Origin of the sequence: Terrisporobacter mayombei (assembly GCF_020748465.1) — a bacterium.
GTDB lineage: Bacteria > Bacillota > Clostridia > Peptostreptococcales > Peptostreptococcaceae > Terrisporobacter > Terrisporobacter mayombei.
Map to the genome: position 1 here is coordinate 57,672 of NZ_JAHZMP010000002.1, position 461,373 is coordinate 519,044.

Below are 461,373 nucleotides of genomic sequence, written 5' to 3' on the forward strand. Positions count from 1 at the left end.
CTTATTTATACGATTAAACTGGATACAAACTTTTAACAAGAAATAAACAAGACTTAAGGATAGTAAAGAAAAAATAAAAATAACAGTAGCACTCATAATAAAACCTCCTCATGAAATCTTTTATTAACAAAATTGTACTATACTTATTCCTTACTTTCACCATAAAAAAAACTACATTAATTTTGCAAATATAAAAAAAAAACATGTTAACTTTTAAAATAATACAAGGAAATATAAAATTCTACATGAGAAATTTGTAAATAACCATATTTCTACTATGAAAAAAATTATTTGTTTAATGATATTTAACCTACAAAGTTAAAACAAAGCCTTTTAATTCTCTAATAAATAAATCATTTGCTTTAGAATGGGTAATATTATTAGCAAGAATATAAGAAAAGTTTCTAGTTAAGTTGTAATCTAATGATATAATTTTTAATTCTTTGTTACAAGTTGATGGTAAACTTGATGTAATAGTAACTCCTAGATTATTTTTTACAGCTTCTTTAATAGCATAGTTACTTCCAAAGACCATAATATTTTTAGGGGTGATTTTGGAAGTATTTAAGAACATATCTAAATATTCTCTTGTACCAGATCCCTTTTCTCTACCAATCCAATTATGTTTTTTTATTTATCTAAAGAAAAGTTATCTTCATCAATATCACTATTATATGGCAAAGCGAGAACCATTTTATCCTCATAAAAATATGTTTGATTCAAATTAGGAGAAGAAACCATTCCTTCCACTAGGCCTATGTCCAAAGATATATTTGATAATTTATCACAAATAGACTTTGTATTTTCAATAAGAACTTCAATTTGTATGTTGGGATATTTGGAACAAAACTCTTTTAAAGAATTAGGCAAAATGTATTCTCCTATTGGTAGTGATGCACCAATTATTAAATGTCCTTCTACATTTTGTGTGGTGTTATGTAATTCATCCGTAGTTATATCTAATAAGTTCAATATTTCCTTAGCTCTTTTATATAGTATTTCGCCATTTTCTGTAATGTATATGTTTTTTTGTTTAATAGATCTATGTTTTTAAACTCAACAACAGATATAAATGTTTTTAATTCTTCAATAAAAATATCTTCCTCCTATATAAATAATAAGTTATTATAATAAGTATAACTTTAATTTATATATTTTAACCATTAATATTACTTACTATTATCATAATAAAAATGGATGAAAAACTAATGTGACAAAAATGTAACCTAAAATGCCCTTATATTACGTAACCTTACGAAAATGTAAAGGCAGTAGGAAAATAATTATTGTATACTTAAAATTAGTTAATAGATTGTGAGGTAATTAATATGAAAGCATTAATATTTACAGGCGCATTTGGAATGGGCCATTACTCAGCGGCAGAAGCTGTGAAAGAAGAAATATTAAGAGAAGAACCAGAGGCAACAGTTATTATAATAGATATGATAGAGTATATATTTCCAAAGTTTAGTGAATTAATATATTTAATTTTTAATTTTATGGTTAATAAGTTCTCTTTAATTTATAATTTTTTTAATAAAATTGTAGCAAAAAGAACTAGTGTACCACTAAAAAAATCAGTTATAAAAAAAATAGATTTATTATTAAAAAATAATGATGTTGATCTGGTAATTTCAACTTTTCCAGCTTGCTCTCAATATTTTTCAGCATATAAAAAAATGAGAAATTGTAATATTCCTCTTTATACTTATGTTACGGATATATCTGTAAATGAGGAATGGATTAGTGAACAAACAGACTTATATTTTGTGGGCAGTGATATAACAAAAAACTCACTTTTATGTAAAAATGTAGATAGTGATAAAATAGTAATTAGTGGTATCCCTGTGAAACAAAATTTTAAGGAAGAAAAGATAATAGAAAAATCAAAGGATAAAAAAGAAGTGTTAATAATGGGTGGTGGACTAGGTCTTATACCTTGTGCAATAGACTCTTTAGAAAAACTTTCAAAAGATGATAATATAAAAATAACATTTATCGCAGGGAAAAATAAAAAACTGTTAGAACATGTAAAAGAAAAGTATCCGAATGTAGAATCAATTGGATATACAGATAAAGTTGATCAATATATGAAAAAGGCAGACTTAATAATTTCAAAATCTGGTGGAATAACATTATTTGAAGCTATTTTTAGTGGAACGCCATTATATGTTATTAGACCATTTTTATATCAGGAAATAGGAAATGCACTATATATACAAGACAGTTGTATTGGTAAGGTAATATGGACAAATGGAACAGATATTTATGAAGATGTAACATCTTTATTAAATAATGAATTACTTTTAAAAAATATGGAAGAAAATATTTTAATTGAAAAAGAAAAATTACAAAGTACATCACCACTTGATTACTACTATGGAGGGATAACAGCTTGCTATTAAAAATTATAGTGATTTTGGTTATAATATTGTTGTGTTATAGTATTGTGCCAACTTATTTATATAAACTTCAATATAAACTAACAAAGAAAAACAACTCAAAGGATAAAGTACTATACTTAACTTTTGATGATGGACCGGATGAAAAGTATACGCCTTGTCTTTTAGATTTGTTAAAAAAACATAATATAAGGGCAACTTTCTTTATGGTTGCAACTTTCGCTAAGGAAAATACTATAATAGTAAATAGAATGAAAGAAGAAGGGCACTGTATAGGACTTCATTCTTATGAACATAAAAATGCCTTATATCAAAGTAAATCATACACTTCATATGATTTTGAACAAAGTGTAAAAACAATGGAAAAACTAGGTGTTGATGTGAAGTTTTATAGACCACCTTGGGGACATTGTAATATATTTACAAACCATGAAGTGAAGAAACACAACTTAATTAAAGTACTATGGGATGTAATGGCACAAGATTGGGAAAAAAACACAACATCTCATGTTATATGTGATAAATTATTAAGAAGAAGTAAAGATGGTAGCATAATATGTTTGCATGATGGACGTGGCAAAGATGAAGCACCATCTAGGACAATAAAAGCCTTAGAAAAAGCAATTCCAATTTGGGAGAAAGAAGGCTATAAATTTTTGACTATGGAGGATTATTATGAGTAAAAAAGTTTCTCCAAAGAATATATTAAAAAACGGTGGCTTGTTCATTGGGTTAATTTTATTAACTTTTTATATGATTTTTAAAAATAATAATATAGAAGAGATTATAAAGGCCATATCTACTTTAAATATAAATTATATAATAATAGGCATAATTTGTAGTTTTACTTTTGTTGTTTGCGAAGGTATTAATATAGGTAGAAGTCTAAAGCTTATGGAGTATGAAATTAATTTTCTAACTTCCATAAAATATGCAATTGTAGGCCTATTTTTTAGTTCTGTAACACCTTCTGCAACAGGAGGTCAACCAATGCAAGCTTATTATATGCATAAAGATGGAATTCAAGTATCACACTCATCTTTAGCGCTTCTTATGGATCTTGCTAGCTTTCAGTTTGTAACAGTTACTATGGCCATAATAGGATATATAGCTCAACATGAATTATTAGTTAATACTTTAGGGAATATTAAATATTTTGTTGCACTAGGAATTTTTTTAAATACATTAGTAATGATATTTATATTAACAGCAATTTTTTCAAGAAGATTTATAGGAAAGTTTATTGATTTTATTTGTTTTATTTTAGTGAAAATCAAATATAAAAAAGTAGATAAATTTAGGGAAATGGCATTATGCCAAGTGAGAGAATACAAAGACAGCGCTAAATATTTTAAAGAAAATAAACTAACAGTTTTAAAAATTGTATTAACTACAACGATACAAATAATAGCCCTTCATAGTATTTCATTTTGGATATACAAGGCATCTGGGTTGAGTGGATATTCTTTTGTGACAGTAGTTATGTTACAATCAGTCTTATACATTAGTGTATCTGCATTGCCATTGCCTGGAGCTGTAGGAGCTAGTGAAAGTGGATTTATGCTTATTTATAAAACTTTATTCCCAGCTCAACTTTTAAGTTCAGCTATGCTTGTAAGTAGAGGAATAAGTTTTTATTTATTAGTGCTATTAAGTGGGATTGTTCTTGCTGCCACTTATCTTTTAAACATTAGAGGAAATCATTATATTAAAGTTACGAGAAAAAGAAGAGGTGAAAATTTTGACATATAATATACTTGTTGTAGAAGATGATATAGACATAATAAAACTACTAAAGATTTATCTTGAAAATGATGGACATAGAGTGATTTCTGCTCAGAACGGGTTGGATGCATTACAGATAATAGAAAATATAAAAGTTGATTTAGTAGTAATGGATATTATGATGCCAAAAATGGATGGTTATGAATTAACTATGAGAATAAGATCAAAATATACTATTCCAATAATAATTTTATCTGCTAAAAACGAAGATAATGATAAGATAATGGGATTGAATTTAGGTGCAGATGATTATATAACGAAACCTTTTAATCCACTGGAAATAGTCGCAAGAATTAATTCTAATTTAAGAAGATTTTATGATTTTAATAAAATAGTAGTGCCAAAAGATGAAGAAAGACAATTAATAGTAGGTGACTTAACTTTAGATACCCAAAAGTTAGCTCTTTATAAAAAATGTGAAGAAGTTGTAGTAACTCCTACAGAATATAAAATTTTGGCTCTTCTTATGAAAACACCAGGAAAAGTATATACAAAGTTGCAGATATGTGAAGCGATTAATGGAGACTATATTGAAAGTGATAATAATACTATGATGGTTCATATTTCTCGACTGCGTGAAAAAGTAGAAGATGATTCAAAAAACCCAAAGTATATAAAAACTGTAAGAGGAATCGGATATAAAATTGCGAAAAAATAAAAGTAAATTTTACAAAATTTTAGTTAGAAATTATATTGCTTTCACAGGTGTTATCATAATTTCTATTGTGTGTATATTGCATGGTATAAATCATAAAATAAAAGATATTATTAGTGAACCTAAAATAAAAGAATTAGTGGATTATGCAAGTTTAATTTCTGATAATGATAATAATGAAATTAATAAATCACGTATAAAAAAATTAGCTGGGAAAGATACTTTCATTCAATTATTAGATGAAAATAATAAGGTTATATATGAAAGTGAACCTGGAAAATTCAATAAAAAATATACAAAGGAAGAGCTAAATTGTATACATGATTATTATGATGATCCTTATATTGATATCCAAAAATATAAAAATGATAAAAATAAAGAAAATGTATCAGTATCAATAACCTATTATGATAAAGATGATAACATTCATAATAAAATATACGTTGTAGATGATAAATTTAATTTAATATATACAAATACAGGAGATACTAGAAAATCTTTTACTGAAAATGAGTTCAAATATTTAAAAGGAACTTATCTAAAAGGATATGATATTAGAAAATACTCCTTTAAAGACAAAGATAATGAGAAGTTAACACTTTTAATAAATACTCCTTCTCTTACTAATGAAATATACGGCAAGATTTTGACTACTTCTATATGTGCATTTGCATTATTTATATTGATATATATTATTCTAATTATAATATTTATTATCTGGATAAATCGCAAAGTAAAAAGACCAATTAATATTTTAAATGAAGCCATTGTTAAGTTTAAAAACGGTGAGCGTGAAAATTATTTAGATTATGATGGACCACAGGAATTTTGTGATATTTGTAGTAGTTTCAATGATATGTCAAGAAAGTTGTACAATAGTGAGAAAAAGCGTGAAAGCTTGGAAGAAGAAAAGCAAAAAATACTCGCTGATATATCCCATGATTTAAAGACCCCAATAACAGTTATAAAGGGATATTCAAAGGCTGTTTGTGATAATCTAGTTTCAGAAGAAGAAAAAGACCAATATCTTATGACTATTTATAAAAAAGCAGATCACTTAGATGAATTGATTAATACTTTTTATGAATACAGCAAATTGGAACATCCAGATTATAAGTATGTATTTGAAAAAGTAGATTTATGTGAATATGGTAGAGTTTATCTTGCAGGAAAATATGAAGAACTAGATATAAATGGAGTAGAAATAGAGGCTGATATTCCAGATGAGCCTATTTATTGTAAGTTAGATAGAATTCAATTAAAACGTGTTTTTGAAAATATTATTTCAAATTCACTAAAGCATAATAAAAAAGATTTATCCATATTATTTGAAATAGAAGAATATTTCGATAAAGTGAAAATTAATATTGCAGATAATGGACAGGGAATTTCCAAGGAAATACGAAAAAATATTTTCAAGCCTTTTGTAGTAGGTGAAAAGTCCCGTACAAAAAAAGGTTCAGGACTAGGACTTGCCATAAGTAAAAAAATAGTTGAGGCTCATGGTGGAAGCATAAAAATTGTTTATGCAAGAAAAAACTATAAAACAGAATTTGAAATTATACTTCCAAGAGATTTGGAAATTTAAATTAAAAAAGATTTATTGATGCTAGGTATGAGTTTTGATACCTAGCATTTTTTAATTAGATAAAAATAGAATCACTCTATTTTTGAAGTATGCAGAAAGTAGTACTATCATAGTACTCTTTAGTTAGAAAAAATACTATACTTAAGTTTCAGTAAATATATTGTATAATAAATATAAGGTAATAATTTGTAAACTCATTCAATATTATAGATAATAAAAAATAATAATGTAAATATATAAATACTTAATATATGTAGAAAAATAAAAAATATTTTTTATTTTGGAAGTGCGGTGAGATTCCGCCACAGATTATCCCTGCTGTAATAAGTTACGAAATTTGCTATTACCACTGGAAGCATCTCTGGGAAGGAGCAAAGAGTAGGTTTGAGCTTTAGTCAGAATACAGGCATATTGTAAGCTTATGGTGAAAGTTTCCGAAGGCATAATCGGAGATTTATTTTTCATGTGATTTTTGATAATTATATGTAAATTAATCTTCATTATAAAAAATATTATTTTTAATAAAGAAGGGGATGTTTTTTATGAACAAAAGATTTAGAAAATTTGCAACAACAGGAATGGCGGCAGCTATAATGTTATCTATGGGGGCAACATCATTTGCAACTGATTTTTTCACAGAGTATCCTAATTTGACTAATTATAATACTGATTATAATTATACTATTCAAAAAGGAAGTGGAACAAAGAATCAACTTTTAATGGTTCAAGGTGCAACAAGTAATTGGTATGGCACAAGTCTTTTTAATAATTTAGCAGATGCAAATTCTATTAATTGGAATATTGTACAAGGAAGTACAGATGCCGTAAGTGTTAGCAAACAAGCTCCAGAAGCAATAGGAAATCAATTTGCAGGTAAGGGAAATGCTACGATTGATAAGTCAAAGAATGCAGGAGTGGCAGTTGTAGAAGCAACAAATACAAAAGCAGGATATATGGACTTTACTGTAGTATTAAATCCAACTAGTGCACAACAAGATGTTTCTGGTGTAAATGTAAGAGCATATGATGCATCAAGTGGTAGCTTTAAATTTTTAAAGACTAATACAGGTAATGTATCAACAAGTGCTGTATCATCTAATATAAATTATCCAACTGCAATGGATGCAATATCTGTTGTAGCTGATAGTTTTACTGATGATGTACAATGGGGAAGTAAATTCTTAAAAAATGTGACTATAAATAATAAAAATTATCCATATATGGAAAATGAACTTGGTTGGATGTATAGAGTATATGATTCTACTGGAACTGCAACATCTGAACAAAAAATGGTAGATGTTTCTGAAAAAGTTGGTGGGGAAACATTTGATGTGGAATCAGGACAAACTGTTATTTGGGCATATGGAAACTATAGCGTACAATTCCCAGAAAATTTGTCAGAACTACCTACTAAATAGTTATACAATTAAATCATTTTTGCTAATAAATATATAAAATATTATTACAATAAGAAAAAGAAGAGATTTATTGCATAAATGAAAACTTGTTATAAAAAGGGTGTTCTTATAGCACCCTTTTATAGATTTATAATATTTTAATTTGGGGGAGTAATATGAGGAATAAAAACACTAAGAAATTAATTAAAAAATTTGTTAGTTCTTTTCTTGCATTTATTATGGTATTTACCCTATCTACAGTATCATCAATAAAATCTTTTGCAGAAGAAGTATTAACAGAAAAAGTACATGTAATAGTAGAAAATACTACGTACTCTAAAAAAGATGGAGCAGCATGGGATGGCACTTTAGTAGATGATTGGGTAAAAATTGAAGACAATATGACTATGATGGATGCAATAGTTGAGGCATTAGATAGTGTGGGGGCTACACAAACAGGTGCAGAAAATAATTACATAAGTGAAATCAATGGACTTAAAGCATTTGACGGTGGATCTAGTTCAGGATGGATGGGAACAAAAAATGATTGGTTTGTCAATCAAGGATTTGGGGCATTTAAGGTAAAAGCTAATGATGAAATTAGGGTAATGTATACTACTAACTTTGGAGCGGATATAGGTGGAGATTATAGTAAAAATGATACATCATTAAAAGCTATCGATTTTAGTAAAGGAAGTTTATCACCTAAATTTAGCAGTGAAACTAAGGAATATACACTAGCGCTTGGAGATACTAATAAAATAACTGTAAAACCTACAGCTACTAATAAAAACTATCAAGTAAGAGTATATAAAGGCGAAGATGTAGATACATCAAAAGAAGGATATAAAAGAAGTGAAGAAATTAAAGTATCAGATGGAGAGACTATAACAGTTATATGTGGCGATAAGTCTTGGACTGGTTCAAATGCAAGTATCAAATCTAGTACATATACATTTAAAATAAAATCAAATATCAAACCAAACACAGCTCCAGTACCTAACAAAGAAAGTGATAGTGCAAGCATTAATTTAGGAGAAACTTACTCGTTAGATTTGTCTAAAATATTTAGGGATGAGGAAAATGACAAATTAACATATACAGTATCAGTTAATAATAAGGAAGAAGTAGATGCAGATTCAAATTATTCATTTAAACCAGAAAAAGCAGGAAGTTATAAACTAGAATTTAAAGCAAATGATGGAAGAGAAGCGTCAAAACCTTATATATTAAATCTTTCAGTAGATGATGGAAAAGCATATGAAATAAAGACTTTAGATACAGAAAATGGACAAATATCAGTAGATGTAAAAGAAGGTAAATTAAATACAAAAGTTACTCTAACTGTAAAACCAAATGAAAATTTTGCAATGGATACATTGGAAATAAAAGATAAAGACGGAAATGATATAAAAAGAGAAATAAATCAAGATAAATCTGATGGTATTAATTATATATATACATTTAAAATGCCTGCTTCAGGTGTGAAGGTAAAGGCCACTTTTGATAAAGCATATACATATAGAATTGAAGGTTATGATTGGTATAATATGTTTGCTTTAGAGGTATACAATAGGTATGGTGAAATAGTAAAACCAAAAGAACTTGTAGAAACATATTGGGGAGAAAAATACGGTAATGGATTTAAGAAAGGATATTACCATCTGACAGCAGGTGAATATAAATATATTTTCTATGGATACGAAAAAAACATAGGAAGAAAAGGAACATTCGAAGTAGAAAAAACTAACGAAGAACAATCAAAAACTTTTTTCCCATTTGAAATATATATAGACGAAAATAAATTAAATAAAAAAGATAGTAATGAAGTAAATATAGAAATAACAGATCCAGATGGAAAAGCACTTGATATAAAGCCAGGATATAAAGAGGAAACATATCAGGATTATTATTATGTGTTAGAAGCTAAAGGAGAAGATAAGAAATATAAAATAAAAGTTACTCCAGTAGATGAAAATGTAAATTACAGATTTACTACTCAAAATTGTGACTCAAACGATCAAATATATACATATGTAAGTGCTAGACTTAATGGATCAAATTGTACATCTACTAGAACAATCAATGTTTATTTACAATCTAAAGCTGAAGATCCTGTTGAATATAGAGTAAATAAGGGAGCAGGTCTTCATCTATACAATACATATGGAGAAGCATATAGAGAACTTTTCGAAGTTAAGCCACTATCTGTAGATACATCAAACAAAGAGTATGATAGTTATAAATTCCAAGTACCTTCAGATGACTATATGTTAGTAGCTGGTGGAGGAGATACGGAATATGTTAAGACAACTAAACCATATTTTCATTTGGATACAGACAAAGTAAAAGAAGCTATTACCATAGATTTAGTAAAAAAAGAAGACTATGAAGAAAATCCATATTCTCGATATAAGGTGGATGATATCTATACAAATATAGTTGACGAAGGTAGCTATGTAAATATGAATGTGGGGGATACCCAAAGACTAGAGACATTTCGTGTATGGCAGGGCATGACAAGTCCCGTTTCAAATAAATTCTTTGAACCAGATAAACATTATGAAGTTATCTATGGAAAAGAATGCTTATCTATAGAAGAAAAGGGTGGAGAAGGCAGAAAATATGTAAATATGACTGGTAAAAAAGATGGGATAGCAGTAATTAAATTTACATACGATTCTTTAATTGAAGGTCAAGAAGCAACTAATAACCCTGGATTTGATAAGTCAAATATATATGGATTTAACGCAATAGATAAGGAGCAAACAGGAATAGTTATAGTAAATGTAGGCGGTAGTAGAGGAGATATAGATCCTAATTTCAAAGTAAGAAATAGAGACTGGACAAAATACGATACAGTATATTTTACTGGAGATACAACATATCCAGATGGAACAGTAGTAAAAGGTAAGGGATATGGAGAATATACTTTTACACCATCTAAGGGTGTTACAGTAGAAACACATGACCCAATACATATGGATAGTGATTTTGCAAATAATTGGACAAAATACGAAGCAGATAAAAATGGTTCATATACTATTAAAGTTAAGACTGGCAGAAATATAGTAAGAATGAAATCTGGTGATAATGTAATATATTATGTATTAGATGCTATGGAAAGTAATATAAGCATATCTAATGATAGTAATAAAGGTAAGGAGCTTAAAGTAGAAGATAAAGCAAGTGTAAGCTTTACAAATTTAGAAGTTCCAATTTATAAAATGGCTGCTATATATAACCCAGGTTTTCCTGATAGAACATACTTAGTATATGACTTAAATGGAGAAACTATAGAAGGTCCTCATAAGCAATATTCTGTAAATAGCCCTTTAACATTTACAATAGATAAAAAGGGTACTTATAAATTATCTAAAGGAAAAGTACATGCAGAGCATATGGGAAGTCCTCTAAATACTCATTGTAGTATACCAGAAGAAGGTCTACCACCAAACTTTAATGCAGGATATGGAGATAATGATATTTATTTTAATATTATGCCGGATATAGAAATAAGTGTAGATGATGAAGATACATCAACACCAAGAGCTAAAGTATCAGTTAATGATGAAGAAGGCGGAAAGGCGACAGTAGAAAAAGTAAGTGAAGATACAGAAAAGAAAACATCAAAATATAAATTAACAGCAATAGCAAATGAAAACTATAAATTTGAAGGATGGAGTGTAAAAGGATTAGATAAAATAATATCAACAGATGCAAAATACGAAGTAGAGATAGACAAAAATACAGAGTATGTGGCAAACTTTAAGGTAGCATATATAGAATATAAAACATTAAGATACACAGTATTAGAAGATGGAACATTATCAGTAAAAGAGCCGTTGGATGAAAATGTTACAGAAGTTATAATTCTATCAGAAGTAAAAGGAAGAAAAGTTGTAGAAATAGAAGATAGAGCATTTTATTCTTGCCAAAAACTAACTAAAGTAGAATTATCAGAAGGGTTAAAAAAGATAAAAGCAAGAGCATTTATGACTTGCATGTTATTAGACAGTATAGAAATACCAGAAACAGTAGAAGTAATAGGTCAATCAGCATTTGCCGGCTGTGAAAACATGAAGTCAGCAAAATTACCAAGTAAATCATTAAAAACAATACCAAAATCATTGTTTAATGGTTGTAAGTCATTAGAGAGTATAGAAATACCAGAAGGAATAACAGTACTAAAAGATTCAGTGTTTACAAATTGTGTAAGCTTGAGAGAAATAACATTACCAAAGAGTTTGACAAATATAGAATATCCTGAAATGGTATTTAGATATTGCGAAGCATTAAAAACGGTAAAAGGATACAAAGGAACATATGCAGAAGAATTTGCAAAAAAATATAAATATACATTTGTAGACTTAGATGTAAAAATGCCAGTAGCAACAGTATCAGTTAATGATGAAGAAGGTGGAAAGGCGACAGTAGAAAAAGTAAGTGAAGATATAGAAAAAGGAACAGTAAAATATAAATTAACAGCAACAGCAAACAAAGGATATATATTTATGGGATGGACATCTAAGGAAGATGAAAGTAAGATATTATCAGAAGATGAAACATATTCAGTAACTATATCAAAAGATAGTGAATATTTAGCAATTTTCAAAAAAGAAGGTAAAGACCCACAAGCTACAATTACTGTAACTCCGGCAAAAGGTGGAAGTGCAGAAGCTAAAATGAAATCAAGTAATAAAAAGGAAGAAACAACAACATGGATTTTAACAGCAAAAGCTAATACACATTATGAATTTGTAGGATGGATATTAAAAGGATCAGATGAGGTAGTGTCAACAAATGCAACATATGAGGTGACGATAGACCAAGATACACAATATGTAGCAAAATTCAAATATGTAGTAGAATACCCAATAGCAAAAGTTGAAGCAAATAAAGGAGGCAAAGCAGATACTAAGCTAGTAAGTAAAGATGAAGACGAATTAACAGCTAAATGGATATTAACAGCAAAAGCAAATAAAAAGTATGAATTTATAGGATGGACATTAAAAGGCTCAGATAAAATATTATCAAATGAAAAAACATATGAGGTAACCATAGACAAAGATACGGAATATATAGCAAATTTCAAATATGTAGGTGAATATCCACAAGCAAGTTTAGATACAAATGAAGAAAAATTCGGAGATGTAAGTTTTGAACTAGTAAATCAAAACGAAGATGACTTAACATCTCAGTGGAAACTAACAGCAACACCAAATAAAGGATATAAGTTTGTAAAATGGGTAAAATCAGGAGATGAAGACACTATTTTAAGTGAAGATGCAGAATATATTGTAACTATAAGTGAGGACACAACATTTATAGCAGTCTTTGAAAAAGAACAATCAGACAATACTGATGATAATGATCCATCAGGTAACAATGATAAGGATGACAACAATAATAATCAATCAAGTGATAATGATAAGGATAATAATAACAACCAATCAGACAATCAAGATAATGACAAATCAAATAACAATACTAATCAAAACACTAACAATGACAATAATTCAAATTCTACAGTCAAAACAGGAGATCAATCATCAATATGGCTTTACAGCGGAATTTTTACTATAGCAGTTTGTATATTAGGATTTGTTATATTTAGCAGAAGAAAGAAAAGTTAAGAATAGAAAAATATTAGGAGATTAATTTAAGTATAGTTATTGAATTAAAAATAAGAACGATAGATAAATTTGTATAAGATCAAATTTATCTATCGTTTTTTTAAACAATAATATTATAAATAGTTGTAGTAATAAAACATACAATAAAAGCTATGGCTGTAGGAATTAAAAATCCTAAAACAGTCCACTTGACACTATTTGTTTCCTTTTTTATAGTCAGTAGTGTGGTAGCACATGGCCAGTGAAGCAAACTAAATAGCATCATATTTAATGCTGTTAAATAAGTCCAACCATTATTTCGCAGTAACTCACCTAATGCTGATAGTTGATCAAACTCGATCATTTTACCTGTGGCCATATAACTCATAATTAAAATAGGTACAACTATTTCGTTGGCAGGAAAACCTAAGATAAATGCCAATAAAATAAAGCCATCAAGCCCTATTAGTTTTCCTAAAGGATCTAAAATATTAGCAGCGTGAGATAATATACTCATATCTCCAATGTAAATATTGGCGAAAATCCATGTAATAATTCCTGCTGGAATTGCTACTGCTATAGCTCTTCTTAGAACGAATAATGTTCTATCTATAATAGATGTGTAAATTACTCTTCCAATTTGAGGTGGTCTGTAAGGTGGTAGTTCAAGTGTGAAAGTTGATGGAACTCCTTTCAACAAAGTTTTAGACAGTATAAAAGAAACCAGCAAAGTAGTAAGAACACCTACGATTATCAGCAAAGTAATAGATATAGCAGTAATGCTACTAGATATAAAATTACTACTAATAACTGAGCTAAAGAAAATGGTTGATATAGCTATTAAAGTAGGAAATCGTCCATTACAAGGAACAAAGTTGTTAGTAATTATGGCAATTAGTCTCTCTCTTGGAGAGTCAATTATTCTACAGCCAATAACTCCAGCAGCATTACAACCAAATCCCATACACATAGTTAAACATTGCTTTCCATGACAACAAGCTTTTTTGAATAAATGATCAAGATTAAAAGCTACTCTAGGAAGATATCCCAAATCCTCTAGCAACGTAAAGAGTGGAAAGAAAATAGCCATAGGAGGAAGCATTACTGATACAACCCAGGCTAGAGTTCTATACATTCCATAAGTTAACATTTCATTTAACCATATAGGAAATCCAATACTATTTAAGACGTCATAAACTTTTGGTTCTATGGAAAATAAGACATCAGAAATAACACTAGAAGGAGCATTGGCACCTTCAATGGTAATCCATAGTATGCCACATAGTAGGAGTAGCATAAGAGGAATACCAAAGACTTTAGAGGAGACAACTTTATCAATTTTTTCATCTCTATCCATGGAGTTTTTATCTGTAATTGTTACAACGTCATCGCTTATAACTTTTGCATAGTCATAGGTAGTTTTTGTAAAGTGGCTTCTTATTTTACTTTTATCAAATATATCTGGAATTTTACTTTTAATATTATTCAACTCATCTAAAATATCATTTTCTGTGTAATTATTTAAAGAAGTTAAAAGACTTTCATCTCCATCGATTAATCTAAGGCCCAACCATCTAGGATTAATCGATGGAACTATACTATATAAATCTTCCTTAATGGAGTTAATTATACTTTCAATTTCTTCATCATAATATACTGGCTTATTTTCAAATTTATATTGCCCTTTTACAACTGTGTTTAAAGTTTCTTTAAGTTCATCCATACCTAGACCACTTCTTGCAGCAGTTAAAACTACAGGAATACCAAGCTTATCCTCTAATTTATCTTTGTCAATTTTAATACCTTTTTTATTTGCTTCATCTAATAAATTCAAGCATAAAATCACATTGTCTGTAAGTTCCATTACTTGAAAAACAAGATTTAGATTTCTTTCTATACAAGTACTATCACAAACAACAATAACAGCATCAGGATTTCCAAAACAAATAAAATCGCGGGCAACTATTTCTTCTTGTGACAGAGGAAACAAAGAATAAGTACCAGGTAAATCTATAAGACTGTAATTTACTTCTTTATAAGAAAAATCTCCCCTAGCAGTACAAACAGTTTTACCAGGCCAGTTACCTGTATGTTGTTTTAAACCAGTTAAATAATTAAAAACTGTACTTTTGCCTGTATTTGGATTACCAGCCAAAGCAATCATAATTTCATTTTCTTTTTTTTCTATATGAAAAATATCTTCTAATGATTTTATTTTAGTAGACTGTTGCGTCAAACCCATAATGTTATCCCCCTAAAATAATTAATGGTTAAATATAAGATACTAGAATCAAATTACTTTCTTCTTCACGTAAAGCAATCTTACTACCACGGATGTTATAAACTGTTAAATTATTTTTTGGACCCTTTCTAAGGACGTCTATTTCAGCTCCTTCAGTTAGACCTAAAGCTAGCATTCTTTCTTTTAAATTTCCTGTAGAAAGTAACCCCTCCACTTTAACAGTGTTTTTAATTTGAATGTCTGTAAGTTTTTTCATATTGCACCCCCAATTATTTATATCTTAAATTTAGAAAAGTCATTACCTAAGATGATTCTAAAACATAATATTTAACGCTACAAAAGTAGCGAATTTTTAAGCAAGATCGTTGCCTGAAGCGAAGTAAAGACAACTCGTTGCGTTGAGTTTTAGCTTAAGCTAACATTCTTAATTTAAACTATGCACATTGTAATAAAAGTGTTCGAAAAATATAGTAATATTTAAAACTTATTAGAAATATACAATTATAGGAGGGGTTTTTGTGAGTAGAAGAGAGGATTATTATACGTTTAATGAATATATGAAAAATAATAAATTGACACCTAGTGAAGAGGATTATATTGAGATGATTTATAGATTGAATCTTGAAAATGATAAGGTACAAGTTAAAGATATCTCTAATAAACTCAATATTAAACCACCCTCAGTTACAAAAATGATAAAAAAACTAAATGATAAGAACATGTTGATTTATAAAAAATACGATAGTATTGAACTAACTTCTTTGGGAGAAAGCGTAGGGGAAAAACTATTAAACAGGCATAATACCATAAAAGAATTTTTAACTATTCTTGGTATAAAAGAATCTATTCATGAGGAAACAGAAACTATAGAACATACAATAAATGTTGAAACATTGATGAAAATTGAGGAACTAATAAACTTTTTTAGAAATAATGAAGATGTTTTAAGAAGGCTTAAATCATATCAAGAAGAAAATAAAAATTGAAGGGTGATATCATGAAATTAGAGTATATTTTAAAGGATATAGAAATAATTTTGTTATCAGGCCCCGAGGATGTGGAAATAAAAGGACTAGAATATGATTCAAGAAATGTAAAAGAAGGGGATTTATTAGTTTGTATTAATGGAGCTAATGTTAATGGTCATAAATTCATTGAAAGTGCCAAGGCTAAGGGAGCAGTAGCCTTTGTAATTGAAGAAGATGTGCAAAAAGATGATAAATTAACTTATATAAAGGTAAAAAATACGAATGAAGTTATATCTACTCTAGGAAGAAATTTTTATGAAAACCCAAGTGAAAAAATTGAATTAATAGGTGTGACAGGTACTAATGGGAAGACAAGTGTGGCATCCTTTTTAAAAGATATACTTAGCCAAGATGAAAAATGTGGTTTTATTGGAACTATAGGTATATTTGATGGAAAAAATGATTATTTAAATAAAAATACAACACCAAATAATATTGAAATACAGAAAAGCATAGATAAAATGATAAAAAATAACTGTAGATACTGTACAATGGAAGTTTCTTCTCATGCTCTTGCTTTGAAAAGAGTGGAAAATTTAAAATATAAAATAGGTATATTTACAAACTTAACAGAAGATCATCTAGACTTTCATAAAACCTTTGAAAATTACAGGAAGGCGAAGGAATCTTTATTTTACATGACTACAAGTGCAAATATTATTAATATAGATGATGTGAATGGAAGAATAATATTGGATAATATTAAGACTTTAAAAGTACCTTATTACACTTATGGCATAAATTATGATGCTACTTTTAGAGCTAAGGATGTAGAACTTTATGAAGATAAGACGGTATTTAGCTTACTTGGTCCTAATGATTTTGAAAGAAAAGTAACTTTAGATATGGTAGGTCAATTTACAGTTTACAACTGTTTAGCTGTTATTTGTGCTTGCTATGTATTAAACATGGATGTAAATGAAATAGTTAATAGAATAAGTAAATTAAAAGGCGTAAATGGTAGATTTGAAAAAGTGGAAAATGATAAAAGTATTCACGTATTTGTGGACTATGCTCATACGCCTGATGCTTTAGATAATGTACTAAAAAGTATAAAGACCTTTGCAAGAAGAAGAATAATAACAGTTTTTGGATGTGGAGGAAATAGAGAAAAAGAGAAAAGACATCTGATGGGAAAAATTGCACAAGAATATTCAGATCTGGCTATAATAACTTCAGATAATCCAAGATATGAGGAGCCAAATGAAATAATAAAAGATATATTAGTAGGCATAAATAAAGAAAAAGAAAATTATATTGTTATAGTAGATAGAAAAGATGCTATTAAAGAGGCAATTTACACAGCAAAAGAAGGAGATATAATACTTATTGCTGGAAAAGGTCATGAGAACTATCAAATAATTAAAGGTGAAATAGTAGAATTTGATGATAAACTAGTGGCGAAAGAGATTTTAGATAGTTTGAATGAATAGTACAAATATGTGAGCTTTTGGCCTTATCACAAGACATACAAGTATTTTGTATAGTATCCTTGCTGTTATGTTTATGAAAAATAAAAACTTAATGTAAATACAGGAATTTAAAGTTTTTAGATTATTAAAAATTAAATTTCAATATAAAAAACAAGAAGAACAATAAGTTCTTCTTGTTTTTTATGAAAGTTATTTATTCTCTAATAATTTATATGATGTTTTATTTTTTTCAAACCATTTAATAGCAAAGTCTTTGAAAAGACTTTCGTTTTTACTAAGTCGTCTGTTTTTTAATTGTGCTAAGAAAATGTTTGCTGAGAAAGAGTTTTGTAAACGGCAGATATGTATGCTATTATCAATATTTTTTTTGTAAGATAAAGCAACACTATAAGGCAACAAAGTAATACCGATATTTTCACAAACTAAAGCTAAAAGTGTCTTTGTTTGAGAGTCTATATATAAAGTGTTTGGAAAATAATTAAGATTACCCCAAGTATTTAAAAATACATTGTGTAAATAATAATCACCATTAACGCAAACATATTTTTCCTTAGCAGTATCAAAAATATCTACAGATGCTCTTATTGATAAAGGATGCTTCTTTGATGTTACAAGAACCAGTTCATCATCAACTATTTTATGAAGGTTTAAAATATTTTTATGTTCATAATGGGAATTAATAAACCCTAAATTTACCATAGAGTCACTAATGTATTCTATTATTTTACTGTTGGATCTTTCAATTAAATCTACTTGAATATTAGGATATTCCATTTGAAAGTCTCCAATAAGAGATGCCACGCCATATTCAACCATTGTGTCTATAACACCAATGGAGATAGAACTACTTTCTTCACAAGAATATTTTTTCATATCTAACAAAATATTTTTGTAATCTGCCATAGATTTGTGTGCAAACTTGTAGAACTCTTCTCCTGCATCAGTGAGTTTTATACTTCTATGCTGTCTATTAAATAACTCAACTCCAAGTTCTTTTTCCAAAGATTTTATATGTTTTGAAATGGAAGATTGAGAAATATATAATTCTTGTGATGCTAGGGTAAAATGATTATACTTTACTATGGCTAAAAAAGACTTTATTTGTTCAAAAGTCATAAAAAATCCCCCTAACCTTAACCTATATCATATATTATAACAGATAAATTTCTTAAAAAGTGGTATACTAGATTTAATTTAGAAGTTTTTGGAGGCGTAAAAATTGAATAGTTCAGTAAAAAAATTAACGGAGGCAGCTGTATTATCATCAACTTTCATCGTAATTACAATGATTGCTCTTTCAACGGGTTTGGGATATGGATTATATTTAGATTTTGGAGTGCCAATTATATTTGCACTAATATACTTCAGATGTGAATTCAAATACACATTAATGTGTGGTATTAGTAGTGTAACTTTGATATTACTTGTTCTAGGAAATTTTGCGGCTGCAATATTAGTAAGCCAAAGTTTCCTTTTAGGTATTTTATGTGGTTATTTAATTACAAAAGCATCAGATATTTTCGATGATTTATTTTTAGGCTCCATAGTTGGAGTTATTTTTATGATATTAATAGATATTTATGCTAGAAATATTATAGGGTACAGCTTTATGGAAGAGTTCCAAGGATACATAGATTACTTTAACAGCAATCCAACTATATTGGAAAATATGTCAAAGTTACTACCATTTGTTAAGATTAATTTACAAGTTATTTACTATTTATTTATAGCAGTATTTCCTTTTGGTATGGTATTTTCTATATATTTCATTTCAATCATGTTTGGGAAGAAGCTTAGAATATTAAATGAAAATGGAAAAAGAAAATATTTTATGATGAGATCCATAAGAAATTATAGTAACTTTATGTGTATGAAAAAAGAATATTTTTATTATGCTTTAGGATATGTTGCATTAGTAAGCTTGTTAAGACTATGTAATATAGAAATCAACAATGTTTATTTAAAAACAATAATAACTTGTGTAGAATATTTATCCTTATATTTTATTTTTAGAGACGGGAATATATTAATAGGAAATTATATAAACATTAAATATAAAAAGAAAAGTTTAAGTTTATTATATTTTGCTATTACAATAGTTTCGTTTTTTAGTATGTTCAAAATTGCATTTTTAGTTTATGTAATTGTTGCAATATTTATGGATAAAAAATTCAATTTAAGAGAAAAGCAGAAATATATTGTCGATACTCATACAGAAAAATTAATGATTAAGTATAAGATATAAACTTTACTTTCCTTAAAAAATAAAAAATATTTAATATATGTTTAATATATGTTGAAAATTAGGAAAAGTAGTGTTATAATTTTATCATAATTTGAACATGAAATAGATCTATGAAGATCAAAAAAAGCCATGAAGGTTAATAAACTTTCGTGGCTTTTTTTGTCAAAAAGTGCGAATTATAGGGAAAAATGAAAAACTATAGGGAAAATAAATACTGGGGGGCTAAATAAAAATGAAATTAAAGAAAAATATTGCTAAGCTATTATCAATGGTATTATTAGTAGGTACCTTAGCCGGATGTTCTAATTCATCTAATTCAGGATCAGGCTCAAGTTCTAAATCTGGCATTGAACAAAGAAAAGAAAATAATGAGTTAGTAGTTGCTGTTGGGGCAGAACCCGAAGCTGGATTTGATGCTATAACAGGTGGACATGGATCTATGACTAAGGTGTTTTTCTCAACATTAATGAAAAGAGACAAAGAACTTGGATGGGAAAACGATTTAGCAACTGATTATAAAATATCAAAAGATAAATTAACTTGGACAGTTAAAATAAGAGACGATGCTAAATTTACTGATGGAAAGCCTGTAACAGCAGAAGATGTTGCATTTACATATGAAACAACTAAGAAAAGTTCTACAGAAATAGATTTAACAATGATAAAAGAAGTAAAAGCAAAGGATGATACAACAGTTGAATTTAAATTAGAAAGACCAATGTCTACATTTGTAGAGAAATTAGGTGCTTGTGGTATAGTTCCTAAACATGCTTATAATGACTCATTTAAAGATAAGCCAATAGGATCTGGACCATACAAATTTGTAGACTGGGCAAAAGGACAACAAGTTATAGCAGAAGCTAATGAAGATTATTACGGAGACAAACCAAGTATAAAAAAATTAACTATGGTATTTTTAGATACTGATGCTGCTTATGCTGCTGTAAAATCAGGTGATGTTGATATGGCAACTATAAATGGAGATCTTGCTAAAGAAAAAGTTGAAGGTACTAAAATTTTAGATATACCAAGTATAGAAACTTATGGTGTTGAATTCCCAATAGTTGCAAATACTGGTAAGAAAACTAAAACTGGTTACGAAATAGGAAATAATGTTACAAGTGATGAAGCAATAAGAAAATCGTTAAATACTGCTGTTGATAGACAAGGAATGGTTGATGGAGTTTTAAATGGATATGGCTCAGTATCTACAACTGGTCTTGAAAAAATGCCTTGGTTAAATAAAGAAACAGTTCTTAAAGAATCTGACTATAACAATGTGGAAGAAGCTAAAAAAATATTAAAAGATGGCGGATGGAAAGATAGTGACAATGATGGAATACTAGAAAAAGATGGAACTAAAGCATCTTTCAAAGTATTATATACTACAGGAAACTATAGACAGGCATTAGGATTAGAATTCCAAAAGATTGCTAAAGAATTAGGTATAGAAATAACATTAGAAGAAAGAACTTGGGACACTATAATAAAAGACATACATAAAGAAGCTGTATTATTTGGATGGGGTTCAGGAGATCCATCAGAACTTTACAACTTATATTATGGTGGAGCTGCAAATACACCAGTTGAATGGGATAATGCAGGATTCTATAATAATAAAACTGTAAATAAATATATAGATAAAGCTTTAAATAGTGAAGATGAAAAAGAAGCTCTACCTTACTGGCAAAAAGCTCAATTTGATGGAAAAACTGGTGCTTCAGCAAAAGGTGATGCTCCATACTGCTGGTTAGTTAATGCAAATCACGTTTATATAGTAAGTGAAGGATTTGATATAGGAAATCCAGTTGTTCAACCTCATGGTGGAAGAATTTTTGACAATGTTACAGAATGGGCATGGAAATAAGACAAAATAAGCTATAATATATTATGAGGACATTCTTTCTTAGGATGTCCTCACATTTGAATTATAAGAGATGTTAAAAAAGGGGAGTTTATTGGATGAAAAATAGCAAAAGTATAGGAGTTTTCCTATCTAAAAAAATAATAAGACTAATTACCTTATTAGTTGCCCTTTGTATAATAACTTTTGTATTAATGGAGCTATCTCCAATAGACCCAGTTACAGCTTATGTGGGAGCTAGTACAAAGGTAAGTGCAGCGCAAAGAGAATTAATTGCAGAACATTGGGGACTGAATCAGCCACCAGTTGAAAGGTTTATGTGTTGGTTTAAGTCTATAATTCAAGGAGACTGGGGAACTTCATTAATATACAGAAGACCAGTTCTGGAGGTTATAGGACAAAAATTTAAGGCATCCCTATACTTAATGATTATAGCCTGGGCTATTTCCGGTATTTTAGGTTTTGTAATGGGAATAATCAGTGGAAGCAATGAAAATAAAGTAATAGATAAAATAATACGTGGGTATTGTTATATTGTTATATCAACACCAACATTTTGGCTAGGTATTTTATTTATTATGGTATTTTCTGTTTCTCTTGGGTGGTTTCCAGTAGCCCTGGGAGTCCCGATAGGTGTAAGCACAGCAGATGTAACCTTTATGGATTTACTCAGCCATATTATATTACCTGCATTTACTTTAAGTCTTATAGGTGTTTCTAATATTTGTTTACACACAAGGGAAAAAGTAATAGAAGTTATGAATAGTGATTATGTTTTATTTGCAAAAGCTCGTGGAGAAAGCAAAAAAAGTATAATTTTTAATCACGTAATAAAAAATGTTTCACTTCCTGCCATAACATTACAATTTTTATCATTTAGTGAGTTGTTTGCAGGAACCATATTTGCTGAGCAAGTATTTTCATATCCAGGACTTGGTCAAGCAACAGTATCAGCTGGACTTAAGGGAGATTTACCTCTTTTAATGGGAATAGTAATAATAAGTTGTATTTTTGTTTATAGTGGAAATGTAATAGCAGATTTACTATACAGAGTAATAGACCCAAGAATTAAAGGAGGGGAAGTGGCATAATGAGCGAGCTAAATAGTAGCATAAAAAGAAAATCTTCATCCTTTGAATTTGGAATTAGGGAAAAAACCATACTTTCTCTAGGAATATTTATATTATTTTTTATAGCCATACTAATTGTAGGAAGTGTTATTGATCCTGAAAAGTTTAGTATAGATTTAATTAATAAAAATCAAGCACCATCCTTAACTCATATATTTGGTACAGACTGGATAGGGCGTGATATGTTCTTTAGAACATTAAAAGGTCTTAGTATAAGTATGAAAATAGGAGTTTTATCTTCTATTATAAGTGGAATAATTGCTGTAATACTGGGAATAATCGGTCCTACCTGTGGTAAAAAAGTAGACTCTGTTATAACTTGGTTTATAGATTTAGTTTTATCAGTACCTCATACCTTAATAATAATCTTAATCTCTATGGCAGCAGGTGGAGGACTAAAGGGAATTGTTCTTGGAGTATCCCTAACTCACTGGACTTCACTTACTAGAATAATAAGAGCAGAAGTTATGCAAGTAAAAGAATCTGACTATACAAAGATTGCAAAGAATTTTGGAAAATCAAATTTATATATAGCTAAAAATCATATTTTACCTCATGTAATACCTCAGCTTTTAGTTGGAATTGTATTAATTTTCCCTCATGCTATTTTACACGAAGCTTCAGTTACTTTCTTAGGGTTTGGTTTACAATCTCATGAACCAGCCATAGGAATAATTTTATCAGAATCCATGAAATACCTAACAAGTGGAAAATGGTGGTTAGCATTTTTCCCAGGGTTATCTTTAGTTTTAGTTTCTATGATGGTGGATAATATGGGTAAAAAAATAGGAAAATTAATTGATCCTAAAACAGCTTATAATTAGGAGGTAGCTATGAAGAAGGAGCCAATTTTAAGTGTTAGAAATTTGGAGATATGTTTTAGTCAGTATACAAAGGGACTAAATAGAATAGATTCAAAGGCTATAAATAATTTAGATATAGATTTATACAAAGGCGAAATATTAGCAGTTGTTGGATCTAGTGGTTCAGGTAAAAGTTTACTTGCTCACTCCATACTGGGAATACTACCTAGTAATGCTGTGACAAAGGGAGATATAATTTATAAAAATGAACCGTTGGACGAAAAAAGAAAAGAAAAACTTAGAGGAAAAGAAATTGTATTTATTCCTCAGTCAGTAAATTATTTAGATCCCCTAATGGAAGTGGGAAAACAAGTTAAGATTTCCATAAAAGATAAAAAAAATAGTAATAACATACTTAGAAATGTATTAAAAAAATATAATTTAGAAGAAAAAGTAGAAAAATATTATCCTTTCCAACTATCAGGTGGAATGGCAAGAAAGGTTCTTTTATCAAGTGCTTTAGTTAGTGACTGTGAAGTAATAATAGCAGACGAACCAACGCCAGGATTAGATGAAAAATCTTTAAATGAAGCTTTAAAAGATTTTAGAGATTTGGCTGACAGTGGCTGTGCATTACTTATAATTACCCATGATATATCTGCTGCTTTAAAAATTGCAGATAGAGTGGCAATTTTCTATGGAGGAACTACTTTGGAAATTGCAACAGCAAAAGATTTCAAAAACGGCGGTGAAAACTTAAGACATCCATATACAAAGGCACTGTTTAATGCACTGCCTAACAACAGTTTTACACCAATAAAAGGTAGCCAACCACTAGCCAGTGAACTACCTGTAGGATGTTTATTTTATGATAGATGTGAAAAAAGAACACCTGATTGTGAAAACATAAAACCTGAAATGAAAGAAATAAGAGATGGAAAGGTGAGATGTTTATATGCTACTTAAAGCTGAAAATATTAACTTTAAATATAGAGGAGATAAATATATATTAAAAGATATAAATTTATCTGTGAATACTAATGAAGTGGTTGGAATAGTAGCTCCTAGTGGGTTTGGAAAAACTACTTTTGCCAAAATCTTAGCTGGATATATTAAACCAGACAAAGGAAATGTAATACTAGAAGGTTGTGAGAAAAAGAAAAATGCTTTCAACCCTATACAATTAATTTTCCAACATCCAGAAAAATCAGTAAATCCTAAGTGGAAAATGAAAAAAATTCTAAATGAAGCTTATGAACCAAGTGATGAAATGATAGAATCTATGGGAATTAAGAAAGAATGGTTAAATAGATGGCCTAGCGAACTTTCTGGTGGAGAGCTGCAAAGATTTTGTGTTCTTAGAGCTCTTAGCCCTGAAACTAAGTTTCTTATAGCGGATGAGATGACTACAATGCTAGATGCTATAACACAGGCTCAGATTTGGAATGTGGTTATTGATTATTGTAAGAAAAATAGTATTGGGCTTATTGTTATTAGTCACGATAAGGACCTAGTAAATATTGTTTGTGATAGAGTTATTAACTTGGAAGATAATAAAGAAGTAGATTCAGTTATTGAAGTTAAGGAGAATATAATTTAGATTTCGAAGAGTAGAGAAGAAGTTTTCTACTCTTTTTTGTTATAGATTAAGACACTTTATAATGATGTATATAAGAATTATGCAATAGTAAGAACTTGACAAATACTGTTAAGTTTTTACTATTATAAATATAATCTAAAAACTTAAGGAGATGCCATGAATATTATAATGTTGAAGGAATATAAAAAACTAAAAGAGACTCAAGAAGAGCTATCCCTAAAATATATTGAATTAGTAGAAAAGCAAGAAGACATATTATATAAAAAGAAAAATTATCTAGAAGCAAAATACTTGGGACACTTTGGATATTTATATAAATTAAAATTAAAGTTGGAGATAGAAATAAGAAGAAATAAGAGGAAAATATCGCTTATACAAGCCTTAATAAATCGCAATGAAAAAGTTGAGATAAACAAAATAGAAATAATTTTACAAGAAGAAATGAAAGAATTTGAAGAAGAACTTAGACAATATCAGTTTAAAGTAGACTTTAGTAGAGAATTATTAAAAAGCCCCATAATAACAGATGAAGAACTTAAAGAGGTAAAAAGTATTTTTCGTAAGTTAGCGAAAAAATTACATCCTGATATAAATAAAAATCAAAATGAACGAAGTAAAAATCTATGGGAACAACTACAAAAGGCATATAAAAATAATGATTTAGCCACATTAAGACTTCTAGCAAATATAATAGATGATGAAAATTATAATGTGGATAATGCAAACTCCTTAGAAAAATTAAAAAAAGACATTCAGATGTTAAAAGAAAAAATAGATGAAATAATTTTAAATTTGAAAAACTTTGAAACGAGATTTCCTTTTAATATAGAAGAAAAATTAGAAGATGTAAATTGGTTAGATGAAGAGAAAACTATTATAACTAAGGAAATTAATAATTTAAAAGAAAGAAGTAAGGTATATAAAGAAAAACTAAAAGAAATGGAGAGATATTATGAGTAATGATATACAAATCTCTAGTTTGGGTGGAGGTCTTATATCAAATATGAAAAATGGTCAGTTAGATCTACCATTTGCAAATGACATATATTTATATACATTGTCTGTAGCAGGTATCTTTTACTATATAGATGAAGACTTACAAATTTTAGAGGGAGATTATTTAACTTTAAAAAGAGAGCCAGATAATGAATATGATAAATATGCAATAGAGGTATACACAAAAGATGGAAAGAAACTGGGCTATATTCCTAGGAAAAATAATAAAATATTTGCAAGGTTAATGGATGGAGGTAAGTATTTATATGGAAGAATAAAATGTTTTGAAACAGATTTTGATGAAATAAGAAATATTGTAATTAGGATTTATCTTAAAGATATTTAAATTTATTAAGAAAAAATTCAAAAAAAGTAATTGACTTAAGAGTAACTATGAAAAATTCTGATTGTTTGAAATTTTAATGTATAACATACCTTACGATTTACACTCAATGATGGACATAGTAGGCAAAGATGGTTTTTTAGAAATTTGCAGAAAGACTGAGTAGGTAAAAATCGGGATAGCTATCCCGATTTTCTTTAATCCATATAATTAGCTCACAAAAGTTAGCTAATTATTTTTATTTTTCTAAGATAATTTATAAATTTTTTTAGGCAAATATTACAGATGCTTGCGTAAATAAGTGAAAATAAGAAAAATATTAAAAAAGTTAAAGCGGTTGAAAAAGAACTAGCTAAATCTACAAAGGCCGGAATACCTACTATATAAGTTAAAAATATTATCCCAAGAGATAGTGCTATACTTGAAAATAGTATGGAACTTATTATTCCCTTCCTAAAAAGCAATGTTCCAATAACAATGCCTAGTACACCTGTGGTGAAAAGCAGAATTATTGATTCTTGAATACTAATCATAGTAAGAATTAATACGGAAGATAAAAATACAGCAAAACCAAGAGGAATACTAGAAACACTAGCTATTGCAATAGGTAGGGTGCTTAATGGACTTAAGAACAACCCAATAGCTGGTAAAAATACAGGTGCTGATTGGAATAGAACAGCTAATGTTGTTAATATGCCTCCAACACAAATAAAACTGCTTATATTCATTTTATTCAATTATAATGCCTCCTTGTATAATCTTGTATAATATAGTTGTGACATTTGATAGAAAGTTCTTTAATAATCTAATGAACATTAAGGAACAATTTCAAAAATAGTACCTTTGTTAAAATCAGTCACATTCGCAGAGCCATAAACCCCTAAATAAAGTCTGGTTTGATTCATATTCGTTCCCAAACAAACATAATAAGCTGATTGAGATTCAAAATTATAATCAGTTTCAATAATACTAAAATCATTTAGTTTACAATCTGTTGTTGCCATTGTATAAGCTAAAACTCCTCTCACTGGAGGTTCAGTTTCTTCATTTCGGGCAAAATCAGTAAACACAATTCTACCTGTTAAATCGGGTATTTTGTTTCCCATATATGGCTGAAGCCCTGTAATCGCAGAACCACCAAATTTATCTGGTCGTGAATCTTTATGAAAATAACAAGCTAGAGGCGAAAGACGCTGTGCTGAAGTTTTTACTGCTTCATTGTAATAAACTATTTTTAGCTCGTTCAAAGTTGCACTATCAGAGCAACCTCCTATAAGCGAAGTAGGAAAAGCACCTTCCCATCCTCGCCAGCCAAAGTTAATAAATTTTTCTTGTTCAGGTTGGGATTTTAAATAAGATTGAACAAGCTGAGTAACAGGTATTGGTCTATAATTAGTAAATGAAAAAATTGACTCTACTAAATCCTGGCCAACATTTCCTACATATTTTATATATTGGTTATGAAACCTTTGAAATGAAATGCCAAGTATATTGCGAACTCCTTTGGCAATTACCGTAAGCGTTTCCTGAATAGATATAGGAAGTTCATTAAAACGTGTGACTACAGGCGGATTATTGATTAATGTATTCTTAGTTACATCAATTTCAATTATTTTACCGCAGATTTCCATATTATCTTGACTTAGGTTAAATGGACTATAACCTGAACCACCATCTCCTGTTGTTAAAATAAGTTTTCCAGTTTCAGGTGAAAAATTTAAGCTATTGACACCATTATGATTGGCAAATGGTCTTCTTAGATTAAGCAATGTTCGTCTTTTTTCAGGTTGACCATTCGATTGCAAAACCCATTCTTCAACTGTATCAATATGATCATATTGAATATCTCTATTTGTCCATTTTAGATTTAAAGTTTCGGGGTCACATGGGTTAGGTTTAAAAGGTTTTGAAAGAGCACCAGAACCTTGTGTTCCTGCTACTGAATAATGAAGATAAAATAGACCATTATAATAAAATGCTGGATGAAACGCTAGCCCTAGCAATCCTCGTTCATCATATCCACCATTAGAAGTACCTAGTTTTATTATTCGAGGGCGAATATCTAAAAAAGTATTTATAGCTCCCTTTGAGATATAAAATATTTTTCCTACCTGAGTTGCAATAAATAAACTTTCACTTGAATCACCTGGAATGATAGTTGTTTTCAAAACAGTGGGTAAATTTATATTCTTAACAATAGGCTGTAAACTAACTTTAACTTTCCTCATCTAATACATACTCCTTCTTATTATTTACTATAGATAATCAAGTTCAATTTCTAACATATTTTTAGAGCACTTTTGATTTTTAAGCAGTGGAATTTAAAAATGTTTAATTAAATTATGAAGTTGTTTATCTATATTACAATAATATGATTAGCATTATTTTATTAATACAGAATTGTGGCAAAAAATCCTTTGCCACTATGGTACTAGGGTTTTAGCGTAGAATATAACATGAGATGCCCTGCAGATGCAATAATGTTAATTATTAATAAAAGATACCACAAACAGGACTTATAGAAAGTATTGCACTATAAACTAAAAGTATTTTACTTTATTTACAATTACAACAGGATAAACAAATTTATAATGATGCAGTTTTGTTGGTATTTTTAGCATATATATATTGTCATTTACTTTCGTTTTGCCTCCTATTTTTCTAGTTTATATAGTATCGTACAGATAGGTTTTATTATGTTGATAAAAAATAGCAGAAAAGTATATAATTTTAAAAATTTGTAAAAAAGTAGTTATAAGTTGCTTAGAATTTTTTAGGAAATAGAGGGCAAATTATAAATGAAAATAACCTTGTTACATAAGAATAAAAATAGGAGGAAAGGTAATGAGAAAAAAATTAAAAAACATTTTAGTAGTACTTTTAACTTTAACAGTAATAATGAGTAATATGGGAAGCTTATCTCATTCATTTGCCCAAACAAACATAGAAAAACAAAACATTACTACAGATTGTAAACCTAATAAAGTAATAGATTTAAGAGTAACCATGAAAAATTCTGATTGCATAAAATTAGAATGGAACAAAGTAAAAGGTGCCAGCGGATATAGAATTTACAGATCAACTATGAAAAATGGATTTTACAGAAGAATTGATGAAGTATGTGGTAAAACTACATGCTATATAGATAAAGAATTGGATAGTGGTACAAATTATTATTATAAGGTTAAGGCTTTCAAAAAAGTAGAAGACAAAATATGCTTAGGTTTGCCATCGGATATATTAGACACTACAACTTGTCCACCGACAGTAAAAAATTTACATGCCAATTGCATATCTAATTCTTTTGTGGAGCTAAATTGGCAAACTGTATACAAATCTTCAGGATATGAGGTTTATAGAGCAAGTGGCGAAAGTGGAAATTTTACAAGAGTAGCCACACTTACAGACAATGGAAAAAGCTGTTACAAAGATAAAAATTTAAAAAGTAGAAAAAAATATTACTATAAAGTAAGAGCATTTAAAGAATTAAACGGTCAAGTATGCTTTGGCGATTTTTCAGACGTTTTAACTATATGTACTGAAAAATAATATATTAACATAAAAAATAGCACCTATAACAGGTGCTATTTTTATGTAATAAAATAACTATTTATTTAAGCTATATAACCAATGTTATATAAAAACAAACAATAATGAAAAAATGCCAAATAGCACTAAAAAAATTGTTGTTATTGTATAATAAAATAAGATTTCAAATAAAAGTATTAATTAGGGGGGTTATGATGAAAAGGTCGAAAAAAATCGTCTTAGTTAGTCATTGCATATTGAATATAAATTCAAAGGTAGAAGGTCTTGCCACATCAAAAGCTTGTGTAAGAGAAGTTATAGATTATTTTTATGATAATGATTATGGAATCATACAATTGCAGTGTCCTGAACTTACGTGTATGGGAATAAAAAGATGGGGACAGTCCATAAATCAATATAATAATCCTTTTTATGAAGAACATTGTACAAAATTAGCAAAAGACTTAATCAAAATTGTTAGAAATTACATAACAAATGGATATGAAGTCAAGTATGTTATTGGAATAGATGGAAGCCCAAGTTGTGGAGTGAATTTAACATGTTATGGGGATGCAGGTGGAGAAAATTTAGATTTTGATGGATATGAAACAAGAGAAGGTCAAGGTGTATTCATGAAGACTTTGATGAAAGAAAATGAAAAGTACAATTTGGGGTTAGAGTTTTTAGGAATAAATGAAGAAGATCCAATTAAAAGTATGGAAAGTTTAAAAATGATAATATCTAGTTAATTGAGCATATGTCACAAAAGGTGATTGTGCTTAAAAATATAAATATTACATATTAAGAGGGAGTTATGTTATGAAGAAGTTAAAAAAATCATTGGTACTAGCACTGTCAACAATATTATGTATAGGCGCTGTAGGATGTTCTGCGCCGAAAGAAGATAAAAAAGATGAATCTAAAGAAAGTAAAAGTACAGCCTGGAATACCATACAAGAAAAAGGAGAATTAGTAGTAGGTATGTGTCCAGAGTATCCACCATTTTCAACAAGAAATGAAGCAGGAGATGTGGAAGGTTTTGATGCTGACTTTGCAAAAGCTTTAGGAGAAGAATTAGGTGTAAAAGTTACAATTAAAGATACGCCATGGGAAGGGTTAGTAGCAGGGCTACAAAAGGGAGATCATGATGTAATAATATCTGCTATGTCACCACAAGAAGCAACTTCAGCGTCGGAAAACGTTAACATGAGTGATCCTTATTACGAACTTAGTGATATTATAATTGTTCAAAAAGATAATAATGATATAAAAAGTAAGGAAGATTTAAAAGGTAAAACTGTAGGCCTTCAAGCAACAAGTAGTTGTGAGGTAGGAATAGAAGAGTTAAACAAGACTACAAAACTTAAAGATATAAGAAAGTATAATAGAACTCAAGAAGCCGTGCTAGACTTACAAAATGGAAGAATTGATGCAGTAGCAGCAGGGATTGCTTTTGCAGCATCTCAAATAAACGATAATGATGCTCTGAAAATTATTAATGACCCAATTCAAAAATGTGATTTAGTTGTAGTAATGAATAAAGGTGAAGATGAATTAACAAATAAAATAAATGATGCCATATCATCAATTAGAGAAAATGGTAAATATGATGAAGTTGTAAAGAAATGGTTAGATATAAAATAATATGAATAATTTAGATTTTAGATTTTTAATACCATATATGCATCAATTTGTAGATGCAGCAAAAATAACTTTACAATTGGGAATATGGACATTTTTTATAAGTTTATTACTATCAATTATGATAGGCTTTTTAAGAGCATACAAGGTTCCAAAAACAATTAAAATTATTCTAGGTGTTTACGTTGAAGTATTTAGAGGTACACCTTTATTGGTTCAGCTATTTCTAATTTACTATGGATTGCCATCTTTCAATATTACACTTGAGCCTATGACATGTGCAATTATTGGACTATCTTTAAATTCTGCAGCATATATGTCTGAAATAATTAGAGGCGCAATTTTATCCATAGATAAGGGGCAATACGAAGCAGCATTTTCCCTTGGATACTCAAAGGTAAAAACTTATATTCAAATAATATTACCTCAATCATTTAGAGTAGCCCTTCCATCATTAATGAATTCCTTTGCTAGCATAATAAAAGAAACTTCTTTAGTATCCATAATTTCAATTGCTGAAATAACTAGGGTAGGAAATCAAATTTATGCTAGAACATTAAGACCATTTGAAGTATATTTAGTAATTGCGTTAATATATCTTGTAATGACTTACTCAATTTCACTTCTAGCTAAGTTTATAGAAGGGAGAAGTACAAGATGGAGTCAATAATTAAATTAGAAAATGTACATAAAAGTTATGATAAATTAGATGTAATAAAGGGAATATCTTTAGATATAAAAAAGGGTGAAATTATATCCTTGGTAGGAGCCAGTGGTTCTGGTAAAAGTACCTTGGTAAGATGTATTAATGGAATTGAAAAAATACAAGGTGGAAACATTTATGTTAACAATGAAAAAGTAAATAGTCATAGCTCTGTTGCAGGTAAAGTTGGAATGGTATTTCAAAACTTTAATTTGTTTCCACACTATACTGTTATAAATAACATAGTAAATCCTTTAGATAATGTAAGAGGAATTAAAAAAGATAAGGCTAAAAAAATAGCTAAGTCTTTATTGGAAAAAGTTAAACTAGGTGATAAAGCAAATTATTATCCAAACGAATTATCTGGAGGACAAAAGCAAAGGGTAGCTATAGCTAGAGCTCTTTCAATGGAACCAGATATAATACTTTTTGATGAGCCTACATCATCTCTAGATCCTCAACTTTCCTTTGAAGTTTTTAAAACTATAAAACAATTGGTAGAAGAAGGGTATACAATGGTTATTGTGACTCATGAAATAAAAATGGCTTTAGACATCTCAACTAGAGTAATCTTTTTAGATAAAGGAAAAATATATTTTGATGGGAAACCAGATGAATTTTATACTCATGAGAGTGAAAGATTAAAGGATTTTTTAGAAAACATAATTATATAAGTAATATAGAATATAATAAATCCCAGGGTACTTTGTATCCTGGGATTTATTATTATTAATTATTGAGAAACTAACTCAGTTTTTTTACTTGGTAAAATAAACATTATAAATCTTATTAAAGTGTAAATTACAAGTATTGTAGCAATAATAGTTTGCAATAGTACGATATAATTTATAAAAGGTACAACATAACCCATCTTACCTAAACAAGCCATAGTCATTTTCATTCCAATTGCACTTATAACAAAAGGAAATGTAAATGTTGCATAACTTGGGAAGAAAGGCATTTTTAAATATTTAGGTAATTGGCATAATACCACAATATAAATTATTAATGATAAAATTGCTAAAAATCCTATCATTACTACTGATTTTGTTTCAACTGATTGAATATATCCAGCAAGGCATAGACTTACAGGAGCTGCATATATACAAAATAAAGGTTTAGCAGGTGGTGGAACTTCTTTGTATTTTACATATCTGTTCGTAACAACTACAAGTAAAATTAAACAAGAAATTAAACCAAACCAAAACAATATTGTACCTAGATTTGTCTTTTCAAAAGCTGGCGCTGAAACACTAGCAACTACAATTCCTACATAAACTATGTAATAACTGGTAAATACTTTCTTCATATCAAATTTCAAAATAAATTCTTTTGTAAAATATATGATTAAAGCAATATGCAAACCTATGGCAAGGTACCAAATATAAATAGCGCTAGGTCCTATATAAGGTTTTATATAAGCTGATAAAAGCATTAATGCCATGGGAAAAGTCCCAGAGACACTTGCCATAATTGGATTTTTCATATCTTCTTTTATCATAGAAGGATAAGCAATACATTTACAAATCAATAATAGCCCTAATAATGCAGAAATTATACCGCATATTAGACGAATGGATTCAGAGTAGCTTTGAAGTAAATTACCTAGGGCTGCAAATCCAAGCATTACTCCAGCAATAGGAATTGGTATTTTCTTTATCATAATTTTAACTCCTATGCATGTTCTAAAACGTCAGTATTAACTAGATTAAGTTCTCTTACAACTATTTCAGCAACTTTACCAGCCACTAATCCAGTGAAATATATGCACTGTTCTTTGTGAGCTCCTACGCTCATATCAAATTCTTTTGTAAGAATACGACAACATAGGGCATTTTTTCCGTTAGCTACTTTAAACCAGTCATGTAACTCTTTTGATAACTCCAAGTTTTTTTCCACTTTTGGATCCCCTTGTTTGGTACGTCCAAAAAATAATCCAAGTGTCATAACGCCACCAGATACTGCACCACATAAACATTTAGAACGTCCTATACCAACTGGGAATCCTGAAGCCATTGATATTACCTCTTCTGGTATATCCAACTCAAAGTTAGAACGAATTGCACTAACTACTGCCTCTGAGCAAAAAAATCCACCACGAAATAGTTCTTCTGCATCTTTAGTAATTTTATTAATACTTACTTCCTTTTTTATATTCATAATATACCTCCATGAAAATGTTTTATTTACAGGAATATTATAAGTTTTTGTAGAGTTTTATTCAAATCATAAATATCTATAAGAATAGTGTATAAATTGAAATAATCTATAAGTAAGGCAAGTTTTGATATGTTTATATGATTAAGGTATAATAAATTATGTTCAATTATGTTCAAAATTGTTTGTTATTAAATAAACGAACACAAATAAACAAAAAGTGTTGCGGTTTATAAAAGTTTATGGAATAATATAAACATAGATGAACATAAACGAACTTCAAAATAAACATGAAAAGAAGGTATTATAATGTTCCAATTAGATAGACATAAAAAAATATATGATTATATAGTGAAAAATAAAAATGCTACAGTAAATGAATTAGCTGATATTTGTCAAGTAGCAACAATGACCATAAGAAGAGATTTAGATAAGATGGAAAAAGACGGTCTTATAACTAGGGTATTTGGCGGGGCTGTAATAGATAGCTCAATGGTAAAGGAAGTTGACTATGCAGACAAAGAAAAATGCTACATGGAAGAAAAAGTAAGAATTGCAAAAGAAGCAGTAAAACTTATAAATGACAATTCCATAGTAATATTGGATGCAGGTACAACTTGTATGGAAATTGCAAAGCTATTAGTAGACAAAAGTAATTTAAAAGTAATTACAACAGATATATTAATTGCTGCTTACTTAATGAAGTATGAAAATTTAGAAGTTTATTGCACAGGTGGAAGAATTCAAAGAAACACAGGTAGTTGTTTAGATACTTATACAATAGATTTCTTAAGCAATATAAATGCAGATATATGTTTTGTGGGAGCAAGTGCCATAAATCAAAACTTAGAACTAGCAGCTTTTGTTCCAAACAAGGCAAAGGTAAAACAAACTATGATAGATGTATCTACCCATAGAGTACTTGTAACTGATAATTCAAAATTTAACAAAAGAAGTTTTACTAAAATTAGAAACTTAAAAGATTTTGAAATAGTTATTACCGATGAAGGTTTGGAAGAGGAGACACTAAAGAAAATGGAAGATGAAGGTGTAAACATAAAATTAGTTTAAAGATGGGGGAGACATATGAAATTATATGTAATAGCCGATGATCTTACAGGCGCAAATGCAACAAGTGTTTTATTAGCAAAGGAAGGCTTTAAATGTTCTACATTTATAGATTCTAGACTTCTAAACGATGAAAATATGAGTCGTTGTGATGTAGTAGCTGTAAGCACTGATAGTAGAGGTGTTACTAAAGAAGAAGCTTATGAAAGAGTGAGCAAAGAAGTAGAAAGAGTAAAGCATTTACAACCAATATATACAAAAAGAATAGATTCAACTTTAAGAGGAAATATAGGCTCAGAAATAGATGCTATCTTAGATCAAGATAAAGAATCCATAGCTGTAGTTGTGGCATCTTATCCTGATTCAGGAAGAATTTCTATAGGTGGATTTTTATTAGTAAACTCAGTGCCACTTCAAAATACTTTGGTGGCAAAAGATCCAAAATGTCCAGTTACTAATTCAAGTGTAAAAGAAATAATACAAAGCCAAAGTAAATTCAAGGTAGCTGATATACAAATTAGTGATGTCTTAAGAGGAGAAGAATTTTTAAGTAGGAAAATAAATTTATTAGTAGATGAAGGAAACAGAATAATTGTTGTAGATGCAGTAACTAATGATGAAATAGAAACAATAGCAAAAGCATCTGCACTAATAAAATTAAATGTTATTCCTGTTGATCCAGGACCATTTACTAAATGTTTAATGAATGCTAGATATGGATCATCTCAAGTAGAGCAAGGTAAGAAAGTTTTCTTTGCCATAGGAAGTGTAAGTAAAACTACCATAGGTCAAATAGAATATTTAGTTGCAACAAAATCACCAGCTCTTGTGAAAGTGAATCCATTAAAACTTATAGATGATGAAAAAATAGACAAAGAGATTGAAAGAGTATTACATATAATAGAAGGAAAATTGAAACTCAATACATCCAATATTGTTGGGATAACTACAATAACAAGGGAAGATGAAGTATTAAATTTAAGTGAACTGTCTAAGAAACTGGGGATAGATGAAGAAGCAATATCAGTTAAAATAAACAAAGGTTTAGCAAAAATAACAGAGCTAGCTTTAGAATTATCAAATTCATCCATAGGAGCATTATACACTAGTGGTGGAGATGTAACTATGGAAGTTATGAAAAGGCTAGGCGTTGAAGGTATAGATATAAAAGACGAGATAATACCACTAGCAGTATATGGCAGATTTATTGGAGGAAAATATCCTAATATGGCAGCCATAACAAAGGGAGGCCTTATAGGTGATAAGAAAACATTATCTCTTTGTATAGATTACTTAGCAACAAAAATATCAACACAATATTATATGAAATAATGAAAATTCGCTGCGCTCATAGCGCCAACGGAATTGATTCAACAAGCTCAGCAATTCCCGTTGCTTAAAATTCGCTACGCCCATGGCGCCAACGATATACCTTTGAGCGACGTGTCGGCGAATCATTTTGCTAGCGCTACAGGTATATCCGTTGCTTAAATAGTATAAATTATGAAGTTAAATTTGGAGGAATAGTTATGAATAGAGAATATATAGGAGTACCTTTAGGAGATCCAGCAGGAATAGGACCGGAGATTGTGGTCAAATCCATAGCTAAAGAGGAAACAAACACTTATGCAAACATAGTTGTATTTGGAAATAAAGAAATATTAGAAAAAGCTATAGAAGTTTGTAAAGTGGATATGAAAATAAATATTATAGAAAATCCAGAAGATGGGAACTACAACAACAAAACATTAAATTTAGTAAACATAGATAACATAGATATGAACAAATTTGAACCAGGACAAGTTAGTGGAATGTGTGGAAAGGCTGCTTTTGAATATTTAGCTAAATCAATTGATTACGCTATGGCAGAAAAAGTTAAAGCTATAGCAACTACACCACTTAACAAAGAATCATTTAAAGCAGGTAATGTGCCATACATAGGCCATACAGAAGTATTAGAAGATTTAACAAAAACACATAATCCTTTAACTATGTTCCAAGTAAGAGATTTAAGAGTATTTTTCTTAAGCAGACACGTATCACTTAAAAAAGCTTGCGACTTAGTTACTGAGGAAAATATGTATGAATTCATAATAAGATCAAAAGAAGCTCTAAGACAATTAGGAATAGATACTCCTAAAATGGCAGTGGCGGGCCTAAATCCTCACTGTGGAGAGCATGGATTATTTGGAGATGAAGAAAGAGAAATAGAACCAGCAATAGAAAGAGCAAGAAAAGAAGGAATAGACGTGGTAGGTCCAATAGGTGCAGACTCAGTATTCTTCTTTGGATTACAAGGGAAGTTTGATGCAGTACTTTCTCTATATCATGACCAAGGTCATATAGCTACAAAAACTGTAGACTTCCACAGAACTATATCTATAACAAACAACATGCCATTCTTAAGAACGTCTGTTGACCATGGAACAGCATTTGATATAGCTTGGAAAAACATAGCAGATGAAATAAGTTTAGTAGAAGCAATAAGACTTGCTGGACAGTACGCTCCAAACTTTAATAAAAAGTAAGCTACAATTTATCCATATAGAACAATGTATCTAAACCAACGCATACGCTAATGGGTATGCGAAGTTTAGATACATTGTCACTAAAGTTTATTAAATGTAATTTATATAAAATTTAAAATTAAAAATTTATTAACTTGGGGGAATCATAATGAATAACGAATTAGTTGTATCAGGACCGCAAATATTAATAGGTCTAGGCCTTGGAATAACATTATTAATATTTATGATGTTAAAAACTAAGGTGCATCCATTCTTAGCAATGATAATAAGTGCATCAATAACAGGATTAGTTGGTGGAATGCCAGCTGGAGATGTAGTAAACAGTATAACAACTGGATTTGGTAATACACTTGGTAGTATAGGTATAATTATTGGATTTGGTGTTATGATGGGTGAAATATTTGAAGTATCAGGAGCAGCAAAAAAGATGGCTCAAATATTCGTTGAAAAATTAGGTAAGGGCAGAGAAGAATTAGCTCTAGCTATTACAGGGTTTTTAGTATCAATACCAATTTTCTGTGATTCAGGATTCGTAATCTTATCACCACTGGCAAAATCAATATCAAGAAACACAAAAAAATCAGTTATATCTTTAGGTTTATCACTAGCATTAGGTCTAGTTATCACACATACATTAGTACCGCCTACTCCAGGACCTGTAGGAGTTGCAGGAATATATGGTGCAAATGTGGGAACAACATTATTATTAGGAATTGTTTGTGCTATACCAATGACACTAGTTGGACTTCTTTATGCTAAGTACATAGGAGCAAAACAATATAAAGTACCAAGTGAAGATGGTGAAAGCTATTTAAGTAGCGAAGATTTAGGAGCAATTGCTAATAGCGAAGTAGCAGCAACTTTAATGGACAGTGAAGAAGTATTACCATCAGCATTTATGTCATTTATGCCAATATTTGCACCGATAATATTAATATTATTAAAGACAGTTACTACGCAAATGGCTCTAGAAGGTGGATTTATAGAAGTAATAAACTTCTTAGGAGCTCCAGTTATAGCTGTTGGTTTAGGTTTGATAATAGCAATATACGGACTAGGTAAAAACCAAGACAAAAAAGAAATTACAAACACTATGGAAAAAGGTATAAAATCTGCAGGGGTAATAATGTTAGTTACTGGTGCAGGTGGAGCTTTAGGTATGATAATAAGAGACTCTGGTGCAGGAGACTACATAGCAGGGCTTATTGCAAATACAGCACTACCAGCAGTAATAATACCATTTGCCATATCATCAATAGTAAGACTAATACAAGGAAGTGGTACAGTTGCCATGACAACAGCAGCATCTGTAACAGCTCCAATGATGGCAACACTTGGATTATCACCTGAACTTGCAGTGTTATCAGCTTGTATGGGTTCATTAGTATTCTCTCACTTTAATGATTCATACTTCTGGGTTGTTAATAGAACTTTAGGTGTTACTGAAGTTAAGGAACAATTAAGGGGTTATTCTATAGCAAGTACAATAGTATGGGCTGTAGGATTTGTAGAGTTAATGATATTAAATATGTTTATGTAATATTAAAGTAAAAGCGTAGACCAAGTCTACGCTTTTAATAATTCTTATTTTAAGCTAGAAGTATAATTTTCTAGAGCTTTGTTCCAATTTATGACATTTATCCAGTTGTCAATATAGTCAGCTCTTTTATTTTTATACTGCAAATAGTAAGCATGTTCCCAAACATCAATTCCAATTATAGGAGTGTAAATATATGATATGGGAGAGTCTTGATTAGCTGTTGTAATTATGAACAACTTTCCATTACAATCAGATACAAGCCATGCCCATCCAAAACCAAATACTCCTAAGGCTGATTTTTTAAACTCATCTATAAAATTATCGTAACTATTAAAATCTCTTTCTATGGCATTTTTTAATTTTCCTGAAACTTCAGTTTTGTCAGGGGTCATGATATTAAAGAAAAATTCATGATTATAAACTCCGCCACCATTATTTCTTACAGAAGTAGATATTTCCTTTGGAAGACAGTCTAGACTTTTTAAAAGTTTCTCTACGGAGTAGCTTTTATATTTGGGATAGTTTTCTAAAGTTTTATTTAAATTATCTACATAAGTTTGATAATGCTTGTCGTGATGTAGAATCATGATTTCTTTACATATGTATGGTTCTAAAGCATCATAAGAGTATGGCAGTGGTTTTGCTGTAAACTTGGAAGCACTTTTCATATCTAATGAAAATGAAGTTATACAACTTGTAAATAATAATAAAAAGGATAAGGAAACAGCTAATAATTTTTTTCTCATATTTATATCACCTCAATAGTAGTATTTCTTAGATTATTGAATAATATTTCAAATAAATAATAAATTGTAAGAAATTTTTGATAATTTATGGCAATAGATAAAATTCGTAGCCGTTATTTCTTGATTCATCTATAATTTCTCCAAGTATATCTGCATTAGTCTTAGATATGGCATGTAAAAGTATGATAGAACCCTCGTGAAGGTGACCTAATATATGTTGCTTAGCATATCCAGGTGAAGGTTGATTAGTAGCTTCATAATCACCATAAGCAAAGCTCCAAAATATAGTTTTATAACCTAAATCCTTAGTCATGGCTAAACTTTTCTGTGAATATTTACCCATGGGAGGTCTAAAAAACTTAGGCATATCTTTCCCAGTTAATTCTTTAAACTTATTTTCCACGTCAGTAAGTTCTTTATTAAAAGCATCAGAAGAATAAGTAACAGTAGGCATAGAGTAGTGGTGATTTGTATGATTTGCTACAACATGACCCTCAGCTACCATTCTTTTTACAGTGTCAGGAGAATAAGTAATATAATGAGAAGTAACAAAGAAAATAGCCTTAACATTCTTTTCTTTTAAAACATCTAAAATCTGATCTGTATGTCCGTTTTCATAACCTTCGTCAAAAGTTAAATATAAGGATTTTTTGTTAGGCTGCTTTGGACCATTGTAAAATGCATCGTAATCGCTTAAATTAAACTTTAACTCTTCATTAATTTGTGGAGTTCTAAATTTATCATTTGGTATAAAAAACCAGTCGATGCAAGTGTTGTCTAAGTCCATGACTTTCATTTCTAATTTTTCACTGTTAATGTTGTGAACAGCTGTATTAGCTTTAGAAAAACCAAATAAAGGAATACATAAAGATGATAAAAGTAAAATTGAAACAAATTTCTTCAAAAAAACACCTTCTTTGTTTAAAATTGAATTCTTACATTAATTATGATTCCATACAATAAGGAGATTATAAGTGGAAAATATAAAAAAGAAAGTGCGTATCTTCTATATGAAAATATACACTTTCTTTTTTTATATTAATTCTATTGTCTAATAGGGGGACTATTTATATAAGTAAATCTAATGCACTTTTTAAATCATCTATTATATCTTCTACATTTTCAAGTCCAACAGCTAGTCTTACTAAACCGTCAGTTATATTTGCATTTGCACGTTCTTCAGGAGTACAAGCTGAGTGAGTCATAGAAGCTGGATGCTCAATTAATGTTTCTGCATCTCCTAAGCTTACAGCTAATGTACAAAGATTTAATGTATTCATTAGTTTTTCGCCTGCTTCAACACCACCTTTTACTTCAAAAGATATCATTGCTCCAGGTAGAGCCATTTGTTTTTTAGCTAATTCAAATTGAGGGAAACTTTCTAATCCAGGGTAGTTTATGCTCTCTATTGCTGGATGTTCCTCTAAGAATTTAGCTACTTTCATAGCGTTTGAACAGTGTTGTTCCATTCTCACTGCTAATGTTTTAAGTCCTCTATTTATTAAAAAGGCATCATTTGGGCTTAGAACAGCACCAGTAAAATCTTTTATACCTTCAAATCTAACTTCATTTATAAATTCACTATATCCAACTATAAAACCAGCTATAACATCACCATGTCCATTTAAGAATTTAGTAGCAGAATGTAAAACAACATCAGCTCCAAGTGACAAAGGTCTTTGGATATAAGGTGTACAGAATGTATTATCAACCATAACTAACACGTTTTCTTGGCTATGAGCTATTTCACATATTTTTTCAATATCATATAATCTAAGCGTTGGGTTAGCAGGTGTTTCAAAGTATACAACTCTTGTATTAGGTTTTATAGAATTTTTTATTTTTTCTAAATCAGTGAAATCAACAAAGTCAACCTCGATTGCAAATTTAGTTAAACCTCTAGATAATAATGCTTGAGTACAACCATAAAGAGTATCACTAGCTAGTACATGATCTCCAGCTTTTAATGCTGTCCACAATGTTGAAGATATTGCACCCATGCCAGATGCAGTTGAGATACAAGCTTCAGCACCTTCTAGCTCAGCAATTTTTTCTTCTAATGATGTATTAGTAGGGTTACCTAATCGAGAATATATATATCCTTCTTCTTCTCCCTCAAATCTTTTTCTTCCTTGCTCTGCACTGTCAAAAACAAATGTTGAAGTTTGATATATTGGTAGTCCTAATGCACCTGCTGCATTTTTGTGATGTCCTGCATGTATAGCCTTTGTTGCAAATCCTTTAACTTTCATTGAAAAGTCCTCCTAAGTATATATTGTTTTTATTAATAAAAATTAATAATTATAAAGCTAATTTTAAGATATCTACAAATTTGGATGCGTCTAAAGGTATGTAGTGGCCAGCTGTTGATTGATTATTATTAGTAGCACGCATTGCCATTAATTCAAAATGTTCATCTGTTATGCCTTTTTGTGATAATTTAGTATTTAAATTTAGTGAAATAAAGAAGTCGTTTAAGTGATGAGATAATTTAAGGGCCATTTCTTCTTCAGAGTAATTATTATAATCTATGTTAAACAGGCGGTTTGCCAATTGTGCAAGTTTTGAAGGTTTATTATAGGCCATGTACTTTGTCCAAGCAACTAAAACTATAGCCATACCTTCACCATGAGTTAGTTCATATTGAGCACTTAGTTCATGCTCTATTCTATGTGATCCCCAATCAGATACTCGTCCAGTATCTAGCAAATTATTATGTGCTATGGAAGCTAGCCACTGAATTTCAGAGCGCGCATTTATATCATTAGGGTTTTTCATTAATCTTTCTGCATTTAGAATAAGGGCTTTACAAGCTCCTTCAATTAAATAGTCTGTTGTATCTACATATTTAGTATCAGTAAAATAACGTTCTAATAAATGAGATAATATATCTGCTATTCCACATGCAGTTTGGTATTGTGGTAATGTTAAAGTAAATTCAGGGTTCATGATTGCAAATTTAGGTATTATAAAATCGCTTTCAATGCCTAGCTTATAAAGCCCATTTGAAATAATAGAGCAGTTAGATGTTTCTGAACCACTTGCAGGTATTGTTGAAATTACACCAATTGGAAGTGCTGCTGAAATTGAATCTTTACCTTCAAAAAAGTTCCATACATCTCCATCATAAGGTATTCCTACAGATACGGCTTTAGCTGTATCCATAGAACTACCACCTCCAACTGCGAGAATAAAGTCTACATTATTTTCTTTACCTACTTCTATAAGTTCTCTAACATGTTCAATTTTAGGATTAGGAACAACACCACCTTTTTCAGTAAATTTAATTCCTAATTCCTCGCAAGCCTTATTAACTGTATCCCATATTCCTAATTTTTTTACAGTGCTTCCACCATAAATTAAAAACAGAGAAGTTACATTATAATCTTTTAACAGTTGCTTTATATTTTGTTCTGAGCCTTTACCAAATATTACTCTTGATGGATTATAGTACTGGAAATTAATCATTATTTAAAACCTCCTTATTTATTAAAGCATAATCTATTTTGCAATTTAATTTTTTACAAGTTTCAGTCCATTCCCTAGATAACTTATAATCAGTTATTAAAACATCTATATCCTTAAGGTTTGCAAATAAGATATCAGATTTATTGCCAACCTTTGTATGATCCATTAATAAAAAGTGTTCCTTTGAATTCTTAATCATCAATTCTCTTATTTTGGCACTATCAAAGTTGTTATCGGATAACCCATATTTAGTGTCTACAAATGGACAACTTATGAAGCATTTATCTGCATAATAAACACTTAGATTATCTAAAGTATGATATCCAATAAATGAGCTTGTGCTTGAGTGAAATTTACCCCCTAGACATATTAGATTAATATTAGACTGGTAACTTTCGCATAAATTACAAATTCTAAGTGAATTAGTGATAAGTGTTATATTAAGTTGAGAAGCAATTAGTGCTTCTGCCAATTTTAAGCATGTTGTACTTGAATCTAACATTATAACATCATTATCTTTAATACAGTTTAAAGCTCTTTGGGCCATCTGTTCTTTTTCTTCAATATAAAAAGTTTCTCTTAATTGTATTGGAACACCCTTATCATATTTTTCTGGTAGATATGCTCCTCCATGAATTCTACATAATTTATTGGCCTTTTCCATTTCTCTTAAATCTCTTCTTATAGTTTCTTCACTACATTCTAGTAGCTTGCTTAAATCAGAGATTAGTACGCTTCTTTTTTTATGTAATTCTTTCTCTATAATATTATGTCTATCTATTTTTAACATAGTTAACTCCTTAATAATCAATATTTATACCTATATTTATTAATTATAATTTTTTTACTAATTATGGTATTTGTATGATTTAATTGTAGATGAATTAATTTTAGAATGCAATATAAAAATAACAATAACTCACAAAAAACAACAATAACTAAATTAATCGGTCAAAATAACAAAAAATAAAACGATATTTCTTGAGAAAATGTTGTTTTTTGACTATTCATGTGATACATTTATGGTAAATAGAGAAGGGGGAGGCAAAAATGAACTCAAGAAAATTAGTATTAGACGCAGCAAAAAAATTATACGCTGAAAAATTAGTAGCAGGAACAAGTGGAAATATAAGTATAAGAAATGTTGATGGAGGAGACGATAGTTATTTAATAACTGCAAGTGGATTATCTTACGATATTATGACTGAAGAAGATATTGTAGAAATTGATGAAGAAGGAAATTCAAAAGTAGAGGGTCAAAAACCATCTTCAGAGTGGAAGATGCATATAGAAGTATATAAAAAATACCCAGAAGTAAATGCAATTGTTCATACACATTCATCAATAGCAACAGGGTTTGCAGTTAACCATCAAGACATACCATTAATATTAATAGAAATGAAACCTTTTTTAGGTGGAGATGTTAAAGTAGCACCTTTTAGACCAGCTGGATCTGAAGAATTAGCTCAAGTTATATTACCATATTTAGAAGATCGTACAGCTTGTTTATTAGCAAATCATGGAGTTATTTCAGTTGGTAAAACTATGGAAGATGCTTTCGTAGCAGCAGAATATGTTGAAGATGCAGCAAAAATTTATTACTATGCAAAAACATCAGGAGTTCCAGTTATTTTAGACTAAAAATAATAAGTATGAAGCTTTAAATGAGTCTGCATTCTAATAATAGATCTATATTTATTTTCATACATAAACACACTTCAATTATATATAAATCATTTATAAAGAATTTACTCTAATCGTACTTATTCAAAAATTATAAAAGGATTCATATAAGTTTCATACTCCAAAATTATTTTATAGATTATAAAAATCCAATAAATTATTTTAGGAGGAAAAAATGGAAAATAATAAGAAGTCAAAGGGTAGTTTTTTAGGATTAGTGCCACTGTGTGTATTTTTAGTTTTGTATTTTGCCATTGGTATAGGAACAGGAAGTTTTGATAATATGCCTTTAATGATAGGTATAACAATTGCAATTGGTATAGCTTTAGTCCTAAATAAAAAAGGAGAAGAAAAGCTTACATTTGAAGAAAAGGTTACTATGTTTTGTAAAGGAGCAGGAGATAGTACCTTGGTACTTATGGTAGTTATATTCTTATTGGCAGGTGCGTTCTATGGAATTGCTGGTGCGATGCATGCTAGTGATTCTGTTACCAATTTTGGTTTAAGTATATTACCTTCTAATATGGTACTACCGGGATTATTTGTAATAGGGTGTATATTAAGTTTCTCAATGGGAACTTCAATGGGAACAGTATCAGCTTTAATGCCAATTGCTGTGTCTCTTTCTAGTGCAACAGGTTTTAACATGGCTCTAGTATGTGGAGTAGTTGTAGGAGGTGCATTATTTGGTGATAACTTATCATTTATTTCTGATACTACAATAGCAGCTACACGTACTCAAGATATACCAATGAGAGATAAATTTAAAGCAAACATATTAATGGTTTTACCAGCAGTTATTATTACTTTAGTATTACTATATTTCCAACCAATGGGTAGTGCATCAACTGCAGCTGCTGGAGAGTATAGTTTTGTGAATATGATTCCCTATGTAATAGTGATAGTGTTATCCTTACTAGGAGTAAATGTTATAACAGTAATGAGTACAGGTGTACTTGTAGGAGTAATAATAGGAGTCATGCATGGTGACTTTACTTTAATAGGATCTTTAACTGTAATTCATGAAGGTATGACTTGGATGGAGGATATGGCTTTGATAGCTGTATTAGTAGGTGGTTTAGTTGCACTAATGAATTATCTTGGTGGTATAGATTGGTTACTTTATAAGTTAACTAGAAAAACAAAAACTGCTCGCGGTGCAGAGTTATCAATAGCAGCATTAGTAAGTTTAATAGATATATCAACAACTAACAATACTATATCAATTATAGCAGCAGGACCTATAGCTAGAGATATAGCAGATGAATATAATATTTCAAGAGCTAGAACAGCAAGTATTCTTGACTTATTCTCATCTGGTTTCCAAGGGTTATTACCATATGGAGGACAATTACTAACGGCAGGTGCATTAGCAGGAATATCCCCAGCTGCAATCTTACCTTATTGCTGGTATTCTATGCTAATGATAGTATTTGGAGTAATATTCATATTAATAGGTTGGCCAAAGATGGCATCAAAAGCAAAGCCAAAATTAGTAGTTAATCAACTTGAAGAATAAAAATTATAACGTGAATTATCTATTTTATATATTGGGGGGCGTGACATGGAAAAGTATTTAGATCATTTTTTAATGAATACTAATACGGCAAAAGAGTATGCAAAGGATAAGTTAGGATATTTTCAAGAAGAATCTATATTAGAGTGTATAGAAATCGGGGATGGAAATATTAACTATGTGTTCAAAGTATGGGAAGAATCAACTGGAAAATCTATTATTATTAAGCAAGCAGATAAATTTTTAAGGTCATCAGGAAGGCCATTAGATGTATATAGAAATAAGATAGAAGCAGAAATCCTTATGATTGAAGGCAAACTTGCAAAAGAATTTGTGCCTAAGGTATTTCATTATGATGAGAATATGTGTGCTCTTTCAATGGAAGATATATCTCAATATAAAAATCTTAGAACTGAATTAATGCAGGGGAAAACGTTTGATTGCTTGGCGGATAGTATCTCGACATTTTTAGTTAATACTTTATTGCCTACTACGGATTTAGTTATTGATAGAGCAACAAAAAAACAATATGTGAAATTGTTTACTAATATTGAACTATGTGATATCAGTGAGGATTTAGTATTTACTGAACCATATTATGATTATAAAGGTAGAAATATAATATTAGATGAAAACAAAGAATTTGTAGAAGAGTTTTTGTATAATGACGATAAACTAAAGAAAGAAGTGGCTATTCTTCGTGACAAATTCATGAATCAAACTCAAGCTTTAATACACGGAGATCTGCACTCTGGCTCAATATTTATAAATAAAGATGGATTAAAAGTGATTGACCCCGAATTTGCCTTTTATGGTCCTATGGGATATGACATTGGAAATGTAATAGGTAATCTATTCTTCGCTTGGGCTAACAAATATTATACAGATAGGAATAACGAAGAGTTCTTTGACTGGATTTCATCTACTATAGAAGACACAATAAATTTATTCACGAATAAATTTTCAGAAAAATATGATGATTTAGTTACTTTCGATTTATATAATAAGCATTTTAAAGAAGATTACATAAAGAGAGTGCTATCAGATTCTTTTGGATATGCTGGAACTGAAATAATACGTAGAGTAGTTGGTGACTCGAAGGTAATAGAAGTTACATCTGTTGAAGATATAAATAAAAGATTGCCGATGGAGAGAAGTTTAATAAAAATGGGCATTAGTCTAGTTAATAATAGAGATAAATTTTTAGAAGGAAAAGATGTAGTAAGAGAGTTTGAATTAGTATTATCTTAATTAAAATATAAAAATTTACAGAGTAGTAATTATAGTTACTACTCTGTTACTTAAAATGAGGTTTATTATTATGAAGAGAATGGATCAAGATTTAGCTTTCATGCTTCAGTATGAGAATGTGGCATGGTATGAAGATGGAAAAGCAAGAATATTAGATAGACGTATTTATCCAACAGAGGTAAAATTTGTTGAGTGTACAACACACGAAGAAGTTGCAAAAGCTATTCAGGATATGGTTACTCAAAGTGCAGGACCATATACAGCAGCAGGAATGGGAATGGCATTAGCTGCATTCGAAGCTAAGGATAAAAAAGAAAAAGATCAATTGGAGTATATGGAAAAAGCATCTTATACTATTTCTCATGCAAGACCAACTACGGCAAATCGTATGGGACTTATAACAAATGGATGTCTCAAAGAATGGAAAAAAGCCGTAGATAGTGGACAAAATCCTGTAGATGCTGTATTTAGCAGAACCATAGACTCATTAAATAGAAGATATTCTACTATGGAAATAGTAGGGGAATATTTAGCAGATATGTTTCCTAAGAATGGAACAATCCTTACTCAATGTTTTGGAGAAACAATTATAGGAATGATGTTGCGCGCAGCTAAAAAAAGAAATAATGATATAAAAGTATACTGTGCAGAAACAAGACCTTATTTGCAAGGTGCTAGGCTTACATCTAGTTGTTGTTCTCAAATGGGATTTGATACAACTGTAATAACTGATAATATGATAGCTTATGCAATGGAACATAAAAATATAGACTTATTCACGTCAGCTGCAGATACAATAGCTAAAGATGGACACATTGCAAATAAAATAGGAACTTATCAAATAGCATTATTAGCAAAACATTTTTCTATACCTTATTTTGTTACGGGAATACCAGATATTGATAAAGAAAAAGGTACAGATATTATAATAGAAGAAAGAGATCCACAGCAAGTATTAAGTTATAGAGGTATCAAAAATACTTTAGAAGAAGTAAAGGGTATTTATCCTTCATTTGATATAACACCACCTAGCTTAATTAGTGGGATTGTCACTGATAAAGGAATATATTCACCATATGATTTGATTAGATATTTTGATAGTGAAGTCAAAGAATTTTATTAAAATTTTTAATAAGGGGGAAATATATGAAATTATTAGTAAGAGCACCAATAATAGAAGAAAGAAGAAAAGAACTAGAAGAAATGTTTGAAGAAGTAATATATGAACCTTGGACTGACTCAGGTGAAAGATATTATGAAGATGAAATGCTAGAAGTATTAAATAAATATGAACCAGATGCATTAATTACAGAGTTAGATAGAATAACAGAAAAAGTAGTAACAAATTATACAAAGTTAAAAGTCATAGGTGACTGTAGGGCTAACCCTGCAAATATTGATGTTCAAGCATGTAACAAAGCTAATATACCTATACTTTGCACACCTGCTAGAAATGCACAAGCTGTTGCAGAGATGTTAGTAGGTCTTTTGATTACATATATGAGAAACATTCCACAATCTATGCAATGGATAAAAGATGGAAAGTGGGTAGAAGGAACAACTCCTTACTATTCTTGGATGGGAAATGAGTTACAAGGCAAATCAATTGGATTTGTCGGATTTGGAGCTGTAGGTCAATCAGCAGCTAAAATGCTAGAATCATTTGGAATGAAAATTTCATTCTACGATCCTTTTGTAGAAAATCGCAAAGAAAACTACATTAAAGAAGACTTAGAAAGTATTTTTAAAAAATGTGATATAGTTTCTATTCACTTACCGGTATTAGAAAGCACAAAAAATATGATTAATATGTCTTTGTTGTCGCTTATGAAACCAGAAGCTATATTTGTAAATACAGCTAGGACAGCAGTAGTAAATAATAAAGATCTTTACAACATACTTAGTGATAAAAAAATAAAAGGTGCTATATTAGATGTACTAGAAACTGAGCCACCGACAAAAGAAGATTTAAAAATAGTTGAATTAGATAATGTTTTACTTACACCTCATATTTGCGGTGCAACACACGAAGTAACAGATCATCAATCTGATATAATAACTGAAAGACTAAAGAAATGGCTTAAAAAGGAAGACTTAGATAAAATAGTGTTTAATAAACAGATTTTGCTATAAGGAGCCTAATTATGGATAAAAATTATTTAATAGTTGATTTGGGAACGGGTAATACAAGAGTTGGATTAGTATCTTCCAGTGGAGAAATTCTTTGTATTAAATCATTTGAAAATAATTACTACAGAGATTATGAGTATGAGGATGCCCAGTATTTTATACCGACAGATTGGTCTAAACAAATTTTAAATTATATAAAAGAGATTATTAATGAATTTCCTGAAATAAAAATATCTGCCATAACTTCTGTGGGAGCACGTCAAAGTATTGTATTATACAATAAGCTTGGCGAAGCCTTTTATGGACTACCAAATATAGACAACAGAGGTGAAGCATGGGTAAGTGATGTGGGAAATTCAGTTGATGTTTATAAAAAAAGCGGAAGATGGCTTACATGTGATTTTCCAGCAGCAAAATTATTAGGCTTAAAGAAAAAACATATAGATATATACAATGAAATATTTAAATTTACAAGTTTAAGTGAATGGATCGGAGAAATATTTACAGGAAAGATATGTATTGAACCTTCTCAAGCATGTGAAACACAATTATTTGATATAGATAATCTTGATTGGTCATCAGTATTATGTGACTATTTTGGTGTTGATAAAAATATATTACCTGATATAAAATCAGCTGGGGAAATAATAGGAAACATAAGCTCTAAATTGTGTCAAGCATTAGGAATTGATGAAGATTGCGTGTTTATTGTAGGAGGAGCAGATACACAAGTAGCAGTAAAAGGAATTGAGATAAAAGAAGGAGAAGTAGCTATAGTATCAGGAACAACTTCTCCTGTAGTAGCAATTTCAAATGATAGGATTTATGATAAAGAAGAAAGATGTTGGACTGATAGTAACTTAAAAGGTGAAAATTATCAAATAGAAACAAACCCTGGAGTTACAGGTTTAAATTATCAACGACTTAAAAATTTGTTATGTCAAGATGTATCTTATGAGGAAATTGACAAAGAATTATTTAATAAGGATAACTATAAATGTATTTCTATTTTATCAACCTTATTTTTTGATGAAGCTAAATCCATAAAAACAGGTGGATTTATTATGAGACCTCCGTTTGATGGAAACATAGATAAATATGATTTTATGTGGTCAGTAGCAGCAGATATAGCTTGTTCAACATATCTTCAATATTGTAATTTAAATGATTTAATTGTAAATAGCAATGATTATATTTTAGGTTGTGGAGGTGGCTTACAATCTGAGTTTGTAAGTCAAATGATAGCAAATCTAACAAATAAGAAATTGTATGTTAGGAAAGGTTCTTCTCAAGCATCACTTAATGGCGGTATAAAGATTTGTAATGAGTATTTTAAAATAAATAATGGAGATATAGATAAAGGTTGCATTATTTATTATCCGTCTAAAAATCATTTTATTAAAAAATACTATAATCAATGGTTTGAAACTAGAAAAAATATTAATTAACTAATATAAAAAGTGTGTATCTTCAAATGAAAATACACACTTTCTTTTTACTTATTAAGTTTGATAATATTGCCGGATAGCTCATTAATACTATCAGTTAAAGCTTGCAACTTTCCTTCAATTCTAACTAATAAATAGAGAGAAATTGCAATAGGAAAGCCAAGATTTGCTATGATAGATTGAATATTATCCATATATATCACCTCAAACTATACTTCCAAATCGTACTCAGTAGTTGTAGATTCAACTACCTTAGCAGATACACAAGTGACTATGTCATACCCCTTTGGTTGGAAGATATTTTTATCTTTTATTAAGTTCATAGCATCTATTATCTCTTGTTCTTCAAGGTCTTCCCTTGGATCTTCAACAGTAATAGAAAAGCTATTACCTAAAGTATTTTTAAATGTCATTACAATTTTTTTTTCATCCATATTTTAACCTCCTAAAAATTAAATTAATTTACTACTCTGATAAAGAAGAGTTATCCACTCTGTTTGTACCACTTAAAGTATGTTGTTGCATACTTGCTATGACATTAACTACAGCCATAATATTTTCATTTGAAGCACCTGATTTTATACTTGAAAAAGTCTTAGTTTTTACTATTCTGTCTCCATTTAAATCTGTACCATGATCAAATTTAACTTTAACAGATGAAGCGTTGGGTGTTGAAACTACTGCCATATTATTACCTCCTTAAATTTTTTTAGCAACGGATTTATCGAAGCGCTAGCAAGGATATATTCTTGGCCACATGAACCTTGCCAGTTTTATTTGTGAGCTCACTTTCTACTTAAATAATAGTGGGAAATTAAAAATAAAGTTGAAAAATATATTTAGAAGTTTTATGCTAGAATAAATCGGGACCTAATTTAGTAAAATAAGTAAATATGATACAATGAAGATTTAAAATTATTATTTTATAAGGAGAATATATGAGTTTAGTACTTAGAAACATAAGCACAAATGACTATAAAGAAGTAGAAATTTTGACAAGAGAAGCATTTTGGAATATTTACAGACCTGGGTGTTGTGAGCATTTAGTGATACATAATATGCACAAGGATAAAAAATCCATTGAAGAATTGGAGTTAGTTGCTGTATATAACAACAAAATTATAGGTCATATAGCTTACACAAAGGGACATATTAAAGGAATTGATAATGAAACTTTTATTACTTTTGGACCACTAAGCATTATGCCAAAGTTCCAAGGAAAGGGTATAGGAAGTAAGCTAATTTTAGAAACATTACAAAAGACTGCCAAGCTTGGATATTCTGCTGTGTTTATTACGGGAGATAACAGCTACTATAGTAGATTTGGATTTGAATCGGCATCCAAATATGGTGTTCATATGGAAGGAATACCTATGGAAGATGAAGCTCCATTTTTTATGGTTAAATCACTTAAAAAAGATGCATTGGATGATGTAAGTGGATTCTATGTTTTTGATGATTGCTACAATGTGGATGAAGAAGCTGTAGAGGAATTTGATAAGAGATTTGAACCTAAAGAAGAAAATTAGGGAGATTAGTGTAAAAGGATTAAATGGTGTATTAAAATATGATACACCATTTTGTTATTTAAATCTTATAATTATTTTAATTTTCAAATGGAGATTTAGAATATAAGATAAAGTAACCTTGAGGATGTTGACACACTGGGCAAACTTTTGGTGCTTCTGTGCCAGTATGTATATGACCACAGTTTAAACAAATCCATTTTTCTTCTTTATCGCTTTTAAATAAAGTTCCATGTTCTATTTTTGATGCAAAATCTCCAAATCTATCACCATGTATTTTTTCTATATTGGATATTTGCTCAAAACTATTTGCTACAGCCATAAATCCTTCCTCCTTAGCTGTATTTGCAAAGCTTCTATATACTTCTTGCCATTCTTCATATTCATCGTGTTGAGCTGCTTTTAAAGTTTGAAGTATATTATCAAATATTTCTACAGGATAACCACCATCAATGTGTATAGTGCTGCCTGAAAGTTCTTTAAGGTGATTGTAAAATACTTTAGCATGTGCTCTCTCTTGATCGGCAGTATATAAAAAGTTCTTTTCTACTAAAGCTAGGTTTTCTTTTTTTGCCTGAGATGCACCAAATGTGTATCTATTTCGTGCTTGACTTTCTCCGGCAAAAGCTCTCATTAAGTTAATTTTAGTTTGACTATCTTTTAGTAAGTTCATAGTTTCCTCCTAAAGTTATAGTATGATTATTAAAGAGCTAGATTAGCTCTAACATTTTCATAAATTATTTTTGTTATGTGTATAAACACATTGATATAAGTTATATAAAAGTCAAATTTAGTATGTGTATTAATAGGTATTTTATTCCTAAGCGATGTTTTATATAATTAACAAAGTATACTATAGAGATTAAATTGGATGATGTAGATTGATTCTACTTTTTGATGATTGATACAATGTGATGAAGAAGCTGTAGATGAATTTGATAAGTTATTTGATGAGAAGAAGAAGGAAGTTAGAGAAGGTCAACTTAAGATGTAACATAAAAAACCATATTGAGTAAAAATCTCAATATGGTTTTCATTTATATATAATGAAGTAAATACTATTATTCAGCCTCTACATCACTATCAACAGAGTTGTTTTCTGTTACAGTTTTATAGAACCAGTCGCCACCTTTATCACATGATATACCAAGTAGAGCACCAAGTAATAAAGAAGGAACTAATAACATCCAATTACCACTAGCAGCGAATGTTGTAAAACATCCCATAAAAGTACCAGGAATAAAATCAAACCATTTTGATTTACCTATGATGCACATAATAAATGTAACTATGGCACACCAAACGCCTGTAGTGCCAAGTACTGGAACTAAACCAGATAAGGAGATAATTGTCATACCACAAATAACACCAGCCATGTTCGGCATAATAGTTTTTTTCAATCCTTCAACTCCATGATGACCACATGCAAAGTATGTAGTACATCCAGCGAAACCAGCCCATGTAAACAGTCCTAGAGCACCAGAAGCCCAGGCCCAGATACCACATAGGATGGCAGTCACTATTCCAAGGGCACATATATAGCTCATTTTTTTCATAGCATTCACCTATAATACTATAGATTTTCCGCGTTTGATAAATTGACCACGGTTGCTTTCACCTATATACTCACCATCTTTAGCTACAACATCACCTCTAGATAATGTCATAACAGGATATCCACTAACTTTTACACCTTCAAAAGCAGTATAGTCAACATTTTCATGAAGTACATCTTTTGTTATAGTAACTTCTTTGTTTGCATCATATAATACTAAGTCAGCATCGCTTCCTACAGCTATTGTACCTTTTTTAGGATACATACCAAATATTTTAGCAACGTTTGTAGAAGTTACTTCAACAACTTTATTTAAAGATAAACCATGTTTTGGCCCTTCTGAAAGCATTATTGCCATTCTAGTTTCTATACCAGGTCCACCATTTGGTATTTTAGTAAAATCATCTTTTCCTAATTCTTTTTGTTTCATAAAGAATGGGCAGTGATCAGTTGCAACTGTTTGTATTACGCCGTCTTTTAATTGTTGCCAAATGTAATCCCAGTTTTTCTTACTACGTAGAGGAGGTGACATTACATATTTAGCACCATTGAATCCTGGCTCATCGTAGTTATCTTCTGATAACATAACGTATTGAGGACAAGTTTCTCCCATTATTGGAAGTCCAGCTTCACGAGCTTCTTTTACTCTAGAAATTGATTCTTCACAACTATTGTGAACTATGTATAGAGGAGCGTTTGTTAATTTAGCAAGAGTAATGGCTCTATTAGCAGCTTCACCTTCACATGTTGCTGGTCTAGAAACAGCATGATATTTAGGTTCAGTTTTACCAGCTTCTAAAAGTTGTTTAGTTCTGTGATTTATAACATGATAGTTTTCACAGTGAACTCCAACTAAAGCGCCATGTTCTTTTGATTTTTCTAATATATTCATAAATGCAGCATCATTTACTCTCATAGCATCATAAACCATAAATACTTTAAAACTAGTTATACCTTCTTTAACCATAGTAGGTATTTCTGCTAAAGCATTTTCATCAGCTTTTGTTATAGCCACATGAAGACCATAGTCTACACATGATTTAGCACCTTTTTCTTTCCAAATTTTAACTGCATCAGCTAATGTTCCGCCAGCAGGTTGTATAGAATAATCTATAAAAGAAGTAGTACCACCTATTGCAGCAGCTTTAGAACCAGATTCAAAGTCGTCACTTGAAAAAGTTCCACCAAAAGGCATATCTAAGTGAGTATGAGCATCTATACCACCAGGTATTATTAACTTACCAGCAGCGTCTATTACAGTATCACATTCTAAGTTTTGGCCTATTTCAGCTATTATTCCATCTTTTATACCTAGATCACCTTTATATGTATCAGAAGCAGTTACTATCGTACCATTTTTTATTACTTTATCAAATTTACTCATAATTTCCTCCCCAATTATCTAAATTATTTTAAATTATGAATCTTTAATTATTAGTCTTCTAAATCAGCTTTTAGTACAGCGTTTAATAAAACAGTAGCTCCGTTAGCGCATTGCTCTGGAGTAGAGTACTCTTGCTCACAGTGAGAATGTCCGTCTTTTGAAACTACGAATATCATAGTTGTTGGCATTAAGTAATTTACGAACTGAGCATCATGTCCAGCACCTGAGTTAATGTATTGATGAGGTATATTTAACTCTTCAGCAGATTTTTTTACAAAGTTTACTAGTTCTTTATCGAAGTAAACTGTGTCTCTCTTCCAAGCTAATTGAACTTCGCATTTACATTTAGCCCATTCTTTACTTTCTAAACTTCTAACTATTTCATATACTTTTGCTAATAATTCTTGATCTTCATGACGAACGTCTATAGAAAATTCAACAAAATCAGGTATTACTGTATGTACGCATGGGTGACATACTATTTCACCAGTTGTATAAACTAATTCTTTATTTCCTAATTTATCGATTTCATTGTGTAAGTAACATAGAGCTTGAGATGCAGCATATAAAGCGTCTTGACGTTTGTGCATAGGAGTTGTACCAGCATGATCAGATTGACCATAGAATTTTATACGGCAGTTAAACATTCCAAGAACACAAGTAACAACGCCAACATCATTGTTAGCATCTTCTAAGATAGGACCTTGTTCTATGTGAAGTTCAAACATGCATTTATATTTATCAACATTTAAACGATTTTCTTTTTTACCTTTATATTTGAAGTTAGCTAATTGAGAACCAAAAGTAGTTGTTTTATCTAAAACGCTCTTAGAGCTCATCATGTTATCATATTCAAAGTTTTTTGCAATTTCATCAGGAAGTACATCGTGGCATACTATACCTGAACTCATCATTGCTGGTGGATATAAAGAACCTTCTTCATTTGTCCATATCATAGCAGTAAGTGGATGCTTGTGAGAAATTTTTTCAGTAGCAACAGTTTCTAACACTTCCATAGCTCCCATTACTCCTAATATACCATCATAGTTACCACCATTTTTTACAGAGTCACAGTGAGAGCCCATTACAATTCTTTTCGCATTAGGATCTGTACCAGGTAATGTAGCGTACATGTTTGCCATATCATCTGTTTCTATAACTGCACCAATTGCTTCCATTCTTTTAACAAATTCATTTCTAGCTTGAAGAGCTTCAGGAGATAATGAGTATCTTGTTATTCCACCATGTCCTGCATCTCCAAATTTTGAAAATGTTTTGATTTTATCTTCCATTCTTTCAGTACTACATCTAAACATACAAACTTCCCTCCATATAATTAAATTGATATAAGAAAGAAATGTAAACGTTTACACATCTTCTATACTAATTTTATAAGTCCAAAAAGTTAGAAAGTCAACTAAAAATTAAATTTTTAACTATTCCAAAATGGAATGCGTTAATTATATAACAAAAAATATCAACCTGAAATCATTGCAGTTATAAGAAAACTTAGATAAAATAAAAATGAATCAAACATTATAAAATAATCGGGGAAGGTAAATTATGGATATACGTCAAATTGCAGAAAAAGCTGGTGTATCAGTAGCAACTGTATCTAGGGTACAAAATCATCCAGAAACAGTTGCAAAAGCAACGAGGGAAAAAGTTCAGGCTATTATAGATGAATGCAACTATACACCAAATTGGTTTGCCAGAGGTATGAACTTAGGTAAAGCAGAAACTATTGGAATAATTGTTCCTGACATATTAAATCCAAGTTATATGGAAATTGTAAAAGGTATTGAGGATATTATGTCAGAAAGTGGTTACATCACAGTTATTTGTGATGGCTCATATGATGCTAAAAAAGAAGAAGATAGCATAGACAGCTTAATCAAAAGAAATACTGATGGACTGATAATTATTTCAAGTTCAATAAGCCGTAAAAAATTGCTTTCCATTAAATCAAAGGGAATTCCAATAGTATCTATAGGGGAAAGTAATGCTTGTAAAGAAATTGATACAGTAAAAATTGATTATGAAAAAGCAAGTTATAAAGCTACAAAGCATTTGATTGATATTGGATATGACAAAATAGCTATAATAAATGGTCCAAAAGAAAAAAGAGAAAACGCTCTAAGACTAGAGGGTTTTAAGAGAGCCTTGAAGAATAATAATATTAATATTGAAAATAATTATATCTTGCATTCCCAAACATCTCTAGATGAAGGATATTTGCTTACTAAGAAGTTGCTTAAGTTGAAAAATCCTCCAAGAGCAATTTTTGCTACAGACGATATTTTTGCTTTTGCATCAATGGCAGCATTAAGAGATAATGATATAAAAGTACCAGAGGATATGGCTGTGATAGGATTTGATAATATTCAACTTTCTAGAATGATTGAATCAAAATTAACAACAATAATAAATCCTCTACATAAACAAGGTGTTTTGGGAGCTAGATTATTAATAGATATAATTAATAACCAAGAATCTGAAGATAGTTTTACTCAAGAAATACTGCTAGAAACAAAGATTAAAATACGTAAATCATGTGGATATGGTAATAGGATAGGGGAGATATTTTAATTATGTTAGAGACGAACTTCATGGGATTAAAACTAAAAAATCCAATTATAATTTCAGCTGGCCCTTGGAATGGTGATGGAAAAAAGTTAAGAAATAACTTAAAAGCTGGGGCAGGAGCTGTAATTACAGAAACTATAGTAAGTGATCCATTTTCAAAGATAAGTGAACAAGTAGCATATAATGGTCAAGGATTGCAAAATATAAGATATTATAGTCGTTTTCAATTGGAAAGATGGCAAGAAGAACTAAAGATAGCCAAAAGTGATGGAGGAATTGTTATTGCAAGTATTTCAGGTCACTCACCATCAGAAGTTACATATTTAGCAAAAAAACTAGAAAAATATGGTGCAGATGCTATTGAGATATCTTTATCATGTCCTTTAGGTGAAGGAGTAGAGGTTCCTTGTTCTGATAGAAATTTTGTTTATGACATAGTAAAAGATGTAGTGGGAAATGTTAAAATACCAGTTATGGTGAAATTATCTCAACATGTAAATAATATAAGTGAAGTATCAAAAGCAGCTAAAAAAGCTGGGGCAAGTGCAATAAGCGCCATAAACACAATAAGATGTATTTTAGGCGTAAATATTGAAGAGGGAGTTCCTCTACTACCAACATATGGTGGATATTCTGGAGTACCTATTAGACCAATTGCTTTAGCCAGTGTAGCCTCTATTGCTCAATCTGTTCATATTCCTATTTGTGGTGTAGGAGGAATAGAAAACTATGAAAATGTAATAGAGTATATGATGTTAGGAGCATCAACAATACAAATTGGCACAGCCCTTATGTTAAATGGTGATAGTATAATTGGGAAAATATTAAATGATTTAGAAAAGTGGTTTAAAGATAAAAAAATTAGTTCAATAGATGAAATACGTGGAAAAGCTTTAGAACAGATTAAACCTTTAGATGAATTATCTTTGCAACCTATGACGTGCAAATGTGATGATAAAGTCTGTAAAGAAGGCTGTAATTTATGTATTGAGTACTGTTTGGAAAATGCAATAAAAGCAATTAATAATAATATAAAAATTGACAAATTGAAATGTATAGGATGTGGACTGTGTGTTCATATTTGTCCTGTAAATAAATTACAAATTTATGATGAGAATTAATGTACCAATAAGGTGCTATATAAGAAATTATATAGCACCTTTTTAATTTGAGTAAAAAAAACTTTAACAAAAAAATAACAAAAAAATTATTTTCTTGTTGACATTAACAAAAAATGGAAGTATAAATTAAGTATAAACGTAATGTAAACGTTTACAATAAATCCTTATCCTTAAAGAAAGGAGTCTAGCAAAAAGAAAGTATTTACAGTCAGGGTTAAGAGTAAGGTAAATAGGTATATGTTAGTTATAGGTATAGGTATATGTACGAAGGTAACAAAGCCTTATTGTGGCTTAAAATAAAAATAGTTTAGAAAGGAAAATGAAAATGGATCAAAGTAAAAAAACAGATAAGAATTTTGAATTAGTAATACGCGAAGAGGCTTCTAGATGTCTACTATGTCATGATGCACCATGTTCTAAAGCTTGTCCAGCTGGAACAAATCCAGCAAAATTTATAAGATCATTAAGATTTGAAAATCCAAAAGGGGCTATTGAAACAATAAAAGCTAACAATGTTTTAGGTGGAGTTTGTAGTAAGGTATGTCCATCAAAGGCATACTGTGAAGGAGCTTGTAGCAGAGTTGACCTAAAAACACCAATAAAAATAAAGATGCTTCAAGAATATTTAATGGAATTAGATAAAACATTAAACGTTCCAATGTTAAGAGAAAGAAAACATGTGGACAAAAAAGTTGGTATAGTTGGATCTGGACCAGCTGGTCTTGCAGCAGCAGTAGAATTAGTAAAAGAAGGATACAATGTAACAGTTTATGAAAGAGATGAAAAATTAGGTGGTTACTTATCTTATGGAATACCAAGTGATAGATTATCACAGGAATTAGTTGACCATGAAATAAATCAAGTAAAAGAATTAGGTGTTGAATTTAAAAATAACACTAAAGTAGAAAATCCAAATGATTTATTAAGTGACGGTTTTGATGCTGTTATATGGGCATGTGGACTTCACAAAGGTAAAACATTAAACATAGATGGAACGAATTTAGAGAATGTGGAAATAGGCGTTGACTATTTAAGAAAAGTTAAAGAAGATGCTAAAAATCTATATGCAGGTAAAAATGTTATAGTAATCGGTGGCGGAGACGTTGCTATGGACGTTGCTAGAACTGCAAAATTAAGAGGAGCAGAAAACGTAAATATATTATACAGAAGAACTGAAAATGAAATGCCAGCATACATAGATGAAAAAGTTGAAACAAAAGAAGCTGGTGTAAATATATTTGTAAAATTCAAACCTGTTAGTATAGAAGGAAATTCAAAAGTAGAAAAAGCCACTTTTGAAAGTTTAGGTAATGATACAACTATTACAATGAAATGTGATCAGTATATATTAGCAATAAGTCAAGAAAGTGAAAGAAATATAGAAGACTTAGTAGATGCTTCAAAAGGAATATTTGCAGCAGGAGACGTGGTTTCTAGCGATAAAACTGTTGTTTATGCAATAAAGAGTGGTAAAGAAGTAGCTAATAAAGTTATTGAATATGTAAATAATACATGTTCAGTAAAATGCTAATAAAAAATATATTTAATATCCCTAAATAAAGAAAGGTGGGCAAATAATGTTTAAGAAAGATTTATCAATTGAATTTTGTGGTGTTAAGTGTGAAAATCCATTTTTTCTATCTTCTTCACCTGTAGATAACTGTTATGAAATGTGTGCTAAAGCTTTAGAAACTGGATGGGGTGGAGTTGTATTTAAAACTCTTGGTTTCTTTATACCAACAGATTGTTCTCCAAGATTCGATGCTTTAAGAAAGGAAAGTACTGAATTTGTTGGATTTAAAAATATGGAACAAATTTCAGAACATCCATTGGAAGAAAGCTTAGAAGCTTTAAAAATGTTAAAAACTAATTATCCTACAAAGGTTATCGTTGCATCTATAATGGGTCAAGACGAAAAAGAATGGGAAGAATTAGCTAGATTAGTTACAGAAGCTGGAGCAGATATGATAGAATGTAACTTCTCATGTCCTCAAATGACTAGTCATGCTATGGGATCAGATGTTGGTCAAAACCCAGAATTAGTTAAAACATACTGTGAAGCAGTAGCTAGAGGATCTAAATTACCAATACTAGCAAAAATGACACCAAACATAGGTGATATGAATATACCAGCAATAGCATCTATGGAAGGTGGAGCAGCAGGTATATCTACTATAAATACTATAAAATCAATAACTGGAATAGATTTTGATAAGATGATAGGATTACCAGTAGTTAATGGTAAATCTTCTATATCTGGTTATTCAGGAAAAGCTGTTAAACCTATAGCATTAAGATTTATACAACAAATGAGAACAGATGATAAGTTAAAAAATGTTCCTATAAGTGGTATAGGTGGTATAGAAACTTGGCAAGATGCATTAGAATTCATATTATTAGGAGCAAGTAACTTACAAGTTACAACTGCTGTTATGCAATATGGATATAGAATAGTTGAAGATATGATAAGTGGATTATCATACTTCATGGAAGAAAAAGGAATAGACAAATTACAAGATTTAGTAGGAGTTGCAAACTGCAACATAATACCTGCTGAAGATATAGATCGTACATTTGTAATTTATCCAGAAATAAATAAAGATAAATGTATAGGTTGTGGAAGATGTTACGTTTCTTGTTTTGACGGAGGACATCAAGCATATACATACAATGAAGAAACTAGAGAAATCACATTAAATAAAGACAAGTGTGTTGGATGTCATTTATGTAGTTTAGTATGTCCAGTAGGAGCAATAGACAAGGGCGAAATAATGTTTAGAGATGGAAAAGAAAAAGAAATAGTTATGTAATATTCAAATAAATTAAAGAGCCATATGAAGTAATTCACTTACTTCATATGGCTCTTTTTTATTTGAGCAAGGTCCTTGCCTGGAATTTCATAGCGCCCACGCAGTGGCTTAAAGGAAGCGAGTTTTTTATGTTATAATATTGCTCGTATTAAAATATTATATTAATAAATCTAGCAATTTCCTAGGACTTGTTCGAGAAGTATAGATTGACTATTTTAACTATACTAAAATAGCTTAACATATTGAAAATACCCAACTATGACATTTTATAGCAGCATTTTTTCTATATTATCGGATGCTTTTTTATCCATTTCTTTTAAAATATGAGAATAAATATTCATTGTTATATTTATTTCAGTATGATCTAATCTTTCAGATACAATTTTCATATCAGTGATGTTAGTATAAGTGTATAGACACATTTAATCGAACGAATTATATAAATCAAGAAAATCATTAGCTGGGCTACACAGTGAGTATGGCATACCAAAATCAATAATATCTACATGGATAAAAAATAACTTTCAGATATTATCATCTTCTGATGTTAATGATGATATGACATTTTAAAGAAAGAATAAGTTTATAGGGTTAAGTATTTTGATTTTGAGTCTGCAAAACTAAGATTATTTGAATTCATGGAAGTATTGGTTTCATATCACCAGATGAATGCGAAAAAATAGCTAGAGCAAGTTAAAAATTCAATTATTTGTGTCTAAAATATTGACATAGATCTAATAAGAGAGGCGAAATAATAATGAATTAAACGCGAAGTTAATAAAAGCTAAGGTGCCAAAAGATGCATATTCATTAGACGGTGGTCTGCCTAATGAAATGTATTGTTTGAATTATTTAATTGGCAAAAAAAAATGGCAAGTGTACTATAGTGAACGAGGCGTGAAAACAGGACTGAAAGAATTTGAGAGTGAAGATGAAGCTTGTAATTACTTTTATGATTCGTTAATTGATATTTTGAAATCTATGAAAATTATATAACTATTAAATATAAGCACTTTACAAATAAACGTAGTAGGTGCTTTTTTATGTGCAAAATTAGGAGAAATAAATGTATCTCTATTTAAAAAAATGAAAAAATTGATAAGCATATTCGAGAAGAATATGATGCTAGACTTGAAAAATTGTATGATAAAATATTTAATAAATAGGAGTAACAGTAATATGAAAAAAATAATTGCAAGATGTAAAATGGTGGCTAATCACACTATGAAAAGCGTTGGTACATAAAAAGAATAGAAAATTATTTTTAAAATAGGAGTGATAAGGATGAATATAAAAGACCTAGAAAATAGTATTAAAAAGGTAATAGATATATTAGAAAAAGAGTACGCTAGTCAATTGACCAGTGGTGTATTAGAATTGATATATAAGAGATATGTTAACGCTATAAGTTGTATAACGAACAAAGATTTAATGGATATAAAAATATCTGGTGGAGTGAGAGCCTATTTAGATAGTTACAATGATTATACATGTCCATTGGTAATTGCAATGGATGAGGCTGAAATATTATATAAAGATATTTTAAAGAAGATATAATACTATATGCAGAAACACAGTTTGGTCATCAGAAGAAAGTGGACTATCTCATTATAGTGACTGTGATACTAATAAGGAAATGATAGATTCCTTTGCTAGATAAATGCCCAATATAATTGAAGTATTTGGTGAAATAGAAATAATATAGTGAATTAACTATTGGCAACTTTAAATAGAATAATCAATATTAAAAATAAGTCCTTATAACTAAGGGCTTATTTTTATTGTTAAATAAAGTGGTGTTTCCTATGGGTTGAATCCAATATTTAATGAAAAATTATATGATTAATCTTCTCTTAAATACGTGTTTTTTTCAAAAAAACTCTACCAAAAAATCATGGTATTTTATGCTACAAAATATTAAATTATCTTCCTTTCATAGATGAAACATGTAAATATGTAAAACTTACTTCCATATAAGACCTACAGCGGGTGGAGGGTTTTTTAAAAATGCCTTAAACCTTTTGAATTTAGTTGTTTTTACTTTGTTGACAGTACAGTTGCTATACAAGATATAACTTAATTAAGATAGTAATTTGAAGTAAGACAAAATTAAAAATGTATATATAGAAAATAGATAAAAGAAAGGATGAAATAACGTATGGATTTTTCATTAACTAGAGAACAGGAAATGATAAAAAGATTAGCCGGACAGTTTGCACAAGAAGTGTTAGATCCAGTTGCAGCTGAGGTTGATGCTGAGCATACTTTTCCAGTTGATAATTTCAAGAAAATGGCTGATATAGGATTTACAGGTATAGGTGTTCCTAAAGAGTATGGTGGATCAGGGGGCGGTGCCTTGGAAGAGGTATTAGCAGTTTCTGAATTTGCAAAGAAATGCATGTCTTCTTCAGCCATATTATCAATCCATTTAATTGCACCTCATGCCATTTATAAATTTGGAAATGAAGAACAAAAACAAAGTTTTCTACCAAAACTTACTAAGGGTGGATATTTGGGAGCATTTGCTCTTACTGAACCAAATGCAGGTTCAGATGCAGGTGCTGTAAAGACTACAGCAATACTTGATCCTGAAACAAACGAGTATGTATTAAATGGTACTAAGTGTTTTATTTCTGGAGGTAGCCGTGCAGATATAGTATTATTATTTGTTCTTACTCAGCCAGAAAAAGGATTAAAAGGAATGTCAGCAATATTAGTTGAAAAAGGCACTCCAGGATTTAGTATTGGTAAAGTAGAGTCAAAAATGGGACTTAGTGGTTCTGAAACTGCTGAATTAATATTTGAAGATTGTAGAGTTCCAGCATCTAACCTTCTAGGAAAAGAAGGCCAAGGATTTAAAATAGCAATGCAAGCTCTTGATGGCGCTCGTATAGGAACAGGTGCTCAAGCAGTAGGTGTTGCAGAGGGAGCTTTAGAACTATCAGTTAAATATACAAAAGAACGTGTACAATTTGGAAAACCAATAGGTGCTTTACAAGGAATACAGTGGTATATAGCTGATATGGCTACTAAAACAGAAGCAGCTAAATCACTTGTTTATTATGCAGCATATTTAAAAGATGCAGATAAACCTCACACAACAGAAGCGGCTATGTGTAAATTAAATGCAGCAGAAAATGCACGTTTTGTAACGAATTTGGCACTCCAAATTCACGGTGGATATGGTTATATGAAAGACTATCCACTTGAAAGAATGTATCGTGATGCTAAGATTACTGAAATTTATGAAGGTACTTCTGAAATTCACAAGGTAGTTATAGCAAGGGCAGTTATGAAATAAGGAAAAAGGAGTGTATTAAATAATGAGAATTTATGTTTGTGTTAAACAAGTACCAGATACATCTGGAAAAGTAGCTGTTAATCCAGATGGAACACTTAATCGTGGTTCCATGTCTACTATTATAAATCCAGATGACATGATTGCTATAGAGCAAGCTTTAAAAATAAAAGATGAATTAGGATGTCAGGTAACAGCAATAACAATGGGACCTCCTCAAGCAGAAAAAATGCTTAGAGAAATACTTGCCATGGGTGCAGATGACGCTGTACTTATATCTTCACGTGAGTTTGGTGGTTCTGATACTTTTGCCACATCACAAATTATTGCAGCAGGAATTACTCACTTAGGTATAAGTGATGAGGATATAATCTTCTGTGGACGTCAAGCAATAGACGGAGATACTGCACAAGTTGGACCACAAATTGCAGAAAAACTAAACATTCCACAAGTTACTTATGCAGCAACAATTAAAAAAGAAGATAATAAATTAGCTATAAAACGTATGCTTGAAGATGGATATATGATGGTAGAAGTTAAGACTCCTTGTCTTATAACATGTGTGAAAGAAGACAATATATTACCTCGTTATATGACTATTAACGGAATTATGGAATGTTATAGCAAACCACTTACTGTTCTTAATTTTGAAGCATTAAAGGATGAACCACTAATTGACATAGATACTATAGGTCTTAAAGGTTCACCTACTAATATATTTAAGTCATTTACACCACCACAAAAAGGCGTGGGAATAATGCTTGAAGGTGATAGTAAGGAAACAGTAGCTGAGTTAACTAGTAAATTAGAAAAACTACATGTTATTTAATTGTGAAAGGAGACAATCAAATATGGAATTTAATAGTTCTCGTATAGAAGAATTTAAAGATATTTGGGTATTTTGTGAACAACGTCATGGACAGATGATGAATACAAATTTTGAATTAATATCTGAAGGACGTAAACTAGCTGATGAAAGAGGTTCAAAACTTATTGGTGTAATCCTTGGACATAATATAGCTCACCTTGCAAAAGAGCTTGGGGGTTATGGAGCAGACAAAGTAATTATCTGTGATGATGAAAATCTAAAAGAATATACTACTGATGCATATACAAAGGTATTTTGTGATGTAGTAATGGATAAAAAACCAGAAGTTGTATTAATCGGTGCATCTAATATAGGAAGGGATTTGGCACCAAGATGTGCAGCTAGACTACACACAGGACTTACAGCTGACTGTACACACTTAGATATAGACATGAATAATTATGTTGATTTTATAGAAACATCTTCTACTCTTGATTTGTCAAAGACAAAATTCAAAATGGAAGATACAAACTTAAAAATGACAAGACCCGCATTTGGTGGTCACTTAATGGCTACAATAATATGTCCTAGATTTAGACCTTGTATGTCAACAGTTAGACCAGGTGTTATGACAAAAGGCGAATTTAGCGAAGAAAAAGCAAAAGCTTGTGAAGTTGAAATATATCCAGTTAGCATAGATGAAAACGACTTACAAACAAAGGTTTTAGAAGTTGTAAAAGAAGCTAAACACATGGTGGATCTTATAGGAGCAGAGATAATAGTTTCTGTAGGCCGTGGAATTAGCAAAGATATTGAAAAAGGAGTACAACTTGCTAAGGAACTTGCAGATGCTTTTGGCGGAGGAGTTGTAGGAGGTAGCCGTGCTGTTGTAGATTCTGGCTGGTTATCAGCAGATCACCAGGTAGGGCAAACAGGAAAAACAGTTCACCCAAAAGTATATGTAGCTTTAGGTATATCAGGAGCAATTCAACACAAAGCTGGTATGCAAGACTCTGAGTTGATTATCGCAGTAAACAAAGATGAAAAAGCACCAATATTTGACTGTGCTGACTTTGGTATAAGTGGAGATTTATTTAAAATTGTTCCAATGATGATAGATAGCATAAAAGAAGTTAAAAACAATAAATAAATAGGCAATAGATGTATGACAATAGATATCTGCCTCTAGTTATCTAATTGCAAATCCATAATAAGTACCTTTGTAGCTTTAATATTTAATATTAGATTTATGGAGGATATAATGAATAACTTAAACAAAAATGGAGATTTAAAACTACCAGCTTTATTTATGATGGGTGGAGCATTGTTTTCCATGCACTTTGGAGCATCAAGCATGGTTTGGCCAATGAACTGGGGAAAAGAGAGTGGTTCATCTGTACTAATAGCTTTTGCTGGGGCATTTATTACATCATTGTTACTTACGCTACTTGCTTATATTGCATTATCACGAGGAAATGGTAGTTATAGTAAAATTGCAAATCGTGTTTTAGGTAAAAAATTAGGTAAATTTTATACAGTACTAACAATTGTTATACTGGGCCCCCTATATGCTATACCTCGTATGAGCGCGGCAGCATGGGACTCAATAGTTCAAGCCTTTGGGCTAAATTCACAAGCTAGATTACCTCTTATTATATTCACAATTATATTTTATCTAGTGACTTATGTGTTTTTAATTAGTCCAGGGAAAACAATGGATCGTATTTCTCAAATTCTATTTCCATTACTTATTATTATAGTAATAATCGTTGTAGGAAAGGGACTTATAGATCCAATATCAACACCAGTAGCAAAATCTTATGAAGGTTCAGCCTTCTCCTATGGTTTTACTAATGGATATGCAACAGCTGAAATACTTTGTGCCCTAATATTTGGTGTGGTTATATTAAACTCACTAAAAGAGAAGGGCGTTTCAGAAGAACGTATGAGCAAAAATATTATTAGAGTCGGCATAATAGGTATTGTACTTCTAACTATTACACATTTATGCCACATGCTAATAGGTGCTTCAACAGGAGGCACAATAGATTTAACTTATACAGCTCTTTATACTGCAGTATCCACTAAGCTATTAGGAAAAGCTGGTGGAATATTATTCTCAGTAGCACTATTCTTTGCAGCTCTTACTACTGCAATAGGAATGACTTCTGGATGTGCAGAATTTTTCGTAGACACTACACATGGAAAAATCGATTACAAGAGAGCATCTATTTCCATATTAGTACTTAGTACAATCTTTGGATGTATGGGACTTTCATCAATCCTTGAAATTTTAGGACCAATACTTGATGGAATATATCCAGCAGCAATAGTACTTGTAATATATTATGCTCTTGTACCAAACAGCCAAGATAAAAGAAGATTAAAAGTATGTTCTTATGCAATGATAACAGCGTTAATATTTGGTGCTATTGATACAATTTACGCTTATGGAATTAAATTAAATATAAATTTAGGAATTTTGAACAAGTTCTATGAGGCACTTCCTCTATCATCTGAAAAGCTTGCATGGTTTCCATGGACAATGGCAGTTGCCATTATTGGATGTTTAATAATAATATGCAAGAAAGAGAAGATAGACGATGTTGTTAGTTAAAAAAATTATTTGGAGGAGTTATTATGAGAAAAGTATCTTATTTAAGTTATAACATGACAACTGCAGATGCAGCTAACCCAGATGGATTAATATCAATCGGACGTCAGTTTGATTTTATAGGTGACGTTGAAACAGAAGAAATGATTTTATGTGATGGTGATGAGTCACTTTGCTTAGGATATCACGATGTAAAATGTTACAAAGATGTTTATGTAGGAGATATGGTTGATTACAAAGCAACATTAGTAAAGGTTGGGAATTCTTCTCGTGACTGTAAAATAGAAGTTTACAAACTTGCTACTCCAGCATTTCGTGAAGGAAAAACAGATTGTAAACAAGGTGAAATGATTTGGTTTGATGAGCCAGTACTTTGTACAGAAGGATATGTACGTTTGGTAGTTAAAAAACACCTACAACGTGGAGAACAACCAGAAGGATTAGTTACAGATCCATGGTTCCCACTTGATGATTTTCCAGAGGAAGCAGAAGCAGAAATATAAGTTTTAAATTTAAATAAAAAATAATATGAAAAGGGGAGTTAAACTATGAACGAACAACAGACAGTAACATTACGTTATAGAATGTCAAATAGAGATGTTTTTTATCTTGGTGGATTAATAAATGGAGCAAGAAATATTACTCTATTGAATGATACAGCAGTAAGACTAATGGCTAAGGTATTTGGAAATACAGGTCACTGTGTGGAAGTTAAAAAAATACGTTTATATACACCATCTCAAGCAGGAGACTATATGGAATATATAGCAAGAGCTAAGAAAATAGAAGGCAATCGTGCATTAATTGAAGTAAGAGCTTTCAAAGTTATAGAAGTTCCTAAAAACCCTCCATTCCCAAGTTCAATAGATGTATTACCAGAACCAGTATTATCTACAGTAGCACAATTTGTTTACGAAACTTTTTAAAATATTCAATAAAGGAGAGTAATAGTCATGAAAAAAGCACTTGAAGGATTAAAAGTTGTGGATCTTACTTCAGCATTAAATGGACCATTTTGTACAATGATGTTAGCTGACTATGGTGCAGATGTTATAAAAATAGAACCTGTTAATGGAGACCAATGTCGTGAATGGGGTCCAATAGATGAAAAAAGTGGTGAAAGTGGTTTTTACTGCTATGTAAATCGTAATAAAAAAGGTGTTACTCTTAACCTTAAATCAGAAAAAGGTAAAAAAATGTTCTATGACTTAGTTAAAGATGCAGACGTAGTTGTAGAAAATTATAAAGGAGGAGTTACTACAAGACTTGGAATAGATTATGAATCTGTTAAAAAAGTAAATCCTTCTATAATATATGCATCAGGATCAGGCTTTGGACAAAACAGTCCTATATCTCATAGAGCTTGTTATGACATAGTAGCACAAGCTATGGGAGGTATGATAAACCTTACTGGTTATAAAGAAAATAATCCAGTAAAAGTTGGACCTTCTATTGCAGACCACGTTGCTGGAATTTACTTAACAGTTGGCTTATTAATAGCACTTTATAATAGAGAAAAAACTGGTGAAGGACAACTTGTTGATGTATCAATGATAGATACAATATTTAGTTTACTTGAAAATGCCCTTGTTAACTATACAGTGGGAGGAATTATACCAGAGCGTAATGGAAATATAGACCCTTCAATAGCTCCATTTGATGTATATGAATGTAAGGATGGTTTTGTTGCTGTAGGTGTTGGTAACGACAGACTTTTCGAAAAGTTCTGTAAAACAATAAATCATGAAGAGCTATTAGAAGATCCAAGATTTACAACAAATGATCTACGTTGTAAAAATTACGTTCCAGATTTAAAAAATTTAATTGGACAGTGGTGTAAGGATTATAGTAAAAAAGAAATGGAAGATATTATGGACCAAGCAGGAATACCATGCGGACCTATCTTAAATGTTAAGGAAGCTATTGAGCATCCACATATTCAAGCACGTGAGATGATGGTACACTGTGAGCATCCAACTGCTGGAGATCAATATTTCCAAGGATGTGTTATGAAACTTTCAGAGACTCCAGGTAGTGTGGATACACCAGCACCACTTCTTGGTCAACACAATGCAGAAATTTTTGGATTGAGTGAAGAAGAAGTAAAAGAATTAAAACAAGAAGGCGTAATATAGGTTTCCCTAAAACCAATTTATAATAAATCAAAATAAAAACTAAAAGAGAAGTATTTCATTTTAAATGATAATACACTATCTTTTAGTTTTTATTGTCCCTATATTTTTTCAATTGGAATTATTACTTTTGTTACATGTTCATCTGGGTTATTTACATCAAAAGGAGATATAATAAACTCCTCGGAGATATTACCATTAATATGGTATCCATTTTTATTTAGATACTGAATCATCTCTATATGTGTATTTATTATATTTGAATAATCTCCCACATGAATAGTAGTAGCGGCTGTAAATCCACCAAACTTTTTACAATTACATGATTCAATAGGAGAATCAAGATACATACCAAATTCAATATCAATATCTTTGTATAAAAATTGTTCTAAAGGATTTGAGTAATAAGTAACAAGGATTGAACCTTTGTTTTCTATATTTATCTTGTTAGACGAATTGATCAACTCAACCCATCTTTCTAATGAAACATCCTTATTTGAGTAATTCTTCATAACCTTTCTAGTATAAAATAAGTAAGATTCAGGAATTTCTTCAATAGTTATACCTTTTGATACAACCTCATCCTTTGAATACAAAGACAGTATATCAACGCCCTTTTTTAATCTTTGAGAAAAGGTACAACCTTCTGCGTATTTTTGTTGTAGTTTTTTTATTTCCTCGGAAATCTCGACTAATTTAGAATCAACACTTTCTTCTAGAATATGTGCTTTATTATCATTTATAATATTATGTATTTCCTTTAATCCAAATCCAAGCATTCTAAGCTTGCGAACAATACAGATTGTCACCATTTGTTCCTTACTATAGTATCTATAATTGCTTTCTGTATCTCTAAAAGAAGGTATTACTAATTTTATGGAATCATAGTATCGCAAAGTTTTTATAGGAATATTGCAAATTTTTTCAACTTCGCCTATGGAATATTTTTCTTGTAACTTCATATATAGCTCCCCCCATGAATATTGGTATTGTGAAATGTATTTAATATATTTTCAAAATATACATTGTTAATAATTAGACTATTATATATTAAATTATAACACAATTGCTTTAATGAATAAAAAAGAACTATTCAATATTATGGAAGAAAATATATTTTTATTTAACAATTATTTATAAATAGAATGGTTGAAAACCAACCATTTTCAAAACTACAAGATAAGCTAGAATTATACTTTTCTGTAAATGCCTTTACAGAGCGCATACCAATGCCATGTCCAAAAGAAGATGTTACGGGAAGACCTTCTTCATCAAAGTCCACTTTTCCATCAAATCTATTTTTTACTCTAAATGCTAAAGTTCCGTTTGAGTACTTTGAGCTTATTTGAATAATTTTGTCTTTATTTGATTTTTGTTTTGAACTGGCATTAAGAGCATTTTCCATAAGATTTAAAATAACAACGGCTAAATCTGTAGTATCAATATTTAAGTCAAAAGGAATATCTATTTTTGTATTTACCGTAATGCCTTTTTCAATTGCTTTTTCAATATAAGCAGACAAAGAAGCATCAATAATAGGGTTTTTACAAAATGAAATTATATTAGTTTCTGATAGATTTTTGCTTATATTATCAATAATACTATTAATTTCATTGTAATTGCATTTATCTAACATGGTCTTTATTAAGTATAAGTGATGCCTCATATCATGCCTAAGTATGTTCAAACTTTCCTTGTTTTTCTCAATATCCTGGAAACGATTATTTAAGTCAGAAACCTGAAGCTTTAGAAGTTGGTTATTGTTAAGAATGTCATCTTTACTCTTCTTTTCCTTCAAATCTATACTAGTGCATTTAAATATGGCAAAACAAGCAATAATTATTAATATACGAGATATTAGCTGATTAATTCCACTTATCCATTGATTATTGATAGTTAGTACTACATCACTAAAAAGAATACAAAATGGTGTAATCCATAATATATTCCAATGATGTGGCACATCCTCTTTCATATAAACCATAAAAGTACCTTTTAAAATTTTAGTCAGAGGATAAATAGTAATTGCAAATAGTAGTATATATAGTATGGACTGTAACAAAAATTGATAGTAAATTGGTTTACTTAAAAAAAATTGTAACTGCATCAAAGCTATTATAGTTTGTAAAAATAAAGAATAGATAGATTGCATACATGAGACAAACATATGTTGAAAAAATTTTGATTTAATTATTACACAATTTATCAATACAAGTATAATACCTCCCAAAATAACAGATTTTTTAAAAGTAAAAATTCTCATACTATATTTATTAATAAATATAAAATGTACAATAGTTTCTATTATAAAAAATATTGAATACGTAGCAAAAAGTAATCTTCTTTTGTTTGTTTTTATATCATTGTGAAAGGGCAAATATCTTATTATAATACCTGGTATCTGTGCCAAAGATATTGATATAGCAGCGATGAAAGCGTCCATATACTAAACTCCTCTTTTCTTTAAAAAATATTCAAAATAAATATCTTTAATAGTAGATTTTTTACGCTTACTAATTGGAATAATTTCACCATTTGTTAATATAAAATCATCATTTTCTATTTTGTCTACATGTTCCATGTTTATAATTATTCCCCTAAAACATTCAATAAATCTTTTATCACTAAGCAAAATTTCAGAGTAATTAGTTAAACTTATATTGGAAACTAGAGTAGTTTTAGTCGTATGAAATTTACTGATTCTACGCTCACAATCTACATATATAATATTAGAAAAAAGTAAATTTACTGTTTTTTTATTGATGATTATGTCTAAGGATGACGTGTCTAATTTTAAATTTTCAAGACAATAATCAAGAGCAGTAAATAGTTTGTCTTTATTAAGTGTAATTGGTTTTATAATGTAAAATACTGCTTTAACTTCAAAACTATCAAACACATGTTCACTACTTGTGGTCAAAAAAATTATATTACAAGATTTATCAACATTGAAAATTTTCCTAGCGGTTTCCATTCCTGTAATATTTTTCATATATATATCTAAAATTATAATATCATAATAATTAGGTTCAAAAATTGATAAGAAGTCTTCCCCATTTTCAAACTCATCGATTTTTAAATCCATATTATCAAGTTTCGTAAATCTGTCTAAAAAGAACTCATTTACTATGTTTTTAACGTTAACTCGATCATTTTTTATATCGTCTATAATAGCAATTCTCATATTACCCCCCATAATAATTAGAATACATTATGTAAATTTTACCATAAAATTGTATTTCGGTGCAAACTATTGTCTTTGAGTACAATGATATGGAAAAAATATAAAAAATTGATTACTATATTCTTAATTGCTAATAAGTTTTCTAAAAGAAGAAATATGTTAATAATGTGTGTATTAGTAATGGGGGTTCCTAATATTAGCATAATTGCATACTCTATGGATAGATAGTTTATGAGTAATTAATTATGGGGATCATAAAAACTACTGATGAATTATTAATGATATATGGGGATTAAAAATCAGATTCATTATTAGTTTATAGTTTTAAAATTTAGGGTGGCATGTTAATTCAAGGGGAATTACATGAACGGCCAATCAAAAGAGAGGGGCTATTGCAAATGGGGGTTAGCAATAGCTCCTTTTAAGTTTCATAAAATTATATAAAGTATTTTGTAAGAATAAATTGTTTATAAGTTTAGCAAAATAAGTAATAAGTTTAGCAAAAGATTTGATTATAGGAGACAATAAAATGAGCAAAGAAATAATAATTGGAATAATATTTGTAGTTGCTTTATTTGGTATATTCTCTTTTGGCACAAAGTATGTAGAAAATCCCCAACCACAAAAGATAGAAGAAAGAATTGAAGATAATTTACATTCAACTAATAAAAATGAACCTTTTGGATTTGAGTTGGTGTCTGAAAACAACAACGAAAAAGAAAAAGAGTTTTTAAATATTTATAGAGGCACTATAATAGAGTATTTAACCAATAATGGTGTAGAATTGGAAGACTTATGGATTGCAGTTTATTATGATGGACTAAATAAAGGAAAACCTCACATACTATTGAAAATAAGAACATATAATAACGAGGATAAAAAGAATCTTATTGAAAATTTGTTTGCCAAAGAAAACTTAGATATGTTGTTTAGTGGATCTAACTATGACGTAAGGCTAAGTAGCATAGATAACTACAATACTAAATAAATTTTAATTAAGCTATGTTTTTCTATATGAAAAACATAGCTTTTGTATTTTGTTAAAAAATTTGCAGCATTTTGCAGAAGTGGTATAATAAAATCGGCACTATAAATTATAAGGAGATTAAAAATATGTTAAAAGAGATAAGAATAGGGGAAAAATTTTCTTACTTAGAAAACGATTATAGATTATGCTGTATGGGTGAAGGAAATTTTGAAACTGCTGAAAAAACTCTGCAATATTTTTTAGGGATTTTAGAAGATGAAGAAAAAAGTAGGATAGGTTTTGATGAAAATGACATAAATAGTGTTTTCAAAGCTTATGGAAAAAGAATTATTTACTTCTATGAAGATATGGATTTATATAGTGAAGAAAGAATAGAATTTGTAAAAGAGATGAGAGCTAAGTTTCCAGAGTGTGTTATTCATATAGTAATGAGTAGTGGAGTAGAATGTAGCTTACATGATGTGCATGATAGATGTAAGGATATTATGGAATTTAATGAGGAGCTTGGTGGAGAGATGTACTTACATAATGTTATAAATAAAAATATGGATGAAATATCTACAAAAATAGTTGTTGGTATGTAAAAATAATAATATGAAGATTTTGAAGGGGGTATTTGAAATAAATGCACCCTTCATATGGTAGAAATTGTTGTTATGCTTTTTAAAATATTGGTTAAATTAATGTTAAAAACCACTCCTATTGATAAATATATGTTAAAAAATCAAGAAATTATAGACGGTTAGAATATAGAAATGTACAATTTCTTTTATTAACATAAATGAATTTTTAAGGGGGCTTTAACATGAAAAGGCAACAGAAGGATATCATTGTAGTTGGATTTGCACTATTCGCAATGTTTTTTGGAGCTGGAAATTTAATCTTTCCACCATACCTTGGTGTAGTCAGCGGTAGTGGATGGATGACTGGTTTTACAGGCTTTATCATTGCAGACGTTGGATTAGCACTACTTGCAATAATGGCAGCGGCTAAGTGCCAAGGAGATATAACTAAAGTATTAGGAAGAGTTGGGAAAAGGTTATCATTTGTTCTAGCAACAGCAATAATGATTTGCCTAGGACCACTTTTAGCAATACCTAGAACAGGTGCAACAACATTTGAAATGGGAATACAACCAATTTTTAGTGGATTTAGTCCAATTATATTCTCAGTTTTATTCTTTGGTTTAACACTTGTTCTTACAATAAAACCATCTAAAGTTGTAGACATTATAGGGCAATACTTAACACCAGCTTTGTTAATAGCATTAATATTTTTAATCATAATGGGTGTAGTATCACCACTAGGTGATTTAAATGAAGCACCAGTAATAAGCAATATATTCTCTGAAGGTATATCTCAAGGATACCAAACAATGGACCCATTAGGAGCAATAGCACTATCTGCAGTTGTAATTATTTCTCTTGGTCAAAAGGGATATACTGAAGAATCACAAAAAATAAAATTAACACTACAAGCAGGACTTGTAGCAGCCGTGGCTTTAGTTATAGTATATGGAGGTCTAACATATTTAGGTTCAACTGTTGCACATCAATTTGCAGGAGTTAACCCATCTGATATAAACCAGACTTCATTAATAGTTAGTATAACAGAGCAATTATTAGGTAAACCAGGAAAAGTAGTTTTAGCAGTAATAGTTGGACTAGCATGTTTAACAACAGCTATAGGACTTGTATCAGCAACAGCACAATACTTTACTAAACTAACTAAAGGTGCTATAAAATATGAAACTGTAGTAGTTGTTGTATGTATATTTAGTGCAGTAGTATCTAACTTTGGTGTAAGTACTATAATAAAATTCTCAGCACCAATACTATCAGTTATTTACCCTGCAACAATTGTTTTAGTAATAATGACTTTATTTGGTCACCAAATCAAAAATGATAATGCATTTAAAGGTGCAACTTATGTGGCATTAATTATAAGTATTCTTACAGTTGCAAATAATATGGGCCTTGAAATTGCATTTATAAATAAATTACCGCTTAGTAGTTTAGGATTTAACTGGATTATTCCAGCAATCATAGGTGGTATTATAGGAAGCTTTATACCATATCATAACGATGATAAGGGATATGATAGAATTGATGACGCCTTATAAATATTTTAATACTATACAATAATAAAAAGTCTGAGGGATTTAATTTTCTCTTAGACTTTTTTATTTAGAAATAAAATAGCATAAACTTAGTTGATTATGCATAAAAATCCAGTGACATTAATGGTTCTAAAGGGGGGCACAAAAATGTTACCCCCTTTGCATTGTAAGATTGTATTGTGATAAATTATATAATGATTCTATTAAAACATATAGCTATCCAACGAAATCTTTAATATAATTAGCATATAAAATAGAAATATTTGTAAAGCAAGAAGGGATTGAGTAAATGAAAAAAATAATAATGATATTAACTATATTATGTTTATTTGTTGTGGGATGTAGTAAGAAAGAAGATACTTCATCTTATGATGAATATTTAGAAGAGGGGAAAACAGTAGCTGCAAACCAAGAGTATGATAAAGCAAAGAACTTCTTTAGTTTAGCAAAAGAAGAAAATAGTAATGAAGAAGAAGCCGATGCACTTTATAAGCAAACAAATAATTTAGTTGAAGCAATTGATTCTAAAGAGAAGAAACATTATGATGTTGCAATACAGTTATGCAGCTCAATAGAAGAAATAAATAGTGAAAGTGACATAATAAAAAGTGCTGCAAAAGATTTAAAGAAAAAGTGTGAAAACTTAAAAAATAACCCTGATCAAGAAGAAAAAGAAGCAAAAAAAGAAAAGAAAAAAACAGCAAAAAATAAGGATAAAAAAGAAAACATAAAAGCTAAAAATATTAAAAGTGATTATAAAAATAAAGCTAAAAAGGCAGAGGATTTATTAGTTAAAGAAAATGGTATTTTTAGATATCAAGATGCATTAATAAATATTTTAAGATCTTATGATATGAATGATGTTGAAAGTGCAAAGGCAGTTTATGAGCTAAGTGATGAAATGTTAAATAATTTATATAAAGAGTTGAAAACAGATTTGGATAAGGATTCATTTAATAAGTTGAAAAAGGAACAGATTCAATGGCTTGATGAAAAAGTGGCAAAGGAGAAGGGCCTTAGTAAGGATAAACTTTTTATGTATCAAAGTCTTGCCACGATTACTCTTGATAGATGTGAGAAGTTTAATGAAAGATATTATAAGTAAGAATAGAAAATTATATTTCAGTTTTTGATATTTAACGTGAAGAAATTGATTTGAAATTTAATTAAATTTAGTAAAAAATATTTACAAAATTTAATTTATAGCGTATAATCAGAACATAAATTCAAATTAAGTATAAAAAAGATAGAGGCGCGGTAGTTAATAGTACTAGTAATGAGGAAAATCATAAAGATTTATTAGGAAAGGAAGTATCGCCGAAGTTGTATAACTGAAGCTAAAAGTTGTACGGCTGGGGATGCAGAGAATATCTGTATCACTGTCACAAATTATTTTGTGGTGAGCTATCATTTAAGGGATAATATATATACCTAAATATACTATATTCATATTAGTTTATTTTTGTATTTACGTAGCCTTGAGTGTTAAGCTCAAGGCTTTTTTAATTGTAAGGAAGTTGTGTGTTATCTGATCTATGGATAACTTATAATCTCCAACTTATTAACCTAAACAAGGTTGTTGACAAAGTGATAGCAAAATGATACGCCAATCAAGCCAAGTAAATTTTTTATATGGGAATATTTATTGTAGAGGAGAGACATCATGGGAGAAAACAAAAAAATTAAATTATGGGCATTAGTAATGCTTATATTTGTTCCTACTTTTAATTTTACTAACATCGCAAGTAATGCAGTATATTTAGGGGCAACTGCTATACCTTCATGGGTGATAGTATCTGTACTATATTTTTTACCACTTTGTGGAGTAATAGCTGAAATGGCATCTTTTAATAAAGACAAAGACGGCGGAATTTATACTTGGGTAGAACAAGCAATAGGTGAAAAATGGGCCTTCATAAGTACATGGTCTTATTTTATAGGAATACTTTTCTATCTACAAATGGTTTTCTCAAGAATACCTGTAGCAGCATCATGGGCTTTACTTGGAAGAAATATATTTACTGATTCAAATGCTTATTTGTTGCCAATACTATCAATATTTATATGTATAGCTATGACATACATAGCAACAATAGGCGTAAGTAAATTCTCTAAGCTGGCTGATTTTGGAGGGAAATTTACTCTAGCAGCAACAGTAATATTTATAGTAATGGCAGTAGTTGGATATTTTAACGGAACACCTTCTGCAACTGAATTTAGTGTAGAAACAGTTGTTCCAAAATTTAATGTAAGTTATTTCTCAACATTCTCCTGGTTACTATTTGCAGTATCAGGTTCAGAAGTTGCAGGAACTTATATAAAACAAACGGAAAATCCTAAAAAGACATTTCCAAAAGCAATGGTTATAGCAACTATACTTATAGCATTATCATATATACTTGGTTCTGTGGCTGTACAATTAATAGCATCACCACAAGTTTTGGAAAGCGCTGGTATAAAAGATGCAGGGTATGTGGTTTATAGTATAGTAGCAAATAACTTTGGAATAAATGGAAAAATAGTAGTTCAAATATATGCAGCAATATTCTTAGTAACATCAATAGCAGCTTATATAATATGGATGGAGTCTCCAATAAGAGCTATGTTTGGAGAAGTTCCAAAGGGAACATTCCCAGAATTCTTAGTTAAGAAAAGAGAAGATGGAACATTAGTAAACGCACTATGGACTCAATGTGTGATATTAATAGTACTAATAGCTATACCGCTATTTGGACTAAAGTCTATAGATGCATTCTTTAAATTGTTAACAGACTTATCAGCTTTAACAGTTGTTATACCTTATATAATTCTTATGTGTGCATATATGTCATTTAGAAAAAATAACAAAAATATTGATTTTAAATTCTTTAAATCAAATGCACTTGCATACACTATGTCAGGGATAGCTTTAGTATTATCTTGTACAGGATTTTTAGGGGCAGGCCTTGACTATGTAATGGGATCTAGTGGAACGGAAGCCATTTTACTAATAGTTAAAACTTATGGTGGACCATTAATTCTTATAGGTATGGGACTTGTTATTAGATTTATGTCACAAAAGTCTTATAATAAATCTAGTAGATTGGAAGATAAGAAAAGGGCTGTATAGGCTGTTTGATGAAAAATAAATAGTGATAATTGAAAGCGTGTATTTTCTTGTTGGGAAATACATGCTTTTTTGTTTTATAAAATCAGATTAAACTATTGATTTATATTTTATAAAAGATACAATTAATAATATAATAAATTTGTAATACTATTTTAAGCAATTATAGTTTTGTTATTATAAAATTATTTGAAAAAGTGATGTTATTATTGGAAATACTTAAGCATAGGTGGATGTTAATAAGTAAAAAAGTTGGATTTTCACAAGGTTTTATAGGTGATTTTCTATATATAAAAATAGTGTATAAGTTTACATGGTAGTAATTTAAATGATTTGAGTTTGGACGAGTAAAAGAGTAAGTTCCATTAAAACAAGGATTGAAACAATATTTCATCGTGACCTTTGCTATTCCCCTTAGTGTGTAAAAGAGTAAGTTCCATTAAAACAAGGATTGAAACATTTTATAATTTCTTATTTCAAATTCTATTATGTATATGTAAAAGAGCAACTTCTAATAAAACAAGGATTGAAACTTTCTATCTATTTATTCAGCCATAGAACCAAAAGTCTATATAAAAGTAAGAAAATAACAACGTATTTCTAAAAGGTATTTGGATGTGTTAACACTTAAAATGAAAATATTGAATAGTTCATTTTTTAGATGTTGAAATTTGTGTTATATAGATAAAATTTTTATAGGAATATGAGAAGTTTAAATTAAAGAAGAAGTAAGGTGAGTTTATCTTACTTCTTCTTTTTAAATATATAAATTTGATTAAAAGTTATATAATAATCAAAAACAAAAATTTTTATTAAAGTTAATAAGACAAGTTAATATGATCTTTAATATCAATGAATTCATTGTAATATTCTTTTAGACTAAAACTTAGTTTAGTATAATCTGTAACATTAAGATCTTTATATCCAAAATGATTGATATCATTTCTTTTTTCCTTAATTTTTAATACCAAATCACAGAAACTAGTGTTTTCTTTTAACATAGATACAGTATTTTTTATAAGCAAAATATCCTCTTCATTTTCAACATTAATTCTAAGCTGAGAAACTTCTTTGTTAAGACCAACTAAAATTGTATTAGCAATATTTTCACGATAATATTTTTTATAGTTTTTTTCACTAAGATTAAGTTTATCACATATAAATGTTTTCAAGCTTTCATCCAGAGCAGTATAACCTTGTTGGTATAAACCATATCTAATACACCAGTTTACAGTTTCTATACCTATTTCAAAAGAAGGCTTGCCTATAAAAGGATTAATTATTTCTTTAACTATGTTAAAAAGATATTTAAGAGGCATAAAAGTCAAATTATTATTTAAAACATTAAGGTTATTGTATAAAGTATTTGCAGCACGGCTAATAGATTTTAAATTAGTATTTTTCTTTACATCGGGGTTATCCATACCACGGCAAGTATTTATACATTGTGTAAAATTATCAAGACTTTTAACAACATCATTTAAAGCTATTAAATTATTTTTTTCATCCTTTGAACCTTGCTTAAAAATTGTAGCCTTTTTATCTTTATATATATCATTGTATAAATTAATGATTTGTGATGAATTACCAGTATTCATAAATGAGTTGATTGCATTTGTCCAATTTAACAATTCATAGTATATATTTAAGTTACAAATAGGTGATTTTCTGATTTTTTCAGAATTAATTAATGGATCATCAATATTTTGTCCTAATTCAAATGCGCCATAATAAATACTATCTAAATTTATATTCTTGAAAAGTTTGAGATAGTTTAATGCAACTAAGATTTGTATTGGTATATTTCTTAAAGAATGTGTAATATCCAATACAATCTGAGAGTTATTATCAATAGAATTTATTGTGTTTTCAAATATACTCCATAGTTCTTCCTCTGTTTTACCTTCTGGTACTATAATCAACTCCGGAATTATACCTAATTTATCTAGGGCCTCTTTTAAATTATTAGGTCTTTTTTCATTAAAATCAAAATTATCTCTTTTAGCTTTTTCAGTTAATAGAACTTTAACCTCAATATTATCATTTTCAGTGAAAAGTAGTTTTATAAGTGCCTCTTGAACAAATTTACTTCTATATTCTTTATTATCTAAGTAATAATAACAATCTTTATAATATCCTGTACCTAGTACAGTTAAAAAAACTTTTTTCATAAAACCCTCCATATTATAATAATGCACATATATCTTTATATAAATATAGTTACATTATCATAATAACGATTAAAATATAATATCTTCAATATATTAAAAAAAATATATAAAAAATTCTGATGTAATTTAAAATGCACTTTGTATATAGGTTTTTATTTTAGCCAAATCAATAATTGATATATAAGTTCGAAATAACTATACTTAAAATAGCAATATCATTAGTTATATATTAAAATATTGTTCATTTGATATAAAACTAATGACAATTTTATCTAATAGGGGGAGTTATGGAAAAATTTTTAGTTATATCAGAAGTTTCTAAGAAGCAAAACTATATTTTTAAAACGAATAAACTAAAAGAAAATATAGGTGCTTCTAATATAATCGAATATGTAACAGAAAATGTACCTAGATATATAGGTAAAAAATATAGTTTAAAATTAGGGGATGTAAGTGTTGGAGGTGGAAATAGTATATTTTTACTTCAAACAGAGGAAGATGCAATTAAGTTCATTAAAGAAGTAACTAAGGAAGTTTTATGTAAGTTTGCTGGAGTAGAGTTCTTTATGACATATGAAAAATATGATGAAGAAAATGATTTAATAATTGATGTAATAGATCTATTGTACAAGAAATTAAACGATAAAAAATCAGAAAGAAAATCTGTATTTAAAAGAAAATCTTATGGGATAGAAGAACGATGTGTTACTACAGAACAAGCAGCTTGTAAAAGAGAAGAAGGAACACCATTATCCAGAGAAACGTTGATAAAAAGAAAGTGGTCAGAAAAAGAATTTTTAAAAAATTTAAAATCAGAAAAAATGCCTTATTCAATAGAAACCCTTATGAATAAATATTTAAAACAAGGATATTCCTTTACTAATGAAACTGAGAAATTAGGCATACGAAAAGGTGAAAATAGATATATAGGCATAGTTACTTTAGATGGAAATAAAATGGGTCAAAAAATACAAAAAATGAGAAATAGAACTATGGAACAATATAAACATAGTAATATAAAGGATGCTAATAAAGAATATATTAATAAATCAAATGAGTTTAGTACAAATATAAAAAAATATTACTTTGAATCTTTTGAATATATGATAGATAAGGTAGTAAAAAACTATGACAAGTTAAAGGATAAGCTAAATTTACTAAAAGATGAAGATGGAAATATGATCTTACCAATAAGACCTATAATTTTAGCAGGTGATGACGTTTGTTTCATATGTAATGCACAAATAGCAATGGAATGTGTGAATGCATTTGTTACTAATCTTAACAAATATAAAATTGAAGGTGAAACTTTAAATGCATGTGCTGGAATTAGTATAATGAAATCAAATTATCCATTTGATAGAGGTTGCGAAATAGCGGAAGTTTTATGCAAAAACTGCAAAAGTAAAATAGTTGACACAGAGGATGCATCACTAGTTGATTATCATATATGTGAAGGTGAGATAGCAACAAGTGTATCAGAAATAAGAACTAGAACACATATTGGTAAATCTATAAATTTAAATATTAAACCATTATATATAAATAGTAAAGTTTTCAATAGTTATGAAAACTTCAAAGAAGAATACAGAAAAATTGAAATAATATCATCAGAAAGTAAAGGTAAAATAAGAAAGCTTAGAGACATATTCCCAAAAGGAAAAGATGATACAAAAATATTTATGAATAAATATAAAATAAGTAATAATTTTAATGGTAAATTTGGAAATATCCAATCAGACTTTGGATTTACAAGAATAGACGATAAAGACACATGTTTATATTTTGATTTAATAGAATTTCAAGATATGCTTATTACTTTAGAAGATTAGAGGGGGAAGTATGGAAAAATATACATTAAAAATAGAACTTCTATCAGATACTATTTTTTCTGGAGGAGAGTCAATAATATCAGTGTCTGATATTGATGTACTTTATGATGATTATAAAATGCCTTTTTATAAAGGAAAGTCTATTAAAGGTAATATAAGAGAAGTTATGGATATAATTTTGGAAAATCAAAAGTTATATGATGAAGAAAAATCAAAATTTAATGAAGAAATAGCTATAAAGTTGTTTGGAAAAATATTTAATAATAAAGGTAAAGAATCATATAGAGATGATCAAAGTCAGGGATGCTTAAAGTTTGAAAATGCGTCTATAAATAAAGATACAAAAGAAGTTTTAAAATATTTAGTGGACTTGGGAAGTATAAAAAAAGATGAAATAATAGATGCTTTGACAGATATAAGATATTCAACAAAAATTGATAAGGATAGTGGAACTTCAGCTGATGGATCACTAAGAAGTATGAGAGTTTTAAATAAAGATATATGCTTTTATTCTGAAATATATAGCGAAGAAGAACTTAGTGAAAATGAGTTAGGTTTGTTACTTTGTGGAGTTAACGGACTTAGACACTTAGGAACACTAAGAAGTAGGGGTAAGGGAGAAGTAAAATGTACCTTATTAATAAATAATAAAGAATTAAGTAAGGAAGCGTTAAATAAAATTGTTGAAAAGGTGATAGGATAATGAGCAAATTTATTCTGATTAATATTGATATTAGGGGGCCTATCAAAACAGAGCTATCATATATAACTGGTAGCGCCATAAGAGGGGCTTATATAAATAAATACATAAACAAAAATAAAATAAAAGAAGATATATCTTTAAATAAAGAATACAGAGAAAAACTTTTAAGTAATAATATAAAATTCTATGATGCGTATCCAAGAATAGGAGATAATTATTCTATTTCTACTCCTCTTTGTTTCTATGCTTCGAAAGATAAGATAAAAGAGTTTTCAAGAGATAATAATACTATAGGAATTAAGAATGAATTAAATGAAAATATAGAAGAAGGATTCCAAAGGGTAAACAAATCAGATTTTTCTATACTAAAAAATAATTTGATAAACTTGGTATCTATAAAAAGAGTTGAAAATTTACATAACAGTAAGCAAATTAATGAAGAAAACTTATTTAGATATGAAGCTATTGATAAAAATCAACAATATTATACAATTGTTCAATGTGAGGACTATTTAGTTAATGAAGTTAAAGATACTTTTGATAAAGAAATAGTCTATATTGGTGGTTCTAAGTCTAGTGGATATGGAATGTGTGAACTTAATATAGAAGGAATTTATAATATAAATGATATAAAAAATAGATTGAATATTGGTATAGATAAAGAGCAAGAATATTTGACTATATACTTTGCTTCAAATACTGTATTAAGAGATGATTTTGGAAATGTAATTTCATATATACCAGAAAAAGAGTTGGAAGAAAAATTAGGTATCAATAATGTTAAAATAATTAAATCAACAATATTAAGCACAGATATAAAAGGATATAATGCTATGTGGAAATCCTTTATACCTAGTGTTACAGCAATAAAAAGTGGAAGTATAATTTCATATTCATATGAAGGAAAACTTGATTATAATAAGGTTAGAGATTTTGAGATAAATGGAGTTGGAAGTAAAAAGCAAGAAGGATACGGTCGCATATATATTAACCCAAGCTTTAATGTCACAGAATGCAGAAATTATCAAGAGGATACAAAACTAGAAAAGATTAATATTAAACTAGATAAGAAAGCAAATGATACACTTACTACAATATTAAATAATATTAACAAATCAAGAGAAGATGAATATTTAACTAAAATACAAGTAGAAGCTTTGGATAGTAAAACTGATAGTAGAGGGATTAAAAAAGTACAATTAGAAGAATTTCCAAACGCACAAGCAGGAAAGTTGATAAATATAATAGATCAAGCTATAGACAAAATAGATTCTTTGGGAGAAGTAGAATCAAAAAATCACATGAAAAACTTTAAACATGAACTAAAAACTAAAACTAGAAATTTATATATGAACACTTCAAAAGCTAAATTATTTGGTGAATGTTTATTTGATTATTTAGATGAATTAATATCTGATAAAAGCATAGAAGATTTAACAGGAAGTAGATTTAAATTAGAGTATGCAACTTACGAAAATATAAAACTTAATAAAAGTGGTGACTATAAGTTAAAACTATTATTAACAAAAAAATTACTAACATTTAATCTTAGAGAAAATGGAGGGGAAAAAAATGAAGGGTAGTAGATTTATTAATGAATATAAAATAAGCCTTAAAAATAAGACTCCTCTAAAAATAGGAAATGGCAAGGAAGAAAGTGACATACTAATAGATAAAAACAGTCAAAAACCATTAATTATGGGAAGTTCTTTTGCAGGTGCATTTAAAAGTTACTTATTAGGTATGAGTGAAGAAAAAAATGTAAATTTAGTATTTGGAAGTGAAAGTAAGGATAATACAGATAGCAAAATTTATATATCGGATAGTTATGGAAATAAATTGAATTTAGGAAGTAGACCAGGTATAAGAAGAGACTATAAGTATGGCACAAGTATAGAAGGTGGCAAATATGACACTACTTTCATAGAAATGGATACAAACTTTGAAGTTAAAATAAAGTGTTTTGCTGAAAATAAAAAAGAAAATGAAATAGAAGAAAACTTAATTAATAAAATAATAGTAGGCATAAGAGAAGGAAAAGTAAGACTTGGTGCTAACAAAATGAATGGATTTGGTAGTTTTGAAATTAATAATGTAGAAGTTGCCAAATTTGACTTAGGAAATAAAGCTAATGCAAGAGATTACATATTAAATAATAAGAAATATAAAACTATGGATTATACTAAATTAGAAAATGATTCAAATAAAGGATACATAAGCTTTAAGTTTTATGGAGAAATAGTAGACTCCTTAATAGTAAAAGAAAATCTTATAGTAGACTATGAGAATATGAAAAATAGTTTTGAACAAGATATCATACCAGGTTCTACAATAAAAGGTATGCTTAGACAATATAACACTATAATTCTAAATACTCTAAATAAAGAATTGTTTATAATTGATAAAATATATGGATCTTCACCTGATATGAGAACAAATCATACTATAGGTAGATTATTGGTACATGATGTAATAATAGAAAATCCTAAATATTGTACATATAACAGAATAAAAGTTGATAGATTTACAGGTGGAGTAACTACAGGTGGCAAGTTCAACGAAAAAAGAGTTAAGGGAAGCTTAGGAATAAATATTTCGTTGAAAAGATTTGAAAATGAGGATGAAAATAAAATAGCTATAGGAATGGTACTTATGACACTAAGGGATTTAGGTTTATCAAAAATCACAATAGGTAGTTCATCTTCTGTGGGAAGTGGAAGAATTAAGGGAGAACATATAGAAATAATTGATAAAAATAAAGTTATAAAAGTTAAATTTGAAAATGGTATGATGAAAGTAAATGATAATAAATATATAAGTGATGTAATAAGCCAAATTGAAAAAATCAAGGAGGTTATGTAATGAATCAATATAGATACAAGAACTTATATGAAATAGATAAAAATGATTTATTAAAAGAAGGATATAAATATGCACTGTTATATTACTTAAATGATTTATATTTTGGTGATATAGAAGATATGAATGAAATTAAGAAAGACATATTAGTAGAAGGATTCTTTTTCAATGAAAATAGAGAACTACATTTCTTTGAAGATAACAACTTCCAAGGAATAATAACAGAACATAGTAATGAGGAAGACGGGTTTTATGAAGAATATCTTTTGAAGAAAAGGTTGGGAAATAAGCTTGAAAGAAATAAGTATGACAAAATAAAGGTATTTAATTATATTTCCTATGAAGATGATGGACAAGCTTTTGTTAAATATACAGCTTTGAAGGGAGTTAAATAAGATGCAACCTACTAAAAATAAAAACCATGGAAACTTTAACGAAAGTGGTAAAAATAACAATTATAATAAAAATAGAAATAATAAATCAAATAGTAATAACAACCCTAATATAAGTGATAAACCAGCAACTGCGCCATTTAACTTTATTAGATTCCCAGAAGAAGTATATATAAGGTATAAAAGTTGTGAAGACTTACCAAAATACGATAAATATAATAAATCTTTAAATACAGGATATCTAGATTATGAGTTTGTAAATGAAACACCTATTTTTGTTGGAGATGAAAAAAGTAAGGACAACAATATAGTAGATTTTTTTAGAAATAGTGATAATAATATAAGTGTTCCAGGTAGTTCAATGAAAGGTGTTGTAAGATCGAATACTGAAATATTGAGTTTTTCATATCCTGAATTTATAGAAGATAGACTATTTTTATACAGAAAATTTGCATCGGCAGATACTTCTAGTCAACAGTACAAGGATATTATAAAGGTTGAAAGAGGTAAAAGTATAGAGACAGTTGTAAAAGCTGGATATATTAAAAAAGTGGGAAATAAATACTTCTTATACGAGGCAAAAAAAATAAATAATAAAACCTTCTTTCCAATTGGTGAGCGTAAATTAAGACAAAATAATTTACCAGAAAATAAGGTTCAATATATGTATACAAAAGAGCTATTAAACTATAAAGGGAAAAGTGGAAAAGACTGGGATAGATTTGCGAGAAATAAATATAATCTTAACAGAAACTATAAACCTTATTCAACTAATATTACTTTTAATATAGATTCAGAGAATAATTTTAAAGAAGTATCAGTAAATAATAATTGTAGGTATAAGGGAATACTTTGCAACAACAATCATCTAGGTAGCAAAAATAAGCATTATATTATTAATGAAATAGATGAAAATAGTAAACCTATAGAAATAGATTCGAGAGAAATTATAGCTTATAAGAATGACTGTGAAACTAATAAACAAAGAAAAAACTCAGAGTACTACTTATTACCAGGAGAAAAACACAAAAACAATGTAGTAGAAAATCCTAAACCATTTTTCTATATTGTCAAAGATAATAAAGTAGCATATTTCGGAAGAAGTCCTTATCTTAGAATTTTCTATAATAACTCTGTTAGAGATTGTATAAATACAGAGTATACTCCTGGTATAGACTATGCAAATGCATTGTATGGATATACAGTTGATAAAATTTTAAATTCACCTCTTAAGAATATAAAAAATAATTTTAAGGGTAGGGTTTCTTTTATGGATGCTGTTTGTAAAAATCCTAAAACTATAAAAGAAGTTAAATATTTTAATTTAGCATCGCCAAAGTCTTCTTGTTACAACTTATATTTAGATCAATATAAAGTGGTGAAGAAAAAGGAAATAAATACTTATAGCTCTAATCCAAAACCAGTAGCAAGAGGATATAAATTTTATTGGCATCACAAAGAAAATGTGGATATAAACAAAATATCTTTAGATACTTCAAGCGATATTACATCAAATTTAAGAAATGTAGTAAAAGAAGGAAATAAATTTATAGGAAAAATATATTTCCAAAATCTTACGAATGATGAATTGGGATTATTACTTATTTCAATAAAGTATAACGAAAATTGCAGAGAAAATATAGGCATGGCTAAAGCATTTGGCTTAGGTAGAGTTAATTTTAATAAGATAGACTTGTATCTAGAAAACATAGAAAATAAGTTTTTATCTTTTGATAATAACTATAAAAAAATAGAAGATATTAAATACTATAAATATAAATATATGGATTTTATCGAAGAATATCACACCAAGAGAATATATAATAAATTATTTGAAGAAATAGATGAAATAAATGACTACTTAGATTCAAAGGAAGTATTAATTTCCAATGAGTACACAAAATATATGACATTGCCTGAATTTACAAAAGAGTATCGATTATTACCTGAAGTCTATGAAGTAGTAGAGGAAAAATAATGAAAAAGCTAATCGTACTTATGTCACATGATATAACAGATTTTCAAATAGAAGATGCTTATAAAACATTCAATATAAATAGAATAGTAGAAGCTGATACAAATATTAAAGAAATATGGGCAAATATTAATCCAAAATCAAGTTTAGATTTAACTAAACTTGATTTAGTGATTAATTGGATAGAAAAAGTGTCCAATAAAAATGACTTTATACTCGTTCAAGGCGAATTTGGTGCAACATTTTATATTGTTGATTATTGTTTTAAAAAAGATTTAATTCCTGTATACTCAACAAGTAAAAGACAAGTATTAGAGCATAAGGATGGAGAAAAAATTATTACAAATAGAATATTCTCTCATCAAGGTTTTAGAAAATATGAAATATATGTTAAATAATGGGGGAAAGGTAAATGTCAAAGAAGTTATTTAGTTTTTTAGGTGGAGGATATTACAAAAAATGTGTTTATAAATGTGCGGATATACCTAAAGATAATATAAGAGCATGTAATACATATTTTATTCAAGAAGCTTTAACAGAAATGTTCTGCAGAAATTGGACAGAAGAAGATGAAGTAGTAATATTTTTGACTGATTGGGCAAAAAAAGAAAATTGGCTAGAAAACAAGTCAAATAAAATACCAAATACAAATACTTATGAACATAGAAAAGGACTAAAACATGATTTATTAAGACATAATCATAAATTTGGTATGAAAGAAGTGGATATAAAAGATGGAAATAGTATGAGTGAAATATGGGAAAACTTCGATACTATTATTAATCAAATAAAAGACGGAGATGAAATAATATTTGATATTACACATGCTTTTAGATATATACCAATTTTAGCTCTTACCATACTTAATTATGCAAAATCTTTAAAAAATATAAAAGTAAGAGGAATTTATTATGGAAACTATGAGTATCGTAATGAAGGATATAATAATCCTGAATTTGCTAATAATGAAAAACCAATAATGAATCTTATACAATTTGATGAAATACTAGAATGGTCTCAAGCAGTTGATAGTTTTGTCAAGTATGGCAATAGTGATCATATAAAGCAATTTGCCAATGAAGTTCTAAACAATGGCAACAATAAAGAGTACTATAAAGAGGATAGAGACCTAATAAAAAATCTTGTAAATAGTTTAAATGACTTTACTAATACTATATCTACATGCAGAGGACGTAATGTTAATTCAAGTACTCAAAAAAATTCCATAAGTGTAGCATATGGGAAGTTAAATGATAATTTAAATAAATATATGATAAGTGACAAAACTACAATGAAGCCACTAGAACATATTATAGGGAATATTAAAGATGTAATTAAAGATTTTGAACCAGTTGAAGATAGAGAAGATATTATTAATACTGGATTGGCAATTGTTAAGTGGAGCCTTGATAACAACCTTATACAACAGGCCTATACAGCTCTTTTGGAAACAATGATAAGCTATATGTGTATTCTAGAAGATTATGATTACAATAATAGAGAAGATAGAGCATATGTAAAGAAAATATATAACAAAATATATAATGAAAATAAAAATTTATCTAGTAAATATATAAATGGAAATTTACGAAAAGAGCTTGCTAAACTAGTATATAAACTTGGTATTATGAGAAATGATATTAATCATTTTGGGTATTCATTTTATGAAAGTAATTCAGATACAGCATCTAGAGATTATACCCAATTAAAGCAGTATGTTGAAAATAGTTATTATTCTTTTAAAGAATGGATTATAAAAGAAGAAAGATTATCAAAAAGTTACACTATATAAATTAAAAACCTTCAAGAAAATTACATAGTTAATAATTTTCTTGAAGGTTTTCATAATATCTGTTAGTAATAGTGATATAAAAATATAATTTTATATTTTGTAAAAATGAAAATATTGAAAAATCATATAGATAAATGATATTATTAATAAGTGATAATTGTATTACTTATATATTTAGGTTTTGTTACTACAAAATTATTTTGAAATTTAATATTATAATAATACAACTATTGCGAATACTATACTTGAGGGTATTGTTAATACACGAAAAATTACGTTTTTAGAAGGATTTTAGTGTTGGATTTCTAAAGTGAAAAAATAATTGGTAGCTGAAATTAAGCAATTTCAATGGCTAAAGGTTGGACGAGTAAAAGAGCAACTTCCATTAAAACAAGGATTGAAACTCTGTTTTGTAGCTACAAGTAATGCACCTAAGAATACGTAAAAGAGCAACTTCCATTAAAACAAGGATTGAAACACTGTCCAATTATTATATTCTGTTTATCATTAATAGCGTAAAAGAGCAACTTCCATTAAAACAAGGATTGAAACAGTTCTATCCATAACCCATGATACTTCCCATTTGGTAGTAAAAGAGCAACTTCCATTAAAACAAGGATTGAAACGTATTTTTCTTTGTAGTCTTAGGTTGTGCTACAACTTGTAAAAGAGCAACTTCCATTAAAACAAGGATTGAAACGTACCTGCATATTTATTAGTAACTTTTGTTTTCGGAGTAAAAGAGCAACTTCCATTAAAACAAGGATTGAAACTATTGATAATTGGGCATACTGAACACTTTCTAATTGAGTAAAAGAGCAACTTCCATTAAAACAAGGATTGAAACACATCTTTATTATAATTAATACCTGTCAAAACTAAGTGTAAAAGAGCAACTTCCATTAAAACAAGGATTGAAACGTGATAATAAAAAATGTGGAATGTTCTGCCAAAACATTCGTAAAAGAGCAACTTCCATTAAAACAAGGATTGAAACAGCTCTTTATTTTCTCTTTCTAACTGATAAATCTGTTGTAAAAGAGCAACTTCCATTAAAACAAGGATTGAAACAAATCTGAAGAAGCTATTTCTTTTGAAATTCACGATATGTAAAAGAGCAACTTCCATTAAAACAAGGATTGAAACTCTAATGTTATATAAGTCTTGTTTCCCTTTTGTATTAGTAAAAGAGCAACTTCCATTAAAACAAGGATTGAAATGCCCAAAGTGTTCTAAGTATGATTGGGTAATATAATTATACAATATTAAATATATTAACTAAAAAAGGAGCTGAAAAGCTCCTTTTTCCTTGTTTTTGTGGAATTAATAGTATACATAGATAATATATTTCAAAACTTGTTAAATGTATTTTTCTAATAGAGGTATCTCCACAATGTTTGCAAAATATACAGAATTTAAAAAATACTGCTTTTATATATAAATAGATAATATTAAAGAATATTTAGAAAAAAAGCAGACATAATATTAATAAATAATAAATAGGAGGTGAACTATGGAAGCTATTAAAAGTATAGGTAGCATAAAATACAAAGCAGTTACTTCAAATGACAAGTTACTAGATATATTTACAGAGAATGCTAATGCTAGAGGTAAATATAACAAGGTACTAGAAATTAGATTAAAATATTCAGATTATAATCTAACTTTTGATAAAATAAATAAAAGAGAATATGATAGTAAGCTAAAGTTTAAATATTTGTACAGAGCAGGTTCACCCAATGGTACAGATATTACACCTACCGCTAAAATTACGACACCCGAAAAAACATATCCTAAAAAAGTAGTAGCCGGTATAAAAGATGGGATAGACTATTTAAAAAATAAATCTGAAGGTGGAGAAAACTATATATTTGATGAGATAAAATTGCTAAATAAAATTTACAATCTGTTAAAAGATAATAAAGAAATTTTAGAAGAAATAAACAAGAAATTTAGTGAAACACCTACAAAAGAAAGATATTACTTGCTGACAGTAGTAATAGAAAGTAATGACGATGAAATTTATGTTGGTGATTTTCAAGTATTTAAAAATAGAATAAGAGAAGTACCAATAGAAAAATTTTATTACAGCAAGACTAATAATAAAAACTCCAAATCAGAAGATAAGAATTGTTCCATGTGCCATAAGAAAAAAGAAGTTTTTGGATTAGCTAGCCCTTTTACATTTTATACAATAGACAAGCCAGGGTATATAAGTGGTGGTTTTGATTATGAAAAATCATGGAGGAACTATCCTTTATGTAGAGATTGTGCAGTGAAATTGGAACTTGGCAAGTTATATTTAGATGAAAACCTTCTATTATCATTCTATGGAAGACGATTTTATCTTATCCCAAAGCTAATGTATAATAATCAACTAGAAGAAATACTTCATAAATATGGAAGAATATTTAAGAAGGAACAAGACAAATCTGGTCATAACATGTTAAATAGCGAAGATAAACTTGAGAATAAGATTTTTAGAATATTAGGAAATGAAGATAATAACATGACTTTTGATTTGATGTTTATTGAAGAAAATAATAGTGCACTTAATATTGTCCTTAATATTGAAGATGTTTATCCATCCACATTTAAAAAATTATATTCTACATGGAAAGACATAGAGAGCATGAACTTTTTCAATGAATATTACTACTTAGCTAATTTTTCATATTTAAATATTATTTTTACCAGCAAAACCCATAATAGATATTTTTTAGATATAGTGGACAAGATTATAGGATCTGAAAAAATTGAGTATAATTTCCTCATATCATTTATAAATACTAAATTAAAAGAAGCTTTTATAAAAGAAGAAAAAGACGAATTTGTTAAAGGTGAAGATAACTATTTTACAGCTACTCTAAGAGCATATATATTTATTTATTATCTATATAAAATTGAAAAGTTCAAAGATAAGAGTATAGAAGGAGTTGAAAATATGGAACGTGAATCTTGGAATATTGAAGAGTTTAATAGTAAGAAAGAGGTATTTGAAGATTTTTTTAATAGTAACCAAGCATTCTTTAATATAAATTCTAAAAAAGCAGTATTTATGGTCGGTTATCTTAGTAAGAAATTGATTAATATACAAGCTAAAAAAGAAGGTGGACGTAAACCTTTTATAGATCAGCTAAAGGGTCTTAATTTATCTAAAAAAGATATATGTAGATTGCTTCCTAAAATTCAAAACAAATTTATGGAATATAAAAAAGAATACTACAATGATGAATTATCATATGCAGCGGAATATTTAATTGATAGTAATGAACTAAATGATTTATCAAACTTGGATATACCTTTTTATTTTTCAATGGGAATGAATATGGCTAAAAAATTCAACTTAATTAAGAAAGAGGAGGAAGAACAAGATGAAGAATAGAAGTGAGTTGTTGTTTTTATATGATATAGTTGATAACAATCCTAATGGAGATCCACTTGATTCAAATAAACCAAGAATTGATGAAGAAACATCTATAAATATAGTCACAGATGTAAGACTCAAAAGAACCATAAGAGATTATCTTCACGATTATAAAAATGAAGAAATATTTGTTATAGAGAAAAAGGATGACAAAGGAAAAGTTCAAGATGGAAAAGGTAGAGCAAGTGATTTTGGAAAAACTAAAGATGAAGTTAGTAAAAATGTACTGGAAAAATGTATAGATGTTAGATTATTTGGTGGAACAATACCTCTTAATAAAGATTCAGTAACATTTACTGGTCCTGTACAATTTAATATGGGAAGATCACTTCATAAGGTGATACTTAGAAGAATAAGAGGAACAGGTGCTTTTGCATCAGGTGCAGATAAATCTAATAAAACTTTTAGAGAAGAATATATATTGCCATATAGTTTAATAGGTTTTTATGGAATAATTAATGAACATGCTGCACAAAAAACAAATCTAAATGAAAACGATGTAGATGAATTAATAGAAGCCATTTGGAATGGAACGAAAAATCTTATATCAAGAAGTAAAGTTGGTCAACTTCCAAGATTGCTACTTAAAATTAATTATAAAGACGAGAATTTCCATATAGGTGGATTATTAAATAAAGTAAAACTGAATAAAAAAGTTGATGATGAATGTATAAGAAGCCCCAAGGACTATGATTTGGATTTGAGTGTACTAGCTCAATATATGGAAAAAAATAAAGAAAAAATAGAAAATATAGAATACTTAATTGATAATGAATTTAAATTATCAAATAATAATCAAATTAAAGAATTAAAAGATATTCTAATAGGGGTAAAGGTAAAGAAATTAAACTTATAATAGTGAGGTGATATAGTATGAAAGCTTTAGTCTTTGACATAAAAGGTGATTATGGTCATTTTAGAAAATTCTATACTACTTCATCTCCGTTAACTTTTTCCATACCTCCAAGAACCTCTGTATGTGGAATAATAGGCGCTTTGATAGGATTAGATAAAGAAGAATATTTGAATTATTTTAAGAGAGAAGATGCAAATATCGCTATACAAATCCTAAGTCCAATCAATAAAACACGACTATCCATAAATTTAATTGATACTAAAACAGCGAAAATGTATAGCAAAATTAATAATAGGACACAGGTAACATACGAATTACTTAAGAGCCCAAATTATCGAATATATTTTTCTCATAGATGTGAAAACATATACAACAAAGTTAAATTATATTTAGAAGAAAATAAAAATTATTATACTTTGTCATTGGGGCTTAGTGAGTTTATAGCTGAGTATAAATATAAAGGTGAAATTAATTTAAAGCATATCAGCAACGATGATTTTACTTATATAGATACAGTTATAAAATTTGATGAAGAAATTAAGATAGAGTTTGAAAATAAAAAAGAGTATTTTAAGGATACTATGCAAAATGAAATGAACAATGAAAGAATAGTGACTGAATATACAAAAGTTTTATTAGAAAGATGTGGACAACCTATAAAATGTAATATAGATTATTATTTAGGAGATAGAGGTGAGAAAATTGTATTCTTATAAATTAGAATCTCATTCGGGCGTAAGTTTAATACAACACCTAAAATTCGTAGGGAATAGATGTTATAAATTAATTAATAATAAAAACATTAATTTTACATATGATAAAAAAACTATAAAATATATAGCTAAGGTCATGGGATATTGCCATGACCTTGGCAAAGGCACAAAGTATTTTCAAGAGTATCTAAAAAATTCAGAGGAATATTTAAATAATAATTCAAGTGACTTAAAAAGCCATGCTCATTTATCAGCCATATTTGCTTATTTTAACTTGAAAGATTATGATAAAAATTTAGCTATAATTATTTATATGGCAGTAGTATCTCATCATGGCAGGTTAAAAAACTTTAAAGACTACATGTATATAGAAAAACTAGAAAGAAAAAAACTACTTAAACAATATGATGTATTAGATGAGGAAATAAAGATAATTTGTAATGAATTGAATTTACATTGTTTATCAAAAGAAGAGTTTAAGGATACTATAGATGAAATAGAAGAAGAGATTGATGAGTATAACGATAACTTGGATGAAAATAATGACTTTGAGATATATATTTTAGTTAGGTATCTATTTTCTATTCTTATTTATGCAGACAAAGAACATGCCATATTTAGAAAAGAAAATAATATTGAGTATGATTTGCCGGTGACACTTATAGATGATTATAAACTAAAAAAGTTTGGCCCTCCAAAAGAAGATAATTTTAGAGAGATAGTCTATAAAGATGTAATCAATAATATTTCAAAATCTGATGACAGAATTATGTCAATAACACTTCCAACAGGTAGTGGTAAAACTTATGCTTGTATGTCAGCAGCATTAAAACTAAAAGATAAAATAAATAATGATATGAAAATTATTTATTGTCTGCCTTTTACATCTGTAATAGACCAAAACTATAAAGACTATAAGAGTGCAATAAGAGAAATAAAGCAAGTAGATGAGGTCAAATCTGCTGATATATTAAAGCATCACTACTTATCAGCAAATAATTATAAAGATGAAAAATTATACTATGAAGGTGAAGAGGGTAGATTTTTAACACATAATTGGAACTCTCAAATAGTAGTAACAACATTTATACAGTTATTTAATTCGTTGTTTTCTAATAGGAATAGTGATTTAATAAAATTTAATACTTTATCAAACGCAGTTATTTTGCTGGATGAGGTACAGTCAATACCTTATAAATATTGGAAAATAATTAATATGTTATGTAAAGAAATAGTTAATATTCTTAATGTATATTTCATCTTTATAACGGCGACTCAACCATTAATATTTAATAAAGATGAGGTTAAAGAATTAGCTAGTAAATCGGATTACTATTTTAAACAATGTAAAAGAACAAAGATGATACATATACAGGAGAAAATTGATAAAGATGAGTTTTTTCAATTTGTAGATAATATTATTAATGAAAAGATAGATAAAAACATTTTAATTACAGTTAATACAGTAAAATTATCTCAAGAACTATTTGAATATATAAATGATAATAAAGATGATGAAGACTTGAGGGAGTTAATATATTTGTCTACTAGCATAATACCAAAAACAAGATTGGAAAGAATAGAAAAAATAAAAGATAAAAATACGAAAAGTATTGTAATAAGTACTCAGATGGTAGAAGCTGGTGTGGATATTGACATGGATGTGGTAATTAGGGATATAGCACCACTGGATTCAATTAACCAAAGTGCAGGACGTTCTAATCGAGAAGACAGGGGAGAGTACTTGGGAGAAGTATATATAGTCAAAATAAAAAATAACAATAAGCTTATGTCAAAATATGTCTATAAAGATGATATATTATTACAAGCTACAGAAAATGTATTAAAAGGTAAAGAAATTATTTATGAAGAAGACTATAAAGATATAAGTGAATTATATTTTAAGGAGTTAAATAAAAACAAATCAGATACTCGTTCAAATGAACTACAAAATAATATATATGAATTAGAGTTTGAGGAAGTCTCAAAACTTTTTAAATTAATAGAAGATCAAAACAAAGTTCAACTATTTATAGAAGTTGATGAAAATGCTTCACAAGTATGGAATAAATATTTAGACTATTTAAAGATAGAAGATAATTTTGAGAAGAAAGATAAATTAGAAAGTATAAAAGGTGATTTCTATAAATATGTGATTTCCATATTTAAAAATAAATGTAAAGAAAATATGGAAAATGATATGGGATTTGTATCTAAGTATCAATTGGAAAATGCTTATGATGAAAACTTTGGATACAAGACTAAAGAAGAAGCGAGTTTAATTTTTTAGGAGAGAAAAGACAATGGATTTAAATGTATGTAGATTAGAATTACTAAATGTAAAAATGAAACAAAGAGATAGTGAAAAGATGAGAGGATACTTGGGTAATAAATATGAAGAATTGGATATTTTACATAATCATAAAGATGATAAATTTATTTATAGATATCCAAAGGTTCAGTATAAAGTAATAAATGAGAAGCCAATTATTTTAGGAATTGATGAAGGGGCTAATGTTATAACTAATATAGGCTTTAAAGATGATGAACTTGTTATCGGAGAAAAATCAATTAATACTTTTGAGAAGAAGATATCTATAAGTAATGATGAATATGGAGTGACAAAGGATTATATAAAATATAAATTTTTATCTCCTTGGATTGCACTAAATCAAAAAAATGTTAATAACTATATAAATTCAAACGAAATGGACCAAGAAGAAATCTTAAAAAAAATTCTAATAGGTAATATTATTTCCATGTCAAAGGGATTAAATTATACAGTAGAGGATAAAGTTAAGTGTTGGATTAATTTAGATAAAATTCAGGTTAATATAAAAGATATAAAGCATATAGGATTTGTGGGAGAGTTTAAAGTTAACTTTAATATACCAGATTATTTCGGAATAGGAAAAAATGTATCGAAAGGATTTGGAACTATAAAGAGGGTGAGATAACGTTGAAATTAGTAGTAAACTCAGAAGGCGTATATTTAACAAAAGTAGGCGAATGTTTTTGTGTTAAAAAAGATAAAAATAAACAAGAAATAGCAGCTAAAAAAGTGGAACAAATTTTAATTACTACTGCAGCTGCACTATCTACAGATGCCATAGAACTAGCAGTAGAAAATAACATAGACATAGTATTTCTTAAAAAATACGGAGCGCCCTTTGGAAGAGTATGGCACTCAAAAATGGGGAGTATAAACACCATTAGGAAAAAGCAGTTAGATCTGGAAACTAATAAGATGGGAACTACTCTTGTTAAGGAATTTTTATGCCAGAAGATGAATAATCAAGTGGATTTTTTGAATTACCTTGCCATGAACAGAAGAGATGAAAGAAAAGACAATATAAAGGAAACTACTAGTAAAATAAAAGAATTAATTAAGAAGGTAGATTACATAGATAACAATACAAATATAAAAGATATTAGAAACTCATTGCAGGGATATGAAGGTACTGCAAGTCGTTTATATTTTGCAAAGCTGTCGGAACTTATGCCAGAAACGTTTAAATTTAAGGGAAGAAGCAAAAATCCAGCACAAGATGAGTTCAACTGTATGCTTAATTATGGTTATGGAATAATGTACTCCAATGTTGAGAGAGCTTGTATTCTTGCAGGACTTGATCCATTTATAGGAATAATGCACGTGGACAATTATAATAGACAAGCATTTGTCTTTGATTTAATTGAAATGTATAGGATTTATATAGATCAGATTGTTTTTAAGCTATTTACTACTAAAAAAATAAAAAAAGATTATTTTGATAAAGTTGAAGGTGGATTGTATTTGAATAAATCGGGCAAAGAAGTGCTAATTGGAAAATATAACGAAGAAATGGAAAAGAAAATAACATACAAAGGTCGAAAGATAGAACTTCAAAATATTATTCAATATGACTGCCATAACATAGCCAATAGAATTTTGAAGGAGGCTGAGTAATATGCTCGCGTGGGTTATATACGATATTTCAAGTGATAAAATAAGAAGAAAAGCCATTAAAGTATGCAAAAATACAGGTTTATATAGAGTTCAGAAAAGTGTTTTTTTAGGTGAAATAGAGGAAAATGACTTTGATGAATTGAAATTAAAAATGGAAGATATAATAGACTTAGAAAATGATTCTGTGTATGTTTTTCCAATGAGCAAAAAAGGTTTGAGCCAAGCAGGACTTATTGGACAAGTTTTTGATAAGGAGTTGGTAACAGATGAAATCATCTCAAAATTCTTTTGATGAATTTGAATATTATATAACACCATCTGATATGATAGAGTTTTTATACTGTAAAAGATTTATATATTATATGAAAAGCTTGGATATTCCTCAGTTTGAAGAAAGAAGATTTAAGGTTCAAAAGGGAAAAGAAGTACATGAGAAAAAAGAAACTCAAAATAAACAATATTTAAGAAAGAAACTGGGTGTAGTTGATAAAAAAATAGATGTTGATTTATATTCAGAAAAGTTTAAAATTAAAGGTATAGTAGATGAAGTAGTAACATTGGAAGATGGATCTATGGCGCCACTAGATTATAAATTTGCAAAATATGATGAGGTTATTTATAAGACGTATAGAAGTCAAATGCTGTTATATTCGTTGATGATAAAAGAAATGTACAATTGTGAAGTGAATAAGAGTTTTATAGTTTATTCTAGGAGTAAAAATTTAGTAAAAGGGATAGAAATAAATGAAAATGATTTAGAAAAATTAAAAAAGAATATAAATGAATATTTTAAAGTAGTAAAGGGATACTTTCCAAAGGCAACTTCTTCTAAATCTAGGTGTATTGATTGTTGCTATAAAAATATATGTATTAAATAATTTGTTATTGGAAAATTATTAGTGAATTTGAAGTGATAATGGTGTACCTATTGGAATTACAGTGGTATAACTAGGTGTTATTAGAGAAAAAATTGGATTTTGAGCTATTTTTGTACGAGTTTTTTTAAGTCGTAAAATTTAACCTATCTCTAGATAGCTGTAATTTCAATAGGTTAGGATTGAACGAGTATAAGTGTAAGTTCCATTAAAACAAGGATTGAAACAAATGTCTTTTCTGATTTGTCCTCTATTTGGATAGTGTATAAGTGTAAGTTCCATTAAAACAAGGATTGAAACTCTCAACTAAAGAACGTCTAGTTATCTTAGCTAAAGAAGTATAAGTGTAAGTTCCATTAAAACAAGGATTGAAACATGGTAGATGATGAAGAAGCGTTAAGACAAGAGTCGTGTATAAGTGTAAGTTCCATTAAAACAAGGATTGAAACATAATAGCAGAACGTAAAAACGACTATGTAAAAGAAGTATAAGTGTAAGTTCCATTAAAACAAGGATTGAAACATTGTTAAACAGTTTAAAAAAGATGGTTCGCAGGCAGTATAAGTGTAAGTTCCATTAAAACAAGGATTGAAACATTCTCTTACTTTTTCATTTCTTTCTTGTCTTATTTTGTATAAGTGTAAGTTCCATTAAAACAAGGATTGAAACATTCATGTCTATTTCCATCTTGAACATACCAGAATTTGTATAAGTGTAAGTTCCATTAAAACAAGGATTGAAACACTGTGATTTTGCAACAAAAACAGGATATACGTTTACTGGTATAAGTGTAAGTTCCATTAAAACAAGGATTGAAACTAATACCTTAAACAATATACCACTCTCCTTATATATGTATAAGTGTAAGTTCCATTAAAACAAGGATTGAAACAATTTGTTCCATGAATTATTTACTTTTTGTTTCCATGTGTATAAGTGTAAGTTCCATTAAAACAAGGATTGAAACGCTAAATCTTTTTTTGAATCCTCATTTAATTGATATTCGTATAAGTGTAAGTTCCATTAAAACAAGGATTGAAACAGGAACTTTATACTAAAATATATTAAAGAGAATGTGGTGTATAAGTGTAAGTTCCATTAAAACAAGGATTGAAACACAAATAGGATAGGTAGACAAATATTTTTCGATAAGGGTATAAGTGTAAGTTCCATTAAAACAAGGATTGAAACGCTGTATATGGTGCATATAGATGTTTTTCTCAAGATGGTATAAGTGTAAGTTCCATTAAAACAAGGATTGAAACACTGGATTATTTTGTGCTGTTGTTCCATCAAGTGCACAGTATAAGTGTAAGTTCCATTAAAACAAGGATTGAAACTCCTTCCGTAATGAGAACTAAACTTTTACCTTTTGGTGTATAAGTGTAAGTTCCATTAAAACAAGGATTGAAACATGTTACTTATTAGTAACTATAACTCTTTCTGGAGTTGTATAAGTGTAAGTTCCATTAAAACAAGGATTGAAACGTTCTGGATAATGATTTTCTTGCCACCTGCACCAGTCGTATAAGTGTAAGTTCCATTAAAACAAGGATTGAAACAACGAATTACAAGTAATTTCAGAAGAAGGTTATTCAGGATATTTGTATAAGTGTAAGTTCCATTAAAACAAGGATTGAAACATTCTCCATTATATACTGCACGATTTCCTTTTTTTAGTATAAGTGTAAGTTCCATTAAAACAAGGATTGAAACAATTATTTCTTTCTTTTAAATTTCTTAATATTCTTCCGTATAAGTGTAAGTTCCATTAAAACAAGGATTGAAACAAATTAGATATTACCTTTATATGCTCACTTGTTTTAAAGTATAAGTGTAAGTTCCATTAAAACAAGGATTGAAACTGCTTTCAAAGGAAGTTATGGTATATTTGACCACTACATAGTATAAGTGTAAGTTCCATTAAAGCAAGGATTGAAACTAATATTATAAACTTCTAATTCTACTCCTGTTAAATCGTATAAGTGTAAGTTCCATTAAAACAAGGATTGAAATAATATTGTTTATCTAGAAACTTATATAATGATTAAAACCATACAAACAAAAAATAACCTAGGCGATGGGAGAGGGCCTAGGTTATAGTTAATATGTAAAATAAAAATAAAAAAAATTAATAAAATATATGTATAGAAATTCAAAAGTATGTCTATAATTTAAATATCCTAATTAGAATATCTTTGTTCATTGATTCATTATTTTTTTTTCATATATCGCGAAAATAGCCTGGACATCGGAAATCCAGGCTATTTTTGTGTTTTACTTCAAATCTTCCAAAAATCCATATCTACCAATTTTATCATCCTTAGTAAATCTAATAACATTAACACCATCATAATTCACCTCAGGAATACTATTTTCAACAATAATAGTTTGTCCGTCATTTTTATGATTTAACAAATACTGAAATAAAGCGCCTTTCATGCTATCAGAAGCTTTACCTTCCACATTTTGTTTAAGTGACAAAATAGGAGAGTCTATAATAAGAAGACCAGGGCAAAACTTGCCATGTTCCAGTAGGTATTCTCTAAGTGCAATAGCCATAATTGTATTTAAAAAAGCACGGTATCCTTTGCCATAGGTAAGTTTACTTTTTTCACCTACCATTATGTCAAAGGATGAAAGATCAAACTTTACATTGGCGTAGTTTTCAAAAAGGCAACACTTTAAAATATTTTGTAGTTTCTTATTAATTGTATTTAAAAAATCTTCTTTAAAGTATTCTTTTGCTTTGTACTTCATGTCACATGTATATTTAATTTCTAGTTTTTGTAAATCGCAAATCATATTATGTTGAAAGCTTTTTATAATAGATGATTCCTTATGATTTTCTATGGAAAGTTTGTATTCATCCAATGTTTCTTTTAGTTTATTAATTTGAGGCTTAAGTTTCGCGTTTATAAGAGATTCTATTTCTATACGTTTTTTAGTTAATTTCAAACTCTTTTCCTGCAAATTATTTAGCTCACAAATTAAATCACTTTCAGCATTATCCAAGTCTGTTATTTTAAGTAGAAGTTTGTTTACCTCAACGTGTGATGCTTCTACAAAAGATGGTTCTTTTATTTTTGGCAAAGCACCATAGCAAATGGGGCACTTTGATTCTGTCTGAAAGTTACAACCATTAGCTTGGCCTTCTACTATGAATGTGAATCTTTTTATATCTGACATATATTGGCTACGTAAATTCTCGTAGCGTCCAGCAAGTATGCTGCACTGTGCTAGCTCATCATTTAATTTATAAATTTCTTGTGATAAGTCTTTGCTTTTTATGGTAGCTACTGTAATTTCCCCTTCTTTTTGGGTTATTTCATTTAAAATAGAGTCAATTTTTTTCTGAAGAAGATTCACATCACAAGTTTCTGTTTTTGAAATTTCTTTTTCCCAAGCAGATAAATAAGAAAGATTGTGATTTATATAATTCATAAGGGCGTTTTTTCTTGTTTGTCTTATTATTTTATATTCTTGCAAATCAAAATCTTCAAAGAAATTTCCTGTTATTAAATAAAGTAGAGAAGATAAAATAGCTGTGTCTGAACTTTCCTTTCTTTTAAATAGAATACTTTCCCTTTGGAATACATTGTCTTCTTCTATAAAAAATGTATGCAAAAAGTTCTAAAAGAAAGCGATTGCCTTTCGAAATTTTGATTTTTTATTATTTTTGGAGGAGAGTTTATTTCCATTAGTTTGAGAAATAAGTCTCCAATATATAGCCTAGATTTTGTTTTGCTGTATTTACCAGATTCAATTTGTGGGTTATTACTTTCTACATAAATATTATTTTCTTCAAAATTACGTTTGAGAAAAATAGGACCGCAACTAGTTGAAATTTCCATATTTACTATGTCATACCCCGTGTTTTTGCTTAGAGGAAAGTCTTTATTATCACAACCAAAGATAAAATCTATACATTCTAGAATATAGGTTTTTCCTGTGTCAGATGGACCACATACAATGTTAAGATTATTTGTAAATTCTATAGATGAAGTTTTAACATTATTTCCACTTAAAGATAACTTCTTTATATAAAAACTAGACAATTACTTATCCTCCTTGCTAAAAGAAGAGATGCAACACTCTCTTATCATATTAAGTACATCACGATCACTTTTATTTGTTACAAATTTTTGTGATTTACAAGCTAATTCTCTAAATTTATTTGCATAATCACTTGTAAATGTGTGACAATATTCTATTCCTTTTTCTGTTATTTTATATGTAAAACCTTTGTCACTAAATTTTATAATAGCTAGTCTTTTACAAATAAGTGTTCTTAGACCTTGGTCCACTTGTTTTCTTATTTTAGGTAGCTGGCTAAATTTAAAATTATTGTCACCTTGCAAATTATTTTCACTTATTTTAAAAGTTTCACCATAAATACAGATGAAATCAATATTTGCTATCATATCTGAAGTTAAAAAATTATTATCGTATTCATTTAGAATAAGTAAAACTCTTAGTGATGATTCAAAAGTTGAGTTAAATATATTATGCATTTTTTTCTACCCATGCTATTTCTTCGTCGTTTACTAACATATGACAAAGGCCTTTCTTTTCAAAAATACTGATCCAGCCAGGAATTTTAGTAAGTTTTGACTGGCTAAGTTGAACTGTTGTAACATGTTTCATCACTTCATTTAAACGTCTAAACCCATTTTCATAATCATCTTCATAAGCATCAATAATTCCAGCAAGGGTTTCTAATTTTAGCATATTAAATTCATTAGCACAAAATATGTCTCTTGTTGATTGTCTGATAGATTCTGCTGCATAGTAGTATCTGCGTTGTCTTTCAAAGTTTTTATAATATTTTGGGTATTTTTCCAAATCATCTTTTGAAATTTCTAAAAGACCTTCTTCATCTGCATAAGCAGCAAGTAGCTCCAAGGTGTATGTCATTTCGTGGTCTTCTATTTTGCTTGGTGGTGATAGTTTTTTTGGTGATGGAAATTTATTATATATTTCATTTAACTTGTTCAAATCATCTTCTATGAAAGAGTAGGTGATTGACTTCGGATCACTTTCTTTTTGTAAAGTTTTATTGTTTTTGTGTGAAGTTTTGTTATCTTTTTGTAGTGAGTATAAAAAAGTATCTGATAGAAATTTTCCGATTTCATTATCTTCATATAAGTTTATCAAGTTGTTTTTAATATAATCAGACATGGTTGTATCATTTTTTATTAGTTTTAATAGAGTAGAATAAGTGTCTAGTTCCATTTGAGGACTAAGTGCATTTATAACTTTTACCTCAAAATAATCCTCAGATTTGGCAATGATTTTTGGACATGATGCAGCCTTTTTTATGGTTGCTGGTATATCAGTATGTTGATTTATCCATTTGTTAACATAGTAGTTGTTTATGTGGTATTGTTCCCCTTCTTTGTTCAAAACGTTTTCATCATTAACAATAAAATCTAGTAGCAGTTTTGTTACTTCAATGTTTGTAGCTTTACATATGCCTTTTTTCATAGTTTTTGCATAAGTAGCAAAATTCAAAGTATTCATAGGTCCCCCTCCTATAACCATTTAAATTTTATCCCAATTTTACCCCGATTACTTCTTTAGCAATTGGTTTTATTATTTAAGTATAAAAGTTGTAAGAAATATTTGAATAAATAAACTTCTATATTATGGATTATAGCAAGATTTTTATCATTTTAACAGAACTTTAGATTGTTTTTATAGGATTTTTATTTACAACAACTTTTATAAAACTAAATACCAGTGTGGTAAAAAATTAAAGGAGGAGTAATTATGAGTAAAAACACAAATTTAAGAAAGGTAATTGTACCATGTAGATTTTCTTATCTATATTGTTTTGAACCTAATTTTGCAAATGAGTATGGAGTAAAGTATTCTGTCGCAGCAATTATACCAAAAAGTGATATTAAAACAATTGAATCAATCATGAAGGCAATTGACCAAGCAAAAAAGGACTACGCTTCAAAATGGGATGGGAAAATTCCTAGTAATTTAAAAATACCTCTTAGAGATGGTGACTTGGAGCGTGCAAATGACGAGTCTTATAGAGGATGTTATTTTTTAGGTGCAAACAGCAAGGGAAAACCTCAAGTTGTAGATAAAAAGGTGCAACCTATTCTGGATGAAAAGGAAGTTTACTCTGGTTGCTATGGTCGTATTAGTGTTACTTTTTATGGTTATAACTCTGGTGGGAATATGGGTATAGGAGCAAGTCTTGGCAATATTCAAAAGATAAAAGATGGTGATCCACTGGGTGAGAGAGTAAGTGCAAGTGATGAGTTTGATGAAATTATGGAAGAAAATTTCCTGAGTTAGAGGGAGGAAAAAGTGGATATTTTATCAATTGATATAGAAACATTTTCTAAGGTGAATTTATCAAAGTGTGGCGTTTATTCTTATAGTGATTGTGACAGTTTTGAGGTTTTGCTATTTGCTTATGCTTTTAATAATGAGCAGGTGAAAATTGTGGACTTGGCAAATGGAGAAAAGTTGCCAGAGAAAGTTATTAAGGCACTACAAGATGAAAAAATTATAAAAACTGCTTTTAATGCAGTATTTGAAAGAACTTGTCTTTCAAAATATCTAGGAGTAGAACTTTCACCAAAGTCTTGGCTTTGTACTCAAGTTCAATCAGCCATATTAGCTTTGCCACAATCATTGGAAAATGTGGGAGAAATACTAAATATAAAAAGTAAAAAAATGAAGGAAGGCAAAGATTTAATAAAATTTTTCACTATACCTTGCAAACATACTAAAAATAACAATTACAAAGAAAGAAATATGCCAATAGATTCACCAGAAAAGTGGGAAATTTTTAAAGAATATTGTATAAGAGATGTAATTTGTGAAATGGAAATTAGAGAAAGACTTAGTAAATTTCCTGTTAGTAAGAGCGAAATGGAAATTTATAAAATAGATCAGGAGATAAACGACAGAGGCATACTTGTTGATATAAATTTTGTAAACAAAGCAATAGAATGTGATTTGAAATACAAAGAAAAAATAATCTCCGAACTTTATGAATTAACAAAAATAGAAAACCCAAACTCCATATTACAAATGAAAAACTGGTTAAATGACCAGGGAGCTAAGACTAATAATTTAGACAAAAAATCGGTGAAGAAGTTAATAAAAAAGAGTGAAGGGAAAGTAAAAGAAGTCTTAAAACTTAGACAGTTAATGAGCAAAACTTCAGTGAAAAAATATGAAGCAATAGAAAGATGTATTTCCAAAGACAACAGAGTTCACGGATTGTTTCAGTCTTATGGAGCTACTCGAACAGGAAGGTGGGCAGGAAGACTTGTTCAGGTGCAAAACCTTCCACAAAATCACATAAAAGACTTAAGTTTAGCAAGAGATATTGTGAAAAGTGGAGAATATGAAAAGCTGGAACTTTTAGAAGAATCCACGCCAAATATATTGTCCCAACTTATAAGAACAGCCTTTGTACCAAGGGAGGGTTATGAGTTTGTGGTGGTGGATTTTAGTTCAATTGAGGCAAGGGTTTTGGCTTGGATTAGTAATGAACAGTGGAGGATAAAAATTTTTGAAAGTCATGGAAAAATATACGAAGCATCAGCATCAGAGATTTTTAATGTACCCATAAATGAAGTTACAAAAGGAAGCAGCCTAAGGCAAAAAGGTAAAATTGCCGAGTTAGCCCTGGGATATGGTGGATCAGTGGGAGCATTAACAATTATGGGCGCCTTGGAAATGGATTTAAAAGAAGAAGAATTATTACCACTAGTGCAAAAATGGAGAAGAGTAAATTCTAATATTACCAAGTTTTGGTGGGATGTGGGAAATGCAGCCATAAGAGTAGTAAAAGAAAAGATGCCAGTTACTGTGGGGAAAATCACTTTTTCCTATGAAAGTGGAATGCTTTTTATAAAACTTCCCAGTGGTAGAAAACTAGCTTATGCAAAGCCAAGAATGGAAAAAAACAAATTTGGCACATACTCATTAACTTATGAAGGCATAGGAGAGCAGAAAAAGTGGACAAGAATTGAAACTTATGGTCCAAAACTAGTTGAAAATATAGTACAGGGAATAAGTAGGGACATTTTAGCTTATGCCATGTTGAACATGAGAGATAGGAACTTGGATATTGTTATGCATGTTCACGATGAGGCAGTTTTGGAAGTTAAAAAGGATGAAAAAACAGTGGATGAAATATGTGACATAATGACAATAGTACCACCTTGGGCAGAAAAACTACCCCTAAGAGCAGAAGGCTACAAATGTGACTTTTATAAAAAAGAATAAAAGCAAAAATTATAAATTAAAAATAAAAATGAAATAGAAAGAAAACTTATAAAATAATTAAAAACAACCTAGGAATATAACAAAAGAATAATTGTACTTGTTATATTCCTAGTAGAAAATAATATTATGATTTTTTTGGATTATATAAGATAGTAATATTGAAATGCACTTAAATTATACAAATTGAAAAAAGTAATGAACGTGATAAAGAAAGGATAAAAAATGAAGATAGATATAAGCATAGGCAGATCTCGAAAAGATAAAATATGGAAATTTCAGGAGATGAATTTAGAAGAATTTATAAAACTAATATCATCCACAACTAGGACAAGTGAAACCATGGAAGAATACAGAAATCTGCCAAAGGAAAATCAAGACGAAATTAAAGACGTTGGGGGATTTGTACTTGGTAAATTAAAAGATAATAGACGAAAAAAGGATTGTGTAATAAGCCGAAGTGCCCTAACTCTAGATATGGACTATGCCACAGTAGGTATTATAGATGAAATAGAAATGTTTTTTCCTTTCATTTCTTATTTTTATTCTACACACAAACACACAAAAGAAAAGCCAAGACTTCGCCTAATAATCCCCCTAAGTAGAAACATAAGTCCTGAAGAATACTGTGCAGTTTCCAGAATGATATCAAAAGAAATAGGAATAGATTTATTTGACGATACAACTTACGAGCCAAGCAGACTGATGTATTGGCCATCAACTTGTATAGATGGAGAATTTATTTTCAAGGAAATAAAAGGTGATTTATTAAATCCAGATGATGTTTTAAACAAATACAAAGATTGGACAGATTCTAGACAGTGGCCCGTATCTAGCAGACAAAATATTATCATAAAACATGATGTGAAAAAACAAGCAGATCCTCTTGAAAAAGGTGGCTTAGTAGGTGCATTTTGCAGAGCTTATAGTATAGAAGATGTTGTAGAAAATTTTCTATCTAATATATATGAAAAAAGTGAAATGGAGGGCAGATATGATTATATCCCAGCCACTTCCTGTGCAGGAGTAGTTGTTTATGATGACAAATTTGCTTATTCTCACCACGCCACAGACCCAGCTTGTGACAAATTGGTCAACGCCTTTGATATGGTGAGAATTCATAAGTTTGGTTATTTGGATGAGAATGTGGAAGATAATATTGAGTGTGTAAATCTTCCTTCATATAAGGCTATGGAGGAATTTACTGTAAGTGATGAGAAAGTAAGGTTGCAATTATCAAAGGAGAGGACAGAGCTAGCATCTTTGGAGTTTGATGTTGTGGAGGATGAAGAAGAAAACAAAAATTGGCAGGAGCTTTTAGAGCTAGACAAACATGGACAAGTGAAAAGCACCTTATCAAATATAGCAACAATTATTCAATATGATCCTAATTTAAAAAATATTGTATATAACGAACTAAAATCTTCTATAGATATTATTGGAAAACTTCCATGGAAAGAATCAAAATCAGGGTGGTTTGATGGAGATTTGGCTTGTGCAAAATTGTACTTTGAAAAAATTTATGGAATTTGGTCGCCAGCAAAATTCAAAGATGCACTTTTGGCAGTGATTTTTTCAAAAAGAAATTATCATCCTATTAAAGAGTATTTTAGAAAATTAACTTGGGATGGTATAGAAAGAATAGACACACTTTTGATAGATTATTTGGGAGCAGACGACAACGAATATGTAAGAGAAGTAACAAGAAAAACTCTTTGCGCTGCAGTGGCTCGTATATATAAACCAGGTATAAAATTTGATTCAATATTAGTACTTTGTGGTCCTCAAGGAATAGGAAAATCGACATTATTCTCAATTTTAGGCAAAGAGTGGTATTCAGATTCTTTATCTATAACTGACATGAAAGACAAAACAGCGGCAGAAAAACTACAAGGTTACTGGATATTGGAGCTGGGAGAACTTGCAGGAATGAAAAAAATAGATTTGGAAACAATAAAATCTTTTATAACAAGAACAGATGATAAATTCCGTCAAGCCTATGGTACAAACGTGGAGAATCACCCAAGAATCAATATTATAGTTGGTACAACTAATGCAGAAAGTGGATTTCTTAGAGATATTACAGGAAACAGAAGATTCTGGCCAGTTCATGTAAGTGGAGAAGGAAAATATAAATCTTGGGAATTAAAAGAAGTAGATAAAATTTGGGCAGAAGCAATTGTTAAATATAAAGAAGGTGAAAAATTATTTTTAAAAGGAAAAGCAGCCATAGAGGCGAGCATAGCACAACAAGATGCAATGGAAGGAGATGATAGAGAAGGCGTTGTTATTGACTATCTTGAAAAGTTACTGTCAAGTAATTGGGATAGAATGGACTTATATCAAAGACGTAGCTTCCTTAGTAGTGATGAAATTAGTTCTGATTCAGAAGGGACTATTAAAAGAGAAAAAGTATGTACTATGGAGATTTGGTGTGAGTGTTTTTATAAGGAGCGTCAAAACTTAAGACGAATAGATTCTTATGAAATCGAAGGAATTATAAATCGTGTTGGCGGATGGGAAAAATTATCTACCAATAAGTCTGGAAAAACAAGATACCCATTATACGGTCCTCAAAAAACATTTGTCAGAAAATCATTCTAAGATGGAAAGCACTAATTAAGGGATAAAGGAACAACATATTATGTGCCTATGTATCCTAGAGGTAAATGAGAACTTAATCAAGGCAACAATTTGAAAAGTAGTAAAATACAGGTGTGCAACTAGTAGTGTTCTTACTGTTCTTATAATATATACTAGGGTAATAAATAATAATATAATATAGGAAATAGGCGCACGAACACACATATACACGTATATACGTATATATAGAAGTTTGACTATGAAGAACGGACAAAGGAACGCTATGTAGGCACACCTAATTCGGGGAGGAATAAATATGAATATTTTAATGGAAGATATACCTTACAATCTACATACTATGGCTGATATTACTGGAATGGATAATTTTTTACAGATATGCAAGATGTATGGAGGCAGCTCTATATACATACCTGTGTATAATAAGATGATTATGGGGGATAGGAATAGAATGATTGTCAGGGATTATAATGGAAAAAATCTAGACAAATTAAGAGTAAGATATGATCTGAGTAAGGAGCAGGTGAGGTATGTGCTGAGAAAAGAGGGGGTAATGTAAGAGTAGGTTCAACTTTATAAGTCAACTCAAAAGACTTAAATCTTGAAAAGGCATAGAATTTAACTCAATTCTATGCCTTTTATGAGAATGGTGTTATTTGTAAAGTGTTTTGTGAATTTACCAGTTTTCATAATGTACTATGTCTTCAAAACTTTTTCTCGGACGAGGCTTAGGCAATTCATCTGAATAACCAACAGTAATAACACTAACTACATATTTATCACAAGGTATATTAAGGATAGGTCTAATTTCTTCTTGAGTGAACCAAGCAACCCAGCAAGTACTCAATCCTAGTTTTTCAGCACAAAGAACTAAATGTTCTATAGCTATGGAGGTATCTCTTATTATTTGTTTAAGTTCTTGCTCAGGACTATTTTCATCTAATGATAAATCTATATCTTCTTTAATTCTTGAACGTATATCTGCAACACATACTATAAAAACAGGAGCAGATAGCATCCACTTTTGGTTATGAGATACCTCAGCTAACATTTGTCTAGTTATATCAGATTTAACTACAATAAAATGCCAAGGTTGAGTATTGGAACCAGATGGGGCAAGCCTTGCACTTTCAATAAGGCTAATAATTTTCTCATCTTCAACTTTTTTATTAAGATATTTTCTTATACTTCTTCTATAAACAATTTCATCAAGCATATTAATTATAATCTCCTTTGTTTATTCATACTATTTTGTATTATAATATAATTTTAAAATAATGATATAATAAGTACAAGTACGCACTTATTAGTATTATAGTATCTAAAAGGATACTGTAAAAAGTAAAAAGGAGATAAATATGAGTTTAGAACGATGTGTATTAAATCTCAAAAATAAAGAGTACGCATGTACTTTTGAGATTGCAATGGATTTAATAGGTGGAAAGTGGAAACCTATTATTATCTGGCATCTTGGAAGCAAAGGAACAAAACGATTTAGTGAATTAAAAAAGCTTATTCCTAAAATAACACAAAAAATGTTAACACAACAATTGAGAGAATTGGAAAGTGATAAATTAATTATAAGAAAAGTGTACCCTCAAGTTCCTCCAAAGGTAGAATATTCACTAGCAGAATTAGGAGAGAGTTTAATGCCAATTCTTAGAATGATGTGTAATTGGGGAGAAGTGTATTATGAAAAAATAGATAAAATATGATAGAAGATAAATGCTTGAGTAGTTTTATAAGCAATTAAAAAGACAATTAAGATCTCAAAACAAATATTATATCATATAAATAAATGTTATAATAACTAATGCCAAATAAAAGGAGAATAATAATTTATGGATGAAAAAGTTCTAGAATTTACTATTTTTTGTATTGATAGTTTGGCAGAATATTTAGGCAAAGGCACTAAAGAAGTTTATAAACTAATTAAAAATGATTCCAATATTTTAGAAGACTATATAATTCCATGTTATGAACCTTTACATAGCCAAAGTAAAAAATACATAGTAGAAGAACTTGTAGATGTACTAAAAGAAAGAGGTGTAATATAGTGGAGTTATATCATGGATCTTACTGTGAAATAAAAAATCCAAATATTTCTTATTCAAGAGATTTATTAGACTTTGGAAGCGAATTTTTTATATTTTCACAGTTAAATAAATAATTTACACTCTTTTGAATGTGCGATGGAGAAGCGTTTAACAAGTAACTGAGCTTACAGAGTTATAAATGGTAAGAAAGTTCATAGTAGTTTTAGTGATAAAAATACATAAAAACTAAGTAAATGAAAGGGGGGTACACAAAAATGTGTAGCCCTTCTAACTTTATGGTAGAAATTCAAGTCATTGCAATGCCTTGACTAGGATGCCCTAGGAGTGAAGTTCTTGACAGTTTATGTCAAGAGCTTGCTATTACTAGTAGGTGGTGGTGACCAGATTTTATTACAATATAGATGGTCATCCGATTGGATAAAAGAAATAATGGATGTGCCAAGTAAATAGGAGGTGAACGAAGTGGATAAAAAGAAAGTAATAATGGAGCAGATAAAAATTGTTATAGATAAACTAGAAATAGAGTATGCAGATGAAATTACTAGTGGCATTATACAGTTAATCTATAAAAGGTATAAAAATGCACTAGATATTCTAGAGAATAATAAGGATATAAAACAGATGAATATTATTGGTGGAGTAAGAGCTTACATGGACAGTTATAACGATTATAATAATCCAATATTAGGTGAGTTATATAAAACTGAAAAGTTAATAAAGAACTTATATGAAAGTGAATGCAAAATTAATAATAAATAGATATAAAAATATAGTATATTAAGTTTTAGTAAAATTAATATGAGTAACAATAATTAAAATCGCAGAATATTAATAATGAAGTTAACCGGATGGTAGAAAAATTAACTTAATGTTTCAAATGTGGAATCATTAAGTTAAATTTAAAATAGAATAATATATATTAAATTAAAGTCCTACACAATAGGGCTTATTTTATTGGAACAAAACCGTTTTATCGCGTCTTATGGACTTTAAAAGGTGTTTGAGGTGCGATTACGTAATTAAAAAATTAAATGTCTTAGGTTGTATAACAGTCTAAGTAAGAAATCCAAGTCATTGGAATGCCTTGACTACGATGCACGGGGGTGCAGTTCTTGACAGTTTATGTAAAGAACTTGCTATTGAAATGAATATCACCCCTCAAAATAGATACAGAATAAAAGTATCTGTTAAATCTAATTTAAGGGGTGAGTATTATTTCATTTCATTACCTGGTTTTGAAATGGAACTTAAAGCTTGGCCAGCTTCATCAACATGTATATTTACATTAGCTAAATCACCTAAAGAAAGCATACCAACAATCTTATTATTTTCAACTACTGGTAATCTTCTAATTTGATTTTGAGCCATTAAGCTAGCTGCTTCATGAGCATCTGCATCAGGACTCACGCTTACCATATTTCCACTCATTACATTCTCTACATTTTGATTAGTATTATTTCCAGCAACACTTCTTAAAACGATATCTCTATCTGTTATTACTCCAACAGGAGTTTGATTATTGTCACAAACAGGAACTATTCCAACATCTAAAGATTTCATAATATCTGCTGCATTTGCTATATTAGAACCTGTTGTTACATATGATACATCCTTTGTCATTAGATCTTTTACTTTCACAGTTAAACCCTCCTTTTTTTTCAAATCAATATTATCTTTTCCTTTTAAAGAGAACATATGCTTATAATTATTGATTTATTTTTTAAACTCTCTACTTTAAGGGGAGCACTTCAAAAAAGACACACCCTTGGACATTTAAATCATAATTAGTGTTACTTAAATTTAATATATTAATAACTAGATTATAAATTTATCCTTTAAAAATATTTTAAATCTTTAGGAATAATATTAAACTTGGTGTGATATATATGTAATATAAAGATATAAATATATCACATTAACGGAAGGGGATTTTTTTATGAAATGGGGAAACAAGTATTTAATTTTATTTGCATTATTTGGATTTTTAGGTTTTAAAGAGCTAAATGGTGATCCACTAGGACTTTTGTACTTTGGATTTTTTGGCAATTTTGCTAGCTATTGGTGGTACAAGCTAGGTGATTGTGAAGATGAACGCTTAATTTATAATAAGCGTAGAGCAGGTATGATAGCATTTTATATAGGTTTTGTACTAGCTATAGTATCAAGTGTACTAATTAGGTTATTTACAATAGATTTATTAACACTTTATAGGATGCAAGTCTTGATAATAGCACTTACTTTTGCAATATCAATGAATTTATGGGCATCCTTAACTTATAAATTTGATTTAGGGTGCTAAGAACCATGGCAAAACTTATTAGTAATTTGAAGAAATATCGTCAGTTTAATGAATTAACTCAAGAGGAGTTAGCTAAGAAGGTTAATGTTAGAAGAGAAACTATAGCGCGTTTAGAAAATGGAAAATACAATCCTTCACTTGAATTAGCTGTTAGAATTTCAAAGGAATTAAATGCTCCTATTGAAAAATTATTTATATTTGAATTTTAAGTTTAGCCTAATAAAATATTAAGTTCTCGAAATTAATATATTGAGAAATAAATTTAATTTTGATATGATTCAGATAAATAGGAATTTGAAATGTAGATTATAAATATTAGGGGGTTATAATGAATAATATTAAAAATGAGGTACTAATTGTATTGACAGAACAATGGAATGATTGGGAAGCAAGTTATGCTATTGCAGTTTTAAATTCATTTTCAGACTATAAGGTTAAAACCATTGCAGTTGACGATTTTCCTAAAATGTCAATGGGAGGTATTAATGCATCTATCGATTGTACTATAAGTAATTATCAGAATTTGAAGAACCTTGCAATGGCTATTCTTCCAGGAGGTCTTTCATGGGAAAAAAATGATTATAGGGAAATTGCAGAGTTTGTAAAAAACATAATGGAATTACATATTCCTATAGCCGCTATTTGTGGCGCAACTACTTTCCTATGTAAGCATGGATTTCTTGATAGTGTAAAGCATACAGGAGATAGTCTTGAGTTATTCCAAGAGCAAAAAGAATATAGGGGGGAAGCATTTTATATTCATGAGCAGGTAGTTGTTGACAATCAAGTTATTACTGCAAATGAAACTGCTGCTGTTCAATTTGCTTATGAAATCTTTAAAATATTAAAGATTGACAGTGATGAAGAAATTGATCAATGGTATGATAATTTTAAAAATGGTGCAATTCGCTAGGATGCAAGTAAAATCATCACGACAAATTCCAATTTGTAAGGCAGTTTTGATGAACAAATTTAATATAATGCGAAAAAATGATGATTTTAGTATTATATATATAAATAGGAATTGGAGCATGAAATCTAATAAATTCAAAAATAAAAATGTGTAAAAAAATTAAAAACTTTTAAGGGCGGAAATATGATTGGATTTATAATTTGGATATTAGGTGGAATCGCATTTATTGTATTAGGTATTTATAATTATAATTCTAAGAAAATAGTTCCATTTGGATTTGGGCAGATTCAAAAGTTACAAGTTAGGAAAGAACAATTTAATAATGGGTTGTTATATTAAATTATATATGTTATAATTAATCCACAAATCAAATAATATCGCGGAGTGGAGCAGTTGGCAGCTCGTTGGGCTCATAACCCAAAGGTCACAGGTTCGAGTCCTGTCTCCGCAACCAATTAATAATATGAATATAAAACTCTTATATCACTTGATATAAGAGTTTTTTTAAAATATAACAAAGGTATTTTTTAAATAAAAAGAGGAAATTAATATGAATGGACAAAATAGAGATAATATAAAAATAGGAAGTAAAGTATTAGTAGTTCAAAAACAAGATCAAAGAACTGGAAAATTAACAGAGGGTGTGGTATCTAAAATACTTACAAATTCTAAAACTCATCCCCATGGAATCAAGGTTATGCTTGAAAGTGGCATAGTTGGTAGAGTTCAAGAAATTTTATAAATATATTTTAAGGAGATTTTATGATAAAAAGAGAATTTGAAATAAATGATATAGCCTATCTTGCAAAAAATAGAAGGATAAAGGCACATATAGATGGAAGTGAAACTAACACAAAGAATATTTCTTTAAAAGCAGGAGATGCAGTTAAAATACTAGATTATTATGAAATAGAAAAGTATGGATATTCATATGAAGCAGAGTTAAAAAAAGATGGAACAACATATGTAATAAGAAAGCATCTAAGTCAATCAGACTTAAGACCTAAAAAAGTTTAAATTTGAGTGAATTTATAAATTTAATATATTGTTAAGAAAGAGAGTTTTAGCCTAAGACTCTCTTTTTCAGCTTTAAAAAGCAATGTATATAATTAATTTTGTGTAAGATGATAATATATTTGCAGACAAAAAACTAGCAAGACAGATATTTAAAGAAATGAATAAAGTTTTTCAAGGTGCAATAACTGTGGATTCAATCCTCCAAGATGATACCATAGAACTTGCATATGAAGCAGGATTTAGAAGTGCTTTTAATATATATAAATCTTCATGATCCCAATGATAAAGAGCTTTTAAAACAGGCATAAGACACTCTCCTTTTGGTTACTAACTAACAAAAAAGTGCCTACTTTATTTAAAAATAAACAAATTATATAATAAATCTAGAGATACTAAAATCCTTAAGAGGATAGGAATTTAATATTATCTAAAATAATAGAAGATTTAGAGGAGAATAATATTATGAAAAAAGAAATAAACCCATTAGATTATGCTAGTGAAATCATGAAAGCTGTTGAAAAAGGTGTTTTGATAACAACAAAAGTAGGAAATAAAGTTAACTCTATGACTGCTTCTTGGGGAACACTTGGAATAGAATGGGGAAAACCCATTTTCACAATTTTTATAAGAGAGAATCGTTTTACAAAACAGCAACTTGAAGAAAATCCTGAATTCACTGTAAATATACCAATTGGTGAATTTGACAGAAAAATATTGGGTATATGTGGAACTAAATCAGGGAGTACTACTGATAAAGTTGGTGAACTTAACTTATCACTTGAAGAACCTGAAAGTATTTCAGTTCCGGGGATAAAAGAGCTTCCACTAACACTTGAATGTAAGGTTATATATAAACAAAAACAAGATAAGAATGCGATTGCAGATGAAAATTTAACATTCTACCCACAAGATGTAGATGGTTCATTCCATGGAGCAAACAGAGATTTTCACACAGCCTACTATGGTGAAATTATTAACTCTTATATTATCCAATAGTCTTTTAAGATTTATAAAAAAGTGGCTGTCCCATGAACATATAAAATGTTCATGGGACAGCCACTTTAAATTTAAAGTTTACTAATTTTTTAGTGAGATAGCTTTGTGTATTTTAAACCTAAAATTTTGAATCATTATCTGTATATGAGCAACAACTTGGAATTGGCGAGTTTGTATCATATGCCTGGCAGGCATCATGGTAATAATCAAGCTTTCGGTCAATCAAACGAAGATATTTTTTTAAATTTTCTATTTGGTTTAAAATATCTTCCTTATGTTTTCCTAACATATTGTTACGGTCATGAAGAGTATTATTACCTTCATTTTGCCAATCTATGAATTGTTTTATTTCCTTAATAGGCATTCCAGTATTTTTAAGGCAGCATATAAGAGAAAGCATCTCCATATCATCTTTTGTAAAAATACGCTTGCCTGATTTATCCCTTTTAACATTAGAGAGCAATCCCTCGCGATCATAATACCTTAATGTATATGTTGTTAAATTCATTTCTTTAGCAGCTTGTGCTATGGAATAGTTCATATTTATCACCTCAAGTAGTTATTTATATATTATATAACTTACACTTAAATCTAAGTCAAGGATGATTATGAAAATTATTAAGTAAAAGATTACATTTGTTGTAGAGTTATATAAAATATTATGAATTTATAAATATGAAAATTTTTTTGTATATACTATTGACTTAGAGTTAAGTGTAGGGTCTATACTTGCCTTATAGCAAAGGGAGGAATGCCAAAGATACAAAAGTAATGGCATGACTACTTAAGGATATTTATATAGAAAAAAGAAAAAATATCTGTGCTTGTAAAAGAAAAAAATGTTTAAATAAATTTTATACAATAATAAAACAGAAGGGAAATAAATAATATGAAAGAAAAATTTTATTTATTAAGCAATAACTATAAGATTCCAAATATAGGATTTGGAACATTTCGTACACCTAGTGGAGAGGAAACAGAGCAGTCTGTACTAAGTGCAATCAAGGCAGGCTATAAGCATATTGATTGTGCTGCTGCTTATGGAAATGAAAAAAGTGTTGGTGAAGCTATACGTAAGTCTGGTGTGGCACGCGAAGAATTATTTGTAACAAGTAAGCTGTGGAATGATGATAAAGGATATGAAAATACGCTAGCAGCTTTTAATAGAACATTAGAGGATTTACAGCTTGATTATTTAGATTTATATCTTATCCACTGGCCTATTGCAAAAGCATCAAAAGAAAACTGGCAGGAGGCAAATAGTGAGAGTTGGAGAGCATTAGAAGAGCTTTATAGACAGGGTAAAGTTAAAGCAATTGGAGTTAGTAATTTTCTTGAACACCATCTTGAGCCATTACTAGAAACTGCTAAGATTAAACCAATGGTGAACCAAATAGAATTCCATCCTGGAATGTTGCAAAAGGATACTGTAGAATTTTGTAAGAAGCACAATATTTTAGTTGAGGCATGGGCTCCATTTTCGAATGGACAGATTTTAAATCATCCAGCTCTAAAGGAAATTGCAGATAAATACGAGAAATCTGTGGCTCAGCTTAGTTTACGTTGGATTATTCAAAAAGGTATTGTACCATTACCAAAGTCTGTTACACCAGAGAGAATTAAAAATAATCTTGAGGTATTTGACTTTGAAATAAGTGAAGAAGATGTTGATAGAATTGATAGATTAACTGATTGTGGAGGTTCAGGGCTTCATCCTGATAAAGTAGATTTCTAAAGTTATCTGATAAGTATAATATTTTCTTTAATAAAGGAATGTCAAATTTAAATATAATAATTATATAGAAATAATTATTGATTGGAGGTAAAATTATGAAAGTAGTTGCATTTAATGGAAGTCCTAATAAGGCAGGAAATACTTACAATGCTATAAAAACTGTAGCAACAGAATTAGAAAAAGAAGGAATAGAAGTAGAAATTGTTCATGTAGGAAATAAATTAGTACGTGGATGTCTAGCTTGTGGAGGATGTTCAAGAAATCAAAATGAAAGATGTGTTATAGAAACTGATGGAGTAAATGAATGGGTTCAAAAAATGAAAGAAGCTGATGGAATAATTTTAGGATCACCAGTTCATTATTCGGCAATAGCAGGTACTATGAAATCATTTTTAGATCGTGCATTTTTTGTAGCTACTTCAAATGGAGGAATGTTTAGACATAAAATAGGAGCAAGTGTAGTAGCAGTAAGAAGATCAGGAGGAATACCTGTATTTGATCAATTGAATAATTATATTAATTACTCAGAAATGCTAATGCCAACATCTAATTACTGGAATGTAGCCTATGGAACTGCTCCTGGAGAAGTAACGCAAGATGAAGAAGGTATGCAAATAATGAGAGTACTTGGTAAGAACACGGCTTGGATGATGAAAGTAGTTGAAGCTGGAAAATCTCAAGTTAAAGAAAATGAAAAGGAAGATAAGATATTTACAAACTTTATAAGATAGATAAAAAATACTGCAAGTATATTACTAATCCAATACTTAAAATAATAAATAATCAAGGCATAGAATTTAACTCAATTCTATGCCTTTTATGACAATGATATTATTTGTAAAGTGTTTTGTGAATTTACCAGTTTTCATAATGTACTATGTCTTCAAAACTTTTTCGTGGACGAGGCTTAGGCGATTCATCTGAATAACCAACAGTAATAAGACTAACTACATATTTATCACAAGGTATATTAAGAATAGGTCTAATTTCTTCTTGAGTGAACCAAGCAACCCAGCAAGTACTAAGTCCCAGTTTTTGGGCACAAAGAACTAAATGTTCTATAGCTATGGATGTATCTCTTATTATTTGTTTAAGTTCTTGCTGGGGACTATTTTCATTTAATGATAAATCTATATCGTCTTTAATTCTTGAGCGTATATCTGCAACGCATACTATAAAAACAGGAGCAGACATCATCCACTTTTGGTTATGAGATACCTCAGCTAACTTTTGTATAGTTATATCAGATTTAACTACAATAAAATGCCAAGGTTGAGTATTGGAACCAGATGGGGCAAGTCTTCCACTTTCAATAAGGCTAATAATTTTTTCGTCTTCAACTTTTTTATTAAGGTATTTTCTTATACTTCTTCTATCAATAATTTCATCAAGCATATTAATCATAATCTCCTTTTTTTATTTATACTATTTTGTATTATATATAATTTTAAAATAATGATATAATAAGTACAAGTACGTACTTATTAGTATTATAGTATCTAAAATGATATTGTAAAAAGTAAAAAGGAGATAAATATGAGTTTAGAACCATGTGTATTAAATTTCAAAAATAAAGAGTATGCATGCACTTTTGAGATCGCAATGGATTTAATAGGTGGAAAGTGGAAACCTATTATTATTTGGCATCTTGGAAGCAAAGGAACAAAAAGATTTAGTGAATTAAAAAAGCTTATTCCTAAAATAACACAAAAAATGTTAACACAACAATTGAGAGAATTGGAAAGTGATAAATTAATTATAAGAAAAGTGTACCCTCAAGTTCCTCCAAAGGTAGAATATTCACTAGGAGAATTAGGAGAGAGTTTGATGCCCATTCTTACAATGATGTATAATTGGGGAGAAGTGTATTATGAAAAAATAGATAAAAGATAAATGTTTGAGGGCTTGGTTCTTCACGTTTTGTGCCAAGAACACTCTACTTACTACCCACTGTACTTGAAAAATATATTTTAGCCAAAATAATAGATAAAATTATATTTTTTGTATTTTATTTAAAATTTTTTATTCTATATTTAAAAATATAAAATAAAACCGTATAATTAAGTGTGGAAAAAATAAAAAAGTGGGGATGAAATGGAGAATAAAATAGACAAAATAAAACTTTATAAGATTTATATAGGGATTATAGTATTCTTAGTACTCTTATTTAGTTATCCTTCTACAAATATATATTATAAAATAATAACTAATACTATGGGAATACTAGGATGTATTACTTCTATTTTTCTTGTATGTATTACATTTAAGAGAAGTGAAAAAAATAAGTTAAAAAATTATTGGTTATTAAATTTATTGGCTATAACAAGTTTTGGAATTGGCGAAATTATTTGGGCAATAAAAGAAATTTTTCTAAATGAAAAACTTATATTGCCAAGTTTAACGATTTCATTTTATTTACCTAGTAATATATTCTTATTTTTAGGCAGTTTAATTTTACTGAAAAAAAATAGAAAAACCTATAAAACACAAAAATCTAAAGTATCTTTGGATATGGTTATAATTGTTACTATGTATATATCCATTATGTTTGCATCTATTATGCCTATGTTAAATTATAGGGAAACATTACTTGATACTAACATTTATCTAATTTTGTATAATATATTAAATTTTATGACTTTGATAAATTTAAGTATTATATATATATATAGTAATGAGAATATTATAAAAGGCAATTTTTTTGCAATAAATTTTTTAGGAGTATTGCTGTATGCTTTATCAGATTTGGTATATATGTACGAAATATTAGAAAGTACTTATGTGTCAAATACATTACTAGATTCACTTTGGATAATTAGTTTTTTATTAATAGGATTATCGGCTATTGAATATTTATTTACAGAGGATAGTAAAGATAATTTTAAAATTATTAATGAATGTGAAGATAAAGGTTTTATGTCTTATTTAGCTATAGTACCTATACCTATTTTATTTATTATGGATATAAACAATAAACATCAAGCCATAATAGGTATTTTTATATCTGTTATAGTAATAAGACAAATAAAGGTGCTAAATGAAAATAAAATACTAGTTAAAAAATATAAAATGATAAATGAAGGACTTGAAAGTGCTGTTTTAGAAAGGACTAAAGAGCTTCATGAAAAAAATATAGAGTTAAATTATTTATCAAACAAAGATACACTAACAGATCTTTATAATAGAAGGTACCTTTTACATAAGCTAGATGAGCTAATAGTAAATTCATCTAAAGATAATAGTAAGTTTGGAATACTATTTTTAGATTTAGATAAATTTAAAAATATAAATGATTTATATGGCCATGAAGTAGGAGATTTACTTTTAAATAAAATAGGTAATAAGTTACAAAAACACTCTAGTAAAAATAGTATTATTATAAGACAAGGTGGAGATGAGTTTGTAATAATTTATACTCATATAGATAGTGAAGAAGATTTAAAATCATTTGCTAATCAAATAATAAGTGAATTTGATAAAGAAATATGTATAGAAAAAATTGACTTTAAGGTTAATTTCAGTATAGGAGGAGTAATTTATCCAACTGATGGAGAGGATAAATTGACTCTTATGAAAAAAGCAGATATGGCTATGTATGCTTCAAAGAAAAATGCCTCTAGTAAGTTTTCTCTATATAAAGAAAACAACATGTATAACAAATTCAAAATGGAAAAACTTATGGAAAAAGCATTAAATAATAAAGAATTTATTCTATACTATCAGCCTCAATTTAATATAGACAATAATAAAATAGTAGGTATTGAAGCCCTTATTAGATGGGTAAATGATGAATTAGGATTTGTATATCCTTCAGAATTTATACCACTTGCAGAAGAAACTGGTTTAATTATTGATATAGGAAATTGGATTATAGAGTCCACATTCTTACAAATAAAGAAATGGCAAGAATTATACAATATAGATATAGAAGTTGGAATAAATGTATCGCCTATTCAGCTTTCAGACAAAAGATTTTTAGATGTGATAGTTACAAATCTTCAAAATACAAATATAAATCCTTCTCTTATAAATTTAGAGATAACTGAAAAAATAGCTATTGATGATAGTGAAGTAGTAATAGAAAAACTAAAAATAATACGAGATTTAGGAATAAAAGTATCCATAGATGACTTTGGAAGTGGCTATTCTTCTTTTAAGTATGCAAAAAGTTTTGCTGTAGATACCTTAAAAATCGATATATCTCTTATTAAAGGAATAGACAAATCAAAAGAGGATTATGAAATAGCCAAAGCTGTAATAAATATGGCAAAAGGCTTAGGGTTGAATATAGTAGCAGAAGGTGTAGACAGTGACTCTCAACTTTCAGTACTAAGAAATCTTGGATGTGATACTATTCAAGGCTATTATTACGAAAAGCCTATGAAGATAGAACAATTAGAAAAAAAATACTTCATGTAACGGATAATAAAGCTCCCTATTTTTGTAGGGAGCTTTATATTTTAACACTAGCATATTTTTATTCGGATTTTGAATTTTCAATAGTTATAATCCCATTATTTATTGTCATTTCTAAGTTTGGATCTATGTATGTAATTTTCAATCCCTTTGATTCATTATACACACCATGACACACCCCATAATTATTATTATCCAATATAATGAATTCATTTTCATTTGAAAGTATTCTATGAGGAGCCCCCTCACCTTCATAGGAAATTAAATTTATTTGATATGTATCACTAATTTTATAATTTAATTTGCTTATTATATTATTTTCCATGCTTATCTCCTTTTACTTACTTTATTTGTCTATAACTTTACAAATCTCATTTGCACAAGCAATCTACAACTTTAACCCCTTTATTTAAAATTTCACTATATAATAATAATAAAATAAAATGTAAATAAATAGTAGCAATTAAAACATTACAATTTATTAAGACAAATAAAAATGACTTTAAAGTAAATTTCAGGTTATCAGTTACAATTAGTTAACTTATAATATATAATAAACTTAAAATATTATCACAAGGATATAGTATATATCTAGATTTATGTTAATAATAAGAAAAATAATCTGGAGGCAATATAATGAATAAAAAAGACTTTTCTAATTTAGAAGATCAAATTATGTCTACAGTTAGCAGTGCACTAAAAGCAATAGATGTTGCTAATTTAAAAAGAGATATTAATTATAAAACTGAGGACACACTAAATCAATTTAAGTCAAAGTTTAATGAATATGGTGTAAAATACATGGGTTTAAATAAAAAATCTAAAAATGATATATCAAAATACATTAGTAAAAGACCAGCTGGAAGTATATCAGGAATACTTTATATAGTGTTTGGAGCTGGTGGAAGTGTAATTTATGGTTCTTCAGTGGGGCTATATCTAATAGCTAATTCACTATTTAGTAATTATATTGTAGGTAGCCAAGTTGTTACAGGAGTTTTAGTTTTATTTTTTGTAGGAAGTGTAGGTTTATTATTAAAAGGAATAAATGTAAGAAAAAGAGTAAAGCGTTTTAAGACCTATGTAAGATTTATTGACGACAATAGTTATTTCTTAATTGAGGACTTAGCAAGATTTGTTAAAGAGAAAAAGAGTTTTGTACTTAAAGACTTACGTAAAATGATTGATTTAGGAATGTTTTTAGAAGGACATATAGATGAAGAAAAAACTTGCTTTATGTTAAATGATGAAGTCTATAGTGACTATTTAAATTTAAAAAAGGAACAAATAGCTAAAGAAACTAATAAGGAAAAATTGAAAGAAGAAATAGATAATTCAGGAAAAGAAGAAATAGAATCTACTATTAAAATAGGTAGAAATTATATTGAACAGATAAAAGCGGTAAGAAATGAGCTTTATAGAGAAGAAATAGCTATAAAGTTAGATAAATTAGGGAACATTGGGGATCAAATCCTTAATCAGGTTGAAAAAAATCCTAAAAAGACACAAGAAGTTAATAAATTTATAAATCATTATCTTCCAATTACTATAAAACTAATCAACTCATACAGAGAGTTAAATAATCAAGTAGTTCAAGGTGATAATATAAAACATGCTAAAATTGAAATTGAAAAGAGTATTGATCTTATTAATAATGCTTTTGAAAATTTATTAGATGATTTATTTGAAGATGTTGTTTTAGATATTTCTACAGATATTTCTGTTCTTAAAACATTATTTAAACAAGAAGGATTAGGAGACGAAGATTTTAAAAAGGGAGGCATTAAAAATGAGTGATGAATTCAAAGATAAGTCTATTGATATAAAGCCAGAATTAACTTTTCAATCGTTTGAGGAGGAAGCTCCTCCTGTAAAAATAAAAGAAGAAAAAGTAGAAGAACAAATAATTGATGAAATCCAACTGACAGAAGAAGAAAAAAAAATGGTAGATCAATTTGTAGATAAAATAGAGATAAGTAATTCAAATTCTATTTTACAATATGGTGTAGGTGCTCAAAAGAAAATTTCTAATTTTTCACAATCAGCATTAAATGATGTGAGAACTAAAGATTTAGGTGAAATTGGGGAAATACTATCTAGTGTAGTTCTTGAGTTAAAGAACTTTGAAGAAGGTGAAGAGAAAAAAGGAATTTTCGGTTTATTTAAAAAAGGCAAAGATAAGATTTCCCAAATGAAAGTAAATTATGAAAATGTAGAGAACAATATAGGTAAAATGTGTAATGTTCTTGAAAAGCATCAAATACTGCTTTTAAAAGATATTGCTATGCTGGATAAGATGTATGAAATAAATAAAGTATATTTTAAAGAGCTTTATATGTATATCTTAGCTGGGAAAAAGAAACTTCAAAAATTAGAGAAGGAAGAACTTCCTAAATTGCAAGAAAAAGCAAGAAAAAGCGGAAATCCTCAGGATGCTCAAGAATTAAATGATTTTATTGCTCTTTGCAATCGATTTGAAAAGAAAATTCACGATTTAGAATTAACTAAAATGATTTCTTTACAAATGGCTCCTCAAATTCGTTTAATTCAAAACAATGACACATTAATGTCTGAAAAAATACAATCTACAATTATAAATACTATTCCACTTTGGAAAAGTCAAATAGTGTTATCACTTGGAGTTGCTCATGCTGCTGATGCTGCTAGAGTTCAAAGAGAAGTAACAGATATGACAAATGAACTTTTACGTAAAAATGCAGAAATATTAAAAACTTCAACTATAGAAACTGCAAAAGAATCTGAAAGAGGAATTGTTGATATTGAAACACTTAGAGCTACTAATGAATCATTGATTTCAACTCTTGATGAAATAATTAATATACAAACAGAAGGACGTCAAAAACGTAGGGAAGCTGAAGCCGAATTAAGAAATATTGAAAATCAATTAAAAAATAAGCTTATAGATTTTAAATATAAGTAAATAAGAAACACTATCCATAGAGTAAGGTACAAAGAACCGTATCACAAGTAAGGGAGCACGGTTTTATATTATGAAAGAAGCTTTTCTATATACTTTACTAAAGGGACACTATCAGATAAAAAAAAACAAAACTTGTTAGTTTTAGAATAATATCTTTATATAAGTTTTTTTCAGAATCATTTTTTATATTAGGCTGATTAAGATAAATGGCTTCTATAGATTTAACTACTTTTTCAGAACCGTATATTTCAGAATTTTTTAGAATCTTCAGTACATTAATTAATCTATCAGTTAAAGTAGATTTTAAACGTTCCTTTGTTAAAAGTAATGATTCTAAAAAAGTTTGTATATATAAAGATTGCTATGATGAATTTAAAGCTTTAGTGAGTGAATTTAATGATGTATTTAAGAATTATAAACAAATAAGCAATAGGCTAAAGAAATATGCTAATCTATTAGATATGATTAAATAGAATATTATATAATGTATACCATAAAGTACACCGATAAACAGCTAGAATCAGATGTTTATCGGTGTATTTTATTTGTTGTAAGGCTATTACACCTGCACAATAGATAGTCAAAAGCAACCTAGTGAAATATGAATGTAGATTAAATATACTAATTTAAATTTTTATAAAAAGCTATTTGAATTATCGTTTCTATAGATTTTGTATTGTATAAAAATTGGAATTGAATATTGTTGACAAAGAAACAAAAATATAATAGTATTGTTGACAGAGAAACAAAAAATTATCATTGTTTTATTAAAATTAATAGGGAGGTGTTTGAAGTGGAGAATATTAATAGTATTATGGGAAGTTTTAAAGAAATATATGAAAAAGAAGAAGTTTTAGGGAGAATAGCATTTAGAGGTGAATATGAACAATACGGGGTTTCAGAGATACATTGTATAGATCTTATAGGAAAAATAGAGAACCCTAATGTTACTAAAATATCTCAAAGAATGAATATGACGAGAGGTGCTATAAGTAAACTTTGCAAGAAACTTTTAAATAGTAAACTTATTGATAAATATAAAAAGCCTGACAATGACAAGGAGATATATTTTAAGTTAACAAAGTTAGGAGAAGAATTATACAACCAACACGATATAAAACATAAGCTGTGGGAAGAGCGAAATAATAAATTTTTTAAAAATATAGATAAAGAAGAGCAAGAAATTGTAGCTAATTTCCTAAATAAGTTCAATAACTACTTGGATAAAATAATAGAATCAGAAGGAGATAAATAACATGAATTTACATTTAAAGGAATTTAATATTCCGAGGAAAATATTAAAATGGGGAGACTCTCAACCAGCACATCAAAGACAACATATAGGAACTCATATAGATTGTTATAATTTATCAAGTATTGAGTTACCATCAGAAATAGATGTTAGTGTAATAGATGCTAGAAATATAGCTATTATAGATATTGGTATATTGGATAATATATCAATCAAAAAAAATTCTTTTGTAATATTTAGAACTGGGTATTTAGAAAATTATGGATATGGAAGTGAGAAATATTTTAATTCTGAATCAAATCCATATTTAACTGATGAGCTTGTAGATAAATTATTGGATTTTAATGTAAAATTAATAGGCATTGATTTAAGCGGAATACAGCATGGAAAATATCACGTAGCAATAGATAAATATGTTGAAAATAAAGGAGCCTATGTTGTAGAAAATATATGCAATTTAGATAAGGTTGGCTCAGAATTTAAATCAAGTTTGAAATGGATTCAATTTGAAGATGCTACAGCAATAAAAGTTGAGATTGAAACTTTATAAATTCAAAAAAGTATTGACCCTAACATTATGTCATAGTGTACTCTAAAATTACAGGTCCAGTACACAAGTAAAATTCATGCCGGCAGGATATATGTGTTATTGAGATTTAAAACCAAGGTAGGAGATAAAATTATGAGAACAGTAAAACAAGTTTCAAATTTAACTGGAATAAGTGTGAGAATGCTACATCACTACGATAAAATTGGATTATTAAAACCAACTAAATTAACAGAAGCAAGTTATAGACTTTATGATGATGAGGCTCTTGAAACTTTGCAACAGATTTTATTCTTTAAAGAACTTGATTTTCAATTAAATGAAATTAAAGACTTCATAACTAATCCTCACTTTGATAAGATGAAAGCTCTAGAAAACCATAAAAAGTTGATTGTTTTAAAACGAGATAGATTAAATGGTTTGATAGAACTAATAAATAATACATTAGAAGGAGCAAACACTATGAGTTTTAATGAATTTGATATGACTGAATATTATAATATTCTAGAAGAATTTAAAAAAGAAAATACTGATAAAGTTATTAAAATGTGGGGAAGTATAGATAAGTATGATGAGATAATTTCAAAAGTGAAATCTGAGGAAGAAAAGTTTGCTACTATGGCTATAAAGCAATATGGTAGCATAGAAAAATATGCTAAAGCACTTAAGGAAAATTTGAATAATAGTTTAATGCTAACTAAAGCAGAAGAGATGGATAGGTTTAAAAAAGATTGTCTTAGTGATAATAACCCTAAATTAAAAGAACTATATAAAAGACTTACAACTGATTTAAGTAAGGATATTTCATCAAAAGAGATTCAGCAAATTGTTACTGGTATAACTAATATAGCTAAAGATAATTATGAAATTTTTAGTGGTGATGTGGGAGATAGTTATTGGCACACAATGGTACAACTTTATCTAGTATTTCCAGATTGGATAGAAGAAGTTGACAAGAAATATGGAAGTGGTGCATCTAAATTTATAGGTAAAGCCCTAAAATGGAATTTGGGTGATTATGAGCCTAAATTAGAAACATTATATAAAAAGCTTACGGCTGATTTAAGCAAGTTTCCATCATCTGATGAAATTCAAGAAATTATCTTAGAAATAGTAGAAGAGACACAAAAGCAACATGACTGTTTAAAAGTAGATATTGGGGAAAACTATTGGAGCTACCAAGCAGAGCAATATTGTTCAGATACTAATTTAATAAAAGTAATAGATAATAAATATGGCAGTGGTGCATCTAAATTTATTGGAGAAGCACTAGAGTTTTATGTTAAAAGTAATGACTAGTTGCAATTAAGCTTGCAGACTTATAAATTATAAGAAAGTTTATAGTAGTTTTAGTTATAAAAAATATATAAAATAAGTAAATGAAAGGGCTACACAAAAATGTGTAGCCCTTTGCCAAAAATCTATAAATATCTATAAAACTTGTTTAATCTCCCCACATTGGCTACAAGTCTTACTTAACGGATAAAATCTATCTGCGACTATTAACTCAATCCCTCTAAATTTGCACTTATATTCAAGTTGTCTTTTAAATTCATAGAAACCTTGTTTTGATATAGCTTTAGATAAATTTATAATAATACAGAAGATTATTTTCCAACCTGAAAACCATATTTTAAAGGATCGTCGTTGTCTATGATATAAGTAGATACACCTGTTAAATAAGCACTTCCTGTAATCTGTGGTATAACTGCAGGAAACTCGCCAACTTTTGCTGTTTCCTTAATAATACCCTTGAATGTTGTTCCGATAAAACTCTCGTATACGAATGGCTCACCTATGCCAATTTTTCCTTTTGTATAAAGAGTGGCTAATTTTGCGCTTGTACCAGTTCCGCATGGAGAACGGTCTGCCATATAGTCCCCAAATATAACTACATTTCTCATATCACAACCAGATGTAGTTGTTGGACAATACAATTCTGCTAAATCTACAGATGTAATATCAAGTTCAGGATGTTGAATTTTGTTCTCTTTATTTGCATTTTCAATTAACTTCATACCAAAATCAGTCAGTTTAGGAATGTTCTCAGGTATTATATCAATTCCAATCTGAGTTACATCACATAAAGCGAAAAAGCTTCCGCCAAAAGAAATATCATATGTAACCTCTTTGCCATCTATAACTGTTTTTAAGTTTTCTTTATAAAGGAAAGCTGGTACATTTGTAAGTGTAACGTTTACAACCTTTCCATCTTTTACTTCTGCTTTTGTACGTATTAATCCAGCAGGAGCATCAAGAGTAACTTCTGTATAAGGTTCTTTTGCTTCTACAAGTCCGGCTTCTATTAGAGCAGTAACAGTACCTATTGTACCATGTCCGCACATATTTAAATAACCGCCAGTATCCATATAAATTACACCGAAATCTGCTTCTGAATTTATTGGATTCGTTACTATTGATCCGAACATATCATGGTGTCCGCGTGGTTCAAACATTAATGCTTTCCTATACTCATCACAGTGTTTTTCTAAATACTGTTTCTTTTCAATCATAGTTTCTCCTGGCATCTCAGTAAACCCTGAAAGCAATACACGTGTGAATTCTCCTACAGTGTGAGTGTCAACAGCTATAAAATTTTTTTCATAAATATTTAAATTTACATTTGGTCTTAATTCCATTATATACCCTCCATTTAGTTATGAAATAATATTGCAATGTCATTCATTTAGTTATGAAATAATATTGCATAACTAAATTTTATAGTCTTATCTTATAGAAGTCAATAATAAAAATATAAATTTTAATTATTGAAGTTGGAAAAAAACTATGATATCGTATATCTAATAACAATGAAAGATTAAATAATATGCAGAAAAATTTATCGAAGATGAAAAAGATGAGGTGTAGCATGGCAAAAAATGAGAAAAAAGATTCAAAAAACGTATCCATGCCTTCTGATTTGAAGTATTTAAACAGGAAACGTATTTTACAAATAATAAGGAATGAAGACTTTATATCTGTCAATGACATAAGTGAGGCTACAAAAATCAGCCGCCCAACGATAAAAAAAGCAATTCAGAGCTTTGAAGACAAGGGGCTTGTGATTTCGGTGGGGAAAGGAGCCTCTACAAACGCTGGTGGAAAACGTCCAGGATTATATTCTTTTTATTGTGAGAAAGTTATATTATGCATATATTTAGAAAACGAGCGCATTTATTTTACAATTTTGAGTATGAAAAACGAATGTATACGAGAAAGAGAAGTACCATTTCGTTACGGAGACACTTTTGAAAAATTTCAGGATATTTTAATAAGCAATATGTATCTAATTTTAAAAGAATCTGAAATTTGCTATGAAAATTTATATGGAATTAGTCTGGCAATAGGAGGATTTGTAGAGCGCAATATTGGTATTGTACGGTTTTATTCGAAGGCACCAGAATGGGGAAGAAATCTCCCTATAAAAGCCTGGTTGAAAGAACTATTTCCAAAACAAGTGATTGTTGTGGAAAATCTTGTAAGAACCGCAGGACGCTCCCTTCTTTTAGAAGAAAAATACCGTAATAAAAGAATGGCGGCTATATATACTGGAGCAGGTATTTCCGCGTGTTACATAGATAGAGAAGTTCTGACTGGCAGAAATGCATTAATTGGTGAAATTGGACACATGACAATTGATTATAGTGATGAAGAAGTATGTTCATGTGGTAGTAGAGGCTGCTTTGAACAAATGGTCAGTGAAAGTAGAATACTAAATAAATTAAATGAAAATACTAATAAACTATCTTGTTCTACTATGAAACAGTGGGTTGAATCAGAGGATATTATACGTCATTTGTTTGAGGAAGCGGACAAAGGGGATGAGTTAGCAAAAGATGTGGTTAGTTATCTTGCAGAAATGTTTTCTTTGATGCTTAAAAATATAGCAATTAATTTTGATCCTGAAATCATTGTAATGCAAGGAAAGTATGCTTATGCAGGAGAATATTTTAAAACAGAGCTTAAAGAAGCAAGAAAAAAGGCTAAATTCTTCCCGGAAGAAACGGCTTCAAAATTATATTATGATATGCGTCCTCTAAGAGAATTACAAAAGCTAGGAGGCTATCAAGAGTTGTCAAAAAGGTTTTTTGACAACCCAGAACTTTATGAAGAAATGTAACCTAATAGAAGCCTGTAAGAAAATTATTGTTGAAGTTGCTAACTTTGATATACCAAAAATTAAAAACAAATTTATTAATGCAAATAATATTTAGGGGGAATATATGAGTAACTTTGAAGAGGATCTACTGGAGTTCAATGAAATTGATGCTTACAAGAAATTAAAAGATGCAAAAGAATTTCTTTGTGGAGAGAATGGAAATCAAAATTTTGAGGAATTTTTGCTTTTGAGTAAAATGTCAGCACTTCAAGGCAATGACCACAGCCAATATATAATGGGGATTTTTTATGAAGATGGTATGGAAGGATTGGAAGATTATTTTCAAATAGAAATAAAAGCTGATGAAAAATATTACAAAATGAAAAATAATAGAAAAGCCTTAGAGCTGTATAAAAAATCAGCTAATCAAGGACATAAAGATGCGCAATACGCCCTTGGGAATATGTATTTTAGAGGGACTGGTATTGAAAGTGATTATGAAAAAGCCCTTTATTGGTTCAAAAGATCTAAGACAGAGTTTGCTTGTTTTAATGTTGGATGTTTCTATGAAAATGGCATAGGCGTAAATCAAAATTATGAAACTGCTCTTAAGTGGTATGAAAAAGCTGCAGAACTTGGAAACTCCAATGCTGCCTACAATTTAGGTGTTATGTATAAAATGGGGCAAGGCTGTGAAATAGATTATGAGAAAGCAATAAAGTGGTATGAAAAAGCAGGCGAGCAAAACAATAAAAGTGCCCTTTATAATTTGGGATTGATGTATACAGATGGTGATGGTGTAGAAATAGATTATAAAAAAGCTATTGATTTTTATGAAAAAGCTGCCAAGCATGGAAGTGAATTAGCCATGTATCAACTTGGGTATATGTATAATCAAGGTATAGGCGTGGATGAGGATTTGGAGCAAGCTATAATATGGTATGAAAAATCTGCAAACTTAGGATGCTCTGATGCTCAGTGTAATTTAGGGTATTTCTATCAAGAGGGACTAGGAATAGAGCAAAACTACGAAAAGGCTAAAATGTGGTATGAAAAAGCCATAGAACAAGATGAATATCTTGCAAAAAGTAATTTGGCAGAGATGTATATTTTTGGTCATGGGGTAGAAGTAGACCTAGAAAAAGCTTTAGCGCTTTATGAAGATGCCTTAAGTGATGCCAGGGAAATAGGCGATGAAGAAGAAATATCAATAGTTTTATTTAATATGGCTGAAGTATACGAAATAGGCTATGGAACGGAAACTGATTTAGAGAAAGCTAAGGCCTTATATGAGGAGTCTGCTGCTTATGGTTTAGAAGAAGCAAAGGAAAGACTTGATAATTTGAAAAATTAAATAAAATAATAGTAAAGAAGCTCTTTCATTATGAATTATGGAAGAGCTTTATTTCATGAATTATACAATGGAAAAAATATATTAACTATCACTAAAGTTATTACGATACCAATCAATTACAAAATCCTTAAAAATAATCTCACTCTTAGTTAACCTTCTATTTCTTGTACTAACTAAAAATATTTTACTTTCAATATGATCTTTCAATTTAATAGTAGCAATATTTTTATTGTTAAAAGACTTAGCAACAGTATATGGTAGCAAAGTAATACCAATATTTTCAGCAACTAAAGAAATCAATGTATTAATATGACTATCGATATACAAAATAGTTGGAGAAATGCCAATATTATTAAATAAATTCACAAAAAAATCATCCATAGAGGATTTAGCCTTCAAAGAAATAAGTTTCTCTTTGAAAATGTCAACAAGACTAATTTCTTTTTTATTTGCAAGAAAATGTTCTTTAGAAGCAATTATAACAGTTGTATCAGTAACTAGATTATATTAATTGGTTTTGGGAGAATAGTAGGTGATGGTGGCATTCACTGTATAACAAAGAATATTGCTTCTGCTAAATAATAGATGCAATAATAGCTATATCATTACCATAATTAACGGAACTTGGATTATAAAAAGACTAGTTAAAAAACTAGTCTTTTTATGTGGAACGATTATTTTGTAAGTCTATTATAACTCATACAGGTTATCATAAAGTTCCAACTTATTCATAAGATTCAACTCGACTATAACATAAGTTACAGAAAATTTCACTACATATGACAAACAAAGCTTAGGATAAAATGGGAAAATATGAACACAGGGTCATTCTAATAAGAAAAAAGGTATGGAAAGTGAAGTTATTGATAGTTTAAGGTATTTATATAAAAAAATCATACAAATAAATATAAAAGAGCAAATATATAAATTTATATTAGATTTATACTGGTTTTAAATGAAGAGGTCAAAAATATGATGATAAGAATAACTTAAAGGTGAAACATAGGTTACATATTTGTTCTTTTAATATTTTCTTTAAAATTGTATATAATCTTAATATAAAACAAAAAGCTTATCTCAAAGGAGAAGAATATGAAAATATCAAAAAAAGTTTTATCATTAATTATAGTATCAACAATGATATTGTCTGTAGGATGCTCACTCAAGAGTAATAATATACAAAGTAATACAACTACAATTGAAAATAAATCTATAAATGCAAAAGACAAAGGAAAATATAGTGAAGAAACAATAGAATTTGATTTAGGAAATGAAACCTATACTTCTGATTATGGAAAAGAAATGCCATATAAGTTAAGAGGAGTAATTTCAGTCCCAAAAGGAGAAGGGAAATTTCCAATAGTATTAATAACACATGGTTCTCATAACAATGAAAAAACTGGTGTAAGATTTGATACTGGTTTTAAATATTTAACACAAAAACTAGCTGAGAACGGATATATAGCAGTATCTATAGATGCACAAAATGCATACGTATGGTCATATGGAGACAATGATGACTATATAAAAGTACCAGTAATGATGGATAAACACATACAAAAGCTAAGAGATGCTAACGATGGAAAAGAAAAAGGATATAGTATAGACTTAAAGGATAAAATAGATTTTGAAAAAATGGCACTAGTGGGACATTCTAGAGGTGGAGAAACAATATTTAGAATAGCAGAGCAAGAAGAAGTAAAAGGACAAAAAATATCAGCAATGTTATCTATAGCTCCAACTATGTCATTGGAAGATACACCATATTCTCAAACAGATATACCTACATCAATAGTTATGGGAGAGTATGATGGAGATGTAATTACTTATGATGGTATCGGAATATACGACAAATTAGACACTGAAAAAAGACAAAGTCCTATAAGCTTAGCATTTTTAGAAAAAGCAAACCACAATTATTTCAATGATAATATTAAAATAAATGATGCGGACATATTAATATATGATGTGAATGATCAACTTAGCAAAGAGAGACAAGAAAACTTTCTAGCTAATTACGGCCTAGATTTCTTTAATGCAACTTTAAAAAATGAAGTAAATAAAAGTGTATATGATACAAAAACAACATCTCCAAATAAAATGTATGGTGAAAAAGTAAAGACATTATACAAAGATAAAAATACTAAATCAATAGCATCAGTAGAGAGTACAAAGGAGTACAAATCAGAAGGTGTAACAATAGAAGCTACTCAAGATTCATGGTTCTACAAATACGATAAATTACAGCCTGTAGATACAGCAACACATGGAGTGAAAGAAACAAGTGCTAGAAAATTGCTCACAATGAAATGGGAAAAATTAGATAGTAAAGTAAGCTTTGAACCAGCTGAAAAAGATTTTGAAAAATATAATTCAATATCACTAAACCTATTACAAGACCCATCAGATAAATTAAATAAAAAAGATGAAAACCAACAATTTACAATACAAATAAAAGATAAAAAAGGAAATACATCTAATGTAGAGTTAGATAAGAATGTAACATCATTAGACTATAAAGAAGGTAATATATCTACAATTGAGATAGAGGGGAAAATTTATGAAACTTGGAACAAAATAACTCCAGTAACAGAGCTAAGAATACCTTTGGCAAGCTTTAAAGGAATAGACCTTAAAAATATACAAGAAGTATCACTAATTTTTAATAAGACGCAAAGTGGTTCAATAATAGTGAGTGATTTTAGTTTAAAATAATCTGATGTATTTAAATTAAAAAAGCATACCTTAAAGGTATGCTTTTTATAACGTATATGGTCTATAACCCATTTATAAGAAGACTTATATAATACTGGTATAGTCAGATTTACTGACTCCACTTTATCCTAAATCTCGCCTTTTGCAAATTCTTCTTTCATCTTAAAATTACTAATTGTATCTTTTAGTACTTGAGCTTGAGCTGATAATTCTTCACTTGATGCAGCACTTTCTTCTGCTGTTGCACTATTGTTTTGTACTACGTCTGATATCTGATCTACACCTATGTTTACCTGTGCTATGGCTACTGCTTGCTGGTTATTTGCATCTGCAATATTCTGTATTACCTGAGCAGTTTGATTAGAGCTATTTACCACTAGTTCTAAGGATTTTGCTGTTTCATCTACAATATTTCTTCCATTTTCTACTGCATTAAGAGCAGTTTCAATTAACATTGCAGTATTTTTTGCACTTTCTGCAGATTTTCCTGCTAGATTACGAACTTCATCTGCAACAACTGCAAATCCTTTACCAGCTTCTCCTGCTCTTGCTGCTTCAACTGCTGCATTTAAAGCTAATATATTAGTTTGAAAAGCTATATCATCAATATTTTTAATTATTTTACCAATTTCATCTGAAGCATTACTTATATCATTCATAGCTGCAATCATTTCATTCATTTGTTGCTGTCCTTTAGTTGTAGCTGCAGTTGCTTCCATGGAAACCTCTTGTGCTCTTTGTGCATTTTGAGACGTATCATTTATTTGATTTGAAATTTCATTTACTGTTGATGCTAGTTCTTGAACGGAACTTGCTTGTTCTGTAGCTCCTTGAGCAAGTTCTTGTGCTCCAGCAGATACTTGCTGGGAACCTATAGCAACTTGATCTGAAGTTAATGAAATTTGAGATACCATAAAGTTTAGCGCATATATTAAATCATTTATATTAGTTTCTAATTTTTTAAATTGACCTACATATTCTTTTTCAAGTTTTATATCTAGATTACCACTAGCCATTTTTTCTAAAACTATAGATATTTCATCTATATAATCTTGATAATTAGTAAGTTGAGCAATAGTTTTATTGAAAGCCTCCGCCAGTTGTCCAGCCTCATCATTTGAATTAACATCTAAATCAACATCAAAATTTCCTTGCGCTATATCATTAGCTACTTCAGTTATTTTTTTAATTGGTTTAGTTATTGAACTAGCAATAATATAGATTATACCAGCTACAAGGATTAATACTACTACCGCTACACTTGTTACTCCTATGATTGTTTTTTTATTACCATCACTTATTAATCCATCTACAGTATCCATAGGAACTCCACAGAAGTAGGCACCTATTATATTGTTACTATCATCATGCATTGGTACATAACCTGTTAAATACTTTTTACCTTGTATTTCTGCTTCTCCAAAATAAGATTCACCTTTTGATAATGCTTTGTATGCTTCTCCTGCCTGATCTAAAGTTGTTCCAACAGCCCTTTTACCTTGTTCATCTTTTACAGTTGATAGTATTCTCGTATATGTATCATCATTTTTAGAAAAAACTGTTGCAACTAAATTCATACTTTCAGAAAATTTATCAATATATTCATGATTATCTTCTATTGATTTACCATTAACATCAACTAACTCACCATTGTCATTTTTTATATTTCCAAATTGTTCTTTTAAATATAATTGTAACATATCGTTACTACCTTCTATTTTTTCAGTATATTGGTATCCTACCACTTGTTCAATAGTTGATGAACTTTTTGTAATCCCCATTCCTACTGTTAATAGCAAGGAAAGAATAAACATCACTAATACACTAGAAATAATTTTAATTTTTATACTTTTCATTTAACTTCTCCTATAATCTTCATATACAATATTTTTAATATTACTTATATATTTACGACAAAAAAAATAAAGTCTGTATATCTGCACAAACTTTATTTTTTAATATAGAATCTTAAGAAATATGGTAAGCTAGTATATGGGAAGGTAACGGATGATTCGTTTAGTATGTGGTATTTATGGGAATTATTTATATTTTAAACATTGTGAAAGAAAGATAAATGATACTATGAACTTAGAGGAAGATTTAAAAAATAATAAGTTGCACAGAGCAGGTGGTGTAAGTATAGTTGGATTGCTTGGAGTTTTTATAGCAGTATTTATTGCTACAGGAATATATGTAAAATACAATCCTTCACCATTTTAGTATAATGAGAAGTAAAATGAATAAATATAGATTTAAAAGTTATTGTGGGAAAAATAAAATAAGAGAGATAACAAATTCCTTTTACCTGTAGATTCTCAGGTGAAGGGGATTTGTTATGATAGCGAAGTACAAGTAACCCCAGGGTGGACCCTGGAGCTATGAAATACTTTTCATCCAATATTAATTTAATCAATATATGACAAAGATTTATAAAAATTATCAATTTTTATAAATCTTTTTTATATGGTACCCTATAAACAAACAGGAGTATAAAACCATTTTGCACTACTTGGAACAGAGAAGGCAAGATTAAGGGAATCAAACTAATATAAAAACAAATAAAATATGGAGCAAGACTATTTCATCAAAAAAAGAACTTTTAAAAAAGTTAGCTAAGTGTGTAGCTAAGATGGAGGATGAAGAAGATTCTCAAAAGGTAAAAGGTGTTACTCGGGAAGAACCTAGTTAGAATAATGTTTGAAGTTTCCAACCAATTGAGAATATAGGGGATTTTAGGAGGAGTATATAATGCATAAAGATGATCAAATGACACCCAGGGAAAGATCAGCAGCGTTTTTCTCAGGAAAAGAAATAGATAGAATACCAACAATGCCTTTTGTTACATCAATATCAGGTAAGGTAGTAGGGATGACATTTAGAGAAAAAACTAGTTGTGCAAAAAATCACGCTAATGCACAAATTGCATGTTACAAAAGATTTGGCAATGATGGTATTTCTATAGAATATGGATTACATGGAGTGGGAACAGCTCTAGGAAGTAAAACAAATAATCCAGAAGATAGTGTACCAGCTATAATAGATCACTATTTAAAAAATCTTAATGATTTAAATTGTTTAGATTTATCAAAAGTTGAAAGAAAGAATGATCCATGGCTTCAACTAAATTATGATGCCTATAATATAGCCCTAGATGAATGTGGAGATGAAGTGGAACCATCATTTAGTATGGTTGGTCCAATAACAGCAGCAGGAAGTCTTTATCCAGTGGAAAAATTATTAAGATCAATTAGAAAAGAACCAGAAAGAGTACATGAGCTATTAAGATTTAGTACAGATGCCTTAAAAATAGTAATGCAAGACTTTTTAAAGGCAGGATCAGATGTATCTTTATGTGATCCAATTGCTTCAGGCACACTAATAGACAAAAAAACTTATAGAGAATTTGTACTTCCATACACAAAGGAATTAATAGATTATGTTCATGAAAATGGAAGAACTGTTGCATATCATGTTTGCGGAGATACTTCTCACATGACTTTAGACTTAGTTGAAACCGGATGTGATATGTTAAGTATTGACAATAAAGTTAGTTTATTAGATACAAAAAAATTGGTAGGAGATAGACTACCTATTGTAGGAAATGTGGATCCAGTGGAAGCAATTATGCTTGGTAGTGAGGAAGATGTATATAGGGCTGTAAAAAATTGTATTAAAGATGGTTATGATAGCCCTAAAGGATACTTACTAAGTACAGGATGTGGTATACCTATTAATTCACCAATTGAAAATATAGATGCCATGATGAGTGCTGCCAGAAAGTATGGTAAATGGCCAATAAATCCTAGTGATTTTGAATAAAATTTAACCTAAAATTAAACCTAACCCCGGGGTCAACCTCGGGGTTAAGTAATATAAATTTCTTATAAGATGTTTTTTATTAATTAGTTACGTAATATTAATAGCCCTATTTATGGTATGGTGTTCAGGTATAGGAAACTATTATATAGAATTAATTCAATTCTTCAACTATTAAGCTCCTTCAATCATATCACGTTTGCGATATCCAATATAGCCAAATACCATCAAGACCATACTAATAACTGTCATAGTAATAAATATTTGTCCATCAAACTTATCTATTGGCATACGTGGAATCCAACTTTGAACAGCTGTTTTTGAAAACCATTCTGGCAAGTCTAAAATTCCCCCAAAGTAATTTAAAGCAAAAGAATAGCCAAGATATACATAAATCGCTTTACCTAGTTTTGGTGCCCAACCTAAAGCCAAAGCTGCAAGTCCGATAAAGAATAACACAGAAGGCAAGAAGTTATAACCTGCAGCAATAAAATCTACCATATTCATAGATGAGCTATTATCCATTACAGAAATTGCTGTACAACCAAGGCTACCTGAAGCTAGTAAAATTCCCGCTACTCCAGTAATAATTGCCAAAATAACACTCGTCCAATAGAGTTGAGCTCTAGTCACTTTTGTTGAATAAAGCTGGCTTAAATGTAACCTTCCTTCTTCAGAGAAAAGTTTATTAACAATAGCAATTGGTAAAACAGAAACCAATCCGATCATTACCATCATAATAGTTCCAGTAAATGATTCTTCGATTGAAACACCTGATATGGCAAACATTTGACTCATTAGTTCATTACTTTCAATAAATGTCTGCATATCTCCATAAATGGAACCATAAGCTGCTCCCAGAATTACAAAAGCAACCAGCCAGCTAATCATTACGCCTTTGTTAAGCTTAATAAACAAGCCAGGTACGGACAGCAATGATTTTTTTGCTGTTGCTCGTCCTTCCCTTTCAGGTAAGTAACCAGCACCCATATCACGACCACCTTCAAGTGCAAAAGCAATAATAACTAGAATGATACTGAAGACTGTAGCAAAAACTAGTGGTAACCAATTATTTTCAGTAAATGGATAAGTCAAATAAGTCCAACTCATAGGATTGATCATTGAGAAGTCAATATTTGACATATCTGTACCAGCACGAACAATATAGAGTAAACCTATAATACCCAGGGATGAACCAGTTGCACCAGATGAAGTTGGCATAATTTGTGCCATAACTAATGCAATTACAGCTCCCAAAATACCAGCCATTCCAACTGATGCACCAAACAATAATGATCCTTCGGCAGAAATGGTATCTGCACCAAAGCTAGTCATAAGCCCACCAATAAAAAGGGCTAATAAAATGTTGATGAGTATTATTTCCGTAATCACAGCAAGGGAATTAGCTTGACGCCCTACTTGAAAGGAGCGTACTAGTTCAGTAAGACCATAATCTTCTTCCTTACGAGTATGGATCACAACATGCAAAGCAGACATAATCATGGCAAATAAACCACAGAATAACAACATTTCATGAGCATACATTGCACCCAAAGTATAATCAGTTGCTGTGTCTACTGGTGTTGGACCAACCATTGAAATCATAGCAGGATTTTTCATAGTTTCATACATTCCCAGTAAACCTTGCCCTTTACTAATTTCTTCAAAAGCTGGAACAAAACCACCTGAAAACAAACCTAAACCTAAAATCCAAATGATTATTTTTTTCCAATCACGTTTCAAATATTGTACAAATAGGGTACCCCAACGTGCAAACTTTTCTTTCATAATATTCTCCTCCGTTTCAACCATTAGACTTCATAATGACGCATGAATAAGTCTTCAAGCGTTGGTGGTACAGATTCAAACTTCTTAACACCCAATTTTGCCGCTTGTGATAAGATATCATTAATATATTCATTATCCGCTGAGAATGTGGCTTGATTGCCTATTTGCTTGAAGTGATGGACACCCCTAACAGATTTCATATCAGCTACATCACCTTCTGTTACAACAGTAACTGTAGAACGAGTTAAGTGACGCAATTCATCCAATGTTCCAGTTTCAACAACTTTTCCTTGGCGAATAATAACCACCTTATCTGCTAAACGTTCCACTTCACTCAAAATATGAGAAGATAGTAAGATTGCTTTACCTTCATTCTTGATTTTTTCAACTTCATCCTGGAAAACAGCTTCCATCAATGGGTCAAGACCAGAAGTCGGTTCATCAAAAATATACAAATCAGAGTCAACTGACAATGCCGCAATCAAACCAACTTTTTGGCGATTTCCTTTTGAATAGCTCTTTGCCTTTTTCTTAGGATCCAATTCAAAACGTTTAATCAAATAGTCACGCTTTTCCTTGTCTCCACCGCCATGTAATTTAATAAATAAATCAATAATTTCACCACCTGTTAAACTTCCCCAAAGAGCCACATCCCCTGGAACATAAGAAATTCGCTTATGAATTTCAAGACTATCTTTCCAAACATCTTTGCCAAAAATTCTCACATCTCCAGCATCACCCTTGATAATTCCAAGCAAAGTACGAATCGTTGTTGACTTACCCGAACCATTTGGTCCAATAAAACCGACAACTTCTCCAGCATTTACCGTGAATGTAACATCATGCAATGCTTTAAATTTACCGAATTTTTTTTGTAACCCTTGTACTTTTATAATTTCTTCCATAACATTAAAGCTCCTTTCAAAAAATAATTTAAGATAGTTTTATAACGTGCTTTCCAGTTTAAAGCAAAGTTTAAAAATTTATAGTGATAATATGAACTATAAATACATTGAAGGTTCATATTATTGCTTTTTTTACTTAATTTTAAACTAAAGTTCATTTATAAATTCATTATAGTTTTTTTTTTTAGTATAGTCAATTAAAAAACAATATTTGGAACTATTGTTTATTTGATAATTCAGAACTATTATTATATAATTATACAAAAGAAAAATATGAACTAATATCCTATAGATATTTTATAGTTATGATATATAGACGGGAGGAATTGCCAATGAATGGTTATGAAAAACGAACACAGGAAAAGAAAAATCAAGTTCTAGAAGCAACTTTTCATTTGATGAATACAGATGCTGGCATAGAAAATTTAACTATGGATGATATATCCAAAGGTTCCAATGTTGGCAAAACATCAATTTTTAAGTATTTTGGAAGTAAAGAAAATCTTATCTATGAGGTTTTTAAGTGTTTTTTAAATGAAATAGGAGAAACAGCCCGAGAAATCATGGCAGAAAATAAACCTTTTGAAGAAACCCTTATTGCCATGGGTCAGAACAAAATCAATTATCTAGAAAAAGTTAACAAGCAGTTTTATTTGGATTTGATGGATTTTTTCACCAAGAAGAATGATGACGGATTATCTTTAATAATGCAGGAGTACAACAAGGAAAGTTATAGTATCATGCTTGATTTATTCCATCGTGGGCGTAAAGAAGGCAAGGTTGATTTGAAATATTCAGATGAATTTCTTTTGATTTATTTCCAAGCACTTGTTGAAGGTATTTCCAGTCCGCACATCTACAAAAAAGTTCTTCCTTATACAGCTCATTGGACAGAGTTGCTGATTAAAGGTATTGCACCAAGTAAATAAAGTTTAAGTAAAACAAGGCTATCTCGCTAAAATAGTGAGATAGCCTATATTATTTTTACAAAAAACAACAATGAATTAAAAAACAAAAATATTACTATAAAAAAAATCGATACATATATGGCCATTATTGAAAATTGACGACTTTTGTTGTTGGTACCTTATTTGTGTGATACATTTATCAAGTAAAAAAGGTAAGAATTAGAAAAATATTTTAGGAGAGAGTAAAATGGAAAATAGTAAGAAATCAAAAGGGAGTTTTTTAGGGTTAGTGCCATTATGCGTATTTTTAATTTTATACTTTGCAATTGGTATAGGCACAGGAAGTTTTGAGAACATGCCTTTAATGATAGGCATAACAATTGCAATTGGTGTAGCTTTAGTCTTAAATAAAAAAGGTGAAGAGAAGTTATCTTTTGAAGAAAAGGTTACCATGCTTTGTAAGGGAGCAGGAGATGACACATTAATACTTATGGTAGTAATATTTTTATTAGCAGGAGCATTTTATGGAATAGTTGGTGCAATGCATGCTAGTGATTCTATTACAAACTTTTGTTTAAGTATATTACCATCTAATATGGTATTACCTGGTTTATTTCTTATAGGATGTATATTAAGTTTTGCAATGGGAACTTCAATGGGGACAGTATCAGCTTTAATGCCAATTGCCATATCTCTTGCTAATGCAACAGGATTTAGCATGGCTTTAGTATGTGGAGTTGTTGTAGGAGGAGCTATGTTTGGTGATAACTTATCATTTATATCAGATACTACAATAGCAGCTACTCGTACTCAAGATATACCAATGAGAGATAAATTTAAGGCAAATATGTTAATGGTTTTACCAGCAGTTGTTATTACTTTAATTTTATTAGCTTTACAAACAACAGGTGGTTCATTCGATGGAGTGAGGGGAGAATACAATCTAGTAAACATGCTCCCTTATGTAATAGTTATTGCATTATCACTATTAGGAGCAAATGTTATAACAGTTATGAGTGTAGGTGTGCTTGTAGGTGTAGTAATAGGGGTTATGCATGGAGATTTTACTTTAATAGGATCTTTAGCTATTATTCATGAAGGTATGACTTGGATGGAAGATATGTCTTTAATAGCTATTTTAGTTGGTGGTTTAGTTGTATTAATGAATTATCTTGGTGGTATAGATTGGTTACTTTATAATTTAACTAAAAAGACTAAAACTGCTCGTGGTGCAGAGTTATCAATAGCAGCATTAGTAAGTTTAATTGATATATCAACAACAAATAATACTATATCAATTATAACAGCAGGACCTATAGCCAGAGATATAGCTGATGAATATAATATACCAAGAGCTAGAACAGCAAGTATTCTTGACTTATTCTCATCTGCTTTCCAGGGGTTACTACCATATGGAAGTCAATTACTAACAGCAGGTGCATTGGCAGGTATATCACCAGCTTCAATTTTACCTTACAGCTGGTATTCTATGTTAATGGTAGTATTTGGAGTAGTGTTTATATTACTAGGTTGGCCTAAAATGTCATCAAAGAAAGATTCTAATGTGGAAATTGATAAATTTGGAGCATAAAAATTATAGCTTCCAAAGTTAGAGTATTTAAAAAGTTTTAATATAGCACTTATCTTTTCTTTTATGATAGAGATAAGTCAGCTATATAGGAAGCAGCTCTTGAGGAAATTGCCAACGAATCAAAAATAGAATGGGATATAGATAGAGAAGAGTGGTTAAAAGAAGTTAAAAAATTAATGTTATAATTAGTATGTAATCAAACTATAATTCGACTCACACTTGTTAGAAATTATTTAAATTAAGTGGAAGTGGAACTATTTGGACATATGAAAATAGTTCAGATATTGATTTGAAAGTTCTATATATCTTATCAGTAAAAAGTGGAAAGGCAAAAATGACTTTAATATTGCCTGACAATACTGTTATTAATCTTGTAGGAAATACAGACAAAGCCACTATTAATGGAACAACATTATTAACTGTACCAATAAAAAAGGTAATAATCGCATAAAAGTATCACTTAAATATACAATTTAGGATACAATTTTATTATAATAGGAAATAGTTAAATAATAATTTTTGTTGAGGTGAATTATGGATACACAACTTATTTATGAAGTACCAACTGCCAAAGATTATGTGAGTCTAAGATTGCGTTCAGGTATGGGAAGTAAAGATTTAGAAAGAAGTCAAATAGCTTTACAAAACTCTTTATTTACAATATCAATATATGATAAAGATAAATTAATTGCTTTTGGAAGAATAGTAGGTGATGGTGGTATAACCTATGTGGTAAGTGACATTATGGTAGATGAAAACTATCGTAGAAAGGGATTAGCAGATTTGATAATGAAAGAGCTAGATAATTACTTTGATAAAAATACATATGAGGATAGCTATATTTGTTTAATAGCAAATAATCCTGCTGATTTGTTATACAGCAAACATAAATTTGAGTATTTACCAGAAAATAAATGTGGTATGTTGCGAAATCAAAAGAGCAGTGATGATAATTTCTAAATTAGGTAAGGATAATATAACAAAAGGAATACTTAAAGTAACAAGAACTTTGAGTATTCCTTTTTCTATTTCAATGAGGTAATATTTATGCTGTTAACTTGAATGACATAAATATTCTTTTTGCTTTAAGTTATATTATAATTTAGATGATCCTACCTAATATTAAGCAGAATAAAAATTTGTTATAGTAGCTTTTAAAGTCCCTTTTCCACTATTAACATATAGATGTTGGCTAGATGCAGAAAAGCTTATTGAATCATCAGCAGTTAGCGTATAAGTTTCATTGTTTACTTCTAATGTCAATTCCCCTTCTAAAACCATGATATATTCCTGTGACTTTTCAGAGTGACCTACGGATTTATATGTGCAACCTTCATCAATTTCAATTTGGAAAAGTTCAAAATTACGATAGGGTGTACTTGTGTAATAACAATATACTCGATAGTGACCCTCTTCAGTAAGCTGAGCTTCAATATCCCTTTTCCTTATAACATGGGTATCATGCTCCTTTTGTTCAAGTAATGAGGTATAAGAAACTTTTAACCCATTAGCTATTTTCCATAAAGTGTTTATAGTTGGATTAGTGTCACCTTTTTCGATTTGAGATAGCATGACTTTACTTACACCAGATAATTCAGCAAGTTGACCTAAGCTTAAATTTCTCTCCATACGAAGTGTTTTTAGATTTTGTGCAATAATAAAATTTATATCCACTAAGGTATAACCTCCTATAATAGTGTTGACAAATATATTTAACAAAAGTAAAATAAAACTAACGATAAATATATTTAACGTTTGTAAACTATTATACAGTAACCGCTTAAATGAAACAAGGAAAATAAATAGAAAAAATTTATTTTGACATTTATAAATAGCGAACTGAAGTATTTTAGTACAGATTAATTTCTGAATTATATTTTATAATTTTAAAGGAGTGTATTATTATGATAAAAAGGGAAGAAGCATGGAGTTTACTTAATGAATATAATAAAGAGCCATTTCATATTCAACATGCTTTAACAGTTGAAGGAGCTATGAAGTACTTTGCAGAGAAACTAGGATATGGGGATGAATTAGAATTTTGGTCTATGGTTGGGTTGCTTCATGATTTAGACTTTGAAATGTATCCAGAAGAACATTGTAACAAAACTCAAGAAATTATGAGAGAACGAAGCATTGATGAAAAATTAATAAGAGCTGTAGCTAGCCATGGATATGGACTTTGCTTAGGAGAACTGCCTAAACCAGAGCATCAGATGGAAAAAATATTGTTTGCAGCGGATGAACTTACCGGACTTATTGGTGCAGCTGCAAGAATGCGTCCATCTAAGAGTGTTATGGATATGGAACTTTCAAGTCTTAAGAAAAAATTCAAGGATAAGAAATTTGCAGCAGGATGCTCACGTGATGTAATTAAACAAGGTGCAGAGATGCTTGGATGGGAGTTAGATAAATTGTTTGAAGAAACAATTCAAGCTATGCGTTCTTGTGAAGTATATGTTAATAATGAAATGGAGATCAGCAATAAATATATATAATAATTACATTATACACAGTTTCAAGAAGGGTACACGAAAGGAAAGATGCCCCCTTGTTTTTAAATGGGAACTATTATATACTATACTTAATTGTAAATAAAAAATAACATTGTAAATAAAAAGAACCGTCTTTAAAGAAGGGCTTTTGGTATTGCGCTTATTGCGTTGTATAAAGAGCTCTTCTTTTTTTATTAGGGTTCGAAAAGAGATTGATTAGTTTGGGAAGTAAATATTAAGTTAAAGTCAAAAATATTCAGACTTTTACTTTGAACTGCTTTTGGAAATCAAGTTTAATATTGATTAAATGAAGCAATTTGAGGAAAGTAACAATGCATTACATAAAGAAAATGGTAGGTAAGCTGTGACAAGGAGTAATAAAAGCCTCACTTCTATCGCCTGTTTCTTTGCAACGCACGACGCTGCAATTAAGCATATATAATAAAACAATTAGGAGGAAACAAAATGGAAACTATTAATGTTCAAAAACGTGATTTTAATGTAAAGGCAAAAAAAATGAGACGACTCGGGATGGTTCCTGGAGATGTGTTTGGTAACTCTTTGCCAGAATCAATCTCTATTCAAATGGAAGAAACCGTTGCACGCAAATTGATTCGTCTTAAACGTGAAGGCAGTAAACTGATGATGAATATCGATGGGAAAACAGTACCGGTACAAATTAAGGAAAAATCTTTGAATTCAGTTAACAGTGAAATTTTACACATCAGTTTTCAAGCGTTAACTGCAGACGAAAAAGTCAACAGTTTAATTCATATCATTATTACCAATGATGATAAAATCGCAGGGATACTGGAAAGAATACATCTTGAAATCCCATATGCTTCTCTACCTGAAGATATGATTGATACCATAACTATTGACGTTGATGGAATGAAGGCAGGGACTGCTTTAACTGTTGGAGAAATTCCTGAACTAAAGAGTGACAAAATTGAATTACAGATTGACCCAGACAGTATCGTATTGCGTGTAAGTGAAAGAAAAAATTATACTCCTACAGCTGTTGAAGGGTAAATAAATATTAAGAACACATAATTATGGAAAGAGCTTAGATGGTTGTGCACTTTGGTGTAAACACATGAAAAGCTCTTTTCTAATTTTGGGGAGGAAAATAATGAATTTAGTAGGGCATCCTGCCCTTTTGGAAATATTTTAATTAAAAACTAGAATAATTTAAAATTAGTACATAAGAGAAGAACAAATATAGAGAGCTAGTATATAAATACACCTTAAAAAATGCAACCTAAGGTTAGAAAAATCATTGCTTCTATCTATACAGTGAATTTATTTAAATATCATAGAATATATATTATATATGCACAAAAATGTAATAATGGAGTGATAAAATGATAAATAGATGCATTAAAAGTTATATAAACTTATACCAATCCAGCCACTTTTCCAAAGACATCAACGAAGCTATTTATAATCTATGCAAGCATAATAAAAAATTATTAAGTCTAAATAAAATAGGGGAATCGGTACAAGGAACACCTATACTATCTATAACTATAGGGGAAGGAAGTACAAAAATATTAATTCAAGGAACACATCATGCTAGAGAAGCAATTACAACCATATTGCTACTAGACCAAATTAACTACCTTTTAAAATTATATAAAATGGACAAAAGTATAAATAATATGAGTATACATAAACTCTTGAAATATGTAACTTTTGTTTTAGTGCCATTAGTTAATCCAGATGGTGCAGATTTAGTAATAAACGGAGGTAAATATGTATGCCCAAAGTATAAATATAAACCTTATCTAAAAGAAGAATTGTTTCCACGTTGGAAAGCTAATATAAATGGAGTAGATTTAAATAGAAATTATCCAACCAAGTACCCAGCTGATGATAGTGTAACCTATCCACAATATGCTTTTTATAAAGGTCCATATTATTTCTCAGAACCAGAAACCTATGCTTTAAAATGCTTGACAGAAAAATATCTATTTGATGGTACAATTTCTTATCATTCTTCAGGAGAGATAATTTACTATCAGTATAATCAATTAAATATAGAAAGAGATTTAGCTATAGCTAGTAAAATATCTAAAGAGACAGGATATGTCCTAGAAGAAGAAGAAAAACAACCTGTCACAGGTAGTGGATATAAAGATTGGTTTATTGAAAATTATGAAAAACCAGGACTAACTATAGAAGTATCTCCAAATGTAGGGGAGCAGAAGGTTCCTGTAGAAAACTATAGAGATATATTTGAAAGAAATAAAAATGTACCTATACTATTTGCTCAAGAAGTTTTTCATAGAGTGATATAAATATTGAAGTTTCACATTTTTTTCAATATTATAATGATTAATCAGTTCTTGCTAAATGACTTTCAATAGATTGGTATTTTAATTTGGATAAAAGTTCAATAACATATATAAATATGATCAAAGTTCGCAACTGTTATATAATGCTAAATAAAGAAACGTTTGATACTATATAGATAAATAGAAATTTGAAGGAGTAGAAAATATGAAAAATGAGGATATAAGTTATTTAGCATTAGGATTATGCATTGGCGTTACTCTTGGTTTAGTATTTAAAAATTTAGCCATTGGTTTGTCTCTTGGTTTGCTTATTGGAGTAATACTCGATAGTAACAAAAACAAGAATGAATAAAATTTATATAGTAGAGTATATCTAAAAATAGGTATCTAACAGGAGTTGAAATATTATGAGAGAGTTCTTTTTAAAAACAGACAGGATAGGTTTTTCGAAATGGGATTGTAGAGACCAAGAACTTGCAAGATTATTATGGGGTGATTCGGAAGTAACGAAATATATTTGTGCTTCAGGCATATTCTCTCAGAAAGATATTATTAATCGTCTTAATATTGAAATATCTAATTTAGAGAAATATCAAGTTCAATATTGGCCAATATTTGAGCTTGATACCAATGAACTGATAGGATGCTGTGGATTGAGACCTCGTAGTTCTAATGAGTACGAAATAGGCTTTCATTTACGAAAGAAATATTGGAATCAAGGATATGCAACAGAGGCAGCAAGAGCTGTTATAAACTTTGCTTTTAATATACTCAAAGCCGAGAATTTGTTTGCTGGACATAATCCAAATAATAAAGGTTCTCAGAAAGTACTACAAAAATTGGGATTTATTTATATTCGTGATGAATTCTATGAGCCAACAGGTTTATATCACCCTTCATATAAACTAACTGAAGAATGATGTATTATCTATTGCAAATTGTGATGATATTAATTTAGGGGCGGTTATATAGTAAAAGAAAGTTTACTTTTAGCCAAATGGACATGGTCTTATTTATATATATTTGTTATAATATTTCATAAATAAAAATTCTAGGGGGGAACTTTGTATGAATACATCAACATTTCTGGAAATATTAAAAGTAGCAGAAAAACTAAAATGCAATACTAGGCACTCATGGACATCGAGCGGACGCCATGAAAGTGTAGCAGAACATAGCTGGCGTATTGCATTAATGGCATTATTAATGCGTGATGAATTTCCAAAGATTGATATGGACAAGGTAATTCATATGTGTTTGATTCATGATTTAGGGGAAGCCTTTACTGGTGATATTCCCACTTTTGAGAAGAAAGAACAAGATAGTGAAAAAGAGGATGAGATATTTTTCCAATGGATTGCAACTTTCCCTACTCCTTATCGTGAGGAATTCACAGAGCTTTTAAAGGAAATGAATGAACGTAAGACTGATGAAGCAAAGCTTTACAAAGCATTAGATAGCTTAGAAGCAGTCATTCAGCATAACGAGGCGGATATTAGTACTTGGATTCCGCTAGAATATGACTTACAGTTTACTTATGGTGCGGATAAGGTGGAGTTCTCTCCTTATTTAAAAGAGCTGAAGGAAGAAATAGACAAAAAATCGACAGAAAAAATAGCTCAAAAGGATGAAGCTTAGTTATTTAGAATAAATAACAATGGCTACCTCACAAGTAAGGATGCTAATTTTGATTAGTAGTACAAGTTACGGCAAACGTATCACAATTAAGTGATACGTTTTAAATTGCAAGGATATAATAGGGATTGAAAAACTGTGTAAAATCTGTATAAATTCCAATAAGTAGAGCCGATTGAAAAATAGGAATTTACAGGAGTGTTAATGAGAGATAAGTATTAAAAATTCATTAGATGGGGTATGTAAGATACTATATTTTATATTGCAAAATTCTTTTGCTCTTATTAAAATATATTTAATATATTTACGTCTATAAATAGGGATTTATGAAGGAGATTAGGAATGCTTATAAGAAGGTATGAAACATCAGATTGTAAAGATTCAGCAGAACTGTTTTATAATACAGTGTATTCCATTAATGCAAAAGATTATACAGAAGAACAGTTGAATGTATGGGCAGCGGGGAGTGTAGATTTAGAGAAATGGAATCAATCTCTATTGTCACATTTTTCAGTTGTTGCAGTTGAGGATGATATTATAGTTGGTTTTGGTGATATAGATACTACAGGATATCTGGATAGGCTATACGTTCATAAGGATTATCAATATCAGGGAATTGCTACTGCAATTTGTGATAAATTGGAATACATTTTTGGAGTGGGTAAAGTAACTACACATGCTTCAATTACGGCAAAGCCATTTTTTGAGAAACGAGGGTACAAAGTTATTAAGAAACAGAATGTAGAAAGAAATGGGGTGTTGTTACAGAATTATGTTATGGAGAAATAAACAGATTTAATAAATTGTAAAGCAGAGTAAGTGAATAATAGTTATAAATTGGAGATAAGTTAGTTATGGGGAATAGAATGAAAAAAGTTAATGACACACCAATATACTTTAAACAAAAATTTAGTGATAAAGAAAAAGAAGCTGTGAAAGATCTATTAAATTAATAATGGGATAGAATATACAATTTTAATAGATTGCAACGAATAAACAGTTAATTTAAAGAAAATAAAAAATTATTAGGATTATAGAACTTAAGCTATGGAATTAGTGAGTATAAACACTAATTCCATAGCTTTTTTATATACATGAAGTTCATACTATATTAATACTATTTTTTTGTGACTTTATTTCAATAAATATTTATAATATGACACACTTGTGTCATATCACTTTAGATATACTTTAAGAAAAAGTAGATAGGAGAATTGTTTATGAATTATGAAATAGTTAATTTAGAAGAAAAACAAGTTGTGGGTTTAGTAAAAGAAACTACTAATAACAACAATAAGGCAGTTGAAGATATTAAAATATTATGGGAAGAGTTTTTTATAAAAGGCCACTATGAAAAGATAAAAAACAGAAAAGATAATAAAACTATTGGCTTATATACAGACTATCAGGTTGATTTTAGCCAGCCATATAACTTTCTTTGTTGTTGTGAAGTGAACAAAATTGATAGTATAGAAGATCCATTAGTAAGCAAAACAATCCCCAGTGGAAAATATGCTAAATTTATTATAAATGGTGATGTTCAAAATTTAGTAGGGGAATTTTGGATGAAATTATGGCAAATGGATTTAGATAGAAAGTATTCTTGTGATTTTGAAGAATATCAAAACAATACAGAAGATATGCAAAATCAAGAAATTCATATTTATATTTCTATAAACTAATATAATTAAATCGAACTAAAGTCTTTTGATTTCATAGAGAAATAGTTTTTTATATTAAAATAGGAGCTAAATAAAATATTTTATTTAGCTCCTATTACACTTTGCAATTAATTAATATCTAAGTTCATGTCCACCAGCCTCTGCAGCTTCCGCATCTGCTTTAGTTTGATGTATTGTACCTTTTGGATGTTCAGGTGGAGCATAGATAGCATATAGTTTAAGTGGTCTATTTCCTATATTTATAACATTGTGCCACGTGCCAACAGGTATCATAATAGCATAGTCTGCAGATATTTTTTTTTGAAAACTAAGATTATCTTGGCTATCTCCCATTTGAACAAGTGCATCACCATCTTCAATTCTTATAAATTGATCTCCCATTGTATGAACTTCAAGACCTATCTCATCACCAATATCAATACTCATTAGAGTAACTTGCAAATTATTCCCTGTCCACAAGGCTGTACGGAAAGTATTGTTTTGTTTGGTTGCATCTTCAATATTAATCACAATAGGATTTGGACCATAATCCTTCAATTGAATATCAGCTCTTTTATATACTGGTTTAGTGTATTCAAAAGGGGATGGGTACATATTATACATTTGTTGGTTACCCCAAAAAGGGTATGAGAACATGTTGTACATTGGCGTTGGCATAATACAAGGATATGGATATGGGTTAGGAATATCAGGCATATTTATTTATCACTCCTTTTATGAACTTTATAGAATTATATGATGAAATTTCAAATAAATTACTTAGAATTCACAAACAGGCTTATATAGCAGATATCAAGGCATAAAATAAAGTAAAACTAAAAATAGTAATTTATCAAATAGTTATACTTTTATTTAATCGTAAAATGTTAATAATATGTTATAGAGTAATTTGTATTTATACTAATTTTAGAGGTGAACAATATATATGATTATTTTTATAAATATACTTTTAGTATTTTTTCTTGTATTTTTAAATGGATTTTTCGTTGCAACAGAGTTTGCTATGGTAAAAGTGAGGAAATCTAGAGTAGAAACATTGATACTTCAAGGTAATAAACGTGCTAAGAATACTTTAATTATTGTTAAAGACTTAAACTCATACTTATCTGCTTGTCAGCTTGGAATAACTTTAGCATCTTTAGGACTAGGATGGGTAGGAGAGCCTGCTATTTTACACCTGTTAATGCCAATATTTAATCTATTTCATTTGCCGTCAAGTTTGACACATTCAATTTCATTTGTTATTGCATTTTCAATTATAACTGGTTTTCATATTGTACTTGGGGAATTGGTTCCCAAATCACTGGCAATTATAAGTTCAGAAAAGGTAGCTTTAAGTACAGCTCTTCCACTTATACTTTTTTATAAAGTAACCTATCCAGTTATGTGGATATTTAACCATAGCACTAATTGGATACTAAAGGTATTTGGACTTTCTCAAGTTGATGAACATGAATCTGTTCATACTGATGAAGAAATAAAGCTATTAGTTGAAGAAAGTTATAATCACGGTTTAGTAGATAAAACTGAATTAAATCTTGTATCTAATATATTCGATTTTACTGATAAAACTGTAAAAGAAATAATGGTACCACGTACTGATATTAGAAATATTTTCATAGAAGATTCTTTTGACGATATTATACTTTACACATTTAATGAACAGCTTACTAGATATCCTGTATGTAAAGGTAATAAAGACAATGTTATTGGATTTATACATATTAAGGATTTATATAAGCAAAAGATTGAAGGTAATAATCAAAATATAAAAAATATTATTCGTGATATCAAATTTGTTCCAGAATCTATGTCAATAAGTGAACTTCTTAAAATATTTAAAGAAGATAAAGGCCAAGTGGCCTTAATTATTGATGAATATGGAGGAACTGCTGGCTTAGTAACGATCGAAGATATTTTAGAAGAAATTGTGGGTGAAATTCAAGATGAGTTTGATGAGGAAGAAGATGCAATTATTAAAACAGAAGATAACAGCTATATTGTGGATGGAAAGGTACTTATTGAAGATATAAGCGAACTTTTACATATAGATATTGAAGAGGAAAATATCGATACTATGGGAGGATGGGCTTATACTCAATTAGAGTCATATCCACAAGTTAATGATAAATTTACTTATGAAGATTATGAGTTTACTATATTAAAATGTGACAGAAAAAGAATAAACAAATTATCGATTAATAATTTATCTAATAAATAATAAAAGGCCCTTTTAGGAATTAAAAAATAACTAAAAGGGCTTTTACATATTTTTGTAATTTTTTAATTTAGTTAGAATATTTTAATATATATAAATATTGATAAAAGTTAATTGATAGATTATAATGTACATTAAATAAAAATTTACCAAGTGGTATTTAATGAATCTTTATTTAAAATTTTATTTATGCTATTTGCAAAAATAAAATTTTTAACTATACCTTCAGGAATGTATTAATTAGTTTTAACAATGTGTTTCTGATGGTTATTTATTATTTTAAGGAGGAAGAAATGGATAATTTAGATTCAGACCCCGGGGCCTTTATGCCTCAAATAATTTTAATAGCATTGCTTACTGCTATTAACGCATTTTTCGCATCAGCAGAAATGGCTATAGTTTCTGTGAACAAGTCAAAAATAAAACAATTAAGTGAAAACGGAAACAAGAAAGCTCAATTGCTTGAAAAGTTAATGGAAGATCCAAGTAATTTCTTATCAACTATTCAAATTGGTATAACTTTAGCTGGGTTTTTCTCAAGTGCATCTGCTGCCACAGGAATATCTACAAACCTTTCAAGGGTATTAGCTCCACTAAGCATACCTTATTCTAAGGAAATATGTATGGTTGGAGTAACGTTAATACTTTCATACTTTACACTAGTATTTGGAGAATTAGTACCTAAAAGAATTGCCCTGAAAAAATCAGAAAAGATATCTTTATTTTCAGTAAAGCCAATTTACATTATATCTAAAATTACAAAACCATTTATAAAGCTTTTATCGTTTTCAACTAGTGTGGTTTTAAAGTTGACAGGAAATAATGATACAGATATTGAGGAGAGTGTCTCTGAAGAAGAAATTAGATCTTTGATATCACAATCTCAAGAAGATGGATGTATTGAAAGTGAAGAAAAACAAATGATATATAGCATATTTGAATTCAATGATAAAACTGCTAAGGAAATTATGACATCGAGACATGATATATTTGCAGTAGACATTGATGACGACTTAGAAGATACATTAGAAGGTGTAATAACTTCAGGATATTCTAGAATACCTGTATATGAGGACAATAAGGATAATATAATAGGTATATTATATGTCAGAGACTTATTAGCAGAAGCTAAAAAGGTTGGATTTGAAAACATAAACTTAAAAACAATGCTTCATGAGCCATATTTTGTTTCAAAGTCAATTAGAACAAACGAGTTATTTAAACTTCTAAAGGATAAAAAAGTACACCTAGCATTATTAATTGATGAATACGGTGGAGTAGAAGGATTAGTAACTATAGAAGATTTAATTGAAGAAATTATGGGAGATATTGAGGATGAATACGATCAAACCGAATCTACCATAATACAAATTGATGATAGTAATTTTATTGTAAAAGGATATTTGACAATAAATGAATTTAACAATAAATTTGATATAGATATAGAACAAGGTGATTACGATACCTTAAATGGATACCTACTTACATTGCTAGGTGGTTTCCCAGAAGAAGGTAGAAAAATCGAATTAGAGGATGTTAAGTTTTTAATTGAGAATGTAAATAAAAGAAGAATTGAAGACATAAGAGTAAGTATAAAGAATAGATGTGAAAAAGTATCACAATAATTTTTATATACTTAGAATGTTAACAAGAATGAGTAAAACCATGCAAAATAGGGTTTTGCTCATTTTTTATATTATACAGAATTTAACCTGAAATTATACAAAAATTATTAATTTTAGGTTTTACTAATGTTATAAGGAATATTATCTGATAGAATGGTTAACTTATAATAATAACTTATAAATTTTATGAGAAATGCACAACATTATTTTATTAAAGGAGTGTTTTCTATGGAACATGATTACAATGAAAAAGGAAATAATGGTAGTATAATAAGATGGATAGGAAGATTTATATTAGTTGCGGTTATTTTAATGATAACCTCATATTTAACTCCAGGCTTTACTATTAGAGGAATGTGGTCATTTTTATTAGCTGCTGTTATAATATCTCTATTAGACTATTTTGTAGAATTATTTATGGGAGTCGATGCATCTCCTTTTGGAAAAGGAATAAAAGGTTTTATAATCGCAGCAATAATAATATATGCAACACAATTTTTCGTTCCTAATATGGGAGTATCTATTTTAGGGGCAGTATTGGCAGCTGTTGTTATTGGAGTTTTAGATGCAATATTTCCTGCTAGAGCTATGTGATAGAACAATCTAATTTTTAGATATGATAAAGAGTCACATCATAAGTAAAGAATACAAATAAAAATATTACAAATGTAAGTTAAGTATGTATCAATGTAAAAATTGATACATACTTTTTATTTATGAATATTTTTATGAATTAAGTAGCAAAGACTTAAGCTCATCAAAATTAGAAATCTCATAGGTAGGTTTTATTGAAGTTTCATTTATAATTTTCTTAGGGTTATACCAACAGGTATCTATACCGAAGTTTATACCACCTTGTATATCAGAACTTAAACTATCCCCTACTATCAAAACCTTGTTTTTATCAAAGAAATTTATATTGTTTAAGGTATGTTCAAAAATCTTAGGATTTGGTTTTGATATTAATATTTCTTCAGATATTACTATAGTCTCAAAATATTTTGCTACAACAGATTTTCTTATTCTTTTATCTTGAACTAAGGTAAGGCCATTAGTTACTATAGCAAGTCTGTAAGACTTGTTTAAAGTTTCTATAAGCTCTATACTATCATCATATAAAAATGATGCATCAGCTAAATACTCCATATATAATTTTGCAAAGTTAGTTTCATCAAAATTTACATCTAATCTATCTGATAATCTTTTAAATCTTTCTACCTTTAATTTTTCTTGCGTAATAAGCCCTTGTTCAAATTCTTTCCATAGAACCGTATTTATTTCCTGATAAATTTTTAAATGATAAGCTTCATCATATTTTATGCTGAACTTAAGCATTGTGTTTTTAAATGCTTCTCTTTCAGATTTTTTAAAATCGTATAATGTTTCATCTGCATCAAATAATATAACTTCATATTTCATAATATATCCTCCAGTCTCTCTTTACAAACTTCTATAAATAAAATAATATATTTATAAAAGTTAGAACATGACATTGGTCATGTTAGGAGGAGTTATGAAAAGAGTTTCTGATAATAAGCTTTTAGATAATTATATTAAAAAGCACAATATAGAAAGTATATTTGATAATGAAATATTAGAATATGCACAACTACATTTCTATGAAAGTGAAGAGTACATATTAGAGTCAGGCGAAATTATGGAGTATTACTATTTACTTGTTGATGGAAAAATTAAAATTTATTATCCTTTTGAGAATGGAAAGTCAATGACTTTAAAGTTTTATAAAGATTTTAATACAATAGGAGACTTAGAACTTTTAAAAGATATGCCTATACTTTGTAATGTTGATGCAGTAGAAGACACTTATTTAATAGCAATACCTTCTACTATACTTAGAGAAAAGCATTATGATAACGTAAAGCTTTTGCACCATTTGGTAGATTCTTTGAGTGAAAAACTTTATGGAACTATTAATAATAGTTCCTATAATTTTGTATATCCGCTTATAAATAGGGTGTCTAGTTATTTAGTTGAACATCTTACAGACAAAAATTATATAATTTTGAATTCATCATATTTAGAGATTGCCCAATTTTTAGGCACAACATATAGACATTTGAACAGGACTCTTAAAGAAATGGAATCAAAATCAATTATAAAATGTGGTGATAAAAAAATATATATACTAGATATAAACAAACTTAGAGAATTATCGAAGAATATTTATGTAAAACCACTTTAGAATTAATTTCGTATAAGACCACCTACGTTAGAGGTGTAACAAAGAACCGTATCACAAATAAGGGATACGGTTCTTTGTTATTAATTCTATGTTATTATAAATAATATGAACTAAAAGAGGAGAAGTATAGCAAGTTGTATGTAAAAAGTATTATTTGGAGGAAACATGAAAAAGAGTATATTAATGATAACTCCTGAAAACAAGGAGATTAACAGATTTAGAAAAAGGCAGATAAATAACTTTATACAAATAACAATGCCTTATTTAGCAGCATTTATTGATGAAAATAAATATAATATTACGCTAATAGATGAATATAATCAAAAAATACCTTTTGAAAAATATTATGATTTAGTAGTAGTTACAGTTAATACTGCAAATGCGCCTCATTGCTATAATATTGCAAAGATATTTAAAGATAAAGGAAGTAAGGTTGCTTTTGGAGGACCGCATGCAACGCTCTTACCAGAAGAAGTAAAAGAACATTGTGATGTAGTAATTATAGGGGAAGCTGAAGAGAGTTGGCCAAGATTTTTAGATGATTTTTATCAAGGAAGTTATGATACAGAGTATAGATGCTTAAACATTCCAACACTAGAGAGAATTCCAATACCAAGAAGGGATTTAATAAAAGGAAGATGGTTTACTAAAGGTGCAGTTTTTGCAACAAGAGGATGTCCTTATAGTTGTTCTTATTGCAATCTAAAGCAAATATACGAAGACTCATTTAGGAAAAGGCCAATAAATGAAGTAATAAAAGATATTAAAAATAGTAAAAGTAAGTTTTTTGTTTTTTGGGGTGATAATTTCTTTGGAGATCTTGAATATGCAAAAGAATTATTAAAAGAGCTTAGTAAATTAAATAAAAAATGGGCAGCTCAGGTTACTTTAGAAAGATGCAAGGATGAGGAAGTGTTGAAGTTAGCTCAAAAGGCAGGATGTATTTATTTCTTTGTTGGATTAGAGTCTTTTTCAAAAGAAACTCTAGAGAGTGTAAACAAAGGATTGAATAATGTAGATAAATATAAAGAGCTAATAGATTCTGTTCAAAAATATGGAATTTGTATACAAGCTGGAATAATATTTGGATTTGATACTGATACAAAAGAAGTATTTAAAAAAACTTTACATATGTGCAATTACCTAGGAATTGATGGAGTTACAGTTAGTATACTAACACCACTTCCCAAAACATCACTATATTATCAACTAAAGGAAGAAGGACGATTATTAACTAATGATTGGTCATATTATAATGGAAAAACTAGAGTAGCATTTAAACCTAAAAATATGAGTGCAGAGGAATTATTTGATGGGTATATGTGGTTTAGAAGGAATTTCTATTCCTTAAAATCAATAACTACTCGATTAAGAAAATCAAAAGCTAATATTTTATATAATTTAATAGTTAACTTAGGGTACAAGGTGTCCATAAGAAAAACAAAATAGCAAAATAATTTGATAATAATTCAAAAATATAACCTTCGTAGAGTAAGATAGAGAAAACCGTATCACAAGTAAGTGATACGGTTTTTTAATTTATAGACAAACCTTTCATAAACTGTAAGTGTTATATATGATTATTGTTCTGTATAATAAACTTAAATAAAGGGCTAGTAAAAAGGATCAATTTTAAAATTAAAAAGTTTAGCAGTATAAAAATATAGCACAGTTCATAAAAAGGAGGAAGTAAAAAATGGCTAAAAAGATATTAGAGGTACAATCTTTAAAAAAATACTATGGAAAAAAAGATAATATTACAAAGGCTATAGATGGTATTACCTTTCAAATTATAGATGGAGAGTTTGTTGGAATTATGGGAAGTAGTGGGTCAGGAAAGACAACACTGTTAAATTGCATTGCAACAACAACTAGTCCAACAGAAGGGAAAATTCTTCTTAAGGGAGAAGATATAGCAAGTTTTAAAGGAAATAAATTAGCTTATTATAGAGGAAATCGTATTGGATATTTGTTTCAAAACTTTGAGTTAATTGATAATTTAAATGCTAGAGAAAATATTATGTTACCTATTGCAATTCATAATATGATGGGAAAAGAAGATGAAAAAAGAATTGATGAACTTGTAAAATACTTAGAAATTCAAGATGTAATGACAAAGTTTCCATCTGAAATGTCAGGAGGACAAAAACAACGTGTAGCGGCTGCTAGAGCACTAATTCTAAATCCTGAAATAGTTCTTGCTGATGAGCCAACAGGAGCACTAGACTCAAAAAATGCAAAATTATTAATGGAAAAGCTTTCTGGTTTAAATGAAGAACAGAACAGAACTATTTTAATGGTAACTCATGATGCAAATGCAGCAAGTTACTGTTCAAGAATCTTATTTATTCAAGATGGACTAGTTTTCCATGAACTTAGAAGAAGAATTCCAGAAGAATCGCAACAGGAATTCTATAAAAGAATAATTTCAGTAATGGCTCAGCTAGGGGGAGGAAGTGCAAATGTTCTTTGATTTAGTGAAGAAAAATAGCAAACGAAATAGAAAAGAAAATGGAATGTTTTTCGTTTCTTTGATTGTGTCAATAATAGCATTTTATATTATTTTGTCATTGGAAAATCAAGATGTAATAATTTTTTTAAAAGAAATGGAAAGTGATGCAATAAATCGTTTATTATTATTAACGCCTGTTTTATATGCAGTTTCATTATTTATTTTATTTTTCTTAGTATACTTTGCTGGAAAATATCAGTTAGAAAGAAGAAGTCATGAGCTAGGAATGTATTTGATGTTAGGAATGCGTCGAAAGAAACTATTTTCTATGCTTTTAGTGGAAGAAATTTGGAACAGTATATTATCTCTACTTATTGGAATTCCAATAGCTATTTTTATTTCAGAAATGATTAGTATGATAACAGCTAGGGTTGTAGGTATAGGTATTATAGGACATAGATTTTCTTTTTCTATAGGGGCGGTATTATGGACAGTTGTAGGATTTTTCATTATTAGATTAGTGGCATTATTAATATTAAGTGGAAGTACAGCAAAAAAAGACATAGATAAATTGATATCGCAATCTCAAGATAAAAAGCACAAGGTTCATAATAAATTATTTACTACAATAAAACTATTACTAGGAATTGCATTTCTATTTATTGCCTATGGACTATCTATTAATGGATATGCATGGCAATCTATCAAGTCTATGGGAATTACACTTGTTTTGGGCATAGGCGGAACGTTTCTTATATTCCATGGTATGGTAGTACTATTTGAAATTATCCTTAAAAATAGAAAGAATAAAAATGGTTTAGAAGTATTTACTTTTAGACAGTTACAAGAAAATGTGTTTTATAAATCAAATTCTTTAGCTATTTCATCTTTACTAGTTTTAATAGCACTTTGTTGTTTTGGTTATGGAATTTCAGTAACTTTTAACTCTAGTTCGAAAAATGAACATGTTCTAGATTATACCTTTACAGGAGATGAAAAAGAAATAAAAAAAGAGTTAAATAAGTTTGAAATAAAAGATTATATTAATGAAGTTTTTGATGTTAAAGTAGGCGATTTATATCATGAAGGTGATGATTTAAATGAGGAAGTTGATTTTTCTGTAGAAAAACTAATAGATACCATTAAAAAGGAGAAAGAGTCTAAAGACAAAGAGAGCTTATTAAATAGTTTAGGAAATTTCACAGAACCATTTTTGTTTTCTTTATCAGGATATAATAATATATTAAAAGCAGCGGGAAAAGAACCTATTAAACTTAAAGATAATCAAGCTGCTTTATTTAACGGCTTAGAGTTTTCATTTGGAAACTCAGCAGAAATTATAAATAATGCACTAAAGAAAAATATAAGTGTAGAAATAGAAAATAAAGAATTTGACCTTGTAGATAAGCTTTATCAAGATAATATAGTTGCAGACAGTTCCATACATATTATTTATGCATTTATAGTTCCAGATAAACAATTTGACATACTTACAAGGGGAGATAGTACTTCTTATTGGAATGCAACTTTAAAGGATCATGTTGTAAAAGATAAAGGATTAATGCAATCAATTAGACATGTAAATCAACTGCTTGATAAAACAAGTTTAGAGTATGAAAGCTATTTACAAAATATGGGTAGACAATTATTCTATACAGTAGCAGCTAGTTATACAACAATTTATTTAGCAGTGATATTTTTAATTATTGCAAATACTGTCATAGGAGTACAATTTTTAATGCAGCAACAAAATACAAGCAGAAGATATCAAACAATGGTTAGAATTGGATGTGATTATAGCCGATTACGTAAGTCAGCAAGAAAACAAATAAAATGGTATTTTTCTCTTCCAATATTAGTTGCAGCAATTGGAAGTATATTTGGTATAAGAGGATTATTCTCGGGTATCGCTACTTCAGCAATGAAAGGTAATATTAGTGAATTAATGATAATTGCAGTACCTACTGTTATTATACTTTGTGTGATAGAATTTAGTTATATGATTTCTGTAATGAAAATGAGTGATAAGCAAATATATGAATTAATGGATATAAAAAGAAATGATAATTAACATGAATATAATGTTATACTAAGTAATGTAAAATAGAAAGGAGATTCAAATGAAAAAGATTGTTATAGTTGAAGATGAATTATTTATGAGAGAAGAGCTTGTATCCATATTGCAAAAAGAAGGATATGATACTTATTGTATTACTAATTTCATAAATATAGATGAAAACATCTTAGACGAATCTCCTGATCTTGTATTATTAGATTTAAATTTACCAGGAGTAACTGGTTTTGAGATTTGCAAAGAAATTAAGATGAAAAGTACAATACCCATACTAATTTTAACAAGTAGAGATCAACTAAGGGATGAACTACACGCACTAGGATTAGGAGCAGACGAATATCTTACAAAACCATGTAATAAAGATAGATTATTAGCCAGAATTTCTAATTTACTTCGTAGATATGAAGATAGAAATTATTTTCTTGAAATAAATGGTGTAAAACTAGATTTACAGACTTATACCATATATGTTAATGAAAAGTCTATTGTATTAACTGAGAATCAAGGAAAAATAATGGAACTTCTTTTATCAAACCAAGGAAATATTGTTACAAAAGATATGCTTTTTCAAAAACTATGGGGTACAACGGATTATATTGATGAAAATGCACTACAAGTTAATATGACAAGATTGAAAAAGACTATTAAGAATTTAAATATGAAGTATGAAATTATAACAGTAAGAGGTAAAGGATATAATCTTGTAGCTATAGAGGGAAAAGAAAATGATTAGAGAATTGGTTAACATGTTATCAAAATATAAAATATGGATTGTTACAATAGGTATTTTAAATATTATGTTTGGTGTTTTTCTTTGGCTTATGGATGTTAAAGGTTTTATTTATATTTTTCCAACTACAATAACTGGTTCTATTATATTATATGGTTTTGTTGGTTTTAGAGTTTACAATATAGACAAAAGAAAAAAACAAGAATTGATAAATTTTATAGAAAATCCAGAAATTAAGCAAGAAGAACTATGTCTTAGCTTTTTTTCTAGTGAAGTAAAAAATACAATTCATGCAATTGGCGAAAAGCTCCGTGAGAAAGATGATTTAATTAAGCAACAAGATTTAAATTTAAAAGAATACGAAGAGTACATAGAAAAATGGGCACATGAAATAAAAACACCATTATCACTTATGACATTTGTTCTTGATAATAGAAAGGAAGAAATTTCACTTTCAACATATAAGAGACTAGAATATGCAAGAACAAAAATGCAAGAGGATATTGAAAGAATGCTATATTATGCAAGAGTCAAAGCTGAACATTTAGATTACCTTTTTTCTAATATATTGCTTGATGAAATATGTGAAGATCTACTTGATGAATATAAAATATTAATAGATGAGCAAAAAATTAGTATTAATAATAATGTGAAAAATATACAGGTATTTTCAGATAAAAAAGGGTTGTTATTTATTTTAAGACAGATTTTAAGTAACTCTATAAAATATAAGGATATAGATAAGCAAAGATCTTTCATATCAATATCTACTAAGGTTCACGAAGAAAGTAAAGACATAATACTTACGATTAGAGATAATGGTATAGGAATTAAATCCTATGATGTACCTTTTTTATTTGATAAAGGATTTACTGGTGATGCAGGTCAACAGAGAAAACAATCAACAGGAATGGGGCTTTATTTGGCAAAGCAAGTAGCTGATAATTTAAATATAAAGATGGTAGTTTCAGAAGAATATAAAGATGGTTTTGAAATATCTTTATTATTTCCCATTATAGAAGAGTATTACAACTAAATGAGCTTAGGTTATAAAAAGGCTAGTTAAAAACTAGTCTTTTTTAACTTATTCTTAAAATTCAACTCAACTGTAACATAAGTTACGGAAATTCCCACCATATGTGATATATTTAATTATGATAAACAAAACTTAGGAGAAAATAGAATGGGAAAATATGAACAAGAAAGAAGCTTTTTAAAATCCAATTTTAATGAATTAAAGAATATTAAAACTGATAAAATGAAGAAATTACCACAGCCAGAAGGAGTTAAGCCTTACGATTCTAATTCAACTATAATAAACTTACCTGTTGTAAATGATGACATAATAAAGAAACTAAATATTTATGAATGTATAAAGGATAGAAGAAGCACTAGGTTTTATAGCGACGAATCAATTAGTATTGAGGAATTATCATATCTTTTATGGGCAACTCAAGGTATAACTGGGACAAATAAATCAGGAATGACTTATAGAACGGTTCCTTGCAGTGGAGCAACTCATTCTTTTGAAACTTATTTATTCATAATGAATGTGGTTGGTTTAGAGAAAGGAATATATAGATATCTTCCAATAGAGCATAAGCTATTATTCATGTTTGCATTAGAAGATACTGATAAAAAAATAGATGCAATTACGCTGGACCAGCCTTTTGTGCCTCACTTTGCCCAAAAAGCCGCTGTTACCTTTGCATGGAGTACAACACCTTATAGATCTGAGTGGAAGTTTGATATTTCAGCTCATAAGAAAATATTAATAGATGTGGGGCATGTTTGTCAGAATCTTTATTTAGCAGGTGAATCTGTGGATACAGGTGTTTGCGCAATTGGCATATATGATCAGGAGGCTGTAGATAATCTATTACGATTAGACGGAGAAGAAGAATTTATAATATACCTTGCAGCTGTAGGTAAAAAGAAAAATAAATATAAGATAAAATAATCTCCTTTGGAGGTATGACAAAGAACCGTATCATAAATAGTGATACGGTTTTTTATATAAAGGTTAAAAAATTAAACTTAGCAATTTAGGAACAATATACCATTAATATAGTTGATATACTTTAAGTATCACGTGATGAAAGTAGGTATACAAATTGAATTATAGTAATGTGATATCACAATGTATTGAATTTATTGAAGAAAATATAAAAAGCGATTTAACGCCAGAATTAATAGCCAATAAATGTGGATATTCAACTTTTCATTTTTGTAGAATATTCAATATTCACCAAGGGATAACTTTAATGGAATATGTGAAAAAAAGAAGGCTATCATTGGCAGCTGCAAAACTATTTGAGGGAAATAGAATTATAGATATAGCTCTAGAGTATGGATTTGATACGCACAATGGATTTTCAAAAGCATTTAAAAAAGAATATGGATTTAGTCCTACACAATATATAAAGCGTATGGATGGCTATTTTTCAAAAGAGTCAATATATAAAATTGGAGGTTATATTATGAATCCTATTATTGTAAAAAAACCTGCATTTAAAGTTGCAGGATATGGTATAAAAACGAATGTTTCTAATGGAAATTACACTAAAGATGTTGCTTCCTTTTGGAGTAATTATAATGGGGAAAATTTAGAAAGTAAAATGTATAGAATATTAGAACCACCAAAGCATGGTGAAGTTGGGCTTTGCATACCATCAAAGAATGAAGATGGAGAAACTATATACCTTTTAGGTGTTATAGTTGATGATTTTAAACGTGCAACAGATGATATGATGACGATAGATATACCTGAAGCAACATATGCAGTATTTACAACTCCACCAGTAGACACATCAAATGATATAGAACAAAAGGAATTTGCTGATATAATAAAGGAAACTTGGAAATATATTTTTAAAGAATGGTTTAAAGATAGTAAATATATATTTGATGAAAGTAAGATGGATTTTGAGTTTTATGATGAGAGATGTCATGGCAGAAAAGATACAGTTATGGAGATTTATATTCCAGTATTAGAAAAGGATTCAGGAGAAAGTATATGATTCAATAGAATATATATTATTACAAAAGTAAAAACCATATTGACTGTTACTCAATATGGTTTTGTATATTTTAAGGACTATATACTATAATATCCTACAATCTTATAGGTATCAGATTTTTTAATCTTTATTAAATTTATGGCGAATTTTTATTTCATTAAATTCTTTTCTATATCCCTATGAATTTTATTAACCATATTATTTAATAAATAAGAAGCTTGGTTGTAATTAACAACATCTGGATGATTAAAAATTGATTCGTAAGATTCATTTAAGCTATTTAATTTTATTTTTAATTGTTCATCTTTATATTTAGTTTGTAATTTCTTTTGATTATTTGCATACTCTTCTAGCTGCTTTTTTAATGTCTTATTTTTATCTATAACTTTTCTTGCTGAATAAGCTTCCTTATATTCATTAGTATTTTTAATAGCGTCTACTAATTGATTAATTTCTCTATCTAGCATATATAATTCCCCCTTATTTTTATTTTCTCTAAGTAATAACACATATTTCATATTATGACTCAAATATTTATTATGTTCCTATTTTAGATTTTGTAAATAATATTGTTATTTTTCAGAACTGTTTTAGGTTCTTATGTATATATTATATAGACACTAAATTTTTTATACTAAAGGGGTTGAGATATTAAATTATGAATTGGTTTGATGAATATTCAAGAATGTGTAATAGTAATTCATGTAATATGCCTTGTGAGGATTATATGTTTACAGGGCAAACTATGGATGGACAGATGATGGATGGAGTAAATCCTATGCATATGCCTGGACAGATGATGGATGGAGCAAATCCTACGTGTATGCCTGGACAGATGATGTGGGGGCCTATGCCTATGCCTGGACAAATGATGTGGGGCTCAAATCCTATGCCTATGCCTGGACAAATGATGGGAGGCTCAGATCCTATGCCTGGACAAATGATGGGAGGTTCAGATCCTGTGTTTATGCCTGGTCATATGATGGGCGGATTTAATCCTTTCTTCCATCCATTTGGATTTTTCCCATTTGGTTTCTTCTTCCCATTCACTCATCATCACCATCACAATCGTGATTATTATGAAAATATGGAACAATATGGTTTAAATGTATATCCATATATAAGTCCTCTCTCTCAAGGATATAATTAAAACTTTACTTTTGGACATGTATTAAATTTATATTCCAGTACTAGAAAAGTAAAAAATAAAGGATTATTAATAAGGTAAACCGTATCATAAGTAAGTGATACGGTTTTTTAATAAAAAGCTATTGATACTAGTTATAGTATGATTTCAGATAATGTCATCTCTAAATGGGAAAAAATTATGTAAATAATACAAAGAATATGAACTATTTTGTCGAAAGATGTATATCTTATATTAAGAGTTTCTATAAAAAACTCTTAATATAAGATATAGGAGTGGTAAAAATGAGGTTTGAAAATCGTAGATGTATACGTTTTGGACAAAATGATAGAGATAGAGAATGTAGATGCAGAAGAGACATGGACAGAGACAGAGATATAGACAGAGATATAGACAGAGATAGAGACAGAGACAGAGATAGAGAATGTAGATGCAGAAGAGACAGAGATAGAGACAGAGACAGAGATAGAGACAGAGATAGAGACAGAGACAGAGATATAGACAGAGACAGAGATATAGACAGAGACAGAGATAGAGACAGAGATAGAGATAGAGATAGAGATAGAGAATGTAGACGCAGAAGACATCATTGTTGTAGATGCAGAAGACATCATTGTTGTAGATGCAGAAGACATCATTGTCGTTAGATGCAGAAGAGAGTGTTAGTAAACATGTTCATTTAGCATGTAGAAAAACTACTTGTGTTGACTATTATTTTCAGAGATTCAATTTTATTAGTGACATTCAAGCGTCTTTAGTATAAATTCAATCAAAACAGACAAAAATTTATTGCGATTAAAAATGTAATTGTATAAAAGATAATAATTAAATTTACGGGTGGTCTATAAAACAAATTTTATAGACCTCTTTACATATATTCTATACTTTTTGCAAGTTTATAGAACGTTTAGAATAAATAACAATGAACCGCATCACAAGCAAGTGATACGGTTTTTTAATAAAAAGATATTGATACTGGTTATTATATAATCTTGTACTTAACATATCAATGGTCGGTTTTGAAGGTACGATATGATTATTAACGAGCTAGGTTTATCTAAAGGAGCTATTTATCATCACTTTAGATCATAAGAAGAAATACTAGATGCTGTTTTAAATAATGAGTAGGAAAAGAATAATATATTTTTAGATAATGTCATATCTAAGTGAAAAATAAAAATTTTGGAAATTATACAAAAAATATGAACTATTTTGTCAAAAATGTATATCTTACATTAAGAGGTTCGATAAGGAACTCTCAATATAAAATATAGGAGTGATATAAAATTATGTTTAAAAGTTATAGAAGTATAGAAGATAATCATGATTGTAGAGGAGGTAGAGATATGGACTGTGATTGTAGATGCAAAAAACATGATGAATGTGAATGTAAAAAACATGAATGTGAATGTCATTGTGAATGTCATTGTGAATGTAAAAAACATGAATGTGAATGTAAAAAACATGAATGTGAATGTAAAAAACATGAGTGTGAATGTAAAAAACATGAGTGTGAATGTCATTGTGAATGTAAAAAACATGAGTGTGAATGTAAAAAACATGAGTGTGAATGTCATTGTGAATGCAAAAAACATGAATGTGAATGCAAAAAACATGAATGTGAATGTAAAAAACATGATGATGACGATGATTGTAGATGCAAAAAAGATCGTTGGTAAACATTTTCATTTAGAGTGTGGAACAACTACTTGAGTTGACGATTATCAATTTTATTATTGACATTCAAGCGTCTTTAGTATAAATTCAATCAAAACAGCAAAAGTTTATTGTGATTAAAAATGTAATTGTATAAAAAATAATAATTAAATTTACGGAGGACTATAAAACAAATTTTATAGTCCTCTTTACATATATTCTATATTTTTTAGAGCGTCATTAGATAATTAGCCTTTTGAGGTTCATAAAATACTTTTAGAAAATGATATTCTTATTATAGAAAATATGAGAAACCTACAATGCTTAAAAGACATACCTAAGTTTGAAGTTATAGCGTTTCCATTGAGTATTAGAGCAGAAGCAACACCAGCAAGGATTATAGCTAAGGTATATTAATAATAACATTATAGTTATAGTCTTAGAAATTGATATAAATTACCTAAGACTATAACTATAAGTAAAAAATAGATTTAGATTAAAATTTGAAAAATCTAATATTAATCTAATATTAATCTTTCTTATATTTTAGATTAATATTCTAAAAGTATTATATAACCAAGATGAATTAAGTAATGAATTTATGGAGGTAATATAAATGGAAAGAAATGAAATGATTGAAACTTTAATTGGAAAGACTAATGTAAGTCGTGAAGAGGCACAAGAGGTGCTAGAAAAATGTAATTGGGATCTTTTAGACTCTATTATTTATTTAGAGAGAAGAGGAAAAGCAAAAAATAATGAAACCACTGCTATAATCGAAGTAAAGGAAGAAAAGCAAGAGAAAAAAGAAGACAATAAAAAGCATAATGAGAAATTTGGTGGTATTGGAGAAGTTATAGGAAGAATATTTAAGTTTGTGGGAAATACTATAAAAAAAGCAAATAATCATTTTGTTGAGGTTAGAAAAGAAGATGAAAAACCGATAAGAATATCATTAGCAATATCAATACTTTTATTAATATTCTTATCAGTGCCAAGTATAGTTTTATTAATTGCTGGATTATTATGCGGATATAAATATTCAATATCAGGTTCTAATGTTAGTTATGATGGAGTAAATAACATTTTTGAAAAGGTATCAAAATCAGCTGACACTATTAAAAAGAATTTTAAAGAAGGATACGAAAGATAATATATAGATTTAACAAAGAGGTTTTGGAAAATATTCAAGATCTCTTTATTTTTATGCTATAGAAATATTAGGGGAGATGATATAATTTAATAGTTAAGGGTAGAATTAAAATAATTGATCTTATTTATGTCATAGGTATGGAGGATTATTTATGGAGAATATTAAACTTGTAGATACATTACGAGATAAAACTAATATAAGTTATGAAGAAGCTAAGAATGCTTTAGAAAATAATAATTGGGATATACTAGATGCCATGTTGTATTTAGAAGAGCATGGGAGAGTGAAAAAGCCTTCTGTTAGCATATTTTATACCAATGAATATAAAGAAAGGTACACCAATCAGAAAGAAGTAGTTAATATTAGAGAAGATAGAGAGAAGAACAATTCTAAAAGTGAAAATAATTTTGGTGGAATTTTTGAATCTATATGTAAAGCTATAGATACATGTAATAATATCTTCGTTGAAATAAGAAGAAGAGGTAGAGTACTTTTAAAGCTTCCACTTACCGTATTAATACTACTTTTATTCTTTGCCTTCTGGATAATCATACCTTTAATGACTGTTGGACTATTCTTTGATATAGAATTTTTAGTATTGGCTAAAAGTGTTAATACGGATAAGGTAAATAAGGTATTTAGTGAAATATCAAAGAATATCCAAATTATAAAAGAAAAACTTAAAAAGGGGTTTAATTAATGATTAAGATTTTAATTGTTGAAGATGAAGAAAAAATAGCAAGATTTATAGAACTAGAGTTAATGCATGAAAGGTATAAAGTAATAAAAGCAAATAATGGTAGAACAGGTCTTGAAATTGCAGAGAGAGGAGAGGCTGATTTGGTTATTCTTGATGTTATGCTCCCTGAAATTAATGGGCTTGAAGTATTAAGAAGACTAAGAAAAAGTTCTGATGTGCCTGTTATAATGCTTACTGCAAGAGATGCTGTTATGGATAAGGTGTCGGGACTTGATGCAGGAGCCGACGATTATATAACAAAGCCATTTGCAATAGAAGAATTACTTGCAAGAATAAGAACTGCTCTTAAAAAGAGAGTAGTTACAGTAAAAAAAGATGAAGATGTAATAAGCTGTGGTTTATTAACTTTAGATAAAATGAGATATAAAGTAATGTATGATGGTACAGAAATTGAATTAACTAATAGAGAGTTTACTTTGCTACAAATATTAATAGAAAATAAAAATATAGTACTAACTAGAGATGTACTTATAGAAAAAGTATGTGGTTATGATTATTTTGGAGAAACAAATGTAATAGATGTTTATATAAGATATTTAAGAACAAAAATTGATGATATTTTTAATGTTAAAATAATAACCACAGTACGTGGTGTAGGATACGTAATAAAAGATGAGTAAGAATAATAAACCCAAAAATGTTACGTCTATTGCAATAAAGATTAATTCTATTTCTGTAAGAGATTTATTTTTTAGATTCCTTGTAATTGATATATGTTTGATACTTATATTAGTTGGTCTTTGGTGTATTGAATCTGAAAAGAGCTTCTATGGGGAATTAGTGCAAAATGCACAAAGGTCATTTAATTTTTATCCTATAGAAACATCAAGCTATACAGTTGTTTGGAATGATGGAAAGACTATGGCTAAGGAAGCTAGCACTTTTTTATATAATCTTAGAAAAATAATTATAGTTTTAGGAATAGTAGAAGGAATATTTTTAGTAGAAAAAATAATATTTGGTACAGCAAAAATAAGAAGGGTTTTAAAACCACTTAATGAAATAGCAGAAACAGCAAGTAGACTTAGTAATATGGATTTTGATGAGGAAAAATTCCAGAGTCTTGAGGATGCTATATCTAAAATCAGTCCTGTAACATCTGATGAAAGAATACACATCGGTGATAGTGAGCTTCAAGGGTTAGAGGATGCAATAAATAAACTTTTAGATAGAATGAGAGATTCTTATAGGCAGCAAGCAAGATTTGTTTCAGATGCATCACATGAACTTAGAACTCCTATTTCTGTAATTCAAGGCTATGCAAATATGCTAGATCGTTGGGGGAAAAATGATGAGAGCGTATTAGAAGAATCTATTACAGCAATAAAAGCTGAATCTGAAAATATGAAAAATCTAGTTGAGCAGTTATTATTCTTGGCTAGGGGTATCAATGGAAAAACTCAGCTTAATATGACTGAATTTTTACTTAATGATATGATGAATGAAGTTTTAGAAGAATCTAAGATGATAGATAAAAATCATATATATAGATATACTAATTCAGAAAATATAATCGCCTATGGTGATATAGGTCTACTTAAGCAGACAACTAGAATATTAATTGAAAATGCAGCTAGATATACAGATAAAGGAGAAGTTATAACACTTAGAGTAGGGATAAATGATAAAGGAGAAACTTATTTTTCTATTCAGGATAATGGAATAGGGATAGATGAAAAAGATGTACCTTATATATTTGAACGTTTCTTTAGAGCTGATACGGCAAGAGTTAGAAAAGATGGTGGAACAGGTCTTGGACTATCTATAGCAAAATGGATTATTGATAACCATAAAGGATATTTTAGTGTTTTAAGTAGAGCGGAAATAGGCACAAGGATAATGGTATTTTTACCACAAAAGAATAAATAGAAAGAATAATCAAAGATGTTATGAATCAGCAATACTAAAATAGTAATTAAAAAACAACTCAATGAATTATAAAATGAGAAAACTCATTTAGAATAGCTACGGACAATCGTACCATAAGTAAAGGAGATTTTTGATAGAAGGTATTTAAGGACTTACTGCTGAAGAGGTAAGTTCTTGATACATAATATTAGAAAATTGTGAAGCTACTTATTAATATTAATATTAATTAACCTAATCTATAATCCAATATTAAGTTATTTAAACAAAAAAGCTGAAAAATAATAAAAGCTTCAATAATCTTGCTCATTAGATTTTAGGCAAAATAGTTTAAGATCTTAAATATTATACAATTGATGTATAAAATAATCTAAAAAAATATTAAAAAAGGAGTTATTATGGCTAAAGTACGAAAAATGCTTGGAAAAGCAGACTCACCATATATTCTATCTCTTATGAGATTAATAGAAACACAAAGCAAAAACACAATTGTAAAATGGTGTAATGAATATGCAAGGGAGCACATTCTACCTATTTATGAAAAAGATTATCCTAATGATTTTCGTTTAAAAAATTCACTGAGTGCAATTAATGAATATCTAGAAGGAAACATAAAACTAACAGAAGCAAAGAAAATTATTAAGCAAGCTCAAATAGCAGCAAGAGAAGCAGAAGGAAATCCAGCATCACAAGCTGCAGCTAGGGCAATTGGAGCAACAACAGCTACAATTAATACTGTAACAAGTTCTCTAGGACTTGCATTTTACGGTAGTGCATCCATAGCGTATTCAACTGTTGGCGTTAACGAAACCCTTGAGGTTTATGATGAAATTGCAGCAAGAGAGTGCAAAAACATGGAAGATGCTTTACGCAAAGTAGCTATAACAGATGAGCCTAATCCAGCAAAAATAAAATGGAGTTGCTAAATATTTATAAATAAATGAAATTTTTTCTACGCCTGACAATATAATATATAAAGAGTATATTTTTCAAAGATATATTCATAAAAAGTGAGGCGAAAAAAATGAAATATTGCAAAAGTTTAATCTTCACCTTAGTTATTAGTTTTCTAATGATAATAGGAACGAATACTGTGGTAGTACATGCAGCAGAGTCTAAACCTGTTGGCAATAACTTTATTTTTTATTTCCCTTTATTAATTATATCTGCAATGGTTTTAGGAAGCATAGTTAGTTTAGTAGAAAGAAAAGTAAGTAAAATTAAGTCTAAGACAAAGTAAAATATAAAAAACATTACTATAATAAGTGGCGAGTTTATGAAATTGCCAACTAAAAGGTCATATCAAAAAAGATATGACCTTTTATAATATTAAAGACGTTTAGCCTAAATATTTCTTAGCACTATAATAAATCCTTCGAGAATATTATAACTTATTTTGAAGCCTTCACTTTGGTAAAACTTTAATGCATTATCATTTCCATTTGATACAAAAATAAACAAATCATCAATTGATTCAAGGGAATTTAACCAATCCATAGATCTATTAAATAATACCGTACCAATACCAGATTCACGATACCCCTCTTTTATATAAAACTGAGATAAACAACCTACATCACTACTATTAATAGAATCAAAGTCAAAGAAGTCAACAGGTTTTAGAGTAGCAAATCCACCAGAGTAAGTATTCTTGTGACAGATATTACTGTAAGCATATCCTATAATTTCAGCATCATCTTTGGCAACAATGATAAAGTTGGCTTTTGCACTCTCAATAGATGGAATCATTCTAGATTCAAAACTCATATTGTCAAACCATTCTGGATGAATATTAGCGCTAGATTTTTGATAAGCCATTAGCTCATTGCACAAATCTTTAATGCAAATTATATTATTATCAGAAATAATTTCATAATGTATACTCATATTAATCTTCCTTTCTAGAAAAAGTTGAAAAAACTTCGTCTAATTCCTTGTTTTTGATATAATTATAGCAGTTAGAACTATTATAACAAGTACGAAATATTTTTTGTTTAAGTAAGGAAAAACTGAGTAATGGAGTGATATTATGAATAGTAAGAAAGTGTATAAAAGTTGTTTAGATAACTGCCCACTAGCATATGCATTAAACATTATTGATGGAAAGTGGAGACTCCCTATAATTTGGGCACTAAATAAAAATAAAATCATGAGATATAATGAGTTAAAAAGAGATATTGATGGAATTACAAATATGATGTTAACTCAAACCTCGAAAGAGCTAGAATCATATGGAATTATAGACAGAAAGCAGTATATGGAAATACCACCAAGGGTTGAATACTCCTTGACTGAAAGTGGACAAGATTTAATTGTAGCTCTTAAAGAATTAGCTAATTGGGGCAAAAACATGCAGAGTAATGATAAATTAAGTGATATGGGCTAACAATACGTTTTTTATTAAAATTGGTTATATTATATAATATTACTTATAATAATTTTCATTAATAATAAATAAAGGAAGTGTTTTTATGATTAACATACTAGGACAAGTTATGGTTTATGTAAATAACCAAGATGAAGCAGTAAAATTCTGGACGGAGAAAGTAGGGTTTGCCATAATTTCTGAAGAAGATAATGGAGAAGGTATGAGTTGGATTGAGATTGCCCCTCAAAAAAATTCTCAAACAACTATTGTGCTTCATAATAAAGAAGTAATTGCTAAAATGGGAACAGGGATAAACTTAGGAACACCATCTTTATTATTTTTTACAGAAGATATAGAAGCATTACATGTTAAATTATCTAATAATAATGTTCTTGTAGGAGAAATAATAAATATGCCTTTTGGTAAAACTTTTAATTTTGCAGACAATGAACAAAATTATTTTGCAGTAGCTGAAAGAAATAAACAGTATTATAAACTGTGAACTTAAGCACTAAGTAAAAAGGATTATAAATATTAGCTAAGTATGTATTGATGTAAAGGGCAATACATACTTTTTTATTTTATAAATAATGAAATAATTTTTATTTGTATATAAATGTAACAAATTGCATTAATATGTCATAAGTTATATTAATAGCTAGAATATTCTAGTTGTTAATATATGACTGAGGAGTGGTATAATGGATTCTTTAAAAAATCAATCAGATAGAGGCCATGAATATTACAATAAAAAAGGAAGAAGAAGAACAAGTGCCTCTGCTAGCGGATCTAGTGTATCAGGAAGTGGATCCAGCGTATCAGGAAGTGGATCTAGTGCATCACAAAGTGCTTCAAGCGCAAGTGATTCACATAGTAGACCATTTAGTGAGTAATTTATAAGTAGTATGAGAAAAGACCACACTAGGAGGTGATAGTATAGACAAATATTATACACCTGGTGAAAAAATAAAAGATTGTACTATTATAAAAATAATAGGAGAAGGTAGGTATGGAATAACCTACCTATGTGAAAAAAATACAAATGAGAAATATTTAATAAAACAATTGAAAAAAGACATGATGGAAAAAAGTAAAGAAAAATTATTTTATGAAGAGGAAATAATGAAATCTTTAGATGATAAAAAATTTCCTAAGTTTATAGATAAATTTGATTATGATGACACAAAATTCTATGTTATTGAGTTTGTAGATGGAAAAGATTTTTACGAGTTATTGTCCTTTGATGAATATGAATTTACTAGGAATGAAATATATGATATTGCAGAAAAAATTTTGAAAATCATAATTACTTTACAAGAAAAAAACATTGTTCACAGAGATATTAGAATTTCCAATGTAATAATGAACGAAAAAAAAGATTTAGTACTAATTGATTTTGGATTGGCTAGATATATTGACAAGGATAAATATAAAAAAGAAATAGATTATTGGTATATGGCAGACTTTCTAATACATCTATATTATTCATCTTATGATGATGAAAATTTAGAATTAGAAAATAAGCCATGGTATGAAGAGTTGGATTTGACAAATGATGAATTAATTTTCCTAAAGAAATTAATGGGAATAGAAAAATTATATGAAAATACAGATGAAATAATGAGAGATCTTTTTATAATTAAAAATTCAAATATCTAGTTAGAGAAATAAACCATATAGCTTTAAATTTTAAAGTTATATGGTTTATTAATAATAATTTATATTAAGGAGGCGCTTTGTTATAAAAAATGTTGTTAAAATAGTAAGAGTATATGAGGATACATTTAGAGTAAACAAGTACTCCAAAAAGCCATTTAGAGTGATTGGATTAATAGATGTAGACATGGAATTTCACTATGGAATAGAAAGAGTTACCTTAGCTTTTTACAGATCTTCAGGTACAAATAACAACAAGGTTAAAGGCTTATGGTATCCTATCGTAGGCATAAAAACTAAAGAAGGAGAATTTACGGAATTTAGTGAGTATATAAATTATGTTCTTTCAAATACTACATTAGATGGTACAGGAGTAAAAGGTTGGCTTGCAAAATCAATATTCTTTGGAAAACAAGATGAGAACTGGAAAACACCAGGTTTTTCAAATACTAAACATTATGAATCACTTTACTATATAGGAAAGACCTTACAACGTCTTTATAATGAGAAACATTATGAATTAATTAAAAGCTTAAATGCTATGGAAGTCAACAGAGTTTTATCACTAACAGAAAGATATAATGGAAATAACCATACACAAAGAGAAAATTTTGAAAGATTTATTGAAGATATATTTTTGGAATTTAAATATTAGAACTTTAGAGGTTGTAATGTAGGTAGTTATATAAAAGTAATTAAATATGCAATTTGTAAAGATTATGGTATGTATTGATGTAAAAGTTAATACATACTTTTTTATTTTCCAAAGAAAATCAGTTGAATAATAAAGTATCATTTATATGTAAAATGAAATTAGAATAAATAACTTTGAATGGAATGAAGTGTAATAAATAACAATAAAATACAACAAAGTATATTGACAAAGGGCGTATAGTTAAATATAATAAGTTTATAAAATGAATAAGAAAGGATTGATTTTAATGGAGGAAAAATTTTATACAGTTGATCAAATTGCAGAAATATTAGGTATGCACCACAAAACTATAAGAAAATTTATAACAGAAGGTAAACTTAGAGCAAACAAAGTTGGAAAGCAATGGAGAATATCAGGACATGATTTAAGTCTTTTTATGGAAGACAATAATGTAAATGTTAGGAATAATAATGAAGCAGAAAATGAAAAAATTGAATTTTCTACAAGTAATAAGAGTATAAACAACAAAGTTAATAAGATAAATATATCTACTGTTGTAGACATTAATGAAGTAGATATGGATGAATATAAAAGAATATCAAATATGCTTTTAGCAGTAATGAACAGCAAAGATTCTAAAATGAGTAACTCAACTATTAATTTAAAACACTATCAAAAAGATAGAGATTTAAAAATAATGCTATGGGGAAACATGGACTTCACTAAAGAAATGTTGGATTTTATATCTACAATTACAGAAGGCAAATAGAAATTAGGTGATGAAATGAATTATAAAATAGTAGAGAACACAAACAAAAAATATATAGAAGTAAAACAGCCAATTACCTGTGAGTCTGATGTATTAGATATTATTGGTATATGTATTTCAAATGATATTAGGTTATTGCTGTTTAAAGAAGAAGCATTTACTGAAGAGTTTATTAATCTTAAGTTAGGCTTAGCAGGTATAGCTTTACAAAAATTTATTAATTATAATATAAAAGTTTCAGCCATAATTGAAGACAATAAGAAAATTGATGGAAGGTTTGGAGAGTTAATATATGAATTAAACAGATCAAATAATTTTAGAGTTTTTAATAACATTGAAGATGCTGAAAACTGGATTTTAAATATTAAGTAGTAATAGGAATATGTATATAAATTTGAAAGTATGTCTACAATCTAGAAGTACTAAAATTTTCTCTATTCATAGATTACGCTAAGCACTTATACATTATTAAAAAGCCTGGACATCGGATTATCCAGGCTTTTTTTTTCGTTAAAAAGAAATATAAATTATTTGTAGAATTTTTTATAACGATTTATATCTTATAATGAGAACACTCTTTCTATTATTCAATATTATAGTAGTAGAAAGGGGTTGGTTAGAAGTGTATTCAGAAAAAAATAATAAGGATAGAAATGGACAGAATTTACATGATGAATGTAGAAGGTCAATAAGTTTTCACGTTCTATTTACAATGAGAGATGGAAGTGTATTTGATGGGATTATTGAAAGTGTAGATTCAGATGGTGTTACTGTTTTAGTTGGTGAGGATGTAATGGAGGAAGAACTTGAAAATCCATGTAGTCAACAACGACAATTTGGTAGACCTAGAAGATTTAGACGTTTTAGACGTAGAGTTTTTCCATTTGGTACTTTACTAGCACTATCATTATTGCCATATCCATATTATCCATTTTTCCCATATTAAACAAAGTATTATATAAACATATTACAAAATTTTTAAAATACAAAACTAGCTTAAATACTAAACACATAAAAACCGTATTACTAATAAGTGATACGGTTTTTACTATATTTTAATATATTTATTTTTGAACGAGACGAATAATTCTATCATAACTTATATCAGGATTTTCTCGTCCATCTCTATTACTTGTTGTAATATAAATTGACCCATCTTTTCCTTGAAATACTTCACGCAAACATCCATATTCATTTTTAAACCATGATTCTACACTTTCCACTATACTTCCATCTTCATTTAAGGAGATAGAAAGGAGTTGTTGTCCACGAAGTATAGCAACTAATAATTTATATTGCCAAGGGCCTTGGCTTACAAAGGTAATACCAGATGGAGCCCATGTTCTGAGGAGTATAATATATTTTTTGAATTCCATGCTAAGCCTTGTGGGTTTCTATGGCCAAAGCTATAAATAGATGAATTAGTAAATGGATTATCTTTAGGGATATTACAATTTAACTATATTCGAAGTATTTTTGCAGCAGTACTTGAATCTTGAGCTAATGAAGAGTTTCCTGAATCTCATGTTGTTATATATAACTTCTTGTCTGGGCCTACATTTATCCTGACTCCATTATGGATTTGTCCTCCGGGAATTTTATCCAGAAGAACTTTATCAATGTATGACTTGTTATTGTTTTCAATTAATCTAACAACACGGTTATAGATTCTATTACTTTCTGAGTATGAATGCATAACATAGAAATAATGATTTTGTGAAAAAACAAAATCTAAAGCAATCCCCATTAGGCCATCCTATCCCTGACTTATAAATGGAGCTGTAAATGTAATAAGTGGTTGGGGGGGTTTCAATAACTATAATTGACCCAGACCTCTCTGTAAAATAGATATTGCCCTTGTCACTTATATCCATAACCTAAGGAACATTTAAATTTTTAGCAATAACCTCAACATTATAAGGCAATTGCCTTGATTTAATTGATTTTAGTATTGCTAGATAAAAAAAGGGGGACAAAAAATGAAGTTATTATTTCAAGAGGAAGTTAAAGTAAGCCGAGCATTAGTGGCATTTTTATTATTAGTTATAGGATTTGCCATATTGATGACCCCAAATATCCCAGTAAGTTTTTTTATTGTTTTATTATCTGGATTAATTGGTTCCTGGTTAGTATTTGGTTTGGACGGAGTAAAGAAAATATTTTCACGACCTAAAAAAGGAGCAATAAAATATATATTACTAAGCATTGTGGCAGCTTATGCTATAAGTATTAGTACTGGAGCTATTTCAAAATTTATATTACATGAAGCACCAGCAACTAATGCAATTAAAGAACAATTTAACGGTAGTATATTAGATAGCTTTGTAATGTTATTTAAAACTATATTTATGATTGCAGGTGAAGAAATATTAGTAATATTGCCACTTATAATTTTTATTTCATTATTAGTGCATAAAACAAAAATAAGTCAATCAAAGGCCGTGATAATTTCTACAATTATAACAGCTATTATATTTGGAGCAATACACTTACCAACATACCAATGGAATATGTTTCAGTGTTTTTTAGTTGTAGCATTAACACGCATACCATTTACAATTGTTTCACTTAAATCTGATTCAATTATACCTGGAATGATTGGACACATAGGTTTTGATTGGATAATTTTTGCAGGTATGATTATTTCACAATTATAATACAGAAAAATAAGGCTAATTCAGGTGTATTACGCAGAATTATTTTGAAGTATGAGTTATTTGACATTTGCCAAACGAGTGAGCGTATATCCTGGCGAGGACGTTATTAAATACAGTAATATCAAAGAGAAAATTAAATTAGAAGAAATTAAAAACGAAATTGAACGATCGTAAATTTTAATATGAAAGTGCATAAAAATTCCAATATAAAAATGTGGAAATTTATGCACTTTTTATGTTGTTTTTTAAAGAAATAATTATTATGAATTACTAGATAGGTAGGTATAATACAGTTACTAATTTTATTAATAAATATAAGAAAATTAAGGTTAAAAAAGTTGTAGTTATATGTTTATGAATAAAAAAATATTGATTTGCGATTTTTATTTATTGATTATCGATAAATAAGGTGGTAATATATAATCATACACTACTTAAGAAAAGAGTAATAAAATGTATTTTTTTCTATAATTGATGAATCTGGAATAATTTCAATATTACTATTAATGATTGGATTTGTGTGCATACTATTATTTAACTTTCTTAATAAAGTTATAGAATTAAATAATGCAACTATATAGAGATTAATATATTTATTAAGGACTATGAAAGCTAGATTTTAAATATTACGTAATTATAAGGTAAATTGATGAAATAGTAGATGTTTGTAGCTACTAAATAAAAAATTAAAATAAATTTTAAAAAATGTCACAAACATTCTGGCTTATTTCGTCGTATATATTATAGGTTGGAATAATAAGGGGGTTTTTATGAAATTTAGGAAATCAATTATACTAGTTATTTGTGTATTATCAATTATCTTTATATCCATACTACCATCATATGTAACTGGATTAGAAATATTAAAATATAACCAAAAGAATGGAATACATTTATATTGGACAAATTTTAATCATAAAGGAAGAGTTACATGGAGGAATAAAAGATTAGTACGGTACTTTGATAGGAGATTTTATCCTCAAAAATTAAGATTTGCATTTATGAAAGGTAAATGGAGACATGGACAAATACATAATTAAATAATAATACATGAAAAATATAAATAGGTTTTTAAATAAAGTTTAGTTATGAATTAATAGACATTAAGTTAATTAGGATTTTATAGATATTAAGACGGAGTATGGATATTATATGCTCCGTCTTTTTATTTAGAATAGGTTAAATGTAATTAAAAAATATTATAAATTATAGAATGTCTCAATATATGAAATCATTTGATCGCCTACATTCAAATAATAGTATATATATGTTAAATAATCGGAATAAAAAAGATTAGCTGATCCAACTTCGTTGTTTAACATTCCATCAATTAGCACTAACTGTTGATTTAAACTCATCTTATAAGCATCTAATAAAATACTAATTTGTTGAGCAAATAATAAATCTGGTGGAGAGTTATTATATTTTTTTTCGAACAATTTTATTGAATTCTCCATTGATGATATTTCAGATATATAAAAATTTATTTCCCTTTTTACTTTACTTAAATTTTCTTTTACTGTAGTTGGAGTTATAGTGATAGTACCTATATTTGCTCTCAATGATTTTATTTCATTAAGAATCCCCAACAATTCATCTTTTCCTTTTAGATTTTTATACATTGGAGGTACTGATAATTCAGATTGCTCAGCAAAACTTGTATAATTAGTTGTCATAATAAGTGAAATTAATAATAGACTCACGAGGATGCATTTTTTATTCATTTTTGTGTCCTTTCTAATTTAATAATTTAAGAATAGTTTTTACTGATGTATTAAAGTTTATTCAAATGTAAGTTGATACAAAAAAATTAAATCTCTTTAATTTGATTAGCAAAAAACTCTAATACGTTAAAATAAACCGTATCACAAGTAAGCGATACGGCTTTTTATACTTAGATTTAAATAAATTACTAATAAAAATAGTATTAGAGTATACTAACTATTTAAATTTTTGAGGAAATTGCTTTATTATACCATCAGTAATAATATCTGCAAAAGCAATCATATGATCCTCACCCTTATCATATGCTTCTATATCTGCATTCCAGTCCTTATTTAACCTAGCAACAACTTGATCTGTAACATATTGTAAATGTTTATGTAACATGTCTTTTAGAACTTTTTCTGAATAATTAGGATTAGCAGAACTTAAAAACTCAGCTATTTTATCAGCATTTTCATACCAAAGTTTATTGTATTTTTCTAAATCATCCTTATTTCCACTTTTAGCAGAATCAGTAACTTTCACTGCAAGTTCTATATGTTCTCTTAACAATGAAGCAAGCTTATTTCCTGCCTCTTCTCCATAATAAGGTTTAATTGAATTTCCAATATCATCTTGATTTTTAAGAAGTCTCTCTAATACAGGTCCTTTATCTTCTAGTGAAGATAAATCACTAATAATTGTACTTCTAGTCCAGGATACATGATCTATCCAAAGTCTTCTTTGTAACATTCTTAATTCGCAGATAGCCTTATTGCAAGATACATCATTGGAAGAGATAGTTTCTAAAGCTTGAGCCTTAAATGGAATGAAAATAAGTGTTAGTAAAAATAATGATAATAATGAACTTTTAAAAATTTTCTTCATGCGTAGTTTCTCCTTTATTGTTAAATTATAAATTAGTTTTTCCAAAGCTAAATAGAGATATTCTCTTTAAATAAGCTTTATATTATTATTCATCACTCAATTTTATTTATATGTAAAAGTAAACATATCAGTATGCTATAATTGTGAAATATATTAGATATAAGGAGGAAATCATGTTTAAAATTGGGGAATTTTCAAAGCTTACTCAAGTATCTATTAGAATGTTAAGATACTATGATGAAATTGAGTTATTAAGACCAGCAAGTGTTGACTTGTCTACAGGATATAGAATGTATTCTGCAGCTCAGATACCAATTCTTCAGAAGATAATTTTATTAAGAGATACGAAATTTTCAACAGCAGAAATAAAAGATGTAATACTAAAACATAAAGAAATAAATATAGCAGATGAATTAGAGAAAAAGAAAGAGGAAATTAAGAAAGAAATTGAATTAGAACAGCAGAGAATTAAAAAAATAGATAATGCAATAAATGAAATAGAGAACAAAAATTTCAAGATTCATTGCAACATAAACTTTAAGAAAGTAGATAAAATATTCATACTATCTATTAGAGATAAAATTCCAACTTATTTTCATGAAGGCCTTTTATGGAATAGATTATGTGATTTTATTAGTAAAGAAAATATTTCTATAAAGCAGCATATATATAATAATGTTGCTTTATATCATGATATTGAACATAAGGATGAAAATGTAGATGTTGAAGTTGGTATGATAGTAGATAAATTAGGAAAAAACAAAGACAGATTTATATATAGAGAAGTAGAAGGTGTAGAAAAAATGGCTTATGCAATGGTATACGGACCATATAGCAATTTAGCAAGAGCTTATGAAATGTTAGCATATTATCTTGAAAGTCATAATGAACAGATGTCAGATAAGCCTTCTAGGCAGATATGTCATATAGGAGTAGAACATACTAAGAATCCAGAAAGATACCTTACTGAAATACAAATTCCATTAAAGTAAAATTTGTTGACTCTCACATTATGTGAGGGTCTATTATATTTTTGTAAGATAATTTTTTAGGAGGTAGACATTATGCAATTAAAAGAAATTGGAAAAATAAATGTGGAAGAAAAAGATATGTTTCTTCAAATTAATAAGGAGTATGTAAAGGGGCTCCAAGGATTAGAAGACTTCTCTCACATTGACTTAATTTGGTGGTTTGATAAGTGTGACAATGATAAAAATAGAGGAGTTACTGAAGTAAATCAACCTTACAAAAAAGCTCCCAAAAAGTTAGGAATTTTTTCAACTAGATCACCAGAAAGACCAAACCCAATAGCATTATCTATAACTGAAATAACACATATTGACTATGATAAAGGTAGAATCTATATTACTTATATTGATGCAATGAATAATAGCAAAATTTTAGATATAAAGCCATATACTCCAAGTATAGATAGGGTAGAAAAACCTAATGTTCCTAATTGGTGTAGTCATTGGCCACTATCATATGAAGAGTCTGGTTATTTTGATTGGGAAAATGAATTTTTATTTTAAATTAATATAATATGTACTTATATTAATTTAAAACTATGAAAGTATCTAAAAAGGTATAGAATTAGATTTAATTCTATACCTTTTTACTATTATTTATAAATATTTTTATAACGGATTTTCTTATTCTTTCATCTTGAATTAAGTTAAAATCATTGGTTACTATAGCAAGTTTGTAAGACTTGTTTAGACTTTCTATAAGCTCCATACTAGACATTGCTCAATTTTTATTTGCAAAATATAGACATTTGAATAGAACCCTTAAAGAAATGGAATTAAAATCAATTATAAAATGTGGTGATAAAAAAAATATATATTAGATATAAACAAACTTAGAGAATTATCTAAGAATATTTATGTAAAACCACTTTAGAATATAATTTAAAATAATTTTATATAAGATAAAGCTCCGTTGCAATAGTTAGGGAGAAGCATACCACAAATAATGAGGACTTTTATGAAAGTGTTTATATGACTAGCTTTAAAAGGAGGGATAGTGTCTTAAGTCCTGTAATGACTTAAATAAATTATAAAAGCATATGTTTGCTTTTAAAATTTTTGATAAATATAAGTAAGAAATACAGAAAATAAAAATAGGGTGCTACTAACACCCTATAGTATACAATTCTAGTTACTTAGGCAACCGGTAAAAGCCCTCAAATATTTAGGCTGACTTTGATTTAACATCTTCATTTACACACATTGCTGTTCTGCCATGCAACAAATAATATAAGAAAAGACAAACCAATATCACTACTGTCATCATCATATATAATCCACGATAACCTATTAATGGAACAAAATAACCTAATAGGAATGGTCCAATTCCTACACCTAAATCTTGAAAGATAAAGTTTGTAGAAGTTGCTAATCCTATACGATGCTTTGGCGAAACTTTCACTGCTATTGCCTGAACACTAGAAGAAGTGGTACCGTATCCAAGACCTAATAGGGCACCAGCTAATAAAAGCGAGAAACCGTTATGAGTTTGGCTAAGAGAAAACAAAGCCATAGCAAGCAATAAAATAGCTGGATACATAACAAAATTTTCACCTTTTTCATCAAACCATCGACCAGTAAAAGGTCTTGAAACTAAAACGAATACTGCATAAACAATAAAGAAAAAACTGCTCACATAAACTAAATTAATTTCCTTAGCATAGGTTGTAATGAAAGTAAGAATACTTGAATAACCAAGAGCGATTATGCAAGAAATGATTGAAATTGGAATAGCTTTTACTTCAAAGAAATGGTGTAAAGATAAACCTTTCTTTTTTTTCAATTCTTCTTTTGTAAATTCTAATTTCGGAATTTTTATAAAAAATACTGCAATAAAACTAAAAGCTAAGAAAATAATACAGACGATAAAATTCATGTAAAAGGTTGCGTGCTGAGTAATAAACATACCTAAAAAAGGTCCAATAGACGCAGCAACAGTAAGACTTAATGCATAATAACCAGTGCCTTCCCCACGACGTTTATTTGGAATAATTTTTGCCACAATTGTTCCTGTTGCTGTAGAAGCAATCCCCATCGCAGCACCATTCAAGAAACGAACGACCAAAAGGAATCCCATACTATTTACTAAAACATATAAACATGTAGTAATTAAAAAGAGAACGAATCCAATATAAAGAGTTTTTTTCCATCCAATTTGATCAATATATCGCCCGCAAAAAATACGTGCAATAAGCAGTCCTATAACAAATATGCCAGACGCTAAACCTGCTTCACTAGGCGAAGCATGAAATTTTTCTGTTGCAAATATGGTTATTGTAACCATCAATAAGTAAAATGTAAAATAAAGAAAAAAGTTTGCTGTGGAAACAATCAAGAAATTCTTTGTCCATAATTTAGGTTTATCCATTTTTATATCTCCTCGTTTGTAATATTTGCTTTTATTTTAGGAAGTGTTTCAAACATGACGATTTGTTCATTTTCAGTAATATCTTTCATCACATCATGTTCCAATTTGGTGATTCTTTTACGGCACACCTTGTAAAGTTCTTCTCCTATTTCCGTTAACTCAATGATTTTTTCACGCTTGTCCTTACTTGATATTGTTCTAATCATCAGTTTCGCCTCCAAACTATTAACTCTCCTAGTAACACTTGGCTTTTCTATATTATAGTAGTTAGCAATATCTACAAGGGAGGATGGCCCTTTGTTTTTTAAATAATAAATAACTTGCCATAAAGAGTAAGAAAGGTCATATTCACCTAGTAACTCATTCATCTTACTTAAAAGTGGGCGATATAACGAAAAAAAACGTTGAAATAATCCTTGCATTTAGATACCTCCAAAAAAATAAATTAGTTACCCTTGATAACTATTACCCTGGGTAATTATACTCTTTATTTTTTCTAATGTCAAGAAACTGATTCTGCAAAAAATATCGTTATGATACTTTTTGTACTTTGTAAATAGTATAGGATATTCAATATATATTTGGAATAAGGTATAACTCATGGAGCATTAATTCACGGATAATTGTAACAGGAGGGGTTAGTATAGTTGCAAATAGATATTTATAGATTGCTAAATATAACTTACAATTTCATAAGGTTATGTAATTTCATTGATTAATAATATGAAGTCAAATACTATATAGTTGAATATGTTGAAGAAAAGTATAGGGGGCGTATATGTGGAATATAAAAAAAATAAGTTTAGTTATTGTAGGGTCAATTTTCATATCTGTGTTTATATTTGTAAATAAGAGTACTGCTAACGATTCACAAGACTTAAAAGATCTGAAGATTCAAGAGTTAACTGAAATTAGAGATAAAGAAATTGATGATAATTTAGAATTGCTTAAAGAATATGGAGCTACAGAAAATGAATTAAAAGAACGTAAGCATGAAATTTTAAATTTTGATTTGGGGCTAGTTGGCTTTGTTGACAATAATTATAAGGACTTTACAGAAAAAATAAAATGATAAAACAAATCAAACTTGTTAAGCATGCAAACTCTAATAAGGATATAATGTATCCTGCAGGTGAGTACTATGCTGTGTTAAATGAAAACTACCAAGTAAGAGCATATCTATTAAAAAATGGGAAAAGCCGTGATCTTATATCTTATGAAAATTTAAAATTTTTAATCAATAATATAGAAGATTTATCAAAATATATTGATTATGATACTGAAAGATTAGTCTATTATTTAAATCCTTACTATACAGAAAATCTTTCAAAGGAACAAAAGAGTTCTCTGATAGATGAATGGAAAAAGGTTTATTCAAGTTATAATCTCAATCCAAAATTAAAAAAAGAAATAAAAAAGACTATAAAATAGCAATATTGATTCAATCAAGATGACTTTGTTTTTAGGAGACAACAATGGAAATTGCATTTTTTAAATCATAGTATTTATAATGTAGGTTATATTTAGTATTTTTGTCGTAGTACTCGCTGTTAATTTTTTTATTATAAAATTGTGAATAGGCCATTTTAAATTATAAAAATACATAGGAGGGACAATTATGTTTACTTTTTCAATAGAGTTGTTTTTAAATAATAAATATAATACTTTTAATATTTATTTTAATTTTAGGATATAAACTTATTTGTTATTTTAGTGATTTTTTATGTAAAGTGGCTAGAACTGATATAAAAAATCATAAGAATGATTAGTTATCACTTTTACTATATTGTGAACTAAAAACTTGACAAATAGTATGTTAGGGGGGAATAATTTGAACAATTTGGATGGTATAGAAGAACAATTAGAAGACATATCAAGTTCTATTGTGGATATAAGTACTGCAATAGATGAATCTAACCAAAATTATAGTGATAGTGGTTCTATATCTGGTACTGGATTAATTATTATAATTGTATTAATCTGTATTAATAATAATATAAAAAAACTTACACAAGCAATTAGGGATAAAAAGTAAGTGATCATTACTGGGTATTGCCAAATAAATTTATAGATATGTCAGAAAAATAGGAATTTGAGTGGAGGTAAAAATAGCATGGAATATACTATGTTTTTGATTGTACCTATATTAGGTCTATTATTATATGTTGAAAATCAAAATTTGAAGAAAAGAATTAAGAACCAAGAAGAGCGTATAGACAAATTATGCGAGCTTACAGGAAATGATAATTTATCTTCTAATTGGGTTTCGTCAGAAGTAAAGAAGCACCTTGTTGATTTAAAGAAGGATGGCAAAACTGTTGAAGCTGTCAAACTTCTTCGAGATAAAACAAAAATATCGTTGTTAGAGGCAAAAGAGTATATTGACGAACTTGATTAGTACAATGACTATAGCTATAGGAATGTACTTACCAATATGAATAATTTCTATAATATTAGTTATAGCTACTATTGTGCCAATATTGGTATGAAAAATTAAGAAAAATGAAAACTAATCAAAACGTTTTAGATGTCGGTTATTAGAAAACTAAAGTTTAAAATTACTGCTTATAAAAAATTAAACTAGATGAATACAGTAATGCAATATTTAAGAAATTGACGGTGGAAAAACTGTTGAAGAAGTTGGAAAAAACTTGAGGCTAAGTTTGGATAAAAAGTAAATATGATTTATGAAAGGTTATTACTTTTCCTAAATTAGATAGATAAATAGGAATTTAGCGATTAGAATAAGAACAATCGTATTGAATTCAGACAAACCTATAATAGAAGGGACAAGTGAGGGGATAAATTTATGATTAATAATGAAGATTTTGCTAAAGTAGTTTATCGAAAATGTGACTACTATATTCCAAAATTTGAAGATATGAAAGAAAGTAAAAAAGAAGCAAGTTGGAATTTTGCTGGATTTTTCTTTTCATTTAGTTGGCTAGTATATAGGAAGATGTATGTAGAAGGATTTATTGCCTTAGGTATAAGAATATTAGTAATGTACATAGATCAATATGAAAGACTGGTGTCATGGATAATTCGTTTAGCATGTGGGATTTATGGCAATTATTTATATTTGAAACATTGTGAAAAAAAGATAAATGATAATATTAACTTAGATGAAGATTTAAAAAGTGATAAGTTGCGTAGAGCAGGTGGTGTAAGTATAGCTGGGTTGATAGTAGTTTTTATAATTGTATTTATTTCCACTGGAATATATGTTGAATATAATCCAGCACCATTTTAATTTATAATACTGACAGCCTAATATAATCCAATTTATCTAGCAGATTTAATTAATAACTTTATTATATTACGAACTTCAAAGTAGGGGAATACGCTCCTACTTTTTTAATTTTACAAGGATCATAATATCTCAAAATTTGTGCAAAATTTATGTATAATAGTAATATGAGTAGAGAATACAAAAGTGACAAAAATATAAATGAAATACTAGAAAATTACTTTGAATAATTTAGAGGAAATGAGTGGAATAGAGTTAGCAAAGAAAGTTGTTAGCTAGTAAAAGGAGAAAAAAAATATGGAGTGGAAGATGACAGTAGGGCAGATGAGTAAGCTATTTAATATCACTGCAGAGACACTTAGACATTATGATAGAATCGGTTTACTTAAGCCAATGATAAATAAAGAAAATGGATATAGATATTATTCAATTAAGGAAATGGAAATATTAGATTTAATATTAGATGCAAAATATTTAGAACTACCACTTTCAAATATTAAAGATGTTATTGGAAATGAAAGTATAGAAAATTACATAGAACTAATAGAGTTGCAAGAAAAAACAATAGATGAGAAAATAGACCACTTATTAAAAATAAAAGAACAAGCTAAAGAAAAGAAAAAAATATTAAATGAAATAATGAATTTTAAAAATAACTATAACTTTGAACAATTAGATATAGTCCAAGAAGAAAATACTACAATATATATCCCTATTCAAATTATTATAAATAGCAAAGTTAAACAAAAAGATAGTTCATCAAAGTCAATGTACTTAGAGCAATGGATGATATCATACAGAGCAAAAGATTGCAACACATTAATCTATGATGAAGTGAATATGGGAGTATATGAAAAAGACGCACATAATTTAATTATACCTGATAACAAAAAAATATTAAAAAAAACCTATAGTGGAAAAGCAATTAAAACTAAATTTGTAGGAACATTTGAGGAATTAGAAGAGTATATTATTTCTATTTTAAATAACTACTATAAAAATGATAAAGAATTGAATTTAAACATAAATGTAAGTTGGATATGGAGTGTTTACAACGAAAAAGGAACTATAAACTTTATGGAAATTACTATTCCATTAGAAGTATGATTATGAAAAAAAGTAAAATAATCTATTGACATTTGTGTTACACAAAACTTTATACTTATTTAGAGGTGATAAGTATGGATCAGAAAATATTAGAAACAGAAAAGCTTTCGAAATTATTTATTAAATTTACTATTCCAAGTATTATAGGTATGATATTTATAGGAGTACAAGGGATAATTGATGGATTGTTTGTAGGTAATGTTATAGGAGGAAATGCCCTAGCAGCAGTGAACTTAGTTCAGCCTTATATGCAAATTATAATGGCCTATGCACTTGTAATAAGCGTAGGTGCACAAAGTGTAATTGGAATAAACTTAGGTAAGGGAGAAAATGAAAAAGCACAAAATATTTTTAGAACTTCATTAATTTTACTTACTTTAATTTCTATATTAGTAATGGTGATTGGAATATTCTTTAGTGATGAAATTGCAAGATTCTTAGGTGCTAACGAAGTGCTTTTAGAAGGAGCTTCAACTTATATTAAAACTATATCTTACTTTGTGATTTTTGTTTCATTGATGTTTTTATTTGAAATGATAGTTAGAACAATTGGTAAACCCAATATTTCATTAGTAAGTATGATTTTAGCAGTATTATTAAACGTGATTTTAGATTATTTATTAATCAATAAGCTTAATCTAGGAATAAAAGGTGCAGCTTTAGCTACTGGAATTTCTTATGCATCAGCATTTTTTATTAATATAATGCCTTTTTTAAGTAAAAAAACTGTTGTTAACTTATATAAAGGAAAATTTGATAAAAGTTGCTTATTTCCAATGGTATACAATGGCTCATCTGAAGGGATTTCATCACTTTCAAATGCACTTTCAATGTTTTTATTTAATACTGCATTGATGAAGATGGCAGGAGAAAATGGAATAGCTGCATTTTCTATAATAAACTATATAGCCCAAGTAGGGTATATGGTATTGTTTGGAATAGCAGATGGAGTAAGGCCAATAATAAGCTACAACTATGGTGCAGATAATGAGGATAGAGTAAATAAAACATTAAGAACATCAATTATAGCTAATTTAGTAATTGGCGGAATAATATTTATAGTTATGGAGATCTTCTCTGAGCCTCTTATAAATGTTTTCTTAAAAGATGGAAAATCGGTACTAGAAATGGCTACTGCAGGTGCAAGAATTTACGGAATAGCATTTTTATTTAATGGAATTAACATTTTAATATCATCATATTTTACTGCAATAGATGACCCTAAGTCTTCTATAATAGTGGCAGTAAGTAGGGGAATATTGTTTATAACGGTAGGTATTTTTATACTTCCATATATATTTGGAATAAATGGAATCTGGGGAAGTATAGTTTTTGCAGAAGTAATGACAATAATTATATGTTTTAAGTTATTTAAAAAGAACGAACCTGTTGAAGTAACAAATCTATAGATAAATTAACCTTAAAAAAGGAAGATAAACTTAGTTTAACTTCCTTTTTTAGTTACAAGGGAGTTATAAATAAGAATTTGTAAGGTATAGTGAAATGAACAACCCTTATATATTATTAAAGAATGCATTATGTGAATATAGAAATTTCGGATATTAAATCATCGGATGATTTAAAAAATACAAATGGACTTTTTTGTATTAAAACAAGTGGTGAAATAAAAGAGTATAAACTTGAATTAGAATAACATATTATTTTTCAATTCTATTTTTAAACATAGAGATAACAAGATATTCGATTAAAGATTTGTGGATCAATTTCAATTTACCTGTAAGAGCTACGAATAGGAATTTAGCAAGATGAACTTCTTGTATTTCGGTAAATATTTAGGAAATATTAACATGAAAAGTATTTTGTAGTTGACAAAATGTAATCAAGTAGTTACAATTTAAAATGTAAACAACAGATTACATTTTGTTAAGGAGGTAATACTTTGATACAGAATCGAATTAAGGTTTTGAGAGCTGAACGTGATTGGACACAAGCTGACTTAGCTAAAAAGGTAGGTATTTCTCGTCAAGCGGTTATATCAATTGAGAAATATAAATATACACCATCTTTAGAATTAGCTTTCAAAATTGCAAATGTTTTTGATGTTTCAATAAATAACGTTTTTGAATACAAGGAGGATTAAAGCAATGAGTGAACAAATTATTATTTTACTTTTCTTGATTCTTGGTACTGGAAGTACTATTTTTCTTTATGTGTGGAAGGCTAAAAAGGAAATTGATTACAAAAAAGACGAACGTTGGAAGTTAATTCAGAATAAAGCTAATATTACAGCAAATTATTTAAACTATATATTGATAGTATTTTTAGCTATTGGAGATACGATATTGATATTTTGTGATATTCACATAACCCTTACTTTGAATCGTGTTTTTACTTATGTGCTATGTTTTATCGGATTACGAAATGCGATAGAACTATTTTCATTAAGGTATTTCGATAATCAATTATAACTGGAAGAAGCAAATTGAGTGAAGATAATACCATGGCTAAATGCATACAAAATTAATATATAATCATGAAATTAATTTTATTGTGATTTAATTCCATAAAAATAATATTTAAGTTATAATTTAGGTAAAGTTTTAGTATAAGGAGAATTAATGTTATGAATAAAGAAAAATGTTCTTGTTGTAGTACTGGTGATAATAATAAGGATGATGTTATAATTGGTGAATATGTATGTTATTGTAATCATGTAACAGAAAATGATATTAAAGATGCAATAACACAAGGAGCTGAAACTGTGCAAGAAGTTATAAAAAAAACAGGAGCAATGAAAGATAGTAATTGTGCTGTAAATAATCCCAAGGGTACTTGTTGTTATTCCGACATTGTTTATGTATTTAATAAATATAAAGACAAATAAAAAATTCCAATTTGTATAGGGATTTAAATTAAATTTGAGTGGTTTAAAAATATGTAAGTGTAGATATTAAGTAAGATATTGCTTAAACGTCTACACTTATTTTTATTATTCAAATTTGATAGAGAAGGTTGAAACATTTGCAAGAATAAGTTAACTAATTTTGAAGTAGAATATTGGTGTTTTGATAAATTACAAAAATGAGTGAAATAGAATTTGTTCAAAGTTATAACTATTGTGCAAAGTAAAGGTGAAATTAAAAATGATAATTATAAAATTAATATAATTAATATATGAAATGATAAAAATTAAAAAAATTAAAATTAATATTAATAAATTTAAAAAATACTATTGCATTTTTAATAAAATTTAATATACTAATATTAAAGGAAGTGATAATGTGCATAAAATTATAACTAAATGTCCCGTTTGTGCGGAAGAAATGAAGATTATGAAATTAAAATGTAATCATTGCAACACAATTATAGAAAATGAGTTTTCCATTTCAAAATTTGATAGATTATCAAAAGAGCAGCTAAATTTTGTAGAAGTGTTTTTAGCTTGTAGAGGAAACATAAAAGATGTGGAAAAACAACTTGGCATATCTTATCCAACTGTAAGAGGCAAACTTGATGAAATTAATAACAATCTAGGTTTAGTAATTAAAAAAGATACAGAGAAGCAAAAAGAAAAAGAGAAAATAATGGAAATGTTAGAAAATAAGGAGATAAGCTCAGAAGAAGCTATTAATTTTTTAAAAAAATTATAATGTATAAAGGAGTGATTAATATGGAAGATAAAAAGAGAATTTTAAAGATGGTTGAAGAGGGAAAAATAACAGCAGAGGAAGCTATAAAATTATTAGATGTACTAGATTCCAATGAAAAATGTGATATTGTTGTCAAAGAGGAAGTTATTGAAGATGATGATTTTTTTGATATAAAGAATGATGGTAAAAGTGGAAAGATGTTATTTGTAAGAGTAAAAAGTAAAGATGGCAGTAAAGTTAAGGTTAATATACCATTAGAATTTATAAAAATAATGGGTGGAATAGGAAGTATGTACAGCAATGAGCTTGAAAAATACAATATAGATATAGCTAAATTAATGGATGAAATAGACAATGGATTTGTTGGAAGAATTGTGGAAGTAGAAGATGGAAATGACAAGGTAATAGTAGAAATACAATAGGTGCTTTGATATGAGAATAACCGTAAAAAACAAAGAAGATAATGTTAACATAAATATAATAGCACCTCTAAGTGTTATAACGACTTTACTACGAGTGTCTAAGCCATTTATAAAAATAGATTTTAACAAGGCATTTAAAAATAGCAAAATAGATTATATATTTGGTTCCAAAGATGTGGATGTTATTATAGAGGGCCTAAAATACCTAAACAAAGAACATAAAGGACTATATCTAGTAGACATAGAAGAAGAAAATGGAGATATAGTAAAAATTAAGATTTAGAATGGGATTTTAACAAAAATCATATCAAACTCAATAAATAACTGCACATTAGTGTTATAACTAAGGTACAGTTATTTTTATTATAATTAATACATCTAGACTACTCAATAACTGAGTTTTCTTTTTTTCAACATATGTATTTTGGTATATATTTTAATGCAGTAGTAATTGATGCAAGTATTATTATTGAATTTCCTACAACAGGAACAGATATATTCAGCACATATTAGCCTTGTGATCTAAACAATTATTAAAAATAGAGAAACTAAAAAATCCTATTATAAGTAGTGTAAGAATAAGGTTTCTATAATGACATATTTTAGAAGGAATATCTGAATAAATAGTAAATTCTTTACCATCATTTTCTTTCTCAAAATAAAACAAACCCCATTGTGTTGATACTGTATTTATATTTAATGTAGAGATAAAGTTTATATAATCTTCATTTTATTTAACAGGAAAATGCCTTCCCCTTTCTACTTGATAAATATATTTATCTCTGTCACATACTTCAAAATGATAAGTAAACCAACTCTTATTTGCTAATCTATAGCCTTCCTTTGATAAGTTATTGAACCAATTTGTTTCTTTTTCAATATCAAAATTAACACTAGATGATGAAGTTGATTATTTTATTGGTGAAATTAAGGAATACTTAGATGTTATGTATAAAGGAAGTGCAGATATGCTATTTAGTATAGATCCTTATAGGGAAGAGTTACTTTCAAGGATCAAGTTGAGTAGTTATTTTTGCAAGGTAAAAATATATTAGATGAAGAACTTATAGAACATCTAAAATACTTGAGATTATTCAAGCGACACAATATAGATGAAAAAGAATACCTTAGCTTTGCTAATAATTTAATAAATTTAAACAATGCAGTAGAATATCTTTTTCAAATGATTTGATAGAAAATTTAGAAAAATAATGAAAAGTGTCAAGAGAAAAGATATTAGAAATACTAAATATAGGAAAGTTACACACTCATAAGTAAAAGATACAAAACTGTAAGGTTATATATATATGTTTTAATATATAATCATATCAAAGAGGGGGGAGATAATATGTGGGAAAGAAGTCAGCTAAAAGAAAGAGCAAAAGTCACATTTAAAAGATGTTACTGGAAAGCAGTACTAGTAAGTTTTATAGCATTTATGTTAACTGGGGGAATGGGACAGGTAGCAAATAATGCCAACGAAATGAAGGACACTTACAACAGCACCTACAGCGAAAACTACACAGAAGAATACGAAGATACATCTCTAGATTTAAAAGGAGGGGCCACAAGTATATTTGAAAATATATTTGCAGATGGTTTAGTGATGCTTTTTGTAAGCGTATTTGTAGTAGCTATTATTTTAAGTTTGCTTATTAAATTACTAATAGCCTATCCTATAACAATAGGTAAAAATAATTATTTTATGGGAATTAGGCATAAAGAAAAGCCTGTAAAAAATATATTATTTCTTTATAAAAGCGGAAAACTTAAGAGTTCAATATTCACCATGTTTATGATGGATTTATTCATATATTTATGGTCACTATTATTATTAATACCTGGAATAGTAAAATCTTACGAATATAGAATGATACCTTATATACTAAGTGAAAATCCAAATATAAGCAGAACAAGAGCTTTTGAAATAAGTAAAAATATGATGTATGGCAATAAGTGGAGTGTCTTTGAATTGGACTTATCTTTTTTAGGTTGGTATATCTTATCAGCATTAACTTTAGGATTACTTTCCATATTTTATGTAAATCCATATGTGGAAAGCACAAATGCAGAGCTATACGCTTTTCTTAGAGAAGAGGCCCTAGAGAAAGGGTATGCAGAAGAAAGCGAATTAATTGGATTTTAGTGGGGCTACTAGCAAACTCATATTAGGAGGAGAAATATGCCATTTACATTTGCCCACCCATCCATTGTACTACCATTGAAAAGCAAATATTTTAATTACAGTGGTTTAATATTAGGATCCATGGCTCCAGATATAATATACTTTGTATTATTTAGTCCAAGTAGTAATTTTGGCCATACATTTATGGGATTTTTATTATTTAATTTACCCATGTGTTTTTTATTAAATTACTTATTTTATAAATATATACAAGAGTTATTTATTTGTACATTACCTAATTTTATATCAAACAAATATATGTACTTGATTAAAAATAAAAATATACTATCAAACAAAAGAGATATTTTTATCTTTGTTTACTCATGCTTAATAGGAATGATTACTCATGTATTATGGGATGCATTCACACATAATACAGGTTTCTTTGTACAAAACATTGAGTTTTTGAGAAGTAGTATTACTTTATTTCACTTTAATATTCCAATTTATAAAATACTTCAGCATGGCAGTACGTTAGTTGGATTTTTTATTATATTTGTATATATTTACAAAAATAGAGACAAAATGAATAAGAAATATTACTTGAAAATAAATAAAAAGAAAATTCGTCTAAGTATAATATTTATTACATTTATACTTACAATATTGTTTATTATTTTCTTCCTGAAAACAAAAGGATTTGTTGGTATTGGAAGGATAATAGTTACATTTATAAACAGCCTATTTTTATCCTATTTAGTTGTAGGTTTTGCATATAATAATAAGCTGTTTATCAAATATAAAAAATAAAATATAGGGTCATTGACCCTATATTTTATTTTTTGTTTTAGATTATTTAATTATAATTCTATCATATTAGTTAGATAACTTTACATTCTTTTCAAAATAGATATAATATATATATCTATACTAGGGGGAGACAGAAAGATGACAAAAGAAAATGTAAAAGACGAATATGTTTATGAAGTAAAAGGTAGAGGTATTATAATCAAAGAATACATTGGGAAAAAACAAATAATCAATATACCAGAAACAATTGAAAACAAGCCAGTAACAAAAATTGCTAGCGAAGCTTTTGAAGGAAGAAATCTTTTAGAAGTGTATATGCCAGATACTATTAAGGAAGTGGGGAAGTTTGCTTTTGCATCAAATATGTATATGACAAAAATAAAGTTATCAGGAAATTTAAAAGCTATACCAGAAGGAATGCTTGCTTTTTGTGGGAAACTTAAAGAGCTTAATGTGCCATCATCAGTAAAATCTATGGGAAAAAACTCACTTGACTGTGTGAAACTGAGAAAATTAACAATTCCAACTTCAGTTGAAAAGATTAGCAATAAGATTTTTGGTAAAAACATAGCAGAAAGTAAATCTACTACTTTTATAGTTGAAAAAGGTAGTTTTGCTAAAGAATTTTTATCTTCTAAGAGTTTAAATGTTGAATATAATGAAGAACTATAATTATTAAAAATTGTTATAATAATTTGTAATAGATTAACATAAACATAAAGAGAGCGCTCATTTATATGGGTGCTATTTTAATATTAAAAAAAGAAATTTTAATTACAATAAATAAAATAATATCACTTGACTCATACCATAAAATGGAATACAATCATCTTGAATACATAGGAATTCGAGGTATTAATAATGTAGAGTTATTAAGAACCTGAAATCTATATTAAACTATACAAGGGGGAGTTACAATGAGTAATGATATTAAAATTGTAAGAAGAGAAATAAGAGATTTTTTACTAATCAATTTTGGTATTATAGCCTTCATATCAATATTTTTATTCCTTTCTTCATCAAAAACAAACGCTGAAGGTTTAGCTGCTAACTTTGCTATATTATTTATGTATATTCCAGCATTTTCTACAATTATTGTTTTAAAGAAAATTTCAAAGTATGAGTTTAAACCTGAGATAGATAAATTTTTTAAGGTTTTTGCCATAGCTACAATTTTGAGGATAATCACTACAATAGGTGAATCATTCTTGCCAAATGGTGGGTGGTTATCATCAATTATAGATACTATTGTATCTGCATATCTTTTATATTTAGTATTAGTAAATAGTCATGAAATGAAAGATATAAATTTATGTTTTGGAAAAAATTCTAAAAAGATTGCTACTGTTATATTAATATTTATAGTAATTGTTTTAGCTAGTAACATACCAGAATTTATAAATGGGCAAGTAAATTCAGATAAACTTATGGAAAATATAGTATATGCCATGATGAATTTAATTATTAATTTTCTAGTTGGGTTTAATTTATTCTTTGGAGAAGAGTTTGGATGGAGATACTTTTTACAACCTAGATTACAAAAGCTTTATGGTAAAAGAATAGGGGTAATAATTCTAGGTTTTATATGGGGAATTTGGCATGCTCCACTTTGCTTTACTCTTTATAGTCCCAAAACACCTATACACTGTGTAGTTGCTCATGTAATTACTTGCATATTCTTAGGTATTTATTTAGGGTACGCTTATATGAAAACGGAAAATATATGGGCTCCAATGTTGTTACACATGGTAAACAATGTTATTGGGATCATATTTGGAGGAGGATATACGGCAGTATACACATGGGAAAGTCTTTTATATAGTATTTTAACTTTTGCAATATTATTCACACCATTCTTACTTACTAAAGAGTATAAATCAAATAAAGAAAATGAATTCTTATCCTAGAACAATTAATATGTCCAAGGCTGTATCAACAATGATACGGTCTTGGACATTTTTACTTATTATACAAAATCAGATTCATTTTAGTAATAAAAAACTTAAAAAAATAATGTTAATTTAATTTAACGGTTAAATAATTAACTTTTATTGTTTATGGGCACTAGAGTTAATATCATTTAGGCAAGAGAATAATTATTAGTATAAAAAATGTATTTGTAATGGAAGACATTAGAAGAAAGAATTGGAGGTAATGTCATGAAAAGGAATGAAGTTGGATATGTGGTAGAGCAAAACGATGATATCACTAAAATTAAACTTGGGAGGCATAGTGAATGTAAAAACTGTGGGGCTTGTCCGGGAAACAATAATTTAATTGTACCTGTAAACAACCCCATAGGAGCAAAAGTTGGAGATAAGATATGTGTTGAAATCCCACAGGATAATATAGTCCCGTCGGTTTATATAGTTTATATTCAACCGCTATTACTAGTATTTATGGGAGCTATAATTGGATATTTAGTTTCTGTATACACGCATAAATCAGCCACAGTTTTAGAAGTAGTATTTGGAGCTATCTTCTTTATCATATCAATAATATTTATTAAAGTAGCAGATAAAAAAGCAGGTAAGAGTAATAACTTACCTACCATAATTAAAATTATTTCTTAAAATAGATTAACTATAATAATTTCTCATAAAGGGGAGGTAGAAAATGTTTAAAAGTTTTCATGGGGGAATTCATCCCAAAGATAATAAACAACTTTCAAGTGAAGTTCCTATAGAGATAGCTCCTATTCCAAAAAAAGTGGTAATACCTATTAGACAACATATTGGAGCAGAAGCAGTCCCTGTAGTTGAAAAAGGAGATATAGTAAAAAAAGGACAGTTAATAGCGAAACAACAAGGATTTGTATCGAGTAATATTCATTCATCCATATGTGGAGAAGTAGTTGATATTTGTTCTTACAACAATGGCGTTAGTGGAAAGTGCTTATCCGTAATTATAGAAAGTAATGGAGAAGATGAATGGGAAAACGATACTTTAGTTAATAGAGATTATGAAAAATTAGATGCAAGTGAATTAAAACAAATAATTCAAGATTTGGGAGTAGTAGGAATGGGTGGAGCAACTTTTCCAACTCATGTTAAATTATCTCCTAATAAAAAGGTGGATACTCTTATCATAAATGGAGCAGAGTGCGAACCATATTTAAATGCAGATAACAGAATACTTGTGGAATATACAGAAAAAGTAATTAAAGGAACGAAAATAGCCATGAAAATCTTAGGAGTTACAAAGGGATACATTGGTGTGGAAGATAACAAGAAGGAAGCTATTGAAAAATTAAAAGAAGAGTTATTAAGAATAAATGAAGGAAAAACAGATATAGAAATTGTGCAACTTCCTACAAAATATCCTCAAGGAGCAGAAAAAATGCTAATAAAAGCTATTACAGGAAGAGAAGTTCCATCAGGTGGACTACCTGCAGATGTTTCTGTAGTAGTACAAAATGTGGGGACTATAGCAGCAATTTGCGATGCAGTTTGCAGTGGAAAACCAGTAATAGAAAGAGTAGTTACAGTAAGTGGAGGAGGAGTAGCACATCCTAAGAATTTACTTCTAAAAATAGGAACAACTTTTGAAGATGCCATTTCCTATTGTGGAGGAGTAAAGGAAGAATATAAAAAAGTAATAATGGGCGGGCCAATGATGGGATTTGCAGAGTATACATTAGACATACCCGTAGTAAAAGGTACTTCAGGGATATTGTTGTTAACAGAAAAAGAAACAAATATTCAAAAACAATATCCTTGCATAAAATGTGGTAGATGTGTTCAAGCATGTCCTATAGGCTTATTACCTTGCACTTTAGCAAATCTTAGTGATAAAGATGCATATTTGTTAGCAAAGGAAGAGTACAACTTGTTAGATTGTATAGAGTGTGGAAGTTGTGCTTATTCATGTCCAGCTAAGAGAAAAATAGTTCAAAGTATAAGATATGCTAAAAGACAGTGTCACACACAAGGTAATAAAAAATAAGAAAAGGAGATGCAACTATGAATACAGTATCATCATCACCCCATATAAGTTGTGACGAATCAGTTCCAAAGATAATGTGGAATGTAGTATTTGCATTAGTTCCAGCAGCATTATTTGGTGTGATTTATTTTAAAACTAATGCTTTAATAATAGTTATTGTAAGTATTTTAAGTGCTGTCTTAGCCGAATATTTAGTACAAAAATTTAGAAAACAGCCTATATCTATTTCTGACGGAAGTGCAGTATTAACCGGTTTATTGTTAGCCATGTGTATGCCACCTACAATTCCACCGTATATGGCTGGTATAGGAGCAGCTATTGCTATAGTTATAGGAAAACATTCCATGGGAGGTCTTGGTCAAAACATATTTAACCCAGCTCATATTGGTAGAGCAGCTTTAATGGTATCTTGGCCAGTAGCCATGACTACTTGGTCACAAGTTACAACAAGTGTAGATGCAGTAACTTCAGCCACACCTCTTAATATAGCTAAAATGCAAGGTTATGATGCTTTAATTCAGACTTATGGTGGGAATATGGAACTTTACAAAGCCTTGTTTTTTGGAACGAGAAATGGATGTATAGGAGAAACATGTACGATTTTACTTCTTTTGGGAGGTATATATTTAATTTATAAAAAATATGTAAACTGGCAAATTCCAGTAGTAATGATAGGTACAGTGGGAATTTTTACTTGGGTATTTGGACCAAATGGATTTTTTACTGGTGATCCAGCATTTCATATGATGGCTGGCGGATTGGTGATAGGGGCATTTTTCATGGCAACGGATATGGTTACCATTCCTATAACAAAAAAAGGACAGTTAATATTTGCTTTTGGAGCAGGATTAATTACGGCAATCATAAGATTACAAGGTGGATACCCAGAAGGTGTTTGCTATTCAATATTATTAATGAATGCGCTTACACCATTAATAGATAGGCTAGTGAAGCCAAAAATATTTGGTCATAAGGAGGTTTCACAAGATGTCTAAAAAAGAAGATAATAAAGGTATCATAGTCAAAATTACTTTAAATTTAACAGTAGCATGTTTTGCTTGTAGTTTGATAATAGCTCTAGTTTATTTTGTTACAGCTCCAGTAGCAGCTAAAAATGCAGAGATTCTAAAAAATGAATCTATGAAAGCTTTGATTCAAGAAGCGAACGATTTCAAAACTGTAAAAGGCAAAAGTGAATTTTATGAAGCATTAAAAGATAATAAAACTATTGGTTATGTAACTCAAAGTGAGGCTAAAGGATATGGTGGAACAATTAAATTGTTAGTAGCAGTTGATACAAAGGGTCAAGTAATTGGTTACAATGTGTTAAGCCATAATGAGACACCAGGCCTAGGAGACAAAACAACAAAATCACCATTTAAAGACCAATTTCAAGGGAAAGATATAGACCAACTTGTTGTTACTAAGGATCCTTCTAATAAAGACGACGTTCAAGCTATAACAGGTGCCACAATTTCATCTAAAGCAGTAACAAAAGGTATACATGAAGCTGTTGAACAGGTAAATAAATATATAGGAGGTAAGTAATATGACAAGTAAAGAGTTATGGAAAGTTTTTTCAAAAGGTATATATAACGAAAATCCTATATTCAGATTAGCCCTTAGTTTATGTCCAGCTTTAGCTGTTACATCCAGTGCAATAAATGCCCTTACCATGGGGCTGTGCGTGTTATTTGTTATAACTGCAAATAACACAGTAGTATCTTTAACAAGAAGATTTGTAAATAGTAAAGTACGTGTCCCTGTATATATAACCTTCATTGCAACTATTGTTACAGTTGTTCAGTTAGTTTTAGAAGCTTATGCTCCAAAATTATATAGTGCTTTAGGTATATATTTATCTCTTATAGTTGTATTTGCTATTATCTTAGCTCGTGCAGAAGTCTTCGCATCAAAAAATAAAGTCATACCTTCTTTTCTAGATGGGCTTGGAATGGGATGCGGATTTACAATAGCTATGGTAATTATAGGAATAATAAGAGAATGCTTAGGAAATGGAACTATATTTGGAATGACTGTAATGGGTTCTTGGTATAATCCTGCATTAATTATGATATTACCACCGGGGGCGTTTATATTAATTGGATATATTATGGGAGCAATGAAATTGTATGACAAAAAAATAGAAATGAAGAAATATGAGGTGGGTGAAAATTAATGAAGGAATATTTGTTTTTATTTATTTCAACTATCCTAGTAAATAACTTTGTGCTGACACGTTTCTTAGGACTTTGTATATTCTTTGGGGTTTCTAAAAATTTAAATGCATCAGTAGGTATGGGGATGGCAGTAACTTCCGTTATGACACTAAGCACTATTTTATCATGGTTAGTTATGCATTTTGTTCTAATCCCTTTGAACTTAATGTTTATGAAAACCGTAGTATTTGTACTTTTAATAGCAAGTTTTGTTCAGCTTTTGGAGCTGGTCATAAAGAAATATTCACCAACTCTTTATGGAATGTGGGGAATATACTTATTATTAATAGCTACTAACTGCGTAGTACTTGGAGTACCACTAATAAATGCAGAAAATAATAATCCTTTTATGATGAGTGTGGTAGAGGCTCTAGGGTCTGGAATAGGTTTCGCCCTTGCAATAACTGTAATGGCAAGTTTAAGAGAAAAATTAGCTTATGCTGATGTTCCAAAAGCTCTACAAGGTATGCCAATAGCATTTATCATAGCAGGTATGTTGGCACTATCTTTTTTAGGCTTTTCAGGAATGTTGTAGGGGGGATAAAATATGGAAATTGCTATATTAATAGTAATACTGATGACTTGTGTAGGCCTTTTATTTGGCTTCATATTAGCCATTGCAAATAAAAAATTTGAGGTAGAAGTAAATCCATTAATACACATGGTGGAAGATGTATTACCGAAAGGACAATGTGGTGCTTGTGGTTATGCAGGATGCTTAGCTTATGCAGAAGCCGTAGTTATAGACGAAGACGTTCCTCCTAACTTATGCATACCTGGAAAAGAAGCAGTATCAAAAAGAGTAGCCGAATTGACTGGAAAAGTTGCAGAAGAAATAGAGCCTAGGTATGCTTATGTTCACTGCGATGGTTGCAAAGAAAATAGCGTTGATAAATATGAATACGATGGAATACAAGATTGTATAAGTGCCAACATTTTTCTAAATGGACCAAAAGCTTGTGAATATGGCTGTTTAGGACTTGGGACATGTGTAAAAAACTGTCCATTTGATGCCATAGATATGAATGAAAAAAGCATACCTGTAGTAAACAAAAACATATGTACAGGTTGTGGCAAATGTGAAAGCGCTTGTCCTAAAAAAGTTATATCAATGATTCCAATAGATGCTCATGTACAAGTAAAGTGTAATAGCAAAGACAAAGGAGCAGTTTCAAAAAAATTCTGCAGAGTATCTTGCTTAGGCTGCGGTATTTGTGCTAAAAAATGTGAACATGAAGCTATTAAAGTGGAAAATAATTTGGCTGTTGTAGATAGTAGTATTTGTGTAGAAAAATGCTCAAATGCTACATGTATAGAAAAATGTCCATCTAAGGCTATAAAAGTTGTAAAAATAAATAAAAAACTTTAATGAAAATATAAAACTCTATCTTAGTATGTATTACAATTACTATGATAGAGTTTTTTAATTAATAAGGGGGTAACTATATGAAAGCAGAAATTAATCTTATTACAATTTGGACAGATGAAATAGATAGGATGAGAAATTTTTATAACCAAGCTCTTGGATTTAGAATTAAAAATGACCTTGGAGACTATGTTGAATTTGAAAATAGCGGAGTAAGATTTGCCATTTGTTTGAGAAATGTTATGGAAGGATATAGCAACGAATATAGTAAAAAAGCAGTTGGTCAGTCTTTCGAACTAGCTTTTCCATGCAAAAATCCAAATGATGTTGATAAATCATTTAAGCAGTTAATATCTATGGGTGCAACTTCTATTCAAGAACCACAGGATATGCCCTGGAGCCAAAGAACTGCATTATTTGCAGACCCAGATGGCAATATACATGAAATTTTTGCAGAGATAATTTAAGTTACAACTTTAATAAATTGTGAATTAAAAAGGGGACGATAACTAATTTTATATTTAGAAATAGATAAAATTATATATAAGGAAACAAGTATAAATTAAAATAAAACTTATTGAAATAAGTAATATAATGTGCTGATATTTTTTACTTACTTTTGAAAAAATTTTATCCAAAAGAATATCGTCACATAAATTAAAAATAATCACAATAAAAGTAGAAATAGTAATAGCCACTGCTAATAAAAGAGCTAGATATACTGGCATTACAGTACCTCCATGAAAATATTATAGTAATTAAATTGTATCATAGTGGATTCATAATTTCTTCGATTTGTTTTATTAATTTAATATATTGCCAAATAAATTCTAATTTTAACTGTTTGATAGTAAAATAGGAATGGTTATTTATATTTGTTTTGTGGAGGTGGTAAAGATGAATATTAGGATTTACAATGACTGTGATGAACAAGAGTTTTTAAAATCAGTTCGCATAAACGGTTTACTAAAGTACAATATGGAAAAAACAAAGGGCCAATTAAAGGTACCTGATATGGAACTTGCGAGTATTGCACGCAATGAAGAATGACTTATAGTAGGCGGTGTATCGGGTTCTACTTATCTATCATCTTTAGAAATAGAAGTTCTTTGGGTACAGGAAGCTTATAGATGTCAAAAAATTGCATCCCGCTTGTTGAAAGAAATCGAGGAACAGGCTAAGAACGCAGGATGCCATATTGCTCATCTGACTACATATTCTTTTCAAGCCCCATTTTTTTATGTAAAGCAAGGATATGCTATTTGCGGAGAAATTGATGGCTTTCCCGATGATATTAAGTTATATACTTTAAAGAAGAAACTATAATTCGTAGTAAAAATTATAAGTTAGATTATTTTTTGAAGAGTGATTGTAAAACTATTGTGTATTGGGATATTAAGGTTAAAATGAGAATAGGAACCAATAGAATAATAATTAGAGTAACAATATAAAAGGAGGAAAATAAATATGATAATTAATTGGATTACTATCAAAGTCAAGGATTTTGAAAAATCAAAAGAGTTTTATAGAGATTTTCTAGGAATGAAGGCAGAAAAGGAATTTTCACCTAAGGAATCTATGTATATTGCTTTTTTTGCGGCAGAGAATGGAATAAAAATTGAACTAATTTATGATGAAAATTTAAAATTAGAAAATTCAGCTAATAGTAATATTTCCATTGGGATTTGTTCAGCAAATTATGATGATTTTTTGAAGAAAGGGCGAGAAAATAATATTATCTCTAGTGAACCAGCAGTTTTAGGTGGACATATGGAGTGCTTTTTTGTAAATGATCCCAATGGTGTTGGAGTACAAATTATTAAAGGAGAATAATATAAACTTTAAATTTGTCAGTTAGTATTTTTATATCCAATTGATCATGAAGTCAGACGTTTATATATTAGAGGATATAATGAATATACGACTGTTATACATTGCGAAAAAAGTAGAAAATTGTAAATTTATGTGTAACAAAATATCATAAAAATAATATCCTATATTACAGGCAATCTTAAAGGTTGTCTAGTTAAAAGGAGATGAAGTTATTATGTATGATATGAATAGAAAATGTTGTGATGGATGGAATCCAGAGCCAGACTGGGACGATAATAAAAAAGAGTGTGATATAAAAAGTGAATGTTGCGAAGGCTTTGTTAAGCAACAATTTAGTATAAGAGCAACTGCCACATCAGGGGAAGGAACAGAGGTTTATAGAACCTCTTCTAATCTATCTGTAACTGGAACAGTAATATTGACAAACTTAGGACAAAGAGACATTACTTTCGTTGTAGATAGTTTACAAGAAATTGTACCTCCAAATGGAACGGCTGCACTTACAGCAATTAATATAAATCATGTAACAATAAGCACTCAACAAGGTACTGCAAGAGCATTACTTTGCTTTGATATACAAGTTCCATCACCTGCTTAATAATAATGTTCATAATTTGGTTGCATTTAATTATGTATTTGACAATGCCCCAAATATTGTGAAAGAGAACTTTTGGTTCTTCAACAAATTGATAATATAATGTTATTCTAGGCAGAGATTTATTCTCTGCCTTTTATTATTAAAAATATTAATCAATGGTTTAATGTAAAGGAGTAAGTCTTATTCCTCTCCCACTATAATTATACCATAAATAAAAAATTTTTTTTAGACTGTTAATATATATCCATTTCTATATAATTGATAGAGTAAATTAAAATAAGTCAATGTATATAGTTAAGGAGGAAATAAGATGAGTGTAAATAACTATGAGTGGAACCTGGAAAATGAATGGTTGGAAAAAGTTCTTACTGAGGCCAAAAGACAACTTGATCAAAAGCGCCATGCTAAAGATAAGTTAAAAAAAGATGCAATAGAAACACAAAGAGAACTATGGAATGATCTTGGATCTATTTCTATAGAAAATGGATTAGATCAACTTTCAGATTTTATATCATTTATGGATATTATGAAAAATCAAAAAAGAAATCATGAATTTACTCAAAAGCTTGAAGAAAAGTATGAAAGAATGCTTGAATCTCCTTACTTTGGGCGAATTGACTTTATTGAAGATAAAGAAGACTCTACTGAAAAATGTTATATTGGATTGTCAAACCTTATTAGTGAAGATTTTGATTTTCTTATTTATGACTGGAGAGCGCCTATTTCAAGTATGTTTTATGACTGCGAAACTGGTAGGGCAAGTTATGAATGTCCAGAAGGTATAATATCTGGTGAAATAACTGGAAAAAGACAATATAAAATCAGTGGTGGAAAAATTGAGTATATGTTTGACAGTAACTTAAGTATTGATGATGAAATGTTACAAGAACTTTTGAGTAAAAATTCTGATGACAAAATGAAAGCTATAGTTACAACTATTCAGAGAGAGCAAAATCAAGTAATTCGTAATGAAAATTATAAAAACTTAATTGTTCAAGGAGCAGCTGGTAGTGGAAAAACTTCTGTGGCACTTCATAGAATTGCATATTTACTATATAAACACAGAGATAAAATAACACCTAAAAATATAATAATATTTTCTCCAAACAATATTTTTAATGACTACATTTCAAATGTATTACCTCAACTTGGTGAAGACAATATGTATCAAACAACATTTAATGACTATATGCATAAGGAATTAGGTGATGAATTTAAGAAAGAGACATCCTCAGAAATGATGGAGTACATACTTGATTCTAAAGATAAACTAATCTATGAAGATAGGGTTAAAAGTATTAAGTTTAAAACTTCTCTAGAGTTTACCAATATTTTAAAAGAATATATAAGTTATGTGGAAACAATGGATAGGGATTTTGAAGATATTATAGTAAGAAATAAATTAGTAATTTCATCTGATGAGATAAATAAATTATTTTTTAATGATTTTTCTGAGTTACCAATTAAAAGAAGATTAAAAAAATTAAAATCAAGAATTGAATTTCTTATTGAGCCTTATGAAGAAGCTTGGATTAATGAAGTATATGAGGAGCTTTTTGAATCTGGAGACTATATAGAAAGAGAAGAAATGATAGAAGAGAGTACTTCAATTGTAAAGAAAAGCTTAAAAGATGTTTATAATAAAATTTCTCAAATGACAGAGTTTAATTTAATTGAAATCTATAAAGGTTTATTCAAAAATTTAGATACATTTTTAAATAAAATGAATATGAAATATGAGAATAGTTTGATAGAACATATAAAAACTTACTCAATAGATAATTTAAATGCAAATATACTTAATTATGAAGATCAAGTTGCACTTTTATATTTAAAATGTGCATTTGGCCATGTTCCTAACACATCACAAATTAAGTATATAATCATAGATGAGGCACAAGATTATACGCCACTACAATATGAAATATTTTATCAACTTTTTAAATCTGCCAAAATGACCATACTAGGAGATATAAATCAGTCAATTAATCCATTTATGAATGTTGGAAATTATAATAATATTTATAATCTATCAAAGAGTGATACCCTACTAATAAACTTAACAAAAACTTATCGTTCAACAATGGAAATTACTAAATTCTCAAGGAATATCCTTATAAAAGATGCAGATGATGGGTATGTTGAAAGACATGGTGATGAGCCTAAAGTTGTTGGCTTCTCAGATAAAAATCATATGAACGAAAAACTTATTGAAGATATTATATATTATCAGCAAAAAAATTATAAATCTATTGGTATTATTACAAAAACAGCAAGGCAAACTGAAGATTTATATAATTTCTTAAAGGATAATGATATGGATGTAAAGTCCATAAAAAAAGATGATGACTCATATACAAATGGTATATTAGTAATACCTTCATATTTAGCCAAAGGTCTTGAATTTGATGTGGTTCTTATATATGATGCAAGCAACAAGAACTATAACAGTGAAGATGAAAGATTACTTTTTTACACTTGTTGCACAAGAGCTCTTCATGTTTTAAATATATATTATTTAGATGAAATTACTTCTTTATTAAAGTAATTATCAATTCTAATAAAAAGAGGTGAATTGAATGAAACTTGAGATCACTGATAAAATCACAGAAGAAGATGAAAGTATTATTTTTAAAGAATTATTAGGGTATAATCTAGAAAGAATTGAAGATAAAAATCCAAGAGATTTAGGAATTTATTTACAAGATCAAGCAGGGCAAAAAATTGCGGGCTTAATTGGAAATACACACGGTAATTGGTTATCTATAAAGTTTTTGTGGGTAAGCGAGAAACTGAGAGGACAAAATATAGGAAGTGATATTTTAAATCAGGGAGAAAATATAGCAAAAGAACGTGGTTGTAAGTACTCATTTTTAGATACTTTTAGCTTTCAAGCGCCTGAATTTTATAGAAAACATGGATATAAGGAAGTTTTTGTATTAGAAAATTATCCTGTAACAGGAAAGAGGTACTATTTTACTAAAACTCTTTAAAAGCAGAGAAAATAGCAATTTGATATATATTAAAGAATTAAATAGATATTATTAATAAATAGATTAAATGGTGTTCTTATGGACACCATTTTTATTTTGTAAGATGTGACAAATTAGTTAATATGCTACAATTTTTTTAAATGAATCAAAAGGGGGAAAAGAGTATATGAATTCAGCCACTACTTACGCATGGGGAATACCACAAGTTTTATTTATGCAGTTATAGGGTTAGTAATCGTAGGGGTAGGATTTTATTTTTACAAAAAATCAAAGTCTAAAAGTTAAGGGTATTACAAGCGTTTGTAATAATTTATATAAGAAAAATGATCGTAAAATGTTTGTTCATTTGAAGCGGAAAACTTTAAGACATTAGTAATGGATGTACTATATAAGGCACAAAGATATCTTTTTCAAGTATGGTTGCCAAATCATAATATTATGACAGAACCTTTTTGTATAGAATATTATGAAGGTCATAACGAAGATACAATGAAAATGGAAGTGTGGGTAAAAGTGATACCAAACTAGATTAAATAAGTAGTTTTTTATGTAGAATAAATAATAGAAATATAGAATGATAAATCGTATTATTAAAAAAGGGAGTAATGCTCCTTTTTTATTTTAATATAAACTATAATTGATATAAAGCTACATGATTTAAATAAATGTTAGGGGGATATGTATGGAGGTTGTGTTAAAGAAATGGACAATGGATGATAAACACATATTAAAAAATATATGTAATAATGTAGATAGACAATTTTTATCAAACAGAATGCCTTTTCCATATACAGAAAAAAATGCAAACTGGTGGCTAAACATGGTTCAAGAAAGTGAAGGCAAAAGAGGCATTTTTAGAGCAATTGTTGTTGATAAGGAATATGTAGGTAATATATCAGTGGAAGTAAAGGATGATGTATATATTAAAGATGCTGAAATTGGATATCTTTTACTATCAAAAACCTGGTCAAAAGGTATAATGACAGAAGCTGTAAATCAAATTTGTAATATTGCATTTTCACAGTTAGATATTGTAAGGATCACAGGTCTAGTGTATAAACCAAATGTGGCATCACAACGTGTTCTTGAAAAAAACGGGTTTGCTTTAGAAGGCATTATGAAGAACGCTGTTTTTAAAAAAAATAATATTTATGACTTATGTTTGTATGGAAAATATAAATAGATTTTCATATACATAAGTTTTAATTTAGAAGGTAGTTTGATTAAGGCATTTTTATTTAAAGTTTTTATGTGAAAAATGAGTTAATAAATAAGAATTGGAGGAGTGTTATGGAATTAGACATTATTAGATATATTATTTTGCATATTGATAAAAAGGCAATACAGCGAAACTGCAAGAAAATACTAAAAAAGTTAAGCTACAAATCTGTAAAGGATACGGGAAATATTACTGAATTAATACTTCGGTTATATATATATGGATATAAAAATGAAGCACTGCAGGTTTGTGCTCTTTTTGATAATATTGAATTTGCAGGTAATTATACTATTTGGAATAATATTGATGCAGCGTATTGCATAAAGGCACGTATACTTCGTGAAAAGGGAGAAACTTCAAGTGCAAGTAAAATTATTAATTTTTTAAATCAGTATAGGTTTCCTCATCTTTATGCTAATGGGAAAGAATGGTTTACTAAGACTCTGGATGTAAATATTCAATCAAATTTAAATGATAAAAGAAAAGCAGATGCAAGGGCATGGCGTTTAGTAAAATTTGAATGTGCGATTTGTTATAGAGAAGTTGGAGGCTACCCTTATTCTGATGAATATTTGGAAGATATAATTGTTGATATGATTAATATATTATCAAAAGAGAAGTAGATTTAATCTTAGCTAGATGACAGTGGAGGGAAATCTAATGAAAAGTGCAATTTTACAAAAAGGTGAGAATTATTACACACAGATGAGCAAAATCTTTAATGCAATAGGTAACGAGCAATTAAAATATAACTGGCTAATTACTGATTGTGAATGTTACTGTGAAAATGAAAGTGTTAATAAATTGTTATCAAACGAATATATTTGGATTTCAGGAAAACAACTTACTGATCTTGTTTATAGTGAAGAAATTCAGTTTATTTGGGGTGTATTTTCAGGATTTTGTTCAGAAATAACTATGGAAGAAGTACTAAAGAGTGAATTACCATTTGCAAATGGATATACAAATTATTGGACGAAAGATGTAGATATCCAACACCCATTGGCAGATATTGAAATAGTTGCATGGGATGGCTCTCTTACTTTATTTATTAGTAAGAATGATAATTTAGTGGAAAAATTTATGTATAGCTTTCCTTTATCTGAAAACTTATTAGAATTAAATAAAAGAAATAATAATTGAAAATATACTTTAAATGTAATCACATTAGGGGGATATATGCTAGATATAAAAGAACTTTCAAAATGGATAAATAAATATTTGAATGATGTACCATCAAATGCTATTGCTATTAATTTTAATATATATGAAAGTGAACAAGATACATATGATATTCAATTGATTGCCACAGATGTATTTGATGAAGATGATGAAGATGATGAAGACTGGGCGTGCGAAGAAATATTTTCTACAAAAGAAGATTTATTTTCAATACATATAAATGAAAAGATTAAACGTTGGGAAGATGGTTTAGTTTATATTAAAAATATGATAGAAGAATGTTTAAAGTGTAATGGGAATATTGATTATTTAAAAAACATGCAAGGAATAGGCGTTGGATTTGTAGATGGAGATATAGAATTGATAAACCTGCATGTATATTAGTTTAATATATGATTTATTGTATGTATCTATAGATGGATAAGGAGATGGTGAAAATAACTGCTAAAGAATTCGTTGAATTATTTTATAAAGAGAAAAATGATTTATTAAAAATATATTTTGAGGACTTAAATAATACAGAGTTTGGAATTCAAATAAAAAGCTTAAACTTAACAGAGGAACAAATGAGAAAAATGGAAAGTATTATTAATAATGTAATAGTAGATACAATGTATACTACTTTATTAGGTTTAGATGGATGTGCTTCCATAGGAGATATGCAGCAAGAATATAAAATTTATGATGAAAATGGATGTGAGTTAACAGGCTGTGGAGAGATAGAGGAATATGCATACGAATATTTTCAAGAAAATAAATAGTGTTTATGGGGGTGTGTGTGTGTATATGGATATAAAGAAGTTAAAACAAGATGATATTTCAGGAGCTTTGGACTTGGTATTAAATGTATTTATGCAATACGAAGCACCTGATTATTCTCAAAAAGGAATTGAAACATTTAAAGAATGTATTAATGATATTGAATGGGTTGCTTCATTAGAATGGTATGGCGCATATAAAGAAAAATTACTAACAGGTGTTATTGCAACTAGAAATGCAGGTAACCATATCGCATTATTTTTCGTAAAAGAGGAATATCATAGACAAGGTATTGGACGAAAATTATTTGAAATAGTTATCAAAAATAGTACAAGTGATTTCATTACAGTCAATTCATCTCCTTATGCTATAGAAGTTTATAAACACTTTGGATTCTCAGTAATTCAAGAAGAACAAATAACAGATGGAATAAGATACACTCCTATGTTATTTGCAAAATAAACATATTTAGTAAGTTGGGAAATTATTACAATAAAGTAAAGTAAAGAAGAAAGATAAGAATGTATGTCACAAAGTGAGATATTAACTGGTTTTATGTATTATATTTCATTTAATTCATAAAAGGATTTTTTCAAAATAGCGACAATATATTAAATATATGGTTGCGGTATACTCCATAAGAAAATCTACTAAGGGGGATATTATTTTGAATAAAAAGTGTAAGGATGAAATTATTGATTGGATTAAAGCTATATGTGTATCAGGAACAATAGCTATATGTATAAATTTAGTAGCTCAACCTACAATGGTAAGTGGTCAATCTATGCACCCCACATTAGAAAATAATGATTATTTATTTATAAATCGATTGGCGTACAAAAGCAATATGCCAGAACGTGGTAATGTTATTGTTTTTAAAGCAGATTTAAGTGGCAATAATTCTAGCCCAAAAAAGAATTTAGTAAAAAGGGTTATTGCATTACCAGGGGAACATTTGATTATAAAAGATAATAATGTTTATATAAATGGTAAACACTTAAATGAAGATTATCTAGTAGATGTATATACAGATGGAGATATAGATATTATTGTACCTGACAACCATATTTTTGCAATGGGAGACAATAGAGAAAATAGTGATGATAGTAGACAATCATATATAGGAGCCATTTCATTAGATGATGTTGTAGGAGAAGTTTCTATTAGAATATTTCCATTTGATAAAATAGGGAAAATAAAGTAGCAAAACCTTATAAGTAGGCTATCTTATGGGAATTTACAAATTAGCTAATATATATAATATAGCTATATAGTTGCTTTTTATAGATATAGACTAAATAATAGCTGTGCTATTAAATATAAATATTATTTTTAAACATAGGGAAAAAATTATTAAAAAGGGGGATTGGACAATGGTAAAAGTAAAATTTATAAAGCCACAAGAACAATACATTCCCTCATATTGGGAAACATTTGATACAATAGCAAAAGAAAGAAAATATTTAGCCATGAACGAAGCATTTCCTTTTGATAGTACAGTGGAATTTATAAAAGATGCCATAGTTAGAGATTTTCCACATTTGTTCATAATTGATTTAGAAAAGGACAAATGTGTTGGTTGGTGTGATGTTTCACCAAAAACAGAAACAATCGGTTATTTAGGTATGGGTATTTTACCTGAATATAGAGGAAAAGGCATTGGAAGTAATGCTTTAAAACAAGTTATTGATTTATCCAAATCATATGGATATAAAAAGATTGAGCTTGACGTGCTAAAAAGTAATAGTAGGGCTATTCACGTTTACAAGTCTTTAGGATTTATAGAGACAAACACAGTTACAGGTGGATTTGTATGGAATGATAACCTTGTAAAAGAAGATGTCCTTCAAATGGAGTTAAATCTTACATATTAGGAGAGAAAATATGAAATTTAATGCTTTAATACCTGAATTATCCGTAAGCGATATTCAATCTACAAAGCAATTTTATATATGTATTTTAGGTTTTAAATTAGAATATGAAAGAATAGAGGACAAGTTTATGTTTTTATCTTATGGAGAAAGTCAATTTATGTTTGAAGAAATTCATTCAGAAGGATGGAATGTTGACATTCTGGAATATCCTCTAGGTAGAGGAATAAACTTTTCTATTGCCTGTAATGATGTCGAAATTCTATACAATAATATTAAAAACAATAAAATTGAAATTTATAGAGATTTAAAAGAAACAATATATATGTGTGATGGCGAAGAAGAAGTTCAGAAGGAATTTCTTATTCAAGATCCAGATGGATATTTACTAAGGTTTACAGATTAATAGTTATTATGCCACCATACATAGTATAAACTATGGTGAATAATACAATTCAATCTAACTGTGGGTCAATGGATGCAAATCAATATGAAATTTATGAAAATTATTCAAATTAATAACTTTACAAATACATATATAATTAGAATTTCATAGGTGTAAGATTTTAGTACCATTTGGAATAATTAAGGAGCAATCAAATGACAAATTTACAAAGTAAAGCAAATAGACTAAAGTTAGATTTGCCAGCTATATTTATTGCATTAAAGAAAAGAGAAACACCTATAATGGCAAAACTATTCGCTGGAATTACAATTGTATATGCATTATCACCTATAGACCTTATACCAGATTTTATACCATTTTTAGGGCTATTAGATGATATAATTTTACTTCCTATACTTATAGGACTAACAATAAAATTTATACCATCAGAAATATTAGAACAATGCAAGATTGAATCAAGAGATTTATGGAAAAGTGGAAAGCCAAAGAAATGGTATTTATCAATTCCAATTATATTTATGTGGATTATTATATTATTAATGATTATTAAATACATTCTAAACTAAAGGAGCATCACACATGCTCTTTTTTTAGTATAAAAAAATAATATATATAATTTATTTTAGATTTGAATGTGAAATAATTGACTATGTTACAATAGTTATTGATTGATATTTTTTTAATTTATTTAGAGGATGGTATTTTAATAAATTATATAATGTTAATTTGGTTTGTAATGATTTAATATTTAGAAGTTTTAGAGGGAGGTTTATAATGAAAAAATATTTAAGTAAAGATGAGATTTTAAAAGCAATGAGAAGGCAACTATATGTATTTTTAATTTTAATATTAATGGTATTTTGGGGATTTTTATATTCATCTAATCGGGTAAATGAATTACAGCATGATGTAACTACTATGAAGCATGAATTAGATTATGCAAAAGGAAGAATAGAAAAACTAGAAAAAAAATAAGTGAAATTTTGGATACCCATGGATGCGATGACACTTTAAAATACACTAAAGAATTTTTAAAAGAGAACAACATACCTTTGAAAGAACCTATAGAGTGGCTAGAATAAAATGGCAGATATTGTGACTGTGAAGTTTTAGCCAATATTGAAGATGAAATTTTAGATATATAGTATTTATTAAAACTATTGTAGAAAATTATATAGAAAGATAGCAATTATTATTAATATTGAAATAATGAGCCAACCAATAGCAAGATTATATAAAGAGAGAATTTATGATATTTCAAGTCATTGAAACTCACAATATTGTACAAGTGTAAAATTTACTAATGATGAATTCTCCCAATAGTATGGAGAATTTAGCAAATTTCCAATAGATGTGAATTATCTGCAAAACGCAATACTGTGTTTACTCTTACTTCTGATTACTTATATCAACTGAATTGTTCAAGTAATTAGATTCTTTTGAAAATAATTAAATAGTGTTAATACATATAAAGGAAAAAAATGAATTTAATAAATTATTCAGATTCACAAATAACAACACTTTGGAATGATTATACTAACACTAGAAATAAAGTGTTAAAAAAATTGCAAATAACAAGCTAAGTTAGCTTATTATTATGATTAAAAACTTATAGCTAGATTTTATCAAATTGATTATTATGTTACAATAGTTATGTGTTGGGGGTGATATTATTGAATAAAACAATTTATAGAAGTATTATTAGTATTATATTATGTATAGTAATAATAGCTTGTTCATTGATGTCCATAATATTTAAAAAAGAAATACCTGGCTTATCTTCAATTGCTACAGCAATGTTAGCATTAGTCATATATACAGGTGTGGAAACAGAAGATGCTAATAAACGTAAGTTTATAAAATATACGTGTATGGCGACGATTATAATAAGTATGATTAATTTATGCATTAAATTTTTATAATGGGACAAAAAGGAGGATTTCCAAAATGATTAAAGTCAATTATCATAAGTGGGACGAAGTAAATGACAAGGATTTATTTTATGCAATAATAGTCTCAAGATTTAAGAATAAATGGATTTTGTCAAAACATAAAGAAAGATCAACGTGGGAAATTCCAGGTGGCCATAGAGAAAAAGGAGAAACAATAGATTTTGCTGCATCAAGAGAACTTCAAGAAGAAACAGGAGCAAAAGAATTTAAACTTATGCCTATTTGTCCTTATTCAGTTACAATAGAAAATGTAACAACATTTGGTGGGCTATTTTTTGCAGAAATATCTGAGCTCGGAGAGTTACCAGATCTTGAAATTGGAGAAATTAACTTTTTTGATAAGCTACCAGATAATTTAACTTATGTAGAAATTCAACCACACTTGTTTGAAAAAGTAGTTAAATATATAGGTGATTAAATTTATTATTGTAAAGTGAGTTAAAATGAATGAAAGATGAGGTGCTTTTTATGAATTCTTATTTATTTTAGTTAGAAATAATTACAAATTACCATATTGTAATATAAAGTTATGCAAGCATATGATAAACTAAAACAGTAACTAGAATTTATGGATGAGCTAGAAATATATTACATGAGGAGGCAGCAAATTGAGAATCTCATCAATTATTCACATGGCCAGTGAATATTTTTTACTAGGCATAGCGGGTGTGTTCATTGGAATTAGTATATTCTTAATAGTATACTTTTTAATATATAAGAAAATTATGAAAGGCACTAAAAAATTAAATACAAGTAAAATTTTATTATGGAGTATATTTTTAATTTATATTGTTATGGTATTTGGAGCTACATTTATTCATAGAATACCTGGTATGTATGAAAATATAAATTTACATATATTTAGTTCTTATATAAAAGTATGGAATAGGTTTTCTCTACTAGAACTTAGGAACTTAATTCTTAATATATTGATGTTTGTTCCCTTTGGGTTTATGCTACCCTTGCTTTTTAAAAAATGCCAAAAGTTTTATATAACTTATTTTTTAGGATTATGTATGACGATTTTTATCGAAGTACTTCAACTAATAAGTAAGAGAGGAATATTTGAGGTTGATGATATTATAAATAATGCTTTAGGCTGTATGATTGGATATGGAATAGTAATGATTTTTTTATTATTTTCAAAAAGAAATAAGGGAAGTTTAAAAAGTAAAGTATTGACTTTAGCATGTTATCAAATACCTGTTATTATTACTATTATATCTTTTAGTACTATATTTATAAACAGGGGCTATTCAAATATAAATAGATTCTTTTAATATAAATTTAAAGTGAGGTGGTAAAAATGTCTATGAAGAAAGTGAATGGAGTAAGCTCTATGCAATAACTAAGAAAACATGTAGTATTTGTATAGAGCAAATTTTAAATAAAAAGAGCGCATGTTTTCTATAAGTTGTTGCTTAATTTACAAATAAAAATGTAGATGGGAGCTAAAGCTTATGAAGTATGAAAAAGCGCAAGATATTTTACCTTCAAATATAATAGAAATTTTACAAGATTATATAGAAGGTGGTTATATATATATTCCTAAGAAAAACAAAAAATCTTGGGGAGAAAATACAAACACAAAAAATGAATTGAAAAAACGTAATGAAGAAATATTAATCAAATACTCAGGTGGTAAATCTGTAAAGGATTTGGCCAATGAATATTATCTTACGGAATCAAGTATAAGAAGAATAATAAGATCACTAAAGAAGTAGTGATAATAAAATAAAATACTGCCAAGGAGTTGTCTTAATTTCATTTAGATAAGTACTTGGCACAAAAATAGCTAAATTTACATATGATAAATTTAGCTATTTTTGTGTAAGTTTAATACAGAAATATGTATGGACTTGGCTATTACATGTCAAAAGTCTTAATATATACTTGTAAGTATTATGTAAAAAGACAAAGGAAGTGATGAACATGAGCATTTTAAGCGTAAATAACTTGATCCAAAGATTTGGGGATAAAATATTGTTTAATGATGTGTCTTTCAAATTATTGAGAGGAGAACATATAGGTCTTGTAGGGGCAAATGGAGAAGGAAAGACAAGTTTTATGAAACTTATTACAAATGAACTTTTACCAGACAGTGGAACTATAGAGTGGAATAGTAAAATAAGTGTAGGATATATGGACCAAAATGTTAATATAGATTACTATGAAAGTGTGGAGGAATTTTTAAAAAGTGCTTTTAAAGATTTGTATTTAATAGAAACTAAAATAACAAAGTTATATGAAGAAATGGAATTTGCAAGAGAAGATGAACTACAGAAAATAATGGATAAAGCATCGAATTTACAAGGTGTACTAGAAGAAAGTGATTTTTATAGCATAGACTCTAAGGTAGATGCAATTGCTAATGGTATAGGAATAAAAGAATTTTTATTAAGAAATCCTGAAAACTTGAGTGGTGGTCAAAGAAGTAAAGTATTACTTGCCAAGCTATTACTAGAAAAGCCGGATATTTTATTACTGGATGAACCCACAAATCATTTAGATGAAGAAAATATTGATTGGCTAGAATCTTATTTGAAAAGCTATGAAAATGCATTTATTCTTATTTCTCATGATACTGAATTTATGAATGAGATAGTAAATATAGTTTATAATTTGGAAAATAAGAAATTAACTAGATATGTGGGCGATTATGAAAAATTTTTAGAGCAGCATGAATTACAAAAAGAGCAATTACAAAGAGATTATAATAAGCAACAAAATGAAATTAATAAATTGGAAGATTATATTAGGAAAAATAAAACAAGAGCAGCAACAGCAGCACAAGCAAAATCAAGAGAAAAGAAACTTAAAAAAATGAATAAGATTGAAATTAATAAAATTAAACCTAAGCCACATTTCAATTTCAAATACTCTAAAGCACCATGGCAAGTTCTTTTCAAAACAAAAAGTCTTGTTATTGGCTATGACAAACCTCTTACGAAACCTTTAAATTTACAAATGGAAAGAGATGATAAAATAGCAATTACAGGTGCAAATGGAATAGGAAAAACCACACTACTAAAAAGTTTAATGGGAATTATAAACCCCATAGGTGGCAAAGTCATATTAGATGATCACATAGATATTGGTTATTATGAACAAGAAGTATTTGCAAGTGATAATATTGTATTAGATGAAGTTTGGAATGAGTTTCCTCATATGAATAGAACAGATGTGAGAAAAATCCTCGCAAGATGTGGTTTAACAGATGAACATATTAACAGTGAAGTTTCTGTTCTAAGTGGTGGGGAGCAGGCAAAAGTTAGACTTTGCCAAGTTATAAATAAAGCAAGTAATATACTTTTCTTAGATGAACCGACCAACCATTTAGATGTTCAAGCAAAGGAAGAGTTAAAAAGAGCCCTTATTTCATATGAAGGGAGCATAATCTTAGTAAGTCATGACAAGGAATTTTACAAAGATATTGTTAATAAAGTGTGGGACTGTGAGAAGTGGAGGGTATAAAAAGTAGTTACTAGAAGTGAAATCCTAGTAACTACTTTTTAATTACAACATAATCATTATGATATAATTGTAATAGATAGTTCAAAAGAGAACTTATGGAGGGGATTAAATAAAATGATTAGAGCATATAAGACTAGTGATTTAGCTCAATCAGCTAACTTACTAGTGGATACATTTATACAAGAACCTTGGAAAGAAGAGTGGACAGAAGAACTTGCAAAAACAAGAATAGAGGAATTTATGTCAGGTCCTATGTCTATTGGATATGTATACGAAGAAAATGGCGAAATTATTGGTGTTATGTGTGGTCGACAAAGTACATACTTATATGGGAAAGAGTATTTTATTGATGAATTTTTTATATCACCTTCACAACAGGGAAGAGGAATTGGTACTAAGATGATAAACTATGCTAAGAATGATTTACAACAGCAAGGATTTGTGAATATTGTACTAAATACAGAAAAAGGATATCCAAGTGAAACATTTTACAAGAAAAACAATTTTAAGGTAAAAGAATCACTTATTTTTATGTATCTTGATTTTTAATACTGATAATATAATGAAATAATTGAGTTTATTGGTAAAATTATATTTTAAGATAATTATAAAGAATAGACTACATTACTAAAGATACTGACTTTATATATAAGAGTATCTTTTTTCCTTGTACCTAAAAGAATCTGTTAGAATTTGATACTTTAGAATAGACACTTATTTCACCGTTCATCAACAGCTAATGTAAAACAAATATAGCACACTACTAGATTATTAGTTTTGCAAAATTTATTGTCATATAACAGATAGTTGTGTATTATTTAAATTGTGATTGGAAAATAATGGAAAAAGTTGTTATGAGGGGGAAAGACATGAAACAAAAGATGCGAGGGATTATTTTAATAGTATTACTAATATGCAGTCAATTTCTAATGATTGATGCACATTCTGGTAGAACTGATAGTTCAGGAGGCCATAGAGACAATAAAAACAAATCTGGTTTAGGTTCATACCACTATCACTGCGGTGGATATCCAGCACACTTACATACTAATGGATGTCCATATAAGGGTGGGGGTTCAACTAAACCAAAGCCAAATTCTAGTTCATCAAGTAGTTCAAAAAAAAATCAAGTATATGCTACGTCAGTAACTAAAAAAGATATAAGAGAAAAAGGTTCAAAAATTGGGTACAAAGATGGTTATGCTTTAAAAGATTATAATGCAGATAGTTATTCAAGTACTTATTCTGTGGACTATAAAGAAGCATATGAAGAATCTTTTGAAAAAGGTAAGGAAAAAATACTAAAAGAGAAAGAAGAAGCAGAAGAACAAGGCTATAAAGATGGGTTAGAAAATAATTACAATAATAAGTTTAGTAAAGAGATTTTATCTGATGCATATAAAGAAAGTTATGAAGATGGAAAAGAAAAATATATAGAAAATAAAAAAATAGAATATACTAAACTGGCAGAAGAAGATTGTATTGCAAATAAAACTGATAGATCATTCGAGAATGTAGATGAAACTTTCGTAGAAACATACAAAGAAGCGTATGAGCAAAAACATAAAGAAATACAGTCAGAAGAATATAATAATAAAGGATATAATGATGGTATAAAAAATAAATTTGATGAAAATACAGAAAAAGATTATAAGTCAAGTTATGAAGAAGGATATAACAAAGGAAAAGAAGAGAGAGAAAATATATTAGATATAGCTTATGGACAAGGATACGATGGCAAAGACTTAGAGATTGATGATAAATATAATACTATAAAATCGGAAATTGAGTCAGCGTATCAGTTGGGTAAAAAAGATAGCACAAAAAAAATGGTTATTGGTACAGGTGCGATTGGAATAGTTGGTATTTCTGGTGTTGGAATATACAGAAAAATAAAATCGAAGAAAGCTATAAAATAGCTATATTGTGACTGTTAGATAACAATTTTCAAAATTGTATAAGATGGTTTAGGAAATAAGAAGGATATATGCAGTATCTTAAATAATGATATTGCATATATCCTTTTACTTAGAAGATTATGAATAGCAATAATGAATGTTCAAATAATATAAAAGGATGTATAAAAATAAACTAATGTAAATAGTTATATACCGATGCAGTTATAATAGTGTAAATGTTAAACTATTACTAAAAGTAATTATTGAAGATTAAGATTGACATTGGGGTAACCCTTAGGTATACAATTATATAAATAGCAAAAATTAAATGACATTTTAAATATGATAAGAAAATTGACTAAAAAATGGAGGGAATTATATGATTAGAAAGAGAGAATTAAAGATGAAGCCAGTAGGCTTAGAGCATCTTGAGCAATACAATCAGTTATTAAGATACGTATTCCAAGTAACTGATCAAGACTTGCAAGAAATAGGATGGGAAGAAAAAGAAATTATTCGGGCCAAATCCCCAACATTGAAAAAAGCCGATGTTTCTGGGTGGTTTGATGGAGAAAAGTTAATATCTCAAGTGGCTGTTTATCCTATGAAAGTTCGTATATTTAATAGAACTTATGATATGGGAGGACTTACTGGTGTGGGTACTTATCCAGAGTATGCCAACCAAGGGCTTATGCACAAATTGTTATATCAGTCATTAAAAAATATGAAGGAAAGAAAGCAGACTATATCTTATTTATATCCTTACTCTATACCATATTATCGTAGAAAAGGATGGGAGATTATATCCGATAGAATTGCCTATGAAATTAATGATTATCAACTTCCTAAAATTAAACAAGTATCTGGAGATGTGGAGAGAGTTGATGCAGATAGTGAAGAAGTTAAAAAAGCTTATGAACGATTTGCACTTCAAACACATGGAGCATTACTTAGAGATGATTTAGCTTGGAATGAGTATTGGCTTTGGGACTCAGACGACTTGATGGCAGCCATATATTACAATGCGAAAAATGAACCAGATGGATATATATTTTACTGGATAAAAGAAGAAATATTCCACATAAAAGATATGATATTTATTAATGAAGAAGCTCGTACTGGACTTTGGAATTTTATAAGTGCACATTTCTCAATGATAACTAAAGTTAAAGGATATACTTACACAGATGAACCATTGGCATTTTTACTTGAAGATGCGGACATAAAAGAAACTATATCGCCATACTTTATGGCTCGTATTGTGGATTTAGAAGGATTTATCGAACAATACCCATTTAAACCAGACACAATAAAAAGAGAATGGATATTTAAAATGGATGATCCTCTTCTTTCATGGAACCAAGGAAATTTAATATTTACTATTGATGCTGATGGAAAGGGAAAAGTCACACGTACTTCAAAACAAACAGATGATAAAATAGATATTCAAACAATGGCAACTATGTTGCTTGGATATAAACGTCCAGATTATCTATATAAAATAGGACGTATTTCTTGTAGTCATGAAACAGTAGACATGTTGGAGGATTCCATAGAACAACAAACTCCATACTTTTCAGACTACTTCTAAAATCAATTGATAATTTCCTGTGTAAATACACAGATTTACTGTTTTGTTTAGGAGAAAATAAGTATGACTAATGAAAATATATTTGAAAAAAAATCTATACAACACTTGATAGCTCTCTACTCATTGCCAACTATATGCTCTTTAGTGCTTGAATCATTAACATCAATGATAGACACTGCATTTGCAGGACATTTAGGAAGCATAAGTAGCACGGCACTATCAGCTATGGGAATTCTTAATCCCATACTTTTATTGTTAATTGCGGCCCAACTAATATTTGGAGTATCAACAAGTATAGTTATATCAAAAGGTCTTGGAGAAAATAATAAAGAAAAAATAAATAATACTTTTAAGGTAGGTTTTTATTCCAGTATTATATCCAGTACTGCAATATCTATAATTATATTTTTACTTCAAGACCAGTTATTAAATATTCTTGGAGCAAGTGGGCAAGTTAAAGTTTTGGCTAAAGAGTTTTTAAATATAGCCATAATATTTAACGTATTTAGTTCAGTTGGATATATGTTAGTTAACAATATTAGAGCATTTGGATATCCCAAAATTGAAGTTATAGTTGGAGTTTTATCTACTATTATAAATATTGTTTTTAATATAATACTAACATTAGTGTTTAATATGGGAATGGTGGGAATTGCACTATCCACATTAATAAGCGAAATATTTTACTTTGGATTTTCCATAATATTTTTATTGAAGAAAGGATTATGGATAAAAAGAAGTCATTTGGATTATTTAGAGTTTAAAAACATACTAGTAAGTTTAGTGAAAATAGGTTTTGTTCAGTTTTTAATGCAGTCATTAAATAGTGTAAGTGGATTAATAATAAATAAAGTTTTAATAAAATACGGAAGTGTTTCATACATAGGAGCATGGTCCATATGTAGCAATATAAATATGGTTATTCTTTTACCATTGATAGGACTAACACAAGGAGCTCAATCTGTAATAGCCTATTTCCATGGCAAAAATGATAAGGATAAAGAAAGAGATGCAAAACATAAGATTATAAAATATAGCTTAATATATTCTATAAGTACAACCATACTAATATATTTATTTGCTGGTGATGTTTCTAAGTTATTTACTAATGATATAAGCTTAGTAGCATTATCAACACCGATAATTAGAATAGTTTTAGTAGGTTTTCCATTATTGGGAATTTTATATGCTTTAATTACATTTATGCAGGTTTCAGGAGATGAAGTAAGTGCAAGTAAGATAGAGTTAATAAGACAGGTTGTACTACTTATACCACTGACTATAATTATTCCTTTAATATTTTCAAAATATAATATTATGAATATTTCGCCTCAGCTAGCAGTATTTTTAGCAATACCAATCTCAACACTCATATTAGTTCTTATGTATTCAAAAAAAATTAAAAACATATTATTAAATTAAAAATATAAAGCTGTCTCACCATTTTAGGAGACAGCTTTTTTATTTTAAAATATAAATAACTTAGTTTTGAGAATTATATTTATCCAATAAAGCTTTTTCCCCAAGCTCTACTAATTTTTTACTCATTTGACCGCCAACTTGCTCTCCAGCCAGTATATTTTTAGCATGACCCATTATAGTGTCTTGTGGAGCATTACTTTCTACTTTATCTGTAATGTTGTTATAGTTATATCCTAGTTCATTGGCTATTTCCATTTTAAGATTATTAAAGGCTATTTTAGCATTAAAATCCATATTGTGTCCTCCTTTATTTATGTCATGTATAAATATAGGATTAGCATATTTGAAACTTATATAACATTATTTTATTAATTACTAATTTATAACAAAAAAAGCTAATATTAAATAAATTAAACTTAGGTATAATATTAATATTTCTTTAATTAAAAAAATTTTTAAAAAGCTATTGACTTGGAGTTAACTCCAAATATTATAATTTCAAACATAGGAAGAAAAAATAAACTAAAAGGAGACAACTATGACATTAAATATTTTAAATATAATTAATGAACCAAAAGATTTAAAATCTCTATCAAGAGAGGATTTAAATTTATTATCATCTGAAATAAGAGAGGTATTAATTAAAAAAGTAAGTACAGCAGGAGGTCACTTTGGGCCCAATTTAGGTATGGTGGAAGCAACTATAGCTCTTCACTATGTGTTTAATTCACCAGTTGATAAATTTGTATACGATGTTTCTCATCAATCATATACACATAAAATTTTAACAGGTAGAAAAGAAGCATTTATAAACCCTGAAAAATTTAGAACAGTTACAGGATACAGTGAACCAAAGGAAAGCGACCATGACTTTTTTACCATAGGTCACACATCTACTTCCATAAGTTTGGCTTGTGGTTTGGCAAAAGGTCGTGATGCATTAGGAGGAAAAGAAAATATAGTAGCAATAATAGGAGATGGTTCTCTAAGTGGTGGAGAAGCTTACGAAGGATTAAACAATGCAGCAGCATCTAATAAAAATATAATAATATTAGTAAATGATAACAATATGTCCATAGCAGAAAATCACGGTGGTCTTTATGAAAACTTGGCTAAACTTCGTGAAAGTGAAGGAAAAGCAGAAAATAATTTCTTTAAATCTTTAGGATTTGAATATCACTTTGTGAAAGACGGAAACAATATAGAATCATTAATAGAAACTTTTGAAAAAGTTAAAGACACAGACCATCCAGTGGTTATTCATATGAACACTTTAAAAGGTAAGGGCTATAAAGATGCAGAAATAAATAAAGAAGCATTTCACTGGGTAATGCCTTTTGGCTTAGATATTAAAGAGGAAGAATTAACAGATGAATATGTTAAAACTTATGGAGATATTACAGAAGATTTTTTGATAGAAAAAGCTAAAAAGGACAAGTCTATAGTAGCAATCACAGCAGCAACTCCAGGAATAGTCGGAGTAAACCGATTTAGAAGTGAATTACAAGATCAATATGTAGATGTTGGTATAGCAGAAGAACATGCTATAGCTCTTGCATCAGGCATGGCAAAAAGAGGTGCAAAACCAGTGGCATGTTTTATAAGTTCATTTATACAAAGAACATATGACCAACTATCTCAAGATCTTGCAATAAACAATAACCCAGCAACTATTATGGTTTATTGGGGAGGAATAAGTGGTGGAGATGTAACTCACTTAGGATTATTTGATATACCACTAATATCTAATATTCCAAACATAGTATATTTGGCTCCAACTACAAAAGAAGAGCATCTTGCTATGGTTGATTGGTCAATAGAACAAGACAAACACCCAGTTGCAATACGTGTTCCAAATATGGAAGTAGTATCAACTGGTATAGAAGTTGAACCTAACTTCGATGAATTAAATAAATACATCAAAGTTGAAGAAGGAACTGAAGTAGCTATAATAGGTCTTGGAACATTCTTCTACTTAGGTAAAAAAGTTAAGAATAAATTAAAATCATTGGGTATAAATGCTACATTAATAAACCCAAGGTTTATAACTGGTGTGGATGAAGATTTATTAAATGAACTGCAAGAAAATCACAAATTAGTGATAACTTTAGAAGATGGAATACTAGATGGTGGATTTGGTGAAAAAATATCTAGATTCTATGGAGATAAAAATATGAGAGTATTAAACTTTGGTGCAACTAAGGAATTTACTGATAGTGTGCCGTTGAGAGAGCTATATGAACGCTATCATTTAAGTGAAGATTTAATAATAGAAGATATAAAAAAAGTATTAGAAAATTAAAAGTTGTAGTTAAATAGTATGGAAAAGAGTTGATTTCTGTGTTTTAATAGAAACAGCTCTTTTTTGTGTGAAAAATCACAGATAATGTTAAATATAATATTAATTAGCACCAAAGTCCTGAATTGGGAAAACGTATTGCTGGGAAAAATATAGTTTGATAATATTTAGCTAACACAGAATTAATCACTTGTAAATTTATACACAGAAGGGAAGAGAAATGTTATGATGCAGAAGATTCAAAAATTTGGGGGGGCCATGTTTACACCTGTGTTATTATTCGCTTTTGCGGGGATAGTAATAGGCTTAGGTACTTTATTTACAACTGAAGCAATAATGGGATCACTTGCAGCACCAACTAGTATGTGGTATCAATGCTGGAATGTAGTTCTACAAGGTGGATGGACGGTATTTAACCAACTACCGTTATTATTCGTTGTTGGTCTTCCTATAGGTATGGCTAAAAAACAAAATGCAAGATGTGCAATGGAAGCACTTGTACTTTATTTAACATTCCATTATTTCTTAAGCACTATACTTGCACAATGGGGACCTACATTTGGGGTTGATTTCGCTGCAGAAGTTGGCGGGACAAGTGGTCTTACTATGATAGCTAATATTAAAACTTTAGATATGGGAATGATAGGTGCGTTAATTATATCTGGAATTGTAATTTATTTACACAACCGTTTCTTTGATACAGAATTACCTGAATGGCTTGGAACGTTTAGTGGCTCAACATTCATATTCATGATAGGATTCTTCGTAATGATCCCTGTAGCTGTTTTAGCAGCACTTGTATGGCCTAAAATACAAGGTGGAATGTTATTATTCCAAGGATTTGTAAAGGATGCAGGAGCATTTGGTATATGGATATTCGTATTTCTTGAAAGAGCACTTATACCATTTGGTTTACACCACTTGCTATACACTCCATTCTTCTATGACAATGTGTTAGTACCAGGTGGACTGTATACTTATTGGGCAACTAAATTACCAGAACTTGCAGCTACTTCACAATCATTAAAATCAATAGTACCAGAAGCTGGATTTACTTCAACAGGATTTTCTAAAATATTTGGATGTTTAGGGGTTGCATTGGCATTTTACTCAACTGCTAAACCAGAAAAGAAAAAACAAGTTCTTGGATTATTAGTTCCAGTTACTTTAACAGCAATATTCTGTGGTGTAACAGAGCCAATAGAATTTACATTCTTATTCGTAGCACCATGGTTATTCATAGTACATGCATTATTAGCAGCTACTCTTTCTACTGTAATGTATATTGCTGGAATAGTTGGAATTCACTCAGGTGGGGTAATAGAAATGGCTTCACTAAATTGGATACCATTAATGTCAAGTCACTGGAGAGAATACTTATTAATGTTAGGTATAGGTTTATCCTTTACAGGAATATGGTTTGTAGTATTCAAAACTTTAATATTAAAATTTGATGTTAAAACTCCAGGTAGAGAGGATGATGAAGAAGACGTTAAATTACGTTCAAAAGCAGAGTATAGAGAAAAGAAAAGTTCAAAAGGTAATGATGATAAATCAGTATTTGTTGAATCTATATTAGAAGGTCTAGGTGGTTGCGATAATATTGTTGACGTAACAAACTGTGCTACTCGTTTAAGAGTAAATGTAAAAGATGAAAGCTTATGTAAAAGTGACACATATTTCAAATCAATAGGAGCACATGGATGCTCAGCTAACGGGAAATCATTCCAAGTTATAATTGGACTAAAAGTACCAAAAGTTAGGGATGATTTTGAAAATTTATTAGCTAGAGAGCAGAATAAGGCTTTATAAAAAATTGTACATAGATATATGGAATGACAAAATTATATTAATTCGAAAGTAGGAGATGTAATGAGCAAGAGTAAAAAAACTAAAGCTAAAAAAGTCAAAGTTAAAGATAATAAACCAAAAGTTGATCAAAATAAAGTAAATTCTTTAAATAAGTATTATAATGTGGCAAAAATATTACTTATATTATCACCTTTTATGAGTTTAATGTATTTATCTATGAATTCAGCACAAATAGGTTTATCACTACCACAGGTGATACAACAAGATCCAAGACTTACAATATTATTCTTGATATCCATGATAAATCCATTTATAGCTTATTTATTAATATTTATTCAAAGAAAAATAGAAGCAAATGATGTAAAATATGCAGTTACAAACTTAGTTATGTTTATTGTTGCTGAGCTATTACTAAGAAACATACTGTATGTTATACTATTTGGATTTATCTTATATAAAACTCTTAAAGTTTGCAATATAACTATTAAAGAGTCTTTTAAAGATAAACTAAAAGGTGGGTTTTTAATGACAATTTCAGGAAGCTTGGTTGTTATTGCTTTAGCTAGCATATGTCTATTCGCTACAATTAGAATTAATATATAAAATAGACCCTATACAGTGGACACGGAAAAAACGTGTTTACTTGTATAGGGTCTATTTTTATGTAAACTAGTTGTAGAGGAGTTGAATTTTTATGAGTAAAAAATATTTTCTGCTGAAGAAATTTTGGCTAAAAAGGATGGTGCACAATGATGCATTTGTTCATTCAGGCCAAGGAGCTTATTATACTAGCTCAACATTTCAAAAACTAATTAAAGAAAATAAATTAGAATAATCTATGTCTATAAAAGTTGCAATATATTTGATGAATTACAGGTTATGGTGGATTATTATAATAATTTTAGATGCCAGTGGAATTAAAAAAACTGATTCCTATTCAATTTAGAAATCAGTCTTTAATTATGACTTAGTCATACATTTTTCTCACTTTTGTGAGAAAGGGTATCTTTTATTTTGATCTAATCTTGATCGTTGTCGCCTTGATTATCGTCATCATTATCATTGTGATTACCGCTATTGTAATGATCATCATCTTGATTATCGTCATCATTATCATTGTGATTACCGCCATTGTAATGATTATCATCTTGATTATCGTCATCATTATCATTGCGATTACCGTCATTGTAATGATCATCGTCATCTTGTTTTTGTTTATTATTTTTATATTTAAATTCTGACTTTACTTTTTTCCCATTTTGAAACTTAACTTCAAGCTTATACTTAATAATATCATTAATTCCAAATGATTGTTTTATTTGGTTAGTGATTTCATCTTTTGTCATATCTGGAGTCATGATGAAATTATCAAGCAACGATTTTACATCACCAACACCAATTTTATCTTTTATTTTATATTTAATTTGATACTTATATTTAGATGATTCATATTTTATTGAAAGTTTTTCACCTTTACTGTTTACGATTTCAATTTCCATTTTTCTTGCTTCTTGTTTATTTACTATTCCATCGTTGTCTAAATCTTCGTTTCCATCCTTTATTCCATCTTTATCTGAATCTGCTGATAAAGGATTGTATCCTAATAGAAATTCTGATTCATTATTTAAACCATCCATATCTTTGTCTTCATTTCCATCATTAATACCGTCTTTATCGGAATCATAGGAAACAGGGTTTGTCCTAATAATAAACTCTTCTTTTGTGTTTAATCCATCTTTATCATTATCTTCATATGAATCTTTAATCCCATCTTTGTCGCTATCAGAAGAAAGAGGATTAAGTTTTGCCTTTAATTCTTGTGAATTAGTTAGACGATCATTGTCCTTATCCTCATTACCATCAGTAATTTTATCCTTATCTGAATCTTTTGATATTGGATTTAAATTTAATTGATATTCGACAAGATTATTTAAACCATCTTTATCCTTATCCTTAAGTGCTAAATCTTTGCCAAAACCTAAATGGTATTTTGACTGCCACCAATCAGGAATCCCATTAGAATCCTTGTCTTGTTTAGAATACTTACTGCTTTTTTTTGAATTATGTTCCTTTGCGTAAACCGCACCTGTAAATGGAGTTAGCACTAACGATACAACTACGGCACTTACTAAAGCTTTTTTCACAACATCCACTCCCTTTGAATATATTTTTTAATATGCCCGCTTCTTTTGGAAGGACGGCAGCTGGCTGGCATGACAGAATTACTGTTTTAGCCCCTTTAGCTTTGCGTCTCTAGCTTTAACTAGATTTGCTCTGCATGAATTATACCATAATGTATTATGTATTACTATATTTTGGAAAAATAAATCAGACCTTTTGACAACTCAGTCATGCTTTTTAATTTGTTTATAATAAATGCCTGTGAATTGTCACAGAAAATGTTATAAAATACACTTGAACAAACCCTTTCCCTAAAGGAATAAAACGTATTGTAATAATATTTTGGGAAGTGTAGTATTGAATCATAAGATAAATAAAAACAACTAATCTTTGGGGAGGAAATAAAAATGAACAATAAAAAATATTCAGTTACAGTAGCAGGTGGAGGAAGTACTTTCACACCAGGAATAGTATTAATGCTATTAGAAAATATGGATAGATTTCCAATAAGATCAATAAAGTTTTATGATAACGATGCAAAGAGACAAGAAACAGTAGCGAAAGCCTGTGAAATATATTTAAAAGAAAATGCACCAGAAATAGAGTTTGCATATACAACAGATCCAGAAACAGCATTTACAGACATAGATTTCGTATTAGCACATATTCGTGTTGGAAAATATGCAATGCGTGAAAAGGATGAAAAAATACCACTAAAATATGGTGTTTTAGGACAAGAAACTTGCGGTCCTGGAGGAATAGCTTACGGAATGCGTTCAATAGGTGGAGTTATAGAAATACTTGACTATATGGAACAATATTCACCAGATGCCTGGATGTTAAACTACTCAAATCCAGCTGCAATAGTAGCAGAAGCAACAAGAAGACTTAGACCAGATTCAAAAATATTAAATATATGTGATATGCCAATAGACTTAGAAGAAAAAATGGCTCATATGTGTGGATTAAAATCAAGAAAAGAAATGCAAGTTGGTTACTATGGACTAAACCACTTTGGATGGTGGCACAAAATACATGACAAAGATGGAAATGATTTAATGCCACAAATAAAAGAACACGTTGCAGTAAATGGATTTGCAGATGCATTATCTGATACTAATCAACACGTTGATGCAAGCTGGAGAGAAACTTTCACAAAAGTTAAAGATGTTTACGCAGTAGATCCAAGTACAATACCAAACACTTATTTAAAATACTATTTATACCCAGACTACGTAGTAGAGCACTCAAACAAAGAGTACACTAGAGCAAATGAAGTTATTGATGGAAGAGAAAAACATGTATTTGGAATATGTAATGATATAATAGAAAAAGGAACAAGTAAAGGTGTTGAAGGATTTGAAGCAGATGCACATGCAACTTATATAGTTGACTTAGCTTGCGCATTAGCAGAAAACACAAACGAAAGATTCCTTTTAATTGTTGAAAATGAAGGAGCAATAGAAAACTTCGATAGAACTGCAATGGTTGAAATACCTTGTATAGTAGGAAGAAACGGATACGAAAAAATATGCCAAGGTGCTATACCACAATTCCAAAAAGGATTAATGGAACAACAAGTAAGTGTGGAAAAACTTACAGTAGAAGCTTGGATAGAAGGCAACTACAATAAATTATGGCAAGCAATAACATTATCAAAAACTGTGCCAAGTGCAAGAGTTGCTAAGTTAATACTAGATGATTTAATAGAAGCAAACAAAGAATACTGGCCAGAATTACACTAAGGAAGTGGATAACATGTTTGGATTATTTAGTAGAAAGAAAAAAAACGATACCCAATCTGTAAAAGGATTTTACGCAATAATGGATGGAACAAGTATAGATTTATCTGATGTAAATGACGATATGTTTTCAAACAGAATGTTAGGAGATGGAATAGCTACAAAGCCATCATCAAATATTGTAGTTGCACCTTGTAACGGCGAAGTAACATTAGTTTCTGATACAAAACATGCAATAGGTTTAAAAAATGAAGATGGTATAGAGGTATTAATTCATATAGGTCTTGATACAGTTAAACTTAATGGAGAAGGATTTGAAACACTTTGTAAAACAGGTGATAAAATAAAAGTAGGACAACATTTAGTTAATGTGAACCGACAACTACTAAAAGATAAAAATATAGAAGATGTTACAATGATGGTTGTTGTAGAACAAAATGGGTATGGACTATCAAACTATCATACAAACAAATCAGTAGAAGCAGGAAAAAGTATATTGATAGAATATAAATAATGTATATTAATAAAAAAAGAGTGAAAAGTTGCTATACCTTTTCACTCTTTTTTCAATGGTAAAAAATTAACAATTGAGATATAATTGTATTTATAACAAAACTTCATGTAAAATAGCATGAAAGATGGAGATAAATAATGAGACTAGAAGAATTAATTAATAAATATTATGATCAACTCAACGATAACGATTTCCATATTTGGAACTACATATCTAAAAATAAAAAAGAATGTGATAAATTAGCCATCGACCAGTTGGCTTTTAAATGTAATGTATCTAGAACAACTATTCTTAGATTTGCTCAGAAACTGTCTTTAAAAGGATATAGCGAGTTAAAGTTATATTTAAAACTAGAAAACAAAGAACCAAAAGAAAATATGGATCAAACAGAAATGGTCTGTGCAACTTACAATAAAGTAATTGAAAGTATTAAAAATAAGGACTGTACAGAGATTTTTGAAAAATTTGACTCAGCAAGAAACATATATATTTATGGTGTGGGAATGGTACAAGCATCCATAAAAAAAGAACTTAAACGTATATTTATGACAGCGGGGAAAATATTATATGATTTAAGCGGATATCAAGAGTCTGATATTTCATTAAACCTTGCAAATTCCCAGGATTTATTTATTATTATATCAGTATCTGGAGAAAATAAATTTCTTATAGACTTTGCATCACAGCTGCAAGTAAGAAATATACCTATCCTCTCTATTACTAAACTAAAAGAAAATACATTATCTCAAATGAGCGATTATAACTTATATATATCATCTGTTACTTTTTTAGAAACAATAAATGAAATGAGTTATGAATCAGTTACATCTTATTTTATACTTATTGAGATTTTATTCTTAAAATATGTTGAATATAAAAATGGGAAAGAGGAATAGATAAATGGATATGCGATTAGAAACATTAATTTGTGATAACTATAGAAATTTAAATGATAACGATAAACATATATGGAGCTTTATATTAAATAATAAAAAGAAATGTGAAAGCATGTCTATTCAGGAGCTGGCATCAAGTTGTAATGTTTCTCATACGACTATTTTAAGATTTGCACAAAAGCTAGGGTTAAATGGTTATAGCGAATTAAAATTTTATTTAAAACTAGATAATCAAAATAATAAAACTCCTGTTTTTGATAAAATAGAATATACAAAAGTTTTTGATGATATTAATAAAACTATGAATGTACTTGTTGAAAGAGATTTTACTGATGTGTGTAAGTTATTAGATACATGTAACAGAATTTATGCTTATGGTTCAGGGGAAGTACAAAATAATGCTGTAAAAGAACTTAAAAGAACATTACTTTCTATAGGTGAGCTAGTAAATGTACTAGAGGGCAAAGAGGAATTAAAAACTATATCTAAATATATGAAAGAAGATGACATAATATTTTTATATTCTTTGTCAGGAGAAAATAAACTTGTAAACGATTTTGCGGAAAATCTGAAAAGAAAGGGTATAAAAGTTATTTCCATAAGTAGAAGCGGAAACAACACTTTATCCAAAATTAGTGATATAAGTATTGAGTTTTATACTCATGAAGCAGCTAGGCTAGACAATGACTTAAATATAATTATAGGAAGCCAATTTTTTTTAGTAAATGAGTTTTTACTTTTAAAATATATTGAACATAAATACTCAAAAAATTAATAGGAATATTAAGTACAAATATTTAAAAGAAGGGGATGTTAATGAACAATTTAGTTATCAAGGGAGACTATAAAAATTTTTTACTTTGTTTGTCTAAAAACTCAGGTGAATTAGTATTGGAAAATAATAAACAGAGCATTGATTTATCAAGTGAGAATATTAATAAGTATGAAGTTATACATACTGAATATGGCAAAAATATTATAGATATTATAGCTAGGATTATAATAGGTATTTATCTTTTAGGGTATTTGGGGGTAGTAGCAGGATTTACAGCAAACAATACTTATGAATTATATAGAGTAGTTTCTGTTGAATTTAAGGATGGTAAAAAAAGCATAATTAAAATGAATAAAAAACACTTTAGGAAATTATTATCAGCAACATACTAAATTTAATATAGTAAGTAATTATAAAAATTTTGAAGAGCATGAATCTAAAATGCTCTTTTTTAGTTTTAAATTTTATAAATTGCATTATTAATAGAATTTAATTAATACTATTAATAATTACTTATAGAAGGGAGCATTATAGAAATGTCATCACGAAAAATGATTTTATTGCTCAAAAACATAGATTGTGCAAGTAAGATTGAATCTGAAGTAAAAAAAATTGATGGGGTTTTAAATTCGTCAGTAAACTTTGTATCATCAAAGTTGGAAGTGGAAATAGATAAGAGTAAAAATGATGAAATTATTATAGATAGTATTAAAGGTATAATAAAAAAAGTAGAGCCAAATATTAATATTGTTGAAGATAATAAAGTTGATAGTGAAGTGGGTAAAGAAGAAAAATATAAAAGGTGCCAAATAGGTTCACTAATAGTAGGTTCTATAATTTTTTTCTTAGCTATGATGCTAAACCTTTCACCAAGGGAGGAATTTATATTATTCCTTGTAAGTTATATTTTATTAGGTGGAGATGTGGTTATAAAAGCGATATCAAATATATTCAAAGGTAATATATTTGATGAAAATTTTTTAATGTCTGTGGCTACCATAGGAGCTTTTGCTATAAAACAATATGCAGAAGGAGTGGCAGTTATGTTATTTTACAAGATTGGAGAAAATTTTCAATCTTATGCTGTTAATAAATCAAGAAAATCAATTTCATCATTAATGGATATTAGGCCAGATTATGCAAATTTAAAAGCAAATAATGAAACCATAAGAGTATCTCCACAAGATGTAAAAATAAGCGATATTATTATTGTGAAAGCTGGTGAAAAAATACCATTAGATGGTGACGTTATTAAGGGAAAGTCAATGCTAAACACATCTGCTCTTACTGGCGAATCTGTACCAGTAAAAGTTGAAGAAGGAAGTAGTGTGTTATCTGGGTCAATAAATAATAATGGAGTTTTAGAAATAAAAGTAAGTAAGATATTTGAAGAGTCAACAGTTTCAAAAATTTTAAACTTAGTGGAAAATGCAAGTAGTAATAAAGCAGAAACTGAAAATTTTATTACTAGATTTGCCAAATACTATACACCAATAGTTGTTATTATTGCCATAGGACTTGCTATAATCCCACCTTTATTATTAAAAAATAATTTATGGTCTGATTGGATATACAGATCATTAGTATTTTTAGTAGTATCTTGTCCTTGCGCACTTGTAATTTCCATACCTTTAGGATTTTTTTCAGGTATTGGGACAGCATCTAAAAATGGATTACTTATTAAAGGAAGTAACTATTTGGAGTCTTTGAGCAATGTTGAAACTGTGGTATTTGATAAAACAGGAACTCTTACAAAGGGAGTATTTAAAGTAACAAAAATAAATAACGTTGATGTATCTAAGGAAGAGCTTTTAGAATATGCAGCATATGCAGAGTATTATTCAAATCATCCCATAGGTATATCCATAGTAAAGGCATATGGAAAAGAAATAGATAAAAATAATATAAAAGATTACAATGAGATATCAGGTCATGGACTAAGTGTTATCATAAAAAATAAAAAAATATTAGCAGGAAATTCAAAGCTAATGAATAAAGAAAAGATTGATCATAATGAAGTAACGGAAACAGGTACTGTTGTTCATATAGCAGTAGATTCAAAGTACTACGGATATATAATTATTTCAGATGAAATAAAAACGGATTCTAAAAAAGCTATAAAAGGACTTAGAAAACTTGGTGTAAAAAAATTAGTTATGCTAACTGGTGATAGTAAATTAGTTGCACAAAATGTAGCCAAAGAACTAAACTTAGATGATGTTGAATCGGAGTTATTACCAGATGAAAAGGTAGAAAAAGTAGAAAAATTATATAAAGAAAAAAGTTCTAGAGGTACTTTAGTGTTTGTTGGTGATGGTATAAATGATGCTCCAGCACTTGTTGTAGCTGACGTAGGTGTAGCAATGGGTGGACTAGGTTCAGATGCTGCTATAGAAGCTGCAGATGTGGTTATAATGAATGATGAACCTTCAAAATTAATAGATGGTATAAATATTGCCCAATTAACTGAGAAAATAGTATGGCAAAATATTATACTAGCTTTATCTATTAAATTTATAGTCTTATTTTTAGGAGCAATAGGTTTTGCAAATATGTGGCAAGCGGTATTTGCAGATGTGGGAGTAACATTAATAGCAGTTATAAATTCAATTAGAATAATGAAGTATAATAATACTTCAAATTAACATTTAAAAAAATAAAATAGCGGTATCAGATAAAGAGAATGATTCACATAAATAATATGTGAATCATTCTCTTTATATTTAGGGTCATAAATTATCTCATTTGTTTACTAAATATATAATTTTTTGGAATTAGAGAAAAATTTTTCATGTAAATTAATATATTATTTACAAACTTATTTACTATTTTGGAAATTTATTATATATTTAGAATATGTTGAAAATACGATTAAAATGTCGAAAATTTATATGAAATATGTAAGAAGTATTTCTTGCATATGGGGGGAAGATATGAAAAAATATACAAAATCATTTCTTGCACTATCATTATCATTTACTATAGTTTCTCAAAATGTAATGATTATAGCAAATGCACAAGAGACAGATTCTGTACAAATTACTGAGAAATCATTATCAGACAAAGTAGCTGTTAATAACAATTGTTATCAACCTGACTTAGAAGAAAACTCAAGTTATAACATGGGTCGCCAAAATGAAATGAGTCTTAATACTACAACTCGTGCATTACCCAATTTACAGGTAACGCCAATTACTAAACCAAACCTTATTGGACAAGGTGTGGTTAATACAAATAATTTAAATATTAGAAGTGGAGCATCAACTGCTTATGAAGTTATAGGAACAATAACAAGTGGTACTAATGTGGAAGTTTTAGACAGAAGTGGAAGTTGGTATAAAATATCTTATAACAATACATATGGGTATGTTTCAGGAACTTATATCACTTTAAGCTCAGCGCAACTAGGAATCGATGTAAGTAAATGGAATGGTTTAATTGATTGGAATAAAGTAAAAGCAAGTGGTGTTGACTACGCAATAATAAGAGCTGGTTACGGATCCTCTACAGTTGACCCATATTTTCATGAAAACATTAAAGGAGCTATAAATGCAGGTGTTGAAGTTGGAGTTTACTGGTTTAGTTATGCTACTACTAGTGCCCAAGCAAAGATAGAAGCACAAAAATGTGTAGAAACCATTGATCCTTACAAAGATAAAATCTCTTATCCAGTATTTTTTGACTTTGAATATGACAGTGTGGACTATGCAGCAAAGCAAGGTGTAACAGTTACAAAGAGTTTAGCTACAAATATGTCTAATGCATTTTTAGATTATGTTGAAAATCAAGGGTATTTGGGTGGACTATATACTAATGATGACTTTGGAAGTAGATATTTTTCGGATGATTTGCTTTCATCAAGCTATTTATGGATAGCTCAATATTCTTCTGTAAACACATACCCAAGGCAATACATGATGTGGCAATATACTGATAATGGTACGATAGAAGGTATTGGTACTTCTTCTAGTCAAAAGTACTTTGATATGAACTATACTTTCTTATTACCTAAACCTACTAAAGCAATAGATTTATCTAATGCTACTTTAGGCAAAATAAGTGAACAAGAGTATACAGTAAAAGAAATAAAACCAAGCGTAAAGGTTAGTTATAGTGGAAAAGAGTTAGTATCAGGTAAGGATTATCAGGTAAGCTATTCTAATAATATTTCTGAAGGTAGCGCCACTGTAAAAATTATAGGTATTGGGGATTATACTGGAAGTATAACAACTTCATTTAAAATAGTTAATAATACTCCAGATAAAGTTACAGGTTTAACTTTAAATTCTAAAACTACAAACTCTTTAGCTTTATCATGGACTAAAGTAAGTAATTCAGATGGATATGAAATTTATAAGTATGACGATAGCACTGGTTCATATAAGTTATTAAATACAATTTCAGGAAATTCTAATAATTCTTATACAGATTCTAATCTAAAAGCTAATACATATTATACTTATAAAGTAAGAGCATATAAAAAGGTTGGTAGGAAAACTTTATACGGAAAATATTCTTTATCATTAAAAGTAGAAACTAATGCTGAACTTAGTGTAATAAAAACAGGAACAATAACATCAGGAATAAATGTAAGAAGTGGACCATCAATAAGCTATGACAAAGTAGGATACTTAAATGGTGGAACAAAAGTAGAAATAGTAGAAATAGATGTAAAAACAGGATGGTATAAGATAAAGTATAATAATGGATATGCATATATATCTAATATTTATGTAAGCATAGAAAAAGAATCTACAAAACCAGGAATAACAACATCAGGAGTAAATGTAAGAAGTGGACCATCAACAAGCTATGACAAAGTAGGATACTTAAATGGTGGAACAAAAGTAGAAATAGTGGGAACAGATGCAAAAACAGGATGGCATAAGATAAAGTATAATAATGAATATGCATATGCCTCTAATTTGTATATAGCTAAAATAACACCAGGAACAACAACATCAGGAGCAAATGTAAGAATTGGACCATCAACAAGTTATGAAAAAGTAGGCTATTTAAATGGCGGAACAAAGGTAGAAATAGTCCAAACAGATGCAAAAACAGGATGGCATAAGATTATATACAATAATAGATATGTTTATGTGTCTAATTTATATGTGAATATAAACAAATAATGTATTTATGAAAGTGTTCATTATCAAAGATAAACAGTTATTTGTTAAGTAGGCATTGGAAAAAACTTGGACTTAACCCTACTGAGTAGACAATTTTAACTGTCTACTTGGTCGGGTTTTAAATTAAAAAATTTTATTACCGTATTATCAAAAATGGAAGCTTAGATTTAGTGTATACATCATAAACTAATTATAGATTTACAAATAAGCTTAACTAGATTATGATAGAATTGTAGACATAAAGAGGGAGGGATTAAATGAAAAAATATTCAGGAGAAATAGGATTATTTGCAATAGCAATCATATGGGGAAGTGGATTTATAGGAACTAAGCTAGCCTTAGATGGGGGACTTAGTACTATACAAACTATTACCCTTAGGTTCTTTATTGCAAGTATAATGCTAGGAATAATATTTTATAAGAAAATCAAGGAAAACATATCAAAAGAATCTTTAATAGCAGGAGCATTGCTTGGAATATTCTCTTTTGTAGGATTTACCACACAGACATTAGGTCTTGTTTATACTACTGTTTCAAAAAATGCTTTCATCACAGCCGTAAATGTTGTAATAGTACCTTTCATAGGTTTTATTTTATACAAAAAAAAGCTTGATAAAATCGGTGTTATGAGTAGTTTTATGGCACTTGTGGGAATTGCAGTATTGTCTTTAGAAGCTGACTTTAGTATTAATTTTGGCGACTTCTTAACATTTTTATGTGCTATTAGTTTTGCTTTTCATATTTTCTTGACAGGAGAATTTAGTAAAAAATATAATTCGTACGTACTAACAGTTACACAATTTGTAGTAGCTTTTTTATTGTCTTTAATTATGCAAATAGCAAGGGGAGAAACTAATTTTAATACAACGTCAGTAGGATTTATGGGAGCATTATACTTAGGAATATTCTCTACCGCTATTGGATTCTTATTGCAAACAATATGTCAGTCAAAAGTGGATCAAACAAGAACAGCCATAATTTTATCTACAGAAGCAGTATTTGGAACAATAATGTCTGTGATAATTTTCCATGAAGTATTAACTGTTAGAATGGTAGTTGGATGCATAATAATTTTTGCGTCAATTATTGTAGCTGAAACTAAATTATCTTTTCTTAAGAAAAAATGTGTAGAAAAATCTACAAAAAATGTAATCGAATCTCAGATAGAATAAATTAAAAAGGGAATCACTGTTTAAAGTGAATCCCTTTTTTAATAAAAAACTATATATTTAAAGTTTCTTTAATTTTGTTACATAACATATCTAAATGTTCTGGTTTGTTTATTAAGTCAACCTCATTAATATTTACATATAACACTGGAGAATAATTATATTCTTTTATCCAGTTTTCATATCTATTATGAAGGTTTGTCCAATATGCCAAATCAACATCCTTTTCCATGTCACGAGATCTTAGCTTTATTCGTTCTATTATAGTGTCTATTGAACCATCAAGATATATCATCAAGTCTGGAGTTCTAAGATGAGGAACCATATCATTGAATAAATCTCTATAAGTTATATAATCTCTTTTAGTCATTTTACCATTGTCAAATAAGTTTCTAGCAAATATTTCAACGTCTTCGTATATACTTCTGTCTTGTATATTATTCAGTCCGTTAGCACGTATTTCTTTTTGCTGTTTAAATCTTTGAGCTAAGAAGTAAAGTTGTAAATGGAATCCCCACTTGTCTTGGTCTTTGTAGAAATCTTCTAAATAAGGATTTCCGTCAACTTTTTCAAAGTGAGTTTCAAATCCAAGTTTTTCTCCTACTAATTTTGTTAATGTGGATTTTCCTGCGCCCACATTTCCTGCAACAGTTATAAATAAATCTCTGTTTGCACATTTGTCACTTTTATTTTCTAATTTGAACATTCTGAATTTCCTCCTAAAGATGATATAGCTTTTTCAACTTTATCTATAATGTATTTTCTGTCTGACTTGTTATTTAAGAAATCTAAATTTGAGTTATCAATTTCTATGATTATAGGTCCTTTACCAGTGAAGTTATGCTTAATAGAGAGTGGATTGAAATAATATTTGTACTCATTACGAAGATTATCAATATAATTTCTGTCCATTTGTCTTTCAAAACTTCTATCTCTACATGCTATTCTTCTCATTAATACATCAGTATTTGAATTTAAGTATATTACAATGTCTGGTTGTGGCAAATCATTTACGAATATGTTATAAACTTGTTTGTATCTGTGGAACTGATTATTATCAAGTGTGATACCTGCAAAAATAAGATTTTTGACTATATGATAGTCACTTACAACTCCCTTACATTTGCTAAGTATATTTTTATTAACGTCTTCAAGTTGCTTTACTCTATTGAATAAAAAAAATGCTTCTGTTTGTAAAGCATATTCCTTAATATCAGTATAAAATTTTGATAAAAATGGATTTTCTTCTACAATTTCTCTAAGTAGCGTATAGCATAGGTGGTCGTTGAGTAAATTTGCTAAAGTAGTTTTACCTGCACCAATAGGACCTTCTATTGCTATAAATATACCTTTTTTTCTCATTTATATATCACCCTCTAAAAATAATGTCTTTAGTATTTTATCAGAAAAAAAAACATTATTCTACTGTTGACTTTATATAATTTTAAAAAAGTAAAATATTAATGAAATTAAGGTGTATACAGCATATTTCTTTTTTATAATTATGCTATCATTTATATAAGATGTAATATTATGGAAATAAATCTGGGAGGAATTAATGTGGGAATATATTTAGATAATGCAGCAACATCTTTTCCGAAGCCAAAAGAAGTAAGTGAGGCAGTATATGATTTTATGACTAATAATGGTACGAGTTCTGGTAGAGGAGCATATAAAAAAGCAATGGAATCAGACTTTATAATATATGAATGTAGGAAACTTATTGGTGAATTATTTAATTTTAATAATCCTAAAAATGTTATATTTACATCGAATGTAACGGAGTCAATAAACATGGTTCTTAGGGGTATGTTAAAAGAAAATGATCATGTAATAACAAGTTCCTTGGAACATAATGCAGTGTGGAGAACTTTGAAAACTTTAGAAAAAGAAAAAAACATAGATATAAGTAAAGTAAAATGTGATAAACATGGCATAACTAAAGCAAATGATGTGGAAAAATTAATAAAAGAAAATACAAAACTTATTATATTTACTGCTGCTTCAAATGTTATTGGTACTATACAACCTATTAAAGAGATTGGAGAAATTGCTAGAAAAAATAAAATTCCTTTTGTTGTAGATGGAGCACAACTTTGTGGAGCTTATAGAGTAGATGTTCAAAATGATAACATAGATATACTTACCTTTACTGGACACAAAAGCTTGCTAGGTCCCATGGGTACTGGAGGAATTGTTATAAATTGTGATTATAATATAGAACCTACAAAAAGTGGAGGAACTGGTGGAGACTCTGCTTATGAGTATCAAGTGGATTATTATCCAAATAAATTGGAAACGGGAACTCTTAATGTAAGTGGTATTTGCGGTTTAAGATCTGCTGTTAAATTTCTCTTAAAAGAAAAAGTAGAAAATATTTATGAAAAGGAGAAAAACTTAACTGAATATGCTTTAAATATTTTATCTAAAGTAAATGATGTAGAAATTTATGGACCAAAGGATAGTGAAAAAATTACCCCAGTAATATCTTTTAATATAAAAAATAAAAGAGCTGAAGAAGTGGCTCATATACTTGGTGATAAATATAATATTATGGTAAGAGCAGGCCTTCATTGTGCTCCTTGTGCTCATGAAATAATTGGAACTAAAGAAGTGGGAACAGTGAGAGTTAGTATGGGTTATTTTAATGAAAAACAAGAAATAGATAAATTAGCTTATGCACTAAATAATTTGTAAAGGGAGAAAATAAATGTACATAGAAAATTTAGATTTAAAGTTTATTCAACCTTGTACGACAGACTCTAACAGAATAAGAATTAAAGGAAGTTTTTCACGAAATATTGAAGACTTATTTCCTTATTTAAATACATATTTAAAAACTGCAATTTATAATAAAAAGGCAGGAACACTGACTTTTAATCATGGACCCAAGATAATTATTATGTACAAAGAAGAGGTGGCTGTTTCAAAATTATTAAATGAAACTGATGCTTTTGAAACATTAGATTATATAAAAGATATTATAAATGATTGTGCTGAGAAAAAGGAACAAATTAAACCAAATGAAGATATGAGAAGACTACCAAGTCCCATAGATGTATACGAATATTTGCCTAAAATAAATTGTGGCAAATGTGGAGTTGCCACATGCCTTGCATTTTCCACAAAATTAATAAATGGAAGTTTTAAACCAAGTAGGTGTGTTCATTTAGGAGGAAAAGGCAACGAAGAAAATAAAGAAGAAATTGAAAAAATTGTTTTAATGCTTGGATATGAACTATAATGAATGATAATTATATACTGGATTTTAATTGAAAAAAATGGTAGTATTATATATAACTATGATTTAATATATCAAAATCTAAAATATTTTTAAAGAATTTGCAGAATTTGTTTAAGTAAAAAATCATAGGGTATCTATTACTTATAAGTAAAAAAGATAATATTTATTGGGAGGGTATAATACTATGAAAAAATTTGTATGTACAGTATGTGGATATATTCATGAAGGAGAAACTGCTCCAGAAGCATGTCCAGTATGTAAAGTAGGAGCTGAAAAGTTCGAAGAAATGAAAGGTGAAATGAATTGGGCTGATGAGCACAGAATAGGTGTAGCTCAAGGAGTTGATGAAGAAATAGTTGAAGGACTTAGAGCTAACTTCACTGGAGAATGTACAGAGGTTGGTATGTACTTAGCAATGAGTAGACAAGCTGATAGAGAAGGGTATCCAGAAGTTGCTGAAGCTTACAAAAGAATAGCATTTGAAGAAGCAGAGCATGCTGCTAAATTTGCTGAGTTATTAGGTGAAGTAGTAATTGCTGATACTAAAGAAAATTTAAGAGTTAGAGTTGATGCTGAGTACGGAGCTACTGAAGGAAAATTAAAAATAGCTAAGAGAGCTAAAGAATTAGGATTAGATGCTATACATGATACAGTTCATGAAATGTGTAAAGATGAAGCTAGACATGGTAAAGCATTCTTAGGATTATTAGAAAGATACTTCGGATAAGATTTTCTATAAATAAATTAGCAACAAATTAAAATATGCTTTTTCTTATGATGAGTGGTTTCATTAACTATTTATTGTGAGGAGGAGCATATTTTTTTATATAGTGGATATTATAATAAAAAAATTATTTTAATAAAATGATTGACAATATGAAAAAAAATGCATATCATTAATAAAAACTAATAAAATTAATTTAATGTTTTAAATTAAAATTTAGGAAGGGAAAAAATCATGGAAAAATTAGAAAAGAATTTAACTGCAAAATTTTATAACTTTTTCTATTTTATGTTCTGGGGCTTTTATTTTAGCGCTGGCTACTTATTTTGCAGAAAAAAATATAAAATCTTTTCTAATGAGTTATTATAGATCTTAATATATCTATAAACATGAATGACTAAGTGTATTTTAAATTTGTTTATTCCAGAGGACTCATTATGAGTTCTCTTTTTTATTACAAAAAATTAAGGAGGAAGTAAAAATGGTAGTGATTTTAAAACCAGGTACTAGTGAAGAGGAGATAAAAATGATAATAAAAGAACTGGAAAGTTTAAATGTATCAGTGGATAAGAGTAAGGGAACAGAATGTACCATACTTGGATTAGTTGGAGAAACTAGAAATATAGATCCATGGTTTATTGAATCTCATGAATGTGTACAAAAGGTTATGAAGGTGCAAGAACCTTTTAAAAAAGCAAATAGAATGTTCCACCCAGAAAATACAGTGGTAGATGTTTGTGGTCAAAAAATTGGTGGAAAGAAAATTGCTATGATAGCAGGTCCTTGTTCAGTGGAAAATGAAGAACAAATAAAATTAGTTGCAAAAGAAGTTAAAAAATACGGTGGAGGATTCTTAAGAGGTGGAGCATTCAAACCTAGAACATCGCCATACAGTTTCCAAGGATTAAAATATGAAGGACTTGATTTGTTAAACAAAGCCAAAAAAGAAACTGGACTTCCAATAGTAACAGAAATAATGTCTCCTTGTGATATACCCAAATTCGTAGAATGTGCAGACATAATTCAAGTAGGTGCTAGAAATATGCAAAACTTTGATTTGTTAAAAGAGTTGGGAAAAACAAATAAACCAATTTTATTAAAAAGAGGTTTATCAGCAACAATTGAAGAGTTATTGATGAGTGCAGAATACATTATGGCAGGAGGAAACGAAAATGTTATTCTTTGTGAAAGAGGAATAAGAACTTTTGAAACTTACACAAGAAATACACTGGACTTAAGTATAATTCCAGCTATTAAAAAATTAAGTCATCTTCCAGTAGTAGTAGACCCAAGTCACGCTACAGGAAAATGGTGGATGGTAGAATCTCTTTCAAAAGCAGCCATAGCTGTAGGTGCGGATGGACTTATTATAGAAGTTCATAACGATCCTAAAAATGCATTGTGTGATGGTGCACAATCTATAAAACCAGAGGTATTTGCAGATTTAATGGGTGAACTTAAAATAATTTCAAATGCAGTGGGAAGAGAAATATAAATTTTACCTTAAATTAAAGAAAGGAGGGTAAAAATGGGAAATTTAAAAATTTATCCATCAAAGTTAAAAGGAGAATTAAAAATACCGCCTTCAAAGAGTATGGCACATAGAGCAATTATTTGTGCAGCTTTAAGTGATAAATTATGTAGAATTGATAATATAGATTATTCAGATGATATTATTGCAACAATAGAAGCCATGAAGTCTTTAGGTGCAATAATCACAAAACATGAAGATTGTGTGGAGGTAGTTGGAGTCTACAAAGATATACAGGATACAAGACAAAATAAAGTGATAGACTGTAATGAATCAGGATCTACTTTAAGATTTTTAGTTCCAATATCTTTGTTATTTGAGGGGTCTAGTAGATTTATTGGAAGAGGAAACCTAGGAAAAAGACCACTTACCACATACTACAATATTTTTGATAAACAAAATATAAAATACTCTTTTGAAAAAGATATTCTAAATTTGGAAGTAGAAGGAGTATTAAAAGGTGGAACTTTTGAAGTGGAGGGAAATGTAAGCTCGCAATTTATAAGTGGTTTATTATTTACACTACCACTATTAAAAGAAGATTCAAAAATAATAATTACAACTGATTTGGAGTCAAAATCTTATGTAGATTTAACTTTAAAAGTACTAAAAGATTTTGGGATAGAAATAATTAATAAAAATCACAAGGAATTTATAATTAGGGGAAATCAAAAATATGAAGGGCGTAATTATAGAGTGGAAGGTGATTATTCTCAAGGAGCATTTTTCTTATGTGCTGATGCCATAGGAAATGAGATTTTATGTAAGGATCTTAATATTGACTCTCTTCAAGGAGATAAAGAAGTTATTAATATTTTAAGAAAAATGAATGTGGATATTATAGCAAAGAAAAATGAGATTGAAGGCAAAAGAAGAAAAAAATTAAAATCAACTTATATTGATGGAAGTCAGTGTCCAGACATAATACCTATTATTACTTCAGTAGCAGCTTTGGCAAAGGGAAAAACTGAAATAGTGAATGTGGGAAGACTTAGAATAAAAGAGTGTGATAGACTTTCTGCCATAACTAGTGAACTTAATAAACTTGGTGCAAATATTATTGAAAAGGAAGATAGCATAATAGTTGAGGGTGTAGATGAATTGGAAGGTAATGTGGAAGTTTGGAGTCATAAGGATCACAGAATAGCCATGACATTAGCAATAGTATCAAGTAGATGCAAAAAACCTATAGTAATTAAGGACTATGACTGTGTATCAAAATCCTATCCAAAGTTTTTTGAAGATTTTGAAAAAATAGGAGGTATAAGTGTTGAGTGGAATGTGGGGCAATAATATAAAGATTTCTATTTTTGGAGAATCCCATGGAAATGCTATTGGTATTAATATGGATAACTTACCATCTGGATTTACTTTAGACATGAAAGAAATTATGAGGGAGATGAAAAGAAGAGCTCCTGGTAATAATAATCTTTCAACATTAAGAAAAGAAGATGATGAGCCAGAAGTATTAAGTGGATATTTTGAAGGAAAAACTACAGGAACTCCTCTTTGTGCAATTATTAGAAACAAAGATAATAAATCAAAGGATTATTCTAAGATTAAGAATGTGATGAGGCCTGGTCATGGAGATTATCCAGGCTTTGTAAAATACAATGGATTTAATGATTATAGGGGAGGCGGTCATTTTTCTGGAAGAATAACAGCACCTTTAGTATTTGCAGGAGCAATTTGCAAGCAAATATTAAGAGAAGAAAAAATTGAAATTGTAGCTCATATTCAATCTATAGGAGATATAAAAGATAAAAGTTTTCTAGACTGTGATTTAGATAAAGAATTAATAAACTATTTGAAATATGAAGAATTTCCTTTAATAAATAAAAATTTAGAAGATAAAATGAAAAATGTAATTCTTAATGCTAGAAAAGAAGGTGACTCAGTAGGAGGAGTTATAGAATGTATGATTTTAGGTATGAAAGCAGGCATAGGAAGTCCTTTTTTTGACTCTGTTGAATCAACTCTAGCTCATTTGATGTTCTCAGTTCCAGCTGTAAAAGGAATTGAATTTGGGATAGGATTTGATATAACAAAGATAAAAGGTTCAAAAGCCAATGACGAGTATTATTTAGATGAAGAAAAAATTAAAACAAAAACTAATAATAACGGTGGAATAAGTGGCGGAATAACAAATGGCATGCCAATAATATTTAGGGTGGCAATAAAACCAACTCCCTCAATATATAAAGAACAAAGTAGCGTGGATATACGAACTATGGAAGAAACTACTTTAAAAATTGAAGGAAGACACGATCCTTGCATTGCACAAAGAGCATTACCTGTTATAGAAGGAGTTAGTGCCATTGGAATTTTAGATCTTATTAAAAATAGTTAAAATAGGGGGAAGAATAGTGGATTTATATGACTATAGAAAAGGAGTTTTAATTAAAAATAAAAGTAATATAAAAATAGGATACCAAGGAATAAAAGGATCTTTCAGCGAAGAGGCAATGATAGAATTCTTTGGAGAAAATCAAAATGAAGTAAGTTATGATAAATTTGAAGATGTTTTTATCGCTTTAGAAAAAGATGAAATAGATTATGGGATTTTACCTTTTGAAAATTCATGTACTGGAGCAATAACTGCTGTATATGATCTGTTATCAAAATATGGATTTTACATTGTGGGAGAAGAGTGTATAAAAATAAAACAAAATCTGTTGGGAATAAACGGTTCTAAGCTTGAGGATATTGAAGAAGTTTATTCTCACCCTCAAGGTTTTGAACAAAGTAAAAATTTCTTAAAAAATCATGATAACTTAAAATTGATATACTTTTACAACACAGCCATAAGTGCAAAACATGTTTCAGATTTAAATGATAAAAGTAAGGCAGCTATTGCCAGTGAAAGAGCAGCAAAAATTTATGGGTTGGATATAATAGAAAAAGAGATAAACGACAATGAAAGTAACAATACAAAGTTTGTAATAATTAGCAGAAAACTAGAGTTAAGTAATGATTGTAATAAAATGACTGTAACATTTTCTTTAGATAATAAAGCAGGAACTTTATATAATTTTCTTAAACATTTTGCAGAAAATAAAATTAACATGGTAAAAATAGAATCTCGACCAAGTAAAAGCAGGTTGTGGGAATATGTTTTATATGTTGATTTTGAAGGTAATATTAACGATGAAAATGTAAAAAATGCTATAAATATAATTGAACAAAAAAGTAAGTATTTTAAGTTATTGGGGTGTTATAAAAAGAAAGAAATTTAAGAGGTGTTTTATGAAAATATTAATTGTAGGCCTTGGTGTAATTGGTGGAGGATATGCCATGGCCCTAAAAGAAGCAGGATATAAAGAAGTTTATGGAGTAGACAAAAATGCAGACACTTTAGATAAAGCAAAAAAATTAGGCATTATAAAAGAAGGATTTATAAATGCAGATGAAATAATTTCTAAGGTGGACTTAATCGTTCTTGCCATATATCCTAATTTAGTAAAAAAATTTATTATTAGAAATAAAAATAAATTTAAGAAAAATGCTTTAATTACAGATGTGACAGGAATAAAAGAGTTATTTATTCATGATATAACTGAAATCTTGCCAGAAAATATTGATTTTGTATTTGCTCATCCCATGGCTGGAAGGGAAAAAAAAGGTATAGATTATGCTACAAATAAAGTATTTGAAGGTGCAAATTTTTTAATAATTGAAAATAATAAAAATAAAGAAGAAAATTTAAAACTAATAGAAGGACTTGCGTATGAAATGGGTTTTAAGCATATTAGAAGAACTACTCCTAAGTTTCATGATGAAATGATAGCATTTACAAGTCAATTGCCACATGTTCTTGCTGTAGCCTTAATAAATAGTGATTTGGAAAATAGAAATACAGGGAAATTTATTGGTGATAGCTATAGAGATTTAACTAGAATTGCAAATATGAATGAAGATTTATGGAGTTTATTGTTTTTAGGAAATAAAGAAAATTTACTTACTGTTATAAATAATTTTGAACAGGAAGTAAATAAAATAAAAAAATGTATAGAAGATGAAGATAAAAGTGGATTAGAAGAATTATTTATAAGATCTACAAAGAGAAGAGAAAGATTATGTAAATAAACTATAAAGTATAATTAAGAAAGGAAAAAGTTTAAATTAAAATATGGAAATTGATTATTTGTATAAAAAAAAAGCTTAAAGGAATAATTTATATTAAACCTTTAAGCTTTTTAATTTGCTATTTAAATATATTAAGCAGCTGTATCATCTGAGTTAGTTCCACGAACTACATCAGCAGTAGTTATTTTGTAGTTTTTGAATATTGCATATCCTATGAAACCAGCAACTATAGATACAAAAGCACAACCAGCAGCTGTTATTACAACTTTTATAGGATCATTGTAAGCGAACATTACTGCAAGACCAGCTATTGGAGTAGCAGTTCCTGGAGAATTGTTTACAAGTCCCATCATAGCTATTATTACACCAGACATTGCACCACCTATAAAGTTAGTAACATATACTGGTACTGGGTTAGCAGATATTAAGTCAGCTTGAGTTAATGGCTCTATAGCAACTGATATATTATCTTTCTTAGAACCGAACTTCATTTTTGAGAAGAATACGAAGTTCATGAAAGAAGATCCAAATACTGATAAAGCACCTATTGCCATTGGGGCACCAGTTAAACCTATCATAGCTGTTAAAGCCATTGAGCTAAGTGGAGCAGTAGCAACAACTGTTATTAAACCACCAAGTATTATACCCATTAATATTGGAGATGCAGATGAAGCTTGAGTTAAAACTGTACCTATTGTTTCAAGTACACCATTTACAACTGGACTTGTAAAGTGTCCTATAGCGAAAGCAAGTGGTGCAGCTACTAATATTATAACTATTAGATCAAGTCCAGCAGGAACTTTTTCTTCTAATTTCTTTATTACAAATGATATTAAGTAACCTGCTATAAATCCTGGTAATATTTTAAAGTTTAGACATGTAAGACCAACCATTACAGCATATACTGGAGAAACTCCAAGAGCTAGTGGTACTAAAGTTGCAGCTGCAACACCACCTAATGAACCGTTTGCTGCTCCAACGTTTTCAAGGAATTTTATTCCTAAAACTTCACCAAAGAATGAGAAGTGGAAAGCTTCAACTAAGAATGATGCAACAGCAGCGTTTGCAAGTCCACCCATTGCTTTCATACCTTGTGGCGCTTTGTAACTAAATAAAGTAAATAGTGCTAATACTACTAATAATAAAGCAGTACCTGTTAAAATTTGAATCATATCGATTTCCTCCTAAAATTAGTGCAATTCCTCTGAAATTGTGTAAGGAATTAAATTTTCAAGGATAAGCCTTTCCTCAATCGATGAAAGATTTCCTCTTACGTATAAAAATCATTTTACATTAAAATTATTAATTTGTAAACACATTTTTCGACAAAAAGTTTCAAAAAGCAAAATTTTATATATATTGTAAAAATTTCATTAAATAATAATGTTTAAAATATGAATATTTTTAAATTTTAATTTAAGTATTTATTATAGTAGAAACTGAATGATATTAAAAAAAAGAATTTTATGTATGTATAAGTAAAATTCTTTTTATTTTTTTATAAAGAATGGTACAATATTTATAATTTATATATAAATAGATATTGCAAAGGAGATATTTATGATTTTAATAAAAAATGGTAGATTAATTGATCCATTGAGCAAGAAAGATGAAGTAGTAGATATAGCTATTGAAGATGGAAAAATTAAAGAAATTGGTAAAATAGAAGTTAATGAAAAATTTAAAGAGATAATAGATGCAAAAGGATATGTAATTTCTCCAGGATTAATTGATGTTCATGTGCACTTTAGAGATCCAGGTTTCACATACAAAGAAGATATATTAACTGGTGCAAAATCTGCAGCAAGAGGTGGATTTACAACTGTTGTTTGTATGGCAAACACAAAACCTGTAGTTGATAATGTTGAGACTTTGAATTATGTAAATGAAAAAGCAAAAGAAGCTTGCATTAATGTGCTTCAAGTTGGTAGTATAACAAAAAGTTTTAGAGGAAAGGAATTGACTAACTTTGAAGAACTTTTAGAAAATGGTGCTGTAGGATTTAGTGATGATGGTATAGCCATAATGGATACAGAAATTTTATATGAAGCAATGAAAAAAGCAAAAGAACTTGACGTGACAATAAGTCTTCATGAAGAAGATTCTAATTTTATAGAGACTGCTGGTGTAAATGACAGTGAAATAGCTAAAGAATTAGGTCTTAAAGGTGGAGCAAAAACTTGTGCAGAAGATATTATGGTAGCTAGAGACTGTATGATTGCCTTGGAAACAGGAGCAAAAGTAAGTATACAACATATAAGTTCAGGTGTAGCTGTAGAAACAGTAAGATTTGCCAAATCACTGGGAGCAAAAGTTTATGCAGAGGCAGCGCCTCACCACTTTACTTTAACTGAAGAAGATGTACTAAAACATGGATCATTGGCAAAGATGAATCCTCCGCTTAGAACAGATAAAGATAAGCAAACAATAATTGAAGGATTAAAAGATAATACAATAGAAATAATAGCAACAGATCATGCACCACATATTATAGAAGAAAAAAGTCGTGTTTTTGCCGCTTGTCCAAGTGGTATCATAGGTTTGGAGACATCTTTACCCTTAGGTATAACATCATTAGTAAAAGAAAATCATTTAAGCATAATGAGTCTATTAGAAAAGATGACTATAAACCCTGCAAAGCTTTATAATTTAGACAGAGGCTTTATTAAAGAAGGAGCTATTGCAGATATTTTAATATTTAACCCAGATGAAGAATGGATAGTAAAAGATTTTGATTCTAAATCAAGTAACTCTCCTTTTATAGGTGAAAAACTATTGGGAAAAGTTAAATATACAATTAGTGAAGGAAAAATTGTTTATACGGACAAATAATCCTAAAATGTACTTACCTATGCTATAATTTAATTGAAAATATATCTTAGGGGGGTAACATATGACAAGGGGAAGTAAATTTAATGTTGGAATAAATAATATAACTATAGACCGTTTCACTTTATTAAGATACAAATTAATTTTAGATGAGTATATTAAATCTAATAACCTTTGGGAAGAAAATGTTCGTGAATGTTGGCTATATGATTTAATAGATTTTAAATTAAAAGGTGATGCAGGACTAACATATAGAAGTATAAGAGTTCTAGAAGACAACTGGGGATTTGATAGTGATAAAGATGATATTGATGACTATATTAACAGACACATGGCTAAATTTATTGCAAAAGCAATTAAATAAGTATCAAATATTTTGTAAGTGATTAATTTTTACGGCCACCTTCATGGTTTTGAGGGTGGTTATTATTTTTCATAGGAGAGAAAAGATGATATATAAAATAATATTAAATCTGATAATTAGTGTAAATATATTTATATATGGTTTAGAAAATCATGAGTTATTTAATAGAATTAGCTACCCAATAGTGGCTATTTTAATTTGCATTAGCTTATCATTGTATATGTTATATATAATTAAAATAAAAAAGGATAATTTGCTACTCATAAATATTATATTTATGTTAGTAGTTACTTATTTTTATAACCCATGTCTTATAATTTTAGCAATGTTAGGTGTTGAGTATATTTTAGTTAAAAAATATGATGTGATTTATTTGTATTCTATTATAATAGTATATTTTTTAGGGGCAATTAAGGTTAATCTTAGCTATACTAATATATTTTTAGGCTTTGTTGCATGTATTTTTATTTATAATAGTATAAAATCTGAAGAAAAAATACATAAGCTGGAGAAATACAATTATGATTTAAAGGATAAAAATTTTCATTTGGAAGAGACACGAAAAGAAGAAAATAAAATAAACTATAATAGTATACAGTCTGTAAAAATTGAAGAAAGAAACAATATTTCTCAAAAGCTTCATGATAAAATTGGTCATACTTTAGCTGGAAGCATTATGCAGTTGGAAGCACTTAAAATTATTATAAAAAGTGATGAAGAAAAAGGATTTATTATTTTAGATAATATAATAGAAAACTTAAGAGAAGGTATGGATGATATTAGATATACTTTAAAAAAGATCAAGCCTAATGTGGAGGAGCTAAATATTAATAATTTAAAAGTTATGATGGATGATTTCTCTAAAAAATCAAATATTAAAACAGAGTTGAAACTAGAAGGGGATTTAAATGAAATCAACTTAATATATTGGAAGAATATTTTAGAATGTATGTCAGAAATTTTTACTAATAGTATTAAGTACTGCAACGGAGACTCAATTAATATACATATAAGTGTTTTCAATAAAATTATTAGAATTCATATAAAAGATAATGGTAATTACCAAGGAGAAATAAAAAAAGGAATGGGACTTCTTGGTATTGAAGAAAGAATTGTAAATTTAGGGGGAGATGTTTATTTCAATAATGAAGATGGTTTTTCAAATTTAATTATACTTAAGGGGTGAGAATATGATACGTTTGGTTATTGTGGATGACGATATTTTAATAAGAGAAAGTTTAAAAATAATTATTGGAATAGATGAAGAAATAGAAGTTGTTGCAACTTTGGAAAATGGGAAAGAATGTATTGATTTCTTGAGTGAAAATAAAATTGATATGATTTTGCTTGATATGAGAATGCCAATAATGAGTGGTGAAGAAGTATTGGCAGAAATAAGAAGACGAAAAATAGATGTGAAAGTTCTTATACTTACAACTTTTGATGAGGAAAATTTAATCTCATCAGCCATAAAACATAATAGTAATGGTTATTTATTAAAAAGTAGCAAACCAGATAAAATAATAAATGGAATAAAATCAGTAAATATGGGTAACGGAGTTTTTGAAGCGGACATTGTATCTAAACTTGTGATTAATAACGATAATAGAGATGAAAATAATAAAGATAATATATTGGATTAATATTATTTAAGTGAAAGAGAAAAGGAAGTAGTAAAGTTTATTGCTAAAGGTTTGTCTAATAAGGAAATAGCCGGGGAGATTTTTTTATCAGAAGGCACCATAAAAAATCATATAACTTCTATTTTATCTAAAATGGACTTAAAACATAGAACTCAAATAGCAATTACATATTTAAATGGGTAATAATATAAAACTTTAAAAAAGCACTTGTATTTTTTTACAAGTGCTTTTAGTTTATCTTATTTTTATCGTAAGTAGATAAAGCTTCAATCATATTGATTATCATTGAATATAATTGGAGCATTTTATATAGAGAGTATAATTAATTTCAAAAGCATCATGTGATATAGATTACAGTTTTATTTATGACTTTAGTCATGTTGAAGTTGTGACCATGTGTACTTAAAATTATTCATAAATTTCCATATAATTAAATCATAAAGAAAAGTAATTATGAGGGGTGATGAAATGAAGTATGTGGAGATAAAAGGTTTATACAAAAGTTTTGGTGAAGTAAATGCCCTAGAAAACTTAAACCTTTCTATAGAAAAGGGTGAAATATTTGGTTTGCTTGGACCAAATGGGGCTGGTAAGAGTACAACTATTAATATATTGACAACTTTACTGGATAAAGATAAAGGAAGTATAAAAATATGTAATGAAGAAGTAAGAAAAAATGACGCCAATATGAGAGGAAAATTAGGTATAGTGCCACAGGATCTAGCTATATTTGAAGATATGACAGCATTGGAAAATGTTATGTTTTTTGGTAGTTTATATGGATTAAAAGGAAAAGATTTAAAAGAAAAATCAATAAGTGCATTACAGTTTGTAGGACTGGAAGAAAGTAAGAAATTAAGTAAAACTTTTTCTGGTGGTATGAAAAGAAGATTAAACATAGCTTGTGGTATAGTTCATAATCCAGAACTTTTAATTCTGGATGAACCTACTGTTGGAATAGATCCACAGTCTAGAAATCATATAATGAAGTCTATAAAAACTTTGAACAAAAATGGATGTACTGTAATTTATACAACACACTATATGGAGGAAGTTGAAGCTCTTTGTAATAATATTGCAATTATGGATAAGGGAAGAGTGATAGCAGAGGGAAGTAAAGAAAGTTTAAAAAATTTAATTACTAACAAAAATAAATTTGAAGTTACAGTAAATGACATTACTTCTATAAACGAAAAAGATTTTAATAATATAAAAGGTATAGATAGTGTTGAATTTAAAGACAACAAAGTAATTGTAAGTATTGATAGGGAAATTAATGGTCTAAATGAACTTTTATTATATTTAAGTAGTAAGGACATTAAAATTTTAGATATAAAAAGCCAAATACTAACTTTAGAAGATGTATTTTTAAACTTAACAGGAAGAAAACTTAGGGATTAAGGGGGCGTATTTATGAATATAATATTATCCTCCATAAAAAGAGGACTAAGAGATAAAAACACAGTCTTATCGAATATATTTTTGGCTCTTTTCCTTCCTTATATATTTTCAATAATATTCTCTTTTGAAGGTGGAAAAGAAGATATTAACTTAGCTATTGTTGGTAATACTCAAAGCGCAATTATAAACTCTTATTGTGAAACTTTAGAAAAATTTGATGATGATAATAGTAAAATAAACATAGATTATAAAATTTACAGTGAAAATGAATTTGATAAAAATAATTTATCAAAGAACAATGGCTTAATAGTGAATATTGATGAGAAAAATAAAAGAATTAACGTGGGCGGAAGTAGTGACATTAGTATAGGGCAAGAATCTGTAAAAAAACTTACTGAAGAATTCTTTAATTCTCTGTCAGTGTATGAATCTTTAAACAAAGAAAATTACACACCAATAAATGTAACTAATATGATTAAAAATGAAAAATATAATAATAATGATGAAAAGCCTAAATCCATACTAGATGATATGGAATATGGTGAGTATTTTGCCTTAGTAATGTTAGAAATGGCGATTTTAGTAGGAAGTGTTCATGCTTTTAAAAATACATTTTATATTAAAGAGAAGTTAGGAAATAGGGTAAAAATATCTTCTGCAAAAGTTTCATCACTTCTATCTTTAGAATTAGTAGGATCATTTTTTCTTATATTTTCTCAAGGGTTAGTAATGCTAGGAGCTGCAACTTTATTTTACGGAGTAAATGTAAACATAAATAATATTTTACCAATATTATTTATAATCGGATTACTTAGTTTATTTGCTGTTTGTTTAGGCATTTTCACCACAGCTTTAGCTAAGAAAAAAACTAGTGGAGACAATATTTGTTCTTTTATAGTTACAGCACTTACTTTGGCATCGGGACAACTTATGCCACAAATGAGTGATAGTTTTGATAAGATATCTTTAATAAAATTAAATCCTTTTTTATGGGTAAGTAAAGAATTAAATAATCTTGTAGCCTACAATAGCAGTGAAAACTTACTTATGACAGTAGTAATAACTTTAACTGCATCATTAATTTTAATGATTATTTCTACAATATTATTAAAAAGAAAAGTGGTGAGATAATATGAAAAATATTTTAGTAATACTAAAACATAATTTAAAGTCCATAATGAAGGGATGGTTTCTGTTAATACTAGTTTTTCCAATAGTAGTAAATTTGTTTTTAAATGTACTGATAAAAAAGGTGGATGATAATAATAACGAAATGAATAACACCTTTGATATAGTAGTTTACTCCAATGACAAAAGTGAAATCATGAATAAGATCTTGCCAAAAGAGAAATTTTCAAAGGTTATAAATGTTAATAATAAAGAAGATGTAAAAAAGACTTTAGATAAAGAAGATGTATCTGTGGGAGTTGTAATTAATAGTAAGAACATATATGATGATATAAAAAAAAATAAAAAAGATATTATAGAAGTAATAAGCAGTGAAGATGATAACAGTAAAGAATATGTGTTAAGTGCTCTAAATGCTAGTATTAATCAAATATTAGCATTTGGAAATAATATGGAAGAATACAATAAAGCTTATGATAAATATGAAAAAGATAAATATGAATTTATTTATGAAGATACAAAATTAGAAGCAGTAATCCCATATATGATAATGTTTGGTTTATTTACAATGGCATTTTTATTTATAGCAGGAAGGGGAATAAATCCTTTATTAAAAGAAAAAGAATTAAAAATTGATAAAAGAATTTTAGTTTCAAAGGTGAGTAAAGTTGAATATGCCCTAGGCCATATATTAGGATGTTTTATTTTACTTTTACTTCAAAGTATTACATTAGTAGCATCATTTTATTTTTTCAATCCAGATTTTAATGTTAACTTTTTCTATATGATTTTATTGTCCGTTGTACTTTCAGTTGTAGGAATAGCCATAGCGTTAATTGTACTTAGTATATCAAATAGCTCTAGTATGTATTACACCTTATTATCTATGATAATTACACCGATGTGTTTATTAAGTGGAGGGTTTGTTCCAACTAATTTTATGCCACAAATGGTACAAAATTTTTCATTAGTACTACCTTTAACTTGGGTAAACTCTGCATTTAATCAGATTTTAAATAATGGAAGTAATTCAAAAATATTTATGGATTTACTTGTGGCCATGTCAATTTCAGTAGTACTTATCATGATTTATCTTGTAGTTGAAAAAAATAAAAAAAATAAAATGTCTTACTAAATTAATAGTATATAAAGCAAGTAAAACCATCACTTTTAAAATATTTAAGTGATGGTTTTACTATTTTAAGGTGTTTACAACATTAATTTTAAGCGAAAAATGTTTAGGCGGTAATATTACTAGTGTATAATATAATTATTAGTAAAAATATATTACATAATATAATAAATTAGAAAAAGGAGTATGAATATGTTAGAGTATAAATTTGATACACAATTATTAATTGAAGGAACTGATCTTAGTGAAGATGAAATAAATGACTACATAACAGAAAATATTGAAGGAGATTGTTTACTTGCTGTTGGTGATGAAAGTTTAATTAAAATTCACTTCCACACTAACACTCCATGGAAGGTTCTTGAATACTGCGCTTCAAAGGGAGATATTCATGATGTTGTAATAGAAAATATGGATAGACAAGCCAATGGACTTCAAGGATAGTGTTATTTCAGGGAGGAATATATGAAAATTAATGAATATCAAGAATTGGCAAAGAGAACAATGAATAAAGATTTAAGTGAAAAAGATATGTTAATAAACGGTGTTATGGGACTTTGTGGTGAGTCAGGAGAGGCAATAGACATTGTAAAAAAACATATAGCTCATAATCATGAATTGGATAAAGAGCATTTGGCAAAAGAGCTTGGCGATGTTGCTTGGTATTTAGCTGAAACAGCAACAGCTTTAGGATATTCACTAGAAGATATTTTTAAAATGAACATTGAGAAATTGAAAAAAAGATATCCTGATGGATTTGATAGTGAAAAATCTATTAATAGAAAAGAAGATGATATTTAAAAATAATTAAAAATACCCTATTTTAATTTGGAGAATAGGGTATTTTTATGTGAATTAATTGACATAAATGTATCAAATAAATTACCATTATAGTGGAAATACATATTATTGTACAGGGGAGATTTTGTGATGATAAAGATAATAGTAAGTGGTCTTGGAAATACAGGAAGAGAAATAGTAAAATGTATAAATGAAACTGAGGGAGTAGAAGTATTTTGTGCAGTTTCAGATCATGATTTAAAAGACGTAGATTTTAAAATATATCCAAAGTTTAGTGATATAGAAGGAAAAGCAGATGCAATAATAGATTTTTCAAAAGCATCTAGACTAGAAGAAATTTTAGATTATGCTGTAAGTACTAAAACACCAGTTATTATAGGTACTACGGCTCACAGTGATGAACAAAATGAAAAAGTTAAAGAAGTATCAAAATTAATACCAGTATTTAAATCTTCAAATACATCAATTGGTATAACTGTAATGCTTCAATTAGTAAAAACAGCTACTAGATTATTAGATGGATTTGATATAGAAATAATAGAAAAACACCACAATAGAAAAGAAGATTGTCCATGTGGAACTGCTTTTATGACAGCAGACGCTATAAAAGAAGTAAGAAATGAGCTTACAAATATTTATGGAAGACATGGAAAGCATGCTAAAAGACAACCAAATGAATTAGCTATACATACTATAAGAGGTGGAACTATTATAGGAGACAACGATGTGATTTTCGCAGGAGATGATGAAGTACTAGAAATAAAACATAAAGCTGGTTCTAATATGATATTTGCTAAAGGAGCTGTTATGGCAGCTAAATTTATTGTAAATGCGGAAAATGGGCTTTACGATATGAATGATGTTTTACTAGGATAATAAATATAAGTGATAGTATATTAAAAATATAATAAGTCAAAAATTTCTTCCTATGATATAATAATCAAGGCATTGGCAAAATTAGGAGGAAAACAATGAAGAATAAAAAATATTATATTGTAGTATCACTAGTCTTAGTAGGTTTATCTGCTATTATGTTTCTAATACATTACTTAGTATTTGGTCAAGCTGTCAACACAGCATATTATTCATTAATGAATTTATGCTTTATTCCAGTAAACAGTTTAGTCGTTACATTGATATTAGAAAGATTAATAGATTATAAAGCTAAGCAAGAAAGAATGGAAAAGTTGAGCATGCTAATTGGACTATTCTTTACTGAAGTAGGATATAAATTGATGCATTTAATAATAAAGGCAGATAAAGGAGGCAAAAACTCCATAACTTCTTTTAACAATTTAGATGAAGTAAAAAATCAAGTTGAAAAACATAATTATAATATTGATATGAAAGATATAGATCTGGATAAAATAATGGATGTTTTACTTGAAAATAGTAATTTACTTGTAAATTTAATCAGTAATGAGAATATAACTGAACATGAAATATTTACGGATTTACTTATGTCGGTAATACATTTAAGAGACGAGATTGTCTTTTGTAAAAATGATAAAAATAATCAGTTGGATATTAGTCATTTAGAAAAAGATATTTTAAGAGTTTATAAAAATATTGCCATGCAATGGGTTGATTACTTAAAGTATTTAAATAAATCTTATCCATTTTTATACAATAATGCAATTAGATTAAATCCATTTAGATTTAATTAAGTTAAAAAGATTTACTAGGTTATAAAACTTGGTAAATCTTTTTATTATTTTTTATAAAATGTTTGAAAGCGTAAGTAACTAACTCTATACTAGTATTATAAAATAAAATAAAAGTGAGGGATTTGTAGTGAAGATAATTGAAACTAAGAATCTGACTAAATCTTATAAGAAAAACAGAGGAATTGAAAGTATTAATATAAGTGTAAATGAAGGTGAAATCTACGGATTCATTGGACCAAATGGTGCAGGGAAATCTACTACAATAAAAACATTACTAAACTTTATATACCCAACTGGTGGAAGTGCAACAATATTTGGAATGGATATTGTAAAAGACAATTGCAAAATAAAAGAAAACATAGGATATGTGCCTAGTGAAGTTAAATATTATGACACGGTTAAAGTAAAGGATTTAATGAAATATGCTCAGAGTTTTTATCCAAATGTTAGTGACGAAGAATTATCACAAATATGTACAGATTTGGAGTTAGACATGGAAAAGAAAATGGAAGAGCTTAGTTTGGGAAATAAGAAAAAAGTAGCAATTGCCCAAGCACTAGTTCAAAATCCAAAACTTTTAATTTTAGATGAGCCTACAAATGGTTTAGATCCCCTAATGCAAAAAAAACTATTTAATATATTAGTGAAAGAAAAGGAAAAAGGAAATACTGTTTTCTTATCATCTCACAATTTAAACGAAGTACAAAGTTTATGTGATAGGGTAGCTGTAATAAAAGAAGGAAAAATAATAGATGTAATTGAACTTGAAAAGGCCACAAAAACTCTGGGACTAAAAGTTACATTAAGTAGTAAGGATATTAATGAAGAAATAATACTAAACTTAGGTGGAAAGATTTTAAATAAGTCAAACAATAACTCATTTGTCTTCCTTTATTATAAAGATACAAATTCTCTAGTAAAAGAATTAAGCAAATATACTATTGATGAATTATTAATAGAAAGAGAAGACTTAGAAGATACTTTCTTAAATTATTATGAAAATAAGGAGGAAGATAAATAATGAACATATTTAAATTTGAGTTTAAAAGACTATTAAAATCATGTATTATTTGGTCAGTAGTTTGTGGTATTATGATAGTTTTATTTATGTCACTGTTTCCAAGTATGGCCGATATGGGAATGCAACAGTTGGTAAATGATAAAATGAGTGGCTTATCTGTAGATATGTTAAAGGCATTTAATATAGATGCAGGAACAGATTTTTCAGATATATTTAATTATATGGCATATGTTATTCAGTATATAGCCATGGCAAGTGCTGTTTATGGAGCAATTTTAGGTGTTAACTCTCTTATAAAAGAAGAAAGTCAGGGAACAATAGAATTTTTATATTCAAAACCAATAAAAAGAAGTAAAATTGTAAGTTACAAGTTATTATCAATAATTTCAATTTATTTTCTTTATATAGTAATTACAGGTGTAACTAATATATTTGTTTGTATGGTAGTAAAACCAGATAATGTAGAACTTATGGATCTTTTAGTAAATATTAAAATAGTATATATGGGAATGTTTATTTTAGGCCTTGTATTTATGTCTATAGGAATGCTTATATCTGCTTTAGCTAAGTCAGATAAAGGAGGAATTCCCATATCAATTGGAATCTTCTTTGTTTCTTATTTATTCGGCATAATAGGCAAGTTAAAAGAAGATTTTGAGTTTCTTAAGTATTTATCACCTTTTGATTATTATGCACCAGGAGAGCTTTTAAAAAATGGATTCGAAATGAAATTTGTTATAATAGGAATTTGTATAATGATTGTATCTATTGCAAGTACTTACTTAATTTATAATAGAAAAGATATGAATATTTAGATGTTGAAGAATTTTAGTTATGTATAATAAGTATAAAATTAAATAGAAAACAATTAAGGTACTAGGGAGAAATTTATCTATAGTACCTTTTATAATTGTAAAGGGATTACGATATCTTGAGATTTGTGTGATAGGGTTGAAAAACAAATACGTGAACATATATTGTATATAGTAGAAAGAACTTTGAATTATGAAAAAATAAGTAAAAATATGGTAATATATAATTGAAAAACAAAATAGGGGAGAATATTATGAATAGAAATGTAATAAAAATAATTACTATAAATATAGTCTTATTATCACTATTTTTGGTAGGATGTAGTTCCACAAAAACAGTAGATATAAATATTTTAGCAACAACAGATTTACACGGAATATTACCTTATGAAATGGTTGATTTTATCAAAAAAGACAAAGCAAAATATTCAAATACTATTGTAGTAGATGCAGGAGATTTTTATGATAAAGAATATGGAACATCAGGAGATATGCTAAAGTATTTTGAAGGGGAAAGTGAAGCCAATATTCCTTTAGCAGAAGAAATGAATGAAGCAGGATTTGATACTGTAACTCTTGGAAATCATGAATTTATTTCAAAGGATAAAGAAGGTTTAGATAGCTTGGTATCAGATTTTGAAAAGCAAGGCATAAGTGTTTTGTCTGCAAATACATATAATAAAAATGGAGAAAGTTATGTAAAGCCTTATATAATAAAAGAATTAGGAGTTTATGATAAAACTATAAAAGTAGGTATATTAGGACTTTCATTAAAAGAAGTAGGAGAAGATAAAAACAAATCAATGGAGCTAAAAGATCAACAGGGTTATGAGGGTAAACTCTATATGAATGATTTAGTTAAAGATGCTCAAAAATGGGTTGATATTATGAATGAAAAAGAAAAACCAGATGTGATTATAGCAGTGGTTCATTCTGGAGAAAGACCTAAAAAACCAAAACACCCTGGAAATAGGATACAAGATTTAGCTAAAAATGTTAGTGGAATTGATGTTATAGTTTCGGGGCATAATCATGTTCAGATAAAACAAAATGATTATGAAAACAAGGATGGAAAAACTGTAATAGTGACAGAGCCAGGGAAGTATGGTGAATGTATATCAAAAATAAATATAAGGATGAAAGAAAGTAAATCTGGGTGGGATGTTTTAGATAAGTCAAGTAATATAATACAGTTTGATGAATCAAACAAAAATTCAAAAGATTTATTTGAAAATTATGTGAATATGTTAAGTTCATTATCAGAACTAATTAATGAAGGAAAAAAAGGTGAAGTTATAAGTCTTGATAAGCAACTTTCAATTAAATGGGACAAGATGTATATATTTAAACCAAACACCCCAAGAGAAGAAATATATGAAAAAGTCGGATATAAGTTTTTAAAGATTACAGAAATAGACGATGTAAATCAAGTTGTTTTAATGAACGAAGGAAAAGTTGTTTATTATTCTAATATAGGGGAAGTAAAGAAAAATAATTTACCTTTTGTATTTAATGTTGATAATGATAAATTTGATAAAAATGTCCTTACTATAAACTATGGAGAAAATGATGATTTCAGAGTTTTAGGAGGAGAAAAAAATTTTTATACAGGAAGTAAAATTGTAGAACTTGCTTACGAAGAAAAGTAACTTAGTAAATATGTACGAATTATATCATATGAAAAAAATAGTTTAATTTAATAATTGAAGTATTTAAAAGATTAGGTAATGACCTAGTCTTTTTTTATTACATACATGTAATCTTTGTGTAAGGTTTATAGATAGCTTAGATAGAAGAAAAATAATAAAGTTTTAGTATAATAAAATTTATTTTAGAGTGAGGTAGAATTTATGGAATTGATAGAAATTTTAAAATCTATAATTTTAGGTATAATTGAGGGGATTACAGAGTGGCTTCCAATAAGTAGTACAGGCCATATGATTTTAGTAGATCAATTTTTACAGCTAAATATGTCAGAAGCTTTTAAAGAAATGTATTTTGTAGTGATACAGTTGGGAGCTATTATGGCAGTAGTAGTTTTATACTGGAAAAGCATATTGCCATTTGATTTTAAAAGTAAAGAAATAGTAAAAAAGGATATTTTTATTATGTGGGTGAAAATTTTTATAGCTTGTGTGCCAGCAGCAATAGTAGGAATACTATGGGACGATGAAATAAATGAACTATTTTATAATTTTAAAAGTGTAGCCATAGTTTTGATAGTCTTTGGTATCTTATTTATAGTAATAGAAAATTATAATAAAGGTAGAAATCCGAAGGTGGATAATATAAATAATTTAAGTTTCAAAATGGCTATAATAATAGGAGTTTTTCAGCTAATAGCAGCAGTATTTCCAGGAACATCACGTTCAGGAGCAACTATAGTAGGAGCGTTATTATTGGGAATTTCCAGAGGTGTGGCTGCTGAGTTTACTTTCTTTCTAGCCATACCAGTAATGTTAGGAGCCAGCTTATTAAAGTTAATTAAATTTGGTTTCGTGTTTACAAGCTTGGAAGGAACTGTTTTAATAGTTGGAATAATAATATCATTTATAGTATCTTTATTTGTTATAAAGTTTCTTATGGAATATATTAAAAAGCATGATTTTAAAGTTTTTGGGTGGTATAGAATAGTCTTGGGATGTATATTATTAATTTATTACTACTTTTTATAGTATGAGTGTTGCCTAAAGTCAGTAACTATATAGTTGCTTAGAACGATAGGCAACACTTTTCTTAAAGTTAATATTATTTTTATTGGATGTTTTATTGATAAAATCATAGAGTAAATGTTATATTTATGATAAATATAAATGACTATTAGTAATATGAATACTTAAGGAGGTGTAATATGAATAATATAATTTATATTTTGGAAGACGACATATCAATTAGCACCTTATTAAAAGATTACATGGAGAGATATGGGTTTGAGGCAGTAATAGTTGAAAACTTTAATAATATTATGGAAGAGTTTGATGAGATTAGCCCAAGCATCGTCCTATTAGATGTTAACTTACCAAAGTTTGATGGTTTTTATTGGTGTACAAAAATAAGACAAAAATCAAATATACCAATAATTTTCATATCAGCAAGGGACAGCGGAATGGATCAAATTAGGGCTTTGGAAAGTGGTGCAGATGATTATATAACTAAGCCATTTTATTATGATGTGGTAATTGCAAAAATAAAAGGTTATATAAGAAGAGCATATGGAGAGTACTCTTCTAAACTGGATGAACGAATTGTTGAACTGGATGGATTGAAATTTTATCCAGAAAGATTAGAATTAAAATATAAAAATAAAGATTTAGTTATAACTAAAAAGGAAGGAATACTTTTGGAATGTCTTATAAAAAAATATCCAAAGGTAGTGAGCAGAGATTATTTATTAGAAAAAATATGGGATGATATTGAATTTGTAGAAGAAAATACACTAAATGTAAATGTAAGTAGAATAAGAAAAAGACTTTATGATTTGGGAATAGAAGATGGAGTTCAAACAGTTAGAGGTGTTGGGTACAAATTAAATAAAACTTGGTAGGTAATAATATGAAATTATTTATAAGAGAATATAAGGGATATGTTTTTATTTATTATATAGGACTTATGATTACACTTTTTTATTGTAATATGATGAAGTTTATAAACTTTAGTGAAACTTTATATTTATTATTGTTTAATACTTTTATAATAAGTTGTTTTATGATATACAAATACTTAAACTCTAAAAAGATATATGACTTTTTTGGGAAAAAAATAAATACTTTAGATGAGTCTTTTGTAGACATTGGAAGATCCGACTTGGGTAAAAATATATCATTAATTTTAGAAAATCAATATGAGTTATACATAAGTTCTTTAGAAGAGCAAAGGAAAAAGCATGATGAACATTTAACTTTTATAAATCACTGGATACATCAAATGAAAACCCCTTTATCTGTAATAAATCTTCAACTTCAAGATTATGAAGGAGAAGAAATTGCAACAGAAATTATGCAAGAGGTAGATAAGTTGGACAAGGGATTAAATATGGCAATGTACTTTGCACGACTAGATGAGTTTGAAAAAGATTTTGTAATTGAACAAGTTAATTTATATGATGAAATTATGGAAATTGTAAATGAAGAAAAAAGACTATTTATAAAAAATAAAATAATCCCTAAGGTGAATTTGGACAAGGACATAGAAGTATACACTGACAAGAAGTGGATAAAGTTTGTAATAAAACAAATTATTATAAATGGAGTAAAATACTCAAAAGATTATGGGAAATACATGGCTATAGCTTATGAAGAAGGCGAAGAATATATTTCATTAGACATAATTGATGAAGGCGTAGGAATTTGCAAGAAGGATATAAAAAGAGTTTTTGATTTATTTTTTACAGGTGAAAATGGACGTAAATATGGAGAATCTACAGGTATGGGACTTTATATAGCTAAAACAGTTTGTGATAATTTAGGACATAATATAGAGATAAAATCCGAAGAAAAAAAAGGAACTAAAGTATCTATATTATTTAAGAAATGAGAAGTCAGTGGTAAATTAACTACTGACTTTTAAAATATACAAACCTTACATGAATGTAATACTCTTGAAAGGTTTGCAGATAGTTATATATTTAAATCTAAATTAAAATTGGTATATAAGAAAAACCAATAAATTTAGAAAGGAAGAATAATCATGAAAATATTAAATATAAAAAATTTAAAAAAAGTATATGGTAAAAAAGTAATTTCAACAGCGCTAAATAACATAAGCTTTTCTATTGATGATGGAGAGTTTGTGGGTATAATGGGACCTAGTGGTAGTGGAAAAACTACACTTTTAAATCTTATATCAACTATTGATAAACCAACATCAGGAACAATAACGTTAAGAGGGGAAAATATTTTAAAGCTTAAGGGTGACGACTTAGCTTTGTTTAGAAGAAGAGAACTGGGATTTGTATTTCAAGGTTTTAATTTATTAAATACATTAACAATTGGTGAAAATATGATTTTACCTTTAACTTTAGACAGTGTAGATTTAAAAGAACAAAATAATAGATTAAATAAAGTTTCCGAAATATTGGGAATTGAAAACTTATTAGATAAAAGGACTTATGAAGTTTCTGGAGGACAGGCCCAAAGAACTGCCATAGGAAGAGCATTAATTAATAATCCTACGTTAGTACTTGCAGATGAACCAACAGGAAATCTTGATTCTGCTTCAGCAAGAGATGTAATGGAATACTTGGAGAAAATAAATAAAGAAGAAAAAGTAACTGCTATGATGGTTACTCATGATCCTTTAGCAGCAAGTTATTGCAATAGAATACTGTTTATAAAAGATGGAGAGATTTACAATGAAATTTATAAAGGAGATAATAGAATTCAATTTTATCAAGAAATAATAGATGTGCTTTCTTTGTTGGGAGGTACTAAATAATGAACTTTATACAATTTGCATATAAAAATGTAAAAAGAAATATTAAGTCTTATTTAGGATATTTTTCCAGTATTTTAATATCCTCAGCTTTGTTATTTTCTTTTAATATGTTTATAAATCATCCCAATTTAGATACTTCAACATTTGATGATTACTTAATGTTAACGATTAAAGTATGCTCAATTATTGTATATGTGTTTTTATTTTTCTTTGTATTTTATTCTGTAAGTGTATTTTTAAAAGGTAGAAACAAAGAATTTGGCATATTATACAGCTTAGGAATATCAAATAAACAAGTTCAAAAGATGATTTTTATAGAAAACTTCATTATAAATGCCTTATCATCTACTCTTGGTGTAATAGTAGGATTGATTTTTTCTAAGATAGTTTTAATAGCCATATCAAATTTACTTGGAATAGAGCCATTAAAGTTTTACATTCCAATAATGTCAATGATAGCAACCATAATTTACTTTATGCTGCTTTCAATATTAATATCTTTATTTATTTCTTTTGTAGTAAAAGAAGATAAGGTTTTAAAATTGTTAAAGGGAAGTGAAACTCAAAGGCCAGAGCCAAAGTTCTCTTTATTACTTGTCGTATTGTGTGTGATTCTTCTTGTATGGTCATATTACAAAGCAATGACAGTTACAAAAATACAATTGGTAAATACAATAGGACCAGTTACTTTTATGACTATTATAGCAACATATTTATTATTTTCTCAGCTTAGTGTATTTATAATAAAGACTATAAAAAATAATAAAAAATTTTATAATAAAAATACTAATATGTTATGTATATCAAATTTATATTATAAAATGAAAGACAATACAAGAATGTTTTTCTTAATATCTATAACCTCTGCAGTTGCATTTACTGCCATAGGATCAGTGTACGCCTACTGGAAAGATCAAACTAGACAAGTTGAGTTGGCTTATCCTCAAGCCATACACTTTGCTACAAATAAAAGTGCACTTCATAATTTGGATGAATTTAATAAAAAAGATTATATTGAGAAAGTTAATTTGTTGGAAAAGTCTCTGAAAGAAGAAAAGATTCCTTATTATAAAATAAATGGAGAGATAAAAACAATTTTTTCAAAGAATAAGGAAAAATCAGTTAAAATAATTAAAGAATCAAAGTATAAAGAGTTGGCTGAAAAAGTGAATCAAAAAACAGTGAAATTTAAAGATAATGAAGCAATATCATTAACATTATTAGAAAATAAAAAAGTAAATAATGAAGTTGTAGTAGATGATAATACTTTAAAAGTTGTAACACAAGTAGACAAGTCTGTTATGCCAGCTTATTATGATTTATATGTTGTTAAAGACGATTTATATGATAAAACAAATAATAACTGTGTAGTAGATACATTTACTACATTTGATACAAGAAATTATATGAAGACTTTGAATATATGTAAAAGCTTTGAAAATGTCTATAAAGAAGAATTAAATGATGGACATTATAAATTTTTATCAAAATCTTTTGTACTTGATTATGGAAAAATAATTTTTTCTACTTTGTTATTTTTAACTATATTTATAGGATTAATATTCTTCGTTACTGCAAGTAGTTTTTTATATAACAAGATTTATATGGATTGTCAGGAGGACAAAGAAAAGTATATGAAGCTTAATAAGATAGGCCTAACCTATAAAGAAATAAGAAAAATTTCAACTATAGAAATAGGAATATTGTTTTTAGCACCTTATGTAATAGCTGTAATACACTCAACCTTCGCCCTTTTAGCAGTTAAAAATTCCTTTAATATGGAAGTGGCTTCTTCAGCATATATCGTTATGGGAAGTTTCTTTATAGTTTTAATTATTTATTTCTTAGTAATAAGAAGAAATTATTTAAAAGAAATAAATGAATATTTAAATAACTAAATATAAATCAAAAGTTATTTGATAATTGTTAGAATCTATTTTTAAAATAAGCATATTAAAATTAGTATATTTAACCAATATTCTTGTCTATATTAAAATTTTATGTATAATATATATGTTAGAAATTTTAAATATAGGAGAAAAACATGGATAAAAATACGATTAAAGAGTATGTTAGAGATATATTCATAATTTTAATAGGAAATACATTTATGGCAATAGCTTATTCAAAGTGGATGGTTCCTAATGAAATTATAAATGGTGGGACTACTAGTATATCTATGATATTAAATAAAGTACTTTCAGTGCCACTGTTATACTTAAGCAATGGGTTAACTTTATTATTATTAATAACTTGCTATATATTTTTAGGTAAGGACAATTTTTCAAAGTCCATATTTGGAAGTTTATTCTATATCACGTTATTTTCATTATTTTACTCCCTACCTTTTTCATTGCATGTTAATGTAGTATTAGACGTACTATTAGCATCTATATTTATAGGTATAGGTTATTATTGTTGTATTATAGTAAATGGATCAACAGTGGGAATTGATGTTGTAGCACTTATTATGCATAAAAAGAATAATAATATAAATATAGCTAAAACAATAAGTAAGATTAATATGATAGTATTGTTTGTTGGATTAATTGTATATGGAGTGAAATCAATAATTGTAGGTATGGTTTTCACATTTATATACTCAAGAATCTTAGATTATTTCTTAAAATGCGATCCTTTAAAAGTTAGTAAAGCAATTTAATGATATGGGTACCTAGATGAAACTAGGTACCTTTTTTACATTTAAGAAACACACATGAGATTTAGAAAATTAGGCTATATTAAGAGTATTGATAATAAAAAGGAGACATTTCAATGACAAAGAAAAAAAGTCAAAAGGATAAATTAAAAGAAAAAAATTTTGAGTACAATATGTTGGGAGATGTATTTCTAGGTGAATTATCTAATATGTCAGGAGAAGAAGATAGCTCCCTACAAAACCTAGTGATTTCCAAGGAATCGGATAAAATACAAAAATCTTTAAAAAATAAGTAAAGTAGAGGAGATATTAAATGTCAAAAGTAGCAAAAGCTGCTATAGGACTTATGGTAGCAACTTTAATAGCAAAAATATTAGGGTTTGGTAGAGAATTAACTTTAGCAGCAGCTTATGGTGCATCATCAACAAGCGATGCATTTTTAGTTGCTATGAATATTCCAGCAGTTATATTTACAGCAGTGGGAACATCTTTAGGGACTGCATTTATACCATTATTTTGTGAAGTGAGATCAAAAGATGGAGACAATGCATCTGTTAGATACACAAATAATATATTTAATGTTGTTGTTCTTATTTGTTTAGTGTTTGCAATTGTAGGAGCTTTTTTTGCACCAGAAATTGTTAAACTATTTGCTCTAGGATTTAAGGGCGAGACAATGGAAAAGGCAGTTTATTTCACAAGAATAATGTTACTTGGTATTCCTTTTTTAGGAATAAGCTATATAATGATGGCTTACTTGCAAGTAAAAGAAAATTTTATAATACCGGGCCTTATGCCTGTGCCATATAATCTTTGTATAATAATATCCATAATTCTGAGTACAAAAACATCACCATATATATTACCATTTGGAGCGCTTATAGGACTTTTAGGACAATTTTTATTTCAACTACCTTTTGCCATGAAAAGAGGTTATAAGTATCAATCTTATTTGAATTTCAAAGATGAATATCTTAAAAAAATGCTTTGGCTTGTGGGCCCTGTTCTTATAGGTGTGGCAGTAAATCAAATAAATACTATAGTAGATAGAACAATTGCATCTACATTGGTTGAAGGAAGTATCTCAGCTCTTAACTATGCAAATAAACTTAATCAATTTGTAATGGGTATGTTTATAGTATCAATTTCATCTGTTGTTTATCCAATGCTTTCAAAATTGTCAACGGATAACAATAAAACTGAATTTAATAAATCAATAATAACATCCATAAATACAGTTATTTTGATAGTTATTCCCATATCAGTAGGTGCTATAATTCTTGCAACGCCAATTGTAAAAATACTTTTCCAAAGAGGGGAATTTGATGCAAGAGCCACATATATGACATCTGTAGCACTTGTATTTTATTCCATAGGTATGATAGGTTTTGGTCTAAGGGATATTTTAGGAAAGGTATTTTATTCATTACAAGATACAAAAACACCTATGATAAATGGTGCTATTGCCATGGGATTAAATATCATCTTAAATATTTTATTTGTTAAATTTACAAATATGCAATTGGCCGGTTTAGCATTTGCCACTAGTATATCGGCTTTAGTGACTATTATATTATTATTTATAAATTTGAGAATAAAAATAGGTCCATTTGGTGGGAAATATGTGCTAACAGTATTTATAAAATCCATGTTATCAGCATTATTAATGGCAGCAATAACTTTATTTATATATAACAATTTATCAGTAATATTAGGTATCGGAACTATTAAAGAAATTATAACTTTAGCATTATCAATTGGTGGTGGAGCTATAGTATATGCATCATGTGTAATACTTCTAAAGATAAAAGAAGTGAATTTAATTTTAGATACATTGAAAAGTAAGCTTAAAAAAATATAAAATGAAAGGCATATCTTAAAATATTATGATATGCCTTTTTAATGTATTGATTTTATTTATAAAAGGCATAGAACTATAAAAATTATCAATTTTTATAAGTTATTTTAATATGTTACTCTTATTAATGTGAAGAATTAAATATATAGAAAGGTCTAAAAAGAATATATGGAGAAGATAGTTGATTTTAAATGTACTTATAATAATTCAGCAGGAATAAATGAAGAAGTGACAAGAAATTTAAAATTAAGTTTTCCCCAGGCCTATAAACATTGTGAGACAATGACCTTAATAGCTAAAGAACTAAAAAAACATGATAATGCAGCTTTTTGTGAATTACCTTTTTGTCACACTGTAGAAGGAGAAGCAATGGGTGGAATTATTAATTATGGAGATGAAAAGATAGGACCTAGGGCAAAGGAATATGTGTGCAAAAATGCTGATGATTTATTAAATCTTAAAAGTATTGATTTTACAAAAGGTAGAATATCAGAAGTATTAAAGGCCTGCACATGTTTAAGAAATGAAGGAGAAAATATTGTTTTAGAAGTTAGTGGACCATTTACAATCTTAAATGTATTAATGGATGCTACACATGTATTTAAGATTTTTAGAAAAGAACCAGAAAAGATGAAACAAATATTTGATAAATTTCAAAATGAAATTCTTAACTTTATAGAAGAAGGACAAAGAGCAGGTGCAAACTTAATTAGTTTTGCTGACTCTTCAGGTGGTGTTAATATTCTTGGGCCTAAGATGATGAAAGAAAGTGTGGACATGTTTACATATCCTTTCTTGAAAAAGGCTGAAAAAATTATAGATGATAAGACCATATTATTACTATGCCCAAAAACAACATTTGCACTTCTTGGAACAAATAAAGCAAGTTTATATGATATTGAATTATCAAAACCTATGAAATATGGTGAGGGCTGTATTGAAGCTATAGGAAAAATGAAAATAGCAGGTCAAATGTGCATAAAAAATATAAATTATGAATTGACTGAAGGCAAAATTAAGGGAATCAAACTAATATAAAATAATAAAATAGGGGGGACAATTATGTCATCAAAAAAAGAACTTTTAAAAAAATTAGCTGAGTGTGTAGTTGAAATGGAAGACGAAGAAGTGGTGGATGTAGCTAAGGAATATTTAAATGAAGGACATTCAGCTTTTGATGGAATAATGGATGGATTAGTTGAGGGAATGAATGAAGCAAGTAAGCTTTATGATGAAGAAGAATATTTTGTAACTGATGTATTGTTGTGTTCAGATGCCATGTATGCAGGGCTGGATGTTTTAAGACCTCATTTACCAGAACAAGAGGAGGATGCAAAAGTAAAAGGTGTTATAGGTGTTGTTGAAGGAGACACACATGACATAGGTAAGAACTTAGTTAGAATTATGTTTGAAACTGCTGGTTTTGAAATGCATGATTTAGGAAGAGATGTTAATTTAAAATCTTTTGTGGAAAAAGTAAAAGAAACAAATGCATCACTTCTTTGTATGTCAACATTAATGACAACAACTATGGGTGGAATGAAAACAGTTATTGACATGTTAAATGAAGAAGGCATAAGAGATAATGTTACAGTTATGGTTGGTGGAAGTCCTATTTCACAAAAATATGCAAATGAAATAGGTGCAGATGGATATTCAAGTAATGCAGTTGAAGCAGTAAAAGTTGCCAAAGAGCTTCTACATGCTAAGAACTTAGTAAATGCTATTTAAAACGAGGTTGATAAAATGATTACACCAAAAGAGAGAATTAAAAAAGTATTTAATAATGAAGAAGTTGATAGACCGCCTTGCATATGTCCAGGTGGAATGATGAACATGATAACAACAGATTTAATGGATAGATCGAATGTATTTTGGCCAAATGCACACTTAAATGGAGAAAAAATGGCTGAACTTGCCAGTGCAAACTATGAAAATGGGTGTTTTGAAAATTATGGAGTTCCTTTTTGTATGACTGTAGAAGCTGAAGCTATGGGAGCTAAAGTAACTTTAGGAACTAGAGAATATGAGCCTCATGTAATTGAATATGCCATAAATAGTGTGGACGAATACGAAAATTTAAAAGAAATGAGTATGCAAGAAGGCAGAGAAAAGGTAGTATTAGATGCTATAAAAATTTTAAAATCAAAAAATGATAATGTACCTATAATAGGAAATATTACAGGGCCAATAAGTACAGCCAGTTCTCTTATGGAGCCTGTTGTTTTTTATAAAGAGTTGAGGAAAAAAAATAAAAAAGCTCATGAATTTATGTCATTTGTTACAGATGAAATCATTAATTTTGCTAGAGCTCAAATAGATGCAGGAGCAGATATAATTGCCATCTCTGACCCAAGTGGCAGTGGAGAAATTTTAGGACCAAGAGATTTTGAACAATTTGCAGTTAAATATATAAATAGGATAATTCATAGTTTGCAAAAAGAAAAAATAGGAACTATTGTACATATTTGTGGTCAAATGAGAAGTGTTTACAAAGAAGTAAATATGATACAAAGTAATGCTCTTAGTTTTGACTCAGTAGTTTCTATGAAAAATGCTAGAGCTAATTTACCAAATAGAATTCTTATGGGAAATGTAAGTACATATACATTGGAATTTGGAACTCCAGACAAAATTTCATTGTTAACTAACAAATGTGTGAAAGATGGGTCAAATATTATATCACCAGCATGTGGACTTGGAACAAAATCTCCACTTAAAAATATACAATCTATCCTAAGTACATTAAACACAGAGGAGATTAAGGTAAATGTGTAAAATTTTCATAGAAAAAGAAAATAAAATCATAGAAACAAAAGAAGATAAAACATTAATGGATGCTTTATTAGATGAAAATATATTTGTTGATAATGCTTGTAATGGTAAAGGTGTTTGTGGAAAATGTAAAATTAAGCTTATTTCTGGAGATTTGGGAGAATTAAGTGAAACAGAGAAGAAACTTTTATCCCAAGATGAAATTAAAGATAATATACGTTTATCTTGTTTAGTAAAACCACAAGAAGATATAAAAATAGAATTATTACAGAAAGAGAGAAAACATAGAGTATTAAGCAGTGGGTATATGCCAAAGTTTGAAGTTAACCCTTCAATACATAAAAAATTAATAACTCTTGAAAAATCAACTTTAGAAAATCAAAGACCATTGGAAAATGAAATTTTGAGACAATTGAATATTGATAAATTAGATTGGAAATTATTAAAAGAAATAAAACCACAAGATGAAAAAATCACAGCAGTTTTTAATAATGATGAAGTAATTTATCTGGAAAAAAATGATACAAGAGATAAAATATATGGAGTGATTATGGATATAGGAACAACAACAGTAGTTACATCTTTAGTAGATGTAAACTCTGGTGAAGAGCTATGTGTTGAATCTATGATTAACTCACAAAAACAGTATGGATTAGATGTGTTAACTAGAATTACATATGAAGTGGAAAATGAAGAAGATGGAGTTGAAAATTTACAAAAGGCTATAGTAACTTCTATAAATGAAATGATAGAAAAACTATGTAAGAAAGCAAATGTAAATAAAAAACATATATACGAAATTACTGTGGCAGCAAATTGTACAATGATGCATATGTTACTTGGAATAGATGCCAAATCTATTGGAAAGTCTCCATTCGCACCTATTTTTACTAGTTCAAAAAACATTCTAGCAAAAGATATAGGATTATTAGCTTGTGATGAAGCAAGACTTTATTGCCTACCTTCTGTATCTGCATATATAGGAGCTGATATAGTAGCAGGGGCTTATGTATGTGAATTAAATAAAGCAGATGAAAATGTACTTTTCATAGATATAGGGACAAACGGGGAAATCGTTCTATCAAATAAAGGTGATCTTTTATCTTGTTCTTGTGCAGCAGGACCAGCACTAGAGGGAATGAACATTAGTTGTGGAATGAGAGCAGCAAATGGAGCCATAGAAGATGTAATTATTAACGAAGAAGAAAATGTAATAAAAGTTATAGGAGAAGAAAAACCTATAGGAATATGTGGAAGTGGAATCTTAGCAGTAGTAAAAGAACTATTAAAAACAGGAATTGTAAGAGATAATGGGGCTTTTATTAAGCTAGAAAAGTTAGAAGAAGATGATTATCGATTAAATAGAATACAAATTAATAATAAAAAAAGAGAATTTATTCTTTATGATGATAATAAAAATAAACTTTTGATTACTCAAGGTGATATTAGACAAGTTCAGCTAGCAAAGGGAGCCATACTTTCTGGTTTTTATGCACTACTTAAAAAAGCTAACATTGAAATGAAAGACCTTAAAAAGGTAATGATAGCAGGTCAATTTGGAGCTCATGTTAGTGTAGACAGCTTAGTTGGAACAGGAATTTTACCAATGGAAGTAAAAGAAAAAATAGTTTATGTAGGTAATTCTTCAAAAACAGGAGCCTATATGGCATTAATGTCTAAGGAAGCTAAAAAAGATATGGAATTACTATCTAAAGATATGGAATATATGGAGCTTGGAGCATCAGAAGGTTATGAAAGATTATTTTCTAGTTGTTTAAAGTTTCCATCTAACTAATTATAAAATTATTGAACTGGGGGGATTACAATGCATAAAGATGATCAAATGACTCCTAAGGAAAGACTAGCAGGATTTTTTAGTGGAAAAGAAATAGATAGAATACCAGCCCTACCATTTGTAACATCAGTATCAGGAAGAGTAGCTGGAATTACACATAAAGAAAAAAGAAGTTGTGCTAAAAACCAAGCTCAGGCACAAATAGCTTGTTATGAGAGATTTGGAAATGATAGTATTTCCATAGAGTATGGACTTCATGGCGTTGGTATTGCCTTAGGTAGTAAAACTAATGATCCAGAAGATGGAGTTCCAGCCATAATAGAGCATTATTTAAAAAATCTTAAAGATTTAAGTTCTTTAGATTTATCAAAAATAGAAAGAAAAAATGATCCATGGTATCAATTAAATTATGATGCGTATCATATTTGTATGGAGAAATATGGACATGAAGTTGGAGCATCTTTAAGTATTCATGGACCAATAACAGCAGCAGGAAGTATTTATCCTGTGGAAAAATTATTAAGATCAATAAGAAAAGAACCTGAAAAAGTTCATGAATTATTAAGATTTAGTACGGATGCCACTAAAATAGTAATGAAAGATTTCTTAGAAGCAGGAGCGGGAATATCTTTGTGTGATCCAATAGCTTCAGGAACACTAATAGATAAAAAAACCTATATAGAGTTTGTTCTTCCATATACAAAAGAAATAGTGGATTATGTACATAGTTTTGGAAAATCTCTTACATATCATGTTTGTGGAGAAACTTCTCATATGACACTAGACTTGGTGGAAAGTGGTTGTAATATGTTAAGTATTGACAATAGAGTTAGTTTAGTTGATACAAAAAAACTTGTGGGAGACAGACTTCCTATTGTTGGAAATGTGGATCCAGTAGAAATAATGATGCTTGGCACTGTAGAAGATGTTTACGCAGGTGTAAAAAAATGTATAGAAGAGGGTTATGACAGTCCAAAGGGATATTTACTAAGTACAGGATGTGGTATACCTATTAACGCTCCTATAGAAAATATAGATGCATTTATGGGAGCTGCAAGAAAACATGGTAAGTGGCCAATAAATAGTGATAACTTTAAAGAAGAAATATTAGAAAAATCAAGTTTATAGCAATAGTACCTTGTTCATTTAATGAAATAAAAAACTTTAAGTCATAAAAATAAGGATTATGTGTTTAAAACATAATCCTTATTTTTATTAATTTATTAAACTGCTAATTTGTCATCCATATCATCTTCAGTAAAATTATTCTTATTAGATTTATATCTTACCTTAAACTCAAGGAATGCAATTGTTATTAATATCATTACTACAGCTATAGAAGCAAGGAAAATCAAATGATTTTCTATGCTAGGTCCACCGGATATTGTACTTCTGAATGCAGTAACTACGTGAGTAAATGGAAGATAATTAGTTATTTTAGCTACAAAATCACCGGATAATTCTAAAGGATAAGTACCTGTAGAACCAGATAACTGAATAACCATAAGTACTAGAACTAAGAATTTACCAACTACTCCAAAGGCCACATTAAAGAAGTATATTATACTCATAAAGGTTATTGCGGCAACAACTGCGACTAATATGGTACTATTTAAATCAGCTGGGCTAAATCCATTGAAGAAGCTTAGAGCTGAAATCATTGCTATAGAAGCTAATATTATTGCTGGATACATAACACTTGCTTTGCTTAACCATAATCTAAAGCCTGATTTTATCTTTGAGCTATTTTTAGTTAATGGGTAAACTGTGCAGAATCCCATACATCCAACCCAAAGACCAACGACCATCATATATGCAGCCATGGCATGACCATTATCTGCAACTTTAGTTATTTGAGTTTTAGATGAGTCTACAGGTGATGCAAACATTTTTAATGTATCATCATTTATTTTAGAAGTAGTATCTTTTACAGATTTAGCTCCGTCATCTAAACTTGTTTGAAGAGTATTACTTCCATCATAAGCAGTTTTTAAACCATCTTTTAAACTTACAGATCCATCTTTTAAATCATTAACACCAGATGATATTTTATTTGTACCATCTGAAAGTGATGTCATACCAGATTTTAATTGAGGGTTATTAGCTACAAGTTTGTCTGAGCCTGCCTTTAATTCATTGGCACCAGCACTTAATGTATTTAATCCATCTGAAAGAGTTTTTGTAGATGATTTTAAGGTAGTAAACATTTTTTCATAATTAGAAAGATTTGAGTTTACTTCTTTTAAAACACCCTCAGCTCCATTTTCTGCTGCTCCTGCTGCAATTTTGCTCATAGTACTAGATACTGATGGAGAAACTGCACTTGTTATAGAATCAGCAGTAATATTAGAAGATACACCTTTCAATGTATTTGACACTATTCCAACAACTAAGCCTTGGGCTTGCTCTTTAGTATATCCTGCTGCTTGAAGAGCTCCTACCATTTGAGTAATATTACTATCACTAAGTATTGCTGAAGACACTGCTTTAACTGTATTATCTGAAGTTAAAGTGTTACTTACTTTACTGCTAACAGCGCTACCTATACCAGAAGATAGTTGCTTAGAATAACCAGAAACACTAGAAGCTGCTGTATCTTTTAGAGTGTTTTTTTGCTCTTTACTTAAAGATATATTTGGAATAGATATTCCTTTAACAGCAGAATTTAACTGATTAGCACCATCTGCCAATTTATTAGCACCATTTGCAAGTTCTCCAGAAGCAGAATTTAAAGTTTTTACACCTGCTAAATAAGTATCTAAACCTTGTGATAAAGTATTTGTACCATTAGTAAATGTTAACATACTATTAGAAAGAGTGCCTAAACCATTACTTAGTTTCACACCACCATCTTTTAAATCACCTAAGCCGTCTTTTAGTTCCAAAGAACCGTCAGATGCTTCTTTAAGTCCATCACCTACAGTGCCAAACTGTTCAAATACGACATCTGCATAAGTTTCAGTTACATTTTGAGAAATTGTATTTTGAACTTTACTTAAAGCAGTTTCACTCATTTTACTGGCGATATAGTTTTTACCTGGGTTTGTAGCATATTCTAATACCATTTTCTTAGGTTTTTTATCTAATAAAGTAGTAGCATCTTTTGAAAAGTTTTTAGGAATAGTAATTACCATATAATAAGTACCATTTTCTAAACCATCCATTGCCACTTTTTCATCAACAAAGTTAAATGCTAAGGAGTCATTTTCTTTTAGACTATCAACAAGTCTTTCACCAACATTTACTTCCTTATCCTCATAATCAACAGGATTATCATTATTTACAACAGCAACTGGAAGATTACTAACTTTACCGTAAGGATCCCACATGGAACTTAAAAATAAAGTTGAATAAATAGTTGGGATTGCAATGATAGCTATAAGAGCTACAATCATAAATTTGTTTTTGAATAAGTCTTTCCATTCTTTTTTTAGCATATATATCACCCTTCTCAATATTAAGTTTTTATAAACAACATGGTGTTGTTTTTTGCTATAATATGTATTATAATTTTATAAGAAATAATATTCAATCATTAAAATAATAGAAAATGTATGATAAACGACATTTACTTAAAAAATGTTGTTTATTTTTAAGGGGAGGAGTAAATTAATGAACATAAAAAATGACCGTAGAATTAGAAAGTCAAAAGAATCTTTAAAGCAGAGTTTAATAAATTTAATGAAGGAAAAGTCAGTAAATAATATTACAGTAAAAGAATTAGTTTCTGATGCAGACTTAAACAGGTCGACTTTTTATAATTATTACTGCGATATACCAGATATGTTGGAAAAGTTAGAAACAGAGCTTTATAATGAATTTGTGCATATTTTAGAGTTACACGTTATTAAGGATAATAAAACTCATGATATTGATAAAGAAGCTCATGAATTTATTGAAGATATGTGTGATGTTATAGAAGAAAATGTTGAGTTTTGCAAATGTATTTTCAGTCAAAATGGCGATATAAGTTTCTTATTTAAGCTGGAGGAACTAGTTGAAAATCATATTAAAGATCAACTTAGACAAGATTTTGATGGTAAAATAGATCATCTTGCTTATGTATACTCATTTGTTAAAAGTGGTTATATTGGTATATTAAAATCATGGATGAAGGGTGGATGCGTGGAGTCTTCTCAGGAAATTGGTAACTTAACATATAATTTAGTAAAAGGTGTTTTATACAGTTGTAAACTATAATTTATGACATAATTACTGTAACAATATTAAGTGTAATTTCTAGCTGGGAATTAAAGCTTGCTAGAAACGAAATATATGCTATACATGGAAGATTGTTTAAATAGTGTGGAAAAGTATAATGTTAAACTGATTAAGAAATGTGAATAAGAAGTATAATACTAGAAATAAATATTTAGATAAAAATAGAATTTATGTTGTATTAAGTATATAAAAATACTGGAATGAAAATTCATTCCAGTATTTTTATACACTAAACCATTCTTTAGGTGATTCATTAAAGTAGTGAGGAGAGAATTCTGTAACCTTATACTCTTGAATGTCGTGAATTTTTAAAGGTTCTTTAGATAAATACTCTTCTACTTTCTCAGGATTTTCTGCTTTCATTATAAATACAACACCACTCATATCTTCTTTAAGTCCTGTCATTAATATTGAACCTTCCTTCATAGCTTTTCCTGAATAAGCCATGTGCTCTTTCATTATATTATCATCTATTGGATCAGAACTTTTTAAATTACCTTCAACAATAAAATATTTCATTTTTATATTCTCCTTTAAATAAGTATGATAAAAATTTAAACTAAGATTATTTATTATATTTTTATCTATTTATAATAAATAATACCCATATTAGTGTATTCATTAACAGCATATAGTTAAGTTATCAAAGAAATTAAATTTTAAATTCATTTTGAATTTTAGCAAAATAAAATCTGTCCGTATATAAAATATAAATAAACATAAGGGTCCATATATTAATATGAAGAATTAAATGGAGTTATATATGATTAATAAATTAAACAATTTGAACTTAAGTAATAATGATTTAGAGCTGAATAATATATACAAAAATGAAGAATTAAATAATACAAATACAGGGGAATTAAAAGGTGAAATAAGCAATAATTTAAAAGATGCTCAAGCAAATTTTAATAAAGAAATGATAGCTAAAGCTGAAAATATAGCTATAAAAATAGTTAAAGGAGAGTCTTTAACTTCAGAAGAAAAGGAGTTTATTAATAAGAAATATCCGCAGCTAAAGGAATTTGCTACTAAAACATATAAAGAAGCAAATGAACAAAAGATTTTTATGAAGATGAGCAAATTAGGTGAAATACCAAACATGGATAAGGATATTAATAATTTGGAGTTATATATGATTAATAAATTAAACAATTTGAACTTAAGTAATAATGATTTAGAGTTAAATAATATATACAAAAATGAAGAATTAAATAATACAAATACAGGGGAATTAAAAGGTGAAATAAGTAATACTTTAAAAGATGTTCAAGAAAACTTAAATAAAGAGATGGTAATTAAAATAAAAGAAATCATAGCTAAAGCTGAAAATATAGCTATAAAAATAGTTAAAGGAGAGTCTTTAACTTCCAAAGAAAAGGAATTTATTAATAAGAAATATCCACAACTAAAGGAATTTGCTACTAAAACATATAAAGAAGCAAATGAACTAAAGATTTTTATAAAGATGAGCAAATTAGGTGAAATACAAAATACGGACAAGGATATTAATAATTTAATAAATAATGAAAAGATAAAAAACAATACACTGTTTAAAGATTGCAAAATTACAGCAAGTGAATGGAAAGTAAAAGAAGAATCAATAGGTGAGATTGAAAAATATTTTGTACAAATAAAGAAAGATTTATCTAAACTTGAAAATATATTATTAAAAATTATAAAAGGTAAGAATTTAACATCTGAAGAAAAAGACTTTATAGATAGAAAATATCCTGAGTCAAAAAATGCGGCTAATGAGATAAAAAATGAATACAAATCTTTAAAAAATATTATAAAAGGATGTAAATCAGGTGAAGATGTAGATGAAATAATTTCAAAAGAGATAAATAAATTAAAAAAAGAAGAAAGTATTGAGCAAGGGAATAAAGAAAACACGCTAAAAACAATATTAGTTAAATTAAAAAAAGAAATAATAAATGAAGTTATAAAATCTACCAAACAAACAATTAAAAATGAAGAAGTGGATTTGAAAAAATTTGAATATATAAAAGATAACATATTAAAAGGAGAAAAAATAACTTTAAAAGAACTTAAATTTATACAATCAAAAAATCCGCAAATAAAACAAATTATAGAAGAGACTGTAAAAGAGATTATAGATTCAAGCTTAAAAAAAGAAAATAATAATCTTAAATTAGATAAGAAAGCAGTAATGTTAAAATTAATAGAAGATACAAAAGAGAAGGGAAGTAAGGGCTCATTATCTGAATTAGAAGTGAAAATAAAACTACTTATATTAGAAGATGAAGATGATATATATAGTAAAATTGTAAATCCTGAATCAATATATGCGCTAAATCCATTTGTCTATTTTAAAACTAACTTAATGTCTTATAGTTTAATATGCCTTGGCATAGCAGGTGTAATTTTAGTAGTATCATTACTTTTGCATAATCACTAAAAATGTAAGAAAACTATATTTCAAAAATGTAATTATAATGTAATGTAAATAAATAGGTAGAAATTCTCATGTGATATAGAATGAATATATCAACTTGAGGGGGAAAACAAATGAAAAAATTTAATGCATTTCAAATAAAAATATTTTTAATTGCACTTATGTTACTTGATCATATATTTTTTGCATTTAATGGATTAATGCCTAGCTGGGTACATGCATTGACAAGAGGTGTTGCACCTATGTTTGCATATTTCTTGGTGGAAGGATATTTTTATACTAGAGATAAACGAAAATACGGAGTTAGATTATTAGGGTTTGCAGTATTTATGCATTTGGGAAATATGATAATAAATACTTTATTTGCAAGCAAAAACGTAATGGTTGATAATAATATATTTGCTACACTATTCGTAGGATTTATTGTAATAAGCATATTTGAAAGAGCTAAAAATAATGAAGGATTAGTAAAAGTATTATTCAATGTAGTTGCTATAGTAGTGGCATTTTATGTTGCTCCTTTAGTAGAAGGTGGATTTTCAGTTATACCATTTATAATGATCACTTATTTCTTTAATGGAAATAAGAAAAAACAAATAATAGGGTATTTATTATTATCTATAATACTTTTCTTTATGTCATATGCTCCTTATGACTCAATTAAGGATACACTTGATATGTTAATGTATAACTCAGATTTCTTAGCAATTTTAGCTATACCAACAATACTTCTATATAACGGAGAAAGAGGTTTAAACAATAAATTTAGTAAGTATTTATTCTATGTATTCTATCCATTACATTTATGGTTTATAGCAGCTATAAGTTTTATGATTAAATAAGAAATTAAAACGCAAAATAAAGCTCCCATGTATTAAATGGGAGCTTTAATATTATCTTTTTTTCTTTTTCTTTTTTTTCTTACCTTTATTTAGACGCCTTTGTTCAGCTTTAGATGCTTTCTTTTCTGCAACTTTTTTAGCTTTTTCTTCTTCATTTCTTTTTTCCAATTTAAAAACATATAGAGTTAGTAATAATAATGCTAATCCCATAGCAGCAAATATGTAGTTTTTAATATATAATCCCAAAACTATAATAGTACTATCAACTATAATACCTATGTGATTTTTATATTTCATATAAAAATTTTTCATATTAGTCCTCTTTTTCACTTGAATTTTATATATCTATAATAAAAAAACATAGAACATTAGTCAATAATAATTTTAAAAATACACTTGTTAAATGATAAAGATAGATTTGCATGTTACAAGTAACAGAACATAACGGTATTTGGGTATGAATAAAAAATATCATATATTTAATATAAAATATATGATATTAAATTACAGGGAAAATTTGTTTACGACAATAAAATGTTAATTTCGACAAAGGTTATGGTATATAATACAAAGAGAGTGCATTAAATTAGAATAATTAAATTGTGGGGGAAGAAAAAAATGAGTAAAAAATTATCAGTATTAATGGCAGCAATATTATCACTAAGTATGATGTTAGTAGGATGTAAAAGTGAAAGTCCAACAGATGTAGTAAATACATATTTTACACAACTGAAAAAAGGAGATAGTGAAGAGGCTAGTAAGTTTATTGAAGATACTATTTCAGAAACAGAAGATGAAACTGGAGATAAAGCTGCAGATGAACAAACAGATGAAGTTATGGATGAAGCATTAAAAATATATCTTTCGAAAATGGATGCTAAAGTATTATCTGAGAAAGTAGATGGAGATAATGCAACTGTTGAAGTAGAACTTAGCAGTCTTAATTTTGGGAATATGTTAATAGAAGTAATGCAAGAAGGATTAACAGATGCTTTTAGTGGAAAAGAAGTAAATGATGATTATATGAGTAAAAGTTTATTAGAAAAAGTTAAGTCAGGTAAGGTGGAAACAAGAACTGGAAAAGTAAATTTAATAAAAAAAGATAAAGTATGGACAATAAAATCTGACGATGATATACTTGCGTTAATGCTTGGGAAAGCTGAGTTAGAAGATAATTCAACAAATAAATAAATTATTATACTAAAAAAGAATATGCTTATATTAGCATATTCTTTTTTGTTAACATAACTATAAAGTAGTAGTTATTATAGTTTAGTACAAAACAAATTTATGGAGGTGCTTTCTTGACTAATAAAAATAAACTAGGTCTTCATATTAGTAAAATAAATCATATAATTTTAAGAAAAAAATTTTTATTGAAATAAAGCCATTAATGTAATAATTAGTGGCTTTATTTTATTCACTCTTACATAAAATATCTTTTAATGGCAAATTTAATATAAATAGCAAAAGTTATTAAAGGAGAAATGTAAAATGAGCACAAATGAAAATAAGAAAAGATCATTTAAGTTACCAACGGCTTATACTGTATTATTAGCCATAACAGCAATTATAGCAATTGCAACATATTTTATACCAGGAGTTAAGAAGGCAACTTTGGCAGATTTCGTTATGGCTCCAATAACTGGATTAAAGGAGTCAATTGATATAGCCATATTTGTTTTATTAATAGGAGGTTTTTTAGGAGTTACAACAAAAACAGGCGCTTTAGATGCAGGTATAGGAAATGTTGTTGCCAAGTTAAAAGGAAAAGAATTAATTCTAATACCAGTGCTAATGTTTTTATTCTCTCTTGGAGGAACTAGTTTTGGTATGGCAGAAGAAACTATAGCTTTTACAGCCTTAGTTACAACTACTATGATAATAGCAGGATTTGATCCTTTAGTATCTGTAGGAACAATTATTTTAGGAGCAGGTTGTGGTGTTTTGGGATCTACAGTTAATCCATTTCTAGTTTCTGTAAGTATTGGTGCACTAAAAGGAGTAAATATTGCTACCAATCAAGTTATAGTAATTGGTACGAATATAGCATTATGGTTATCATCACTACTTATATCCATATTTTTTGTTATGAATTATGCTAAAAAGGTTCATGCTGATAAATCAAATACATTATTATCAGACTCAGAAATAAGACAAGCAAATGAAGCTTTTATAGGAAATAAAGATGGCAAAGAAGAAATAATAGAGTTTACTGGACAGAGAAAAGTTGTATTATCACTATTTGCTTTTACTTTCTTAGTAATGGTAGCAGGAATTATTCCTTGGGAAGAATTTGGAATAACTATATTTGCAAATACAGCGTTTTTAACTGGAGCTCCCCTTGGAAGCTGGTGGTTCTCTGAACTAGGCATGTGGTTTGTAATTATGGCAATAATTATAGGTTTAGTTTATAGAATGACAGAATTAGAAATAGTAAATTCATTCCTAGATGGAGCAGCTGAAATGGTTGGAGTTGCCTTAGTCATAGGTGTCTCAAAAGGTATATCAGTTATAATGGGCTCTACAGGATTAGATGCATATGTATTGTCAAAGGCATCTTCAGTATTAATTGGAATGTCACCAATTATATTTACAGTAGTTGCTTATTTAATTTATATGGCGTTGTCATTTTTTATACCTTCTACATCTGGACTTGCAGGTTTATCAATGCCAATATTTGGGCCTTTAGCAGTTAGTTTAGGATTTTCACCAGAAGTTATAATCTCAATATTTAGTGCTGGTAGTGGTATTGTAAACTTAGTTACACCAACAAGTGGTGTTATAATGGGAACACTAGCTATAGCAAAAGTAGATTATTCATCATGGGTTAAGTTTGTAACGAAAGTATTATTAGCTATTTTCGTTGCATCAGCAATTATATTAAGTATTGCTATGATGATGGTATAAATTAATTTGAAGGAGAAAGTAAATGACAATAAATATTGAAAACCCAAAACTACAATCAGTTTTTAAATATTTTTCAGAAATATCTAAAATACCTAGAGGCTCTGGAAATGAAAAGGGAATAAGTGATTATTTAGTAAGTGAAGCTAAAAGACTTGGATTAGAGGCAATTCAAGATGAAACATTAAACGTAATAATTAAAAAGCCAGGTACACAAGGGTATGAAAATAGTCCAGGAGTAATACTTCAAGGACATATGGATATGGTTTGTGAGAAAAATAAAGACACAATTCATGACTTTACTAAAGATGAAATAAAATTAAGAGTAGATGGAGATTATCTATATGCCACAGGAACAACTCTGGGAGCTGATAATGGAATAGCAGTTGCCATGGGACTTGCCTTACTAGCAAGTGATGATATACCTCATCCTCCTCTTGAAGTACTTTATACAGTTAATGAAGAAGTTAGTATGATAGGTGCTATGAAGCTAGATGGAAGCATATTCAAAGGAAGATATATAATAAACGTAGACTCAGAAGAAGAAGGAAAAATAACTGTAAGTTGTGCTGGTGGTGTGACTGCAGTTATTAATATAGATAAAGAGTACAAGGAAGCTTCTTCATCAAAAGTAGCTTATAACATAGGAATAAAGGGTCTTCAAGGTGGACATTCAGGAATGGAAATCGATAAAAAGAGAGGAAATTCCAATGTATTAATGGGTAGAGTTTTAAATCATATTTGTAAAAATGGAATAAATTATGATCTAGTTACTATTCATGGTGGACTTAAAAATAATGCCATACCTCGTGAAGCAGAATGTGTAATTCTTATAGATGATAATAATAAAGAAGCTTTACAAAAAGAAATAGGAAGCATTTTAGATATATTTAAAAATGAACTAAAAACCTCAGATCCAGGAGTAATTTTAGAATGTAATAAATGTGAAGAATCTCATGACAAATCATTAAGTGACGATATTAAGGATAAAATTATTGGTGTATTAAATTTAATGCCTAGAGGTATTCAAACAATGAGCGCTGATATAGAAGGTTTAGTAGAAAGTTCTACTAACTTAGGTGTTGTAGTAACCGATGATAATAATATTAAGTTTGAATTTGCAACTAGAAGTTCAGTGAAAAGCTTAAAAGAAGACTTGAACTATAGAATGGAGCTGCAAAGCAAGTTTATAGGAGTTAACTTAGATTTAGAAGATGATTATCCTGAGTGGGAATATGCTAAAAACTCTAAACTAGAAAAAATTTGTGAGGATACTTACGAAGAGGTAACAGGTAAAAAGCCAGAGATAGTGGCATTACATGCTGGATTAGAATGTGGATTATTGCTTGATGCCATAAAAGGAGCAGAGGCCGTATCCATAGGTCCAGATTTATTTGATGTTCACACACCTAATGAACACTTAAGTATTAGTTCAACAGAGAGAACGTGGGATTACTTAGTGGCTATTCTTAAAAATATTAAATAATTATTTATATAAATTTTAAAAATTGATTTTATATAATAAACAAAAAAATGACATCTAATTTATTAGATGTCATTTTTTTTGGTAAGTAAGTATTAAAAAAGTTTATATTAACCTATTTCTAGGACAATAACAAAAATGTGTTTTTTACATTTTATAGTATAAATTTAAAAAACGCAATACATATTTTTGAAAATATATATTATTCTGTGAATTTTTTTATATTTTAAATAATTAATAATTGGGAAAATGATTTACCAAAATATTATTGACTTCTATAGTGTACTATATATATAATACACTATGAAGGGTGTATTATATATATAGTACACTAACATAATTGATTCTGAAAGAAGGAGATAGATATTGAAATTTATAGTGAATGATAGAGAGCCTGTATATATTCAAATCATTAGAAATATAAAACAAAAAATTGTGACTGGTGAATTGAAAATGGGTGAAAAACTTCCTTCAAGAAGGGAAATGGCAATAATTATTAATGTCAATCCAAATACAGTGCAAAAAGCATATAAGGAGATGGAAGAAATGGGGCTTATTAATACAATAAAAAATAATCAAAGTACTATTACTGAAGATGAAAATTTTGTTAGACAAATAAGACAAAGTTTAATAAATGAAGCTACGGAAATTTTTGTTGAGCAGATGAAAGCTATTAACGTAGGGAAAGATGAAATTAAGAATATTATAAATGAAAAATACGATTAGGGGGATTTTAGGTAAATATGATTGAAGTAAAAAATGTTAAAAAGAGATATGGAATAGTCAAAGCTTTAGATGATGTTTCTTTTAATATAGAAGAAGGAAAAATTACTGCTATTTTAGGTGTGAATGGTGTGGGAAAATCAACTATTCTTAAATCTATTGCAGGTCTTGTAAAACCAGACAGAGGAGAAATTATTATTGATGGAGAGAAGTTTAATCAAAAAACCTACAATAAACTTACCTTTGTGCCAGACATAGATATACATTTCTCGCATTTGAATATTAAAGAGACTTTTGAGCTTATGAAAATTTTCTATAAAAATTGGGATGAAAAAAGAGCTTATGAAATGCTTAAAATGTTTTCCTTAGAGGATGATCAAAATATTAGTAAATTATCAAAAGGAAATAAAGCAAGGGTGAAAATCATAATTGGTTTTGCGCAAAGAGCCAAATACACATTACTTGATGAACCATTCTCTGGAATAGATATTTTTAAAAGAGAAGAATTTATAAAAGCCATATTAGAGTTTATTGAAGAGGATGAAAGTATTATTATTACTACACATGAAATAGGGGAAATAGAACAAATTGTGGACGATGTAATAATTATCAATAATGGAAAAGTAGCAGAAATTTTTAATGCAGAAGAAATTAGAGAAAACGAGGGGATGTCAATTGTTGACAAAATGAGGGAGGTATATGATGGGAAATAAAATATGGACTTTGTTTGAAGTAGAGTTTAAAAGAATACAAAAGATATATTTTGCTATACTTGCTTTGTTATTTTTAAGTAATGCTGGGTTATTTACTTTCTTAATTAATTTAAATATAAAAGAAGCTGAATCAATCTTAGGCTATAAAGTAGGAATATCAGAATTAAAAGAAAAGATTGCAATAGAATTATTCAGCTCAGGATATGTAGCACAGACGACTTACCAGTTAACATTTTTTCTTTTAATAGGAGCGTTATTATGGTGTTTATATTATGGGTTGACAATTTGGTACAAAGATTTTTCAAATAAGACGAAACCAATATATACTTTGTTTATGTTACCAGAAAACAAATTTATCATATTTATATCAAAATTAATAACTATGATAACATTAATTTATGGAGTAATATTTGTACAATTTTTATGTTGGTTAATAATGGGTACAATGATGAAAAATATAAGTGGATTATCCTTTGAGCATATTATAAATATTATAAACAATGCAAGACCAGATATTTACATGATTCACATACCACAAATAAGTAGGGTAGAGTTTATAATGATATTTATTTTAGGTCCAATCCTTGCTATGACAGTTTTATTTACAGGAATTATGATGCATAAAACAGTTAAAAAAATAGGAGGATTATTTGGAGTAATATATGTTATATCAATAATTAGTGTATATTTATCGATAACAGGAATTTACAATACATATTCAGATGTTTTAATGAAAACACATTTGATCTTTTATCTAGTAGTATTTGTCATGTCTATGAGTGTTTCTTATAGTACATTGACTAAGAAAATATATGTTTAATGGGGGAGAAATGCATGAATAAAAATATTGGCAAAAAGTTTTTAAGTGTCGTATGTGTAGGTCTTTTAGGAATAGGTATTTCTCTATTTAATCTGGGCAAAAATAATGAAGAAGTGGAAGATTTATATGGAAAAAGAAGTGAACTAGGAGATGTAAACATTTTACTTCAAAATAATAAAGGCATGTATGAAACTAATGAGATAAAAATAAGCAATGATGATATATCAATAGATTATATGGCAAAGCAAGGCGTTCCTAATTTTAATTTATCAAAGAATAATATAGAAGGAAGAAGTGCATTAGAAATTCATACTTATGGTTTTGTAGATTATTCAGCGGCTCTATTAAAAGATGATGATAGATTTGCAGCAGTTCGTTTAAATAATGAATATGCAGATGAAGATAATTATGAATTAGTTGCAAATATAAAAATTAAATATGATAACAAAGATAAAGTTGAAAGTTATAATGTATCTTTAGGTGATCAAAGTGTTAATAGTACAAGAGTAGTTTATTCTTCAGTTCCCATAAGCATAGACAAGGATAATCTGTATATTGTTACACTTAAAAGTTGTTATTCACAAGAGTATATGAAAAAAAGAGAAAATGCAGATTACGAAGGATCTGTAAGTGATGACTTTGATAAAACTGAATTAAACTTATATAAAATTAATTTATCTAGTAAAAATTCTAAACATATTTTAAGTAAAGAACTTGATGGAAAGGACATTTATATAAAGAATGAAGTATGTTTTGCTAATAAGAATAAAGCTTACTTTTTAGTAAATGAAAAAGATAAAGAAAAGGGTTATAAATCGTCATTATTAGTGTTTGACCCTTTCAGAAAAGAAATAAAGACAATAGATTTAGGTACTAAAGAAGATAACATAAAAAAATTCTCTGTTGAGGATAATAAGCTATTATTATTTTCTCATGGTGGAATTGAAGGTAAAAATATAAAGCTTAATAATGGTGAGGCTAGAGAGATTTTAGTTGATTTAGAAAGTTCAAAGGTGGAATATATTAACCATATAAAAATAGATGCTAATGGGGACGATATTTTACAAGTGAGAAAAGTTGGTAATAAGGTATATTATATAACTATAGGTTATGATGAAAAAGGAAAAGATGCAGGAAAGTATTTTTATTATATTGGAGTATTTGATGAAAACAAAAATGAAGTAGTATATAAAGGTAGAATAGATCAAAACACAAATTATTATGGTGAAGTTGGAATTGTTAAAGAAAATGAGTTATAGAAAAAAGATGTTAGTAGAAATACTAACATCTTTTTTATTCAGTTTTTGAAAAGAAAGGACGGATATAAATGAAGAAAATACGAAGTTATACAGGTATATGGTTGGTATAAAAGGAGTCCTATTATAGATATACTCTTTGGCAACTTGCCCACGATATCCATGATAAACGTGGATTTTTTATATTGTGGTTTCACTTCGTACTGATAAAAATAAAACGTTTTATTTATAGAATGTTTCTTGATGTTATTTGGATGCTCGTCTACAATTATAAAGAGCCAAGGAGGGGAACAGCAAATGAAACGAATATTGATTATTGAAGATGATTTATCTTTAGCGAACGGTATTGCGCTCGCCTTAAAAGACAGTGAATTTACCTTTATACAGGCACAAGATTTGCATTGTGCATGGCAAGAAATCGGAATCACGACCTTTGACCTTATCATTTTGGATATTAATCTACCCGATGGGAACGGATTGAATTTCTTGAAAGAGTTACGCAGTTACTCTGATATTCCAGTAATAATTCTTACTGCCAATGATATGGAGACAGATGTGGTCACTGGTCTTGAATTGGGAGCGGATGATTATATCACAAAGCCATTTAGCCTGATGATTCTGAGGGCAAGAGTAGGAGCTCGAATCCGAAGTGCTGCGCCTGTTCTTGTCGATCCAATACTAATTAATGGCTTTCAATTCTCCTTTGCCAAAATGGAGTTTTATAAAAATAGAGTTCCCATTGAATTAAGCAAAACTGAACAAAAGCTGCTTCGTATTTTGATTGAAAATAGAGGACATTCCTTAACAAGATCGCAGTTGGTGGATGCCATTTGGACAGATGGCGCCGAGTATGTAGATGAAAACGCCCTTTCAGTTACGGTCAAGCGTTTGCGTGATAAGCTGGAAGACACACCATCCTCACCTGTATACATTAAAACAATATATGGTATTGGCTACACTTGGGCGGTGATATAATGAACAAGTTGATTTTAATAATCGGAATTGTGGCAGTCGCTGTGCTGGTTATAGTAATTCCAATCATTTTATTATATCGTAGAAGAATAAAGAAAATCATGAATTCTCTGTTTTATATGTTGGACAGCGCCATAGATGGTAGTTTTACGGCTGATACTTTTGACGAATCCGCTCTGTCAGCAGTGGAAGAAAAGATGTTTCGTTTTTTATCATCCTGTGCAGTATCCTCCAAAAATCTGACTATGGAAAAAGAAAATATAAAACGCCTGATTTCTGACATATCCCATCAAACCAAGACGCCTGTTGCTAATATCATGCTTTATTCACAGATTCTGATGGAACATGATCTACCAGAGGACAGTATAGTATGTGCAAAAGCGTTGGCTACACAGGCGGAAAAGCTTGATTTTTTAATGTTAGCCTTAGTGAAGGTCTCTCGTCTGGAAAGCGGAATTATTACCGTTAATCCTCAAAAGGGTACCATGCAGGCGCTACTTAATTCCGTTATTGCCCAAATTCGACCTAAAGCAGAAGAAAAAGAGATTATCATTGAAACTGAATTGACAAATGGCACGGTCTATTATGACTCAAAATGGACTGTTGAAGCAATTTATAATGTTCTCGACAACGCAGTAAAATATTCTCATCGTCAAAGTACTGTCACAATCCGCTCTGTACCATATAATTTGTTTTTTAGAATTGATGTCATCGATCAGGGTATTGGTATTGCAGAAGATGAGCAAGGGAAAATATTCTCTCGATTTTATCGTTCATCTAATGTAAGTGGTCGGGAAGGTATCGGGCTTGGCTTATTTTTGACGCGAGAGATTCTCTCAGAAGGAGGTGGGTACATCAAGGTATCTAGAGCACTAGAACTAGGTTCCATCTTTTCTATTTTTCTTCCGACTGAGAAAAGGTAAATCTTTCAAAACTGTTAGAATTCTGAAAGAATGTGGAAAGATTGTTTTGTTATCCTGTTTATATCACATAAAAATGTGATGCAGACTTTTCTTAAGGAGGAAGCTATTATGATTATATTAGAAGCAAAGCAATTAAAAAAAATATATGGAAGCGGTCCAACGGCCGTTCATGCTCTGGACAACGTGAGCCTGACGGTGGATAGAGGAGAGTTTATTGCTGTAGTCGGAACATCGGGCAGTGGAAAATCTACTTTTCTTCATATGCTCGGAGGTATTGATCGTCCAACCAGTGGCTGTGTGACGATAGATGGCAAGAAAATTTTTGAGCTGAAAGAAGAAGAACTGACCATTTTTCGCCGCCGTAAAATTGGTTTTGTATTCCAGAACTTTAATCTTGTACCTATGCTGAATGTTTATGAAAACATTGTTCTGCCTATACAGTTAGATGGTAACAAACCGGATAAAAAATATATAAAGCAGATTATACAGATGCTTGGACTTGAAAGTAAACTGCAAGACCTGCCAAACCAGCTTTCTGGTGGGCAGCAACAACGAGTTGCCATTGCAAGAGCATTAGCAACAAAGCCAGCTATTGTACTGGCCGATGAGCCGACAGGTAGTCTGGATAGCAAGACTAGCCAAGATGTGATCGGGCTTTTGAAGGTGACTGGGGAAAAATTCAATCAGACCATTGTTATGATTACTCATAATGAGGAACTTGCTCAGCTTGCAGACCGTATTATCCATATTGAGGATGGAAAAATTTTAGTTGGTGATGCGATATGATTCGAGTAGGAAATAGAAAAATAGTCCGCAAGTTGGCAGTCAGAAGCTTTTATGATGCCAGAACACGCAACATCATAGCTGTAATTGCAATTGCCCTAACTGCGCTTTTATTCACAAGCCTGTTTACCATGGGGTCTGGTATAGTGAAAAGTATGCAGCGAGCCGATACGATCCTGTCTGGGGGTGAAGGACATGCACGTATTAATTATATGACCGAATCAGAATATCGCACTATAAGCAGTCATCCATTGGTAAATGAAATAGCCTATTGTCGTAAACTTGCCGACAGCGTGGATAACGATTCCCTTATCAAGCGTCATACAGAATTTTGGTATTATGATGATCTTGGGTTGAAATATGCGTTCGTTGAGCCGACGAGTGGGCATAGGCCACAGGAAGAAAATGAGATAATCACCGATACGATGACACTAGAGATGCTTGGTGTTCCACAAAAACTGGGTGCTCATATAAAATTAGACTTTACCGTTCGCAATAAGAAAGTTACACGTGATTTCGTACTCGCTGGTTGGTGGAAGAGCTACCCGGGTGTACAGACTGGCACGATTCTTACTTCTCAAGCTTATGTGCAAGCTCATTTGGGTGAATTGAAAAGCACCTACCGCAATGATCGGGCAGAAACCGGAACCATCTCCGGAATTATAAAATTTGCAGACACACAAAATATTGAAAAAGATCTGGAGAAGGTAGTGGCAGAAAGCGGACTTTCAATGGATACGAACGCACCCAACTATATAAATACAGGAATTAATCCGCTGTATTTATCGAAACAGACAACAATAGGAGTTGGAACAATCATCGCACTTTCCTGTGCCTTGCTATTATTTGTATTCACAGGCTATTTGATCATCTATAATATTTTTCATATTTCCGTTTTGCGCGATATGCACTTTTATGGATTGCTAAAAACCATTGGAACTACAGGACGACAACTTTACGCGATCATTGGCCGACAGGCGTGGATGCTTTCGCTGATAGGTATTCCATTGGGACTTTGTGGTGGCTTTTTTGTGGGGAAGGCACTTCTACCGACGTTGCTGGCACGATCCAGCTTCAATGGAAATGTAGTAATTGTATCACCTAATCCTCTTATTTTTGTAGTGGCTGCCGTATTCACGCTAATTACAGTGTTTATCAGTACACGAAAGCCAGCAAAAATGGCATCAAAAGTATCTCCAATCGAAGCTGTTCGCTATACGGATGCTGATTTAAGCAGTGGTAAGAAAAGAAAGAAAAATACAAAGAATGGAACCCCTCAAAAAATGATGGCATGGGGAAATTTTGGGCGAAATAAGAAACGTACTGTTCTGGTGATTCTAAGTCTTTCGCTTAGCATCGTGCTAACCAATACGATTTTCAATTTCTCCCATAGCGTGGATGCGGAGAATGCTCTTAAAAATACCAATGTTTCTGATTTTAGTATCGGTCAGGCTAACCTATTTTTTCAGTACCAAGTCAATGAAGAAAGTGCGCTTAGCGAAAGTTTTATCAGTGCAGTAAAAAAACAGGATGGATTTAAAACAGGTGGTCGCCAATACGGTTGTAAAGCTACATACACAAGCAAAACCACCAAGCAGACAATCAATCAGCAGAAGGATGGTTCATTCTCCACACATATATATGGTATGGATGAATTTCCGTTTTCGCGTGTGAAATTAGTTGATGGTGAAATAGATACAAAGAAACTTGAAACAGGGAAGTATATTCTAGAGGGTGTCTGGGTAGATTCACGCGGTAATATGGATATGGACAGTATGAATCATAGTATTGGAGATAAAGTCAAATTGAATTATAACGGTAATATTCATGAAGTAACTGTACTTGGTCATGTCGTCGCAAACGAGGCAAATACTTATGACTGGGTCGACTCCTGCTTCTTTTTTTCAGGGGATGTTTATAAAAAAATCACCGGAAATACCTATGCAATGAGCTATGTATTTGATGTTACAGAAGATAAAGAAACTGACATGGAGCACTTTCTAAAACAGTATACGAATAGTGTTGAGCCAACAATGAGTTATAAATCCAAACTTACTACATTAGAAGGTGTTACGGAGATTAAGAATACCGTTGTATCGATTGGTGGCACGATATCATTTATTATTGGAATCATTGGTATTTTGAATTTTATCAATACGATTTTAGCCAGTATCCTGATTCGTGGCAGAGAACTGGCTGTATTGCAAAGTATCGGCATGACTAGAAAACAGCTTGTCAAAATGCTATGCTTGGAGGGATACTATTATTCCACATTTACTGCGGTAATTTCCCTATTGTTAAGCCTTGGAAGTTCACTATTTATCGTGCGCCCACTATGTGATCAAATTTGGTTTTTAAACTTCAAATTTAATTTCTGGCCATTGGTAATCATATTCCCGTTATTATTTGTGCTAGGCTCTTTGATTCCATATGTTACCTATCGATTTACAGGTAGGCAAAGTATTGTAGAACGTCTAAGGATTAACTGCTTATAACTCCAATAGTAGGAGTTTGTTTTATCAATCCTAAATGTGGTTAATTCGCTATGAGTGATAGGAATGTATCAAGACTTTTATAAGTGAATTATAATCATGTGTATCTTACGTGTGGCAAAACAGAATTAAAGTTTGATAGTATCAAAGTTTTGATATATAACGGTGATGGCTTTACTATGTCATACAAGAGATTAGAAAATGGTAAGTTTAAGTGCTACGGGATAATAATAAAGCAAAAGAGTTAACTGTAATTTTAAATTAAGATGTAAAAGCTGAACAATAATATAAAACTAGAACATACTCACTTTACACTAGTGGATATGCTTTTATTTTATTAATAAAGGTATGCACAAAAATGTGCATACCTTTATTTGCTAGAAGATATATGAAGATAAGGATGCTGATAAGAATAGTAAGAGACATAAATAAATAGTGTTATAATATTATTAATATATAACTTATATTTATATATGGAGGGTGATTATGTACAAAAAATTTTCTGATGTAGCAATTAATGAATATGGAAATTGCAAAGAAGCAGTTTTAAGACAAAAAGAACTATACTCAAGAAATAATGATATGAGAAGTGAGTTTGAAAGGGATTATACGAGAATTTTACACTGTTTAGCATATAGAAGATTAAAACATAAGACACAAGTATTTTTTAATACACAAAATGATCATATTTGCACAAGAATGGAGCATGTATCTCATGTGGAATCAGTAAGTTATATTATAGCAAAAGCCTTGGGGCTAAACTTCGAATTAACAAAAGCCATAGCAACAGGTCACGATTTGGGCCATGCACCCTTTGGTCATGAGGGAGAAAATGCTATTAAAAAAATATTAGAAGAAAATCTAAATTATTCTTTTTGGCATGAAAAAAATGGTTTAAAAGTAGTGGATAAGTTGGAATTGCTGCAAGATAATAAGGGGAATCTAAGTAACTTGAATCTTACATATGCGGTGAGGGATGGTATAATCTGTCATTGTGGTGAAGTAGATGAAAATGGGATTTTTCCTAGAAAAAATTTCATAGATTTAAATACTATAACAAATCCTGGACAGGTTCAACCTTACACTTGGGAAGGTTGTGTTGTGAAAATTGCTGACAAAATAGCTTATCTTGGAAGGGATATAGAAGATGCACTTCTTTTAAAAATAATTAGTCGTGATGATTTAAAAGACGTATATGAACTGGGACATAAGTACGGCCAAAAAATAGTAAACACTTCAGTAATAATGCACGAATTAATGTGCGATCTTATTGAAAACAGTTCCATTGAAAATGGAATTTGCTTTTCTCATGAAAAACAGAACTTTATTGATTCAATAAAAAAATTCAACTATGAAAAAATATATAATAATGAAAAATTTAGTTACTATAAAAAATATGCCAACTTAGTAATTAACAGTATATTTGAAGAACTATTCAAATATTATGACAAAGAAAATACCATAAATAATTTACAAGCTAATATAGATAAGAAGTACAGATTTGTTCTAAGTGATTTTAAAGGGTGGATAATAAAATATTGTGATGAAAGTATTTTTGATACTAAGGACTTGAAAAATAGCCTTAATAATGTAAAGGTTTATGGAACTTTACATAGTGAAAAGATATATAAAGAAGCCATAGTAGATTATATTTCTTGCATGACAGATGCATATGCGATTAAATGTTTTAATGAGTTGATATGCTTTTAATGATAAAAACTTAACAAAAAAGATGGATTTGCTATAAAAAAGTGTGTTTAAATATTTTATCACTATACAATTAAGCTTTGTGAATTTTAAAAATGGGTATACCTATTGTTATAAAAGACAAATAAATTTTGAGCCAAATAAGCAAAAATATGATAATATATTAAGTATTTCAATAATTAAAATCATCAAGGAGAAAAATTTATGCAACAAGTAAATGAATTAAATTTATTCATACAAAAGAATCAAAATTTTTATGAAGAAAAATTTAGAAAAATGGATGATTCAGGAAAGAGCATATCTTGGAACTGGGCAGCATTTTTTATGGGCATATATTGGATGATATATAGAAAAATGTATTTTAAAGCAGGTGCATTTTTTATATTAAGCTTAGTAGCATCTTCTACACCATATATTGGAGGAATACTAAACCTTGCAGTTTTAATTGGTATAGGAATATATGCAAATGCATTATACCAGGATCAGATACGTGTAAATATGGAAAAAACAAAGGGACTATTACCTGAGGCTAAAGAGATAATTGCTAAGAAAAGAGGGGGAACAAACTTACCTCTTGCAATTGGATTATACGCAGTACAGAACATATTGGCCATAATAATTTTAGTTATGGTTTCAAAAATGTAAATTAAAATAGCATCCACTAATTTATTTTAGTGAATGCTATTTTTGCTTATTTTAAACCTAAATCTGATAGCATGCTAGATATTCCATATGCTTCATCATATTTTGAGTAGTAATCTTTAAATACATCATCCACATTGGAATCTCTAAATACCTCAAATTCAATTCCTTTAAACTCGCCTATAATACATTTTAAATTAGTATTATTTAAGTAATCTATTAATCTTAATATATACTCTTTTATATCTTCTTCAGGTAGTACATTTAACCCATCAATATTTTCAGCTACTATACAAGCAGAGTCATTTAGTTCTTCTGTTGAAAGGCTATTATCTAATTTAGATATTATACTTTCCAACTCTTCTTGGCTAAGTTCTAAGTCATCTATATTTTTATCATCTAAAATTTCTTGTATTTTATCTAAAATCATAGACTCATTCCAAGTATATTTATTAGATGTTATTTTATTATCAATCTTATTGTTCATTTTAAAAATCTCCTCATATTAATTTAATGTTATTATATCAAAAATTTTGAATTTTATCAGCAGGAGTAGCTTTTAGAATTTTTCATGGATAATGAAGAAGAATAGTAAATTTTTATATGATATAATAAGAAAAACATATTATCATAAAATAAATACATAAGTAAAATTGGAAAGGTTGGGATGAAGATGATAAAGCCAATTATGAAAGACGTATTGTTTTTAGGAGAAAAATCAGAACTAGCTACTAAAGAGGATATATATGTAGTTGATGACTTAATTGATACATTGAGAGCAAATCTTGACAACTGTGTTGGAATGGCAGCAAATATGATAGGCATTAAGAAATGTATAATTGTATTTGCCGTAGGAAATGCAATAGTTCCAATGATTAACCCAGTTATAACTAAGAAAGAAAATAGTTATGTGACAGAGGAAAGCTGTTTATCTTTAATAGGTGTTAGACAAACAACAAGATATGAAACAATAGAGGTTGAATATTTTGACAAAAGTTTCAAAAAACAAAAGAATATATTTAATGGATTTGTAGCACAAATTATTCAACATGAAGTTGATCATTGTAACGGAATAATTATTTAGAGATGAGATACTAGTAGAAATACTGGTATCTTTTTTTCTGAAATTTTTGAATACAATACACTATTTTACTGGAATTGTGTACAATTCAACCTTTTAACAACAAAATAAGACATGGAAGAATTTTCTATATTTGAAAATATAAAAAAATTTTAAAAAAAATTAAAAAAGGTGTAGAAAAAAATAAAAATAAGATGTATAATCGTTCTTGGCAAAAAAAATATTAAATTTTAAGGGGGCTAAAGCAATTATGCTAACAGCAATTTTAGGCGCATTAGGCGTTATAACAGCAGGTTACACAACAGTTTACGTAAATGACTTTAGGAAAAACAGAGATGCATCGAAGGCAAACGTATTCAAATCAGGACTGGTTATAGGATTCATAACAGATTTTCTAGATGCAATAGGAGTAGGTTCTTTTGCAACAACAACAGCAATTTTAAAATTCAGTAAGAAAGTACATGTACCAGATAAGTTGTTACCAGGAACATTAAACGTCGCTCATGCATTACCTATGATAACGCAAGCGTTTTTATCACTTAATGCAATATCTGTAGACATCACTACATTAATATGTATGATAGTATCAGCAGTTGTAGGTTCTTGGATAGGAGCTGGTATAATATCAAAATTACCAGAGAAAAAAGTTCAATTAACTATGGGGGTTGCTCTTGCGGGAACAGCTGTATTATTAGTATTAGGTCAATTAGGATTAATGCCATCAGGTGGAGAGGCAATGGGTCTTACTGGTGGAAAATTAATAGTAGGTATAGTTGGTAACTTTATACTTGGAGCTTTAATGACAGCAGGTATAGGATTATATGCACCATGTATGGCAATGATTGCACTTCTTGGGATGAATCCAAAGGCAGCATTCCCAATAATGATGGGTGCTTGTGCATTTGTTGGGCCAATAGCAAGTACAAAGTTCGTCAAAGAAGGAGCTTATGAAAGAGAAGTATCTATGGGTATAACTATAGGTGGGGTAATAGGTTCAGTTCTTGCATTATTATTCGTAACTAACATGCCAGTATATTGGTTAAAATGGTTAGTAGTTTTAGTTGTTGTTTATACCTCAGTAACTATGTTTAAAGCAGCTATGGCTAAAGAAGTAGAAACTCAAACAGAGGCAAAAGCAAGCTAATATTTAATATTAAATTAATTAAAAAGATATAAAAGTCTACATTTATGAAAATAAGGTAGACTTCTTTTATGCAAGTAAATGTTTATAATAATAAAAGTTTTATTAATGATATATTTCAAAAAAACCTTGACATTAAGTTAAAAATACTAATATAATGGTATTACAAATTAAAAAAATCGGTAGGTGAGGTTACCTTAGGGATACGGGTTGATGCCGCGAAATAGTGGAGACACTATTAGATGGTTAGCAGGATACATCGGAAAAAGAAGGTGTATTTTAATTCAATTACATTGCCCTAAGAAGCTAAAGCTTGAACGAGAATTATAGATATATTATTTATTGTATACAAATCCTTGTTTAGCTATGGCTTCACGAGGATTTTTTTATTGAATTCAAAAAATGATAAGAAGGAAGGTGAGATTGTGGAATCAGGTAGTCAGAGTAATAATTACTGTTGGAAAATAGTTGGTGTAAAACAAAAATTGGAATATGGGATTAGGATGTCTATTTGGTGTCATTTTTCTCCCATAATATATACTTATTAAAATAAACAAAAATATGTTTATATATAACAATTAACGATAAACACCTCTTAATAATTTCCAATAGTAAGAAATAATAAAATAGTGAATTTAGCTATTTAGTTATGCAAAAAAACTTTGGAGAGCAAGGGGTGTATTTTTGCGGCCTTTTTTAAGAAATATTGAGATGATGTATGAGAAAGGGGAGAGATAAAATGTTAAAAGAAATTATAGTTTTACTTATGTTTAGTATTATGTTTATGATTGTGTCATATGCCTTATACACTGGCAAGGCATTAAAATATATGAAATCTTATGAAGCAATGAGGGATGAAGACAAAGAAAAAATAAAAGTAATTCCACTTTGCCGAAATATAAGCGTAGCAATTTTCCTAGCAGCAATTATATTTTTTATAGCAGCGTGTTCATTACAATTTAGAGAAAACTTGTTTCAATGGTTCATTGTAATTTGGATAATAGGTTGTGCTATTGATCTATGGTACATTAATAAATCAAAAAAATATGAAAACTAGTTCTTAATAAAAAAGCAAAATTTTTAGTGAGCTAAATGCTTTGGCGTTTATATAGATATTAAAAAGAAAGAGAAGAGGTGATGAAAGTGGATTCCCAAAGGAATAAAGGCATAAAAGGTCAAGGAAGCAAAATTAATAATAATGATGATGAAGTTCCTATAATTCATTTTTCATCACAAATTTATAATAAATAATTTAGACATTCCTACCTTTAATTTTGTGCCTAAAAAACAGGTTGTTATAAAACAAAATTAAGGAGGTATTAGAAATGAATACTATAAAAAGATATGAAAATTTAAATGATAAAAGAAAGATTGTTCAAGAGGTTGCTAATAAAAATTATAATATGGAAAATTTAAAATTGGCAGCATCTTTAGATATTAAAATATTATTAGAAAAATTAAATTCTTCTGTACATGGTATGGAAGAAAAAGAAGTAATAAATAGTCGTAATACCCATGGTAAAAATGAGATTACACGTGAAAGAAAAAAGTCTTTAACAAAGAGATTAGTAGAGTCATTTATTAATCCATTTACTATTATATTGTTTTGTCTTGCTATTGTATCAACAATAACAGATATTGTATTACCTTATATTCAAGGAGCTCCAGAGAATGTGGATCCTTTAACTGTAATAATTATTTTGACAATGGTAGTAGCATCAGGAGCACTTCGCTATATTCAAGAAACACGTTCAGGAAATGCAGCGGAAAAATTATTATCTATGATAACTACAACATGTTCAGTTGAAAGAAAAGAAAAGGGACAAAAAGAAATTCCACTAGAAGAGGTAGTAGCAGGTGATATTATACATCTTTCAGCAGGAGATATGTTACCAGCAGATGTTCGCATAATTGAGGCAAAAGATTTGTTTATAAGTCAATCTGCTCTTACTGGAGAAAGTGAACCAGTTGAAAAGATTCATACTAAGGCTACAAAAGATTATGATGTTATAACAGAATATCATAACCTTGCATTTATGGGTAGTAATGTTATCAGTGGTTCTGCTAAGGCAGTAGTAATAGCAGTTGGAGATAAGACAATGTTTGGCTCAATGGCTAAATCAGTAGCAGGAGAAGCAGTGGAAACTAACTTTACAAAAGGTGTAAATTCAGTATCTTGGGTATTAATTCGATTTATGTTAATAATGGTACCTATTGTATTCTTTGTAAATGGAATAACAAAGGGTGATTGGTTAGAAGCTTTCTTATTTGCCATCTCCGTGGCAGTAGGTTTAACTCCAGAAATGTTACCAATGATAGTGACAACTTGTCTTGCAAAAGGTGCAGTTGCCATGTCTAAGAAAAAAACAATTATTAAAAATTTAAATTCTATCCAAAATTTCGGAGCTATGGATATACTTTGTACTGATAAAACAGGAACACTAACTCAAGATAAAGTTGTTTTGGAGTATTATATGGACTTACAAGGTGAAGAAAATTCTCGTATATTGCGTCATGCATATTTAAATAGTTTCTTCCAAACAGGATATAAAAATTTAATGGATAGAGCAATTATTACTAGAACAGAAGAGGAAGAGGCTAAGGATAAGGCATTGACAGATTTATCAGAGGCTTATCACAAAGTAGATGAAATACCATTTGATTTTACACGCCGTCGTCTAAGTGTAGTAGTAGAGAATTCAAATGGAAAATCTCAAATGATTACAAAAGGTGCTGTAGAAGAAATGTTATCCATATGTGACTTTGCAGATTACAATGGTGAAATAATACCACTTACAACAAAAGTTAAAAAAGAAATACTTGCTAGGGTTAATGATTTAAATGAAGATGGAATGAGAGTAATTGCTTTGGCTCAAAAAACAAACCCATCTCCAGTTGGATCATTTGGAGTAAAAGATGAATGTGAAATGGTATTGCTTGGATACTTAGCATTCCTTGATCCACCAAAAGAAAGTACTAAAGATGCTATTAAAGTATTAAAGGAACATGGAGTAACAACAAAAATATTAACAGGTGATAACGAAAAAGTTACTCGCTGTATTTGTCGCCAAGTTGGTTTAAGAGTAGAAAATATATTATTAGGATCTGATATAGAAAAAATGTCCTCAGATGAATTAAAGGATGCTGTTGAAAAAACAATAGTATTTGCAAAACTTTCACCAGAGCAAAAATCAACAATTGTTACTGTTTTAAGAGAAAATGGTCATACAGTTGGATTTATGGGAGATGGTATTAACGATGCTGTGGCTATGAAATCAGCAGATGTGGGGATTTCTGTAGATAGTGCCGTTGATATTGCAAAAGAATCAGCAGATGTAATTTTATTAGAAAAAAGTTTAATGGTATTAGAAGAAGGTATTATTGAAGGACGTAAAACTTATGCTAATATGATTAAATATATCAAAATGACAGCTTCATCAAACTTTGGAAATATGTTTTCAGTACTAGCTGCAAGTGCATTACTTCCATTCTTACCAATGATGAGTGTTCATCTTATAATGTTAAACTTGATTTATGATATATCTTGTATAGCTATTCCATGGGATAATGTTGATGAAGAATTTATTAAAGAACCAAAAGCTTGGGATGCTTCATCTATTGGAAGTTTTATGGTTTGGATTGGACCAACAAGTTCTGTATTTGACTGGACAACATACTTGATAATGTACTTTATAATATGCCCACAATTTGTATCTAATGGAGCATTATATAACACAATTGCAGATGGAACAATTGTTCAAAGTGGTATCTTTGCTGGATTAGATATGAAAGCAACTTATGTAGCAATGTTCCAAGCAGGTTGGTTTGTAGAGTCTATGTGGACTCAAACATTAGTAATTCATATGATTAGAACTCAAAAAATTCCTTTTATTCAAAGTAGAGCATCAGCGTCTTTAACTCTTCTTACTTGTGGTGGAATAGGATTACTAACAGCTATTCCTTTTACACCATTTGGAAAGGCCCTTGGTTTTGTTACACTTCCAGGAGTATACTTCTTGTACTTGGGAGCTACAGTATTTTTATATATGTGCTTAGTAACTATTTTGAAAAAAGTATATGTTAAGCGTTATGGTAGCTTAATGTAGGATATAAAATTGAGAAAAGCTACTAATTTAATATTAGTAGCTTTTTTATAATGGAAAATAACTGATAAGTACTTTAACTTTTTTCTAAAGTACTAAACAGCCATATTCTTTTTTTCTTCGTATGAATTTAAAATAGTATCACATCGTTTGTTTATATACTTACTTATTAATACCAGTACAATATTTAATGATATTATAGTAAGAAAAATAGCCAGATTATTTGATGATAATAAAATGAGTTTGGCTTTTTCCAGAGAGTATATAAATAGAATCATAAGTACAATACATTCAATATAGAACATAAGAAGATCTAAGAAGTCTTTGTAAATATGAGTCGTACCTAAAATACTTTTTTTAGTTACTAAAGAAGATACTTTACTAAATAATCCATATTTTTTAAATATGATTATAGTAGTTTTTAGTAGTTTTAATATTAGTATTAAAGGAATAAGGCAAACCATAATAAGTCTAATATTAATATATATATATATTGTATCCACATAAAGATTTTTACTTAACAATAGTAATAGTGGTATATCAACAAGTAATAATAGGGCATTTATTGAGATTTTATTTATTTTTAATTCTTTCACTGTAGCTCTCCTTAATAGTTTCTATTAATTTATATTAAGTATAACATAAATTTTGAAAATTCATAAACAAATTCACTGAAAATCCCATATATTGATATGACTAGGTATTTATTTGAAAACCTATTAATATTAATAAAAAAGTTGGTGAGAAAATGTATAAATTCAAAAGCTTAACCCCGGTGAATGGATTGGATTATAATAATCTAGAAAATGCTAGACAAAACAATTATTGTTGGTCAATGAGTGAACTAGATGACTATATATATGTAGGTACAGGTAGAAATATAATACTAGTAATACTTAAAACTTATTTTGGAAATAAATTAAATATACCAACATCTATATATGCACCAAATCAAGATAATAAAGCTGAAATTTGGAGACATAAAAAAGACTGTCCAGACTCTTGGGAAAAAGTATTTACAGCTAAAGATGAAAGAGAATATGGGTTTAGATATATGGTTAACTTTAGGCCTTTTGATGGAAACCCAGCTCTTTACGCAGCATCAGCAGCTACTAAGGGACATATGCAAGTGTACAAATCAGTTAATGGTGTAGTGTGGAAACCTGTACTTTCTGAGGTTAAACCAAATAGCACTATAACAGGAACTTCATCAAGATCTATGGTAGTTCATAAAGGTAAGTTATATTTGGCAGCAATAGATGAAACTGGCCTAGGGCCAAAAACTTTATTGTATAGTAGTAAAGATCCTGAGTTCTTCCCGTGGGAATTAGAAACTCCAGAAGGCACAGATCCAAATAAAAACCCTCAAGGTGGAATATCAAATATGGCTGTATTTAACAAACGTATATATGTGGCAACAAGTACAGCAACTGGAGTTCAAGTATGGAGAACTAATAAAGAAGAGCCTGAAGTTGATGATTGGACACTCGTAGTAGGTAATGGTTTTGGCGATAAGGATAATGTATATTCATTAAGTATGGGAGTATTCAAAAATCGCTTATATGTTAGTGGGACTAAAGAATTGCCTTTAGCATGGGCTATACCAAAAGGCTGTGATATAGTAAGAATAGATAAAAATGATCATTATGAAGAAGTAATAGGCCCAAATAGTGTATCTGGAATTTGGTCAGGTTTTTACAATCCATTTAACGTATATGCCTGGCAAATACAAGAATACGAAGGAGAATTATTTATAAGTACCTTTGATGATGCTACTAATATGCAACTTATATTAGACTTATTATTAGCCAATAGAAAAAATATACCTTTGCCACAGTTGATAGTAGATATTTTAATAGAAATATATGAGCTTGTAGTAGAACTACTAAATAGATATAAATACCAATTTGGATTTAATTTATATGTATCTGAAAATGGATTAGATTTTGATTCAATATTTTTAGATGGCCTTGATAACAGATATAACTATGGTGGAAGAATACTATTTGTAGATAGGGACAAGGATTTATATATAGGCACTGCAAATCCGTTCCAAGGACTAGAGGTTTGGAGAGCTTCTCAATGTAGACATTGTTCTGACTTCGATAATTATTATGACCTTGATTTTGAAGAGATTAAAAAAGAGCTAGAAAAGGAATTTACAAAATTACAGCCATATATGTCAGAAATTCAAGAGTTTCTACAACCAATGCTTAGTAGATATACTCTTAAAAGAGATGGCAAATAAAATTAATGGCCGATTGTTTTTTTAAAATACTAATTATGGAGCTGTCTCTTTGAGGTAGCTCTTCAATCGTTTTTGAGTTGAATAACAGATGATATTGGTTATAAAAATGAAAAAGAAACTTTATGATTAGAAGTAAAAAATTAACAAAAAAGAATTATGATATGTAAAAAATTATAAAAACATAGTAAACTTATAGTAAGCTACAAATTAATAAACTTAAAATATCTAAAAATGATTAATTATTAAAATTGATATGTGTATAAAATAAGTAACTAATGGGGTGTTCTTATTTTAATATATAATGTGTTTAATCAGGGGGGATTTAGATGGTTTTAAACCAAAAGACTGGACTTGATAATAAACTGCCAAATGATGCTAAATATTATCAAGAGTGCTTTAATGTGGGGCTAAAGTATTACAATGGGGAAGTCTTTGAACAAAATTATAAAAAAGCATTTATGTGGTTTGAAAAATCAGCAGAAGGTTCAAACATTAATGCTCAAATAATGCTTGGATATATGTACTATGAAGGCAGAGGTGTTGAAAAGAACTATGAAAAGTCTTTTATTTACTTTGAAGAATGTGCAAATAAAGACAATAAACAAGGATTGTATTTTGCAGGACTCATGTATAGAGAAGGACAAGGTGTTGAAATAGACTACAAAACTGCATATTTATATTTTAATAAAGCAGCACAAAAAGGAGTTGCTGATGCTTATTTCAGATTAGGTGAAATGTATTTTGATGGATTATATGTAAAGCAAGATTATGAGCAAGGATTGGAATTATTTAAAGAATCTGCTAAGCAAGGATATGTTTATGCCCAACTGGAATTGGCAGCCAATAAAATCCTTGAAATCATAGAATGTGAAAGTCATCAATAATCAAAGTTTGCTTCGCTTAAGTTACAATGTGGTGCTATACTTCATATTGCTAACGAGCTGCCGTTTATACCACTTAAGATAACAACATTGCTCAAAATGAAAAACTTTGAAAAACATGGTTGACAAAAGAATACTTCGAGCATAGAATTAAATTAATTCTAGAATAGAAATAAATGGTGAGACTTATGAAAATAAATAAAGAAATATCTGAAAAAGACTTTTATACTTATATTGATAGCATGAAGGATTTATTATCTCCTCAGCTATGGCAAAATGTATTATTTGATTGTTCTAAAAATGAAATATTTATACTATGGTTTCTTTACAGAAACAAGGAAGTCAATATGACTCAAATAGCACAGTACATAAATGTACCTTTAAATACAGCAACAGGAATTATTAGCCGTATGGAAAAGAAAAATATAGTATCTAGAAAGCGTAGTCTGGAAGATAAAAGAATAGTTACTATATGCTTAGATGAAGATGGAGATAAGCAAATTGAAGCTATATTAAAGGAGTTTGTGTACTATGGCAAAAGAGTTATTGAATCTTTTACTGATGAAGAAATAGAGCTTTTCTTTAGAATGATAAATAGACTGATGGATATTATGAAAGAAGAAAGAAACAAAGAAAAAACTAAGCCAAAGATTAGAAAAATTTCAATCGATTAATAATGCATATGTTAAAGATAAGCTGTTGTAATTCACAACAGCTTATAAAAAAATAAATACTTCGAGAGTAGAAGTATTCTTAATAAGAAATAATTTACTTGAAATGATAAAAACTTGGAGGGATAAATATGAATAGAATTTATATATTTACTGGGAAAGGCGGTGTTGGCAAAACTAGTGTGGCAGCAGCGCATGCAATAAAAAGCGCTAGGGATGGATATAAAACATTACTAGTAAGTACTGATATGGCACATAATTTAGGTGACTTATTTGATATGTATATTGGAAAAGAGCCAATATCAATAATTGAAAATCTCAGTGCTTATGAAATTGATCCAACTTATATCATAGAAAAGGATTTTAGAGATATTATGAAATGCATCAATAATATGCTTCCAGAATCTGTAGACAATTCCATAGAGGATTTTGGGATATTACCAGGCACTGAGGAGCTGTTTTCTCTGTTAAAAATTAATGAAATATATAATGAAAACATATATGACAGAATAATTGTAGATTGTGCACCTACAGGAGAAACTTTATCTTTATTAAAGTTCCCAGAACTGCTTTCTTGGTATATGGAAAAGCTATTCCCTTTAGGAAAGATAGGGGTAAAGGTTTTAGCACCTATCTCAAAGAAGTTCTTTAAAATTGAGTTACCAAATAAGTCTGCCATGAATGATATAGAAAGATTGTATTTAAAATTATCTCAATTACAAGAGTTACTAAAAGACAGAAAAACAACCAGCATAAGACTTGTTACGATGCCAGAGAAAATGGTAGTAGAAGAGACGAAGAGAAACTACATGTATATGAATTTATACAATTTCAATGTGGATGGTATTTATATAAATAGAATATTACCAAAGGATATTAATAATTCATTCTTTGATGAATGGTTAAATATTCAAACAAAATATATGAAAGAACTAAAAGCAATATTTGTTGGGATACCTACTTATAATATACCTTGGTACGATGAAGAATTAAGGGGTATCAAGTCAGTAAATAGAATTTGTAATGATGTTCTTAATGACAATAAAGTTTTTGATTTTGTTGAAATAACAAAAAGAGAGGTTTATGAAAAAAATGAGGGTGGATATTTACTTTCTGTATTCATACCACTGGCTAAGAAAAGTGATTTAGAGTTATATCAATCAGAAAGTGATGTGGTAATTAAACTTAACAATTTTAAAAGGAATATACCTCTACCCAATATACTGCGAAATTATTTAATAACCTCAGCAAAATTAGAAGAAGGAACACTTAAAATTCAATTTGAAAGAGGAGAATAATAAAATGAATAAAGAATTATTTGATAGATTATGTGAAGCTAAAAAATATCAAAGTATGGCAATAAAAGCCTTGTTCCCAGAAAATATGGCTAATCACATAGATGTTATAGAAAAAGAAATGAAAGTCATGATGATGGAGTGTATAGGTGATTTAACAACACCATATATTTTTGAAAGTAAAGACAGCAAAGAAGAAAACAAAAGTATGAAAAAGGTGAATATTGATTAAAGGAGGAAATACTATGAGAGTAGTTTTGTATACAGGAAAAGGTGGAGTTGGAAAAACAAGTGTGGCAGCTGCCAGTGCTTGCAAAGTTGCCAAAGATGGAAAGAAAGTAATAATAATGAGTACTGATCAAGCTCATAGTCTAGCAGACTCCTTTAATATGAGATTAGAGAAAGAGCCTACAAAAATTAATGAAAATTTATACGGCATGGAAATAGATACAGTATATGAAGGGGAAAAAAGCTGGGCGAGTCTAAAAGATTATATGAGAAGATTGCTTACAATTAAAGGCGAGGGTAGCATTGAGGTGGAAGAACTTTTAGTTTTTCCTGGATTAGAAGAGCTATTTGCTTTATTTAAAATTTTAGAAATATATGATAAAAAAGAATACGATGTGTTAATAGTAGACTGTGCACCTACTGGTGAAACTTTATCTCTCCTAAAATATCCTGAAAAGTTGTCAAATTTTATAGAAAAAGTACTTCCAATAAAGAGAAAAGGAGCAAAAATAGCAGGGCCAGCCATGGAAAAAGTAATGAAAATACCCATGCCTAAAGACAATGTTTTTGATGATATAGAATATATAATGAATAAAATGGAACGTTTACAAAACTTAATGTTAAACAAAGACATAGTAAGTCTTAGAATAGTCACAACGCCAGAAAAAATCGTTATAAAAGAAGCAAAAAGAAACTTCACTTGTTTACATCTATATAACTACAATGTTGATGCAATAATTGTAAATAAAATTTATCCAAAAGAGGCAATGGAAGGTTATTTTAGTAAATGGATAAAAATGCAAGATGAAGGATTAAAAGAAATAGAAGAAAGTTTCTCAGAAATACCAAGATATTATTTGGAACTACAAAAAGGTGAGATTAGAAATATTGAAGTACTGAAAAAAGTGGGGGATGAATTATTTGAGGATGATGATCTTACAAAGGTATTGTTCAAAAAAGATATATTCACCATAGAAAAAAGTAAAGAAAGCACTATTATGAGAATACTTCTACCTTTTGCAGATAAAAGGGAATTGGATTTAAGACAAGATAAAAATGAGATCGTTCTCAGTGTGAAAAATGAAACTAGGCGTTTTCCTCTGCCTGTGGATTTGTATGACAAGGAGATTACGGGTGCTAAATTTATTGATGGATATTTGTTAATTAATTTTTAGTTAAAGAAGGGTTACACAAAAATGTGTAGCCCTTAAAACTATACTTTTAATAATATTATGTTAACAATAATGTATACAGAAAAAATTATATATAAATGATTGACCGTATATATAATTTCTGATACCTTTCTCTTAGGGGCAAAAATGTTTTGACAGAGATAAAAAAAATTAGGAGGGGAAATATGGACAACAGTCTAAAAACAAAAAAGAAATATCCTAAAGGCTTTTATGTATGTGCATTTTCATTTACATTAGAGCGTATGGCATTTTATTCTTGTAAGTGGCTAATTGCCTTATTTGTTGCAAAAACATTGGTTGAAGGTGGCCTAGGCTTAACGGATGCAGATGGTGCAAAAATGAGTGCAAACTTAGTAGCATTTACATACTTAACACCTATAATTGGTGGTTATATAGCAGATAGATGGGTAAGTCCTAGAATTTGTGTGCCTTTGGGAACATTATTAATGAGTCTTGGATATTTATGTGGATGGCAATCTGCTACACAAGGCTCAGTCGCAATGATATGGTTAATGATTATTTTAGTTTCAATTGGAACAGGTTTATTTAAAGGTAATGTATCAGGTATAAACGGTAGATTGTTCGAGGATAAGGATCAATTGGATTCAGCCTTTACAATTCAGTATTCATTTGTAAATATAGGCTCATTTATAGGTACAACAGCTGTATCTTTTGTAGCTTATGGAATAGGTTTTGGACCAACATTCTTAGTTTGTGCTTTATTATTATTCCTTGATACTCTATGGTTAATATTTGGAGGAAGAGCATACTTTGGTGATATAGGTAGAAAACCATTCAAAATCAATGAAACAAATATTGAAAGTGAAAAAGATAAACAAAAGAGTGATAGTGAACCTCTAACTAAGCAAGAAAAACATAGAGTAGCAGCTATTTTCCTTGTAACTTTATTCTCTGTAATTTTCTGGGTTGTATGGTACTTAACATACATGCCAATTATGTATCACTGGGGTCCTGACTTTGATTATGCTAATAAAGCAAACTGGATGATTGGTAACTTTACAGTTCCATCTGCATGGTTTGACTCATTAAATGCTTTATGCTGTATAATTTTTGGACCAGTACTTGCTGCTGTATGGACTAAGCGTGCTAACTCACCAAAAGGTGATTTAAGTATGTTTAAGAAAACTGCATTAGGTATGTTACTTCTTGGAATAGCGTTCGTAGTAATGGCTGGAGCTGAGGTAATAAGAGGAGAAGGTCAAGCAAACTTAATGTGGATTGTTGCAGTAGGTATATTAATGTCTCTTGGTGAAATGGTATTCTCACCACTAGGAAACTCATTTATATCTAAGTTCTCACCACCTAGAGTTTTAGGACTTATGATGGGAGTATGGCCATTTGCAATATTTATAGCAGGTAAATCTTATGGATATTTATATGAATTTTTAGGTAAATATTCATTTGCACCAGCGTATGGTATAGTTGGAGCAATAGTTCTTGTCTGCGGTATAATATTATGGTCATTAGATAAGAAATTCAATACTTTAGTAGAATAAGATTAAAGTAGTAAAATTTTAAATATCAGAAATTAAAGAGGACCCTATACAAGTAAGTGCATTTTATGCGCCTTACTGTATAGGGTCTATTTTAATTACTAGGATATTATAATATTATATGAGCAAGGTCGTTGCCTGAAATTTCATAGCGCCCACGCAGTGGCTTAAGCAAAGCGAATTTTATATGTTTTTATAATAAAAAATAGCCACCTGAGTTCTATCTCTCAAGTTTAACTTTTGTAAAATATTACTAAGAGTATTTCTAACAGTACCTTCACTTAAAAAAAGAATATTAGCAATTTCCTTGTTACTAAGTCCTTCAGCTATAAGAGTAATAACCTCCAGCTCTTTTTGGGTAATTCCAAATTTAGAGAAATCAGCAGAACTAGAATTATCAAGAAGAGAAGGGATTTTAGAAATAATATCATCACCAAAAACATTTTGACCAGCGTTAACTGCCTTTAGTGATGGCACTATACACTCAAAGTTTTGTTTTATAATATAACCCTTAGCACCAATATTTAAAGCACTGATTATATATTCATTATCAGAAAAAGTAGTCAAAAATAATATTTTACCATTACTATCTTCTTTTAAAATAGTTTCGGCTGCTTCAAGTCCGGTTAAACCGTCCATACGAATATCCATAAGCAGGATATCTGGATTTAGCTTATGATAAAGCTCTATAGCCTCATTACCATTACATCCTGTACCCACTACTTCTATATCATTTTCAACTTCAAGTATGGTTTTTAGAGAAACACATACTAATTTATCATCATCGACGACTAATACACGCATATTTTACATCCCTTCTAATCTAATTTTTTAGGAACAGAAATAAAAATCCTAAAACCATTGTCAGTACTTATATTTAAACTTCCATTTATGGAAGCAATCCTATCTTTTATATTTTTTATACCAATTCCATTTTCACTATTATACTTAATGTTACTACCATTATCATGAATAACAAGCTGATATAGAGAAGGATGCTCACGAAGAAAAATAGAAACTTCCGTAGCATTGGAGTGTTTTATAATATTAGATAAAGCCTCTTTTGTTATGGAAATAAAACTATATCTTATTTTCTTTATGGGATTTGACTCTAGATCATAATCAAGTTTTATGGAGCAAAACTTAAAATTATCAACTAATTGTTGAATTTCTACTTGAAGATCTACAGCATCTTCATGTAAATCATGAACACTACTTCTAATACTATCCATAGCCTCAGACAAAGTATCTTTTACAAGTCTAAGATTTAAATTAATATTTTCATCCTTATTAATAGCCAAAAGTGCTCCAATTTGAAGGATACATCTAGACAGCAAATGACCAACATTATCGTGAATATCCCTAGCAATTCTATTACGCTCTCCAAGTGTGGCTAAATTAACTTCATAATCTTGCTTTTCCAAAAGTTCTCTATTTTTGTTTTCAAACTTCATAGACAGCTCATTGGCACTATCGCTTATATAATAATAATTTTTCTTAATATGCTCATAAGATTTAGTACGATAATTTAGAATATAGCTAATAAAAGTATAAGCAAGGATTAAAAATATTGATGATGGACTTATTTCAAAACTATATATTAAAATAGGAAAAATTAAGAACAGCCATAACCATTTTATTTTATATGAAATTAAGTCATAGCACATAAGTGGGATAAAAAATAAATAGTCTGAATTAAAAAAACATAAAATCAAGAAACACATAGAAAGTATAATTAAGACTTTTCCATTATCTCTATAACTAATAATTGAACTTAAAAACACACATATAAGTATGGGGACAATCAAATAAGTATTAGCCACATTATGTAAATAAATTGATAAACAAATAAATAAGATTATAACCTTATCAATTAATCTATTACTCATGCATAATCACCTCAATTCACAATCTCTTAAAATGATTTTATCATTAGATTCATATTGCAACAATAATATTATTACATTTGTCACAAGTGTTTTGGAGCCTAGTCACTTATTCATTACATTAAAATCTAATACAATAAAAGTATAAAAAGGTTAAAGGTGAAAATTTAACTAAGGCAAATCTGTTGCTTAAATAAGAGATTTATGGAGGAATAAATATGGTTATAAAAGTTAAAAACCTTGTTAAAAGATATGATGATTTACTGGCATTAGATCATTTAGATTTAGAAGTGAAAGAAGGAGAAGTCTTTGGTCTTTTAGGACCGAACGGTTCAGGAAAAAGTACAGCAATAAATTGTATATTATCTTTATTAGAATACGACAAAGGTGATATCGAAATTTATGGGAAAGCAATGAGCCCAGAAGCTTATGATATAAAAAGAAACATAGGAGTAATAATGCAAAATGTGGCTGTATTTGAAGAGTTAACAGTATATGAAAATATAGATTACTTCTGTGGTTTATATATTTCAGATAAAAATCTTAGAAAAAAATATGTGGAAGATGCCATAGAATTTGTTGGACTTGATGAATATAAAAAATTTTATCCTAAAAAATTAAGTGGGGGATTACTAAGAAGGTTAAATATAGCTTGTGGAGTAGCCCATAAGCCAAAACTAATAATTCTAGATGAGCCAACAGTAGCAGTAGATCCTCAAAGTAGAAATAATATTTTAGAAGGAATACAAAAACTAAATAAAGAAGGAGCTACAATTGTATATACATCTCATTATATGGAAGAAGTAGAACAAATCTGTACAAATATTTCAATTATGGATAAAGGCAAAGTAATAGCAACAGGAACTAGTGAAGAATTAAAAGGGATGATAAACTGTGGAGAAACAATTACAGTTGAAACTTTTAAAATAGAAGAAGAAGTTATAAAAGGACTAAGAAAACTACCTAATATAAATTATGTAAAATACAGAGACAATCACCTAGTAGTTAAATCAAGTAAAGGGAAAAATAATTTATCAATTGTAATAGATTATCTAAGAAATAATAATGTGCAAATAGGTAAAATCTATTCAGAACCACCTACATTAAATGATGTTTTCTTAGAAATTACAGGAAAAGCATTAAGGGATTAAGGGGGGAGAAAAATTGTTTTTTCATAATTATAAATATAGGCTTAAATGTATTATAAGAGATAAGAATATGATGTTCTGGACATTATTATTTCCCATATTATTAGCAACACTATTTAATCTATCTTTTTCAAATCTTTCAAGCGCTGAAAATTTTTCAGCAGTAAATATAGCTATTGTAAAGGATAAAGAACAGGATAATAAAGAATTTATAGATGTTATAAATTCAGTTTCAGTGGGAGAAAGTGATGATCCTTTATTTAATGTAAAATACACTTCAGAAGTTAAGGCAAAGGACTTATTAGACAATAATAAAATAGATGGATATTTATATTTAGATAAAGATATAGACATAGTAGTAAAAGATAGTGGAATAAACCAGACTATAATAAAAAGTTTTGTAGATGAATATAAACAAACAGAATCTACAATAAAAAGAATTATAAAAGAAAATCCAATGGTAATGCAAAGTATAGGCGTAGATAATTTATTCAAAAAAACAGACTATATTAAAGAAGTAGCAATAAGCAAAACCTCCATAAACGAAAGTATAAATTATTTTTACACACTTATTGCAATGGCTTGTTTATATGGTGGATTTTTAGGGCTTAAAGAAATATCTCAAATTCAAGCTAATCAATCTCCACAGGGGGCTAGAGTTAGTGTAGCTCCAACACATAAACTAAAAGTATTTATGTCATCTATGGCAGCTGCAACAACAGTTCAATTGTTTGACATTGGAGTACTTATGGCATACATTTCTTTTGTATTAAAAGTAAGTTTATCAGATCAGATAGGATATATATTATTAACATGTGTTATAGGAACTATTACGGGAGTATCTTTTGGAACATGTTTAGGAGTAGCTCTTAAAAAATCAGAGGGAGTCAAGATAGGTATATTAGTAGGAACAAGTATGACCATGTCATTTTTATCAGGTATGATGTACGATAAAATGAAATATATTATAAACTCAAAAATGCCTATATTAAGTTATATTAATCCTGTAAATCTAATAGCAGATTCATTTTATTCACTATACTATTACGATACTACAACTAAGTATTTTATAAATATAGGATTACTTTGTATATTATCAATAGTATTCAGTGGAATCACATATTTAGTTTTAAGGAGGCAAAAATATGCAAGTTTATAAAGCTTTTTTTAAAGTTATTCGTAGAAACTTAGGTCAACTTTCAATATATATGGTAGTGTTTGTAGTATTTGCAATAGCACTTGGAAATTCTAATCAAAATCCAAAGGATATGAATTTTGAGGATACAAAAGTAAATATAGCATTTATAAATAAAGATGAAGATTCAAAAATAGTAGATGGATTAAAAGAATACCTTAGTGTAAATACAAATATTGTGGATATAGGAAAGACTAAAGAAGATTTACAAGATGCACTTTATTTTAGGGAAGTGGAGTATATAGTAACAATACCAAAAGGATTTACAGGAAAAATATTAAATAATAGTGAAAAAGTAACTATTGAAAAAAATACAAGACCAAACTCAGCCAGTGAAGTTTATATAGACAATTTAATAAATAGATATTTAAATACTGCAAAAACATATACTCTAGCTTTAGGAAATATATCTCAGTCAGAACTTGTAAAGTATATAAGTGAGGATTTAGACTATAGCACAAATGTAGAAGTAAGCACTTACGAAAATGGATATGTGAGTAATTCAGGATGTAAAAATTATTATAACTATCTGGCTTATTCCATGTTTGCAATATTAATACTTGGAGTAACAGCAGTTATGTTAACTTTTGAAAATAAGGATTTAAAAATGAGAAATTTATCTTCCGCATTAACAATGAGAAGTCTGAACTTTCAACTGGTATTAGGCAATATTAGTTATGCAATAGTCGCATGGCTTATTATGATATTAGCAAGTCTCATAATGTACAAAGGTTATATGTTTAGCATGAATGGAATTTTATTTTTAGTAAACTCATTTATATTTACTTTAGCAGCACTAAGTGTAGGTCTACTTATTTCTACCATAGTTAAAACTAGAAGTGCAATGTCAGCAGCAGCCAATGTGGTATCTTTGGGATTTAGTTTTATAAGTGGAGTATTTGTACCGCAGGAATACCTAGGAGAAACAGTAATTTCTATAGCAAAATTTAACCCTACCTACTGGTATATAAAAGCAAATGAAGAGATTTCGGTATTAGTTAATTTCACTAATACAAATGTAACTCCTATAATTTATAGTATGCTCATAGTGCTTGGATTTGCAGTAGCTATATTGGCAGTGACTCTTGTGATTATGAAACAGAGAAGATTTAGTAGTTAAAATAATATATTTATTTAGATTAATTGGAGCCTGAATGGCTCCTTTTTAAGTTAAAGATTATAAGTATATAGAAAGGAGTTTATGTAGAGATGTTTGCGAAGGAAATATCATCTGAAAATCATTTATAATAAATTTAAACATATAAACACATTATAGGGAAATTATACTATAATTATATTGAAGATTGTTAAAAATTACACATTATATTAGGGGGGTACCTACATGATTCTTATGATCGATAACTACGACTCATTTGTATATAACCTAGTTCAATATATAGGAGAATTAGGCGAAGAAATCGTAGTAAGAAGAAACAAAGAAATAACCTTAGAAGAAATAGAAGGTTTAAATCCAGAAATAATAGTTTTATCACCAGGACCATGTTCACCTATAGAGGCAGGAATATGTATAGATGTGGTAAATCACTTTAAAGGAAAAAAGCCAATCCTTGGTATATGCTTAGGACATCAAACTATAGGACATGTTTTTGGAGCAAAAGTAGTAAAAGCACTTGAGCCTGTACATGGAAAAGTTCATTCTATAAAACATAATAATAAAGGTGTATTTAAAGATTTAAACAACCCACTAAATGTAACAAGATATCATTCTTTAGTAGTGGACAAAGAAAATTTACCACATGATTTAGAAATAACTGCTTTGACAAATGAAGGAGAGATAATGGGTATTAGACATAAGAATTATCTTATAGAAGGAGTGCAATTTCATCCAGAGGCTATTTTGTCAGAACAAGGTCATGAAATACTTAGAAACTTTATAAAAGAAGCTAGAGAAAGGATATATGTGTAAAATGATAAAAGAAATTAATACTAAACTAAGTGCTTTTGAGATATTTACCATAATTAAAGATGAAAAAGATAGTTTTATTTTAGATAGTGCTATGGATAAAAACAAATTAGGCAGATATTCTTTTATTAGTAGCAATCCATTCAAAACTTTAAAATATAAAAACAGTAAGGAAAACCCACTTGATTTTTTACAAGATGAGTTAAATAGATATAAAGTAGAAAATAATACAGACCTTCCTTTTATAGGAGGCGCAGTAGGTTACTTGTCTTATGATTTAGGAAATTACATAGAAAATCTACCAAGAAGTGCAAAAGACGATTTAAATGGTTATGATATGTACTTTGGTTTGTACGATCATGTAATAGTAGTTGATCATTTAAAAGAAAAAACATATATAGCCACACCAGATTTAGATGTGAAAAAAGAAGAAAGTATAGTTTTAAATATTGAAAATAAAATTAATGAAGCTGAAATAAATGGAGTAAATCCAATTTGCTATGAAGAAAAAGAGATACCTCCAACAAAACTTTCATCTAATTTTACGAAAAAAGAATTTGAAAATTCAGTTGAAAAAGTTAGACAATATATAAAAAATGGAGACATATATCAAGCAAACTTAACACAAAGATTTAGTGGGAAAACTACTTTATCTAGTTATGAATTATACAGAGATTTGAGAAGAGTAAGTCCTGCACCTTTTGGAGCGTACTTAAACTTTGATGATCTTAATATTTTATCAAATTCTCCAGAGAGATTTATAAAGTGTATAGATAAAAAATTAGAAACAAGACCAATAAAAGGAACAAGACCTAGGGGGAAAAACAAAGAAGAAGATTTAAAACTTCAAGAAGAATTGAGAAATAGCGAAAAAGATAGGGCAGAGCTACTTATGATAGTAGATCTAGAAAGAAATGACATAGGAAGAATATCAAAAATAGGAAGTGTAAAAGTACCAGAACTATTTGTAATAGAGCCATATGCCAATGTAAATCATTTAGTTGCAACAGTAGTTGGAGAGTTAGATGATGACAAAGATGCAGTAGATGCAATAAAAGCCACATTCCCAGGAGGATCAATAACTGGAGCACCAAAAATTAGAGCAATGGAAATTATAGATGAGTTAGAGCCAACTCAAAGAAATGCATACACAGGTTCCATAGGTTATATTGGGTTTAATGGAGATATGGATTTAAATATAGCCATAAGAACTGTTGTAAAAAAAGAAGATGATGTGTATTTTCAAGTAGGTGGAGGTATGACATGGGGTTCCGACCCAAGTGAAGAATATCAAGAAACACTTGATAAAGCAAAGTCTATAATGAAGGCTTTAAGAGGTTACTATGAAGAATAATGTAAGTTTTAATAGTGAGCTAAGTAAGTTTGGTATTGGCTTATTTGAAACAATAAAAGTTGAAGAGGGTCCACTTGATCTAGATTTACATATGAATAGAATGTTTAAATCTATTGAATCACTAAATATGAATATTAAATATCATAAGGAATTTTTAACACATGCTATTTTAAATTATATAGATGATAATAAAATAAAAAACAAAGCATTAAGAATAACTGTATTTGATGAAGGTTATAATATTTCTACTAGACCTATAACTTATGATGAAGAAACTTATAACAAAGGATTTAAGCTAACAATATCCCCTATAAAAAGAGGCGATAGTATAATATACAAGCATAAAACTACAAATTACTATGAAAATATTTATACTAAAAAATACGCTAATGAAAATAATTTTGACGATGGATTATTTGTAAATTATGAAAATATTATATTAGAATGTTCTATGAGTAATATATTTTTTATAAAAGAAGATAAAATTTATACTCCACATGATGAGTTACCCATTTTAAATGGTATAATGAAAAGAAAAATCTTAGATATTTGTAAAAAATTAAATATTGAAGTTATAGAAGGAGAAATAAAACTGGCAGACATTAAGAACTTTAATTTTGCATTTATATCAAACAGTTTAATGAAAACTATGAAAATTTCACAAATTGATGAAATAGCTTATCCTTCAAATAATGAAGTATTTAAACAGATAATATCTTATATATAAATATATTTACTAAAGAAAAATTAAGGAGCTTAATATTCATGAAAAAAACACTTTTCCATGAGGATGTAAATTTAGAAGTACTCTCATGTGATAAAACAATAGTATTCAAAAAAGACAAAGTAATAATGGCAGGACCTTGTGCAATAGAAAGTTATGACCAACTTTTAAAGACTGCTAAATTTGTCAAATCACAAGGAGCTAATATACTTAGGGGTGGGGCTTTTAAGCCAAGAACGTCACCATCCTCATTTAAAGGATTAAAAGAAGAAGGTTTAGAAATTTTAAAAGCAGTAAAAGAAGAGACTAAATTAGCTGTAATCACAGAACTTATGGACGTCAGAGATTTGGAAAAACTTTATGCAGTAAGTGACATAATTCAAATAGGTTCAAGAAATATGCAAAACTTCAGCTTACTTACGGAAGTAGGAAAACAAGACAAGCCTGTTATGTTAAAAAGAGGAATCTCAGCAACTATAAGTGAATGGATTGGAGCAGCTGAGTATATTGCCTGTGAAGGCAATAAAAAGATTATAATGTGTGAAAGAGGTATAAGAACTTATAACGATTATACTAGAAACACACTTGATTTAGCTGCAGTTCCAATTATACAAAGGGAAACGGGTTTACCTGTTATAGTAGACCCAAGTCATGGAACGGGAGTTAGAGAACTTGTAAAACCAATGTCTCTTGCTGCAATGGCCTGTGGAGCCGATGGTTTAATGATAGAAGTTCATCCAAATCCAAGTGAAGCATTGTCAGATGGAATGCAATCACTTCATTTTGATGAATTCGAGGATTTAATGAATAGTTTGAAATAATACGTGAAAGCTTAATAAACAAATAGAAAATTAAGTATTTTATAATTATTGTATCTATTTATTTCAAACTGTGCTATAATATAATTATTGTAATAATACAAAATGGTAAAAAACCTCTGTAGAGGTTTTGATAGGAGAATTAATATGACTAACGGAATAGTTAAATGGTTTAATAGTGAAAAAGGTTTTGGATTTATAACAGTTGAAGGTGGAGAAGATGTATTCGCTCATTTCTCAGCTATACAAACTGATGGATACAAAACTTTAGAAGAAGGTCAAAAAGTAAGCTTTAATATAGTTAAAGGTGCTAGAGGTCCTCAAGCAGAAAACATAACTATATTATAATAATATACATTGTTAATATACATTGTTTCGGGAAAAGATCCTTCATAGGGTCTTTTTTTTTAAACACTTTGTAGGTTAGCTGGAAATGTAAATAAAAAATAAGATGGGAGAGAATGAATATGTATAAAATTGGAGAATTTATTGTTTATGGAAATGATGGTGTTTGTAGGGTAGATGATATAAGTGAGTTAAGCATTGGTGGGAGTAGTAAAGGAAAAACTTATTATACCCTAAAACCAATGCATGAAAATGGAACAGTATTTGCGCCTATTGATACTACTGTATTTATGAGACCAATTGTATCATATGAAGAAGTTCATAAATTAATTGAGCAAATTCCATCAATAAAAGAAATTGACCATGATAAAAAAAGTGTAAGAGAATTGCAAGAGTATTATAAAAAATTATTAAAGAATCATGATTGTATGGATTTATTGACTGTAATGATAACTCTTAAAGATAAGAAAAACGCTGCAGCTACTAATGGAAAAAAACTTAGTCAAATGGATGATAAGTTTATGAGAACTGCTAAAAATTTAATTGAAGGTGAGTTTTCAATTGCATTAGGAATAGAAAAAGATGATGTAGAGTTGTATATTGATGATAGCTTAGAAAAAATGTAATATGGGTAAGTTATTAATATTTATAAATAATCTTAATTTATATTAAATCAAAGAGTTCTTGATATTTTATCAAGAACTTTTTATATTGTTAATATTTAGAAGATGAAAAATAATTTAAATAAAACATAAAAATATAACCTTATGAAAATTTTATAAATTTATGATATAATATTCAAGGCATTTAACTTAAGTTTTAAATTTCTAAACGCATTTCTATAAATGGAATATGCATTGTAATGAAATCAATTAGTAGAGATTTAAATATAAATAATTTAAGAAAAAAATTTAGAAAGAAAGGGAGCCAATATGATGCACAATCTAAAATACTTTTTTAGAGGAGTTCCTGATAATACAAAATTTGTACAATTTGGATTATCTCATATATTGATATTAATAGTGTCAACTTTTATAAGTTATATGATCATTAAACATAAAGAAGAAAATCGTAGATTTGAAATTTTTATAGGAAGAGTTTTAATTGTTCAGCAAGTAGTATTATACATGTGGTATATTACTACTAATTACAATGTTTTGACACAAGGACTTCCTCTATATCATTGTAGAATAGCAATATTATTCCTAAGCACAGGATTACTTTCTAACAAAGTAGCCTTAATGAAACTTGGAGCTTATTGGGGAATAGTTGGTTCAATAATTGCTTTAGTAATTCCAGCAGATATAGATCCTTTTATATTTCCACATATAACTACTGTATCTTACTTTGTAGGACATATGTTTTTGCTATGGGGAAGTATATATGTTTTATATGTAAAGAAAGTTGTAATATCAAAAATAGACTTAAAAAAAATATTAGCATTTACTAATATATACTGTGTAGTTATATTTATGTTTAATTGCATGGCACATTCAAATTACGGATTTATGAATTCCTCACCTATACAAATTGGAAGCCATCTTAATCATTTTATGTATGGGACTATAGTTATATTAATTTCTAATATAGTTATAAATATAATTTATCATGTATTAAATATTACTACAAAAGAGAAAGAAGAACTAGTACTAGCAGATTAATTGGAGCCTAAATGGCTCCTTTTTAAATTAAAAATAGAAACTTGCTTATAGAGATTAGATGCTGATAGTAATGTTGGCATCTTTTTTGATTTTAAAGGTATACACAAAATTGTGTATACCTTATTTGATTATTATATTATTTAAAATAAAATTTAGACTTAACTATAAAGTAAGTTTTATTCATTCCGATAATGAATAAAGTGTATTTATAGTTTCGAGATATTATCTAAGGAAAGGGGTGGGTTAAATTTATCATACTATAAAATATAAAATCAACTAAGGGAGAAAAAGCATGATAAATAAAAGATTTAAATTAGAAAATTTGAGGAGGTTTTTTAAAAAAAATAAGGTTAAAAATGATACTAAGCTTGGAATAAAACAAAAATTATTGTTTTCGTCAATTATTACACTTATGGTGATGGCTGTTGTAATTGGTACAGTATCTTTATTAACTTCATATAAAAGTACGCAATTAAGTGTAGAAAAAATACTCAAAGAAACAGTAGGAACAACATCAAACAGAATTGATAATATGTTAGAAGTATATAGAAAATTGGCAAATGAAATGTCTGCTAATGATGCATTTGTAAATGTGACAAGGGACAAATCAAAGAAAAATAAACAAAAGATGCTTGATAAAGTAAATAGAATTTATGAAATGCACCCAGATATTTATGATATGGTTATAATTGGGAAAGATGGTGTAGATTTAATAAGTAGTTTGGATCTTTCTGATAGACAGTATTTTACAGACACAATGGAAAAGAAAGAAGCATTAACAAATGATATTGTAATAGATAGAGAAGAGGGTAAAGCTATTTTGACTACAACTGCACCTATAATAGTAAATGGAGAAGTTCAAGGAGTTGTAGGTGTTATTACTGATGCAATGGTTTTATCTGAAATTGCTTCAGGTGTGGAAATTGGAGAAACAGGAAAAGCAGCTATTGTAAATTCTAAAGGAACTGATATAGGAAACAGTAATGAACAACTGGTAAAAGAAGAATACAATGTAATAGAGGCAGCAAATAAAGACCAATCATTACAGCCTTTAGCAGAGATATATAAAGACATGATTAATGGAAATACAGGTGTTAAAGAGTTTAAAGGTGCAAAGGGCAAAGAATTTGTAGGATATGCTCCAATTGATAATACAAATGGATGGAATATTGCAATAACAGTAGAAAAATCTGAATTTATGCAAGCTATTTTAGATGGAGGAAAAATAATAGTATTATTTATAATAATAGCTCTAGCATTAGGAATATATATAACTCTAAGATCAGCAAATAATATAGTAAATCCTATTATAGCTTGCGTGGATAGAATAAAACTTCTATCACAAGGAGATTTATCATCACCAGTACCATCTGTAAATACTAACGATGAAATTGAAGTTCTAGCAGGTGCAACATCTGACCTTGTAAATAATATGTCAGAAATAATATACGATATAGACGAAGTATTAACGTCCATATCAAAAGGAGATTTAACTGTTAAAACAAATGCTAATTACATAGGTGAATTTGTTAGTATAAAAAATTCTTCAGACAATATAATCAAATCATTAAATGAAGTGATGGAAGATATAACACTTACATCTAATCAAGTTGCATCTGGAGCAAATGAGGTTTCTATGGGTGCACAATCATTAGCACAAGGATCGTCAGAGCAAGCAGCTAGTGTGGAAGAACTATCAGCATCAATAGAAGATGTTTCAGACAAGATTAATAGTAGTTCTGAAAATGCCAATAAAGCAAATGAGGTAGTAAAAGAAGCTGGGGAAAAAATGCAAGATAGTAACGCAAAAATGAAAGAGATGATGTCAGCTATAGAATTAATAAATTTAAAATCTAATGAGATAAGTAAAATAATAAAAATAATCGATGATATAGCTTTCCAAACAAATATACTTGCATTAAATGCAGCAGTTGAAGCAGCAAGAGCAGGAGATGCAGGTAAAGGATTTGCTGTTGTTGCAGATGAAGTAAGAAATTTATCAGCTAAAAGTGCTGAGGCAGCAAAAAATACAGCCCTACTTATAGAAGAGACTGTAAATGCTATAAATGTAGGAAGTGAAATCGCTGAAGATACAGCGAAATCATTGGAGGAATCCGTAAGTAATACGAACTTAGCAACTAAAATAGTGGATGATATATCTAGTAATTTATCAGATCAATCTGCATCTGCAAACCAAATAAGAGAGTCTATAGAACAAGTTAGTGCAGTTATACAATCTAACTCCGCTACTTCAGAAGAAAGTGCAGCAGCAAGTGAGGAATTAACAGGACAATCATATGCAATGAATGAGTTAATCTCTAGATTTAAATTGTGTTCAAAAGATAAAAATGTAAATAATTAGTATCTAGCCAAATACATCTTGGGGTGAAGTTCTTGACGGCTTATGTCAAGAACTTGCCATATTTCAAAAGAAGAATTAGTACTAGAGATTTATTGGAGCCTAAAGGGCTCCTTTTTAATTTAATAGAATAAGTATTTTAAATATAAAATAGAAAATAACTAAAAAGGCTTGACAAATATCTCTAATTAGAGTAAATTATATCTAATTAGAGATATTAAATATGATTAAATTATATTACAAGGTGAGGTTATAGAGATGACAGAACTTAAAATATTTATAGGAATGAGTAGAGCATTAAACAAGATAAATAGAGCTACTAACAAGGTTTATACAAAATATGGATTAACAAGTGCTCAGTTTGCTGTATTAGAAGCTCTTTACCATAAAGGTGATTTATCTGTTGGAGAGGTTCAGGATAAAATATTGAGTACTAGTGGAACCATTCCTGTTATAGTAAAGAATTTAGAGAAAGAAGGTTTCTTAGAGAAGCGCAATGATGATAATGACAAGAGAAGATTTATACTCCATATTACACAAAAAGGTAGAGAACTTATGGACATTGTATATCCAGAAAACGAAGCAATTATCGTTTCTATGATGAATATTTGGAACAAAGAAGAACAGGAAGAGATACTAAAATATATGAAAAAATTTGGAGGTGTAGAAGATGAAAAGAATGATAAAAAATAAAGTTAGAGGTTTTAGAACTACAGATGGAGCAGGAGTAAGTTTAGTTAGAGTTTTAGGAAATACTACAGCTGAGACTTATGATCCTATTTTAATGTTAGACTCTTTTGATAGCACAAATCCTGAAGAATACACAGCAGGTTTTCCAATGCATCCTCATAGAGGTATAGAAACTATAAGTCTTGTAGTTAAGGGAAATATGGTTCATAAAGATAGTCTAGGAAATGAAGATGGAATTACAGATGGAGAAGTTCAATGGATGACAGCAGGATCTGGAATATTACATGAAGAAAAACTACCTGCTTCAGATAAAATGCTTGGAGTTCAACTTTGGTTAAACATGCCTAGAAAACATAAAATGGCTCCACCAGAATATCATAGTATAAAGAAAGAAGAAATAAAAGAGATTCCTATAGATGGAGGAACTTTGAGACTTATAAGTGGACAATATAAAGAGCATAAAGGTTTTATGGGGAAATATTTACCAGTAGATTATTATCATATAATGCTAAATGCAAATAATAAGTTTACTATTGAAACTGAGAAGGACAAATCAGTATTGGTATTTTTATTGTCTGGAGATGCTAAGGTAGCAGGAGAAACTATAAGTGAGAAGACAGCAGTGAAGTTAACCAATGGAGATTCCTTAGATATAGAGTCTCTTAACGAAGATATACAGATTTTATTTATAAGTTCAGATAAATTAGAAGAACCAGTATCTTGGGGTGGACCAATAGTAATGAACACTAGAGAAGAACTAGATTTGGCATTTAGGGAATTAAGAGATGGAAGTTTTTTAAAAGAAAAAGTAGATTATTAATAAAAACAATAAAGAGTTTTATAATTTTATGAAAAGGGAGGATAAATAATTATGAAAATTTTAGAATCATTAAAAGGAAGAAGGTCACATTACGATATAAATAGAGACCTACCAGTAGATGAAGTAGAAGTATTTGATTTAGTAGAAAAAGCTACAGAATTAGTTCCAGATGCTTTTAATATGAAAAGTTCAAGAGTTATTGTTGTAACAGGAGAAAAACAAGACCAATTATGGGATAATATTTATGAAGTATTTGAAGGTAAGGTTTCAAGAGAGAAAATCGATAGTTTTAAAAATGGTTATGGAACAATTCTTTATTTTTATGATGAAGATATTGTGAAAAATCTTCAAAGTCAATTTTCAACATATGCAGATAGATTTCCAGATTGGGCCTCTCAGTCATCTGGTATGCTTCAATTAAGTATATGGAGTGGTTTAAAAGAGTTAGGGATAGGTGCTTCACTTCAACACTATAACCCAGTTATAGATGATATGGTTAAAGAAATGTTTAATTTACCAGAAAGCTATGCTCTAAATGCACAAATGCCTTTTGGTGGAATTGGATCTAATCCGGCTGAAAAGGAAAAAGAGGATATTTCAAAAAGAGTAAAAATAGTAAAATAATTTATAGTAAGTAATGTAGTTGGTGGGAATGGCAAGTTCAAAAAATGATGTACTCATTGAGGTATGAAACAAAACTTTAAATTGTAAATAATAAGAGGGGTTTGTCAATAAAAGTGTGTAAGTAGTTTTTTATTTTATAAGTCAGGTAGATAAAATTAATCTACCTGATTTTTTAATATTGTTATTTTTTAATTCTTTCCTTTAAATTCTCATCCATATCTAATTGATTTTTAACAAGAGCCAATTTGAAACTGGTTAAATGAATAGTAACATAAAAATATTTCAGATTGGTAAAAGTATTTTATAATATTTGGTTTAAATATTTTGTGGATTTTATAGCACCTTTTTGGTTGAGATGATCGGAATCTACAAAATCAGAATCATCAAAATCTAAATTCCTCAAATCAACTACTTTAACACCAAGTTCATTTTTCAAGTTTTTTATAAGGTTATCTAAATTATTTCTATAATCTATTTTTATATTATTAAAATAATATTTAGTAGTAGGTAATACAACCATTATTAATTCTATATTTTCAGTTTTGGATAAATTTATAAACTCTTTTAATATATTTTCATATTCTGGTTTTGTATTATCATATTTAAACAATTTATTGTGTTGAATTGATCTATAATAACCTATACTTTCTTTTTTATCTTTGCTGTAATCCATGAATGAATCATTTACAATTCTTGGATTTAAATCATTATAATAAGTTTTATTATTAATATAAATTTGTTTGCTGAAATAATCTTCTATTTTATCAAAATCAAAAAAACTTTTTATTAATATATCAGCATCAAAATCATTTAATGTTTGTTGAGTGGGGATATTAGATTCAGTGTAATTATGTACGTCATTTAATAAAGGGTAATAAATTTTTTCAATCATATTCTTAGAGTATGAACTTTCTCCTTTAGACAAATCGTGATTTAGTACATAATGACTAATTCCTAATATACATTGTTTTATATTTTTATTTTGTGATATAGATTTTCTTGCTAATTCATAAGCATAATATAAATCCTGAGAATGCATTGACAAATTAATTGTATTTTTAATTAATAATTGCTCCTCTATACCAACTAAAGGGTAAGAGTTACCAACAATAATAGCTTCAACACCTTCTTGTATACTTTCGTTTAATGAATTACTTAAGTAACTAAAGTCATAATTATTTGTATATAAAATTTTAGTAAGGTTTTTTAGAGAATCACCTACTTTAGAATAATCTATAGTTTCATCAAAGTATCTATTGTCAATATGAGTAATATCTTTATTAAAAACTAAAATATTATAATCAGTTTCATTCTTGTCTTTCAATTGAAATAATTTAAGTTCATTTTCATCACATATTCTTTTAATATCATACTTTATAAGATTATTTTCTATAATTCCTAAATTGTCTTCACCGTAGAAGTAAAAATTAACCCTAAATTGTTCTTTTAACTCTAATTCAAGATTTTCTAAAATATTTTTTAAGTTAGAAGAGTATTTTTTTAATTCATCTGGATTTATTTCATTATTATTAAATTTTTCTATAAATTCAACAATAATATCAGCCAAAGAAATAAATGTATTCAAATTACCATAATGTGTATTTGAAGAAATAAAATTTGCCAATTCATTTATCACAGAAAAGTTATTTTCGTTAATAAGCTGTATTTCTTCCTTTTTTATTTTTAAAAACTGTAAATTATATAAATATTTATCTATTGATAAAGCTTTCATAAAACACCTCCGTATAAAACATAATACCATATATTGGATTATGAATTTATTATTTTGTTGAAAAATAAGGAACCTTTGTATTTATTAATTTGTTTGCCCAAATCATAATATTAGTGATACACTAAAATTGAACTATAATAAATGAAAAGCAAATATAAAAGAGGAGATAAATATGTTTAATCTAGAAGATTGTATAGCCTTCATGACTAACAAATACAACAAAGAGATTACTGATTTATTTAGCCAAAGACTTCAAGAACACAATATTACAAGAGTTCAATGGACTGCACTATTTTATATAGGTAAAAATGAAGGAATAACTCAAAGGGACTTAGCTCAAACACTAGATTCCAACGAATCATCAATTGTTAGATTAATAGATCGTATGGAAAAAGAAAACATAGTAAAAAGAGAAAAAGATCCAACTGACAGAAGAATTACAAAGCTATTTCTTACAGAAGAAGGAATGAAAAAAAGAGATGAAATTATGCCTATAGGAGAAAAGTTCTCAAAAGATTGTATTAAAGGAATAAGTGAAGAAGATCTGGAAACCTTCAAAGAAGTTTTAAATAAAATGGTAAAAAATCTAAATAAATCACAGTAAATAGTTTACAACAGTAGCACTCGGTGCTACAATTCTCTTAAATACTTGCTATAGCAATTATTGCTATAGCATTAAATTCAGGAGGATATTATGAAAAGAGATGTTAGAGAGATATTAAATTCATTTACTCAGGGGTTAGGGGAACTAGCAGAAACTAATAAGTCAAATGTTAATGCATTTATGAGACTTTTAAACACTGGATACAGAGAAGGCGCTTTAAGTACAAAAACTAAAGAGCTTATGAGTGTTGCTATTGCAGTGTATAACCGTTGCGAATACTGCATAGTTTATCATGTCTATAAATCATTTGAATATGGAGCTACAAGAGAAGAAATAATAGAAGCAGCTATGGTTGCTGTAGGATTTGGTGGAGGACCATCTATGGCTTATAGTGTAACTTTACTAAAAGATGCTATAGATGAATTTGAAAAAGATTTTAAATAATAATAAAAAACTAAATCAAATAGTTTGTTAAGCTAATAATCTCAGTTATTGAAATTATTAGCTTTTTATTTTTACTAATGTTACCAAGATATAAAATGATTGAAATTAGTTGTAAAAAGTGTTATGCTATCAAAAGCAAATTTAAAAAGAATGTCGTTATTATATATTAAAGAGCTCATTTTTATAAGCTCTTTTTAAATGATAAAGAGAGGTAATAATATGATAAAAATTGACAACTTGTCCTACTCATTTCCGCTAAAAGATCTATATAATAAAGTTTCATTTACATTAGAAGAGAATCAACACTGCGCCTTTATAGGAGCAAGTGGTAGCGGAAAAAGTACACTTATAGATATAATTATGGATCCAGAAAGATATATGTTTGATGGGAAGTTAGAAATGGACCCAAACTGTAGAATTGGGTATGTAAGCCAGTTCTCACAAGTAGACAAAACAAAAGAAATTACAGTTTTTGAATATATAGCTGAACCATTTATTAAGCTACAAGATGAAATATCATCTATTTGTAGTGAAATGGGAACTTCTGATGACATTGAAACTTTATTAGAAAAGTACCAAGAAGCCTTAGATGCATTTGAGGCAATTGATGGGGATGATTTTGAAAGCAATATTAATAAGAAACTAAATCTTGCAAATCTAAGCGAACATAAAGATAGAATGATATCTGAACTTAGTGGTGGAGAATTTAAGCTAATTCAAGTGATTAAGGAAATGCTTAATAATCCAGATTTAATAATCATGGATGAGCCAGATGTGTTTTTAGATTTTGAAAATCTTAATTCACTTAAAAATTTAATTAATTCCCATAAAAAAACAATTTTAGTTATTACACACAATAGATATCTACTTAATCATTGTTTTAATAAGATTGTTCATCTTGAAAATACGGAAGTTCAAGAATTTGATGGAAGATATATTGATTATAACTTATCTCTACTTCAAACTAAAATAGAGTTACAAGAAATGGCTCTTGCTGATGAGGAAGAAATTGCGAGAAATGAAGCTTTAATTGATATATTAAGAGAAAAAGCAACTTATAATGCTGATGCCTCTAGAGGTAGAGCTTTAAAAGCTAGAGTTAAAATCCAAGAAAGATTAGAAGCCAATAGAATTAAAGCACCATTTGTAGATATTAAACAACCATATATAAACTTAGTTACAAATAATGAAATCGAAGAGACTATTGCTTTGAAAGTTGAAGATTACAGTGTTGCCTTTGATGAAGTACTTTTAGAAAATGTTAACTTTGAGATTAAATCTACTGATAAAGTAGCTCTTATTGGTACAAACGGTGTGGGAAAAACTACTTTATTAAAAGAAATATTTAAAAATAATCACCAGGCTATTGAAATAAATGAAAACATTGAAGTAGCTTATTTATCTCAAAATCAAGGTGAAGCATTAAATGAATCTAATACCATACTTCAAGAGTTTTACGACACAGGATTTGAAACTTATGGTGAGATTAGAAGATATGTTGGAAAATATGGTTTTGATGCAGACATACTTACACAAAAGATAGAATCTTTATCTGGTGGAGAAAAGAATATACTTCAATTAGCAAAGGTTTCTGCAAGTAGGGCAAATATGTTGCTAATGGATGAGCCTACAAGTCACTTGGATATTTATTCACAAATGGCTCTAGAAAAAGCCATAGAAGATTATAAAGGTGCTATTTTAATGATTTCTCATGATTATCATTTTATAGTTAACTGTGCAGATTATGTTTTATTTATTGAAGATAAGACAATTAGAAAAATGAGTATGAAAAAATTTAGAAGAATGATTTATGCTAATCATTTTGATAGAGACTATTTAGAAATAGAACAAAAGAAAAAAACAGTTGAAACAAATGTAGCATTAGCTTTAGCAGATACTGATTTTGAACGTGCAAGAACTTTATCTGAGGATTTAGAAGAGCTGATTAAGTTGCTTTAAATAAGAAACATAAAGGGGTGTATCATTTTTGATACACCCCTTTAGTTATGTTTAATTCCAGGCAATCGGCATAAGTAAAAATGTATTTACATATTATGTAATAAAATTGTAGTACTTATGTGTTCAGATTTGAATTATATAAAATAGTAGTTATTAATTCTGTACTTACATTTAAAACATCAATAAAGCAAAGGAGGCTTATTATTGCATGAGAGAAATGAGATGCCCGGTTACTGGAAGAACAAACAAAACTATGTCAGACAGTGTAACCTTAAATAAGGACTGGTGGCCTAATCAATTAAACCTAAATATTCTTCGTCAAAACTCTAGCTTAAGTAATCCAATGGGAGCTAAGTTTGATTATGCTAAAGAATTTGAAAAACTTGACTATTATGAAGTAAAAAAAGATTTATATGATTTAATGACAGATTCAAAGGATTGGTGGCCGGCAGATTATGGCCACTATGGACCGCTGTTTATTCGTATGGCATGGCATAGTGCAGGAACTTATAGAATAGGTGATGGTAGAGGTGGAGCGAGTGATGGTTTGCAGAGATTTCCACCATTAAATAGTTGGCCTGATAATGTTAATTTAGATAAAGCTCGTAGATTACTTTGGCCTATTAAACAAAAATATGGTGATAAAATTTCATGGGCAGATCTTATGATATTAACAGGTAATTGTGCTTATGAATCAATGGGGCTTAAGACAATTGGATTTGGTGGTGGACGTGTGGATGTTTGGGAGCCACAAGATATCTACTGGGGTTTTGCTGAAGAGATGCTTGGGACTAATAAACTTTCTACTACAGGTCAAATTCAAAATCCACTTGCTGCAGTTCAGATGGGATTAATTTATGTAAATCCTGAAGGACCTGATGGAAAACCAGATCCAGTTGGCTCTGCAAAGGATATTAGAGAAACATTCGCTCGTATGGCTATGAATGACGAAGAAACTGTGGCACTTATAGCTGGTGGTCATACATTTGGTAAATGCCATGGGGCAGGTCCTGCCACATATGTTGGACCTCCACCTGATGCTGCTAGTATTGAAGAGCAGGGGCTTGGTTGGAAAAACAGTTATAAAACAGGTAAAGGCATTGATACAATCGGTAGTGGAATTGAAGGTGCATGGAAGCAAAATCCAACAAAATGGGATATGGGCTATTTTAAAACATTGTTCAAGTATGAGTGGGAGTTGGTTAAGAGCCCTGCTGGAGCATATCAGTGGTTGGCTAAGGATGTAGCTGAGGAAGATATGATTGTAGATGCACATGACCCATCTATAAAGCATCGTCCTATGATGACAACAGCTGATTTAGGTGTTCGTTTTGATTCAATATATGAGCCAATTGCTAGAAATTATTTGGAAAATCCTGATAAATTTACTGATGCTTTTGCACGCGCTTGGTTCAAATTGACACATCGTGATATGGGTCCTATTTCACGATATCTTGGACCAGAGGTACCACCAGAGAAATTTATATGGCAAGACCCTGTACCAGAAGTTGATTATGAACAAATTAATGAAGAGGACATTAAATATCTTAAAAATAAAATTTTAGATTCTAATTTATCAGTGTCAGACCTTGTTTGCACAGCTTGGGCATCTGCATCTACATTTAGAGGTTCTGATAAACGTGGTGGTGCAAATGGAGCAAGAATTCGCCTACAACCACAGAAGTCTTGGGAAGTTAATGAACCAGAGCAATTAGATAATGTTTTACAAATTCTTGAAAGAATAAAATCAGACTTTAACTCTTCACAGTTAAAACCAAATTGTATAAATAAAAAGGTATCGTTAGCAGATTTGATTGTTCTTGGAGGGTGCGTAGGTATTGAAAAGGCAGCAAGGAAAGCAGGATATAAAATTAGGGTTCCTTTCACTCCAGGACGCACAGATGCATCACAGGAAGAAACAGATATTAAATCATTTGCTGTACTTGAGCCAAAAGCAGATGGATTTAGAAACTACCTAAAATCAGACTATTCAGTGTATGGGGGAGAATTATTAGTTGATCGTGCACAGCTTCTAACTTTGACTGCTCCTGAAATGACTGTTTTAATAGGCGGTATGCGTGTACTAAATACCAACTATAGAAAATCTCAATATGGTGTTTTTACAAAGAGACCAGAGGTTCTTACAAATGATTTCTTTGTAAATCTTTTAGATATGAACACAGTTTGGCAACCTACTTCCACCGATGAACAAATATTTGAGGGACGTGATAGAGCGACAGGAAAATTAAAGTGGAAAGGGACAGGAGTTGACCTTATATTTGGATCTAATTCCCAACTTCGTGCCGTTGCAGAAGTCTATGCCAGTGAAGGCTCCCAACGTAAATTCTTAAAGGACTTTGTATGTGCTTGGAATAAAGTAATGAATGCAGATCGTTATGATATATCCTAAGGCGTTAATGATAAATATGGGTATGTTGAAGTTGAGCTAATTAATATTTAGTTATAAATTTAAAAAATGAAGATAGATATAGTAATTGTAATGACTATAAGGGCTTATGAAAATTTGATAGGCCCTTAAATAGTCTGAAAATATTTTAAAGTCAGATGATTAAAATATTTTCAGACTATTTAAGACATACTATTGTTGAGGTGATATAAACATGAGAAAAAAATTATTAGCAGTAGCATTTGCATTTTTATTTATTTTTACAACTTACATAAGTATATTTTCACTGGGATTAAAAGACACTCAAGAATTTAAAGCAGTGCCACTACCATATGCCTACGATGCTTTAGAACCATTTATAAGCAAGGAAATTATGACTTATCATCATGATAAACATTACCAAACTTATGTAGATAATTTAAATAAGGCTTTGGCAAATTATCCGAAATATCAAAGCTATTCCTTGGAGAAACTCTTGAAAAATCTAGATTCTTTACCAAAAGAAATCTACACACCTGTAAAAAATAATGCTGGTGGAGTATATAATCACGAGTTTTTCTTCTCCATTATGACTCCTAGTAAAACTGCTCCTTCTGGTGAATTGAAAAAAGCAATTGAAAGAGATTTTGGAACTTATAATAATTTTATGGATCAATTTAAGAAAGCTGCATCAAGTGTATTTGGTTCAGGATGGGCATGGCTTGTATCTGACTGTGATGGGAAATTATCTGTAATTACAACGGCTAATCAAGACTCACCTATATCAAATAATTTAACACCAATTATTTGCATAGATCTATGGGAACATGCTTACTATTTGCAATATAAAAACAACAGAGCTTATTATATAGATAATTGGGTTAATGTTATCAACTGGAAAAAAGCTTTGGAGAATTATACTAATGTAATACAATAAAAAGTATTAAAATCAAATAAACAGATTAAATACAATTAATTACTAAAAATATATTTCAAAAAAATGTGTAAATTATGTTAAAATTGTATATAATTAATTATGTAATAAAAAAAATAAATAAAAGCCTTTATAAAAAGGTTAAGGAGAATTATTAGATGACAAACGGAATAGTAAAATGGTTTAACAATGACAAAGGATTTGGATTTATATCAGTAGAAGGTGGAGATGACGTATTCGCACATTTCTCAGCTATACAAACTGATGGATACAAGACATTAGAAGAAGGACAAAAAGTAAGTTTTGAAATAGTTAAAGGTGCTAGAGGACCTCAAGCTGAAAATATAACTATATTATAATATATTATATATAGATTGTATAAAAAAAGACCCATTGGGTCTTTTTTTAGTGTTAGCAACTAATCCAATCTTGCAAATACACTGTTCACTGCATTAATATTAACTTATAAAATATATAATTAGAGGTGAATTTAAATGGGATATCCAAATGATTTGTTAACATCTAGATCAATAATTAAACATGGAGGTTTTGCACTAATACCACCAGAAGGATTAGTAAATAATGTAGTACCAGGATTTGAAAATTGTATAATATCAATATTAGCATCACCAAAACTAGGTGCAAGTTTTGTAGACTACATAATAACAATGAGTGAAGGTGGAAGAACAACTAAAGGATTTGGTGGAAATGGAATAGAAACATTTGTCTATTGTATAGAAGGTAAAATTAAAGTCACTATAAAAAATGAGGACTATATAATTGAATCTGGGGGATATGTATATTGCACTCCTACAGAGACTATGAATTTAGAAAATATACATGGTAACAATTCTAAAATATTTTTGTATAAACAAAAATATCAGTCATTGGAAGGTTATGAACCTTGGGTTGTAGTTTCTAATATAAAAGAACAAGGTGAAGTAGATTATGACAATATGGCTAATGTTAAAATAATAGACTTTTTGCCAAAAGACTTAGCATTTGATATGAACTTTCACATTTTAACTTTTTATCCTGGAGCATGTCATCCATTTATTGAGACTCATGTACAAGAGCATGGAGCATATTTGTTATCTGGTGAAGGTCTTTATAATTTAGACAATACATGGATACCTGTTAAGAAAAATGATTATATTTGGTTTGGACCTTATGTACCACAATGCTGTTATGGAGTAGGTAGAGAGAATTTATCCTACATATATTCAAAAGACTGCAATAGGGATGTTATATTATAGAATTTATTATCAGTAGATTAATATAAATAAAAATAAAGGGATATTATCATATATCCCTTTATTTTTATTATAATCTTGAATTTTTGCGATAAACATAAGGAGAAACACCAGTCTTATTTTTAAATTTATCAATAAAATAACTAGTAGTACCAAAACCACAATTATAAGCAATCTCCGTAACAGAATAATCGCTAGAAACTAAAAGTTTAGTAGCCATAACAAGCCTATAATTAATTAAATACTCAAAAATAGTACACTTCATATGCTTTTTAAATTCCCTACAACAAGCACTTTTAGACAAATTTACAACCTTTGCCACATCTTCTAACTGGATTTTTTCCATATAATGATTATTTATATAGGTAATAATACTTTTTAAACGCAAGCTATTATAATTTAATTCTTTTTCTTCAAAACTTTTAAAATAAAACTCAAAAAAATCCTTCCAAATTTCTAATAAATTCATAAAAATTTTAAACTCAAATCCAAAGCTTTTATCATTATAAATTTCATAAATACAAAAAAGTTTGTGTATAATATTTGACTGCCAAGAAAGATTCTCAGAAAGAGTACAGTATTCAATAGATGAATTATTTACATAAGGTTCAATATATTTTGTATTGATCAAACTACCCATAAAACTAGAAATAAGCTTTGGGTGAAAGTCAAAGCAGATATAAGAACTATTAGTATTTTCATAATTTTTTGCCCTATGTATCTGATGTGAATTTATAAATAAGCCATCACCTTTATTTAATATAACTTGACAGTCATTAATGTTAAATACAACACGACCCTTTGTAATAACGCAAAATTGCAATTCATCATGCCAGTGCCAGTCAATAAAACCTATAACATTTTTACTAATATCTGTTGTATAAATTGCAAGTGGAAATTCAAAGGAACCATGATCTGTAGTTTCTTTTTTATTTTCATCTATAACAATATTATATTGTTGCATATTTACCCCCTATATCAATATAACGATATTATTTGATTATATTGTGATATTGATATTTATAAAAGTCAATATAATTATATTTAAGTAGGTGGGGTAATGAATTCAATAGAAATGATAAAAAACACTAAAACAAAATTTTAATACAGAGGGAGTGGTTAAAGGTGAGTAAAACATCAGATTTAATAAAATTTGTGCAAAAGTCAGTTCAAACTAGAAGTTATACAGACGAAGAGGGGAATTTTGCAAATTTAATAAAATCAGAAATGGAGAAATTAGGTTTTGACCAAGTGTTTATAGATTCAACAGGAAATTTAGTTGGAAAAATAGGTAATGGACCTAAAATCTTACACTTTGATTCTCATATGGATACTGTTGAAGTAAATGATGAAAAAGATTGGCAACAACCACCTTTTTCAGGAAATATAGTAGATGGGTACTTATGGGGAAGAGGTAGCGTAGATATGAAATCATCTCTTTGTGCCAGTATCTATGCTGCTGTAGCTGCAAGAGATAAGGGTTATATAGATGGAAAAACTGTATATGTAACAGGAACAGTATGCGAAGAATACTGTGATGGTGAAAATTTAAAACATTTATACGATGAATTATGTTTAAAACCAGATTATTGTATTATTTGTGAGCCAAGCAATAACGTAATAACTTTAGGACATAAGGGTAAAGCACAAATAAGAATAAAAACTTATGGAGTATCATCTCATGGTTCAGCACCAGAAAAAGGTGTAAATGCAGTTTATGAAATGGCTGAAATAATATCAAAAGTTGATGAATTAAATAAATCACTATACAAAGATGGCAAACCACATGGCACGATAGTTTTATCAGATATTTCTTGTGTAAGTGCATCATTAAATGCAGTACCAAGTGAATGTTCTATTTATCTAGACAGAAGATTAGCACTTGGAGAAACATTAGAACAAGTAAAATCAGAAATGGATGAACTTATAAAAAATAAAAATGCATCATGGGAAGTGGGAACTCTATATCATACTACTTGGAAAAATAAAAAACTAGAGTACCAACCAATGCACGATCCTTGGCAAATTGAAAAAGAGCATATATTGACTAAATCTTTTATAAAAGCTTACGAAGATGTATATAAAAAAGAGCCTGAAGAATTTGATTTCTGGGATTTTGGAACAAACGCTATAACACCTGTAGCCATGGGGATACCAACAATTGGGTTTGGAGCAGGTGAATACAAACTTGCACATATGGTAAATGAAAGATGCTTAGTTGAAAAAATAGAAGAAGCATGCCAAGTATATTGCAATTTAATAAAAGAATTATAAAATCAAATTAAGACAGAAAAGGAATAAGGGAATAAACAGTCCTACTTATTCCTTTTATTGTGCTTTTTTGCTGTGAATATAAATATGCTTCCAACTAGCGTTTAAATGTTGGAGTATATTTACTTAAAATTAAAGGAGATAGCATGATAAAAATCAAATATTAAAAATAGGGACTATATTATCAAAAGTAAAAATACTGGAAAAAAACCTGATGTAGTGGCGCTAATTTTTATGGAAGTGCAACATTAAAAGACTTATGATGATAGGTGAAAATTTATTGCTAAAGAAACATATTTTTCTTGCATGTAGAATATATTAGTATGGTTAGCAATATTTCAAAAAGAGTCATTTTATAAAAGTTACAAAAGTTACAAAAAAGAAAAAACAAAAAAATATATAAATTGCTTAAATGTTGGAAATACTGGCTTTTAGCTATATAAAATTAGAAATAAAACATATATTTTGTTAATGGTTTGTAAATAATTTACAAAAAACACTTCCAAAAGTTACAAAGTTGTAATAATATATAAGTATAGATTTAAAATTTAAGTGATTAAAGGCACAATATTTTATTTAGAAAGATTATTCTATAAAACGATATTGGAGGAAAATATATGTTAAAAAATACTTTAAAAGCAACAGCGTTTGCATCAATGGCAATGGCACTAGGGGCTTGTGCTTCTGTTGAATCTCAAGCAGCAACAGTAAAGGAAGATTTAAACCTAAGAGAGGGTGCATCTACTGAGCATAATGTTAAAGAAGTACTTGATCAAGGGCAAAATATAAAAATATTATCAGAGTCAAATGGTTGGTATAAAGTTAAAACTTCAGACGATAAAACAGGTTGGTCATATGGCAAGTATGTAGATGCTTCAGAAAAAGAAAAGGAAGAAGCAAGTGCTATTCCAGGAACAGTAACAGAACATTTGAATTTCAGAAAAGGTCCATCGATTAAAGATGAAATAATTAATGTTCATGAAAAGGGAGCAAATGTAAAAGTTTTATCAAAAAAAGGTGACTGGTACAAAGTTAAAACTTCAGATGGTGAAGTAGGCTGGTCATATAAAAAATATATAAAAGTATCAGATGCTAAATTTGCATGGTCAGAAAGTGATGCTAATGGAACTTTAAAAGACAATGCTAATATGAGAAAAGGAGCATCAACTAATTATGACGTTATAAAAGTTCTAGGTGAAGGAGAAAAGGTAAAAGTAATATCATCATTAGATGGATGGTACAAACTTCAAACTTCAGATGGAAAAACAGGATGGGTACATAGTTCACATATAGATACTGATGTGGCTTTAATGACAGGAAATAAAACTTCAAAAAGTTCTGATTCAAAAGAATCATCAAGTGCAAAAGAATCATCAAGCACAAAAGAATCATCACAAGATAAATTATCAGATTCAGAAGTTTCATCTTCATCAAAGGAAACTATAGTAGTTTCAGCTACAGCTTATAGTGGAGATGGTATAACTGCAACAGGAACAAAACCTAAATGGGGAACAATAGCTGTAGACCCAAGTGTTATTCCTTATGGAACAAAAGTTTATATACCTAGATTTGGAAAAACATTCATTGCAGAAGACTGTGGTGGAGGAATAAAAGGTAATAAAATAGATATATTTATGAATTCAGATTCACAGTGCAATAGCTGGGGAGTTAGAAATATATCTATACAAATATTAGATTAATAAAAATCAAAGGGATATATGTGCGCTAGTGTTAGCATACGGAAGTATTTCCGGGTTTGTCAATAAAAGTGTATAAGTAGTTTTTATTTTGTAAGTCAGGTAGATAAAATTAATCTACCTGATTTTTTAATATTTATATTTTTTAACTCTCATTTCTATAATATAGCCACATTTTGGACATATATCGTTTCTTAGCATTAAAACTATTTACTAGCCCTTTTGTTATTTTTTAATAATTTGTTATAATATATCTATTACAAGATTGTCCTATATGGGAAACATCGTCTAAATAGTAAAATAAATATAAGTAATAAATTCAACAACAGGAGGAAAGTTATGCCACAAATAAAAGTAAGAGGAATAAATGAAAACAACCTCTGCAAGATAAGTGAAAAGATGATTGATGAATTAGTAGAAGCAGTAAAGTGCCCAAGAGATTATTTTGAAATAGAATGTATAAAGTCTGTTGCTATAAGAAATGGTAAGATAGCAGATGTATATCCATTTGTAGAAGTAGCTTGGTTTGATAGAGGTCAAGAGGTGCAAGATACAGTAGCTAAAATAATCACTAATAATATAAGAGAAAATCTAAATATAGAAAGTATGGATTTAGCTTTTACAGTTTTTGAAAAAGAGAAGTATTATGAAAATGGAGAGCACTTCTAAGAAATTGTAAATGTGTTAACTAAAAAGTTATGTTACTTTATTTAGATGCAATTATCAAATATAAATTAATATAATACAAAAAAGGTATACACAAAAATGTGTATACCTTTTTTGTATTATACATATCTAGTTTTGTGTCATGTTTAATTTATTCTATTCCTACAATAAATACTACATTTATTGTACAATAGAAAAAGAGACTGTTTTACTAAGTTATAAGCACATCATAAATACAGTCATGTAAAAACACAAGTTACAAAGTTATACATTTAAAATATAAATAAAGAGTAAATGAAAAAGGGGATAGAATATGAAAAAGAAAATTATTTTATTATTTGTTACAGTAAGCATGTTAGCATTGATCACTGGTTGCGCTAAAAGTAATTCTAGTGAAAATAAGGATGATCAAAAAAATAAAATAGAAGATACACAAAATGATAAAAATAATGACTCTGACAAAGAGAAGAATTCAAAGATTACTATAGTTATAGATCCAGGCCATTCATCAACAGGAACATCAGGAAATGAACCAGTATCACCAAACTCTTCTACAACAAAACTAAAAGATGGTTTAGGAGCAACAGGATTATATACAAATATACCAGAGCACAAAACTACTATGTCTGTGGCATCATTACTAAAAAAGGAACTGGAGTCAAAGGGTTATAATGTGGTTTTAACTAAAAATGATGTGGCAGAGTCTAAAAGTAATATAGAAAGAGCTGAAGTTGGTAACAAAAATAATGCTGATTTAGTAGTAAGAATCCATGGAGATTCTTGCGAAGATAATAGTGTGAATGGTGCATCTATGCATGTTCCAGCCAATAATGAATACACATCAAGTTTTTATAAAATTAGTAAATCTTATGGCACAACAATACTTAATACATATGTGAAGGAAGTAGGTATAAAGAGTAGAGGGGTTATAGAAAGGGATGATTTGACAGGGTTTAACTGGTCTAAAGTACCTGTTGTTTTGATAGAAATGGGATTTTTGTCTAATAAGGAAGATGATGAGTTTGTTAGTAATACAGAAAATCATCCTAAAATAGCAAAAGCTATAGCTGATGGAATTTATAAATGTTTTGAATAATGAAGAAATAATACAGATAAAAGGCTGCATATCAATTGAGATAAGCAGCTTTTTTTAGTGTACTCGCCATGGATTTTTATGCACTTATTTATACTTCTATCACAAAAGTGTATTAATACAATTCTTGAAAAAAGTAAAATTGTATGATATGAATAAAAAAATCATATATAATTATTTCATAAGTATTTTAACAAGGAGAGAAAATTATGAACAATAAAAATGTATATATGCCAGGACCAAGTAATGTTAGGGAAAATGTAAGACAAGCAAGAAGTATAAAAACTACAAATCCAGATGTGGATGTTGATTTTGTGGAATTTTATAAAAGTACTTGTGATAAAATGGCAAAAATAATAAACACTAAAAATGACGTATACATACTAAGTGGAGAAGGTATATTGGGGTTAGAAGCAGCATGTGCATCATTGACAGAGAAAAATGATAGAGTTTTAGTTATAGATAATGGTGTATTTGGAAAAGGTTTCGAGGATTTTGTAACTATGTATGGTGGGGAAGCTGTACTTTTTAGCAAAAGTTATAAAAAAGCCATAGATGTAGAGGAACTAGAAAGATTTTTAGAAAAAGACCATGATTTTAAATATGCAACTATAGTACACTGTGATACACCAACAGGAGTTTTAAATGATTTAAGCAAAATATGTCCATTACTTAAAAAGTACAACATACTTACTGTTGTAGATTCAGTGGCAGCTATGGTTGGAGAAAAACTCTTAGTAGATGATTGGCAAATAGATATGGTACTTGGTGGATCTCAAAAAGCCATATCAGCTCAACCAGGTCTTAGTATAGTAAGCGTAAGTGAAGATGCCAAAAATAGTATGAAAAATAGAAAAAGTAAAATAATAGGTTTCTACTGCAACTTAACAATATGGGAAGATTACTATGAACAAAAATATTTCCCATATACAATGCCTATAAGTGACATTATAAGTTTGGATAGAGCTTTAGAAAATATATTAGAAGAAGGAACAGAAAATACAATAAAAAGACATGAAAGAATTGCAAAAGCTACAAGAGAAGCACTTAAAGAATATGGTGGAGAGTTATTTTTAAATAGTGGATACTCTAATACTGTAACTGCACTAGTTATACCTGAAAATATAGGAGCCCTAAATTTAACTAAGTATATACGTGAAAAATACAACACAATAATAGGAACATCACTGGGAGAATATGTGGATAAATTACTTAGAATTGGTCACATGGGGGAAAATGCAAAATTAGATAAAATAATATATATATTAGATATTCTAGATAATAGTTTAAAAGATTTAGGTTTCCAAGGAAATGGATCTTTAGTAAGTTTGTTTAATAAATACTACAAATAAATATGTGTGTGGGGGATATAAAATGCAAATATCAAATGAGGGTAGAAAAAATATAGGAACTAGAGATTTAGTAGAAACTGCTTTACTTATAGCATTAGTATTTATAGCAACAAGGTTTATTAACATAAGACTGCCCATAGCGTCAAGTGGAGGATTAGTACACTTAGGAAATACAATGTTATTTATTTCAGCAATTGTATTTGGTAAGAAAAAGGGCGCTTTAGCTGGTGCTTTTGGTATGGGATTGTTTGATCTACTGTCAGAATGGGCAATGTGGGCACCCTTTACATTTATAGTTAGAGGGATTATGGGATATATTATAGGAAGTATTGCCTGGTCTAATAATAAAAAAGGAAACAGTGTTTTAACTAATGTTTTTGCCATAATAATGTCAGGTGTTTGGATGATATTTGGTTATTATGTAACAGAGATAATATTATATGGAAACTATATACAACCTTTAGCATCTGTGCCAGGAAATATTACTCAGATAGTTGTAGGGTTAATTATAGGTGTTCCTGTAGCGAAGGTTGTTAAGAAATATATTAGATAAAGCTAAAGTGCTTGTTGTTTTCATAGAGGATAAGTGTGAGAAGGCATGTAATGTTGATAGGTAGTTAAGCTAGTAATTTCAGTTATTGAAATTATTAGCATATTATTTTTACTAATATTGCCAGTGAAATAATATGCTAAGATTACTGTAGGAGGTGTTTGATATGAAAAAGATAAAAAAAGTAAGCGTATTATTACTATCAATAAGCATTGTAGTTGGAAGTGTTTTTGTAGGAAATATTAACAGTTCATATGCGGCTACAGCATATAAGAAACAATTAGCAATTGGAAAGTCATATAAGTATGATTTAGACGGAGATGGAGATAAGGACAGTATAAAAGTTTATAGCTCAGGCCATAAATTATTATTAAAAGTGAATAGCACAACTAAAACATTGGACTCAAATTGTTATTCTGATTATGGTGATTATGATGTGAAGATTTACGACTTTAATAAAAAGGACAAAAGTTCAGAGATTGTATTTTTTTGGTCCGGAGACAGTGAATGGGGAACAAAGATCCTTAAATTTAAAAACAATAAATGTATGCTAAATAAACATTATAAAGATGCAATGTTAAAAAGCTATGATCTTAGCAATGGAATGGTGACTTTTGAAGAGTATGATCAAGGAAGATACAATAGTTTTACTAAGGCAATGGGATTTTTTTGTATTTATGATAAAGTGCAAATAAAAGGATACAATGTTTATAATCAATATAGTGCTAATACAAACAGTAGCACTAGAAAAAACAAATACGTATCGGCTAAAAAATTAACTGCATATACAAGTACAAGTGGGAAAAAGAAAGCATTTACTATAAATAAGGGTAGTAAGGCTTATGTTTATGAGTTGTATCAGAAGGGAAGTAGCAAGTATATAAGAGTAAAAAATAGTTCTGGTAGTTATGGGTATGTTAAAGTTGGGTCATCAATGTTGTTTACTGAAAATTCGTGTTTATGGTGGAGATAAAGAAATACACACAATATATTCAAGTATAATTACAAATCTGAAAAAGAGAAGTAATGTATTAATTTAGAAAATAATTTTAATGGAGCCTTAGAAGACTCCTTAAATAAGGGGAGGTAGCAATATGAGCAATACATCCAAAGGCCCAGCTACTAAAGGAAGTAAGTTTTGGATGCAATATGTTGTTAAGAATTTACAACAGGAATTGAACTCCAAGATTGGTTGTGATCTAACATGGATTTCGCCACTTGAAGGGAATAACAAAGAATACCTAGAGTATGAACTAAAGCAAGATTACATCTGTAAAATACTTAATATATCAGCTGAAGAAAAGAAAGAAATATTTTCTTTTTGGCCAAATAGGCAACCACAGTGGGATGGCATAGCGCTAACAAAAGATAATAACACTTTATACTTGGTAGAAGCAAAAGCCCATCTGTCAGAGTTAAAAAGTAAAATTGGTACAAAAAATCCTAGTAATAAGGACTTAATTTTAAAAACAATGAAAGAAGTATTTGAAAGTAACTATCCAAAAGGCTCATTTCAAATGTGGACAGATGAATATTATCAACTTGCCAACCGACTAACATTTTTACATAAGCTTAATGAAAAATTAAAAATAAAAAATATAAATGTAAAACTAGTATTACTAAATTTTGTAGGAGACTATACATATAGGCCTACAAGGGAAGAAAAATGGAATATGCATTACAAAGAAGTATTTGTAAATATGATAGGTATGGAAATACCTAAAAAAGATGTTTTAGTTGTTAACTTTCCTGTATGTTAATTCATCAAAACATAGGATGTATATGACCATTAGAGATGCCTAAATTACTAGGAAAAATTTTGTTATGTATCAACTACAAAAAGCTGCTATTTGTAAGTAGAAGAGGTGAAACGAATATGTTAGACCAGCCAATGGAGCAAAAATACTTCTTTAATTATTAAACTAAATAAATAAAGTGGAGGGAGTTTTTATTATAAAATATTATCGTATATAATTTACATAACATATAAAATAAAAATGATGAGTTAGGGGAGGAGTGTATTAAATGAAGTTAAAAAAACTAATAACAATAATTTTATCACTGGGGATAAGTATTGGATGTGTTGTTCCAGCATATGCTAACATATTAACCCAACCAGTTAAGTATTTGTATGAAGGAAAGACATATTATTATGATATTGACGGAATTAAAGGAAAAGACAAGATTAAGATAACAGAAAATAAAGGTAAATCAAGAATATATATAAATGATAAATGTCTAAAACTTTCAAATTACTATAATGTTGAGTTATACGATATTAACAGAAAAGATAAATCTATGGAATTTGTATTAACTAATAATTGTTTTGCAGGTTCTGATAATAGGATATTAAAATTCAAAAACAGTAAGTGTGTAGTTAATAAATCAATAGGTAAATATATTGATTTAGAGAAGTATGATAACGTAAGCGGTGTAGCTTATTATAATACTGAATTCAGTGATACAAATAAATTTGACTACTTTAAAAAATCTACTGGATATGAATTTTATCCATATATGAGAATATTAGTTAATGGATATTCTGTAAAAACATCGACAACTTATACAGTTAATAATAAAGATAGAAAAATAAAATTTAAAGCTAAAAAAGATTTAAAAGCATATGATACTATATCATGTAAACAATCAAATTGGACTATAGGAAAAGGATGTCATATCAATATAGTTAATTTATATATAAAAGATGGTAAATATTATATCAAATTCCGTATATGGACTGATACTATAGAGGATAGCAATGGTGTATCTCATCCATATAATAAATATGATTATGGATATATGAAAGTTGGTTCAACTAGAATATTCGATAGATAAATCTATATTTTTAATATGCAAAATAGCAACAAAAGACCTAATGCTATAAATATAAATCACTATTTCACAAAATTAGAAATTGAAACAATGAAAACTTTTTTTAAAAGCGTGAACAATTTAATAGCTACCTTAGATGAAATTCATGAAGATATAAAAGATACATTGTATGTTGAATGGGAAAGTGAATGTCCATACGATGATTATAGAGATAATAATGGTAGAGATTAATATGGCAATGTTATTAATCCAGGATATTTAGATCCTGATGATCCATATCATTATTTACATGAATAAAAAGAAAAATAGTTTAAATGAAAAAAAACAAATAATATTATCTTCTAAAAAACCATCAAAAAGGCATACACATTTTTGTGTATGCCTTTAATTTATATTACTAATAAATATTTTTGAGGATTTTTATTAGTAATCAAACTAGGACAACTGGCAAAAAACACAAAGACCTAGTGTTTTTGTAGATGTTCTGAAAGGTACAAATAAGAAAGAGGCTTTCTTGAAATATTTTGAGGGGATTGTTAAAGATTTAAAGAATTGTGAGGAGGTAGTACCATGCCATTTGACTCTTGACTAGATTGAGGACTATAATAAATGGTAGTATATTATAAATTAGTTAACATAATACTTATGAGCAGGATTTATTATTATAAGAATTTCACTTAAGTTATACAAAAAGATATAACTACTGATTAAATGAAATAAAATATGATTATTTTATGAAAGAAGGTATAAGAAATGAATAATAAATTAAATGAAATAGTTGAAAAAAACAGTAAAGAATTAATCAAAGCCGTACAAGATATGGTTAAAATTAAAAGTGTAAGAGATATACCTAAAAAAGGAATGCCATTTGGTGAAGGAGTATGTAAAGCCCTTAATAAACAACTTGAGATAGCTGAAAAACTAGGGTTTAAAGTAACGAACGTAGACAATTATTATGGATATGCAGAATATGGTGAAGGAGAAGAATACGTTTGTGCTCTTGGTCATTTAGATGTAGTTCCAGAGGGAGATGGATGGCAATATGCGCCTTATTCTGGTGAGATAGTTGATGATAAATTATGGGGAAGAGGTACTGTTGATGATAAAGGACCTATAAATGCAGCCTTGTTTGCATTAGCAGCACTTAAAGAATCTGGGTTTAAGCCTTCTAAGAAAATTAGAATTATCTTTGGATGTGATGAAGAATCAGGTTGTGAAGATATGGAGTATTATAATGAAAGAGAAAAAGCACCTATTTACGGATTTACACCAGATGCTGATTTTCCAGCAATTTATGGTGAAAAAGGAATTCTTCATTTTGTACTAACTACTCCATTTGATTTGACAGGTGGTTCAAACATTAAGAGCATAGCTGGTGGAATTGTGGTAAATGCTGTTCCTGATAAAGCTGAAGCTATTATCATTGGAAAAGGATGCACAGATACAGAAAACATTATATGCAAAGAGAATGCTGATGGAAGCGTAATTGTATCAGCTAAGGGCATTCCTGCTCATGGAAGTATACCACATACAGGTAAAAATGCTATTGGCATATTAATTAAATACTTAGTAGATAATAATCTTGTTGAAGGTAAAGAAGGAGAAAAACTTGCATTTATACGTAAGTATTTATGTGATGGAACTTTTGGAGCTGAACTTGGCATAGATATGGAAGACGAAACAGGATCATTAACAATAAATATGGGTATTATAGATGTTGTAGATGGAAAACTTCGTCTACATATGGACCTAAGATACCCATGCACAAAGACTGATAAAGGAATATTGGAAACTTTCTTGACTAAGTTACAAGGATTTGATATAGAGAATGTGGAAAATGCAAAACCACTTTATGTTAGTAAGGAAAGTAGACTTATAAAAACTGTAACAGATGTATATAGTGAATTTTACGATGGAGATAGTACTGCTACTGCAATTGGTGGAGGAACTTATGCAAAACACCTTGATAATATAGTAGCATTTGGTCCATGTATTCCAGGAGAGGAACTTGTGGAACATACTAATCATGAATATATAAAAATAGATAGTCTGATAACATTGGCTAAAATATATGCCAATGCACTTGAGTTACTTTCAAAGTAATGTATTTGAGATAATATAGTTAGCAAATCCAATGCATTAACATGCCTTGGATAAATATGCCCGGTGGTACGAAAGATGGCACTAACTGAGTTATTTAAAGAATTTAAGTTTGAAGTTACAGATATACATAATGTGAAAAAATAATAAATATGAAAGAGGACAGTATAAAGGCTGTCCTCTTTTATAGTGAGTAGATTGAAGGTTACATATTACAATGAAAGTTAGTAATCTATAAATATAATTAGATAATTGAAGAATTGATAATTAATGAGTTTAATAAAGTTAGGTCAATCAGTAGCCAGGGAGTGTGAATGGTATTTATATATTAATATTATCACCCCCCTATTTAAACAAATAAGTTTAAAGTAAAAATATTAATAAAAAGCTTAAATTTTACTCATTTTAATTATGTTTACATGAATATATAGTAGAAATAAACAATTGTATATAAAGAAATCAAGGGTGGAAATAAAATGAAAAAAATATCAGTTGCTGTAATAGGAGCAGGCTCAAGGGGAATGAATGCCTACGCACCCTATCTACTGGAAAACCCCAACTTAGGAGAAATAATAGCAGTGGCAGAGCCCAAGGAAGAAAAAAGAAGCAACTTCAAAAATAGATACAATATAAAAGAAGAAAATACATTCAAATCATATGAAGAACTCTTATCAAAACAAAAATTATCAGACGCAATAATAATAGCCAACAGCGATGAATCCCACTTTGAACCAACTAAAATTGCACTAGAAAAAGGATATCATGTCCTACTAGAAAAGCCCATGTCAAATAAACTAGAGGAAGTAATCAAACTAGGACAACTGGCAAAAAAACACAAAGACCAAGTATTTATGATATGTCATGTGCTAAGATATACTCCATTTTTTAGTGAGCTAAAAAGAATAGTGGACAGCAAAGAATTAGGAGATCTTATAAGCATACAACACAATGAAAATATAGGATACTATCATTTTGCACACAGCTATACACGTGGAAATTGGAGAAATAGCAATGAAACAAGTCCACTAATATTGGCTAAAAGTTGTCATGATTTGGATATATTATTATGGTTAACAGGGAAAAGTTGCAAATATATATCTTCCTTTGGATGCCTAAGTCATATGAAAGAAGAAAACTTCAAAGAAAACATGGCAAATAAATGTGTAGACTGTGAAGTTGAGAGAACCTGTCCATATAGTGCAAAGAAAATATATTTAGAAGATGATGTACTTAAAGCATCTTTATATGCAGTGGATGCCAATCCTACGAAAGAAAATTTAGCAAAAGCAATAACTACTGGCCCCTTCGGAAGATGCGTATACAAATGTGATAATAACGTAGTGGATCATATGGTAAGTATATTAGAGTTCGAAGACAGTATAACTGCTACTTTCAATCTATCTGCATTTACAAAGGATTGCACAAGAACTATAAAGCTTATGTTTTCCCATGGAGAAGTGGGTGGGGATTTTCACAAGAATGTAATAGAGGTGCATAAATTTGGAGATAACCACCATACAGTAATTCATCCTAAGGTGATAAAAAGTGGTCATGGTGGAGGCGACTTTAAACTAATGGAGGAATTTATGAAAGCAGTAAGTTCAAATAATAAGGAAGTAAAAACTAGTGCAATTACTTCTGTAGAAAGTCATGTGATGGCATTTGCAGGTGAATATTCTAGATTAAATCATGAAGTAGTTAATGTAGAAAAGTTTTGGAATAATCAAATAAAACGAAGTTATTTTACAATTGGAGAATAATTGAATATTATATATAATATAAGAACGTCGCAATTGTTATATAATGTGTAATAAAGAAGCGTTTGATAATATATGATAAATAGAAATTTGAAAGGATAGAATATGAGTATAAATAATCAAAATACCCCAACATTAGAAACAAAAAGATTGATATTGAGAAAATTTACTGAAAATGATATAGAAGCCTTATTTGACATATATAAGGACGAGGAAATAAATACCTACCTTCCTTGGTTTACTCTAAAATCATTGAAGGAAGCAGAAATGTTTTTTTATGAGAAATATACACAAGCATATAAACTAGATAAAGGATATAGATACGCTATTTGTTTAAAAGTAGATAATAAACCTATTGGATATGTTAATGTAAGCATGAGTGACAATCATGATTTAGGATATGGATTAAGGAAAGAATTTTGGCATAAAGGGATTGTAACAGAAGCAAGTAAAGCAGTTTTAGAGCAAGTAAAAAAAGATGGACTTATGTATGTTACTGCCACACACGATGTCAAAAATCCTCGTAGTGGTGGAGTTATGAAACAATTGGGCATGAGCTATAAATACTCTTATGAAGAGCAGTGGCAACCGAAAGATATATTAGTAACATTTAGAATGTATCAATTAAATTTTGATGGGCAAGATGACAGAGTATATAAAGAGTACTGGGATAATTCTGAAGTTCACTTTATAGAAAAAGACGTTTAAATTCTAATATATAGAGCTCACTTAAAAATAGAAATTTGTAGGGGAGTTAACTTTATATATTATTCAAATAAGATGTATAATATAAAAAGGTTTACAATTGTTATAGATTACGAACAATTTCTAGTAAATAAATAGATACACCTTAGGATTCAAAATATTAAGGAAAATTAAATACAACAATTTAATGAAAAGTAGTAACAAAATTAACACAATGTAATATAATATAATAAAGTATCTATTTGCACTGCATATAAGCTACAGTACAAACTGATCAGGCCGTAATTTTATGGAGCCGGGCCGAAGGGCAACAGGGAAACGATACCTGTGGGACAGTAATATGTCTTACAGGTTTTTTTATGTGTAAGTACATATATATTAATGCATTGCCATAGAGCTATCAAATTCATTTATTCCTATTTGAGAGTAAATTTAAGGAGGTAACTTTTATGACAGAACAAAAACTTATGAATGGTGAAAAAGGCTTAAGTACCAAGCAGGCTCACCTGTTGCAAGAAAAATACGGTAAAAATGTTTTAGTACCAGAAAAGAAGGATAATTTCTTATTGAAAATCCTAGAAGTATTAAAAGAACCAATGTTTATATTATTAATTGTAGCTGCCATTATTTATTTTATACTAGGAGAACCTAGAGATGGTGCTATAATGTTAGTATTTGTATTTGGGGTAATAAGTATTGATGTAATTCAAGAATGGAAAACAGATAAAACATTAAAAGCATTAAAAAATTTATCGGCACCACATATTACCGTCATAAGAGAGGGTAAAGAAAAGATAATTAATAGTGAAGATTTAGTGCCTGGAGATTTAATGATAATAACAGAAGGGGTAAAAATTCCAGCAGATGGTATAGTAATTAAATCAAGTGACCTGTGTGTAGACGAATCCTCTCTTACAGGAGAAGCAGAGGGCGTATGGAAAACAACTCAAACTATACAAGATGAGAAGGATTATTGGAGAAAAGATTATTGTTATGCAGGTACATTGGTTATTCAAGGTAGTGGGGTTATATTAGTAGATAAAATAGGGGCATATACAGAATATGGTAAAATAAGTACAAATGTAGTAGATGCACCTGAAAGTCAAACACCGCTACAAAAACAAACTGGGAAGTTAGTAAAAACTTGTGCAAAGATTGCCGCTGTCCTATTTGTTTTGGTTTGTATTATAACATTTTTTAATGTTGCTGATTTACCTATATATGACAGATTAATTCAAAGCATACTATCTGGAATTACTCTTGCAATGGCAATGATTCCAGAAGAGTTTCCAGTTGTATTAACAGTTTTTTTATCAATAGGTGCTTGGAGATTGGCTAAAAAACAATCTTTAGTACGAAAGCTTCCATCAGTGGAAACTTTAGGAGCAGTTTCTGTATTATGCGTAGATAAAACAGGAACTATTACTATGAATAAGATGGCCCTTTGTGAGGCTTGGGCAATAGATGGTGACAATAATACATTATGCAAGACAATGGGAATGGCTTGTGAAACGGATGCATACGACCCTATGGAGCATGCAATGTTATCTTTTTGCGAAGAAAATAATATTAGTAGAGATGAATTATTTAGTGGAGAGTTGATCACAGAATATTCATTTACAAATGAAGCTAAGATGATGGGGCATGTATGGAAAAATGATAATGAAATAATTATTACAGCAAAAGGTTCTCCAGAGAAAATATTAAGTATAAGCAAATTATCAAATGATGAAAGAAAAGTTGTTGAAGAAAAGATATATGAAATGTCGTCTAAAGGGCTCAGGGTTATTGCAATTGGGAGTATGAAAATAGAAGAAGAAAAAGATATTCCATCAACTATACATGAGTGTGAGTTGAAATTATTGGGATTAGTAGGATTGGCAGATCCACCTAGAGATGGTATTGATATAGACATAAAACAATGTATAAATGCAGGAATTAGATTAGTAATGATTACTGGAGACAATGGAATAACAGCTAGCGCAATAGCAAAACAAGTTGGAATACCTCATAGTGAAAATATCATTACTGGTGATGAGCTAAATAATATGAGTGATGGAGATTTAAGAGAAAAAGTTAAGTCAGTAAGTATATTCTCTAGAGTAGTGCCTGAACATAAAATGCGTATTGTAAAGGCATTTAAAGAAAATGGAGAAATAGTAGCAATGACAGGAGACGGAGTAAACGATGCACCTGCTCTTAAATATGCTGATATTGGAATAGCAATGGGAAAAAGAGGCTCAGAAGTTTCAAGGGAAGCTGCTGATTTAATATTACTAGATGATAATTTCTCTACTATAGTTGATACTGTAAAAGATGGTAGAAGAATATATGATAATATAAGAAAAGCTGTGGGATATATATTTACTATTCACATACCAATAGCACTTGCAGCACTTATGGCTCCATTACTCGGAATTGATTCATCATTATTATTCTTATTTCCAGTTCATGTTGTTTTGCTAGAATTAATAATAGATCCTACTTGTTCAATAGTATTAGAAAGACAGCCATCAGAACTCGATATTATGGACCGTGAACCTCGTGATCCAAAAGAGAGTATGTTAACTCAAAGAATTTTGTGTAAAAGCATAATTCAGGGATTAGTACTATTTGCAGCTTCTTTTGGAACGTATTATTATTATTTAATTAATAATATTGGCGATGGTAATGTAGCTCGCTCTATGGGATTGTCTATAATAATGGTTTCTAATATATTATTAGTTCAAGTAAATAGTTCAGATACTGAATATACCTATAAATCTATTAAAAAGCTTGTCAAGGACAAGGTAATGTGGGTAAGTAGCTTAGGAATTGTATTAGGTTTAGGAATAGTACTTTATACTCCACTTTCCTCATTTTTAAAGTTAGCGCCATTAAGTTTTTATGAAATGATAGTTGTAATTATTATTTCAATAGTATCTGTAATGTGGTATGAGTTGGTAAAAATTTATAAGCATAGAAAATAAATAATATGAATTATTAATTAAGAAGGATTATGATTGTAAAATCATAGTCCTTCTAATTTGACTTTAAAATGTAAAATTTGGTGTAAGAATATTAAATTAAAGGTAATAATAAACTAATTAAGCAATTTAAACTAAAAGGAGAAAAGTACATGATTAGTTCTGACAGAAAAATAAGAGTTGCACTTTTATCAATAATATCTAATTCGACGCTAATAGTATTAAAAATTATAGCAGGTATTATAAGTGGTTCTGTAAGTATAATATCAGAAGCTATTCATTCTTCAATGGATCTATTAGCATCAATAGTAGCTTTTTTTTCAGTAAAAGCATCTTCTAAGCCTGCTGATGACAAACACCCTTATGGACACGGAAAGATAGAAAATATATCTGGAATTATTGAAGGGATACTAATTTTAATAGCATCAATAATGATTATAGTAGAAGCAATTAAAAAGATTTTCAATCCAACTGTAATAGAAAATGAAAGTATAGCTATTTTAGTTATGTTTATATCTGGATTAACTAATTTTTTTGTATCTAGTAAACTATATAAAGTTGCAAAAGAAGAGGATTCTATGGCACTCGAAGCAGATGCCCTTCATTTGAGAACTGATATATATACATCTGTAGGTGTAGGAATAGGTATTTTACTTATAAAAATTACAAAGATTCACATTTTAGATTCTATTGTTGCTATATTGGTGGCTATTCTAATAATAAAGGAAGCTGTAGAGTTAACTAAAAATGGTTTTGATGAATTAATTGATAAAAGATTAAGCGATGAAGAAGAAAGAGAGATAAAAAATATTATAGAAAGATATAATGATCAATTTATAGATTATCATAAATTAAAGACGAGAAAATCAGGAAACTTCAAACATATTGATTTTCATATTACAGTAGAATCGAGCACAACTGTAAAAGAAGTTCATGAAGTTATTGGTAATATAAAAAAAGAAATGAATAAAAATCTTAAGAATTCTAGGGTGACTATACATGTAGATCCTAGCAAAGATTAAATAAGTAATTTTGTAATTTAGGACACTAACTTTAGCACATATTTTTAGTAGTTTAGAAAACGTTCAGGTGGAAACTGAAATATAAGTGAAGAATATTAAGTTAAAATATAAAGGTATACACAAAAATGTGTATACCTTTTTAAATTGCACAAGTTTCATAACTTATAAATATTTAAAAGTAAATACTGCCCCAAAAATAGCAAATTTACAAATCTACCGATTTTCTACCGAGACATTTTTAAAGTAATTAATTATAATTTATTTATAATAAACTTTATATAAAAAGGGTGGATAAAGCAATTATGGGGAAAAACTTAAGGAAAATAAGAATAAGCAAAGGCTATTCTCAAGAGGCATTATCAATCGAAGCTAATGTTTCCGTAACAAATATATACAACATAGAAAACTATATAAAGATAGTAAAAAAAGAAACCTTGGACAGTGTATTAAAATCTTTAGAAGTAGAGATGTCTTACGATGAATATGAAGCTGCTGTAAATGACAAATCTGCTAAGCGGTTAGGTGAATATGAGGAACTTTATAAAAATCAAATATGTAAGTTAAAAACAAAGGTAGATAAAAGACTACGAGAAGCAGAAAACTTATTGAAAAATGAAAAGTATGAAGAATCTTTAAAAATTTACTTATCATTTTCAAATATATTGGGACATGATAGCAGTTACCTACTAACATGTGCAATTCTTTATAAAAAAGTAGGAAGATATGTCAAATCTATTAATTGCTGCAATAGAATACTTAGTAATGATAAAAATAATAGTGAAGCACAAAAGATAAAAGAAAGTAGTTTAGTATCTTTAAAAGAATTGAATTTACTAACAAAAGATAAAATAAAAAACTATACAATAAAAGATTTAATAGAAAACTCTAGAATAAGTAAAAATAAACTTTATCATTCTGAAATAGCAAACGAATTATGTATAGATGTGCCAATTCAAAAACTAAATAATTAAAATATCATAAAAAAACTGTCATATTAACTTTTAGTATGGCAGTTTTTTAATAAAATTTATAAAAACTAAGGAGGAAAAATTATGGAAGCTACACACAACATACAACAACTAGTACCAGTAACAATTAATGAAAAAGAGGAGGTAGTTATAAGCTCCAGAGATTTGCACCAATATCTTCATATTCAAACAAGGTATAAGGTATGGATACTTAGAATGTTGGAATATGGATTTGAAGAAAATGAAGATTATCAAAGGGTTACACAAAAATGTGACACCCCTGGAGGAGCCCAAAATCAAACGGATTATATATTGAAAATTGACATGGCAAAGGAAATTTGTATGATCCAAAGAAGTGAAAGAGGAAGACAAGCAAGAAAGCATTTTATTGAAATGGAAAAGAAATTTAACTCGCCAGAAGCACTTATTGCCAGATTGCTACAACTAAAAAATAAAATGAAAAATCAAAACACATCACCATTTACAAATAGCAATACTGAAACTTATCCTACTACAAGAACTTCCACACACAAAACTGCTAAAATCTCTATTAATTTATCTACAAACTTCAGAGATACAGCAAAGATAATAGGTATTAGAGAAAACTTGTTTATTAGCTGGCTACTTCTTAACAATTATTGTTACAGAGATGCTTCTGACAACCTTAAACCTTATGGACATGCTATGGATTACTTTACTTTCAGATTTTATACAACAGAGAATAATCATAGTGGAATACAGACTTTGATCAATTCAAGAGGAAGAGAAGTATTTAAAGCTTTATTAATAGATGAAAAGGTAATTAAAAATGAGGAGATAAAATTATTAAACTAAGGAGAAGAAAATGGGGAAAAAATATTATTGGTTAAAAGTTCAAAGAAATTTTTTCAGACAAAAATCAGTAAAGAAGTTAAAACAAAGTGAAAATGGAAATGAAAAGGTTCTTATATATTTGGAGTTACTTGCTTTATCTTTGGAAAATGACAACAAATTAATATTTGAATATGTGGAAGATACTTTTGCAGAAGACTTAGCACTTGAAATAGATGAAGATCCAAAGTTAGTAAAAGAAACATTGGACTATTTAAAAAGTCAAAACCTCATAGAATCTGTAAGTGAAAGTGAGTATGTACTTTTGGAGGCTTTTGAATTAACAGGTAGTGAAGATAAAACTACTAAACGTGTTAGAAAACACAGAGAAAATAAAAAAGATAATTTAATAGAAGAAATTGAAACGGACTGTAACCAAAATGAAACAGGGTGTAACGCAGATGAAACACCTTGTAACAAAAATGAAACGCTAGAGAAAGAGAAAGAAATAGATAAAGATATAGAAACAGATAAAGATAAAAATACAAACAAAGAAAAAGCCTGTGTGACTTATTTAAGTGACAAAACTAAAAAAATAAAAACTGTCGATAAAAATCTAAGTAAAATCACTAAGCTTTATGAGGCAAATGTAGGACCAATTTATCCAGCAAGTAGAGACTGGTTTATTGAAATATCAGAAGAAATCGAATCAGACCTTTTTAATAAAGCCATAGAAATATGCATTAACAAGTCTGTTGTAACGCCATCTTACTTAAAAGGCATAATTAAAAAATGGATAAATGACAAAATATTTACCCTAGATCAGTACAAAGTAAAGGAAATAGAGCTTTTGAATAAAGAAAATGGGAAAAGCACGTCTAAAAACAAGAAAACTTCCATAGAAAATCATGAAGATTATGATGAAGAAATTGACGAGGCAATGTTAAAAGAAATAAAAGAGCTTGAAGCCAAGTTGGGAGTAGTGTAGGGGGGAGCAGATGGATGTAAAACTACTTGAAAGAATGAAAAAGCTAATGGAAAGCTGCAAAACTGTTGAAGATAATTATGATTGCAAAAAATGCAGAGACTTTGGATACACATTTGAGAAAAACAGCCATAACTGTGAAGTTGCCATACCATGCGAATGTTTAGATAAAAAACAGTCCTTAGAAAAATTGGAGAAGTGCGGTTTAAGTGATGCTTTTAAGGGAAAAACTTTTAGCTCTTATAATTGTGAAAAGAAATATCAAATTAAGGCAAGACATCAGGCACTTAAATTTTGCAATGACTTTGTAGATAATAATTCTTCTCTTTTAATTTGTAGTCGGCCTGGTTCAGGAAAGACTCATTTGGGAATAGCTGCTATGCTCAATTTAATAAATCAAAATGTTGGCTGTCGCTATGTGGAGTACAATTCCATGATGATGAACCTTAAACAATGTGTAACTGATGAGGAGAATTTCATAAGAGAAATGAACAAGTATTTAAATCCCAGGGTGCTTTTTATAGATGATTTTTTGAAGGGGAAAATTACAGCAGCAGATCTTAATTATATTTACAGAATCATAAACAGTAGATATTTAAAAAACATGCCCCTTATTATTTCAACAGAAAAAACTATAGATGAGATAATAAGTTGGGACGAGGCTGTGGGAAGTAGACTTGTGGAAATAGCAAAAGACAATATTATAACTTTTAATGAAAGAAGCAATAACTACAGATTAAAAAGCTATATACACTTAAATAATATCTAGTAGAAAATAATTTAAAATATATTTTAATATAAAAAAGGGGAGAAATTATGGATATTTTAATGGATGATATACCTTATAACTTACATACAATGGTGGAAATCATAGGGATGGAGAATTTTTTGAAACTAAGCAAACTTTATGGGGGAAGTAATGTGTACATACCAGTTTATCACAGGGTAACTATGGGAGAGAGAAACAGAGAAATTGCCAGAATATATAACGGCAAAAATATTAATCAGCTTAGGATAAAATATGGAATGACAGAGATGCAATTAAAAAAATTAGTGGAAAATAATATCAAAAATAGATAATCTGAGCGCTATAATAAATATGATTAATTAAAAATGAATGCAACTATATAGGGAAAAACATTAGTCTAATAAGTGAAAAAGAAATAAATCAAAATTTTGAGTAGTAATATGTACATATTAAGTCAGGAGGAAATAATGGAAAATTTGATCAAAAAGGCTAAAAAAGGAGATGAAGAAGCCTTCTTTAATCTTATCGAAATAAATAAGATTTCATTATATAAGGCAGGAAGAGCTATATTAAATAATGATGAAGATGTAGCAGATGCCATACAAGAAACAGTAATATCAGCTTATAGAAATATAAAATCTCTTAAGAATGATTCGTATTTTAAAACATGGCTAACTAAAATATTAATCAATAAATGTAAGGATATCATGTCTAAAAATAAAGAAACGGTAATATTAGATGATTATGTAGAAGAAGGGTATATACAAGAATTTTTAAGTGAATTTGAAATAGAAGATTTGCTAAATGATTTATCAAAAGAGCAAAAGTTAGTTGTGTCTCTTTATTATATATCACAGTTTAATACCAGGGAAATAAGCGAAATATTAAAAGAGCCAGAGGGTACTATAAAGTCCAGAATATCAAGGGCTAAAACAAAACTAAGAGAAAGTTTTGCTATGAGATAAGGAGGTATGAAAATGAACAAAAACAATAAAATAATAGATGATAATACAATCCCAGATTGTGTAAATATAAAAATAGATGAAGCAAGAAACTTAATTAGAAAAGAAAATATAAAGAAAAAAAGAATTAAAAATGCATGTTTGTCAGTAGCAGCTGTTGTTGTTATATTTTTAGGAGTAACTATTTTAAATCCAACATTAGCAAATAAGGTACCTTTTTTAGGAAATATAATAAATACTTTGAAAGAAGACAAAGTTCTATCAGAGAAAGAACCATTTATCAAGAATATTAATAGCAAAAATGGAAGTGCATTGAATAAAAAAGTCATAAGCAAAGATATAGGAATTACAGTACAAGAGGCTTACTGTGACGGAAGTAACATATATATAAGCTATTTATTAGAATCGGAAAATAGACATTTAGATGATATGGAACGTATCGATATAAATGATGTTGTAAATGATGGGGATATAATGGCTAGTTTTAGTAATGAAAAATTACAAATTGATAATACTGTAAGCAAAAAAATAGATAAAAACACATATGCAATAATTCAGTCTATTGATTTAATGCCCCTTGTAACAAAAGGTGTTGATGTAAAACCAAGATTTAATTTAAGTATTAATATATCAAAAGTCAAAGGATATACATCTGAGGGAGGAGATAAGATTGTAAAAGGGCATTGGAATTATAACATAGAGGTTAAAAAGGATGATAGTAAAAATATAGCTTATGAACCAAATTTAGAAAATAATAAATTTAAATTAAAAAAGATACTTTTAACACCAAATACTACAGAGATAGAAATTGATATTCCACGCAATGCTTCAGATCCATATATATTGGCTTATGATGATAAAGGTAAACTGTTAGAGAATCTTACTTTTAGCTATAATTTAGAAAGTGATTTAGGAATGTTACAATATGAGAAGTTTACTCCTATTTCAAAAGATTCAGAATATATTTTGATACAAGTTATAGATAAGAGTAAATATGAGAAAGATGTACTTAGTGAGTTTAAAGTTCCATTAAAATAAAGTCAACGGCATAGTTTGCCATCGGTTGGACAAGACTTATAATATTCAAACAAGAAGTGGTCTTCACTGTGCTCCTTTTACTCATAAAACTATGGGCACTTTCCCAAATGGAACTGTAAGATTTAGTTTTGGACATTTTAATACAGTGGAATATATTGACTACGTACTTGAATCATTAAAAAATATAATAAGTACTAAAAGTGAAATGTAAATTAAATATAGAGTAATGCCAAAGGGATACACAAAAATGTGTACCCCTTTGGCATTACTCTATATTTAATTTATCTATTCATCTTAATAATATTGTTGGATAGCTCATTTATACTATCTGTTAAACCTTGCAGCTTTCCTTCAATTCTCACCAACAAATAAAGTGAAATTGCAATGGGAAAACCAAGGTTTGCAATAATAGATTGAATATTATCCATATATATCACCTCAAACTATACTTCCAAATCGTACTCAGTAGTTTTAGAATCAACCACTTTAGCAGATACACAAGTTACTATATCATAACCCTTTGGTTGGAAGATATTTTGATCTTTTATTAAGTTCATAGTATCTATTATATCTTGCTCTTCAAGGTCTTCCCTTGGATCTTCAACAGTAATAGAAAAACTATTTCCTAAAGTATTTTTAAACGTCATTATAAGTTTTTTTTCATCCATATTTTAACCTCCTAAAAATTAAATTAATTTACTACTCTGATAAAGAAGAGTTATCCACTCTGTTTGTGCCACTTAAAGTATGTTGTTGCATAGCTGCTATTGCATTTACTACAGCCATAATATTATCATTTGAAGCACCTGATTTTATACTTGAAAAAGTCTTGGTTTTTACTATTCTGTCTCCATTTAAATCTGTACCATGATCGAATTTAACTTTAACAGATGAAGCATTGGGAGTTGAAACTACTGCCATATTATTACCTCCTTAAATTTTTTTCGCAAGGATATATCGTTGGCCATACGAACCTTGCGAATTTTATGAGCTCACTTTCTACTTATATAATATAAGAAGAATTTATACTAAAGTTAAATACAACTTTTGTAAATTAATTTGTAAGTGAATTTTTGCAGAGTACGTAATAAAGCAATAGCATATTAAGCATTTGAATTTCTTACATTTTCTTTAAGATTTTATAAATATTCAATTAAATAGTACATAAACATACAAAATACTATATTATATATAATTGGAGAAAATTTATATGCGGCATATAAATATAGGAGGTATTTATGAAACTTTTAAGTTGCTTAATAATATGTATAATATTTATCATAATAATAAGTAAAATTTCAAAAGGAAAACTTATCTTTGTAAAAGATAAGGATAAATCTAAGAAAAGAGATTACATAGTGAAAACATTATTAGTATTAGGTTTTATATTAGGACTTGTTTTTGCATTTTTCTCAACGTGGTATGTGGAATTCTTTGGACAAATAACACCAGAGCAACTTTTATTTAATTTAAAAGCACCACTTAAAGGAACAGAATTTGGTATGACAGAGGAAATACTTAAATCACCAGTATTAAATATTGTTATTTGTACCATACCATTTTTAATTTTTATTAATTTTAAATATAATGTTTTCCTAATTAATAAAAATAATGAAAAGAAAACTATTTTAAATAAAAAAAGAGTGAGAGTTATATCTATAATTTTATCGATTGTTACTTTTATAGGTGGAGCAAGTTTTGGTATTAACAAATTACAATTACAAAAAATTGCTAAAGCTTATTTATCATCATCCACATATCTAGCTGATAATTATGTTGATCCTAGAGATGTGAAAATGACTTTTCCAAATAAAAAGAGAAATTTAATTCATATTTATTTAGAGTCAGTGGAAAATTCATATTTAAATAAAGAATTAGGCGGATATATGGATGAGAACTTAATGCCTGAACTAACAGAGCTTTACAAAGAAGGTTTATCTTTCTCTAATACAGATAAGTTTGGCGGTCCTCATACTACTTATGCTTCTGAGTGGTCAGTGGCAGCCATGATAAATATGGATACAGGACTTCCATTAAAAATTCCTATGGGACGTAATTCTTATGGAAAAGATGGTAGTTTCTTACCAGGAGCTGTTGGTATAGGAGATATTTTACAGGCTCAAGGTTACAATCAAACAATAATGTTTGGAGCTGATGCAGATTTTGGAGGACTTACAACTTACTTTACAACTCATGGTAATTTTAATATATTTGACTATAAAGCAGCAAAGGAAAAAGGCTTAATACCTAAAGATTATAATGTATGGTGGGGATTTGAAGATGACAAACTTTATGAATATGCAAAAAATGAAATAACTAGACTTTCAAAGGAAAATGAACCATTTAATTTTACAATGGAAACAGCAGATACTCACTTCCCTGATGGTTATTTATCAGAAAAAGCTGAGAAAAAACATGATTCTCAATATGCCAATGTTATTTCTTACTCTACAAAAGAAGCAGTTGATTTTGTAAAATGGATTCAAAAACAGCCATTCTATGAAGATACTACAATAGTTATAACTGGTGACCATCCAAGTATGGATAAAAAATTCTTTAAGGACTTTGATCCAAATTATGAAAGAACCATAGTTAACTTAATACTAAATGCACCTGTAACTACTGACAATGTAAAAAATAGACAGTTTGCACCATTTGATATGTTCCCTACGATTCTTTCTACTTTAGGTGTGGAAATTGAAGGAGATAGATTAGGTCTTGGAACTAATTTATACTCAAATAAGAAAACTATTATTGAAGAGCAAGGCATCGATGCTGTAAATAGTGGACTTGGAGATAATAGTGATTTATTTAATGATGAATTTATCAATGATAAGAAGAGCAGCACATTTAGTAATGACTTAATAACATATAAATAATTTGACATTGTATTTTCACTGTCTACTTTTGTAATCACAATCAAGTGAACACATTTGAGTACCCTTGCCACTTGCTTGTGATTACAAATCTAGTATTTGATTCTGTTGCAAAATCTTTCTAAATTCTATCAACCTTCTTTTCACACTATGCTCATTTTCTAATAATTTTTAAAGTGCTTTTTTCTCTTTTAAGAGGTTGTATATATAAAAAAGAGATAGTCTTTGCAAACTATCCCTTCATTCTTTTACTTTTCCTTTTTCTTATTTAATAAATTATAGATGTAAGTTACTACTGCTACTATAATGGCACTAATTACTCCAATAAAGATAAATAGATATCCTATTGGAATCAGTCCAAAAGGCTCTACAAAACTTCCATCTGGCGACATTTTTGTTCCTATGATATTATAGGCTGCAAAACAAATTACACCAATTAATCCTGACACCATGCTAAAAATATATTTTTTCATTTTTCTTCTCCTATTCTCTATACTCTAAATTCTTTATACTCTAAAATATCTCCTGGCTGACATTCCAAAGCCCTACAAATCTTATCTAACGTTTCTATTTTTATAGCCTTTGTTTTTCCATTTTTTAATATGGAAACATTAGCCATTGTAATTCCTATTTTTTCTGATAGTTCTGTCACGCTAACTTTTCGCTTCGCAAGCATGACATCAATATTAATAACAATCATTCATTCCAACCTTCCCTTAAATAGTTAACTCATTTTCTTCATTTAACTCCGCAGCTTTATATGCCAAATGAGGAAGCATAGCGGCTGTAATCACCACAGCCAACCCCATAAATACACCTACAAGAGATGCAAAAAAATAAACGACACCTACTGCTTTAATAAAGAAAAAAACGAGATTACCCACTGTGAAAAAGATAGTATCAACTAATGCCCACCAACTTACTTTTTTTAATAACTGAGCACTTTTTCGTGTAAAAATAGTATCTTGCTCAATTTGTTCTGTAACTTTCCAGCCATAAAAAAGTATCATATAACATGGACTTGCAGTAATCCAGATAAAGATTAACCATGGCATGTAGTAAGTTGAAAACCTTGGAAGCAATTCTTCCATTCCATGACCTAAAATCGGAAATACTTGTGTATATACAACCGCTCCCAAAATACCAAACCCTATGATAATTCTCCTTAAAAATCGAATTAAACTTTCTTTTCGCATATTAACTCCGTTTCCCTCCTTTCATTTCCTTTCCATCCAGAAGAAATCGCATTTTTGTGACAAACTTTTTTACATTCTCCACAACGAATACATTCTGGTGAATTAATACTTTTTCTTATATCAACCTGCATTTTACAGGTTTTTTCACATTTTCCACAACCATTACATTTCGTGTAGTCTACAGACATCTGATAAAAGCTAACTTTTTGAAATAGCCCATAAAGCGCTCCTAAAGGACATATATATTTACAAAATGGTCGGTAAATCATTGTTGACAATAGAACTATAATAAATAAAATCAACATTTTCCACTGAAATAATATTCCTACAGCTCCACGTAGTGATGGATTGGTTAATAGCAAGGGAACCGCTCCTTCTAATGTCCCTGCTGGGCAAATCCATTTACAAAAGTGTGGCATTCCCATTCCATATTGGTTGGTTAAAACAACAGGTAATATTAGAACAAACACCAGCAAAATAATATATTTTAAATATCTCATTTTCTGATCTAGTTTACGTGGAATTGTTATCTTTTTTACTGGTATTTTGTGAAGCAAATCCTGTACAAACCCAAATGGACATAAAAATCCACAAATGAATCGCCCAAATAAAATGCCAAATAAGGATATTAAACCGACAGCATAGTAGGTCATTTTGTAATCTCGATTTCCTAATACTGACTGTACTGCACCTATGGGGCAGGCTCCCAATGCACCCGGACAGGAGTAACAATTTAACCCCGGTACACATAGATATTTTCCAGAACCTGTATAAATCTTTCCTTCCAAGAATCCTCGTATATATCCATTTGAAAATACCGCTACTAAGAGTTGAATCCAATTTCTCTTATTCATATCAACCGATTCCTATACATTCCATACAAATATTCACTGCTTTAGAAAATACGGCTTCTGCTTCTCCTCTATAAATCCCCAATCCAATAAACATCACTGAAACTCCTAAAATAAGCCATCTTGTTTTTTGTGTCTTTGTAGAAAACATTAGTTTTACCTCCTTTACTTTTTATTTTTTTCTGCCATCTCAAGGCGTTTAGAGATTTCTTCTTTCAGTTCTTCTGTGGAAGTTCCTCCTACATAACGGTCTCCTATCACTTTCCCTTTTGAATCCACGAATAAATGAGTAGGATATGCCGGAATATGGTCACATAATCCATTCATTAATTTTTTATCTGGTATCAGAGTGGGGATATTGTTATTATCTGCCATTAGTTCTTTGGCGAATTTTTCAGCTTTTTCTGAATAGGCAGCATCTATACAAACAGTAAATATCCCAACACCTTCTAAGTTTTCTTTTTGCAATTTAGCAAGATCAGGCATTCCATCAATACATGGTGAACAATCAGTTGTCCAAATATCAATAAGAGTTATTTTATTCTTAGAAAAAATTTCTTGAGTTACAATATTTCCATCTAAATCTTCCGCTTGAAAGTTACTAAGATCGATATTTTTCATTCTTGCATTGTCTTCTTCGTACATTTTCTTTTCTTGTTTTTGCATTGTTGCTAAATCTGGTTCATTTCTCGCACCAATAAGTATAGATATCTGAAGGACTCCATATACAACAACTATAACTCCCACAATAATTCCTATTACTTTTCCTACTTTTTTCATAACTTTCTCCTTTATTATTCTAAAGTTTTTACTCGATTGTTTAGTTCTTTCAAATAATCTTCTTCCGTTTTGCCATCTAGATATACATCTCCAATCATTTTTCCTTGGCTATCCACAAAGATGGTAGTAGGATAAGCTACAATCCTATTTGCTAATGATTTTTGCAATACTTTATCCGGTATTAATACTTTTACACTTTTGTTTTCGTGAACAATTTGTTTAGCAAATTCAATCGCCTCATCTTTCCATGCCGTGTCTGTACAAAGGGTAATTACATTCGTATTTGCTGGCTTGTTTTTAGAAAGTTTATTTATTTCTGGCATTTCCTCTACACAACTGGTACAGTCTGTTGCCCAAACATTTATCATTGTAACTTTGTATTTAGAAAAAATATTCGAAGTCACTGTTTCTCCTAATACATCTTTTGTGTTAAAACCTGATAAATCAACTCCATTTAACATTTCATTCATTTCTTTGCTTGCTTTATTTACCTGTGGACTTTTTATTCCAAGAACTTGTTCAGAAGGGTTAAAAAATAAATAACCTTTGATACCGACAAATCCCACAAAAGTGACTATTACAAGTCCTATAGCATATATAAATGTTTTCTTTTTCATTTGATATTTCTTCCTCCTTTTTTCTATTATATTTATATAGTACAGTCATTATTTCAAGTTTGTCAATAAAAATTTATCGAAAAACAATAAATATATTTCGTTTTACGATTGTTTTTATTGCTTAGTTTTGTAAAATTATCTTTCCTTTTTATTAAGTTTATTAAGTAATAATTGGAAAAAATATGAAAATATTGTAAAAATTTACTAAATATACTGTAAATACCAGGAAAAATTTGGTGAAAATATTTAGTTTTCTTATTGACTAAAGCAAATGAAAGGAATATAATTAGCAATTGTTAATCAAGAAAAGGGAGAGAAAAAATATGGAAAGTACAGTAGAAGCAATCGCAACTAATAATTTAATATTAATATTTGCAACAATAGGTATTACAGGAATTGTGTTAGGAAGATTAAGTGAAATATTAAAAATTCCAGATGTAATCCTTTATTTAATAGCAGGAATAATAATAGGACCAGCAGTGTTAAATATAATAAGTGTACAATCTTTTCCAGTGGAAAATAACCTTATATTAACATTTGGATCAGCATTCATATTGTTTGAAGGTGGAAAAGAAATAAATTTAAAAGTATTGAATAAAGTTAAGGTAAGTGTAGGTATGTTGTCAACAGTAGGTGTTATAGTATCAGCTGTTGTAGTAGGTGTAATATCAGGAAAAGTTTTTGGACTTCCAATGGTAACAGCTTTACTTTTAGGATCAGTAGTAGCGTCAACTGACCCAGCGGCTCTTATACCAGTTTTTAAACAAGTTACTATAAAGGATAAAATAAAACAAACAGTAGTAAGTGAGTCAGCATTTAATGATGCAGTGGGAGCTATATTAGTTTCTACATTATTAGGAGTAGTAACTAGTGGTGAGTTTTCTGTTGCTGCTAGTACAAAAGAATTACTTGTATCAGCAGGTTTAGGTATTGGTGTAGGTGTAGTAATAGGATATTTATTAACAGTATTTATGTCAGACAAAAAAATAGGAGTATTTCACTCTTATGCACCAATAATGTCTTTATTAACAGTAGCCTTAGCTTATGAAATAGCACTTAAGCTTGGTGGTAGTGGATATATGGCAGTATTTATAGCAGGTTTAATTTCTGGAAACAAGAAATTATTTGGACTATGGATACCAGAATACGACTTCCAATCAGTACACCATTTTTCAGAAAGTGTAAGTACAATGTGTCGTATGGCAATATTTGTAGTACTAGGAACACAAGTAGACTTAGGAGCTCTTGCAACATATTGGGCACCATCACTACTAATGGTTTTAGTATTAATGTTTGTAGCAAGACCACTTGTAGTATTAATATGTACAGCTTTTGATAAAAGTGCAAAATGGACTTTTAAAGATAGATTATTTATGATGTGGGTTAGGGAAACAGGAGTTATACCAGCTGCATTATCAGGTATAATAGTTTCTATGAAAATTCCAGGATATGAAATAATATCATCAGTAGTATTTATGACAATACTTGTAACTTTAATAGTACAAGCTAGTACTACTAAGATGGTTGCTAAAAAGCTTGGTGTTTTAGAAGAAAGTGAAGAAATGGAAGAATCATCTCAAATTGCATAGAGTTTAATTTGAAAATAAATATAAAATTAAATCAAAAGGCGTGTATTTTCTAATTTGGAAAATATATGCCTTTTGATTTTTTTAACATAAATATTTGGATATAATAAGTTATAGTAACAAAAGGAGACATAGACATATTTTGTGATATGAGTGTATAATAGAACATAACTATATTTAAAGGAGCAACAAATGAAAACATTTAATCAATTGGTAATAAATGAAAAACTTATAAAAGGACTAGTAAAGCAAAATATAACAGAGCCAACAAAGGTTCAGTCATTAACAATAGAAAAAATAAGAGAAAACAAAGACTTACTAGTAAATAGTCAAACAGGAAGTGGAAAAACCCTAGCTTACCTACTTCCAATGTTTGAAAAAATAGACACAACAATGAGAGAGACACAAGTTTTAGTACTTGCACCTACTCATGAATTAGTAATGCAAATAGCTAACCAATCAAAATTATTAGCAGAAAACTCTAATATGGATGTAACTACTTTTGCCATAATAGGAGAAGTTAACATCCAAAAACAAATTAAAAACATAAAAGCAATGAAGCCTCATATAGTAGTAGGAACTGCTGGTAGACTTCTTGATTTAATTCAGCAAAAAAAACTAAGAGTACATGATGTAAAGACTATAATACTAGACGAAGTTGATAGTTTAGTAAGTGGTAAAGGCGAAGGAATTGTTGAAAAAATAATAAAAACTACTTTAAGAGATAGACAACTTTTAGGATTTACAGCTAGTTTAGACGACAAGTCTGAGAGTTTCTGTGATTATATGATGAAGGATATGGAAATCATAAAAGCTACTGATCAGTCAGCTATAAATCCAAAAATTAATCATATGTACATCTATGGTGACAGAAGAGAAAAGTTCACAATCCTTAGAAAGGCTTTATCTAGTGCTAAGGCTAAGAGAGCAATAGTTTTTGTAAATGACGAAGATAGTATAGAAGTTATAAACGAAAAATTAAACTACCATAAATACAAAGCTGTATGTATATCAGGTAAAATGAGTAAAGAAGATAGAAAAAATGCAATGACTTCTTTTAGAAGTGGAAAAGCAACTATTTTAGTTTCTTCTGACTTATCTGCAAGAGGGCTGGATATACCTGATGTTAGTCATATATTCAACTTAGATTTTCCACCTAGCAAAAACGAATATCTACACAGATGTGGTAGAAGTGCTAGAGGTGATAAAAAAGGTACTGCCATATCAATTGTTACTAATCAAAACTTAGGAACAATTAGAGATTACAAAAGGCAGTTTAAAATAAATATGAATGCAGTAGAAATAAAAGAAGGTGAATTTGTTGATGTTGACTTTACAAAATTAAAAAAGGAAACAAAAGCAAAAAGAGAAAATAAAGATAGAAAATAAATTAATTTAAAGGAATATGGCTTCAATATATAGAAAAAATATTTTTTTGAATTAAGTCAAATTATATTTAATAAGTTTGGAATTAGATTATTTTTATCAAATAATAAGAAAAAAAGTCTATAATTTCTTGTTTTATCCACCACAATACAACAATTTATCTATAAGAAAAATGTTACACTCTTATAGAAGAAAATAGATATATACAAATTATTCAACAAAATTAGGGGAAAAGACTAATAGAATAAAAAAGAACAAAGGGGATAAAACAAATGAAAAAAAACGGATTAACTTTTCTTATGATTATGCTATTTTTACCAATGATGATGACTGGTTGCAAAAGTGAAACACCAACGGATATGGTAAACACATATTTTTCATCTATAAAGAAAAGTGATAGCAAAGAAGCTGAAAAACTTATAGAAAACACACTTTCAGATGAAATACTAAACGAAGCAACTAGTGAAACTTCAGCAATTGACAAAACACCTGACAAATCTAGTGAATCAAATAAAGAAAGCAAAAATTTAGATGAATCACTAAAAATGTATCTTTCAAAGATAGATGCTAAGGTATTATCTGAAAAAGTTAATGAAGATAGCGCAACTGTAAAGGTGGAAGTAAAAGCACCTAATTATAGCAATTTATTGTTGGAAGTTATGCAAGATAGCATGAAAGAAAGTCTAGTTGGAAAAGATGTAAAACAATCTGATGTGGAAAAAAACTTAGAAGCAAAAATTAAAAATAGCAAAGCTGAAACTAGAACTGGGCAAATAAATCTAACTAAAAAAGATAATAAATGGAGTATAAAATCTGATGCGGATATTACAAACTTGCTTCTTGGAGAAGCTGATGAAAAAGAAAGTGTAATGTTTAGTAAATAGAAAAATAAATTCATAATTATATAAAAGAAATAGTACTCTTTAAAGAGTACTATTTTTTTGTAAATTAAAAAGCATATGAATAATAAATAGGTTTTGATTTTCATGTATGGATTTGCAAGGGGGAAGTTAGGGTGGCTAAAGAAAAGAAAAAAAGGGAAAGCACAAATAAGAAAAGTAAGAAGCAATCAAGCCGAAATTGCAACTCAAAGCAAAATAGCAATTCAAAGCAAAATAGCAATGATAATATAAAGCTTTCTGATTTTAGTTATGCTGAACTTATAGTATTAGCTGCCACATTATCTTTTAGTTTGGCTGAAGAACTTGATGAAGATGACTTGACCATATTCATTGTTTTTCTAGGACTTTTGTTAGCAGATATGCAAACACTTGCTGCACAAAGAGCAATTAAAGCTAGACAACAAGCCTCTGTGACAGAAGATTTGGAATTAGAAACGGAGATATAAAATTACACTTGGGTAATAAATAATAAATAAAGATTGTTAAAAAATTTACAAAAAATGTAGAAATTAATGATAAATTAGTAAAAAACTGATACAATTATTATATACACTTGGAAATTATTTACATAATAAGTATAATTCATAAACGGGGGTGGGGAAGTGTCTATTACAGTTGAAGCATTTTACAACGCAATAAACATGTTTTTATTAGCATTAACTCTTACTAGTATGGTAGCATTTGTGTTTTCTGCAGCAAAAAACAGATCAATAAATAGTGAAGTTTCCAAGTTATAACAAAGTAATGATAATTTAAAATTTAACATAATAATTATAATTACACTCAAAATATAAATCTATTTCCTAAAAGTTTTATTAAAAGGGAATAGATTTTTTTAAATCATGGGAAATTTGTGTATAATATTATGTATATAAACAAAAATGATAAATGGATAAAAAGAGGTTAACTATGAATAAATATGAAAATATATTAGAAAGCCAAAGAAAGTATTTATCGCATCTTGGAACAATAGATGAAGATAAAAGAATTGATAACTTAAAAAAATTAAAAAAAGTAATAAAGAAATATGAAAATGAAATAATTGATGCCCTAAATAAAGATTTGGGAAAACATATTTTTGAAGCTTATTCCAATGAGGTGGGATTTGTTTATGGAAGTATAGACTTTGTCATAAAAAACTTAAAAACTTGGGCGAGAGTTAAAAAGGTAAAAAATGATGCAGCTCAACTTCCTGGTAAATCATATATTTATAAGTCTCACTATGGAGCTGTTTTAATAATAGGACCATATAACTATCCCTTCCAGTTGACTATAGAACCATTAATTGGTGCCATAGCAGGAGGAAACACAGTAATCTTAAAACCTTCTGAATATGCAACTGCTACTGAAGCTATATTAGAAAAAATAATAAAAGAAATTTTTGATGAAGAATATATTGCAGTTGTTACAGGGGACTATAAAGTAAATAGCGATCTTTTGGATTTGGAGTTTGACTACATATTCTTTACTGGTAGTGTAAATGTTGGTAAAATAGTAATGGAAAAAGCCAGTAAGCACTTAACACCAGTAACATTAGAACTTGGAGGAAAATCTCCTGTAATAGTTGATAATACTGCTGACTTAAAAATAAGTGCAAAACGAATACTTTGGGGTAAATTAACAAATGCAGGGCAAACTTGTGTGGCACCTGATTATCTATTGGCTCACGAACATATATATGAAGAACTTATAGAAGAGCTTAAAAATGCCATAGTTGAATTTTATGGAAATGATATTATTAACAATAAAGAGTTTGGTAGAATAATAAACGACAAACATATGAATAGATTAAACAATATCCTTGAAAATGACAAAGACAAAATAGTAGTTGGTGGAGAAGTGGATTTTGAACAAAGATATATTTCACCAACAATTCTTAGAGATGTAACTTTGGAAGATAGTGTTATGCAAGATGAAATTTTTGGACCAATACTTCCAGTTATAAAGTATGAAAACTTGGAAGACTTAAAATATTATATTTCTAAACATAAAAATCCATTGGCATTATACGTATTTTCTGAAAATGATGATTTTAGTGAAGATATGATAAGAAGATTTACTTTTGGTGGAGGATGCGTTAACGATACCATAAGTCATGTGGCATCTGCTCATCTGCCTTTTGGCGGAGTTGGAACTTCTGGAATGGGTAACTATCATGGAAAGGCTAGCTTCGATACTTTTACACATACTAAATCAATAGTTAAAAAAAGTACTAAAATAGATCTTAAGTTGGTGTTTCCACCATACAAGAAAAAGGTAAACCTAATTAAAAAAATAATGAAGTAGAAAAATAAAAAAGAGTTAATGCAAAGAAATATATTAATTTCAATACTTTAACTCTTTTTCTATGTACTATTTTAAGTTGAAACTTTAAGACCAATTGGATTCACTAGTTTTTTTGAAAAATAATAAATCTAAAAAATTAAATCCAAATGAACCACCAAAAGATATTGCTACAATATTAAATAGATCAATATTATCAGGTTTAAAAAATATTGATAATAGACCTAAGAATAAAAAATAGCATACAAAACCTTTTACAAATTTAATAATTCTGCCTTTTAAATCTCTCTTATTTAAATTTTTAAGTTGTATAAGAGTTGCTATAAGCATACAAACTAAAAACAATAAAAAGCTTATAAAGTATATAGAAAGGAATTTCTGAATAATTTCATTATTAATTTTGTTATCAAAAATGTAAACTAAAATCAATAGAATAGTCAATGCTACTATTACCCCCAAGAAAATTCTATTAAATTTAACTAATTTATCATTTGCCATGGTTACCCCCTAATATTGTGCACTTTTATATAACAATATCATAATTAGTAATAACTGACAAACTCACATTAAAATATATCTAGAAAAAGTGTTTAGTAGGAAAAGGTAAACCTAATAAAAAAATAATGAAGTGATTTTTACTAATAAAATACTTATTAAATATAAAAACTTTACAAAAAGCCTTAAAAGTGTTGGAATTTAGGGAGGAATAGAAAAATATAACGAAAAAGATAAAAAATTTTTAAAAAATGTTTTAAAAAAATTAAAAAATATATCAAAATTTATCAAATTATGCTATAATGAAAAACGATTAAAAAAGAAAGGAAATAATTGATATGAATAAGAAATTATCAAAAGAGGCTTATGGCGGTGTTCATGGTAAAGATTATGTACCATATATAAACGATAAGTCAAAAAAAGGTACTAACCTTGCAGTATTAGTAATTGGTATTATATTATCAGCACTATTTGCAGCATCTACAGCTTACTCTGGTATGAAATCGGGGTTAACGGTTGCAGCAGGAATTCCTGGAGCTATTATAGGTTCAATGCTTATAGGAGTATTCGCTAAGTCAAAAGGTATACTTGGGAAAAACATAATCCAAGGTATGTCAAGTGGTGGAGAATCAATAGCAAGTGGTATGATTTTTGTATTACCAGCAGTTATCCTTATAGGAAGTCAAATGACATTCTTAGAAGGAGTAATAGTAGGTGTAGGAGGATGTTTATTCGGTATAGGATGTTCATCATTAGTTTACAACTACTTAATAGTAGAAGAACATGGAAAACTTATGTATCCAGAGTCAATGGCGATATCTGAAACTCTTGTTGCGTCTGAAGGTGGCGGAGATGCTATCAAGTTCATGGGAATAGGTTTTGGAATAAGTGGTATTATAAATGTTTTAACAGGATCATTCTTAAACGTAGTTAACAACACTATGACATTCTTAGGAAGTAAGTTCTACAAGTGGAAGTTCTCTATGGAAGTAAACCCACTATTATTAGGTATAGGATTCATAGTTGGATTAGAAGTATCTTTAACAATGTTTGCTGGTTCTATATTATCTAACTTTGGTATAGCTCCATTAATCGGTTACTTCACTGATATGGCTGCTAACAACATGAATGCATGGAATGATGCATCAGTAGCTATAAGCCAAATGGACGTAAATGCAATATCTGGAAGTTATGTTAAATACATAGGTGCAGGTATGATGCTTTGTGGTGGTATAATAGGAGCAATAAAACTTATACCAACAATAGTTGTTTCTGTAAAAGAAACTTTAAATGCAAGATCTGCAAAAGACGGAAGTTCTGAAGGTAGTTCAGGTGAAATGTTAATACTTATAGCTAGTATCGTTATAGCATTTGTAGCTGCATTCATGATATCTGGAAGTGTAAAAATGGCAATAGTCGGAGCAATAGTTTCTCTAATATTATCATTATTATTCGTAATAGTTGCAGGTCGTTTAACTGGTACAATAGGAACATCTAACCTTCCAGTATCAGGAATGACAATAGCTTCATTAGTTATATTAACATTAGTATTCGTTATAATGGGATGGACTAGCAATGCTGATAATAAATCGTTATTATTATTTGCAGCATTCATGGTTGTTGCAATATCAACAGCTGGAGGATATACTCAATCTCAAAAAGTTACTTATGTAATAGGTGGAAATAAGAAAGAAATGCAAAACTACTTCGCAATAGCTTCTGTAGTAGGTGTTATTGTTGTTACAGGAACAATAATGTTACTTGCTGACCAATTAGCTGTTACTGGAGCAGATGCACAATTTGCCCTACCTCAAGCTAACTTAATGTCTACATTAACTTCTGGTATAATGTCAGGAAATTTACCATGGGTTATGATAATAGCTGGTGTAGTTATGGCGTTATTCTTATTCTTATTAAACTTACCAATAATGACTATAGCTATAGGATTCTACTTACCAATATCAACAACTTCAATAATATTAGTTGGAGCATTAATCCGTGTATTAGTTGAAAAAATGTGTAAAGAGACTGCTGAGAGAGAAGCTAGAGTTTCAAACGGTATAAGTTTATCATCAGGATTAGTTGCTGGTGGATCTATAATAGGTCTAATCGGTATAATCTTACAGGTATCTGGAGTTATAACTCCTAAAGTTCCAACTGGATTTGCAGCTGGAAACATGATGGCAGTAGTAATATTAGTTCTATTAGTAATAGCTACAACTGTGCCAATAATGGTATCTAAAATTAAGAAAAATGAAAACTAATCAAGAAGTTTTAGATATTGTTTATAAAATTTGCGATAATATAGAGTATGATATAAATGAAGATAAAGTAGTTACTATACTTGAGAAACAAGAGCATAAGATTCAGAAGTTTTTTAGAAAACTAAAATTTAAAATTCCTACTTATAAAAAAATTGAACTAGATGAATACAGTAGTGCAGTATTTTTAGAAATTGACGGTGAAAAAACTGTTGAGGAAGTGGGAAAAAAACTTGAGCTTAAGTTTGGAGAAAAAGTAAATCCACTTTATGAAAGGTTATTACTTTTCCTAAATCATATAGAAGTAAATTGCAAATATATAGAAAAAACTAATAGCTAATTAAAGAACTTAAATATTAGATATTGACATAAATAGGTATAAACTATATTCAAAATTAAGGCCTATGGAGCAAAGTTATATGTTCCATAGGTCATTTTTATTGTGAGAATATTTCCATATTTTATCATTTTAATATACTATTTTAAATATAAAAGATAAAGAAGAAACAAAAAGTTACAAAATATATTGACGACTTTTAATGATAAAAAATAAGGGTATAATAAACATGACAAAAAGATTTTGGAAGTAAAAATTAATAGAATTTTAGAGATTAAACATTAAATAGACACTACAAAAATATAAAGTATCTGTTAATCAAAAGAAAAAATATAAAACGAAGGGAGAAATGAGTATGAGAAAAATAAAAGAAGGTAATGTAATATATCTTATACAAAAGGATAAAAATACAATGGATTTGAGATGCAGCGAGTGCGGTGTTGTTAAAAATGAGTTAGATATTGAAGTAGAGATTGATAAGGTAAGTAATAGAAAGGTATACAAATGTGAATGCGGTTGCAAAACATTTACACCACAAATAGATATAGAAGAATACTACATATAATCACCAAATATCTATAAAAAGGAAGGGATTAAATGAGTAAAACCTACGAAAGGTTAGAATAATAAATGCACCTACAAGAAAATGTGGGTGCATTTTTATGTTTTAACTGATTGACAAAAAAGTTAATAAATGAGATATAATTTAATATAAGTAATTGGAGATTAATATGTTGTAAAATTAAATTATGGAGATCAGATTATTATGAAAAAAAGAATAGTATATTTTACAATTACAGTAGCAGTAATGTTAGTGGGTTTGTTATCAAGAAAATTTATGTTTATATTTCCAACTAGCATTGCTCCATTTGTAGGAGACATGTTATGGGCTATGATGGTTTACTTTGGTTTTAGGTTCTTGTTTCCCAAGTTAGATCTTTTAAAAAACTTCAATATAGCACTTATTTTTTCTTTTGCCATAGAGATAAGCCAGTTATATCAGGCTGACTGGATAAATGCTATACGAAAAACTACTATTGGAGCCTTAGTACTTGGGCATGGTTTCTTATGGATGGACTTAATAAGCTATTTTATAGGGATTACAATTGCTGTAATAATAGATAGATTTTTAAATTATACTAAGTAAGTGAGAGGGGGTGTACAAAAATGTGTACCCCATTTTAGATTTTTAACAATTCCTCCTAAGTAAGTATTTCACTTAATATTATATGTTAATATATTTAAAACCTATTGGAATATATTAATAGTTGGTATAACTTGATATGAGGTCAGAATTTGAGTTATTATAATATAAACAAAAGTTAATTAAATGAGAGCTATAAAAGGAGATATATATGGGGAAATCATGGAGTGGGTTAAAAAAAGGATTAGAAGAAGAGTTTTTGTGTGAAAGTTTGAGAGGTCGTGTTCATTATTTTTTGACACATTATCGTGACGCACATGATGACTACGGAAGGTTTTGTGTTAGGGTTGATAAAAATGAATATGCTAAAGCAAATCCATTTGCATACTATGTAAAGGGATATTACAAATTAGAATGTAGGACCAAAGTAGAGCTTGATGTGCCAGATAGAGAATGGACTGGTGATGAATATTTATATGAAGAAGAAAACAAAGTTATTGAAGATAAAATCATAGATATGTCAATAAATAATGGTGATTTTGATATTTGCGATGTTACTGAAGCAATTAGAGAGTATAAAGGATTACCTATTGAAAAAAGTATTGCATCTGAAAATCCAATTATTAGAATGTTCGCTATAATGGATAGACGTATAGGTAAAAGAACACTTAGAAAATTAGCAGATCAAGTAGACATACAGCCAGATTGGCTACAGTTCTTTTATAAACTACGTTTAGATTCTGAAAAAAAATATTCTTCAGAGATTATATTTGAAGAAAATAGATAATTTAAATTAAACAGACTTATTTTACTTTTAGACCAATTAATATGATCATATTTATATCAAGGTGGTGGGAGCATTATTTATTTTGAATTTAATGGTTTTTATATAAACTTAATTGAGAGTAAAGATTTAAATAATATTGTAAGAATATATAACTCAAATAAGCTCTTTTTAAAAAGTCACATAGGTAAAGAAAGTATAAATACAAAATGGGTACGTGATGAATTAAAGATAATGAAAAATGAAGGGTTTTACTCATGTAAAATTGTTCAAAAAAATTCAAATGAAATAGTAGGTATAATTGATTTTAAAGTAGATAAAGAAACATATTTATCACTGCTTATGATTAATAGTAATCTTAAAGGCCAAGGTATAGGAATAAAGGTATATGAATTATTTGAAATGCACATAAAGTCAAGCAATAGTACTAGCTTAAGAATTGATGTTGTTACAAATTATGATAAACGTGTTCTTGATTTTTGGATAAAAAATGGTTTTAAAAGTATAGAAAATATAACCTTAAACTGGAATAAAAAATTATTACCTGCTGTTGTTATGAAAAAAAATTTATAGCAAATTTATACTGTTGAAAAATATATTTCCAAGAACTTGGCATTATGTTTCAAACAACAGATTGTTTAGAAGTTATGCATATGTTATTATAATTGATAATTAAAATAATACGATGCTTATTCTTATCCCCGGGTAAGAGTATTAAAAAGCACTGTGTCTTTTCCCACAAGGGCCTTTTTAAGGAGGGATTAGGCTGGGTGCTTTTATGTTTTTATAGGGAGTTTAAGTAGAATGTAGATGGAGGTAAATTTATGAATTGGAAGATTAAAAAATTTAACGAACTTAATATAGAAGAGATATACAAAATTTTAGCATTAAGAAATGAAGTATTTATTGTAGAACAAGAATGTCCCTATTTAGACTGTGATGATAAAGATTTAAATTCCTATCATTTATTCTCGAAAGAAAATGGAGAAATAGTATCATACTTGAGAATTTTAGAAAAAGGAGTTTCTTACGATGAAATATCAATAGGAAGAGTAGCTGTTAAGAAAAGTTATCGTGGAAAAGGAATCTCAAGAAAAATGATGCAAAATGCTATTGAATTTATAGAAAATAATTTGTCTGAGGATACTATAAAAATTCAGCCACAAGCATATTTACTTGATTTTTATAGCAGTCTTGGGTTTAAAGCTGTTTCAGAGGAATATTTAGAAGATAACATTCCACATATAGATATGATATATAAAAAATAAATATAAAATTGCTTAGGAAATTTAAATTAAAGTTGATATATATGATAAAAATAATGTAGAATTTTAAGTAGGATTAAAAGAAAGGGCATTATAAAATAAATAATTATTAACTTTATTTAAAAAGGGGAAGTTATTATGAAGTTTTTTACAAAAGAATATCAAAGGGACATGGGAAGAACTGACATACATATGTTAATGAGAGTTACAAAAAAAGCAGAAAAATTCGATGAAAAATACTACCAAGATTTATACAAAAAAGAATTGAAAAACTTCTTACAAGAGCAAAAAGAAATATGCGAAATGACAGAAGAAGATGAATTTGACGAAACAGATTGGAATGAAATTTCTGTTATGGATGAAGAAGGTAATATGGTAAGTGTCAGTGAATTTATGTTACAAGAGGAAGTAGAAGAACTTAGAAATAACATACTAGAAGAAGAAAGAGAAGCAGCAGAAAACTTTGAAATGGAAGAATATGATGAGGTAAAATTGACAAGTGAATTTGCCCAAAGTCATAAGTATGAAATAGAATTTTTAAAAAACAATTTGCCAAAAGATATTTTAGATGATGTGGCAGATATAAGAGTCTTGGCTCTTAATAAGGCATCAAAAAATATTAAAAAAAGAATAGAAAAATATTGCAAAGAAAATGAAAAAACAACAGAAAAAGTAATGAAGGATTACTTTAATTACTTTAAAAAGGTAGAAAAACAAATTCCACAAAAAATCTTAGACAATTATGATTTTCATGACTGTGAGATTTTAAGTGTGAAAAAAGTTGGAGATGATATTGTCTTTGATCTTGATAATAGTGGTGGCTTTACAGATATAAATAAGATAATTTATAGAAATGGCCAGATTATAGAAAATAATTTGGAGGAAAATTCATACTGGATTTACGATGAAATATATAAGATAGATGATTTATATGAGTTTCACATAGGGATAAGCAGCAACAATGAGTATGAGTACGATTATATAACTTTGAGGGCAAGTGATGTGGATTTTGAGTAAATTATTGTAAAAACCAACATTTTAAGATATAAATATTTGGTGAGAAGATATTACTAATATAAATTTGTGAGGTGGAAAAGATGGCTTCAAGTAGAGAGTATTTGGATTTTATTTTAGAACAATTATCTGATTTAGAAGAAATTTCATATAGAGCTATGATGGGAGAATTTATTATTTATTACCGTGGTAAAATTGTAGGTGGTATCTATGACGATAGATTACTTGTAAAACCTATTGATTCAGCAAAATCACTTATGCCCACAGCTTCTTATGAAGGGGCAAAGAAAATGCTGCTTGTTAATGATGTGGATAGCAAAAACTTTTTGACAAGGTTGTTTGATTCTATGTATGATGGACTGCCAGCACCAAAAAAATAGCTGTTTTAATGTACATGTGCAAAGTTGTTGTAGGTTCAGCTATAATAATTTTAATGAAATTATAAATTAAAAAGATATAGAATTAGTATAATACTAAGCCCTATATCTTTTTTACTTGATTTTCAATAAAATATATTGTAATATTAGCTAGAAAAACAATATACAAAATTAAGGAACGTATTGGTAACACGCTAATAGCCTATTAGCAAAAGGAGATTTACAATGAAAATAGAAAAAAATATGTTTATAAAAATAGGACTTTCAGTAATAGCTCTATTTCTTATGATTTATTACTGGAAAAATATTTCGGCAGGAGTAAGGACGTTTATAGCAGTAGCCAACCCTCTAATAATTGGTTGTATGATTGCTTATATTTTAAATATTATCATGAAGTTTTACGAGAAAATATTATTTGAAAAATGTAAAAGTGAAAGAGTACTTAAGTTTAAAAGAACAATATCAATACTTTTATCATTTGGTAGCGTTGTGATTATATTTATATTAATAGCAAGGTTAATAATACCTGAGTTAAAATCATCTATTGAAGTGCTTGTTTCTAGTATTCCACCTTTTATAGATCACATGGTTAATTTATTAAATTCTAATCCTAACATACAAAACTTGTTGCCTAAAGATATAACCAATTTTAATATGGATATGATAAACTGGAAAGAAATAATTGATAATGGTTTTAAGTGGTTTACTTCTGGAGCAGGAACTGTTATAGAATATGTGACTGGTTTCTTCTCAGTAGTATTTAATTTTGTAGTAGGTTTAATATTTGCCATTTATATATTAGGTGGAAAAGAAAAATTAAGTAATCAATTTACTAGATTAATAAACACATACACAAGTCCTAAAATAAGTGAAAGAACATTTTATGTGTTAAGAGTGATTGATCAGAGTTTCCATAACTTTATAGTTGGACAATGTACAGAAGCTTTGATACTTGGAACACTTTGTACAGTAGGAATGTTTATTTTAAAATTCCCATATGCACTTATGGTAGGGGTTCTTATAGGATGTACAGCGTTGATCCCTATAGCTGGAGCTTATATTGGTGCAATTGTTGGATTTATTATGATTTTCACAGTGTCACCAACGAAGGCAATGTTATTTTTAGTGTTTATAGTTGTGTTACAACAATTAGAAAATCAATTTATTTATCCAAAGGTGGTAGGTTCTTCTATTGGACTTCCTGGTATGTGGGTATTTGCAGCCGTTATGATAGGTGGAGGATTGTTTGGAATTCAAGGTATTATATTTGGAATTCCTACAATATCTGTTGTTTATCAATTGTTGAAAAAAGATTTGAATAAAAGAGAAGGAATGAATACTTCTTTGGAATCAGAACAATTATCTATATAAAAAATACAATCAAAAGAGTATTTTACTATAATATAAGTATAAAAACAAAAAGGTTGCTTTTCGAAGCAACTTTTTAATTGTCTAAAGACTTATTTTATCCCGTTATGTTATTTTAGATGATTGTGGAAACACTCTAAATGCAATGTAAGTATTGAGTAAATGTTATAGTATAATAAATGTTGCAGTTATTATATAGTGGGAAAGATAAATATAATATTTATACAGGTCATACACACCCTCTTAAAGTCCTTGTAAGTGTCTATGAGCATGGCACTTATAACACAAGTCCTGATGTACTTTCTGCTTTGGCTACATCTCACCTGACCATTATTCATACTCTAATTCTTAGTTTTTTAATATCACTGCAAATAAATTCGTACTATCAAATTTAAATTTATTGGTGCATTTTTAAATTATGAAGGATATATTCCTAGCATCACCTCAGTGAAATTTACTGAAGACTTAATTAAAAAATAAAACCACTTAATTAAAAAATATAAGTGGTTTTTTTTATTAAGTTCTTTTAATAATTCTTTTGCATTATATAATTTTAGGTTTTCTATATTAAATCTATTTGATACAGAGTCAAAAGCTAACGGTATTAAATATTCCTTTCCAGATTTATCTAAAATATATATGGCGTCTATACTTTTACTTATAAATTTTAGTCTTTTTATTTCGATAGGATTTTGTATTTCGGATTCTTTTATAAAATTATGTATGGCATTACTACCAGAAATAAATTGAACAAGATTTTCTGGAATATCTAATCCTATTTTTCCAATACTCCATGTCCCATTATCATTTCATACTATAGCAGAATTAACTATATTACCATTTGAGTCATATAAACGAGCTTCCCATTGATAGTTATCCTCAACTAATAAATTTATAGCCTTTCCTTCACACATTGATTTTTCTAAATCATCACTTATAATGTATGTTTTATATGGTTCTCCTATTTTATCTTCTGATTCATTAAAGCTCCTAGTATTTCTAGTATTTTGAGAGTTGTATGCTATTAGTACATCTTCTTTTTCTGAGGCTTGAGATATAGATTCTTGATCTAAAGTTAAATCAATATTATTTTCATCAAATCCATTTTAAATTATATAATGTCCACCCATACCAATTATTACTAAACCTAATAGAGCTGCATATTTTATTTTTTTCATATTGTACCCCTTTCAATTTTATTATTTCCAGAATGCATGATTAGTCATCCCAAAAGTATTAATTAAGTAAGAATAACTTGCACTATGTCCTTTACCTGTTGCAGGATCATTATAAAGAACCATAGATCCAGATTCATTGTACCCTTTAAGAGTAATAGCATGTGCTTGTTTACTTAAAGAAACAACCATCGGACAATTTTATTTATTTGATATTTTATAGCTGTATAGCTTGGTGCTGGTAACTTATAACTGCCTGCTTTTCCTGTTATATATTTCACACCTTTTACAACATCTACAACTGTCCCCCTCGCTGATATACTATCTCCATTTACTGAAGATCCCTTAATGTATTGTAGAATAGATTTCTCATAGTTAGTTGTGTTTCCCTTAAAATATGCACTAGTCATTGAAGAAGATGATGCCCAACAAGTATTATTCCATTTTTGAGCTTGTTGAGGTACGGATAACGTTTTATTAGCAGCATTACTAGTCACAAAAGATGCTACTATACAAATGATTGATACAAGTATCATTGCAGAAATTTTATAAAATTTCATTAAAAATTTCCCCATTTTAAATAATTTTTAATGTGTAAATATATAATTCAAAGCTTTGTAAAAATAAATCTTATTTAGTTATCCCTCACTCGTTCTTCTCTTAATGCTCCTAAATTTAAGCAATAAAAAGGCACCTAATTAATAAGTGCTATAAAAAAAGCTAATACTATTCCAAATACTGCTCCAGTAATAATTACTGTCATTGACTTTAAAAAATTTCTTATAAATTCATGTAAAATAATAATCAAATCTGACATAAATACTGACATATGTATATATCAGTTTAATGTAATTCAGTAATATACTAATTCTTTATCAAAAAAGCCATGAAACACTTTCTTACATGGCTCAAAAATTTCAAAATAAGTATGTATAAATCCTCCCACTGATGCATCCATAATAACAGGAAGATTATATTGTAGGAGGATTTCCATGCAAAGAAAAAGAGAGTAAAAACCTCTCTTTTTTAATAGTCATCTTTTATAAAAAACACCAAACTACTTCAATTAGTTCGTTAGGATACGAACTAATTAAAAGTTAATATAATATATATACTTGACAACAGATATATTATATTAGAAATTTTCAAAAATATAGTGTAATCATTGGAAACACTATATTTTTAAACCCTTTTTAATTCCATAATAGTTCATATTAACATATGTATTTTTTTTATTAAAGACTTTTTTTAATAATACTTTACTGCTACCATTTATGATATATCTTAACTTAGAAATTAAATGTTAGATATATTAGGGGTGTTAACAATAAAAAAATTACAAGGGGAAGAACAAATATGAAAATGAAAGGTAAAATCATTCCGCTGATACTTTTTTCAGCATTTATCTTAACCAGTACTTTCAATGTATCATTTGCAAATCAAGCTAGTTCAAATGGATATGATCCATTTTCAAAAAATGCAGAATTACTAGAAGTAAATGAGTGGAACCAGTATGAAAATTCAGAGGAATTATGTAAAACTAATAGTATGCAAAAAAATAAAGAACAAACTATTTCTGAAGTTGAAGATAAGTTAGGTGATAATATAATTTTGCATAATAATGGTGATCCAATAAAAACAAATATATTTGAAAGAAAAGATGGCAATGAACTTTTTGCTATTGCTCTAAACAATATAAATGGAATTGAACAAAAAACTTATTATATCAAAAATATTGATAATATCGATATGAAATCTTTGTTAAATGATATAGATACTCAAGAAGAAGTTAATGCTACTGTAGAAAATAACATTCCTATGGCCCGTCCAGCTGTTGAAAATTATAAATGGGACTTTTATGCAACTGGTAAAGATGGAGTAAAAAGACAACAGGGAAGTTTAGCAACATCAATTTCATTTACGAGAAGATCAAAAAGTACTTCAATAAATGGTGTTAAGGGTTCTGTATGGGATATTGATTCATCTTCACAGTTATTATCTCGTTCGAATGGTTTTATAGATAACCATGTTACAAGAATAGATGTAGATCAGCCAAATCAAACGTTATACAGTTGGGGACCTTATGATTCAGGAAAAACAACAGCAACTGTTTCATTAAATGGATTGGTAAATCCGAAAGAATGGTCGTTCCCAGTAGATGGATTCTCTGTTAATGATGATTCTAAAAAAGGATCAAAATGCGGAAGATGGATATATAAGGCACATATATCTACGACTCCTAAAAAAATGAATACAAGACCTGGTGTAAGAGTAACAAATACAAAAGGTAAATTGGTAACTAAATTAAGTCAAACAGCTAAAATAGCAACTCCATATGCAATAAGTAATCATTCAACAGGGGTTATAACGATTTATACTCCAGATAGATAGGGGGATTTTTTATGAAGAAAAATATAATAAAAAAAATACTACCATTAAGTTTACTTTTATTAATATTAGTTGCTTGTAATAAAAATGAATTAAAGGATTCTAATATTAAAAATGAAGAAGAAAAGTCTAATAAAATTATATCATTAGAAAAAGACCTAGAATTTCCAAATGATTCGTCAAAAAATTGTATAAATTATTATGATGAAGTAGTCAAAGAAACAAAGGATATGGGAAATAAATATGAATTTGATATAAATTTAGATGAAAACAAAATGATAATGATAAAGAACTTATCAAAAGAATTTATTTCAGTTGAAATAGAAGATCCAAATGGAACTACATATGATAATTCAAATCAAAAATCTAAAAGTGAATATAATTTTGATTTTGTATCCCAAAAAGGTTTATATAAAGTAAAAATCAATTTATCTGATAGTAAAAAAAGTAAGTTCGATTTGTATGTAGTGAATAAGTAAAATAGTATCATTTAGAAAAGCTCTCTAGAAATAGAGTGCTTTTTTATTTTTCAAACACAATCACAGATATGACAATAATAACTAAACTAGCATCCTTGCTTTGTAGGAGAATAACAAAAATGTACTTAAATTTTTATTGTTTTAAGTTATTATTTTTAATATCTTTTCCGTTTAATTTGTATATTTACTTTTGAAAAATATAGTATTTTTTAGTATTCTAATTTCGTTTTTATTTTTGAAATAAGTTTTGAGTGAGTGAAAAACTTACAAGGCTTTAAATTTTCAAAACTTGCTTTTGAAAAAAAAAGAGCATAAGGAGTTTTTGTCCCCATATGCGATAGGGAACTAGGCAAAGCCTAGTAATACTCTCATTCAAATCCAAAAAAAAGTGGTCCCCCTAATTTTAAAAATCCCACCAAAACTACCACCTGTTTTGCCACCAATCTGCCACCAAAAAACTGCTCTTTTGCCACCCAAATTTAGACTCTAAAATCGCTTCTTTTTTGAGTTACTTTTGATATTGTTTATCTCAATTCTTTTATTATTTCTATATCTTTTTCTATTAAATCATTTAGTATTGTGATAGTATTTTTTTCTTTTACTGTCGCATTCTTCTTCGCTTTCTTTAGTTCCTCATTCAAGCTACATACGAATTTTGACGGATGTGTTTTTGGGTTATTAGGTTGTTATTTTAATTCAATATTTATCAGCATATTCTTAATGCTTTTGTTCTTAATAAGATCTATGTTTCAAGACCTTATTAATCACAACATACCACAGTATAAAGTATATCAGACTCTCATTACCCCAAGTTTAAATACATCATAACACCCAATGCCTTGAGGGTTTCACTAAGACAGGAATAATCTCCTTGCTAACCCAACCAGTATAATATTTATAGAGGTCATACACACCCTCTTAAAGTCCTTTTAAGTGTCTATGAGCATGGCACTTATAACACAAGTCCTGATGTACTTTCTGCTTTGGTGAACATACATTAAATTAGGATTTTTCATATAATCAAATTGACAAATATTTAATATTATAAATACTTCAAGGAGGATATAGTATGAGAAAGTGTTTAAGATGTGATGAAGTTATGGTTGAAGATTATATATTAAAGACTGGAAATTTAACATCATGGGCATCAGTAGTGCTTGGAAAAGGAAGTGGAGTTTTTTCGGGTACAAAGGGTAAGGTAAAGGCTAGTGTTTGTCCAAATTGTGGTGAAATTTCAATAATTATTGATGAATTAGAAAAAGTTAAGTAATAAATGATTTTGATAAAATACGAATGATAGAAAATAGATAAATTTCCACTTTATAATCAGGTTTAATTTATTAATGTTAAAATAATACGAAATAAAAATCCAATAGTTTGCCATTGGATTTTTTAGATTGCTTTTTAATGAATCATGAATATGTTATATTAGTGATCGACAAATATCTAGTGACGTAATATTCCTAATTTATTTATATTAATATATTTACCTATATTATTTTGTTATATTATTGTTGACTTATAAATAATTGGTGCTACAATTTAATTGCTATAATGCAATATGGTATTAGTTGATTCTTTTAATGCATTTCTTAACTTATAAAGATATACAAATTGAAAGTTACATTTAAGAAAAAACTATATGATTTAGTAGAAGACAATAAAAATAAAAAAGAAGAGGGTATATGAGATGAATATAGTAGAAAGAATTGAAAACTTACGTAAAGTTATGCAAGAAAAAAACATTGATGCTTACATAGTACCTACTGCTGATTTTCACCAAAGTGAATATGTGGGAGAGTATTTTAAATCTAGAAAATTCATCACTGGATTTTCAGGATCTGCTGGTACTGCAATTATAACAAAGACTGAGGGTCGTCTTTGGGTCGATGGAAGATATTTCATACAAGCTGCTAAGCAACTTGAAGGAACTACAGTTGAGTTAATGAGAATGGGTGAACCAGAAGTTCCAACTATAGAGGAATATTTAAAAGAAACATTAAAATCTGGAGAAACACTAGGTTTTGATGGACGTGTAGTATCAGTAGGAGAAGGTCAAGAATATGAAAAAATCGCAAAAGCAAATCTTGCAAAAGTTGATTATAATGAAGATCTTATAAGCGAAATTTGGAATGATAGACCAATGCTTTCAAAAGAACCAGCATTTGCATTGGACATTAAATATACAGGTGAATCAACAGCAGACAAATTAAAAAGAATTAGAGAAGAAATGGATAAAGCAGGGGCATCTATTCATGTTCTTACAACTTTAGATGATATATGTTGGACATTAAATATTAGAGGAAATGATATTGAGTTCTTCCCACTAGTTCTTGCATATGCAATAATTACTAAAAATACTGTAGAGTTATACATTGATGAAAACAAACTAGATGATGAGATGAAATCAAATTTTGCTAAAGATTCTGTTGTACTTCATCCATACAATGATGTATATGAAGATGCGAGAAAAATTGGAGAAAATGAAGTTGTACTTCTTGATCCATCAAAAGTAAACTATGCTCTTTATAACAATATTCCATCAAATGTATTAAAAGTAGAGAAAAGAAACCCAGAGATTTTATTTAAAGCTATTAAAAATCCAGTAGAGATTGAAAATATAAAAAAAGCACAAATTAAAGACAGTGTTGCACATGTAAGATTTATGAAATGGTTAAAAGAAAATGTGGCAAAAACTAAAATTACTGAAATTAGTGCATCTGAAAAATTAGACCAACTTCGTGGTGAAATGGGTAACTTTATACGCCCAAGTTTTGAACCAATATCTTCTTTTGGAGAGCATGGTGCAATAGTTCATTATGTATCAACTCCAGAAACTGATATTGAATTCAAAGAAGGAAGCTTATACCTATCAGATACAGGTGCAGGTTTTTATGAAGGGTCTACTGATATAACAAGAACTTTCGCTCTTGGGGAAATTTCACAGGAAATGAAAGATAACTTTACACTAGTTGCAATCAGTAATATGCAGCTTGGAAGTGCTAAATTCTTAGAAGGATGCACAGGTATGACATTGGATATGCTTGCAAGAAAGCCATTCTGGGATAGAGATATGAACTTCAATCATGGTACAGGTCATGGTGTGGGCTATCTTTTAAATATTCATGAGGGTCCAGCAGGTTTCCGTTGGCAATACCGCAAAGGAGAAATAGAACCATTCCATGCAGGTATGATTATAACAAATGAACCAGGTATTTATATTGAAGGTTCTCATGGTATACGTTTAGAAAATGAGTTACTTTGCAAAAAAGGTACTGAGAATGCATACGGACAATTTATGTATTTTGAAGCAATAACATTTATTCCAATGGATTTAGACGCAATTAATCCAGATATAATGACAGCTGAGGACAAAAAACTATTAAACAATTACCATAAAGAAGTATTTGATAAAATATCACCATTCTTAAATGAAGAAGAGACTGAGTGGTTAAAAAAATATACAAGAGAAATCTAATAAATAAATACACTTTTCGGTGATCTATCGCTGGAAAGTGTATTTTTTAATTTATCCATAGTCTAATGCTATTATTATGAAAAAATATCAAGCACTTATTTATCCTGCTTTTACAATGTCAGAAAAAGAAGTTGAATATTATAAATGGGATATCAATGAGTATGAAATTAACAAAGATAAAGAAATTATAGAAAATATGGTATGTGGTCTTAAAGATTCTAATGACATGCTTGTGGGAGCTTATTTACAAAATCCAGCTTATTGTGAAGATAGATATGTATCCCCACGTTTAATAGATGATTTAAGTGGATTGCCAAAAACATTAGTAGTAGTTGCTGAATATGACTTCTTAAGAATACAAGGTGAAGCTTATGCTAAGAAACTAGTACAAAGTAATGTGATATGTGCTTACACCAAAATAAAAGATTTCAAATTAAGAACAACAGAGTCTATGTAAACGGTAATAAATAAGTTAAAAGAATGCTATAAGAAAAAATAAGTACGTAATTGTTATAAATTGTGAAGTTGAGAGGGAAATATGATTATATTTGGTCTAGAGATTAATTATTTTTACTTTACAAATATAGGTAAATTTATTATTATGTAATTTGAATAAAGTTTAAATAAATAGGAGGGAATTTATGAATACTTTAAAAGGAACAAAAACAGCTGAGAACTTAATGAAATCTTTTGCAGGAGAATGTCAAGCAAGAACAAGATACACATATTATGCAAGTATAGCTAAAAAACAAGGATATGTACAAATATCAAATATATTTATGGAAACTGCAGAGCAAGAAAAAGAGCATGCTAAGAAATTCTACAAATACTTAAAAGAAGATTTTGTAAATGATGAAATGATAGAAATAAATGCAGCATATACAGTATCATTCCATGAAGATACTATGAAAAACTTAAAAGCAGCAGCTGCTGGTGAAAATGAAGAATGGACAGAGTTATATCCTGAGTTTGCAAAAATAGCAAGAGAAGAGGGGTTTGAAGCTATAGCTATAACTTTTGAAAGAATAAGTGAAGTAGAAAAAAGACATGAAGCTAGATATAATAAATTAGCTAAGAACATAGAAGAAGGAAGAGTATTTAAAAAAGACGAGAAAGTATTATGGAAGTGTTTAAATTGTGGACATATACATGAAGGTGAAGAAGCTCCTAAAGTATGTCCAACATGTGTACACCCACAAGGATACTTTGAAGTATTTGTTGAAACATATTAATATATACAATAAGCTATCTATAAAATAAGATAGCTTATTTATTTTATAGCATTTTGTTGAAAATACATTAGAAGATTTATATTAATTAGTAAAAAATAAGTAAATAGTAGTATATGTTAGGAGCTATCTTAAGATAATTAATATTAATTAGGTAAATAATCTAATATAAGATTATATTTTAATATCATTATGTAATCTTTAACTATAAAATATACTCTAAATTTATAAAAGGAGGGAACATACTTGAGTGATATTTACAAAAAGGAATACGAAATAAATATTTTTGATGTTGACGCTGATCACAAATGCAAATTTTCATCTTTAGCAAATTACATATGGGATGTTGTTGTTTCTCAATCTGATTATTTAGGAGAAACTAATGAAGGTTTTGTTAATAATAAGTGCATTTGGGTACTTTTAAAGTATGATATAGCCATATATGAATATCCTAGGTTCAAAGATATTATAACTGTTGATACTAAGGCTATTGGTTCTAAGAAGTTTTACGGTTATAGACAAAATACTATAAAAGATTCTGAAGGAAAAATTATATGTGAAGTTTCTTCAACAGCTATATTGATAGATTATGAAAAAAGACGTCCTACTAAAATATCTTCTGAGCAAACCGAAATATATGGAATTAAAAAAGAATTAGATGAAGTACCACCATTAGACGATATCCCTAAAATTCAAGATGAGAACTATGTAAAAGACTACCATGTTAGATATAGTGATTTAGATTGTAATGGTCATGTTAATAATGTGAAGTATATGGAAATGGCAATGGATACTTTACCAAGACATATTTTAAATGAATATGAACTATCTAATATCAAAGTATTATTTAAAAAAGAAACAACTGATGGAGATATATTACATATTTCATCTGAAGTAATAGATAATGATAATAGGGGCGTTACTACTATTCATAATATTACAAATAAAGAGGCCAAACTTCTTACAAAATTACAGTTTATATGGAAGAGAAAATAGGTTTACAGTGTAATACCATTTATACTCCTAAACACGATGTAAATAGGGGAATATATTTTGGTATTATCTTTATTGTAAATATAATTAAACAATATTAATATAATGCTAATTAAGAGAGTATCAAGATAAGATGCTCTTTTTTATTTTTTAGATTTACATATTTTATTGTTTAAATCAAATAACATCCAATCTCAAAAACAATATATTTATACAAACAATAAAGTTCTATACATATAAATCAAATAATAATTTATATATGAGGGGGTGTAAGATGATTGATAAAAAATTAGAAGAAAATCTTGGTGGAGTATTAAGATTTATAATAAAAAATTTTGGTAAAAATTCATTGTTAGACTCTACTCATTTAAGTGTAATGATAAGTGAATTAAGACCAAATTTATCAGAAGAATGTGCATGGCTAAAAGAAGCTTTGGACTTGGGTATAGCAGAGGTCCTTTTAGACAAGAAAAACACCAATGACTTAAATAGAAAAATAGCCCTAAATAAAGCAAGACTTATAATGGAAGAGAATCATATTCCTCCGAAAAAAATAAATTTTATATTGGAAAATTTGAGATATGGATTAAAATGGCCACAATATATTGAAGTAAAAGATAAAAAAATAGAGAAGTATTTACTAGAAGGTAATTCAAATCAGGAAGAAATCTTGGATGAGCCTGATAATATTAATGAAAATAATATAAATTCTCAGGGATCAAAAGAAAATGACTATAGTTTAAGTTCTGCAAACAAAAAACATAATTACATAATTCCTTTACTTATATTAGTTTTTATAGGAATTATAGGTACAGCAATTTTCATAGGTTTAAACACAAGTCAGATTGATGTAACAGAAATCATATTTGATATGGATTATAAAAAAGATGAGCCTGCATATGTTTTTAAAAAAGGGGATTTTATAATAATGAATTTGACTCTTAAAAGTGATAAAGAAGAAAAGGTAGATGAAAATAATCTTTCTTATGTTGTAGATGATACGTCCATTTGTAAAGTAAGTGATGAATTTGAAAAATGTAGGATAACAGGTATAGGTGTTGGAACTACTACTATTCATGTATACTACGGTAACAAGTTGATAGAAAATATAGATATATCATTTGAAAATTAATATAAATAAATTTTAGAAATTGGTCAATTAAAAATTTACACACATATTATAAAAATTACTTGAGGTAGTATAGCCATTGATATAAAATCAGTGGCTTTTCTGCTATAATTAAGAGATAAATGGAAATTTGTAGCGGAGATTATTTATAAACAATGAGAAAATAAATTTGAGGTTGGAGGTTTATCATGAAAAAGTGGTATGATGAGGAGTATGAATGGGAAATCGAGGTAATAGGGTTTCTCCGTGGCGACAGTACAGAGCATTATTGCCGAAATGGCGAGGAAATTGGAGATAAGTATACCTGCACCTATGGCTGTCCTGTTAATGATGATGGACATGGGATTTGCTCCAAAACCATGATGATTATGTTTCCAATAATGGAGGCTGTCAGAAGTGGTGGAGATTTAGAGAATATCGGCGGAACTAGTAAATATAGCAAAGATATTGTATGTCCAGATGGTTGCGTCATGTTCAGGCTTACAGCAAAGAAACTAGGGAATGAGAATTTTTATAAGGGAAAGTTTTTTGAGTAGTTTTGATTTTCAAATTTAGAGGGGGGATATAGCATATATGAAACTATTTAAAATTTATTTTAGTCCCACAGGTGGAACTAAAAAAATGGCAGATTTAATAAGTAGACAATTTGATTTTGAAACAACAGAATTAGATTTGTCAAATAGCATGGAAGATTTCTCGAAATTTACATTTAGTGAAAAAGACCTTTGTATTATAGCAGTTCCGTCTTTTGGTGGGCGTGTACCAATGGTAGCAATGTCTAATATTAAGAAGATAAAGGGAAATGGTTCAAAAGTTATTTTAGTAGCAACATACGGGAATAGAGCATATGAAGATGTATTGTTAGAATTGAAAGATACATTAACAACATTAGGATTTTTCTCCATTGCAGCAATTACTTCGGTCACAGAACATTCCATTATGCATCAATTTGCAACTGGAAGACCAGATTTACAAGACAAAGAAGAATTGATAAAATTTTCTGGTGAGATTAAAGAAGTCTTGAAACAGGGAAAAGTTACTAAAGATTTGTATGTACCGGGGAATAATCCATATAAAGAATATAAGGTTATTCCTTTAGTTCCAGAAGCAAGACAAGAATGTATGAGATGCGGTCTATGTGCTGTAAAATGTCCAGTTGATGCTATTTCAAAAGATAATCCAATGTTGGTAGAGAAAGAAAAATGTATTTCCTGTATGCGTTGTATAGCTATTTGTCCAAATAAAGCTCGAAGCGTAGATGAAGAGTTAATATTGGCAACTTCAAAAAAATTAGAAAAGGTATGTTCCAAAAGAAAAATGAATGGACTATTTTTATAAATATATATTAAAAAGATATAGGATCAGTGTAATACTAGATCCTATATCTTTTTTACTATTTATACTATTTTATTTTTGCCATATCTCTCTTATTATTAAATAGTTTAAATACAAAAAACACTCCACAAATTACAGATGATAATAAAAAAATTATCTTTTTCATGACTATCTCTCCTTATAAACTTTATTTACTTAATTTTATATTAAAGATGTTATAAGAAAAAGACTGTTTTTTTGTAGAATTTTTAGATATAATGATAATGATGGGGTTTTATGTCGACATTTGAGACCTATGGAGCATAGTTATATGTTCCATAGGTCTTTTTTTATTGTATTCTACTTTAAAACATGTGAATAATGCGAAATGAAAATGTTTTTGGTATCATATAGATAAATAAGAAAATTTATGATTATATAATATACTAAAATTGTTATACTAATGTAGGTTAATCATATGAAAAAGGAGTGAGCACATATGAACAAACTAAAACAAATAGCCGTATCACTAATAACAAATCCCATATTGCTTATAGCATACGGATTTTTTTCTTATAAACTAGCCGAAGTCTGCAAATATGGAAGACGTAATTACGATCTTCAAATATTAATACTACTAACTATATTTTTCATACTTGTTATTATAATTACATCTATTAAAATTATAAAAGATAAGAACAACAATCCAAGGAAACTAACAACATCAAAACCTTGGAAATACACATCTATAGCATTAATCATTGCAATTACATCATTCTATGGATACAACATATACAAAAGCTCAGTAAATTTTGGTGGAAAACTTTCATGGCTTATACTTAGAGCCAAAACGGAAAGAAGTGTTGAATTTGAACATAATAATTTTTACAAATATGGTGTGGCAGGAATTTTTAATGATATAAATGAGAAATATCCTCTTCCAAAGAAATTATACATAAGCAATGAGCTTCAGCTAAAGTTTAACTCTGATGGAAAAATTACAGACTTATACGCCTTTGTTTATGGCAAAAATAAAGATGGACAAGAGAAGAGTTACCTGATAACTTATGACAACAAATCAAATAAAATTACTCTAATACTGGATGGAATAGTGAATGGTGACTACAATGAAGACAAATTGTTAGATCCTTTAGTAGAAACAGTAAGAGCAATTAATATAAAAAAATCCTACTTGAAAAATAATGAAAGAGAATATGGACTGCTTTATGGTGGTAAAAGAAGTTGGGGATATGATACAACAGGTCTTATAAATATCTATGAAGATGGTCATGAACTTAAATTAGAAGATATATATAATATGCATTTAGAAGAATTTAGTGGAGAAATAACTGGATATAGTGTATCTTTATATATTCCAAACAAGAAGGAAGAGATAACACCTTGTAGATACAATTTGATAAATGATACGGACTGGAGTAAAAGTCAAAACATTCTTCCTGGAGAAAATCCTAATAATGAAGGTGTAGAAAAACCTGATGAATTCAATAATCCTAATAAATTAAGTAAAGAGGAATTTTACTTATCAAATAAAATAGGCTATAAACTAAATCCTGTGGACGCAGCTCTTGGAAGTATTTTTTATTAATTAATAAAAACTACTGATGGTGGTCTTACATGGGAAAAAATAAATGAAAACCCATTTGGTGATGCTGTTGGAAGCATATATGGTATAAACTTTATAAATGAAAAACTTGGATTTGTAGTTACTGTTAATAAATCTGGTGATAGTGCAACATTATATCGTAGTGAAAATGGTGGAAAAACCTTTAACATAGTAGATTTTAATCAAGATGAAGAAGAGGTAGAAGGCGGTCTTACTACAAGTATTTTTGATTTTCCAACTGTGCCTTACAAAGAAGGTAGAGTATTAAAGATGATTGTAGGACAGGGCCAAGATGGTGACTATAAAGGAGATAAAGCTGTACTATACGAATCAAAAGATAATGGGAAAACATGGGCAAAATCAAAATCAACAATATAATAATACTTTTATATATAAGTACCAGAAATATTAAAATAAAAGGGGGAATATTATGAAGTACGAATATGAATTTAGTTTTGATGATTATGTATCTTATTTAAAAATGAACTTCAAATTAATGAAAGGGAAAAGTGTAATTGATAAAAAACTTATAATAAGATTTGTATTAATTTATATATGCATAAGCTTAATACTAAGATTATTAGAGCTTAAACTTTTATGCAATATATTTATAATAGTTGTAGGAGCTTTGTTTATTTTTTCTTCTATTATATTATCAAATCGTGTATTATCAACTAACCCAAAAATTTTTGCTAAAATAATGGCAAAAAAGAACCCTGATGTAATATTTGCCAAAAGAACATTAGAAATAAAAGACAATGAATTCGTGCTTCATGGTGCATCATCTTCTAAAGTTACAAATGTAAAAGACATAAAAGACATAATGATGGATGAAAATATTATAGGAATAATATCAAATGAAAATATATTATGTGCATATGTTCCTGTTAGTGTTTTCAAAGATGAAGATGAAAAGAAAGGTTTTATAAAAGTAATAAAAGACATGATAAGTGAAGATCATGTCACTGATGAAAAATTGTAAAAAGCAAAATAAATCTACTTTAAACCTAATGTAGATAAATAGGACTTTATAAGATATTTAGTAGCAATAGTATTGTTGTTTTGGGGGTTAGCTTTATATACATATATAGTTTTATATTTTGATAAAATTAAAGAAAGAATAAAAAAGCGTTTTGAATGTTTACATATGTAAAAAATAATATATGAAATACAAATGCCCTTATTGCAAAGAAATGCTTCATTATGCTAGATCGCCAAGATTAGATGAGTTAAAAGAACTAGATTAATAAATTTTAACTTATAGAATATCTATAGTGAACAACTAATATAATGCAAAATAAAAATAGTTTTGATATCAAATAGATAAATAGGAATTTATAGAGGGGGAATATAGATGATAGAATATAAAGAAATCTCTATTATACAAATAAATGATTTAGCCAAAATGTATGTTGACACATTTAATTCCGAACCGTGGAATGATAAATGGACTATTAAAACGGCAGAAAAAAGATTAAGTCAAATGATAAATGTAGAAGATTTTTATGGAATATCAGCATATAAACAAGGCGAATTATGTGGAATGATTGTAGGGAGTAAAGAGCAATTTTACGATGGAGTAATGTTTAATATAAAGGAATTTTGTGTAAAAAATGGAATGAGAGGTCATGGTATAGGCTCTGAAATCTTTAAAGAGTTTCAAAGGAAGCTAAAAGCATCTGGTGTGACAGAAATAATCCTTTTCACATCAAGAGGAGATTACACAGAACATTTTTATCATAAGCATGGATTGGAATCTTATAATGGATTGACATTCATGGGGAAACAATTATAAATTCCAATTTATGAAGCAGATTAAGTGAAAAATTGTTATATATTACGTTATAAAAAGATAAAAAGCGAAATGCTGTGTTGTCCTTGTTTATTTACTCAATCCTTATAATATACCTATTTGAGGATTACAGAAAATTGAATTTCTTAAATAAAGAATACTGCCTACACAAAGTAGGCAGTATTAAAATTAAATTTTTTTTGAAAAACTTCCACAATCAGTTTGTTCAACTGTAGTCGCTGAACCACTGTGTTTTGTAACTTGAATTTTGTCTAAAGCACAGTAGTTTTCTTGACCACTGTGGTGTTTACATTCTGTAACTTCGCAAGCTATACTTTCATTTTTTTTCATTGTTATCTCTCCTTTGTTGTCTTATTTTTTATGTCACGATATTATTATGTAATATTAACACTAATTTTATTCGAGTAGTTTGTAATAATATGTTTATATGAAATTTAGGTATTAAATCATATTTAAGTCACTTTAGAACTGAATAATTTAATGCATAATCTTAATATATTACGCAATAAATTACAATTTATCGAATAGTTATAGTGAACAATATTAATATATTGTGAAATGAAAATTATGGAGAATAGATTATTATGACAAGAAGAGTAGTATATTTTATAATAACAGTGGCAGTAATGTTAATAGGTTTGTTATCAAGAAGATTTATATTTATATTTCCTAAGAGCATCACTCCATTTGTAGGAGATATGTTTTGGGCTATGATGGTGGATAAATGCTATACGTAAAACTACTATTGGAGGTTTAGTACTTGGGCATGGGTTTTTGTGGATGGACTTAATAAACTATTCTATAGGAATTATAATTGCTGTAATAATAGATAAAGCTTTAAATCATATTAAATTTATATAAATGCCTATAAAAGTATAAAATTATAATTTAAATATACAATTAAGGATGTAATTTTATACAGTATCAATATATGATAAAGATAAATTAGTATATGAAAAGACCTGTAGAGCAGCATAATGTGCTCCGCAGGTCTTTTTTATATACTAAGAGATTATTTTAACTTATCCATAACTAGTTTTACTGCAATCATATCATCTAAAAACCCTATAGGAAATATAAAATCTGGTATAATATCTGTTGGAATTATAAAATATAAAAGGACACTACCAATCAAAATCCATTCTTTAACTTCGCATTTATTAAATAAATAGATTTCATATAATTCATTTAATTTATCTATAAGTACACCTGTAAAGCCTATACTTTCTATTTTTTTTGTGAATTTTTCTTCTATTAAATTCTTTGCTTCATCTGTCTCCAAATACTTTTCATATTTGTTTAATTCTTTCTCAATATTAGATTCAAGACCTTCACAATCAATAAAAGATGTAAATTTCATCATATCATCTAAATTATCAAATGTTGGATTAAACTCTATTTTCTCCTGAATTTCTTTATTTTGAAATGAATAACCTTCTAACTCCATTAACTCTTGTAATGGAATATCTAATGCTATTGAAAATTTTTCTAAGTAATTAATATTAATTTTTTGCTTATTATTTAATAATTTTGAAATTGTTGATTTATCTAATCCAGTAAGTTGGCTTAGTTGATTATTATTTATATTTTTAATCTTCATAGTTTCCTTAATTTTATTAATTGAAGAATTATTAATAATGTTTTCATTCATAAAAACACTTCCCGTTATTATTTTAGTCTCTATTAATTTATTTTATTAAATACTATCTTCAATGTTGACAATTAATATATTTATTTTGAAGTTAATTTATATAAAGTTGATAAAATTTCAACTTTTTTTGAAACTTCATCACCTTTTTTATAATTATTAATAGTATGGATTATAGACATTAATAATTAGCATTCAGGAGGATGTAATATGAATTTAATAACAGCGATTTTACTTTCCATATCAGCAAATTTGGATACTTTTACAGTAGCCACATCTTATGGAATAAAAAAGATAAGATTAAGTTTTTTACCTTTATTTTTGATAACTACAATAACTACTGCAGGAACATTTATTTCCATGTGTTTTGGAGCTTCAATTACTAATTATATTTCAGCTGATATGGCAGCATTAGTAGGTAGTCTTATGCTTGTTGGAATAGGTATTTATATGATAGTTGATTATTATAAAAATACAAAAATTGAAGGTTGCGATTGTATCTGCAATGAGAGCAATTGCAAACCTTTAGAAACTATGCTTGAAAATGAAAATAAATCAAATGAATTAACATTAAAGGAATCAATAACACTTTCATTGGCTCTTACTATTAATAACCTTGGGATAGGTGTTGCTGCAAGCATAGCAGGTATTAGTATATACCTTAACACTATATGTACTTTTATAATTACAATTTTAAGTCTTATCCTTGGGCTAGCCATAGGAAATAGTTATTTATCTAAGATATTTGGAAAATATGCAGGTCTAGCATCAGGAATAATCATTCTTATATTAGGTTTGTATGAATGTTTTTTATAGGAAATAATTAGAAGAAAGGCTGTTGCACAAACAATTAAAAAATGTTGTGTGGCAGCTAATTTTTAATTACAGGGCTAGTATTAACGAAAAGTAACGCAATCAGATTTTTAGAGAATGAATTATTTAGTGTTGATTCAACTATATATCATCATAACTCTACTTCTTATCTAAACATTTATATAGAAAGACATAACCTAACGATTTAGTAAGGAATATAACGTTCAGAAATGTTTGTGCTATTATTGTGTTGATGAATACATACAAAACAATTAGATGCTTAGCTATTTAAATATAAGGAGTTGAATAATTCCAATTATAAGCATGTCAAAATTTCTCTTGTTATGGAGTAAGCTTTGTTTTTTTACAAAACCTAGTCTTATCGGAATCAATATTCAAATATAAATAAGTTAACAGAAAGAAAACTACAAAGAGAGATGATGTATGAAAAAAATAATTATACTAATTTCAGCATTAATAATTTGTATTTTTGTATCTGGTAATTGAAGATGTTAAAAAACTTCTAAAAGATTATAGTTTTAAATCAGATTTAGTTGAGGACGAACCTGAAGATAATTTAAAGATGTATTCCTATATATTTAGAAATAATAATATGGAAAGTATTAGGGTAACTAATACTATACAAGATAACAAAGAGTATATTTCAGATATAGGCCATACTGTAGGAAAATATCCTCAATTATCAATAGGCGCTGTATCAGGAGATACTACAGTTCACGTTGATTATTATACAAGTGATAAAACTACTTATGAAAAAGTATATAATCTAATAAATAAATTAAAGTAAATCTAAAAAGATATTGGCTAAAAAATAAATGTAACTTTATAGAAAGGGGGATTTTGATATGCTATTATGGATTATAGTTTTTGTTGGAACTTTAATATTTGTTTCAGGGCTGTATCTTCTTATAAAAAACTACAAGGATGGAAAATACATCATAGGATATGGATTACTTACTTATGCAGGGGTTGCAATAGTGTTGCTTGGAGTGATTTTATTAATGGAACCTGTATTTACAAGTTTACCTGGGAATTTGCCTATAACATTACCATTAGTTATTGATATATTAATTTGTATAATAGCAAGCAAATTATTATTCGAGCCAACTTTTTTAAAAAACAAAACAAAAAGGGGCATATTTATAAAAAAATGTACTCAGTGTAATAAGAGCTTTTCATTCTACGACAGATTAAAAGTTTTTATTAATGGACATTTGAAATGTTCACATTGTAATGCAATTTATGAGCCTAAACACAATGTAGATAGAGGAATATATTTTGGAATTATTTTAATTGCAAATATAATTATATTTAATCATATCATTGTTTTAAATAACTTCATGCTACAAATTAAATTGCAAATACTAATAATACTGATAACTTATCCTTTGTTTGATTTGTTACCTAATAGATGGCAAAGATATGAAAAGATTAGTTAGAATTTTGAATACATATTGTATAAAATAAATATAAATATGAATTTGAAGTAGGAGCAGATGCTCCTACTTTTTTGTTTTTAGGTGTATTATATTTGTTATTTCTTAACAGAAAATAACCTAACGATTCAGTAAGAAATATAATGTTTAAAAAAGTTTCTGATATTATTGTGTTGGTGAATACCTATAAAACAATTAAATATTTAGTTAATTATAAGGAGTTGAATAATTTGAAGAAAAAAATTAAGTATAAGATAGCAATTCCAACGGTTATAGTGTTAGTATTACTATCATACATATTTTTAACACCAATAGGTACCTTGAGGTTTGCAGTATTTAGACAAGCATTTACGTCATACGAGACGACTTTAAAAGGAAGGGTCGATTTACTTTATTTAACAATAAACTTAAATGTAGATTATGAAAGTTGTTGGCGACCACCAGAAGCTGTAATAGAAGGTGATCAAACAGTATATGATTTGATAGATTATCCATTTGAACCACTTACACAGATGCCACGGGACAGTTGGGTTATTACTAAGCATGACATATTTTATTGGGGTGAATATTATTTAGTTTAATAGATGTTTATTAAATCTATAATTTAAATAATTCTTATCTAATTCAACACTATAGTTAGCTGGACAAACCGTTTATTTTTAAAATCAGTAATCATATAAAAAATAGTATAGTTATAGAAAGGGTGAATAATTATAGACACTTTAAACGTATTTATATCCATTGCTCTAATAATTGGAATTTTTATAATTATTATTGTATCATTTTATATTATAATAAAGGAATTCATAAGTATATATAAAGAATTAAAGGATAGATATAAGTTGAAATAGCAGTTTTTAATTTTAATATAAGGTAAACTTAAAGTAGGAGCATATGCTCCTATTTTTTTATTTTGGATATATTATATTTCTGATTTTCTAATAGACAATAATCTAACGATTCAGTAAGGAATATATTGTGTAGGAAAGTTTGTGCTATTATTGTGTTGATGAATAACCATAAAAGAATTGGATATTTAGTTAATTATAAGGAGTTGAATATTTTGAAGAAAAAAATTAAGTATAAGATAGCAATTCCAACAATTATAGTACTAGGGTTACTATCATACATATTCTTAACACCAATAGGAGCCTTGAGGTTTGCAGTATTTAGAGAAGCGTTTGTAGGAGAAATGCAAACAGATTTCCTTTTAGCAGCAATAAATTTAGAGGTAGATTATAGCGATGAGTGTGCCCCATGTCCAGTTCGCGCGGAACCAGTTCGTGAACAATATCAAGGGGGCAATCCAATGCTTTATTATATAAAGGGTGCTCCAGTTGAGCCGCTTACAGAAACAGCATTTGATATGTGGGTTGTATGTAAGTATGGTATATTTTATTGGAGTGAGCCTTATGAAGTCTAATAAATTAGTATTAAATAATCCTATATAATTAAAATAAAAATCAGCTAAAAACAGTTGACTTTGAGTTAACTCCAAGTGCTAGGATATAAATATGAGGAAATGAAAAATTTACTAAAAACATGTTTATAAAAGGAGTATACTATGAGCAAAAAACTAGGATTTGGATATATGAGATTACCCTTAACAAATAGCGAAGAGCCAACAACTGTGAACTACGAAGAAGTAAATAAAATGGTAGATGCATTTTTAGAGAGGGGATTTACTTATTTTGATACAGCATATATGTATCATAACTTTATAAGTGAAACAGTTATAAGAGAAACAGTAGTAAAACGTCATCCTAGAGAAAGTTTTACACTAGCCACAAAAATGCCAACAAAGTTTCTAAAAAAAGAAGAAGATTTAGAAAGAATATTCAATGAACAATTAGAAAAATGTGGAGTAGACTACTTTGATTATTATCTAATACATAATTTAGGAGTTTCTCATTATGAAATAGCACAAAAATTTAATGTATTTGAATTTGTTCAAAAGAAAAAAGAAGAAGGCAAAATAAAAAGTGTAGGATTTTCATTCCACGATAAAGCAGGCTTATTGGAAGAAATATTAACAGCTCATCCAGAAGTAGATTTTGTTCAATTACAATTAAACTATATAGACTGGGATAATGAAAGTATACAATCTAGAAAATGCTACGAGATAGCCACAAATCACAATAAACCAGTAATTGTTATGGAACCAGTAAAAGGTGGAACATTGGCGAAAGTACCAGAGTCAGTAGAAAAACTATTTAAAGATTATCATGCAGATATGTCTGTATCATCTTGGGCAATAAGATTTGCAGCAAGTCACGAAAAAGTAATGATGGTACTAAGTGGTATGTCATCTATGGAGCAATTATTAGACAATACATCATATATGAAGAACTTCCAACCATTAGATAAGGAAGAGTTAAATATTATAAATAATGCAGTAGAATTGATAAATGGATCAATAGTTGTACCTTGTACATCATGTCAATATTGCGTAGAAGGATGTCCTAAAAATATTCCAATACCAAATTACTTTGCTCTTTATAATGCAGAAAAACAATTTGATAATAAAGGTTTCTCAACTCAAGGAGTGTATTATGGAAACTATACAAAAACTTATGGAAAAGCATCTGATTGTATAGAATGTAAAAAATGTGAAAGTAGTTGTCCTCAACATATTGATATAACAAATGCATTAAAAGAAGTTGCAACAACTTTTGAAAAATAACAACAAAAGGTATCTTAAATAATATTTAAGGTGCCTTTTATTTTTTGAAAAAGATATATTTGAAATAAGCATAAATTTAATATTATAATAATGAAATTTATTGACAATATCGATACTCGATGTTAATCTTAAATTAAATATATAGATCACAGACTTTTTTACATATTATTATCGACACTCGATATTATAATGGCTAAATTTAAAATTCATAAACCTAAAAAGGGGACGTATGTTATGAAAATAGGCAAAGATACATTTATTAAATTAATTTTATTTAAAGAAAATGAATGCAAGGCCTTACAAGAGTATTTAGAGGAAAAAGCCCTAGAGGGATGGATTTTAGAGGATAGAAACGCTGGATTTTTTGTATTTAAAAAAGGTGAGCCTCGCAAAATTAAATATACTGTAGATATATTTACAGAATTAAAAACAGGTGAATATAAGGAATATTGTGAAGCCAGCGGGTGGAAGTATATATGTGAAACTGACAAATATTTGATATTTTCCAGTGAAGAAGAAAATATAACTCCTGTACATACGTATGAAGAAACGGAATTAAAAAAGGTGCGTAAATCAATGATAGTAAATTTATTTACATTTCTATGTTGTCTTTATTTAATAGGTTCCAACGTATATGATGCTTTTGTACCTAATTGGGGCAATAACATAGAATCATATGATGATGAATATTTGTTACTTATAATGGTTTCTGTCATATTTGTCACATGGCCAGTTGTGGATCTTGTAAGAACAGGTTTATGGTACTTTAAATCTAGTAAATGTATCAAAATAAACGGGGATGTAAAATACCCAACTCTTAAAGAATTTAAAATAAAGACGGCATATTTTGATCTTGTGTTAATAACGCTTTCAATATTAATAATAATTTTAATAGGAAGCTTTACTGATTTAGATACAATGTTAGGGACAGTATTAATTATATTAGCAGTGATTTTTTATTTAGAAAAAATTATTAAAATAATTATAAATTAACATATTTAAAATTAAATAACTGGGAGGTTTTAAAATGGCTAGAAAGCAACTTCAGACACTATCAGAACCCATGTATTATATATTACTAGCCTTAACAAATGAATGTTGTGGTGTAGACATTATGAAAAAAGTTGAGCACATATCTGGAGGTAGAATATCAGTAGGACCAGGAACATTATACGCCCTACTTGGCAAGTTTGAAAATTCTGGTCTAATAAGGGAAACAGCAGTAGAAGGAAGAAAGAGAAGTTATATAATAACCCAGGAAGGATATGAAGCTTTGAATAAAGAATACATGCGACTTAAATCCATGGTTGATGAAGGGGCAAAGTATATGGGAGGAAATCATGAGAATAAGTAAAAATATGCTTGCTGAATTATTGTTCTTTAGAGAACATGAGTGTAAAGCAGTCGAAGAATATTTAGAAGAAAAAGCATTAGAAGGGTGGATGTTATCTGACATAAGGTGTGGACTTTTTATCTTTAAAAAATCAGCACCAGGTAATTATAAATTTACAGTTGATAATTTTACGGATAATATTAAAATTGGTTCTGAACGAGAATATATAGAGTACTGTGAAGCAGGGGGATGGACATATTTATGCTCAACTTTTGGCAAATACTTTGTATTTTGTACTAAAGATGAATTCACAACACCTATACAAACTGATGAAGAAATAGTAATAAAGAAAGTGCGTAAATCCATATTGATAAGTATGTTTTTTTATATTTTTATTGCTACAATGTTGGTATATATTAGTTTATTTCAAAAAAGTTATGTGTTTTTCACTGAAATATCAGACAAAAATAGTTTATCTGTAATGATGGGTTTATTGTTAATAGTATTTTTATATATATCGTGCACAATAAGAGATGGAATATGGTATTTTAAATCTAAAAAAGCCTTAAAGATGGGAGAAGATATAAATTATATTTCATGTAAATCATTTAAAATAAAGAATGCTTATGTGAAAGTTTATCTAAATATAGGTATCCTTATCCTTATGATTTTAAGTTTAATAGGTGATGAGACAAATAATATGGCTTATATATATATTTCTATTGTTACATTTTTACTTATCATTTTTATTATTAAATTTATAAACATAACATTATCAAAGTATAAAAAAGTAAGCAAAATATTAGGTACTATCATATTTGTAGTTGGGTTATTTTTGTGTGCAAATATTTTTTTTACTGTAAAAGATATGGTAAATTATGTGGGAGACCCCAATCAGCCAGTAATTATGAGTATAAATGATTTTGAAAATATTAAAATAAAAAATACTAATTTATATTATGAAAGATCAGAATCTTTACTTGCTAGTAATTATAAATATTATTATGATAAATTTAATAATGTTGAATTTTATGACTATAATTCTGAACCTAGTAAAGAATATTTTGATTATGAAATATGTAAAAGTAAATATGAATGGGTATTAGATAAGATTTTCCATTCTTATTTAAAGCTTTATAAGTATCATGATTATGTTGAAGTAAAAGATAAGGACTGGGGTGCTATAAAAGTTTATAAAGACAATAAAGAAAAGAATGGGTATCTACTTAGATATAAAGACAGAGTTATTTGCGTTTCGGGAAGTATAGATTTCACAAAAGAAAATAAAAAATTTATTAAAGATAAGTGCCTTGAATGGTAGTAAATAGAATAAGTTATAACATTTTACGGATTTTAATTATATATAATAAAAAAATAATGTATTGACAATATAAAAAAACACATTTACAATAATAATTAACAAATAAAGATAAATTAAATTCGATGAAAAAGAAAGTAGATATAATTCATGTTTCAGCGAGCTAGGGTTGGTGGAAGCCTGGCAACAATGTTTGTATTGAAGAGAGCTTTGGAGAAGAATATCTGAATTAATAGTAGGATATTAGGTATGTCCCGCCTTAAGGGATTAGAGTGGATAAGTTTTATTCGCAGCAAATTTTGAGCAACGGATTTGTCTGAAGCGGTAGCGAAGACATATCGTTGGCGATATGAGCAAAGCGAATTTTATCAATTAGAGTGGTAACGCGGAATATTTCGTCTCTTGGTTTTATAGCCAAGGGACTTTTTTAATTGTGTAAAAAGTATTTTGCGAAAACACATAACTTAGAATAAACGGATTTGTCAGTTTGCATTTATTAAAAACTGAAAATTTGAAAAATTCTGAAATGCTAATTGAGAACTTATCAATAAGAGTGGTAACACGGAATATTTCGTCTCTTGGTTTTTAAAGCCAGGAGACTTTTTTTATTGTAGGAAATTATATCTTCAAAGTAAATGAATCTATCAAAAAAGGGGGAAAAGATTATGGATACTACACAACAATATCCACTTTTAGAAATAAATCTTAATAAAATAGCAGATAACACAAAATACTTGGTAGATTTATGTAATGAAAATAACATAAGTATTGCAGGTGTTATCAAAGGGGTAAATGCACAACAAGAAGTAGTAGATGTACTAGCAGATGGAGGATGTAAATATTTAGCCAGCTCTAGAATAGAACAATTAATTGGGTTAAAAGAAAAAAATAATGAAAAAGAAACTATGCTAATAAGAATGCCTATGAAACATGAAGTCAAAGAAGTAGTTAAACATATTGATATATCTTTAAATTCAGAAATCAAGACTATAAACTTGCTAGAAAAAGAGTGCAAAAAGCAAAAAAAAGAACATAAGATAGTTCTTATGATGGATTTAGGGGATTTGAGAGAAGGATTTTTTGATAAAGATGAACTTATTGATACTACTTTATACATTGAAAATAATTTAGAATATGTAAAATTATATGGAATAGGCACAAATTTAAGCTGCTATGGATCAATTAAACCATCACATGAGAATTTAAGTTATTTATGTGAAATAGCAGAAGAAGTTGAAAGTAAAATTGGTAGAAAGCTAGACATAGTATCAGGGGGATCAACTACATCACTACCATTATTATTTGATAAGAAAATGCCATCAAAAATAAATAATCTAAGAATAGGAGAAGCCTTAATTATAGGCAGAGATTTAATAGATTATTGGGGCTACGACTTAGATAAAATGCACAAAGACACTATGATTCTAAAAGCTGAAATAATAGAAATAAAAGAAAAACCAACTTATCCTATAGGAGAAATGTTCCTAGATGCCTTTGGTAATAAACCTGAATATGAAGATAAAGGCATAAGAAAAAGAGCCATATTAGCTGTTGGAAAACAAGACTTTGTAAATGATAGAGACTTAGTTCCTTTGGAAGATGGAATAGAAATAGCAGGAAGTAGTAGTGATCATCTTATAGTAGATATACAAAACTCTAAGGTGGATTATCAAGTAGGGGATATTATAAGTTTTGGAATGTTTTATTCAAATGCACTTTATATAACATCATCAAAATACGTAAAGAAACAATATATTCAATTGGAAGAATTGGAGAAGGAATACGCATAGAAATTATAAAAAATTATTGGAATAATTGAAATTATTTTAAAATTACAAAAAAGACAATTATATGGAGGAATTATTATGAATACAGAACAAAATTACACGTTAGAACAGTCGAGTAGCATCTTAAGATTTTTAAAGTTTTTTATACCGTCATTATTAGGATTATTTTTATTTATCATACCATTACCTTTTGGAGAAATATTTAATGTAGCAGATGTATCACCAGTAAACATAGGTGTTGGATTTATTTCGGAATTATTAAAACTTGCTATCGGTGATTATATACCAACTATATGTTTAGTGATAATTGTTGGATCAGCAGTTTTATCACTTGCAGCAAAATTTATAAATATAAAAAATGAATTTTTCAAAAACATATTAGATGTGCCACCATTTTGGCTATTCTTCAGAATAGTTGGAGCAGTATTTATGGTTATGATATACACAAATGTGGGACCAGAATTTATAATTTCTGAAGACACAGGTCATGTAATCTTAGGAATTATGCCAAGTTTAATAGCGTTATTTTTAATAGCAGGATTTTTACTTCCTTTAGTGTTAGACTTTGGTTTAATGGATTTCTTTGGAACAATGATATCTAAATTTATGAGAACTTTATTCTTAGTTCCAGGAAGAGCTTCAGTAGATACTTTATCTTCATGGCTTGGAGATGCAACTTTAGGAATAATGATAACAAATACTCAGTATAAGCAAGGTTTCTATAACAAAAAAGAAAGTTGTATAATAGCAGTTTGTTTCTCGCTAGTTTCGCTACCTTTCTCTACTGTTATAGCAGATCAATTAGGATTTATGGATAAATTTGTACCATTTTATTTAACAGTTTGTGCAGCTTCACTTGTTTGTGCATTAATACTTCCAAGAATTTATCCTTTATGTAAAATAAAAAATGAAACTTACAACGATATTCCTTACGAGGTAGAAGAGATTGATGAAGAAGGTGGATTATACAAACAAGGTTTAAATAATGCAATGAATAGAGCTGCGAAAGCACCAACTCTTAATGAAATAATAGTAAACGGATTTAAAAATATAGTAGACATATATATAAGTTTAATACCATTAGTGTTAGCATGGGGAACAATATCTTTAGCAGTAGCTGAGTTTACTCCAATATTTACATGGATATCATACCCAGTTATATTAGTATTAGAATTACTTAAAATACCTAATGCAGCTGAGGCAGCACCAGCAGTACTTGTTGGATTTACAGATATGTTTATACCATCAGTAATGGTAAGTGGAGATGGATTTGCAGAAATAACTAAATTTATAATAGGGGCATTATCTATTTCTCAATTAGTTTATATGACTGAAACAGGTGCAGTAATACTAAAATCAGAAATACCACTTAAATTAAAAGATTTAATGGTTTTATTCTTAATAAGAACAGTAATTTCTCTTTTAGTTATTACACCTATTGCACATATGTTATTTTAGATAAAATATAATAATTTATAAAAATGAGGGGCAGTGAAAACTGTCCCTCTTATTATTAAATACTAAATTGATTTCTATATAGCTCTGCATAAAATCCATTTTTCTCAAGTAGTTCTTTGTGAGTACCTTGTTCAAAAATACTACCGTCTTTTAAAACAACTATTTGATCAGCATGAAGTATAGTTTTTAATCTATGAGCAATTACAAAGCTAGTTCTTCCTCTCATCATATTGTTCATTGCTTCTTGGATTTTTATCTCTGTACGAGTATCTATATTACTAGTAGCTTCGTCTAGAATTAAAATATCTGGCTTAGAAATAATAGTTCTTGCTATGGTTAATAATTGTTTTTGACCGGCACTTAAAGCACTGGCATTGGAATCTAACATAGTTTCATACTTATTTGGCAAGGTCATTATATAGTCGTGAATATTTGCAGCCTTTGCAGCTTCAATAACATCATCATCATTTGCATCTAGATTACCAAATTTAATGTTTTCTTTTATTGTTCCAGTAAATATTACTGTATCTTGAAGAACCATACCAATTCTATTTCTTAAATCATCTATTTTAAAGTCTTTTATTAAAGTATTATCAATAGTAATTTTACCACCTTGATAATCATAAAAACGAGGAAGTAAATTCATAATTGTAGACTTACCAGAACCAGTAGGTCCAATAATACCAAACATTTTACCTTTTTCTACGTGCAAGTTTATATCTTTTAATATTGGGTTACCTTCCACATAGCTAAAATCTAAGTGAGAAATATCAACTACACCTTCAAAATCTTCAGCAGGTATACTGTTAGGGGAATTTTGAATATCTGGAACTTCGTCCATAACTTCAAAAACTCTTTCTGCACCAGTTAAAGCCAGCTGAATCTGATTATAAAGATTAGCTAGTTGATTTAAAGGTTGAAAAAATTGTCTAGCAAAATTTATAAAAATAACTACAAGACCAACAGTAGCTTGATTATGAAGAGTTAAATAACTACCATAAGCGGCTATAATAGCTAAATTTATATTACTGATACCATTCATAAATGGAGCCATTAGCCCAGCTGTAGTTTGAGCTTTAATAGAGATTTTTACTAAATCATCATTAACTTTACTGAATCTATTTATTGTATCTTCTTGCATTCCATAAGCAATAATTACTTTCTCAGAAGATATATTTTCTTCTATATACCCGTTAAGCTCACCTAGTTTTTGTTGTGAAGCAGCAAAACTTGCTCTAGTCTTTTTTGCAAGTATATTTGAAAGAATCAAAGTTATAGGTGTTGATATTATTGTTACAAGAGCTAATTTTATATTTAGAAACAACATAAAAACTAATATACCTAGAAGAACTAAAACACTTGATACTATCTCTAGCAAACTTTGATTTAAGGTAACACTAATATTATCAATATCATTGGTAAATCTACTCATTAATTCTCCAATAGATACAGAGTCAAAGTATTTTAGGGAAAGTCCTTCCAATCTAGCAAATAAATCATGTCTTAAATTACGAATAGCTTTACCTGCAATTTTAATCATTACTCTATTTTGTATTAAACCAGAAATAGAAGTAGATAAAAATATTGCTAAAACTAGTAAAACAGCAGGTAATAAGCCTGGCAAATCACCAACAAGTATATAATTATCTATAATATAACCAGACATAAAGGGACTTATAGTTCTACCTAAGGTATAAATGATAACACAAACAATTATAATGAAAATTTGTGGTTTATACTCTTTAAAATAGCTAAATAAACGACTAGTACTTGATTGTTTCTTCATATTATTAAGCCTCCTTTCCTAGTTGAGATTCATAGATTTCTTTGTATAGTTCACTAGATTTAAGTAATTCTTCATGAGTACCTATAGAAATCAACTTACCAGCATCAATAACTAAAATTTTATCTGCTGTTTTTATGGAAGAAATTTTTTGAGCAATTATAAAAGTTGTAGTATCTTTATGTTCATTTGCTAAGGCTTCTTTAACTAAAGCTTCTGATTTAGCATCAAGAGCACTAGTACTATCATCTAAGATTAATATTTTAGGTTCACCAACTAATCCACGTGCAATAGATACACGTTGACGTTGACCACCTGATAGATTACTTCCTTTTTGAGAAATAAATTTCTCGTATTTTTCAGGAAATTTATCTATAAATTCTTTAGCTTGAGCAGTTTCAGCCGCTTCTTCCACTTCAATATCACTAGCACTTTGATTACCATAACGTATATTTGTATTTAGCTTACCAGCAAACAGTATGGCCTTTTGAAGAACTATACTTATTTGAGAACGCAGGGATTTTTCGCTATATTCCTTAACATCCTTATTATCTATTAATACTTTTCCCTTTGTAGTATCGTATAGCCTTGGTATTAAATCAGCTAAAGTTGACTTACCAGAACCAGTCAAACCAATAATTCCTACAGTTTCACCTGCCTTAGCATCAAAGTTAATATCTTTTAGAATATACTCGTCATTATCTGAATACTTAAAATATACATGATCAAAAGTTACATCGCCTTTAATATTATCTACTGTTTCAGTTTTATATGTAATATCAGGTTGCATGTCATGTATTTCAATTATTCTCTTTACAGATACTATGGCACGAGATACGTTCATAAGTAACATACCAGATATTAATAAAGAAACTAGTATCTGAAGTAAATAGTTTATGAATGCTACTATTTGCCCAACTGCCAAAGTACCTCCAATTACAAATTGTCCTCCAAAGTAAAGACTGGCAACTATACCAAAGTTAACACAAAGCATTAAAAAAGGCATAATAAGTGCTGTTGCCAAAGAAGCTTTAGTACTAGAACTATATAAGTTTTCATTTTTTTTATCAAATTTATTAATTTCATAGTCTTCTCTAACAAATGCTTTTACTGCTCTAATTCCTGTAAAATTCTCATTTAGAACTGTATTTAACCTATCTAAAGCTTTTTGAGAATTAGTAAAAAAAGGAGTTGATTTATGTACAATGATATAAAGTACTACAGTTATTACGATAACTAAAATTACAATAATAGGTGACAAAGATTTAGCTGTAAAAAAAGCCATAAAAAAACTACCTACTAATAATAGTGGAGCACGAACTAAAATACGAAAACTCATTAAAATTAAATTTTGAACTTGGGTTACATCGTTTGTAAGTCTGATAATTAAATTACTGGGACTTTGGTGATCCAAGTTTTTAAAAGATAAACTCATAATTTTCTTAAAAGTATCTTCTCTTAAGTATCCACCGAAATTTTGAGATATCTTAGACGATAAATATATAGTGGAGAGACCTGCAAGTATACCAATTAAGGATAATATACACATGAAAAACCCTATACGTATAACATAGTTTATATTTCCTGCGCCTAGGCCCTTGTCGATTATTTGTTGTATTAAAAAGGGTTGAAATAAGTCGACAATAACTTCAGTCAACATAAAAATAGGTGCTATAAAGACTATTTTTTTATAAGGTTTTAGATATTTTACAAAAAATTTATATAACATATAACTGCTCCTTTTATGACTATTTTTACAATATTATTTGTATCTTCGTAAATTTTTATTACTTTTAATAATTTATATATAAACATGGGAAAAATAAAAATAGTTATTATATAGGAGTAAAGGAGAATTTTATTATAATGAATAAAACGAAAAGAAACTTGGATGAAAAAATAAAAAAGTATGAATCCTCAATGAAATCTATTCAAGACTATTTTTTTCATGAATATATTAATGAAGATAATAAGATACAAATTGATATAAATATTTACAAAGGATTTGATATTTTTGAACCTTTGTCTATGGGAAAACAAAAAGATTTAAATAAAGAGATTTATGATTTTATTGATGAAAAAATTCATATGATACCACATAAATACGAAATATGCATTTGTTTTTATAATTCAAATTTGACAAAGAAAGAGGAAAAAGAAATTAAATCTATAATAGAGGAGCATTATTATTTAATTCTTCGAGAAAAAAGAATTAATTTAAGAATTAATACAATAAAAATTCTTAGTTTAACAGTTATTGGGGTTTTATTACTTAGTTTGTATTTTATTTTAGAAATTCATAGCAATAAACCTGTTTTTATGGAGTTTTTAAGTATTGCAGGTTCATTTGCTTTATGGGAAGCAGTTGATTTTTACTTATTGGAAAGAAGAGGGTTGGAAATAGAAAGATTAGATGTAGGACAAGTTGCCCTTAGTCAAATAATATTGAAATAATCATTATAATTAAAAAAAATTTATATGTAAAATTAAGGATTATTAATATAAATATTTACAAATATTATTAAATTGGTAAAATTATTATATGAAAGAATTTAGTAATTGAAGGGGAATGCAATGAAGTATTTTAATGAAACATATATAAAAAGAAGATTTATGACAAGAAATGACTGGGCTGATACATATAAAGCCATTCATTCAACTACAGAAGAAAAAGTAACACTAAAAGTACTAGTAAGAAAAAGTAACGATGAGGAATATATTAACAATCTATTAAAAGAAGTAGAAATTTTAAAAAATATAAAAGATCCTAATTTGATTAACGTGAATAATATGTTTCAATATAGTGGATGTGGAAAAACATACTATTACGTCGAAGGTGAATATTTTAAAGGAATTTCTTTAGAAGAAAAATTACAATCTGGAAAGTTAGAAGAGCAAGAAGCTATTAAAATAGTTGAAACTGTAGCAAAGGGATTAAAAGAATTTCATAATAGAAGGATATTATTTAATAATTTAAGCTTAAGTAATATTTTTATAAATTCTAAAGAAGTGGTTAAAACAGATGTTTTATCATATTTGGAAAACAAAAACTTTGTTGTACTATCTCATGATGAAACAGAAGAAAAAGTAGAAGAAAAAAGATTTAGCCCACAAAAAGATATTCATGATTTGGGAGTTATTTTATATGAACTACTAACTGGAAAGTTAAGTTTTGAATCAAATAATTACAAAAATCAAATTTCAAATGCAAACTTAGTATCTATTATAGAAAAGGCTACAAATAGCAATTCGGAAAACAAATATAATAACATAAACAGATTTTTAGTAGATCTTAAATCTTACTCACAATATGGAGTGCTTAGTGAAGAAAGCTATGATGCCCAAGAAGTAATACCAAAGAAAAAGAAAAGAAAAAAAGGCAAAATAGGTAAAACTCTTGGTGTATGTGTAGTAATCGCCTTAGTAGGTGGAGCAGCTGTATATGGATATGACTTAATAGAAAAAAACAAAAAAGACGAAGAGGCAAATGCTACAAAAATAGAAGAAACTGCTAAACAAAAGGAAGAAGAGAAAAAAGTAGAAGAAAAGAAAGCTGAGGAAAACAAAACTGTAAAGTCTGAAAACAAAGATGATAAATCTAGTGATAATAGTTCTTCTACAAGTAAATTAAATAAAAATAATAGTTCAACTACTACTTCTAAGAAAAACAATAACACAAGTAGTAGCTCAAGTAATAGTAATTCAAGCAATAGTAATAGCAATAACTCAAATAATAACAGTAGTAATAATACGAGTAAACCAAACAAGCCAAATAAGCCAAATAAGCCAAATAAGCCAAATAAGCCAAGTAACAATGGAGGCTCAGGTAATACAACAAATAAACCAGATGAAGGAAATGGTAATGGAGATAAAAAACCTGAAATTAAGCCACCTTCAAATGATTCAAATAGCAGTGGTACTGGTAGTGAAAATGCAAAGCCAGAATCATCTGGTACAGAAAGTGAATAATTATAAAATAAGCTGTCATAGTATTTTTTATGACAGCTCATTTAATTTATTTTTCTTTATCTTTAATTGGAAGAGTGATATTAAATGTCGTACCTTCGTTAACTTTGCTTTTAACATTAATATCACAATTACATAAATCAAGAATTCTTTTAACTAAAGTTAGACCCAGACCATTGCCTTGAAAACTACGGGATTTATCTCCTTGGTAAAACCTATCAAAAATTCTACTTTGTACTTCATCAGTCATACCTATACCATTATCGCTTATGGAAACAGAGATACCTTTAGATGTATTATTTAATGTTGTTACAATAAGTCCACCATCAGATGTGAACTTAATAGCATTACTAAAGATATTTAACCAAACTTGCATTAATAAATCTTCACTACCATAATAAGAAATTGTTTTGAGATCCATATCTATATCAATATTTTTCTTTGACCATTGAGTCTCAAGTAATAATAAGGCTTGTCTAAGTTGTTCATCTAAAGAAAAATATTTTTTATCAGGTATAATTTCTTGATTTTCTAGTTTAGATAACTTAAGGATATTTCCAGAAAGAGAAGATAGTTGTCTGGAACTATCTAAAATAATATTTGTATATTCCATTCTTTCATCTTCTGTTAAAGTAGTATCTTGCAATAAGGTAGCATATCCTTCAATAGCTGCAATTGGAGTTTTAAATTCATGAGATACATTTACAATAAAATCATTTCTCAAAGTTTCTATACTGCTTAATTCATTGACCATTTTGTTAAAAGATACATTCATTTCTAAAACTCCAGGGTGAACATTTTTCTCATCTAATCTTATGGAAAAATCACCCTTTGAAACTTTATCTGTAGCTTCTATTAATTTTTTTACTGGCTTCATAAAATTATTAGCTAATGCAATTATGATAAAGGTAAAAACTGACGCTAAAGCAATATTTATTAATATAAATAAAATTAGACCCCAAAAATCGTTTAGTATTTCATTGTTGACTATATTTAATTTTGTGCCAAGAGAAAATCCTATACTAACAATAAATATTGTAATAGATGAAGTTATAAAAATATTGATTATAAAATTAATCCAAAAGTGTAATGTTTTATTATGCTTAAGTTTCATTTTTTACCGCCTTATATCCAAGACCTCTTACAGTTATAATTTTAAAATCTGGATTATTTTCAAAATGTCTTCTAAGTCTATTTATATGAACATCTATTGTCTGAGAATCAGATGGACTATCTAGGCCCCAAATTTCATCCATAAGTTGATTTCTGGTAAATACTTTATTTGGATAAGATAATAATTTATATAATAGATAAAACTCTTTTTGAGCTAATACTATTGTTTCTTCATGTCTAGTTACACTTAAAGAGTCATAATCTAATATTGTATTCACTACAACTTGTTTCTTATCTTGTACAATTTTACTTCTTCTTAAAAGTGCATTTATCCTTAGTATCATTTCATTAACATCAATTGGCTTAACCATATAGTCATCTATACCAATTAAGAAACTTTTTTGTTTTGAAATAAAATCGTCCTTTGCAGTAATCATTAAAATAGGGATTTCTGCATCTATTTTTCTAATTGATTCAGTAAATTCATATCCATCCATATTAGGCATCATTATGTCAGAAATTATTAAATCCACATGATTATTCTCCAATATATCGTATGCCTGAATTCCGTCATGAGAAGCATAAACATTAAATCCTTGTTTAGAAAGTACAGTATAAAATAATTTATTTAAATTTTTATCATCTTCAACTAATAAGATACTAATCATCATATCCCTCCTTTTTTAATTCTAATTATATTAGATTATGATAATGAGTCAATATTTATAAGGTTGAAATAAAAAAGTTCATCTTCAGTTCATTTTTAATTAATCTTTAGTTAATTTTTATTTTATAAAATACAAACATAGATTTAAGACAGAAAGGGAGATGAATAATGTTAAAGATATTAAAATATTTAACAAAAAAAGACTGGTTGTTTGTACTTTGTAGCTTTGTATTTGTAGTAGCACAAGTATATCTTGATTTAAAACTTCCAGATTATATGTCTGAAATTACAAGGTTAGTTCAGACACCAAATAGTGAAATGAGTGAAATATTAAGTGCTGGTGGATATATGCTACTATGCGCCTTTGGTAGTTTAATAGCTGCCTTTATTGTAGGTTACTTTGCAGCTAAAATAGCTTCAAACTTATCATGGAAACTTCGTTCAAGTGTATACGATAAAATAGAAGGCTTCTCAATGGCTGAAATAAATAAATTTTCTACAGCTAGTTTAATAACACGTTCGACTAATGATATAACTCAAATTCAAAATATTGTAGCTATGGGGCTTCAATTAATAATAAAGGCTCCAATTACAGCAGTATGGGCAGTTTGCAAGATTCTAGGAAAAGGATGGCAATGGAGTGCTGCCACTGGTGGAGCCATATTAGTTTTAGTATTAATCATATTAGTAATAATGGTATTTGCTTTACCTAGATTTAAAAAGATTCAAAAATTAACTGACAGACTTAACTTAGTAACAAGGGAAAATTTAACGGGAATACGTGTAGTTCGTGCATACAATGCAGAAAACTATCAAAATAGTAAATTTGAAAATGTTAATGAAGAGATAACTAAAAATAACTTAGTAATAAATAGAGTTATGGCAATAATGCAACCAGGAATGATGTTTGTAATGAATGGATTGACACTTGCTATATACTGGATAGGTGCTTATCTAATAAATGATGCAGATATCATGGATAAAATGAACTTATTTAGTGACATGATAGTCTTCTCATCTTATTCAATGCAGGTAATAATGGCATTTATGATGTTAACAATGATATTTATAATGATGCCAAGAGCTTCAGTTTCAGCTAAACGTATACTTGAAGTATTAAATACAAAGGGAAGTATAGTTGATGGAGATGGAGAATTTGAAAAGGCCTCAAAAACTGGTGAAATAGAATTCAAAAATGTTAGCTTTAAATATCCCGACTCAGAAGGTTCAGACTATGTACTTCGTGATATAAGCTTTACAGCTAAAAAGGGTGAAACTGTTGCCATAATTGGATCTACAGGAAGTGGCAAAACTTCTTTAATTAACTTAATACCAAGGTTTTATGATGTTACAGAAGGTGAAGTATTAGTAAATGGAGTTAATGTAAAAAAATATAAACAAAAGCAACTAAATAATCTTTTAGGATATGTTCATCAAAAGGCCGTGCTATTTTCTGGAGATATAACTTCAAACGTAGCTTATGGTGATAATGGTAGAGAAAATTACTCGGAGCTAGATGTGAAAAGAGCTGTGAAAATAGCTCAAGGTACTGAGTTTGTTGAAAAAATGGAGAATACTTATAAAGCAAGCATTTCTCAAGGAGGAAGTAACGTATCAGGAGGACAAAAACAAAGATTATCCATAGCAAGGGCAATATGTAGAAAGCCAGAAATATATATATTTGATGATTCATTTTCAGCACTTGACTATAAAACTGATAGAAAACTTAGATCTGTATTAAAACATGAAATATCAGATGCTACAAATTTAATAGTAGCACAACGTATAGGTACTATAATTGATGCAGATAAAATAATAGTTCTTGATGAAGGACAAATAGCAGGTATGGGAACTCATGATGAACTTATGAAAAAATGTAGGGTCTATCAAGAAATAGCATATTCTCAGCTTTCAAAGGAGGAATTAGCCAATGCTTAATAAAAATAAATCAAAATCAGAAGGTAGATTAGGCAATTTATTAGTATATATGAAAAAATATAGTTTTGCCTTAGTTGTAGCCTTTATATTTGCCATAGGTGGATCAGTAATAACAGTTATAAGTCCAGATAAATTAAGTGAAGTTACAGATTTAATTACACAAGGAATAGTAACTGGAATTAATATTGAAAAGATATCAAGTATATGTTTACTTTTAGCAGGATTATATGGTCTTAGTATTATATTATCTTATTTACAAGGTTTTATAATGGCAACAGTAACGCAAAAAACTACTAAAGAGTTAAGAAGTGATATATCTAATAAAATAAATAAATTACCATTAAAATATTTTGATAAAACGACTGTTGGTGATGTACTAAGCCGTATGACTAATGACGTAGATACAATAGGTCAAACTTTAAATCAAAGTGTTGGTACTTTAGTAAGTGGTATATCTTTATTATTAGGTTCTTTGTATATGATGACAACTACAAACGTCACTATGACAATCACAGCAGTAGTAGCTACGGTGATTGGTTTTGGGTTAATGATGTTAATAATATCAAAATCTCAAAAATATTTTATAAATCAACAACGCTATCTTGGAGAAATAAATGGACATATAGAAGAAGCTTATACAGGTCATAGTGTAATTAAAGTATATAATGCAGGGGAAGAAACAAATAAAGAATTTAAAACATTAAATGATAGTCTTCGTCAAAGTGCATGGAAATCACAATTTATATCAGGTTTAATGATGCCTTTAATGTCATTTATAGGTAACTTTGGATATGTGGCAGTTTGTGTTGTAGGTGCAGTACTTGCTTTCAATGATAAGATAAGTTTTGGTGTAATAGTAGCATTTATGATGTATATTAGATTCTTTACACAACCCCTTGCTCAATTTGCTCAAGCAGCTACTTCTCTGCAATCAACATCAGCTGCATGTAAACGTGTATTTGAGTTTTTAGAAGAAGAGGAAATGGAAGAGGAAAGCAATAAAGATATTTCTTTAGAAAATGTAAAAGGTCATGTTAAATTTGAAAATGTTAAATTTGGATATGATGAAGATAAATTAATAATAAAAAATTTCTCTGCTGATATAAAACCAGGTCAAAAAGTTGCCATAGTAGGACCAACTGGGGCTGGTAAAACTACTTTAGTAAACTTACTAATGAAGTTCTACGATGTAAATAGTGGAACAATAAAAATAGATGGGGTCCCAATACAAACTTTAAGTAGAGAAAAAGTACATGATTTATTCTGTATGGTACTTCAAGATACATGGTTGTTTGAAGGAACAATTAGAGAAAATATATCTTACAATAAAGGTGATGCGTCAGAATCAGTTATAATATCTGCTTGTAAAGCTGTTGGAATAGATCATTTTATAAGAACTTTACCTGAAGGGTACGATACAATATTAGACGATAATACTAATTTATCGGCTGGGCAAAAACAGTTAATTACTATAGCGAGAGCAATGGTGAAAAATGCACCTCTATTAATACTAGATGAGGCAACAAGTTCTGTAGATACTCGTACAGAATTGTTAATTCAAGAGGCTATGGACAAATTAACAGTAGGAAAAACTTCATTTGTTATAGCTCATAGATTATCAACTATAAAAAATGCTGATGTAATTTTAGTTATGAAAGATGGAGATATTATAGAGAGTGGAAATCATGAAGAACTTTTAAGTGTAAATGGATTCTATGCAGAACTTTATAATAGTCAATTTGAAAAAGCCAGTTAAAAAATAATAGAAAGTAGTTATTATGCGTAAAAACTAATAGCTACTTTTTTTATATAATACTTGTTTCTATGTATTACATCATTAATTAATAAGATAATTTTTTAATTTGCTTTAAACCGATATTATAAGAAATGAAAAGTAGAAAATGATAAACTTTAATGTATAATTAATAAATAGAAAATATATTTTTGGAGGAGCACAATGAACGAAACCAAGGCACTTATAGACAAGCAGCTTAGGCTTAAGGGAAAAGTATTAGCAAGATTAGTAAAATACAATGATGAACATGATTTTGAAAAATATAATAAAGTGATGAATATATTTTTAAAAGGTGAAAAAAGTAGAAAAATTTTCTGTGAAGAAAAATATATAACAACAAGAAATAATAATAAAATTAGGGTTTGTATTTATAGTCCTTTAGATAAAAAACCTAATGCAACAGGCTTATTATGGCTTCATGGTGGTGGATGTGCCATGGGAATACCTGAGTTGGATATGCAATATTATGAAAAACTAATATCTGTAGCAAATTGTGTAATAATTGTACCTGATTATACACTTTCTTTAGAAAAGCCATATCCTCAAGCATTATATGATAGTTATGAAACTCTTTATTGGATGAAAAACAATGTTGAAGATTTAGGAATAAGAGAAGATCAAATTTTTGTAGGTGGAAAAAGTGCAGGAGGTGGACTTGCAGCAGGTACCGTACTTTATGCTAGAGACAAAAAAGAAGTAAATGTTGCTTTTCAAATGCCACTATATCCCATGCTTGATGATAGAATGAACACACCTTCATCTATAGATAATGACGCACCAGTATGGAATTCTAAAAGTAATTATTTAGCGTGGAAGTTATATTTGGGTGATTTATTTGAAACTGATAAGGTAAGCAAATATGCTTCACCTTCAAGAGAAACAGATTATTCAAATTTACCACCTATATTTACTTTTATTGGAGACGCAGAGCCTTTTTATGATGAAACTGCCCAGTATATAGAAAATCTAAAAAAAGATGGAGTTAAGGCACATTTCTACGTACATAAAGGATGTTATCATTCTTTTGATAAAGTTTGCTCTCATTCTCATCAAGGAAAAGAAGCTATTAAAGAAATGCTAGAAACTTTTAAATATGCAACTGAAAATTATTTTGCCTCACAATGTTATTAAAAATAATAAAATAAAAATAAATATAAAACACCCCGATTGTTGGATTTTAAATCTAAAGAGGGGGTGTTTTTTAAAATGTTATAATTATATAGTAGACAAATATTTTATATACAATTATTATTTTATTATAATGATTAAAAAGAGGCGAATTATATGAGAGATTTTAATTATAAATATACAATTAGAGATTTTATTGATAAAAATAAATGGTCAAATGTTTATACAGGCATAAACAAGGAAACTGATGAAAAAATAATTATAAATATACTTATAAATGTAGAAGACAATGAAGAAAATTTAGAAATATTTAAAGAAGAAGTAGATTTACTAAAAAGTATGAATAGTACAAATGTAATATCTATAAATCATATGGATACTTATGTAAATAAAGATAAAATTTATTATTATATTGAAAGTGAAGATTTTGAAGGTTTAACATTAGATGAATTAATGAGAATTAATAAGCTTAATAATAATCAATGCTTACAAATAATAAGAGAAGTAATAAATGGCGTTAAGGAATTTAATAATAAAAAAATAAACTTTAAAGATTTGACAAGGGAAAATATAATAATAAACGGTGAAGGTGTAATAAAAATCGATACATTATCATTTATTAATAATCATAAGGGTCATATAAATTGTAAAATTCATGATGCTAAAAAGTTTCGTGCTCATGAAGATGTACAAGTTATAGGAAGTATTTTATGCTATATGATTACTGGTAAAGAAATATTCAATCCAGAAGAAAATAAAAATCTGGATAAAGATATTAGTCAAATTTTAGCCAAAGCTACAAATAAAAAACATATCTCAAAACATAAATATAGAGATTTAAATGAATTTTTAAATGACATAGATTTATATTTATGTGGAGAGGAATTAATTAATAATGAAGAAGTTAATTTAGAAGAGCATCATAAACTAAAGCCTAACTATAATATTAAAAAATATGTGATTATAGCATGTTCAGTTGTAATTTTACTTTGCACTACGGCCTTTGGAGCACAATATGTAATGAATAAAAAGTCAGATAATATGGCTACTACAAATACAAGTAAAGCTGTTTATAAAGCAGAAGAAACTTCAGAGGATGAAAGTGAACTAAATTTAACTCCTATTGAAGAAAATATGATTAAACATAAAGATTCAAAAGGAACTACTAAAGAAAAAACAAGTGATAATAATAAAAGCAATGAAAATATTAAAAAAGAAGATAAGAAGGAAAATAGAAGTAATAAACATAATAATAAAGAGAAACATAAGCCAAATAAAAAAGAACATGATAAAGAAAATTCAGATAAGGATAATAATAATAAAAAACCAGACAAAGATAATAATAACGAAGAAAAAGATAAATCAGATGAAGAAAAACCAGATAATGACAATTCTAATGAAGGAAAACCAGACAAAAATCCAGATGAAGAAAAAAACTCAGATAAGAACGATGATATGGTAGAGTAAGTAATAAAATACTAATAATATTAATAAGCTAGTAAAGACATTGTTACTTACTAGCTTTATATTATTTGGTAAAAATTACTGCAAGTGAAATTTTCCTACTTAGAAAGATGAAAAAATAAACCTGTGCTATAATTTATAGTACATAAATATAGTAACTAAAAAATTGCAAAGGAGAACTTATGGAGACTAGACTAGCACGTAAAGATGATTTAAAAGAAATAATAAAAATAGAAAGTATTTGTTTTCCACCATCAGAAGCAGCTAGCAAAGAAGCTATAAAAGAAAGATTTAAAGCTTTCGGAGAAAATTTTTTAGTGGCTGTGGAAGATGAGAAAATAGTAGGCTTTATAAATGGCTGTACTACAGATAAGGCTTGCCTTCCTGATAAATTATATAATGATGTTTCATTACATGATCCAAATGGAAAATATCAAACAGTATTTGGGTTAGATGTTTTACCACAATATAGAAATAAGGGTACAGCAGCCATGTTGTTAGAAGAATTTATAGATCTTTCTAAGAAACGAGGCAAAAGCGGTGTTATCCTAACATGTAAAGACTATTTAATTAATTATTATGAAAGATTTGGGTTTAATCATGAAGGTGTTTCAATATCTTCTCATGGAGGAGCTAAGTGGAACGATATGATATTATTGTTTGAAAAAGCTTTAACTTAAAGTTAACATAATATAAAATTTTCAAAAATAAATCAAAGAAATCTTTAATTAATACAATATCTATTTATTAAATAAAAAAATGAAAATAATCATTAGAATATAAAAACTCTCATGGGAAAACATAATTATATAATTTTTATAGTTAGGAGAGTAAAATGAGAGGACAAAAAAGCATTTTAAATAAATTAACATGTTTATTAATGATAATAGTTATAGGATTTACTTCCCTTGGATTAACATCAAAAGAAGGTGAGAAAAAAATTCATCGTAATATTACAATTCAAAATACAGACGTGGGGAAGTTAACCCCAAAAGAAGCTATAAAAAAGCTGGAATCAACTTACCCTTTGAAGAATTTTAATATTTCTTATAACGATAAAAACTGGACAATAAAATCAGAAGATGTAGACCTTAATTATCATATAGAAGAAATTGTAAAAGAAGCTTTTAATTATACAAGAAGTAGCTCTAAGCTAGAAAATATAAAAAGAAAAGGTAAACTTGATTTAAAAAAATCACATAATATTAAGCTAAAAGCCACATATAATGAAGCAAAATTAAGTGAGGAATTAGAAAAGATTTGTAGCAACATAAATATAGATGCTGTAGATGCAACTTTTAGAGTAGAGCTTAGTGGAGAACTAAAAAGAACAGAATCAAAAGAAGGTAAACAAGTTGATTTATCAAGATTAAAAGAAGATATTTATGACATGATTAATAAGAAGAAAAATGAAAATATTAATTTGCCAGTAATTACTTTGTACCCAGATGTTTCTACAAAGCATGTTAAAAGTATAAATTCAGTATTAGGACAATTTAGCACAAGTTTCAACGACTCAACCTCTAGAGGAAGTAATATCCACGTGGCAGGAGAACAAACTAGTGATATTTTATTAATGCCTGGAGATACTTTTTCTTACAATAAGTGTACTGGAGCAAGAAATTGGGTCAACGGATACAAAAGTGCTCCTATCATAGTAGGAGGTAAGGTTACGAATGGAGAAGGTGGAGGTGTGTGTCAAGTTTCCACAACAATTTATAATGCAGCCTTGCTATCAGGACTTACCATAGATGAAGTACATAATCATTCTCTTCCCTCAAGATATGCACAAAGGGGAAGAGATGCTACTGTGTCTTATGGATATACTGACTTAAAATTTTCTAACCCTTACACTCATCCTATATATATAAAAAATATAGTAGGAAATGGAGCAATAACTTCAAAAATATACGGTTGTGATGTAGATAGAGAACGAATAAGTATAAAAATTGTAGAGGAATATACAAAAAATAAAATTACTGTACAAACATATAGATTATTTTTAGATGAGGAAAACAATATTATGAAAAAAGAGCTAGTTAATACTAGTGTATATAAATCCAATTAAAAAATTTATTTTTTTGTTTAAACCAACCAAATTAAAGGTATATATATAATATAAATTAATAATTAATTAAGTAATTATAATATATTATAAAATTTGGGAGGATATTAAAATGAAAAAATTTGTATGTACAGTATGTGGATATATATACGAGGGAGAAAAAGCACCAGATGTGTGTCCAGTTTGTAAAGTAGGATCTGAAAAGTTCCAAGAAATGAAAGGAAAAATGAATTGGGCAGATGAGCACAGAATAGGTGTGGCACAAGGTGTTGATGAACAAGTAATAGAAGACTTAAGAGCCAACTTCGTTGGGGAATGTACTGAAGTAGGAATGTATTTAGCAATGAGTCGTCAAGCTGATAGAGAAGGATACCCAGAAGTAGCAGAAGCTTACAAAAGAATAGCTTTAGAAGAAGCAGAACATGCTGCAAGATTTGCAGAATTACTTGGAGAAGTAGTAGTTGCTGATACTAAGAAAAACTTAGAAGCTAGAGTTGAAGCTGAATATGGAGCTACTGAAGGAAAATTAAAAATAGCTAAGAGAGCTAAAGAGCTAGGACTTGACGCTATCCATGATACTGTTCATGAAATGTGTAAAGATGAAGCTAGACATGGTAAAGCATTCTTAGGATTACTAGAAAGATATTTTGGATAAGAATTAAATAAATTATATGAAGCCTCATACTAAAAATAATATGAGGCTTTTTAAATGAAAATTTGTAGGGATAATTTATGTAATCACATCCATATACTTATAATATAGAATTGAAAAGGGGGGAATACATATTGTTGCAAACGCCACTTGGACTTTTATATGTATATATTAACAATGAGCAAGTAAAATACAACATAAGTGAACTACCATTAAAACCTATAGAAATTTCCAACTATAAAGTTGACGCCAGATATATGATAGAAATTGATAAATCACAAGTTAAAAGTGGAGATATAATTACTTTTATGATTGATACAAACATAATAGCAGAAGTAGATGGAGGAGATTGTTTAGTTGAGGCTATGTTTGAAAGTGATGATTTGTATTTAGCGATAGGAGGATACGATATTAACTATCACAAAAGCCAAAGCAACAGCGCCTATTCATTTTCAGTTATAAAAAATGGATTAGAGGCAGAAATTATAGATTTGCAATATATTGATGATTTTAGAGTTGCAATCGCTTGGAGTGATACAAACAAGGAGGATTATTATACTGCTGTTTGGTTTGCAGCTGATCCTTATATATAAAATAATAAAAAAGAAGTTTAAAATAAATATATTTTAAACTTCTTTTTTTCTGTCACTCATTTTTCCATAATTAATAAATTAATAATATAGCTTAATAGTGATGAAAATGTTTAAGAGAAAATATCATTTTAAGGAAGTGGACAAAATGGAAAGACCTAATAATCAATTTTGTGCTGATGCAGGGGGAAAATACTGTCCATGTCATTTAGCTCACAGTGGGGATTGTATAAAATGTTCTTTAATTAGAGGGGAAAAGACTTGTGAGTGTAAGTGGCAAGGAGTTTGTATTTACAATGAACTTATGCACAACAAAATAGTACCAGTAGAAGAAAGAAAAGACTTACTTTGCAAAGTAATTGAAAGTAAAGAAATAGAAAAAAATATTTACTATTTAAAGATTAAAATACCTAGTTATTTAACTAGAGATTTAAGTGAGCCAGGTGCATATGTTTTTTTGAAAGACAAAGATAGAGAAAGTGGATTTTTCAATGCACCTATATCTGTAATGGATGTGGATGAAGAAAATAATATACTAGAAGTTATAGTAGTTCCAAGAGGAATAAAAACAAAGCCTTTAGTAAATTGTGAAGAGATAATTGTAAAGGCTCCTTATTTTAATGGGATTTTTGGATTAAAAGAAATCAAATCAAATGCATGTGACAAATGTGTAGTAGTTCTAGATGGCTTATCTCAAGTGAATTCGTTAAAAGTTATAAAAAGATTAATTAGAAATAACAATGAAGTGGAAGTATTTATAAATGAAAAAGGCAAAAGACTAGAGATGATGGAAGAAAAAATAGAAGAATTGGGAGTAAATATTCAACTTTTTAATTTAGAAGACAAAAAAGAAATTCTAATAAATTATATAAGAAATAACAATATAAGTTTTGTTTACAGTTGTGGATTAATATATTTTAATAAGTCTATTTTACAATTAGTAGATAGCATTGATGATAAGATAAAATTTGCAATTCCAAATAATAATTTAATCTGTTGCGGAGAAGGTATATGTGGCGCATGTACTATTAGATTAAATAATTGCAGAATAAAGTCATGTAAAGCTCAAATGAATGGACGAGAGTTTTTAAGTAATCTTAAATAAATTGGGGGGATATAAATGGCAAAAGTTGTAGTCATAGGTGGTGGCTGGGCTGGATGCGCTGCTGCAATAAGTGCATCAAAAGCCGGTGCACAAGTAGTGATTTTAGAAAAAACAGATTTATTAATAGGTTTAGGTAATGTGGGCGGAATAATGAGAAATAACGGAAGATACACTGCATGTGAAGAAGCTATGTGCTTAGGTGCAAGTGAATTATTTGCCTTGACAGATGAAAATGCAACTCATAAAAATGTGGATTTTCCAGGGCATAATCATGCCACAGTATATAATGTTTTAAAAATTGAACCACCAGTTAGGAAACTTATAAAAGACATGGGGATTGAAGTAAGAATAATGAGCAGAGTTGTGGACGTTGACTGTGAAAAAGATATATTAAAGGCAGTTATATTAGAAGATGGTCAAAGGATAGAAGGAGATAGCTTTGTTGATACGACAGGGTCTTCTGGTCCAATGGGCAATTGTTCTAAGTATGGTAATGGATGTGCTATGTGTGTTCTTAGATGTCCTTCTTTTGGAGGAAGGGTAAGCGTAACAGGAAGATGTGGCGTAAATGATATGATCGGGGAAAGAGTAAATGGTGATTTCGGAGCATTTAGTGGTTCTATGAAATTATTAAAAGAAAGTTTAAGTGAAGATATACAACAGGAACTAAATGAGAAAGGTTTTGCAGTAATACCTTTGCCTAAGGAACTTAGAAACGAAAAAAAACTTGATATAAAAGTTTGTCAGCAATATGCCCTTCATGAATTTGCTGAAAACATTATTTTGTTAGACACTGGTCATGCAAAATTAATGACACCATTTTTTGACTTAGAAAAATTAAGAAGTGTATCAGGATTTGAAACTGCATGTATAGTTGATCCATATAGTGGAGGAAAAGGCAATTCCATAAGATATATGGCAGTATCTCCAAGAGATAATTATATGAGAGCGGAAGGAATGAAAAATTTATTTGTTGGAGGAGAAAAATCAGGATTTTATGTAGGTCATACAGAAGCTATTTGTACAGGATCTTTAGCTGGACACAATGCTGTAAGATATTTAACAAATAAGGACTATTTACAATTACCAAGCAGTTTATTAATAGGAGACTTTTTATCTTATTCTAATGAAGAAATGCATAAGGAAGAAGGAGTAAAGATGAGATTTACATTTGCAGGAAGTATTTACTTCAACAGAATGAAAGAATTAGGACTTTATACAATAGACAAAGAAGAAATAGAAAAGAGAGTAAAAGAAGTAGACTTACTAGGTGTTTATAATAATAAGTTAATATAATAATTAAAACCTTACTTGGAAAAAGTCAAGTAAGGCTTTTTTTATTATATTAATGCGATTGTTAAATTCGAGACAATAATTAAAATATTCTGTTAATTAAAGGGAAATAATATATACATAATTGTAAATAGTAACAAATTATGGTAAAATCAAATTAATACGACTATTTAATAGGTAAAGTATATTATTGGGGTTTGGAGTGATATTATGGAATACACTATGGGGACAAAGCTGACTAATATATCAGTTGATATGAACAATGTAAAAAAATTATGCAAGATAAATAAATACAAAGGAGAGCAAATTGTCTATAAGAAGCAACCTAAAAATGTGGTAACTTCTATGACAGATGATGCTATTCTTAAATTTGTTTATGACACTTATATTGATAGTTTTCTTGGGGGGCAGGAAAACTTAGTAAAATTAATTCACAATGAAATTACACCACAATCTAGGGATGAAATTAGTGTTGTAGAATTTAGAGATGTAATTAAAACAATAAATAGTGCTTTTGAAGATATCAAAATATGCTCTCAAACTATATTAGAACTTCATGGATATTTGCACAGGTATTCTCTAATAAGGGGCGGGAGATATAGAAATGAGGCAATAGGTTTTATTGACTTTGGAAAACTAAATGATGATTTTGATAATGTCCACGATATAGAAAAAAATATAGAAAGCAAAGTAGAAAATTTGTGTGAAAAATATTATAAGTTTTTAGAAGAAAATAAAATTCAAGATCTTATAATAATTGCTTTTTTTATAATGGATTTTATGTTAATATCACCATTTAAAGAAGATAACTTAGCAATGTCAAAGATTTTGACTTTGCTATTATTAAACAAAAGTGGATATGAGGTAGGGCGATTTAATAGTTTAGGTAACTTATATCATGATGAAAATTACTCATATTTTAGAACTTTATTTTCTAGACACGTAGATTTTGAAAGAGAATCTTATAATATGAATAAATGGTTAGATTATTTCTTGTCATTTATACTAACAGCCTACGAAGATTTAAGTGAAGAGATGAATTTAACTAGAAATAAAAAAGAAACTAAAACTAGAAGAATAGAAAAAGTTATAAATTCTACTTTGGGATACTTTACAAAGGATGATGTAAGAAATCAGTGTCCTGATATTCCAGAGCCAACTATTAACCGAGTTTTTAACAACTTAAGAAAAAGCGGAAGAATAGAAGTTGTGGCAAAAGGTAGAAGTGCAAAGTGGAAAAAAAAATAGATTGCAAAGGGGTACACAAAAATGTGTACCCCTTTTTTGAGCAAATAATTAGTGATTAATAGAATAAATTCTAATATTTAACAAATAATATAATATTATTAATTATTTATTTGAGGTGAATTATGAGAAAAACATTATTATATATTAGTTGTAACTCAAAACCAGAAAAAATGTCATCTAGTAAAACTGTAGCTAGGCTTTTTATACAAAAGTTTATTGAAAAAAATCCTGATTTTGATGTGGAGGAAATAGATTTATTTAAAGACTATATACCAAGATTGGAATATGAATATTTTGCAGGGCGCAGTGCATTAGTTGAAGAGAAAGCGCTAAAACAATTAGATGATTATAGTCAAAAGGAAGTAAAAAGAATAAATGATTTATGTGATCAATTTATGAAAGCTAGAGTATATGTTATTGCGGCACCAATGTGGAGTTCATCTTTTCCGCCACAGCTTAAAGAATATTTTGACTGTGTAATTCAAGATAAAAAAACTATTAAGTTTGAAAATAAAAAACCAAAGGGAAAACTAAATGATTTAGATAGAAGCTTAGTATATATTCAGTCAAGTGGCGGCAAAATACCTGTATATACAAAACCAATGTTAAATCGTGGAGTTAGCTATATAAAATATATTTCCAAGTTTATGGGGATAAAAAAGACAAAAGAAATATTAGTTGATGGTACTGGAAATACAGAAGAAGAAAGACTAGCTTCCATAGATAAAGCTAGTAATGAAATTGAAAAAGTAATGAAATCTTTAAAATACTAATTAAAATTCGATATTTTAAATAAAAAATTAAATATAATAAGAAAATGAATAGTAAGAAAAAATATTAATAAAATAAAAATAATTGTTGATAATGTATACAAAGTAGATTATCATTATTGTTAATAAATTAAAATAAATTCTTTGGAGGTAAGTATGATGTATATTATAAATGAAAAACTTAATAGCAAATTAAATACAACATTATATTATCATCATCATAGATCCAAGGGATTGTAATTATGAATTTTCTCATAGATACAAGCCCTGTTTTAAGTACAGTAAATGGGCCTGTATCTATGATGGTATATGAATCTTATAAACCATATAGGCATAGCCTATATGGTTTTTTTATTGTTTTAAATAATTAATAAATAAAAAAGATTACAAGGAGGAAATATGAGGTATTTAAGCATAGAAAATGAACTAAATTATTCAAAGAAAAGATACGAATTTACAAAAGAAATAGAATATATATTTGTAAAAAATAATTATATTCAAATAAAACCAAGTATATTTGAGGATTACGACAACTTTATTGCCATAAATAAAAGAACTCCTACAAAATCTATGGTGAAAATAGTAAGTGACAAGATTTTAGTATTAAGACCTGATATTACAACAAGTATTATAAAAAGCTTAATACCTAGGTGGGAAGATGACTTAGTACTTAAATTATTTTATCACTCTACAGTTTACAAAAATGAAGGCAAAGAAGGGATAAAAGAAATTAGACAATTTGGATGTGAGTACTTAGGAGAAAAGTCTATAAAAGCAGACTCAGAAATAGTAAATATGTCTTTAGATATACTTAAAAAATTTGGGAAAAAATTTATTTTAGAAATTGGAAGTAGTAATTACATAAATGGATTACTTCGTGAGTTAAATATTAAAGAGCATCAAGAAAATAAATTAAAAAGTTTAATACTTAGAAAAAACAAAATAGAAATAAAAGACTATATTGAAAAATTCAACATAAATAAAGAAATAAAAGAAATTATATATAATTTGCTTGAACTAAATGGAGATATAGAAGAAGTAATATCAAAAGCTAGAAAATTCTATACAAATGATTTAATGAACAAGGGCTTAGAAGAGTTGGAGGAAATAAGTACTTTACTGAAAAAGAGTGAATATAAAAAATATACAAATTGTGATTTATCCATGGTAGGAAAATTTGATTATTATGAAGGAATAATGATTAAAGGCTATTATGCCAATGTGTACAAAGAAATTCTAAGTGGAGGAAGATATGATTCTCTTACAGAAGAGTTTGGAAAAAGTGTTCCTGCTATTGGGTTTTGCATAGATGTGGATGGAATAATGGAAGCATCAAAAGATAGGAGTTGATAAAGGTGGATAATATTGTAATAGCCATAGCTAAAGGTAGAATAGAAAAAGATATTTATAAAAGACTGAAAATTCTAAATATAGAAGAGTGTATAGAAACAGATAGCAGAAAATTAATTTTTAAAGATGAACAAAATAAAATCACTTATATTCATGTAAAACCATCTGACGTTGTAACTTATGTGGAAAAAGGAGTTGCAGATCTTGGCATAGTAGGAAAAGACACTATTTTAGAAAATGAAAATGACAATGAAGTATACGAGCTATTAGATTTAGGGTTTGGTAAATGTAAGTTTTCTGTGGCAGGAGTAAAAGGTAAGAATAATTATGCAAAAGAAGAAACTTTAAAAGTTGCAACTAAATATCCAACAATTGCAAAGAATTATTTTAAATCAAGAGGACAAAAAATAGAAGTCATCAAACTTAATGGTTCAGTGGAGCTAGCTCCCATAGTAGGACTTTCAGATGTTATTGTTGACTTGGTGGAAACAGGTAATACGCTAAGAGCAAATGGTCTAGAGATTGTGGAGGATATGTGCAACATAAGTTCTAGAATAATAGCCAATAGAGTAAGTTATAAATTTAATAAAAATAAGATTGAAGAGATTGTAAATAAATTTGCTTCAACTTTAGATGAAAATAATTATTAGAAGGGGTGTTAGTTATGAAGGAAAAACAAAGTGTAAAGGAGTTACAACCATACGTAGTAAATCCAATAGTATGTTCAGTAAAACTAGATGCGAATGAAGGAAGTAAAGATTTATTTAAAGATTTAGTAAAACAATTGGGTGAAGAGTTTTACCTAAATGTTTATCCAGATGATTCTTACATTGATTTGAAAAAATCCATATCTAACTATGTTGGGTGTGAAATTTCAAATATATGTGTGGGAAATGGTTCTAGTGAGTTACTTGACTTATGTATAAAAACATTTGTTGATAGAGATGAATTAATTTTAAGTTTAGACCCAAGTTTCGCCATGTATTCCATCTATGCCAAAATCTTTGATACTAAGTACATGGGAGCAGAATCTGAAGATGATTTTGTAATAAATGCAGATAAATTTATTCATGCCATAAAAGAAAATAATCCGAAAGTAACTATAATATGTAATCCCAATAACCCAACAGGAAGCATGATAAAAAAAGATGATGTAATTAAAATAATAAAATCTACAGACAACATTGTTATAGTTGACGAAGCATACATGGAGTTTGGTGATGAAAGTGTAGTAGAAGAAATTGAAAACTATAAAAATCTTATAGTAGTTAAAACTCTATCTAAAGCATTTTCCATGGCAGGAATTAGAACAGGTTATTTGCTTGCATGTGAAGAACTTGTAAAAACTGTGGAAAAAGTAAGACCGCCTTATAACTTAAATTCTATATCAGCCTTTTTAGCAACAAAGGCATTAGAAGAAAAAGATAAAATGATAGCTTATGCAAAAGGAATTAAAAAAGAAAGAGAAAAAGTATACAAATCTCTTAAAGATATGAATGTAAAAGCATTTCCATCAGGAGCAAACTTTCTTTTCTTTCACAGTGATATAAAAAACTTAGAAGAAAAATTAGTAAAAGAAGACGTATTAATTAGAAAATTTGGTGGAAAATTAGACAATCACTACAGAGTTACTATAGGAAGCGAAGATGAAAATAATGAATTTATTAAAGCTATGAAAAAGTTTGTGTAGGAGGAAATATGAGAAGGGGTTTTGTAGAAAGAAATACGTTGGAAACAAAGGTAAAGGTGAAAATAAATCTTGATGGTAGTGGAAAAGCGGAGATAGATACAGGAATAGGATTTTTAGATCATATGCTAACTCTTTTTACTTTTCACAGTAACTTTGATTTGATTGTGAAATGTAGTGGGGATTTGCAGGTGGATGATCATCACACTATTGAAGATTTAGGAATTTGTTTAGGGCAATCATTTAAAGATGCTATTGGAGAAAAAGTAGGAATTAAAAGATATTCAACTGTATATATACCCATGGATGAATCTTTGGCTTATACAAGTTTAGATATAAGTAATAGACCTTATTTAGTTTTTAATGTGGATTTTCAAAGTGAAAGAATAGGCAATATGTCTACTCAAATGTTTAAAGAATTTTTTAGAGCTTTTGTAAATGAAAGTAGAATAACTCTTCATATAAACCTTCTTTATGGAGAAAATGATCACCATAAAATTGAATCAGTATTTAAATCTTTTGCAAGGGCTTTAAAAGAAGGATGTGAAGTTGTATCTGGTGATATTTCTTCTTCGAAAGGAGTTTTATAATGAATATAATAGTTGACTATGGTCTAGGTAATTTAGGTTCAGTTAGCAGAGGTTTTGCTAGAGCAGGAATTGAAACGAAAATATCTAGAGATATAAATGAAATAAAAAATGCAGATTCTCTTATTCTTCCTGGTGTGGGAGCTTATAGAGATGCCATAAATGCATTAAATGATTTAGAATTAGTTCAGCCCATTAAAGACTTTGTAAAAAGTGGAAAATATATGATAGGTATTTGTTTAGGTATGCAGTTACTTTATGAAAAAAGTTATGAGTATGGAGAGCATGAAGGCTTAGGCTTAATTGAAGGAGAAGTAGATTATCTTGATATTGACTTGAAAGTTCCTCATATGGGTTGGAATAATTTAAAATTTGAAAAAAGTGATGATGAAATACTTAAATATATAAATGAAGATTCTTATGTTTACTTTGTACACTCTTATTTTGTAAATTCTTCAAATAAAGAATTAATAGCATTTGCAGAGTATGAAAAAAAGATTCCAGGAATAGTTAGAAAAGAAAATGTTTATGGTCTTCAATTTCATCCAGAAAAAAGTGGTGAACTGGGGGAACACATATTAAAGGCTTATAAGGAGTTGATTATTAGATGATAATTTTTCCTGCTATAGATATAAAAGATAATAAATGTGTAAGGCTTTTGCAAGGTGATTTCAACAAAGTAAATATTTATGGTGATGATCCAAGTCAAATGGCTAAAAAATGGGAAGAAAAAGGAGCTGAATTTATTCATATTGTTTCTCTAAATGGAGCAAGGGGAGAAGGGAATGTAAATGACGAAAGCATAAAAAAAATACTACAAAGTGTAAATATTCCCATACAAATTGGTGGAGGAATTAGAGACGAAAAAAGAATAAAAGATCTTTTAGTTATGGATGTTAATAGGGTAATAATCGGTAGCATGGCAGTAAAAAATAAAGAGCTATTGAAAGATTTGGTAAAAAAATACAAAGAAAAAATTGTAGTATCAATAGATGCTAAAAATGGAAAAGTTGCCATTGAAGGGTGGGAAGAAGTAAGTAGTTTGGACTCAATTGAGCTATGTAAGGAATTAGAAGAAATAGGTGTGAAAACCATAGTTTATACGGATATTTCAAAAGATGGAATGATGTTTGGACCAAACTTTAATATATATGAAAAACTATCTAAAGAAACAAGTTTAGATATTATAGCCTCTGGTGGAGTTACGACTTTAGAAGATGTGAAAAAATTAAATCTAATGAATTTATATGGAGCTATAATAGGCAAATCTCTTTATGAAAATAAAATAGAACTGAAGGAGGCTTTAAGCTTATGTTAACAAAAAGAATCATACCATGTCTTGATGTTAGAAATGGAAGAGTAGTTAAGGGGAAAAAATTTGAAGATATAAAAGATATAGACTCTCCAGAAGTTCTAGGAAAATATTATAGCGATAGTGGAGCCGATGAGCTTGTATTTTACGATATAACGGCTTCAAATGAAGAGAGAAAGACTTCACTAGAGTTTGTTTCAAAAGTTGCTGAAAACTTATCCATACCCTTTTGTGTAGGTGGCGGTGTTTCATCCATAGATGATTTTACTAATATACTTAGAAAAGGAGCAGACAAGGTATCTGTAAACTCATCTGCTGTTAGAAATCCAAACCTTATAAAAGAAGCTGCAGAGAAATTTGGAAATCAATGCGTAGTTTTATCCATGGATGTAAAGAAAAATGATAAAGGTTCTTGGGATGTGTATATAAAAGGTGGAAGAGAAAAAACTGATTTGGATGCTATTGAATGGGCAAAAAAAGGAGTAAATTTGGGAGTTGGAGAAATAGTTGTAAATAGCATAGACGAGGACGGAATGAAAAATGGCTATGATATAGAATTATTATCAAAAATAACAGAAGCAGTAAATGTTCCAGTCATAGCCTCTGGAGGCGCAGGAAAATTACAAGACTTTTGTTTAGCAACAAAGAAAGCCAACTGTGATGGAGTACTGGCTGCATCAGTATTTCACTTTGGAGAAATAAAAATTAAGGACTTGAAAGAATACATGAAAAAACAAGGAATAGAAGTGAGACTTTGAATTAGGAGATGAAGTAATGAGAGACAGTTTGATTGAAAAAAATATAAAAAAAGAAATTGACTTAAATCTTATAAATGCTTTAAAATTTGATGAAAAAGGTTTAATTCCAGTAGTTGTGCAAGATGTTGATACTAAAGAAGTATTAATGCTTGCATATATGAACAAAGAATCTATGAAAAAAACTCTAACTGATAAAAAAGCCACTTATTTTAGTAGAAGTAGAGAAGAGCTTTGGACAAAGGGAGAAACTTCAGGAAATAACCAACAGGTAGTAGGATTTTATTATGACTGCGACAAGGATAGCATACTTTTAATGGTTAAGCAAAAAGGAGTAGCCTGTCATACGGGAAATCATTCTTGCTTCTTTAATGAAATTTTTTCTGACGAAGAAGTTTTAAAAAGTGAATTAATACAAAGATTATATAAATTAATAAAAGAGAGAAAAAATAATCCTAAAGAAGGCTCTTATACAAATTATTTATTTGACAAAGGTTTAGATAAAATACTTAAAAAAGTGGGAGAAGAAAGTACAGAAGTTATTATTGGTGCAAAAAATGAAAATAAAGATGAAATAATTTATGAAATAAGTGATTTAGTTTATCATATTATAGTATTAATGGTAAATTCAAATGTAACAATTGAAGATATAAAGGATGAATTACAAGGAAGAGAGCATTAAGAAAAAAGGAAGTAAGCACACAAATATGCAATATTATGTGTGCTTACTTTTGTTACTTATGTTGTTTTAATTATTATTTGCAATTAGAACAATCGCTGCATTGATCGTTTACATTAACTTTGTCTGTCATTTTGTCAGCTTTTCTGTCTGTCATTTTGTCTTCCATTTTGTTGTTCTTTTGGTCAACCATTTTACTTTTTTCGTTTGATTTTTTAGCCATTTTGAAACCTCCTTTATTTATTAATTTCAATTATAGGTTATACAATATAGGAAATAATATTCGCAAAAAAAACAAACAAAAAATGGTATTACAAAATAGATGTAACAATTTTGATTCCATTTTTCTATTGACTTCCACCATTATATTGGCAGACAATAGTATTGACGCTGTAGTATTGTTTGGATTAGAATTTATGAAAAAATGTAGTAATTTGTATTGTAAAAAATGGAAGAAATTTGGGGGATTTTGAAAATGAAAAAAGAAGATTTAACATTTAAAGAAAAGTCAAAAGAAAAAATTTTGAAAACAATAAAACACGTTTTAAATTATATTAGGCATAATAAAAATAAAACAAAAGTTATAGCAGGTGTTGTTGCTATTGTTATATGTGTAGGTGTAGTTTCTATTGTCAAATTAAACAGTAAAGAAGTATTAGCCTGTGCCAAGAGCAGAAATATTATGCTTGAAGGAGAAACAATAACAGATATTGCACTAAGCGGCTCAAGGGAGATAGAAAAAGGTCCATCTAAAAGTTATGGAAAAGTAGTATATCTTACGATTGATGATGGTCCATCAGAATATACAGATGAAATAATTAAAATACTAAATAAAAACAATGTAAAAGCAACATTTTTTATGATTAATTCAAATATGCAAGCTTATCCAGAGCAAGTAAAAAATATAGTCAAAAATGAAAACACAGCAGGATTTCACAGCGTAAGTCATGATATACACAAATTATATACATCACCAACAGCAGCGAAAAATGAATTTGATACTAATCAAAAAACATTTAAGGAAATAACAGGAGAAACGTCAAAGGTTATTAGACTTCCTTTTGGTAGTAAACCATACACACCAAGAAGTTCATACAATGCTCTTATGGATGCTGGATACAAGTTATGGGATTGGACACTTGATACAGAAGATTGGAGATCAACTTCTCCACAAATAATTCAATCTGTTATAAAGCATACAAGTGACACTGATGATGCAGTTTTATTAATGCATGAAAGAAAGCAAACTGTAGCAGTGTTAGATGAAATGATTCAGCACTTCAAAAAAGAAGGATTTGAAATATTACCAATAAAACAAAGTGATGAACAAAGAAATTATTGGAATGGTAAATTATTTAAGACAGAGAAATAGTGGAGGTAAAAAATTGAAAAAAATAGTTCTTATGGGATTAACAATTTTAATCTCTATAAATATGGTAGCATGCGGGAATAAAACTGTAGCAAAAATTAACGATGTAAATGTAAGTAAAGAAGAATATAAAAAGACAGAAGAATTTTTATATGCAACAGGATATATAGAAAAAGAAGACAAAAATAGTGATGAAATAAATAATGATGTATTATCATTTATTATAGATAATGAAGTAGCTTATCAAGATGCACAAAAGAAAAACATTAAAGTAGAAGATAGTGAAGTAAATGAAAAGTTTGAACAATTAAAACAAACCCTAGAAACAAATAATGTTTACAAAGAAAAATTAGAAGCAGCTGGTGTTACAGAAGACTTTTTAAAGGAAGAAATAAAAAAAGACTTAACTGTAGCAAAATACAAAGAGAACTTTATAAAAGATATTAATGTTTCTGATAAGGAAATGGAAGCTTACTACAATAATCATAAAGATCAATTTAATATTGAAGAAGTAAAAGCAAGTCAAATTTTAATATCTACTTTAGATAAAGATAATAAAGAAGTTAGCAAAGAGGAAAAAGAAAAACTAAAAGAAAAGGCACAAAGTGTTTTAGATAAGGTAAAAAACAATGAAGACTTTGCTAATCTAGCAAAAGAATATTCTGATGACAAAAATTCAGGAAAAGATGGTGGAGATTTAGGATACTTTGCTAAGAGTGATAAAAATATTGAATTTACTAAAGAAGTATTTAAATTAGATACAAACCAAGTATCAAACCTTATTGAAACACCTTATGGATATCACATTGTAAAAGTAACTGATAAGAGGACTGTTACAAAATCATTAGAAGATAGTAAAGATGATATAAAAGCTAGAATATTAAATGAAAAATATACAAAGCATATAGACTCATTATATAAAAACGGAAAAATAACAATCACTGAATAAGTGATTGTTATTTTTATATGATAAATATTGTTTTAAATTTTAAGAAAATTGGAATAATTTATAATATCTTAGGTTAATTGGTATTAATTGGTGATACAATAAGATAATATAATATTAATCATAGGAGGAGTAATATATGTATCCAACAAGAGAAGAAGCATGGAATATACTAAGGGAGTATAACGAAGATGAGCATTTAATTAATCATGCCCTTGCAGTAGAAGGTGTTATGAGACACTTTGCTAATCTTTACAATGAAGATCCTGAAAAATGGGGAATTGTAGGACTATTACATGACCTAGATTATGAAAAATATCCAGATTACCATTGTAAAAAAGTAATAGAAATAATGAGAGAAAAAGATTTAGACGAAGAGTTAATACGCTCTGTTGTTAGCCATGGATATGGTCTAGTTTGTGATGTAAAGCCAGAGAGTAACATGGAGAAGGTATTATATACAATTGATGAGCTGACAGGTCTTATAAACGCTACAGCCATTATGAGACCATCAAAGAGTGTATTAGATTTAGGTGTAAAATCAGTTAAGAAAAAATTTAAATCTAGTGGGTTTGCTGCAGGTGTAAATAGAGAAGTTATAAAAAACGGATGTGAGATGTTAGATAAACCTTTAGAAGAAGTTATAGAAGAAGCAATAGAAGGAATGAAATCAGTGGCTAAAGAAATAGGACTTGTAGGAGAAGCTGTTAATTCATAATAAAAAAGTATAAGCGTTAAGCTTATACTTTTTTTGTTAAGTAAAGTTTTACTGATTTGAATTTATTTCATCCTCATTAGCTAATAACTTTTTCTCCAATGACATATTACATATAATTGTAAAAATAGAACCAGCAACTATAAATAAAATTCCCACAATCATATTAATAGGAATGAATTCATTTATAAAAATAAAAGCTAAAATAGGAGAGAGAACAGGTTTAAAGAAAAATACTAAAGATGCAGTATTAGCTGAAGTTTCTTCCATGGCCTTAAAATAAGAAGCATATCCAAGACCTGTTACAAAAACATAAACATAAATTACAGACAAAATATTACCCATATTATATCCAGTAAATAAAGGTACATTGGCAAAACTATCTAGGTTAAATGAAGTTAAAAGAGTTGAAACAGAAGGAATATGACCTATTAATATTAAAATAAGCATTTCTATACTTCCTAAAATAAAGCTAAAACAAGTTACAACCTCTCCCCCAAATTTACTCGCACTTTTCTTGCCTAAGACTCCATACAAAGCAAAGGTAATAGCAGCTAGAAGTGTTAAAGTTAACCCAATAGATGATAATTTAATTGATAAGGGATTAATTATAATTATTATACCTACAATTTCTAGAATAAGGGATAGGATATTATGCGAGTGGATTTCTTCTTTTAAGAATATATAAGCAAATATCATTACGAAAACAGGGTTACAGCTAAAAATAACTGCAACTACAGAAGCCTTAGTATAATTTACAGCAAGCTGATAAAAAATCATACTAACAACAACACACATAAAGCCTAATAATAGAAATTGTTTTATATCTTCTTTATTAACAGATTCTTCTTTTGATTTAAGTGATTTAATTGAAAAAGGCAATAATATTAACCCCCCAATAAAAAATCTTTCAAAAGTTAGCTGTATGGGATTAAAACTTTGAGAAATAGTTTTTAACATTATTTCCATAGAACTAAATAAAATTGTTGCTATAGCTATATATAAATAGCCCTTTTTCATGTTAACCACCTCCAATTATAAGAGTAGTACTTTAATAGTAAATATTCAACTGCGCATGAAGCCTACGTGTTAAATTATGGTTTGTGATTTCCTTTTATGATAGAATTGTCTAAATGATATAATTTGAAATGAAAAAATTCATATAATTATAACAGAAAATATCAAAGGGGGAGATGATTGTGTCTGATAATAATGTGAAAAGGCAAAATGAAAGTAGGGATCTTTTTACCTCAAAAGCAGGATTTATATTAGCATGTATAGGTTCGGCTGTGGGAATGGGAAACATATGGATGTTTCCATATAGAGTTGGTCAATTTGGAGGGGCTGCTTTTTTAATACCTTATATTTTGTTTATAGTTTTACTAGGATGTACAGGACTTATGGGAGAGTTTGCTTTTGGTAGAATGACTCAAAGTGGACCAATAGGCTCATTTAAAAAAGCATTAGAAACAAAAGATAAAAAAGGTGGAGGCATATTTGGTATTATACCAGTACTTGGTGCTTTTGGCATAGCTGTTGGATATGCTGTTGTAGTAGGGTGGTTTATAAAATTTTTAGTAGGAAGTATTTCTGGAGAAGCTCTAAATGCTGTAGATTCAGGAGCATATTTTGGAGCTATTGCAGGACCTTTTGGAAGTGTAGTGTGGCACTTTTTAGCCTTACTTATTACAGCTTCAATTTTATTACTTGGTGTTTCAAATGGAATAGAAAAAGTAAATAAAATTATGATGCCAACATTTTATATTTTATTTTTAATACTTTTAGTAAGAGTTTTAATGTTAGATGGAGCAAAGGATGGAATAAATTATTTATTTGTTCCAAAATGGGAGTATTTATCTCAACCAAAGACTTGGATTTATGCCCTAGGTCAAGCATTTTTCTCATTATCCATAGCGGGATCTGGAATGATTGTGTATGGAAGTTATTTAAAAAGAGATATAGACATACCAAACTCAGCAAAGAATACAGTTATATTTGATACTTTAGCAGCTTTAACTGCAGGGCTTGTAATTATTCCAGCAGTATTTGCCTTTAATTTAGATCCAACTGCAGGGCCACCATTACTTTTTATAACACTGCCATCAGTATTTAAGTTAATGCCTTTTGGAAGGATATTTGCTATTGTATTTTTTATATCAGTTTTATTTGCATCTATAACATCTCTGATGAACCTACTAGAAGTACCAATTGAAGCAACACAAAGTAACTTAAAATTAAGTAGAAAAATATCTGTAATACTTGTTTGTTTCTTGGCATTTTTATTTGGATTATTTGTGGAAAATGGAGATGTACTAGGAAAATGGATGGACTTTGTATCAATATACATAATACCACTTGGAGCATTTATAGCAGCAATAATGTTTTTCTGGGTAATTGGTATTGATAAGGCAAAATCAGAAATTGAAACAGGCGCTAAAAAGTTACTTGGATCTTGGTTTAATCCTATGGCCAAATATGTATATGTATTTTTAACGTTAATAGTATTTATTGCAGGAATACTACTTGGAGGAATAGGTTAATATAATTATCTAACAATATTGTAATGCAATAAATTATCAAAGTTTGTTACAATAAAATAAAAAGAGTTTTGGGAGGGTATAAATGATAATAACTACAACTAATAGCGTACCAGGAAAAGAAGTAAAAGAAGTTTTTGGATTGGTATCAGCAAGTACAGTTAGAACAAAAAATATAGGTAAAGATATAGGAGCTAGTTTTAAAACTTTAGTTGGAGGAGAAATAAAAGCTTACCACGAAATGATGGAAGAGGCTAGAAAAATTGCCATAGGAAGAATGGTAGAAAAAGCTGAAGGTATGGGAGCTAATGCTATTATAGGTATGCAATTAAGTACTTCTGCAGTTATGGCTGGTGCTAGTGAGGTAATTGCTTATGGTACAGCAGTTTTAATAGAGGAGTAATTCATAAGGGGAGCATATTGATGAATATGATTATCTTTAGTATTTTTGTATTATTTTATGGAGCTATAATAATTGGTTCCATAATTCTACTTATTATGAAAATTATTGAGAGACAAAAAGAGAAAAAAGAAGAAAATTTAGATAAATACGATAAATATTAAGACTTATAGCATAAAAATTTACATTTTTATGCTATTTTTTATGAAAATATTTGAATTAATTTGCTTTAAGTAATATTATATAATTAAAGAGGAAAATTATAAGCAAAGAGGGTAACTAAATGAAAGACAGCTATTCAAGAGAAATAAACTATCTTAGAATTTCTCTTACAGATAAATGTAATTTAAGGTGTGTTTATTGTAAGGAGGAAGAAGATACAGTTGAAGAAGAATATGTTAATAATATACTAAGTTTCGAGGATTATAAGTTTATAATAAAAAACTTTAAAGAGCTCGGTGTAAATAAAATAAAATTTGTAGGAGGAGAGCCTCTTTTATATCCTTATTTAAAGGATTTAATTTATTTTGCTAAACATGAGTGTAATATAGATGATATTTCTATTACAACAAATGGTCAACATTTCAGTGAAAAAGCATTGGAATTGAAAAATAGCGGTCTTGATAGGGTAAATTTAAGTATTGATTCTCTAAAAGAATATAAGTATAATGCCGTAACTAGAGGAGGCAGTTTAACAGAAGTGTTAAATGCTCTAAATACATGTATAAGACTTAAATTGCCAGTTAAAATTAATTGTGTACTTATAGATGAATTTAATACAGATGAAGTATATGACTTTATTAGACTGACAAAATACAATAATGTGGATGTTAGGTTTGTAGAACTTACACCATGGGGTAGCAGTAAAAGACTTTATGATTCAAGTTATGTTAATACAAAAGAATTAATGGAAAATCTTGAAGATATTAATATATCCAGCTTTGAGGAAGATCGTAACGTAAAATATTATAATATGGAAAAGTCAAAAGGACGAGTAGGAATTATTTCACCAATTAGTGATTGTTTTTGTGAAAAGTGCAACAAAATGATCATTACTAACGATGGATTTGTAAGGCTTTGTCTTTATGCAGATGAAGAAATTGATTTAACAGATTTTTTACATAAACCAATCATGTTTAAAGAGGTAATAAAAGACGTACTTAAAGAAAAACCAAGAAATCATACATTAGCTTAATATTTACTAGGGGATGCAAATATTGCAATGAAAAACTCAATATAAAAATAGCTAGATTATTATTTCAAATAAAGTGAATCTAGCTATTTTTATATACATTTATTTATTCATAAGATATGGTAAAATTAAGTTTGTTCCAATTTTTTAAATAATAATTATAAACTTGATGAATTAATGGTTCATAGTCAAAAAATACTTTACTTGTTTCAATTTTTTCTTCTGAAATGCGTTTGTATTCTCCTACCCAATAAGGCTCTTGAAAGTAAACAGTCAAATCTGCACATACTTCCTTCATTCACATACCTCCTAAAGTTTATCAATTGATTTATATATAAATATTCATTATTTGATTTGACTATGACAAAAGGAGAGAATTTTCAGAAAACTATATGAACTTACAGCATACAATATATTCTTCATCATTACCATTATTATTGATTACAATTAAATACTCTTTATAATGGGCATTATGTGGTCTCAAAAATTCACAAGACTTAACTAAATCATGATCTTCCAAATATAATAACTCATTATCTTTTAAAAACTTTCGATTTATAAGTGCCATTATTTCTTCCATAAAACCACCTCCTAAAAAATAGATACCCAATATTCTATTAATTTAATAATATAAGATTAAACTTAATTAAAGAAATTAATAGGAATGTAGAAGGAAGAAATAGCAGTAAAATAATATAATAATTTCATTTCAACTGTAAAAAATAACGATATGTTTAAAATATTGATATATAATTTAACATTATCTTAACAATTATTTAACCTTCTCTTAACCAAATAAGTCAAAAAATGTATTATTATTTCATAGGAACTTAAATGTTTATTAAATATTTGTTAAATGGCAAAGATAATTGTTAAATATGTATGACTAGATAAAATTGTACATAAAACCAGATAATAATCACTAGATATAACTTAAGGAGGAAAGAATTTTGGAAATAGCAATAAGTCTATTAGGTGGCCTAGGTCTATTCTTATATGGAATGAACTTGATGGCAGAAGGTCTACAAAAAGCAGCAGGAGAAAAACTAAAAAAAATAGTTGAAAAGTTAACTAGCAACGTGGTTATGGGTGTTCTAGTAGGAACAGTAGTAACAGGAATTATACAAAGTTCATCAGCGTCAACAGTTATGGTTGTTGGTTTTGTTAATGCTGGTATTATGACTTTAAGCCAAGCAATAGGTGTAATAATGGGGGCAAATATAGGAACAACTGTTACAGCTCAATTAGTATCATTTAACTTAGAATCAATCGCACCAATTGCTCTTGGAGTAGGTATAATACTATACTTATTTAGTAAAAAGCAAAAAACTAAAGAATTAGCAACAATACTTTTAGGATTTGGTATTTTATTTACAGGTATGGAATTTATGAAAGATGCTGTTAAACCTTTAGCTGAATACCAAGGTTTTAGAGATGCATTCATTTACTTTGGAAAACATCCAGTTCTAGGAATTCTTGCAGGATTTGCAATAACAGGTATAATACAAAGTTCTTCAGCGTCTATGGGTATGCTTATAGCTCTAGCATCACAAGGTTTAATACCACTTAGTGCAGCCCTTCCAATACTATATGGAGATAATATAGGAACTTGTGTTACTTCATTATTATCAAGTATAGGTGCATCTAGAAATGCTAAACGTGCTGCAACAATGCACTTAACCTTTAACGTAATAGGAACAATAATATTTATGCTAGTATTAGGTAAACCAATAAGTATGATTGTTCAGTACTTAGATCCAAACGATGCAGCTAGACAAATAGCAAATGCTCATACTATATTCAACGTAGTAAATGTACTAATTTTATTACCATTTTCAAAATATATAGTAAAAATAGTATTAAAACTTATGCCAATAACTGAAGAAGAAAGTGAAGCATCAGTTAAAACTAAATACTTAGATGAAAGAATACTTCAAACTCCATCTATAGCTCTTGGAAATACAGTAAAAGAAGTTTTAAGAATGGGTGAAAAAGCAAATTATGCATTAGAATCTTCTATAGATTCTTTATTAAATAAATCAACAGAGTCTGTTCAAAAAACAGAAAAACATGAAGAAACTGTAAACATATTACAAAAAGAAATATTAAGTTATTTATTAAAACTGTCGAAGTCATCATTAAGTGATGATGAAAGAAGTAAAGTTGACTTATTATTCAACACAGTTAATGATATTGAAAGAGTATCTGACCATGCTGAAAATATATCTGAATTATCTAAGATAGCAATAGATAAAGACTTAGAATTCTCTAAAAATGCTATTGAAGAAATGACTAACATATACACTAAAGCTCAAGAAAACTTCAAAGCTTCATTAAATTGCTTAGCAGAAAATAATAAAAGCGGTGTAGCTGAAATTTATAAAGTAGAAGACGAAGTAGATGCTCTTAATAAACTTTATAAGAAAACTCATATGGAAAGATTAAATGAAGGAAAATGTACAATTGATTCTGGAGTACTATTCTTAGATTTATTAACAAATTTAGAAAGAGTATCAGATCATGCATGTAATATAGCTAATCAAGTTGAAGCAAACTAAAAAAAGTTGTCTCTTAGGAGACAACTTTTTTATTTACACAATTAATTTATTGAATTTTAATTTTTATTAAATCACCATTATATCTTTCTAAATTAACAACTTCTCCTGTTAGGTTGTAATTAAAAGAGTCCAAAAGAGATTTTATCATTTTCTGAGTATCGACTATTTCCTCTTCAAATATAAAAAAATCCAAAGCATTGTTCTTTATTAGTTTTTTTACAAATTCCACAGGCAAATTTAGTTTAACTTTATCACCTGTATGAGAATTTATATTTATGATAACTAATCTATCATTATAGTTTTTTATGGTAGATGCCATGTTTATCCTCCTTTATCTAGAAAAGATTTATCTATTTATTAATTTATATTCATAGACTTACTGATTTTATAACAAAATATAACTACTTAAAAAATAAATAAAAGTGTGCTAGAATTAATTGTTAACATTTTTTAAAGGAGTGTGAGTTAGTGTTAAATTATATTAAATTTGCATTATTTCAAATTATCGGATTCATATTATCTATACCAGAGTTATTAAAATTAAAGTACAATGAAAAAAAATACAGTGGCATTGAAAAATTTAGATTTGTAAAGAACCACGCAAAGAGATCGCTTGATTTAGTAAAAATAAAAATAAAAATTATAGGTAAAGAAAAAGTGCCTAAAGAAGAGGTTTTATTTGTATCAAATCATGCCAGTATGCTAGATAGTTATATTTTAGTTTCTAGTATAGCAAAACCAGTGGGTGTTATAATAGCTGATGTACCTACATGGAGACATATACCAATTGTTAGTCATTGGCTAAACTTAATGAAGTGTGTTTTCATAAATAGAGAAAGTAATAGAGAAGGTATGAAAAGTATAATTAAAGCCTCAGAAAATATAAAGAGTGGGCACAGCATGGCAGTATTTCCTGAAGGAGATTTAACTTGGGTAAAAGATCCTAATGCTTTAGTTTCTGATTTTAAGGCTGGGTCTTTAAAAATTGCATATAAGGCAAAATGCCCTATAGTTCCCATGGTAATAAAAAACTCTAGAAGTACATATGAAGGCTATGAGCCAGTTGGAAAAATACACTCAGGAAGTGTGGAAGTTGAGTACTTAGACCCTATATATGATCATATTGAAAATCCAAGGATTAAAACAGTAGTACTTGCAGAAATAATAAAAGAAAAAATGATTGCTGCTATGGAAAAGAAGATAAATTAAAAAAAGAGAGGGTAACCTCTCTTTTTTATATACTAATGCTTAAGCCTAAATGTATCACAAACTGCATTTTTCATATTAATAAGAACATGATTTGCATTGCAAGCACCTTGAATATTATATGTACAGTTTTTGGCACTACAAGAAATGTTTTGAGTATTAGTTTGAGCACTATCACTT

Annotated in this window: 486 protein-coding genes, 1 tRNA gene, 3 pseudogenes, 2 CRISPR repeat arrays, 5 riboswitches and 1 other annotated feature (2 of these 498 running past the window's edge); of the genes and pseudogenes, 393 read left to right on the forward strand and 97 right to left on the reverse strand. The window is 28.7% G+C overall.

What is annotated here, in order from left to right:
• From K0039_RS06550 to K0039_RS22165, 3 genes are all read right to left on the reverse strand, one after another.
• Nucleotides 1–96 carry the beginning of a hypothetical protein gene (locus K0039_RS06550; protein WP_228104257.1) on the reverse strand. Its footprint begins 135 nt before the window's first position, so the window shows 96 of its 231 coding nt (coding positions 1–96); its start codon is at nucleotides 94–96; its stop codon lies beyond the left edge, outside the window.
• Between the two features lie 214 nt (nucleotides 97–310).
• Nucleotides 311–574 (reverse strand): type 2 periplasmic-binding domain-containing protein, encoded by a 264-nt coding sequence (locus K0039_RS22160; protein ID WP_306665643.1) that lies wholly within the window; start codon nucleotides 572–574, stop codon nucleotides 311–313.
• A 56-nt stretch (nucleotides 575–630) separates the two neighbouring features.
• Entirely contained in the window at nucleotides 631–972 is a 342-nt protein-coding gene (locus tag K0039_RS22165; RefSeq protein ID WP_306665644.1) for a LysR substrate-binding domain-containing protein, read from the reverse strand.
• 356 nt (nucleotides 973–1,328) lie between these two features.
• On the opposite strand from K0039_RS22165, the gene K0039_RS06560 reads away from it, so the two are divergent.
• The 7 genes from K0039_RS06560 to K0039_RS06590 all read left to right on the forward strand — a co-directional run bounded on the left by K0039_RS06560 (nucleotide 1,329) and on the right by K0039_RS06590 (nucleotide 13,463).
• On the forward strand, nucleotides 1,329–2,405 hold the full coding sequence (locus tag K0039_RS06560) for an MGDG synthase family glycosyltransferase (protein WP_228104258.1): 1,077 nt from the start codon (nucleotides 1,329–1,331) through the stop codon (nucleotides 2,403–2,405).
• A complete protein-coding gene (locus tag K0039_RS06565) occupies nucleotides 2,396–3,085 on the forward strand; it encodes a polysaccharide deacetylase family protein (protein WP_228104259.1) in 690 nt (229 codons plus the stop codon). The genes K0039_RS06560 and K0039_RS06565 overlap by 10 nt, the downstream gene beginning before the upstream one ends.
• Nucleotides 3,078–4,154: a lysylphosphatidylglycerol synthase transmembrane domain-containing protein gene (locus K0039_RS06570; protein ID WP_228104260.1), complete on the forward strand. Its 1,077-nt coding sequence runs from the start codon at nucleotides 3,078–3,080 to the stop codon at nucleotides 4,152–4,154. Before K0039_RS06565 ends, K0039_RS06570 begins: the two co-directional genes overlap by 8 nt.
• Entirely contained in the window at nucleotides 4,144–4,845 is a 702-nt protein-coding gene (locus K0039_RS06575; RefSeq protein WP_228104261.1) for a response regulator transcription factor, read from the forward strand. The genes K0039_RS06570 and K0039_RS06575 overlap by 11 nt, the downstream gene beginning before the upstream one ends.
• Nucleotides 4,832–6,430, forward strand: a complete 1,599-nt coding sequence (locus K0039_RS06580; RefSeq protein ID WP_228104262.1) for a HAMP domain-containing sensor histidine kinase — start codon at nucleotides 4,832–4,834, stop codon at nucleotides 6,428–6,430. The genes K0039_RS06575 and K0039_RS06580 overlap by 14 nt, the downstream gene beginning before the upstream one ends.
• Before the next feature lie 234 nt (nucleotides 6,431–6,664).
• Nucleotides 6,665–6,856, forward strand: a riboswitch (cobalamin riboswitch).
• Between the two features lie 116 nt (nucleotides 6,857–6,972).
• On the forward strand, nucleotides 6,973–7,848 hold the full coding sequence (locus K0039_RS06585; protein ID WP_228104263.1) for a hypothetical protein: 876 nt from the start codon (nucleotides 6,973–6,975) through the stop codon (nucleotides 7,846–7,848).
• Between the two features lie 155 nt (nucleotides 7,849–8,003).
• Nucleotides 8,004–13,463: an InlB B-repeat-containing protein gene (locus tag K0039_RS06590; protein WP_228104264.1), complete on the forward strand. Its 5,460-nt coding sequence runs from the start codon at nucleotides 8,004–8,006 to the stop codon at nucleotides 13,461–13,463.
• 100 nt (nucleotides 13,464–13,563) lie between these two features.
• On the opposite strand, the gene feoB is transcribed toward K0039_RS06590, so the two are convergent.
• Both feoB and K0039_RS06600 read right to left on the reverse strand, forming a co-directional pair.
• Entirely contained in the window at nucleotides 13,564–15,684 is a 2,121-nt protein-coding gene (gene feoB, locus K0039_RS06595; RefSeq protein ID WP_228104265.1) for a ferrous iron transport protein B, read from the reverse strand.
• A gap of 28 nt (nucleotides 15,685–15,712) precedes the next feature.
• Entirely contained in the window at nucleotides 15,713–15,940 is a 228-nt protein-coding gene (locus K0039_RS06600; RefSeq protein ID WP_018589485.1) for a FeoA family protein, read from the reverse strand.
• Between the two features lie 262 nt (nucleotides 15,941–16,202).
• Here K0039_RS06600 and K0039_RS06605 point away from each other — a divergent pair, with 262 nt between their 5' ends.
• Nucleotides 16,203–16,670: a metal-dependent transcriptional regulator gene (locus K0039_RS06605; protein ID WP_228104266.1), complete on the forward strand. Its 468-nt coding sequence runs from the start codon at nucleotides 16,203–16,205 to the stop codon at nucleotides 16,668–16,670.
• Nucleotides 16,671–16,681: 11 nt separating this feature from the next.
• The gene (locus K0039_RS06610; protein WP_228104267.1) at nucleotides 16,682–18,145 is read left to right on the forward strand and encodes a UDP-N-acetylmuramoyl-L-alanyl-D-glutamate--2,6-diaminopimelate ligase; all 1,464 of its coding nucleotides are present in this window, start codon (nucleotides 16,682–16,684) and stop codon (nucleotides 18,143–18,145) included.
• A gap of 189 nt (nucleotides 18,146–18,334) precedes the next feature.
• Here K0039_RS06610 and K0039_RS06615 read toward each other — a convergent pair whose 3' ends face one another.
• Nucleotides 18,335–19,261: a LysR family transcriptional regulator gene (locus tag K0039_RS06615; protein ID WP_228104268.1), complete on the reverse strand. Its 927-nt coding sequence runs from the start codon at nucleotides 19,259–19,261 to the stop codon at nucleotides 18,335–18,337.
• Nucleotides 19,262–19,364: 103 nt separating this feature from the next.
• Here K0039_RS06615 and K0039_RS06620 point away from each other — a divergent pair, with 103 nt between their 5' ends.
• The 8 genes from K0039_RS06620 (at nucleotide 19,365) to K0039_RS06655 (ending at nucleotide 27,129) form a co-directional block, all read left to right on the forward strand.
• Nucleotides 19,365–20,390: a YybS family protein gene (locus K0039_RS06620; RefSeq protein ID WP_228104269.1), complete on the forward strand. Its 1,026-nt coding sequence runs from the start codon at nucleotides 19,365–19,367 to the stop codon at nucleotides 20,388–20,390.
• A gap of 232 nt (nucleotides 20,391–20,622) precedes the next feature.
• Complete coding sequence (locus K0039_RS06625; protein WP_228104270.1) at nucleotides 20,623–22,257, forward strand: ABC transporter substrate-binding protein; 1,635 nt, start codon at nucleotides 20,623–20,625, stop codon at nucleotides 22,255–22,257.
• A 95-nt stretch (nucleotides 22,258–22,352) separates the two neighbouring features.
• Nucleotides 22,353–23,345, forward strand: a complete 993-nt coding sequence (locus K0039_RS06630; protein WP_228104271.1) for an ABC transporter permease — start codon at nucleotides 22,353–22,355, stop codon at nucleotides 23,343–23,345.
• On the forward strand, nucleotides 23,345–24,208 hold the full coding sequence (locus K0039_RS06635; RefSeq protein WP_228104272.1) for an ABC transporter permease: 864 nt from the start codon (nucleotides 23,345–23,347) through the stop codon (nucleotides 24,206–24,208). The genes K0039_RS06630 and K0039_RS06635 overlap by 1 nt, the downstream gene beginning before the upstream one ends.
• Nucleotides 24,209–24,217: 9 nt before the next feature.
• Nucleotides 24,218–25,153 (forward strand): ABC transporter ATP-binding protein, encoded by a 936-nt coding sequence (locus K0039_RS06640; RefSeq protein ID WP_228104273.1) that lies wholly within the window; start codon nucleotides 24,218–24,220, stop codon nucleotides 25,151–25,153.
• Nucleotides 25,143–25,787 carry an ABC transporter ATP-binding protein gene (locus K0039_RS06645; RefSeq protein WP_228104274.1) on the forward strand — a complete coding sequence of 215 codons (645 nt, stop codon included), beginning with the start codon at nucleotides 25,143–25,145 and terminating at the stop codon, nucleotides 25,785–25,787. Before K0039_RS06640 ends, K0039_RS06645 begins: the two co-directional genes overlap by 11 nt.
• Before the next feature lie 156 nt (nucleotides 25,788–25,943).
• Nucleotides 25,944–26,747 carry a J domain-containing protein gene (locus tag K0039_RS06650; RefSeq protein ID WP_228104275.1) on the forward strand — a complete coding sequence of 268 codons (804 nt, stop codon included), beginning with the start codon at nucleotides 25,944–25,946 and terminating at the stop codon, nucleotides 26,745–26,747.
• Nucleotides 26,740–27,129: an HIRAN domain-containing protein gene (locus K0039_RS06655; protein WP_228104276.1), complete on the forward strand. Its 390-nt coding sequence runs from the start codon at nucleotides 26,740–26,742 to the stop codon at nucleotides 27,127–27,129. The genes K0039_RS06650 and K0039_RS06655 overlap by 8 nt, the downstream gene beginning before the upstream one ends.
• Before the next feature lie 221 nt (nucleotides 27,130–27,350).
• On the opposite strand, the gene K0039_RS06660 is transcribed toward K0039_RS06655, so the two are convergent.
• On the reverse strand, nucleotides 27,351–27,854 hold the full coding sequence (locus K0039_RS06660; RefSeq protein ID WP_228105040.1) for a hypothetical protein: 504 nt from the start codon (nucleotides 27,852–27,854) through the stop codon (nucleotides 27,351–27,353).
• Between the two features lie 87 nt (nucleotides 27,855–27,941).
• Nucleotides 27,942–29,354: a PQQ-dependent sugar dehydrogenase gene (locus K0039_RS06665; protein ID WP_228104277.1), complete on the reverse strand. Its 1,413-nt coding sequence runs from the start codon at nucleotides 29,352–29,354 to the stop codon at nucleotides 27,942–27,944.
• A 616-nt stretch (nucleotides 29,355–29,970) separates the two neighbouring features.
• On the opposite strand from K0039_RS06665, the gene K0039_RS06670 reads away from it, so the two are divergent.
• From K0039_RS06670 to K0039_RS06690, 5 genes are all read left to right on the forward strand, one after another.
• Nucleotides 29,971–30,675, forward strand: coding sequence for a fibronectin type III domain-containing protein (locus tag K0039_RS06670; protein WP_228104278.1), 705 nt, complete (start codon nucleotides 29,971–29,973; stop codon nucleotides 30,673–30,675).
• 194 nt (nucleotides 30,676–30,869) lie between these two features.
• Nucleotides 30,870–31,403: a CD3072 family TudS-related putative desulfidase gene (locus K0039_RS06675; RefSeq protein ID WP_228104279.1), complete on the forward strand. Its 534-nt coding sequence runs from the start codon at nucleotides 30,870–30,872 to the stop codon at nucleotides 31,401–31,403.
• A 70-nt stretch (nucleotides 31,404–31,473) separates the two neighbouring features.
• Nucleotides 31,474–32,298, forward strand: a complete 825-nt coding sequence (locus K0039_RS06680; protein ID WP_228104280.1) for a transporter substrate-binding domain-containing protein — start codon at nucleotides 31,474–31,476, stop codon at nucleotides 32,296–32,298.
• Between the two features lies 1 nt (nucleotide 32,299).
• Nucleotides 32,300–32,965 carry an amino acid ABC transporter permease gene (locus K0039_RS06685; RefSeq protein WP_228104281.1) on the forward strand — a complete coding sequence of 222 codons (666 nt, stop codon included), beginning with the start codon at nucleotides 32,300–32,302 and terminating at the stop codon, nucleotides 32,963–32,965.
• Nucleotides 32,953–33,672, forward strand: coding sequence for an amino acid ABC transporter ATP-binding protein (locus K0039_RS06690; protein ID WP_265589437.1), 720 nt, complete (start codon nucleotides 32,953–32,955; stop codon nucleotides 33,670–33,672). Before K0039_RS06685 ends, K0039_RS06690 begins: the two co-directional genes overlap by 13 nt.
• A gap of 59 nt (nucleotides 33,673–33,731) precedes the next feature.
• Here K0039_RS06690 and K0039_RS06695 read toward each other — a convergent pair whose 3' ends face one another.
• Both K0039_RS06695 and K0039_RS06700 read right to left on the reverse strand, forming a co-directional pair.
• A complete protein-coding gene (locus K0039_RS06695) occupies nucleotides 33,732–34,661 on the reverse strand; it encodes a TDT family transporter (protein WP_228104282.1) in 930 nt (309 codons plus the stop codon).
• 11 nt (nucleotides 34,662–34,672) lie between these two features.
• On the reverse strand, nucleotides 34,673–35,158 hold the full coding sequence (locus K0039_RS06700; RefSeq protein ID WP_018589501.1) for a C-GCAxxG-C-C family protein: 486 nt from the start codon (nucleotides 35,156–35,158) through the stop codon (nucleotides 34,673–34,675).
• Nucleotides 35,159–35,464: 306 nt separating this feature from the next.
• Between K0039_RS06700 and K0039_RS06705 the strand changes: the two genes are divergently transcribed.
• From K0039_RS06705 to K0039_RS06720, 4 genes are all read left to right on the forward strand, one after another.
• Entirely contained in the window at nucleotides 35,465–36,226 is a 762-nt protein-coding gene (locus K0039_RS06705; protein ID WP_228104283.1) for a DeoR/GlpR family DNA-binding transcription regulator, read from the forward strand.
• A gap of 15 nt (nucleotides 36,227–36,241) precedes the next feature.
• Nucleotides 36,242–37,555, forward strand: a complete 1,314-nt coding sequence (locus tag K0039_RS06710) for a four-carbon acid sugar kinase family protein (protein ID WP_228104284.1) — start codon at nucleotides 36,242–36,244, stop codon at nucleotides 37,553–37,555.
• Nucleotides 37,556–37,752: 197 nt separating this feature from the next.
• Nucleotides 37,753–38,751 (forward strand): 4-hydroxythreonine-4-phosphate dehydrogenase PdxA, encoded by a 999-nt coding sequence (gene pdxA, locus K0039_RS06715; protein ID WP_228104285.1) that lies wholly within the window; start codon nucleotides 37,753–37,755, stop codon nucleotides 38,749–38,751.
• A 148-nt stretch (nucleotides 38,752–38,899) separates the two neighbouring features.
• Nucleotides 38,900–40,291 carry a GntP family permease gene (locus tag K0039_RS06720; RefSeq protein ID WP_228104286.1) on the forward strand — a complete coding sequence of 464 codons (1,392 nt, stop codon included), beginning with the start codon at nucleotides 38,900–38,902 and terminating at the stop codon, nucleotides 40,289–40,291.
• A gap of 44 nt (nucleotides 40,292–40,335) precedes the next feature.
• On the opposite strand, the gene K0039_RS06725 is transcribed toward K0039_RS06720, so the two are convergent.
• The 5 genes from K0039_RS06725 to K0039_RS06745 all read right to left on the reverse strand — a co-directional run bounded on the left by K0039_RS06725 (nucleotide 40,336) and on the right by K0039_RS06745 (nucleotide 45,295).
• Nucleotides 40,336–41,037 (reverse strand): superoxide dismutase, encoded by a 702-nt coding sequence (locus K0039_RS06725; RefSeq protein ID WP_272491543.1) that lies wholly within the window; start codon nucleotides 41,035–41,037, stop codon nucleotides 40,336–40,338.
• A gap of 85 nt (nucleotides 41,038–41,122) precedes the next feature.
• Nucleotides 41,123–41,941, reverse strand: a complete 819-nt coding sequence (locus K0039_RS06730; protein WP_228104287.1) for a delta-lactam-biosynthetic de-N-acetylase — start codon at nucleotides 41,939–41,941, stop codon at nucleotides 41,123–41,125.
• Between the two features lie 163 nt (nucleotides 41,942–42,104).
• Nucleotides 42,105–43,289, reverse strand: a complete 1,185-nt coding sequence (gene megL / locus K0039_RS06735; protein ID WP_228104288.1) for a methionine gamma-lyase — start codon at nucleotides 43,287–43,289, stop codon at nucleotides 42,105–42,107.
• A gap of 49 nt (nucleotides 43,290–43,338) precedes the next feature.
• The gene (locus tag K0039_RS06740) at nucleotides 43,339–44,505 is read right to left on the reverse strand and encodes an iron-containing alcohol dehydrogenase (RefSeq protein WP_228104289.1); all 1,167 of its coding nucleotides are present in this window, start codon (nucleotides 44,503–44,505) and stop codon (nucleotides 43,339–43,341) included.
• Nucleotides 44,498–45,295 (reverse strand): DeoR/GlpR family DNA-binding transcription regulator, encoded by a 798-nt coding sequence (locus tag K0039_RS06745; RefSeq protein WP_018589510.1) that lies wholly within the window; start codon nucleotides 45,293–45,295, stop codon nucleotides 44,498–44,500. The genes K0039_RS06740 and K0039_RS06745 overlap by 8 nt, the downstream gene beginning before the upstream one ends.
• 260 nt (nucleotides 45,296–45,555) lie before the next feature.
• On the opposite strand from K0039_RS06745, the gene K0039_RS06750 reads away from it, so the two are divergent.
• The 6 genes from K0039_RS06750 (at nucleotide 45,556) to K0039_RS06775 (ending at nucleotide 52,533) form a co-directional block, all read left to right on the forward strand.
• A complete protein-coding gene (locus tag K0039_RS06750) occupies nucleotides 45,556–46,146 on the forward strand; it encodes a class II aldolase/adducin family protein (RefSeq protein WP_228104290.1) in 591 nt (196 codons plus the stop codon).
• Between the two features lie 217 nt (nucleotides 46,147–46,363).
• Nucleotides 46,364–47,707 carry a Na+/H+ antiporter NhaC family protein gene (locus tag K0039_RS06755; RefSeq protein WP_228104291.1) on the forward strand — a complete coding sequence of 448 codons (1,344 nt, stop codon included), beginning with the start codon at nucleotides 46,364–46,366 and terminating at the stop codon, nucleotides 47,705–47,707.
• A gap of 45 nt (nucleotides 47,708–47,752) precedes the next feature.
• Complete coding sequence (gene mtnK / locus K0039_RS06760) at nucleotides 47,753–48,955, forward strand: S-methyl-5-thioribose kinase (protein WP_228104292.1); 1,203 nt, start codon at nucleotides 47,753–47,755, stop codon at nucleotides 48,953–48,955.
• 70 nt (nucleotides 48,956–49,025) lie between these two features.
• Nucleotides 49,026–50,078: an S-methyl-5-thioribose-1-phosphate isomerase gene (locus K0039_RS06765; RefSeq protein ID WP_228104293.1), complete on the forward strand. Its 1,053-nt coding sequence runs from the start codon at nucleotides 49,026–49,028 to the stop codon at nucleotides 50,076–50,078.
• Between the two features lie 23 nt (nucleotides 50,079–50,101).
• A complete protein-coding gene (locus tag K0039_RS06770) occupies nucleotides 50,102–51,088 on the forward strand; it encodes a 2-hydroxyacid dehydrogenase (RefSeq protein WP_228104294.1) in 987 nt (328 codons plus the stop codon).
• Between the two features lie 11 nt (nucleotides 51,089–51,099).
• Entirely contained in the window at nucleotides 51,100–52,533 is a 1,434-nt protein-coding gene (locus K0039_RS06775) for an FGGY-family carbohydrate kinase (RefSeq protein ID WP_228104295.1), read from the forward strand.
• Nucleotides 52,534–52,580: 47 nt separating this feature from the next.
• Here the strand turns inward: K0039_RS06775 and K0039_RS06780 are convergent, their stop codons facing one another.
• From K0039_RS06780 to K0039_RS06790, 3 genes are read right to left on the reverse strand one after another with little or no spacing between them, the layout of a single operon-like run.
• A complete protein-coding gene (locus K0039_RS06780; RefSeq protein WP_228104296.1) occupies nucleotides 52,581–52,727 on the reverse strand; it encodes a YvrJ family protein in 147 nt (48 codons plus the stop codon).
• 15 nt (nucleotides 52,728–52,742) lie between these two features.
• Nucleotides 52,743–52,967, reverse strand: coding sequence for a DUF2922 domain-containing protein (locus K0039_RS06785; RefSeq protein WP_228104297.1), 225 nt, complete (start codon nucleotides 52,965–52,967; stop codon nucleotides 52,743–52,745).
• Between the two features lie 31 nt (nucleotides 52,968–52,998).
• A complete protein-coding gene (locus K0039_RS06790) occupies nucleotides 52,999–53,220 on the reverse strand; it encodes a DUF1659 domain-containing protein (RefSeq protein ID WP_228104298.1) in 222 nt (73 codons plus the stop codon).
• A gap of 251 nt (nucleotides 53,221–53,471) precedes the next feature.
• Between K0039_RS06790 and K0039_RS06795 the strand changes: the two genes are divergently transcribed.
• The gene (locus K0039_RS06795) at nucleotides 53,472–54,062 is read left to right on the forward strand and encodes a GNAT family N-acetyltransferase (RefSeq protein ID WP_228104299.1); all 591 of its coding nucleotides are present in this window, start codon (nucleotides 53,472–53,474) and stop codon (nucleotides 54,060–54,062) included.
• A gap of 76 nt (nucleotides 54,063–54,138) precedes the next feature.
• On the opposite strand, the gene rbr (K0039_RS06800) is transcribed toward K0039_RS06795, so the two are convergent.
• The 4 genes from rbr (K0039_RS06800) to K0039_RS06815 all read right to left on the reverse strand — a co-directional run bounded on the left by rbr (K0039_RS06800) (nucleotide 54,139) and on the right by K0039_RS06815 (nucleotide 58,314).
• Nucleotides 54,139–54,732, reverse strand: a complete 594-nt coding sequence (gene rbr / locus K0039_RS06800; RefSeq protein WP_228104300.1) for a rubrerythrin — start codon at nucleotides 54,730–54,732, stop codon at nucleotides 54,139–54,141.
• Between the two features lie 388 nt (nucleotides 54,733–55,120).
• Nucleotides 55,121–55,615 carry a DUF1097 domain-containing protein gene (locus K0039_RS06805; RefSeq protein ID WP_228104301.1) on the reverse strand — a complete coding sequence of 165 codons (495 nt, stop codon included), beginning with the start codon at nucleotides 55,613–55,615 and terminating at the stop codon, nucleotides 55,121–55,123.
• 9 nt (nucleotides 55,616–55,624) lie between these two features.
• Complete coding sequence (gene hydA, locus K0039_RS06810) at nucleotides 55,625–56,998, reverse strand: dihydropyrimidinase (RefSeq protein ID WP_228104302.1); 1,374 nt, start codon at nucleotides 56,996–56,998, stop codon at nucleotides 55,625–55,627.
• A gap of 50 nt (nucleotides 56,999–57,048) precedes the next feature.
• Complete coding sequence (locus K0039_RS06815; protein WP_228104303.1) at nucleotides 57,049–58,314, reverse strand: Zn-dependent hydrolase; 1,266 nt, start codon at nucleotides 58,312–58,314, stop codon at nucleotides 57,049–57,051.
• A gap of 247 nt (nucleotides 58,315–58,561) precedes the next feature.
• On the opposite strand from K0039_RS06815, the gene K0039_RS06820 reads away from it, so the two are divergent.
• From K0039_RS06820 to preA, 4 genes are all read left to right on the forward strand, one after another.
• On the forward strand, nucleotides 58,562–59,587 hold the full coding sequence (locus tag K0039_RS06820; protein WP_228104304.1) for a LacI family DNA-binding transcriptional regulator: 1,026 nt from the start codon (nucleotides 58,562–58,564) through the stop codon (nucleotides 59,585–59,587).
• 2 nt (nucleotides 59,588–59,589) lie between these two features.
• A complete protein-coding gene (locus K0039_RS06825) occupies nucleotides 59,590–60,705 on the forward strand; it encodes a 4Fe-4S binding protein (RefSeq protein ID WP_228104305.1) in 1,116 nt (371 codons plus the stop codon).
• Nucleotides 60,706–61,030: 325 nt separating this feature from the next.
• Nucleotides 61,031–62,236, forward strand: a complete 1,206-nt coding sequence (locus K0039_RS06830; RefSeq protein ID WP_228104306.1) for an FAD-dependent oxidoreductase — start codon at nucleotides 61,031–61,033, stop codon at nucleotides 62,234–62,236.
• A gap of 46 nt (nucleotides 62,237–62,282) precedes the next feature.
• A complete protein-coding gene (preA, locus tag K0039_RS06835; protein WP_228104307.1) occupies nucleotides 62,283–63,515 on the forward strand; it encodes an NAD-dependent dihydropyrimidine dehydrogenase subunit PreA in 1,233 nt (410 codons plus the stop codon).
• Between the two features lie 266 nt (nucleotides 63,516–63,781).
• On the opposite strand, the gene K0039_RS06840 is transcribed toward preA, so the two are convergent.
• Nucleotides 63,782–63,904, reverse strand: a complete 123-nt coding sequence (locus tag K0039_RS06840) for an integrase (protein WP_228104308.1) — start codon at nucleotides 63,902–63,904, stop codon at nucleotides 63,782–63,784.
• 400 nt (nucleotides 63,905–64,304) lie between these two features.
• On the opposite strand from K0039_RS06840, the gene K0039_RS06845 reads away from it, so the two are divergent.
• From K0039_RS06845 to K0039_RS06890, 10 genes are all read left to right on the forward strand, one after another.
• Nucleotides 64,305–64,511 (forward strand): hypothetical protein, encoded by a 207-nt coding sequence (locus tag K0039_RS06845; RefSeq protein WP_228104309.1) that lies wholly within the window; start codon nucleotides 64,305–64,307, stop codon nucleotides 64,509–64,511.
• 90 nt (nucleotides 64,512–64,601) lie between these two features.
• Entirely contained in the window at nucleotides 64,602–64,760 is a 159-nt protein-coding gene (locus K0039_RS06850; protein WP_228104310.1) for a hypothetical protein, read from the forward strand.
• A gap of 39 nt (nucleotides 64,761–64,799) precedes the next feature.
• Entirely contained in the window at nucleotides 64,800–65,072 is a 273-nt protein-coding gene (locus tag K0039_RS06855; protein ID WP_228104311.1) for a hypothetical protein, read from the forward strand.
• A 601-nt stretch (nucleotides 65,073–65,673) separates the two neighbouring features.
• On the forward strand, nucleotides 65,674–66,816 hold the full coding sequence (gene acrC / locus K0039_RS06860; RefSeq protein WP_228104312.1) for an acryloyl-CoA reductase: 1,143 nt from the start codon (nucleotides 65,674–65,676) through the stop codon (nucleotides 66,814–66,816).
• A gap of 22 nt (nucleotides 66,817–66,838) precedes the next feature.
• Nucleotides 66,839–67,642, forward strand: a complete 804-nt coding sequence (gene acrB / locus K0039_RS06865) for an acryloyl-CoA reductase electron transfer subunit gamma (protein ID WP_228104313.1) — start codon at nucleotides 66,839–66,841, stop codon at nucleotides 67,640–67,642.
• A 22-nt stretch (nucleotides 67,643–67,664) separates the two neighbouring features.
• Nucleotides 67,665–68,771 (forward strand): acryloyl-CoA reductase electron transfer subunit beta, encoded by a 1,107-nt coding sequence (gene acrA / locus K0039_RS06870; protein ID WP_228104314.1) that lies wholly within the window; start codon nucleotides 67,665–67,667, stop codon nucleotides 68,769–68,771.
• Between the two features lie 111 nt (nucleotides 68,772–68,882).
• Nucleotides 68,883–70,238 carry a branched-chain amino acid transport system II carrier protein gene (brnQ, locus tag K0039_RS06875; RefSeq protein WP_228104315.1) on the forward strand — a complete coding sequence of 452 codons (1,356 nt, stop codon included), beginning with the start codon at nucleotides 68,883–68,885 and terminating at the stop codon, nucleotides 70,236–70,238.
• A gap of 23 nt (nucleotides 70,239–70,261) precedes the next feature.
• On the forward strand, nucleotides 70,262–70,738 hold the full coding sequence (locus K0039_RS06880; RefSeq protein WP_228104316.1) for a beta-alanyl-CoA:ammonia lyase: 477 nt from the start codon (nucleotides 70,262–70,264) through the stop codon (nucleotides 70,736–70,738).
• Between the two features lie 45 nt (nucleotides 70,739–70,783).
• Entirely contained in the window at nucleotides 70,784–71,161 is a 378-nt protein-coding gene (locus K0039_RS06885; protein ID WP_228104317.1) for an acyl-CoA hydrolase, read from the forward strand.
• A gap of 27 nt (nucleotides 71,162–71,188) precedes the next feature.
• Nucleotides 71,189–72,370, forward strand: coding sequence for a CaiB/BaiF CoA transferase family protein (locus K0039_RS06890; protein ID WP_228104318.1), 1,182 nt, complete (start codon nucleotides 71,189–71,191; stop codon nucleotides 72,368–72,370).
• Nucleotides 72,371–72,468: 98 nt separating this feature from the next.
• On the opposite strand, the gene K0039_RS06895 is transcribed toward K0039_RS06890, so the two are convergent.
• The 3 genes from K0039_RS06895 to K0039_RS06905 form a co-directional block, all read right to left on the reverse strand.
• Complete coding sequence (locus tag K0039_RS06895; RefSeq protein ID WP_228104319.1) at nucleotides 72,469–73,329, reverse strand: MerR family transcriptional regulator; 861 nt, start codon at nucleotides 73,327–73,329, stop codon at nucleotides 72,469–72,471.
• A gap of 161 nt (nucleotides 73,330–73,490) precedes the next feature.
• Nucleotides 73,491–74,342, reverse strand: coding sequence for a sensor histidine kinase (locus K0039_RS06900; protein WP_228104320.1), 852 nt, complete (start codon nucleotides 74,340–74,342; stop codon nucleotides 73,491–73,493).
• A gap of 471 nt (nucleotides 74,343–74,813) precedes the next feature.
• The gene (locus tag K0039_RS06905) at nucleotides 74,814–75,551 is read right to left on the reverse strand and encodes a LytR/AlgR family response regulator transcription factor (protein WP_228104321.1); all 738 of its coding nucleotides are present in this window, start codon (nucleotides 75,549–75,551) and stop codon (nucleotides 74,814–74,816) included.
• 75 nt (nucleotides 75,552–75,626) lie between these two features.
• Between K0039_RS06905 and K0039_RS06910 the strand changes: the two genes are divergently transcribed.
• From K0039_RS06910 to K0039_RS06935, 6 genes are all read left to right on the forward strand, one after another.
• Nucleotides 75,627–75,779 carry a hypothetical protein gene (locus K0039_RS06910; RefSeq protein WP_228104322.1) on the forward strand — a complete coding sequence of 51 codons (153 nt, stop codon included), beginning with the start codon at nucleotides 75,627–75,629 and terminating at the stop codon, nucleotides 75,777–75,779.
• Between the two features lie 301 nt (nucleotides 75,780–76,080).
• Complete coding sequence (locus K0039_RS06915) at nucleotides 76,081–76,539, forward strand: hypothetical protein (protein ID WP_228104323.1); 459 nt, start codon at nucleotides 76,081–76,083, stop codon at nucleotides 76,537–76,539.
• A gap of 125 nt (nucleotides 76,540–76,664) precedes the next feature.
• Nucleotides 76,665–77,123: a hypothetical protein gene (locus K0039_RS06920; RefSeq protein WP_228104324.1), complete on the forward strand. Its 459-nt coding sequence runs from the start codon at nucleotides 76,665–76,667 to the stop codon at nucleotides 77,121–77,123.
• Nucleotides 77,124–77,344: 221 nt separating this feature from the next.
• The gene (gene brnQ / locus K0039_RS06925; protein ID WP_228104325.1) at nucleotides 77,345–78,661 is read left to right on the forward strand and encodes a branched-chain amino acid transport system II carrier protein; all 1,317 of its coding nucleotides are present in this window, start codon (nucleotides 77,345–77,347) and stop codon (nucleotides 78,659–78,661) included.
• A 286-nt stretch (nucleotides 78,662–78,947) separates the two neighbouring features.
• On the forward strand, nucleotides 78,948–79,763 hold the full coding sequence (locus K0039_RS06930) for a lysozyme inhibitor LprI family protein (protein ID WP_228104326.1): 816 nt from the start codon (nucleotides 78,948–78,950) through the stop codon (nucleotides 79,761–79,763).
• 134 nt (nucleotides 79,764–79,897) lie between these two features.
• A riboswitch (Lysine riboswitch) is annotated at nucleotides 79,898–80,073 on the forward strand.
• A 248-nt stretch (nucleotides 80,074–80,321) separates the two neighbouring features.
• Entirely contained in the window at nucleotides 80,322–81,767 is a 1,446-nt protein-coding gene (locus K0039_RS06935) for an amino acid permease (RefSeq protein ID WP_228104327.1), read from the forward strand.
• Nucleotides 81,768–82,582: 815 nt separating this feature from the next.
• On the opposite strand, the gene csx2 (K0039_RS06940) is transcribed toward K0039_RS06935, so the two are convergent.
• Complete coding sequence (gene csx2, locus K0039_RS06940; RefSeq protein ID WP_228104328.1) at nucleotides 82,583–83,935, reverse strand: TIGR02221 family CRISPR-associated protein; 1,353 nt, start codon at nucleotides 83,933–83,935, stop codon at nucleotides 82,583–82,585.
• Nucleotides 83,936–84,222: 287 nt separating this feature from the next.
• On the opposite strand from csx2 (K0039_RS06940), the gene K0039_RS06945 reads away from it, so the two are divergent.
• From K0039_RS06945 to cas4, 16 genes are all read left to right on the forward strand, one after another.
• Nucleotides 84,223–85,767, forward strand: a complete 1,545-nt coding sequence (locus K0039_RS06945; RefSeq protein WP_228104329.1) for a Cas10/Cmr2 second palm domain-containing protein — start codon at nucleotides 84,223–84,225, stop codon at nucleotides 85,765–85,767.
• Between the two features lie 10 nt (nucleotides 85,768–85,777).
• Nucleotides 85,778–86,470, forward strand: a complete 693-nt coding sequence (locus tag K0039_RS06950) for an RAMP superfamily CRISPR-associated protein (RefSeq protein ID WP_228104330.1) — start codon at nucleotides 85,778–85,780, stop codon at nucleotides 86,468–86,470.
• Nucleotides 86,470–88,053: an RAMP superfamily CRISPR-associated protein gene (locus K0039_RS06955; protein ID WP_228104331.1), complete on the forward strand. Its 1,584-nt coding sequence runs from the start codon at nucleotides 86,470–86,472 to the stop codon at nucleotides 88,051–88,053. The genes K0039_RS06950 and K0039_RS06955 overlap by 1 nt, the downstream gene beginning before the upstream one ends.
• On the forward strand, nucleotides 88,043–89,332 hold the full coding sequence (locus tag K0039_RS06960; RefSeq protein ID WP_228104332.1) for an RAMP superfamily CRISPR-associated protein: 1,290 nt from the start codon (nucleotides 88,043–88,045) through the stop codon (nucleotides 89,330–89,332). The genes K0039_RS06955 and K0039_RS06960 overlap by 11 nt, the downstream gene beginning before the upstream one ends.
• Entirely contained in the window at nucleotides 89,332–89,724 is a 393-nt protein-coding gene (locus K0039_RS06965; RefSeq protein ID WP_228104333.1) for a hypothetical protein, read from the forward strand. Before K0039_RS06960 ends, K0039_RS06965 begins: the two co-directional genes overlap by 1 nt.
• A gap of 1 nt (nucleotide 89,725) precedes the next feature.
• A complete protein-coding gene (locus K0039_RS06970) occupies nucleotides 89,726–91,699 on the forward strand; it encodes a TIGR03986 family type III CRISPR-associated RAMP protein (RefSeq protein ID WP_228104334.1) in 1,974 nt (657 codons plus the stop codon).
• The gene (gene csx20, locus K0039_RS06975) at nucleotides 91,699–92,094 is read left to right on the forward strand and encodes a CRISPR-associated protein Csx20 (protein WP_228104335.1); all 396 of its coding nucleotides are present in this window, start codon (nucleotides 91,699–91,701) and stop codon (nucleotides 92,092–92,094) included. The genes K0039_RS06970 and csx20 overlap by 1 nt, the downstream gene beginning before the upstream one ends.
• Before the next feature lie 14 nt (nucleotides 92,095–92,108).
• Nucleotides 92,109–93,488 (forward strand): TIGR02221 family CRISPR-associated protein, encoded by a 1,380-nt coding sequence (gene csx2, locus K0039_RS06980; RefSeq protein ID WP_228104336.1) that lies wholly within the window; start codon nucleotides 92,109–92,111, stop codon nucleotides 93,486–93,488.
• 367 nt (nucleotides 93,489–93,855) lie between these two features.
• A CRISPR array of direct repeats spans nucleotides 93,856–94,708; the repeat unit is 37 nt; unit sequence GTAAAAGAGCAACTTCCATTAAAACAAGGATTGAAAC.
• A gap of 293 nt (nucleotides 94,709–95,001) precedes the next feature.
• A complete protein-coding gene (locus K0039_RS06985) occupies nucleotides 95,002–96,873 on the forward strand; it encodes a TIGR02556 family CRISPR-associated protein (RefSeq protein ID WP_228104337.1) in 1,872 nt (623 codons plus the stop codon).
• Complete coding sequence (gene cas7b, locus K0039_RS06990; RefSeq protein ID WP_228104338.1) at nucleotides 96,863–97,771, forward strand: type I-B CRISPR-associated protein Cas7/Csh2; 909 nt, start codon at nucleotides 96,863–96,865, stop codon at nucleotides 97,769–97,771. The genes K0039_RS06985 and cas7b overlap by 11 nt, the downstream gene beginning before the upstream one ends.
• A gap of 17 nt (nucleotides 97,772–97,788) precedes the next feature.
• The gene (gene cas5b / locus K0039_RS06995) at nucleotides 97,789–98,487 is read left to right on the forward strand and encodes a type I-B CRISPR-associated protein Cas5b (protein WP_228104339.1); all 699 of its coding nucleotides are present in this window, start codon (nucleotides 97,789–97,791) and stop codon (nucleotides 98,485–98,487) included.
• The gene (gene cas3 / locus K0039_RS07000) at nucleotides 98,465–100,774 is read left to right on the forward strand and encodes a CRISPR-associated helicase Cas3' (protein WP_228104340.1); all 2,310 of its coding nucleotides are present in this window, start codon (nucleotides 98,465–98,467) and stop codon (nucleotides 100,772–100,774) included. The genes cas5b and cas3 overlap by 23 nt, the downstream gene beginning before the upstream one ends.
• Nucleotides 100,775–100,787: 13 nt before the next feature.
• The gene (locus tag K0039_RS07005) at nucleotides 100,788–101,441 is read left to right on the forward strand and encodes a CRISPR-associated endonuclease Cas6 (protein WP_228104341.1); all 654 of its coding nucleotides are present in this window, start codon (nucleotides 100,788–100,790) and stop codon (nucleotides 101,439–101,441) included.
• Nucleotides 101,442–101,443: 2 nt separating this feature from the next.
• Nucleotides 101,444–102,430 (forward strand): CRISPR-associated endonuclease Cas1, encoded by a 987-nt coding sequence (gene cas1, locus K0039_RS07010; RefSeq protein WP_228104342.1) that lies wholly within the window; start codon nucleotides 101,444–101,446, stop codon nucleotides 102,428–102,430.
• A gap of 1 nt (nucleotide 102,431) precedes the next feature.
• A complete protein-coding gene (gene cas2 / locus K0039_RS07015) occupies nucleotides 102,432–102,722 on the forward strand; it encodes a CRISPR-associated endonuclease Cas2 (protein ID WP_228104343.1) in 291 nt (96 codons plus the stop codon).
• Entirely contained in the window at nucleotides 102,697–103,308 is a 612-nt protein-coding gene (gene cas4 / locus K0039_RS07020; protein ID WP_228104344.1) for a CRISPR-associated protein Cas4, read from the forward strand. The genes cas2 and cas4 overlap by 26 nt, the downstream gene beginning before the upstream one ends.
• A gap of 187 nt (nucleotides 103,309–103,495) precedes the next feature.
• Nucleotides 103,496–105,321: direct repeats of the CRISPR family, unit length 37 nt; unit sequence GTATAAGTGTAAGTTCCATTAAAACAAGGATTGAAAC.
• 261 nt (nucleotides 105,322–105,582) lie between these two features.
• Here cas4 and K0039_RS07025 read toward each other — a convergent pair.
• The 4 genes from K0039_RS07025 to K0039_RS07040 are packed head-to-tail and all read right to left on the reverse strand — an operon-like array spanning nucleotide 105,583 to nucleotide 108,828.
• Entirely contained in the window at nucleotides 105,583–106,932 is a 1,350-nt protein-coding gene (locus K0039_RS07025; protein ID WP_228104345.1) for a coiled-coil domain-containing protein, read from the reverse strand.
• Nucleotides 106,914–107,363 (reverse strand): ATP-binding protein, encoded by a 450-nt coding sequence (locus K0039_RS07030; RefSeq protein WP_228104346.1) that lies wholly within the window; start codon nucleotides 107,361–107,363, stop codon nucleotides 106,914–106,916. The genes K0039_RS07025 and K0039_RS07030 overlap by 19 nt, the downstream gene beginning before the upstream one ends.
• Nucleotides 107,364–107,819 (reverse strand): ABC-three component system middle component 2, encoded by a 456-nt coding sequence (locus K0039_RS07035; RefSeq protein ID WP_228104347.1) that lies wholly within the window; start codon nucleotides 107,817–107,819, stop codon nucleotides 107,364–107,366.
• Nucleotides 107,812–108,828: an ABC-three component system protein gene (locus tag K0039_RS07040; RefSeq protein WP_228104348.1), complete on the reverse strand. Its 1,017-nt coding sequence runs from the start codon at nucleotides 108,826–108,828 to the stop codon at nucleotides 107,812–107,814. Before K0039_RS07040 ends, K0039_RS07035 begins: the two co-directional genes overlap by 8 nt.
• A gap of 249 nt (nucleotides 108,829–109,077) precedes the next feature.
• Between K0039_RS07040 and K0039_RS07045 the strand changes: the two genes are divergently transcribed.
• The 4 genes from K0039_RS07045 (at nucleotide 109,078) to K0039_RS07060 (ending at nucleotide 114,727) form a co-directional block, all read left to right on the forward strand.
• A complete protein-coding gene (locus tag K0039_RS07045; RefSeq protein WP_228104349.1) occupies nucleotides 109,078–109,620 on the forward strand; it encodes a DUF2815 family protein in 543 nt (180 codons plus the stop codon).
• Nucleotides 109,621–109,632: 12 nt separating this feature from the next.
• On the forward strand, nucleotides 109,633–111,570 hold the full coding sequence (locus K0039_RS07050; protein ID WP_228104350.1) for a DNA polymerase: 1,938 nt from the start codon (nucleotides 109,633–109,635) through the stop codon (nucleotides 111,568–111,570).
• A 222-nt stretch (nucleotides 111,571–111,792) separates the two neighbouring features.
• Nucleotides 111,793–114,171, forward strand: coding sequence for a virulence-associated E family protein (locus K0039_RS07055; protein ID WP_228104351.1), 2,379 nt, complete (start codon nucleotides 111,793–111,795; stop codon nucleotides 114,169–114,171).
• 295 nt (nucleotides 114,172–114,466) lie between these two features.
• Complete coding sequence (locus K0039_RS07060) at nucleotides 114,467–114,727, forward strand: Mor transcription activator family protein (protein ID WP_228104352.1); 261 nt, start codon at nucleotides 114,467–114,469, stop codon at nucleotides 114,725–114,727.
• A gap of 117 nt (nucleotides 114,728–114,844) precedes the next feature.
• On the opposite strand, the gene K0039_RS07065 is transcribed toward K0039_RS07060, so the two are convergent.
• Nucleotides 114,845–115,384 carry a nitroreductase family protein gene (locus K0039_RS07065; protein ID WP_228104353.1) on the reverse strand — a complete coding sequence of 180 codons (540 nt, stop codon included), beginning with the start codon at nucleotides 115,382–115,384 and terminating at the stop codon, nucleotides 114,845–114,847.
• 142 nt (nucleotides 115,385–115,526) lie between these two features.
• On the opposite strand from K0039_RS07065, the gene K0039_RS07070 reads away from it, so the two are divergent.
• The 4 genes from K0039_RS07070 to K0039_RS07085 all read left to right on the forward strand — a co-directional run bounded on the left by K0039_RS07070 (nucleotide 115,527) and on the right by K0039_RS07085 (nucleotide 116,984).
• Nucleotides 115,527–115,883 carry a winged helix-turn-helix transcriptional regulator gene (locus K0039_RS07070; protein ID WP_228104354.1) on the forward strand — a complete coding sequence of 119 codons (357 nt, stop codon included), beginning with the start codon at nucleotides 115,527–115,529 and terminating at the stop codon, nucleotides 115,881–115,883.
• A gap of 126 nt (nucleotides 115,884–116,009) precedes the next feature.
• Nucleotides 116,010–116,225 (forward strand): DUF3791 domain-containing protein, encoded by a 216-nt coding sequence (locus K0039_RS07075; RefSeq protein WP_228104355.1) that lies wholly within the window; start codon nucleotides 116,010–116,012, stop codon nucleotides 116,223–116,225.
• Nucleotides 116,225–116,338: a DUF3990 domain-containing protein gene (locus tag K0039_RS07080; RefSeq protein WP_228104356.1), complete on the forward strand. Its 114-nt coding sequence runs from the start codon at nucleotides 116,225–116,227 to the stop codon at nucleotides 116,336–116,338. Before K0039_RS07075 ends, K0039_RS07080 begins: the two co-directional genes overlap by 1 nt.
• 349 nt (nucleotides 116,339–116,687) lie before the next feature.
• Nucleotides 116,688–116,984, forward strand: a complete 297-nt coding sequence (locus tag K0039_RS07085) for a hypothetical protein (protein WP_228104357.1) — start codon at nucleotides 116,688–116,690, stop codon at nucleotides 116,982–116,984.
• Between the two features lie 453 nt (nucleotides 116,985–117,437).
• Here K0039_RS07085 and K0039_RS07090 read toward each other — a convergent pair whose 3' ends face one another.
• Complete coding sequence (locus tag K0039_RS07090; RefSeq protein WP_228104358.1) at nucleotides 117,438–117,863, reverse strand: CBS domain-containing protein; 426 nt, start codon at nucleotides 117,861–117,863, stop codon at nucleotides 117,438–117,440.
• 298 nt (nucleotides 117,864–118,161) lie between these two features.
• Between K0039_RS07090 and K0039_RS07095 the strand changes: the two genes are divergently transcribed.
• The 7 genes from K0039_RS07095 (at nucleotide 118,162) to K0039_RS07125 (ending at nucleotide 120,454) form a co-directional block, all read left to right on the forward strand.
• On the forward strand, nucleotides 118,162–118,524 hold the full coding sequence (locus tag K0039_RS07095; protein WP_228104359.1) for a DUF3796 domain-containing protein: 363 nt from the start codon (nucleotides 118,162–118,164) through the stop codon (nucleotides 118,522–118,524).
• A gap of 5 nt (nucleotides 118,525–118,529) precedes the next feature.
• Complete coding sequence (locus K0039_RS07100; protein WP_228104360.1) at nucleotides 118,530–118,733, forward strand: helix-turn-helix transcriptional regulator; 204 nt, start codon at nucleotides 118,530–118,532, stop codon at nucleotides 118,731–118,733.
• 119 nt (nucleotides 118,734–118,852) lie between these two features.
• The gene (locus tag K0039_RS07105; protein WP_228104361.1) at nucleotides 118,853–119,437 is read left to right on the forward strand and encodes a DJ-1/PfpI family protein; all 585 of its coding nucleotides are present in this window, start codon (nucleotides 118,853–118,855) and stop codon (nucleotides 119,435–119,437) included.
• Between the two features lie 183 nt (nucleotides 119,438–119,620).
• Entirely contained in the window at nucleotides 119,621–119,776 is a 156-nt protein-coding gene (locus tag K0039_RS07110; protein WP_228104362.1) for a hypothetical protein, read from the forward strand.
• Nucleotides 119,777–119,815: 39 nt separating this feature from the next.
• Nucleotides 119,816–119,891 (forward strand) — tRNA-Met (locus tag K0039_RS07115).
• A 96-nt stretch (nucleotides 119,892–119,987) separates the two neighbouring features.
• Nucleotides 119,988–120,179 (forward strand): YwbE family protein, encoded by a 192-nt coding sequence (locus K0039_RS07120; RefSeq protein WP_018589554.1) that lies wholly within the window; start codon nucleotides 119,988–119,990, stop codon nucleotides 120,177–120,179.
• 20 nt (nucleotides 120,180–120,199) lie between these two features.
• Nucleotides 120,200–120,454: a hypothetical protein gene (locus K0039_RS07125; protein ID WP_018589555.1), complete on the forward strand. Its 255-nt coding sequence runs from the start codon at nucleotides 120,200–120,202 to the stop codon at nucleotides 120,452–120,454.
• Nucleotides 120,455–120,625: 171 nt separating this feature from the next.
• On the opposite strand, the gene K0039_RS21960 is transcribed toward K0039_RS07125, so the two are convergent.
• Entirely contained in the window at nucleotides 120,626–120,760 is a 135-nt protein-coding gene (locus K0039_RS21960) for a hypothetical protein (RefSeq protein ID WP_265589438.1), read from the reverse strand.
• Nucleotides 120,761–120,916: 156 nt separating this feature from the next.
• Here K0039_RS21960 and K0039_RS07130 point away from each other — a divergent pair, with 156 nt between their 5' ends.
• Nucleotides 120,917–121,450 carry a flavin reductase family protein gene (locus K0039_RS07130; protein ID WP_228104363.1) on the forward strand — a complete coding sequence of 178 codons (534 nt, stop codon included), beginning with the start codon at nucleotides 120,917–120,919 and terminating at the stop codon, nucleotides 121,448–121,450.
• A 118-nt stretch (nucleotides 121,451–121,568) separates the two neighbouring features.
• Here K0039_RS07130 and K0039_RS07135 read toward each other — a convergent pair whose 3' ends face one another.
• Complete coding sequence (locus K0039_RS07135; protein ID WP_228104364.1) at nucleotides 121,569–121,991, reverse strand: MerR family transcriptional regulator; 423 nt, start codon at nucleotides 121,989–121,991, stop codon at nucleotides 121,569–121,571.
• Between the two features lie 348 nt (nucleotides 121,992–122,339).
• Here K0039_RS07135 and K0039_RS07140 point away from each other — a divergent pair, with 348 nt between their 5' ends.
• Together K0039_RS07140 and K0039_RS07145 are read left to right on the forward strand one after the other, a co-directional pair.
• The gene (locus K0039_RS07140; RefSeq protein ID WP_228104365.1) at nucleotides 122,340–123,185 is read left to right on the forward strand and encodes an aldo/keto reductase; all 846 of its coding nucleotides are present in this window, start codon (nucleotides 122,340–122,342) and stop codon (nucleotides 123,183–123,185) included.
• A gap of 95 nt (nucleotides 123,186–123,280) precedes the next feature.
• Nucleotides 123,281–123,916 carry a flavodoxin family protein gene (locus tag K0039_RS07145; RefSeq protein WP_228104366.1) on the forward strand — a complete coding sequence of 212 codons (636 nt, stop codon included), beginning with the start codon at nucleotides 123,281–123,283 and terminating at the stop codon, nucleotides 123,914–123,916.
• 124 nt (nucleotides 123,917–124,040) lie between these two features.
• Here the strand turns inward: K0039_RS07145 and K0039_RS07150 are convergent, their stop codons facing one another.
• Nucleotides 124,041–124,580 (reverse strand): nitroreductase family protein, encoded by a 540-nt coding sequence (locus tag K0039_RS07150; RefSeq protein ID WP_228104367.1) that lies wholly within the window; start codon nucleotides 124,578–124,580, stop codon nucleotides 124,041–124,043.
• A 141-nt stretch (nucleotides 124,581–124,721) separates the two neighbouring features.
• Here K0039_RS07150 and K0039_RS07155 point away from each other — a divergent pair, with 141 nt between their 5' ends.
• Both K0039_RS07155 and K0039_RS07160 read left to right on the forward strand, forming a co-directional pair.
• On the forward strand, nucleotides 124,722–125,078 hold the full coding sequence (locus K0039_RS07155; RefSeq protein WP_228104368.1) for a winged helix-turn-helix transcriptional regulator: 357 nt from the start codon (nucleotides 124,722–124,724) through the stop codon (nucleotides 125,076–125,078).
• Between the two features lie 201 nt (nucleotides 125,079–125,279).
• Nucleotides 125,280–127,604, forward strand: coding sequence for a putative bifunctional diguanylate cyclase/phosphodiesterase (locus K0039_RS07160; protein ID WP_228104369.1), 2,325 nt, complete (start codon nucleotides 125,280–125,282; stop codon nucleotides 127,602–127,604).
• 58 nt (nucleotides 127,605–127,662) lie between these two features.
• On the opposite strand, the gene K0039_RS07165 is transcribed toward K0039_RS07160, so the two are convergent.
• Entirely contained in the window at nucleotides 127,663–127,926 is a 264-nt protein-coding gene (locus tag K0039_RS07165) for a hypothetical protein (protein WP_228104370.1), read from the reverse strand.
• 311 nt (nucleotides 127,927–128,237) lie between these two features.
• Here K0039_RS07165 and K0039_RS07170 point away from each other — a divergent pair, with 311 nt between their 5' ends.
• From K0039_RS07170 to K0039_RS07195, 6 genes are all read left to right on the forward strand, one after another.
• Complete coding sequence (locus K0039_RS07170) at nucleotides 128,238–129,398, forward strand: 5-bromo-4-chloroindolyl phosphate hydrolysis family protein (RefSeq protein ID WP_228104371.1); 1,161 nt, start codon at nucleotides 128,238–128,240, stop codon at nucleotides 129,396–129,398.
• Nucleotides 129,391–130,542, forward strand: a complete 1,152-nt coding sequence (locus tag K0039_RS07175; RefSeq protein WP_228104372.1) for a toxic anion resistance protein — start codon at nucleotides 129,391–129,393, stop codon at nucleotides 130,540–130,542. Before K0039_RS07170 ends, K0039_RS07175 begins: the two co-directional genes overlap by 8 nt.
• Before the next feature lie 206 nt (nucleotides 130,543–130,748).
• Entirely contained in the window at nucleotides 130,749–131,015 is a 267-nt protein-coding gene (locus tag K0039_RS07180; RefSeq protein ID WP_228104373.1) for a hypothetical protein, read from the forward strand.
• Nucleotides 131,016–131,335: 320 nt separating this feature from the next.
• Nucleotides 131,336–131,797: a MarR family transcriptional regulator gene (locus K0039_RS07185; RefSeq protein WP_228104374.1), complete on the forward strand. Its 462-nt coding sequence runs from the start codon at nucleotides 131,336–131,338 to the stop codon at nucleotides 131,795–131,797.
• A 1-nt stretch (nucleotide 131,798) separates the two neighbouring features.
• Nucleotides 131,799–132,344 carry a cyclase family protein gene (locus K0039_RS07190; protein ID WP_228104375.1) on the forward strand — a complete coding sequence of 182 codons (546 nt, stop codon included), beginning with the start codon at nucleotides 131,799–131,801 and terminating at the stop codon, nucleotides 132,342–132,344.
• A gap of 132 nt (nucleotides 132,345–132,476) precedes the next feature.
• Complete coding sequence (locus K0039_RS07195) at nucleotides 132,477–133,640, forward strand: MerR family transcriptional regulator (RefSeq protein ID WP_228104376.1); 1,164 nt, start codon at nucleotides 132,477–132,479, stop codon at nucleotides 133,638–133,640.
• A 132-nt stretch (nucleotides 133,641–133,772) separates the two neighbouring features.
• On the opposite strand, the gene K0039_RS22795 is transcribed toward K0039_RS07195, so the two are convergent.
• Both K0039_RS22795 and K0039_RS07205 read right to left on the reverse strand, forming a co-directional pair.
• Entirely contained in the window at nucleotides 133,773–134,009 is a 237-nt protein-coding gene (locus K0039_RS22795) for a zinc ribbon domain-containing protein (RefSeq protein WP_334302534.1), read from the reverse strand.
• The gene (locus K0039_RS07205; protein ID WP_228104377.1) at nucleotides 133,949–134,980 is read right to left on the reverse strand and encodes a proline racemase family protein; all 1,032 of its coding nucleotides are present in this window, start codon (nucleotides 134,978–134,980) and stop codon (nucleotides 133,949–133,951) included. The genes K0039_RS22795 and K0039_RS07205 overlap by 61 nt, the downstream gene beginning before the upstream one ends.
• A 230-nt stretch (nucleotides 134,981–135,210) precedes the next feature.
• Between K0039_RS07205 and K0039_RS07210 the strand changes: the two genes are divergently transcribed.
• Together K0039_RS07210 and K0039_RS07215 are read left to right on the forward strand one after the other, a co-directional pair.
• Nucleotides 135,211–136,461, forward strand: a complete 1,251-nt coding sequence (locus tag K0039_RS07210) for an ROK family transcriptional regulator (RefSeq protein ID WP_228104378.1) — start codon at nucleotides 135,211–135,213, stop codon at nucleotides 136,459–136,461.
• A gap of 103 nt (nucleotides 136,462–136,564) precedes the next feature.
• Nucleotides 136,565–137,794 carry an SEL1-like repeat protein gene (locus K0039_RS07215; RefSeq protein ID WP_228104379.1) on the forward strand — a complete coding sequence of 410 codons (1,230 nt, stop codon included), beginning with the start codon at nucleotides 136,565–136,567 and terminating at the stop codon, nucleotides 137,792–137,794.
• Nucleotides 137,795–137,875: 81 nt separating this feature from the next.
• Here K0039_RS07215 and K0039_RS07220 read toward each other — a convergent pair whose 3' ends face one another.
• Nucleotides 137,876–138,274 (reverse strand): LysR family transcriptional regulator substrate-binding protein, encoded by a 399-nt coding sequence (locus K0039_RS07220; protein WP_228105043.1) that lies wholly within the window; start codon nucleotides 138,272–138,274, stop codon nucleotides 137,876–137,878.
• A gap of 612 nt (nucleotides 138,275–138,886) precedes the next feature.
• Between K0039_RS07220 and K0039_RS07225 the strand changes: the two genes are divergently transcribed.
• The gene (locus K0039_RS07225; protein ID WP_228104380.1) at nucleotides 138,887–140,509 is read left to right on the forward strand and encodes a poly(ethylene terephthalate) hydrolase family protein; all 1,623 of its coding nucleotides are present in this window, start codon (nucleotides 138,887–138,889) and stop codon (nucleotides 140,507–140,509) included.
• Nucleotides 140,510–140,637: 128 nt separating this feature from the next.
• On the opposite strand, the gene K0039_RS07230 is transcribed toward K0039_RS07225, so the two are convergent.
• Nucleotides 140,638–142,365, reverse strand: a complete 1,728-nt coding sequence (locus tag K0039_RS07230) for a methyl-accepting chemotaxis protein (protein ID WP_228104381.1) — start codon at nucleotides 142,363–142,365, stop codon at nucleotides 140,638–140,640.
• A gap of 151 nt (nucleotides 142,366–142,516) precedes the next feature.
• Between K0039_RS07230 and K0039_RS07235 the strand changes: the two genes are divergently transcribed.
• Entirely contained in the window at nucleotides 142,517–142,729 is a 213-nt protein-coding gene (locus tag K0039_RS07235) for a hypothetical protein (RefSeq protein WP_228104382.1), read from the forward strand.
• Nucleotides 142,730–143,257: 528 nt separating this feature from the next.
• Nucleotides 143,258–144,328 carry a uroporphyrinogen decarboxylase family protein gene (locus tag K0039_RS07240; RefSeq protein WP_228104383.1) on the forward strand — a complete coding sequence of 357 codons (1,071 nt, stop codon included), beginning with the start codon at nucleotides 143,258–143,260 and terminating at the stop codon, nucleotides 144,326–144,328.
• A gap of 171 nt (nucleotides 144,329–144,499) precedes the next feature.
• On the opposite strand, the gene K0039_RS07245 is transcribed toward K0039_RS07240, so the two are convergent.
• Both K0039_RS07245 and K0039_RS07250 read right to left on the reverse strand, forming a co-directional pair.
• Nucleotides 144,500–146,113, reverse strand: a complete 1,614-nt coding sequence (locus K0039_RS07245; RefSeq protein ID WP_228104384.1) for an ABC transporter permease — start codon at nucleotides 146,111–146,113, stop codon at nucleotides 144,500–144,502.
• Nucleotides 146,114–146,136: 23 nt separating this feature from the next.
• Nucleotides 146,137–147,018, reverse strand: coding sequence for an ABC transporter ATP-binding protein (locus tag K0039_RS07250; RefSeq protein ID WP_228104385.1), 882 nt, complete (start codon nucleotides 147,016–147,018; stop codon nucleotides 146,137–146,139).
• Between the two features lie 332 nt (nucleotides 147,019–147,350).
• Between K0039_RS07250 and K0039_RS07255 the strand changes: the two genes are divergently transcribed.
• The 4 genes from K0039_RS07255 (at nucleotide 147,351) to K0039_RS07270 (ending at nucleotide 150,477) form a co-directional block, all read left to right on the forward strand.
• Nucleotides 147,351–147,947 carry a TetR/AcrR family transcriptional regulator gene (locus tag K0039_RS07255; RefSeq protein ID WP_228104386.1) on the forward strand — a complete coding sequence of 199 codons (597 nt, stop codon included), beginning with the start codon at nucleotides 147,351–147,353 and terminating at the stop codon, nucleotides 147,945–147,947.
• A 226-nt stretch (nucleotides 147,948–148,173) separates the two neighbouring features.
• Nucleotides 148,174–149,517 carry a Na+/H+ antiporter NhaC family protein gene (locus tag K0039_RS07260; RefSeq protein WP_228104387.1) on the forward strand — a complete coding sequence of 448 codons (1,344 nt, stop codon included), beginning with the start codon at nucleotides 148,174–148,176 and terminating at the stop codon, nucleotides 149,515–149,517.
• Between the two features lie 289 nt (nucleotides 149,518–149,806).
• Nucleotides 149,807–149,968, forward strand: coding sequence for a hypothetical protein (locus tag K0039_RS07265; protein WP_228104388.1), 162 nt, complete (start codon nucleotides 149,807–149,809; stop codon nucleotides 149,966–149,968).
• 83 nt (nucleotides 149,969–150,051) lie between these two features.
• Nucleotides 150,052–150,477 carry a GNAT family N-acetyltransferase gene (locus K0039_RS07270; protein ID WP_228104389.1) on the forward strand — a complete coding sequence of 142 codons (426 nt, stop codon included), beginning with the start codon at nucleotides 150,052–150,054 and terminating at the stop codon, nucleotides 150,475–150,477.
• Between the two features lie 162 nt (nucleotides 150,478–150,639).
• Here K0039_RS07270 and K0039_RS07275 read toward each other — a convergent pair whose 3' ends face one another.
• Nucleotides 150,640–151,191, reverse strand: a complete 552-nt coding sequence (locus K0039_RS07275; protein ID WP_228104390.1) for a helix-turn-helix domain-containing protein — start codon at nucleotides 151,189–151,191, stop codon at nucleotides 150,640–150,642.
• 230 nt (nucleotides 151,192–151,421) lie between these two features.
• Between K0039_RS07275 and K0039_RS07280 the strand changes: the two genes are divergently transcribed.
• The 8 genes from K0039_RS07280 to K0039_RS07315 all read left to right on the forward strand — a co-directional run bounded on the left by K0039_RS07280 (nucleotide 151,422) and on the right by K0039_RS07315 (nucleotide 157,626).
• Nucleotides 151,422–152,015 carry a hydrolase gene (locus K0039_RS07280; RefSeq protein ID WP_228104391.1) on the forward strand — a complete coding sequence of 198 codons (594 nt, stop codon included), beginning with the start codon at nucleotides 151,422–151,424 and terminating at the stop codon, nucleotides 152,013–152,015.
• 462 nt (nucleotides 152,016–152,477) lie between these two features.
• On the forward strand, nucleotides 152,478–153,044 hold the full coding sequence (locus K0039_RS07285; protein WP_228104392.1) for a 50S ribosomal protein L25/general stress protein Ctc: 567 nt from the start codon (nucleotides 152,478–152,480) through the stop codon (nucleotides 153,042–153,044).
• Nucleotides 153,045–153,376: 332 nt separating this feature from the next.
• Nucleotides 153,377–154,312, forward strand: coding sequence for a M14 family zinc carboxypeptidase (locus K0039_RS07290; protein WP_228104393.1), 936 nt, complete (start codon nucleotides 153,377–153,379; stop codon nucleotides 154,310–154,312).
• Nucleotides 154,313–154,514: 202 nt separating this feature from the next.
• Nucleotides 154,515–154,661, forward strand: a complete 147-nt coding sequence (locus K0039_RS07295) for a glycine zipper domain-containing protein (RefSeq protein WP_228104394.1) — start codon at nucleotides 154,515–154,517, stop codon at nucleotides 154,659–154,661.
• A 55-nt stretch (nucleotides 154,662–154,716) separates the two neighbouring features.
• Nucleotides 154,717–155,229, forward strand: a complete 513-nt coding sequence (locus K0039_RS07300) for a GNAT family N-acetyltransferase (RefSeq protein WP_228104395.1) — start codon at nucleotides 154,717–154,719, stop codon at nucleotides 155,227–155,229.
• Between the two features lie 148 nt (nucleotides 155,230–155,377).
• Nucleotides 155,378–155,947, forward strand: coding sequence for an HD domain-containing protein (locus K0039_RS07305; RefSeq protein WP_228104396.1), 570 nt, complete (start codon nucleotides 155,378–155,380; stop codon nucleotides 155,945–155,947).
• A 339-nt stretch (nucleotides 155,948–156,286) separates the two neighbouring features.
• The gene (locus tag K0039_RS07310) at nucleotides 156,287–156,733 is read left to right on the forward strand and encodes a GNAT family N-acetyltransferase (RefSeq protein WP_228104397.1); all 447 of its coding nucleotides are present in this window, start codon (nucleotides 156,287–156,289) and stop codon (nucleotides 156,731–156,733) included.
• Nucleotides 156,734–157,164: 431 nt separating this feature from the next.
• Nucleotides 157,165–157,626 (forward strand): GyrI-like domain-containing protein, encoded by a 462-nt coding sequence (locus K0039_RS07315; RefSeq protein ID WP_228104398.1) that lies wholly within the window; start codon nucleotides 157,165–157,167, stop codon nucleotides 157,624–157,626.
• 111 nt (nucleotides 157,627–157,737) lie between these two features.
• On the opposite strand, the gene K0039_RS07320 is transcribed toward K0039_RS07315, so the two are convergent.
• Nucleotides 157,738–158,322, reverse strand: coding sequence for a cupin domain-containing protein (locus K0039_RS07320; protein ID WP_331476726.1), 585 nt, complete (start codon nucleotides 158,320–158,322; stop codon nucleotides 157,738–157,740).
• A gap of 229 nt (nucleotides 158,323–158,551) precedes the next feature.
• Here K0039_RS07320 and K0039_RS07325 point away from each other — a divergent pair, with 229 nt between their 5' ends.
• From K0039_RS07325 to K0039_RS07335, 3 genes are all read left to right on the forward strand, one after another.
• Nucleotides 158,552–159,847 carry a hemolysin family protein gene (locus tag K0039_RS07325; protein ID WP_228104399.1) on the forward strand — a complete coding sequence of 432 codons (1,296 nt, stop codon included), beginning with the start codon at nucleotides 158,552–158,554 and terminating at the stop codon, nucleotides 159,845–159,847.
• A 290-nt stretch (nucleotides 159,848–160,137) separates the two neighbouring features.
• Complete coding sequence (locus K0039_RS07330) at nucleotides 160,138–161,469, forward strand: hemolysin family protein (protein WP_228104400.1); 1,332 nt, start codon at nucleotides 160,138–160,140, stop codon at nucleotides 161,467–161,469.
• Nucleotides 161,470–161,697: 228 nt separating this feature from the next.
• Nucleotides 161,698–162,063, forward strand: a complete 366-nt coding sequence (locus K0039_RS07335; protein ID WP_228104401.1) for a phage holin family protein — start codon at nucleotides 161,698–161,700, stop codon at nucleotides 162,061–162,063.
• Between the two features lie 132 nt (nucleotides 162,064–162,195).
• Here the strand turns inward: K0039_RS07335 and K0039_RS07340 are convergent, their stop codons facing one another.
• Nucleotides 162,196–162,888, reverse strand: coding sequence for a YjjG family noncanonical pyrimidine nucleotidase (locus tag K0039_RS07340; protein ID WP_228104402.1), 693 nt, complete (start codon nucleotides 162,886–162,888; stop codon nucleotides 162,196–162,198).
• Nucleotides 162,889–162,982: 94 nt separating this feature from the next.
• On the opposite strand from K0039_RS07340, the gene K0039_RS07345 reads away from it, so the two are divergent.
• The 8 genes from K0039_RS07345 (at nucleotide 162,983) to K0039_RS07380 (ending at nucleotide 171,948) form a co-directional block, all read left to right on the forward strand.
• Entirely contained in the window at nucleotides 162,983–163,672 is a 690-nt protein-coding gene (locus K0039_RS07345) for a Crp/Fnr family transcriptional regulator (RefSeq protein WP_228104403.1), read from the forward strand.
• A gap of 165 nt (nucleotides 163,673–163,837) precedes the next feature.
• Entirely contained in the window at nucleotides 163,838–165,121 is a 1,284-nt protein-coding gene (locus K0039_RS07350; protein WP_228104404.1) for a B12-binding domain-containing radical SAM protein, read from the forward strand.
• Between the two features lie 247 nt (nucleotides 165,122–165,368).
• On the forward strand, nucleotides 165,369–166,145 hold the full coding sequence (locus K0039_RS07355) for an ABC transporter ATP-binding protein (RefSeq protein WP_228104405.1): 777 nt from the start codon (nucleotides 165,369–165,371) through the stop codon (nucleotides 166,143–166,145).
• Nucleotides 166,135–168,195 (forward strand): FtsX-like permease family protein, encoded by a 2,061-nt coding sequence (locus tag K0039_RS07360; RefSeq protein WP_228104406.1) that lies wholly within the window; start codon nucleotides 166,135–166,137, stop codon nucleotides 168,193–168,195. Before K0039_RS07355 ends, K0039_RS07360 begins: the two co-directional genes overlap by 11 nt.
• A gap of 49 nt (nucleotides 168,196–168,244) precedes the next feature.
• A complete protein-coding gene (locus K0039_RS07365) occupies nucleotides 168,245–168,931 on the forward strand; it encodes a response regulator transcription factor (RefSeq protein WP_228104407.1) in 687 nt (228 codons plus the stop codon).
• Nucleotides 168,924–169,964 carry a sensor histidine kinase gene (locus K0039_RS07370; protein WP_228104408.1) on the forward strand — a complete coding sequence of 347 codons (1,041 nt, stop codon included), beginning with the start codon at nucleotides 168,924–168,926 and terminating at the stop codon, nucleotides 169,962–169,964. Before K0039_RS07365 ends, K0039_RS07370 begins: the two co-directional genes overlap by 8 nt.
• 147 nt (nucleotides 169,965–170,111) lie before the next feature.
• The gene (locus K0039_RS07375; RefSeq protein WP_228104409.1) at nucleotides 170,112–170,888 is read left to right on the forward strand and encodes a SagB/ThcOx family dehydrogenase; all 777 of its coding nucleotides are present in this window, start codon (nucleotides 170,112–170,114) and stop codon (nucleotides 170,886–170,888) included.
• A 154-nt stretch (nucleotides 170,889–171,042) separates the two neighbouring features.
• Nucleotides 171,043–171,948, forward strand: coding sequence for an AraC family transcriptional regulator (locus K0039_RS07380; protein WP_228104410.1), 906 nt, complete (start codon nucleotides 171,043–171,045; stop codon nucleotides 171,946–171,948).
• A 149-nt stretch (nucleotides 171,949–172,097) separates the two neighbouring features.
• On the opposite strand, the gene K0039_RS07385 is transcribed toward K0039_RS07380, so the two are convergent.
• Nucleotides 172,098–172,415: a YlbF/YmcA family competence regulator gene (locus tag K0039_RS07385; RefSeq protein WP_228104411.1), complete on the reverse strand. Its 318-nt coding sequence runs from the start codon at nucleotides 172,413–172,415 to the stop codon at nucleotides 172,098–172,100.
• Between the two features lie 191 nt (nucleotides 172,416–172,606).
• Between K0039_RS07385 and K0039_RS07390 the strand changes: the two genes are divergently transcribed.
• The 10 genes from K0039_RS07390 (at nucleotide 172,607) to K0039_RS07435 (ending at nucleotide 179,770) form a co-directional block, all read left to right on the forward strand.
• Nucleotides 172,607–173,098 carry a hypothetical protein gene (locus tag K0039_RS07390; RefSeq protein WP_228104412.1) on the forward strand — a complete coding sequence of 164 codons (492 nt, stop codon included), beginning with the start codon at nucleotides 172,607–172,609 and terminating at the stop codon, nucleotides 173,096–173,098.
• 281 nt (nucleotides 173,099–173,379) lie between these two features.
• The gene (locus K0039_RS07395) at nucleotides 173,380–173,742 is read left to right on the forward strand and encodes a hypothetical protein (protein WP_228104413.1); all 363 of its coding nucleotides are present in this window, start codon (nucleotides 173,380–173,382) and stop codon (nucleotides 173,740–173,742) included.
• 385 nt (nucleotides 173,743–174,127) lie between these two features.
• Nucleotides 174,128–174,187 (forward strand): TetR family transcriptional regulator, encoded by a 60-nt coding sequence (locus tag K0039_RS23830; RefSeq protein WP_228105045.1) that lies wholly within the window; start codon nucleotides 174,128–174,130, stop codon nucleotides 174,185–174,187.
• Between the two features lie 197 nt (nucleotides 174,188–174,384).
• Nucleotides 174,385–174,774 (forward strand): hypothetical protein, encoded by a 390-nt coding sequence (locus K0039_RS07405; RefSeq protein ID WP_228104414.1) that lies wholly within the window; start codon nucleotides 174,385–174,387, stop codon nucleotides 174,772–174,774.
• 593 nt (nucleotides 174,775–175,367) lie between these two features.
• Nucleotides 175,368–175,904, forward strand: coding sequence for a UBA domain-containing protein (locus K0039_RS07410; RefSeq protein WP_228104415.1), 537 nt, complete (start codon nucleotides 175,368–175,370; stop codon nucleotides 175,902–175,904).
• A gap of 151 nt (nucleotides 175,905–176,055) precedes the next feature.
• Nucleotides 176,056–176,604 (forward strand): UBA domain-containing protein, encoded by a 549-nt coding sequence (locus tag K0039_RS07415; RefSeq protein WP_228104416.1) that lies wholly within the window; start codon nucleotides 176,056–176,058, stop codon nucleotides 176,602–176,604.
• Nucleotides 176,604–177,284, forward strand: coding sequence for a response regulator transcription factor (locus tag K0039_RS07420; protein ID WP_228104417.1), 681 nt, complete (start codon nucleotides 176,604–176,606; stop codon nucleotides 177,282–177,284). The genes K0039_RS07415 and K0039_RS07420 overlap by 1 nt, the downstream gene beginning before the upstream one ends.
• Nucleotides 177,277–178,533 (forward strand): sensor histidine kinase, encoded by a 1,257-nt coding sequence (locus K0039_RS07425; protein WP_228104418.1) that lies wholly within the window; start codon nucleotides 177,277–177,279, stop codon nucleotides 178,531–178,533. Before K0039_RS07420 ends, K0039_RS07425 begins: the two co-directional genes overlap by 8 nt.
• 395 nt (nucleotides 178,534–178,928) lie before the next feature.
• Nucleotides 178,929–179,456, forward strand: coding sequence for a putative immunity protein (locus tag K0039_RS07430; protein WP_228104419.1), 528 nt, complete (start codon nucleotides 178,929–178,931; stop codon nucleotides 179,454–179,456).
• Nucleotides 179,457–179,554: 98 nt separating this feature from the next.
• Complete coding sequence (locus tag K0039_RS07435; RefSeq protein ID WP_228104420.1) at nucleotides 179,555–179,770, forward strand: hypothetical protein; 216 nt, start codon at nucleotides 179,555–179,557, stop codon at nucleotides 179,768–179,770.
• 104 nt (nucleotides 179,771–179,874) lie between these two features.
• On the opposite strand, the gene K0039_RS07440 is transcribed toward K0039_RS07435, so the two are convergent.
• Nucleotides 179,875–180,417 (reverse strand): GNAT family N-acetyltransferase, encoded by a 543-nt coding sequence (locus K0039_RS07440; protein ID WP_228104421.1) that lies wholly within the window; start codon nucleotides 180,415–180,417, stop codon nucleotides 179,875–179,877.
• Between the two features lie 142 nt (nucleotides 180,418–180,559).
• Between K0039_RS07440 and K0039_RS07445 the strand changes: the two genes are divergently transcribed.
• The 8 genes from K0039_RS07445 (at nucleotide 180,560) to K0039_RS07480 (ending at nucleotide 184,924) form a co-directional block, all read left to right on the forward strand.
• The gene (locus K0039_RS07445) at nucleotides 180,560–180,916 is read left to right on the forward strand and encodes a winged helix-turn-helix transcriptional regulator (protein WP_228104422.1); all 357 of its coding nucleotides are present in this window, start codon (nucleotides 180,560–180,562) and stop codon (nucleotides 180,914–180,916) included.
• Nucleotides 180,917–181,001: 85 nt separating this feature from the next.
• Nucleotides 181,002–181,400 carry a VOC family protein gene (locus tag K0039_RS07450; RefSeq protein WP_228104423.1) on the forward strand — a complete coding sequence of 133 codons (399 nt, stop codon included), beginning with the start codon at nucleotides 181,002–181,004 and terminating at the stop codon, nucleotides 181,398–181,400.
• A gap of 199 nt (nucleotides 181,401–181,599) precedes the next feature.
• A complete protein-coding gene (locus K0039_RS07455) occupies nucleotides 181,600–181,791 on the forward strand; it encodes a hypothetical protein (RefSeq protein ID WP_228104424.1) in 192 nt (63 codons plus the stop codon).
• Between the two features lie 100 nt (nucleotides 181,792–181,891).
• Entirely contained in the window at nucleotides 181,892–182,557 is a 666-nt protein-coding gene (locus K0039_RS07460; protein ID WP_322789383.1) for a protein kinase family protein, read from the forward strand.
• 160 nt (nucleotides 182,558–182,717) lie between these two features.
• Nucleotides 182,718–183,209, forward strand: coding sequence for a hypothetical protein (locus tag K0039_RS07465; RefSeq protein ID WP_228104425.1), 492 nt, complete (start codon nucleotides 182,718–182,720; stop codon nucleotides 183,207–183,209).
• A 262-nt stretch (nucleotides 183,210–183,471) separates the two neighbouring features.
• Complete coding sequence (locus K0039_RS07470) at nucleotides 183,472–183,978, forward strand: helix-turn-helix domain-containing protein (RefSeq protein WP_331476727.1); 507 nt, start codon at nucleotides 183,472–183,474, stop codon at nucleotides 183,976–183,978.
• Nucleotides 183,979–183,993: 15 nt separating this feature from the next.
• Nucleotides 183,994–184,350, forward strand: coding sequence for a DUF4180 domain-containing protein (locus K0039_RS07475; protein ID WP_228104426.1), 357 nt, complete (start codon nucleotides 183,994–183,996; stop codon nucleotides 184,348–184,350).
• Between the two features lie 250 nt (nucleotides 184,351–184,600).
• The gene (locus K0039_RS07480) at nucleotides 184,601–184,924 is read left to right on the forward strand and encodes a hypothetical protein (protein ID WP_228104427.1); all 324 of its coding nucleotides are present in this window, start codon (nucleotides 184,601–184,603) and stop codon (nucleotides 184,922–184,924) included.
• Between the two features lie 118 nt (nucleotides 184,925–185,042).
• Here K0039_RS07480 and K0039_RS22425 read toward each other — a convergent pair whose 3' ends face one another.
• Nucleotides 185,043–185,354 carry a PQQ-dependent sugar dehydrogenase gene (locus tag K0039_RS22425; protein WP_331476728.1) on the reverse strand — a complete coding sequence of 104 codons (312 nt, stop codon included), beginning with the start codon at nucleotides 185,352–185,354 and terminating at the stop codon, nucleotides 185,043–185,045.
• Nucleotides 185,291–185,725: pseudogene (locus K0039_RS23835) on the reverse strand (PQQ-dependent sugar dehydrogenase). The gene K0039_RS22425 and the pseudogene K0039_RS23835 overlap by 64 nt, the downstream one beginning before the upstream one ends.
• 232 nt (nucleotides 185,726–185,957) lie before the next feature.
• Between K0039_RS23835 and K0039_RS07490 the strand changes: the two are divergent.
• Together K0039_RS07490 and K0039_RS07495 are read left to right on the forward strand one after the other, a co-directional pair.
• A complete protein-coding gene (locus K0039_RS07490) occupies nucleotides 185,958–186,635 on the forward strand; it encodes a CPBP family glutamic-type intramembrane protease (protein ID WP_228104428.1) in 678 nt (225 codons plus the stop codon).
• A gap of 770 nt (nucleotides 186,636–187,405) precedes the next feature.
• The gene (locus tag K0039_RS07495; RefSeq protein WP_228104429.1) at nucleotides 187,406–187,675 is read left to right on the forward strand and encodes a hypothetical protein; all 270 of its coding nucleotides are present in this window, start codon (nucleotides 187,406–187,408) and stop codon (nucleotides 187,673–187,675) included.
• A 159-nt stretch (nucleotides 187,676–187,834) separates the two neighbouring features.
• On the opposite strand, the gene K0039_RS07500 is transcribed toward K0039_RS07495, so the two are convergent.
• Entirely contained in the window at nucleotides 187,835–188,338 is a 504-nt protein-coding gene (locus K0039_RS07500) for a hypothetical protein (protein ID WP_228104430.1), read from the reverse strand.
• A gap of 238 nt (nucleotides 188,339–188,576) precedes the next feature.
• Entirely contained in the window at nucleotides 188,577–189,227 is a 651-nt protein-coding gene (locus tag K0039_RS07505; protein ID WP_228104431.1) for a glycosyltransferase, read from the reverse strand.
• Between the two features lie 173 nt (nucleotides 189,228–189,400).
• Between K0039_RS07505 and K0039_RS07510 the strand changes: the two genes are divergently transcribed.
• Both K0039_RS07510 and tsaA read left to right on the forward strand, forming a co-directional pair.
• Entirely contained in the window at nucleotides 189,401–190,219 is an 819-nt protein-coding gene (locus K0039_RS07510; protein WP_228104432.1) for a MerR family transcriptional regulator, read from the forward strand.
• 72 nt (nucleotides 190,220–190,291) lie between these two features.
• Nucleotides 190,292–190,759: a tRNA (N6-threonylcarbamoyladenosine(37)-N6)-methyltransferase TrmO gene (gene tsaA, locus K0039_RS07515; protein WP_228104433.1), complete on the forward strand. Its 468-nt coding sequence runs from the start codon at nucleotides 190,292–190,294 to the stop codon at nucleotides 190,757–190,759.
• A 73-nt stretch (nucleotides 190,760–190,832) separates the two neighbouring features.
• Here the strand turns inward: tsaA and K0039_RS07520 are convergent, their stop codons facing one another.
• The 3 genes from K0039_RS07520 to K0039_RS07530 form a co-directional block, all read right to left on the reverse strand.
• The gene (locus K0039_RS07520) at nucleotides 190,833–190,973 is read right to left on the reverse strand and encodes an HAD family hydrolase (RefSeq protein ID WP_228104434.1); all 141 of its coding nucleotides are present in this window, start codon (nucleotides 190,971–190,973) and stop codon (nucleotides 190,833–190,835) included.
• Nucleotides 190,974–191,420: 447 nt separating this feature from the next.
• Nucleotides 191,421–192,623, reverse strand: a complete 1,203-nt coding sequence (locus tag K0039_RS07525; protein ID WP_228104435.1) for an MFS transporter — start codon at nucleotides 192,621–192,623, stop codon at nucleotides 191,421–191,423.
• 2 nt (nucleotides 192,624–192,625) lie between these two features.
• Nucleotides 192,626–193,045: a MarR family winged helix-turn-helix transcriptional regulator gene (locus K0039_RS07530; RefSeq protein ID WP_228104436.1), complete on the reverse strand. Its 420-nt coding sequence runs from the start codon at nucleotides 193,043–193,045 to the stop codon at nucleotides 192,626–192,628.
• 356 nt (nucleotides 193,046–193,401) lie between these two features.
• Between K0039_RS07530 and K0039_RS07535 the strand changes: the two genes are divergently transcribed.
• From K0039_RS07535 to K0039_RS07595, 13 genes are all read left to right on the forward strand, one after another.
• Nucleotides 193,402–193,695 carry a hypothetical protein gene (locus K0039_RS07535; protein WP_228104437.1) on the forward strand — a complete coding sequence of 98 codons (294 nt, stop codon included), beginning with the start codon at nucleotides 193,402–193,404 and terminating at the stop codon, nucleotides 193,693–193,695.
• Nucleotides 193,692–194,054 (forward strand): hypothetical protein, encoded by a 363-nt coding sequence (locus K0039_RS07540; protein ID WP_228104438.1) that lies wholly within the window; start codon nucleotides 193,692–193,694, stop codon nucleotides 194,052–194,054. Before K0039_RS07535 ends, K0039_RS07540 begins: the two co-directional genes overlap by 4 nt.
• A gap of 400 nt (nucleotides 194,055–194,454) precedes the next feature.
• A complete protein-coding gene (locus K0039_RS07545) occupies nucleotides 194,455–194,658 on the forward strand; it encodes a hypothetical protein (protein WP_228104439.1) in 204 nt (67 codons plus the stop codon).
• Nucleotides 194,659–194,736: 78 nt separating this feature from the next.
• Nucleotides 194,737–195,021: a hypothetical protein gene (locus tag K0039_RS07550; RefSeq protein ID WP_228104440.1), complete on the forward strand. Its 285-nt coding sequence runs from the start codon at nucleotides 194,737–194,739 to the stop codon at nucleotides 195,019–195,021.
• 411 nt (nucleotides 195,022–195,432) lie between these two features.
• Nucleotides 195,433–195,876, forward strand: a complete 444-nt coding sequence (locus tag K0039_RS07555) for a DUF2628 domain-containing protein (RefSeq protein ID WP_228104441.1) — start codon at nucleotides 195,433–195,435, stop codon at nucleotides 195,874–195,876.
• 294 nt (nucleotides 195,877–196,170) lie between these two features.
• Nucleotides 196,171–196,980, forward strand: a complete 810-nt coding sequence (locus tag K0039_RS07560) for a MerR family DNA-binding transcriptional regulator (protein WP_228104442.1) — start codon at nucleotides 196,171–196,173, stop codon at nucleotides 196,978–196,980.
• Between the two features lie 74 nt (nucleotides 196,981–197,054).
• The gene (locus K0039_RS07565) at nucleotides 197,055–198,389 is read left to right on the forward strand and encodes an MATE family efflux transporter (protein WP_228104443.1); all 1,335 of its coding nucleotides are present in this window, start codon (nucleotides 197,055–197,057) and stop codon (nucleotides 198,387–198,389) included.
• A gap of 491 nt (nucleotides 198,390–198,880) precedes the next feature.
• Complete coding sequence (locus tag K0039_RS07570; protein WP_228104444.1) at nucleotides 198,881–199,081, forward strand: helix-turn-helix transcriptional regulator; 201 nt, start codon at nucleotides 198,881–198,883, stop codon at nucleotides 199,079–199,081.
• A 4-nt stretch (nucleotides 199,082–199,085) separates the two neighbouring features.
• Complete coding sequence (locus tag K0039_RS07575; protein WP_228104445.1) at nucleotides 199,086–199,409, forward strand: hypothetical protein; 324 nt, start codon at nucleotides 199,086–199,088, stop codon at nucleotides 199,407–199,409.
• Between the two features lie 155 nt (nucleotides 199,410–199,564).
• The gene (locus K0039_RS07580; RefSeq protein ID WP_228104446.1) at nucleotides 199,565–199,825 is read left to right on the forward strand and encodes a (2Fe-2S)-binding protein; all 261 of its coding nucleotides are present in this window, start codon (nucleotides 199,565–199,567) and stop codon (nucleotides 199,823–199,825) included.
• A 397-nt stretch (nucleotides 199,826–200,222) separates the two neighbouring features.
• Nucleotides 200,223–200,591: a DUF2089 domain-containing protein gene (locus tag K0039_RS07585; protein ID WP_228104447.1), complete on the forward strand. Its 369-nt coding sequence runs from the start codon at nucleotides 200,223–200,225 to the stop codon at nucleotides 200,589–200,591.
• A 20-nt stretch (nucleotides 200,592–200,611) separates the two neighbouring features.
• Entirely contained in the window at nucleotides 200,612–201,013 is a 402-nt protein-coding gene (locus K0039_RS07590) for an SHOCT-like domain-containing protein (RefSeq protein ID WP_228104448.1), read from the forward strand.
• Nucleotides 201,014–201,023: 10 nt separating this feature from the next.
• Nucleotides 201,024–201,296, forward strand: a complete 273-nt coding sequence (locus K0039_RS07595; protein ID WP_228104449.1) for a hypothetical protein — start codon at nucleotides 201,024–201,026, stop codon at nucleotides 201,294–201,296.
• Between the two features lie 216 nt (nucleotides 201,297–201,512).
• Here K0039_RS07595 and K0039_RS23840 read toward each other — a convergent pair.
• Nucleotides 201,513–201,893: pseudogene (locus K0039_RS23840) on the reverse strand (DUF2812 domain-containing protein).
• Between K0039_RS23840 and K0039_RS07600 the strand changes: the two are divergent.
• The 41 genes from K0039_RS07600 to K0039_RS07795 all read left to right on the forward strand — a co-directional run bounded on the left by K0039_RS07600 (nucleotide 201,868) and on the right by K0039_RS07795 (nucleotide 232,676).
• Nucleotides 201,868–202,068 carry a hypothetical protein gene (locus K0039_RS07600; RefSeq protein ID WP_228104450.1) on the forward strand — a complete coding sequence of 67 codons (201 nt, stop codon included), beginning with the start codon at nucleotides 201,868–201,870 and terminating at the stop codon, nucleotides 202,066–202,068. The pseudogene K0039_RS23840 and the gene K0039_RS07600 sit on opposite strands and share 26 nt — an antisense overlap.
• Nucleotides 202,069–202,361: 293 nt before the next feature.
• A complete protein-coding gene (locus K0039_RS07605) occupies nucleotides 202,362–203,159 on the forward strand; it encodes a DUF975 family protein (RefSeq protein ID WP_228104451.1) in 798 nt (265 codons plus the stop codon).
• Nucleotides 203,160–203,195: 36 nt separating this feature from the next.
• Nucleotides 203,196–203,948: a DUF4184 family protein gene (locus tag K0039_RS07610; protein ID WP_228104452.1), complete on the forward strand. Its 753-nt coding sequence runs from the start codon at nucleotides 203,196–203,198 to the stop codon at nucleotides 203,946–203,948.
• A 138-nt stretch (nucleotides 203,949–204,086) separates the two neighbouring features.
• Nucleotides 204,087–204,620, forward strand: a complete 534-nt coding sequence (locus tag K0039_RS07615; protein WP_228104453.1) for a leucine-rich repeat domain-containing protein — start codon at nucleotides 204,087–204,089, stop codon at nucleotides 204,618–204,620.
• Nucleotides 204,621–204,865: 245 nt separating this feature from the next.
• A complete protein-coding gene (locus K0039_RS07620; protein WP_228104454.1) occupies nucleotides 204,866–205,855 on the forward strand; it encodes a CPBP family intramembrane glutamic endopeptidase in 990 nt (329 codons plus the stop codon).
• 252 nt (nucleotides 205,856–206,107) lie between these two features.
• The gene (locus K0039_RS07625; protein WP_228104455.1) at nucleotides 206,108–206,521 is read left to right on the forward strand and encodes a SoxR reducing system RseC family protein; all 414 of its coding nucleotides are present in this window, start codon (nucleotides 206,108–206,110) and stop codon (nucleotides 206,519–206,521) included.
• Between the two features lie 43 nt (nucleotides 206,522–206,564).
• Nucleotides 206,565–207,893, forward strand: coding sequence for an electron transport complex subunit RsxC (gene rsxC / locus K0039_RS07630; RefSeq protein WP_228104456.1), 1,329 nt, complete (start codon nucleotides 206,565–206,567; stop codon nucleotides 207,891–207,893).
• Between the two features lie 17 nt (nucleotides 207,894–207,910).
• On the forward strand, nucleotides 207,911–208,888 hold the full coding sequence (locus K0039_RS07635; protein ID WP_228104457.1) for an RnfABCDGE type electron transport complex subunit D: 978 nt from the start codon (nucleotides 207,911–207,913) through the stop codon (nucleotides 208,886–208,888).
• The gene (locus tag K0039_RS07640; protein ID WP_228104458.1) at nucleotides 208,881–209,441 is read left to right on the forward strand and encodes an RnfABCDGE type electron transport complex subunit G; all 561 of its coding nucleotides are present in this window, start codon (nucleotides 208,881–208,883) and stop codon (nucleotides 209,439–209,441) included. The genes K0039_RS07635 and K0039_RS07640 overlap by 8 nt, the downstream gene beginning before the upstream one ends.
• Nucleotide 209,442: 1 nt before the next feature.
• A complete protein-coding gene (rsxE, locus tag K0039_RS07645; protein ID WP_228104459.1) occupies nucleotides 209,443–210,072 on the forward strand; it encodes an electron transport complex subunit RsxE in 630 nt (209 codons plus the stop codon).
• Entirely contained in the window at nucleotides 210,072–210,647 is a 576-nt protein-coding gene (locus K0039_RS07650) for an electron transport complex protein RnfA (RefSeq protein ID WP_228104460.1), read from the forward strand. The genes rsxE and K0039_RS07650 overlap by 1 nt, the downstream gene beginning before the upstream one ends.
• 12 nt (nucleotides 210,648–210,659) lie before the next feature.
• A complete protein-coding gene (rnfB, locus tag K0039_RS07655) occupies nucleotides 210,660–211,481 on the forward strand; it encodes an RnfABCDGE type electron transport complex subunit B (RefSeq protein ID WP_228104461.1) in 822 nt (273 codons plus the stop codon).
• 77 nt (nucleotides 211,482–211,558) lie between these two features.
• Nucleotides 211,559–211,945, forward strand: coding sequence for a VOC family protein (locus K0039_RS07660; protein WP_228104462.1), 387 nt, complete (start codon nucleotides 211,559–211,561; stop codon nucleotides 211,943–211,945).
• A 430-nt stretch (nucleotides 211,946–212,375) separates the two neighbouring features.
• The gene (locus K0039_RS07665) at nucleotides 212,376–212,528 is read left to right on the forward strand and encodes a hypothetical protein (RefSeq protein WP_228104463.1); all 153 of its coding nucleotides are present in this window, start codon (nucleotides 212,376–212,378) and stop codon (nucleotides 212,526–212,528) included.
• 3 nt (nucleotides 212,529–212,531) lie between these two features.
• On the forward strand, nucleotides 212,532–212,804 hold the full coding sequence (locus K0039_RS23845) for a GNAT family N-acetyltransferase (RefSeq protein WP_228105048.1): 273 nt from the start codon (nucleotides 212,532–212,534) through the stop codon (nucleotides 212,802–212,804).
• Nucleotides 212,805–212,945: 141 nt separating this feature from the next.
• Nucleotides 212,946–213,311 carry a VOC family protein gene (locus K0039_RS07675; protein ID WP_228104464.1) on the forward strand — a complete coding sequence of 122 codons (366 nt, stop codon included), beginning with the start codon at nucleotides 212,946–212,948 and terminating at the stop codon, nucleotides 213,309–213,311.
• 214 nt (nucleotides 213,312–213,525) lie between these two features.
• Entirely contained in the window at nucleotides 213,526–213,909 is a 384-nt protein-coding gene (locus K0039_RS07680; protein ID WP_228104465.1) for an S-Ena type endospore appendage, read from the forward strand.
• 310 nt (nucleotides 213,910–214,219) lie between these two features.
• Entirely contained in the window at nucleotides 214,220–216,457 is a 2,238-nt protein-coding gene (helD, locus tag K0039_RS07685) for an RNA polymerase recycling motor HelD (RefSeq protein ID WP_228104466.1), read from the forward strand.
• Nucleotides 216,458–216,488: 31 nt separating this feature from the next.
• A complete protein-coding gene (locus tag K0039_RS07690) occupies nucleotides 216,489–216,902 on the forward strand; it encodes a GNAT family N-acetyltransferase (RefSeq protein WP_228104467.1) in 414 nt (137 codons plus the stop codon).
• Between the two features lie 189 nt (nucleotides 216,903–217,091).
• On the forward strand, nucleotides 217,092–217,187 hold the full coding sequence (locus K0039_RS23850; RefSeq protein ID WP_369123847.1) for an LPXTG cell wall anchor domain-containing protein: 96 nt from the start codon (nucleotides 217,092–217,094) through the stop codon (nucleotides 217,185–217,187).
• 90 nt (nucleotides 217,188–217,277) lie between these two features.
• A complete protein-coding gene (locus tag K0039_RS07695; RefSeq protein WP_228104468.1) occupies nucleotides 217,278–217,430 on the forward strand; it encodes a hypothetical protein in 153 nt (50 codons plus the stop codon).
• A 154-nt stretch (nucleotides 217,431–217,584) separates the two neighbouring features.
• Nucleotides 217,585–218,085, forward strand: coding sequence for a GNAT family N-acetyltransferase (locus K0039_RS07700; protein WP_228104469.1), 501 nt, complete (start codon nucleotides 217,585–217,587; stop codon nucleotides 218,083–218,085).
• A gap of 107 nt (nucleotides 218,086–218,192) precedes the next feature.
• A complete protein-coding gene (locus K0039_RS07705; RefSeq protein WP_228104470.1) occupies nucleotides 218,193–218,744 on the forward strand; it encodes a DUF6707 family protein in 552 nt (183 codons plus the stop codon).
• Between the two features lie 37 nt (nucleotides 218,745–218,781).
• Entirely contained in the window at nucleotides 218,782–219,264 is a 483-nt protein-coding gene (locus K0039_RS07710; RefSeq protein WP_228104471.1) for a hypothetical protein, read from the forward strand.
• A gap of 36 nt (nucleotides 219,265–219,300) precedes the next feature.
• Nucleotides 219,301–219,687 (forward strand): hypothetical protein, encoded by a 387-nt coding sequence (locus tag K0039_RS07715; RefSeq protein ID WP_228104472.1) that lies wholly within the window; start codon nucleotides 219,301–219,303, stop codon nucleotides 219,685–219,687.
• Nucleotides 219,688–219,731: 44 nt separating this feature from the next.
• Entirely contained in the window at nucleotides 219,732–220,064 is a 333-nt protein-coding gene (locus tag K0039_RS07720) for a hypothetical protein (RefSeq protein WP_228104473.1), read from the forward strand.
• Nucleotides 220,065–220,089: 25 nt separating this feature from the next.
• The gene (locus K0039_RS07725) at nucleotides 220,090–220,524 is read left to right on the forward strand and encodes a GNAT family N-acetyltransferase (RefSeq protein ID WP_228105049.1); all 435 of its coding nucleotides are present in this window, start codon (nucleotides 220,090–220,092) and stop codon (nucleotides 220,522–220,524) included.
• A 205-nt stretch (nucleotides 220,525–220,729) separates the two neighbouring features.
• A complete protein-coding gene (lepB, locus tag K0039_RS07730) occupies nucleotides 220,730–221,266 on the forward strand; it encodes a signal peptidase I (RefSeq protein WP_228104474.1) in 537 nt (178 codons plus the stop codon).
• Nucleotides 221,267–221,435: 169 nt separating this feature from the next.
• The gene (locus tag K0039_RS07735) at nucleotides 221,436–221,936 is read left to right on the forward strand and encodes a GNAT family N-acetyltransferase (protein ID WP_228104475.1); all 501 of its coding nucleotides are present in this window, start codon (nucleotides 221,436–221,438) and stop codon (nucleotides 221,934–221,936) included.
• Between the two features lie 10 nt (nucleotides 221,937–221,946).
• Nucleotides 221,947–222,339: a bleomycin resistance protein gene (locus K0039_RS07740; protein WP_228104476.1), complete on the forward strand. Its 393-nt coding sequence runs from the start codon at nucleotides 221,947–221,949 to the stop codon at nucleotides 222,337–222,339.
• A 194-nt stretch (nucleotides 222,340–222,533) separates the two neighbouring features.
• Entirely contained in the window at nucleotides 222,534–222,905 is a 372-nt protein-coding gene (locus tag K0039_RS07745; RefSeq protein ID WP_228104477.1) for a YkvA family protein, read from the forward strand.
• Nucleotides 222,906–223,113: 208 nt separating this feature from the next.
• Entirely contained in the window at nucleotides 223,114–223,314 is a 201-nt protein-coding gene (locus K0039_RS07750) for a hypothetical protein (RefSeq protein WP_228104478.1), read from the forward strand.
• A gap of 698 nt (nucleotides 223,315–224,012) precedes the next feature.
• The gene (locus K0039_RS07755; RefSeq protein ID WP_228104479.1) at nucleotides 224,013–224,261 is read left to right on the forward strand and encodes a hypothetical protein; all 249 of its coding nucleotides are present in this window, start codon (nucleotides 224,013–224,015) and stop codon (nucleotides 224,259–224,261) included.
• 25 nt (nucleotides 224,262–224,286) lie between these two features.
• Nucleotides 224,287–224,709 (forward strand): NUDIX hydrolase, encoded by a 423-nt coding sequence (locus K0039_RS07760; RefSeq protein ID WP_228104480.1) that lies wholly within the window; start codon nucleotides 224,287–224,289, stop codon nucleotides 224,707–224,709.
• Nucleotides 224,710–224,899: 190 nt separating this feature from the next.
• On the forward strand, nucleotides 224,900–225,571 hold the full coding sequence (locus tag K0039_RS07765; protein WP_228104481.1) for a VanZ family protein: 672 nt from the start codon (nucleotides 224,900–224,902) through the stop codon (nucleotides 225,569–225,571).
• A 180-nt stretch (nucleotides 225,572–225,751) separates the two neighbouring features.
• On the forward strand, nucleotides 225,752–226,015 hold the full coding sequence (locus tag K0039_RS07770; protein ID WP_228104482.1) for a CD3324 family protein: 264 nt from the start codon (nucleotides 225,752–225,754) through the stop codon (nucleotides 226,013–226,015).
• A gap of 208 nt (nucleotides 226,016–226,223) precedes the next feature.
• The gene (locus K0039_RS07775) at nucleotides 226,224–227,765 is read left to right on the forward strand and encodes an ABC-F family ATP-binding cassette domain-containing protein (protein ID WP_228104483.1); all 1,542 of its coding nucleotides are present in this window, start codon (nucleotides 226,224–226,226) and stop codon (nucleotides 227,763–227,765) included.
• A 114-nt stretch (nucleotides 227,766–227,879) separates the two neighbouring features.
• Nucleotides 227,880–228,314: a GNAT family N-acetyltransferase gene (locus K0039_RS07780; RefSeq protein ID WP_228104484.1), complete on the forward strand. Its 435-nt coding sequence runs from the start codon at nucleotides 227,880–227,882 to the stop codon at nucleotides 228,312–228,314.
• A gap of 320 nt (nucleotides 228,315–228,634) precedes the next feature.
• Complete coding sequence (locus K0039_RS22430) at nucleotides 228,635–229,684, forward strand: YHYH domain-containing protein (protein ID WP_331476729.1); 1,050 nt, start codon at nucleotides 228,635–228,637, stop codon at nucleotides 229,682–229,684.
• A gap of 358 nt (nucleotides 229,685–230,042) precedes the next feature.
• A complete protein-coding gene (locus K0039_RS07790) occupies nucleotides 230,043–231,254 on the forward strand; it encodes a GNAT family N-acetyltransferase (protein ID WP_228104485.1) in 1,212 nt (403 codons plus the stop codon).
• A gap of 63 nt (nucleotides 231,255–231,317) precedes the next feature.
• The gene (locus K0039_RS07795; RefSeq protein ID WP_228104486.1) at nucleotides 231,318–232,676 is read left to right on the forward strand and encodes an MATE family efflux transporter; all 1,359 of its coding nucleotides are present in this window, start codon (nucleotides 231,318–231,320) and stop codon (nucleotides 232,674–232,676) included.
• 60 nt (nucleotides 232,677–232,736) lie between these two features.
• On the opposite strand, the gene K0039_RS07800 is transcribed toward K0039_RS07795, so the two are convergent.
• Complete coding sequence (locus K0039_RS07800; protein ID WP_228104487.1) at nucleotides 232,737–232,970, reverse strand: small, acid-soluble spore protein, alpha/beta type; 234 nt, start codon at nucleotides 232,968–232,970, stop codon at nucleotides 232,737–232,739.
• Between the two features lie 244 nt (nucleotides 232,971–233,214).
• Between K0039_RS07800 and K0039_RS07805 the strand changes: the two genes are divergently transcribed.
• The 3 genes from K0039_RS07805 (at nucleotide 233,215) to K0039_RS07815 (ending at nucleotide 237,390) form a co-directional block, all read left to right on the forward strand.
• Nucleotides 233,215–234,978 carry a 1-deoxy-D-xylulose-5-phosphate synthase gene (locus K0039_RS07805; RefSeq protein ID WP_228104488.1) on the forward strand — a complete coding sequence of 588 codons (1,764 nt, stop codon included), beginning with the start codon at nucleotides 233,215–233,217 and terminating at the stop codon, nucleotides 234,976–234,978.
• A 222-nt stretch (nucleotides 234,979–235,200) separates the two neighbouring features.
• On the forward strand, nucleotides 235,201–236,787 hold the full coding sequence (locus K0039_RS07810) for an alpha-glucoside-specific PTS transporter subunit IIBC (RefSeq protein ID WP_228104489.1): 1,587 nt from the start codon (nucleotides 235,201–235,203) through the stop codon (nucleotides 236,785–236,787).
• A gap of 60 nt (nucleotides 236,788–236,847) precedes the next feature.
• Nucleotides 236,848–237,390: a hypothetical protein gene (locus tag K0039_RS07815; protein WP_228104490.1), complete on the forward strand. Its 543-nt coding sequence runs from the start codon at nucleotides 236,848–236,850 to the stop codon at nucleotides 237,388–237,390.
• Nucleotides 237,391–237,806: 416 nt separating this feature from the next.
• On the opposite strand, the gene K0039_RS07820 is transcribed toward K0039_RS07815, so the two are convergent.
• Nucleotides 237,807–238,931, reverse strand: coding sequence for an MSCRAMM family adhesin SdrC (locus K0039_RS07820; protein ID WP_228104491.1), 1,125 nt, complete (start codon nucleotides 238,929–238,931; stop codon nucleotides 237,807–237,809).
• 52 nt (nucleotides 238,932–238,983) lie between these two features.
• A riboswitch (cyclic di-GMP riboswitch) is annotated at nucleotides 238,984–239,071 on the reverse strand.
• A gap of 244 nt (nucleotides 239,072–239,315) precedes the next feature.
• On the opposite strand from K0039_RS07820, the gene K0039_RS07825 reads away from it, so the two are divergent.
• The 8 genes from K0039_RS07825 (at nucleotide 239,316) to K0039_RS07860 (ending at nucleotide 249,142) form a co-directional block, all read left to right on the forward strand.
• Nucleotides 239,316–240,653 carry a 6-phospho-alpha-glucosidase gene (locus K0039_RS07825; protein ID WP_228104492.1) on the forward strand — a complete coding sequence of 446 codons (1,338 nt, stop codon included), beginning with the start codon at nucleotides 239,316–239,318 and terminating at the stop codon, nucleotides 240,651–240,653.
• A 13-nt stretch (nucleotides 240,654–240,666) separates the two neighbouring features.
• Entirely contained in the window at nucleotides 240,667–241,164 is a 498-nt protein-coding gene (locus K0039_RS07830; protein ID WP_228104493.1) for a PTS sugar transporter subunit IIA, read from the forward strand.
• Nucleotides 241,165–241,301: 137 nt separating this feature from the next.
• Nucleotides 241,302–242,060 carry a MurR/RpiR family transcriptional regulator gene (locus tag K0039_RS07835; protein ID WP_228104494.1) on the forward strand — a complete coding sequence of 253 codons (759 nt, stop codon included), beginning with the start codon at nucleotides 241,302–241,304 and terminating at the stop codon, nucleotides 242,058–242,060.
• A gap of 4 nt (nucleotides 242,061–242,064) precedes the next feature.
• Nucleotides 242,065–242,835 carry a MurR/RpiR family transcriptional regulator gene (locus K0039_RS07840; RefSeq protein WP_228104495.1) on the forward strand — a complete coding sequence of 257 codons (771 nt, stop codon included), beginning with the start codon at nucleotides 242,065–242,067 and terminating at the stop codon, nucleotides 242,833–242,835.
• A 41-nt stretch (nucleotides 242,836–242,876) separates the two neighbouring features.
• Complete coding sequence (locus K0039_RS07845) at nucleotides 242,877–243,227, forward strand: hypothetical protein (RefSeq protein ID WP_228104496.1); 351 nt, start codon at nucleotides 242,877–242,879, stop codon at nucleotides 243,225–243,227.
• A 144-nt stretch (nucleotides 243,228–243,371) separates the two neighbouring features.
• A complete protein-coding gene (locus tag K0039_RS07850; RefSeq protein ID WP_228104497.1) occupies nucleotides 243,372–245,480 on the forward strand; it encodes a heavy metal translocating P-type ATPase in 2,109 nt (702 codons plus the stop codon).
• A 288-nt stretch (nucleotides 245,481–245,768) separates the two neighbouring features.
• A complete protein-coding gene (locus K0039_RS07855; protein WP_228104498.1) occupies nucleotides 245,769–247,970 on the forward strand; it encodes an SH3 domain-containing protein in 2,202 nt (733 codons plus the stop codon).
• A gap of 257 nt (nucleotides 247,971–248,227) precedes the next feature.
• Complete coding sequence (locus K0039_RS07860; RefSeq protein ID WP_228104499.1) at nucleotides 248,228–249,142, forward strand: DMT family transporter; 915 nt, start codon at nucleotides 248,228–248,230, stop codon at nucleotides 249,140–249,142.
• Nucleotides 249,143–249,191: 49 nt separating this feature from the next.
• Here K0039_RS07860 and K0039_RS07865 read toward each other — a convergent pair whose 3' ends face one another.
• Both K0039_RS07865 and K0039_RS07870 read right to left on the reverse strand, forming a co-directional pair.
• On the reverse strand, nucleotides 249,192–249,845 hold the full coding sequence (locus tag K0039_RS07865) for a deoxynucleoside kinase (RefSeq protein ID WP_228104500.1): 654 nt from the start codon (nucleotides 249,843–249,845) through the stop codon (nucleotides 249,192–249,194).
• Entirely contained in the window at nucleotides 249,833–250,501 is a 669-nt protein-coding gene (locus K0039_RS07870; RefSeq protein WP_228104501.1) for a deoxynucleoside kinase, read from the reverse strand. Before K0039_RS07870 ends, K0039_RS07865 begins: the two co-directional genes overlap by 13 nt.
• 198 nt (nucleotides 250,502–250,699) lie before the next feature.
• On the opposite strand from K0039_RS07870, the gene K0039_RS07875 reads away from it, so the two are divergent.
• The 8 genes from K0039_RS07875 (at nucleotide 250,700) to K0039_RS07910 (ending at nucleotide 258,724) form a co-directional block, all read left to right on the forward strand.
• The gene (locus K0039_RS07875) at nucleotides 250,700–251,836 is read left to right on the forward strand and encodes an aminotransferase class V-fold PLP-dependent enzyme (RefSeq protein ID WP_228104502.1); all 1,137 of its coding nucleotides are present in this window, start codon (nucleotides 250,700–250,702) and stop codon (nucleotides 251,834–251,836) included.
• A 13-nt stretch (nucleotides 251,837–251,849) separates the two neighbouring features.
• Nucleotides 251,850–252,383: a (Fe-S)-binding protein gene (locus tag K0039_RS07880; protein ID WP_228104503.1), complete on the forward strand. Its 534-nt coding sequence runs from the start codon at nucleotides 251,850–251,852 to the stop codon at nucleotides 252,381–252,383.
• 184 nt (nucleotides 252,384–252,567) lie between these two features.
• Nucleotides 252,568–253,110 (forward strand): NADH peroxidase, encoded by a 543-nt coding sequence (locus K0039_RS07885; RefSeq protein ID WP_228104504.1) that lies wholly within the window; start codon nucleotides 252,568–252,570, stop codon nucleotides 253,108–253,110.
• Nucleotides 253,111–253,588: 478 nt separating this feature from the next.
• A complete protein-coding gene (gene aroF, locus K0039_RS07890) occupies nucleotides 253,589–254,602 on the forward strand; it encodes a 3-deoxy-7-phosphoheptulonate synthase (RefSeq protein WP_228104505.1) in 1,014 nt (337 codons plus the stop codon).
• A 33-nt stretch (nucleotides 254,603–254,635) separates the two neighbouring features.
• The gene (gene aroA / locus K0039_RS07895) at nucleotides 254,636–255,931 is read left to right on the forward strand and encodes a 3-phosphoshikimate 1-carboxyvinyltransferase (RefSeq protein WP_228104506.1); all 1,296 of its coding nucleotides are present in this window, start codon (nucleotides 254,636–254,638) and stop codon (nucleotides 255,929–255,931) included.
• Nucleotides 255,909–256,988 (forward strand): chorismate synthase, encoded by a 1,080-nt coding sequence (aroC, locus tag K0039_RS07900; protein ID WP_228104507.1) that lies wholly within the window; start codon nucleotides 255,909–255,911, stop codon nucleotides 256,986–256,988. Before aroA ends, aroC begins: the two co-directional genes overlap by 23 nt.
• Nucleotides 256,989–257,004: 16 nt before the next feature.
• Nucleotides 257,005–257,874 (forward strand): prephenate dehydratase, encoded by an 870-nt coding sequence (gene pheA, locus K0039_RS07905; protein ID WP_228104508.1) that lies wholly within the window; start codon nucleotides 257,005–257,007, stop codon nucleotides 257,872–257,874.
• 10 nt (nucleotides 257,875–257,884) lie between these two features.
• Nucleotides 257,885–258,724 (forward strand): prephenate dehydrogenase, encoded by an 840-nt coding sequence (locus K0039_RS07910; RefSeq protein WP_228104509.1) that lies wholly within the window; start codon nucleotides 257,885–257,887, stop codon nucleotides 258,722–258,724.
• Nucleotides 258,725–258,855: 131 nt separating this feature from the next.
• Here K0039_RS07910 and K0039_RS07915 read toward each other — a convergent pair whose 3' ends face one another.
• Complete coding sequence (locus tag K0039_RS07915; protein WP_265589441.1) at nucleotides 258,856–259,896, reverse strand: PTS sugar transporter subunit IIC; 1,041 nt, start codon at nucleotides 259,894–259,896, stop codon at nucleotides 258,856–258,858.
• A gap of 388 nt (nucleotides 259,897–260,284) precedes the next feature.
• Here K0039_RS07915 and K0039_RS07920 point away from each other — a divergent pair, with 388 nt between their 5' ends.
• The 28 genes and pseudogenes from K0039_RS07920 to K0039_RS08055 all read left to right on the forward strand — a co-directional run bounded on the left by K0039_RS07920 (nucleotide 260,285) and on the right by K0039_RS08055 (nucleotide 287,170).
• Nucleotides 260,285–261,556, forward strand: a complete 1,272-nt coding sequence (locus tag K0039_RS07920; RefSeq protein WP_228104510.1) for a dihydroorotase — start codon at nucleotides 260,285–260,287, stop codon at nucleotides 261,554–261,556.
• Nucleotides 261,557–261,617: 61 nt separating this feature from the next.
• On the forward strand, nucleotides 261,618–261,917 hold the full coding sequence (locus K0039_RS07925) for a hypothetical protein (protein WP_228104511.1): 300 nt from the start codon (nucleotides 261,618–261,620) through the stop codon (nucleotides 261,915–261,917).
• Between the two features lie 85 nt (nucleotides 261,918–262,002).
• Nucleotides 262,003–263,103: a sensor histidine kinase gene (locus tag K0039_RS07930; RefSeq protein WP_228104512.1), complete on the forward strand. Its 1,101-nt coding sequence runs from the start codon at nucleotides 262,003–262,005 to the stop codon at nucleotides 263,101–263,103.
• A 4-nt stretch (nucleotides 263,104–263,107) separates the two neighbouring features.
• A complete protein-coding gene (locus K0039_RS07935; protein WP_228104513.1) occupies nucleotides 263,108–263,560 on the forward strand; it encodes a response regulator in 453 nt (150 codons plus the stop codon).
• A gap of 18 nt (nucleotides 263,561–263,578) precedes the next feature.
• Nucleotides 263,579–263,743 (forward strand): annotated as a pseudogene (locus tag K0039_RS23855) (response regulator transcription factor); the annotation flags it as partial.
• A 285-nt stretch (nucleotides 263,744–264,028) separates the two neighbouring features.
• Nucleotides 264,029–264,961, forward strand: coding sequence for an ABC transporter ATP-binding protein (locus K0039_RS07945; RefSeq protein WP_228104514.1), 933 nt, complete (start codon nucleotides 264,029–264,031; stop codon nucleotides 264,959–264,961).
• 12 nt (nucleotides 264,962–264,973) lie between these two features.
• Nucleotides 264,974–266,092, forward strand: a complete 1,119-nt coding sequence (locus K0039_RS07950) for an ABC transporter permease (protein ID WP_228104515.1) — start codon at nucleotides 264,974–264,976, stop codon at nucleotides 266,090–266,092.
• 1 nt (nucleotide 266,093) lies between these two features.
• Nucleotides 266,094–267,224 (forward strand): ABC transporter permease, encoded by a 1,131-nt coding sequence (locus tag K0039_RS07955; RefSeq protein ID WP_228104516.1) that lies wholly within the window; start codon nucleotides 266,094–266,096, stop codon nucleotides 267,222–267,224.
• A 189-nt stretch (nucleotides 267,225–267,413) separates the two neighbouring features.
• The gene (locus tag K0039_RS07960; RefSeq protein ID WP_228104517.1) at nucleotides 267,414–267,665 is read left to right on the forward strand and encodes a fatty acid kinase subunit FakA-related protein; all 252 of its coding nucleotides are present in this window, start codon (nucleotides 267,414–267,416) and stop codon (nucleotides 267,663–267,665) included.
• Nucleotides 267,666–267,686: 21 nt separating this feature from the next.
• Nucleotides 267,687–268,022, forward strand: coding sequence for a nucleoside triphosphate pyrophosphohydrolase family protein (locus K0039_RS07965; RefSeq protein ID WP_228104518.1), 336 nt, complete (start codon nucleotides 267,687–267,689; stop codon nucleotides 268,020–268,022).
• A 129-nt stretch (nucleotides 268,023–268,151) separates the two neighbouring features.
• On the forward strand, nucleotides 268,152–268,898 hold the full coding sequence (dapB, locus tag K0039_RS07970) for a 4-hydroxy-tetrahydrodipicolinate reductase (protein WP_228104519.1): 747 nt from the start codon (nucleotides 268,152–268,154) through the stop codon (nucleotides 268,896–268,898).
• 95 nt (nucleotides 268,899–268,993) lie between these two features.
• Nucleotides 268,994–269,689: an MJ1433 family protein gene (locus K0039_RS07975; protein ID WP_228104520.1), complete on the forward strand. Its 696-nt coding sequence runs from the start codon at nucleotides 268,994–268,996 to the stop codon at nucleotides 269,687–269,689.
• A gap of 127 nt (nucleotides 269,690–269,816) precedes the next feature.
• Entirely contained in the window at nucleotides 269,817–270,710 is an 894-nt protein-coding gene (locus K0039_RS07980; protein WP_228104521.1) for an ABC transporter ATP-binding protein, read from the forward strand.
• Entirely contained in the window at nucleotides 270,710–271,525 is an 816-nt protein-coding gene (locus tag K0039_RS07985) for an ABC transporter permease subunit (protein ID WP_228104522.1), read from the forward strand. The genes K0039_RS07980 and K0039_RS07985 overlap by 1 nt, the downstream gene beginning before the upstream one ends.
• Before the next feature lie 251 nt (nucleotides 271,526–271,776).
• Complete coding sequence (locus K0039_RS07990) at nucleotides 271,777–273,171, forward strand: metallophosphoesterase (RefSeq protein ID WP_228104523.1); 1,395 nt, start codon at nucleotides 271,777–271,779, stop codon at nucleotides 273,169–273,171.
• 201 nt (nucleotides 273,172–273,372) lie between these two features.
• On the forward strand, nucleotides 273,373–274,197 hold the full coding sequence (locus K0039_RS07995) for an undecaprenyl-diphosphate phosphatase (RefSeq protein WP_228104524.1): 825 nt from the start codon (nucleotides 273,373–273,375) through the stop codon (nucleotides 274,195–274,197).
• Between the two features lie 176 nt (nucleotides 274,198–274,373).
• Nucleotides 274,374–275,066, forward strand: coding sequence for a response regulator transcription factor (locus tag K0039_RS08000; protein WP_228104525.1), 693 nt, complete (start codon nucleotides 274,374–274,376; stop codon nucleotides 275,064–275,066).
• Nucleotides 275,067–275,074: 8 nt separating this feature from the next.
• Nucleotides 275,075–276,055, forward strand: coding sequence for a sensor histidine kinase (locus K0039_RS08005; protein ID WP_228104526.1), 981 nt, complete (start codon nucleotides 275,075–275,077; stop codon nucleotides 276,053–276,055).
• A gap of 153 nt (nucleotides 276,056–276,208) precedes the next feature.
• Entirely contained in the window at nucleotides 276,209–276,955 is a 747-nt protein-coding gene (locus K0039_RS08010; protein WP_228104527.1) for an ABC transporter ATP-binding protein, read from the forward strand.
• On the forward strand, nucleotides 276,955–278,853 hold the full coding sequence (locus K0039_RS08015; protein ID WP_228104528.1) for an FtsX-like permease family protein: 1,899 nt from the start codon (nucleotides 276,955–276,957) through the stop codon (nucleotides 278,851–278,853). Before K0039_RS08010 ends, K0039_RS08015 begins: the two co-directional genes overlap by 1 nt.
• 146 nt (nucleotides 278,854–278,999) lie before the next feature.
• Nucleotides 279,000–279,617, forward strand: a complete 618-nt coding sequence (locus tag K0039_RS08020) for a YitT family protein (RefSeq protein WP_228104529.1) — start codon at nucleotides 279,000–279,002, stop codon at nucleotides 279,615–279,617.
• 113 nt (nucleotides 279,618–279,730) lie between these two features.
• Nucleotides 279,731–279,910 (forward strand): hypothetical protein, encoded by a 180-nt coding sequence (locus K0039_RS08025; RefSeq protein ID WP_228104530.1) that lies wholly within the window; start codon nucleotides 279,731–279,733, stop codon nucleotides 279,908–279,910.
• Nucleotides 279,911–279,927: 17 nt separating this feature from the next.
• Nucleotides 279,928–281,475, forward strand: coding sequence for a murein biosynthesis integral membrane protein MurJ (murJ, locus tag K0039_RS08030; protein WP_228104531.1), 1,548 nt, complete (start codon nucleotides 279,928–279,930; stop codon nucleotides 281,473–281,475).
• A gap of 165 nt (nucleotides 281,476–281,640) precedes the next feature.
• Nucleotides 281,641–282,510 carry a uroporphyrinogen decarboxylase family protein gene (locus K0039_RS08035; protein WP_228104532.1) on the forward strand — a complete coding sequence of 290 codons (870 nt, stop codon included), beginning with the start codon at nucleotides 281,641–281,643 and terminating at the stop codon, nucleotides 282,508–282,510.
• Nucleotides 282,511–282,534: 24 nt separating this feature from the next.
• Nucleotides 282,535–283,203: a corrinoid protein gene (locus tag K0039_RS08040; RefSeq protein WP_228104533.1), complete on the forward strand. Its 669-nt coding sequence runs from the start codon at nucleotides 282,535–282,537 to the stop codon at nucleotides 283,201–283,203.
• Between the two features lie 15 nt (nucleotides 283,204–283,218).
• On the forward strand, nucleotides 283,219–284,250 hold the full coding sequence (locus K0039_RS08045; RefSeq protein WP_228104534.1) for a methylcobamide:CoM methyltransferase MtbA: 1,032 nt from the start codon (nucleotides 283,219–283,221) through the stop codon (nucleotides 284,248–284,250).
• On the forward strand, nucleotides 284,243–286,042 hold the full coding sequence (locus tag K0039_RS08050) for an ASKHA domain-containing protein (protein ID WP_228104535.1): 1,800 nt from the start codon (nucleotides 284,243–284,245) through the stop codon (nucleotides 286,040–286,042). The genes K0039_RS08045 and K0039_RS08050 overlap by 8 nt, the downstream gene beginning before the upstream one ends.
• 30 nt (nucleotides 286,043–286,072) lie before the next feature.
• Nucleotides 286,073–287,170 carry a uroporphyrinogen decarboxylase family protein gene (locus K0039_RS08055; protein ID WP_228104536.1) on the forward strand — a complete coding sequence of 366 codons (1,098 nt, stop codon included), beginning with the start codon at nucleotides 286,073–286,075 and terminating at the stop codon, nucleotides 287,168–287,170.
• Nucleotides 287,171–287,265: 95 nt separating this feature from the next.
• Here the strand turns inward: K0039_RS08055 and K0039_RS08060 are convergent, their stop codons facing one another.
• Nucleotides 287,266–289,479: a YhgE/Pip family protein gene (locus tag K0039_RS08060; RefSeq protein ID WP_228104537.1), complete on the reverse strand. Its 2,214-nt coding sequence runs from the start codon at nucleotides 289,477–289,479 to the stop codon at nucleotides 287,266–287,268.
• 175 nt (nucleotides 289,480–289,654) lie between these two features.
• On the opposite strand from K0039_RS08060, the gene K0039_RS08065 reads away from it, so the two are divergent.
• A complete protein-coding gene (locus tag K0039_RS08065) occupies nucleotides 289,655–290,242 on the forward strand; it encodes a TetR/AcrR family transcriptional regulator (protein ID WP_228104538.1) in 588 nt (195 codons plus the stop codon).
• A 243-nt stretch (nucleotides 290,243–290,485) separates the two neighbouring features.
• Here the strand turns inward: K0039_RS08065 and K0039_RS08070 are convergent, their stop codons facing one another.
• On the reverse strand, nucleotides 290,486–290,782 hold the full coding sequence (locus K0039_RS08070; RefSeq protein WP_228104539.1) for a YciI family protein: 297 nt from the start codon (nucleotides 290,780–290,782) through the stop codon (nucleotides 290,486–290,488).
• A gap of 244 nt (nucleotides 290,783–291,026) precedes the next feature.
• On the opposite strand from K0039_RS08070, the gene K0039_RS08075 reads away from it, so the two are divergent.
• Both K0039_RS08075 and K0039_RS08080 read left to right on the forward strand, forming a co-directional pair.
• Nucleotides 291,027–292,685: a hypothetical protein gene (locus K0039_RS08075; protein ID WP_228104540.1), complete on the forward strand. Its 1,659-nt coding sequence runs from the start codon at nucleotides 291,027–291,029 to the stop codon at nucleotides 292,683–292,685.
• 110 nt (nucleotides 292,686–292,795) lie between these two features.
• Nucleotides 292,796–293,524, forward strand: a complete 729-nt coding sequence (locus K0039_RS08080; protein ID WP_228104541.1) for a TraX family protein — start codon at nucleotides 292,796–292,798, stop codon at nucleotides 293,522–293,524.
• Nucleotides 293,525–293,575: 51 nt separating this feature from the next.
• Here K0039_RS08080 and K0039_RS08085 read toward each other — a convergent pair whose 3' ends face one another.
• Nucleotides 293,576–293,836 (reverse strand): hypothetical protein, encoded by a 261-nt coding sequence (locus tag K0039_RS08085; RefSeq protein WP_228104542.1) that lies wholly within the window; start codon nucleotides 293,834–293,836, stop codon nucleotides 293,576–293,578.
• A gap of 306 nt (nucleotides 293,837–294,142) precedes the next feature.
• On the opposite strand from K0039_RS08085, the gene K0039_RS08090 reads away from it, so the two are divergent.
• From K0039_RS08090 to K0039_RS08150, 14 genes are all read left to right on the forward strand, one after another.
• On the forward strand, nucleotides 294,143–294,715 hold the full coding sequence (locus K0039_RS08090) for a hypothetical protein (RefSeq protein WP_228104543.1): 573 nt from the start codon (nucleotides 294,143–294,145) through the stop codon (nucleotides 294,713–294,715).
• A gap of 303 nt (nucleotides 294,716–295,018) precedes the next feature.
• Nucleotides 295,019–296,434, forward strand: coding sequence for a YfcC family protein (locus K0039_RS08095; protein WP_228104544.1), 1,416 nt, complete (start codon nucleotides 295,019–295,021; stop codon nucleotides 296,432–296,434).
• 22 nt (nucleotides 296,435–296,456) lie between these two features.
• Nucleotides 296,457–297,917: an aminoacyl-histidine dipeptidase gene (locus K0039_RS08100; RefSeq protein WP_228104545.1), complete on the forward strand. Its 1,461-nt coding sequence runs from the start codon at nucleotides 296,457–296,459 to the stop codon at nucleotides 297,915–297,917.
• A gap of 363 nt (nucleotides 297,918–298,280) precedes the next feature.
• The gene (locus K0039_RS08105; RefSeq protein WP_228104546.1) at nucleotides 298,281–298,640 is read left to right on the forward strand and encodes a GntR family transcriptional regulator; all 360 of its coding nucleotides are present in this window, start codon (nucleotides 298,281–298,283) and stop codon (nucleotides 298,638–298,640) included.
• 17 nt (nucleotides 298,641–298,657) lie between these two features.
• The gene (locus tag K0039_RS08110) at nucleotides 298,658–299,350 is read left to right on the forward strand and encodes an ABC transporter ATP-binding protein (protein WP_228104547.1); all 693 of its coding nucleotides are present in this window, start codon (nucleotides 298,658–298,660) and stop codon (nucleotides 299,348–299,350) included.
• The gene (locus K0039_RS08115) at nucleotides 299,340–300,170 is read left to right on the forward strand and encodes a hypothetical protein (RefSeq protein ID WP_228104548.1); all 831 of its coding nucleotides are present in this window, start codon (nucleotides 299,340–299,342) and stop codon (nucleotides 300,168–300,170) included. The genes K0039_RS08110 and K0039_RS08115 overlap by 11 nt, the downstream gene beginning before the upstream one ends.
• 14 nt (nucleotides 300,171–300,184) lie before the next feature.
• Nucleotides 300,185–301,429 (forward strand): hypothetical protein, encoded by a 1,245-nt coding sequence (locus K0039_RS08120; RefSeq protein ID WP_228104549.1) that lies wholly within the window; start codon nucleotides 300,185–300,187, stop codon nucleotides 301,427–301,429.
• 294 nt (nucleotides 301,430–301,723) lie between these two features.
• Nucleotides 301,724–302,401, forward strand: coding sequence for a response regulator transcription factor (locus K0039_RS08125; RefSeq protein WP_228104550.1), 678 nt, complete (start codon nucleotides 301,724–301,726; stop codon nucleotides 302,399–302,401).
• On the forward strand, nucleotides 302,401–303,321 hold the full coding sequence (locus tag K0039_RS08130; protein WP_228104551.1) for a sensor histidine kinase: 921 nt from the start codon (nucleotides 302,401–302,403) through the stop codon (nucleotides 303,319–303,321). The genes K0039_RS08125 and K0039_RS08130 overlap by 1 nt, the downstream gene beginning before the upstream one ends.
• A gap of 108 nt (nucleotides 303,322–303,429) precedes the next feature.
• Complete coding sequence (locus tag K0039_RS08135) at nucleotides 303,430–304,107, forward strand: ABC transporter ATP-binding protein (protein ID WP_228104552.1); 678 nt, start codon at nucleotides 303,430–303,432, stop codon at nucleotides 304,105–304,107.
• Nucleotides 304,104–306,599, forward strand: a complete 2,496-nt coding sequence (locus K0039_RS08140; protein WP_228104553.1) for an ABC transporter permease — start codon at nucleotides 304,104–304,106, stop codon at nucleotides 306,597–306,599. Before K0039_RS08135 ends, K0039_RS08140 begins: the two co-directional genes overlap by 4 nt.
• Before the next feature lie 98 nt (nucleotides 306,600–306,697).
• A complete protein-coding gene (gene tnpB / locus K0039_RS23865; RefSeq protein ID WP_369123849.1) occupies nucleotides 306,698–306,844 on the forward strand; it encodes an IS66 family insertion sequence element accessory protein TnpB in 147 nt (48 codons plus the stop codon).
• 238 nt (nucleotides 306,845–307,082) lie between these two features.
• Nucleotides 307,083–308,306, forward strand: a complete 1,224-nt coding sequence (locus K0039_RS08145) for a deoxyguanosinetriphosphate triphosphohydrolase family protein (protein WP_228104554.1) — start codon at nucleotides 307,083–307,085, stop codon at nucleotides 308,304–308,306.
• Between the two features lie 201 nt (nucleotides 308,307–308,507).
• Nucleotides 308,508–308,948 (forward strand): DUF2628 domain-containing protein, encoded by a 441-nt coding sequence (locus K0039_RS08150; RefSeq protein WP_228104555.1) that lies wholly within the window; start codon nucleotides 308,508–308,510, stop codon nucleotides 308,946–308,948.
• A gap of 46 nt (nucleotides 308,949–308,994) precedes the next feature.
• On the opposite strand, the gene K0039_RS08155 is transcribed toward K0039_RS08150, so the two are convergent.
• Nucleotides 308,995–309,432, reverse strand: coding sequence for a hypothetical protein (locus K0039_RS08155; protein ID WP_228104556.1), 438 nt, complete (start codon nucleotides 309,430–309,432; stop codon nucleotides 308,995–308,997).
• Nucleotides 309,433–309,612: 180 nt separating this feature from the next.
• Here K0039_RS08155 and K0039_RS08160 point away from each other — a divergent pair, with 180 nt between their 5' ends.
• From K0039_RS08160 to mgtA, 4 genes are all read left to right on the forward strand, one after another.
• Complete coding sequence (locus K0039_RS08160) at nucleotides 309,613–310,029, forward strand: peptide deformylase (protein ID WP_331476730.1); 417 nt, start codon at nucleotides 309,613–309,615, stop codon at nucleotides 310,027–310,029.
• Nucleotides 310,030–310,276: 247 nt separating this feature from the next.
• Nucleotides 310,277–311,170 (forward strand): sulfite exporter TauE/SafE family protein, encoded by an 894-nt coding sequence (locus tag K0039_RS08165; protein WP_228104557.1) that lies wholly within the window; start codon nucleotides 310,277–310,279, stop codon nucleotides 311,168–311,170.
• Between the two features lie 168 nt (nucleotides 311,171–311,338).
• Nucleotides 311,339–311,499, forward strand: a riboswitch (M-box (ykoK) riboswitch).
• A 407-nt stretch (nucleotides 311,500–311,906) separates the two neighbouring features.
• Nucleotides 311,907–312,224, forward strand: a complete 318-nt coding sequence (locus K0039_RS08170; RefSeq protein ID WP_228104558.1) for a DUF3784 domain-containing protein — start codon at nucleotides 311,907–311,909, stop codon at nucleotides 312,222–312,224.
• Between the two features lie 277 nt (nucleotides 312,225–312,501).
• Entirely contained in the window at nucleotides 312,502–315,273 is a 2,772-nt protein-coding gene (gene mgtA / locus K0039_RS08175; protein ID WP_416390105.1) for a magnesium-translocating P-type ATPase, read from the forward strand.
• A gap of 92 nt (nucleotides 315,274–315,365) precedes the next feature.
• Here the strand turns inward: mgtA and K0039_RS08180 are convergent, their stop codons facing one another.
• Entirely contained in the window at nucleotides 315,366–315,866 is a 501-nt protein-coding gene (locus tag K0039_RS08180) for a hypothetical protein (protein WP_228104560.1), read from the reverse strand.
• Nucleotides 315,867–316,018: 152 nt separating this feature from the next.
• On the opposite strand from K0039_RS08180, the gene K0039_RS08185 reads away from it, so the two are divergent.
• The 7 genes from K0039_RS08185 to K0039_RS08215 all read left to right on the forward strand — a co-directional run bounded on the left by K0039_RS08185 (nucleotide 316,019) and on the right by K0039_RS08215 (nucleotide 323,303).
• Entirely contained in the window at nucleotides 316,019–317,518 is a 1,500-nt protein-coding gene (locus K0039_RS08185) for a hypothetical protein (RefSeq protein ID WP_228104561.1), read from the forward strand.
• A 326-nt stretch (nucleotides 317,519–317,844) separates the two neighbouring features.
• Nucleotides 317,845–318,402 carry a tetratricopeptide repeat protein gene (locus tag K0039_RS08190; RefSeq protein WP_228104562.1) on the forward strand — a complete coding sequence of 186 codons (558 nt, stop codon included), beginning with the start codon at nucleotides 317,845–317,847 and terminating at the stop codon, nucleotides 318,400–318,402.
• A gap of 185 nt (nucleotides 318,403–318,587) precedes the next feature.
• A complete protein-coding gene (locus tag K0039_RS08195) occupies nucleotides 318,588–319,073 on the forward strand; it encodes a MarR family winged helix-turn-helix transcriptional regulator (protein ID WP_228104563.1) in 486 nt (161 codons plus the stop codon).
• Between the two features lie 128 nt (nucleotides 319,074–319,201).
• Nucleotides 319,202–320,368: an ArsA family ATPase gene (locus K0039_RS08200; RefSeq protein ID WP_228104564.1), complete on the forward strand. Its 1,167-nt coding sequence runs from the start codon at nucleotides 319,202–319,204 to the stop codon at nucleotides 320,366–320,368.
• Nucleotides 320,369–320,372: 4 nt separating this feature from the next.
• On the forward strand, nucleotides 320,373–320,597 hold the full coding sequence (locus K0039_RS08205) for a hypothetical protein (RefSeq protein ID WP_228104565.1): 225 nt from the start codon (nucleotides 320,373–320,375) through the stop codon (nucleotides 320,595–320,597).
• 13 nt (nucleotides 320,598–320,610) lie between these two features.
• Entirely contained in the window at nucleotides 320,611–321,768 is a 1,158-nt protein-coding gene (locus K0039_RS08210; protein ID WP_228104566.1) for an ArsA family ATPase, read from the forward strand.
• A 182-nt stretch (nucleotides 321,769–321,950) separates the two neighbouring features.
• The gene (locus K0039_RS08215) at nucleotides 321,951–323,303 is read left to right on the forward strand and encodes a peptide MFS transporter (protein ID WP_228104567.1); all 1,353 of its coding nucleotides are present in this window, start codon (nucleotides 321,951–321,953) and stop codon (nucleotides 323,301–323,303) included.
• A gap of 180 nt (nucleotides 323,304–323,483) precedes the next feature.
• Here the strand turns inward: K0039_RS08215 and K0039_RS08220 are convergent, their stop codons facing one another.
• Nucleotides 323,484–324,104: a response regulator transcription factor gene (locus K0039_RS08220; RefSeq protein WP_228104568.1), complete on the reverse strand. Its 621-nt coding sequence runs from the start codon at nucleotides 324,102–324,104 to the stop codon at nucleotides 323,484–323,486.
• A 14-nt stretch (nucleotides 324,105–324,118) separates the two neighbouring features.
• On the reverse strand, nucleotides 324,119–325,189 hold the full coding sequence (locus K0039_RS08225; RefSeq protein WP_228104569.1) for a sensor histidine kinase: 1,071 nt from the start codon (nucleotides 325,187–325,189) through the stop codon (nucleotides 324,119–324,121).
• Between the two features lie 215 nt (nucleotides 325,190–325,404).
• On the opposite strand from K0039_RS08225, the gene K0039_RS08230 reads away from it, so the two are divergent.
• The 14 genes from K0039_RS08230 to K0039_RS08295 all read left to right on the forward strand — a co-directional run bounded on the left by K0039_RS08230 (nucleotide 325,405) and on the right by K0039_RS08295 (nucleotide 338,848).
• Nucleotides 325,405–326,337 carry an ABC transporter ATP-binding protein gene (locus tag K0039_RS08230; RefSeq protein WP_228104570.1) on the forward strand — a complete coding sequence of 311 codons (933 nt, stop codon included), beginning with the start codon at nucleotides 325,405–325,407 and terminating at the stop codon, nucleotides 326,335–326,337.
• 13 nt (nucleotides 326,338–326,350) lie between these two features.
• Nucleotides 326,351–327,493, forward strand: coding sequence for an ABC transporter permease (locus K0039_RS08235; protein WP_228104571.1), 1,143 nt, complete (start codon nucleotides 326,351–326,353; stop codon nucleotides 327,491–327,493).
• Nucleotides 327,480–328,649: an ABC transporter permease gene (locus tag K0039_RS08240; RefSeq protein ID WP_228104572.1), complete on the forward strand. Its 1,170-nt coding sequence runs from the start codon at nucleotides 327,480–327,482 to the stop codon at nucleotides 328,647–328,649. The genes K0039_RS08235 and K0039_RS08240 overlap by 14 nt, the downstream gene beginning before the upstream one ends.
• A 222-nt stretch (nucleotides 328,650–328,871) precedes the next feature.
• Nucleotides 328,872–329,456, forward strand: a complete 585-nt coding sequence (locus K0039_RS08245; RefSeq protein ID WP_228104573.1) for an anthranilate synthase component II — start codon at nucleotides 328,872–328,874, stop codon at nucleotides 329,454–329,456.
• A 1-nt stretch (nucleotide 329,457) separates the two neighbouring features.
• Nucleotides 329,458–330,807: an aminodeoxychorismate synthase component I gene (gene pabB / locus K0039_RS08250; RefSeq protein ID WP_228104574.1), complete on the forward strand. Its 1,350-nt coding sequence runs from the start codon at nucleotides 329,458–329,460 to the stop codon at nucleotides 330,805–330,807.
• Nucleotides 330,797–331,534: an aminotransferase class IV gene (locus K0039_RS08255; RefSeq protein ID WP_228104575.1), complete on the forward strand. Its 738-nt coding sequence runs from the start codon at nucleotides 330,797–330,799 to the stop codon at nucleotides 331,532–331,534. Before pabB ends, K0039_RS08255 begins: the two co-directional genes overlap by 11 nt.
• Before the next feature lie 38 nt (nucleotides 331,535–331,572).
• Entirely contained in the window at nucleotides 331,573–332,352 is a 780-nt protein-coding gene (aroF, locus tag K0039_RS08260; protein ID WP_228104576.1) for a 3-deoxy-7-phosphoheptulonate synthase, read from the forward strand.
• Nucleotides 332,353–332,496: 144 nt separating this feature from the next.
• Nucleotides 332,497–332,697 (forward strand): cold-shock protein, encoded by a 201-nt coding sequence (locus K0039_RS08265; protein WP_228104577.1) that lies wholly within the window; start codon nucleotides 332,497–332,499, stop codon nucleotides 332,695–332,697.
• Between the two features lie 119 nt (nucleotides 332,698–332,816).
• Complete coding sequence (locus K0039_RS08270) at nucleotides 332,817–333,320, forward strand: CarD family transcriptional regulator (RefSeq protein WP_228104578.1); 504 nt, start codon at nucleotides 332,817–332,819, stop codon at nucleotides 333,318–333,320.
• A gap of 306 nt (nucleotides 333,321–333,626) precedes the next feature.
• Nucleotides 333,627–334,355, forward strand: coding sequence for a YwaF family protein (locus K0039_RS08275; RefSeq protein WP_228104579.1), 729 nt, complete (start codon nucleotides 333,627–333,629; stop codon nucleotides 334,353–334,355).
• 292 nt (nucleotides 334,356–334,647) lie between these two features.
• Nucleotides 334,648–336,717: a methyl-accepting chemotaxis protein gene (locus K0039_RS08280; RefSeq protein ID WP_228104580.1), complete on the forward strand. Its 2,070-nt coding sequence runs from the start codon at nucleotides 334,648–334,650 to the stop codon at nucleotides 336,715–336,717.
• Between the two features lie 255 nt (nucleotides 336,718–336,972).
• Nucleotides 336,973–337,407 carry a MarR family winged helix-turn-helix transcriptional regulator gene (locus K0039_RS08285; protein WP_228104581.1) on the forward strand — a complete coding sequence of 145 codons (435 nt, stop codon included), beginning with the start codon at nucleotides 336,973–336,975 and terminating at the stop codon, nucleotides 337,405–337,407.
• Complete coding sequence (locus K0039_RS08290) at nucleotides 337,385–338,224, forward strand: pirin family protein (protein ID WP_228104582.1); 840 nt, start codon at nucleotides 337,385–337,387, stop codon at nucleotides 338,222–338,224. The genes K0039_RS08285 and K0039_RS08290 overlap by 23 nt, the downstream gene beginning before the upstream one ends.
• 51 nt (nucleotides 338,225–338,275) lie before the next feature.
• On the forward strand, nucleotides 338,276–338,848 hold the full coding sequence (locus tag K0039_RS08295) for a nitroreductase family protein (protein WP_228104583.1): 573 nt from the start codon (nucleotides 338,276–338,278) through the stop codon (nucleotides 338,846–338,848).
• Between the two features lie 301 nt (nucleotides 338,849–339,149).
• Here the strand turns inward: K0039_RS08295 and K0039_RS08300 are convergent, their stop codons facing one another.
• On the reverse strand, nucleotides 339,150–340,580 hold the full coding sequence (locus K0039_RS08300; RefSeq protein ID WP_228104584.1) for a hypothetical protein: 1,431 nt from the start codon (nucleotides 340,578–340,580) through the stop codon (nucleotides 339,150–339,152).
• Between the two features lie 172 nt (nucleotides 340,581–340,752).
• Between K0039_RS08300 and K0039_RS08305 the strand changes: the two genes are divergently transcribed.
• From K0039_RS08305 to allE, 7 genes are all read left to right on the forward strand, one after another.
• Nucleotides 340,753–341,184, forward strand: a complete 432-nt coding sequence (locus K0039_RS08305) for a MarR family winged helix-turn-helix transcriptional regulator (protein ID WP_228104585.1) — start codon at nucleotides 340,753–340,755, stop codon at nucleotides 341,182–341,184.
• 90 nt (nucleotides 341,185–341,274) lie between these two features.
• Nucleotides 341,275–341,628 carry a carboxymuconolactone decarboxylase family protein gene (locus K0039_RS08310; RefSeq protein WP_228104586.1) on the forward strand — a complete coding sequence of 118 codons (354 nt, stop codon included), beginning with the start codon at nucleotides 341,275–341,277 and terminating at the stop codon, nucleotides 341,626–341,628.
• Between the two features lie 219 nt (nucleotides 341,629–341,847).
• Nucleotides 341,848–343,587, forward strand: a complete 1,740-nt coding sequence (locus tag K0039_RS08315) for an ABC-F family ATP-binding cassette domain-containing protein (RefSeq protein WP_228104587.1) — start codon at nucleotides 341,848–341,850, stop codon at nucleotides 343,585–343,587.
• A 208-nt stretch (nucleotides 343,588–343,795) separates the two neighbouring features.
• The gene (gene katG / locus K0039_RS08320; protein ID WP_228104588.1) at nucleotides 343,796–345,997 is read left to right on the forward strand and encodes a catalase/peroxidase HPI; all 2,202 of its coding nucleotides are present in this window, start codon (nucleotides 343,796–343,798) and stop codon (nucleotides 345,995–345,997) included.
• Nucleotides 345,998–346,208: 211 nt separating this feature from the next.
• Nucleotides 346,209–346,910: a superoxide dismutase gene (locus tag K0039_RS08325; protein WP_228104589.1), complete on the forward strand. Its 702-nt coding sequence runs from the start codon at nucleotides 346,209–346,211 to the stop codon at nucleotides 346,908–346,910.
• Nucleotides 346,911–347,065: 155 nt separating this feature from the next.
• Nucleotides 347,066–347,266 (forward strand): cold-shock protein, encoded by a 201-nt coding sequence (locus K0039_RS08330; RefSeq protein WP_228104590.1) that lies wholly within the window; start codon nucleotides 347,066–347,068, stop codon nucleotides 347,264–347,266.
• Between the two features lie 135 nt (nucleotides 347,267–347,401).
• Entirely contained in the window at nucleotides 347,402–348,163 is a 762-nt protein-coding gene (gene allE, locus K0039_RS08335) for a (S)-ureidoglycine aminohydrolase (protein WP_228104591.1), read from the forward strand.
• Between the two features lie 67 nt (nucleotides 348,164–348,230).
• On the opposite strand, the gene K0039_RS08340 is transcribed toward allE, so the two are convergent.
• Complete coding sequence (locus K0039_RS08340; RefSeq protein ID WP_228104592.1) at nucleotides 348,231–349,124, reverse strand: AraC family transcriptional regulator; 894 nt, start codon at nucleotides 349,122–349,124, stop codon at nucleotides 348,231–348,233.
• A gap of 161 nt (nucleotides 349,125–349,285) precedes the next feature.
• Here K0039_RS08340 and K0039_RS08345 point away from each other — a divergent pair, with 161 nt between their 5' ends.
• The 23 genes from K0039_RS08345 (at nucleotide 349,286) to K0039_RS08455 (ending at nucleotide 372,893) form a co-directional block, all read left to right on the forward strand.
• The gene (locus tag K0039_RS08345) at nucleotides 349,286–350,434 is read left to right on the forward strand and encodes a YgeY family selenium metabolism-linked hydrolase (RefSeq protein WP_228104593.1); all 1,149 of its coding nucleotides are present in this window, start codon (nucleotides 349,286–349,288) and stop codon (nucleotides 350,432–350,434) included.
• A gap of 614 nt (nucleotides 350,435–351,048) precedes the next feature.
• Nucleotides 351,049–352,131 carry an SH3 domain-containing protein gene (locus tag K0039_RS08350; RefSeq protein ID WP_228104594.1) on the forward strand — a complete coding sequence of 361 codons (1,083 nt, stop codon included), beginning with the start codon at nucleotides 351,049–351,051 and terminating at the stop codon, nucleotides 352,129–352,131.
• Nucleotides 352,132–352,467: 336 nt separating this feature from the next.
• Entirely contained in the window at nucleotides 352,468–352,797 is a 330-nt protein-coding gene (locus K0039_RS08355) for a DUF1904 domain-containing protein (protein WP_228104595.1), read from the forward strand.
• Between the two features lie 310 nt (nucleotides 352,798–353,107).
• Nucleotides 353,108–353,890 (forward strand): N-acetylmuramoyl-L-alanine amidase family protein, encoded by a 783-nt coding sequence (locus K0039_RS08360; RefSeq protein ID WP_228104596.1) that lies wholly within the window; start codon nucleotides 353,108–353,110, stop codon nucleotides 353,888–353,890.
• 206 nt (nucleotides 353,891–354,096) lie between these two features.
• Nucleotides 354,097–355,239, forward strand: coding sequence for a pyridoxal-phosphate-dependent aminotransferase family protein (locus tag K0039_RS08365; RefSeq protein WP_228104597.1), 1,143 nt, complete (start codon nucleotides 354,097–354,099; stop codon nucleotides 355,237–355,239).
• A 22-nt stretch (nucleotides 355,240–355,261) separates the two neighbouring features.
• Nucleotides 355,262–355,792, forward strand: coding sequence for an ECF transporter S component (locus tag K0039_RS08370; RefSeq protein WP_228104598.1), 531 nt, complete (start codon nucleotides 355,262–355,264; stop codon nucleotides 355,790–355,792).
• 163 nt (nucleotides 355,793–355,955) lie between these two features.
• Nucleotides 355,956–356,762: a hypothetical protein gene (locus K0039_RS08375; RefSeq protein WP_228104599.1), complete on the forward strand. Its 807-nt coding sequence runs from the start codon at nucleotides 355,956–355,958 to the stop codon at nucleotides 356,760–356,762.
• A 121-nt stretch (nucleotides 356,763–356,883) separates the two neighbouring features.
• Nucleotides 356,884–357,549 (forward strand): hypothetical protein, encoded by a 666-nt coding sequence (locus K0039_RS08380; RefSeq protein WP_228104600.1) that lies wholly within the window; start codon nucleotides 356,884–356,886, stop codon nucleotides 357,547–357,549.
• Nucleotides 357,550–357,814: 265 nt separating this feature from the next.
• Nucleotides 357,815–358,624, forward strand: a complete 810-nt coding sequence (locus tag K0039_RS08385) for a hypothetical protein (RefSeq protein ID WP_228104601.1) — start codon at nucleotides 357,815–357,817, stop codon at nucleotides 358,622–358,624.
• Nucleotides 358,625–358,639: 15 nt separating this feature from the next.
• Nucleotides 358,640–358,852 carry a hypothetical protein gene (locus tag K0039_RS08390; protein ID WP_228104602.1) on the forward strand — a complete coding sequence of 71 codons (213 nt, stop codon included), beginning with the start codon at nucleotides 358,640–358,642 and terminating at the stop codon, nucleotides 358,850–358,852.
• 522 nt (nucleotides 358,853–359,374) lie between these two features.
• On the forward strand, nucleotides 359,375–360,724 hold the full coding sequence (pepV, locus tag K0039_RS08395; RefSeq protein WP_228104603.1) for a dipeptidase PepV: 1,350 nt from the start codon (nucleotides 359,375–359,377) through the stop codon (nucleotides 360,722–360,724).
• Nucleotides 360,725–361,197: 473 nt separating this feature from the next.
• Nucleotides 361,198–362,481 carry a Gfo/Idh/MocA family protein gene (locus K0039_RS08400; RefSeq protein ID WP_228104604.1) on the forward strand — a complete coding sequence of 428 codons (1,284 nt, stop codon included), beginning with the start codon at nucleotides 361,198–361,200 and terminating at the stop codon, nucleotides 362,479–362,481.
• A 153-nt stretch (nucleotides 362,482–362,634) separates the two neighbouring features.
• Nucleotides 362,635–363,186 carry a GNAT family N-acetyltransferase gene (locus K0039_RS08405; RefSeq protein ID WP_331476731.1) on the forward strand — a complete coding sequence of 184 codons (552 nt, stop codon included), beginning with the start codon at nucleotides 362,635–362,637 and terminating at the stop codon, nucleotides 363,184–363,186.
• A gap of 257 nt (nucleotides 363,187–363,443) precedes the next feature.
• Nucleotides 363,444–363,521: riboswitch (NiCo riboswitch) on the forward strand.
• 111 nt (nucleotides 363,522–363,632) lie between these two features.
• The gene (locus K0039_RS08410) at nucleotides 363,633–366,152 is read left to right on the forward strand and encodes a cation-translocating P-type ATPase (RefSeq protein WP_228104606.1); all 2,520 of its coding nucleotides are present in this window, start codon (nucleotides 363,633–363,635) and stop codon (nucleotides 366,150–366,152) included.
• Between the two features lie 149 nt (nucleotides 366,153–366,301).
• Nucleotides 366,302–367,171 (forward strand): cation diffusion facilitator family transporter, encoded by an 870-nt coding sequence (locus tag K0039_RS08415; RefSeq protein ID WP_228104607.1) that lies wholly within the window; start codon nucleotides 366,302–366,304, stop codon nucleotides 367,169–367,171.
• 302 nt (nucleotides 367,172–367,473) lie between these two features.
• Entirely contained in the window at nucleotides 367,474–368,142 is a 669-nt protein-coding gene (locus K0039_RS08420) for a helix-turn-helix domain-containing protein (RefSeq protein ID WP_228104608.1), read from the forward strand.
• Between the two features lie 81 nt (nucleotides 368,143–368,223).
• The gene (locus K0039_RS08425; RefSeq protein WP_228104609.1) at nucleotides 368,224–368,973 is read left to right on the forward strand and encodes an antA/AntB antirepressor family protein; all 750 of its coding nucleotides are present in this window, start codon (nucleotides 368,224–368,226) and stop codon (nucleotides 368,971–368,973) included.
• Between the two features lie 10 nt (nucleotides 368,974–368,983).
• A complete protein-coding gene (locus tag K0039_RS08430) occupies nucleotides 368,984–369,937 on the forward strand; it encodes a phage replisome organizer N-terminal domain-containing protein (protein ID WP_228104610.1) in 954 nt (317 codons plus the stop codon).
• Between the two features lie 10 nt (nucleotides 369,938–369,947).
• The gene (locus K0039_RS08435; protein ID WP_228104611.1) at nucleotides 369,948–370,703 is read left to right on the forward strand and encodes an ATP-binding protein; all 756 of its coding nucleotides are present in this window, start codon (nucleotides 369,948–369,950) and stop codon (nucleotides 370,701–370,703) included.
• Between the two features lie 47 nt (nucleotides 370,704–370,750).
• Nucleotides 370,751–371,014: a Mor transcription activator family protein gene (locus K0039_RS08440; RefSeq protein WP_228104612.1), complete on the forward strand. Its 264-nt coding sequence runs from the start codon at nucleotides 370,751–370,753 to the stop codon at nucleotides 371,012–371,014.
• A 135-nt stretch (nucleotides 371,015–371,149) separates the two neighbouring features.
• Nucleotides 371,150–371,647, forward strand: coding sequence for an RNA polymerase sigma factor (locus K0039_RS08445; protein WP_228104613.1), 498 nt, complete (start codon nucleotides 371,150–371,152; stop codon nucleotides 371,645–371,647).
• A 12-nt stretch (nucleotides 371,648–371,659) separates the two neighbouring features.
• Nucleotides 371,660–372,682 carry a DUF4179 domain-containing protein gene (locus K0039_RS08450; protein WP_228104614.1) on the forward strand — a complete coding sequence of 341 codons (1,023 nt, stop codon included), beginning with the start codon at nucleotides 371,660–371,662 and terminating at the stop codon, nucleotides 372,680–372,682.
• Between the two features lie 25 nt (nucleotides 372,683–372,707).
• Entirely contained in the window at nucleotides 372,708–372,893 is a 186-nt protein-coding gene (locus K0039_RS08455; RefSeq protein ID WP_228104615.1) for an aminotransferase class V-fold PLP-dependent enzyme, read from the forward strand.
• Nucleotides 372,894–372,963: 70 nt separating this feature from the next.
• On the opposite strand, the gene K0039_RS08460 is transcribed toward K0039_RS08455, so the two are convergent.
• Genes K0039_RS08460 through K0039_RS08470 form a run of 3 tightly spaced genes read right to left on the reverse strand, consistent with a single transcriptional unit; the run spans nucleotide 372,964 to nucleotide 373,603 of the window.
• A complete protein-coding gene (locus tag K0039_RS08460) occupies nucleotides 372,964–373,110 on the reverse strand; it encodes a YvrJ family protein (RefSeq protein ID WP_018591228.1) in 147 nt (48 codons plus the stop codon).
• A gap of 15 nt (nucleotides 373,111–373,125) precedes the next feature.
• Complete coding sequence (locus K0039_RS08465; RefSeq protein WP_228104616.1) at nucleotides 373,126–373,350, reverse strand: DUF2922 domain-containing protein; 225 nt, start codon at nucleotides 373,348–373,350, stop codon at nucleotides 373,126–373,128.
• A gap of 31 nt (nucleotides 373,351–373,381) precedes the next feature.
• On the reverse strand, nucleotides 373,382–373,603 hold the full coding sequence (locus tag K0039_RS08470) for a DUF1659 domain-containing protein (RefSeq protein WP_228104617.1): 222 nt from the start codon (nucleotides 373,601–373,603) through the stop codon (nucleotides 373,382–373,384).
• A 317-nt stretch (nucleotides 373,604–373,920) separates the two neighbouring features.
• Between K0039_RS08470 and K0039_RS08475 the strand changes: the two genes are divergently transcribed.
• Complete coding sequence (locus K0039_RS08475; protein WP_228104618.1) at nucleotides 373,921–375,561, forward strand: LTA synthase family protein; 1,641 nt, start codon at nucleotides 373,921–373,923, stop codon at nucleotides 375,559–375,561.
• Between the two features lie 245 nt (nucleotides 375,562–375,806).
• Here the strand turns inward: K0039_RS08475 and K0039_RS08480 are convergent, their stop codons facing one another.
• Genes K0039_RS08480 through K0039_RS08510 form a run of 7 tightly spaced genes read right to left on the reverse strand, consistent with a single transcriptional unit; the run spans nucleotide 375,807 to nucleotide 379,002 of the window.
• Nucleotides 375,807–376,031, reverse strand: coding sequence for a DUF3955 domain-containing protein (locus K0039_RS08480; RefSeq protein WP_228104619.1), 225 nt, complete (start codon nucleotides 376,029–376,031; stop codon nucleotides 375,807–375,809).
• 17 nt (nucleotides 376,032–376,048) lie between these two features.
• A complete protein-coding gene (locus K0039_RS08485) occupies nucleotides 376,049–376,258 on the reverse strand; it encodes a helix-turn-helix domain-containing protein (protein WP_228104620.1) in 210 nt (69 codons plus the stop codon).
• Between the two features lie 16 nt (nucleotides 376,259–376,274).
• Nucleotides 376,275–376,754 (reverse strand): DUF2975 domain-containing protein, encoded by a 480-nt coding sequence (locus tag K0039_RS08490; RefSeq protein ID WP_228104621.1) that lies wholly within the window; start codon nucleotides 376,752–376,754, stop codon nucleotides 376,275–376,277.
• Nucleotides 376,736–377,608, reverse strand: a complete 873-nt coding sequence (locus tag K0039_RS08495) for a 4Fe-4S binding protein (RefSeq protein WP_228104622.1) — start codon at nucleotides 377,606–377,608, stop codon at nucleotides 376,736–376,738. Before K0039_RS08495 ends, K0039_RS08490 begins: the two co-directional genes overlap by 19 nt.
• Before the next feature lies 1 nt (nucleotide 377,609).
• Entirely contained in the window at nucleotides 377,610–377,756 is a 147-nt protein-coding gene (locus tag K0039_RS08500) for a CD1871A family CXXC motif-containing protein (RefSeq protein ID WP_228104623.1), read from the reverse strand.
• Nucleotides 377,757–377,770: 14 nt separating this feature from the next.
• Nucleotides 377,771–378,385 carry a TlpA family protein disulfide reductase gene (locus K0039_RS08505; RefSeq protein ID WP_228104624.1) on the reverse strand — a complete coding sequence of 205 codons (615 nt, stop codon included), beginning with the start codon at nucleotides 378,383–378,385 and terminating at the stop codon, nucleotides 377,771–377,773.
• Between the two features lie 14 nt (nucleotides 378,386–378,399).
• Complete coding sequence (locus tag K0039_RS08510; protein ID WP_228104625.1) at nucleotides 378,400–379,002, reverse strand: TlpA disulfide reductase family protein; 603 nt, start codon at nucleotides 379,000–379,002, stop codon at nucleotides 378,400–378,402.
• Nucleotides 379,003–379,325: 323 nt separating this feature from the next.
• Between K0039_RS08510 and K0039_RS08515 the strand changes: the two genes are divergently transcribed.
• The 6 genes from K0039_RS08515 (at nucleotide 379,326) to K0039_RS08535 (ending at nucleotide 385,162) form a co-directional block, all read left to right on the forward strand.
• The gene (locus tag K0039_RS08515) at nucleotides 379,326–380,591 is read left to right on the forward strand and encodes a cation:proton antiporter (protein ID WP_228104626.1); all 1,266 of its coding nucleotides are present in this window, start codon (nucleotides 379,326–379,328) and stop codon (nucleotides 380,589–380,591) included.
• A gap of 189 nt (nucleotides 380,592–380,780) precedes the next feature.
• On the forward strand, nucleotides 380,781–381,977 hold the full coding sequence (locus K0039_RS08520) for a DEAD/DEAH box helicase (RefSeq protein ID WP_228104627.1): 1,197 nt from the start codon (nucleotides 380,781–380,783) through the stop codon (nucleotides 381,975–381,977).
• Between the two features lie 269 nt (nucleotides 381,978–382,246).
• Nucleotides 382,247–382,858 carry a hypothetical protein gene (locus K0039_RS08525; RefSeq protein WP_228104628.1) on the forward strand — a complete coding sequence of 204 codons (612 nt, stop codon included), beginning with the start codon at nucleotides 382,247–382,249 and terminating at the stop codon, nucleotides 382,856–382,858.
• Nucleotides 382,859–382,989: 131 nt separating this feature from the next.
• A complete protein-coding gene (locus K0039_RS08530; protein WP_228104629.1) occupies nucleotides 382,990–383,322 on the forward strand; it encodes a hypothetical protein in 333 nt (110 codons plus the stop codon).
• Between the two features lie 156 nt (nucleotides 383,323–383,478).
• Entirely contained in the window at nucleotides 383,479–383,613 is a 135-nt protein-coding gene (locus K0039_RS21965; RefSeq protein ID WP_265589442.1) for a hypothetical protein, read from the forward strand.
• A 172-nt stretch (nucleotides 383,614–383,785) separates the two neighbouring features.
• Nucleotides 383,786–385,162 carry an aldehyde dehydrogenase gene (locus K0039_RS08535; RefSeq protein WP_228104630.1) on the forward strand — a complete coding sequence of 459 codons (1,377 nt, stop codon included), beginning with the start codon at nucleotides 383,786–383,788 and terminating at the stop codon, nucleotides 385,160–385,162.
• 84 nt (nucleotides 385,163–385,246) lie between these two features.
• On the opposite strand, the gene K0039_RS08540 is transcribed toward K0039_RS08535, so the two are convergent.
• Nucleotides 385,247–385,657 (reverse strand): hypothetical protein, encoded by a 411-nt coding sequence (locus K0039_RS08540; RefSeq protein WP_228104631.1) that lies wholly within the window; start codon nucleotides 385,655–385,657, stop codon nucleotides 385,247–385,249.
• Between the two features lie 335 nt (nucleotides 385,658–385,992).
• Between K0039_RS08540 and K0039_RS08545 the strand changes: the two genes are divergently transcribed.
• The 10 genes from K0039_RS08545 (at nucleotide 385,993) to K0039_RS08590 (ending at nucleotide 394,207) form a co-directional block, all read left to right on the forward strand.
• Complete coding sequence (locus K0039_RS08545; protein ID WP_228104632.1) at nucleotides 385,993–387,918, forward strand: OPT family oligopeptide transporter; 1,926 nt, start codon at nucleotides 385,993–385,995, stop codon at nucleotides 387,916–387,918.
• Complete coding sequence (locus K0039_RS08550; protein ID WP_228104633.1) at nucleotides 387,908–388,255, forward strand: PqqD family peptide modification chaperone; 348 nt, start codon at nucleotides 387,908–387,910, stop codon at nucleotides 388,253–388,255. The genes K0039_RS08545 and K0039_RS08550 overlap by 11 nt, the downstream gene beginning before the upstream one ends.
• 352 nt (nucleotides 388,256–388,607) lie before the next feature.
• Nucleotides 388,608–388,817 carry a hypothetical protein gene (locus tag K0039_RS08555; RefSeq protein WP_228104634.1) on the forward strand — a complete coding sequence of 70 codons (210 nt, stop codon included), beginning with the start codon at nucleotides 388,608–388,610 and terminating at the stop codon, nucleotides 388,815–388,817.
• A 201-nt stretch (nucleotides 388,818–389,018) separates the two neighbouring features.
• Nucleotides 389,019–389,399, forward strand: a complete 381-nt coding sequence (locus K0039_RS08560) for a ribosomal maturation YjgA family protein (protein WP_228104635.1) — start codon at nucleotides 389,019–389,021, stop codon at nucleotides 389,397–389,399.
• A gap of 208 nt (nucleotides 389,400–389,607) precedes the next feature.
• Entirely contained in the window at nucleotides 389,608–390,183 is a 576-nt protein-coding gene (locus tag K0039_RS08565) for an SF0329 family protein (RefSeq protein WP_228104636.1), read from the forward strand.
• Between the two features lie 231 nt (nucleotides 390,184–390,414).
• Complete coding sequence (locus tag K0039_RS08570) at nucleotides 390,415–390,753, forward strand: GNAT family N-acetyltransferase (RefSeq protein WP_228104637.1); 339 nt, start codon at nucleotides 390,415–390,417, stop codon at nucleotides 390,751–390,753.
• Nucleotides 390,754–391,004: 251 nt separating this feature from the next.
• Nucleotides 391,005–391,448, forward strand: coding sequence for a GNAT family N-acetyltransferase (locus K0039_RS08575; RefSeq protein ID WP_228104638.1), 444 nt, complete (start codon nucleotides 391,005–391,007; stop codon nucleotides 391,446–391,448).
• A 135-nt stretch (nucleotides 391,449–391,583) separates the two neighbouring features.
• Nucleotides 391,584–392,462, forward strand: coding sequence for a DUF4085 family protein (locus K0039_RS08580; RefSeq protein ID WP_228104639.1), 879 nt, complete (start codon nucleotides 391,584–391,586; stop codon nucleotides 392,460–392,462).
• Nucleotides 392,463–392,542: 80 nt separating this feature from the next.
• Nucleotides 392,543–392,839: a TfoX/Sxy family protein gene (locus K0039_RS08585; protein WP_228104640.1), complete on the forward strand. Its 297-nt coding sequence runs from the start codon at nucleotides 392,543–392,545 to the stop codon at nucleotides 392,837–392,839.
• 222 nt (nucleotides 392,840–393,061) lie between these two features.
• Complete coding sequence (locus tag K0039_RS08590; RefSeq protein ID WP_228104641.1) at nucleotides 393,062–394,207, forward strand: AI-2E family transporter; 1,146 nt, start codon at nucleotides 393,062–393,064, stop codon at nucleotides 394,205–394,207.
• 1,196 nt (nucleotides 394,208–395,403) lie between these two features.
• Here K0039_RS08590 and K0039_RS08595 read toward each other — a convergent pair.
• From K0039_RS08595 to K0039_RS21970, 3 genes are all read right to left on the reverse strand, one after another.
• Nucleotides 395,404–395,571, reverse strand: a complete 168-nt coding sequence (locus K0039_RS08595) for a cysteine peptidase family C39 domain-containing protein (RefSeq protein ID WP_228104642.1) — start codon at nucleotides 395,569–395,571, stop codon at nucleotides 395,404–395,406.
• On the reverse strand, nucleotides 395,556–395,939 hold the full coding sequence (locus K0039_RS08600) for a papain-like cysteine protease family protein (RefSeq protein ID WP_228104643.1): 384 nt from the start codon (nucleotides 395,937–395,939) through the stop codon (nucleotides 395,556–395,558). Before K0039_RS08600 ends, K0039_RS08595 begins: the two co-directional genes overlap by 16 nt.
• A gap of 134 nt (nucleotides 395,940–396,073) precedes the next feature.
• Nucleotides 396,074–396,208, reverse strand: coding sequence for a hypothetical protein (locus K0039_RS21970; protein WP_265589443.1), 135 nt, complete (start codon nucleotides 396,206–396,208; stop codon nucleotides 396,074–396,076).
• 527 nt (nucleotides 396,209–396,735) lie between these two features.
• On the opposite strand from K0039_RS21970, the gene K0039_RS08605 reads away from it, so the two are divergent.
• From K0039_RS08605 to K0039_RS08655, 11 genes are all read left to right on the forward strand, one after another.
• Nucleotides 396,736–397,770: a hypothetical protein gene (locus K0039_RS08605; RefSeq protein ID WP_228104644.1), complete on the forward strand. Its 1,035-nt coding sequence runs from the start codon at nucleotides 396,736–396,738 to the stop codon at nucleotides 397,768–397,770.
• A gap of 11 nt (nucleotides 397,771–397,781) precedes the next feature.
• On the forward strand, nucleotides 397,782–398,246 hold the full coding sequence (locus K0039_RS08610) for a hypothetical protein (protein ID WP_228104645.1): 465 nt from the start codon (nucleotides 397,782–397,784) through the stop codon (nucleotides 398,244–398,246).
• A 1,069-nt stretch (nucleotides 398,247–399,315) separates the two neighbouring features.
• A complete protein-coding gene (locus tag K0039_RS08615) occupies nucleotides 399,316–399,516 on the forward strand; it encodes a hypothetical protein (RefSeq protein WP_228104646.1) in 201 nt (66 codons plus the stop codon).
• 420 nt (nucleotides 399,517–399,936) lie between these two features.
• Complete coding sequence (locus K0039_RS08620; RefSeq protein ID WP_228104647.1) at nucleotides 399,937–401,724, forward strand: aminopeptidase P family N-terminal domain-containing protein; 1,788 nt, start codon at nucleotides 399,937–399,939, stop codon at nucleotides 401,722–401,724.
• 76 nt (nucleotides 401,725–401,800) lie between these two features.
• Nucleotides 401,801–402,181 carry an alpha/beta hydrolase fold domain-containing protein gene (locus tag K0039_RS08625; protein ID WP_228104648.1) on the forward strand — a complete coding sequence of 127 codons (381 nt, stop codon included), beginning with the start codon at nucleotides 401,801–401,803 and terminating at the stop codon, nucleotides 402,179–402,181.
• Between the two features lie 184 nt (nucleotides 402,182–402,365).
• Nucleotides 402,366–402,956, forward strand: a complete 591-nt coding sequence (gene rbr, locus K0039_RS08630) for a rubrerythrin (RefSeq protein WP_228104649.1) — start codon at nucleotides 402,366–402,368, stop codon at nucleotides 402,954–402,956.
• 243 nt (nucleotides 402,957–403,199) lie between these two features.
• Complete coding sequence (locus K0039_RS08635) at nucleotides 403,200–403,949, forward strand: acyl-[acyl-carrier-protein] thioesterase (protein WP_228104650.1); 750 nt, start codon at nucleotides 403,200–403,202, stop codon at nucleotides 403,947–403,949.
• A gap of 271 nt (nucleotides 403,950–404,220) precedes the next feature.
• Entirely contained in the window at nucleotides 404,221–405,078 is an 858-nt protein-coding gene (locus tag K0039_RS08640) for a hypothetical protein (RefSeq protein ID WP_228104651.1), read from the forward strand.
• A gap of 185 nt (nucleotides 405,079–405,263) precedes the next feature.
• Nucleotides 405,264–405,611 carry a TIGR04076 family protein gene (locus tag K0039_RS08645; protein WP_228104652.1) on the forward strand — a complete coding sequence of 116 codons (348 nt, stop codon included), beginning with the start codon at nucleotides 405,264–405,266 and terminating at the stop codon, nucleotides 405,609–405,611.
• 37 nt (nucleotides 405,612–405,648) lie between these two features.
• Entirely contained in the window at nucleotides 405,649–406,413 is a 765-nt protein-coding gene (locus K0039_RS08650) for a 4Fe-4S binding protein (RefSeq protein ID WP_228104653.1), read from the forward strand.
• A gap of 475 nt (nucleotides 406,414–406,888) precedes the next feature.
• A complete protein-coding gene (locus K0039_RS08655; protein WP_228104654.1) occupies nucleotides 406,889–407,995 on the forward strand; it encodes a glycosyl hydrolase in 1,107 nt (368 codons plus the stop codon).
• Here K0039_RS08655 and K0039_RS08660 read toward each other — a convergent pair.
• Nucleotides 407,992–408,183 carry a hypothetical protein gene (locus K0039_RS08660; protein WP_228104655.1) on the reverse strand — a complete coding sequence of 64 codons (192 nt, stop codon included), beginning with the start codon at nucleotides 408,181–408,183 and terminating at the stop codon, nucleotides 407,992–407,994. The two genes, K0039_RS08655 and K0039_RS08660, sit on opposite strands and share 4 nt — an antisense overlap.
• 70 nt (nucleotides 408,184–408,253) lie before the next feature.
• Here K0039_RS08660 and K0039_RS08665 point away from each other — a divergent pair, with 70 nt between their 5' ends.
• The 3 genes from K0039_RS08665 to K0039_RS08675 all read left to right on the forward strand — a co-directional run bounded on the left by K0039_RS08665 (nucleotide 408,254) and on the right by K0039_RS08675 (nucleotide 409,808).
• Nucleotides 408,254–408,391 (forward strand): hypothetical protein, encoded by a 138-nt coding sequence (locus K0039_RS08665; RefSeq protein ID WP_228104656.1) that lies wholly within the window; start codon nucleotides 408,254–408,256, stop codon nucleotides 408,389–408,391.
• Nucleotides 408,392–408,443: 52 nt separating this feature from the next.
• Nucleotides 408,444–408,995 carry a hypothetical protein gene (locus K0039_RS08670; protein WP_228104657.1) on the forward strand — a complete coding sequence of 184 codons (552 nt, stop codon included), beginning with the start codon at nucleotides 408,444–408,446 and terminating at the stop codon, nucleotides 408,993–408,995.
• 372 nt (nucleotides 408,996–409,367) lie between these two features.
• Nucleotides 409,368–409,808 (forward strand): GNAT family N-acetyltransferase, encoded by a 441-nt coding sequence (locus tag K0039_RS08675; RefSeq protein WP_265589444.1) that lies wholly within the window; start codon nucleotides 409,368–409,370, stop codon nucleotides 409,806–409,808.
• 186 nt (nucleotides 409,809–409,994) lie between these two features.
• Here the strand turns inward: K0039_RS08675 and K0039_RS08680 are convergent, their stop codons facing one another.
• Entirely contained in the window at nucleotides 409,995–410,156 is a 162-nt protein-coding gene (locus tag K0039_RS08680) for a DUF1540 domain-containing protein (RefSeq protein WP_228104658.1), read from the reverse strand.
• 254 nt (nucleotides 410,157–410,410) lie between these two features.
• Between K0039_RS08680 and K0039_RS22435 the strand changes: the two genes are divergently transcribed.
• Together K0039_RS22435 and K0039_RS22800 are read left to right on the forward strand one after the other, a co-directional pair.
• Complete coding sequence (locus K0039_RS22435; protein WP_331476732.1) at nucleotides 410,411–410,563, forward strand: hypothetical protein; 153 nt, start codon at nucleotides 410,411–410,413, stop codon at nucleotides 410,561–410,563.
• Between the two features lie 7 nt (nucleotides 410,564–410,570).
• The gene (locus K0039_RS22800) at nucleotides 410,571–410,687 is read left to right on the forward strand and encodes a hypothetical protein (protein WP_334302535.1); all 117 of its coding nucleotides are present in this window, start codon (nucleotides 410,571–410,573) and stop codon (nucleotides 410,685–410,687) included.
• Between the two features lie 151 nt (nucleotides 410,688–410,838).
• Here K0039_RS22800 and K0039_RS08690 read toward each other — a convergent pair whose 3' ends face one another.
• Complete coding sequence (locus K0039_RS08690; RefSeq protein WP_228104659.1) at nucleotides 410,839–411,477, reverse strand: helix-turn-helix domain-containing protein; 639 nt, start codon at nucleotides 411,475–411,477, stop codon at nucleotides 410,839–410,841.
• Nucleotides 411,478–411,684: 207 nt separating this feature from the next.
• Between K0039_RS08690 and K0039_RS08695 the strand changes: the two genes are divergently transcribed.
• The 11 genes from K0039_RS08695 (at nucleotide 411,685) to K0039_RS08745 (ending at nucleotide 422,323) form a co-directional block, all read left to right on the forward strand.
• Nucleotides 411,685–412,290, forward strand: a complete 606-nt coding sequence (locus K0039_RS08695; RefSeq protein ID WP_228104660.1) for a manganese efflux pump MntP — start codon at nucleotides 411,685–411,687, stop codon at nucleotides 412,288–412,290.
• A 487-nt stretch (nucleotides 412,291–412,777) separates the two neighbouring features.
• A complete protein-coding gene (locus tag K0039_RS08700) occupies nucleotides 412,778–413,095 on the forward strand; it encodes a hypothetical protein (RefSeq protein ID WP_228104661.1) in 318 nt (105 codons plus the stop codon).
• 58 nt (nucleotides 413,096–413,153) lie between these two features.
• A complete protein-coding gene (locus tag K0039_RS08705; RefSeq protein WP_228104662.1) occupies nucleotides 413,154–413,747 on the forward strand; it encodes a C1 domain-containing protein in 594 nt (197 codons plus the stop codon).
• A gap of 227 nt (nucleotides 413,748–413,974) precedes the next feature.
• Entirely contained in the window at nucleotides 413,975–414,325 is a 351-nt protein-coding gene (locus K0039_RS08710) for a hypothetical protein (RefSeq protein WP_228104663.1), read from the forward strand.
• Between the two features lie 482 nt (nucleotides 414,326–414,807).
• The gene (locus K0039_RS08715; protein ID WP_228104664.1) at nucleotides 414,808–415,167 is read left to right on the forward strand and encodes a hypothetical protein; all 360 of its coding nucleotides are present in this window, start codon (nucleotides 414,808–414,810) and stop codon (nucleotides 415,165–415,167) included.
• 141 nt (nucleotides 415,168–415,308) lie between these two features.
• The gene (locus K0039_RS08720; RefSeq protein ID WP_228104665.1) at nucleotides 415,309–416,427 is read left to right on the forward strand and encodes an aldo/keto reductase; all 1,119 of its coding nucleotides are present in this window, start codon (nucleotides 415,309–415,311) and stop codon (nucleotides 416,425–416,427) included.
• Between the two features lie 234 nt (nucleotides 416,428–416,661).
• On the forward strand, nucleotides 416,662–417,420 hold the full coding sequence (locus K0039_RS08725; RefSeq protein ID WP_228104666.1) for a DUF2812 domain-containing protein: 759 nt from the start codon (nucleotides 416,662–416,664) through the stop codon (nucleotides 417,418–417,420).
• 34 nt (nucleotides 417,421–417,454) lie between these two features.
• Nucleotides 417,455–417,781 carry a PadR family transcriptional regulator gene (locus K0039_RS08730; RefSeq protein ID WP_228104667.1) on the forward strand — a complete coding sequence of 109 codons (327 nt, stop codon included), beginning with the start codon at nucleotides 417,455–417,457 and terminating at the stop codon, nucleotides 417,779–417,781.
• Entirely contained in the window at nucleotides 417,768–419,081 is a 1,314-nt protein-coding gene (locus K0039_RS08735; protein WP_228104668.1) for a DUF2812 domain-containing protein, read from the forward strand. The genes K0039_RS08730 and K0039_RS08735 overlap by 14 nt, the downstream gene beginning before the upstream one ends.
• A gap of 113 nt (nucleotides 419,082–419,194) precedes the next feature.
• Nucleotides 419,195–419,484, forward strand: a binding site (T-box leader).
• Between the two features lie 259 nt (nucleotides 419,485–419,743).
• A complete protein-coding gene (locus K0039_RS08740; RefSeq protein ID WP_228104669.1) occupies nucleotides 419,744–420,868 on the forward strand; it encodes an alanine/ornithine racemase family PLP-dependent enzyme in 1,125 nt (374 codons plus the stop codon).
• Nucleotides 420,869–420,943: 75 nt separating this feature from the next.
• Nucleotides 420,944–422,323, forward strand: coding sequence for a YjiH family protein (locus K0039_RS08745; RefSeq protein ID WP_228104670.1), 1,380 nt, complete (start codon nucleotides 420,944–420,946; stop codon nucleotides 422,321–422,323).
• Nucleotides 422,324–422,378: 55 nt separating this feature from the next.
• Here the strand turns inward: K0039_RS08745 and K0039_RS08750 are convergent, their stop codons facing one another.
• Nucleotides 422,379–424,109, reverse strand: a complete 1,731-nt coding sequence (locus K0039_RS08750) for an ABC transporter ATP-binding protein (protein WP_228104671.1) — start codon at nucleotides 424,107–424,109, stop codon at nucleotides 422,379–422,381.
• Nucleotides 424,110–424,113: 4 nt separating this feature from the next.
• Nucleotides 424,114–425,835: an ABC transporter ATP-binding protein gene (locus K0039_RS08755; protein WP_228104672.1), complete on the reverse strand. Its 1,722-nt coding sequence runs from the start codon at nucleotides 425,833–425,835 to the stop codon at nucleotides 424,114–424,116.
• A 137-nt stretch (nucleotides 425,836–425,972) separates the two neighbouring features.
• Here K0039_RS08755 and K0039_RS08760 point away from each other — a divergent pair, with 137 nt between their 5' ends.
• Nucleotides 425,973–426,560 (forward strand): hypothetical protein, encoded by a 588-nt coding sequence (locus tag K0039_RS08760; protein WP_228104673.1) that lies wholly within the window; start codon nucleotides 425,973–425,975, stop codon nucleotides 426,558–426,560.
• A 120-nt stretch (nucleotides 426,561–426,680) separates the two neighbouring features.
• Nucleotides 426,681–428,075 carry a protein kinase domain-containing protein gene (locus K0039_RS08765; protein WP_228104674.1) on the forward strand — a complete coding sequence of 465 codons (1,395 nt, stop codon included), beginning with the start codon at nucleotides 426,681–426,683 and terminating at the stop codon, nucleotides 428,073–428,075.
• Between the two features lie 46 nt (nucleotides 428,076–428,121).
• Here the strand turns inward: K0039_RS08765 and K0039_RS08770 are convergent, their stop codons facing one another.
• Nucleotides 428,122–429,186, reverse strand: a complete 1,065-nt coding sequence (locus K0039_RS08770) for a sensor histidine kinase (RefSeq protein WP_228104675.1) — start codon at nucleotides 429,184–429,186, stop codon at nucleotides 428,122–428,124.
• Nucleotides 429,176–429,853 (reverse strand): response regulator transcription factor, encoded by a 678-nt coding sequence (locus tag K0039_RS08775; protein WP_228104676.1) that lies wholly within the window; start codon nucleotides 429,851–429,853, stop codon nucleotides 429,176–429,178. Before K0039_RS08775 ends, K0039_RS08770 begins: the two co-directional genes overlap by 11 nt.
• 167 nt (nucleotides 429,854–430,020) lie before the next feature.
• Between K0039_RS08775 and K0039_RS08780 the strand changes: the two genes are divergently transcribed.
• The 20 genes from K0039_RS08780 (at nucleotide 430,021) to hisIE (ending at nucleotide 450,273) form a co-directional block, all read left to right on the forward strand.
• Nucleotides 430,021–431,790: an ABC transporter ATP-binding protein gene (locus K0039_RS08780; RefSeq protein ID WP_228104677.1), complete on the forward strand. Its 1,770-nt coding sequence runs from the start codon at nucleotides 430,021–430,023 to the stop codon at nucleotides 431,788–431,790.
• Complete coding sequence (locus K0039_RS08785) at nucleotides 431,783–433,546, forward strand: ABC transporter ATP-binding protein (protein ID WP_228104678.1); 1,764 nt, start codon at nucleotides 431,783–431,785, stop codon at nucleotides 433,544–433,546. The genes K0039_RS08780 and K0039_RS08785 overlap by 8 nt, the downstream gene beginning before the upstream one ends.
• A gap of 201 nt (nucleotides 433,547–433,747) precedes the next feature.
• Complete coding sequence (locus tag K0039_RS08790; RefSeq protein WP_228104679.1) at nucleotides 433,748–434,716, forward strand: alpha/beta hydrolase; 969 nt, start codon at nucleotides 433,748–433,750, stop codon at nucleotides 434,714–434,716.
• A 153-nt stretch (nucleotides 434,717–434,869) separates the two neighbouring features.
• Nucleotides 434,870–436,180, forward strand: coding sequence for a protein kinase domain-containing protein (locus tag K0039_RS08795; RefSeq protein WP_228104680.1), 1,311 nt, complete (start codon nucleotides 434,870–434,872; stop codon nucleotides 436,178–436,180).
• A 179-nt stretch (nucleotides 436,181–436,359) separates the two neighbouring features.
• A complete protein-coding gene (locus K0039_RS08800) occupies nucleotides 436,360–436,857 on the forward strand; it encodes a GNAT family N-acetyltransferase (protein ID WP_228104681.1) in 498 nt (165 codons plus the stop codon).
• A 155-nt stretch (nucleotides 436,858–437,012) separates the two neighbouring features.
• Nucleotides 437,013–438,245, forward strand: coding sequence for a VanW family protein (locus K0039_RS08805; RefSeq protein WP_228104682.1), 1,233 nt, complete (start codon nucleotides 437,013–437,015; stop codon nucleotides 438,243–438,245).
• A 109-nt stretch (nucleotides 438,246–438,354) separates the two neighbouring features.
• Nucleotides 438,355–438,897, forward strand: a complete 543-nt coding sequence (locus tag K0039_RS08810) for an NADH peroxidase (protein WP_228104683.1) — start codon at nucleotides 438,355–438,357, stop codon at nucleotides 438,895–438,897.
• A 131-nt stretch (nucleotides 438,898–439,028) separates the two neighbouring features.
• Entirely contained in the window at nucleotides 439,029–439,487 is a 459-nt protein-coding gene (locus K0039_RS08815) for a hypothetical protein (RefSeq protein WP_228104684.1), read from the forward strand.
• A 145-nt stretch (nucleotides 439,488–439,632) separates the two neighbouring features.
• Entirely contained in the window at nucleotides 439,633–440,589 is a 957-nt protein-coding gene (locus K0039_RS08820; protein ID WP_228104685.1) for a sulfide/dihydroorotate dehydrogenase-like FAD/NAD-binding protein, read from the forward strand.
• 15 nt (nucleotides 440,590–440,604) lie between these two features.
• Nucleotides 440,605–441,885, forward strand: coding sequence for an FAD-dependent oxidoreductase (locus K0039_RS08825; protein WP_228104686.1), 1,281 nt, complete (start codon nucleotides 440,605–440,607; stop codon nucleotides 441,883–441,885).
• Nucleotides 441,886–442,092: 207 nt separating this feature from the next.
• Nucleotides 442,093–443,130, forward strand: coding sequence for a Fic family protein (locus tag K0039_RS08830; protein ID WP_228104687.1), 1,038 nt, complete (start codon nucleotides 442,093–442,095; stop codon nucleotides 443,128–443,130).
• Nucleotides 443,131–443,252: 122 nt separating this feature from the next.
• The gene (locus K0039_RS08835) at nucleotides 443,253–443,903 is read left to right on the forward strand and encodes an FMN-dependent NADH-azoreductase (RefSeq protein ID WP_228104688.1); all 651 of its coding nucleotides are present in this window, start codon (nucleotides 443,253–443,255) and stop codon (nucleotides 443,901–443,903) included.
• Between the two features lie 396 nt (nucleotides 443,904–444,299).
• A complete protein-coding gene (locus K0039_RS08840; RefSeq protein ID WP_228104689.1) occupies nucleotides 444,300–445,250 on the forward strand; it encodes an ATP phosphoribosyltransferase regulatory subunit in 951 nt (316 codons plus the stop codon).
• A gap of 5 nt (nucleotides 445,251–445,255) precedes the next feature.
• Nucleotides 445,256–445,900 (forward strand): ATP phosphoribosyltransferase, encoded by a 645-nt coding sequence (gene hisG / locus K0039_RS08845; protein ID WP_228104690.1) that lies wholly within the window; start codon nucleotides 445,256–445,258, stop codon nucleotides 445,898–445,900.
• A 14-nt stretch (nucleotides 445,901–445,914) separates the two neighbouring features.
• A complete protein-coding gene (gene hisC, locus K0039_RS08850) occupies nucleotides 445,915–446,940 on the forward strand; it encodes a histidinol-phosphate transaminase (protein WP_228104691.1) in 1,026 nt (341 codons plus the stop codon).
• An 8-nt stretch (nucleotides 446,941–446,948) separates the two neighbouring features.
• Nucleotides 446,949–447,527 carry an imidazoleglycerol-phosphate dehydratase HisB gene (gene hisB / locus K0039_RS08855; RefSeq protein ID WP_228104692.1) on the forward strand — a complete coding sequence of 193 codons (579 nt, stop codon included), beginning with the start codon at nucleotides 446,949–446,951 and terminating at the stop codon, nucleotides 447,525–447,527.
• Nucleotides 447,527–448,135 carry an imidazole glycerol phosphate synthase subunit HisH gene (hisH, locus tag K0039_RS08860; protein ID WP_228104693.1) on the forward strand — a complete coding sequence of 203 codons (609 nt, stop codon included), beginning with the start codon at nucleotides 447,527–447,529 and terminating at the stop codon, nucleotides 448,133–448,135. Before hisB ends, hisH begins: the two co-directional genes overlap by 1 nt.
• Complete coding sequence (hisA, locus tag K0039_RS08865) at nucleotides 448,132–448,842, forward strand: 1-(5-phosphoribosyl)-5-[(5-phosphoribosylamino)methylideneamino]imidazole-4-carboxamide isomerase (protein ID WP_228104694.1); 711 nt, start codon at nucleotides 448,132–448,134, stop codon at nucleotides 448,840–448,842. Before hisH ends, hisA begins: the two co-directional genes overlap by 4 nt.
• Nucleotides 448,836–449,594 (forward strand): imidazole glycerol phosphate synthase subunit HisF, encoded by a 759-nt coding sequence (hisF, locus tag K0039_RS08870; RefSeq protein WP_228104695.1) that lies wholly within the window; start codon nucleotides 448,836–448,838, stop codon nucleotides 449,592–449,594. Before hisA ends, hisF begins: the two co-directional genes overlap by 7 nt.
• 16 nt (nucleotides 449,595–449,610) lie before the next feature.
• The gene (hisIE, locus tag K0039_RS08875; RefSeq protein WP_228104696.1) at nucleotides 449,611–450,273 is read left to right on the forward strand and encodes a bifunctional phosphoribosyl-AMP cyclohydrolase/phosphoribosyl-ATP diphosphatase HisIE; all 663 of its coding nucleotides are present in this window, start codon (nucleotides 449,611–449,613) and stop codon (nucleotides 450,271–450,273) included.
• Nucleotides 450,274–450,346: 73 nt separating this feature from the next.
• Here hisIE and K0039_RS08880 read toward each other — a convergent pair whose 3' ends face one another.
• Nucleotides 450,347–450,493, reverse strand: a complete 147-nt coding sequence (locus tag K0039_RS08880; protein ID WP_228104697.1) for a hypothetical protein — start codon at nucleotides 450,491–450,493, stop codon at nucleotides 450,347–450,349.
• 252 nt (nucleotides 450,494–450,745) lie between these two features.
• On the opposite strand from K0039_RS08880, the gene K0039_RS08885 reads away from it, so the two are divergent.
• The 3 genes from K0039_RS08885 to K0039_RS08895 all read left to right on the forward strand — a co-directional run bounded on the left by K0039_RS08885 (nucleotide 450,746) and on the right by K0039_RS08895 (nucleotide 453,303).
• Complete coding sequence (locus K0039_RS08885; RefSeq protein ID WP_228104698.1) at nucleotides 450,746–451,642, forward strand: polysaccharide deacetylase family protein; 897 nt, start codon at nucleotides 450,746–450,748, stop codon at nucleotides 451,640–451,642.
• Nucleotides 451,643–451,655: 13 nt separating this feature from the next.
• Nucleotides 451,656–452,588: a peptidylprolyl isomerase gene (locus K0039_RS08890; RefSeq protein WP_228104699.1), complete on the forward strand. Its 933-nt coding sequence runs from the start codon at nucleotides 451,656–451,658 to the stop codon at nucleotides 452,586–452,588.
• A 136-nt stretch (nucleotides 452,589–452,724) separates the two neighbouring features.
• Nucleotides 452,725–453,303: an HDIG domain-containing metalloprotein gene (locus tag K0039_RS08895; protein WP_228104700.1), complete on the forward strand. Its 579-nt coding sequence runs from the start codon at nucleotides 452,725–452,727 to the stop codon at nucleotides 453,301–453,303.
• Nucleotides 453,304–453,351: 48 nt separating this feature from the next.
• Here K0039_RS08895 and K0039_RS08900 read toward each other — a convergent pair whose 3' ends face one another.
• Nucleotides 453,352–454,320, reverse strand: coding sequence for a DMT family transporter (locus K0039_RS08900; RefSeq protein ID WP_228104701.1), 969 nt, complete (start codon nucleotides 454,318–454,320; stop codon nucleotides 453,352–453,354).
• Nucleotides 454,321–454,493: 173 nt separating this feature from the next.
• Here K0039_RS08900 and K0039_RS08905 point away from each other — a divergent pair, with 173 nt between their 5' ends.
• The 4 genes from K0039_RS08905 to moaA all read left to right on the forward strand — a co-directional run bounded on the left by K0039_RS08905 (nucleotide 454,494) and on the right by moaA (nucleotide 457,432).
• Nucleotides 454,494–455,840, forward strand: a complete 1,347-nt coding sequence (locus K0039_RS08905; RefSeq protein WP_228104702.1) for a sodium-dependent transporter — start codon at nucleotides 454,494–454,496, stop codon at nucleotides 455,838–455,840.
• Nucleotides 455,841–455,922: 82 nt separating this feature from the next.
• Nucleotides 455,923–456,240 carry a YbjQ family protein gene (locus K0039_RS08910; protein WP_228104703.1) on the forward strand — a complete coding sequence of 106 codons (318 nt, stop codon included), beginning with the start codon at nucleotides 455,923–455,925 and terminating at the stop codon, nucleotides 456,238–456,240.
• Between the two features lie 20 nt (nucleotides 456,241–456,260).
• Nucleotides 456,261–456,401 (forward strand): hypothetical protein, encoded by a 141-nt coding sequence (locus tag K0039_RS08915; protein ID WP_228104704.1) that lies wholly within the window; start codon nucleotides 456,261–456,263, stop codon nucleotides 456,399–456,401.
• A 119-nt stretch (nucleotides 456,402–456,520) separates the two neighbouring features.
• A complete protein-coding gene (gene moaA / locus K0039_RS08920) occupies nucleotides 456,521–457,432 on the forward strand; it encodes a GTP 3',8-cyclase MoaA (RefSeq protein WP_228104705.1) in 912 nt (303 codons plus the stop codon).
• Between the two features lie 103 nt (nucleotides 457,433–457,535).
• Here moaA and K0039_RS08925 read toward each other — a convergent pair whose 3' ends face one another.
• Together K0039_RS08925 and K0039_RS08930 are read right to left on the reverse strand one after the other, a co-directional pair.
• Nucleotides 457,536–457,727: a DUF2992 family protein gene (locus tag K0039_RS08925; RefSeq protein ID WP_018591147.1), complete on the reverse strand. Its 192-nt coding sequence runs from the start codon at nucleotides 457,725–457,727 to the stop codon at nucleotides 457,536–457,538.
• A 90-nt stretch (nucleotides 457,728–457,817) separates the two neighbouring features.
• The gene (locus K0039_RS08930; RefSeq protein WP_228104706.1) at nucleotides 457,818–458,009 is read right to left on the reverse strand and encodes a hypothetical protein; all 192 of its coding nucleotides are present in this window, start codon (nucleotides 458,007–458,009) and stop codon (nucleotides 457,818–457,820) included.
• A 370-nt stretch (nucleotides 458,010–458,379) separates the two neighbouring features.
• On the opposite strand from K0039_RS08930, the gene K0039_RS08935 reads away from it, so the two are divergent.
• Complete coding sequence (locus tag K0039_RS08935) at nucleotides 458,380–459,987, forward strand: Na/Pi cotransporter family protein (RefSeq protein WP_228104707.1); 1,608 nt, start codon at nucleotides 458,380–458,382, stop codon at nucleotides 459,985–459,987.
• Nucleotides 459,988–460,033: 46 nt separating this feature from the next.
• On the opposite strand, the gene K0039_RS08940 is transcribed toward K0039_RS08935, so the two are convergent.
• A complete protein-coding gene (locus K0039_RS08940; RefSeq protein ID WP_228104708.1) occupies nucleotides 460,034–460,306 on the reverse strand; it encodes a hypothetical protein in 273 nt (90 codons plus the stop codon).
• Nucleotides 460,307–460,455: 149 nt separating this feature from the next.
• Here K0039_RS08940 and K0039_RS08945 point away from each other — a divergent pair, with 149 nt between their 5' ends.
• A complete protein-coding gene (locus K0039_RS08945; protein ID WP_228104709.1) occupies nucleotides 460,456–461,196 on the forward strand; it encodes a lysophospholipid acyltransferase family protein in 741 nt (246 codons plus the stop codon).
• Between the two features lie 32 nt (nucleotides 461,197–461,228).
• Here K0039_RS08945 and K0039_RS08950 read toward each other — a convergent pair whose 3' ends face one another.
• Nucleotides 461,229–461,373: the end of a DUF1540 domain-containing protein gene (locus K0039_RS08950; protein WP_228104710.1), read on the reverse strand. Its footprint extends 164 nt past the window's final position; 145 of the gene's 309 nt are visible here — the last part of the coding sequence; its start codon lies off the right edge, out of view; the stop codon is at nucleotides 461,229–461,231.

What these genes read in the sequence shown, in the direction of transcription:
- K0039_RS22160 (WP_306665643.1), bottom strand. Translation starts at nt 574, where the DNA reads ATGTTCTTAAATACTTCCAAAATCACCCCTAAAAATATTATGGTCTTT.
- K0039_RS06560 (WP_228104258.1), top strand. Translation starts at nt 1,329, where the DNA reads ATGAAAGCATTAATATTTACAGGCGCATTTGGAATGGGCCATTACTCA.
- K0039_RS06570 (WP_228104260.1), top strand. Translation starts at nt 3,078, where the DNA reads ATGAGTAAAAAAGTTTCTCCAAAGAATATATTAAAAAACGGTGGCTTG.
- K0039_RS06585 (WP_228104263.1), top strand. Translation starts at nt 6,973, where the DNA reads ATGAACAAAAGATTTAGAAAATTTGCAACAACAGGAATGGCGGCAGCT.
- K0039_RS06590 (WP_228104264.1), top strand. Translation starts at nt 8,004, where the DNA reads ATGAGGAATAAAAACACTAAGAAATTAATTAAAAAATTTGTTAGTTCT.
- feoB (WP_228104265.1), bottom strand. Translation starts at nt 15,684, where the DNA reads ATGGGTTTGACGCAACAGTCTACTAAAATAAAATCATTAGAAGATATT.
- K0039_RS06600 (WP_018589485.1), bottom strand. Translation starts at nt 15,940, where the DNA reads ATGAAAAAACTTACAGACATTCAAATTAAAAACACTGTTAAAGTGGAG.
- K0039_RS06610 (WP_228104267.1), top strand. Translation starts at nt 16,682, where the DNA reads ATGAAATTAGAGTATATTTTAAAGGATATAGAAATAATTTTGTTATCA.
- K0039_RS06615 (WP_228104268.1), bottom strand. Translation starts at nt 19,261, where the DNA reads ATGACTTTTGAACAAATAAAGTCTTTTTTAGCCATAGTAAAGTATAAT.
- K0039_RS06625 (WP_228104270.1), top strand. Translation starts at nt 20,623, where the DNA reads ATGAAATTAAAGAAAAATATTGCTAAGCTATTATCAATGGTATTATTA.
- K0039_RS06630 (WP_228104271.1), top strand. Translation starts at nt 22,353, where the DNA reads ATGAAAAATAGCAAAAGTATAGGAGTTTTCCTATCTAAAAAAATAATA.
- K0039_RS06635 (WP_228104272.1), top strand. Translation starts at nt 23,345, where the DNA reads ATGAGCGAGCTAAATAGTAGCATAAAAAGAAAATCTTCATCCTTTGAA.
- K0039_RS06640 (WP_228104273.1), top strand. Translation starts at nt 24,218, where the DNA reads ATGAAGAAGGAGCCAATTTTAAGTGTTAGAAATTTGGAGATATGTTTT.
- K0039_RS06645 (WP_228104274.1), top strand. Translation starts at nt 25,143, where the DNA reads ATGCTACTTAAAGCTGAAAATATTAACTTTAAATATAGAGGAGATAAA.
- K0039_RS06650 (WP_228104275.1), top strand. Translation starts at nt 25,944, where the DNA reads ATGAATATTATAATGTTGAAGGAATATAAAAAACTAAAAGAGACTCAA.
- K0039_RS06655 (WP_228104276.1), top strand. Translation starts at nt 26,740, where the DNA reads ATGAGTAATGATATACAAATCTCTAGTTTGGGTGGAGGTCTTATATCA.
- K0039_RS06660 (WP_228105040.1), bottom strand. Translation starts at nt 27,854, where the DNA reads ATGAATATAAGCAGTTTTATTTGTGTTGGAGGCATATTAACAACATTA.
- K0039_RS06665 (WP_228104277.1), bottom strand. Translation starts at nt 29,354, where the DNA reads ATGAGGAAAGTTAAAGTTAGTTTACAGCCTATTGTTAAGAATATAAAT.
- K0039_RS06670 (WP_228104278.1), top strand. Translation starts at nt 29,971, where the DNA reads ATGAGAAAAAAATTAAAAAACATTTTAGTAGTACTTTTAACTTTAACA.
- K0039_RS06675 (WP_228104279.1), top strand. Translation starts at nt 30,870, where the DNA reads ATGAAAAGGTCGAAAAAAATCGTCTTAGTTAGTCATTGCATATTGAAT.
- K0039_RS06680 (WP_228104280.1), top strand. Translation starts at nt 31,474, where the DNA reads ATGAAGAAGTTAAAAAAATCATTGGTACTAGCACTGTCAACAATATTA.
- K0039_RS06685 (WP_228104281.1), top strand. Translation starts at nt 32,300, where the DNA reads ATGAATAATTTAGATTTTAGATTTTTAATACCATATATGCATCAATTT.
- K0039_RS06690 (WP_265589437.1), top strand. Translation starts at nt 32,953, where the DNA reads ATGGAGTCAATAATTAAATTAGAAAATGTACATAAAAGTTATGATAAA.
- K0039_RS06695 (WP_228104282.1), bottom strand. Translation starts at nt 34,661, where the DNA reads ATGATAAAGAAAATACCAATTCCTATTGCTGGAGTAATGCTTGGATTT.
- K0039_RS06700 (WP_018589501.1), bottom strand. Translation starts at nt 35,158, where the DNA reads ATGAATATAAAAAAGGAAGTAAGTATTAATAAAATTACTAAAGATGCA.
- K0039_RS06705 (WP_228104283.1), top strand. Translation starts at nt 35,465, where the DNA reads ATGTTCCAATTAGATAGACATAAAAAAATATATGATTATATAGTGAAA.
- K0039_RS06710 (WP_228104284.1), top strand. Translation starts at nt 36,242, where the DNA reads ATGAAATTATATGTAATAGCCGATGATCTTACAGGCGCAAATGCAACA.
- pdxA (WP_228104285.1), top strand. Translation starts at nt 37,753, where the DNA reads ATGAATAGAGAATATATAGGAGTACCTTTAGGAGATCCAGCAGGAATA.
- K0039_RS06720 (WP_228104286.1), top strand. Translation starts at nt 38,900, where the DNA reads ATGAATAACGAATTAGTTGTATCAGGACCGCAAATATTAATAGGTCTA.
- K0039_RS06725 (WP_272491543.1), bottom strand. Translation starts at nt 41,037, where the DNA reads ATGAGAAAAAAATTATTAGCTGTTTCCTTATCCTTTTTATTATTATTT.
- megL (WP_228104288.1), bottom strand. Translation starts at nt 43,289, where the DNA reads ATGAAAGTTAAAGGATTTGCAACAAAGGCTATACATGCAGGACATCAC.
- K0039_RS06740 (WP_228104289.1), bottom strand. Translation starts at nt 44,505, where the DNA reads ATGATTAATTTCCAGTACTATAATCCATCAAGAGTAATATTTGGTAAA.
- K0039_RS06745 (WP_018589510.1), bottom strand. Translation starts at nt 45,295, where the DNA reads ATGTTAAAAATAGATAGACATAATATTATAGAGAAAGAATTACATAAA.
- K0039_RS06750 (WP_228104290.1), top strand. Translation starts at nt 45,556, where the DNA reads ATGAACTCAAGAAAATTAGTATTAGACGCAGCAAAAAAATTATACGCT.
- K0039_RS06755 (WP_228104291.1), top strand. Translation starts at nt 46,364, where the DNA reads ATGGAAAATAATAAGAAGTCAAAGGGTAGTTTTTTAGGATTAGTGCCA.
- mtnK (WP_228104292.1), top strand. Translation starts at nt 47,753, where the DNA reads ATGGAAAAGTATTTAGATCATTTTTTAATGAATACTAATACGGCAAAA.
- K0039_RS06765 (WP_228104293.1), top strand. Translation starts at nt 49,026, where the DNA reads ATGAAGAGAATGGATCAAGATTTAGCTTTCATGCTTCAGTATGAGAAT.
- K0039_RS06770 (WP_228104294.1), top strand. Translation starts at nt 50,102, where the DNA reads ATGAAATTATTAGTAAGAGCACCAATAATAGAAGAAAGAAGAAAAGAA.
- K0039_RS06775 (WP_228104295.1), top strand. Translation starts at nt 51,100, where the DNA reads ATGGATAAAAATTATTTAATAGTTGATTTGGGAACGGGTAATACAAGA.
- K0039_RS06780 (WP_228104296.1), bottom strand. Translation starts at nt 52,727, where the DNA reads ATGGATAATATTCAATCTATCATAGCAAATCTTGGCTTTCCTATTGCA.
- K0039_RS06785 (WP_228104297.1), bottom strand. Translation starts at nt 52,967, where the DNA reads ATGGATGAAAAAAAAATTGTAATGACATTTAAAAATACTTTAGGTAAT.
- K0039_RS06790 (WP_228104298.1), bottom strand. Translation starts at nt 53,220, where the DNA reads ATGGCAGTAGTTTCAACACCCAACGCTTCATCTGTTAAAGTTAAATTT.
- K0039_RS06795 (WP_228104299.1), top strand. Translation starts at nt 53,472, where the DNA reads ATGAGTTTAGTACTTAGAAACATAAGCACAAATGACTATAAAGAAGTA.
- rbr (WP_228104300.1), bottom strand. Translation starts at nt 54,732, where the DNA reads ATGAACTTACTAAAAGATAGTCAAACTAAAATTAACTTAATGAGAGCT.
- K0039_RS06805 (WP_228104301.1), bottom strand. Translation starts at nt 55,615, where the DNA reads ATGAAAAAAATGAGCTATATATGTGCCCTTGGAATAGTGACTGCCATC.
- hydA (WP_228104302.1), bottom strand. Translation starts at nt 56,998, where the DNA reads ATGAGTAAATTTGATAAAGTAATAAAAAATGGTACGATAGTAACTGCT.
- K0039_RS06815 (WP_228104303.1), bottom strand. Translation starts at nt 58,314, where the DNA reads ATGTTTAGATGTAGTACTGAAAGAATGGAAGATAAAATCAAAACATTT.
- K0039_RS06820 (WP_228104304.1), top strand. Translation starts at nt 58,562, where the DNA reads ATGGATATACGTCAAATTGCAGAAAAAGCTGGTGTATCAGTAGCAACT.
- K0039_RS06825 (WP_228104305.1), top strand. Translation starts at nt 59,590, where the DNA reads ATGTTAGAGACGAACTTCATGGGATTAAAACTAAAAAATCCAATTATA.
- K0039_RS06830 (WP_228104306.1), top strand. Translation starts at nt 61,031, where the DNA reads ATGGATCAAAGTAAAAAAACAGATAAGAATTTTGAATTAGTAATACGC.
- preA (WP_228104307.1), top strand. Translation starts at nt 62,283, where the DNA reads ATGTTTAAGAAAGATTTATCAATTGAATTTTGTGGTGTTAAGTGTGAA.
- K0039_RS06840 (WP_228104308.1), bottom strand. Translation starts at nt 63,904, where the DNA reads ATGAAAATTGTATCTGAAAGATTAGATCATACTGAAATAAATATAACA.
- K0039_RS06850 (WP_228104310.1), top strand. Translation starts at nt 64,602, where the DNA reads ATGAAAAAATTGATAAGCATATTCGAGAAGAATATGATGCTAGACTTG.
- K0039_RS06855 (WP_228104311.1), top strand. Translation starts at nt 64,800, where the DNA reads ATGAATATAAAAGACCTAGAAAATAGTATTAAAAAGGTAATAGATATA.
- acrC (WP_228104312.1), top strand. Translation starts at nt 65,674, where the DNA reads ATGGATTTTTCATTAACTAGAGAACAGGAAATGATAAAAAGATTAGCC.
- acrB (WP_228104313.1), top strand. Translation starts at nt 66,839, where the DNA reads ATGAGAATTTATGTTTGTGTTAAACAAGTACCAGATACATCTGGAAAA.
- acrA (WP_228104314.1), top strand. Translation starts at nt 67,665, where the DNA reads ATGGAATTTAATAGTTCTCGTATAGAAGAATTTAAAGATATTTGGGTA.
- brnQ (WP_228104315.1), top strand. Translation starts at nt 68,883, where the DNA reads ATGAATAACTTAAACAAAAATGGAGATTTAAAACTACCAGCTTTATTT.
- K0039_RS06880 (WP_228104316.1), top strand. Translation starts at nt 70,262, where the DNA reads ATGAGAAAAGTATCTTATTTAAGTTATAACATGACAACTGCAGATGCA.
- K0039_RS06885 (WP_228104317.1), top strand. Translation starts at nt 70,784, where the DNA reads ATGAACGAACAACAGACAGTAACATTACGTTATAGAATGTCAAATAGA.
- K0039_RS06890 (WP_228104318.1), top strand. Translation starts at nt 71,189, where the DNA reads ATGAAAAAAGCACTTGAAGGATTAAAAGTTGTGGATCTTACTTCAGCA.
- K0039_RS06895 (WP_228104319.1), bottom strand. Translation starts at nt 73,329, where the DNA reads ATGAAGTTACAAGAAAAATATTCCATAGGCGAAGTTGAAAAAATTTGC.
- K0039_RS06900 (WP_228104320.1), bottom strand. Translation starts at nt 74,342, where the DNA reads ATGAAAGAGGATGTGCCACATCATTGGAATATATTATGGATTACACCA.
- K0039_RS06905 (WP_228104321.1), bottom strand. Translation starts at nt 75,551, where the DNA reads ATGAGAATTGCTATTATAGACGATATAAAAAATGATCGAGTTAACGTT.
- K0039_RS06915 (WP_228104323.1), top strand. Translation starts at nt 76,081, where the DNA reads ATGAGCAAAGAAATAATAATTGGAATAATATTTGTAGTTGCTTTATTT.
- K0039_RS06920 (WP_228104324.1), top strand. Translation starts at nt 76,665, where the DNA reads ATGTTAAAAGAGATAAGAATAGGGGAAAAATTTTCTTACTTAGAAAAC.
- brnQ (WP_228104325.1), top strand. Translation starts at nt 77,345, where the DNA reads ATGAAAAGGCAACAGAAGGATATCATTGTAGTTGGATTTGCACTATTC.
- K0039_RS06930 (WP_228104326.1), top strand. Translation starts at nt 78,948, where the DNA reads ATGAAAAAAATAATAATGATATTAACTATATTATGTTTATTTGTTGTG.
- K0039_RS06935 (WP_228104327.1), top strand. Translation starts at nt 80,322, where the DNA reads ATGGGAGAAAACAAAAAAATTAAATTATGGGCATTAGTAATGCTTATA.
- csx2 (WP_228104328.1), bottom strand. Translation starts at nt 83,935, where the DNA reads ATGAAAAAAGTTTTTTTAACTGTACTAGGTACAGGATATTATAAAGAT.
- K0039_RS06945 (WP_228104329.1), top strand. Translation starts at nt 84,223, where the DNA reads ATGGAAAAATTTTTAGTTATATCAGAAGTTTCTAAGAAGCAAAACTAT.
- K0039_RS06950 (WP_228104330.1), top strand. Translation starts at nt 85,778, where the DNA reads ATGGAAAAATATACATTAAAAATAGAACTTCTATCAGATACTATTTTT.
- K0039_RS06955 (WP_228104331.1), top strand. Translation starts at nt 86,470, where the DNA reads ATGAGCAAATTTATTCTGATTAATATTGATATTAGGGGGCCTATCAAA.
- K0039_RS06960 (WP_228104332.1), top strand. Translation starts at nt 88,043, where the DNA reads ATGAAGGGTAGTAGATTTATTAATGAATATAAAATAAGCCTTAAAAAT.
- K0039_RS06965 (WP_228104333.1), top strand. Translation starts at nt 89,332, where the DNA reads ATGAATCAATATAGATACAAGAACTTATATGAAATAGATAAAAATGAT.
- K0039_RS06970 (WP_228104334.1), top strand. Translation starts at nt 89,726, where the DNA reads ATGCAACCTACTAAAAATAAAAACCATGGAAACTTTAACGAAAGTGGT.
- csx20 (WP_228104335.1), top strand. Translation starts at nt 91,699, where the DNA reads ATGAAAAAGCTAATCGTACTTATGTCACATGATATAACAGATTTTCAA.
- csx2 (WP_228104336.1), top strand. Translation starts at nt 92,109, where the DNA reads ATGTCAAAGAAGTTATTTAGTTTTTTAGGTGGAGGATATTACAAAAAA.
- K0039_RS06985 (WP_228104337.1), top strand. Translation starts at nt 95,002, where the DNA reads ATGGAAGCTATTAAAAGTATAGGTAGCATAAAATACAAAGCAGTTACT.
- cas7b (WP_228104338.1), top strand. Translation starts at nt 96,863, where the DNA reads ATGAAGAATAGAAGTGAGTTGTTGTTTTTATATGATATAGTTGATAAC.
- cas5b (WP_228104339.1), top strand. Translation starts at nt 97,789, where the DNA reads ATGAAAGCTTTAGTCTTTGACATAAAAGGTGATTATGGTCATTTTAGA.
- K0039_RS07005 (WP_228104341.1), top strand. Translation starts at nt 100,788, where the DNA reads ATGGATTTAAATGTATGTAGATTAGAATTACTAAATGTAAAAATGAAA.
- cas2 (WP_228104343.1), top strand. Translation starts at nt 102,432, where the DNA reads ATGCTCGCGTGGGTTATATACGATATTTCAAGTGATAAAATAAGAAGA.
- cas4 (WP_228104344.1), top strand. Translation starts at nt 102,697, where the DNA reads ATGAAATCATCTCAAAATTCTTTTGATGAATTTGAATATTATATAACA.
- K0039_RS07035 (WP_228104347.1), bottom strand. Translation starts at nt 107,819, where the DNA reads ATGCATAATATATTTAACTCAACTTTTGAATCATCACTAAGAGTTTTA.
- K0039_RS07040 (WP_228104348.1), bottom strand. Translation starts at nt 108,828, where the DNA reads ATGAATACTTTGAATTTTGCTACTTATGCAAAAACTATGAAAAAAGGC.
- K0039_RS07045 (WP_228104349.1), top strand. Translation starts at nt 109,078, where the DNA reads ATGAGTAAAAACACAAATTTAAGAAAGGTAATTGTACCATGTAGATTT.
- K0039_RS07055 (WP_228104351.1), top strand. Translation starts at nt 111,793, where the DNA reads ATGAAGATAGATATAAGCATAGGCAGATCTCGAAAAGATAAAATATGG.
- K0039_RS07060 (WP_228104352.1), top strand. Translation starts at nt 114,467, where the DNA reads ATGAATATTTTAATGGAAGATATACCTTACAATCTACATACTATGGCT.
- K0039_RS07065 (WP_228104353.1), bottom strand. Translation starts at nt 115,384, where the DNA reads ATGCTTGATGAAATTGTTTATAGAAGAAGTATAAGAAAATATCTTAAT.
- K0039_RS07070 (WP_228104354.1), top strand. Translation starts at nt 115,527, where the DNA reads ATGAGTTTAGAACGATGTGTATTAAATCTCAAAAATAAAGAGTACGCA.
- K0039_RS07075 (WP_228104355.1), top strand. Translation starts at nt 116,010, where the DNA reads ATGGATGAAAAAGTTCTAGAATTTACTATTTTTTGTATTGATAGTTTG.
- K0039_RS07095 (WP_228104359.1), top strand. Translation starts at nt 118,162, where the DNA reads ATGAAATGGGGAAACAAGTATTTAATTTTATTTGCATTATTTGGATTT.
- K0039_RS07100 (WP_228104360.1), top strand. Translation starts at nt 118,530, where the DNA reads ATGGCAAAACTTATTAGTAATTTGAAGAAATATCGTCAGTTTAATGAA.
- K0039_RS07105 (WP_228104361.1), top strand. Translation starts at nt 118,853, where the DNA reads ATGAATAATATTAAAAATGAGGTACTAATTGTATTGACAGAACAATGG.
- K0039_RS07110 (WP_228104362.1), top strand. Translation starts at nt 119,621, where the DNA reads ATGATTGGATTTATAATTTGGATATTAGGTGGAATCGCATTTATTGTA.
- K0039_RS07120 (WP_018589554.1), top strand. Translation starts at nt 119,988, where the DNA reads ATGAATGGACAAAATAGAGATAATATAAAAATAGGAAGTAAAGTATTA.
- K0039_RS07125 (WP_018589555.1), top strand. Translation starts at nt 120,200, where the DNA reads ATGATAAAAAGAGAATTTGAAATAAATGATATAGCCTATCTTGCAAAA.
- K0039_RS21960 (WP_265589438.1), bottom strand. Translation starts at nt 120,760, where the DNA reads ATGCCTGTTTTAAAAGCTCTTTATCATTGGGATCATGAAGATTTATAT.
- K0039_RS07130 (WP_228104363.1), top strand. Translation starts at nt 120,917, where the DNA reads ATGAAAAAAGAAATAAACCCATTAGATTATGCTAGTGAAATCATGAAA.
- K0039_RS07135 (WP_228104364.1), bottom strand. Translation starts at nt 121,991, where the DNA reads ATGAACTATTCCATAGCACAAGCTGCTAAAGAAATGAATTTAACAACA.
- K0039_RS07140 (WP_228104365.1), top strand. Translation starts at nt 122,340, where the DNA reads ATGAAAGAAAAATTTTATTTATTAAGCAATAACTATAAGATTCCAAAT.
- K0039_RS07145 (WP_228104366.1), top strand. Translation starts at nt 123,281, where the DNA reads ATGAAAGTAGTTGCATTTAATGGAAGTCCTAATAAGGCAGGAAATACT.
- K0039_RS07150 (WP_228104367.1), bottom strand. Translation starts at nt 124,580, where the DNA reads ATGCTTGATGAAATTATTGATAGAAGAAGTATAAGAAAATACCTTAAT.
- K0039_RS07155 (WP_228104368.1), top strand. Translation starts at nt 124,722, where the DNA reads ATGAGTTTAGAACCATGTGTATTAAATTTCAAAAATAAAGAGTATGCA.
- K0039_RS07160 (WP_228104369.1), top strand. Translation starts at nt 125,280, where the DNA reads ATGGAGAATAAAATAGACAAAATAAAACTTTATAAGATTTATATAGGG.
- K0039_RS07165 (WP_228104370.1), bottom strand. Translation starts at nt 127,926, where the DNA reads ATGGAAAATAATATAATAAGCAAATTAAATTATAAAATTAGTGATACA.
- K0039_RS07170 (WP_228104371.1), top strand. Translation starts at nt 128,238, where the DNA reads ATGAATAAAAAAGACTTTTCTAATTTAGAAGATCAAATTATGTCTACA.
- K0039_RS07175 (WP_228104372.1), top strand. Translation starts at nt 129,391, where the DNA reads ATGAGTGATGAATTCAAAGATAAGTCTATTGATATAAAGCCAGAATTA.
- K0039_RS07180 (WP_228104373.1), top strand. Translation starts at nt 130,749, where the DNA reads ATGGCTTCTATAGATTTAACTACTTTTTCAGAACCGTATATTTCAGAA.
- K0039_RS07190 (WP_228104375.1), top strand. Translation starts at nt 131,799, where the DNA reads ATGAATTTACATTTAAAGGAATTTAATATTCCGAGGAAAATATTAAAA.
- K0039_RS07195 (WP_228104376.1), top strand. Translation starts at nt 132,477, where the DNA reads ATGAGAACAGTAAAACAAGTTTCAAATTTAACTGGAATAAGTGTGAGA.
- K0039_RS07205 (WP_228104377.1), bottom strand. Translation starts at nt 134,980, where the DNA reads ATGGAATTAAGACCAAATGTAAATTTAAATATTTATGAAAAAAATTTT.
- K0039_RS07210 (WP_228104378.1), top strand. Translation starts at nt 135,211, where the DNA reads ATGGCAAAAAATGAGAAAAAAGATTCAAAAAACGTATCCATGCCTTCT.
- K0039_RS07215 (WP_228104379.1), top strand. Translation starts at nt 136,565, where the DNA reads ATGAGTAACTTTGAAGAGGATCTACTGGAGTTCAATGAAATTGATGCT.
- K0039_RS07225 (WP_228104380.1), top strand. Translation starts at nt 138,887, where the DNA reads ATGAAAATATCAAAAAAAGTTTTATCATTAATTATAGTATCAACAATG.
- K0039_RS07230 (WP_228104381.1), bottom strand. Translation starts at nt 142,365, where the DNA reads ATGAAAAGTATAAAAATTAAAATTATTTCTAGTGTATTAGTGATGTTT.
- K0039_RS07235 (WP_228104382.1), top strand. Translation starts at nt 142,517, where the DNA reads ATGATTCGTTTAGTATGTGGTATTTATGGGAATTATTTATATTTTAAA.
- K0039_RS07240 (WP_228104383.1), top strand. Translation starts at nt 143,258, where the DNA reads ATGCATAAAGATGATCAAATGACACCCAGGGAAAGATCAGCAGCGTTT.
- K0039_RS07245 (WP_228104384.1), bottom strand. Translation starts at nt 146,113, where the DNA reads ATGAAAGAAAAGTTTGCACGTTGGGGTACCCTATTTGTACAATATTTG.
- K0039_RS07250 (WP_228104385.1), bottom strand. Translation starts at nt 147,018, where the DNA reads ATGGAAGAAATTATAAAAGTACAAGGGTTACAAAAAAAATTCGGTAAA.
- K0039_RS07255 (WP_228104386.1), top strand. Translation starts at nt 147,351, where the DNA reads ATGAATGGTTATGAAAAACGAACACAGGAAAAGAAAAATCAAGTTCTA.
- K0039_RS07260 (WP_228104387.1), top strand. Translation starts at nt 148,174, where the DNA reads ATGGAAAATAGTAAGAAATCAAAAGGGAGTTTTTTAGGGTTAGTGCCA.
- K0039_RS07270 (WP_228104389.1), top strand. Translation starts at nt 150,052, where the DNA reads ATGGATACACAACTTATTTATGAAGTACCAACTGCCAAAGATTATGTG.
- K0039_RS07280 (WP_228104391.1), top strand. Translation starts at nt 151,422, where the DNA reads ATGATAAAAAGGGAAGAAGCATGGAGTTTACTTAATGAATATAATAAA.
- K0039_RS07285 (WP_228104392.1), top strand. Translation starts at nt 152,478, where the DNA reads ATGGAAACTATTAATGTTCAAAAACGTGATTTTAATGTAAAGGCAAAA.
- K0039_RS07290 (WP_228104393.1), top strand. Translation starts at nt 153,377, where the DNA reads ATGATAAATAGATGCATTAAAAGTTATATAAACTTATACCAATCCAGC.
- K0039_RS07295 (WP_228104394.1), top strand. Translation starts at nt 154,515, where the DNA reads ATGAAAAATGAGGATATAAGTTATTTAGCATTAGGATTATGCATTGGC.
- K0039_RS07300 (WP_228104395.1), top strand. Translation starts at nt 154,717, where the DNA reads ATGAGAGAGTTCTTTTTAAAAACAGACAGGATAGGTTTTTCGAAATGG.
- K0039_RS07305 (WP_228104396.1), top strand. Translation starts at nt 155,378, where the DNA reads ATGAATACATCAACATTTCTGGAAATATTAAAAGTAGCAGAAAAACTA.
- K0039_RS07310 (WP_228104397.1), top strand. Translation starts at nt 156,287, where the DNA reads ATGCTTATAAGAAGGTATGAAACATCAGATTGTAAAGATTCAGCAGAA.
- K0039_RS07315 (WP_228104398.1), top strand. Translation starts at nt 157,165, where the DNA reads ATGAATTATGAAATAGTTAATTTAGAAGAAAAACAAGTTGTGGGTTTA.
- K0039_RS07320 (WP_331476726.1), bottom strand. Translation starts at nt 158,322, where the DNA reads ATGCCTGATATTCCTAACCCATATCCATATCCTTGTATTATGCCAACG.
- K0039_RS07325 (WP_228104399.1), top strand. Translation starts at nt 158,552, where the DNA reads ATGATTATTTTTATAAATATACTTTTAGTATTTTTTCTTGTATTTTTA.
- K0039_RS07330 (WP_228104400.1), top strand. Translation starts at nt 160,138, where the DNA reads ATGGATAATTTAGATTCAGACCCCGGGGCCTTTATGCCTCAAATAATT.
- K0039_RS07335 (WP_228104401.1), top strand. Translation starts at nt 161,698, where the DNA reads ATGGAACATGATTACAATGAAAAAGGAAATAATGGTAGTATAATAAGA.
- K0039_RS07340 (WP_228104402.1), bottom strand. Translation starts at nt 162,888, where the DNA reads ATGAAATATGAAGTTATATTATTTGATGCAGATGAAACATTATACGAT.
- K0039_RS07345 (WP_228104403.1), top strand. Translation starts at nt 162,983, where the DNA reads ATGAAAAGAGTTTCTGATAATAAGCTTTTAGATAATTATATTAAAAAG.
- K0039_RS07350 (WP_228104404.1), top strand. Translation starts at nt 163,838, where the DNA reads ATGAAAAAGAGTATATTAATGATAACTCCTGAAAACAAGGAGATTAAC.
- K0039_RS07355 (WP_228104405.1), top strand. Translation starts at nt 165,369, where the DNA reads ATGGCTAAAAAGATATTAGAGGTACAATCTTTAAAAAAATACTATGGA.
- K0039_RS07360 (WP_228104406.1), top strand. Translation starts at nt 166,135, where the DNA reads ATGTTCTTTGATTTAGTGAAGAAAAATAGCAAACGAAATAGAAAAGAA.
- K0039_RS07365 (WP_228104407.1), top strand. Translation starts at nt 168,245, where the DNA reads ATGAAAAAGATTGTTATAGTTGAAGATGAATTATTTATGAGAGAAGAG.
- K0039_RS07370 (WP_228104408.1), top strand. Translation starts at nt 168,924, where the DNA reads ATGATTAGAGAATTGGTTAACATGTTATCAAAATATAAAATATGGATT.
- K0039_RS07375 (WP_228104409.1), top strand. Translation starts at nt 170,112, where the DNA reads ATGGGAAAATATGAACAAGAAAGAAGCTTTTTAAAATCCAATTTTAAT.
- K0039_RS07385 (WP_228104411.1), bottom strand. Translation starts at nt 172,415, where the DNA reads ATGCTAGATAGAGAAATTAATCAATTAGTAGACGCTATTAAAAATACT.
- K0039_RS07390 (WP_228104412.1), top strand. Translation starts at nt 172,607, where the DNA reads ATGAATTGGTTTGATGAATATTCAAGAATGTGTAATAGTAATTCATGT.
- K0039_RS07395 (WP_228104413.1), top strand. Translation starts at nt 173,380, where the DNA reads ATGAGGTTTGAAAATCGTAGATGTATACGTTTTGGACAAAATGATAGA.
- K0039_RS07405 (WP_228104414.1), top strand. Translation starts at nt 174,385, where the DNA reads ATGTTTAAAAGTTATAGAAGTATAGAAGATAATCATGATTGTAGAGGA.
- K0039_RS07410 (WP_228104415.1), top strand. Translation starts at nt 175,368, where the DNA reads ATGGAAAGAAATGAAATGATTGAAACTTTAATTGGAAAGACTAATGTA.
- K0039_RS07415 (WP_228104416.1), top strand. Translation starts at nt 176,056, where the DNA reads ATGGAGAATATTAAACTTGTAGATACATTACGAGATAAAACTAATATA.
- K0039_RS07420 (WP_228104417.1), top strand. Translation starts at nt 176,604, where the DNA reads ATGATTAAGATTTTAATTGTTGAAGATGAAGAAAAAATAGCAAGATTT.
- K0039_RS07425 (WP_228104418.1), top strand. Translation starts at nt 177,277, where the DNA reads ATGAGTAAGAATAATAAACCCAAAAATGTTACGTCTATTGCAATAAAG.
- K0039_RS07430 (WP_228104419.1), top strand. Translation starts at nt 178,929, where the DNA reads ATGGCTAAAGTACGAAAAATGCTTGGAAAAGCAGACTCACCATATATT.
- K0039_RS07435 (WP_228104420.1), top strand. Translation starts at nt 179,555, where the DNA reads ATGAAATATTGCAAAAGTTTAATCTTCACCTTAGTTATTAGTTTTCTA.
- K0039_RS07440 (WP_228104421.1), bottom strand. Translation starts at nt 180,417, where the DNA reads ATGAGTATACATTATGAAATTATTTCTGATAATAATATAATTTGCATT.
- K0039_RS07445 (WP_228104422.1), top strand. Translation starts at nt 180,560, where the DNA reads ATGAATAGTAAGAAAGTGTATAAAAGTTGTTTAGATAACTGCCCACTA.
- K0039_RS07450 (WP_228104423.1), top strand. Translation starts at nt 181,002, where the DNA reads ATGATTAACATACTAGGACAAGTTATGGTTTATGTAAATAACCAAGAT.
- K0039_RS07455 (WP_228104424.1), top strand. Translation starts at nt 181,600, where the DNA reads ATGGATTCTTTAAAAAATCAATCAGATAGAGGCCATGAATATTACAAT.
- K0039_RS07470 (WP_331476727.1), top strand. Translation starts at nt 183,472, where the DNA reads ATGAATAAGAAAGGATTGATTTTAATGGAGGAAAAATTTTATACAGTT.
- K0039_RS07475 (WP_228104426.1), top strand. Translation starts at nt 183,994, where the DNA reads ATGAATTATAAAATAGTAGAGAACACAAACAAAAAATATATAGAAGTA.
- K0039_RS22425 (WP_331476728.1), bottom strand. Translation starts at nt 185,354, where the DNA reads ATGGAATTCAAAAAATATATTATACTCCTCAGAACATGGGCTCCATCT.
- K0039_RS07490 (WP_228104428.1), top strand. Translation starts at nt 185,958, where the DNA reads ATGAAGTTATTATTTCAAGAGGAAGTTAAAGTAAGCCGAGCATTAGTG.
- K0039_RS07495 (WP_228104429.1), top strand. Translation starts at nt 187,406, where the DNA reads ATGAAATTTAGGAAATCAATTATACTAGTTATTTGTGTATTATCAATT.
- K0039_RS07505 (WP_228104431.1), bottom strand. Translation starts at nt 189,227, where the DNA reads ATGAAGAAAATTTTTAAAAGTTCATTATTATCATTATTTTTACTAACA.
- K0039_RS07510 (WP_228104432.1), top strand. Translation starts at nt 189,401, where the DNA reads ATGTTTAAAATTGGGGAATTTTCAAAGCTTACTCAAGTATCTATTAGA.
- tsaA (WP_228104433.1), top strand. Translation starts at nt 190,292, where the DNA reads ATGCAATTAAAAGAAATTGGAAAAATAAATGTGGAAGAAAAAGATATG.
- K0039_RS07520 (WP_228104434.1), bottom strand. Translation starts at nt 190,973, where the DNA reads ATGTCTAGTATGGAGCTTATAGAAAGTCTAAACAAGTCTTACAAACTT.
- K0039_RS07525 (WP_228104435.1), bottom strand. Translation starts at nt 192,623, where the DNA reads ATGGATAAACCTAAATTATGGACAAAGAATTTCTTGATTGTTTCCACA.
- K0039_RS07530 (WP_228104436.1), bottom strand. Translation starts at nt 193,045, where the DNA reads ATGCAAGGATTATTTCAACGTTTTTTTTCGTTATATCGCCCACTTTTA.
- K0039_RS07535 (WP_228104437.1), top strand. Translation starts at nt 193,402, where the DNA reads ATGTGGAATATAAAAAAAATAAGTTTAGTTATTGTAGGGTCAATTTTC.
- K0039_RS07540 (WP_228104438.1), top strand. Translation starts at nt 193,692, where the DNA reads ATGATAAAACAAATCAAACTTGTTAAGCATGCAAACTCTAATAAGGAT.
- K0039_RS07550 (WP_228104440.1), top strand. Translation starts at nt 194,737, where the DNA reads ATGGAATATACTATGTTTTTGATTGTACCTATATTAGGTCTATTATTA.
- K0039_RS07555 (WP_228104441.1), top strand. Translation starts at nt 195,433, where the DNA reads ATGATTAATAATGAAGATTTTGCTAAAGTAGTTTATCGAAAATGTGAC.
- K0039_RS07560 (WP_228104442.1), top strand. Translation starts at nt 196,171, where the DNA reads ATGGAGTGGAAGATGACAGTAGGGCAGATGAGTAAGCTATTTAATATC.
- K0039_RS07565 (WP_228104443.1), top strand. Translation starts at nt 197,055, where the DNA reads ATGGATCAGAAAATATTAGAAACAGAAAAGCTTTCGAAATTATTTATT.
- K0039_RS07575 (WP_228104445.1), top strand. Translation starts at nt 199,086, where the DNA reads ATGAGTGAACAAATTATTATTTTACTTTTCTTGATTCTTGGTACTGGA.
- K0039_RS07580 (WP_228104446.1), top strand. Translation starts at nt 199,565, where the DNA reads ATGAATAAAGAAAAATGTTCTTGTTGTAGTACTGGTGATAATAATAAG.
- K0039_RS07590 (WP_228104448.1), top strand. Translation starts at nt 200,612, where the DNA reads ATGGAAGATAAAAAGAGAATTTTAAAGATGGTTGAAGAGGGAAAAATA.
- K0039_RS07595 (WP_228104449.1), top strand. Translation starts at nt 201,024, where the DNA reads ATGAGAATAACCGTAAAAAACAAAGAAGATAATGTTAACATAAATATA.
- K0039_RS07605 (WP_228104451.1), top strand. Translation starts at nt 202,362, where the DNA reads ATGTGGGAAAGAAGTCAGCTAAAAGAAAGAGCAAAAGTCACATTTAAA.
- K0039_RS07610 (WP_228104452.1), top strand. Translation starts at nt 203,196, where the DNA reads ATGCCATTTACATTTGCCCACCCATCCATTGTACTACCATTGAAAAGC.
- K0039_RS07615 (WP_228104453.1), top strand. Translation starts at nt 204,087, where the DNA reads ATGACAAAAGAAAATGTAAAAGACGAATATGTTTATGAAGTAAAAGGT.
- K0039_RS07620 (WP_228104454.1), top strand. Translation starts at nt 204,866, where the DNA reads ATGAGTAATGATATTAAAATTGTAAGAAGAGAAATAAGAGATTTTTTA.
- K0039_RS07625 (WP_228104455.1), top strand. Translation starts at nt 206,108, where the DNA reads ATGAAAAGGAATGAAGTTGGATATGTGGTAGAGCAAAACGATGATATC.
- rsxC (WP_228104456.1), top strand. Translation starts at nt 206,565, where the DNA reads ATGTTTAAAAGTTTTCATGGGGGAATTCATCCCAAAGATAATAAACAA.
- K0039_RS07635 (WP_228104457.1), top strand. Translation starts at nt 207,911, where the DNA reads ATGAATACAGTATCATCATCACCCCATATAAGTTGTGACGAATCAGTT.
- K0039_RS07640 (WP_228104458.1), top strand. Translation starts at nt 208,881, where the DNA reads ATGTCTAAAAAAGAAGATAATAAAGGTATCATAGTCAAAATTACTTTA.
- rsxE (WP_228104459.1), top strand. Translation starts at nt 209,443, where the DNA reads ATGACAAGTAAAGAGTTATGGAAAGTTTTTTCAAAAGGTATATATAAC.
- K0039_RS07650 (WP_228104460.1), top strand. Translation starts at nt 210,072, where the DNA reads ATGAAGGAATATTTGTTTTTATTTATTTCAACTATCCTAGTAAATAAC.
- rnfB (WP_228104461.1), top strand. Translation starts at nt 210,660, where the DNA reads ATGGAAATTGCTATATTAATAGTAATACTGATGACTTGTGTAGGCCTT.
- K0039_RS07660 (WP_228104462.1), top strand. Translation starts at nt 211,559, where the DNA reads ATGAAAGCAGAAATTAATCTTATTACAATTTGGACAGATGAAATAGAT.
- K0039_RS07665 (WP_228104463.1), top strand. Translation starts at nt 212,376, where the DNA reads ATGAATATTAGGATTTACAATGACTGTGATGAACAAGAGTTTTTAAAA.
- K0039_RS07675 (WP_228104464.1), top strand. Translation starts at nt 212,946, where the DNA reads ATGATAATTAATTGGATTACTATCAAAGTCAAGGATTTTGAAAAATCA.
- K0039_RS07680 (WP_228104465.1), top strand. Translation starts at nt 213,526, where the DNA reads ATGTATGATATGAATAGAAAATGTTGTGATGGATGGAATCCAGAGCCA.
- helD (WP_228104466.1), top strand. Translation starts at nt 214,220, where the DNA reads ATGAGTGTAAATAACTATGAGTGGAACCTGGAAAATGAATGGTTGGAA.
- K0039_RS07690 (WP_228104467.1), top strand. Translation starts at nt 216,489, where the DNA reads ATGAAACTTGAGATCACTGATAAAATCACAGAAGAAGATGAAAGTATT.
- K0039_RS23850 (WP_369123847.1), top strand. Translation starts at nt 217,092, where the DNA reads ATGGGGAATACCACAAGTTTTATTTATGCAGTTATAGGGTTAGTAATC.
- K0039_RS07695 (WP_228104468.1), top strand. Translation starts at nt 217,278, where the DNA reads ATGGATGTACTATATAAGGCACAAAGATATCTTTTTCAAGTATGGTTG.
- K0039_RS07700 (WP_228104469.1), top strand. Translation starts at nt 217,585, where the DNA reads ATGGAGGTTGTGTTAAAGAAATGGACAATGGATGATAAACACATATTA.
- K0039_RS07705 (WP_228104470.1), top strand. Translation starts at nt 218,193, where the DNA reads ATGGAATTAGACATTATTAGATATATTATTTTGCATATTGATAAAAAG.
- K0039_RS07710 (WP_228104471.1), top strand. Translation starts at nt 218,782, where the DNA reads ATGAAAAGTGCAATTTTACAAAAAGGTGAGAATTATTACACACAGATG.
- K0039_RS07715 (WP_228104472.1), top strand. Translation starts at nt 219,301, where the DNA reads ATGCTAGATATAAAAGAACTTTCAAAATGGATAAATAAATATTTGAAT.
- K0039_RS07720 (WP_228104473.1), top strand. Translation starts at nt 219,732, where the DNA reads ATGGTGAAAATAACTGCTAAAGAATTCGTTGAATTATTTTATAAAGAG.
- K0039_RS07725 (WP_228105049.1), top strand. Translation starts at nt 220,090, where the DNA reads ATGGATATAAAGAAGTTAAAACAAGATGATATTTCAGGAGCTTTGGAC.
- K0039_RS07735 (WP_228104475.1), top strand. Translation starts at nt 221,436, where the DNA reads ATGGTAAAAGTAAAATTTATAAAGCCACAAGAACAATACATTCCCTCA.
- K0039_RS07740 (WP_228104476.1), top strand. Translation starts at nt 221,947, where the DNA reads ATGAAATTTAATGCTTTAATACCTGAATTATCCGTAAGCGATATTCAA.
- K0039_RS07745 (WP_228104477.1), top strand. Translation starts at nt 222,534, where the DNA reads ATGACAAATTTACAAAGTAAAGCAAATAGACTAAAGTTAGATTTGCCA.
- K0039_RS07750 (WP_228104478.1), top strand. Translation starts at nt 223,114, where the DNA reads ATGAAAAAATATTTAAGTAAAGATGAGATTTTAAAAGCAATGAGAAGG.
- K0039_RS07760 (WP_228104480.1), top strand. Translation starts at nt 224,287, where the DNA reads ATGATTAAAGTCAATTATCATAAGTGGGACGAAGTAAATGACAAGGAT.
- K0039_RS07770 (WP_228104482.1), top strand. Translation starts at nt 225,752, where the DNA reads ATGAAGTATGAAAAAGCGCAAGATATTTTACCTTCAAATATAATAGAA.
- K0039_RS07775 (WP_228104483.1), top strand. Translation starts at nt 226,224, where the DNA reads ATGAGCATTTTAAGCGTAAATAACTTGATCCAAAGATTTGGGGATAAA.
- K0039_RS07780 (WP_228104484.1), top strand. Translation starts at nt 227,880, where the DNA reads ATGATTAGAGCATATAAGACTAGTGATTTAGCTCAATCAGCTAACTTA.
- K0039_RS22430 (WP_331476729.1), top strand. Translation starts at nt 228,635, where the DNA reads ATGAAACAAAAGATGCGAGGGATTATTTTAATAGTATTACTAATATGC.
- K0039_RS07790 (WP_228104485.1), top strand. Translation starts at nt 230,043, where the DNA reads ATGATTAGAAAGAGAGAATTAAAGATGAAGCCAGTAGGCTTAGAGCAT.
- K0039_RS07795 (WP_228104486.1), top strand. Translation starts at nt 231,318, where the DNA reads ATGACTAATGAAAATATATTTGAAAAAAAATCTATACAACACTTGATA.
- K0039_RS07800 (WP_228104487.1), bottom strand. Translation starts at nt 232,970, where the DNA reads ATGGATTTTAATGCTAAAATAGCCTTTAATAATCTTAAAATGGAAATA.
- K0039_RS07805 (WP_228104488.1), top strand. Translation starts at nt 233,215, where the DNA reads ATGACATTAAATATTTTAAATATAATTAATGAACCAAAAGATTTAAAA.
- K0039_RS07810 (WP_228104489.1), top strand. Translation starts at nt 235,201, where the DNA reads ATGATGCAGAAGATTCAAAAATTTGGGGGGGCCATGTTTACACCTGTG.
- K0039_RS07815 (WP_228104490.1), top strand. Translation starts at nt 236,848, where the DNA reads ATGAGCAAGAGTAAAAAAACTAAAGCTAAAAAAGTCAAAGTTAAAGAT.
- K0039_RS07825 (WP_228104492.1), top strand. Translation starts at nt 239,316, where the DNA reads ATGAACAATAAAAAATATTCAGTTACAGTAGCAGGTGGAGGAAGTACT.
- K0039_RS07830 (WP_228104493.1), top strand. Translation starts at nt 240,667, where the DNA reads ATGTTTGGATTATTTAGTAGAAAGAAAAAAAACGATACCCAATCTGTA.
- K0039_RS07835 (WP_228104494.1), top strand. Translation starts at nt 241,302, where the DNA reads ATGAGACTAGAAGAATTAATTAATAAATATTATGATCAACTCAACGAT.
- K0039_RS07840 (WP_228104495.1), top strand. Translation starts at nt 242,065, where the DNA reads ATGGATATGCGATTAGAAACATTAATTTGTGATAACTATAGAAATTTA.
- K0039_RS07845 (WP_228104496.1), top strand. Translation starts at nt 242,877, where the DNA reads ATGAACAATTTAGTTATCAAGGGAGACTATAAAAATTTTTTACTTTGT.
- K0039_RS07850 (WP_228104497.1), top strand. Translation starts at nt 243,372, where the DNA reads ATGTCATCACGAAAAATGATTTTATTGCTCAAAAACATAGATTGTGCA.
- K0039_RS07855 (WP_228104498.1), top strand. Translation starts at nt 245,769, where the DNA reads ATGAAAAAATATACAAAATCATTTCTTGCACTATCATTATCATTTACT.
- K0039_RS07860 (WP_228104499.1), top strand. Translation starts at nt 248,228, where the DNA reads ATGAAAAAATATTCAGGAGAAATAGGATTATTTGCAATAGCAATCATA.
- K0039_RS07865 (WP_228104500.1), bottom strand. Translation starts at nt 249,845, where the DNA reads ATGTTCAAATTAGAAAATAAAAGTGACAAATGTGCAAACAGAGATTTA.
- K0039_RS07870 (WP_228104501.1), bottom strand. Translation starts at nt 250,501, where the DNA reads ATGAGAAAAAAAGGTATATTTATAGCAATAGAAGGTCCTATTGGTGCA.
- K0039_RS07880 (WP_228104503.1), top strand. Translation starts at nt 251,850, where the DNA reads ATGTACATAGAAAATTTAGATTTAAAGTTTATTCAACCTTGTACGACA.
- K0039_RS07885 (WP_228104504.1), top strand. Translation starts at nt 252,568, where the DNA reads ATGAAAAAATTTGTATGTACAGTATGTGGATATATTCATGAAGGAGAA.
- aroF (WP_228104505.1), top strand. Translation starts at nt 253,589, where the DNA reads ATGGTAGTGATTTTAAAACCAGGTACTAGTGAAGAGGAGATAAAAATG.
- aroA (WP_228104506.1), top strand. Translation starts at nt 254,636, where the DNA reads ATGGGAAATTTAAAAATTTATCCATCAAAGTTAAAAGGAGAATTAAAA.
- K0039_RS07910 (WP_228104509.1), top strand. Translation starts at nt 257,885, where the DNA reads ATGAAAATATTAATTGTAGGCCTTGGTGTAATTGGTGGAGGATATGCC.
- K0039_RS07915 (WP_265589441.1), bottom strand. Translation starts at nt 259,896, where the DNA reads ATGATTCAAATTTTAACAGGTACTGCTTTATTATTAGTAGTATTAGCA.
- K0039_RS07920 (WP_228104510.1), top strand. Translation starts at nt 260,285, where the DNA reads ATGATTTTAATAAAAAATGGTAGATTAATTGATCCATTGAGCAAGAAA.
- K0039_RS07925 (WP_228104511.1), top strand. Translation starts at nt 261,618, where the DNA reads ATGACAAGGGGAAGTAAATTTAATGTTGGAATAAATAATATAACTATA.
- K0039_RS07930 (WP_228104512.1), top strand. Translation starts at nt 262,003, where the DNA reads ATGATATATAAAATAATATTAAATCTGATAATTAGTGTAAATATATTT.
- K0039_RS07935 (WP_228104513.1), top strand. Translation starts at nt 263,108, where the DNA reads ATGATACGTTTGGTTATTGTGGATGACGATATTTTAATAAGAGAAAGT.
- K0039_RS07945 (WP_228104514.1), top strand. Translation starts at nt 264,029, where the DNA reads ATGAAGTATGTGGAGATAAAAGGTTTATACAAAAGTTTTGGTGAAGTA.
- K0039_RS07950 (WP_228104515.1), top strand. Translation starts at nt 264,974, where the DNA reads ATGAATATAATATTATCCTCCATAAAAAGAGGACTAAGAGATAAAAAC.
- K0039_RS07955 (WP_228104516.1), top strand. Translation starts at nt 266,094, where the DNA reads ATGAAAAATATTTTAGTAATACTAAAACATAATTTAAAGTCCATAATG.
- K0039_RS07960 (WP_228104517.1), top strand. Translation starts at nt 267,414, where the DNA reads ATGTTAGAGTATAAATTTGATACACAATTATTAATTGAAGGAACTGAT.
- K0039_RS07965 (WP_228104518.1), top strand. Translation starts at nt 267,687, where the DNA reads ATGAAAATTAATGAATATCAAGAATTGGCAAAGAGAACAATGAATAAA.
- dapB (WP_228104519.1), top strand. Translation starts at nt 268,152, where the DNA reads ATGATAAAGATAATAGTAAGTGGTCTTGGAAATACAGGAAGAGAAATA.
- K0039_RS07975 (WP_228104520.1), top strand. Translation starts at nt 268,994, where the DNA reads ATGAAGAATAAAAAATATTATATTGTAGTATCACTAGTCTTAGTAGGT.
- K0039_RS07985 (WP_228104522.1), top strand. Translation starts at nt 270,710, where the DNA reads ATGAACATATTTAAATTTGAGTTTAAAAGACTATTAAAATCATGTATT.
- K0039_RS07990 (WP_228104523.1), top strand. Translation starts at nt 271,777, where the DNA reads ATGAATAGAAATGTAATAAAAATAATTACTATAAATATAGTCTTATTA.
- K0039_RS07995 (WP_228104524.1), top strand. Translation starts at nt 273,373, where the DNA reads ATGGAATTGATAGAAATTTTAAAATCTATAATTTTAGGTATAATTGAG.
- K0039_RS08000 (WP_228104525.1), top strand. Translation starts at nt 274,374, where the DNA reads ATGAATAATATAATTTATATTTTGGAAGACGACATATCAATTAGCACC.
- K0039_RS08005 (WP_228104526.1), top strand. Translation starts at nt 275,075, where the DNA reads ATGAAATTATTTATAAGAGAATATAAGGGATATGTTTTTATTTATTAT.
- K0039_RS08010 (WP_228104527.1), top strand. Translation starts at nt 276,209, where the DNA reads ATGAAAATATTAAATATAAAAAATTTAAAAAAAGTATATGGTAAAAAA.
- K0039_RS08015 (WP_228104528.1), top strand. Translation starts at nt 276,955, where the DNA reads ATGAACTTTATACAATTTGCATATAAAAATGTAAAAAGAAATATTAAG.
- K0039_RS08020 (WP_228104529.1), top strand. Translation starts at nt 279,000, where the DNA reads ATGGATAAAAATACGATTAAAGAGTATGTTAGAGATATATTCATAATT.
- K0039_RS08025 (WP_228104530.1), top strand. Translation starts at nt 279,731, where the DNA reads ATGACAAAGAAAAAAAGTCAAAAGGATAAATTAAAAGAAAAAAATTTT.
- murJ (WP_228104531.1), top strand. Translation starts at nt 279,928, where the DNA reads ATGTCAAAAGTAGCAAAAGCTGCTATAGGACTTATGGTAGCAACTTTA.
- K0039_RS08035 (WP_228104532.1), top strand. Translation starts at nt 281,641, where the DNA reads ATGGAGAAGATAGTTGATTTTAAATGTACTTATAATAATTCAGCAGGA.
- K0039_RS08040 (WP_228104533.1), top strand. Translation starts at nt 282,535, where the DNA reads ATGTCATCAAAAAAAGAACTTTTAAAAAAATTAGCTGAGTGTGTAGTT.
- K0039_RS08045 (WP_228104534.1), top strand. Translation starts at nt 283,219, where the DNA reads ATGATTACACCAAAAGAGAGAATTAAAAAAGTATTTAATAATGAAGAA.
- K0039_RS08050 (WP_228104535.1), top strand. Translation starts at nt 284,243, where the DNA reads ATGTGTAAAATTTTCATAGAAAAAGAAAATAAAATCATAGAAACAAAA.
- K0039_RS08055 (WP_228104536.1), top strand. Translation starts at nt 286,073, where the DNA reads ATGCATAAAGATGATCAAATGACTCCTAAGGAAAGACTAGCAGGATTT.
- K0039_RS08060 (WP_228104537.1), bottom strand. Translation starts at nt 289,479, where the DNA reads ATGCTAAAAAAAGAATGGAAAGACTTATTCAAAAACAAATTTATGATT.
- K0039_RS08065 (WP_228104538.1), top strand. Translation starts at nt 289,655, where the DNA reads ATGAACATAAAAAATGACCGTAGAATTAGAAAGTCAAAAGAATCTTTA.
- K0039_RS08070 (WP_228104539.1), bottom strand. Translation starts at nt 290,782, where the DNA reads ATGAAATATTTTATTGTTGAAGGTAATTTAAAAAGTTCTGATCCAATA.
- K0039_RS08075 (WP_228104540.1), top strand. Translation starts at nt 291,027, where the DNA reads ATGATTAATAAATTAAACAATTTGAACTTAAGTAATAATGATTTAGAG.
- K0039_RS08080 (WP_228104541.1), top strand. Translation starts at nt 292,796, where the DNA reads ATGAAAAAATTTAATGCATTTCAAATAAAAATATTTTTAATTGCACTT.
- K0039_RS08085 (WP_228104542.1), bottom strand. Translation starts at nt 293,836, where the DNA reads ATGAAAAATTTTTATATGAAATATAAAAATCACATAGGTATTATAGTT.
- K0039_RS08090 (WP_228104543.1), top strand. Translation starts at nt 294,143, where the DNA reads ATGAGTAAAAAATTATCAGTATTAATGGCAGCAATATTATCACTAAGT.
- K0039_RS08095 (WP_228104544.1), top strand. Translation starts at nt 295,019, where the DNA reads ATGAGCACAAATGAAAATAAGAAAAGATCATTTAAGTTACCAACGGCT.
- K0039_RS08100 (WP_228104545.1), top strand. Translation starts at nt 296,457, where the DNA reads ATGACAATAAATATTGAAAACCCAAAACTACAATCAGTTTTTAAATAT.
- K0039_RS08110 (WP_228104547.1), top strand. Translation starts at nt 298,658, where the DNA reads ATGATTGAAGTAAAAAATGTTAAAAAGAGATATGGAATAGTCAAAGCT.
- K0039_RS08115 (WP_228104548.1), top strand. Translation starts at nt 299,340, where the DNA reads ATGGGAAATAAAATATGGACTTTGTTTGAAGTAGAGTTTAAAAGAATA.
- K0039_RS08120 (WP_228104549.1), top strand. Translation starts at nt 300,185, where the DNA reads ATGAATAAAAATATTGGCAAAAAGTTTTTAAGTGTCGTATGTGTAGGT.
- K0039_RS08125 (WP_228104550.1), top strand. Translation starts at nt 301,724, where the DNA reads ATGAAACGAATATTGATTATTGAAGATGATTTATCTTTAGCGAACGGT.
- K0039_RS08130 (WP_228104551.1), top strand. Translation starts at nt 302,401, where the DNA reads ATGAACAAGTTGATTTTAATAATCGGAATTGTGGCAGTCGCTGTGCTG.
- K0039_RS08135 (WP_228104552.1), top strand. Translation starts at nt 303,430, where the DNA reads ATGATTATATTAGAAGCAAAGCAATTAAAAAAAATATATGGAAGCGGT.
- K0039_RS08140 (WP_228104553.1), top strand. Translation starts at nt 304,104, where the DNA reads ATGATTCGAGTAGGAAATAGAAAAATAGTCCGCAAGTTGGCAGTCAGA.
- K0039_RS08145 (WP_228104554.1), top strand. Translation starts at nt 307,083, where the DNA reads ATGTACAAAAAATTTTCTGATGTAGCAATTAATGAATATGGAAATTGC.
- K0039_RS08150 (WP_228104555.1), top strand. Translation starts at nt 308,508, where the DNA reads ATGCAACAAGTAAATGAATTAAATTTATTCATACAAAAGAATCAAAAT.
- K0039_RS08155 (WP_228104556.1), bottom strand. Translation starts at nt 309,432, where the DNA reads ATGAACAATAAGATTGATAATAAAATAACATCTAATAAATATACTTGG.
- K0039_RS08160 (WP_331476730.1), top strand. Translation starts at nt 309,613, where the DNA reads ATGAAGATGATAAAGCCAATTATGAAAGACGTATTGTTTTTAGGAGAA.
- K0039_RS08165 (WP_228104557.1), top strand. Translation starts at nt 310,277, where the DNA reads ATGCTAACAGCAATTTTAGGCGCATTAGGCGTTATAACAGCAGGTTAC.
- K0039_RS08170 (WP_228104558.1), top strand. Translation starts at nt 311,907, where the DNA reads ATGTTAAAAGAAATTATAGTTTTACTTATGTTTAGTATTATGTTTATG.
- K0039_RS08185 (WP_228104561.1), top strand. Translation starts at nt 316,019, where the DNA reads ATGTATAAATTCAAAAGCTTAACCCCGGTGAATGGATTGGATTATAAT.
- K0039_RS08190 (WP_228104562.1), top strand. Translation starts at nt 317,845, where the DNA reads ATGGTTTTAAACCAAAAGACTGGACTTGATAATAAACTGCCAAATGAT.
- K0039_RS08195 (WP_228104563.1), top strand. Translation starts at nt 318,588, where the DNA reads ATGAAAATAAATAAAGAAATATCTGAAAAAGACTTTTATACTTATATT.
- K0039_RS08200 (WP_228104564.1), top strand. Translation starts at nt 319,202, where the DNA reads ATGAATAGAATTTATATATTTACTGGGAAAGGCGGTGTTGGCAAAACT.
- K0039_RS08205 (WP_228104565.1), top strand. Translation starts at nt 320,373, where the DNA reads ATGAATAAAGAATTATTTGATAGATTATGTGAAGCTAAAAAATATCAA.
- K0039_RS08210 (WP_228104566.1), top strand. Translation starts at nt 320,611, where the DNA reads ATGAGAGTAGTTTTGTATACAGGAAAAGGTGGAGTTGGAAAAACAAGT.
- K0039_RS08215 (WP_228104567.1), top strand. Translation starts at nt 321,951, where the DNA reads ATGGACAACAGTCTAAAAACAAAAAAGAAATATCCTAAAGGCTTTTAT.
- K0039_RS08220 (WP_228104568.1), bottom strand. Translation starts at nt 324,104, where the DNA reads ATGCGTGTATTAGTCGTCGATGATGATAAATTAGTATGTGTTTCTCTA.
- K0039_RS08225 (WP_228104569.1), bottom strand. Translation starts at nt 325,189, where the DNA reads ATGAGTAATAGATTAATTGATAAGGTTATAATCTTATTTATTTGTTTA.
- K0039_RS08230 (WP_228104570.1), top strand. Translation starts at nt 325,405, where the DNA reads ATGGTTATAAAAGTTAAAAACCTTGTTAAAAGATATGATGATTTACTG.
- K0039_RS08240 (WP_228104572.1), top strand. Translation starts at nt 327,480, where the DNA reads ATGCAAGTTTATAAAGCTTTTTTTAAAGTTATTCGTAGAAACTTAGGT.
- K0039_RS08245 (WP_228104573.1), top strand. Translation starts at nt 328,872, where the DNA reads ATGATTCTTATGATCGATAACTACGACTCATTTGTATATAACCTAGTT.
- pabB (WP_228104574.1), top strand. Translation starts at nt 329,458, where the DNA reads ATGATAAAAGAAATTAATACTAAACTAAGTGCTTTTGAGATATTTACC.
- K0039_RS08255 (WP_228104575.1), top strand. Translation starts at nt 330,797, where the DNA reads ATGAAGAATAATGTAAGTTTTAATAGTGAGCTAAGTAAGTTTGGTATT.
- aroF (WP_228104576.1), top strand. Translation starts at nt 331,573, where the DNA reads ATGAAAAAAACACTTTTCCATGAGGATGTAAATTTAGAAGTACTCTCA.
- K0039_RS08265 (WP_228104577.1), top strand. Translation starts at nt 332,497, where the DNA reads ATGACTAACGGAATAGTTAAATGGTTTAATAGTGAAAAAGGTTTTGGA.
- K0039_RS08270 (WP_228104578.1), top strand. Translation starts at nt 332,817, where the DNA reads ATGTATAAAATTGGAGAATTTATTGTTTATGGAAATGATGGTGTTTGT.
- K0039_RS08275 (WP_228104579.1), top strand. Translation starts at nt 333,627, where the DNA reads ATGATGCACAATCTAAAATACTTTTTTAGAGGAGTTCCTGATAATACA.
- K0039_RS08280 (WP_228104580.1), top strand. Translation starts at nt 334,648, where the DNA reads ATGATAAATAAAAGATTTAAATTAGAAAATTTGAGGAGGTTTTTTAAA.
- K0039_RS08285 (WP_228104581.1), top strand. Translation starts at nt 336,973, where the DNA reads ATGACAGAACTTAAAATATTTATAGGAATGAGTAGAGCATTAAACAAG.
- K0039_RS08290 (WP_228104582.1), top strand. Translation starts at nt 337,385, where the DNA reads ATGAAAAGAATGATAAAAAATAAAGTTAGAGGTTTTAGAACTACAGAT.
- K0039_RS08295 (WP_228104583.1), top strand. Translation starts at nt 338,276, where the DNA reads ATGAAAATTTTAGAATCATTAAAAGGAAGAAGGTCACATTACGATATA.
- K0039_RS08300 (WP_228104584.1), bottom strand. Translation starts at nt 340,580, where the DNA reads ATGAAAGCTTTATCAATAGATAAATATTTATATAATTTACAGTTTTTA.
- K0039_RS08305 (WP_228104585.1), top strand. Translation starts at nt 340,753, where the DNA reads ATGTTTAATCTAGAAGATTGTATAGCCTTCATGACTAACAAATACAAC.
- K0039_RS08310 (WP_228104586.1), top strand. Translation starts at nt 341,275, where the DNA reads ATGAAAAGAGATGTTAGAGAGATATTAAATTCATTTACTCAGGGGTTA.
- K0039_RS08315 (WP_228104587.1), top strand. Translation starts at nt 341,848, where the DNA reads ATGATAAAAATTGACAACTTGTCCTACTCATTTCCGCTAAAAGATCTA.
- katG (WP_228104588.1), top strand. Translation starts at nt 343,796, where the DNA reads ATGAGAGAAATGAGATGCCCGGTTACTGGAAGAACAAACAAAACTATG.
- K0039_RS08325 (WP_228104589.1), top strand. Translation starts at nt 346,209, where the DNA reads ATGAGAAAAAAATTATTAGCAGTAGCATTTGCATTTTTATTTATTTTT.
- K0039_RS08330 (WP_228104590.1), top strand. Translation starts at nt 347,066, where the DNA reads ATGACAAACGGAATAGTAAAATGGTTTAACAATGACAAAGGATTTGGA.
- allE (WP_228104591.1), top strand. Translation starts at nt 347,402, where the DNA reads ATGGGATATCCAAATGATTTGTTAACATCTAGATCAATAATTAAACAT.
- K0039_RS08340 (WP_228104592.1), bottom strand. Translation starts at nt 349,124, where the DNA reads ATGCAACAATATAATATTGTTATAGATGAAAATAAAAAAGAAACTACA.
- K0039_RS08350 (WP_228104594.1), top strand. Translation starts at nt 351,049, where the DNA reads ATGTTAAAAAATACTTTAAAAGCAACAGCGTTTGCATCAATGGCAATG.
- K0039_RS08355 (WP_228104595.1), top strand. Translation starts at nt 352,468, where the DNA reads ATGCCACAAATAAAAGTAAGAGGAATAAATGAAAACAACCTCTGCAAG.
- K0039_RS08360 (WP_228104596.1), top strand. Translation starts at nt 353,108, where the DNA reads ATGAAAAAGAAAATTATTTTATTATTTGTTACAGTAAGCATGTTAGCA.
- K0039_RS08365 (WP_228104597.1), top strand. Translation starts at nt 354,097, where the DNA reads ATGAACAATAAAAATGTATATATGCCAGGACCAAGTAATGTTAGGGAA.
- K0039_RS08370 (WP_228104598.1), top strand. Translation starts at nt 355,262, where the DNA reads ATGCAAATATCAAATGAGGGTAGAAAAAATATAGGAACTAGAGATTTA.
- K0039_RS08375 (WP_228104599.1), top strand. Translation starts at nt 355,956, where the DNA reads ATGAAAAAGATAAAAAAAGTAAGCGTATTATTACTATCAATAAGCATT.
- K0039_RS08380 (WP_228104600.1), top strand. Translation starts at nt 356,884, where the DNA reads ATGAGCAATACATCCAAAGGCCCAGCTACTAAAGGAAGTAAGTTTTGG.
- K0039_RS08385 (WP_228104601.1), top strand. Translation starts at nt 357,815, where the DNA reads ATGAAGTTAAAAAAACTAATAACAATAATTTTATCACTGGGGATAAGT.
- K0039_RS08390 (WP_228104602.1), top strand. Translation starts at nt 358,640, where the DNA reads ATGCAAAATAGCAACAAAAGACCTAATGCTATAAATATAAATCACTAT.
- pepV (WP_228104603.1), top strand. Translation starts at nt 359,375, where the DNA reads ATGAATAATAAATTAAATGAAATAGTTGAAAAAAACAGTAAAGAATTA.
- K0039_RS08400 (WP_228104604.1), top strand. Translation starts at nt 361,198, where the DNA reads ATGAAAAAAATATCAGTTGCTGTAATAGGAGCAGGCTCAAGGGGAATG.
- K0039_RS08410 (WP_228104606.1), top strand. Translation starts at nt 363,633, where the DNA reads ATGACAGAACAAAAACTTATGAATGGTGAAAAAGGCTTAAGTACCAAG.
- K0039_RS08415 (WP_228104607.1), top strand. Translation starts at nt 366,302, where the DNA reads ATGATTAGTTCTGACAGAAAAATAAGAGTTGCACTTTTATCAATAATA.
- K0039_RS08420 (WP_228104608.1), top strand. Translation starts at nt 367,474, where the DNA reads ATGGGGAAAAACTTAAGGAAAATAAGAATAAGCAAAGGCTATTCTCAA.
- K0039_RS08425 (WP_228104609.1), top strand. Translation starts at nt 368,224, where the DNA reads ATGGAAGCTACACACAACATACAACAACTAGTACCAGTAACAATTAAT.
- K0039_RS08430 (WP_228104610.1), top strand. Translation starts at nt 368,984, where the DNA reads ATGGGGAAAAAATATTATTGGTTAAAAGTTCAAAGAAATTTTTTCAGA.
- K0039_RS08435 (WP_228104611.1), top strand. Translation starts at nt 369,948, where the DNA reads ATGGATGTAAAACTACTTGAAAGAATGAAAAAGCTAATGGAAAGCTGC.
- K0039_RS08440 (WP_228104612.1), top strand. Translation starts at nt 370,751, where the DNA reads ATGGATATTTTAATGGATGATATACCTTATAACTTACATACAATGGTG.
- K0039_RS08445 (WP_228104613.1), top strand. Translation starts at nt 371,150, where the DNA reads ATGGAAAATTTGATCAAAAAGGCTAAAAAAGGAGATGAAGAAGCCTTC.
- K0039_RS08450 (WP_228104614.1), top strand. Translation starts at nt 371,660, where the DNA reads ATGAACAAAAACAATAAAATAATAGATGATAATACAATCCCAGATTGT.
- K0039_RS08460 (WP_018591228.1), bottom strand. Translation starts at nt 373,110, where the DNA reads ATGGATAATATTCAATCTATTATTGCAAACCTTGGTTTTCCCATTGCA.
- K0039_RS08465 (WP_228104616.1), bottom strand. Translation starts at nt 373,350, where the DNA reads ATGGATGAAAAAAAACTTATAATGACGTTTAAAAATACTTTAGGAAAT.
- K0039_RS08470 (WP_228104617.1), bottom strand. Translation starts at nt 373,603, where the DNA reads ATGGCAGTAGTTTCAACTCCCAATGCTTCATCTGTTAAAGTTAAATTC.
- K0039_RS08475 (WP_228104618.1), top strand. Translation starts at nt 373,921, where the DNA reads ATGAAACTTTTAAGTTGCTTAATAATATGTATAATATTTATCATAATA.
- K0039_RS08480 (WP_228104619.1), bottom strand. Translation starts at nt 376,031, where the DNA reads ATGAAAAAATATATTTTTAGCATGGTGTCAGGATTAATTGGTGTAATT.
- K0039_RS08485 (WP_228104620.1), bottom strand. Translation starts at nt 376,258, where the DNA reads ATGATTGTTATTAATATTGATGTCATGCTTGCGAAGCGAAAAGTTAGC.
- K0039_RS08490 (WP_228104621.1), bottom strand. Translation starts at nt 376,754, where the DNA reads ATGCGAAAAGAAAGTTTAATTCGATTTTTAAGGAGAATTATCATAGGG.
- K0039_RS08495 (WP_228104622.1), bottom strand. Translation starts at nt 377,608, where the DNA reads ATGAATAAGAGAAATTGGATTCAACTCTTAGTAGCGGTATTTTCAAAT.
- K0039_RS08500 (WP_228104623.1), bottom strand. Translation starts at nt 377,756, where the DNA reads ATGTTTTCTACAAAGACACAAAAAACAAGATGGCTTATTTTAGGAGTT.
- K0039_RS08505 (WP_228104624.1), bottom strand. Translation starts at nt 378,385, where the DNA reads ATGAAAAAAGTAGGAAAAGTAATAGGAATTATTGTGGGAGTTATAGTT.
- K0039_RS08510 (WP_228104625.1), bottom strand. Translation starts at nt 379,002, where the DNA reads ATGAAAAAGAAAACATTTATATATGCTATAGGACTTGTAATAGTCACT.
- K0039_RS08515 (WP_228104626.1), top strand. Translation starts at nt 379,326, where the DNA reads ATGGAAAGTACAGTAGAAGCAATCGCAACTAATAATTTAATATTAATA.
- K0039_RS08520 (WP_228104627.1), top strand. Translation starts at nt 380,781, where the DNA reads ATGAAAACATTTAATCAATTGGTAATAAATGAAAAACTTATAAAAGGA.
- K0039_RS08525 (WP_228104628.1), top strand. Translation starts at nt 382,247, where the DNA reads ATGAAAAAAAACGGATTAACTTTTCTTATGATTATGCTATTTTTACCA.
- K0039_RS08535 (WP_228104630.1), top strand. Translation starts at nt 383,786, where the DNA reads ATGAATAAATATGAAAATATATTAGAAAGCCAAAGAAAGTATTTATCG.
- K0039_RS08540 (WP_228104631.1), bottom strand. Translation starts at nt 385,657, where the DNA reads ATGGCAAATGATAAATTAGTTAAATTTAATAGAATTTTCTTGGGGGTA.
- K0039_RS08545 (WP_228104632.1), top strand. Translation starts at nt 385,993, where the DNA reads ATGAATAAGAAATTATCAAAAGAGGCTTATGGCGGTGTTCATGGTAAA.
- K0039_RS08550 (WP_228104633.1), top strand. Translation starts at nt 387,908, where the DNA reads ATGAAAACTAATCAAGAAGTTTTAGATATTGTTTATAAAATTTGCGAT.
- K0039_RS08555 (WP_228104634.1), top strand. Translation starts at nt 388,608, where the DNA reads ATGAGAAAAATAAAAGAAGGTAATGTAATATATCTTATACAAAAGGAT.
- K0039_RS08560 (WP_228104635.1), top strand. Translation starts at nt 389,019, where the DNA reads ATGAAAAAAAGAATAGTATATTTTACAATTACAGTAGCAGTAATGTTA.
- K0039_RS08565 (WP_228104636.1), top strand. Translation starts at nt 389,608, where the DNA reads ATGGGGAAATCATGGAGTGGGTTAAAAAAAGGATTAGAAGAAGAGTTT.
- K0039_RS08570 (WP_228104637.1), top strand. Translation starts at nt 390,415, where the DNA reads ATGAAAAATGAAGGGTTTTACTCATGTAAAATTGTTCAAAAAAATTCA.
- K0039_RS08575 (WP_228104638.1), top strand. Translation starts at nt 391,005, where the DNA reads ATGAATTGGAAGATTAAAAAATTTAACGAACTTAATATAGAAGAGATA.
- K0039_RS08580 (WP_228104639.1), top strand. Translation starts at nt 391,584, where the DNA reads ATGAAGTTTTTTACAAAAGAATATCAAAGGGACATGGGAAGAACTGAC.
- K0039_RS08585 (WP_228104640.1), top strand. Translation starts at nt 392,543, where the DNA reads ATGGCTTCAAGTAGAGAGTATTTGGATTTTATTTTAGAACAATTATCT.
- K0039_RS08590 (WP_228104641.1), top strand. Translation starts at nt 393,062, where the DNA reads ATGAAAATAGAAAAAAATATGTTTATAAAAATAGGACTTTCAGTAATA.
- K0039_RS08595 (WP_228104642.1), bottom strand. Translation starts at nt 395,571, where the DNA reads ATGGTTGTTTCTTTAAGTAAACAAGCACATGCTATTACTCTTAAAGGG.
- K0039_RS08600 (WP_228104643.1), bottom strand. Translation starts at nt 395,939, where the DNA reads ATGAAATTTTATAAAATTTCTGCAATGATACTTGTATCAATCATTTGT.
- K0039_RS21970 (WP_265589443.1), bottom strand. Translation starts at nt 396,208, where the DNA reads ATGTCAGTATTTATGTCAGATTTGATTATTATTTTACATGAATTTATA.
- K0039_RS08605 (WP_228104644.1), top strand. Translation starts at nt 396,736, where the DNA reads ATGAAAATGAAAGGTAAAATCATTCCGCTGATACTTTTTTCAGCATTT.
- K0039_RS08610 (WP_228104645.1), top strand. Translation starts at nt 397,782, where the DNA reads ATGAAGAAAAATATAATAAAAAAAATACTACCATTAAGTTTACTTTTA.
- K0039_RS08615 (WP_228104646.1), top strand. Translation starts at nt 399,316, where the DNA reads ATGAGAAAGTGTTTAAGATGTGATGAAGTTATGGTTGAAGATTATATA.
- K0039_RS08620 (WP_228104647.1), top strand. Translation starts at nt 399,937, where the DNA reads ATGAATATAGTAGAAAGAATTGAAAACTTACGTAAAGTTATGCAAGAA.
- K0039_RS08625 (WP_228104648.1), top strand. Translation starts at nt 401,801, where the DNA reads ATGAAAAAATATCAAGCACTTATTTATCCTGCTTTTACAATGTCAGAA.
- rbr (WP_228104649.1), top strand. Translation starts at nt 402,366, where the DNA reads ATGAATACTTTAAAAGGAACAAAAACAGCTGAGAACTTAATGAAATCT.
- K0039_RS08640 (WP_228104651.1), top strand. Translation starts at nt 404,221, where the DNA reads ATGATTGATAAAAAATTAGAAGAAAATCTTGGTGGAGTATTAAGATTT.
- K0039_RS08645 (WP_228104652.1), top strand. Translation starts at nt 405,264, where the DNA reads ATGAAAAAGTGGTATGATGAGGAGTATGAATGGGAAATCGAGGTAATA.
- K0039_RS08650 (WP_228104653.1), top strand. Translation starts at nt 405,649, where the DNA reads ATGAAACTATTTAAAATTTATTTTAGTCCCACAGGTGGAACTAAAAAA.
- K0039_RS08655 (WP_228104654.1), top strand. Translation starts at nt 406,889, where the DNA reads ATGAACAAACTAAAACAAATAGCCGTATCACTAATAACAAATCCCATA.
- K0039_RS08660 (WP_228104655.1), bottom strand. Translation starts at nt 408,183, where the DNA reads ATGTTAAAGGTTTTTCCACCATTTTCACTACGATATAATGTTGCACTA.
- K0039_RS08670 (WP_228104657.1), top strand. Translation starts at nt 408,444, where the DNA reads ATGAAGTACGAATATGAATTTAGTTTTGATGATTATGTATCTTATTTA.
- K0039_RS08675 (WP_265589444.1), top strand. Translation starts at nt 409,368, where the DNA reads ATGATAGAATATAAAGAAATCTCTATTATACAAATAAATGATTTAGCC.
- K0039_RS08680 (WP_228104658.1), bottom strand. Translation starts at nt 410,156, where the DNA reads ATGAAAAAAAATGAAAGTATAGCTTGCGAAGTTACAGAATGTAAACAC.
- K0039_RS22435 (WP_331476732.1), top strand. Translation starts at nt 410,411, where the DNA reads ATGACAAGAAGAGTAGTATATTTTATAATAACAGTGGCAGTAATGTTA.
- K0039_RS08690 (WP_228104659.1), bottom strand. Translation starts at nt 411,477, where the DNA reads ATGAATGAAAACATTATTAATAATTCTTCAATTAATAAAATTAAGGAA.
- K0039_RS08695 (WP_228104660.1), top strand. Translation starts at nt 411,685, where the DNA reads ATGAATTTAATAACAGCGATTTTACTTTCCATATCAGCAAATTTGGAT.
- K0039_RS08705 (WP_228104662.1), top strand. Translation starts at nt 413,154, where the DNA reads ATGCTATTATGGATTATAGTTTTTGTTGGAACTTTAATATTTGTTTCA.
- K0039_RS08720 (WP_228104665.1), top strand. Translation starts at nt 415,309, where the DNA reads ATGAGCAAAAAACTAGGATTTGGATATATGAGATTACCCTTAACAAAT.
- K0039_RS08725 (WP_228104666.1), top strand. Translation starts at nt 416,662, where the DNA reads ATGAAAATAGGCAAAGATACATTTATTAAATTAATTTTATTTAAAGAA.
- K0039_RS08730 (WP_228104667.1), top strand. Translation starts at nt 417,455, where the DNA reads ATGGCTAGAAAGCAACTTCAGACACTATCAGAACCCATGTATTATATA.
- K0039_RS08735 (WP_228104668.1), top strand. Translation starts at nt 417,768, where the DNA reads ATGAGAATAAGTAAAAATATGCTTGCTGAATTATTGTTCTTTAGAGAA.
- K0039_RS08740 (WP_228104669.1), top strand. Translation starts at nt 419,744, where the DNA reads ATGGATACTACACAACAATATCCACTTTTAGAAATAAATCTTAATAAA.
- K0039_RS08745 (WP_228104670.1), top strand. Translation starts at nt 420,944, where the DNA reads ATGAATACAGAACAAAATTACACGTTAGAACAGTCGAGTAGCATCTTA.
- K0039_RS08750 (WP_228104671.1), bottom strand. Translation starts at nt 424,109, where the DNA reads ATGAAGAAACAATCAAGTACTAGTCGTTTATTTAGCTATTTTAAAGAG.
- K0039_RS08755 (WP_228104672.1), bottom strand. Translation starts at nt 425,835, where the DNA reads ATGTTATATAAATTTTTTGTAAAATATCTAAAACCTTATAAAAAAATA.
- K0039_RS08760 (WP_228104673.1), top strand. Translation starts at nt 425,973, where the DNA reads ATGAATAAAACGAAAAGAAACTTGGATGAAAAAATAAAAAAGTATGAA.
- K0039_RS08765 (WP_228104674.1), top strand. Translation starts at nt 426,681, where the DNA reads ATGAAGTATTTTAATGAAACATATATAAAAAGAAGATTTATGACAAGA.
- K0039_RS08770 (WP_228104675.1), bottom strand. Translation starts at nt 429,186, where the DNA reads ATGAAACTTAAGCATAATAAAACATTACACTTTTGGATTAATTTTATA.
- K0039_RS08775 (WP_228104676.1), bottom strand. Translation starts at nt 429,853, where the DNA reads ATGATTAGTATCTTATTAGTTGAAGATGATAAAAATTTAAATAAATTA.
- K0039_RS08780 (WP_228104677.1), top strand. Translation starts at nt 430,021, where the DNA reads ATGTTAAAGATATTAAAATATTTAACAAAAAAAGACTGGTTGTTTGTA.
- K0039_RS08785 (WP_228104678.1), top strand. Translation starts at nt 431,783, where the DNA reads ATGCTTAATAAAAATAAATCAAAATCAGAAGGTAGATTAGGCAATTTA.
- K0039_RS08790 (WP_228104679.1), top strand. Translation starts at nt 433,748, where the DNA reads ATGAACGAAACCAAGGCACTTATAGACAAGCAGCTTAGGCTTAAGGGA.
- K0039_RS08795 (WP_228104680.1), top strand. Translation starts at nt 434,870, where the DNA reads ATGAGAGATTTTAATTATAAATATACAATTAGAGATTTTATTGATAAA.
- K0039_RS08800 (WP_228104681.1), top strand. Translation starts at nt 436,360, where the DNA reads ATGGAGACTAGACTAGCACGTAAAGATGATTTAAAAGAAATAATAAAA.
- K0039_RS08805 (WP_228104682.1), top strand. Translation starts at nt 437,013, where the DNA reads ATGAGAGGACAAAAAAGCATTTTAAATAAATTAACATGTTTATTAATG.
- K0039_RS08810 (WP_228104683.1), top strand. Translation starts at nt 438,355, where the DNA reads ATGAAAAAATTTGTATGTACAGTATGTGGATATATATACGAGGGAGAA.
- K0039_RS08820 (WP_228104685.1), top strand. Translation starts at nt 439,633, where the DNA reads ATGGAAAGACCTAATAATCAATTTTGTGCTGATGCAGGGGGAAAATAC.
- K0039_RS08825 (WP_228104686.1), top strand. Translation starts at nt 440,605, where the DNA reads ATGGCAAAAGTTGTAGTCATAGGTGGTGGCTGGGCTGGATGCGCTGCT.
- K0039_RS08830 (WP_228104687.1), top strand. Translation starts at nt 442,093, where the DNA reads ATGGAATACACTATGGGGACAAAGCTGACTAATATATCAGTTGATATG.
- K0039_RS08835 (WP_228104688.1), top strand. Translation starts at nt 443,253, where the DNA reads ATGAGAAAAACATTATTATATATTAGTTGTAACTCAAAACCAGAAAAA.
- K0039_RS08840 (WP_228104689.1), top strand. Translation starts at nt 444,300, where the DNA reads ATGAGGTATTTAAGCATAGAAAATGAACTAAATTATTCAAAGAAAAGA.
- hisC (WP_228104691.1), top strand. Translation starts at nt 445,915, where the DNA reads ATGAAGGAAAAACAAAGTGTAAAGGAGTTACAACCATACGTAGTAAAT.
- hisB (WP_228104692.1), top strand. Translation starts at nt 446,949, where the DNA reads ATGAGAAGGGGTTTTGTAGAAAGAAATACGTTGGAAACAAAGGTAAAG.
- hisH (WP_228104693.1), top strand. Translation starts at nt 447,527, where the DNA reads ATGAATATAATAGTTGACTATGGTCTAGGTAATTTAGGTTCAGTTAGC.
- hisA (WP_228104694.1), top strand. Translation starts at nt 448,132, where the DNA reads ATGATAATTTTTCCTGCTATAGATATAAAAGATAATAAATGTGTAAGG.
- hisF (WP_228104695.1), top strand. Translation starts at nt 448,836, where the DNA reads ATGTTAACAAAAAGAATCATACCATGTCTTGATGTTAGAAATGGAAGA.
- hisIE (WP_228104696.1), top strand. Translation starts at nt 449,611, where the DNA reads ATGAGAGACAGTTTGATTGAAAAAAATATAAAAAAAGAAATTGACTTA.
- K0039_RS08880 (WP_228104697.1), bottom strand. Translation starts at nt 450,493, where the DNA reads ATGGCTAAAAAATCAAACGAAAAAAGTAAAATGGTTGACCAAAAGAAC.
- K0039_RS08885 (WP_228104698.1), top strand. Translation starts at nt 450,746, where the DNA reads ATGAAAAAAGAAGATTTAACATTTAAAGAAAAGTCAAAAGAAAAAATT.
- K0039_RS08895 (WP_228104700.1), top strand. Translation starts at nt 452,725, where the DNA reads ATGTATCCAACAAGAGAAGAAGCATGGAATATACTAAGGGAGTATAAC.
- K0039_RS08900 (WP_228104701.1), bottom strand. Translation starts at nt 454,320, where the DNA reads ATGAAAAAGGGCTATTTATATATAGCTATAGCAACAATTTTATTTAGT.
- K0039_RS08905 (WP_228104702.1), top strand. Translation starts at nt 454,494, where the DNA reads ATGATTGTGTCTGATAATAATGTGAAAAGGCAAAATGAAAGTAGGGAT.
- K0039_RS08910 (WP_228104703.1), top strand. Translation starts at nt 455,923, where the DNA reads ATGATAATAACTACAACTAATAGCGTACCAGGAAAAGAAGTAAAAGAA.
- K0039_RS08915 (WP_228104704.1), top strand. Translation starts at nt 456,261, where the DNA reads ATGAATATGATTATCTTTAGTATTTTTGTATTATTTTATGGAGCTATA.
- moaA (WP_228104705.1), top strand. Translation starts at nt 456,521, where the DNA reads ATGAAAGACAGCTATTCAAGAGAAATAAACTATCTTAGAATTTCTCTT.
- K0039_RS08925 (WP_018591147.1), bottom strand. Translation starts at nt 457,727, where the DNA reads ATGAAGGAAGTATGTGCAGATTTGACTGTTTACTTTCAAGAGCCTTAT.
- K0039_RS08930 (WP_228104706.1), bottom strand. Translation starts at nt 458,009, where the DNA reads ATGGAAGAAATAATGGCACTTATAAATCGAAAGTTTTTAAAAGATAAT.
- K0039_RS08940 (WP_228104708.1), bottom strand. Translation starts at nt 460,306, where the DNA reads ATGGCATCTACCATAAAAAACTATAATGATAGATTAGTTATCATAAAT.